A 461,373-nucleotide genomic window follows, 5' to 3' on the forward strand; every position below is an offset into this window, starting at 1 on the left:
TAAAAGCATGGCAATGATGATAATTAAAACCCCAATGAACTCCCACCATCTATATGGACTCCACTTTTTTAATAATAGAAAACAAGAAACGACTATTAATAAAATTGAGGGTATACCTAGATACAAAAGTATTACCGTGGAAATCAAGTCTATGCCACGTTGAAAATTTGCAGTCGAGCCAAGTACAAACCAGATAACACCTGATAAATTAACGAGTATAGTGATGATCCAAATTAACTTCAGCCACAATCGCATTGGCATTCCCCCTCCTTCTAAATTAATCTGGTTTCGTAGTAAGATAATTTCTTATCTTTTTGGTTCCACATAAAATTTTTCGAGATACGGTGTGATATATTTTTTCCACGTCTCAACATTAGAGTGCATTGCAGAGTGAGCCGCAATTGGGTCATACTCCTCCCCTACTTCAATTTTTATATTTGCTGCATTTGTAAACTCCCGTTTGGCTTCGCCAAGTAGCCATACGCTTCCCCCATTTACTTGTACACCATCTCGTTCATTGTAAACATGTAGATGCTGTCCCACTGGATACTCTAAATAATATTCAAGTTCCCTTACAGGAGTAGCAATAGTAACAAGCGTTTCCACCTGAATTCCTTCATGTTCCAAAACATTAGCTGCTAATATTGATACATTTCCGCCATGACTGTGACCAATTAGCCGAATTGGTTTCTTCTCATTCCCTTTAATACTTCGCCAATTCATAATATCTGCTGCCAAAGATTGTGCGGCCTTTACCCTTGCCGTATTATCGTTATCACCTGACCACTCAAATTTCCTTACATCCTCTTTATATAAACCTTTGAAATACGTAACAAAATCATCTTTCCAAGTAGAATTATCTGAAAACGTCCCATGAACTAGCCATGCATCATGTCCTGTAGGATCAATATACCTAACCGGATTGTTGTGAGTATACGTATACCTGTTGAGCGTCAGCGGATTGTCAACCTGTCCCTTAACCGTATCCTCCGACACAAACCTCCCCATCTTCGGATCATAATACCGCGCACGCAGGTAGTAAAAACCGCTCTCCTTGTCGTACATTTCCCCTGCATACGCAAACGGGTTCATCATCGTTTCCTTGACTTTGTCCGCAATCAAGTTGCCCCAGATGTCGTACTCATACGTATTCAACACATTCCCGCTCGAACCTTTGATCTTCACGACATCCCCGTGGCTGTTGTAGTAGTAGGTGCCCTCCTGGTTCGTCGTGTAGTCTTTGCGCCAGATCAGTTGGTTACCAAAGACGTTGCGAGCTTTGAACCGACCGTCCTGGGTCAGATCCTCGATCACTTGCCCGTTCAAGTACACGTAGTGGGTCGTATCCGTGACGCTTCCGGTCTGCTGTTTCGTCGCGCGCAGGCCGCCTGGATAGTATGTGTACGTCGTTGTCCCTTTGGCGTCCTTGTATTCGGTCAGGCGATTCAGCAAATCGTGTTTCAGTTCGTAGCTGCGCGTCGAATCGGCGGGTGCGTTGGCATAGATTTGGCGGTTGCCGCGGCGGTCGTAGGCGTACTGGCGGGTGTTGCCCTGGATCGTTTCTTCTTTGATCCGGGACAGCTTGTCGTAAGCGAACGTGCCGTAGTTGGCTCCGCCGCGCTTTTGGCTCGTGATGTTGCCGAACAGGTCGTAGCCGTTGGTCTCGCTCCAGCCGTCGGCATAGTTCATCCCCGTGATCTCGGCAAAGGAGCTGATCGTCTTCTGCATCGCCGACGACTGGCCGGGGTAGGAGACGGTGTTCGTCTCTCCACTGTTGTTCATGTCGTAGGTATAGCTCGTCGTGCCTACGCCGGGAATGGTTACGGCGCTGAGGCGGCTGGCATTGTCGTAGGTGTAATCGACGCGCAAGGCGGGAGCCGAGCCGGAAACAGCGCTGCGAGATGGATAAACGATGGCGTCGATGGCCTCATCGTGGTCGGTGTAGACGAGCTGGTAGTCTTTTCCCATCATCGTTTGGCGGTTCAGGCGGCGGTATTCGTCGTAACCGTAGCGGACGGTTTGGCCGTTGTTGTTTGTTTCCGTCAAAAGCGAGCCGGATAGCGGATCGTAGCTGCGTTCTTCGTAGAAGCCGCTGCCTGCGGATACCTTCGTCCTTTCGTTGAACGGCGAATAATGGTAGCTGAAAAGGACGCCGTTTTTGTCTTTGAACGTTTTGACGGCACCGTTTTTTTCATAGGTGTACTGCTCGGCTTTAGTCTCCGGGTTATTCTCGGACAACTTCCAGGACAGCGCGTTGTACGTGTACACGGCAGTGGGCGTGCCGTTTTCGAGCACGGTGGTCAGGTTGCCGAGTCCGTCGTAGCTGTATTCGTGGATGTTGTTTTCCGGGTCGCGCAAATAGACCAACTGGTCGTTGTGATCGTAGCGCATCGTCCAGCGTTGGGAGGTGCTGCCGTCCGAGACTTCTTTGTCCGTGACTTTTCCGAAGCGGTCGGTCTGGTAGGTGGTCACGCGGCGGTGGCTGCCTCGTTGAGTCGTTTCTTCCACGCTCTCAACCCGCCCGTACAGGTCGCGGTAGGTGGTGACGATGTAGCCGTTCAGGGACAACGTTTGCTCGGTCAGGCGCGGCAAATAGCTGGTGCCGTCTGAATACGCATTGGCCCGATAGGAGCGGGTCGTTCCCAGGGCGTTCGTGGTCTGGTAGACGAAGCCGTCCCAATCGTAGGCATACGTAGTGCTCTGCGCCTGGTTACCGTATGGAATCGTGCGGCTGATCTGCATACCGTCCGGGGTAAACTCGTTTTCTACCAGCGGGCGTTTGCCTCCGCTCGTCCCTCTCTGTTCCTGATAGGCGATGTCTCCGTATGGCGTGTAGTAGGTGATGACCCGTGACGAATCGGGCAAAATTCTCTCGACGATCCCCGGCCCCTCCGCGCTCGTGCCGGATGCGTCGCCGTCCCCATACACATACGTGGTGGTGCGGGTCGCGCCCTGGTGGCGGAAGCTTTCACTGAGGACTCTTCCCAGCGTGTCATATTCGTAGGTGACTTTGCTGCCGTTTGGGTACGTCTGGCTTCTTACCTGGCTTTGGTTGTCGATCTCCAGTGAGAAGTTCAGGACGTCCGTTTTCCCACTCTCCAGCTCGATTCCGGTCAGAGATATTTGTGTAGGTTGGACGCCGTACGAATCGTATGCGGGAAACGTTTGCGTCCTCGTCTTTCCGCCCAAGTTTTCCGTGATCGAATAAAGCTGCGCATTCGTGTATTCATAGGTTCGCTCGGTAATCTGGCTTTTGTAGCCCGACAAGTTCACCGGGAACGAGTGAATTTCCGTTTCTTTTCGCAGCAAATACTGGTCGTTGTACTCATAGGAAAGGTTCGAATAGTACGGCTCGCCGGACGCGGAGGTCGCCTGCGTTCGCATGGCCTTTAACTGGGAAAACGCACGGAAACCTTTTTTGCTCTCCAGATCGTACGTCCAGGTCGTCAAGATGCCGTCTGGAGTCAATTGCTTGACCAGGTGGCCGTAGTCGTCGTATTCGAAGTACGTCTCTTGCGCGTAGTTGTTGATTTTCGCTGCATACGAGGCGCGTTTGGACAAGGTTGGATCTTTCAAATATTGGTGAAAAATAGTCGTATCTGCCACGCCAGAAGCTGGCTCCAGAAAGACGTACTGATAAGTCGGCTTGGTATGGCTGCCGGAATAGGCGTACGTGGTGTACGTCGTCGGGTTATACGACACCTGGTACTTGGCTCCGGAAATCGAGGTTCCGCCTTTGCTGATTCCGGTCGTTTTCACGCTTCTCAAGAGCGGATTTCCATCTGCGTTGATGCGGAACAGGAGTGAACGGGTGTAGCGGAAAGGCTCCGTTTCCGTGACCTGGATCGTATCGCCGTGCCTGTCGGCCATGTTTTTGAGCCGAGGCAACTGGTCCTTGGGCACTTTCCACAGTTCGTAAAAACGGTCGTTGTCCGCATAGCTTTTTTCCAGCTTGTACGTGTTCGTGCCCTTTGGTGTTTTTAAGGCGTAGCTGTACGTCACTTTGTTGACAGGATGGTAGGCGACGTAGCTCAGCGCGTATCTGTCCTGGAAAATTCGCACCAGCCCGTCCTTGAAGGAGGTTTGCTCCAGTTGATACGGGCGGTAGTCGTACTGGATGGACAGCCCTTGCAATGGATAGGTGGCTTCTTGCAAGAGCAGATAGTCGATTTGCTTCCGATTCTTTTTGTCTGAATCCCAGAACTTGGGTGACTCCTGGAGCGTCTGGTCGGTTACCAGCTTATCCAGCGTGTATTTTTTGTTCAGATTGAAATACGCAATTCCTTTGGTTTTCGGATTATGGTACGTATAGCGCGCGACCGTGTACGCTTGCGTTCCGCTTCCTGGTACCGGGAGCACTTCCACACGGCTTAACTGCGTGTAAATACTCAGAGCTGATTTTTTTTCGAAATGGTAGCGGATATGCTTGAGCACGGTCGTCTCTGACTTGTCCTTGTAAACGTACAGGTCTTGCGTCAGATCGTTGGTCTGTCTGCTTTTCAGGACGATGTAGCGCCCGACGCTGTCCTCGATGGTCATCAGTTCGCCATCGCTGTTCAGCGTGTACTTGATTGTATCGCCGTAAATATTTGTTTTCACAACGGTTCCGCGGTAAATATCGAACTCGTACTTCACGTTGCGATAATACAAGGTGTAATTGTAGCCCATACGCTCAATGGACAGCTTGACATCGTTGTAAGGATACTTGAGGACCTGGGTGTGGAGAAATTCAAAAGAAGTCCCGTCTTCCAGCGTAATATAGTACAAATTGCTTGCCGGGTAGTCCTCAATGCGGGTCGAATAGATTTCTTGCCCGGGATTGCGATTATCGTCGCTCACGGACACCCTGTGCCCTCTGGTGACAATCTCCATCCGGGGCACATTGAAATCCCATCCGGTAGCAAACTTCTCGTTAGAGGGGTTCGCATCGTTTTTGGACTCTACTTCATCCCAGGTAGGCACGCTGATTTTGCTGCTCAAAGAGTGGTACCTGCGCTGCAACACGACATCAAGGCCGTGCTTGCCTTCCAGGTAGACATCCTGCTCGACGAGGTTGGCGGCCCGGTACAATTCGTCTACAGAACTTTCTGTCTTGGAGCGGGCGAAGCGAAACTCCTGTTCTTTTTCGGTGAATTGCACCGCTGGAGGTGTCGTCGACTGGGCTTCCATGCTTTCTTCCAGTTGGCTGAGCTCCTGCATTTTCGCCTGGACGAGCGGAGTCAGTCTGTTTAAAAGCTGTAGCTTGTCCGGTCCGAAAGCACGGAAGCGGGCAAACAGCTCTTCTTCGGAGAATGCTTTTGCTTCCTCTTGTTCTTGCAGAGAAAGGAGTTGCAGAAGATCGGAGTAGAAATAGGCTGCGAATTTCAGCAGGTCTTTGTCATACGTCCGGTGAATTTCGATGGCGGTCTGGACATCGAGCTGTGTCCAGGTGAATGCGGCGATATCCGCTTCGCTAAACGTGGCTGGATCTTTTGTTAAGGCTTGTTCCTCTACAGGAGCAAGCTGCTGGTTTTCGATCGACTGCCTGAGTTCCTCTGCGGCTGCTTCCGGAGTCGAGGTGGCAACGGGTGTGTCCTGCGCTTGCGGCAACTCGGAAGGTTCGTTTGCCAGTACGGTTCCGGGGGGCAGGAGTGTGACGCATAGGGCAAGGCAGAGCAGGTAGATGAGTGATTTTATGGAAAGGTGTTTCATAGTGCCTCCATAATGGTTAGTTGTCCCCCCTTGGTGAGAAGGGGGGATTGGTGGTTAGGGGAGTGTGATTTTTACTGGTTTGTTGCTGTTCGAAGTTGTACCGTTTCCTACTTGACCATAGTTACCACGTCCCCAAGCATAAATCGTTCCGTCTTTCTTTCGGGCTAAAACATGATACGCATACGATCCGCTAGAAATTTCTTCGATGTCAGTTAAATCTGTTACCTGCACTGGCTGAAGTCGATTTGTACTCGTTCCGTCTCCTAATTGGCCATAACCATTGTATCCCCAAGCGTAAACTTTTCCGTCTACATCCAGGGCATAACCACTTCCACTTCCCGCGGCCACGGAAACAATATTAGCAAGAGTCCCTATTTTCGTTGGAGATGGCGTATTATTAGTATTGTTATTTCCTAATTGACCAGAGTTATTATATCCCCACGCCCATACAGTTCCGTCTTTTTTGACAGCCAGATTAAAACCAGACCCGGCAGCTATCTCTTTTACATCAGCTATACCTCCTACTTGGAAAGGCTTACTGTATGAGCTGTTTAAAAAATTTCCCCACATCCAAACCGTTCCATCTTTCTTTAGGGCTAATCCATGATAAGACCCGGCGGCTATCTCGATCACGTCGGTGAGACCAACTGCTTGAACAGGAGTATAACTAGCACTTGTTTTGCCGTCCCCTAACTGACCATAGCTATTATTTCCCCAGCTCCAAACCGTCCCATCAGCTTTTAAAGCCAAGCTAAAGTCACTTCCTGCGGCGATGCGCGTAACGTTTGTCAGTCCTTTTACTTGAACAGGGACATTTTGCTGAATCGTAGTACCATCTCCTAATTGACCGTAAGAATTATCCCCCCAGGACCAGACCGTTCCATCTCCTTTTAAAACAAGAGAGTGTCTAGACCCTGCAGCGCTACTCACTGCATTTTCTGCTGCAGATACAGGGTTTTGTGACAGGGTAAGGATTGTCACCAGTGTCAGGAAAATATTCGTTACTGTTTTTACGATCGTGTTTCTTTTCTTCATTTTGTTTCCCTCCATGTTATTGTCCATTCGTTTTAACAGGAACTGGCCTATTTATCGTTGTACCATCGCCTAATTGGCCTTTCTCGTTTTGGCCCCATGCCCACACCGTTCCGTCTTCTTTGACCAGCAAGGTGTGGCTTCCGCCCGCGGACAGGCGTTTGGCTTGCGTAGCTACTTCCTTGACTTGCACCGGAACGGTGATCGTCTGGTCGTAATAGCGAACCGTGATCGTGGCAGTCCCTGGCGTTCCTCCTGCTGTAATCACCCCGGTGGCATTGACTGCGGCTATCTCGGGATGACTGCTTTCATATGTCGCCTGCGTAGTCACATCCTGAGTGCTGCCGTTTGCGTAGGTTGCAGTCACTTTCAACGGTTTGCTCTGCGACGGAGGCAACAGGACAGTGCTTGGTGCTGCGGTCAACTGCTTGGCCGAGATCACCAGCATGCTTTTCACTGGCGTACTCCGGTTTTGCGTCGTCCCGTCTCCCAGTTGGCCTTTCTCGTTTTGCCCCCATGCCCACACCGTTCCATCTTCTTTGACCAGCAATGTGTGGCTTCCACCCGCGGACAAGCGTTTAGCTTGAGTAGCTACTTCCTTGACTTGTACAGGAACGGTGATCGTCTGATCGTAATAACGAACCGTGATCGTGGCAGTCCCTGGCGTTCCTCCTGCTGTAATCACCCCGGTGGCATTGACTGCGGCAACCTCGGGATGACTGCTTTCATATGTCGCCTGCGTAGTCACATCCTGAGTACTGCCGTTTGCGTAGGTTGCAGTCACTTTCAACGGCTTGCTTTGCGACGGAGGCAACAGGACAGTGCTTGGTGCTGCGGTCAACTGCTTGGCCGAGATCACCAGCATGCTTTCGACTGGCGTACTCCGGTTCTGCATTGTCCCGTCTCCCAGTTGCCCTTTCTCGTTTTGCCCCCACGCCCACACCGTTCCATCTTCTTTGACCAGCAATGTGTGGCTTCCACCCGCGGACAAGCGTTTAGCTTGAGTAGCTACTTCCTTGACTTGTACAGGAACGGTGATCGTCTGATCGTAATAACGAACCGTGATCGTGGCAGTCCCTGGCGTTCCTCCTGCTGTAATCACCCCGGTGGCATTGACTGCGGCAACCTCGGGATGACTGCTTTCATATGTCGCCTGCGTAGTCACATCCTGAGTACTGCCGTTTGCGTAGGTTGCAGTCACTTTCAACGGCTTGCTTTGCGACGGAGGCAACAGGACAGTGCTTGGTGCTGCGGTCAACTGCTTGGCCGAGATCACCAGCATGCTTTCGACTGGCGTACTCCGGTTCTGCATTGTCCCGTCTCCCAGTTGCCCTTTCTCGTTTTGCCCCCACGCCCACACCGTTCCATCTTCTTTGACCAGCAATGTGTGGCTTCCACCCGCGGACAAGCGTTTAGCTTGAGTAGCTACTTCCTTGACTTGTACAGGAACGGTGATCGTCTGATCGTAATAACGAACCGTGATCGTGGCAGTCCCTGGCGTTCCTCCTGCTGTAATCACCCCGGTGGCATTGACTGCGGCAACCTCGGGATGACTGCTTTCATATGTCGCCTGCGTAGTCACATCCTGAGTACTGCCGTTTGCGTAGGTTGCAGTCACTTTCAACGGCTTGCTTTGCGACGGAGGCAACAGGACAGTGCTTGGTGCTGCTGCTAGCTGCTTGGCCGAGATCACCAGCATGCTTTCGACTGGCGTACTCCGGTTCTGCATTGTCCCGTCTCCCAGTTGCCCTTTCTCGTTTTGCCCCCACGCCCACACCGTTCCATCTTCTTTGACCAGCAATGTGTGGCTTCCACCTGCTGACAGGCGTTTAGCTCGGGTTGAGACTTCCTCAACCTGAATCGGAACGGTTATCGTCTGATCGTAATAGCGAATCGTGATCGTAGCAGTCCCGGCCTTTGTTCCCGATGTCACTACTCCTGTAGCATCTACAGCGGCAATCTCGGGATGACTGCTTTCATATGTGGCCTGCGTAGTCACATCCTGGGTGCTGCCGTTTGCGTAGGTTGCGGTCACTTTCAAGGGCTTGCTCTGCGACGGAGGCAACAGGACAGTGCTTGGTGCTGCTGCTAGCTGCTTGGCCGAGATCACCAGCATGCTTTCGACTGGCGTACTCCGGTTTTGCGTAGTCCCGTCTCCCAGTTGGCCCTTCTCATTTTGGCCCCATGCCCACAAGGTTCCGTCTTCTTTGACCATAAGCGTGTGACCCCCACCCGCTGATAGGGTACGCAACTTGCTGCCCGCTTCTATTTCCTTCCTTACTTTCACCACCACGCTTCGCTGCTTCCCAGAAAACTCCACCGCAAGCGTAGCGCTACCCGCTTTGCCTGCCGAGAGCAGTCCGCTCGCGCTAACGGTGGCAATCGCCGGGTCGTCTACGGCATACTGCGCTTTGTCGGTGATGTCCGTCTCGGTTCCGTCTACGTACACGGCCTTGACGACGAGCTGTTTTGTCGCTTTTTCCAGCAGCGCAATGTCTTCTGGTACGAGCTTGATATCCACCAGCGCGTTTTCGACTGCGACTGTAACCGGAACGCTGGTGCTCACTCCCCCGTGCGAAATCTGGATGCTTGTGTTACCTGGCTTGACGGCTGTGACGAGTCCGTCTGCCTGGACGGTTGCGACGGTCGGATCTTGGGAGACGTACGCCGCTTGTTTGCTTACATCGGCGGTTTTGCCGTCTTTGTAGGTGGCTGTCACTTGCAAGCTTTCTGTTTTTCCTGCCAAAAGATTCAGGCTGGCAGGGGTTGCGGTCAGGCTCTGCACCGGCTCCTGGGCCTCGGTGATTTGCACAGGCACTGCGACTGTCTTGCCTTCAAACGTGATCGTGACCGTTGTTGACCCGACTGCTACGCCCGTAATTACCCCGCTGGCCGCAACTGTTGCAATCGCAGGCTGTGCGCTTTTATACACGGCTTTATTGGTAATATTCGTCACGCTGCTGTCGCTGTAGGTCGCTTTTACGTCCAACTGCTGAGTGGCCCCTTTTTTGATGCTGACCGCTTGCGGCTGGACTCCCACAGACACGAGGGTGACCAAGCTGCCCGAGACCGTGACCGAAACCGTGGTGCTCTTTCCGCCGTACCTGACCGTTATTTGCGTCGTGCCTTCCGCCCGCGCTGTCACGATTCCGCCGCTCTCGACGGAGGCAACCGCAGGGCTGTTGCTCGTGTACTCTGCTTGCTGGGTCACGTTCTCCGCGACGCCATTGGAATAGGTGGCGGCGATGTTCAGTTGCCCCTTGTTTCCTGCCGTAAGCGACAGTTGCGCAGGGGTTGCTTTCAGCTCCTGAAGATACGCGCCTTGTACAACGACTTGAGCCGAGGCGCTTTTCCCGTCGTAGGAAGCGGTGATGGTTGCCGTGCCGGGCGCGATTCCCGTGATGACACCTTGACTGCTCACTTGTGCCACAGACGGGTTCGACGTCTGGAAGCTGGCTACGCTGTTTACGTCTTTGCTGCTTCCGTCCGTGAAAAAAGCGGTCGCGTAGACGCGCTGGATTTGTCCTGCCGTCAGCGTGGTTTGCTGCGGGCTGAGGCTGATGGACGACAAGCGGACAGCAGGCGCTTGCACGGTGATCGTGAGTGTTTTCGTTTGGCCGCCGTAGTACAACTGTGCCTTTGTCGTGCCGCCATTGACCGCGTAAACAAGGCCATTGCTGATGTAGGCCACAGAAGGATTCTCCACGACGTACACGACTTGGGCCGTTACATCCACCTGGCTGCCGTTTTCCAACGTCGCCATCACCTTGATCGACTTGGAGCCGCCGGATGACAAGTCCACTTTGTCCAGATCAAGCTTCAAGGCGGTCGCCCGAGGTGGCGGCGCAACGGTTTGCTTCACGCTTTGCAATATGTTTCCATTGTCGTCGTGGGTAAAGCTGACGCTGACCGCGCCGTTTTCCTTGATCGCGGTGATGCGGTTGTTTTGATCGTAGACGTATTCGTACAACGTCCCCCCGGCCAACGGGGCAAAGACGGTAAACCAGATGTTGGCGGGCGCACTGTCTGTATTCGTCAGCCTGATCGTGTAGGTGCCCGTCGCCAGCTCGTAGATCACTTCAGCCGCGCTTGGCTTTTCCTTGGGAGTCACGACGTTTCCGTTGGCGAGCAAGGTCACTGTCGGGTACTTGCCCGTCGGATTTTTCAACTCGGTCACCATGCGATACTTTCCGGGAACGACTGCATTCATGGAAAACTCGACAGATTGCCCCGCCGGAATCGTGATCTCCTTGGCCTGGTTGAGCGCGATGGTTTCACCGCTTGCTTTGGCCAGAAGCGTGGCGTACAGGGAACTGTTGGAAACTATTTGCAGATAATACGTTTTCCCCGCGACAAAAGCCGCACTGACACTTCCGTTCTCTCCTGCAGCGATTTGGTCTTGCGGCTGCAAGGTTGCGCTGCGGAAGACGGAGATTTTGGCATTGGCTAAAGAGCCGGAGTCGTTATTGAGCGTGAACTGGTAAGTCCCGCTCGTCTTCGCCACGATCTTGAAATACTTCGCCTGATTGGCAGGGAAGTGCATGCGAATCGGGCTGTTCTCCTGCACCAGCGTGAAATTTCCTTCCGCCGGCTTCGTCTCCACCGTGATCGAGCTGCTGTAGCTGCTGACGCCGGACGGGCTAATGGCCCAAAGCGTAATCGTGTACACTCTGCTTGGTTGAAGCCCGGTAAACGTGTAGCTGGTGCCGCTCTCCACCGTTCTGCTCAAATTGTTATCCAGTCTGATCCCATAGTTTTGTGCCCCTGCGACCGGATTCCAATAAACTTTGATGGAGGTCGCGTCAGCTTCTACGTTCACAATGGTCGGAGCGCCCGGTTTCTTTTCTACCGTAAGCACACCGTAATATAAAGCTACACTTCCGCTGCTGCTTTTCACTTCGATGTTTTTATACGTGTCTTGCCCCAGTTCCGCTCCTGTCCATCTGAACAGCCAATGTCCGGATGTGCTCGTCGTCGTCATTTTTTTAGCGGCGTTCATCGGATTGACTTTTCCAGAGAGAACCTCTCCTGGCTGCATCCGCGTATAGGTCCCTTCCAGCGTAAACGTCTCGCTCACGTCGATCGTTTGCTTGACGGCAGGCGTAAAAACGACCAGGTTCGGGAGGACATCTACCATGCGGGCAGATTTGACCTCCGGCTCCGTCCACGCCCCGCGGTTATCCTGTGCCTGTGCTGTCCAATAAACCGTTTTAAACAGCATGTCCTGGGTGATCGGAAAACGATAGCGCTCCACGATGCGGCGGACTTGGTCCTTCTCCGGAACGACTTCCATTTTTTCGCCCAGCTCATTCCCGCCCGGCGTAAATCCGACGCGAATTTTTTTCGCGACAATCACGTCGGTCACATCGTTTTCCTTGATGGTGTAGTTGATGTGTCCCGTCAGCCCGCCATCAATCGTGACCAGATTCGTCTCCTCCAGCATCGGCGGCTGATTTGTGGTCATCACGCTGAAATTCACTTTCGTCGTGGAACCTTCCACGAACGATGGCACGTCGCCCATGATCGTGCGCAGTTGCGCTTCCACCGTGGCATTTTTCACAATCGAAGAAGTGTCAAATTCATACGACCGCGCTTGCGCAGACAATTTTTCCTTGATCGAGCGCGTAACCATGCCGGATTGCCGGATGTAAATGGTCAGCTCCTGTCCGGTAATCTTGTCGTAGTACCGATTATAGGGAGTCGCATTTATATACTCCCAGGTAAACATCACTTTTTGTCCCTTGCTGAATTCCGCGTTATTTCGCGGAGTTTTCCAGGTGGCATCAATATAGATCGGGTCCTTTTCCTTCGCTTGCGCTCGCATGTCCAGGCGGAAGTCGAGCTTCTCCACCTGCGATTTTTGCGCTTTCTGGTCGACGGCCCAAACCTTTAGGGCGTACAAATCGTCCGGGTTCAAATGTTGCACGGGCACGTGATACAAAAACGAGTGCGCCTGCTCGGAAGCCGTGAACAACGCGATCTGGCGCGCTTCCTGGTCGTCAATTTGGTACCAGACGCTGACCTGGTCCCTTATATTCGAGTCCAGCACCTGGCCGGACAAAATAATGACATCCTCCCCGCTTACCTCACTGATAACTTTTCCGGCTACCGGGGTGGTCAAATACACCTGGGGAGCCGCGTTATCCTGAATCTCGGTGGACAGGTAGCGAATTTCCGGCGTCCACTTGAGCAGGTCGCCCGCTTCGGTTTCTTTGGCGTTCACTTGAAAAGAAAGCTTGTCTCCTGCCTCAACTTCCAGTTCCTCCGCAAACTCCACGCCGATCTCATCGTTTTGCTCGATGGACTGCCAGCCAGAAGCTGGCCAGATTTGCCCGTCGTTTTTCAGGATGCGGACGTTGACGCCGTCTCCCTCGGTTAGTTCGATCATCGAAGCCCAGCCGCTGACGAGAATTTTCCCGGAACGCGGCGCCTCCCAGCGAATGACCGGCTCCGAACCGCCTACTTTCAGCCATGTATTTCCGATTGCTGTATCGCCTTGTTCGCTTTTCCATTCCTCCGTCTCGGCATTCCAGACTAGCTCGGTGTAGTGCTCTCCGTTTGCCTCCAGGTACGACCAGTTGTTTTTCCCTTGCTGATTGGAAAATTGCAGCCAATACGTGTACGCATCGGGAATGGATTCGACAATGGTAATCGCCTTCTCCATGCTCGTTTGCTTGCCGTCTTTTTCCGTGACCAGCACGGTCAGCTTGTGCTCGCCTGTTGGCTGCTGATCGGCTTGCAGCAAATAAGCAAAGCCTGGCTTCTGCGCCTTGCTCTCCGGATGCGTGCGCAGCACGTCTGGTCTGTCCAGCCCGTAGGTGGCTTCGCCAAGGAGCTGCCCATCCAGCAACACTTCCACTTTTTCCAGTTCGCCCGCTGGCACGAACCAGCCGGTGACGTTATACTGCCCGCTCACCACTTCCTGGTCCGCCGGGGTGTCGATAGCTCCGCCTGTGCTTGCGCCCTCGCCCTTCACCTGGACAGGAATCGTCAGCACGATGCCTGCAAAAGAAACAGTCATCGTCGTGTTGCCTGAAGCAAGAGCGGTAACGAGGCCCGACGAATCGACTTTGGCGATCAGCGCATCCTGGATCGCATACACGGCTTCGGCAGTTACGTCCTTCGTGCTGCCGTCGCGGTGCGTTGCCGTCAGTTGCAGGGCGACGGTCTTGTCCTTTTCCAGCTCGATGCTGGTCAGGTTGGCGGTCAGCGCGGCAACGGGGCCAATCGTCACTTCCCTGTCCAAAACAACGCTCTCCACGCCCTCTTTATTGGTCGCACGCACGGTTATTTTGTGCGCCCCTTCGGAAAATTGGAGCGTGTCCAACTGATAGCGAAATCCTGCGTTAGCCTGACGGTAGTGCGGATACAGCGCGGCAATGTCGGGGCGCGGCTCTCCGTATTCGGCCGTGCCCTGGAATTGCCCGTCTACGAGGACGTCCACTTTGGCGATTCCCGCCGGGTCCAGTATCCAGCCTTGCAGCGTGGTCGTGCCGCCAATGACAGCGCGCTCGAACGGAAGCTCCAACTGGCCTTTTGCCTGCTGAGACTCCGCTTCCGTCTCGGTTACGACGACAGGAATCGTGACCGTTTGCCCGCCGTAGCTGGCGACGACTTTGGCCATGCCGACTTTGAGTCCTGTCACGACACCCAGCGGACTGACGTGAATGACGTCGGTATGCTCGTGCGCATACACCGCTTCACCTGAGACCTCCCTGGCGCTTTGATCCTCCAGAATGGCCGTGATCGACAAGCTTTTGCTCGCAGCTTTCGGCAAGACGAGAGGCTGCTCCCCGTACTGCAAACGCAGCGCTGGCGCTGTCTGCCCGATCACGAAGCGTTTCTCCGGCAAAGGATGCTGCTTTCCTTCCTGATCGACGGCGATCACCGCAACCGTATGCTCGCCCGCTTGCAGCCCGGACAGATCAAGCGCATAGCTGAACCCCGCATGGCTGTTTTCATAATCCGGGTGCAGCAAGGCGATGTCTGGTCGAGCGATCCCGGGTGTTGCTATTCCGATGACGGTCCCATCGAGCAAAACATCGTAGCGGGTGACGGGCGCAGACGTTAAAAACCAGCCGGCTACCGTAGTGGAGCCTTGAACGATCACGCCGTTTACGGGCGTCTCGATCTCTCCTGTAGCTTGCAACGGCTCTGATTCCGTGACCGTAACGGGAATCTGGACGCTCAGTTCTCCGTAGCGGATCGTCACGCTCGTCGTTCCCTGGGCGACAGCCGTTACCAGGCCCTCTGGGCTGACCTTCGCCACTGATGCACTGTCCACCGTGTACAAAGCCAGCTTCGTGACATCGTGCTTGCTCTGATCGGCTAGGACGGCCATGACCGCAAGCTGACGGGTTTTTCCCTGCGGAAGCCGCAGTTCCGTATCGTTCACACTGAGCGCTGTCGCAGGCAGCAACTGGACGACTTGAACACTTCTCGTGCCAATCATCGTCTGCTTGCCGTCCTTGCCTGTTCCTCTGACTGCAATCGTATGTGTTCCTTCCAGCAATCGTCCGGTATCGAGGCTGTATTGGAAGCCGATGTCTCGATCGGAGACGGAGACATCCGAAATCTCGACCTCTGGACGAGCGATGCCGTACGTGGCTTCCCCTGCCACTACTCCATCCACCAGCACCTCGACGTTCGCCACTCCGCCAGAGGCAAAAAACCAGCCGGTCACCGGGTAGACGCCGCTGATCGTGGCGTTGTCTTGTGGGTTGTCTATCCCGCCTTGCGCCAATTGTGCTGCGGCTTTTACCTGGACGGGGATCGCCAGCGTATGCGTTTGATAGTGAACGGTAATCGTTGTTTGCCCTGGTTCCAGCCCCGTCACAAGCCCGGTAGGCGATACGCTCGCCAAGGCGGGATTTTCGACGGTATAGCTCGCTTCTTTCGTGACGTCCTTCACCCGCTGGTCTTGAAGCATCGCGGAAATGCCCAACTGCTGCGTCTTGCCTTGGGTGACCTCGATTTTGCTCGTGCTCGCCACAATGCTTGCCGCCGCTTCTTCCCGCTCGACCAGCACAGTTCGCTCAGCCAGTACGCGCTCGGTTCCGTCGTTGCTGACTGCTATTACTTTCAGCACGTGTGGTCCTTCCTGAATTTTTGTCGTATCGAAAGCGTATTGAAACCCTGCTTGCGGATTTTCATACTCGGGATACGCAGCTTCAATGTCAGGCCGAGCCAGTCCGGTTCGGGCGTCCCCCAACCGCTCGCCGTCCAGCTCTATCGCGATTTTGGGCACCCCTGCCGGATCGAGGTACCAGCCTTCCACAAGCGTCATGCCTGCTACTGTCGCCTGGTCTGCCGGCTTCTCCACTTCCCAGCGCGCTATCAGCGCTGCTTCTGTTTTGACGTGGACGGGGATGGACAGCGTCTTGTCCTCGTAGGAAACGGTCACAGTCGCGGTTCCCGCCCCGATCGCTTGCACCAGGCCCGTATCGCTGACCGCGGCAACCCCTTCATCCGAAGAGGCGTATGTCGCGAGTGCCGTTACATCTTTTACCGTCTGATCTTGCAAAACGGTGGAAATCAGCAACTGATGCGTTTTCCGGGGAGCAAGCTCCAGCCGCTTGACATCTGCCTGCAAGCCTTCGGCCGCGGGACTGTCGCCAATGTAGAACGTCGTGCCTTCGAGCAGCGTTTGCTCTCCCAGCGTATTGTCGATGGCGACCGCAAGCGTATGCGCCCCGGGCGTCATTTCACGGGTATCCAATGAAAAATGAAAGCCGGCATGCGCATTTTGGTAAGCCGGATATTTTGCCTCCAAATCTGGTCGCGGTTCGCCGTACTGCGCTTCGCCGACCGGGACTCCATCCACCAAAATGCGGATTTGCGCAACGCCTGCCGGGTCAAGATACCAGCCTTTGCCCTCGTACAGCCAGCTGACCAGTTCGCCGTTTTCCGGACGATCCAGCCCGCCAAGTGGCGTTAATGGAACAGCCTCGCGCACCGTGACGGAAATCTCGAGCGTCTTGCCTGCAAATTGTGCGATCACTTTTGTTTCGCCTGTTCCGATCCCGCTGACCAGACCAGAGCGGTTGACCTTGGCGATCTGTTCATCCTCGCTCGTATAGCTGGCTTGCTCGGTCACGTCCTGAACCGTGCCGTCTGTTCGCTTCGCCGTCACTTTCAACTGGCGGCTTTCTCCTTGTGTCAACGGAAGCTCGCTGACAGAAGATTGCAGCGCTTCGATCTCGGAATCCGCTTCTTCCTCTTGTCCCAAAGCCGCCTCCAGGTTGAGCAGCCCTTTTCCGTAAAAACGGGACTCGCCGAGCGGGGTAGCGCTCTCTGTCAATAGCTCGCGCACTTCGCGATTCGTAGTCTTTCCCTTCTCAGACCAGATCACAGCCGCTGCCCCGGCCACGTGTGGCGCAGCCAAAGAGGTACCCGAGCGCGTCTGATATTCCCCGCCAAGCGACGTGCTCATGATGTCGACGCCAGGCGCCATCAGGTCGAGTCCTTTTCCGACGCTGGAAAAATCGGCGCGCTGGTTTTCCCGGTCGATCGCGCCAACCGACAACACCTCTGCATACTGGGCAGGGAACAGCTCCGTTTCTTCGCCGATGCCCCGGTTCCCGGCCGCCGCAATGACTAACAGCCCGTGGTCATTGGCCCTTTTGATCTGGTCGCGCAACGCCCGTCTGTCGATATAGCCGCCCGCGCTGATCGAGATGATGTTCAGCTTGTTTTGAATCGCCCACTCAATCCCTTGAATCATGCCCGAGTACGTGCCATGCCCTTTTTTGTCCAACACCTTGATCGCATAAATGTCCGCCTCTGGCGCGACGCCGACAATGCCAAAATCGTTGTCCTTGCCAGCGATTACGCCTGCCACTGCCGTTCCGTGTCCATGGTGGTCGCTGTACCCGGGCTCGTCCTCGATGTAGGAAACGCCGCCCTTGACTTCCAGGTCAGGATGGCTGGAAATCCCGGTATCCAAAATCCCGATCTTGATGTTCTTCCCCATGTACTGCTTGTTGCGGGCTGCATTCGCTCCGATGTGCGCGATGCCCCATGGCACCTGCTGCGTTTGTGCCAGGTCTGTTGCCGCCAGCTCGGTTTCACTGTCCTCCTCGATGTAGGCGACGTTCTGGTCTTGCGCCATCGCCTGCCTCTCGCTTTCCGTCAGTTTGGCTACTATCACCTTTGAACTGAGCTGTTGCACGGACGAGCGCTGAATCGCCCTCACCGTGGCCTTCTCGCTGTTTTTAAAGCCGATCAAGTACGTCTTGCTGTTTGCGCTCGCCCCTGCATGCTCGGGAACCAGTTGCAGAAGCAGGAGCGAAACGAACAAGAATGCTTGCCACACGCTGATAAAACGGATGAATCTCTGGTTCATTCCGGTAACTCCTTATCTTTCTTAGTTTTCATTTGCCTGCTCGTATGCTTCGCAAGTCAGCCAGCCTGTCCCGTTCGGAAGCCCCCCTCTCTTCCTGCCACAGTTTCAACAATGCAACAAAAATAGTAAAATATTCCTAGAAACACACAGATTGAATTATAATGAATTACTAAAATTGGTTCAATATCATTTTATTAGCTTTTTTCCCTCTTTTTTTAAAAAATCGCTCAACTCCAACAAAAAAAAAACGCCCCTGGCCCCAGGAACGTCTTTTCCACTCGCTTTTCTTTTCCCTACACGCGCATAAGTCCCGCAATCGTCACGTGCGCCGCGCCCGCCACGCGAACAACCGGGTCCTGCCCAGTCGTGTCTACCGTCACGTACAACGTTCCCGGACGGTCGATGGCGTGGCCTTGGCCGATGACCAAATGATGCTGTTCCCCGGCAGGAAGCAGCTTTTCCAGCGCCAGATAACCTGCCAACGCGCCGTTCGCGGCTCCTGTAACCGGGTCTTCCATAATTCCGATCGCCGGAGCGAAGTCGCGGGTGTACAAGTCGAATCCGCTGGACGCATCCGTCGTGAAAAGGTGCGTCGTTGTGATTCCGTGCTGTTTGTTCAGGTTGCCCAATTCGGCGAACAAAGGCTCGGCCTGGTCGATCGCCGCGCGGCTGCGGACGGGCACGAGCAGGTGCACGCCGCCAGTCGAGGCGAGCTTCAGCGGGTAGCGCTCGTCCAGATCGTCAGGGGCGATGCCGACCATCCGCGCGACGGCTGCGCGATCGAGCGCGATTTCTTTGACCGACGGCTTGATTTGCGTCATCTGCACCCGTTGCAGCTTGCCCTCCGCCGTTTCCAGCTCGACCGGAATCAGCCCTACATTTGTTTCAAAGACGATGCGGCTGCTTTTGGCAAGCCAGCCCAGCTCGGTGGCGAGCACCCACGAAGAGGCCACTGTCGCATGGCCGCAAAAGTCGATTTCGACGGTCGGCGAAAAATAGCGGATGCGAAAATCTGCCTCGGGGTGCTCGGCCGGCTGCAAAAAGGCCGACTCAGGAAGATTCAACTCATTGGCAATCTTCTGCATTTGCGGTAAAGTCAAAGTACCTGCATCCGGAACCACGCCTGCCGGGTTTCCCGCAAATGGTTCTCGGGTAAATGCGTCAACATGATAGACACGTATGTTTTTCATTCGCTTCCTCTCCCCTTTTCACCTGTGATCGCAGCTCTTGCTTCTCATCTTAGTCGGGAGAGCCGGACTTGTAAAATGAAGCTTTGGCATGTCAGACATGATAAAAACTTCATGGAAGGACGCCGGCCTTGATGACGCTGTTTCAAATGGAAGTACTCATTGCGGTCATGAACACGGGCAACTTCACCCGCGCCGGGGAGCAAATCGGCCTCAGCCAGTCGGGCGTAAGCCACACGATCCGCTCTCTCGAAAAAGAGCTCGGCATCTCCCTGTTCATCCGCGAGCGCGGCGGAGTCAGGCTGACCGCTACAGGCGAGCAAATCGCCGCCTCGGCCCGGATTGTGCTGAACCAGGTCAGCCAGATGAAGCGAATCGCGGCAGAAGCGAACGGCGGCTCTCTGTCCGGGACGATTCGCATCGGGGCGTTTCCGAGCGTCTCCGTCCAGATGTTGCCCCGGCTGTTGAAGGCGCTGCACGGCTCCTATCCCGAGCTGGACACGCGGCTGTTTGAAGGCAGCTACCAGGAGATCAAAGAGTGGCTGCGCACAGGCGTCGTAGACGTTGGCTTTCTTCCCTGGCCAGATGATGAGCTGGAAGGCGTCTTGCTTTTGCACGACCCTTTGCTGGCCGTCCTGCCTGTCGGCCACTCGCTTGCGGCAGCCAAGGAGCTTGCGCTGTCCCAGTTGGCGGCTGAGCCGTTCATCATGCCGATGGCGGGCTGTGAAGCTCTGATCGGCTCGGCTTTTGCCGCCGCTAATTTGACGCCAAATGTCGCCTATGAGGTGGCGGACAACGCTACCATTCTCGCCATGGTCGAAGCCGGCGTAGGAGTGACGGTCGTGCCCGCGCTTACTTTGCCCGAGCCGCTTTCGTCCGTAGCCGCACGCGAGCTCTCGCCGCCTTTGAAACGCGAAATCGGCGTCGCCGTCCGCTCCTTGCGCGATGCCTCGCCAGCCGTCCACGCTTTTATCCAACTGGCCCAGCGCTTTTCTACCCTATCGTAAAAAGGACGTGCACTCACCTTGAAAAAATGGCCTGTACTCATTGTTGTTCTTGCTGTCGTCAGCAGCTTCGCGCTCGGCTTGAGCTTCCAGTCGCCTGCCTTGCTGCCCTACATCAACCAGAGCTTTCTGTTCGGCCTCGTCCTGTTGATGGCCGGATGTGCTGTCGTCGTGACCCGCTCCGGTTTTTTCACCATCTTTCTGCGCGGCTTCCAGCAGTTGAAAAGCTTCTTTTTCCGCAAGCCACGGCTGATGGACAGCGATCTGGTGCGGGGAGACGACCCCGTTTTTGCGCAAAAAAAAGAAGTGGCCATGCGAGCGGCAACCACCCTGTTTCTCTCCTCCGGGACCGGAATGATCGTTTTTTCGTTGGTACTTACCTGTTTCTACTATTTATAAACAGCGTTTGGCTACGGGGGAAGGACCGCTCGGTTGCGAGTGGGAAAAAGATTTTCCCCAGCAAAAAAGACGTCCGCGCTTTTCGCGACGTCCCAGGCTGTCGATCAAGTCGGCAGCCTTTTTGCTTTGGCACTTAGCGGGGACTCGCCAGCTACTGCCCGATTTTGCTGCGATCTGACGGATTTGACGGCCCCGTTTCGGAACTCTCCCATTTTTTTATGCGGGAACTGAAAGATTGCCCGCAGCTTATCCGTCTTTACAGTGTCAAGGAGGTGGAACACATTGGATGAGCGTACGGGCGCCCGCATCGAGCAATGGTTTCACGCATACAGCCAGGACGTCTATCGCTTTCTCGTCTACTATACCGGGCGAACCGATATTGACGATCTGGTTCAGGAGACTTTTGTTCGTGCGCTGAAAGCTGTGCAACGGCGAGCGGAGATGATTGAGAATCCAAAAACGTGGCTGTTTGCCGTTGCGCGAAACGTAGCGATTGATGAAAGGCGCCGAGCCAAACTAATCGACTGGCTGCCAGATGTCTTTTTGCAGCATCTCGTTTCCCGCGATAAAACACCGGAAGAGTCACTGGAGCTAAGCGAAAACAAACGTCTGCTGTACGAGATACTCAATCAGTTGAAGCGTTCGTATCGGGACGTTTTGATCCTGCGCGGAATCAAAGGTTTGTCGAGCAAGGAGACGGCGGAGGTTTTAGGATGGACCGAAGCCAAGGTCAATCTCACTATGCACAGAGCAATGAAGGCAATTCAAAATAACATGCATGTTTCCATTGCGGAGGTGATGCACGATGCCATCACGAGATGAGCAGATCATCCTGGAAGAGCTGAATCAATTCCCGCAGCCCAGCCTGTCCCGGGAACGAAGCCAGGCGATCCTAGAAGGTGTGCGCGAAGCAGGAGGTCGACTGGAAAAAGTGAACAAACGAAAAAGGTATTACGGCTGGATGGCAAACGGGCTGATTACTTGCGGCTTGCTGCTCGTTTTTTTCTGGTTGCAACCATTTTCCGCTCCGGTTGAACAGGCGGGCCATGCAACTTTGACTCCCGAGGAGCAAACGTATTTTGCCGCTGCGCAAAAAGCCGTGCAAACAGCGAGCGGCATTGCGAAAACCTTTCCTTTTGCCGAGCTTGAAAAAGAAGCGGAATACACGATTGTGCGCGCGAAAGATTACGCAGCCATCGTGACGTTCCAGCCTGGCACGACAGAAGTTCGCACGGTCTCCGCCCAATTTGCGCTCAACGAATTGACGCCGTCCCAGCAAAAATATGCAGAAACGGCACAGCAGGCATTCCAGGAAGCTTCCCAGCAGGTTCACCTGCAAACAGCCCAGTTTTTCAAAAGCACGGGGGTGCACTATTTTTCCTTTCCGCTAGCGGACCAACAGTACGTCACCGTCGATCTTGCCACAAACAGAGTGGTTGACTTCCGTTTGCATTACAACCCGAAAGACGTAGATCCAAAAGTAGTCTCTATCGCGAAAACAGCCTTGCAGCGTTTCGCCAACGACAGCCACCTGTCCTTTTCCCAGGCCGAAAAACGGTCAGACAAAAGCGAAGAGATGTGGCTGCTCAGCAATGAACAAGGGCGCTATTCGGTGACAATCGGCGCGAAAACGGGGCAAGTGTACAAAGTGACCCATGTAACCGATGACTATCACATCAAAGCGCGCGATGAAGCCATTCCCGTGACCAGGCCGCTGATTCAAGCCATTTTTGGCGTGGACGTCAGCGGATATACGGCGCACGGCGGCAAAGACTGGGGCGGCTATGTGCTGCGAAGCCCGGGGAAACCAAGCTTCTCCATTCTCCTGCACGATCTCGATGCAGGCAATCCTTATCAAATCAGCATGGACTAAAAACGCGAGAAAGCTACGGACCCAAAATCACGGTCGGCAGCTTTCTCTTGTTTTACTTGCACGTATTTGCTCTGTTCGGGTTTAAAATGAGCGCGTCATCGCCCAGGGCAAACAGTTTTTCCAACAACGCATCCATGCCGTACTCCAGCTTGTACTCCATTTCTTCCTTATATAAAGGAAGCAAGAAGAAAGCGTGAATCCTCGTTCCGTCTTTTGCCGAAATGACGCTGACTTCTTCGGACAACTGAAACAAAATCACGCCGTTTAAGCCTGTCCCATCCGCATACGGCTCATAGTTCTCGTAGTTCGGAATCGTGTGCCCGTACCCCAGCCACGTATTGTACTGGTGCGGAAACCGCGCCATTTGCTTCATCAGCCGGATCGGCCAGTAGTTGTTTTCATCCTGCAGCGACTCTTCTGTCAGTTCCCAGGAGCCGGGCAAAAACATCATCACTTCCGCCCGATCGACCACCTCTTCCATCTGCTCCTGAATCTCATCCGGAATCGTCATCGGCAAATCGCTCATCCCGTTTGTGTACAACACCCAAAACGGCTCTTCTTCCGTAGGGCTCATCACGTTCACGTCAATATGGATAGTATCGGAAATAATCTCGTGAAAAACACTGCTGTCTCTGCCTGCAAACACCGCTTCAAAGTGGGTCACGATCTCTTCCACGTATTGCATCGGTGCGGGCGGTTCAGAAGTGGCTTGCTGGTTGTAGGTGTATATCGCCGTGCCGTCCTTTGCCTTTTCTTTGCTTTCCACACCGCCAAACAGCTTTTTGAAAAAATTCATGGCAGGTCCTCGCTCTCTTCCTGTTTTCCGTTACATCGGCAGTTTTGGCTGGTTTCGGGAGCGGGGAGCAGTGATTGGCCGATCGCTCCCCCACTTTCCTTTCAGCCCAGATCACTTTACTATATGTAAAAAAATAACTATTGTAAATAGCGAGACATAGAAGCGCTATCTCTCGCCCTTCACCACCAGCATGCGCAAAAGGACGCCCTTTTGACGAGGCGTCCTTCCCGAGTCTTTCCTTTTTCCTTATGCTTCGATCAAGTGGCACGCTACCCAATGTCCGCGCTCCGCCTCCAGCCACTTCGGCTCCTCCTCGGCGCAACGCGCGGTGGCGAGCGGGCAGCGCGTGCGGAAGCCGCAGCCGCTCGGCTTGTTCGCCGGGCTTGGCAAGTCGCCTTGCAGCACGATCCGCTCGCGCTTCACCGTCGGATCGGGGACAGGCACAGAGGAAAGCAGCGCCTGCGTGTACGGGTGGAGCGGCCGGGCGTACAGCTCGTTGCTCGCCGCCAGCTCGACCATTTTGCCCAAGTACATTACGCCGATCCGGTTGGAAATGTGCTTGACCATGGACAGGTCGTGGGCGATGAACAAATACGTAAGCCCGCGATCATGCTGCAAATCTTCCAGCAAATTGACGACTTGCGCCTGGATCGAGACATCCAGCGCCGAGATCGGTTCGTCCGCGATGATGAACTGCGGCTCGACGGCGAGCGCACGGGCAATGCCGATCCGCTGGCGCTGGCCTCCGCTGAACTCGTGCGGGAACCGCTGGGCGTGGTCTTTGTGCAGGCCGACCAGTTGAAGCAGCTCTGAGACGCGCTCCCGGCGCGAGCCTTTGGCGAGTCCATGAATGTCCAGCCCCTCGGCAATGATATCCTCGACCGTCATCCGCGGATTGAGGCTCGCCTGCGGGTCCTGGAAAATCATCTGGACATCGCGATTGAACTGGCCCACTTCTTTGCCGCGCAGTTGGTGGACGTTTTTCCCGCGGAACAGCACTTCTCCTGCCGTATTCTCATACAGCCGGATGATCGTCCGCCCCAGCGTGGATTTGCCGCAGCCGCTCTCGCCGACCAGGCCGAGCGTCTCGCCTTTTTGAATCGTAAAAGACACGCCATCTACCGCTTTCAGGTCAAAGCCAGGCCCGATGGAAAAATGCTTTTTCAAATCGCGTACATCAACTAACGCTTCTGTCATACTCCCTGCCTCCCTGCGGCGACCAATTCCTCGATGCGCGGCGCCCGCGGATCGTGCAGCCAGCAAGACGCCTGATGGCCGCACCCGAAGTCGGTTGTGACAGGCATCTGCTGGTCGCATATTTCCATGGCAAAATCACAGCGTGCTGCAAACGGACAGCCTTTTGGCGGATCAAACAAATCCGGCGGAGTTCCCTCAATCGGCACCAGCCGTTGCTTTTCTCCCTCGTCCAGCCGCGGCAGGGAGCGCATCAGGCCCCATGTGTACGGATGGCGCGGATTGGCGAACACGTCCTCGACCGTTCCGGTCTCCACGACCATGCCCGCGTACATAACGACCATCCGGTGCGCGATTTCCGCCACGACGCCGAGGTCGTGCGTAATGATGACGACAGACAGCTCCTGCTCCGCCTGCAGCCGCTTCAGCAAATCGAGAATTTGCGCCTGAATCGTCACGTCGAGCGCTGTAGTCGGCTCGTCGGCGATTACGAGGCGCGGCTGGCAGGCGAGCGCAATCGCGATCACGACACGCTGGCGCATACCGCCGCTGAACTGGTGCGGGTACTGGTCGATCCGCTTTTCCGGGTCCGGAATGCCGACCAGTCTGAGCATCTCGACGGCGCGCTGGCGCGCTTCCTCGCGCGTGACCTTCTGGCTGCGCACGAACCCTTCCACGATTTGCGCTCCGACCTTCATCGTCGGGTTGAGCGCCGTCATCGGGTCCTGGAACACCATCCCGATCTGCGTGCCGCGAATGCCCAGCAGTTCTTTTTTCGCAAGCCCGCTGATTTCCTGTCCGTCGAAAACGATGCTCCCTCCGACGATTTTGCCTGGCGGGTTGGGGATCAGTCCCATGATCGCTTGTGCGGTGACGCTCTTCCCGCAGCCGCTCTCTCCCACGATGGCGACCGTCTCTCCTTTGTCTACGTGAAAGGAGACGCCGCGCACCGCCTGCACCTCGCCACCGTAAGTCTTGAAGTTGACGCGCAGGTTGTCGATCATAAGCAGATGCTGATTCATCGTCATTTCCTCTCCCTCCCTCATCAGTCGCGCAGGCGCGGATCGAGCGCATCCTGCAAGCCGTCGCCAAATACGTTAAAAGCGAACATCACAAGCGAGATCATGAGCGCCGGGAAAAACAACCGCCACCAGTCTCCGGTCAAAATGACGCCCAGCCCGTCGTTGGTCATCGTCCCCCAGCTCGCCACAGGCGCTTGCACGCCCAGTCCCAAAAAGCTCAAAAACGACTCGGCAAAAATCGCGGACGGAATGGTAAAGGTCAAGTTTACGATAATGACGCCAAACGTGTTCGGAATCAAATGCTTGAGCAAAATCCGGTTGAATTTGGCCCCGAGCACTTGCGCAGCCAAAATGAACTCCTGGTTTTTCAACTGCAAAATTTGCCCGCGCACGAGCCGCGCCATCCCGACCCAGCCGGTGGCCGACAGCGCGATGATGATCGTCAACATGCCCGGCTCCATGACCACCATCAGCAAAATGACGACCAACAAATACGGCAAGCCGTACAGCACTTCAATGATGCGCATGATGATCGTGTCGATGCGGTCGCCGCGTTTGCCGCGCCCGGCCATGTAGCCGGCGATCCCGCCGACCGTCACCCCGATGACGAGGTCGATCAGCGCAGCGACTACCCCGATCGTCAAGGAAATTCTCGCTCCGTACCACGTCCGGGCGAACATGTCCCGGCCGAGTTCATCGGTGCCAAACCAGTGCTCTGACGACACGGGCTGATTTTTCGTCAGCAGGCTTTGATCCGAGTAGCTGTACGGGACGAGGCTCGGTCCGATAATCGCCATCGCCACGAGCGCGACGATAATGAACAGCCCGAGCATTGCCAGCTTGTTTTTCGCCAGCTTGCGGATGACTTGCTGTCCGTTGCTCAGGCTCGGCCGGGCAATGACGTTCGCCTGCACATTTTTGGTCAGCGGCCGAAATAACGGGTCTACTCTTTGTTCCATCGCCACAGGCTATCTCTCCTTGTTGGTCAGCTTGATACGCGGGTCGATCAGCGTATATGCGATATCGATCAAAAAAATCGTCACGATCAAAATCGCGCTGTAAAAAATGGTCGTCCCCAAAATGACGGGATAATCGCGGTTAAAAATGCCGTCTACGAAATATTTCCCGATGCCGGGAATCGCAAAAATTTTCTCGACGACAAACGTTCCGGTAATCAAGGAAGCGATCAACGGGCCGAGAAACGTCACGACAGGCAAAATCGCGTTGCGGATTCCGTGGCGCAGCACGATGATGAACATCGGAATGCCTTTCGCTTCCGCTGTGCGGATGTAGTTCTGGTTCATCACTTCAATCATGCTGGCCCGCATATACCGCGTAATGACGGCGACCGGACCAAACGCGAGGGCGAGCGACGGCAGCACGGTATGCATCCACGTGCCCCATGTCGCCACCGGAAAAACCGGGAGCTTGATCGCAAAAAAGTTGATGAGCAGCGGCGCCATAATAAAGCTCGGAATCGCTACCCCGAGTACTGCCAGGGCCATCGCCACGTAATCCAGCCACTTGTTGCGGTTGAGCGCCGCCACGATGCCAAACGTGATCCCGAACACGAGCGCAATCAGGATCGCTTGCGCCCCCAGCCAGGCCGAAGCGCCAAAGCCGTCGGCGATCATGTCATTGACGCCGCGCGAGTCCGACTTGATCGACGGCCCCAGATCGAGCAGCAGCAAGTTTTTCAAATAGAGCACGTATTGGACGGGCAACGGCTGATCGAGATTGTACTTTGCCCGCAGGTTGTTCAAAATCTGCTCCGGCAACTGATCCGACTCGGAGGCGAACGGATTTCCCGGAATGGCATGCATCAAGGAAAAAGTCAGCGTCACGATGATCCAAAGCGTGACGATCATCATCAAAACGCGTTTCACCAGGTAGTTTGACATGGAGTTCCTCCTCGTTTATCTGGCCAGCTCGTAAATGGCTTGGGCGTATATCGCCATCGCCCGCAGCAGGTCGTCGATCTCGACGTATTCATCGATCAGGTGCGCAGTCGATTCCTTGCCTGGAAACAACGGTCCGAAAGCTACGCCATACGGCATGATTTTCGCGTAAGTCGCACCGCCGGACGACAGCAGCGTAGCGGGCTGGCCTGTATGCTCCTCGTACACCTTGGACAAGGTTTGAATGACAGGGTGGTCTTTCGGCACGTAGTGCGACTTCGAGGTGCGCAGACTATCAATCGTCCAGCCCAGCTCCGCTACCCGTTTTTTCAGCTTTTCCACGTACTCCTCACAGGAGATAGTCGCGGGATAGCGGATGTTCAGGCGAACGCTGCCCCCGTCCGTCTCGCTGTAGCGCAAAATCCCTGCGTTGACGGTCAGCTTGCCGGATACGTCGTCCTCGCAAGCGAGCTGCAAACGTTGCCCGTAATAGTCTTCGTGAATAATGTCTGACAAGAGCGAAAGAAACGAAGAGGCAGAACCTTCAAACGACCGCTCCCGCAAGAAACAGGCGAGCAGCGTTCCCGCGTTGACGCCTTCTTCTGGCGCCATGCCATGCGCGGGCTTTCCGGCCACGGTGAACTTCAGCCTGTCTGGCGCAAGCTGCTCCATCCGCCCGCTTGTCGCTTTTTCCTGCAAAAATTGTTCCCACTGCGACGCAAGCTGCGCCAAAGCGAGCTGCTCTCCAGCCGCAGCCCCGAGGCAAACGACAGCCTCCGCCTTGTCCGGCACGCTGTTTCCTTGATCGCCGGAAACAAACGACAGGAGCCGCAAGCGCCCCTCCCCGTCTGCACTCCCTTGCGTGGGAGCGATGGTGAGGGTCGGGTTGATCTGGCCTTTTTCCGCATGGGTCATCGGAAAGGACGAATCCGGCGAAAAGCCGATCGGCGGCACGCGGTCGTGCTCCATGAAGTGCTTCATGCACAGCCAGCCGCTCTCTTCGTCTGTCCCGATAATCAGCCGCACCCGTTTTGTGAGCGCCAGCCCGGAATCGCGCACCAGCCGAAGCGCATAGTAGGCGGCCAGAGCCGGCCCTTTGTCGTCGAGCGCCCCTCTGGCGTACAGGCGGCCATCGCGAATGGTCGGCTCAAAGGGCGGAGTCGTCCAGCCCTCGCCAACGGTGACGACGTCGATATGGACGAGCACGCCGACTTCCTCTTCGCCGTCGCCAAGCTCAATCGTGCCCGCGTAGCCGTCGAGATTTTTCGTCCAAAAGCCGTCCTGCGCCCCGCGCGCAAGCAGCGACTCCAGCGCCGCCGCCACCCCTTCCCCGAACGGCTTGCCTGCGGTTGCGGTCGTCATATCTTCAATGCTGTTGATCGAAAGAAATGCCTTCACGTCTTCGACAAACGCTGCTTTTTGTAACAACGCCTGCTCTTTCCAGTACTCGCTCATTTTTGTCCACCTGCTTTCCTCTGCTGCAGGAAGGCCAGAAACGATTCGCCCTTGGCGGAAATCTGGCTTCCCTGCCTTCCTTTTCCTACATGGATCAGCTCGTCTTGCTGCATGAGCTTCAAGCGGTAGCGAAGCTGTTGCGACGAAAGCGCCACACCGCGCTCGCCAAGCTGCTCCATCAAGGAGTAACGGCCGCCGCTGCCCGCTCCCAGCTCCTGCAAAATCGCGATGATCTCCTGCAAAAAGCCTCGCCGCGCGTACTCGGCGCGTATCGGCTCGAACCATTCCTCCAGCCCGTCTGTTGCCAGCGGCACTTCCGGCACTTCGCTTAAAAACGGCAAATGATGCACATACGCTTCTTCCTCGACGACATGCGCCAAATACTCGATGACGTTTTCCAGCTCGCGAATGTTGCCGGGCCAATCGTACTCCACCAGCGCCTTCATCGCTTCGCGCGTCAGGGTGAACGGCGGGCGCCGCAAGTCGAGCGAGTATTTTTTCACAAACTGCTGCACCAGCCACGGGATGTCCTCCCTGCGCTTGCGCAGCGGCGGCAAATGAATCGGCAAGATGTTCAGCCGGTAGTACAAATCCGCGCGGAAGGAGCCTTCCGCCACCATTTTCTGCAAGTCCTGGTTGGTGGCTGCGACGACGCGAATGTCCGTCGGAATGACTTTGCTGCCTCCGACGCGCATGATCTGGCGCTCCTGCAACACCCGCAGCAGCCGATTTTGAATCGCTCCGTTGGCATCGCCAATCTCATCGAGAAAAATCGTTCCTTTGTGGGCCAGCTCAAACCAGCCGATATGGCCGCCTTTTCGCGCCCCCGTAAACGCTCCTTCCTCGTAGCCGAACAGCTCGCTTTCCAAAAGCGATTCGGAAATCGCCGCGAAGTTGACGCCGACAAACGGTTCGCGCCTGCGCGGGGAGGCGTTGTGGATAGCCTGGGCGAGCAATTCCTTTCCGGTTCCCGTCTCGCCGAGCAAAAGCACCGTCGAATTGCTCCGGGCAATTTTTTTGGCGATCTGGATCACCTTTTGCACAGAGGGGCTCTCGCCGTAAATATCCTCGAACTGGTATTTGGCAACCAGCCCTTTGCTGTACAGGCGCAGGCGGTAATCGTGCTCCAGCTTTTCGATTTCCGCCGCTTTGCGGAACAAGAGCAGGCTCCCTAAAAAGCTGCCCTCCATGACAATGTGCATCTTGCGGAAAAAGTAGGTTTTGTTCGCCCAATCTACCAGCACGTCCTCGTTTTCTTCACACTGCCGGATCAGCTCGTAAAAGTCAGACGGAAGACAGTCGGCTGCGCGCTCTCCTACCGCTTGCCTGCCTTCCAGGTGCAGCGACTCGATCGCTTTTTGATTGATGAAGCGAATCCGTTCCTTTTCATCAAAAGCGATGATCGCATCCTCGATCCGGTTGACGATCGCTTCCAAGTATTTGCTCAAAAGGTGCGCGTGCTGAATCTCGTTGTTCAGCTCTTTCGTGATGTAGACCAAAGATTGCATGGCTCGCGCCGTCACCTTTTGGAAATTTCCACTGTCAAAATGCGAGTAGATGGCCATCCAGGTGGACAGGTCAATAATCCGGAACCCGATGTCGACCACTTTGCGGATGTTCGGCGGGACGTGCTCCGCTTCGCCAGGCGTGACCGCGATTTCGATATCTGCCGGGTATTCCGCCCCCGGGTAATACGGGTACAGCTCGAAATCCATGCCCGACGCCCGCAGCAAATCCACGTTTTCCTCGGCGGTTTCCTTCGTATCGCTGACCAGAAGCACCTTGACTCCCTTCGGAATTTCCAGCATGCCGCGCAAATTGTGATACGGCAGCATGCGCTTGGCGATGAGAATGCCGGAATCGCCAGGCAGGTACGGTTCTACCAGCGGCACGATGCTTTTCGTGGACACCACCACCAAAGCCCCCGGTGTAATCGGTCGAAACGGAAGCTGATCGACGCGGATCGCTTCCACATGGATGTCTTCAGATATCCCCAATTCGTGGCATTGACTGACGACGGATTGCAGAAACTCGTCCATTTTCGCAACAAACGTAATCGTTTTTTTCGCCATGACACTCGCTCCAAGATGTAGTGTGAAGACAAGAGCACAAGATTCCCTTGCGCTCCTGTCTTTCGTCTATTCTACTATTTCTTTCCGATCTCTACCCATTTGTAGTCAAGTGTCCCTACTGGATGGCGAATGATGCCTTTCACATTCGGCTGGTCCATGAATACTTTTGTGCTGAAATAGATTGGCACAAGCGGCATGTCTTCCATGAAGATTTTTTCTGCGTCGTGCATCAGCTTGAAGCGCTCGGTTTCGTTTGCGGTGTTGCGGATTTTTTCTACCAGGGCGTCGTACTCTTTGTTGCTGTAGTTGATGCGGTTTCCAGGGTGATCGGTGACGAACAGCTCCAGGTAGTTGACCGGATCGCCGTAATCGGCCGGAATGGTGGAACGGGAGAATTGCAGCTTGCGAGCGCGCTGCTCATCGAGGAAAACTTTCCACTCTTTGTTTTCCAGCTTCACGTCTACGCCGAGGTTTTTCTTGTACATTTCTTGCAAAACTTGCGCGATAGCTTTGTGCGCGTCGCTCGTGTTGTAGGTCATGGTTACAGGCGGCAAAGTTGTCCAGCCTTCCTCTTCCATCCCTTTTTTCAACAGGGCTTTTGCCTGTTCAATGTCGTTGTCCTTGATGAAATCTCCGCCTTTTTCGCGGAAGTCTCCGCCTTCCGGCTCAGGGAAGCCGAATGGCACGTGCGCGAGTGCTGGCGCCTGCTTGCCTTGGACTACGTTGTCGATCAGCGTCTGGCGGTCGATTGCCAGGGCGAACGCTTTGCGGATGTTGACGTTGTTAAACGGCGGCATTTCGGTGTTCATGCGGTAGTAGTAGATGGCTGCCTCGGATTCTACCTTCGCTTCGCCGGAGTCGATCAGCTTTTTCTTCAGGTCGTTCGGCACAGTCTGGATCATGTCCAACTGTCCTGTCGAGTACATCTGGTATTGCGTGTTCTCGTCGTTGACCATTACCCAGTCGATCCCCGCGTATTTGACGGAGTCGCGATCCCAGTAGCCGTCGTTTTTCACCAGCTTGACGGACTGGTCATGCACCCAGTCTTCCATTTTGAACGGGCCGTTGGTCACGATGCTCGAAGCGTTCTCAGCCCATTTCGGATTGCTTTCCACCACTTTTTTGTTCACCGGGAAGAAAGTCGGCTGCGTGAGGATGTGCAGGAAGAAGCCTGCCGGCGCTTTCAGATGCACTTCCAGCGTCTTTTCGTCCACCGCTTTTACTTTCACGCCGTCTGCGGTTCCGGTTCCTTTGTTGTACTCTTCCGCGCCCTCGATGTAATACGCGAGGAAGGCAGACGGGAACGCGTTGTTCGGGTCGACGATGCGCTTGAAGGCGAACTCGAAGTCTTGCGCAGTAACCGGATCGCCATTGGACCATTTGCTGTCGCGCAGCGTAAACGTGTACGTCTTCCCGTCTTCGCTCACGGACCATTTTTCCGCCATGGCAGGCTGTGGCTTGTGGTCTTTGTCCAGACGTGCCAGACCTTCCATCGTCGCGTTCAGCACTTCATTGGAGGTGCTGTCGAAGCCTTTTGGCGGATCGAGGGATGGTGGTTCTGTCTTCAGATTGAGCTTCAGCCGCGCTGTCGCGTCAGCTTGTCCACCCGCATCGCCTGTTGGCTGGGCGGCAGGAGCAGTTCCTTCTCCCGTCTTAGCCGGAGCTGCCGACTGGCTACAACCTGTCACGGCCAGAACCGCGACAAGAGCCGCTGTGCTGAGCAGCTTCCATCCTTTTTGCAACTTCATTTGGTGTGACCCCCTTCTTCTTTTGCAAAATCTTTATAGATAAACGGCAACGATCAGGAAGCTGCCGCTTATACCCCTAAGACCACGCTAGTTTTGGTCAGCAAAAACGGCGTTTCGATTCGGCCCACGACGTTTCCGCTCATGTTTTTGATCGGCGGATTCGTATATTCCGCGAGCGCTTCAAGCGGGCCGTCCGTGCCGATTCCGAGCTGACGGAGAACCTCGTTCACGACCGGATTGATCGCGCGCGGGCCGCCATCCTCGATTTTGACCGCGATGCCAAGACCTGTTTGGCGATCGCCCAGGCAGTAGACGGACTCGGCGCCTGCCTTGCCGACGATGCGCCCGGCAAAAGCGGTCATCAGATCGGTGCAATAGCGGTTTTCGCCCCCGACCATTTCGGGATGGGCGGTCATCGCTGCGGTAATTCTTTCTACCGCTTTGCGGCGCTCCGGATTGGCGATCACCTCTGGCTTGGCCAGCTTGGCAAAAGCCCAGGCGTAGTGGGCGAGCGGCAACTGATGAACAGGGACGCCGCAGCCGTCCACCCCGAGATTGATCTTCTCTTTCGGATAGCCGGTGATGTCTTCCACTACATCGAGAATCCGCTGCTGCACCGGATGCTCTGGCAGATGGTACGTCGTGACATCTTCGCCCAGGTGCGTCGCAGTCGCGATCATCCCCGAGTGCTTCCCGGAGCAGTTGGAAAATACCGGCGTGAGCGGCTTGCCCTCCCGGATCAGCTCCTTGTAGCTCTCCTCGTGGCGAGGGACGTGTGTCCCGCACTGCAAGGTCGCTTCCGGCTGGCCTGCGCGCGCCAGCATCGACAGCGCACGGGTGCGGTGGCGCGGCTCTCCGCTGTGGGAGGCGCAGCAAAGCGACAGATCGGCTGGCTCAAATCCAAAACGGTCCGCAGCCCCCGTCTCCACAACCGGAATCGCCTGCAACGGCTTCATGCTCGATCGGGCATATGTCATTCGGTGTGGATCGCCGAATGAGTAAAGCAATGTTCCTGCAAAATCCACAACCGCAATGTGACCAAGGTGAGAGCTTTCCACCTGTTCCCCCCGGTACACGTTGGCAACTACATTCATAACAAAGTCTCCTTTTGGCGAGTAAAGTTGGAATGTTTGTACCTCTTCTCTAAAGCAAGATGCGTGCCAACGCCTGAAAATTACACTCAAAGGCGAATTTTCTGCAAGTTTATTGCTGTAACGAGATAAAAAGAAGCCAGTTCGCGGCATAAACTGGCTATCCTATCAGACTTAACAGGTTGCTTATTTACAGTAATAGGTTGACTCATTTTCGTTCCCACAAAAAAACACCCCTTTTCTTTTGGTTCGCCAGAAATAGGGTGTCGCTATTGGTTCGCTACTTTACGCTTTTGCCACTCGCTGCAGATCGGCCTCGACCATCATGTGAATCAGCTCGGCCAGCTTTGTCTTCGGTGCCCAGCCCAGCTTGCGCTTCGCTTTTTCCGGATTGCCCAACAGGACGTCGACTTCTGCCGGGCGGTACAGGTCTGGATCAATCACCAAATAATCCTGATAGTTCAGCCCGACGTAGTCAAAGGCGATTTTGCACATGTCCTCGACCGTCGATGTTTTTCCGGTCGCAATGACGTAGTCGTCCGGCTTCTCCTGTTGCAGCATGAGCCACATCGCCTCTACGAAATCGCCTGCAAAGCCCCAGTCGCGCTTCGCCTGGATGTTGCCCAGCCGCAGCTCTTTTTGCTTGTTCGCGACGATGCGGGCGACGGCGTGCGTCACTTTTCGGGTTACGAACTCAAGCCCGCGCAAAGGCGACTCATGGTTGAACAAAATGCCGTTGCAACTGTACATTTGGAAGCTTTCGCGATAGTTTTTCGTCATCCAGTACCCGAACAGCTTGGATACGGCGTACGGACTGCGCGGATAAAAAGGCGTTTGCTCCGATTGTTGCGGCTCCTGGATCAGCCCGTACAGCTCGCTGGAGGAGGCCTGGTACATTTTGATTGCCGGATTCGTCTCGCGGATCGCCTCCAGGACGTGCAAAACCCCCATCCCGGTCGACTGCGCCGTCAAAATCGGCTGCTCCCACGAGGAGCCGACAAAGCTTTGCGCCGCCAAGTGGTACACTTCGTCAGGCTTCGTCGTCTTGAGCGCCCTCGTCAGGGACGCCAGATCCAAAATGTCGCCGTCCTTGTACTCCACCTCGTCGGCGATGCCCAAATACTCCAGCCGCCAGCGGTCCACGGTGCTGCGGCGCGGTACCAGTCCGACCACGCGATAGCCTTTCTCCAGCAAAAATTTTGCCAAATACGCGCCATCCTGCCCGGTGACTCCTGTAAGGAAAGCGGTTTTCATCAGCCACATCTCCCCTCGTTGCCATAGCAGCGAGCCGACTGCCTCCCGCCATCGAAAAGCGCACGGCGTCGGCCTTGCTGGCTCCTGTGCTGTCCAGCACGGCAATTTTCGCACTGTTTTATTTATATGCAAACCGGCTTGCAAATGTTTTGCGCCTCTTCCCATAGCCAGCTTCGGGCAAGCCCCTGACGGCCGCAGCCGAAAGCAATTTTGCCAAGAAGCCTTCACTCCCCTCCCCGCCCGGTAATATCTTAAAGCAACGACCAGCATTTTTCGGTGGGAGTGAAGACAACCATGACAACAGATTGGCGGGTACATTATACACGCTGGAACGAATATTCAGACCTGGAACCTGAGCTTCGCCGCCAGCTCGAACAGTTGGCAGGCGACGAAAAAAAGCTGGAGGACTGCTTTTACAAGCCGATTGCCTTCGGAACGGGTGGCATGCGCGGTGTCATGGGTCCGGGAATCAACCGGATCAACGTGTACACGATCCGCAAAGCTACCGCTGGTCTTGCCCTGCACCTGCTTGAACAAGGGACAGACCCGGCCGCGCAAAAGGTGGCGATTGCCTATGACTCGCGCGCCGATTCGTACACATTCGCCCTGGAGACGGCAAAAGTGCTCGGCCATTACGGCCTGACAGCCTGCCTGTTCGAGCAACTGTGCCCGACGCCGCTGCTCTCGTTTGCTGTACGCCACCTGGGAGCGAGCGCAGGGGTCGTCATCACGGCGAGTCACAATCCGCCCGAATACAACGGCTACAAAATTTACGGAGCGGACGGGGGCCAAATCCCGCCGGAAGCAGCGGCGCGGATTTTTGCCAAAATCGAGGAGGCCGGAGACGAACTGCGAATCGGCACGAGCGAAGTGAGTGCGCTCATCAACAACGGCCTGCTGCAGATGATCGGGGACGAAGTGTTTGCCGCCTACATGGCCTGTCAAAAACAGTTGCGCCTCCCCGCCGCCGAGCTTGCCCTCCGCACGCACCAGCCGCGAATCGTCTTTTCCCCCCTGCACGGCACGACCCTCGCGCCGATCACGCAAGGCTTGCAGGCCTTTGGCTTTACGCAGGTCAAAGTCGTCTCGGAGCAAGCTAAGCCTGATCCGCTGTTTCCCACGGTCGCCACGCCCAATCCGGAAGAGCCGGAAAGCTTCCGGCTGGCGCTGATGCAGGCACGCAAAAAAGGCGCAGACCTCATCATCTGCACCGATCCCGATGGAGACAGGCTGGGGGTGGCGATCCGGACAGGGCCGAACCAGCATCTCATCCTGAACGGAAATCAGACAGGCGTCTTGCTGCTCGACTATCTTTTGTCGCAAGAAAAGCAGGCGGGGACGCTGCCGGCCCAGGCTGCCGTCGTGAAAACCGTCGTCACCTCGGAAATGGTTCGGGCGATCGCCTCCGACTACGGAGTCGCCACAATAGATACGTTGACCGGGTTCAAATACATCGGCGAAAAAATTCACGAGTTCGCGCAAAGCGGCGCGCATGCGTTTTTGTTTGGGCTGGAGGAAAGCTGCGGCTACTTGCGCGGCGAATTTGTCCGGGACAAAGACGCGGTGCAGGCAGCCTTTTTGCTGGCGGACGCGTGTGCCTGTCAGCTCGCGCAAGGCTCCAGCCTGCATCGGCGTTTGCAGGAGCTGTACGAAACGTACGGCTACTTCCGGGAGGACCTCGTCTCCATCACATATCCGGGCATAGACGGATTGGAGACGATGACCGCCATCCTCGCCGCTCTGCGCAGCAAGCCGATGGCCTCTGTCGCAGGACATCGCGTCAGCTCGATTGACGACTATTTGCACGGCAAGCGCTGGCTGTCGGCGACGAACGAATCGGAGCCTTTGCCCTTGCCCGCAAGCGATGGCTTGAAGTACACCCTGGGCGAGCACGGCTGGTTTTGCATCCGCCCCTCTGGCACGGAGCCGAAAATCAAGCTTTATTTTGGCGTGAAAGACACATCAGAGAAAGCTGCGCTGCAATCGCTGGCGGACATCAAAAAAGCGGTTCTTGCCTATCTCGAGCAGCTTTTGCCCGCCTAGATTTCCAGCCAGGGGCCAGTTCCGTGCGGATGGCCCCCTCCCGCAGCGCCGTAGCTTGGCGGATGGTAGGCTGCTTCCGGAGTAAGCTCGGCAAAGCCGGATCGCGCAAGCAAATCACGGCGAACAAAAAAGGCGTTCACCCCGCGCGAGTCCGTCCCGATGAGCGCATAGCCGAGCTTTTTCCCCAATTCGGCCAAGGAAGTCAGGCTCGCGCCAAAATAGGTGGTCCCTTTCCACGAAAACGCCGGATCGTAGGCGACCACCCGTTTTTGCGGCGGAGGAAAAGACGCGTTGTATTCGATAATCACCACTCGCGGCTTGTAGGCGTGCAGCGCTTTCCACACCCAGTAATCAATCCCGTCCAGATCAATCGTCAGCAAATCAAATTCTGGCGGAACCTGCAAGCGGGCAAACAGGGCCGCGATGTTTTCCATCGTGATGAACGCCTGATGAGTAGCTACCTGGGGATAGGCGGCGTAATTTTGCTGCAAGTACAGATGCTTGAGCGGGTGCCCCTCCAGCAGAATCCCGGACCAGTTGTGCACGCAGGCCAGATTGCGAGACATGCATTCCTCGCCCGTCTCGACGCCAAATTCAACAAAAAACCGATTCGTCGTCCCGATTCTGGAAAACAGTTCCTCGACGATGCCGTCTTCGCCGTTTTGTGAGAAAATTCGCTTTTCATAGCGATTGATGGAGTCCATCTCGGTTGTGCACCTCCCTTTTGGCGCTCTTTTCTTCATCGTATTTGGGATGCGGCCAAAAGGCTTAGTCATTTGCTCCCCTTGTTCCATAAAAAGGCGTACAGCACCTGCCCTTCCTTTTTCATGCGCCCTGCAAACTGTCGAGCCGCAAAAGACATTCGCCGTGCCAGCCTGTGCATGTTTTTACTATATATAAAGCATCTGCTTTCTCGCTTTTCAGGCGGTTCGCCTGTATTCGCCAAACCATCACGAACAAGGGGGGACGCCTCTTGAAAGCTTTGATTACAGGCATTACCGGTTTTGCCGGCAGCCATTTGGCAGAGTACCTGCTCGCGCGAGGCGACGTCGAAATCTACGGAACCTACCGGGCACGCAGCCGGATGGACCATATCGCGCATATTGTGGATCACATCCGGCTCGTGGAATGCGAGCTGCAAGACCGCGAAGCTGTCGAACAGACGATTGCCCAGATCAAGCCGGAGCATATTTACCACCTCGCTGCCCAAAGCTTCGTCCCCGCCTCCTGGAGCTCTCCTGCCGAAACGTTAATGAACAACATCGTCAGCCAACTGCACATTTTTGAAGCGGTCAGAGCGGCGGATATCCCGTGCAAAATCCAGGTGGCATGCTCCAGCGAGGAATACGGCCTTGTCTATCCGGAAGAATTGCCCGTGCAAGAAACGAACCCGTTGCGCCCGCAAAGTCCGTACGCCGTCAGCAAGATCGCGCAGGACTTTCTCGGCTACCAATATTATCAAAGCTACGGGATGTCCATCGTTCGCACCCGCACCTTCAACCATACGGGTCCGCGACGAGGAGAGCGGTTTGCCACCTCGAACTTCGCCAAACAAATTGCCCAGATCGAGCTCGGCTTGCAGCCCCCGCACGTGTACGTAGGCAATTTGCAAGCGAGGCGCGACTTTACCGACGTGCGCGATGTCGTCAAAGCGTACTGGCTCGCACTGGAACGGGGCGTGCCCGGAAGTGTCTACAACATCTCTTCGGGAAGCACGCGCACCATCCAAGAAGTGCTGGATACGCTGCTTTCCTTTACCTCTGCTCCCGTCCAAATTTTGGTCGATCCAAAACGGCTGCGGCCTTCTGACGTGGAGGTCTTGCTCGGCGACGCCACCGCTTTTTGCGAGCAGACGGGCTGGATGCCGGAAATCCCCTTCCGCCAGACGATGCGCGACCTGCTGCAATACTGGCGGGACACGCTGCAAGCCCAAGCGCGAAAAAAGGGGGAAGGCTGATGGGACATCCGGACCTGCCGCTGGTCAGTGTCATTACCCCTTCGTTCAACCAGTCCGCTTTTATCCGCAAGACCATCGAAAGCGTTTTGAGCCAGGACTATCCGAACATCGAGCACATCGTCGTCGACGGCGGCTCTACCGACGGCACGCTGGAAATTTTGCGGGAGTACGCGCATCTGGGGGACCGCCTCCGCTACATTTCCGAGCCGGATCGCGGTCAGTCGCACGCGATCAACAAAGGCTTGGCGATGGCGAACGGTCAAATCATCGGCTGGTTGAACTCCGACGACAAATACATGCCTGGCGCCGTCGCAAAAGCGATCAACGCCCTGACAGCCCATCCGCACTGGGCCATGGTTTACGGCAACGCCCTGCACATCAACGCCGAGGACAAGATCACCAGTGTCTACCCGACGAAGCCGTTTTCCCGGCAGGCGCTGTTTCTGTTTTGCATCATCTGCCAGCCGTCCGCTTTTATCCGCAAAGAGGTGTTCCAGGCGGTCGGAGGCGTGGACGAAAATTTGCACTATTGCATGGATTACGATTTATGGATGCGCATTTCCAAGTCGTACGCGGTCGGCCACATCCAGGACTTTCTCGCCGCCTCCCGCCTGCATCCTGCCTGTAAATCTATCGCGCTGGAGGTCGATCTGGGCCTGCCGGAAATTTTGCTGGCCAGCGTCCGCCACTTCGGCACAGTCGCCAACCATTGGCTGTACCATTTTCTCACCCACTACCCTGACAAGGGCGTGTTCTGGTACCTCGACCTGTTCAAAAGCCACCGGGTTTTCGGCGACACGCCGATTCTCGTGGACAGCAACCGCCATTCTTCTTACTGGGTTCCGCCGCGCTACCGGCTGCACCTGCACGTCGATCCGGCCGAGCCGATGCACGCGCTGGTCATCAAAGGCGTAAACCTGTTGTTCAACCAGCCCGTTCATGTGCACGTCATGGTCAACCAGACGCCCGTTGCCCATCACGTCATTCCGGCCGGGCCGTTCGAAACGAGCATCCCGTTTCCCGTCAAGGAGCCAAACTCGGTCGTCGAGCTTGTGTGCAGCCGCCAGCAAGCGCTCCCGGAAAGCGAAATGGCGGCGAGCATCGGTACCGTCAGCTTTCAGGTGCAAAACGTAGTGCCGCTCTCTGCGCAGGAGTACCAGTTTTATTTGCAGTACAAAAAAAATCCCCGGGATGTCGCTGGCTGGCTGTTGAAAAACAGGAATCCAGTCCCTTCGTTGTGACCACATCCGCGAAAAGGAAGGTGTTGCTTTCATGAATCTGTCGGACAAACGAATCGTCGTTACCGGCGGAGCAGGCTTTCTCGGAAAGCATGTGCTAAGCCAGTTGCAAGCCCGGCACTGTCAGCATGTGTTCGTGCCGAGAAGCCGCGACTTTGATTTGCGCAAAGAAGACGACATCGTCCACATGTTGCAAACTTTTGCCCCGGACATCATCATCCATCTCGCTGCTGTCGTAGGAGGGATTGGCGCCAATCAAAAAAACCCCGGCAAATTTTTTTACGACAACCTGATGATGGGCACCCAGCTCATGGAGCAAGCGAGGCTGTTTGGCGTGAAAAAGTTTGTCGCCATCGGGACGATCTGCTCCTACCCGAAGTTTGCGGCCGTCCCTTTTCGGGAGGAAGACTTGTGGAGCGGCTACCCGGAGGAGACGAATGCCCCGTACGGCCTGGCGAAAAAAATGATGCTGGTGCAATCGCAGGCGTATCGCGAGCAGTACGGCTTCAACTCCATTTACTTGCTGCCCGTAAACCTGTACGGTCCCCACGACAACTTCGATCTGGAATCATCGCACGTCATTCCGGCCATCATCCGCAAATGTCTGGAAGCCAAGGAACAGAACAGAGACGAGATCGTGCTCTGGGGCACGGGCAACGTCACCCGCGAGTTTATTTATGTAGAGGATGCCGCACGCGCGATCGTGCTCGCCACACAGCGCTACGACTCCTCTGATCCGGTCAACATCGGCTCTGGCGAGGAAATGACGATTCGCGAGCTGGCCGAAACGATTCAAAAGCTGTGCGGGTACGAAGGCCGGATTGTGTGGGATGCAAGCAAGCCCGACGGACAGCCGCGGCGAAAGCTCGCGACAGATAAAGCGACAGCCGCGTTCGGTTTTACCGCCTCCACTCCGCTGCTCTCGGGCTTGCAGCAGACGATCGACTGGTACCGCCGGCACAGGCGCGACGAAGAGGTGAAGACACTGTGAAAATCGGAGTGAACCTGCTTGCCTGCATTCCCGGAAAAATCGGCGGCATGGAGCAGTACGTGCGCAACCTGCTGGCCTACTCCATCCAAAGCGGCGATCAAAACCAGTGGTTCTTGTTTTTGACCAAGACCAACTACCACACCTTTCCCAACCATCCGAAAATCCAGAAGGTGATGATGCACGACCACATTGATGCGCACAAGCAGTTCCACAGTTGGATTCGCGGCCTTCGCCTCGATCTGTGGTTTTGCCCGCTCTTGGTGTTGAACCCGTTTGACGTCTCCATTCCGAGCGTCATTAACATTCCCGACATCCAGCACGAGTTTTACCCGCAGTTTTTCGACGACAACTCCTTGCAGTGGCGCAAGTCGACCTACCAATCGTCCGCGCTGAAAGCCAATGCGGTGCTGACTCTGTCGGAATACTCGCGGGAGAGCATCGTCGCCAAATTCGGGGTTCCGGCGAATCGCGTGCACGCCATCCATCTCGACTCTGCGCATGAGTTCACCCTGCCGTTCCACGAGACGAAAAATCAGCTTGTCCGGCATAAATACAAGCTGCCTGCGCATTACGGCTTTTATCCGGCCAACACGTGGTGGCACAAAAACCACGTCTCGCTGCTGCAGGCACTCGCCTATTTGCGCGACGAGCACAAGCTCAAAATCCACATGGTGTTCACCGGAGCGCCGCAGGAAGCGCACGGGCAGGTCATGGCGACGATCAACCAGCATCAACTGTCCGACCAGATTACGTGGCTGGATTACATTTTGCAGGAGGAAATGCCGTATTTGTTCCGCAACGCGAACTTCCTCTGCTTCCCGTCCTTGTTTGAAGGCTTCGGAATCCCGCTCGTTGAGGCGATGCGGACCGAGCTGCCGATCATCTGCTCGAACAACGGCAGCATTCCCGAGATCGTCGGAGACGCCGCCTTGACATTCGACCCGGTTTCTCCCGAAGACATCGCCAAAAAAATGGTCGAAGTGCAAAACGAGGAAGTGCGCTCTGGGCTCATCGCCAAAGGATTGCAGCAAGCGAGCAAGTTTTCCTGGTCCAAATGCGCGCAGCAGACACTCGCTGTCTTGCACCAGGTGGCAGGAAAATAACGCAATCACGAAAGGAGCATGCTCATGTCACGTATGGACGAAATCCGGCGGGTGTGGCAACAGGAGTTGCGCATTCCCTTTCCCCTCACCGCTCAGGAGACGTGGGATTTCTGGCTGCTGGAATCCCCGCAGTACGAGGTCAAAACCGCAGCCGTCACCGACTACGGAAAACGCCATCAGATTCGCACCTTCATTGAGACAGGCACATACCGCGGTTACATGGTAGCTGCGCAAAAGGCGGCGTTCTCGCGCATTTATTCCATTGAGCTGGACCCCGCCCTGTACCTCGCCGCCAAAACCCATTTTGCCGCCGACGAGCACGTATCCATCCTGCACGGAGACAGCAGCAAGGTGCTGCCCGAGCTGCTCGCTTCCATCACGGAGCCTTGCCTGTTCTGGCTGGACGGACATTACATCCCGCTGTCGACCGAATCCGCCAAAGGCAATCTGGATACGCCGATTTTGGAGGAGCTGGCGGCCATCCTGTCCCATCCCGTTCGCAATCACGTCATTCTCATCGACGACGCCCGCTGCTTCATCGGCTCGAACCCGCTCTTGAAAGACTACCCGACCATCGCCGAACTGAAGCAATACGTTGCCGACCTGCGCCCTGATTTGCACTTCGAGGTCAAGGACGACATTATCCGCATCTACACGCCGATCCCGCAAAATGCGCAAAAAACGGTCACCTTCCGCTTGCCTTTTGACGACAAATCGTTTCTCGTTCACGGCAGCTCGTTCGACCAAAGCGTTTTGTACTACATCGAAATGGCGGGCGGCCTATACGAAGAATACGTACTCAACGTCCTGAAGCGCGTCGTCCAGCCCGATTACACGTGCCTGGACATCGGCGCCAATCTCGGCACAATCTCGCTCGCGCTCAGCCATCTGGCGCCGCGCGGCAAGGTGTACGCGTTCGAGCCTTCTGCCGTCAACCTCGCCTTTATGAAGCAAACGTTGCACGACAATGGCGCAAGCAACGTAGAGCCTGTTCCGCTCGGCGTATTTGACAGAAACGGCATCATCGAGTTTTGCGAGGTGGATCGCGGGGGAGGCTGGTCGTTTATCGCCAGCGAAGCGACCTCTGCCGCTACGAACACGATCTCGTGCACGCGCCTGGACGACTGGGTCGCCGCTCGCAGCCTGTCGCGAATCGACCTGATTAAGCTCGATGTGGAAGGCTCCGAAATCCAAGTATTGCAGGGGGGCATGGAGACATTCAAAACGTTTGACCCCGATCTGGTCATCGAGTTCAATCCTGACAACTTGCGCGGGTATTTCGGCAAGGACCCGAATGAGCTGTTCCTCTGCTTGTTCGCCCTCTACTCGCATCTGTACCTGATAAAACGGGATGGCGGGCTGATGAAAATCACCTCGTACACCCAACTGCTGGATGCCATCAAGCCGTTTCACGGCGACCTGTTTTGCACAAACAAAACAATCCTGCTTTGATCCGCAGCGAAAGAAAACCCCGACGAAAAAAACACCCGGCTGCCTCCCACGAAACGAAAGGGCGCAGCCGGGTTGTTTTCAATTTTTCGCTGTTTGTTGCAAGGTCAGCGCCAAGCCTTCCTCCATCGACACTCTTCCTTGCCAGCCAAGCGCCTGAAGCGCGCGTGTGTCGGCCTGTGAGCACATAAGCTCCCCCGGCCGCTGCGCCAGTGCTCCGAATTGCAGTTGCGCCGTCGAGCGGGTCAGCGAATGGATTTTTTCCACCAGCTCGCGAACCGTGGTCGCGCTGCCCGTTCCCACCTGATAGTCCATGTACCTTGCTGGCAGCGAGTCTTTTTGCCGCAGCACGAGCAAATACGCCTCCACTACGTCAGCCACATACACAAAATCTCGCTTCTGCTCGCCGGAAGTAAGGGCGATCCTGGCCCCGTCCCGCATGCATTGGCGGATGATGAACGGGATGAATTTATCGGGCTGGTCGCCTGGCCCGTACACATGTTCCAGCCGCATATTGGCAAACGTCAGTCCGTGCTGTTTGGCGGTGAGCGCTCCCCATTCGGCAAACTGCTTTTTCGTCAGATGATAGCCCGCCAAATGCGTTGCGCCCGCAGCCAGGGAAGCGCGGGAAAACGTATCGGTATTCACAAACAACCCGGTTCCTTGCTCGCAGCATGCGTGTAGCAGGCGCAGAGGGAACAGCACATTGGCTTCCACCAGCGCCGCGTCCGACTCGTCCCGGCGTCCGTAAGCGGTTGCGGCATGAATGACGGCGTCAAAAGGGCCGTGCCGGGAAAAAACAGAAAGCAGGTCTGCCGCATCCGCATCGCAGGCGGCAAGCTCACTGGCGATATCTTCCAGCCGAGAGCAATCCGAGGTGCTCCGCTTCAAGATCGTCACCTGATGGCCCTCCCGCAGCAGCGCTCGCGCCAGATGGCTGCCCAAAAAGCCCGTCGCTCCGGTGAGCAATACTTTCATAATCGGCCCCCTTTTGCCTCGTCTGGCCGCGCTACTTCCACTCCGCTTTTCCGCTTTTCCATAAAGACTCCAAGTAGTTTTTGTCGCGCAGCGTGTCCATCGGATGCCAAAAGCCCGTGTGCCGATAGGCAGCGAGCTTCCCGTCCTGCGCCAGTTGCTCCAGCGGCCCCTGCTCAAAAACCGTCGCGTCGTCAGCCAGATAGGAAAAGACCTCCGGCTGCAACACGAAAAATCCGGCATTGATCCAGCCCCCGTCGCCACTCGGCTTTTCCTGGAAACCTTTGACCTGTCCGCTGGCAGCAAGGTCGAGCGCGCCAAATCTGCCCGGAGGCTGCACAGCGGTAATCGTCGCCAGCTTGCCGTGCGACTGGTGATAGGCGACGAGCGCGGCGATATCAATGTTGCCTACTCCATCGCCGTACGTGAGCATAAACGGCTCGTCGCCGATGAACGGCTGAATCCGCCTGATCCGGCCGCCCGTCATCGTATCTTTGCCCGTATCGATCAAGGTCACCCTCCACGGGTCGCGGCAGCGATTGTGCAAAATGACTTCGTTGCCCTGGCGAAAATCAAACGTCACATCCGACTGGTGCAAAAAATAATGGGCGAAAAACTCTTTAATCATGTAGCCTTTGTAGCCGAGGCAAATGACGAAGTCGTTGTACCCGTACTTCGAGTAGATGGACATGATGTGGCAAATGATCGGCTTTTCCCCGATTTCAATCAGGGGCTTCGGCCGAAGCTGCGATTCTTCGCCGATTCGCGTGCCATAGCCGCCAGCCAAAATGACGACCTTCATGAAGCCCCCTCCTTTCTGTATTGCTCGATGTGCGCAAGGCACACCTGCCGCATGTCTTCTTTGCGCTGGTAGGCTCTTGTCCATTCGACGATGCGATCCAGCGCCTGCTCGACTGTCCAGTGCGGCCGCCAGTGCAAAAGCTCTCGCGCCCTGGAGCTGTCCAGCTTCAAGGACGTCGTCTCATGGTAGGCGGCGCGGTCGGGGATGTGATAGGTCGCCTGCGCCCCCCATTTTTCGCACAGCCGCGCCGCCAGCCACTCGACGGTTTTGGCATCGTCCGCATCCGGCCCGAAGTTCCAGCTCGCCGAGTAGCGCTGGCTGTCTTCGCACAGCTTTTGCACGAGCAGCAAATATCCGTGCAGCGATTCCAAAACATGCTGCCAGGGACGGATCGCCTGCGGTTGGCGAAGCTGCATCGGCTCGCCGTCGAGCAGACTGCGGAGCAGATCGGGAACAAGGCGGCCAGGCGTAAAGTCGCCGCCGCCGATGACATTGCCAGCGCGTGCGGTCGCAATGCCGATCGGCGGCAAATCAGCCTGCGCTGTTCCCCCCTGAAAAAAGGAGGCCCGGTAGCAGGCGGTCACAAATTCCGCGCACGCCTTGCTGTTGGAGTACGGATCGTGCCCGCCCAGCGTGTCCACCTCCCGATACCCCCACGTCCACTCTTTGTTTTCGTAACATTTGTCGGTAGTGACATTGACGAGCGCCCTGACCGGAATCCCTGCCTCGCGCGCAGAACGAACCGCTTCCAGCAAGTACACCGTCCCCATCACATTCGTCTCATACGTAGCGACAGGCTCGGCGTACGACATCCCGACCAGCGGCTGGGCAGCCATGTGGATGACGATGTCGGGCCTTGCAGCGAGCAGTTCTTCCGTCAGCTTTTGGCTGGCGCGAATATCGCCTGTCACGGAATGAATCAACGAGTCGATGCGGCACAGCGCAAACAAACCCGGCTTTGTCGGCGCTGGCAGCGCGTAGCCGGTCACCCGGGCGCCGAGCGCATGCAGCAAAAGGCACATCCACGAGCCTTTGAAGCCGGTATGCCCCGTCAGAAACACTTTTTTTCCTCGCCAAAAGGTCGCGTCTGGTCGCATCATGCTTCACTGACCATTTCCATAATGTCGTGCCAGCTCATGCCCAGCCGAACGATGTCGTCCTCGACCAGCTTGCTGCCCATTTGCACCTCGATAATATCCAGGTCGCTTATCGCCTTGATCGCATGCTTGGCTCCTGCCGGGATTTCGACCACATCGCCTGGCTTGACGCGGAGCAGACGGTCATTCAGGACAAAATCGCCCTCGCCTTCCACGATCATCCAGACTTCGCTGCGAAAATGATGGTATTGGTAGCTCAAATTTTTTCCGGCGTGCAGGTGAAGCTGCTTGGTCAACACCTCGACCTTGTCGTTCATTTTCTGAAACTGCAAGACGTGGTACCAGCCCCACCTGCGCTCTTCGAACATCGGCCGCCGCGACCAGTCGTTGGCAATGTCTTTGACGATATGGCTTTTGTCTTTTGCCGCGACGAGAATCCCGTCCGGGCTGGCGGCCACAACGACATCCGACAGGCCAATCGTGACAATCGGCAAGTCCAATTCGTTGATGACGTGCGTGTTGGCACTCTCTTCCAGATGCACACGCCCAACCGAGCTGTCGCTCATCTCTTCTGTCAGCGTGTTCCAGGTCCCAAGGTCCTTCCAGTCGCCTTCGTAGGGCACGACCACGACATGCTTGGCTTTCTCGACAATCTCGTAGTCAAAGCTGATTTTCGGCAGCTCCAAATAGCGCGCGACTAGCTCATCGTAGTCGACAGGCAGCTTTTTCTTCTGCAATTCGCCCAGCAAATAGCCCAGGCGAAACGCAAAAACGCCGCAATTCCACAGCGCGCCCTGCGCCAGCAGCTTGTTTGCCGCCTCCACAGAAGGCTTTTCGGTAAAACGCTCGACCTGCAGGCAGCTTTGCGGACCTTTTTTCGTCTGGACCGGAATGATATAGCCGTACTTGGTTGAAGGATACGTCGGCGCGACGCCCATCAGCGCGAGGTCTGCTCCCGACTCTTTGATGACGCGCTCCAATCCTTTGAGCTTTTGAAAAAAATGGTCCTCCACAAACGAATCTACGGGCATGACGGTGACAACCTCGTCTGGCCCCAAATGCTCGACACTGTGCAAATAGCTGGCAATCAACGCGATTGTGGGAAACGTATCCCTTTTTTGCGGCTCCAAAATCAGCGGCACATTCGGCCCCAGTTGGTTGTATATGAGATCCACCTGCGATTGACTCGTCGAAATATAGGCCATATCCAGACATTGATTGGAAGCTAGTTGCCTCCACACCCGCTGAACCATGGACTCCGGCTCGCTTTCCCCGTTGCGAATCAGCTTCAAAAACTGTTTGGAGCGAACATCGTTGGAGAGCGGCCACAGTCTTTTGCCCGAACCGCCCGATAGCAACACCAGTTTCATCCAGGCCACCTCTGTCCGTTAAACTTCATGCATGAATCATCATATGAAACGATGGTAGAGGGTGACCGTTTTGCGAGTGAAAATGGTCTGTTCTCCCGCTTTTTTCCGCAACCGCGCCTACCAGACAAACGCCCCGACGCTACAGGTCGGGGCATGGCCTCTATCGGATTGCGGCAACTCACGCCTGCGCGGTCCACTTGACTGCGGCGTAGTCGTAAAAGTAGATTCCCGGCTGCCGGGGAATGTGCGGAAACCAGAAGTCTTTCATGTAGCTTTTGGCCGTCAGCCCTTGAAAATGCAGCGAGTACAACCGCTTGAAAGCACCGCTGGCCAGATCCTTGCAAAAAAGCTTTCCGTCGATTGCATACACTTTTTTCTTGCCTGCCAGACTCTCGGCCCAGAGCGGTCGATTCAAATTTTCGTCGAAAAAGGCATCGCCAAACGTCCCGTGCGTATGTGATCTGCCGGAGTAAGAGCGGAAGTAAAGCAGAAAAAGCACCATATCCGACACAAGTGGCACCCCTTCGATCACCTGGTCGAATTCGAGAGTCTTCTGCACAAGCAGCCGAAACATTTGCGGGTTCACAAAATATTGCATCGTCATGTTGCAGAATCGATCCAGCGTGTCCAAGCCTATGAAACTTGTCCACGCGAACTCCATGGAAAACGCTTGAAACTCGGGCTGATTGACATTGGTGTAGAGCATCACGTCCGAGTCCAGGTAAAAGCAGCTCTGCAGCCTGTTTTTGCGCATGAAGTCGCGGAGAATAAACCAGCGCTGAAAACAGAACAGATTATATTCGTAGCTCATGACATGCATGTGCCGATACACCTTCGCAAACATTTGCGCCGTCTGCATGTACGAATCCAGCGGAACATGGATGATGCCCGGAGCGGCATGTTTGCGATTCGCCTCTTTGCCGAGCAGGTAGACGGGAGATTGGGGGTTGCTGAGCTTTGCTTGCCGCAAGCTGTAGGCTAGATAGTCGTCATCGCCCCTGTGCATGAAAATGATAGGCAAGGTCATCGGTGCACCCCTCCTGTTCATTCATTTTTCCTTCACCTTATGCGTTTTTGGCTGCGGCGGAAACGGCCACTGCTTGCGCCTGCTGCCTAAATCCGCCGCCCTGTGCCAGAGAATGGGGGATTACACCCGTTTCCCGCCATCTGCGGCGTTCATATCGTAATGTAGCATGATCGCTATTTGGCATAGTCAGCCGATTTTCTCGAAGGAGGTACATGAGTGGGAGGAACATGGACAGACAGGGAAATCCTGGCCGAAATCGGAAAACGTACATGGTACCATAAAATTCAACTGCGCCCTGGGATCGCCACCCCCGGCCTGAAAATTTTGGAGCCGCTCTGGGAGAGTACGCGCAAGTCCAGAGCACACATCAGCTACACGGGCAAACGCGTGCTGGACATCGCCAGCTTTGACGGGATGTGGGCTTTCGAGGCAGAGAAGCTCGGCGCCTCGCTTGTCGTCGCTACCGATTGCATGCAGCCTCTGTACTCCAATTTTGAACTGTGCAAAGACATTCTCGGCAGCAAGGTGCTTCCGTTGTATAACATTTCTCCGTACAACCTGTGGGAAGGGCTGAAAGTGCTGCTGATGGACGATTTTACCGTTCCGCTGCCGTTCCCGCAGCAAATCCGCCACAACTTGTTCGATATCGTTCAGCATACCGGCCTCCTCTATCACGTGCGCGATCCGCTGTGGACGTTGTCGCAAGCGCGCAGCGTCATCAAGACGGGAGGACATCTGCTTTTGGAGACCGCCTGCATCCTGGACGACAACGAATCAAAAATGATCTACAACGGCCCTCCCGGCAACATGACCCGAATCTATCACGACATCACCACCTACTGGATTCCTTCCATCAGGTGCTTGCGGGAAATGCTCGCCAGCACGCTGTTTGAAGTATTGCCGCAAAGCATCTCGACGATCAGCTCAGGAACGAAAAACAACTATCCGATCGGCCGCGTCACCATGGTGGCAAGAGCGATCAGCGGGCGCGAAACCGCCGCCGATTCGTATGCGGAGCTGCTGCGCATTTACCGTAATCCGGGCTTGGTTCCTGACTACCTGTAATCGCTGTACGCACGAGGCACTGTGGACGGGCAACCGGGTGTGCGCTCCCTCACCATCGCGAGGGCGCACACCTGCTTGCTTTTTGCCGCCCACAAAAATAAGAAAAGTATCCCGATGCAAAATCCGGTTCTTGTACATATTGTATTGCAGGCGTGCTGTTTATTGCTGCGCTGACTTCTTGGAAAGGAGTGACAGAAGTGTCTAGTGGGCAGCTACCTCTCGTCAGTATCGTAACCCCTTCCTTCAACCAGGCAAAATTTATTCGCGAGACGATCAACAGCGTGCTTCTCCAGGACTACCCGAATCTGGAGATGATCGTGATCGACGGCGGGTCGACAGACGGTACACTCGCCATTTTGCAGGAATACGCCAACGCGGACAGCCGCTTCCGATATATTTCCGAGCCGGACAACGGGCAATCTCATGCGCTCAACAAAGGCTTTACGATGTCGCAAGGAACGATCATCGGCTGGCTCAACTCGGACGATACTTATCTTCCCGGAGCGATCCGCAAGGCGGTTAACGCGCTTTTGCAACACCCGGCTTGGGGAATGGTTCATGGGAAATGCCAGGTCATCAATGAACACAGCCAGGCCGTCAACACATTTCCTTCCTCGCACGCCGATTCCAAGCAGTTGTACTACACCTGCTGCATCTGCCAGCCCGCTGCTTTTATTCGCCGCCACGTCATCGCGCAGATGGGCGGCGTGGACGAAAAGCTGCATTTTTGCATGGACTACGAACTCTGGATGCGGATCGCCAAGTTTCATCAGATCGGCTTCGTCCCGGAGTTTTTCGCCAACGCGCGCATCCACGCAACCTGCAAGTCGACGACCCAGTGGCACTCGGTCGGGATTCCGGAAGTGTTCAAGTCGCTCGCCAAGCATTATTCGAGCATTCCCAGCGGTTGGGTGTCACACGTCTCGCAATATCGCGGGATGGGCGTCATTGACCTGTTGAAAATATACAAGTCGTTCCCTTCCAATTCCGCGCAAGTCACGAGCATGAACCGTTTTGCCGGCTCATGGGCTCCCCCTGTCCTGCGCATTATCGTCCAGTCCGATCCGGCGAATCCCGCGCACATCCTGCTCATTAAAGGCCAAGTTCCCGCGGCCCGCGCGAAGCTGGAAAAACCTTTTCACTTGACTGCGCTCGTAAACGGGGGGCGAGCCAAGACATTTACCGTAGAAAAATCGCAGTTCGCCCTGGAAATTCCGCTCGATCCGCGCACGAACGTTCATCGCGTAGACATCTCTTCTTCGCTCATCACCCCATCGTCTGTCCCGTCCTTGCAAAACAGGCTGGTCGGAGGTTATCAGGCCGAAGAAGTGATTCCGCTCTCCCACGATGAATTTGTGGTGTACCAAACGTTTTCCAGAGCGTGACAGACTTCACATGTACAGTCTCGTTTCGATGACGGCCGCCGCTCCCGCGATTGCCAGCAGGAGCAGAATCGGGTAGGCGGCTGGTACATACGCGTACACCGCCACCGTCAATACGGCCACCCACATGCCCATGCACCAGTGGCAACTGAGCAGCTCGCCAATCCAGCGGCGCACTTTTCCTCCTTTGAACCGGTATTGGCGATTCATTTGCCCGCTGGCGTCCGCTTCGTACACGACGGTAAAAAATGGCTTGCGCAGAAAAGAAGTGATTTCGTCATAGACGATCAAATGAGTGAGACGAAAGCTGGCCAACACGAGAATGACCAGGTCAATCCACGAGATGCCAAACATCCACTTTTCCCTCTTTCCAATATTTTGTGGTTTTCTTTGCGGTGGAATCTCTAGTACCATGGGAGGGCGACAAACCAGAGAAAGGCGTGATGACATGAATCGCAACATTTCGAAGATTGCAGCTATCCTTTCCCTGTCCGTCACCTTCACCATGATCGGACAACCAGCCTTTGCCAAAACGACTTTTTCCCCTTTGAAAAAAGGGATGAATAATGCGCGTGTACTCGAAGTGGAAAAAATGCTCGATGCCCTGCACTTCGACCATAAGCTGAAAGTAGACAAGCTTTATACCGCCGACACGGTTTACAACGTCAAGCAATTTCAAAAGAAATACAAGCTCAAGCAAACGGGAATCGTCAACAAGGCTACCTACGACAAGCTGAAAAAGACGTACAATGCGCTTGCGAAAAAGCCTGCGCCAAAGCCGGAAACACCTGCCAAACCTTCCCAGCCAGCCGACCAGTCGGTGACGCTCAAGCTGGGCACCACAGGTGAGCGCGTCAAAGATTTGCAAAAGATGCTCGCCGACCTGGGCTACAAGGTAACTGCGACAGGCAATTTCGACGACTCGACCCGTTTTGCCGTCATGCTGTTCCAATCCCGCAACAAGCAAACGTTGACGGGTGAAGCGGATGCGAAGACGTACAAAGCGATTGAAACCCAGTACAAGAACAACAAAAATCAACCGAAGCCAGACCCGGCACCAACTCCAACGCCGAAGCCGCCAGTAACTCCAGCGCCGACGCCAACTCAGCCGGAACCCCCGCAAAAGCCGGACACGGGCGCACAAGTGCCGTTGCCTGCCGAGCTTACGGCAGACGAAAAAGAAATGGTGCAACTGGTGAACCAGGAGCGCGCGAGCCGCGGACTCGCTCCGTATCAGGTAGACATGCAACTGGTCAAAGTAGCGCGCGTCAAGGCGCAGGAAATGGTCAGCAAAGGCTACTTCAGCCACACCTCTCCGACGTACGGCTCGCCTTTCCAGATGATGGACACCTTTGGTATTCATTATATTGCGGCCGCAGAAAACATTGCCCAAAATCCGTCCGTGAGCGGCGCCCATCAAATGTTCATGAACTCTTCGGGCCACAAGGCGAACATCGTCAGCTCCACCTACGACTACGTCGGGATTGCTGTCGTGAACGGCGGCCCGCACGGAAAAACGTTCGTGCAAATGTTTTTGAAAAAGTAAACCACCCGAATGGAAAAGCCATCATTTCGCTTCCGAAATGGTGGCTTTTTTTTGCTCAAAACGACACAGCGATCCGGTTGTTGGCGGAAAAATGCACCGATTGATCGTTGCAGAGGACGATTCCTTCCACGACGATCGCTTTGCCCGACTCTTGCTTCAGGAAGGAAACCTGGAAGTTTTGAAACGATTCTGCCGACTGCGGGGGAATCACCACTGGCTGGATGGGCGCAATCCAGTATTCGCCCCGCTCCATCGCCTGCGCGAACCAGTCGTCGTCGAGGTATCTCCAGCCTTTCAGGCCGTTGCTTCCTTGCACGGCCAACGTTTCCACGAGCTTTGGCGGCAAAATTTGCCCGCCCATCTTGATCGAATCGGCAGGCGTCACCCGCAGGCACACGATCGGGTTGTACAGCACCTCTGTCCCCGTATTTTTGACTTGCAGCGTGCCGATCAACAAGTACGGCTTCTCGGCTGAGTCGGAGTGGATCAGCGTATAGTCGAAAAACACTTCTGCCGCCGTCCGCGGTTCTGTGGACGGTTCTTGAGGCTGGTCGGATGTAGTTGCTTCTATTGGAATAGGAGCAGTTGCTTCTGCTTGCAGCACCTGCACCGTTCCTGCTTGTTGCGCCGCTCCTGCCTGCTCCACGGTTCCTGCTCGCTGCGCCGCTTCTGCCTGCTCCACGGTTCCCGCGTCAGCCTGCCCCGCTACCGCCTGGGTCGCCCGTTCCTCCCCTTCGTTTTCAACCGCCAGCAAAGCCGCTTCCTGCTGCTCGCTTTCCTCTTTTCCATCCCGCTCATCCTCGTGCGCTTCCGGCCGATCAAGCAGCAGCTCTACCTCATCCAGCAGTTCCGCCTCAGCATCTGCCAGCGTCGTCGAATCTGCGGCACGGCTTTCTTCCGTTGTCCATACGCTGGAGTAAAACAGCTTCAAAATGTTCGGCGGGAGGTAGGCCAGCGGCTGAATGCGCAAGCCGCTCTGCATATACTCCAAAATTCCCGAAGCGAGGTAGAAAGCAATTTTTTCCCCATACGTCCTGCGGCGATGCACTTCGGTATGCAGCGGAATTTGCAGTTGGATGTGCACGATTCCGCTAGTTTGCTTTGAGCCTTTGCTCACCTTTTGCTGGCAAGGGATTCCGGTCTGCTTCAGCTCTGCCTGCAGGCATCTGATGAGCTCCCTTTGCCGCTCGTTCTCGTGCGGATACAGAACGAGCCGCGTTTTTTCCAGCAGACGCAGCTCCTTCATGCTGAACCTAATCGCGATATCGGTATTTTTGGCGAGGGCGAGGTTGTTTTTCGTCAGCACGACCTCCATGCCATAATCGGAGACGAACCGCTGCACCTTGCCCAGCACTTCCCATTCATAGGCGGCTTCTGTAGCAGAGCTTCCTGTGAAGAGAACGCAAACCTTGCCTTTCAATCCCGAATCCAGATCAATCCGTTTTTGTTTCGGGTCCCATTTCAGTTGAAATCCGTTTTGCTTGCAAAATAAGCGAAAAGCAGGCAGAGCCGCGTACGGCATCGTCCCGCCACGCTGCCCGCTGTAGTAGACCTCGACGTCCATCTCCGTTCACTCCCTTACGACACTAGCTAAACTCACTCCGCCATATTGTATGAACGCCCAGTGGCAAAAGTGAGCAATTTTGGCACTGGGCGTTCCTTCCCAGGCTGTACGGCATACCATGGCAACTAGAAAGGAGTGGTCATATGTCCGTCGAGCAACCGCCGCTGATCTCTATCATCATTCCTGTAAAAAATGAAGGAGACAATGTGCGCTCCACGATTACTTCCCTCGTCAATACGAGAACGAATATGAGCTATGAAGTCATCGTGGTCGATGATGCTTCTACTGATAATGGCTGTCATTTTTTGCGCCAACAGGAAACCGGCAAAAACATCAAGCTGATTACGACAGAAGGCATCGGGGCCGCTGCCGCGAGAAATCTGGGCGTGGAGCAGTCGCGTGGAAAATATTTGATCTTTTGCGATGCTCACCTCACTTTTGAAAACTTTTGGATCGACCGCATGCTGGAGCTGGTTCTCACGAAAAAGGCGGACGGCGTCGCCCCGGGAATCGCCTCCATGACCGAGCCGCACAAGATCGGCTACGGCCAAAAGCTCGATCAGAAGCTCGGCGTCGTCTGGTATCCGAACCCGCATCGCCCTTCTCCGGTCGCGATTTTGCCAGGGGGCTGCTTTCTCGTCACGCGGGAGGCGTTTTTGAAGGTGGGCGGCTTTGATCGCGGCTTTCGCGTCTGGGGCTTTGAAGACATCGAATTTTCCATCAAAATGTGGCTGTTCGGATTCACTTGCCTGGTCCATCCTTCCGTGAAAATTTTGCACCTGTTCCGGCAAACCCATCCTTATACAGTGGTGCACGAGCACATCTACTACAACATGCTGCGGATGGCGTACAGCCATTTTAACGAACAGCGGATCGAGGCGACGAAAAAGCTCATCGTGTACGCGAATGCGAACGAGATCGAAGACGACGTCCTCACCTCCGGCGCAGCGGCCCAGCGAATCCGCTACCTCGCCCAGCGCAAGCGCGATGACAACTGGTTTTTCCAACAGTTCCAGATCCCGTTTTGATCCGTCCTTCACCTAAAAATGGGCATTCGTTGACAAGCAAATTTCCCCTTGCCCACATAGTATGTAACTGCAAAGCAAATCCCCTAGGAAAGGAAGGATTCTTACGGTGAAACATCCTGTGAAGCCCATTATGGGTCGCCAGCTCCCTACACCGACGCCGACCGCTACTCCTCCGATCCCGAACAACCTTCAGGAAGAGTGTATTCGCGTCCAAAAGGTGTACGACTGGGTCGTTCTAGCTAACAGCTACCGCAACAAGATTGCCCTTCCCGACGATTGTCGAGCTCTTGTGGACGCAGCTATTCGCGCTGGGCAAGAAATCACGATTTCGTGCGTGGAGCCTGTGTCTCCCGGACCTACTTGCAATGTCGTCAGCATTCGCCGTGAAAACATCACCGTCAATGGAACCACCGTTCGCGTAGGTGTCGTCCGCTTCGTGTTCGGCGCAACCGTTGTCGTGCGTATATTCGCAGACGGAACGCCACTCTGCGAGTTCACGACAACCGTCCAGTTCGATCAGGAGGTCGTACTCTGCCTGCCTGAACCACTCGACGAGGACAACATCGTTTGCCGCATCAGCGCCCTGGAGTGCAACCCAACTGGAAACGTCCTCCTCGGCGGCATGGTTCAACTCGATGTCATTGTCTGCGTGGAAATCCAGGTCGAAGCGGAAGTCAAACTGGAAGTGCTGGCCAAATTCTGCTCGCCACGTCCTAACAACATTCCTGTACCATCGCCAACGCCTTCCTTCCGTTGCCCGCCGATCACGTTCCCGCCACAATGCCCGCCAATCTTCCCAGTTCGCAACTGCGATTGCCAGGCGTCCGTGAACGCACTGATTCCGAACGTTTCGATCAGCATCGGTATCCCGCTCGAACTCGCCGTCGGTACTATCCAACTGATCGCCGACATCTGCCCAAGCTGCGATCCGTCCAGCAGCTCGTTTACCTTTAACTTCTTTGACACTGTCCTTACTGATCTGTTGGGCGACCAAAGCTTCAACTTCTCGCCGACTTCGATCAGTTCGCCGACATGCATTACCGTCCTGCCAGGCATCGAGCTGTTGACTGGTCTCGTCGTGACAGGTACCGGGGTAAGAACGTTTACCGCAACCGGCACCCAAGAGATCCTGACCTACTCGTTGACTCTCGCCGAAACTGGCCTTGGCCTGCCGGACGTCATAATCCTGACTCTGACCGATACAAACGGCGTTCTCGTCTTCTCTGCCAACATCACCATCGTTCCAGACGAGCAACTGCTTGTGCGCGATTGCGTCACCTTCCAGGATATCGTCATCACCACACCGTAAAGACTCCGCGACCAATAAATGCGTTCCTACCGGGAGAAGGCCATGGCTTCTCCCTTTTTTGCGTTTCGTCTGCGGTTTCGTTTGCTCTACCGGGATACATGCACCATTTTGCATGCGTTACATATGTCTATAGAGGATCATCTTACGGAAAAAAGGAGGACAACACGGTGCTTAAAAAGAGAACCTCCAGCACAAGCAAGCCCAAAGCCGGAAACGAGAAGCTCCTTTTGCTGAAAAAACAGGCGTACTACTACGAAGACAAAGCAAACCAACTGGGCCTGCGCGTCGTGGAGCTTGAAGAACAAATAGAAGCGATCAGCCAGGAAAACCAGGAGTACCAAAACCAACTGGAGGAGCTGCAGCAGACGCTTTCCACGCTGGATCAGAAAGCAAATGAATGGCAACAGTACACCGATCAGTCGCAAAAGCTGCTCGCCGAGCTGGAAGCAAAGCTCGACCACTACCAGAACCTGTCGCAGCAGCGCGAAAAGGCCATTGCCGCCTATAAAGACCGGGAAGGCAAGCTGAAGCAAACGATCGAAGAGTTGAAACAAGAAATACACAACCAGGAAAAGTCTCCCCGTCTGGCAGAGGCGCTCTCCAAGCACGAGGCCCAGGAAGCCCACTTGCGGGAGCATATTGAACTGCTGCAGCGCAGGGTGGAGAGCTTCGAGAAAAAAGAAGCGCAATGGGAGCAGCGGCTGGCCGAGCTGAAAGCATTCGAGTCTGCGAGCGAGCACGCGCTAAAGCAACTGGAAAGCGCGAGGCAAAAAGAAGCTGAATTGACGCAGATTATCGCCTCCCAGGAGCAAATCAATGCGAAACTGCATGAAGAGCAGCAACAGCAGCGCAGTAATATGGAAGAACTGCTTGCGGAACGCCAGCATTTGCTCGAGGCGATTACCCGGCTGGAGCAGCAGGAACAATCATGGAAAAAAGCGTTTGACCATATGCACACCGAATACGAGAGCGCGCAGCAGATCGAGCAGGAGCAGCTTACCCAGTTGGAACAGTTGCAAGGGCAACTGGCGCAAAAAGACGCCGAGCTGCAAGCAGCCCAGCAAGCTTACGAGGAACTGAGCGACCAGCACGACCAGACGCTGGAACAGCTCCACACCGCCACACAGCAGCTCGATGCATCGAGCAAACAGTTGGAAGATACGACCTCGCAGTTGCACAGCACCTCTGCCCAGCTCGACGTAACGAGCAAGCAGTTGGAAGACGCAACCTCGCAGCTTCAAAGCACCTCTGCCCAGCTCGACGAAACGAGCAAACAGTTGGATGACACGACCTCGCAGTTGCACAGCACCTCTGCCCAGCTTGACGAAACGAGTAGGCAACTGGACGCCGCTTCCGAACAGCTCGAAGCCGCCAAAGATCGCGAAACGCAGCTTTTGGCGAAGCAACAGCAGTTCGAGAGTACTATCGCTCATTGGGAGCAGCAGGAGCTGATCTGGACAGAAAAGCTGGACCGAAAAGACGCCGAGCTGCAAACGGCTCGCCTCGCCTATCAGGAACTGAGCGACAAGCACGACCAGACGCTTGAACAGCTCCACACCACCACACAGCAGTTCGATGAAACGAGCAAACAGTTGGAAGATACGACCTCGCAGTTGCACAGCACCTCTGCCCAGCTTGACGAAACGAGTAGGCAACTGGACGCCGCTTCCGAACAGCTCGAAGCCGCCAAAGATCGCGAAACGCAGCTTTTGGCGAAGCAACAGCAGTTCGAGAGTACTATCGCTCATTGGGAGCAGCAGGAGCTGATCTGGACAGAAAAGCTGGACCGAAAAGACGCCGAGCTGCAAACGGCTCGCCTCGCCTATCAGGAACTGAGCGACAAGCACGACCAGACGCTTGAACAGCTCCACACCACCACACAGCAGTTCGATGAAACGAGCAAACAGTTGGAAGATACGACCTCGCAGTTGCACAGCACCTCTGCCCAGCTTGACGAAACGAGTAGGCAACTGGACGCCGCTTCCGAACAGCTCGAAGCCGCCAAAGATCGCGAAACGCAGCTTTTGGCGAAGCAACAGCAGTTCGAGAGTACTATCGCTCATTGGGAGCAGCAGGAGCTGATCTGGACAGAAAAGCTGGACCGAAAAGACGCCGAGCTGCAAACGGCTCGCCTCGCCTATCAGGAACTGAGCGACAAGCACGACCAGACGCTTGAACAGCTCCACACCACCACACAGCAGCTCGACGAAACGAGCAAGCAGTTGGAAGACGCGACCTCGCAATGGCAAAGCACCTCTTCGCAGCTCGATGCTACGACCCGCCAACTGGAAACGGCAACCAAGCAACTCGAAGTCGCTGCCCAACAGCTCGAAGCCGCGCGCGATCACGAGACGCAGCTTTTGGCGAAGCAGCAACAGCTCGAAGCGAGTATCACGCACTGGGAACAGCAGGAGGCGTCGTGGAAACAGACGCTTGAGCAAAAAGACGCCGAGTTGCAAGCGGCGGCCAAAAGCTACGCGGAATTGAGCAGCAAGCACGACCAGACGCTGCGACAACTGCGCACCGCCGAAGAAAAGCTGACCCAGCAGCAGAAAGAGGAAAGCAGTTGGAACAAGCGGCTCGAAGACACCATCCAGTCGTTTAAACAGCAGCTCAAAGAAAAAGAAAAGCAGCTTGAGCAAATTACTACTCAGGAGCTTGTCTTGAAAAAGACAGTCGCCGGGCTGAAACAGCTAGTCAAGGAGCACCAGGAGAAAGAGGAGAAATACAGACAAGCTATAAAAGACTTCAGCCAAAAGGAAGCGCGGGCGAACAAGGCGCTGAGCCAAATGCCGAGCACCAGCCATTCGACGGCAAACGTCTCGTCTTCCACTCCCCTGTCGTTCCAGATGCCGCCGCACACCCAGCAAGGGAACACATTCAACCCGTTCAAGTGACCTGCCCCAATGTGCCATAGCCGTTACCACTCGGCGCCTTGCTGAATAAAACATAGTACAGTACAGAAAGAGAGGGATATCCATGACACCAGATCAACTTCGCGCACTTTACAATCAGCGTCAGCAACGCCCCGTTCGCCAAGGCATGCGTCCTTTGGGAATGCCGCCATCGCCACTGCCAAAATCCGGGCCTGTGCACAACGTCAAACCCATTGTCCAAACCAAAACAACCGGGGGATGCTGCGGCAGGCGTTGGCAAGGCTAATGCAGTAAAAACACCCTTTTCCATGACCCGTTCTGTGTGGGAAGAAATGATCCTGCATTGCCAGGAAGAAAAACCGTATGAGGCATGCGGCTTGCTTTCGGGAAGAGGCGGCAGCGCCGAAACCATCTGGCGGATGGAAAACATTTTGAAGCGACCCGACGCTTTTGCCATGAACACGCGGCAAATCCAGAAGGTGCTACAAAAAATCGCATTCCGGGGGGAAAATCTGGTCGGAATCTACCATTCCCATCCAACTGCTCCACCCGTGCCGTCCACGGAAGACATCGCCCACGCCAACTATCCGGAAGCGGCCTATCTCATCGTCTCCCTTGCTTCGCCAAAGCCTGCACTCGGTTGTTATCGCATTTGGGGGGCGAGGGCCTTTTCATGCCCTCTCCAGCTTGAATAAAAAAACAGACAGAACGGCGGGGTCATCGCTCCCGCCGTTCTGTCTGTTCTATTGTCGTGACGATCAGCCATTCCCGCTGTTCCCAACTGACAAAATCATCTTCCCACAACACCTGACACCGTTCCTGGTCGATGTTGATGACGACACCTCTGGCACCATCTTTCACAAATACGACCCCATCGCCTACTTGTATCACCGGTATCGCCGCCCATTATCCGAGTCTGAAAATAATCCCGTGGCCGCCCTTTGGATACTCCCACTTGATGTTCTCGTACGGACAACCGATGCGGCAGCTTCCGCATTCGTGGCACCCCTCGTATCCCACGTGCATCCGCACTTCTTCCCATTTGTACACCTCCGCCGGACAGAAGATCGTACAGAGCTTATCCGGGCACTGCGTCGCGCATACATCCGCGCTCAGCACGTGCAGATGCGACTGCGTGTCGGCCTTGAAGCGAACCAGATACTGCTTTTCCTCGATCGATTGCCCTTTGGGTATTTGCGTCATCACTTCATCACCCTCCATGCATTCATCAGATCGCGCGCCATTTTCCACTTGTCCTTGGCGCTGCCCAGGTCGCTCCATATTTTTTTCTGCTTGCTCCACTTCGAGCTGCCATCGACCGTGAACATCTGGCTGGCCGCCCGGTTCATCATCGGGATGTACCGTTCGAAGTAGTGCGGGGACTTTTCAAAGTGATGCGTAGCGTCCTTGTACTTTTTCAAATCCTGGCCGACAAAGCTGTTCAACAGATTGGTCCGGTACGACCCGAGCATTTTTTCCGAATAATCCCCGGCTTCTCTGACTGTCAAAATCGTTTCCGCCGCCATCACCCCGGAAGCCATAGCCATGTTGGAGCCTTCGCGATGAATGGCATTGACAAGCTGAGCGGCGTCGCCCACGACGATCACGCCGTTGCCGACGACTTTGGGCATGGAGCGATAGCCGCCTTCCGGGATGAGATGAGCCAGGTACTCCTGCTGCTCGCAGCCTTGCAGATACGGGCGAATCATCGGGTGGTTCTTGACGTAATCCAATAGCTCATACGGCTTGATCTTGTGCTTTATCAGCCCGGACAGCATCGTACCCACGCCGATATTCAGGCTGTCTTTGTTCGTGTACAGCCAGGCTGTGCCCAATATCCCTTTGGTCGAGTCTCCGAAAATCTCGATTGTGCAGCCATGGTCGCCTTCCAGATTGAAGCGGTCCTCGATAATTTTGCGATCCAGCTTGAGCACTTCCATGACGGCCAGCGCAACCTCGTCCGGCCGAAATTCCTTGTGAAAGCCGAGCGATTTGGCCAAAAGCGAATTGACCCCGTCTGCGAGGACGACCACATCGGCATAGACGTCGCCATCGGGGCGGTCCGTCTTGATCCCGACTACTTTGCCGTCCTCGACGATACAAGATAGGGCCACCGTCTCGTTGAGCAAAAGCGCTCCTTGCTGCACCGCTTTTTCCGCAAACCACTGGTCGAATTTGGCCCGCAGCACCGTGAAGTTGTTGTAAGGCTCCTGCGCCCACTCCAGACCTTTGTAGCTGAAGTTGAGGGCGGATTCCTTATCCAGCATCATGAAGCGCTGTTCGACGATGGGCCGTTCGACTGGCGCTTCCTTGTAAAATCCGGGGATGATGTCCTCCATCGTCTTGCGGTACAGCACCCCGCCCATCACGTTTTTCGACCCCGGGTATTCGCCGCGCTCCATCAACAGCACATTGACGCCAGCCTTCGCCAATGTGTAGGCGCAAGCGGTTCCGGCCGGACCTGCACCGACTACAATCACGTCAAACTTCTCAGCCATACGTAACCTCCCTGTCCGGCTCCTTTTGGAACGCTTTCATCAACAACGGCACGATTTCAAACGCATCGCCCACAATCCCGTAGTGGCAAGCCTGGAAAATCAGCGCGTTCGGATCTTTGTTGATCGCAATAATCAGTCCGGAGTTGCGCATGCCGACCAGGTGCTGGATCGCGCCGGAAATCCCGATCGCAAAATAAATTTTCGGCGTCACCGTCACGCCTGTCTGTCCGACCTGATGGGCATGATCGATCCATCCCGCCTCCACGGCATCCCTACTCGCCCCGACCGTCGCCCCGATTGCTTCCGCGAAACGGTGGATGAGGGCAAAGCCTTCCTTGCTCCCCAGTCCTTTTCCTCCCGCCACGATGACGTCCGCTTCATCCAGTCTGACCTTTTCCTTCGTTTCCCGCACGATTTTCAATACTTTGGTGCGAATGTCCTCTTCCGCAAGCTGGATGCTCTCGCGGATCACCTCGCCTGTTCGGGTGGGATCAGGCTCGAGCGCCTTCATGACTTTCGGACGAACCGTCGCCATTTGCGGGCGGTGCTTTTTGCACAAAATCGTCGCCATGATGTTTCCGCCAAACGCCGGGCGGCTGGCTTCGAGCAGCCCTGTCTCCGCATTGACGTCAAGCATCGTCGTGTCGGCCGTCAGCCCTGTCTCCAGATCGGTAGCGACGGCGCTCGCCAAATCTTTGCCCGTCGAAGTCGCTCCGTACAAAATGATTTCCGGCTTGTGCTTCTGCACGCACTCGATGACCGCGCGCATGTACGACTCTGTGCGGTAGTCGGCAAAAATGCGGTCGTCGTAGACGTACACCTGATCTGCCCCGTACGGAAAAGCGGTTGGCGCCAGCTCCGTCACGCCCTCTCCGATCAACAGACCAGCGAGCGGCACGCCCCGTTTGTCCGCCATTTGCCGGCCTGCCCCAAGCAATTCGAGCGACACGGGTGCAATCCGCCCTTCCCTCGCCTCCAGATACACCCAGATTCCCCGATAATCGTCCAGATTCATGCCTGCCCCTCCTTCACACGAAACAACGTCTGTTTTCCCCGAAGGACTTCCATCAAGCGCTCAACCTGCTCCTGCGGGGTGCCCTCCAGCATTTCCCCTCCCTTTGGCTTTTCCGGCGGCCATACCTTCGCCACGATCGTCGGCGAGCCTTTCAGGCCGAGCAGGCTCCGGTCGATATCTCCGAGGTCGTTCACCGACCAGACAACCGGATTGTACCGGGCTGCGCGCAGCATGTTCGGCAGCGGCGAGTACGGCACCTCGTTGATCTCCTTTTCGACGGAAAACAGGCAGGGCAAGGAAGACTGGACGACCTCATAGCCGTCTTCCAGCTTGCGGTGAACGATGGCGAAGCCTTGCTCCTTGTTGACCTCGACCACTTTTTTTACGTTGGTGAGCGGAGGAATGTCGAGTCTTCTCGCCACTCCCGGACCGACCTGACCCGTGTCGCCGTCAATCGTCATTTTCCCGCAGATGACCAGGTCAACGGGCTGTGTCTCCGCGATTTTCTCGATCGCCTTGGTGATCGCATAGCTCGTCGCCAGCGTATCCGCCCCGGCAAACGCGCGGTCCGTCACCAGGTAGCCAGCGTCTGCACCGATCTCGACGCATTTGCGGATCGCTTTTACCGCTGGCGGTGGTCCCATCGTCACCACGGAAACTACGCCTCCATAACGCTCTTTCAAACGGACTGCTTCCTCTACCGCGTGTGCGTCATACGGGTTGAGAATCGCAGGTGCGCTGGCACGGTCCATCGTGTTTGTCTTCGGATTCATCTTGATGATCTTCGTGTCCGGCACCTGCTTGATACAAGCTACGATGTGCAGCATGAACAATCCCCCCTTGCTGCCGGGCGCGGGCTCGTTTTTTCCAGTCAAAGGTTGTCTTTCTTTCGCGCAATACATAGCGGGCAGCTTGTCGTTCGTTGTTACTAACCTATTGCAAGGCAGGCAGGCTTAGACCTGAAACGAACGGACTGCCGGCTCGTTCCATGAAAAAAACAGGCGAGCGAGCCGAAGCTCCCTGGCCTGTTTTGGCGGCAAAACGTTTGCGGCGCGATCACGCCCGGCGGATCATGCTGACCAAATCCCGGGGGACATGGGTAATCGGCTCGCAACCGTCCCGTGTCACGATGACGGTGTCCGAATGGCGAAAGCCGCCAAGTTCCGGCACGTAGAAGCCTGGTTCAACCGTAAACACCATGCCTTCCTGCAGCAGCGCCTCTTCATCGAAGCGGAAAAAGGGCGGCTCGTGAATGTCCAGCCCGATGCTGTGCCCAGTGCGGTGAATCGCGTACTCGCCGTAGCCCGCCGCCTGAATGACAGCGCGAGCAGCCCGGTCCACCTCGCGCATCGGCACGCCCGCCTTGATCGTCTCAAGCGCGGCCTGCTGTGCGCGAAGCATGACGGCAAACGCTTCTTTTTGCCGCTCTGTCGCTTCTTCCACGAAGCAGGTGCGTTCGCATTCCGCTATGTAGCCATGCACGACAGCGTGATGCGTATGAATGAGAACGTCCCCTCGCTCCAGCTTGCGCGTCGTCGAAAAGACGTGGGGCATAATGGAGCGCGCCACTCCCGATGGCGTAATGGATTGCGTATGCACAACCGCATTCGGATAGCGCTTGGCGGCTTCCCGCAAAACAGCCGTGCGCCCCGCATCGTCGACTTCCAGCTCGCTTGCCCCCGGGCGAATGGCCGACAGAGACGCCTGCACAGCGAGACTGACCAGCTCCCCGGCAGCGCGCTTGCATATCGCCCAGCCCCCGTTGAGCAGGCAAATTCGGCAGTTGGAGGAAGAGGTCGGCGTTCAGCTCTTTTTCCGAACGAATCGGCACGTCGAACTGACGAGCGCAGGCAAAGCCTTTCTCGAAAAAGCGTACCAACTGCTCGATCTGGTCGAGGAAGCCTGCGACACGGCGCGAATGGCAGCAAGGGCCGAGCACGGCAAGTTGCTCATCGGCTTTACGGGAACGGCGCACCATCTGTTGCCGATTGTGACGGCTTACCGTGAGACGTATCCGAACGTAAGCCTGAACCTGCAACTGCTGGGCACGACTGCACAAGTCCATGCCCTGCACGACAAGCGAATCGACGTCGGCTTCCTTACGCCGCCAGTCAACAGCGACCAACTGATTGTGAAGCCGTATTTTTCCCCGGAGATCGGGGCGATTTTGCCTGAGCAGCATCCGCTTGCGCAATCCGGCGAGCCGATTCGTATCACGGATTTGGCGGACGAGTCGTTCGTCATCACCCCTCGCCAGATCGGCCCCGGCTTTTACGACACGGTGACGAAGGTTTGCCACCAGGCAGGCTTTTCGCCGAAAATTACCGTCGAAACCCACGACATGCAGACGGTTATCGAGCTGGTTTCCTCGGGAATGGGGGTATCGCTTGGCCCTCGGCTTCCTTTGGCGGGCAAGTCCGTCGCCTTCCGGGCGCTCTCCGACGTGAGCATTCGCCTGGAGGCTGGCGTCGCCTACCGGATGGATGAGAAGTCCGAACTCGTCCATTCGTTTTTGGAGCTGTTTTTCCGCTTGTTCCCGCACGAAACGCAGTCATGAAGCATCGGCTCGGCCAGGCGCTGGTGCGCCGTCTGCTGACTGGCAGCGGCAGGCTCTCGCTGAAAACAAGAAACCCACCTTGGATTACCGGGTGGGTTTGCTTGTTTTTATGGCTGCCGCTCGTTGTGCAGCGAGTCAGGCAGTTGTCAATTGTTCAAAGATGATCGAGGCGGCGACTGCTCCGATGCCCGATACGGACGCGTTCAGATTGGTGTCTCCGCTCAAATTTTGCAGCGTGATAACGTCATTTTCGAACAGGGTGACAGCGGCGTGCCCTGTGAGCACCCCTTGAGAGTTTTCGCCGTAGCTGGTTCCGGCCAGAAGCACGCCATTTGCAAACAGCGCAAACGGCCTTCCCACTTCTTGAACGTTCAGCTCATAAGTGATCTGGTACACCCCTGCTGCAAATTTCCCAAAAGGTCCTTTCAAATTACGCTCGTGCCTCCCCAGTTGTTCCAAGGCGCGCGCGAGTTCCACCTCAACGCCGAATACGTCGACCCGTCCTACATTCGCAACAAGCTTTCGTTCGATTTCTTTATCAAAATCGGTTCGTACGCGCCGCGGGCCGAGCACGTCCTGCTCTATCTCAATGGCGAATGCATCGGAATCTATCTCAAACTCGAAGCAGTAGATGATATTTTCCTAGCGGACCGCGGCCTGCCCGCTGGTCCCATCTACTACGCGGTGAACGCCAATGCGAATTTCTCCCTGCTCCGCCACAAGACCACCGAGGCAAAAGCAGCGCTGGAAGCCGGGTATCAGCGGAAGCTGGGCACGGAAGCAGACGACGGTTATTTGCGCGAGCTCATTTTCCGCATTAACGCCACACCGCAAGCCTTGTTTGCTCACATCATCAAAAAGTGGCTCGACATCCCGCAATATTTGCGCTGGCTAGCCGGAGCAGTCTGCACGCAAAATCTCGACGGCTTCGTCCACAGCTACGCGTTGTACAGACACGCGGAAAACAAACGGTTTTTCATCATCCCCTGGGACTACGACGCGACATGGGGACGCAATGTGAACGGACGTGTGCTCGCTCCGGAAAATTTGCGCGTCCAAGGCTTCAACACGCTGACGGCGCGCCTTTTGGATGTCCCGGCGTTTCGCACGCAGTATGTCCGGCTGCTCCAGGACATCCTCGACACGACCTTTACCGTCGAACATTTGCGGCCGCATATTCTCGCCCTGCACGACGCCTTGCGCCCCTACGTCTCCATGGACCCATACAAACAAGACGTCCTCGCCACCTTCGCCACTGAGCCTGCGTTTATTTGCGCCTTCATCGAGGAGCGCAACCAGTTTTTGCGCCAAAGCCTGAAAACCTTTCAGCATCCGCGCTCGGGCTGAGCGAAAACACAGCAGGCGCGCATCCACGCTTCCCAGACACACAACAATCCTGCCCCTTTTGCCCCCATCCGGCAGGACACGCTGCTTCCTATTCCCACAAAAAAGACGCCTGGCATCAGCCGAGCGCTGACAGACGTCTTTCTCTTTGCTTATTTTTTCAAGGACAGTTCAACCGATGCGTCCGTGAACTTTTTCGTTACCCGCTTCAATTTGATTTGCAGCCCGATTTCCGGAAGGATTTTTCCGACCTCCGGCACTTCCGGCATCGTGTAATCGTCGCTGTCGTCAAATGTAGTGACACCTTTGAGCGGCGCGTAATTCATCGTACCGAAAATGTAGTCGAGGTTCATGCCAGACGTTTTGTTCGGGCTGAATGCCGCGTCGTTCACCTGGTAGCGGGAATCTGCAATCGCGTCTTCGTTTCCTTCGTCGTTGTTCCAGTAGCGCACTTCCTGATGCGCATCGACTACGCCGAGCATGCCGTAGCCTGGATGCTGGCTTGTGTTGTTGTCTTGCGTTTTGCCATAGCGGCCGTCGTAGTACCAGATCACCATGCCTGGGTCGTAAGAGAAGAACGTGTCGTTGCGGCGGAAATACTTCAGTCCGGCGTCCACGCCTTCATGGGAGCGCAGCTCGATCAGGTAGTACGTGTCGTACATTTTTCCTTTGCCATCGAAGTGGATGAAGCCATCCAGTTCGAACTTCTGGTCGCCCTCGGCATCGTCGGCGAAAATGACTTCGCCATCAGCTTCCACTTCAAAGTTGTCGAGGTAGAAGCCAGGCATCGCCAAGCCGCCATCCGTCACGTAGTTGAACTCCACGCGAATTTTCTTGCCAGCAAAATCGTTCAGGCTGATTTTTTCCTGATCCCAGCCTTTGGTGACATCGTCGAACTGCTCGACGGTTTTGCTATCCCCTGTCTCTTCATCAATCACGTTGACGTACAGGTAGTCGTAGTCGGTTTCAATCGCTCTCCACGAGTCAAAGCTCATGGACGCCGAGCTGGCCCCGGTCAGGTCGATTACGTCCGACACCATTTTCGTATTCAGGTTGTCGCCTTCATCGGAGAAGTAGGCGTAATCCCCGTCTTTCGGCTGAGTCGGCGGTTCTTTTTCAGCCTGCGGCATGTTGAGCTTGATAACTTTTCCGCCCATCTCCTGGCTGGAAGCGTCGATCAGGCTGAACGTCTTCTTTTTCTTTTCCAAATCTTTATAATCGACGACGCGCGGAGAAATCCATTTTCCGCCGTACATTTCTTGCAGCATCATCTTGGACCATGGATCCAGTCCGGTTGGTTGCGTTTGGAAAACTTTACCCGTGTGGCTACCGGAAGACATCAAGGACCACGCACCTACTGGCGAGTCGTGCCCTTGCCTGGACGTGTCATACAAGTCCGGCAATCCGAGGTTGTGTCCGTATTCGTGCGCGAAAACGCCAGGTGCGCCGTCTTCCGGCTGAATCATATAGTCGAAAGCTTTCAGGCTGGTGCCCGGGATTTCCACCGGCTTTTTCAACGTCCAACGGTGCGACCAGATCGCGTCTGCGTCCTCGCCCGTCTCTTCGCCGATGCCCGCATGTACGAGCATCAGGTTGTCCAGCATGCCGTCCGGCTCCATCAGATCGCCATCGCCATCCAGGTCGTACGGGTCGCGCTGGTCGTAGTCTTCCTCTTTGCCCGCAATCGCTTCGCCTACGGCCCCCAGCGTTTCTTCGACCAGATCGCGCGGCGCTGCGTCGTTGCCGCTGGAATTGTTTCCGCCGTAATGCTTGTAGCTCTTTTCAGCCACTTGCCAAGGAGTGACTACTCCATCTACCGTCCAGCTTCTGCCGGATTGCAAATAGTAATACTCCGCCATCGTCGTCATGCTGGTGCCTTCTGGCGTCGTATAGCCTTTTTGATTGAAAAGCATGTCGCGGTAGTGCTTTTCGTTGAAATCCTTTGTCCAGAGCGTGTCGTTCACTTTCGGCAACTGGTTGTGCTCCCGATCGGGAAATTCAACGAGCGCGATCACGATGTTATCGGTATGTACTCGTTTGGAGGCGCGCAGTTCGCTTTCATCCTGATCCTCGACCTCTGCCACCCGCTTTGCCGCCTCCGACAAAGCTGCCTGCTGGGACTTCTCCGCTTTTTTCCCGAAGGACGAGGAGTTGTCGATGCCATGCGGCACTTTTTTGTCCTTGAGATAATCGAACAAAGCTTCATTGATTTCTTCCTGATCGGCGTCCTCATCAATAATGCCTTGCTCAATCAGCCCTTTTACCAATCGGTCAATATTGACTGTGGACAAGTCCACCTCCAAGGTATGCTTGTCCTCCTTCGACTTGGCCAGTCCCGCAGCAGGTGCAGCCGCAAATGCGCTCAGCACAAGCGATGACGAAAATAAAATAGATAATAGCTTCTTGCCTTTCTTCACTGCCGTTCACCCTCTTTTTCTATCTACTTGGTTTGGCCGGACTATGATTTTACCCCCCCACAGTTCCGACTATTCACAATTATTACACGTTTTTAGATCATAGCCAAAAATTTTCTTTCGACAGAAAATCATTCCTGCGCAAAACCATTTTTCGCCTAAGCAATCTGACCCAGAATGACAAACTCCACGCTTTTTCCATTTTTTATGCGAATCCTTGTCTGATAGCGGGGGAAGAAAAATTTCTCACAAGGCGTCTACGGCCAAAAGTCCTATGAAAATATTGTAGAATTTTGTCGATTTATAGCGAAAAATACTTCCTGGCTGAACCCCTTCCACTGTGTCTCGTTCATGTCGCCTACAAGAAAAAGCAGTCGCTAATGGACGGCTTTCTTCTTCGCCAAAAGGCGAGACGTCATTTATTTTGCAGGCAAAATCACCGTGAACCGCGTCATTCCATGCTCCGAGACGATCTCGATGCTCCCGTTATGTTTGCTGACCACCGCCTGGACGATCGGCAATCCCGCTCCCCGCGCGTTTGAGCGCGTTGCCGGCTTGGTCGTATAGCCTACCGTGAAAATGTGCGCACGCTGCTCGGGCGAAATCTCCGCGCCCGTGTTCTCCACCTCGAAGACGTACTGCTTGTCCTCCCGGCGGCAGGCGATCCGAATCCGCTTTTCCCCATCCGCCATCTCTGCGGCATCTATCGCGTTGTCGATCAGATTGGACATAATTTTCACCAGGTCAATAGACGGAATGCCCTCAAACGGATCCGGGCACTCGGCGAACTGCATGACGATCTGCTTCGATTTGGCCTGCTCCCATTTTGTATGGAACAAAACCATCAACGCCGGATTGGCGATCCGCACCGTCAGATCGAGCAACTTCGTCTCCTTCAACAGCGACTGGATGTAATCGCGCGCCTTGTCGAAATAGCCGCATTCAATCAGTCCGTACATCACTTGCATATGGTTGACGAAATCATGTCGAATCGAGCGGATGGAGCTGATGACAGAGCGCAGCTCGTCCTGGTAATGCTCCTCCGTCTCTCCCACCGCCACGCGAATTTCCCGCTGGTACCAACGCGAAAGGCCCAGAATCAAAACGATCAGCACGACCACAAACAGTCCGTGAAACACGAAGACGGGCACGCTGTTGCGCACGACGTCCTTGCCTATGCCCTCGACCATCGCCATATCGGTATCGACGCCGACGATGCCGGCGAGCCGGCCGTCCTTGCCCAGAAGCGGTGCCCCTGCCGACATGTAGACGCCGTAGTGGGGATCGCGAATGATGTCCGAATAATACGTCTCCCCCGCGCGAATTTTGGCAATCTGCTCCGCATTCACATAACAGGGGTCGCCAATCTGAAACTGGATGCCGGAATCGGGCGGATGGGCGGCGACCATGACTTTGCCGCCGCTTCCATCCGGATTGATTTGCAGCAAGTACAAGTACAGGACCCCGAACTGCTCCCGCACCTGGCTGAGCTGGGAGGTGAGCCGCTCGTACGCCGGATTTTCCTTTACGGGATGCTGCAAAAATTGCTCGTAGGACGCGACGTCGATTCGGCTGGCCGCCGCCGCAGCCGTCTTCATGCTCTGGTTGGCGATCGAGAGGCGAACGGATTGCTTCGTATTGTAATAAGAGCCTGCTATGCTCAAACAGGTCATCGTCAAAAACAGGGCGCCGGACATCAGCACGCAAATCCAGACCCTGCGGTTTTTGGTGAAGGCAGTAACCATATTCTCCTCTGTCAATCTCTCTATGACGTGTCTTTCCTCTCTTCATTCTAGTCCATTTCTTTCGAGGCTGTCCACCTGCATCCCCCGTCACACCAGGCATACTCTGGTACAGCATAGATTGCAATATATTTCTCAATATTTTTATAATTAAGAGACTGCGAATTACCAATCTCTTTCTACGGGAAAAAGGAGTGGGTCCAATGCAAGACAAATTGTTTGCCCGTTTACAGGAAATTTACCCCGAGCTTGTGTCATTCAGACGCGATCTGCATATGTACCCCGAGCTTTCCTTCAAAGAGGAGAATACGGCCAAAAAGGTAGCGGACAAGCTGGCTTCCCTTGGCATTGAAGTCAAAACAGGTGTCGGCGGCATGGGCGTCGTCGGCTATCTCAAGGGCGGCAAACCGGGAAAAACAGTCGCCCTGCGCGCCGACTTTGACGCCCTGCCGATTCAGGATGAAAAAGACGTCGAGTACAAATCGCGCATTCCAGGCGTGATGCACGCGTGTGGGCACGACATTCATACAGCAGGGCTTTTGGGTGTCGCGCAAGTGTTGAGCGAATATCGTGACGAAATTCCAGGAACGGTCGTGTTCCTGCATCAATTTGCCGAAGAGCTGCCGCCGGGCGGCGCCAAGGCCATGGTCGAAGCAGGCTGCCTGGAAGGCGTCGACGTAGTGTTCGGCGCGCACGTAGCCTCTGACCTGCCAGTCGGCAAGGTCGGGATTGCGACGGGCTATGTAACGGCGGCTGCGGACAGCTTCGAAATCATTTTGTACGGAAAAGGCGGCCACGGCGCTTCCCCGCACAACTCGATCGACCCGATCGTGCTCGGCAGCCAGATCGTGATGAACTTGCAACAAATAGCAAGCCGTCAGATTGATCCGCTCAAACAGGTCGTTCTGTCCGTCTGCTCGTTCCTAGGAGGCGGCGAAGCCTACAACGTCATCCCCGACCAAGTGCGCCTCAAAGGAACCGTGCGCACGTATGACGAGGAAGTGCGCGTCGCAGTCGAGCATTCCATGCGCCGCATCGTAGAGGCGAGCTGCCAGGCTGTCGGCGCGACGTGCGAAATCACGTACGAGCGCGGCTACCCTGCCACCTGGAACGACGAAGTGGAAACGACGCATGTCGAGGCAGAAGCCAAGCGTCTCTTCGGCGACGAGAACGTCATCAAGATGCCGCCGATCATGGGCGGAGAAGACTTTGCCTACTTCGCGCAGGAGCGGCCAGCCACTTTCTTCATGACAGGCGGCCGCAACCCGGAGATCAAGGCGACCTATCCGCACCACCACCCGAAATTCGATGTGGATGAGCGCTCCATGCTCCAGACCGGACAGTTGTTCATCGGAGCCTTGCTCGCCTACCAGGCGCGTCAGCAAGGCTAAGGCAGGGCAAACCGTTCAGGCTCGTTTTGCCGATCCCAAACGCTCAAAAGCTGCCTGGCACGAATTGCGCCGGGAACGTTTTGCACAGAAAAAAGCAGGAGCTTTCCGCTCCCTGCTTTTTTGGCTTGCGTCTATACCTCGTGCCCGATAATCCAGTCCAGCCGCCTGCTCTGCACGTCGGCAGGTATCGTTTTCAACAGCAGGCTGCGAAAGGCGACCGCCAGCGGATTTTCCCATTGCGTCACATAGCCGATCAGCCGCGAGCTGCGCACGATGGCATGCACCCGCTTTTTTCGCAGCCCTTCGTATTCGCGCAAAGCTGTGGAAAAATCAGCGGCGCCTCCCGCTTTTGCCAGGCAGCGCGCCAGCACGAGCGCATCCTCCAGCCCCTGGCCTGCTCCCTGGCCCAGATTCGGCAGCATAGGATGCGCAGCGTCTCCGATCAGCGTTACAAGCCCTGCTCCCCACTGCTTCAGCGGACGGCGGTCGTATATGTCATGGCGCAAAATCGCTTCCTCTGGCGTAGCCGCAATGACAGCCTGCACAGGCTCGTACCAGCCTTCGAACCTGCGCATAGCCGCGAGCTTTCGGGCGATCGGCGAATCTTGTTCGCCCTCTGGCGCGTTGACCGCCGCAAACCAGAAAATTCGGTTGCCGTCGATGTGCGAAAAGCCAAACCGGGCTCCTCTCCCCCACGCTTCGAACCCTCCGTGCGTTTCCACCGGATAGCGCTGGTCTTCGTAGCGGGCTATGCCGCGAATCGCCGTGTAGCCGGAGTAGCGCATTTTCCCCTCGCCAAAAAGCTGCTTGCGAACGCACGAATGGATGCCGTCCGCGCCAATCAGGACGTCTGCTTCCGCTGTCGTGCCATCCGCAAAAGCCGCCTGCACGCCGCCCTTTTCCTGCGCAAAGGAAACGAGCTTTTTGTCCAGAACGAGATCGTGCGCCGCCACTTTCGCAAGCATGGCCTGCTGCAAATCAGCGCGGTGGATCAAGTAGCTGTCCGCCCCGCAGCGCTTTGCTTGCTGCTCAAAAGCCATCTCGACCAGCACGTTTCCTCGCCAGTCGCGTATTTTCGCCTCGCGAACAGGGGAACCAAGCTCGCGAACGCGCGCCCCCGCCCCGAGCTTATCCAGTGCTTTCATCGCATTGGCTGCGAGCACGATGCCAGCGCCGATGGCTTTTTGCTCCTTGGCCTGCTCGTACAACATCACCTGCCAGCCCGCCTGCTTCAATGCGATGGCAGCCGCCAGCCCGCTCACCCCGGCTCCGGCGATTATAGCCCTTCTGCCCATTTGCATGCCGCTCCTCATCGTGTCTGTTCCTGTCGGAAAGATTTTTTCCAAATAATAACACACCATGCTCGCCCGGGATACGAAAAAGCCGCCTTCTCCCTCGCACAGAAAAGCGGCTTTCGCTTGCTTCGTTTCCTTTTAAAAAAGATTCATGCTCAAATACCGTTCGCCCGTATCCGGCGCGATGCAGACGACCCGCTTGCCTGCTCCCAGCCTTTTCGCGACAGCAACCGCAGCAAACACCGATGCTCCAGACGACGGACCTACCAAAATCCCTTCCAGCGCCGCCAGTTTGCGCATGCTGTCCAGCGCGTCCTCGTCCGCGATCTGGATGATCTCGTCGTAGATGCCCGTATTCAAAATGCGCGGAATAAAGCCCGGACTGGTGCCGACCAGCTTGTGCGGTCCAGGCTTGCCGCCGGACAAAACCGGGGAGCCTTTTGGCTCGACGACGGCGATGTACAGCTCCGGAAGCTGCTCGCGCAACGCTTCGCCTGTCCCCGTAATCGTTCCGCCAGTGCCAGCGGTTGCGACAAAAGCGTCGAGCTGTCCGTTCGTCTGCGCCAAAATTTCGCGGGCAGTCGTGACCCGGTGGATATCGGGATTCGCCTTGTTTTCAAACTGTTGCGGGATGAAGCTGCGCGGAATCTCCTGCTGCAGCTCCTTGGCCTTGGCAATCGCTCCCGGCATCCGCTGCTCGCTTGGCGTCAGCACGACCTCTGCCCCGTACGCTTTTAAGATGTTGATCCGCTCTTTGGACATGTTGTCCGGCATGACCAATATCGCCCGGTACCCTTTGGCCGCGGCGTTCATCGCCAAGCCGATCCCGGTGTTCCCGCTGGTCGGCTCGATAATCGTGTCCCCTGGCCGGATCAGGCCCTCCTGCTCGGCTACGGCAATCAGGTTGTAAGCAGCCCGGTCTTTGACGCTTCCCGACGGGTTGAATTTTTCCAGCTTCACCCATACTTCTGCCGCTCCTTCGGGGACCATCCGGTTCAGGCGAACGAGAGGCGTGTTTCCGATCAGCTCCGTAATACTTTCGTAGACGCTCATAAAAAACCTCCCGACCAAAGCCACAAAGGCTGATTTATACGATTAAGAATAATACAATAAAACCGATCTGAAAATAACAAAATCTCATTCGCTCCAGAGACTTGGCTGCTGCATCGAGCCATTCCCCGAAACCTTGCTATCTAAAGCGAACGCGTCTTGCTTTCCCTCTTCGTCCGAAGTCGTGCCAGGTTGTCCTTCTACCGGATAAACCTCTAGTCCATTCTTTTTTTGCACAATCTGCACAAAAAAGCTCAGCCTCCCGCCGCATCGAGCCGTCCGGAAGCTGAGCCTGTCTTTTTCCGCTATCGGTGTATCAGTGCTAGTAGCCGTACTTGGACCTCGTCTGTTCGAGCACGGCTGCCGCCTGCAGGTAGAGCTTGTTTGCGGAAGCTTTGACGCCCGCCTGCTCTTTTTCCAGCGTGCCGAGCCGCTGCTTCGCCTGCGCGATCGCATCGGAGCCTGTCTTGACCGCGTCCGTCAACGCTTTTTCCCGCTTCTCTGCATCTGTCACGCTCGCCTTGATTTCCTCCCACACCGCCTGCGCGTCTTTCATATCCGTCTCCAGCACCGCGATGATGTCCTGCATGCTCTTTTTCTTTTGCGCAATCGTGCTGTCCATGGCGTTCATCCCGTCGACCAGCACCTTCATGCTGTCGAGCGTCCCGGCCATCACGTCGTATTCCATTTTGCTCAGGCTAGGCTGTTTCGCGTATGTAATCAGCTCGTCCAAAAGACCTTGCAGCTCGACGACCTGGTTTTTGGAAAACTGCAGCTCCTCTGCGAACTGGATTTCCTGCAAATATTGGGCGCTCTCCAGCATATCGGCCGTAAGCCTCCCCGTCTGCTCGACCTTTTTAGCGAACTCGACGCGCGCTGCTTCCTTGGCCCGTTGCTCTTCCACTTCTTTTTTCTTCTGGGCGGCTTCCTGCTCGACGCTGTTCGTCCACGCCGCCAGCTTGTCGTCGTACGTCTGCTTGTTGCTGGCTGCGAGCTTGGTTTCCGCCGGCTCGCCTTGCGCAAGCGGCCCCTGGAACAGCAGCCCGTCTGCGCTCACCTTGGCCTGGAGCTTTTGGCCCGTCGTCTTCTCTTGAAGGGTAAGCGTATCTTTTTCCATCGTCCCCGTCCAGACGCTTGTCTCCGTCTGCAAGCGCGGAATCGTATCCTCGACGAGCAGCTTGGACAACGTTACTTCAACGTTGACCTGGTCATTTTCCGCTGTTACTTTTGCGTACGCCATCCGGCTGTTGTCTTCGTACAAATACCCTTCTGCCAGCGCAATCGGCCCCAGCAAGCGATAGCCCCAAAAGCCCAACGCAATGACAACCAGTAGCGCGATTCCCAGTAATAGACGTTTGTTTTTCCCCTGCATGCTGCGACCCCTCATCCGCTTTTTTCTGTTTCCTTTGGCCTGTTTTTTGCCGAAACGTGCCACAACTTCATCATACATGAACCGCATTCCGAAACCATATGAGTCGAAAGGCCAATTCCTGTGCAGTATGGCGGATTCATTTGAACGCCGTCAGCCCAAAAAGCTATACTTGGAGTATATCATGACAGGAGGCCCGATTGATTTGGAACCCAACTACGTGAAAAAGCAGGTGATCTTGCAGCCGTTAAAAGCCAATTTGCTTGCCTGCGTGTGCTTCCTGCTGTTCGTTCCGGCAGCTTTGTTCGCGTTTCTTTATCAGACGACACTCGCCTTTACGCTCTCGTTTGGCGACTTCTTCCTGTTTTTTCTCGCGGTCGCAGTTGGCGTAATCGTCCATGAACTACTGCACGGAGTCGGCTTCCTGCTCAGCCGCCAGGTGTCTGTCGCAGATATTCGCTTTGGCGTGGTGTGGCGCAAGCTCGTTTTGTACGCTTGCTGCCTGAAGCCGATCTCCATCGGCAGCTATCGGTTTGCCGTCCTGCTTCCGAACTTGCTGCTCGGCGTGCTGCCGCTTTTCCTGGCGTACTTCTTCCATTCGATCTTTTGGTACTTATGGAGCATCGCGATGCTGCTCGGCGGGTTTGGCGACCTGTACATCCTGTGGACGCTTCGCGCTTTTCCCAAGCAAACGAAAATTGCCGACTCGCCAGACAGCATCGGTTATGTTGCCTATGTTCCGGACCCGAAACAGTTGTAAGGAAAATCTGGCAGGTTACGATTACTTGTCTGAGGCGAGAACCCTTGGAGATTCTGTCATGCCATCCCGCAGAAAGCGCGAGGGCCTTCCCGCCAAGCCTCCCTCGTCAAGCGTGCCTATGCAAAAGAACCACAGCAAAAAGCCGACGTCTCTGGCAAAACGTCGGCTTCCTTTTATTCCTTCGCGCTTCATCCTCGCTTAGACGGCCACTTTTTTGCGCGCGGCCGGAAAATACATCCCCGCTGCTCCCAGCACGCCCGCTTCCGCTCCCATCGTGCTCAACTGAATCGTCGCCTGGCTCGCCATGCGCGAGATGCAGCGCTGGCGGATTACCCGCTGCGCTTCTTCGAGCAGGATCTGTCCGTTGTTCATGACTCCGCCGCCGAACACGATCACCTGCGGATTGAACAGGTGGATCAAGTTGGTCAGGCCGACGCCGAGGTAGTAGCCAGCCTGCCGCAGCAAGTCGATGCTGAGCGCATCCCCGCTCTGTGCCTGCTCGCCGATCTCCTTGGCCGTAATGCGGCTGAGCTCGCCCGTGGTGCAAGTGCGCAAGGAGCTGGCCGTACCGGATTGCAACTGCTCCTGCGCCATTTTGGCGAGCGCAAGCCCGGAGACGTAGTTTTCCAGGCAGCCTCTGTTCCCACAGGCGCAGAGCGGTCCTTCCGGGTCAAGCGATATGTGCCCGAACTCTCCCGCGCTGTCGCCGATACCGGTAATCAGGCGGCCGCCGCTGATGATGCCGGCTCCCACGCCCGTGCTGACCGTCACGTAAATGAGATCATCCGTGCCACTGGCGCTGCCAAAAGCCCATTCCGCCACCGCTGCCGCATTGGCGTCGTTGATGAGCTGCACCGGAACGCCAAACCGCTCGTGCAGCCTGTCGCCGATTGCCACGTCGCTCCAGTTCAGATTGCTCGCAAAGATGACCATGTGCCGATGCGTATCAATAATTCCGGCAGTAGCGATTCCGATTCCGCGTATTTGCGCGAGGCCGACACCGCTGTCCGCAAGCACGGACTGCACCAGATCGCCAATTCGCAAAATGACAGCATCAGCCTCGTCCTCCTTTTGCGTCGGCGCATTCGCTTGGCTCAGGATGCAGCCATTCTGGTCGACGATAGCAGCGATGATTTTCGTGCCTCCCAGATCAATTCCGATGGCATATGGTTTGTCTTGGGTCATCCTTTGACTCACATCCTCGCTGTCTGTTCTCTATTGAAAAATGGCGTCAAGCGCCTGGGAGCACTGCGCGAGCAGCAGCTTTGGCTTGTGGGCAAACGGCGAGATTTCCGGGATGACATAGCCGCTGTACTCCACCTCGCGCAGCGCCTCCACCACGCGATCCCACGGGATGTCGCCAGCCAAAAGCGGCACGAATCCGGTAATGTTGCCCGTCGACGTCTTGAAATCTTTGACGTGAATGGCGCGGATTCTTTTCCCCAAAATCCGGATCCACTGCTCGGGAAACCCGAACTGCAGCACGTTGCCGACATCGAAATAAGCGCCTACCCACGGGCTATTCACTTCGTCGATCAGTCCGGCCATTTCCAGCGGACTGAGCAGGAACTTGTTCCAGACGTTTTCGATGCCGATGTGCACCTGCTTGGCCGCTGCCGTTTGCGCCAGCCGCACGAGCGCCTCGCGTGCGCGCTCATACGCCTTGTCGTACGAAACCTCCGCCGTCACCAGTCCAGGCACCACGAGCACCGTCCGGGCGCCAAAAATGCTCGCCGCCTCGATCATTTTCTCGACGACCCGAATGCCTTTTTCGCGAACTGCTTCGTCATTGTGCGTAAGCGGGTACTTCCACAAAAGCGCCGTCGAGACGCTCGGCAGTTCCAGCCCATGCTCGCGGGCCTTTTGCGCGAGCAGCCGTAACTCTTCCTCCGTCATCTCCAGATGCAAGCAAGCGTCCCCTTCGTCGAGATTCAGCTCGACGCCCGCGTACCCGTACGCTTTTGCCTGCCGGAAAATGTCCTCTGCTCCGGTTTCCTTCGGGAAGCACCAGGCGTTGATTCCTTTTTGAAAAAACATGCTGTTCACTCCCTTATTCATCGTGCGAAATCGTGACAGGTGTGCCTGACTTCGCAGACTGATTGGCCGCCAACGTAACCGCCAGCGTCTTTTTCGCCGAGGCATACGGTGACAGGACCAGGCTCGCATCCCCTGTTTCGATTGCCGTGACAAACGCCCGGTCTTGCTTCCTGTACATGTCCACCGTTGCTTCTGTCGTGCGCGTTCCCGCCTCGTCCGTGATCGTCAGCTTTCGGCCGTCGATCTGGACGCGGAAATGCTTCCCGAGAATTTCCACCCCTGTGCGGTGATCGGCCTGGATGAAGCACGTATCGAGCTGCCCGATCGCCCCTGTTGCAAACGACAGGCTGACCGCCGATACATCGGGAATGTCGATGCCGTCGATGTCTTGCGAGGCCAAAAGCGCCATCTGGGCGTACACTTTTTCCACGTCCCCGGCCAAAAAGCGCATCATGTCGAGCGTATGCGTCGCCTGCTCAACTAGCTGGCCCCCGGATTTGCCCATCTGCCGCCACCACGGCGTCTCCACAAATTTGGTCAAATAATGGCCGCGCACCAGCGCGATTTGCTTGTCAGCCAAATAGTCGCGGGCCTGCTGCACGATGTCCAGATAGCGCAGGCAATAGCCTGTCGCGCTGATAATTCCTGCTTTCTCGATCGCCGCCTGCTTCCTCGTGACTGTCTCCAGATCCAGTCCGATCGGCTTTTCCACGAACAGGTGAATGCCTCTGGCCGCAGCCTGCTCCTCGATTTCTTCATGGGCAAAAGGCGGAACGCAGACAAACAGCGCATCGAGCTGTTCATGCGCGAGCAGCTCCCGCCAGGACGTGTAGCCCGCAGCCCCGATCTGCTCTGCCGTAGACGCCGCCGCTTCCTTGTTCACGTCGCAGACGGCTGTGACTCTCACCCGTTCGTCAGCGAGCAAGCCTTTCAGGTGATGCTGTCCAATCCCGCCAACGCCAATCATTCCGATCTGTATGCTCACTCTCGTTCACCGTCCCAGCTAGCGTATGACTACCGGCTGCTTCTGCTCAGCCGACTGGTAGGCAGCAAGCGCGACTTCCACCGCCCGCATGCCGTCCTCTCCCGTTACCGATGGCGCTTTTTTCTCCCGCACGCTCGCGACAAAGTCGCTCACCAACTGGCTGTCCATGTCGTCGCCCCAGTTCACCCACTTCAAGCCTTTGTCGTTGCTGTACACGTCGAGCTTTTGCGAAAAGGCGTCGAGCGAAATCGTGCCTTCCGTGCCGATAATCTCCATCGTGACGTCGCCCCAGACCGGAAACGTCTTGTTGCGGGACCAACTGCAATCGAGCGTGGCAAACACGCCGTTTTCAAATTCGAGCGTCAAAATGCCGCAGTCGTCAATCGGAGTAGCGGAAAACTTGCTGTCTACCTCCGCGTACACCTCGCGCACTTCTGCGCCCATGAACCAGCGCATCAAATCGACGACGTGCACCGTATGGTCGATGACTGCGCCGCCGCCGGATTGGGCCGGATCGACGAACCAGCCGCCCGGATTTTGCCCCCGGTTCGTCCCGCGGATCGCCATGATGCGGCCGATCTTGCCTTGCTCCACGAGCTGTTTGGCCCGCACGACCGCCGGATGGAACCGGACCGGGAACGCCGTCTGCAAAATGACGCCTTGCTCGCGGCACACGTCGATCATTTCCTCGGCCGCCGCCAGCGTGGTCGCGAGCGGCTTTTCGCACAGGATATGCTTGCCTGCCTTCGCCGCTGCTACGGTATGCTCATGATGCTTCGCATTTTCCGAAGTGATGATGACCGCGTCGATGTCCGTTTTCAAAAGCTCGCGATAATCGCGGTAAAACGGTACGCCCCACTTCTCTGCCGCCGCCTTGCCGCGCGCTTCGTCCTCGTCGGCAACCCCGACCAATTGTACGCCCGCAAGCTTCCCGACAGCATTCGCGTAGCTGTACGCATGCATATGTGCGACACTGATGATTCCCAGTTTCATATGTGGTCCCCTCCTACACTAGCGTTACGGGCTTGCCCGTTTCGATTGACTCAAGCGCGGCTCGCGCGATTTCCACTGCCTTCACGGCATCCTCGACCGTCACGCGCGGCTCGCGGTCGTTTTCGATGCAGTCGATGAAGTGCTTCAACTCGCGGAAATACGGATTTTCCCGCAACGGACTCTCCGGCACCGCCACTCCGCTCATGCCCGCCTGCTTCGCGCGGTTGACCGCGATCAGCGGCTTTTCCTTCGCGCTGTCGTACTGAATGATGCCTTCGCTGCCAGCCAGCTCCATTTTCATCGAGAAGCCTTCATGCGCCCACGAGCCTTCCACGTGCGCGATCATCCCGTTTTGAAACCGCAGCGTCACCAGCGCGTAATCCATCCGCGCGAATCCGCGCCCGAGCAAGCTTTTCGCATAGACGCGCTCCACGTCGCCGAAGCACCAGCGCAAAAAGTCAAAGTCGTGAATAATCATGTCCAGCACGAGGCCGCCGCTGTTTTTGTAGTCGGCATACCAGTCGTTCCACGCGGTCGGAAAAATCCCGCCCCGGAACGTCCGCGCCACGCCGACATTGCCAATCGCGCCGTCCTGCACCAGTTGACGGGACTTCTCGTACTCGGGGAAAAAGCGCAGGACGTGGCCGACGAACAGCTTGACGTTTTTCTCGCGGCAGTAGTCTACGATGGACTCTGCTTCTTCCTTGTTGCGCGCCAGCGGCTTTTCGCAGATGACGTGCTTGCCGGCGTCGGCTGCTTTTTGCACGTACGTCTTGTGCAGGTAGGTCGGCAGGCACACGTCAATGATGTCTACCCGCGCGAGCTTTTCCATCGCTTCCTCATAGCTTGCGAACCACTCTGTCTTCGTCTCGGCCGCCAGCTCGCGACCGCGTTCTGCGCGAATGTCGACAATGCCGACCAGCTCAACGTTTTCCATAGCAGCGTAAGAGCGTGCGTGAACAGTTCCCATCGTACCTGCTCCGATTACCAGAACATGATGCATATTGGTTTTTCACTCCTTCTGGGGAAAATGGCTATTTGGACCCGGTTAGGGTAATTCCCTCGACAAAATGCTTTTGCAAGAAAATAAAGACAATAATCATCGGCCAAATGGCAAGAACGGAGCCGGCCATCAAAATCGGATAGTTCGTCATGTTCGTATGTTCTCCGGTCAGATAAGCCAATCCTGCGGACAAGGTCATTTTATCCGGCGTACTGTTGACGATCAGCGGCCACATCAGGTCGTTCCAGGACCAGAGGGCGACGAAAATCGCCAGTGCGATCAGCCCGGGCTTGGCCAGCGGCAGCATGATCCGCCAGTAAATCTGGAAGTGGTTGCAGCCGTCCAGCTTCGCCGCTTCCTCCAGCTCTTTTGGCAAGGACATGAAAAACTGGCGCAACAGAAACGTTCCGAATGCGCTGAACAGTCCCGGCACAATCAACGCCGTGAGCGTATTCAGCCAGCCCAGCTCCTTCATGATGAGAAACTGCGGGAGCAAAAACACTTGCCCCGGCACCATCAAGACGGACAAAAACACGATGAACAAGGCGTTTCTCCCCGGAAACTCGATGCGGGCGAACGCGTACGCCGCAAGCGAACACAAGAACACTTGCCCGACGACTTTCACCACGGTAGTCAAGATCGTATTCCAGTAAAAATCGTAAAAAGGCAGCATCTCGAAAATATGCGTGTAGTTCTCCCATTGCAGCGCCGTCGGCCAGATGACAGGCGGCACCTGCGTCGACTCGCCCAGCGTTTTCAGCGAGGTGAGCACCATCCAGACAAACGGCGCGACCATCACCAGAGCGCCAGCGATCAAAACAAGATGAATCAATACGTTTTTGGCTGCTCGATTACGTCCTGTTCGGACACTCATCCCTCATTCCTCCCATCCCGTCATGCTCGCTTAATCGTAGTGAACCCATTTTTTCTGCATTTTCATCTGGACGGCCGTCACAATCAGGATCAGCACGAGCAGCACGACAGCCACTGCGGCTGCATAGCCTCCGTTGCCCGACTCGAAGCCGTTGGTGAAGAACAAATACGCGACTGTTTGCGTAGCCTCGGTCGCCGGATTGCCCAGCTTGCCGATCATCAAATAAATCAGGTCAAACACCTGGAAGGCGCCAATCAGCGACGTAATGCTGACGAAAAAAATCGACGGCGTCAACAGCGGCAGCGTGATGGTGAAAAACATGCGCACAGGTCCGGCGCCATCCATTTCGGCCGCTTCGTAGTAGCTGCGCGGAATGCCCTGCAAGCCAGCAAGGAAAATGACCATGTTGTAGCCGATCGAGCTCCAGACCGCCACGATAATGACGGCGTACAGCGCGATCGCCGGGTCGGATATCCAGCGCGGCCCCTCAATTCCCACCAGCCCGAGCAAGTAGTTGATTAAACCGTAATCGGCGTTGTACAGCCATCTCCACACCATCGCCACGGCAGCCGCCATCGTCACGACCGGCAAGAAATACAGCGTGCGGTAAAACGAGATGCCTTTGATTTTTTGGTTCAGCAAAACGGCGATCAATATGGAGATGGCGATACTGGCAGGCACCGCGAGCACCGTATAGACGAACGTATTTTTCAGCGCGATCCACATGTTCGGGTCCTGGAACAGCAGCACGTAGTTGTCGACGCCCGTCCATTTGTACTTGCCGAAGCCTCCCCATTTGGTAAAGCTGAGATAGATGGTTTGCACGACTGGCCATATGTAAAACACACCCAAACCGATCAGCGTCGGCGCGATCATGAGATACGCCCAAAGCCAGTCGCTTCGCTTCATCCGGTTCAACGATTTTTCCGCTTTTGGCCGGGCAGCGGCATGCACCTCAGGCTGAAGTTGGCTGCTCATCGCAATATCCCCCCTGACAATAAGCTCGTAGCAGGGGATGGCTCCGTTCACCCTCCGAAGCCATCCGCCCGTTGAAACCCTACTCTTGCGCCAGCAGCTCGTTCATTTTTTGCGCAAGCTCTTTGGCTGCATCCTCCACACTCATTTGGCCCGCCCAGGCTTTGGTCATGTACTCCGTCTCCAGCTTGGCCCACTTCGCCGTATCTTTGGAAATCGGGTACGCCTTGGCGTTCGCTGCCTGATCGATGAAAATTTGCAGATTGAAGTTCGGCATCGACTTGACCCACGTATCCTGGGTGCCGTTGAACGCCGGAATCGCCGCGCCTTTGCTCGCCTGAATCTCAGCCGCTTCCTTGGAGCCCAAGTACTTCACAAATTCCCACGCTTCTTTCGGATGCTTCGTGTTCGCCGCGATCACATTGCCCAGGCCGTGAATGACGCTGGTGTTTTCCTTGCCTTTTGGCAAATACGCGACGTCTACCTTGTCTTTTGTATATTCGTTGGTGTGAAAAGCGCTCGCCATCCACGAACCCGTGTAAATCATCGCCACCTTGCCCGACTCGAACAACTGCGTGGACTCGGTTTCCGACATTTGCGCCGCAGACGGGGACACTTTGTCGTTAATCATGTCGACCCACAGCTTCAGCCCCTCGATCGTTTCCGGTTTGTCAAAGCCCGACGACTTCTTGTCCTCGGAGATGACGTACCCGCCGCTCTGGAAGATCGTGTTGTAGTAGTTGTCCTGTCCGTACGGCGCTGCCGCGATGCCCCAGATGCCTTTTTTCTCGTCTGTCAGCTTTTTCGCCGCTTCCTTCAGCTTGTTCCAGTCCCATGTCTCGTCCGGATAAGGCACGTTCGCTTCATCAAACAGTTTTTTGTTGTACCAGAGGCCAATGGTGTCAAAATCTTTCGGCAATGCGTAGTTTTGTCCCTCGTATGTGTACAGATCAACCAGCGCCTTCGGGTAGTTCCCGAGGTCGATGCCGTCCGCCTTGATCTGGTCTGTGATCGGCAACAACACGTCGTTTGCCGCGTACTTGATGATCCGCGGGCCGTTGATCCAGAAAACGTCCGGCAACGTGCCGCCAGTCGCAGCCGCTTCCATCTTCGTCCAATACTGTTTGTTCGGCGTCAGCTCGATCTTGATGTCAATATTGGGATTGGCTTCGTGGAATTTCTTCGCAATTTCCTCCATGGCCGGCATCTGGTTTTTGTCCCACAGGGCGTACGTAAGCGTTACCTTTTCTCCGCTTGCCGCACCCGGCTGTTGCCCTTCAGACGGGGCGGCGCTTTGTCCGCCACCGGAACATCCTGCCACCGCTACCAACAGAGCGGCCATCGCCAATGAAACCAACTTTTTCATGTGAAATCCCTCCTCGACATTACGTTCTCCTCTGTTTTACCCCCAGCTTTTGATTGAAACGACTGTGCCTTGACCTCCGCGGCTCCCCCCTTTCACCATCCGAGGCTCACTTTCTTTTTCCAATGCTAAAATAAAGTCTGCAAAAAGGAACTACAGGCTGAAATGAAAAACGTCCTGTAGCAGTACGGCAGCGGCTGCCTTGACTTCAAAGTCCGCTCCCAGCATAGTCGGGCGGAACTCCAGCCCTTCCACCATGATGCCCATTGCCTGCTCCCGCACCTGTTTTTCGATACGCTCGAACAAGACGTGGTTGTCGCGCATCATTTCCCCGCCGAGAATAATCAGGCTCGGGTTGAACAGATTGACCAGATTGACGATGCCGATCGACAAATACGACGCGATCTCTTCCACGATGTCCTCGCACACCTGGTCTTTTTGCTGCAAGGCTTGGCGGAACACGTCAAACGTAATTTTCGTCAAATCTCCGCCAGCCAGCTCCAGCACGAGCGTCTCTTTGCCGCGCGCAATCGCGGACAACAAGCCCGTGTAGATCGCCGGCCAGGCGACGTAGTTTTCCAGACAGCCGACATTGCCGCAATCGCAGCGCATGCCGCTCCGGTCCACTGTCGTATGCCCAAACTCGCCCGCGCCCCCGCGGCTTCCGCGGAAAATGGAACCGTTTACAACAAGACCTGAACCTACCCCTTCTCCGACTGTCACAAACAGCAGGTTGTCGGCATCAAGCCCCACGCCGAAGTTTTTTTCCGCCAGCGCGATCGCATTGGCGTCATTGTCCAGCCACGTCTCCATGCCAAAGCGCTGCTCGGCGAGATCCTTCAGCGGAACATCCGTCAGCCGCAGCTTGGAGTTGAAGCGAATCACGCCGCTTGCCGCATCGACAATCCCCGGCGCGATGATCGAAATGCCGAGGCAACGGGTGACATCCTCCACCTGCCCCAAGAAGTCCGCGATCGAATCCAGCACGTACTGCACGATCCGCTCGCTCACCATGTCAGGACCGACCGGGTACACCTGCTTGCGCTTGGTCGCCGCCTCCAGGTTCATCTCGGCAATCGTAATCGCCGTATTCGTGATGGAAACGCCGATCAAAAACTTCCCGTCCGGGCAAAAGCGCACCATGATCGGCTTGCGCCCGCCCTTCGATTCCCCTGTGCCATCCTCCGCTACCAATCCGTCGCGAATCAGCTCGTTGACGGCCGAAGTGACGGTGGTAGGGCTGATGCCTTGCCTTTTGGCGATGTCGCTGCGCGAGATGGGCCCATGCTGGCGGATTGTATCGAGTATGATAAAGCGATTCAGTTCTTGAATGAGTTTCAAATCTCCAGTCCTGCGCATCGTATAAGCTCATCCTTTGTTTTTCCAATGACTTTATAAAGTCATCTTAGCAGAATATTCAAGCTTGTGTCAATTTGGATTTTTCAGTTTTTTATGAGTTTTCTTCGTGTTCCGGTTGCTGTCGGGAGCTTTGGAAATGGCATTGTCTTCCTGTATGATGGGGAGAGGAAGGTCTGCTTCTTGCCCCAAATCTCGCAACTAAACCAAAGGTGGTGCTGTCTATGGGTTCTCATCATTTGCTCCATCGAGAGATCAGAGGCTGCTTGCTGCCCTATCTGTTTTATTGCTTCCTCTCAAAACTGACGTTGCAAAGGTTCCGCCCGATTGAGGGCAAGAAAAAAGAATACGAGACAAAATGGCGCGAGAGCCGCTATTTGTAGGAGGTCTACCTGCGCATGTGCAATAACCTAATTTTTGGTATAATTAGAAAAAGTAGCATACTTATCCGACAAAGCAGGTGATTCGATTGGCAAGTTTGGGCGACTCTTCGATTGTGATGTTTCTGCCCTTGCTATTATTTTTGCTTTTCAACGCGATAAACATCCTCATCAGCATTTGGGCCTACCGCGATTCGCGGCGCAGAGGCAACAGCAAAGAATTTTCCGTTATCGTGCTGGTTGCGCTGCTTTTTTTCCCGGTGATCGGGTTGATTGTGTATTTGATTATACGGAAGGATTAGGCTTTGCCGGGATGCGATATTGAGCATCCCTCTTTCGTGTTCACCTGCCAGCCCTGCCAATCTGGCTCGACGGAATCACCGTTCAGCTTTGCGAAAAGGAGCATTTTCATAGACCGGCAGGCTCGAAGCTAAGCCAGCAGTCATTTTTTTGCGTGCCAAACAGCTCAACATGTCACCTATGCGGAGGGAACGATGAAGGAAACAAATCCCTAGATGGTTTTTTGGGCGCTGCTTGCTTGCCAGTGCCCAAAATCGCGTTGAATGGTGGATTGATCGGAAAAACAACGTCCGAGCGGTATGGCTGTTCGGCAGCTTTTTTATGTTTTATTTGGCGATGAACATCCCGTTTCTTGCTTCTATGCAGGAAAACGCAGCTTTTCACTGGGCAATCATATCGTGATGCACTTCGCGGCTTTGCAAGTAGTTACGCAGTATTTTTCCAAATAAAAACATCAAAAGGAAAATTTTTCTTGATAGCTATTGCGAACATTAATATAATAATAGTGAATTTGGAATTTTAAGGAGGGGCTTTTGTGAACACTGCCATTGCGATTCTCACTTTTATCGGAGATCTCATCCCATTAATCGTTCAACTGCTAAAAGCCTTTGCTTAATTTCCGAACGATCCGCAATGCAAGGGGCTGTTCCTCTGTCATTTTCCATGACGTAAGGGACAGCCCCTTCTCTCATTTAGCTCATTGTCTCAATTTCATTCCTATTGATGAGAAAACAATCGCCAGGTTTATCGCTAATTCTTTCGTGAACAAAAATAATCGTCCAGTCCATGGTCGAGTCAAACAGATACATATCAAAAGTGAAACGCGTGTAAGATTGCATCAATTTTGCTGCATCCATCGTAAACACTTTGCCGTATGCGAACTCTTTGCCTAACTTGCTTGTTGCGTCCCAGAAAAACAGCACTTCTTGTTTGCTTTTCAAAAAATCTGTTGCTTCAGCCAAGCTCATCCCTTGCATTTTGCAGCAAGCCTCTTTTCCCAAAAACTCCCAAAGGAATCCTCTGTGCAATGTTACATATCTTTTATAGAGAAACTTGCGAATTTGGTTACTGTCTACATCGAAAAATGTTTCTATGTACTGCCTGCGAAGCAGTTTTGCCCTCGCTTCTGGCAAAACGGGAATCTGCCGCACATTCACGACATCTGGCAAGTATTCTACTGAACGATAAACGTATTCGTGATACTTGCTTGCTGCTCCAAATACAAACTCTCTATATTCGCTATATTCGTCCCCTTCAAGCACCTCGTAATTCGTCATCGAAAACATGTCATGTTCATAGGTAGATAAAATTCTAGGTACTTTGGAGTAAAGCCCCGCAGGTATTTTCGCAGCTATAAACGTTTCCGGGATATTCGCAATGGAACTGACTCGCTTGCCAAATATATATTTTTCCCCACTTGAAAAGAAATAATAGACATTATGTTTCATCACATGTTCAATCTCTGACAAGATCGGGTCAGGCGCTTCGAAAAATTCATCCCAATCAAAATCCAGATCAACCTCTATACCTGCGATATAAATTTCTTCCATTTCCACAATGTTTAAACGCATTCTATCCTCCTTATCTCACTAAAATCATAGCAGAAAAACGTCCCCAGACAGTAGCACTTGAAAGAATAAAGCGGTGGCGAAGAAGACGGTGTTCTGGTCGAGCGTGATGATACTCTTTTTCCGACAGAGAGGACGTAAGTCTCGACATGGGGAATCCATTAATTTATTTATTTTAAACCAATCCATGGAAAGAAATGATGTCCTTCGATTTGCTCCCAAGAACCATTAATCTTCTTCTTTAAATGCCAATGAGGAAGATTGGCAGGCCTATTGTTCCCTCTTGAATCTATGTAATGAGGGGTGTGCTTTACATTTTTATAATTGGGTTGATCGACAATTTTTTCAGCATAATCTTCACGGACGCTAAACGTGTCTTTTTCCTGACGAGCCAACAGTTTAGCTTCACTAAGAGTTAATGGATCCCCAACAATCACTCCACCCAGCCGATTTAAAAAAGCTCTAAAATGCTTCACTTTATTTCTTTTAATTTCGTATGTAACTGTTTCGCTAATCGACAGACTTTCTGTAACGATTTTAATAAATGACCTGCCTTCGTTATTCCCAATATCTTGAGCAAGTCTATCTTTTCTTGCAACATAGTCACTCAAATAATCGCTGACAATGATGGCTCCCGTAACAAGAGCAACAAAATCCCCTACCGGAAGTGGACCATCAATCGCAGCAATCACTCCCAATGCAGCCAAGCGCGCTGCCAACTGTCTTTCTGTCATACGAATCCCGGCATTTTTCAATACAGTTAGCGCTTCACTCGTTGCCATACTCCTAAGAGATACTTGTTTGGAAGACTCATCTTCTGGAAACTCGTTATGAATCTGGTAGTAATCATAATATTCTTGAGCAAGTGTATCTATGCGCTCGAAATCTCTCTGTAGTGCTTCTGGATCTACTTCTTCCATATATCTCATTGCATCAGTCTGATTCGTCGTATCAGGAACTTGATATTTATCAACAATTGATGCTACTTCTGCAAATAAGTACTCCTCATTTTCTTCCATATATTTGGTTAATTCATTATTCATTTCTCTTGCTTGTTCTGTCTCGGTTTCAGCCATTATTTCCATGAAATGCTCAATCTCGCTACGTTGAATATAGCCATCGTCTTCCTCAGTAGTGCTGGCGTAAACACCATTGGCATTTACAAAGAGAAGCCCCAAAATTAACAATACTGTTAACCACCGCTGATTTTTCAGCATAATAACTTGTTGATACTACTATCCCAGTAGCTCAACATTTCACTCCCTCCATCTTTAATTGGAAACTTTGGTTTTTGTTACCATTTATACTTATACCATACTTTTAATCTGCTTGTAAACAATTTTATAGATAAAATTTCCTATAATTCCATACTTTAAGCAAAGAACAATATTATGTATTGCCTATCTCCCCCGCTCCCCCAAAATAAAAAAACCCTCCCTTCCGACCATGGGAAGAAAAGGGAGGCTGGGTGGACTGGGTTCAAATCTCTAGTTCACCAAGTCGAACGAGTTCGACTACTGCCTGAGATCGACCTTTGACACCTAATTTTTGCATGACATTACTGATGTGATTGCGCACAGTCTTTTCGCTGATGAAGAGTTGTCCGGCAATCTCTTTGGTTGTCTTATCTTGGACCAAGAGTTCAAACACTTCTCTTTCGCGATTCGTTAACAACGGCTTGGTTTGGTCGCTACCCTTCAATCGTGCCACCCCTCCTTGTGGGCTCTACAGGAACAAGGTTGAGGGATTACAGAGTCACCTTATCCTATGATGGGGGGTGGGTGATGGTGCCGGAATTTCAAGGATTTTAGGCTTTTGCCTTACATCCTATTCAGAAAATGGGCAATGGGTTCCGAAACACCACACAAGAAACATTTTTGGCTTTGCCGCCGTGGCGAAAAAATTTTGTTGAGTCGACGGGCTGCCTGGCGTCTCTTTGGCCAAACAGGCTTCGTAATGCCCGCTTGGGGAGGCTGGCGTCGGAACCCAAAGGCCAACACCGCCCCCGACACTTCAGTCTATTCAAGTAGCGCGCTTGCTGCTCCCTTCTTTCCGGTTCCTTTTTCCAGCTTCTTTGCATGCTTGGTTCCCTTCCCTTGGAGCAAACGCCGCAAGCAAAAAGCCCCGATCCATTCAAGAGCGGGGCTGCATGCGCTAAGCTTCCATCCTTTAAATAAACGGCGTCCGATGATACGTCTGCTCAAACTTCTCACGCAGTCCCTTTGCCAGCAGCGTAAACGAGCCGACCGCGATCACGAAGGCAACCAGCGGCGTGAGGAAAATCCAGGTGTAATTGCTGTACACGAAGCCCCGGTACGAACCGAGCAGCCCTGCCCACTCGTGCGTGATCGAGTGGAAAAGAACCGGGTCCATCGTCATTTTTGTCCCGCCCACGAAAAGGTCGAACATCCCGAGAAGCCCCATCAAGGTCATGATCGCGACCATTTCCGTGACCAATATAATGATGATCTGCTCCTTCAGATGCGGCAAGATATGCCGGAAAATGATCTGCTCGCGGCCCGCCCCGAGCGAGACGGCAGCCAGGACGTACTGCGACTCCTTGATCTGCTCCGTCTTTTGCCGGATCGAGGAAGCGACAGAGGGCGCTCCCAGCACGCCGACGACCACGATGAAAAACAACACAAGCGTGGATGTCGGCATCAGCGGGTTGATGCTGATCCCTTTCAGCAAGAAATAGACAGGGATGAAGATCGGCATGTAGCTCCAGGCATTTTCAATCGCCAGCCACCAGCGCTGGGGCTTGTCCTGCACGCCAATGTACAGGCCGAGAAAAATCCCGATCAACAATCGCACGGCGGCCACTGCCAGCGTGACGAACACGGTGTAAGGCGCGCCGTGAAGCAGCAAGGTCAGCAGGTCGTAGCCCCATTTATCCGTTCCCAGCCAATGCTCCGCGGATGGAGGCAGCGGCGGTGCGACAATGATCGTTTTGCCGTTGACGACCTCGTTGCGCAGCTTTTCCTGAAAGTCCAGCTCATACGGGGCGATATACGGCCCGATCACGCCGATGAGCACGAGCAGCGCCACTAGGATGCCGCCGATCCACAATGACCAGTTGAATCGTTTTTGCATAGAAAAACCTCACTCGTTCCGAATAAAAATCGCGTTATTTGTAAACGACCACCCGTTCAAACAAATACAGAACCGCGCGGATGAGCACGTAGACCAAAATCGAGAGCAAAATGATCCCGAGCAGCCCCATCACCGCCGCGTTGAACTGGTAGCCGCCATCTTTGCTGAAAATAAAGCGGGTCAGGCCGACGACGTTGAGCAGGTACTCCACGATGAACAAGTTTGCTACCGTAATCGCGATCGTCTTTTTCAAATCCGCCACGAGAAACGGCTTGATGTTTTTGTACACGTGATGGGTGAGCACGTGCCAGATGCCCATTCCTTTTGCAAGCGCTGTCTTGATGTAGTCCTCGCCGCCGATCTGCGCGTACTTGAGGCTGACTACTTTCATCAGGAAAATCGTCGGTCCGATCGCCAGAAGCGTCATCGGGAACCAGTCGTTGGCGGAGTCGCTGGTAGGCGACAGCGTGATGATGCGAATATTCGTCAGCTTGTAAAAGGCAACGGCTGCCAGAATCGACATAAAAATCAGAATAAAATCAGGAATCGTGGCAACGAGGTTCAAAACCTTTTGCAGTTGACGAACCGCACGGAAGCGCTGCAAAAACAAGCCGAATACGAGACTGGCTACGACCGCGATGCTGACGCTGGCAAACAGCAGCTTGAACGTGTTCATGGCAAACGGTACGATATCTTCTGCAATGCTTCTCTCATTTTCGCCCAAATAGTACGTGCCGAGAGAACCACTCGCGATCTGCTGGATCAAGAATACGGTGTGAACGACGATCTCTTCCGGCGCGAAGACGATTTCGTCCTTGACCGTGTATAGCATAAACGGCCCGCCGCAGACGACGATCACTAGGAAGAACATCCCAAGCAGTTGTTTCACATATGCCAAGCACTCCTACCCCCTTACTAATTCCAACAATACACCATCTAAAAAAAATCATCTATACAATCAAAAAATATTTTATGTTTTTTTATATTTCAGACAATACAACCCGCAGATGCAAATAGATTCAAAGCTGTGCGCATTAGAAAACCCGATGGCGCGAAGCCATTGCCAGACTCTTCGCAGCCAGCGGATACAAAACTTGCTTTCTCCCCCTGCTTCGAACTCTCGCTACGGTGCCCTTCTTCTGGCGAAAACCGCTCTTTCCCATTCTTACCTGCACAAAAAAAGACGGCCGCAGCCGTCTCTTACCGAATGACGATAATTTGAATTTCCATCCGTCCCATGTCGTGCAGGTCGAGCGGAGCAGTCAAGGCTGTCCCTGTCACGTCCTTCAAATCGTGGTGCTGCACAAACAGCGGCGGCGTAATGTCGACGATCACACCGCGATTGGACAAAAGCGTACTGGCGTTGCCAGAGATCATGTTCCCCAACTCGGAAATCGCACTTTTCCCGAGCTCATCCATCTCCTGTACAGGAAAACCGCCCATCATGGCAGAGACGATGCGCAAAGCCAACTCCTCTTGCAGACCAAAAAACACGTCTCCTTGCAATTGACCTGTCATCCCGATACGAATCCAGGTGTGACCTTCCGAATTGCTCCATTCTTTTTCAGCTAATTCCCCACGCGAAATGTCTACATTGCACACTTGTTGAATCACGGAGGAGGCTGATTCAAGAAACGGATCTAGGTATTGGACTATCATTTGCGATCTCTTCCTTTCCCGGGCAATTATCTCTGCTATAGGACTATCATAATGTCGATATTTGGCAGATGCAAGACTATCACAAAAACTTTATAGGCAAAAGGTCACTTGTTCTGCGAATTTTCGGAAACCAATCCTCTACTTTGGCATCATTCCTTTTGGTATAAATGGCCGAGCACGTGCGCAAATCGAGCACTTCTACCCCGACCTCATGCCTGCTTAGCTGCCACATCGGCAAGCTGAGCTGCTCAAACGCAAACACCGTATCGCCAAACGCCAAGCATTCCCTGATGCACCGCTCGTCCGGATAGCTCTCATCGGATTCGAGCAGATGGACAGGCTCCAGGCCAAACTGCTGAAGCAGGTGCAGCCGATCCATGCACTGCTCCTTGCCGTGTTTCCCGGCAATTCTTCTCGGCGACAGCAGCGGAAACTCTCTCGTAACATATTCCCACTTTATCCCGTGGTAAAACATCGAATTTGCTTCCCCCCAAAGGAGCAGGCCCGGCTCTAGCGATTATCCGCTGTTGCCGGGCCATCCCTATTGCTTCTTTTTCCCGATCACATTCATCTCGGCACGAGCTTCCCGCCCCAGCGAATCAGTCGCGACAACCGTCAGTTTTTGCTTGCCTTCCTCAATCCGGTCCAGCACCAGGCGAAACCCTCCCCGGTCGTTGACGTCGACAGGCACATGATGATCGCCGTACGTAATTCGCAAGCTGACCGGCCCGGCTCCCGTCACCTTGCCCTCAATCGGCAGGAGCTCGCCTTCCTGGCCTTCCACCTGATTGTTCATCAGCTTGATCGTGGGAGCCGCGATCGTCCTCGCCCGGTAGTTCAACCGCTGTTCCCCCTGGCTGAGCACGACCGTGCCTGCGCTCGCATCTACGTACGCGTACAATAGCAGCGTGCTCTGGTTGCCTGCTCCATCTTTTCCTTCGATCAAGACGCGGTTTTCTCCTTGTTTCATCGGCAAAATGTGCGTCAAATTTTTATGCACAGGAATTTCCAACTGGTCTTCCTCGAAGTTGGCGACGATCTGGCCGTTGACGCTGGCCTGCCCTTTGTACGTCTGGTCGCGGTACAGGAAGCGGATCGGCAGCAGCATCGTTTTCGTCGCTGGATCAAACTGAATGTCTTCGGTCCCGTCGTTTTGGAGCTGGAGCATCGGCGGGCTTGTGTCGACGATGACCCGTTGCGTAAACTGCCGCGTGTTGCCGTACATGTCGGCAGTACTGTACACGACGTAGTTCAGCCCTTCCTGCAGCCGGAGAATCGTCTCGAACGAACCGTCTGCCTCCAGCTTGACAGGCGTTTTGTTGATCGAGAGCCGGACCCGATCCAGCAGCTCCTCGCCTGTGACCTTCCCGCGCAAGGCGACATCCGGCTGTTTGGATATTTTCAGATAGCTGAACAGATCGTCGGGAAATTCCACGAACGGCGGGACGGTGTCGCTTTTCCCGTTAATGTTTGCTACGCTGATGTTTCCGGCGTAATCGAAGGCGACTACGCTTATTTTTTTCTCCGGCTGATTGATGATCGTGCTGGTGATTTTCGGCGAATACGGGCCGCCTACTTTTTTCCCGTTGACGTAGAGCAGATAGCCTTGCACGTCTTTGTCGCGGCTGCTCCACTGCACCTTGTTTCCGGACAGAGAAGCGTTGAGGACTGGCGGCTTCGTGTCGACCCGGATCGGCAGCGTCATCGTTTGCCAATTGGCATCGCGGCCGTCGATTTTCGCCTTGATTAAAAACTGGTACGCTCCATCCGGCGCTTGCACATAGCTGCCTTTTTGCGGCGAAAAAATTTTGCCATCCCAGCTCCACGCCTCGCGCTCGGTGTAGTAATAAGGCGTTCCCAGCTTGGACTGGTCGTACTTGCTGACTTTTTCATCCCGCACCAGCGCGCGTATCGGCTTTCCGGACTGATCCGTTACTTCCACGACCACTTGCCGGGCGTTGCGCAAAAACGTAATCGAAGGAGCCGCGATGTCGTAATGGCCGTCTCCGTTGGGAGAAAACGCAATCTGGCCTGGATCAATCTGTACGGTTCCGTCCTCTTTGACCCCGGTCACGCCCAAATAATCGCGGTAGCGCCATTTGTCGTTGCGCTTGTCGTGGTACCAGCTCGTCTTGACGCCCGTCCGCTTTTCCTGACTGCCAGCCTCCCATACAGGCTGGTCCATAATGCGCGGCTCGTCCCAGTCGCCGAAAAAGCCGAAGTAAGGGACGCGCAAGGCAGGCAGCGACTTGTCATCCGGCGCAAAGGAGATAAAGCCTTCGGCAAACTGGTTGCGGGCTGCTCCCTGCGGGATGGCGAGCGTCACCTTGACCTCGGCGCGCTTGCCAGGCTCCACGGTTACCTTCGGAGCGGAAAAGCGGAGTTGCGCCCCTTCCAGCGCGGTTGCCGTCAGCATGTTCAAGCCGTCCTTGCGCAAGTCGGTCATGACGCCGAACTCGTCGTGGAGCTGGTACGTTATCGGCTTTTTCCCGAACTTGTTATCGACAAACAAGGAAAACGTTGTCGTGTTCCCGATCTCTCCCAGCGAGACGCCAGCCTTGCCTTTGGCATCGACCACCACGGCAGGCGTCTGGATCGCTTTGGCGATTTGCATCAAGCCTGCTCCTTGAACGCGCGGGCTGTACGGATATTTTTTCACTTTGGCCTTGTCGGAAGCAGCCACGCTCACCCGCGGGTCCAAAATCGGCTCGGCTGTGTTCATCGCCGCTGCCTTCAACGTTTCGACCAAGGCCCGGCCTTGCAAGTTGCGCCCCTGCTTTTGGTAGGCTTGCTTGAGCAGCGCCATCCCGCCTGCTACGTGTGGCGTCGCCATGGACGTTCCGCTTTTGACTGCGTACTCCGAATCGCGGACGAGCGACAAAATCCCTCCGCCCGGCGCCGAAATTTCCGGCTTGAACTGCAGGTCAGGAGTCGGTCCCCAGGAGGAAAAGCCGGAAATCGTTCCGCCGTCCGGATAAGGCATCGGGTTTTGCGCGTACTCGCCATTGAAGGCGACCGTCACTTTTTTCCCTTTTTTCACCGCCTGCGCCAACTGCTCGCCCATCTGCTTCAGCACCGCCACCGCCGGAATTTGCTTCAAATGCTCCGCGCTGATGATGAGCGGCCCGGGTTCGTTGTTGTAAATAATCGCGCCGACGGCACCCGCTTCTTTGGCAAGGCGGAGCTTTTCATCAAAAGAAGTATCCCCCCGCTCCAAGAGCACGATTTTTTCCTTGACCGATACGTTGTAGTCTTCTTTTTTCCCTTTTCCCATGTAAACGAGCGGATACGGCTTCACCAGAGAAGCTATCGGATTGAGCGCCGACCCGCTCTCCACGTGCCCAGGCAAGTAGACGACGCGTTCCAGCCCTGGCACTCCCTGGACGCTGAAGCTGTTGCCCGCAAGCGTCGTCGCGTTGACGGATGCGACGGAAAACGCATCAGGGCTGAGGCCGGGGGAGCCGATCATGGCCACGTCCGGATTTTGCTCCCGCACCTTGTCGCTGCCGAAGTACGAGTCGTTCCCCGCTGCCGCCACGACGATGACGCCGTTGTCCACCGCCTTTTTCACGGCCATTTGCTCGACGTTCGACTCGTCCACATAACCGGCGGAGGAGCCGAGGCTGAGGTTGATGACATCGGCTTTTTTGGCGATCGAATCGTTAATCGCAAACAAGATCGACTCGCTCAAGCCTGGCACTTCCCCCTGGTAGTTGGAAAATACTTTTTGGCTCATGATTTGCGATTCCGGCGCGACTCCTTTGACTTTGCCGTTAGCGGCAATGATCCCGGCGACATGGATGCCGTGCTGCGATTCGGCTACGTCCTCGGTCGTCTGATTGCGGTCTGCCCAGTTGAAGCCCGGAATTACTTTTTGCGGCGAGCCTGACTTCTGCACAGCCAGCCGCTTGTCGTGCGGCGGTGGCAAATCAGGATGCCGCGGGTTTACGCCTGTATCAATGACCGAGATGAGCATTCCTTCTCCTTTAACCCCTGCCTCCCGCCAGGCGCGGTTCGCTTCGATCATCTCCAGCGTAGAGGCTTGTGCGCTGACAGCCTGTTCGCCCAGGACGACATGCTCGGAACGCTGCCACTCGTTGGCCCGCTCGGCGCGGACATGATTTCCGGCCTCGCCCGGCGCGTGGCTTGTATGTGATTGCTCCTTCATTTCCGCCAAATCGTGCATGACCACACTGCGCAAGCTGATGGCGTCGCCGTATGCAAAGACATCCGCGCGTGTATGGCCCACTGTCGTTACGGGAAGCAAAACCAACACTAACCCTAAGCTCATCACCTGTTTTTTCATCGTTTGCCCCCTTGTTGGAAGTACACCCATTATGTATCAGTTTTCACTGGGAGCCGCTCGGGTATTCTCGTCTTTTGCCCTAAGGTTGACAAAACAGGTGAATCAGCCTATATTTAATACCGTTAAATATTTCCTGTCCGAAATGTATTGTTATTAAGCTGCAAGGAGCTGAAACCAGCATGTCCTCCCCTTCCCCCGAGTCCATTGACCGCCTGCAAGAAGCTTTTCGCACCATCATGCGCACGTTGGGGACGCATATGGCCGAGCCTGTTCCCGGATTGACAGGTCCGCAATTTTACATCCTTCATCAATTGGAGCAACGCCAAAGATGTACCGTCGGCGAACTGGCCGATTCGATGATGGTCAAGCCCAGCGCGATTACCGCGATGATCGACCGGCTGGACAAGCACGGCTACGTCAGCCGGGAGCGCGATGAGGAAGATCGGCGCGTCGTCCATATCAGTCTGCTGGAAGCCGGAAAACACATTTTGGCCCAGGCGAAGCAGACGCGGCTGGAAACGCTCCGGCAACTGTTTTCCCACCTCACCGAAGAAGAGTGGGAGCAGTTCGTTCGCATGTTCGAAAAACTGGCAGTCGCCGCTGTCGCTGACGCAAGAAAAAAAGGCGTGCATTCCGGTTAAACCGGCGCACGCCTTTTTCTTTTGCCAAACGATTAGGAGAAGAAGAATTTCTTCACCGCATGTTTGGTCGTTTCTTTGTTCATGTGAGCAATCGAGGTCGTGAGCGGGATGCCTTTTGGACAAGCTTGCACGCAGTTTTGCGAGTTACCGCAATCGCCGATACCGCCGTCTTCCATCAGAGCTTCCAGACGCTCATGCTTGTTCATCATACCAGTTGGATGCTGGTTGAACAGGCGAACCTGGGAAATCGCAAACGGTCCAATGAACTCGGACTTCGCGTTCACGTTCGGGCAAGCCTCCAAGCATACCCCGCACGTCATGCACTTGGACAGCTCGTACGCCCATTGACGCTCTACTTCCGGCATGCGCGGACCTGGTCCCAGATCATGCGTACCATCGATTGGAATCCATGCTTTTACACGTTTCAACGCATCGAACATGCGGCTACGGTCAATCGACAAGTCGCGTTGTACAGGGAACGTGCTCATTGGCTCCAGACGAATTGGCTGTTCCAGTTTATCGATCAGCGCCGAGCAAGCCTGGCGCGGTCTTCCGTTGATGACCATCGAGCACGCGCCGCATACTTCTTCCAAGCAGTTCGATTCCCAGTTGACCGGAGAAGTTTTTTGGCCTTGCGCGTTGAGCGGATTGCGTTGAATCTCCATCAGCGCACCAATGACGTTCATACCAGGACGGTACGGGATTTTGAACTCTTCCTTGTATGGAGTGCTGTCAGGGCTGTCTTGGCGAGTAATAATCAGGTGAATCAATTTTTCTGCCATGATCCGTTTCCTCCTCTCTTAATGCTTCTTGTCAGACGTATAGTCACGTTTCCGTGGCGGGATCAACGAAACATCGATGTCTTCGTAGTAGATTTCTGGCGCGGTTGTTTCCGGATTGAACTTCGCCATAGTTGTCTTCATGAAGTTCTCGTCATCACGCTCAGGGAATTCCGGTTTGTAGTGAGCGCCGCGGCTCTCGTTACGCATGAGCGCACCGATTGTGATCGCACGGGAGAGGACGAGCATGTTCCACAAGTGACGAGTGAAGGAAGCACCTGCGTTGCTCCATTTGCTTGTATCGTTGATGTTGATTTTTTTGTAGCGCTCCATCAACTCTTGAATCTTTTCATCTGTTTTTTGCAGACGGTCGTTGTAACGAACTACCGTTACGTTGTCTGTCATCCACTCACCCAGCTCCTTGTGGATCAGGTAAGCATTTTCCGTTCCGTCCATTTTCAAAATGCTGTCGTATTTCGCCTGTTCTTTGCTCGTGTAGCTGTCAAAGAGAGTAGAAGACAGATCATCCGAAGATTGATTCAAGCCTTTGATGTACTCGATCGCTTTTGGACCGGCAACCATACCGCCGTAGATCGCGGACAACAGGGAGTTTGCACCCAAACGGTTCGCGCCGTGCTGGGAGTAATCGCACTCACCCGCTGCAAACAGACCAGGGATGTTGGTCATTTGGTTGTAGTCTACCCACATTCCGCCCATGGAGTAGTGAACGGCAGGGAAAATCTTCATCGGCACTTTGCGCGGGTCATCCCCTACGAATTTTTCGTAAATCTCGATAATACCGCCCAGTTTTACATCCAGCTCTTTCGGATCTTTGTGGGACAGATCGAGGTACACCATGTTTTCGCCGTTGACGCCCAGTTTCATGTCTACGCAGACAGAGAAGATTTCGCGAGTCGCAATATCACGCGGTACCAGGTTTCCGTAGGCAGGATATTTTTCCTCCAGGAAGTACCAAGGCTTACCGTCTTTGTACGTCCATACGCGACCGCCCTCACCGCGCGCGGATTCAGACATCAGACGCAGCTTGTCGTCGCCCGGAATCGCAGTCGGGTGAATCTGGATCATCTCACCGTTGGCGTAGATTACGCCTTGCTGGTAAGCGGCAGACGCTGCTGTACCTGTGTTGATGATCGAGTTGGTCGATTTACCGAAGATGATACCAGGGCCGCCTGTTGCCAAAATAACGGCATCTGCACGGAAGGATTGAATTTCACCGGAACGCATGTTTTGCGCGGTAATCCCGCGACAGGTTCCTGTCTCGTCCAAAACGGCTCCGAGGAAATCCCAATATTCGTACTTGGTAACCAGACCTTCTGCTTCGTAGCGGCGTACTTGCTCGTCCAGCGCGTACAGCAGTTGTTGTCCGGTTGTCGCACCTGCAAACGCAGTACGGTGATGTTTTGTTCCCCCGAAACGGCGGAAGTCCAACAGACCTTCTGGTGTGCGGTTGAACATGACGCCCATCCGGTCAAGCATATAGATAATTCCAGGTGCTGCATCGCACATTGCTTTTACTGGTGGTTGGTTTGCCAAGAAGTCTCCACCGTAAACTGTATCGTCGAAGTGCTCCCATGTGGAGTCGCCTTCCCCTTTGGTATTTACCGCACCGTTGATACCGCCCTGCGCACAAACAGAGTGGGAACGTTTTACCGGAACCAGGGAGAACAACTGAACGGGAACGCCTTTTTCTGCAGCTTTGATAGTAGCCATCAAGCCGGCCAATCCACCACCGACAATGATAAGTTTACCTTTTGCCATGATTTAGTCCCCCTATCCCTACAGAATGAAAGCCGACATCGCACGCAATCCGATGAAGGTTACAACTACGAATACGACCATAGTGAAGTATGTTGCAATTCGTTGGGAACGTGGTCCAACCGTAATTCCCCAGTGAACCAGGAACGACCAGAGTCCGTTGGAGAAGTGGAAAACCGTGCTGATAATCCCGATTGTGTAGAATACGATCATTGCTGGGCTGCTGAAAATGTTTGCGACCATGTCGAAGTCAACATGTGCACCCAATGCCTTCTGAATGCGAGTTTCCCATACGTGCCAAACAATGAAAATGAGGGTAATGATACCTGTTACCCGTTGCCACAGAAACATGTGGTTTCTGAAGTAACCGAAGTTCCCTACGTTTTGTTTCGCTTGGAACGCGATGTAGAGACCGTAAACAGCGTGAAACAGGATCGGGATGTAGATGAAGACAAATTCAACTACAAGCAGAAGTGGAACGTTTTCAATCAGACCTACCGTCTGGTTGAAAGCTTCGGCTCCACGGGTCGCCTGGTAGTTGGCTGTCAAGTGGAACAGCAGGAAGAGCCCGATCGGAAACAAACCAAGAAGTGAGTGCAGCTTGTGACTGAGAAAGCTATGGCCTTTCGCCATACAATGGTCCCCCTTTCAGTGTATGTAGCGCTCTTTTATGGACCTTTCTCCCATATCCTAACCCATTGCCTGACCCATTAGACATGCCAAAAAACCGTTAGCTCTCTCCACGCCTAACTTTGTCGGAATGTGTCAAAATACGAAAAAAAGTTGGGCAAAACTTTGACCAAATCCAATTGTACTCTTGTCGACACATAGCGTCAAGACAATCAGTAGACTAAATACATTGATAGAATAACTTTGTTTAGTTTCACTATTTTTTCTCTTAATCGGTCATGAAGCAAGCCTCCCTCTCATAATCTAGTACAGACAGGAGGGAAGCGAGATGAAAGATACCGATCAGTTGGCAGCCCTGTTGCCGCCCCACACGATTCCGGTGGCCGAACGCATGCACATGCCTTATCTCGGCTACCATCTGCTCCGCGAAACATTGACGAACGCCTTATTGGGAGACAGCGAAAGCCCGATATTGTACTGGCTGGGCAAAGACATCGGCCGGAAAATTCCGGTTCAGTCTTCCACGGGCCCGATTCTCCCTTTTATCCGCCTTGGGCTGGGACAGCTCGATCTCGTGGAAGAAACGGCAGACGCGATCGTCTACAAGCTCTCGCACACTATCTACAACTACCAAACGCCCGAGCGGCTCAGCCGCGCCTTGTCACTGGAAGCCGGAATCATCGCCGGCAGCATCGAGCAGTGGAAGGGCAAGGACACGTCCGCACAACTGGAGATCGAAAGCTCGTCCCGCATTCTTATCAAGGTGCGGACGCAAAAATAAACAAGCCGTTCGCCTTTGTGCGGGATACTGCCATACTTTTGTCATTGCAAAAGGCAGCGGGAACCCGCACTCGCGAATCATTCAAAAAGATGCCCCCTCTGCCAGCGGGCGAGGGAGCATTTGCTTCTTATAAGCCGTGCACGACTGCTGTTTCCGCCACATCAAGTCCGTATGCCGTATGCAGGCTGCGAACGGCAAGCTCGGTTTGGCCAGCAGGAATAACGCAGGACACTTTGATGTCCGACGTCGAAACCATTTTAATAGAAATTTCTTTTTCAGCCAAAACGCGGAACATCTCAGCGGCAACCCCCGGATTGTTCACCATGCCGGAGCCGACGATGGACACTTTGGTCAAGTTTTGCTCGAAGTCGACTTTTTCGAAGCCCAGCTCCGCTTTGTTGTTTTCCAGCGTATCCAGCGCCTTTTTCAAGTCATCTGCCGCGACCGTAAACGAAATGTTCGTGACAGCGGCATCGTAGGAGCTTTGAATGATGATGTCGACGTTCACCTGGTTGTCTGCGAGTGTATTGAACAGGCGGGAAAGAGTCCCCACCTTTGCAGGCATCCCGACAACCGTAACTTTGGCGACATCTTCGTCATGCGCGACTCCACTTACTACTCTTCCTGTTTCCATGTTGGCAACCTCCTCAACGTACGTACCCTCTTCGGCAGTAAAGCTGGAGCGGACCACCAGCCGTACCTTGTATTTTTTCGCAGCCTCCACCGAACGCGGATGCAGGACGCCTGCGCCGAGATTGGCAAGCTCCAGCATTTCATCATACGAGATCGTATTCAGCTTGCTTGCTGCCGGCACCATGCGCGGGTCGGCCGTGTAAACGCCAGAAACGTCTGTAAAAATCTCGCATTTGTCAGCATTCAGGCTGGCTGCCAGCGTAACCGCCGATGTATCCGATCCACCGCGGCCGAGCGTTGTAATTTCTCCTTCGTCGCTAAGACCTTGGAACCCTGCCACAATCACGACGCGGCCTCGACCGAGCTCCGCCTGAATGCGCTGTGGATCAATTTGCTTGATCCGCGCCCGGCCGTGGATCGCTTCTGTCGTCACTCCGGCCTGCCAGCCAGTCAAAGAAATGGCATCGTAGCCTTTGGAATGCAAGGCCATCGCGAGCAATGCGATCGATACTTGCTCCCCCGTGGTCAGCAGCATATCCATTTCACGCTCGGAAGGGTAGGCGCTGATCTGTTTGGCCATATCTACCAGGACGTCGGTAGATTTGCCCATCGCAGACACGACGACTACCAGGTCATGCCCTTCTTCTTTGTAGCTGATAATTCGGTCCGCAACTCGTAAAATTCGCTCAATAGTCCCTACAGAGGTGCCTCCGTATTTCTGCACGATCAACCCCATGCGGCTTCTCTCCCTTTTCTCATATCCAATGTTTGTAGAATGTATCGTTTTCTCTCGTTTTATTAGCTTGTTTTCGCTTGTTCGTTTATGGAAAATTTTACCTGTCACTTTATAAAAAAGGCACCGACAAGGAATAAGTACCTGCCGCTGCCTACTGTTTCGACATACCGGTTCCTCCCTCCCAATACACGCGGACAATGCAGCACATGACAGGACAACACCTATCACCGCTCACATTGACACACCGTGAGATAGCACTCCATCTGACGCCGGTTAAGAGCCAGATGACAGTCCTGCACTTGTTCAATGCAGACCCAGCATGGAGAACTACGGGTTTTCCTCCACACTTCGGCGAATTCCCCTTTCCCGCTCCCTTCACAGATACCCGATCTCAGGGTGGTACTCTTGGTTTTCGCGCCTCTACCTCACTTCATAAGGGAAGTGAGGCTAACTATTCTGTTTGAAACGCATTATATCACGGGAATCCGAACGGTTCAATTGCTTTTTGAAAAAAACGTTACGATTCCAGCTTGCGCAAATGGGCGATAATCTGCTTCGCCAGCTTGTCGCCGATCCCCAACTGCCGGAAATCCTCCACCGTCGCCTCGCGCATTTTTTTCAGCGAGCCAAAATGGGTAAACAACAGCTTGCGCCGCTTTTCGCCGATGCCCGGTATTTCGTCGAGCTGGGAGGAGAGCATCGTCTTCGTCCGGGATTGTCGGTGAAACGTAATCGCAAACCGGTGCACCTCGTCCTGAATGCGCTGCAGCAAGTAAAACTCGTAGCTGTCCCGCTTCAGATTCACCGGCTCCGGCGGATCGCCGTACATCAACTGCGCGGTTTTGTGCTTTTCGTCTTTGGCCAGGCCGCAGACCGGGATGTACAGCCCCAGCTCGTTTTCCAGCACGTCCATGGCGGCGCTGATCTGCCCTTTGCCCCCGTCGATGACGATCAGATCGGGCAGCGGCTGGTTTTCCTTCAGCAAGCGCGAATACCGTCTGCGGATTACCTCGCGCATGGAGCCGTAATCGTCCGGCCCTTCGACTGTCTTGATCTTGAACTTGCGGTATTCCTTTTTGTCCGGACGGCCGTCCGTAAAGACAATCATCGCCGACACAGGCTCGGTTCCTTGGATGTTGGAGTTGTCGAACGCCTCGATCCGGTGCGGGACGCCGATCCCCAGCACATGCCCCAGGTTGTGCACCGCCTGAACGGTCCGCGCGTCGTCCTTGGACATCAGGGCGAACTTTTCCTGCAGGGCGATCCGCGCGTTTTCACAAGCCATCTGTACCAGCTCGCGCTTTTTGCTGCGCTTGGGCGTCAACACCTTGACTCCCAGCCATTCACTCAACAGCTCCGGCTCGCTTTCCTCCGGCAGCAAAATTTCTTTGGGCAGCGCGTTTTGCTTGTCGTAGTAAAACTGGGTGACGTACGACATGAAGTCCTCGCTCTCGTTTCCGTAGTAAGGGAAGGAGGTCGTCTGCCGCTCGATCATCTTGCCCTGGCGCATGTAAAAAATTTGAATGCACATCCAGCCTTTTTCCACGGCAAAGCCGATAATGTCGCGGTCAACCGTATCGGTGAACGTAATTTTCTGCTTCTCCATCACCGCTTCGATGCTCTTGATCTGATCGCGGAACTCCTTGGCCCGCTCAAACTCCATCGCCTCTGCGGCCTGGAGCATTTTTTCCGTGAGCTGCTGCTTCATCTGCTCGTGTCCGCCGTCGAGGAAGCGGCTGATCTCATCTACCAGTCGCTGGTTTTCTTCAGCCGAAACCTCGTACACACAGGGGGCGAGACATTGGCCCAAATGGTAGTACAAACATACCTGCTTGGGCATGTTGCGGCATTTGCGCAAAGGATAGAGCCGGTCGAGCAGCTTTTTCACCTCGGACGCGTCGCCTGCATTCGGGTACGGCCCGAAGTATTTCGCCTTGTCTTTCAGCACCTTGCGGGTAATTTCCAGCCGCGGCTGCGCTTCGTTCGTAATTTTGATGTATGGGTAGGTTTTGTCGTCGCGAAGCATGACGTTATAGCGCGGGTCGTGCTTTTTGATGAGGTTGCACTCCAGCAATAACGCCTCGATCGCAGACGACACCACGATATACTCAAAGTCCGCGATCTCGCTGACCAGAAGCTGCGTCTTCCCGTTATGGCTTCCGGTGAAGTACGAGCGCACGCGGTTTTTCAGCACCTTGGCTTTTCCGACGTATATAATTTCCCCGTTTGCATTTTTCATCAGGTAGCAGCCGGGCTTTTCTGGCAGCACAGCCAGCTTGTCTTTCAAGGTACGGTTCATGGCTGCACCTCCTTTTTCCTTTTAACGGCTTTCGCTTTAGCGTTTTTTCATGACGGGCTGTTCCAGGACGTACAGCTCATCCTCCAGGGCGTTCATCCGCTCCAGCAACAGCTTGCGGCTGTCCTGTACGCCCTGGTTATAGTAAAACGGCCCGAGCTCTCTGGAAAAGAAGGCGATCAGCTCTTCCGTCTCCAGGTTGCCCAGCTCCTCGCCGTGTTCTGCGTGAAAATACCGTTGCACTTGCAACACGAGATATTCCGTTTGCTCTCTCGTCAGTTTGGTTGGCATCCGCATCTGGCTTCCTTCCATGGTTTTCCTCTGATAAGAATATACGTTCTACTCCCATAGTACCACGGATCGGGCAGCAAAAAAACTGCCGCTTCGATCTGAAAGCGACAGTTTTCCTCTGACAGCCAGCTTTTAATGCTTGCGTCCGCCCAAGTACGCTTCTTTGACGCGCTCATCGTTCAACAGCGCGTCAGCCGCCCCGTCGAGAACAATCTGGCCGGCTTCCAGCACATAGCCGTAATCGGCGATTTTCAGTGCCTGCTTGACGTTTTGCTCGACGATCAGCACCGTCGTGCCTTCCGCATTAATCTGCTTGATGACTTTGAAAATGTCTGCCACCACAATCGGGGCCAGTCCCATGGACGGCTCGTCCAAAAGCAGCAGCTTGGGGCGCGACATCAAAGCTCTGGCAATCGCCAGCATTTGCTGCTGCCCGCCAGACATCGTACCGCCCAACTGGGGCAGCCGTTCTTTCAAAATCGGAAACCAGGTCATCATTTTTTCCATGTCGTCCTTGATGCCTTGGGTGTCGTTGCGTTGGAAAGCGCCCATTTCGAGGTTTTCCAGCACGGTCATTTTGCCGAGGATCGCCCGCCCTTCCGGCACGAGCGCCAGTCCGCTTTTCACGATCTGGTGCGGCTTTTTGCCGTCCATGCGCTCCCCGCAAAACGTAATGCTGCCTGCCTCCGGCTTTAGTTGGCCGGCGATCGTGCGCATCGTCGTCGTTTTGCCTGCTCCGTTGGCGCCGATGAGAGAGACGATCTTTCCTTCCGGCACTTCCAGCGTAATGCCGCGAATCGCCTTGATTTGACCGTAGGAGGTCGAAAGGTTTTGTACGTGCAGCATGCTATTCTTCCTCCTTGCCCAAGTATGCCTCGATCACATCGGGGTTGCTTTGTACCTCTTCCGGCGTTCCGTCCGCAATTTTCACGCCGAAATTGATGCAGACGACTTTCTCGCACAAGTTCATGACCAGCCCCATGTCGTGCTCGACCAGCAAGACGGTCGTGCCGTCATCGCGAATTTTGCGCACCAGTTCCATCAGCGCTTTCGTCTCTGTCTCGATCATCCCGGCAGCAGGCTCGTCCAAAAGCAATAGCTTCGGCTCGGTCGCGAGCGCCCTGGCGATTTCCAGACGGCGCTGCTGTCCGTACGCGAGCGTATCCGAGCGGACGTCTGCCACGTCGGACAGCCCGACAAACTCCAGCAATTGTTCCGCTTTTTTCGCAACCGCCTTCTCCTCGGACCGCTGGCCAGGCGTGCGCAAAAGCGAAGCCCAAAACCCCGCCTTCATCCGCGCATGGCAACCTACCTTGACGTTGTCGAATGCGCTCATGTGACCAAAGAGGCGAATATTTTGAAACGTGCGGGCAATCCCCATTTCCGTGATTTTGTTCGGCGGCATCCCGTTCAGCGTCTGTCCGGCAAAGGAAAAGGTGCCTGTCGTCGGCGCAAAAATTCCGGTGGCCATATTGAAGATCGTCGTCTTTCCGGCGCCGTTCGGGCCGATCAGGCCGACGATTTCCCCTTCGCGCACGGAAAAGGACACATCGCGCAGGGCCGTGATGCCGCCAAAGCTTTTTCCTACGTTCGCCAGTTCCAGCAACATCTCACAGTCCCCCCTTCGCCTTGCTTTTGTCTTTTTTGAACCATTTTTTGAAAGTATCGGTACCGATCAGACCGTGTGGACGGAAAGCCATCACGCCGACCATAATCAGACCGTACATGAGCATTTTGTATTCGGCCAGGCCGCGCAAAACTTCCGGCAGCGCCGTCAGCACGAGCGCGCCAAACAATGGTCCCCACACGACCTCGCTTCCCCCGATCACGGCAAAGGAGAGAATTTCCACGACTTTGTGGTAGTTGAAATCGTCCGGCGTAATCGTCGTCGTAATGTGCGCGAACAAGCCGCCGCACACGCCGGCGAGCACCGATCCGATGACGAAGGCGAGCATTTTGTAGTACGCCACTTGCAGGCCCATCGCCCGCGCCGCTGTCTCGTCCGCCTTGATCGCTTCGAACGCCCGGCCGAGCCTGGACTTGTTCAGACGCAGCGTCAAAAAGAGAATGACAGCGAACAACAACAGCATGAACAGGCACGTAGACAAAGCTTTCATTTGCATGACGGAGACGCCCAATGTCGTCGCTTTCAGCCCGATCGCTTTCTCAAAATCGTACAAATAATTGCCGATGGATTGCAGGCCGGTCAGCCCCAACGCCCCGTTCGTAATCTCCAGATTGAGCAAAATGACGCGAATGACCTCGCCAAAGCCGAGAGTGGCAATCGCCAGGTACAAGCCGTGCAGCTTCAAGGTTGGCGCGCCGATGAGCAGAGCGATCAAGCCTGCCGCCAAACCGCCGATGAGGATGGCAACAAACAGCGGCATGTCCGCCTGCTTGGTCAAAATACTCGCCGTGAAGGCGCCGATGCTCATGAATCCGGCATGCCCCAGCGAGAGCTGTCCGGTGGAGAGCGTGATGTAAATGCTGATCGCCAAGATGCTGTTCAGCAAAATAAAGGTAAACACCTGTAAGTTATACGGATTGAGAATGTCCAATGTTTGCACCTCCTTTACGCTTTGCGTCCAAATAGTCCTTCCGGCTTCAGCAACAAAATCACGATGATGAGGCCGAACGCCACGGCATCGCGATAAGACGAGTCTCCGTAGGCGACGGTAAACACCTCGATGATTCCGAGCAAAACGCCGCACACCATCGCTCCGGGAATGCTGCCGACGCCGCCCAGAATCAACACCGCCAGCCCCTTGAACCCGAGCGTCATCCCCATCGTAGGAATGAGGGCGGAATACGCCATGCCGATCAAAATGCCCGCCACACCGCCGAGAGCAGAGGCGATGATGACCGTGACGACGATCACCATGTTGGTGTTGATGCCCAAAAGGTTTGCAGTATCCGTATTTTCCGCCGTCGCCCGGATCGCTTTGCCCATCTTCGTCTTTTGAATCCAGAAGTGCAGGACAAACATGAGAAGGATGGAGATTCCCAAAATGACAAGATCCACGCTGCGAATTTGAATGATGCCCAGATCAAGCGGCTGACTTCCAAACGATTGCGGGAACGCCCGCGAGTCCGCGCCAAAAAACTTGTGCATCGCTTCCTCCACCAAAATGGCAAACCCGATCGTACTGATAAGCGAAGCCAGGTGGGGAACGTTTTTCTTGCGCAGCGGCCGCAGCGCTGTGTACTCCAGCACCAGCCCGAGAGCCGCCGAGATGACCACTGCCGCGAGCAGCGCGACGCCAAGCGGCATGTTCATGCTTGTCATCAGCACGAGGCCGACGAGCGAGCCAAAAATGAAAATTTGTCCATGAGCCATATTGATGATTCCGAGCACGCCGAAAATGAGCGTGTAGCCCAGCGCAATCAAGGAATAAGTGCTACCTACTGTCAAGCCATTGACTAATTGCTGCCAAAACAACTGCCTCACCTCACTGTAAAATGGTTGCCTGCCACGCGAAAACCAGCCGTTATTCTCGCTGGATCAGCAAGCGAAAGCGCACGCCTCGTCCTTTCTGATCCAGCGAGAAAACGTCATTGCCGATGGGAAAGAAGAGCCCGGGTTGCCCCGGGCATCATCCTATTCAAACGGGACGAATTTTCCATCTTTCGCGACAACGACTACTGCGTCTCCGATCGGGTTGCGCTTCTCATCGAAGGAAAGCTTGCCGGATACACCCGTAAAGTCTTTCAACTGGGCAAGCTGTTCGCGCAACGCTTCACGCTCGGCTTTGCCTGCTGCAAGCAGAGACTGCGACATGATGTACAGCGAATCGTACGCTTGCGCTGCGAATTGGTCAGGCTTCTTGTTGTATTTGGCTTCGAACGCCTTGACAAAGGCTTGTACCTTTTCGTCCTGCTTCTCAGGGCTGAACGGAGTCGCCACAATCAACCCTTCGGCTGCCGGGCCTGCAATTTCAAAAACTTTCGGATTATTGAAACCATTGCCGCCAAGGATCGTTCCGGTGATGCCGAGCTCGCGCGCTTTTTTCACAACCATGGAGCCTTCTTTGTACAGCGCAGATACGAGCAGCGCGTCCGGGTTGCCTTGTTTCAGCTTGGTCAGTTGGGCGGAAAAGTCGACGTCTCCGTTAGCAAAAGTCGCTTCCCCGGTAATTTCCAGGCCCATTTTTTCAGCCGTAGCTTTCATGACCTTGTAGCCATTCACAGAGAAATCGTCGTTGGAAGCGTAAATGAGCGCCACTTTTTTCAGGCCGTTTTTCTCGACTGCCGCTTTCATTGCTGTCGGAATCGCAATCGATTCAGGCAGCGAGTTGCGGAAGACGTATTCGCCGATGTCGTTGATGCCCTCGGATGTGTTGGAAATACCGAAGATCGGCGTTTCCGATTCGTTCGCGACTGGTCCGGCAGCGAACATTTCGCCCGAGAGCGTCGGCCCGATGATCGCGACGACATTATCCTGATTAATCAGTTTATTTACGGCGTTGATCGCTCCGTCTTTTTCCCCCGCCGAATCCTCGAACTTAAGCTCGATCTTGAGCTTGCCTTTATTCGCTTCATTCAGCTCGCCCAATGCCAGTTCCAAGCCTGCCTTTTGCGCTTCCCCGTATGCTGCGCCAGAACCGGAGAGAAAGCTGACCACACCGATTTTAGCCGTAAATTCTTGCCCGTCTGCACTGGCTGCCGGCTGCGAATCGCTGTTCCCTGCTGCTGGCGTGCTGGAAGTTCCTCCCCCGCTTCCACATCCCGCCATCAACACTGCGCCTAACGAAATCGTTGCCAGAGATCGCCACAACTGAAACCCCTTCACCTTCATCGAAAAGCCTCCCTTAATCTTTCTAAATAGACTGAATATATGAAGTTTAATAAAAGCATTCAAAAAAGGCAAATAATTTTCTCTGAGTAAACTTAATTTTTTGACAAACGATCGCTCGGTTGGAAGCCGCAACCATTATGTACCATCACGTTGAATGCGCTTACAATTATGCTCGTCCAAAAACGGGTGCGGCAGCGTTTCGGGAATGAGAAAAGCGGCTTGTTCTCGCCGCTTTCTCATGCTGTCTGTTTGCTTGTTTACAGGTGTTTGCCTACGGTTGCCATGAGAGCTTCTTTTGGTTGGAAACCGATTACTTTATCGACAGGCTGGCCATCCTTGAAGACGATCAAGGTCGGGATGGACATAACGCCAAAACGGCCTGCAGAATCCGGATTGTCGTCAACGTTTACTTTGACGATTTTGAGCTTGGAGCCGACTTCGCCGTCGATTTGCTCCAGCACAGGAGCGATCATTTTGCAAGGGCCGCACCAAGGAGCCCAGAAGTCAACCAGGACCGTACCGCCTTGCTCTACTTCCTGGGAAAAGGTGTTGTCAGTTGCATTTACAATTGCCATGGAAAGTTACCTCCTCGAAAAGTCAATTACTAAAAAAGGGTCAAATGCTACTTCAGTATATCATCCAAAAACAAAAATGACTATGGCGCCCCGCACTTTGTGCGCACTTCACGCTATAGTCTATCCAGTCGCTTCTTCCCTTATCGGTTGCTTTTTGCTTTATTGCCCTACTTGCTTGATGCGATTGATTTCCCGCTCATGATCGCTCACCTTTTTGTGCAGCAGGTCGATATCGGCCTCGATCAGCTTGTCTTGGCGCTCCAAACGCTCCAGCCGCTGAATCGCGTCGTCGCGGAAGTCGTACATCTCTTCACGAAATGCGTACATCTCTTCACGAAATGCGTACATCTCTTCACGAAACGCGTACATCTCTTCACGAAACGCGTACATCTCGTCGCGAAACGCGTACATTTCCGCCCTGAACTCGTACATCTCTGCCTTGAACTCCCGCAGCTCCTGCTGAACCTCTTTGACGATCCGGTTGTTCTCCCCCACCATGTGAATCAGTTGTTGCAACAGCTCTTCACTCATGCCGCTCACCTCTCCTTGGGTTTATTATAACAAGCAAGAACAGTGTAACGTAAGGGCTTGAGACAAAAAAAGCGTCCCCTCTTGCGGGACGCTTCTTGACATTTTCAACGGCCTGCTCAGCCTTAGACCAACACTTTTTTGAACTCGGCAGTAAGCAGTGGCAACACTTCGAACAGATCGCCTACGATGCCGTAATCCGCCACCTGGAAGATCGGCGCTTCCGGGTCTTTGTTAATCGCGACGATCACCTTGGAGCTGGACATGCCCGCCAAGTGCTGGATCGCCCCGGAAATGCCGCACGCAATGTACAGGTCAGGCGTTACGACTTTTCCCGTCTGCCCGATTTGCATCGAGTAGTCGCAGTAGTCGGCGTCGCACGCGCCACGGGACGCGCCTACAGCCGCACCGAGCACGTCTGCCAGCTCATACAGCGGCTGGAAGCCTTCCGCGCTCTTCACGCCGCGGCCGCCGGAGATGACGACTTTCGCTTCGGACAAGTCCACTTTGCCGCTTGTTTTGCGCACGACTTCTTTGACAATCGTGCGCAAGTCTTTGATTTCCAGGTCAACCGGAACGACAATCGCCTTTTTCGCAGCGTCCGGCGTGCCGATAGCGATATTGTTTGGACGGATGGTGATGAAAATTTTCCCGTCTACGAATTTGCGTTGTTGGAAAGCTTTGCCCGCATAAATCGGACGAACGAACACAGGACCCGCTTCGATGCTCGTCACATCGGAGACCAGGCCGTAGCCGAGCTTCGCCGCCACCCGCGGCGCGACGTCGCGGCCGATTGCCGTATGCCCCAAAATAACGGCATCAGGAGAGGCCAGCTCGATCAACTGCACAAGTGCTTGTGTATAGGCGTCAGGCGTGTACTGGGCGAGTGCCTCGTGATCCGCCGTGTAAACCGTGCTTGCTCCATGCTGTGCCAATACTGGCGCATGCGCTGCCGCGTCTGCCCCGAATACTCCCGCGACGATTTCGCCACCCTCGGCCAATGCTTGTGCTGCAGCCAACGCTTCCAGCGACACGTTGCGAAGTTGTCCGTCACGTACTTCTGTGAGTACAAGTACTTTTTTCATGGATATCCTCTCCCTCTCGCTTAGATCACTTTCGCTTCATTGCGCAACAGTTGCACCAATTCCGACGTCTGGGCTGCCAAATCGCCAGTGAGAATGCGGCCCGCCTGCTTTTTCGCTGGCAAGGTCTGGTCGACGATCTCGGTTTTTGCCTTCACTGCTTCGGCAGTCAGGCCCAAATCGTCTGCGCTGAGTCGCTCCAGCGGCTTTTTCTTCGCTTTCATGATTCCGGGGAGAGAAGGATAGCGCGGCTCGTTCAGCCCTTGCTGTGCGGTAATCAGCACCGGCAGGCTTGTTTCCACGACTTCCAGATCGCCTTCCACGTCGCGCTCTACGCGAACAGTGGTGCCGTCTACTTCCAGCTTCACAGCGGTGGATACGTGGTTGATGCCCAGCTCTTCTGCAAGACGCGGGCCGCCCTGGCCTGCGCCGGAGTCTACCGCCATCTGTCCACCGATGATGATGTCAAACCCGACTTTTTTCGCAACCGCAGCAAGCACTTTTGCCGTTGTGTATTCGTCGCCAAACAAAGACTCGTCATCCACGAGCACAGCTTTGTCCGCTCCCATCGCGAGCGCAGTGCGCAAAGAGCTTTCCACGCGGTCCGGCCCTACGCTTACCACTGTCACTTCGCCGCCGTGCTCCTCCTTGAGCTTGATCGCTTCTTCTACCGCGTACTCATCGTATGGATTGATGATGAACTCCACGCCATCCTCGGAAATTTGCCCGTTTTGGATGACGATTTTTTCTTCTGTGTCAAACGTCTGCTTCAACACAACCACGATATTCATCAGGATGCCTCCTCCTTAATGGTTCCTCGTACTGGTGATGCTGCAATCATCGGGTTACTTGTCTGTAAACTGCGGCGCGCGCTTTTCCAAAAACGCTGCCACGCCTTCCTTCATATCTTCAGACGCAAATGCCTCGCCGAATTTTTTCGCTTCCTGCTCCAGTCCTTCCGTCGAGCCAAGCTGCACGGTGTTGTGGACAGACTCCAGGGCGAGCCTGAGCGTGACAGAGCTTTTTTGGGTGATGGCGTAGGCCAGCTTCTTCGCTTCCGCGAGCAACTGTTCGGCTGGATATACCGCTTCCACGAGTCCGATGCGCAAAGCTTCCTCGCCGCCGATCATCTCAGAGGTGAGAATCAGTTGGGTCGCTTTTCCTCTGCCGACCAGTCGCGGCAAGCGCTGCGTTCCGCCGTAGCCAGGGATGAGTCCCAGATTCAGCTCCGGCAGTCCCAGCTTCGCTTCGACTGCGGCAAAGCGTATATGGCAAGCCATCGCAAGCTCCAGTCCGCCACCCAGGCAAGCGCCGTTAATGGCTGCGATAATGGGCTTCGGGAATGTCTCCAGTCGGTCGAACAACGCTTGGCCTCTCCTCGCCATCGCTTCCGCTTCAGCAGGGGCCAATTGGGTAAATTCCTTGATATCGGCTCCCGCAATGAAAAACCGGCCTTCTCCAGTCAAGACAATCGCTTTGACTTCCGCGTTGTTTTCCAACTGGTTCAAAAGTTCACTCAATTCATCGAGCACCGCTCTACCCAGTGCGTTAGCGGGCGGGTTGCTGATCGTCACGACAGCGACGCGATCAGCGATCTCTACATTCCAATGCGAATCCATGCCTCTCCCCCCAAACTAATCCCTATGAACAAACAGGCTATTTATCCTTCTGAGCGAACGCTCAGTCTTGCTGTTTCCATTGTAACAAACGTTTTCGCACAAAAAAAGCTTTTCTTTCATTCTTTTCCCTTCATACCGAACAGGAAGAGGTTATGAATGGAATCAACATGAGAGACAAGATCGTACTTGCACTGCTTCATGACCCAAGATGTCGTCACTTCATCCAGCGTGCCAAAAATCATTTTCCTCGTCATCCTGACGTCCAGATCCGGCCGGAACACCGCTTGCTCTATCCCTTCCCGGATGATTTCTTCGATCAGGTTGAAATATTGCTTCATCACGTTGCCGATGCCTTCGCTGATGACCGGATTGGCCTGGCGCAGCTCAATCTGCGTAACTTTTGCCAAATCGTGGTCTTTGGCCAACTGGCTCAAGTGGGCATGCACGAGGACGTACAATTTTTGCTCGATGGATGTCGCTTCGAAAATCCGTTTGCGGTTTTCGTCCACGAACTGACCCATCTTCTCGTTGAACAACGAAATCAGGATATCATCCTTGTTTTCAAAATAGAGGTATATGGTGCCGTCTGCTACCTTCGCCTCTTTTGCAATCTTGGATACCTGGGCGCTGTAATAGCCTTGTCTGGCGATTACCCGTACAGCAGCATCAATAATGGCTTGATACTTTTCCCCCGTTTTTTTTGCCATAATAACCTCCATCTTTACTCGCAATGATGATAAGACAATTTCCGAAATGAATGATTATTCATTCATAAAATCAGTTTAATACAGGAACCCGGCGCTGTCAATTGCCCGGCGTGAACATGAATGACGGCGACAGCCTGTCCCGTGCAAGCTCACAAAAATGGCCGCTTCCTCAAAGGGACGCGAGCCGAACGGCAGCATCTGTGCGTCAGCTTGTTTTGATCTCGTCCTGTGCTTCCTGGCGAGCTTTGTCTTCTTCCTGCAACTGCCTGCGCAGCACTTTGCCCACCATCGTCTTGGGCAGTTCTGTGCGAAACTCGTACTTTCGCGGAATTTTGTAGGCGGCGAGCTTCTTGCGGCAATGCGCTTCGAGTTCTTCCTCGCTCGCCTGCTTGCCGTCCTTGAAGACGATGAACGCCTTTACCGTCTCGCCGCGATACGGGTCCGGAACGCCGATGACAGCCGCCTCCTGGATGGACGGATGCTCGAACAGCACTTCCTCCACCTCGCGCGGATAAATGTTGAAGCCTCCTGCGATTATCATGTCCTTTTTGCGGTCGACGATGTAGAAGTAGCCGTTTTCGTCCATGTACCCTACGTCACCCGTCAGCAGCCAGCCATCCTTCAAGACCGCGGCTGTCTCCTCCGGGCGGTTCCAGTAGCCGAGCATGACCTGCGGCCCTTTGACCGCCAGCTCGCCGACCTCGCCCTGCGGCAGCTCTTCTCCTGTGACCGTGTCGAGGATGCGACAGTCCGTATCCGGCCAAGGCATGCCGATGCTGCCGGTAATGCTTTTTTCCCAGATCGGGTTGGAGTGGGTCACTGGCGATGCTTCCGTCAGGCCGTAGCCTTCCACGAGCTTGCCTCCTGTCAGTTCCTCGAACTTGACCTTGACCTCGACGGGAAGCGGCGCCGAACCGCTGACACACGCCTCGATCGAAGACAGGTCGTGGTTTTTCAGGTCGGGGTGATTAATCAGGGCGATGTACATCGTCGGCGCGCCGGGGAACAAGGTCGGCTTGCGCTTGTCGATCATCTCGAAAATTTGTTTGACCTCGAACTTCGGCACGAGGATGATTTCTGCGGCAATGCAAATGCCTTTGTTCATCACTGTCGTCATGCCGTAGACGTGAAAGAGCGGAAGCACGCCCAAAATTCGCTCGCCGCCTCTGCGCAGCTTGTAGAGGACAGCCTGGCACTGCATCGCATTGGCGATCAGATTGGCATGCGTCAGCATGACGCCTTTGGCTACCCCTGTCGTGCCGCCCGTGTACTGGAGCAGGGCGATGTCCTGTTCCGGGTCGACTGGCACATGGACAGGGGTGACAGCGCTTTCTTTTACGGCGGAAAGAAAAGGCTCAACATCTGCGCTGTATGTAACCTGCGGAGTTTGCCCCTGTTTTTTCTGGACCAGCGGATACAGCCATTTTTTCAATAAGGGAAGAAAATCGCCAACACTTGTCACAAAAATACGTTTGAGTGGTGTGGACGAGCGGACTTGCGCTACGCGCTTGTACAGCAAATCCAGCGTGATGATCGTCTCTGCGCCGGAGTCTTCCAGTTGGTGAATCAGCTCGCGCTCCGTGTAGAGCGGGTTCGTCATCACTACGATCGCGCCTGCAAACAGCGCGCCGTAATAGCTGATGACGGCTTGCGGGGTATTCGGCAGCATGATCGCCACACGGTCGCCTTTTTGCACGCCCCGTTTGACCAGCGCGTTGGCAAATCGGTAAGACAGTTCCAAAAGCTCCCGGTACGAAATCGTCTTGCCCATGAAGTAAATCGCGTTGTTGTCCGGGTACGATGCAGCCGACTGCACGAGAAATTGCGTCAGCGGAATACGGGGGTAATCCAGTGACGGTGCAGTTTCGGACGGGTAATTGGCAATCCAAGGCTTGGCATTTGACATAGTCATTCCCTCCATCCCTTCAATGGCCTTGCCCCTCCCCTATGATCGTCATTCATAATCTCTTCCTTATTGCTATTGTATTCGAAAGATAGTTAATTTTCCAATTAAAAACGTTTTTGGATAAGAAAACGTGGCTTCGCCAAATAGATTGGCGAAGCCTTCGTCGTCCCGTTCAAGCGGAGTATGTCTGTTTTCAGCGCCTTCCCTCGTTCGTCACGGCTGCAGCGCCGCGAGCACCTGCTGGCGAACCCGCTCGCGCTCCGCTGTCGGCACGAGATGATACCAGCCTACGATGCCGTTGTGCCAGATGCGCTCGTCCTGCCCGACCAGCGTATCGGTCTTGATTTTGTTCCGCGTCCCGTCGCCGTAGCTCAACAGCAGCGAAGCGATTTCCTGATCGGTCAGATCGGTTTTGACGTGCTGGCCCAAAATCTCCATCAGCTTGAACGCCTTCGTGTACATTTGCGCCGAAGTGCCCTTTTGCGCCAGGGCGGCCAAAATCTCCTGCTGGCGGTTGATCCGCTGGTAGTCGCTGTCTTCTTTGCCCAGATCGCTTTTGCGGTAGCGCGCGTAACCCAGCGCCTGTTCGCCGGACAGCACCTGCAAGCCTGGCATCAGGTCAATGTACGTGTCGTCGCTCGGGTCGCTGTACTTCATCCGCTTTTTGACGTCGATCGAGACGCCGCCCAACTCGTCGACGATTTTGCGGAAGCCTTCGAAGTCCACAGAGACGTAGCGGTCGATCTTGATATCGAGAAATGTTTCCAGCGTCTCCTTGACCAGCTTCGGTCCGCCAAAAGCCATCGCATGATTCACTTTGTCATGGCCTTTGCCGGGCAGCTCCATGTAGCTGTCCCGCGGAATCGAGATGAGGTAGGCGGACTGCTTCGCGGGATGAACGGCGGCGAGCATCAGCGTGTCAGACCGCGCTTTTTCCCCGTCCCGGCTGTCCACACCGAGCAGCATGACGACGAACGGCTTCAACGGCTCGCTGCCCGTCAACAGGTCGCGCGGCGGCGGCAAAGTGGCAGCCGCCTGCTTGGCCCCGCCTTTTGCCTGTCCGTCGAGGGGCGCGTACCATTTTTCCGTCATCTGCTTATATTGATAGGCACTGTAGCCGATCGCAACGAGCGCTCCGGCCAGCAGGCAGGAAAACAGGTGAAACGCGATCTGTTTTTTGTATTGCTTCAAAAATGAAAAAAATGCCATAAAAAAAGCCTCCCCCTTTGCAAGCACAGCCGCTGCCTTTTTCTACTGCTTCAAGAGGCAGGGCTTGCTTCCATTTTTAACAGGGGAGACTTGATTTAAACGTGCTTCGTGCGCGCGGCAACAGAAAACGCTTTTGCTGCTACGCCCGCTCGACGACCATCGCCATGCCCATGCCGCCGCCAACACACAGTGTCGCCAATCCGCGCTTGAGCTGGCGGCGCTTCAGTTCGTGCAGCAAGGTCACGACGATCCGGCATCCGGTGGAGCCGACAGGATGGCCGAGCGAGATTCCGCTGCCGTTTACGTTGGTGATCTCGCGCGGCAGCTCGAGCAGCTTTTCGACAGCGAGGTATTGGGCGGCGAACGCCTCGTTCACCTCGATCAGCTCCATGTCGGCCAGCGTCATGCCCGCCTTCGCCAACGCCTTTTTCACAGCGGGCACCGGGCCGTAGCCCATCAGGTCCGGCTCTACTCCGGCTGTCGCCCACGAGACGATTCTGCCGAGCGACTCGATACCAAGCTCCTTCGCTTTGGCTTCCCGCATCAGCACGACAGCGGAAGCTCCATCGTTCAGCCCGGAAGCGTTGCCCGCCGTCACGGTGCCATCCTCGCGAAAGCCTGGCTTCAGCTTGGCGAGGCTCTCCATCGTCACGCCGCGTCTCGGGAACTCGTCTTCCGTGACGACGACCTCTCCGGTGCGTTTTTTGATCGGCACGCCGATGATTTCCTCCGCAAACAGCCCATTGTCGATTGCCCGGATCGCGTTGTGCTGGCTGCGCATGGCGATTTCGTCCTGCTCCTCGCGGCTGATGTTGTACAAGTCGGCCAGACGCTCGGCTGTCTCGCCCATCAAAATCTGGTGATGCGGGTCCGTCAAAAGCTCCCACATCGCATCAGTCATTTCCCCGTGCATGAGCCTGCGGCCCCATCTGGCGTTTTTCAACACGTAAGGAGCGTTGCTCATGCTCTCTGTGCCCCCTGCGATCACCACTTCGTTTTCGCCGAGCAAAATTTGCGACGCGCCGCTGGCAATCGCCTGCATCCCGGACGCGCACTGACGCTGCACAGTAAAGCCCGTCACTTCCTTGCCCAGCCCCGCGTCAATAGCCGCGACTCTGGCGATGTTCGGTTCATCTGTGCGCTGGATGCAGTTGCCCAAAATAACCTCGTCGATCTGTGATGCTTCCAGGCCCGCTCTCGCCATGACGCCGCGAATGGCCACCTCCGCCAGCTTGCGAGCGCTTACATCTTTTAAGACACCGCCAAACGTACCGATTGGCGTACGTCCGGCAGCAGCAATGACGACATGCTCCATTTCTTTCCCCTCCACTGTCATGATTGTTTTTTATGTTCTCACACAGTAGTTACAAAATGGTTCACAGCCGTATTCTTCATCAACACCGTCACCCACTCGTCCGAATGGCGCTCGGTTTCCTTCTGAAAGCCCGCCTCCTCGAATGCCGCGAGCACGGCCTCCCGATTCCAGTCTACGATCCCGGAGAGAATAATTTGCCCGCCCGGTGCGATTCGTTCGCGAATCAGCGGAAGCATGGAGACGTTCTCGTCCCCTCCGATGTTGACCAAAATCAGATCAGCCTGCGGCGGGAGCTGGGCCGCGACCTCTGCGTCGGAAGCGTCGCCGATCACGACGCGAACCGCGTCCTCTGGCAGCTCGTTGTTCGCCGCGTTGACTTGCACCTGATACTCGCTCTCCGGGTTGATATCAACGGCCCAGACCGGATGCTGCGCACCGTTGCGCGCACTGAACAGGGAGAGGATGCCCGAGCCTGTCCCGATGTCGAAAACGACTTTGCCCGTCAGATCCATCTCTTGCAATAGCAAAAGAATATCCTGCGTCGTCCCGTGATAGCCGGTGCCAAACGCCGCCCCCGGATCAATCCACAGCACATGCTCGGCGTCGGCCAGCAACTGCGGGTCCGTCCAGCTAGGCGCCACCCACCAGTTGCCGACCCGCACCTCGCGAAACTCGTCCTTCCACGACTCGTTTTCTTCGGCTACCTGCTCGACTTCCTTGACCTGCACCTGGCCGTTCCAGCGGGAAATGTACGCCTGAAGCCGCGCGACATGCTCCTCTTCGCTATCCTGCTTCGGCTCAAACAAGTACGCCACGACAGGCCCTTCCGTATTTTCCGCGTAATCATAGCCGTTTTCCGTCGTCAAAATTTCGATCTGCGGCTCGACCCAGCCGAGCGTGTACGGGCTGCCCAACACTTCCGCCACAAATAAATCCTCTGTCATTTGCTCTACCAACAAGGTGTATTTCAACCACATGCTTTCCATGATGAATCTTGCTCCTTCCAGGTTGCTTTCGCCACATGGCAGTTGACTTGCCCGTTCCCGGCAACGCCGTACCGCTATTGCATCTGCTGTTGGCAAGTTTGCTAGGGAACATGGTATGATAGTAGAATGGACTATTTTACTGCAGGGAGGCTTGCCATGTTTGACGAATTTTTTTACCGACGCCGGAAAAACAAAGGATTGCTCGTCGTGATGATTGCCTTGATCCTGCTCGGCATCGGCATGTTTGCGATGGGGTTCTTTTATCTGTTCGCGTAAGGCGCCCATCCCGATTGTTCGCGCGCGCTTTCATTATACCCTATGAAAACCAGCTAGCCCAAGGTCTATCGCGAAAAGCCGGGACGCCAAGTTTTGTACCGGGGTCGCTTTACTTCCTCTTGTTTACTCGATTATACTTGAGAATGTATTTTTCCTGTACGTTTGATATAGAAAGAAGGTTCACTCCATGTCGCGAATTCTCATCTCCGGGTACTACGGCTTTAACAATGCCGGAGACGATGTGGTCCTGTACGGCATCATCAGCTCTCTTACGCGGGAACAACCAAATATCTCTCTCGCCGTTCTGTCCAATCAACCTGATCGGACTGCGGAATTGTTCGGGATTGAAGCTTATGACCGCTGGAGCTTTGGAACCATCGTCCGTGAGCTTTCGCGCAGCGACATGCTAGTGATGGGCGGCGGAACGCTGATGCAGGACGTGACCAGTCCGCGCAGTGTTCTCTACTATTTGGGCATCGTCACCATCGCCAAGCTTCTCCGCAAGCCCGTGGTCTTTTACGCTCAAGGGTTTGGCCCTATTCTCAAATCACTCAGCCGCCAGGTCATCAAACGCGTAGTGAACCGGGTTGATGTCATTACCGTGCGAGACTATGAATCGGGAGAAGACTTCAAGGCGTGCGGCGTCAAAAAAGCGCCGATCCATGTCACAGCAGATCCTGCCCTGACGATCTCCCCTGACGATATACCGGATGCGCGCGGAAAAGAACTGCTTCAAGGCATGTTCGCCGACCCTGCCAAGCCTTTGGTAGCGATCTCCGTGCGGGACTGGAAGCAGGAACAGGCGTTCAAGCGGACCATCGCCAAAGCGGCGGACTGGTTTGTCTTGCGCGGCTGGAATGTCCTGTTTCTCCCGATGCACGTTCCCAGCGATTTGGCGCCATCCAAAGAAATCATGGCACAGATGACCCAGACAGGAGCACGTCTACTCGATGCGCCCGTTACTTTTCACGATATCATGTCTGTTTTGAAACAGTGCGACTACGTCGTCGGCATGCGCCTGCACTCGCTCATTCTCGCCTGCATGCTGCGCATTCCGTTTATCGGCATCTCCTACGATCCGAAAATCGACCGCTTTGTCGAGCGCGCCGGGATGCCGAATGCAGGCCACATCACGAAGCTGGACGAGACTCAGCTTCTCGCGCTGCTGGCCGAGAAAATCGACAAGCTCGACGCCGAGATTGAGGTCGTGACCGCGCATTCCCGCACGCTTGCGGTAGAAGCGGCCAAAAGCAGCGAGCTGGTGCTTCAGGCGCTGCGAAAATAAGGCTTTACAGGAAAGGAGGACGCGCTTATGTCCTTTTCTTCGCAAGTATTGCTCGGATTAAACCGGCTTTTCCCGCTCCCCGTTCACCCGTTCAACCTGGCGAACAACGGGGAGATGAGCTATACCGAATGGCAGTTTCAAAAAGGGGACCAGACGATTCAGTTTTTCCTCCCCTTCCACTCCCAAGAGCAAATGTTCAGCGACAAAACGGTGCTGGACATCGGCTGTGGCGGCGGCGGCAAAACATGTTACTACGCCACCTTCGGCCCGAAAAAGATGATCGGGATTGACATCGTTCCGCACTACGCCGAGGAAGGCAATGCCTTTGCCCGGGAAAAGGGGCTCGCTGACGTCGTTTCCTTCATGACAGGCGACGCTGCCCGCACGGATTTTGCCGACAACACGTTTGACACGATCATCATGAACGACGCGATGGAGCACGTGGGCGAGCCGGAAAAGACGCTGGAAGAGTGCTTCCGCATCTTAAAGCCCGGCGGACACTTGTACATCAACTTCCCGCCGTACTATCACCCGTACGGTGCGCATTTGTCGGACGCGATCGGCATTCCGTGGGTGCACGCCCTCTTTTCCGAACAGGCGCTGATCGACGCCTACAAAAAGCTGGTGCGCGATTTGCCGGACGGTTCTGACCGCATCTCGTTCCGCTTTGACAAACGGCCAGATGGCAGCGAGACGATCTCCTACATCAACCGGATGACGATCAAGCGTTTCCGCAACATTCAAAAAGGCGTGAAGCATCCTGCCGTCTACGAGCGCGAGATTCCGCTGCGCAACCAGCTTAAGGGCTTGGCAAACGTGCCTGGCTTCCGCGAGTTTTTCGTCAAAATGGTCGTCTGCGTGTATCAAAAATCCCCTTCCTCCTGATGTGGAGAAAGGGGATTTTCTTTTGCCCAGCCAAACTTGCGTTATTGCGCCTTCGACGACGCCTGTTTCTTGCGGATGAGGTTGATAAAGGCGCGCAGCTTGGCCCCGCCAGGCAGCCAGTCCAGCTCCTTGTCCTCGATCAGCGGGATCAACAGCAGCAGGCCCAAATAGACGACCAGTCCCACGCCTACGCCCGTAACCGTTTCGATGGCGCCAAGCAGGCGAACTTTTTCCTTGCCCGCGAGCAGCAGGCCAACGGCTTCGGTCGCGCCCCATGCGAGCAGCAGCATCAGGTTGGCGACGAGCAGCGGATAAATCGTATCAAAGCGCCAGTGGATCGGCACCTGCACGAGCTTGCTGATGACCCGCATGTTGAGAATGCAGACAAACGCGGTCGCGCACAGCCACGACAAGGACAGCCCGTCCATGCCGAACATGGAGGTGAACACGAGTGTCGTTGCGACCTTGACGATCACGCCGTACAAGAGATGGCGCGCAGGAATTTTCTCTTTGCCGATCCCTTGCAAAATGCCGTTGGTCGCAAGTAGCAGCGAGAGCGGAATCGCGCTGATGCCCAGAATCGCCATCGCCCGCGTCCCTTCCATGTCGCCGTAGAGCGCCAGGTTGGCCCCTTCGGCTACGGCTGTCAGTCCAAGCCCAGCCGGCAGGCCGATCAGCCAGGCGAAGCGCAGAGACAGCTTGGTCAAGGTCGTGACGCGCTCCTGGTCTTTTTGCCGCTTGGCTTCCGCAATCGCAGGAACGATCGAGAGCGCAATGGAGGAGCCGAACAAACTCGCCATTTGCAAAAGCGGGCCGCCCCGGCTGTAAATGCCGAACCACGTATCCGCCGTCAAGCCGTCTACATTCCATATGTAGCGGAAAATATTGATCGCCAGAAACGAATCGGTCAAGCTGAAAATCGGAATGACGAGCGCGCTGACGCAGATCGGCCAGGCGATTCGCCACATGGAGCCGAAAAACGCGCGATCGTACCACCAGTCAAGACGTCCCCACTTTGCGTGTGCAAACACGGAGTTTTTCCGGTTGTGCAGCCACATGAGCAGCGCGAGAAAGCCGAGGCTGAGCAGCGTGCTAATCATCGTCCCGAAGTTGACGCCCGTAATGACCGTATCGGTGTCCTCTCCCAGCCTGACCAGGTAGAGCGAAGCGACCAGAATGAAAATCACCCGCAACGTCTGCTCCACGATCTGCGACAGACCGACGTACAGCATTTTTTGATGGCCGTAAAAGAAGCCGCGAATGACGGCAATCAGCGGCACGAACAGCAAGGACAGCGAAATGGCCCGGATCGGCTCGATCAGATGCGGGTTGCCCATCAGCTTGGCAATCAGCGGCGAGCTGACGTACAAAATCGCGAACAGTACAATCCCGATCCCGCCCATCATCACCATGCTCCGCGCCAAAATCTGCCCGACAGAGCCTTGCTTGCCCTCGGCGAGCGCCTCGGCAATGACCCGCGACAGCGCGACTGGCACACCTGCCGTCGCCAAAATGAGGAAAGTCAGGTAGAGCGGGTACACCTCCTGATAGAGTCCAAGACCGTTGTCCCCGACGATCTCCTGCAGAGGGATGCGGTAAAACATCCCGATTACTTTTGACAAAATTCCCGCGATGGCCAGAATCAGCGCCCCTGCGAGAAAGTGACTTTTTTTCAACATGGGTAACTCCTTTTTGCGTCGCTTTGACTTGGGGGCTGGCTATCGCCATGAACCCACCCTCTATCCTACTATCATTTCCTCCTTCCAGCAAACAGGTATATCGATGGAATTTGGCTGGAATACTGGTGAAAAACAGATTCCATTGACTTCTTCGAATCGTCTGATGGGAAGCGTAGGAGGAATAAGGATGGCCCTAACGGGTTTTTTGATTCGCCAAGTACAGTGGCCCTTGATGGAGGTACTGAAGGAAAACCGCACGCGCCCGTACATGCGAAAGCTGCAAGCCGCCCAGCATTTGTCCAGGGAGGTGCTGGCAAGCCGCCAGCGCGAAAAGCTGCAAAGGCTGCTCGATCACGCTGTCCGGCACGTGCCGGCCTACGCCGACTACACTGAGGTCTGGAGCGAGTATCGGGAAGCGCCGGAACGCTTTTTGCAAAAGCTTGCGCCCCTCGACAAGATGCGTTTTCGGCGCAATCCCGACGCGTACTTGAGCAGCGGGATTCGCACCGACAAGCTGATCCAAAACCGCACGGGCGGCTCTACCGGGGAGCCGACCCGCTTCTACCTCGACCGTCCGGCTGTCGAACATTACGAGGCGGCACGCTGGCTGGGCCTCTCCTGGCACGGCATCCAGATCGGCGACCCGTGTGTCATGCTCTGGGGCTCGCCGCTGGAGCTTAACCAGCAACAGGCCAGGCAATATCGCTGGAAGGAGCGCTGGCTGAAAAACCGCTTGCTGCTCTCCGCCTACGAATTGGACGAACGCCGTCTGGATACGCAATTGAAGCTCATCAGACGGTTCCGCCCCGCCTATTTGTACGGCTACGCCTCGGCTCTGTACACGCTCGCGCAAATGATGCTGCAAAGAGGCACGACGCTCGGCATCCCGCTCAAAGCGGTCGTCTCCACGGCGGAGAGCTTGCACGAGCATCAGCGCCAGGCGATTGCAGCCGCCTTCGCAGCGCCTGTCGTCAACGAGTACGGCGCGCGCGACGGCGGGATTATCGCCTACCAATGCCCTGCCGGAAACATGCACGCCTTTTCCGAAAACAGCTATTTGGAAGTGGTCGATCCGCTCACGCACATTCCCGTGTTTCCCGGTGTTCCCGGCGCCCTGCTCGTCACGGATTTGCACAACAAAGCGATGCCGCGCCTGCGCTATCAACTGGGCGATGTCGTCGCGCTCTCTGCGAAAACGTGCTCGTGCGACATTTCGTTTCCGCTGCTCGAAGCGATCGACGGCAGGGAGGACGACATGTTCATCTCCCAGCACGGGCAGTACGTGCACGGCCACTACTTCAACCACATCGTCCGCAACCTGGACAGCTTTCGCACCTTCCAGATCGTCCAGCACGAGCCGCAGCGGCTAAGCCTAAAACTCGTGAAGGAGCCGGACCGCTTTTTGCCCGCCGATGAAGCGAAGCTTTTGGCGGGAATCCGCTCCGCGCTGGGCGAAGTGAGCGTGCAGGTGTCATACGTCGACCACATCCCGCCTACCGGCTCGGGAAAAATTCGCTACGCGATCCGCGAATGTCCGCTTACGAGCGTCCTGCCGCCGGAGTAGAGCGCTTCCTGACCTTTTGCAACAGCTCGGAGACGAGCGGCTCGCGCAGGAGCGCCATCACGGCCACGTAGACTAATGCGCCGCCTGCAATGCCGATCGGCACATACAGCCAGACGGACAGAAGCGACAGCCACGGGTCGACGAGCACAATCGCCGCGCCCATGATCGCGCAGGCCAAAAGCGTCCTGGCTGCCGTTTTGAGAAAACTCGCCCGGACAGGGCTGCCTACCGCCCTCCAGAGCAGGACGAACAGCAAGAGCGCCTGACAGATGGCGGATACCGCATTCGCCAGCGCGATGCCGCCGTGTCCCAAGAGCGGGATCAACAGCCAGTTGGCCAGCACGTACACACCAATTCCGATCGCCCCGATAATGACGGGCGTCTTGGTGTTTTCCAGAGCGTAAAAAGCGCGGGTGAGCAAATCGCGCGCTGCCAGGAAGTACAGCCCCAGGCCGTAAAACGGCAACGCCCAGGCCGTCAAGGCAACCGAGTGCTCATCGAATGCGCCGCGCTCAAAGGCGAGCCGCACGACTGGCTCTGCGTACAGGGCAAGTCCGACCGTGACGGGGACGAGCAGGATGAACAGATAGGCAAGTCCTTTTTGCAGGATTTGCTTCATCTCGGCCATCTCTCCCCGTTTCACGTGGCTGGCCAACAGAGGGAACAGCGGCAGCGTAAACGCGCCGACAAAAATCGCCATCGGCATTTGCACGATCTGGTTCGCGTTGGCAAGCGCCGAGACGACTCCCGTTCCTACCCCTTCTGCGAAGCCTCTTTCCATAAAGGTCGTCGCTTGTGCCACAACAGCGCCGATCAAAATCGGGATGACGCGCTCCCCCATTCCTTTTAAGGAAGCGTCGTCACGCCAGGCGAGCGACAAGCGGTGCCGATAGCCAAAGCCGCGCAAGGTCGGCAGCATTACAAGCATCGCCGCCAAATAGCCGATGCTCGTCGCAATCGCTAGGCCCACCGCTCCGTACAGCGGCACGAGCACATACATGCCGGCGATCACGAGCGCTCCGTTTGCTACCGTCCCCAATGTCGGGGTAAAAAAATGCTGGTGCGCATTGCACAGGCTCGACCACAAGCCAGTCAGCCCGATGAAGACGGCGGAAGGCCACATCCATTGCAGCATCTCGGCGGTCAGCGCCAACTTTTCCCCGGACAGGCCGAACATCGCGGCAAGCTGGTGGGAAAAGACGATGCCCAGCACAGACAGCAGTGCGAATATTCCCAGAATGATCGCAAGCATTTTGTGATACAGCTCGCCAGTCGGCTCTTTTTTTTCAATCAGTCCGCGCATCGTCGGGATCAGCACCGCGTTGATCGCGCCGGGCACGACCAGAAACAGCGTCAGCGGAATCGTGGCGGCGATGTTGAACGCATCCGCCTCCATCCCTGTGCCGTACAGACTGGATACGTACACGCTGCGAAAAAAGCCCAGCAATCTTCCCACGAGAGTCAGCACGACAATCATGGAAGCAATCCTCAACAAACTCATGACCCAATTCTCCTATCTCTCGTTCAAAACTACGGTGTCCGTCGCATCGACAGCAATCGGGCACAGCCTGTTTCTTCGTTCGTAGCAAGATCGAGACGTCTGGTTCCCCAGCTTGTTCCGTCTCAAACACACCTGTTATCATATCTTATTTCTAGCGTTCCTACCAACCTCTTTCCGCCCCAGCTTGCTTGCAGGTTGCCGGATTCATTATAATGGGTAGGTTAATCCCTACCTGTAGGAGGACTACAAACAAAATGAGAGAAACCGTGTTGAAGTGGGGAAGCCAATCAACCACGTGGTTGTATCTGCTGTTGGCCTATCCGGTAACCGACTATGTCTTGCGAAAGATTCTACCGATTCCAGTCGTTTCGTCTTTTTGGGATGAAGCGTTGCTCATCATCCTGATGGTGTTTACGTTCGGCGCCTTTTTGCAAACGAACCGGACCATGCCTGGAATCAAGCATTTGCTCAGTGCGTTTTTCGTCCTCGGCCTCGCCCTGATGGTGACGGACATGGCCAACTGGGAGGCGAGCGTGGAGGGTTTTCGCTCCGTCTACCAGTACATCATCGCCTTTTTGATGGGCTTTTATTTGCTGAAGTCCGCCGATGATCTGGACAAGTTTATGAAAGGACTCGCCCTGATCGGCTTTTTGGCTGCCGTCGTCGGGGTGATGCAAGTCGTGCTCGGAGTCAAAACGCCCGAATCGTGGGTGCAGGAAGGCGAAGCGATCACGACACGCGCCTTTTCGTTCGTCACCAGCCCGAACGTGCTCGGAAGCTACATGGCCTTGATCGCGCCAGTGGCCGCCGGACTGTTCATGAAAGCGACCAGCCGCAAGGAAAAATGGGTGTGGGCGATCGTCACCCTGACGACGTTGCTCGCCCTGTTGTTGACCGGATCGCGCGGAGCCTGGTTTGCGCTGGCTTTCGCTCTGTTCGTCTGCTTTTACATATGGAACAAGCGGATCGCCGGGTATTTGGTGCTCGCGGGCATCATCGGGCTCGTGGCCCTGTTCTTCGTCCCGGAATCGGTTCCGATGGTAGGTACGGTGAAAAACCGCATTTTCACCCTGTTTACCCCTGAATACTTCGAATCGAGCAGCCAGGGCGGACGTGTAGGCCGCTGGGGTGAGGCGTATGACAAAATGCGCATCGAGCCGCTGTTTGGCGTCGGGCTCGGCCATCACGGGGGAGCCGTAGCGTCGAGGCATTTTGGCACGATCTACTCGGACAGCTACTTCTTCAAAAGTCTCGCCGAGTACGGCCTGATCGGGATTATCCTGCTGATCGGCCTGGTCGTCTCCATGCTCAAATACGGAGCCGGGCTTGTTTCCAAGCTGCAAGGCTCGCCGCACTTTTTCTCGGTGCTCGGACTGTTTGGCGGGTTGATTGCGGTCGCGACGCACAACCTCGTGGAAAATATTTTCGAGGTGCCGTTCATGGCCCTCTATTTCTGGCTGTTTGGCGGCTTCCTCTGCGCTCTGTACGTCGACCAAACACAAAACAAAAGGTGGTGAACCTATGCGCCGCAATCCTATTCTCTCTACGATAAGCTGGGCGCTGTACGCCATTGCCCTGTTTTTGATCTACCATTTGCTCGTCAAGCCCGCGTTTCTTGACTTGACGTGGATCGCTTTGCTGATTTTCCTGCCGTTGCTCGCTTTTTGCTACTACGTGATTCATCCGTCTGAACGGCGCCAGGTGCTCGTGTTTACGATCGGCTTTTTGCTGCTGGATCGCGCCCTGACCCGCGTGGACGTCAAAACGACAGCGGCTCTTTTGATCGGTGGCGCGGTTGCCATCATCGTCATTGCCCTGCTCGCCAAATGGTACGGCCGCCTGAACTGGCGCGCAGTCGGCTCGCTCGTGCTGATCGCCGTGCTGGCCAATGTCACATTCAACCGCTATACGCTGACGGCTTTGAGCCATTTTACCGTGCAGTACGAGTCCAGCCGGCTGTACAACGGCGACTGGGTGAACTACTTCCCGATGACGCTGTACGACGTCGACGGCGACGGCAAAATGGAGATCGTCACCTACGGCAACGCCGAGGAACTGCCGTTGCCCGAAAAGACAGAAAAGCCGGAGACAGAGGAAGAGAAACAGGCGTTGGCAGAAAAGCTGCGCCATTTGCAAGCGGAGCCGCTCACGCTCTACATCCTGACCTGGAAAGACGGACAAATGGTGCGGATGCCAAACGAGCAAATCCCGGCAGAAGCCATGACGCGAATCAAGGAAATGCTGCCGACCGACTACCCTGGCTTCCCGTATTACACCATGAAGGACGGGCAACTCGTACCGAACGTGCAGCGTCAGTCGTATTCCGAAGCGATGATGCAGGCGGGCACAACGGCTCACCGCGCCTTTGTGCTCGATCTGAACAACATCGCCAACATGCTGGAACAAAATCAGGGCAGCATGGATGTGCGCCAGGAGCTGGGCCGCAACTACAAAAACTTGCACATCACAAACGGCATGCTGACCGGTACGTATGACGGCAGACCATTTGGCGGCACTACAAAAGCCACCAAGCTGCTTTCGACGATGATGCTGCCGGATGGCCGCGAAGGTCTGATTGTCATTGGCGAGCATTTGAGTGTGCTGGCTGTCGAACCGGACGGCACGCTGACAGAAGCGTACCAGTTGACCCGCAAGCAGGCTGAGCTTGCAACAGGCGAGTTCATCCCTGCCGACATCGACCACGACAAAGTAGACGAGCTGCTCGTAGCAGGCCGCCCTTCGTACATTCTGAAGCCAAAGCCAGACGGTACCTGGGACATTCTCTGGGCGAGCAACGCTCACGACAAAAGCTTCCGCTTCTCCAACTTCGCCGCGGTTGGCAGCGACCAGACGCCGGAGATCATCGCCAAGGCGAGAAGCTGGGTCAGCACGACGGACGCGCCTTACTTGTCCGGCTACGACTACACGCCGGAGGGCCTGAAGCAAAACTGGCGCATTTACTTGCCGCTCATCAACGTCCAGATTGGAGACATCGACGGCGACAAGCAAAACGAAATCATCGCCTCCATGGAAAATACGCACCGCATTCTCGTGTTCAAACAGCACAGCATCCCTGTATTCTGGCTGACCATCGTTCTGTTCGCGGGACTGCTCGTTTACGGAGTCGTAAGGAGGGTTCGCCATGCGTAAACTGACAAAGGCATGGGCATTGCTCGCTGCCATCTGCACAGCCTCCCTGCTCGGCGGCTGCACGTATGAGTCCGGCACGAAGGCATTTGCCACCACCAACTTCGATACGCAGCCCGCGCCGCCGACTACGGCCCAAACCGAATCGGCTGCCGAATGGCTGAAAACCGCTCTGGAAAAAGGGAAAACGGCGGAAGAAGCACAGGCATTCTGGTACAGAGGCCACGTGCTTAACCGCATCCTCGCCCGGACGACGACCAGCATGTTCGACGGAGCCGTCCTCAACGACAAAGGGTACAACGTCGGCACGCGTATCGCCGCACAGCCTTATACGTACTATCGCATCGGCGACAAGCGCTACATCCGCACGAATGATTACTGGGTGACAGCCCCGGATGAGCCGCTCGAATTTGACGTGCTGAAAGGCTTCGAGGACTGGCTGCCGTTCATGGACCGGGCAGTGCAATTGCCGGATGAAAAAGTAATCGGCGTCGTCTGCGTGCCTTTCCAGGTGAAGATGACGGGCGCACAATGGCTAAAAGACAGCCAAAGCCCGCTGTTTGAACCGTTGAAAAAGCTGGTCGGCGACCGCCCTGACCTCGAATATATTTTGAAAGAATCGACAATCAAGGCGACGTTTTGGTACGGCAAGGAAGATCGCCTGATCCACCAGTACGAGACATGGATCATCTTGCCGCTGCCGGAGGCCGGAACGATGGACCAGCAGGTGAAGTTCAACCTGTACAAGTACGGCGACACAGGCGGCATCAACATCAAAGAGCCGGAAGAAGTGGAAAAATATTTGCTGTACTAGGGGCTGGCTTCGCTACAGCCGCTGGCAACAAAAAAGAGCCTGCTGCGAGTAAATTCGCGGCAGGCTCTTTTGTTTGCTGCGCTTCGTCAAGGCTTCGCTCTCTTACAGCCCGAGGCCGCCCGCTGCCTTGCCGGCTCTGGCCAGGATCAGGCTGTAGACGAAGGCGGCTGCCGAGCATATCCCCATCGCCCAGTAGAGCGCCGCCCCTCCGCCTTGCTGGAACAGCCAGCCGCCGACGAGCGAGCCAATGATGCCGGAAATGCCGAAAAACAACACGGCCAGCACTGTTTGCCCTGTCGCCTTCCACTCTTCCGGGATGATTTTGTACAAGTACTGAATCGTAGCTGTGTAAAACAGGACGAACGTGACGCCTTGCGTCAATTGCAAGTAAACGACCCACTCCGCCGAAGGGGCGATTGCACAGAGCACATAGCGGATCGCATACAGCGCGGAGGCGAGCATTATCAGCCTGAGTTCGCTCCAGCGGGCGAGCAGTCTGGCACTGATCGCGAAAAACGCGACCTCGCTCACCGCCGCCAAAAACCACGCTTGCCCGACATCCCCCGTCGTGCCGCCCAGGCTCTGCACATAGACGCCGAGGAAGCTGTCGTTCGTCCGGTGCGGAGTCGCCGCAATCAGCACGAGCAGAAAGAAGCGCTGCGTTTGCGGATAGAGGAAAAACTGCTTCAACTCCTGCCAGGACAACGACTTGCTGCTGGCAGGCGCATCCTGCATGACGAGCGCGCATGCGTAGGCAAACACGCCGTAGCCGACAAACAGCCAGACGAGCTGCCCCATCCCCAGCCGATCGAGCGTCCAGCCGATGAACAGCGACGCCGTCGCGTAGCCGACTGCGCCAAACGTGCGGATCGAGCCGAAGCTTGTGCCGTGCAGTTCGGCAATCCGGTAGTTGAGGCTCTCGGTCAACGGATCGGTCGGCAGCAGGAAAAAATACATCGCGCCGACCAGCAAAAACAGCGCGAAAAACGAAGCCGAGGTGAACAGCAGGACTCCTGCCGCGATGGACAGACCTAAGGTCAACAGGATGATCCGCCTGATCGTCTTGTAGCGGTCGCTCATCATCCCCCAAAACGGCTGGGACAATATGCCGATAAACGAACCTGCCCCGATCAGTACGCCGATTTGCGCCGGCGTGATGCCGCGATAAGTCAAATAGACGGGCAAAAACGAAATGAAAATGGACAACAGGGAAAAATAAAAGAAATTGTACGCCCGCAAGCTCAGTATGGCAGTATTCACGTTCCACCTCATCTTGTTTTGGCATAGAAAGATAGCCCCGCAGCCTTTTGCAAGGCCCGAGGCTCGGCACGCTGTTCCGTTATCCGCTCACCAGCTCGTTCATCAGGTCGGCAAGCTGTCTCGCCTGCTCGCGGCGCTCGTATGGCTTCACGCGCTCCGCAAAATCTGCCCCGCGCGCCTCGCCGCTGCCCGTCTTCCCGCTCTGCTCCTTCCATTCGCGATACAGTTGCAAGTACGCCTGCTTGATCGCATCCTTATGCTCCGGATCAGCCACCTGGCCCAGACGGAAGTTTTCGATAATCTCTGTCGCTTCCCCTGCTTTGTTCAGCGCGAGAATCGGATTGCCGATCCCCATGTATTCGTACAGCTTGCCCGGAATGTACGCACCCGCGTCAGCGGACACGTCCCCGATGAGCAGCAGGGCATCGGCTGCTTTCATCAAGCCGAGCGCCTCCTTGTGCGGCAGGTTGCCCAATACGCGCACGATGTCAGCAAGCCCCAGCGCTTCCACACAATCCCGGTTTTCCGAATACCCGGGATAGTCAAACACGCCTGCGAAGCTGAGCAGCAGTTCCTGCCTGTCTACCTGCCCCTCGTCGATCAGCTCGCGGATCGCTTGCAGCAACAGCCGCGGATTGCGCTTTTGATACAAAATGCCCGCGTAGACCGCATGGAATTTTCCCGGCGCCGCATAGCTTGGCGTCAGCTCCTGAAAGTCGGCCTGGTCGAAGCCGTTGTAAATCAGCTCCATCCGCTTGATTCGCTCCTGATGCTTATTTTGGAAGTTTTTGGCAAAAGTGGCGGTGACGGTCGTAATCGCATCGGCCTTTGCCATCACTCTCGCTTCCATCCGCTCCTCCAACCGTTCGCGCCAGGCAATGCCAGAGGTGTGCATGTTTTGCGTCCACGGATCGCGGAAATCCGCTACCCATTTGCAGCCGAACTCATCCGCGAGCTTCTCGGCAATCAAGTGGTTGGTAACAGGGCCAGAGGTGGAAAAAATCACGTCGATTTTTTCCTGGCGCATGATTTCCCGCCCGAGCTTGAGCGCATTGGGCAGCCAGAGAATTTGGTCGTCCGGGATCAACAAGTACGGCTTGAGCTTTTTCAAGACGTTCACGACCTGCTTTTTCACCCGCTGCTTCAACGATACACGCGGGGCGTCGTCAGTCGAGCTACCTGCGGCAACGGCAGTGGCTTGTCCTCTCCCCGGCAGCAGTTGCCACTCTTTTGCCCGATGAATGTTCACCTCGCCTGGAAGCTGCGCCAGAAGTGAAGGATCAAGCGTGGCGTGGTAGACTGGATCGACGGTAAGCACGTGGACGTTCCAGCCAAACTCCCCCAAATATTTGGCCATTTTCAACGGCCGTGGAACACCGCCGCCGCCGATGGGAGGAAATATGTAGCATATGATTAACACGTTGTGCGCATTCATCTTGTAACCGTCCTTCTCGTTTTTACGTTTTCCATCCTAAACGATACCACAAGTGCTGTCTTATTGCGAATCTATCAGCCATCTGCTATAGTGAGAATGGCTTTGTTTACGCATGGAAGGCTCGCAGCCCTTCGCGGCGCTGTGCCAGCTTCTTTTCTTTTTTAAAAAAACAATCGCTCCTCCATGAACAAGCCTCGACAGAGGTTTTCTTGAATAAGATTCGGGTGAATTTACATGAGCAAACTACGCGTCCTCCACGTGATTGGCGGGGGGGAATTTGGCGGTGCGGAACAACATATTCTCAATCTGGTTACGACTTTTCCTGCGGAGGAAGTAGACGTCGCCGTCGTCTGCTTCTACGATTCGCTCTTTGCCGAGAAGCTGCGGGCTGCTGGCATCAAGGTGATTGCGTTGAACCAGTTCGGCCGATTTGACATTCGTCTGCTGCAAGCTTTGCGGCGCACGTTCCTCGCTTTTGGGCCAGCGATCATCCATACGCACGGGATCAAGGCCAACTTTTTTTCCCGGCTGGCCGCGCTCGGCATGAAGGTGCCTCTCTTGACGACCGTACACAGCTCGCTGCGCTACGATTACGCAGGCGCGTTGGCCTACGCGATCGTCAGCATGATGGAGCGGAGCACCCGCCACTGGAATCGGCACTACATCGCCATCAGCGGCGCCATTGCCGACGTCTTGCGCGAGCAGGGCGTGAAAAGTTCCGCGATCAGCGTGATCTACAACGGGATGGATTTGTCTCCTTACCAGCAGGATCAGCTTCGCGAGAGCGACCGCAGCCGTTTTCGCGCGGAGTGGAACGTGCCGCAGGACGCCTTTTTGTTCGGAACCGTAGCGCGATTCGTTCCAGTCAAAGGCTTGCCGATTCTGCTCGACGCCTTTCACGCGCTTGTGCAGGACAAAGCAGCGTCGCCTTATCTCGTGCTGATCGGCGACGGCTCGGAACGTCCGGCGCTGGAAGCGAAGGTGCAGGAGCTGGGCCTTGCGGAGCGCGTCCGCTTTGCCGGGTTTCGGCAGGACATTCCGGCTTGCCTGCATGCCATCGACGGCTTTGTTCACTCCTCCCTGTACGAAGGGCTCGGCTACACGATTATCGAGGCGATGGCCGCCAAAGTGCCTGTCGTCGCAAGCAACGTGGGCGGCGTGAAGGAATTCGTCTTCCACGAGCGCACGGGACTGGTTGTCGAGCCGAACGATTCCGCAGCATTGGCGCGAGCAATGGAACAGCTCTGGACTTCGCCACAACTGCGCGAGACGCTGGCGCAAAACGCCTTGGAAAAGGTCGAAGCCACTTTCACGATTCAGCAGATGACCGCTCAAATTTTGTCTCTGTACCGAAAGCTGTTGTCATAAGCGAAGCACGACTGGCCGTCTGATGGACGCTGCTCGTGCTTTTTGCGCTGCCGCTGGCGGGTAAAAACTGTTTGAACAATCTGGATTCATGGTTGCCTCCGCAGGGACAATCTGGTTACATAGAACTGGAACAATTATGAATCGCACGTGAAAGGATGACACGAAGCATGAAACTTTTTCTCTCGGTAGACATGGAAGGCATCTCCGGCATCGTCGACACCAGCTACATCAATCCTGATTCGGGCGTAAACTACCAGCGCGGCCGCCAGTTCATGACCGATGACGCCAACGCGGTGATCGAAGCGGCGCTTGCCAGCGGCGCGACGGAAATCGTCGTGGCGGACAGCCACAATACGATGAACAACATTTTGTGGGAAAAGCTGCACCCGAAAGCGCGGCTGCTCGCTGGCTCGCCCCGCGATTGCTCGATGATGCAGGGGCTAGATGAGAGCTTCGATGCCGCCATGTTTATCGGCTACCATACCCGCCAAGGGGTCCCTGGCGTGCTCAGCCACACCATGTCCGGCGTCGTCCGCAACATGTACATCAACGGACGGGTCGTAGGCGAATTTGGCTTTAACGCGGCAATCGCGGGCTTGTACAACGTTCCGGTCATCATGGTGTCCGGCGACAACCTCATCGCCGAAGAAGCGCGGGAGCTGATTCCTGGCATCCGTACAGCGATCGTCAAGGAAGCGGTGTCGCGCACAGCCGCTATCTGTCTGTCGCGCGAGGAAGCGACCGCCGCACTGAAGGAGCAGGCGGCGCTTGCGCTTGGCAATGTATCCGCCATCGCTCCGTTTACGAACGACAGTCCGCTTACGCTGGCCATGGAGTTTTCCCATGCCGGCCAAGCCGAAATGGCGGCAATCGTCCCTCACACCCGCTATGAGACGGCGACAAACACCGTTTATTACAGCACGGACGATCCGCAGGACTTGTACAAAACGATGCGGGCGATGCTGAACCTCGCTTCCGAGGCAGAGTTTTTCTAGGACTTTACTCGTGGCAAAAGGAAAAAGGCAGGGCATAGCGCCGTGCCTTATTCGCGCTCCGTTATGAGCTGCTTTTCTGCCTTCCTTTTTGCGGCATTGGTACCCCCTGTGCTTGTAGGTTCCGCCTCCGCCCGCAACCTGTGTGGCCGATGCGTCCGCGTGGCGCCAGGAATGCAGCCGCCGGACAAAGGGTGTGGGAAAAAAAGGCGATTGCGCCGGAATGCAAAAAAACAGGCCCAGCAAGTGGGCCTGTTTGTCGTTTTTGGCTTTTACAGTTTGCGAACGTTCGTCGCCTGTGGGCCGCGTTGACCGTTTTCCACGTCAAACTCGACCTCTTGCCCTTCATCCAGGGATTTGTAGCCTTCTCCCTGAATCGCGGAGAAGTGGACGAACACATCATCCGCACCATCCCGTTCGATAAAACCGAAACCTTTTTCGCTGTTGAACCATTTTACTCTACCACGTTCCATTTTTGCCTCCTAGCATGTATCCCTTACATGATTGAAATATGATCTTACCTGGTTACTATTGCCATAAACGAAACGAGTTATACATCCAAAAAAGAGAGCGCGGCGAAAACGGCTCTGCCAGCCCTCCTTGCTGCGAAAAAGCACTCCGGTTCAAGACAGTCGAAAAGCTCTCTAACTTGCCTGACTGCGAGACGAAAGAGCCTCCATAAACGCTTTCGCTGGGCGTTTACAGAGGCTCTTTTTTCCGGTTTGGTTGCACCCGTACCCTCGCGCAACTCCCCAGCACGCGGTATTTCGCTGTCGGAGAGCGGTCGGTCGACCACTTGCTGTCATTTGCGCTTGATTAAATACGCACAACAGTAGCCTTGCTGACCGAGTTGAGCGGAATGCGGTTTTTCGTATCGAACAAAATCGCGGAGTCGGCCATTTGCGCCGCTACTTCATCCCAGTTTACGTCCGCGAACTGTTTTTGCACAGCCGTCAAAATCAAGGCGTCGGCACCGCGAACGGCTGCCTCCAGACTGTCTTGCTTGTGCTCGTACGCAGTCGGTACCGCCGGGTCATACGAGCGCACCTCGACTCTTTTGGCGAGCAACAGCTTGATGATGTCGTGCACAGGGCTGACGCGGTCGTCGTTGGAGAAGTCCTTCATCGCAAGCCCCAGTACAGCTACACGGCTGCCTGCAAGCGTCTTGCCTTTTTGCTGCAACGCTTTTTCCAGCATGCCGATCAGCACTTCCGGCACAGCATCGTTAGTCATGCGCGCCTGCTGCAAGATCGGCAGCGACACGCCCAGCTCGCGAGCTTTTGGCTGCAAGTAATACAGGGCGTTCGGCAGGCAGAAGCCGCCAACGCCAGGACCAGGCGTCAATAGGTTCACGCGCTTGTGCGTGTTGGCAACCTTAATCAGCTCGAACGTGTCGATCCCGAACGCCTCGGAAAAGCGGGCGAACTCTTGAACCATCGCGATATTGACGTCGCGCTGGATGTTTTCGATGACTTTGGCGGTTTCGACCACGCGGATGTCCGAGATCGTAATGTCTGTTTCGCTGATGAAGGAAAGCAGCTCTTTTCCTTTCTTGGCGCTCTGCTCGTTGATGCCGCCAAGCACGAGCGGCATGTGGATGAACTCTTCAAAAGCTCGTCCTTCGGCAATCCGCTCGGAGCAGTACGTCAAATAAAAGTCGACGCCTGCGACGAGGCCGCTCACTTCTTCGAGAATCGGCTTCAGCACTTCTTCCGTGGTCCCTGGAACGACCGTGCTGCGAATCATGATCGTATCGCCCTTTTTCAGCACGCTGCCGAGCGATTGGGCACAGCTTTTCAACGGTCCGAGATCCGGGTCGCCGTTATGCACCGGCAAACCGACGGTCACAATATAATGATCGACTTCCGCAGCCGCTTCCTCGTAGGAAGTGGTAGCGCGGAAACGCTTTGCTTCAATTTGTTCCTTGAGAATCTCCGGCAAGGTTTTCCCCTGATAGGACTCCAAATGGTGGGAATGCGCCGCATTAATTTCATCCACGACGTGAGGCAAGGCGTCAACGCCGACGACGTTTGCTCCCTTCATGGCATAGGTAAGAGCAAGCGGCAAGCCAACAAACCCTAATCCCACTACAGCTACGCGCACAGGCTGAGTCATTGCGTATCTCCTCTTTCACGTTCTCTAAGGTAAGGTCCGTGCAACCGTACAGTCGCGCGGCCAACTTGCAAATTGCTTATGACAGATAGTAAATGCCCGCAGCGATAAAAACCACGCACAATCCTATGAGGACCTTGTACAACGTCTCCAAGGCTGCTCCTCCCCATGATTCATATTGTCGGCTTTGGCCCTGTCCAAAAGGGCATGGGACCGCACCCGTCTGGGAAAAAAAGTGCGGAACTCTCTGCCAAATCCTAATTATACTCTCGATTGAAATATCGTTCAACAAGGGTTTGTTTTCATGCCGAACCGGAAGTGTCCAAAAATACGGTCAGCGGCCCGGTCACATAAACTTGGCAGGCAAGCCGATACCCTTGCTGCACGGCTTCTCCCAGACGGTATTGCTCGGTCTCGGACGGCGGAGGAGCCGAGCCTGCTGGAATATTCATCCTGACCATACAAGTTCGACACTTTCCCGTCGTGCAGAAAAAATCGATCGGAAGCTGCGCGCGCACCAGCGCCATCAGCAAGTTTTCCCCCCGCGCAAGCGAGATGCTGCGCTCCTTGCCGCCTTCCCATACGGTTGCTGCGAACTGCTCCGGACGGTTGCTTCCCATCCCCACACGCTTTCCCTCCCCGCTTCTGATCGAAAAACAGTGCGCCCTACTTGGACAGGCTCGCTCCGATAATATAAGAAAAGCCGATGGACAGGACCATCGCGATGAAGCCGATCGCCCTGTTGTCATTGGCTATTTCCTCATCCACCTTGAACGAGGGGGTCATAAATTCAAAAATAAAGTAAGCGATCAGAAGCAAGCAAAAACCGAATGAACCCCAGATCAAAGCCTGCCCTAAAGAAAGATTCGCCTGAATCGAATAGCGGAAAACATTGGCGATGCCAAAAATTTTTCCGCCCGTTGCCATCGCGACGGCCATGTTCCCACGTTTCAGCTCTGCCCATACACGATAGCGCGTCACCAGCTCGAAAATCGCCAAAAACAAAATCATCGCGAGTCCGGTAACGGTAAAGTAAGCAGCAGTTGCAAAATATGGATTGTGCAGAAGGCCTGCCATGGAATCTCCTCCCGACATCTCTATTTCAGTTCGGCAATGGTCGCGCCAACGCCGCCTTCCCCCTGTCCGCCCAGGCGGAAAGATTTGACGTTGCGGTGGCTTCTTAAATATTCATGCACACCTTTGCGCAAAACGCCCGTACCGTGTCCGTGAATGATGGAAACCGAGTGCAGTCCAGCCAAAAGCGCATCGTCGAGAAACTGGTCCATTTCCCGGATGGCGTCCTCGACGTTGTATCCGCGCAAGTCGAGGTCCATTTTAATGCTGGCCGTTCTGCGCTTGACGGATGTGTACGGCGCGGCTTGCGGCTTTTGCGTAATCGAGTTTTGCACGTTCATGTCTTCGCGTCTGACCTTCATTTTCATAATGCCGATCTGGACGAGAAACTCGTCGTTGTTCACCTTTTCCAGCACGGTTCCTTTTTGGCCGAAGCTGGTGACCATGACTTCATCGCCCACCTTGATCTGGGTGGCGCGAACGGCCTTGGCCGGCTTTTTCACTTTTTCCTTCTCCAGCTCAAGCACGGCATTGCCGAGTCGTTTTTTCGCATCGATCAGCCGGTGCTCCTTGATCTCCACGCCTTCGTCTCTCATCTCGCGCAACTCGCGAATGATCGTCTCCGCCTCTTCTTTTGCCAATTGAACGGCGATCCGCGCTTCGTCTTCCGCCCGTTCCATCAGCTTGTTTTTCTCCTCGGCAAACCGGGCGCGTTCTTCCTCGAGCTGACGGCGCAATTCCTCCGCTTCTTTTCTCGCCGCCGCTGCCGCCAGTCGGTCAGCCTCGGCGGATTTGCGGTTGCGCTCCAGAGAAGCGATCATGCTCTCCACCTGGTTGTCTTCCTCACTGATGGAGCCGCGGGCCACCTCGATGATCGCCTCGGGCAGTCCGAGACGTCTGGCGATGGCAAAAGCGTTGGAGCGTCCCGGCACGCCGACGAGCAAACGGTACGTCGGGCGCAAGGTTTGCACGTCAAATTCCACGCTGGCGTTGATGACCTCGGGCCTGTCGTACGCATACGCCTTCAGCTCGCTGTAGTGCGTAGTGGCGACCAGTCTGGCTCCAGAGTCAATCACGTGGTCGATGATCGACATGGCGAGCGCCGCCCCTTCTGTCGGGTCCGTACCCGCTCCCAGCTCGTCGAACAGCACGAGGCTTTTCGCGTCCATCTTTTCCAGAATGGAAATGATGTTTTTCATATGGCTGGAAAAGGTGGAAAGGCTTTGCTCGATAGACTGTTCATCCCCAATGTCGGCAAACACGGAAGAAAACACCGTCATCTCGCTCTCTTCTTCTGCCGGAATGTGCAGTCCCGCCATCGCCATCAGCGACAAAAGCCCGATCGTTTTAAGCGAGACGGTTTTCCCGCCCGTGTTCGGACCCGTCACGACGATCGCCTGGTACTCGCCGCCCAGCTCGACGTCGACAGGAACGACGACCTCGCGCGGGATCAGCGGATGGCGCGCTTTTTTCATGTTCAAATAGCCGCGGTCGTTCAGCTTGGGACAGACGGCTTTCATGCTCCAGGCAAGCTGGGCTTTGGCGAACATGAAGTCAAGCTCGGTCAGCGCATCGACATTCTCGACGAGCGCATCCACGGCAAAAGCGACTTGCTCGGTGAGCAGGTACAAAATCCGCTCTACCTCGCGCTCTTCCCGCAGTCGCAGTTCACGCAGCTTGTTGTTCATCGACACGATCACTTCCGGCTCGATGAACAGCGTAGCTCCGGAAGCGGACTGGTCGTGGACGATCCCGCCGAACACATGGCGGTATTCCTGCTTCACGGGAATGACAAAGCGATCGCCGCGAATCGTGACGATGTTTTCCATCAGCATTTTTTGATAAGAAGAGGAGCGCGTCATCTGGTCCAGCTTTTCCCGGATGCGCGACTCCACCTGCCTGATCTCCTGGCGCACTTGGCGCAGCTCCATGCTGGCGCTGTCCATGACGTCTCCGTTTTCGTCAATACAGCGGCGAATTTCCATTTCCAGCTCGCGCAAGCCTTCGATGCGCTCGGCTTGCTGCTTTATGAGCGGCATTTCGTGGTCCTCGCACATGTCCAGCAAAAACGTCTTCAAACGGCGCCCCGCCATGACCGTGCTGGCGATGTCCAATAGCTCCATCGGCGCGAGCATCGCATTCAGCCTGGCGCGCTGCACAGAACCGCGGATATCGCGAATGCCGCCGAGCGGAGCGCTGCCTTTCAGGCGCAGGACAGTGGCAGCCTCTTCGGTGCCCTGCTGGGCGATTTTCACTTCGTCCAGCCGCACGAAGGGGGTCAGTTCCGCTGCTTTTTCTTTTCCATATGTGCAAGATGCCTTGTCGACTAACAGGGCGATAATTTTATCGTATTCCAAAGTTTTTAATACCCGTTGTTCCACTGTATCCTCCTTATTTCCTCACCGGCGACCGTCGGACTGCGCGGATAAGTACAACGGTCTGAACCTTCAATCACTGCGATTTCCTCATTATATCATGTCAGCCGTTCCAAGGATAATTTTACACGCACCCGCTTTGGCATAGTTCGGCTCGGAAATAGCCAGAATGAAAATGAACCAATCCAAAAGGAGGAGTTTACATGACGATCATGCGTCATCTCGTCCGCTTCGTCGTCGCTTCCGTCGTCCTGATGTTCGTCGGCTTTCTGGTACCCGGGTTTTCTGTAAGCAGCTTCTGGACTGCTTTTCTTGCCGCTGTCGTAATCGCCCTCTTGGGCTGGGTCGTGGAAGCCATGTTCGGAGATCGCATTTCCCCCTACAATCGCGGAATCATCGGCTTCCTCGTCAGCGCTGTCGTGATCTACCTGACACAGTTTATCGTCTCCGGTTTCCATGTGACTGTCATCGGAGCGCTTCTGGCGTCTTTGGTAATCGGGATCATCGACCTGTTCATTCCGATCAAGACCCATATGGACATGCGCAATGGGGATGCCGGAAACCGCCAGGAAACGTAAGATCCGCTTTACGCGAAAAGAGCCAACCCGTCACATGCGGGCTGGCTCTTTTTCAGTTTGATCGGCCTTCTATTGCGGTTGTGCAGACTGGCGATGAATCATCCCAGCCAGGTAGCCTGCGCCAAAGCCATTGTCGATATTGACTACCGCGACTCCGTTAGCACACGAGTTGAGCATGGTCAACAGCGCAGAAACGCCGCCAAAGCTGGCGCCGTAGCCGACGCTCGTAGGCACCGCGATAATCGGCTTGTCGACGAGTCCAGCCAGTACGCTGGCGAGCGCCCCCTCCATGCCGGCCACACAGACGATGACGCTGGCACCCCTGATCTCCTCCAGGCGCTGGAACAGCCGATGGATTCCGGCGACCCCCACATCGACAATCACCTTGACCTCACTGCCAAAGCAGCGCGCCGTCCAGGCCGCTTCCTGCGCCACCTGCCAGTCTGACGTGCCCGCTGCCACGACCGCGACGTAGCCGTCACGCTCCGGCACGAGCGGCTCTTTTGTGGACAAAAGCAAGCGCGCCTCTGCTATGTACTGGACGTCTGGCCACCGCTTCCGGACTTTGTCTGCTTGCTGCTCGCTTGCCCTGGTGACCAAAACGAGCTTTTGATGCTCGCGCAGCCGTTCCATAATCCCGACGAGCTGACTGGCGCTTTTGCCCTCTCCGTAGACGACTTCGGGAAATCCCGTCCGCGCTGAACGCGCCAGATCGAGAGTGGCGTAGTCCAGGCGGCTGATCCCGGAAAGCTGCTCCTCGGCCTGCTCCACGCTCAACCGTCCGGAAGCGACTTGCTGCAAAATGCGTTTGACGTCATCCATGCTGCTTTTTCACTTCCGTTCCCAGCACAGCGTTCATGCTGCCCGTCTGATAGCCGAACAAATCGAGCGTCACGTAGGAAAAGCCGATCTCTTGCAGCGTCCTGTTGATCTCGACATGGCGGGCGAGCAGGCGGCTGAAATCCGCCGGGCTGACCTCAATGCGCGCAATCGTGTCGTGGTGGCGGACCCTGACCTGGTGAAAGCCAAGACTGAGCAGATAGCCTTCCGCCCGGTCGATCTGGTCGATTTTTTCCAGCGTAATCTCCGAGCCGTAGGGAATCCTGGAGGAAAGACAGGCAAAGGACGGTTTGTTCCACGTAGGCAATCCCCTCTCCTTGGACAGCGCCCTGATCTCGTCTTTGTATAGCCCGGCCTCCTGTAGCGGACTGCGCACACCGCGCTGGGCGGCGGCGGCACGGCCGGGACGGTAATCGCCGCGGTCGTCCATGTTCGCTCCGTCGCAAATGACCGCATTCCAGCTGTTTTCTTCGGCCATCCGGCCCAAATGCTCGTACAGGCCGTCTTTGCAATAAAAGCAGCGGTTCACCGGATTGGACACAAAATTCGGATTTTCCATCTCGCGAATTTCCGTTGTGACAAACCGTGCGCCAAGCTGGGCGGCAAGCCTCTTCGCCGCCTCAAACTCGCGGGTGGGAAACGTTTCCGAAGCGGCAGTCACGGCAATCGCTGCCTCGCCCAGTTCCTCAACCGCCCTCGCCAGCAAAAACGTGCTGTCAACGCCGCCTGAAAACGCCACCAGCACTGTCCCCATTTCGCGCAAGACCGCTCCCAGTTTCTCGTTTTTTTCTGCCAGCGTCCAGTCTTCGCTATCTGTAGCCAGTTGGTTGCCCACTTCCATGAGTTGCCCCTCCTTTTTGTCCAAGCTTTTGCCGCACAACGCGAAAAGAGAGGCCAGCGCCCCTCTTTTCTCCTTAATCTATCGGCTTATCATTTGCATCTTCCTGAAGGATCTTCAGCAGTTCTTCGTACTCCTGCCGCAAGCGGAAGTATTCATCCGCGATGTTTACCGCAGAGAGTACGGCAATTTTAGCGGTGTCCAGTCGATGGTTGCCGTTCGCGATTTCGTTCATCTTGTCATCAACGAAACCGGCCACCATGCGTATGTGATTGACACTTGCCTTGCCACTGAGCCGGTATTGTTGGCCGAAGATATCCACCGTCAAACGATTTTTCCCATCACCTTGCACGAGGGGTTCCTCCCTACTGCGACCTTTGCTCTACTGTATCCTTTTTAGGTTACTGAAAATGTCAGAGTTCGTCAAGCCATCTTACATCCGCAGTTCGGCACCCGTATTGTTTTTCAGCGCTTCGACAACAGCGGTTGTCACCTGCTGGATTTCTTCATCCTGCAAAGTGCGCTCCGCGTGGCGGAACACGAGAGCAAACGCCATGCTCTTCTTGTCCTGTGCAATCCGCTCGCCTGTGTACACATCGAACAAGGTCAACGACTCCAGCAGCTCGCCCGCCGCTTCGCGAATGGTCGCTTCCAACGCACCCGCAGGCACGCTGCGATCTACGACCAGCGCCAGGTCGCGCGTTACCGCCGGGAACTTAGGCAACTGGCTGTAGTGTCCAACCTCGGCAGCCGCCTCGATCAGCACAGCCACATCGAACTGGAACACGTACGTCTCAGACAGATCGTACGCTTTTTCCGTACCTGGGTGTACTTGCCCCAGATAGCCCAACCGTTTGTCGCCTGCCCATACTTCCGCTGTACGGCCTGGGTGCATGCCGGCAATGTCCGCTGCCGCTTTGTACTGGGCTGTGCGGATGCCCAGGCGCGCCAGGAGCGAATCGACAATCCCTTTGACCTGATAAAAGTCTACAGGCTGTTTCGCGCCCATCCAGTTTTGCGGCAAAAGCTGCCCTGTCAGCGCACCTGCCACGTACAGACGCTCTTCCGGAAGCTGCGTCAGCGACTCTTCGCGCGTCAAAAACACGCGGCCCAGCTCAAAAATGGCGACGTCGTGATTTTGCCGATTTTTGTTGTAGGCGACGGTTTCCAACAGACTTGGAACGAGGCTGGTGCGCAGTGTGCTGTGCTCCTCGCTCATCGGCATCAAGAGGGACACCGGGCTTACTTTTTCCTGATGCAGACCCGCAACTGCCTCCACGCGGTCCGGGTGCACCAGTGCGTAGGAAATCGCCTCGCTCAAGCCCGTGCCGATCAGATGGTGACGGATCGTGCGGCGCAGCTTTTGCTCGTGCGTCAGTTGGCCTTGCGTGGTCGAGCCAGTCGGCAGGCTGGTCGGGATGTTATCGTAGCCGTACAGACGCGCCACTTCCTCCACCAAATCTTCCGGCAGTGTAATGTCGCCGCGTCTCGTCGGCACGGTAACGGTCCAGCTTTCGCCTTCGGTTGTGAACGGAAATTGCAAACGCGTAAAAATCGGGGAAACGTCTGCGGCAGACAGGCTCGTTCCCAGATGTTGATTGATTTTGTCCAAAGTCACGGTGACAACGGCCGGCTTCGCTTCGTTTACGACTGCGGAGCGGATGCCTTTGGACACGCTGGCCCCCGACAGTTGCTGGATCAAAGCAGCGGCGCGCTCTCCCGCTTCCTGCACGCGCGCCTGATCGACGCCTTTTTCCCAACGGACGCAGCCTTCTGTGCGCATGCCGAGTGTGCGGGCGGTGCGGCGGACTGTTTTTGGCGTAAACCAGGCGGCTTCGAGAATGATTTCCTTCGTCTCGTTCGTAATCTCGGAGTTGGCTCCGCCCATCACGCCGGCGATGGCCAAGCCTTTTGCCGGGTCGGCGATCAAGAGAGTCTGCTCATCCAGTTCGCGCTCCTGGTCATCCAAAGTAACGAGCTTTTCCCCTGCGTTTGCCAGGCGGACGACAATTTTGCGGTCCTGAACCTGCGCCGCGTCAAACGCGTGCAGCGGCTGCCCGTACTCCAGCAAAACGTAGTTGGTGACGTCTACCACGTTGTTGATCGGGCGAATGCCTGCTGCCATCAGGCGATTTTTCATCCATTGCGGGGAAGACGCAATTTTGGCATTCGTGAAGTGGCGGCCGTGGTATTGGTAGCATTCGTTTTCGGCTGCGATCGTAACTTCCAGCGGGTTCTCCCCGCCGTCTTCGGTCAGCTCGATTTGCGGCAGCACCACTTCTTTGCCTAAGATAGCGGCCACCTCGTAGGCAACGCCGAGCATGCTCAGGCAATCAGAGCGGTTTGGCGTCAGGCCAAGCTCCAGCACGTAGTCGTCCAGCCCGAGGTAGGAGACTGCGTCCATACCGATTTCCGCATCCTCCGGCAATACCATGATGCCTTCCTGCTGGTCTTTTGCCAGCAGCTTGTCGTTTAGCCCCAACTCTTTTGCCGAGCAAATCATGCCCTGGGATTCCACGCCGCGCAACTTGGAGCGCTTGATGTTCAGGCCCCCGGGCAGTTTTGCGCCGATCAGCGCGACGGGTACTTTTTGCCCTTTGTCTACGTTTGGCGCTCCGCAGACGATTTGCAGGTCTTCGCCTTGCCCCGCATCGACCACGCATACGCTCAGACGGTCAGCGTCCGGGTGCTTGCTGCGTTCTTTGACATACCCGATCACTACACCGGAAACACCTGCGTTGCGCGATTCTACTGCGTCTACCTCAATCCCGCTGCGAGTCAGCTTCTCAGCCAGCTCCTGGGGCGTCGTTCCACTCAGATCGACGTATTCGGATAACCATTGATACGATACCTTCATCTTTGCCTCTCCTCTCTAGCCTCGGTTGAACTGACGCAGGAAACGAACGTCGTTTGTATAAAAATGGCGGATGTCCTCCACGCCGTATTTGAGCATCGCGATACGCTCTACCCCCATTCCGAAAGCAAAGCCGCTGACTTCCTGCGGATTGTAGCCGGCCATTTCCAGCACGCGCGGGTGCACCATGCCGGAGCCCAAAATCTCGATCCAGCCCGTTTGCTTGCACACGCGGCAGCCGTGACCGCCGCAGTTGAAGCATTGCAGGTCGACCTCTGCGCTAGGCTCGGTGAACGGGAAGAAGCTCGGACGCAGGCGAATTTGCTGGTTTTCCCCGAACATTTGGCGGGCAAACGTCAGCAGAATCCCTTTCAGATCGCTCATGCCGATGCCTTTGTCAACCACGAGGCCCTCGATCTGCGTGAACTGGTGGGAGTGGGTCGCATCGTCATCGTCGCGGCGATACACTTTTCCGGGACAGATGATCTTCACAGGCGTCTTGCCTTCTTTTTTCAGCATCGTCCGCGCCTGCACCGGAGACGTATGGGTGCGCATCAAAATTTCGTCCGTCACGTAAAACGTATCCTGCATGTCGCGCGCCGGATGGTCTTTTGGCAGGTTGAGCATTTCGAAGTTGAAGTGGTCCATCTCCACTTCTGGTCCTTCTGCCACCTCGAAGCCCAGACCGATGAAAATGTCTTCGATCTCCTCGATGATGCGGGAGAGCGGGTGCATCGTTCCGGCAGGCACCGGACGCCCTGGCAAGGTTACGTCTACCGTCTGGGACGACAGCTTCGCGTTCAGCGCCGCTTCTTCAATCGCCTGCTGCTTTCTGGAAAAAGCTGTCTCCAGCGCTTCCCGCACTTCGTTGACCAGTTGCCCGACTACCGGACGCTCTTCGGGAGACAGGCTGCCCATCCCGCGCAGCAGTTCTGTCAGCTCGCCCTTTTTCCCCAAATATTTGACGCGCAACTCCTGAAGTTGTGCAGCTTCCGTCACCTGGCTGATTTGCCCCAGCGCGGACTCCTTCATTTCTTGCAACCGAGTTTGCACTTCGTATCGCTCCTTTTTTCTGTAGATAAAAAAAGAAAAACCCGCCCCAAAAAGGGACGAGTTACTTTTTTCTCGCGGTACCACCCTTGTTAGACAGACGGCTCGCTTTCGTGACAAAGCTGTGACAATATCACTAACAGCGAACGAGACTTCTGTCTCACTTCAGCTCATTGGTAACGGGAATGACCCGGCTGCTCCTACTGCGCGAAAGCGGTTCAGAGTGCGGCTTCGGAGTGAATTCGGCAGCTATCGTGCTAAAGATGCTCGCAGTCTGTGGCACCTTCTCCCTGAAAAACAGATAGGACCTGCGTACTAGTCTCCGTCATCGCTTTGCGTTATAATCGAGATGTAGGAAAATTATAGCGCAACAAGAGAGAACTTTCAATTATACAAATGTTACATATCACTTGTTCTCCCTAGTTCGATTTTCGCGAATCCGAAAGGGGACTTTTGACATGATCGAGAAGGTTACGGCCCTTTATGATAAGACATGCGTCTGTCGGCATTGCCAAGCAACTTTTTCCACCAAACGGATCAGAACCGGCGCTCTTACCATGATTCACCGCGACAGCGACTTCTATACCACGTTCAAGGAGCAGTCGCTGAATCCGATTTTATATACCGTCAACGTCTGCCCGGTATGCGGCTTCGCCTTCACCGATCAGTTCACAAGCAAGCTCGCTCCGTGGCAAAAACAGGCCGTCGAGGAGCACATCTCCATGAAGTGGCAGCCAAAAGATTTCGGCTCCATTCGCAAGGTGCAGGAAGCGATTGTCAGCTACAAGCTGGCGATTTACGCCGCCGAGCTGACCGATCAGCCGCACTCGGTCAAAGCGGGCCTGTACTTGCGGCTCGCCTGGCTGTACCGCTACATGGACAATCTCCCGGAAGAGCTGCGCTTCATCGCGATGGCGGTCGACGAGTACGAGGAATCGTACATTCACTCCGACTATGCCCGCGGTGACAAGGAAATGTCCGAGGTCAGACTGCTGTACCTGATCGGCGAGCTGTACCGCCGTCTGGAAAAATTCGAACTGGCGATCAAATATTTCGGCAAGGCGCTCGCTTTTCGCAACCATACGATTGAGAGCGGTATCATCCGCATGGCGCAGGATCAGTGGCAACTGGCGCGCGAGGAATTTAAAGAGAAAAAAAGCGAGCAAAAGATCGGCTGATAGCGGCATGAATGCAGGTATTTCAACTTTGTTGTTGGAATGCCTTTTTGTTTTTCTTTTGCATGGCGCAGGGAGAAGCGAAAGAGGTAGCGCCGGAGAATGGTTTTCTCTGAACGGCTCTCGCCTTTTTGCCTTTTGTTTTGTGCGAGCGGGCGGCAGATCAGTTCGCGGCTGTCAGCGCTGAGCTCGCCAAGCAAGGGGAGGCGGACTTTTTAACGCCTTCGCCTACCTGGTCCACGATGCCAGCGAACTCGTTGCCGGGAATTTGCGGAAGCTTTACGGAAATGCCTTGGGGTGTCCAGCCGCTTCGGATCGCGCAATCGTAATGCTGTACCCCGGCCATTTTCACGCGGACCCTAACTTGCCCCGGACCCGCCTGCGGATCGGGAAACGTCATGACCTCCATGACCTCTGGTCCGCCTATTGAACGAAATGCTGCTGCTCTCATTGTGCAACTCTCCTATATTTTTCCGGATTGGGTAACAACGTTTAACGCAATGTTTTTAATGCGCCGCTCCAGGCAATCAGTTCGTCTAGCATGGCGTTTACTTTACCTACGTGCAGTTCGGCGGGGTTGAATGTTTGGAAATTTTCGAAATCGGCAAAGATCGAAAATGTCGGGTGCGCGCGGACGTCTGCCACGAGCAGCTCTCCCAAAATTCCGCGCAAATGCTCGGCTGCACGCGCCCCGCCCGTCGATCCGTAGCTGACGATGCCCGCAGCCTTGTTGTTCCATTCCGTGCGTGCCGAATCCAGCGCGTTTTTCAATGCTCCCGTGATGCTGTGATTGTACTCCTGGACGATGAACACGAATCCATCCAAGCTGGAAAGCTTTTTGGACCAAGCGACCAGGCCAGGCTCATTGCCTGTGCCTTCCCCGAAAAAAGGCAATTGAAACTCGGCGATATCTACAATTTCATACGTCGCATCTCCGCGGTCATCGGCAATGCCTTTCACCCAGTTTGCGACTTGCGGGCTTACCCGCCCTTGGCGCGTGCTTCCCAAAATAATGCCAATTTGCAATTGTTTCATGAAGAATCCTCCCATCATTCGATGTTTGTTCGCTTCGTGTCCTCCACCTTTTGAGCGGCTTTCCTGTTCCTTCCGCGTTGCCTATCACCATACGGCTACGGCACATAGGCATATAACAAAAACCATACTATGCTCGTGCAGAGCGCCCCAAGAACCAGGAAAGCTGGATGGAAACGGGCGCGCGAGGCAGGTGTGGGGCGAATTTTCGCTAGGCTGTTTGCTGGTGGGCGGCACCTTTCTGGACGCTCAGCCTCCCCTCTGTCCACTCTTCCACTCTGACACTGCCCAGCGAGTCACTTGGGAGACGTTGAGCCAAAGTGTGTTGTGCTCCTTGCATGCTTTATTTTACAATCACTTACATATAAACAAAAATATATCTTAAATCATACAGATCATATACTCAGATATATAGGAAAGGAGAGCATGCGCATGGAGTTGTTGCAGTTGCACTATTTTCGCACGGTAGCCCGGACGGAGCACATGACGAAGGCAGCCCAGGAGCTGTGCATCGCGCAGCCTGCGCTGAGCAAGACGATTTCGAGGCTGGAGGAAGACTTGGGAGTTCCCTTGTTCGACCGACACAGAGGGCGGATTCGTCTGAATGCGTTCGGCAAAGCTTTTCTGGACAAAGTCGAAAAGGCGCTCACCCTGCTGGAAGAAGGCAGAAAAGAAGTGTCCGAGCTGGCCGGACTTGAACAAGGGAGCATTCACCTCGCCACGTCGACGCTGGATCGGTTGACGGATGCGCTGGGCGAGTTTCTCGCGCTGTATCCGGAAGTCAGCTTTCGGATTACGCAAGCTTCGATGGAAGAAATGACGCAGTTGGTGGAGGCTGGCGAAGTCGACATGTGCTTTACAGCGCTGCCAATCAATCGGCCCGACATTAGCGCGGTGTCCCTCCTGAAAGAAGAAGTGTACCTGGCCGTTCCCCACGGACATCGGTTTGCGGGGAGGAAAAGCGTTCGCTTGAGCGAACTGGCGGAGGACCCGTTTATCGGGTACAAGGAAGGGTTTCCTTTTCAAAAAATGAACGATTTGTTTTTCCGAGAAGCCGGGATCACGCCTAACTTCGTCTGCCGGGTCGACGAGCCTGCCGCCATTGCCAGCCTCGTCCGGGCGGGGCTAGGCGTCGCGCTCGTAGGCAACTGCGGAGGCCCGGGCTCCCCGCTGAACCTGCTGCGGATTGAGTTTCCCGTGTGCCAGCGCAATTTCCAGATTGCCTGGAACGAGAAGCGGTACTTATCGCTTGCTGCGCGTAAGTTTCGCGACTTTCTCATCGGGTACTTTGCGGAAGTGGGGGAAACCGGGGAATGAGAAGCGCGGTGAGGTAGGGTGTCGGTGGTGGTGAGGTGCGGACTTTGATGCGGCGTGAGGCGGTGCGGGCTGGGAGGCGGCTCGGGCTGTGATACCGCGCAAACTGTAATGCCACGCGAGCTAAATCGCACCATCCAGAAACTACAGCACGCCCCTTTTCACCTTGCCCTGCTGATCGCCCTCCCAAAATTCACACGAAAAAAAACAGGGACACTGGACTCTTTTCCCCAGTATCCCTGCTTTGCTGTCACTGTCTTCTGTTGCGCTGCGCTTCATACACAAAAATGCCCGCCGCGACGGCGGCATTCAGCGATTCCGCTTTGCCGTACAGCGGAATGTGCACGAGCTGGTCGGCGCAGGCCAGCATCTCTTTGGACACGCCTCGGCCTTCGTTGCCGATGACGAGCGCGATCTTGCCGCAATAATTCGCCTGATCGTAGGACACGCTGTCTTGCGCCAAGGACGAGACGAGGACACGCCCGCCTTGCTGCTTCCACTCGTTTGCCGTGGCAGCGAGCTCCCGCGAAAAGACAGGCAGGCGGAACATGGCGCCCATCGTGGCCCGCACGACTTTTCCGTTGTAAATGTCGACGCTGCCCTTGCCCAGCACGACTCCATCCACACCGGCGGCCTCTGCCGTTCGCAAAATCGTGCCCAAATTGCCCGGGTCCTGGATTTCATCGAGGAACAAAAGCAGGGCATTTTCCTTGGCTGACAGCTTGTCAACCCATTCGTCCCACTGACTCGCCGTCTTCTTCACTGCCGCGACGATTCCTTGCGGCGATTTCGTTTCCGACAGCTTGGCCAAAACCGCAGCGGACGCCGCGATTACTTGCGTAGCCTGGGGATGGTTCGCCAATGCCCGCTGGCAGGCGGGATCGAGGCTGCGCTCCTGATCGTACAGGATGGTCGTCACTTCCGCCCCGCTGTTCAGCGCCTCCTCCACCAGATGCGCGCCTTCGACGAGGTAGCGTCCCTGCTCCTCCCGGCCTTTTTTATCGAGCAACTGGTGCAGTCTTTTCACCAGCGGATTTTGAACTGAAGTAATGATTTCATGTGCCATCGTTATGCCCGCTCCTCAAATGCTTTCAAGTCTTTGTTGTTTCCGATTACAACAAGAACGTCTCCGTACTGGATCACTTCATCCGGGCTTGGAGCGATGTTGAATTTGTCCCCGCTTTTGATCGCGATGACGTTGACCTCGTACTTTCTGCGGATGTCGAGCTGTCTCAAGTTTTGCCCGACCAGCTTGGACGATACGACGACCTCTGCCACGCTGTAGTCCTCCGCCAGCTCGATAAAGTCGAGGACGTTTGCGGAGATGAGATTGTGCGCCACACGCACGCCCATGTCCCGCTCCGGGAAAACGACGCGGTCGGCCCCTACTTTGTACAACACTTGTCCGTGCCGCTCATTTTGCGCTTTGGCGACGATTTTTTTCACGCCCAGCTCCTTCAGCGTCAAGACAGTGAGGATGCTCGCCTGAATGTCGACCCCGATCGCCACGACCACTACGTCGAAGTTGCGAATGCCGATTTCCTTCAAGGCGCGTTCATCTGTCGAATCAGCCGCGACAGCGTGGGTGACATACTGAATATTTTCATTGATGCGCTCTTCGTTTTCATCAATGCCCATGACTTCGTAATCCATCTCGTACAGCGTCCTGGCAACACTGGAACCAAAACGGCCCATTCCGATGATGGCAAACTGTTTTGACATGCTGATCTTCTCCTTCGATCCTATATCCAATAACTTGCATTATAGCATTAGACAGCGTAGCTTTGCACAGGCGAAACCAAAAGATGCCCGTGTCCAATGAAATCGCTTCGAGACAAAGGGGTATGAGCAATCCGGCGAAGACAAATACTAACTCATGAATTTATTCTCACAAGAGAGGTGCTGGCTAAGGTATGAACATTGCCTCGCTCAATTTGCGTCAAGCGATCATGTACAAAATGCAAGGCTCGGATTCCGGAGCGGTAGAAGAAACGATCAGCGATGCGATCGCAAGCGGCCAGGAAAAAACCTTGCCTGGTCTCGGCGTCCTGTTTGAAGTGCTGTGGCAAAACAGCGATGCTTCCTCCCGCCAGGAGATGGTCGAAACTATCGCTTCCCATCTGCCCGCTCAAGCGGAAAAGCCGATTTAATTGGAAAGCCAACCGAACACGAGCAAAAGGGAGAGACGCCACTACGTCTCTCCCTTTTTGTCTTCTGCCACCTGCTGCGAGGAGCGCGAACGAATCAACTGAAGCACAGCCAGCAAAATCGGAAAGAGCACCGTTGGCAAGTAGCTGAAATACGTCAGCTTTTGGGCGTAGGCAAAAAATTCGACGATGTTTTGCGGCCACAACGCGACGTAAAAAAGCGGGAAGAAGAAGATCAGCGCGATGATGCGCTGAAAGCGGATCCCTTTTTTCAACCACAGCCGCGTGGCGAAAATCATCGAGTAGTACATGTTGCCGAACGTCGTAAACACGGACGCCATCCAGATCGTGAGAAAAGCCGACTCTATCCGTTCCAGAAACCAGCCGGTTTGTTGCGCGGTTTTGACCATATCCAGCGTCGGCCAGATCAGATGCTGCAACTCCTCGTAGCCAAACACCACGATGCCCGCCGCAGCGGTCAGCACATACGACACGATCGTGAAGGCAAACCCGCTCCAGGCCGCCAGCGAAATCCGCGCTCCCGGCATCGCCAGCCCGAAGTAGATCATCATCAGCTCAAATCCCGTGTACATCGTAAACGTTCCAATCGCGGTGCTGGCCACTCCCTGCCATGAATCAATGTGCAGCGGCAGCAGATTGTACCAGTTCGCACTGTTGATCGTCACGTACGGGATGATGAGGATCGGCACAAACATGATCGGAAACAACAGCTCGTTGACCCTGACCAGCACCTCGAACTCGTGCATGCACAAGTACAAGACGATCAAAAGCAAAGTCAGCAAAATCACTTCAAGGGGCGTGTCCAGCAGGACAGACGTGACAATGACCTCGCCAAACCCGCGGGCGACCATCGCCGTATTCAAAAATTGAAACAGGAGGTACAAAAGCACCCACGGGATGTTGAGAATTTTTCCCAACCACGGGTGCCGATGGCCGCCAAAGACGAGCGGGCCGTACTCTACAAAGGTCAGTCCTGGATACTGCCTGCTCAAATAGATGATCGCCATAAGAGGGATAACCACAATCAACCCGCCAACGAGAGGCCCCAGCCAGCCCACTTCCTGCAGTTCCGTGCTGGCGGTACGCGGTAAGGTAAGGATTCCCACCCCGATCATCGAGCTAATCAGGATTGCGATTAGTTGCCATGTACTGATGTTGCCCCTTTGATTTCCCATCTTTATCGGCTCCTATTGCATTTCCATACCTAAACGGCGAATTTTGATCGTATAGTCAACGCCAATTGGAAAATTTTTAAAATCCTTCTTCCAGTCGTGCTTCTCCCAGTAATCCCGGTAGTGGTGCGCTCGAAGCGCCAGCCCGAGCCTCAAAATGTCGCTGTTGTACTCCTTTTGCAACTGGTGAAACAGCTTTTTCGCCCGTTCCTCCATCTCCTTTTTAATCAAGCTCTGCATTTTCTGGATGAAAACTTCCGGGGACATGTTCGTATTGGCGGTCACTTCCACGATATCTCCCTGCAGCTCGCAGGAAAACATCGCGGCAAGCGCCCCTTTGTTGTTCCTTCCTTTCAAATCCAGTCTCGTTTTGACAAAGTGAGGCCGGAATGTCACATAGCCGTTGTCCGTACCGGGCAGCGGGATGACGACATCGCCCCCGCGCTCTTCGTTTCGCAGTTGCAAAAACGACCACGACTGCACTTCGTTGAGCGTCCCTACCATTTTGTGCCCGCGAAAGACGGCCACGCCTCTCCAGCGTACCTCGGTCGCGCTCGCCTGAACGTAGTTGAGAAAAGGCTCCATCGTCTTGTTCGAGGTCTGGTTGAAGTAGTCTCCCAGCGTCTGATCGGGAATCGTGCCCATCTTCGCTCCGTTTTCGATCAGGTCCATCAGAAACACGACGGGGACTTGCGCGAGCTGCGGCTTGATTTTGAGCAAGGTGGCCGCTTCCCCCTTGACGACGATCGGCCACATCAGGCGGCGGATTTGCGGCTCCCGGCGAAAGCTGTCCATAATGTCGCCGATGCCTTTTCTCGCTACTTCTTCACTGACGGCAAGCACGCGGGTATGGCCCAAAAACAGCTTCTGGTTCAGCCGAATTTGCAGATTGTTGTTGGCATCGAGAATCGTCCGGCCCGTCACGCTCATGATCTTGACCGCATCGGCATTTCCGCCGCCGCCTTGTCCACTGCTTCCGGCGATCTTGATCGGGATCGGAATTTGCACAGTCAATCTGTACAACTCTTCTTGTCCCTCTACCATATCTACCGCAATGGCAAGTACGGAAGTGCGCTCCTCCAGCTCCCTTCTGTCCCAGCAGCCCGTCAAAAGAGAGACGCACACGCACAGAACTGCCAGCCCAAGCCATCCTTTAGCCATCTGCATTCCTCTCCTTTTGTTTTCGCCCCAGGTCCCGGATGAAAAGCATTGTCAAATAGAGAATAGGGATCCCCAAATTGAGGATGAGGCTGTAAACGCCCAAATAGGAGCTGATCCAAAACAGTTCTACGATGTTTTGCGGCCACAGCGCGATAAAGTAAAGGGGGATGAACATGACTGCCGAGAGGATTCGCTGAAAACCCATCCCTCTGTTGAACAACTGGCGCAAGCCGTAAATGAAAGCGTAGTAGGCGTTGGCCACGGTAGTAAAAACAGCCGTTACCCACACGGCCAGAAAGGCGGATTCCAGCCTTTCCAAAATCAGTCCCGGCACCTGTGTGGTCTTCACCAGCTCCAAGGTTGGCCAGGCTACGCGCTGCAGCTCCTCGTAGCCGAAGACGACGATGCCCGCCACTACGATCAAGGTGTAGACGACCAGCGTGATCGCGATGCCGTAAAAACCAGCTTTTACTTTGCTCTTGTTTTCGTGCGCGTAGGCGAAAAAAATGAGCATGATTTCGTAGCCGGAAAAAGAGTAGACCGCTTCGTAAGCTCCCTTGAGCAGCGACGGGCCGGTCGCTCGAAAAAGCGGCAGCAGATTGTTCCACTCCGCTTTTTGAAACGAGGCGAGCGCAATGAACAGCACAGGGAGCAAAACGAGCGGCAGCAACAGCTCATTGATCCGGGCCACGACATCCAGATCGTGCAACGTGAGGATGAATGCCAGCGCAAACATGGTAATAATGATGACTTCCAGCGGTGTGTCGAGCAAAACGGAAGTCACTACGACTTCGCCAAAGATGCGGGAGACAAGCCCGGTCGCAAGGTACATGAAGCCGAGATAGGCGAGAATCCAGGGGAAGCTGAGCCACTTGCCCAGCCGCGAATTTTTTTTGGCCCCCCAGACGATCGTGCTGTACTCGACGAAGGTCATTCCCGGAAAACGCTGGCTGAGCTTTGCGATCATCCAGACAGACACAAAGGCAATGACGGAACCGAATACAGGCGACATCCAGCCCGCTTCATACAAGATGGCTGAGGTGGAACGCGGCAATGTCAAAATGCCTACGCCGATCAGCGTACTGGTAATCAAGGACGTCTGCTGCCACAAGGAAAACGTTTGTTGTCGGCTGCTCACGTCCTGCCTGCTCACGGTTTTTCATCCTCTCTCATGCGGATTTCATCCTGGATGTGAAACATCGTCGGGCGAGTTCTCAACAAGTGATGGGGCGCACGGATGAACAAATCCTTCATCCCCTTCAGATTCAACGGGCTAAGCGGCGACATGTAGGGCACGCCGAACGACTTGAGCGATGACAAATGAATCAGGATGACGATCAAAAACAGCATGATTCCGTACAGGCCGAACATTCCTGCGAGCAGCATGACCGGGAAGCGCAGCATCCGAATGGCAATCGCCGCACTGTAGCTGGGCGAAGCAAAGGAACCGATGGTCGTCACCGCCACGATGATAACCATGACAGGGCTGACCAGACCCGCGGATACGGCTGCCTCCCCGACCACCAGCGCCCCGACGATCCCGATCGTAGGTCCGATCGGCCCTGGCAGCCGGACGCTCGCCTCCCGCAAAATCTCAATCGCCAGCTCCATGAACAGCGCCTCTACCAGCGAAGGAAACGGCACCGTCGATCTCCCTGCCGCCATCGCGATGACGAGCCGGGAAGGAATCATCTCAGGATGAAACGAGCTAAAGGCGATGTAGAGCGAAGGCAACAGCAGCGCAATCGTAATACTGATAATGCGGATAAATCGCAGCAACGTCGCGATGTAAAACCGCTCGTAATAATCCTCTGGACTTTGGTAAAACTGGGAAAAAACAGCCGGGGCAATCAAGGCAAAAGGCGTTCCGTCCACCAGAATGCTCACCTTGCCTTCCAGCAAGTTTGCCACGACCTTGTCCGGCCTCTCCGTATTTTGAATCTGCGGAAAGGGCGACCAGCGGCGGTCCTGAATCAGTTGCTCGATGTAGCCGCTCTCCAAAATCGAATCGACGTTGATTTTCTCCAATCTCGCCAGCATTTCTTGCACCATCGGCGGATGGGCCAGGCCATCAATGTACATGACGTAAACATCTGTCTGCGTCCGTTGGCCGATCACCATATGGCGCACTCTCAGGTTCGGGTCTTTCAGGCGAAACCGGATCAAGGCGGAATTGACGCAGAGCGTCTCGCAAAAGCCGTCCCGCGGCCCGCGCACGACAGACTCGGTCTGCGGCTCGTCGACGCTTCGGCGGTCCCAGCCCCGCGTGTTGTTCAAATACGCTTTGTTGTCGCCATTGCGCATGAGCACGGCGCTTCCTGACAAGATGTTGCGAATGACCTGTCTCAGCCCGTCCGTCGACTCCAGCTCATTGGATGCCGGGAGGTCGTCGGGAATTTTCGGATCGGACATGTACACAATGATAAACTCGCTGATGATGTTGCGCTCGACCATCCCGTCGAGAAAAACGATGGCGCAATCGGTGTCGCGCTTGTCGCGAAAGCGGCGGACGACCAGGTCGTCGCATTTTCCCAGCTCTTTCTCGATCATGATGATGTTTTCATCCACATCCAGCGAAAGCTCTATATCCGAGACACTTTCCATGCTTCGATCGGCATGATGGTGTAACGCCTTCTCCTGAAGGGTTTCCTTCCGCTTTTGCCACGCTTTCCAAAACTGGCTCAACGCTTTCCCCTCCTAGATCGTGGGCATGCGATTTCGAGTACGGATAGTGTGCCCAAGAAAGGAAATGAAAACCCATTTTATGCGAAGAAACGAAAAAGGCCCGACAGATGTCGGACCTCTCTCATATAGCTGCGCTCGACTTATTGTTTGCTTGCGGGCAAGCCTTTTACCGGCTCTCCCAGCAGCGGAGTGGAAAGAACGTAAATGCCGTGGTTGGAGAAGGCCCAGATCAGGTTGCGGTCCCACTCGACGAAAATGCTGTGCACCGGGTTGGAATGCTCGCTCTGCTCAAAACCGCTGCCGTCGTTGCGCAAATACTCGCCGGACATTTTCGGCACAAAGTAAGCGCCAATCGTCGGTTTGTTCGGGTCTTTCAGGTCAAACACTTGCACACCCGCGTTGTAGAACGCATACGGCATCACGGTCTGGCTAGGCGTGCCCGGCTGAATCGCCGCATAGCCGCTGTAGTAGACCATTCCCGTCGTCTCGACCTTGGTCACGTCGATGTTGTCGCCTCCGGTTCCGCTCACGCTCATCGGCATGTCAATGTGGGACACGGCTTTCATGTTGTTCGGGTCGCTGATGTCAACCACCAAGAAGCCGTAGCCGCCCATGGCCGCATACCCGTACTTGCCGCCTTCTTGCGCGGGTCAGTAATGTCGTACACGTTGTACATCGTCGTCTCGTAGTCGTACAAATACCGGCGGCCGTTCAGGTCAAACGTGGCCTGCCAACAAAGCTGTTGGTCTGGGTTGCCCCGGCTGCATCCACTGCCGTCAGTGGAAAAAGCGCACCTGCTGCGAGCGCAGTGGCAAGCCATGCACTGACCACCCGCTTCGTCTGTTTCTTTTTCAATGAATATTCCCCCCTGCCTGTTTTTTCGTCTTCGACAGTACCGAACAGGTTCACACTGGTAGCGTTTACATAAAGGAGTACGGCTGAGAAAATGACGATCCAGACGATGCCCGGCACGTCAGGGAACCAGTATTTCATGTAGACAGACATCGCGGACACTTCGGTGCCGACTGCGCAGACCAGGCTGAACCAATAGGCGTAGCGGACGGAGAAGCCTGCCCACGGATTGACGTAGCGCTCCGCGTGAGCGCCGAACGATCCTGTCGTCGGATGCGCGACGGTCATTTCAGCCAGGCAGCCCATCAGCAAAAGCGCGATGACCGCCCCGATCAAATAGCTGACGATCACGCTCGGCCCGGCAAAGCCAATCGCCATCCCGCTTCCCAAAAACAGCCCGGTACCGATTGCGCCCCCGATGGCAATCATGGCTAGCTGGCGGGTGGTTAACCCGCGCTGCAGCCCTTTTTCACGCTCCATGATGTCCTGAAAATGGTTTTGCTTTGACAATTGCGCACACTCCTTTGCCCAAGCGACTAGGCGACAACACCGCGCTTGTTCTCGAATTTTTCGTACCGTTTTTCTTGCATGATCGCTTTTAGCACCTGCACGCTTTCCCACACCTCGGTGTACGTGTTGTAAAAAGCAACCGGAGCGAGGCGAATGATGTTCGGAGCGCGGAAGTCAGGGATGATGCCGCTCTCCTTCAACGCCTTGCAAATCCGGACGGCTTCTTCGTGCTCCAGGCTGACGTGGCCGCCGCGGCGCTCGTCTTCCTGCGGATTGGCAATGGCAAAGCCCATGCCTGCCAACTCCACTTCGATCAAGTCCATCATGTAGCGGGTCAGCTTCAACGATTTTTCCCGCAGCTTCTCGATTGGCACTTCCTGGAACATTTCCAGCGAGCCGATTAATGGTGCGACGCTCAGCATATGCGGTGTGCCCAGTTGATAAGCGCCTGCCGTCTCGCATACATCCAGCGTGTGCTCCATATCGAACTGTTTGTCTTTTTTCGAGCTGTACCAGCCAGTCAAGCCCGGCACTCTACCAAAATGCTTGCGGTTGACATACAGGCTTCCGACGCTGCCAGGGCCGCCGTTGACGTATTTGTAGTTGCACCAGTAAGCGAAGTCGACTCCCCATTTGCTGAAGGAGTGCGGGATCGCTCCGACCGAGTGGCAGCCGTCAAAGCCGATGAGGATGCCTCTTTCGTGCGCCGCTTTGGTCAGCCGTTCGATATCGAGCAACTGTCCGCTGCGATAGAGCACGGTCGGCAAGATGACGAGCGCGACTTCCTCGGTCATGGCGGCGATGATGTCGTCCTCCTCGATCAGATGGCCATCCCGCGAAGCGATGCGAATCAGCTCTTTCTCTGGGTCCAGGCCGTGCAGCTTGATTTGGCTTTGCAAGGCGTAAATGTCTGTCGGAAAATCAAGCTCGGTCGCGATGATTTTCGTTCTTTTACCTTCCGGGTGATAAAAGGTGGCGGCGAGCTGGTGCAAGTTGACCGTGGTCGAGCCTGTGACGATTACTTCCTCGGGCTCCGCGCCGACGAGAGATGCGCTCATTTCGCCCAGTTTTTCTGGCAGGAAAAACCACGGATGCTCGCCGGTTGTCCACCCGTCAATGCCGAGCTCTTTCCACGACTGCAAAATGTCCTGCAAGCTTTTCTCCGCTCGTTTGGACATCAGTCCCAAGGAATTGCCATCCAGGTACATCGAAGGCAGCAAGTAAAACTCTTCGCGGTATTTCGCCAACTCGTCCTGGGCATCCAGTTGCTGCGCGTAGTTTTTGCTGAGTGGAATGGATGATTGAGCCATCGTAACCTCCTTGAAATTTCCGTTACAGAAAACGGGTTTGTTCTTTTGTGACTCCCCCCACGCCCCAGTGGGAAGGGGGAAGCTCTGTTACCAGCACGCGGACCTGGTCCGGCTTTACTTGCAAGCTGGCAGTGACAGCCTGGGTAATTCCCTCGATCATTTGCCTGATCTGTTCCTTGTCTCGCCCTTCCAGTATGGACACCTGTACAATCGGCATCAAAACCACCTCTGTCTTTTTCGACAGTCCGAAAAGTCGCTGCCCGTGTTGGCTGTCTATGCCTGACAGCCAAAGGAGACGCTGCCGAGGCCGTCGACAGTGACCGTAATGACATCCCCCGGCTCGAACGGAATCGCTTCCGTGATCGCGCCGGACAGGACGATCTGGCCTTTTTTCAAGCCCAGGCCGCGCTCGCCCAGCTTGTTGACAGCCCAGGCCATCGCCGCTGCGGGCGAACCGAGCACGGCCGCTCCAGAGCCTGTAGTTTGTATGACGCCATTTTTGCTCATGACCACACCAGCCAGGGCGAGATCGTATTCGTCGGGCGCTACCCATTTGCTGCCGACGAGAAAAGCCGAAGAGGAGCAATTGTCCGCCACGACGTCCGGGAGGGTGAAGCGGAAGTTTTCGTAACGGCTGTGCCCGCCAGATCGTCCCCGAGCAAAAACGCGATTTCCGGCTCGGCCTTCGGATGGATGAAGCGTCGGTAGGAAAGCGGCTCCCACTCCAGCGCGAGCATCCCGTCCGTCAAGTAGCCGTAAATCGCTTCGTGCACGCCCATCATCTGCTGCTTGGCCCGGCTGGTCAAGCCCAGCTTCAAGCCGATGCAGCGCTCGCCATCCGCTTCCATGCGCGCAATCAGTTGCTGCTGAAGCTCATAGGCCGTCGCAATGGGCAAATCGGGGCAGCGGGCTGTCAGCTTCTCCACCTCGCGCCACTCGCGGTATGCCGCAAGTAAATATTCGACCATCTCTCTCTGTACTTCCTGCGTCACTGCCATTTGTCATCCCCCCCCCCGCCCTTTGCAGCTTCGCCAGCTCAGCCGCCACATCAATAATCATGTCTTCCTGCCCGCCGACGGCTTTGCGTCTGCCGACTTCGAGCAAAATATCCCGCGGATCGACGCCGAAGCGTTTGTCCGCCCGCTCTGCATGCAACAAAAAGCTGGAGTACACTCCCGCATAGCCCATGACGAGACTGCCTTTGCGGATTTCCTGCGAATGCGGCATGATTGGACCGACGATGTCTTCGGCGACATCCATCAGTTTGTACAGGTCGATGCCGAGATCGACGCCCATGCGATCGAGCACCGCGATCAACACCTCTGTCTGCGCGTTGCCCGCTCCTGCGCCGAGACGTCCGCTTCGGTCACATGCATGGCTACCCGGACAAGTCCCGCCCCGCGCTTTTGCGCTTCTTTCAGCTCATGCACCGTGCCGATGCCCGGTATGAGCAGCACCGCGACTTTTGCTTGCCTGCACGAAGCGACCGCCGCTTCGATCAGCTCCATTTCGTCGACGAGCGAGCGACCGTACTGGATCGTCGAGCCGCCCAGACCGTCTCCGTGGCTCACCTCGATGTAAGGAACGCCTGCCTCATCCAGCCCTCGGGCGACGGCCTGCACCTGCTCGCGCGTGAACTGGTGGGCGACGACGTGGCTGCCGTCGCGCAAGCAAACTTCTGTCATTTTGATTGGTCGATCGCTATTTTGTTCCAAGGCTTACCCCTCTCCCATCCAAAAGATGACGGGCGACCTCTTCTCCCACCCGCACAGCCGCAGCCGTCATGATGTCCAAATTGCCAGCGTAGGGCGGGAAGTAGTCTCCCGCACCTTCGACCTCCAGAAATACGGTCACGCGATTTTCTTCGAACAGCGGCTCCTGCTTCAGCCGATAGCCGGGAACGTACGCTTGCACCTGCTCGACGATCTCCAAAACAGACTGGCGAATCGCCGCCTCGTCCATCTGCTTTACTTCGCACTAAACGGTGTCGCGCATTTCGTGGCCGAACCGTTCGAGCAACAGCCGGATGTTCAGCGGCTCGTAACTCAGCGAGTCGAAGTAAAAGTTTTTCGTATAGAAGCTTGGCGGCTGCTCTGTCACGCGCAGATGCGGCCAGACGTTCCAGCCTTGGTCCAGGCGCGGCATCCGCTCCCGGCCCAGCGTCTCCCACGGATGGACAAACAGCGGCACGTCCCACTTCGCGCAGCTTTCAAAAAACGGCAGGAAGGCCGGATCGTCGAGGTTTTGCCCGTTGATGTTCGTGCCGATCTCGATTCCTTTCAGCCCTAACTGATGAATGCAGCGATCCAGCTCGCGGATCGAGCGGTCCACGTCCTGCAGCGGAACCGTTCCGAGTCCGATGAACCGATCGGGATATTGGCGCACCGTGTCGGCGATGAAATCGTTTTGCAGCCGGGCCATCGCTTCCGCCGCCTCTGCAGAGGAAGTCTATTCTGGCTGCCATTCGTTCACTTCCTCGGATGCTACATGCCCGCAGTTTTTGCATGTCCGCAAATCTTCACTGCCATTGAACGCATGAATCGCTTCTTTTACTTGCTTTTCGATATCTGTCAACTGCACGCGTGTCCGATGCATCTCGTGGTCGCATTTTTCGCAGAACCAGACGAGGTCTTCCAGCTCGCCGTGATCGCGGTTGCGCTCGATGACCAGGCCGATCGTATCTGCCACGCGATGCGGGGAATGCGGGACATTCGCTGGAAAGAGAAACATTTCCCCCTCGCGCACCGTCACTACCTCCCGCTTGCCTTCGGCGTTGATGATTTCCACGTAGCAATCGCCCTTAAGCTGGTAAAAAATTTCTTCGGACGGGTCGGCGTGGAAGTCGCGGCGCTTGTTCGGGCCGCCCAGCACCATCATCATCAGCTCGGCATTTTTCAGACGACCTTGTTGTTCACTGGCGGTTTCAAACTGTCCTTGTTTTCCTCGATAAACTTCCAGATGTTGACCGGTTTGGTGATGGTGCTCATGATACGACACGCTCCTTTGGCTGGTTTGGATTGGTTTGCTGCAAAACAACGTCATCGTCGGCCGGGGGCGGCAAAAGCAGCAGCTCTCCCTGGCAAAACGGCACATTTCTTCGAACAGGCGGCAGGGGTTTGGGTATGGTTGACGAATGGTTCTGTACAGACTTCTCCCTGTGGTGTTTTCGGGTGGCCGCTTGAAAACTGCTCCAACAAGAGGGAAGTCTCTTTTTTTGCCCATCAGCCTCGATACCCAAACCGCCTGGAAAGCGCCAGTGCGGCATGCTTGACTTGCTGAATGAACGTCGTCATTTTGTCGTCGGAGAAACGGTGCTTGGGCCCGGCACAACTGATGGAGGCGATCACCTTCCCCTCGTGGTTGAAAATCGGTGCGGCTACGCATTTCAAGCCGATTTCGATCTCTTCGTCGTCAATCGCGTACCCTTGCTCGCGAATTTTTTGCAGCTCCCGCTTGATCGCCTCCGGGTCGGTCAGCGTAAAAGGGGTAAGCGCTTTCAAATCTGCTTGTTGCAAGATGCGATCGACAGTCGCCTCGTCCAAATAGGCGAACAACGCCTTCCCTCCCCCCGTACAGTACAAGGGAGCGCGCTTTCCGAGCATGGAGTACATCCGCAGAGAAGCAGGCGCCTCGACTTTTTCCACGTACACCACTTCGTCTTTGTCGAGCACGACCAGGTGAACCGTCTCTTGCAGCGTCGCCACGAGGCTCTGAATGATCGGATAGGCGAGATTGCGCAGCTCCATTCCACTGCCGACCAGATTTCCCAGCTCGAACAGGCGCAGCCCCAGCTTGTACTTTTGATCGGTCGGCTTTTGTTCCAGGTACCCCCTGTGCTCCAATGTTTTCATCAAGCCATGAACCGTGCTTTTCGACAGCTTCAGGCGATCACTGATCTCCTTGACGCTCAGCTCTGGCTCGGTGAGAGAAAACAACTCCAGGATGTCGATGGCTCGATCTACCGATTGGATAAACTTCTCGCTCATGTTCCTCCTTTTCGTTCGATATTATCGAACAATATTCGATAATGTTGACTACACTTCTTATTATAGGCTTGATTCCCGAAATGCGCAATATACAATTCAGAGTTTTCTGACAGTAATCTTTTTTGCAAGCAGCCAAACAAAAAAAGAACCTCGCGCCATCGTTGCTCACGAGATTCTTGCTTTATTGTCGGCCGATCCAGACGACCAGCGCAATTTGCAACATACAAAACAGTGGGACCAAAAACAAAAAGGAGGCGTGCCGGGTCTTGTGGCGATGAATCAGCATCCCCGCCAATGCGCCTGGCCCTCCGCCGAGAAAAGCGGCCAAAAGGAGACTGGCCTCGGGAATCCGCCAGCTTTTCTTTTTCGCCAGACGCTTGTCCGCACGCATCAAAAACCAGGCATAGCCGTTCAAAACGAGGGCGCCCGCAGCCACGACGATCGCCTCGTAGCTGAAATACCCCGCAAGGACGAGGAGCCATCCGGCCGCAAGCACCAGATTGCGATTGCGCCTGTGGATTGCCACCTGCTCATGTCTCATCGCCTACTCTCCTTTTGCCCGAAACGCCCGGTTGCTGACGATGACCTTGCGCACGATCAGCCAGGCGGCCAGCGCGACTACGATGACCAGCAAGGCGTAGAAGCCGTACTGGCGAATCATCCCGATAATCGCCTCCACGTTGTTTCCGAACACGTAGCCGAGGAAGTAAAACGCGATGGTCCAGACAAGCCCGATCGGATACGAAAGCAGCGCGTAGCGGCGATACGTCATGCCGCCCAGCGCCACCAAATACGGAACGACGTGGCGAACAACCGGGAACAGGTAGCTGATGCACAAAGCCGTCGTCCCGTATTTCTCCAAAAGACCCGTGGACCGCTCGACGGCGTGCCGCATCTTTTCGCTTTTGGACAGCCATTGCAGGATCGGCTTTCCGAAGTATTTTCCCAACAAAAAACCGATGGTCAATCCGGAGGCAACGCCCATGTACCCGGCCAAAAACGAGTAAAACGGGTCCAGAAGGCCGATCGAGGCGAGAAAGCCTCCGGTCGCCACGACCAGCTCATCCGGAATGGGCAAGCCGACGATTCCCAGCCAGAGCAGGAAAAAAATCGCGACGTAGCCGTATTGCTCTATGATTGACATCAGCAGGTTGATTTCCATGAGGCAAAATCCCCTATCTTCGCCACTGGCGGCAAAATCTTGCGCAGGCTGGCAGCGGCTCTCGTGCAGTATGTGACTCTTAGTAATTACGTACAAACACGTAAAAAGGTACTTGTCTATTTTGCAATAGATGAACCATTTTTATCAAGCGAAGAAATCACGGACAAAAACAGCCCGTCCATCAGCCAAGATGCTTGAGCGCCTCCCGCCTGCTCAGGTTCGACAGCACAGTCCTTTCCACAAAGCCACGCACTGCTTCCGGTTCTGTCTTGGCATACTCCCGCAAAGCCCAGCCGATTGCTTTTTGGATAAAAAACTCCTTGGAAGCCGCACAGGACTCAATCAAGGCGAAAAGCAGCTCCCGATCCGTCTTGGCCTTGTAAGAAAGCTGAAACAGGAGCGCCGTCCGCGCGAGCCACATATTATCGCCTTTGACCCAGTCAGTCGTGTTCGGGCGGATCAGCTCGGGGTAGCGGGAAAAAAGCGTGCCTGTTGTATGTGCGGCGAGATAGTCGACCGTATCCCACCACGACTTCGTTGTAATCCACTTGACTACAAGCGGCAGGTGCTCGGGTGTCAGTTGCTTTTTCGTCTTTGCCAACAGATCCATTGCCACGTATTGGTACTCGCGCTCAGGCAATGCCCACAAGCGCGCCACGACCTGCTCCCAGTCTTGCGGGATGCCGTGCTCGCGAAACAACTGTCTGGACAGCTCGCGGCGCAGCGGAGCCTTGATCCCCAAAAAAGGAAACTGATTTTTCATGTACCGCTCCATCGGCCCGGCGTTCTTGGCATCCGCATGGCTCGCGAGCAAGCGGATAGCCGCTGTCGTAAAGGCACACGTCATCGCGCTCCCTCCTTCCCCGTGAAAGCTCGTGCTGCTTCGCTTTCCCTGCGATCAGCCGGCAGCATGTACCTCCTGATTCACGACTGCAAAATCGTTCTTATCTTCCTTTTTATACGGATAGTACACGACCAGCGTAAAATCGCCCTCGATAACTTCCCCGGTTCTCAGCCACGTCTCAATGTCAAACGTCACCTTCGCCGTTACCGTGTGCTTGAAATAGTCTTTTTCCAGAGCGGCATGCGCGGCAAAGTCTTCGCGCAGCCGGTCGCGCTGCTCGTAGATGGCGGCGTACGTCTTTTGCATCGCCTCTTTGTCCAGGACGTCCTCCCACCACAGCTTGCGCGGACGATGCTTCTGGTTGCGCAAGTAATCGAACTTCATCAAGCTCTGCACATGCCGAAGCCCCTCCACGTTCTCGTGCTGCAAAAAAGCTTGCAGTCGCAAAAACAAATCTTCAAGCTGATGGCCGATGCGGCTCCAGCCCTGCTGCTCCCAATAGTCGCCAAACGTCTGGAAGAAGTCAAACGGCGTCTCGAACTGATTCGCCAACAGCCACTCCAGCGTGAGGTCCATCCGGTGTGCGTTCCAGTATTTTTCCAGGACGTCTTCCACCCGCTTGATCTTTTGCATGTCCGCAAACGAGAGGACGTTGTTGCCCAAAATCTCGTACGGCGCTTCATCCATGAACACGTAGCCGTGGTTGGCGGCACGCGCTCGCACTCCGGTCCCGCGCAGCATTTTCAAAAAGCCGAGCTGCAACTCCTCCGGGCGCAGGGCGAACACATCGTTGAACGTCTTGCGGAACGACTGGTAGTCTTCCTCCGGCAAGCCTGCGATCAAGTCCAGGTGCTGGTCGATTTTGCCCGACTCCTTGATCTGCGTCACGGTTCTGGCCAGACGGTCGAAGCGTTGAATCCGCTGTACGAGGCGGTTTGTCTCGTCGTTGGTGGATTGGACGCCGATTTCGAAGCGGAAAATGCCCGGCGGTGCGTTTTCAGTCAAAAAGTCGAGCACGTCCGCCCGCAAAATATCGGCCGTAATCTCAAATTGAAACACCGTTCCATTGTGGTTGTCGATGAGGAACTGGAAAATCTCCATTGCATACTTTTTATTGATGTTAAACGTGCGGTCCACGAATTTAATCGTCTTCACACCGTGGCGAATCAGCCGCAGCAAGTCTTCCTTGACCCGCTCCAGGCTGAAGTAGCGCACCCCGTCTTCAATGGAAGACAGACAGTACTGGCATTTGAACGGACACCCCCGGGATGCCTCGAAATAGACGACGCGGTTGTTCAGCTCGTCGAGATGATCCGCATAGGGCGACGGAATCGTATCCATCTCTTCAATCTGGGCTCTCGGTGCCGAAAAACGAACGTACTCGTCGTCGCGATAGGCGATTCCCGCTACATCCCGCAGGCGAGGAGGCTTGCCCTCGGCTTTCGCCTCCTGATAGGCTTGCAGCAGCTCCAAAAAAGTCTGCTCCCCTTCTCCGATGGCGATCACGTCAATCTCCGGATGCTTTTTCATCCACTCGTCCGCGTCGTAGGTCACTTCCGGCCCGCCGAGAATGACAGCGACGTCGGGGCATACTTTTTTCAGATTGCGGATCACATCGAGCGTCTCGCGAATGTTCCAGATATAACAGGAAAAAGCGACGATATCGGGCTGTCGCTTGTAGATGTCTGCGACGATGTTGAGCGTCACATCGTTAATCGTGTACTCCACCAGCTCGATGCCCGGAAAAGCTTTCTGGGCGTAGCTGCGCAAATAGCGCAAGGCCAGCGAGGAGTGGATGAACTTGGCATTTAAGGTCGATAGTACAATCTTCATGGATGGGTCTACTCTCCTTGCACAAAATCCGGCGACGAAAAAAACCATCAGGCAAACGATGGTCTGGCGTCCAACCGGGCGATTCCTTTCGTAACAGTACCATACGAGGCCAGAGCACGGCAAATCCGGCCCGGCCCCGCTCAGCGATTCAGTTCGCGCACGACATGCCCCAGCTCAGGCACAATCAGCCGATTCATCGCGAGCTTGACCGCCCCAGTCGAGCCAGGCGTGGAAAAGATCATTTTTCCCCCTCTGGTGCCCGCCACAGCGCGGCTGAGCATGGCCGCCGAACCGATGTCCTCCGTATAGCTCAGCATCCGAAACAGCTCGCCGAAGCCGGGCATTTCCTTTTCCAGCAAACCGGAGACGGCTTCGAACGTGTTGTCTCGCGGCGAGATGCCTGTCCCGCCGTTGAGCAGGATGACTTGCACCTCGGGATGCGCGATTCCCGCTTCAATCGCGGCAGTCACCTCGGCAGGCTCGTCCTTGACGATCTGGTAGAGGGCGACGTGATGCCCTGCCTCGGTTAATAGTTGCCTCATTAATTGTCCGCTCTTGTCCGTCTCTTCGGTTCGCGTATCGGAAACGGTAATGACCATGCACGTCACCTGTTTTGGTGACAGCGCCTTGTGCTCCTGTGTGCTCATATCGTGATCTCCCTCATTTTCTGCTGGCTTGTTTCTCTTATTCTACCATTTTCTCTCGGCACGGGTCTTGCCAACCGTCCTTTTGCAACGATTTCTTCACTTCTTCTACCCTAGAAGACGCTGTTTTCGATATAATGCTGGTGACAGTTATTTTTGACAGACAAGGAGGCGTACCCGGATGGCAGAACGCCCATTTTTTTCGTTTCATTTTCACAAGCAATCCCATACGCCGATTTATGTGCAGCTAGCCGACCAACTGAAAACGGCTATTCTGCGCGGGGCCTTTCTTGTAGACGGACAACAATTGATCTCGCTGCGGGACATGAAAACCGTCAGCGGCTGCTCGCTGGAAACCGTGAAAAAGGCGTACGACCATCTCGCGCTGGAAGGCTGGCTGGAAGCCGTGCACGGCAAAGGCTACTACCTGACGACGCTCGCAAAGGAAGCTCGTCTGGAAAGCCGCTTGCCGTTGACCGACATCCCGATTGCCTCGCTGGCTGACTCCTCGCCCCGCCCTGGCGAAGAGCTGGTCAAGCGGCTGCGCGGCGCTTTTTACGACAGTTTGACCGTGCTGGACGAGCCTTCCGCGCAAAAGAAAATCAGACGGACACAGGCGGCCAAAGTATTCGCCGATCACCTGAAGAGACGCGGCTTGCCGCACTCGCCCGAGCGCGTGCTGCTGTTCAACCGCAGCACCAGCGGCTTCGCCTTTCTCGCGCAGCGTGTCATGAATCCGCGCGATGTCGTCTACGTAGAGGAATACAGCTACCCGGTCTTTTTGCGCCTGCTCAGCCAGTGCGGGATCACCGTCCGCCCGATCCGCCTGGACGAAGAAGGAGTCAGCATCGAAGCGCTCGATGCCGAACAGGAGCACTACCCGGCCAACTGGCTGTTAATCAACCCGCACTACCACTTCCCGACAGGCATCAGCTACTCGTTGAAGCGCAAGGAAGAGTTGCTCGCCTGGGCTGAACGGCACAGCGTGCGCATCGTGGAAAACGACCACTACGGCGACCTCTGGTTCGAGGAGCCGAGCAAGCCGATCTACGAGATGGCTTTTCAGCAAAAAAGCCCTGTCGAGGTGTACTACCTGCACTCTCTGTCGAAAACATTGGCGCGCGACCTGCAGCTAGGAGTCCTGATGCTGCCTGCCGATTTTAGCGAAGAGGAACTGGAACGCTACAGGCAGATCGTGTCCATGACCGGAGCAGAGCCGTCCTTGCTCGTCGTCGAGGCAGCGGTCCGGCTGCTCGACGATCCGTGGTTTTCCGAGGTGTATTTGGCGGACCGCCGCGCACTGTTCCAATCCCGCTTTTTGCGGCTGTGGAAGGAAAAGAACCACGCTCTCCCGGCCCACGCGCGCATGTACCCGATCACGGGCGGGCTCAACACGTGGATCGAGTGGGGCACGCCGACCGCAAACGCGACCGAGCTGGAAGAAAGAGTCGTCGCCATCCTGCGCGAAGAAGGTCTGGAGCTGACCTGCGGCCATGCGTTCCGCGTAGCCGACGAGCCTGCTGACACGAAGCGCCGCCCGGCTGTGCGCTTCCCGCTCGCTCCGATGGAGGAACGGGAGCTGAAGCATTGGCTGCATCGCTTGGGAGCTGCGCTGCTGCGGTAATATTATCGGGGGCCAGACAACGATACGCCCGTATGCCGGCGAGAGCAGAGGGCGTATTTTCGCTCGCCAAAATGGCTCAATCACCATCGGCTGAACGCGCAAAAACCCTGCCGCTGTCCATCTGGACGCCGTGGCAGGGTTCTTTTTTGCTTTTTTTACTTAGGCTGCCATTGTTGGGACAGCTCGTCGCGCACGAGTTGGCCCATTGCTACTGTGCCAATCGCCTTGCTCGGATCTGCCGCGATATCGCCTGTGCGGTGTCCCGCTTCGAGGACGGACCAGACGGCGTTTTCTACTGCCGCCGCAGCCTCATCCATGCCGAGCGAGAGGCGGAGCATCATCGCGACAGAGAGGATCGTTGCCAGCGGATTGGCAATGCCTTTTCCGGCGATGTCAGGAGCGGAGCCGTGCACCGGTTCGTACAGCCCGAAGCTTCCCGCTGCCAGACTTGCCGAGGCCAGCATGCCGATCGAGCCTGTCAGCATCGCGGCCTGGTCGCTCAAAATGTCGCCGAACATGTTTTCCGTCACGATGACGTCAAACTGCTTCGGAGCGCGCACGAGTTGCATCGCGCACGAGTCGACCAGTTGGTGGGACAGCTCGACATCCGGGTAGTCGGCCGCTACCCGCTCTGCTACCTTGCGCCAGAGGCGGGAGCTTTCCAGCACGTTCGCCTTGTCGACAGACACGAGACGCTTTTGGCGTTTGCGAGCGATCTCAAAGCCTACACGGATAATCCGCTCGACTTCCGCTTCGGTGTAAATGCATTGGTCTTCGGCTACTTCGCCGTTCGGACCGTCGTAGCGCTTTTTCTCCCCGAAGTAAATGCCTCCGGTCAGCTCGCGCACCACGATCAAATCTACGCCGGACACCACTTCCGGCTTGAGCGTAGAAGCTTCGACGAGCGATCTGTGCATCGTCGCCGGGCGAATGTTGGCAAACAGCCCAAGCTCCTTGCGAATCCCCAAAAGTCCTGTCTCCGGGCGAAGGTGCCCCGGATTTTGATCCCACTTCGGGCCGCCTACTGCACCGAGCAGCACCGCATCGGCCTGCTTCGCCAGCTTGACGGTCGCTTCCGGCAGCGGAGTTCCGTCGGTGTCGATGGCGATTCCGCCGATCCGGCCTTCCTCGCACGTAAATGTGACGCCTTCGCGCTCTCCTACAAGCTGAAGGACTTTGACTGCTTCCTGCATGATCTCTGGTCCGATACCGTCACCAGGAAGAACGGCGATGCGATAATTTTTCTTCATCGTTTATCCCGCTTTTCTTTTCTGTAATGGTTTTTCGTTCCTTGCTGGTTTCTTTTTTCCTATCCAATCCGTTTTGTTCTAGTTTGCAGCGACTGGCACGGATTCCCCGCGGCGCTCCAAAATTTTGTTGATCGCGCGCACATAGGCGATCGCGCTCGCTTCCAGCACGTCTGTGCTGACTCCGCGGCCAGTGACGGTCAGCTCGCCTTGCTGGAGGCGGACGAACACTTCGCCGAGCGCGTCCTGTCCGTGCGTGACCGAGAGAATTTTGTAGTCGATCAAGGTGACTTCTTCGCCTGTGGCGCGGTCAATCGCCTTGTAGATCGCATCGACGGAGCCGTTGCCAATCGCCGCTTCCTCGACGACCGAGTCGTCAGCCCGCTTCAGGCGGACGCTTGCCGTCGGCACGGAAATGTTGCCGTAGGCGAGCTGCACCGATTCGAGCTGGAACGCTTCGGCACCGCGAACCATTTTTGTATCGATCAGGGCAAGAATGTCGTCGTCCGTAATTTCTTTTTTCTTGTCGCACAATGCCTTGAAGGCGGCAAAGGCGGCATTGACTTCCTCTTGGTCGAGGTGGTAGCCCAGTTCCACCAGCTTTTCCTTGAACGCATGGCGGCCAGAGTGCTTGCCGAGCACCAGTTTGTTCGACTTGAAGCCGACCGACTCCGGACGAATGATTTCGTAGGTGGTGACTTCCTTCAAGACGCCGTCCTGGTGAATGCCGGACTCGTGGGCAAAAGCGTTCGCGCCTACGACGGCTTTGTTGCCCGGCACGATCATTCCTGTCAAACGGCTTACGAGCTGGCTGGTCCGCGCGATTTCCTTCAGATGAAGCTTGGTTGTCGCCTGGTAATAGTCCTTGCGTGTCTCCAGTGCGAGCGCCACTTCTTCCAGCGCCGCGTTGCCTGCGCGTTCGCCGATCCCGTTGATCGTACCTTCTACCTGTGTAGCTCCGCCTTCCACGGCAGCCAAGCTGTTTGCGACAGCCATGCCCAGGTCATCGTGGCAATGACAGCTCAGGCGGATTCCTTCTGTCTCTGGCACGCGCTTTTTCAGTTCGCGGAAAATGTTGCCGTACTGGTACGGCGTCATGTAGCCGACGGTGTCCGGAATGTTCACGGTTGTCGCGCCTGCCTTGATGACCGCTTCCACTACCTCGGCCAAAAAGTCGATCTCTGTCCGCGCCGCATCCTCTGCGGAAAACTGTACTTCTGTGAAGTATTTTTTCGCATAGGTGACCGCCTCCACCGCACGAGCAAGGACCTGCTCCTTGCTCATGTTCAGTTTGTACTGGCGATGGATCGGAGACGTTGCAAGAAAGACGTGGAGGGATGCGTTTTGCGCGTTGCGCAGCGCTTCGTACGCCTTATCCATGTCGTCTTTGACGGCACGTGCGAGACTTACGACGGTGGAGTTTTTCACCCGCTTCGCCACTTCGGCCACAGACTTTTGGTCGCCTGGGGAAGCAGCCGCAAAGCCAGCCTCAATTCTGTTTACGCCCAGCTTTTCCAGTTGAAGGGCGATCTCCACCTTTTCGTTCGTGCTGATGTTGACGCCCGGAGACTGCTCCCCATCGCGTAATGTCGTATCAAAAATCTCAATGGTCCGCATGAACTTTTCACCTCCACTTTTTTTCCTACATTATATATGTCTCTCTATACGGGTCCTTATTGCCCGATTTTCGCTTCTTCTTTTTTCGTTTCTTTGTTCAGCCAGGACATCATGCCGCGCAGTTGTTGTCCGACTACCTCGATGCCGTGCTCTGCTTCCAGACGGCGGCGGGAAGTGAAGCCAGGACGGTTTGCCTGGTTTTCCAGGATCCAGTTGCGAGCGAATGTACCGTCTTGGATTTCAGCCAGCACTTTTTTCATTTCTTTGCGCGTTTCTTCTGTGATGATGCGGCGGCCTGTGCTGTAGTCACCGTACTCAGCCGTGTCACTGATGGAGTAGCGCATGCGAGCCAGACCGCCTTCGTACATCAGGTCGACGATCAGCTTCAGCTCGTGCAGGCACTCGAAGTAGGCGATCTCTGGCGCGTATCCTGCTTCTACCAGCGTATCGAAGCCTGCTTTTACCAGCTCGCTTGCTCCGCCACACAATACTGCTTGCTCCCCGAACAGGTCTGTTTCTGTCTCTTCGCGGAAAGTCGTTTCGATCACGCCTGCTTTTGTGCAGCCGATTCCGCTGGAGTATGCGAGTGCGAGGTCTTTTGCATTGCCAGTCGCATCCTGGTAGATCGCGATCAGGCCAGGTACGCCAAAGCCTTCTTGGTACACGCGGCGCACGAGGTGACCCGGGCTTTTTGGCGCAGACATGATAACGTCTACGTCAGCAGGCGGCACGATTTGCGCGTAGTGGATGTTGAAGCCGTGGGAGAAGCAGAGTGCTGCGCCGGATTTCAGGTTTGGCGCGATCTCGTCGCGGTACACTTGCGCCTGGCGCTCGTCTGGCATGAGGATTTGCACCACGTCAGCGCGTTTGGTTGCTTCGGCCACTGTCAACACTTCGAAGCCGTCTTTTGCCGCAACGTCCCAAGACTTCCCTGGGCGCAGACCTACTACTACTTTATAGCCGCTGTCGCGCAGGTTTTGCGCTTGCGCATGGCCCTGGCTGCCGTAGCCGATGATGGCGATTGTTTTGCCGCGCAGTACCTCTTTGTTTACGTCTGCTTCATAATACATTTTTACCATTTGTGTAGCCTCCCTAAAATTATGTTTAGTTTGAATTTCTATTCTGAATTTTGCAATTTAAACCGTTGCTGCGGCTGTTGCTGGAACAATACTGCGCGCCATCGCTACTGATCCTGTTCTCGTCAGTTCGAGCACCCCGTAGCTTTGCAAAAGCACAAGCAGCGCGTCGATTTTTTCGGTGTCACCCGTTACTTGCACGATCAGCGAGGTAGGTCCCACATCGACGATCGCGGCGCGGAACGGCTCGACAATCCCGTTCAACTCGGCCAACTGGCTCGGTGATGCGCTCACCTTGATAAGCGCCAGCTCCCGGGAAACGTACGGGTTTTCGCTGAGGTTCGTCACCGAGATGACGTCGATCAGCTTTTGCAATTGCTTCATCAGTTGTTGAATCTGGCGGTCATCCGCTCCGGTGGTAATAATCATCCGGGACAGCCCTTGCTCCTCTGTTCCTCCCACCGTGATGCTGTCGATGTTGAAGCCGCGTTGCCCGAACAAGGTCGCGACTCGGGTCAATACGCCGGGGTGATCGTTGACGAGTACGGCGATCGTATGTGTTTGCATCCTAGTCGTCCCCCAATTCCATCTGATCTAATGTGTCGCCCGACGCTACCATCGGATACACGTTTTCTTCCTGCGCGACGCGGAAGTCCACGACGACTGGCCCATCATGGCGCAGCGCTTCGGCCCAAACGGCTTCTGCCTCTTGCGGAGTGGTGGCCCGCAAGCCTTTGACGCCGTACGCTTCCGCCAGCTTGACGAAATCCGGGCTGCACGTCAGGTCGATCTGGCTGTAGCGATTGTCGTAGAACAGCTCCTGCCATTGGCGAACCATCCCCAGGCACTGGTTGTTCACAATCGCGACCTTCACCGGAATGTTGTACTGGGAGACGATCGCCAGCTCCTGGTTGGTCATCTGGAAGCCGCCGTCGCCCACTACGGCGATTACCGTGCGATCCGGGTGCGCGATCTGTGCGCCAATCGCTGCCGGGAAGCCAAAGCCCATCGTGCCGAGGCCGCCGGAAGAGATAAAGGAGCGCGGGTGCTTGAACTTGTAGTATTGTGCTGTCCACATCTGGTGCTGTCCAACGTCTGTCGTGACGATCGCTTCCCCATCTGTGGAGCTGTACAGAAGCTCAATGACCGCTTGCGGCTTCAGTACGTCGCCGTCTTTTTTGTACTTGTACGGATACTGTGCCTGCCATTCCCTCAACTGGCTGATCCACGCCTCGGAATCGCATTTGCGGGCAACCGGAATCGCTTTGGCCAGGGTGCTTTTCACATCGCCTGCCACAGTGACGGCTGTCTCGACGTTTTTCCCCAGCTCGGCAGGGTCGATGTCGACGTGGACGATGCGGGCTTTCGGAGCAAACTCCTTGGTGCGTCCCATCGTGATCCGGTCATCGAAGCGAGCGCCGAGGCCGATGACACAGTCCGCATTGAGCAGCGCCTGGTTGGCTGTGTAGCTTCCGTGCATGCCCGGCATGGCGAGCGCCAATTCGTGCGTGCCCGGGAAACCGCCCAGCCCCATGAACGTGTTGATAACCGGGATGCGCGTCTTCTCCGCAAAAGCGAGCAGCTCTGCTTCGGCTTTTGCGGCGATGATGCCGCCGCCTGCCAAAATGACCGGGCGCTTCGCTTCGCCAATCGCGTCAACAAATGTCTGCACCTCTTCGTCTGTCGGCACGAGCGTGTCGCGGTAGCCGCGAATCTCGACCTTGTCGGGATAAGTGAACGGCGCCTTCGCGTTGGCCACATCTTTTGGAATGTCGATGAGGACCGGGCCCGGACGACCTGTAGAAGCGATGTGGAACGCTTCCTTCACGATGCGCGGAAGCTCGCGGACATCGCGGACGAAGTAGCTGTGCTTCGTAATCGGGATGGTGATTCCGGTAATGTTCGCTTCCTGGAACGCGTCGGTTCCGATCAGCGACTGGGCTACGTTTCCGGTGATGCACACCAGCGGAACCGAGTCCATCTGGGCTGTCGCAATTCCGGTTACGAGGTTGGTCGCCCCCGGACCGGAAGTGGCGATGCATACGCCCGGTTTGCCAGTAGCGCGGGCGTATCCGTCTGCTGCGTGGATCGCGCCCTGCTCATGGCGAGTCAGGATGTGCTTGAAGTAGCTCCCGTACAAGGAATCGTAGATCGGGAGCACCGCTCCGCCTGGGTAGCCGAAAATGTATTCGACTTCCTCCAGGATCAGACAGCGCAGAAGCGTTTCTGCTCCTGTCACTTCCTCCCCGAACTGAATCGGTGGAATGCCGTTCTTTTTCTGCAATTCGGCCATTTCAACACTCATTTTCCTCTCCTCCTCCCACTTCTTAAAGCAGCTATAAAAAATACCTATGGACACATAGAAAAACCCTTTCGCCCCGACACGGTTCGGTTTCCATGTCTTTTGGGGCGAAAGGGTTCGCGGTACCACCCAACTTTATCGGCGCCTCGCGGTCAGCCGATCTCAGCCAGTCACAGCAAATGCGGACTGTAACACGCTAACGGGTGTCAATCGGTTTTCCCTACTTTTTGCACGAGGCAAATTTCAGCAAAACAGCTCAGAGGTGAGCAATGCAGCGTACCCTATGCCCGTTCTCAGCAACCAGGGCTCTCTGTAAAAGGGGAGACGCGCACCATCCTCGTCATAGCCTGCTATTATAACAATATTTCTAATATTGTTGTTGTCAGAAAATAAAGTGTTACGTCTGATTATAGCTAGGCACTTTGGGGGTGTCAACGAAAACAAAAAGATTTTACTATACTTTCGTCCGAACGAATGCTCAGTAGAAAATGCCGGAACGGCGCGGTTTTTGCGTGAAAGCGGATACATTTTCTTTCGGCTTGTCCCCTTTCTCGGGCAAGGAAACGGACCGGCAATGCCCGCCCTTCCCTTTTGTTCGTAAACTTGTTTTACAGATTGTCGCGAAGTCCCTCGATCAAAATTTGCGCCACCTCGGGACGGGTAAATTCCGGCGGCGGGGTCTGGCCGCTGCGCAAAAGCGCGCGCACTTTTGTCCCGGACAGCGTCAGATGCTCGCTTGCAGCGTGTGGGCACGTCTTGGCCGTCGCCATTCCTTGGCAGGCTGTGCAATAAAAGCTGTGCTCATAAAACAGCAACTGGATGCCCAGCTCCTCTGGCGCAAATGCAGAGAAGATGTGCTGCGCGTCGTACGTCCCGTAGTAATCGCCCACGCCCGCGTGATCGCGGCCTACGATGAAGTGCGTGCAGCCGTAGTTTTTGCGGACGAGCGCGTGGAATACCGCTTCTCTCGGACCTGCGTAGCGCATCGCCGCCGGGAAGGCCGCGAGCAGCACGCGCTCTTTCGGGTAGTAGTTTTCCAGCAGGGCGAGGTAGCTTTTCATCCGCACTTGCGCGGGGATGTCATCTGACTTGGTTTCCCCCATCAGCGGGTTGAGAAAAAGCCCGTCGACGATTTCCATTGCCGCCTTTTGGATATATTCGTGCGCCCGGTGGACGGGATTGCGCGTCTGGAAGCCGACGACGCTCTTCCAGCCGTTTTGGGAAAAAAGCTCTCTCGTCTCGCGCGGCGTCAAATAATATTCGGCAAACCGCTCGGGCTGCGGCCGCTTGAGCACATGCACCGGACCGCCCACGTACAGCCCCGGTTTTTCCATCAGCTTTTTCACTCCCGGATGCGCCCGGTCCGCTGTCCGAAACACTTGTCTTGCCTCCCGGGCTTTATCGGGCTGGTAGAGGCTTTGCACCTGGAGTATGGCGTAGTCTTCGCCATCTTCGCCGCGCAGCCATACCGCATCCCCCGGCTCGATGTCCGCGTGCTCGGCCGCATCGACTGCCAGCGTCACGGGCAGCGGCCAAACCGTCCCGTCTGCGAGCCGCATCCGCTCCACGACGGAATGGTAGTCGTCCTCGCAAAGAAAGCCTGTCAGCGGGGAAAAGGCGCCAATGGCGAGGCAGTCTATGTCAGACAACGTCCATTGATCGACCACGATTGCTTTTTTGCCAGCGGCTCTGGTTATCGCTTCCGGCTGACTTTCCAGCCGTTCAATCAGCGTCCCACCGTGTGGCGAGATCGTATGCATAGCGTGTCCTCCCTTTTGTTCCCTTACTTGTGCAGGCCGCATTCGGTCTTGTCAAAGCCGGCCCAGCGGCCCGCGCGCGGGTCCTGCCCTGACTGGACAGGCCGGGTGCAAACACTGCAGCCAATACTTGGATAATTGCGGTCATGCAAAGGGTTGTAGGGGACATCGTTCGCGTGTATATATGCCCACACCTGGTCCATCGTCCAGTCCGCGAGCGGGTTGAACTTCACCAGCTTGAATTTATCGTCCCATTCCACTTTTTTCGCATTGGCGCGGGTAGGCGCCTGATCGCGGCGAATGCCGGTAATCCAGGCGTCGTAGCCGGACAGCACCCGTGTCAAAGGCTCTACTTTGCGGATTTGGCAGCACAGATTCGGGTCTGTCTCCCACAATTTGTCTCCGTGGCTCTTCTCCTGCTCAGCCAGAGTCATCTGGGGCAGCACCTGGATAAATTTCGTCTGGTACCGCTCCTCCAGCTTGTCGCGCGTCTCGTACGTCTCGGGAAAATGTTTGTTCGTATCGAGATAAAAAACAGGTATCGTCGGGGCCAGTTTGTGCAGCATGTCGATCAGCACGACATCCTCGGCACCGAAGCTTGAGGCGAGGACGAGGTTGCCTGCGAAGTGTTCCACCGCCAGAACAAGCACATCCTGCGGGGATTTGGCTTCCATCCGGTACGCCCACACTTGCAGCTCTTCGTCCGCCATCCTCTGGCGATTGCTCATCAGCGAAACTCCTTTCCTGCTAGGATTCCCCCACCATCATATGTCGGGAGGCAGGAAGTGGCGATTCGTCCTGCTGACAAAACTGCCGCGACGGCACCGAAAGAAACGAAAAGAGCGACCAGACCTGTAGCCCGATCGCTCCTCGCGGATTGCTCCCTCTTATTTTTTGTCAGAGTCACTGTTTGCTGCCGGGAAAATAAACGAACTGCCTGTCGGAATCGTGTTGAGATTCGCCTGGTCTACATTTTGTGTCGCCGGTGCTCCTGTGATGAAGACGACGGGTGCTACGTAGGCATCATCCTTTTCTTTGGCGAACGCTCCCGGAACGAACAGCGCCGAACAGACCACCGCAGTTGCACCCATCATTACCATCCACTTTTGTTTTTTCATCTCTACTCTCTCCTATCCAATGTTTTCCTTTGACGCTTTTTATTGTACGGCAGGGAGCCATCCTCTCGACACGGACGGGAGATTGTTTTTTGCTCCAACCTGAGACGGAGCCGCCTCTACGCCCGTTGTCCATTTTCTTAAAAAAACGATGGCGTTTCGTTGCTGCCCTTGCGCTTTTCGGATGTTCATTCATAGGGGAGAGCCTCTCCGACAAGCAAAAAAAGCCGACCTTCCCCACCAGGAAAGATCGGCTTTGCTTTTTGCGTATGTGCTTACGCGTTCAGTTTGCCTTTTGCAACTGCTGCCAGTTCGTTGAACGCAGCTTTGTCGTTCACAGCCAGGTCAGCCAGCATTTTGCGGTTCACTTCGATGCCAGCCACTTTCAGGCCGTGCATCAGACGGCTGTAGGACAGACCGTTCAGGCGAGCTTGCGCGTTGATACGGGTGATCCACAGTTTGCGGAAGTCGCGTTTCTTTTGACGACGGTCGCGGTATGCATAAAGCAGGGATTTCATTACTTGCGCATTAGCGGATTTAAACAGGCGATGTTTGGAACCGAAGTATCCTTTCGCCAGCTTCAGGATTTTCTTATGACGACGGCGTGTAACAATGCCACCTTTTACTCTTGGCATACTAAACTCCTCCTGGTCTTTCCAGCATGGCGGCCTACTGCTAGGCGCTTAGGGAGCTCATGCTGCGTAATGTGTGTAATGATGCGAAAACTTACAGGTAAGTGAGCATTTGCTCCATGCGTTTTTGATCGCCTTTGGAAACGAGTGCAGCTTTGCGCAGGTGGCGCTTTTGCTTAGTCGTTTTGTTGGCGAACATGTGGTTACCAAATGCGCGGTCGCGCTTCAATTGGCCGCTTCCAGTCTTTTTGAAACGTTTTGCAGCAGCCTTGTTGGTTTTCATTTTAGGCATCTGAAAAGTCCTCCTGTCTAAACTACTATCTTACTTTTCCGCTTTCGGAGCCAGAATCATAATCATGCTGCGGCCCTCGATCTTCGGTTTACGCTCAGGCGTAGCGAGATCTTCACACTGAGCAGCTACACGCTCCATAACGCCAAGCCCGATTTCGGAGTGGGTGATTTCACGTCCACGGAAACGGATCGTACACTTCACCTTGTGGTGATCCTCCAAGAACTTGCGGACGTTGCGAAGCTTGGTTTGAAAATCGTGTTCTTCGATGTTAGAAGAAAAACGCACTTCTTTCAGCTCGATGATCTTCTGGTTTTTCCGTGCTTCTTTCTCCTTTTTCGCCTGCTCGTACTTGAACTTTCCGTAGTCCATGATACGGCATACAGGCGGTTTGGCTGTCGGAGCAACGTTTACCAGATCCAGTTCGGCTTCCTGGGCAATGCGCAACGCTTCCCTGAAGGGTACGACTCCCAATTGGCTCCCGTCAGCGCCGATCAAACGGACTTCACGGGCACGGATCGCTTCGTTGATTAACATTTGATCCTTGCTAATACTTGCCACCTCCGTCAATTTCGAGAAGGAACAAAAATGTGCGAACGCATCTGCGCCCGCACATATCTCACCTAAGCAATTTCATCAGATCCAAGGATCTTTGCATAAGAGTTACCTGTCAACAGTCGTGTCGGACGTCGACCCAGGTGAGAAGCTGGGCGCCTCTGCTTGTTCTCGAAGTATGAAGTGTTTATACACGCAACTTATAATACAAGGTAGAGTTGTCTTTGTCAAGGCTTATCGCTTTTTATCCTCCGATGTGGGACATTTCCACCTTCGGACGCTTTTGCAGCCCCGGCGTTTCGTCCAGCCGTTCTTCCGAATAGCGCTCGTCGCGCTTTTCCCAGATCGCGCGAATCTGCTCCTGGATTTCTTCGTCGCTTCGCCCGCTGCGCAGCGGCTCGCGCAAGTCATAGCCGGCGGAGGCGAACAGGCAGTTGTACATTTTCCCCTCTGCCGACAGCCGCGCCCGCGTACAGGTAGAGCAAAAGGCTTGTGTCACCGACGAGATCAGCCCAATCTCCTGATCGCTCCCCTCGTAGCGGTAGCGCGAAGCGACCTCGCCGAAGTAGTTCGCCTCGACCGGGACGAGCGGCATTTCTGCGCCGATCATCCGGACGATTTCGCTGGAAGGCACGACCTGATCGAGCTTCCAGCCGTTGCTGTTACCTACGTCCATGAACTCAATGAAGCGCAGCGTATGGCCTTGCTCGCGGAAATAACGGGCCATCGGCAAAATGTCCTGGTCGTTGACACCGCGCTGGACGACCATGTTGATTTTCACCCCGAGTCCCGCTTCCGCCGCCGCGCGAATCCCGTCGAGCACAGCATCCACCGGATAGCCTCTGCCGTTTAACATGCCAAACCGCTCGTTGTCCAGGCTGTCGAGGCTGACGGTGACGCGATCAAGCCCGGCTTCCTTCAAAGCCTGGGCATGGCGGGCGAGCAGCGAGCCATTGGTCGTCATGGCGATATCGTGAACGTCCTCTATTTTTCGAATCATTCGTATTAATTCAGGCAAATCCCTGCGCACGAGCGGTTCTCCGCCCGTAATCCGGATTTTCCGCACGCCGAGCGCTGTGAATATTTGGGTCAAGCGGGTAATTTCTTCAAACGACAGCAGCTTGTGCTGCGGCAAAAATTCAAACTCCGGCCCGAAAATTTCAGCCGGCATACAGTACCGGCAACGAAAATTGCATTTGTCTGTCACGGAAATGCGCAGATCACGGAGAGGACGCTTTCGTGTGTCACGTACTTGCATCTGCTCTAGCACTGGTGGTCACCCTCCTTTTCCTGGCTGAGCCTGGCATGCCACTCTATCTCCAGTTTGTCTCGTATTGATGTCCAACATGCGATTCCGGCTTTTTATTAGCGTACCATATTCCGCCTGCGAACGGCTCCTGTTCCTGCACTTTTCGCTGTTGCAAAAGCGGTCGCAAGCCGATGAAAATCGGAAAAATGACCCGGTGCACGCCAATGTGCAAACCGTTTTTTTGACTATTCCCTTTTGTATAAACATAGGATAATATGACTATATATTATGCTCTATATATTCCTCTTCAATAAGGAAAGCGAAGATCAGCCGTTTGTATGTGGGCACTTGAATGGCTGGGAGCGAGTAGTGCAACCGACCCTATTTTCGTTGTAGAGTCGGTTTATTTTATCCCAGAACAAAGGCCTTGTCCACTGCTCAGAAACGGCAAGCTGCAGCAATGGCAATCGCCCCCTCTTTCTCAATTTTTGAGTAAATCAATAAAATGTAAAATTCGGAGGTCTGCATGCAATTTTTTGCAAAGAAAGCAAAGCCATGGAATGAGTATGTGAAAGCTTCCCACGCAACTGACATTACCGAAGTGGGCGAACGCGTGAAAGAGCGCCTGTCTTTTTTGGGCGTGGATCAGGATACATTGGCGCACGTCAAAGAGGCTGCTACCACGCTTTACCCCTTTAAAGCAGAGATCGTATCCAAGTTTTACCAGTCGATCACTAACGTTCCCCACCTCCAGAAGATCATCCTCGACAACTCCAGCCTGGAGCGGTTGAAAAAAACTTTGGAGGTCCACCTGGAGCAGTTTCTCACAGCAGAAGTCAACCATGAGTACGTGAAAACGAGAATTGTCATCGGGCAAGTTCACAGCCGCATTCATCTGACAGCCGATCATTTTATTTCTGCACACCATCTGCTGATTCAGATCATGACCACGATTTTGATGGAAAAATGGAGCAATCAGCCGCATCAGATGATGAAAATGGTCACCGCTGTGCAAAAATTGGCAGCATTCGATCAGCAACTGATTGTGGAAGTGTATATGGAAGAGACGTTCAAATCGTTTTTGTTCGGCATCTCCGGCATGCTCAACCATATGACCCAGCTCGACACGACGAAGCAGCTTATCTCGGGAATGGACGAGCAGATCGAGGAAAGCCACAGCGTCACCGCCGCAACGGAAGAAATGAGCGCCTCGATTCAGGAAGTCGCCAACCACGCGGTCAAAGTCGCGGAAGGGACAGACGAAGCGGTGCAATCCGCTGAACAGAGCAAACAGATCATCAATGCCGCTCTCGGCGACATCCGCCAGGTGGGCCACGTCTTTGTCGAGGTCATGAGCAGGGTAAACCAGCTCAATCAGGAGATTCATCAGACACAGGACGTCATCCGCATCATTCGGGAAATCGCCGAGCAGACCAACCTGCTCGCGCTGAACGCCAGTATCGAGGCCGCCCGGGCCGGAGAGCAAGGGCGCGGCTTTGCAGTCGTAGCCACTGAGGTGCGCAAGCTGGCCGAGCATACAAAAGAACAGATCAGCCGGATCACAGACAACATGGAGTCGCTGCAACAAGTTTCGAAGCGAGTGACGGAGCAGATGGACAGCACGAGCAAGCTGGTGGAGCGCAGCGTCGGGGAAGCCCAGTTCGCCGATGTCGCCCTGAACAAGATTGTGTCCACCATGCAGGAAATCAGCCAATCCACCTCGCAAATTGCCGCCATGACCGAGGAACAGGCTTCTTCTGTCACGGATATCGCCCACCGCAACTCCACGATTTTTGACCTGAGCACACATTCGCAGCAAATCGCCAAAAACACCGCGCAAATCATTCTCGAACTGAGCCGGAAAATGGATGAGTACCGCAAGACGTTCTTTACGATCAATGTCAAATTGAGCTACAAAGACATCGTGCGCGTGGCCAAAACGGATCATTTGCTGTGGAAATGGAAAATTTACAACATGTTCCTTGGTTTGGAAAACCTGGTCGCCGCAGAAATGGCCTCGCACCATCACTGCCGACTGGGGACGTGGTACTACAGCGACTTGCCGCCGCTTGTGCGCAACAACCCGACCTTCAAAAAGCTGGAGGAGCCGCACAAATTAGTACATTTTTACGCCAAGCAGGCAGTGGAAAAATACCAGGCCGAGGATCTCGCCGGCGCCCAGGAAGCGTACGAGCAGCTTCAACGGGCGTCCCATGAAGTCGTAACACTGCTTACCCGTCTGGAAAATGAGCTGTAGCAGTTGTCGCCACCGTTTTCGCCAAAAACAAAAGGGCCGTTCCCACCGTTCGGGTGAGAACTGCCCTTTTTGCTTTACTTCATTTCGTTGATTTCGGCGCGGATTTTTTCCACGAACTCATCAACGGTCATGGCGCCTTCATCGCCTACTCCCCGTCTGCGTACAGACAGAGTGCCGTCTGTCACTTCTTTTTCCCCGATAACCAGCATGTACGGGATTTTTTGCACTTGCGCTTCACGGATTTTGTAGCCGATTTTTTCGTTGCGCGCATCCAGCTCTACGCGGATGCCAGCTTGTTGCAGCTTTTCTTTGACTTGCTCGGCGTACGGAATGTGCACCTCGCTGATGTTCATCAAGCGCGCCTGGATTGGAGTCAACCAGACAGGGAATGCGCCTGCGTAGTGCTCGATCAGGATGCCGATGAAACGCTCCATGGAGCCGTACATCGCACGGTGCAAGACAACCGGACGATGCTTTTCGTTGTCTTGGCCCACGTAAGTCAGGTCGAACTTCTCCGGCATTTGGAAGTCGAGCTGGATGGTTCCGCATTGGTGACGGCGTTTCAGCGCGTCGGTAATTTGGAAGTCGATCTTCGGTCCGTAGAACGCACCGTCGCCTTCCTTGATTTCATACGGCATTTCCAGTTGCTCCAGCACCTTTTTCAAGGAGCTTTCCGCTGTTTCCCACAGCTCGTCGGAGCCCATGGAATCTTCCGGGCGAGTCGAAAGTGCTACGCTGTATTCAAAGCCGAACACTTTGTAGATTTTGTCGATCAGCTTAATCATGTTTTTGATTTCGCTCTCGATCTGGTCAGGGCGGACGAATACGTGTGCGTCATCCTGGCAGAAGGTGCGAACCCGCAGCATGCCGTTCAGCGCGCCGGAATATTCGTGGCGGTGAACCTGGCCGAACTCGGCATAGCGAATCGGCAAGTCGCGGTAGGAATGCATTGCGTTTTTGTAAATGAGCATGTGTCCTGGGCAGTTCATCGGCTTCAAGGCGTAAGTCGCGTTGTCGACTTCAGAGAAGTACATGTTTTCCTTGTAGTGATCCCAGTGACCGGATTCTTTCCAGAGGCGCTCGTTCATGAGGAACGGCGAGCGCACCTCTGTGTATTGGGCAAGCTGTTGCAGGCGGCGGGAGAACTGCTCCAGCTCGTTGCGGACAGTGAAGCCGTTTGGCAGGTAGAACGGCATGCCAGGCGCTTCCTCGGAGAACATGAACAGCTCCAGCTCTTTGCCCAGTTTGCGGTGGTCGCGCTTTTTCGCCTCTTCGATGAAGTGCAGATATTCGTCCATATCCGCTTTTTTCGGCCAAGCGGTACCGTAGACGCGCTGCAGCACCTGGTTTTCCGCTTTTCCGCGCCAGTATGCACCTGCCACGCTCATCAGCTTGAACGCTTTGATGTAGCCAGTGGACGGCAAGTGCGGGCCGCGACAGAGGTCGAAAAATTCGCCCTGCTCGTACAGGGTGATCGTCGCATCCGCCGGCAAGTCGCGGATCAGTTCCAGCTTCAGATGGTCGTTGAGGTTTTGGAAAATTCTTGTCGCCTCGTCGCGGCTGACGACTCTGCGGCGGATCGGCAAGTCTTCCTTCACGATTTTTTCCATTTCCGCCTCAATCTTGCCCAAGTCTTCTGGCGAGAGCGAGACCGGAATGTCCATGTCGTAGTAGAAGCCGTCTTCGATCACAGGACCGATCCCGAATTTGACTTCGCTGCCGTACAGGCGTCTTACTGCCTGGGCGAGCAAGTGAGCGGTACTGTGACGGTAAACTTCCAAGCCTTCCGGCGAATCGAGGGTCACGATTTCAATTGCTGCGTCATCCTCAAGCGGCGTGTACAGATCCACGACTTTGCCGTCTTTTTTGCCGGCTACTGCTTTTTTCTTCAGGCTCGCGCTGATGGAGCCTGCGATCTCTTCGATGGTGATCCCAGCTTCGTACTGACGGACTGCTCCATCCGGGAACGTTACGTTAATTTGTGCCACCTTGGATTCTTCCTTCCTGTTTGTTGTTTTTGAGAAAATAAAAAACACCCATCCCAGAAGGGACGAGTGTATTCTCGCGGTACCACCCTAATTCAAGTCTGTTTTTACAAAACGGGCCGTGCAAAACGGATGCCCAAACAAACTCCTCATTGACATGGTAACGGTATGGAACCGGCAAGCCGTTAGTAAAAGCGTACGCTTCGTTCCCGGCTGCTACTCGAAGGGGGTAGATCCATATCGTCTCGCAGCAAGCTTCCAGCCAAGGCCCGCCTCTCTAGAGCGATCTCGATATCGTCCATGTCCTTCTCATCGTATTTGTAAGCGATATTCACTCTTGTTGCTGCTAATTATAGTTTAGTCGGATTGTTCCCGTCAAGTACACGTCTTTGCCCAAGGCATAACGAACAGGAATGGCAGGTGATGAGCCTGCTGTCAAAAATGCTGCGGATCGTTTGCACAAGCCCCGGCTTCTCCCCGGCCATGTGCAGAACGATGCTCTCCGGTGCCAGTGTAACCAGCGCGCTGACCAAGTAATCTTCATCGCGGCATTTTTGTTCGTCCATGCTCAGCACGGAATCGAGCTGTTCCAGCCAAAGGCGGTCTCCCTTTTTGTCATAAAGATGGAAAGGTTTGTCCACACTAGGAACAACATGGACCACTTCCTGTTTCACTTCCTGTACGGCGATAAAATAGCGCAGAAGCTCGACAAATTCCTGGTATTGCTTGTCTTCCAAATATTCGTCGATTCCCGATTCGACCAGCTCGAACAGTTCATTCCAATGCTCCTGCAGCCGGAACCTGACGAACCCCAATACGTTGATAGTTCGCTCCTGCTCCAAGTATAAAAAGGCTTTGCGGTAGACGTTTGCCTTTCGAGTCGTGGCGGCCAGCAGTTCGCGTCCGTCCAGCTCGATCTCTCGGCACATGCGCTCAATGTAGGGAAAAATTTCCGGCCATTCTTCTTCCATCTGCTCCGCCGCCAACAGATCGGCAGCCATTTCCTGCATGATCGCCGGCTCTTTGACCTGCGTCACCCACTCCGCCAATGTCAATGCCACAAAAGCTCTCGCCCACTCTATCGTCTGCGCATCGTATTCCTCTTCGCACCAGCTTTGAAAAAGGAACGTGCAGTAGTCGTCCTGTTCCTGCTCCTTGTATGTAATGCGCACCGGGGCAGTATTGACCCGCTCCATCATCTCATTTACGATAACGCGATACGTGCCACTATGCTCAGGGACATTCTCCAGCAAGACGCGAAACGTTTGCATTTTCATCCCCCCAACCGCAATTGTAGTTACAGTATATGTCCCTTTATGGGCGATATACTTTTAAACGATTGGAAACCGGGGATTGGAAGTTGTCCGTGGGGATAGAAAAACACGCTGCCAGATCGTCTGTTCCGCTCTTGCGAAAAGACGATCTGGCAGCGTGTTGCTGAACGTTTTTTCATTTAGTTTTGCATCACAAAATCTCTTTCCGCCATCTCGCCGTCCTTGAACACGCGCAAGATGTCGTACTGGGTGTTGCGCTGCGCCGGGATTTTGCCTGCGCCACGGATCAGTTCGAGAATCTGGTTGGTGTTCACCTTGTAGGTACATGCGGCTGCCGAGACGACGTTTTCTTCCATCATCGTCTGACCGAAATCGTTTGCCCCGTAGGAAAGGGAAAGCTGGCCGTACTCTGGACCCATCGTCACCCAGGAAGCCTGGAGATTTTCGAAGTTGTCCAGCATCAGTCGGCTGATCGCCAGCGTCTTGAGGTATTCCTCCGGCGTGTTGTTCACGGCTTTCATGTTCGTGTTGTCCGGCTGGAACGTCCAGACGATAAACGCCTTGAAGCCGTGCGTCTCGTCCTGTGCTTCGCGAATGCGCATCAGGGATAGCACGCGCTCTTCCATTTCCTCGCCGAAGCCGATGACCATCGTCGCCGTACCTGGCAAGCCGATGCGGTGAGCAGCTTTTTGCGTGTCGATCCACTCTTTCCACGAGCCTTTCAGGCGGGAAATTTTGCGGCGGGTACGGTCGTCGAGAATTTCGCCGCCCGCTCCCGGCAACGAATCCAGCCCTGCGGCCTTCAGTTCCTTGAGCACGTCTTCGACCGTCATGTTGGAAACTTCCGCGATTTTAATCACTTCCGCTACCGACAAGGAGTGCATCGTAATTTGCGGGAAGCGCTGCTTGATCGCGCGCAGCAGGTCGGTGAAATAGTCGATCTTCAGATCCGGGTTGGTCCCGCCCTGCATCAAGATTTCCGTGCCGCCGACGTCAATTGTCTCCTGAATCTTTTGGAAAATAGTCTCTCTGGGCAATACATAGCCTTCGCTTGAACCGGGACGACGGTAAAAGGCGCAAAAGCGGCAATACGTATCGCAAATGTTCGTGTAGTTCACATTTCGGCTGATGACAAACGTGGCAATGGGCTCTGGGTGGTGCTTTTGCATCACCAGATTGGCGTAGTGTCCGATCTTCTCAATTTCATTGCTGGCAAACAGAGCGAGGCCGTCTTCCAGGCCCAGTCGTTCTCCGGCAAGGGCACGTTCCAATATAGCATCGATCATAAGGATCACTCCTCGTACCTTACGTAAATTCCATTCCACATGATATCACAATCGGGACATAACGGCTATAGTTCGGGGTGCTGGCACAAACAGGGCGCGACGATGGTACGACGAAAAACAGCCCCGCCAAAAGCAGGGCTGTCCGTTTCTGTTGCTATAGGTATCATTCATATCCGATCTGCTCATACACTTCCGGTTCCCAATAAATGACGGTTTGCGAAAGTGGCAGATTGGTTTCGCGCGCGCCATTCGGCTGGCCGTTAAAGTAAATGATTTCCGTCACGGCTACCCGATCTCCGCGCACGTCAATTTCTCCCGTCAACTGCAAGCTGGTTCCATCCGGCGCATAAAAAACGACTTTCCCCGATCCCAATGTCTTCATGGGTTCCTCCAATACTGTATGTCCTTCTTTTCTATACTAATGGATATTCTTTCCTATCGTCAATGAAAAAGCGAGGGACTTCTTTACCACCCGCCTCCTCTTCTTCCGGGCCGAATCGCGCAGGACGAATCTCCCCAAAGCGAGAAGACGCCAGGAAAACGTAACCCCCCGGCGTAGAAAAACGTATCCCCTACTGTTGGATCAGCCAATTGGCGGTCTGTGTTTGGACAAAGCGACATATCCTAACTACTGAAATGCGATTTTTTCCTGTATAATGGAAACCCGAGAGGAAACGTCCTAAGGAGATGCTCATGCTCGATCAAATCACACAACTGTTCATGCAATATGGAATATGGGGACTCTTTGGCATGGCATTTTTGGATTCGTTCATCAGTCCGATTCCTCCCTTTTTTATGCAAATTGCGATGAGTCTGCTCGACCCCGGTTCAGCGCTCCGCTTTGCGACCGTGGCCTTTACCGCCTCGATTCTCGGCGCGCCGATCGGCTTTTTGCTCGGCAAATGGCTCGGCAAACCGATTTTGCAAAAGCTGCTTCCGGAAAAATGGGTCGTGGTCGCCACCGAGAAATTCGCCAAAAACGGGGACGCTGCCGTGCTGATCGGCGCTTTTACTCCGATTCCGTTCAAGGTGTTTACCGTGCTGAGCGGCGTGTTCAACTACTCACTGACAAAGCTCATGCTCTTTGCCATCGTCGGCCGGGGCTTGAAATTTTTTCTGATCGGAACCTTGTTTCACCTGTACGGCAAGCATGCCAAAGTGCTGCTGGATGAATACTTGGAGGTCACTCTGCTGGGCGCCGCCGCGCTTGTGGCGATCGGCTGGTTCATCTGGAACAAGCGCCGAAAACGCTATGCCTGAAAAGCTGTCGTGACAACCAAAAACGCCCGGGCGTGCCATGTGCAACTGCCCGGGCGTTTTTTCGCTTGTTTTTTTCAGGTAGCGGAAGCAAAGGCCGTCTGCTGCTGGAGCGCTTCCACCGGGATCGGCTCGCAGTCCAGCAGCTCGCGGAAAAACTGGACGTCCAGCAGTTCGTCGCCTTGAATGCCGCGCTTTGCTTTTGGCGTCAAATGCTTTTGCGCATACAGCTTTGCCAGCACGTATTTGCGCGCGTTGTTGTCTTTGGCCACCTGGTCCTCCGCCTCGCTGACGATGCAGGAGAGCGCGTACAGGTCGATCATGTGGTCGGCGAGCGCCTTCAATTTATATGTCACATAATCAGGCGACTGCCGGAAAAGATAGGAGATATTTTCCTCCAAAACCGCAAGCTCTGCTTGCAATAGCTCGGCAAACGGCTGTGAAAAGGCGTGACGCCAGCCTTCGCTACGGGAGCGCAGCAGCCGGGCGAACACGACATGGCTGTTTTCTTTTTGCATGACGCGCAAAATGTCCAGGGCGAGGATGTTGGACGTGCCCTCCCAGACCGTCAAAACCTGGGCGTCACGCAGCAGGCGCGGCGTAACGTACTCTTCGATAAAACCGTTGCCGCCGTGAATCTCGATCGCCGCATGGGCGGCCTCGACAGCTTCCTCTCCGGTCCGGTATTTCAGCAAAGGAATCAGCAGCCGGGCGAGCGCCATGTCTTCGCGGCTTCCCGAGCCATCCTGCAGGCGGTCGTACACGGCAATCATGTCAAACACCGCGCCAGTGCTCACTTCCGTATCGAGCAGCAGGCTGACCAGCATCTCTCTGACCATCGGATATTGGTCGATCGGGTTTTGGAATGCCCGGCGCTGGCTCGCGTAATATTTCGCTTCGTACAGCGCCCGACGCATAATGCCGATGGATGCCACCGCGTTGCAAATGCGCGACAGGTTAAGCGCCTCCGCCATGTATTTGAAGCCGTTTTCCGGCTGGCCGATCAAGTAGCCTTCCGCTCCATGGAGCAGGATCTCGGCAGACGGCACCGCGTTCACGCCGAGCTTATCCTTCAGGCGCCGCACCTCGATCTGATTGCGCGTCCCATCCGGCTTGAGCCACGGGACGAGAAACAGTCCCAGCCCTTTTGTGCCCGGCTTGCTCTCGTCGATTCGCGCCAGCACGGTGGCGACCATCGCCCCTGCATTGCTCGCGAAAAACTTTTCGCCTGTCAGCCGATAGACGCCAGACTGCCCCTCCACGGGCTTCGCCACCGTGAGATTCGCTCCCACATCCGAGCCGCCCTGGCGCTCCGTCAGCCAGGTCGCGCCCTCGTACAACCGGGTGCGATCCCGCGAGGTCAGTCCGCTGAGATACTGCTTTTTCTGCGCGTCGCTTCCGTAGCGGTCGATCAAGTACGCCGCCGACATCGTGAGCGTGACAGGGCAATAAAAGCCCGGCTCGGTCTGGCTGACGAGATAGCCCATCAAGAACGAATAGCTGTAGGGCGCCTTGCGTCCAAGCTCCGGAATGTCGTGGTACAAATAGCTGACAATCCCCGCTCCGTACACGTCCGCCACCGTTTCCTTGTAGCCTTCGTTCGTGATGATCTCCGAGACGTCCTCGCCCAGCCGGTTGTATTTGCGCAGGCGCGGCTTGCCTTCCCGATCCGTATAGGCAGCCCGCTCTTCCAATGGCCCCGCCGCTTGTGCTCCCAGCCAATGCAGTTGCTGTGTCGCCCACTCGTGCATGGCGGCAGGCAAATAGCGTTGGAGCAAATAATGAAGATTTGGATCGGCGGCGAAAAAGTTTTGCTCGCTGCCCGGGCGCGGATGAGGGATGTTGTCACTGTACCGGCGCTGGTCGATTTTCGCTTGCAGCTCGCTCATGTCAGCTCCACTTCCTTTTCCGAGGTCGAATCGCGCAAGACGTGCTTGAGCACTTTTCCGCTCGTATTTCTCGGCAACTGAGGAATGACTGCCACCTGCCGCGGCAGCTTGTAATCGGCGAGATGGCCGCTCAAAAAGCCGCGCACCTCCGCCAGCCAATCGCGGTTCGCGTCCACGTCCGGGCGCAGCACCAGATAGGCGGTCACCGTCTCGCCCCACTCCGGATGCGGCAAGCCTACGACGGCCACTTCGGCAATCGCCGGATGGCGCTCCAGCAGTTGTTCAATTTCCTTCGGGTAAACATTGATCCCGCCCGTAATCATGACGTCTTTTTTCCGGTCGATGATCCACAGGAAGCCGTCCTCGTCGAAGCGCCCGATGTCCCCCGTGTAAATCCAGCCGTCGCGCAGCGTCTCTATGGTCGCTTCGGGGGTGTTGTAGTAGCCCTTCATCGAGCCTTCGCCGCGCACGCGCACTTCGCCGGGGGTACCCGCCGGGACGGGAAGGCCGTTTTCATCCACGACTTCCACTTCGGCAAACAAAACGCCGCGGTTCCCGACACTGCCCACCTTGTCCGGGTGCTCGCGATGCAGCAAGCGCGTGCCAGTAGGCCCGGCTTCGGTCAGGCCGTAGACGCACGCCAGTTTGTCCCGCCCGTATGCCTGCTCCATCTGCGTAGCCATTTCCTTGGACAAAGGAGCGCCGCCGTACATCCAATATTCGATCGACGACAAATCGTACTTGGCAAACTCGGGATGCTTCATCGTCAGCAAGTAGGCAACTGGCGCCCCGAAGAAATGCGTAATCCGGTGTTTTTGCACGAGCGACAAAAGCAGCTCCGGAGAAAAGGTGAGCGCCATCACCTGCGTCGCTCCCACCATCAGCCCCGAGATGAAGAACAGATGCAGCGGTGCGGAATGGCTGAGCGGCATGAGCTGGAGAATCCGCGAACGATGCTGGATCGACAGCTCGATCGCCATCATCTTGGCGACGGTCAGCAAGCTTCTGTGCGTATAGAGCACACCTTTTGGCCGCCCGGTCGTGCCTGACGTGTACAAAATGCTGACTTCGCTGTCTTCCGTCAGGTCGGGAGCGTCCGGGTTGATCGCAAATTCATCCAGCCGCGTCAGGACGTCTTCTTCCGTCTCCCAGGCCGCGGTCCCTACCCACGCTCCCTGGCTGTTCCCCGTCTTGATCGCGATCAGCCCTGGCTCCTCTTCGATCCACTCATTGACGGCATGGACGAGAGCTTCGTGAACGATCAGCGCTTTTGCCTGTGCGTGCTCGCAAATATAGCGCACCTCTTCCTTCGTCGACCGCGCATTGATCGGCACGACAAGCGCGTGGCAGCGAATGACGGCTATGTAAAAGAAAGCAAACTCCGGGCAGTTCGGCAGCATCAGCACGACGCGATCGCCCGGCTCGACCCCTTGCTGTCTCAAGCGGTAAGCCCACCTGCTTGCGATCTCGTTCCACTCGGAAAAAGTAACTTCCACCTCTCCCGCAACAAGCGCAGGCTTGTCGGGATATTTGCGTCCGTTGGCAGCAAGCAAAGCTGATACGTTCATCGTTTTCCCTCCCCATGTTCTTCCAGCAGTTTTTGTTCGAATCCTCGCTTGTAGGCGAGAATGTCTTCCCTCAGTTGGCCCAGCTCCCTGATTTTTTCATCAATCTCCGCGAGCTTCTGGTTGCCGTACTCAATCGCGCGCAAAAGCTGGGCGCGTCCGCTGCGGTCCTCGCCAAACAGCTCGATCATCTCGCGAATTTGCTCCAGGGAGAACCCGAAGCGCTTTCCCCGCAAAATCAAGCGCAGCCTGGCCCGGTCCTGGCGGCTGTAGTACCTGATTCCCCGCTCCGTTCGCGCCGGCAAAATCAAGCCGACTTCCTCGTAGTAGCGGATCGTTCTCGTGCTGACATCCAATTCTTGGGCAAGATCAGAGATCGACCATGATGTTCGCTTTTCGTCGGCTTCTCTGTTCATGTACGCCTGCTCCTTCACGACACTTTTTAAATATTCAGAAATAATTGACTAACCATATTTTACCTCCCGTTTACGTTAACGTCAACGGAAGCTTCCTTGCTGCGAAAAAATTCGTAGGAACATTCACCGATCTGTTATACGCCCATATATTGTCATTGTGAGTTTTAGGAGGAGGTGAAGCAATGGCCGTCATCAAAGCGAACAGTAATGACGTCGATATGCTTGCCCGATTGATCCGCGCTGAAGCCGAAGGAGAAGGCGAGCTGGGCATGCTCATGGTCGGCAACGTCGGCGTGAACCGCATTCTCGCCAACTGCCTCGATTTTAAAAACATTCGGACGATGCGCGATATGGTGTACCAATCTCCCGGCGGGTATGAAGCCGTCCAAAAACCGTACTTTTACCAGCGCGCCCGCGATCGGGAAAGACGTTTGGCCCAGCGCACAATTAACGGGGAGCGAACCCGTCCCGCCACCAATGCGCTTTGGTTTTACCGCCCGACCGGAAACTGCCCCCCTACCTGGTGGAATCAGGCGAATTCCGGGCGTTACAAGGCGCACTGCTTCTACGTTCCCTCACGAGAGGATTGTCCGCGCGTTTACTAGCAGATAGATAAAGGAGCGAGTTCATCATGAGTCAGCAAATCCCCTACCAACCTTATCCATACGGGTATGACATGTATCCTTCCACCCAGTTTCCCTACGGGATGCAGCAACAGCAGCCGCAATTGGTTCCTATGCAGCCAAGCGGCGCGCTGATCCCCGGCACGCCTTACACGCCTGGGCAAGTCATGGAAGAATCGTACATCGAAAACATTTTGCGCATGAATCGCGGCAAAGTGATTACGGTTTACCAAACGTTTGAAAACAACAGCCAATGGAACGCCAAAATTTTCCGCGGCGTGCTGGAGACAGCCGGGCGCGACCACATCATCCTCAGCGACCCGCAAACAGGCAAGCGCTACTTGCTGCTCATGGTCAATACCGACTACATCACGGCAGACGAAGAACTGAACTACATCCCTCCTTCTCTTCCTCAAGGGGTTCGCTAAGCTTTGGCCTCAAGCCCAAAAGGATAGCTTCCGTCTGCACGCCGGACGGAGGCTGTCTTTTTGTTATAATAAGGAGAACGACCAAGCTCGCAAGCGATGCGAGCCAGCTTGAAAAGGAAGAGGATGAGACTTCGTGGCATTTGGCATTTCGCGATTAGAGCTGAACCAGTGGAAACAGGCCGTACAGCGCGGGGAAATCGCTTTTTTGACCCATTACTGGCTGGACCCGCGTTTTCCCGGGATAAAGACGGTGACGAAGGTAGGCTGTGCCGACACGCAAAAGCTGGCGGACTGGTGCACAGCGAACGGGCTGAACCCCGCCTATATCCACCATCGCCAGCCGTTTCCCCACTTTGACCTGATCGGGCCCAGACAAAAAGAGATTTTGCAGCGGACAGGGCTTTGCGACCATCTGGAGCGCTTTCGCCTGCTGGACGACTAAACGGCAAACAGGCCGCCCGCAAAAAGGCAGCCTGCTGCTGATCGGCCCCACTACATCCGCTTTTCCTGATGGTAGCCGCGCTCGTTGTACGGAGCGAGCTTCTCCACCCATTTTTCTTCCAGTTTTTCCAAAGCATCCTTGACATCTACATTCGGGTCGTCCTGGTGCTTCAGCACTTCCAGCACCTCGAACTCGAACGCGTCCGCCCCCAGCTCGTTCCATTCCTTTTGCAGTTCGCGGTTCGGATGCGAGCCGTGCTGCAGCATGAATTTTTTCCCGTTGATCGTTTTTAAGTTCGCGCTGCTCGCCACCAAAATTTTGCCGTTCACCTTGTTGCGAATCTGGTAGACTCCCGCTTCGCTTTTGACTTCTTTGTACATCTGCTTGAGCGCTTGCTTGCGATTCGCAGACTTCTCCTCCTGCGCCTCTTCGCCGCTGTCCTGATCCGTGCGCCAGTAGGCACTGCCATCTGCCTCTCTGGTCAAAAAGCCGTAATCGATCAAATACCGCCGCAGCGTGACGTAATCGGCGCAGACAGCTTGCAAAATGTCATTGACTTCCTGCTCGCTGTAAATTTTGTCCGGCGCAAAGTGCTTGGCGACTTCGCGGCAAACGACGAGCCTGTGCTTGTGCTTGCGCGGAATCCGGTCCAGAGCATGGCTTCGCCCCTGCGGAAAATATTTTTGCAAAATCGCTTCATACTCGGCAGAGCCGGACTCCACCTGGACTTCCTCCTGCTTTTGCGGCTTCCCCTTTTTCGCGGCAGCAGGCGGGCCGTCCTGATCCGCTTCGCGCAGCAGCTCCATCAGCGTCAAAAACACTTTTGCCTGCCGCTCCTTTTCCTTTAGCGCAAAGCGATGGTTGCGGATCGTAGAAGCGCTGCCAATGCCCAGCTCCGCCTGCACCTCGGCGTCTGACTTGCCGGCAAAAAACAGACGCAGCAGGCTTGCCTGATGGTCGGAAAGCCCGCTCAGCCGTTTGTCCAGCCCGCTCAGATGGGCAAACACCGATTCATGCTCTTGCTCGATATGGTGGCGCATATAGCGAGACGCTTCGAACAGGGCGCCGTCGACCGGGTAAATGATGCCTTTTTCCACTTGCTCCCCACACAGCAGGCACAAGTAATCGTGCGTCCGCTCCACAAACCCTTGCTTGGCTTCCTGCAAAGATGCGTTCCAAAACTGTTCCATCACGTTCAAATCAAACACATCCTCAATTCGTTTGTTTTATTATAGGCAATTTAACACTATGTTTGTTTTATGTCAAAAGAAAAAAGCTCCATGCCGCGCAACTGCGCAAACAAGGGAGCTTTTTGTCTATCGCCTCCGCTATGCTTTTATCGTCTCCAAAGTCTGGCTGACGAGGGCAAGCTCTCGCAGGAAGGCTTGCCGATCACCCTTCCAATAGTTTCCCTCTGTTATTCCCCGATTTTGCCGATAGCGAATCGCCAGCCGGTTCACCAATCGACTGACCTCCAGATGCCGGATTTCGTCCATCGTGAAAAAAACCCCATATTCATAAAACGCCTGCTCCCACAAGCGGGAGCGCACCACATGTCCGTATATTTTCAGCGGGACTGCGCACAGCTTCATCTCAAACTGCAGGACGAGCTGATCGCTGGCAGGCATTTTGAGGTGAGACAAAAAACACAATCCTCTTGCCCCGATATCCTGAACCAATACCTTCGAACTACCAATTTCCATGGTTCTTCCTTTTACCAGGACAATAGTCATGTCCGCACAGAGGGGATACTCCAGCTTCAGTCTGAAATGTTCGCGTCGATTGCCCTCTGGTCTACCTGCCATTGTCCCCATCTTCCTTTACATTGTACTTCGGCCAAACAGTCAAGTGAAGCGCTTTTACGCGTCCGGCACCAGCTTGCCTCTGCCGCTTATTCGCAAGCGTCGCCATCGACTGGAAGCGCTTATGCCGCAAAAGAAAAACAAGCGTCGTTATAGCTGACGCCTCGCTTATTTTTTCTGCTTCTTGTGCCGTATTTCCTGCAACTTTGTGCCAAATTGTTCCCACAGCTCTCTTTGGTCATACTCGATCGAGTCGCGCTTTTCCAATCGAAAGAGGAGCTTTATCACAAACCAGACAACCAGCAAAAAAGCAAAAAAGATGACCATGGTAAAATAAATCATAAGTTCCGCCCCCTCCCCATTTGTTACCAAGATATGGGGAGGAGCAAAATAAGATTACCATTCGTGGCAAAATAATGACAATTCCAAAATTAAAAAGCGGTCATACTCTGCGGCTTCTGCGCGGAGGAAAAGAGCCGATCCAACTGCGGCAAGAAAGCTGTATCGTCCAGCTCGACCATTCCGTACTCGTACAACTTGCTGAAACGGACAACCCCCATCACGAGCGAGGAGAAATCGGAAATGTCCAGTTCGACCGACACGTCGGCTTGTCCATCGCGGGCGACATGAGCCTGTCCGTGCTGGAACTGCACCAGCCACGTCCCTTCGTTTTCCGGCAGGAACGAATCGCGCACGGTCAGGCGCAAGCTTATTGTCTCTGCGCCAAAGCGATGCTCGGCGAGCTGGCGGAAAAAGCCCGGCACGTCAATCACCCGGTACATCAGCCCGACTCCCGAGACATGGCTCTCATGGTAGACGCCGGGCAAAAGCCTGTCGGTGCCATTTCCCGGGTCAGACAAGAGCAGGTGAAAATCTTCGTCAGGCGTCGTCAAGACGATCCGCTGGATTTGGTCTGCCTGACTGTGCAGGAACGAAAGGAGCTGGGCCAGCGATTCGCGCGACTCGTACAAAAGCTCCTTGACCACGAGGTTGTTGTAAATCTTGTTTTCCGCGTGAGCGCTTTCAAATTGGAAGGCGATATAGCCTGTCAGCTTGCCTTCTTTCTGGACGCCGACCACGACTTTTTCCGGCACGTTCAAGAGGCTGTCGATATCCCGCTCCGTCCGCCGGATCATCCCGTGCGTCTGCCGGGCAACGCGCTGGTAGCAGGCCAGCACCTGCTCCTTGTCTTCTTTTTTTAAGTACACGATCTGTTCCTTGCCTGTATAGGGCAGGCTCGCCGGCTTGAATTTGTATTGATAGATTTTGCTGCCTGCGCCAAAGCCCATCTGCTTGTAAAAATCGACACGAAACGGATAGAGCGAGACGAGCGGAATCCCCCGCTCCCGATAAGCCGAGAGGAATCCATGCAGCATCGCTTTTGCGACCTTTTCCTTTTTGTGCAGCAGGTCCACGGCCACCGTACCGATTCCCCCCGTCAGCAGCGGGATGCCGTACACATACATGGAAAGGTCGTACCACTTCATGATCCCTACGAGCCGACCATCCCGATAGCACCCGTGATAGCTGACATTCGGGTCATTTTCCAGCGTGCTTTTGACGCGTTCTGCGAACTGCTGTCTGCTTTCCGTCCCCAGGAGGTTGCTTCCCGGATAGGCCATGGCGGCTATTCTGACTACCTCGTCAATATCGTTTCGAGAAACAGGGCGAATCTCGTCCATCGTCACACACTCCTGTCTGTACACGCTCGAATGAACTTCCGTCTAAAAAAATTTTATAGAATCATAGTGGGGCATGGCAACATATTTTTGGATATTTTGGAAAACTCCCTATTCAGCCACCTTTGTCTGTCTACCGCAAAAAGCGCCGACCGGGCGGCCGACGCCTAGATTATGCAGCTAAAGAGAGTAACGCATTCATTAATTAAATGAATTCATCCATTAAATCAATTAAAGAAATAATGTTCAGAATATAAAAACTTCATAATTTTACATATTTCTACGTTTTTTCCATCAAATCTCCTTTAATATATAAAATATATTCTATATCATCCAAAAATATGCAAGAGGGGTTTGTTGCTGCACTTTCTCTTACGCTGTCTTTAGCTACTTCAATTTCTCCGACATTTGCCGCTGACGAAGGAAAGAAAATAGTTCAACCAAATCTAGACGAGAACTTTTGGAACGACTATAATTCTTGGTTAGCGAATCGAATACGCATAAAAGGCAATGATTCAGGTGGATCAGGTATGACATTAGGGGTCGATAGCACCCTATATTATACAACTTCAGGAAGTTTCACAAAAAGAACCCAATATAACGGTACTGCAGGTGGTAATTACTACACAACAACTTCAAGTGGCGGAAAGTTACTTGGCTGGGGAACTACCTCTGGTTTAGGGTATGCCGAAGTTCAGACGTGGGTTGGCCCAGAGTTTACACCGCAAGGATCCGGATCTAAAACAGCGTATATTTCATTTTATGGTAGAAGATATGGTGCAATGTTAGGATCAGGCACTTCTCAATATAAAATAGTCGGTGCTGTTAAGGACTTAACGACAGGGGCTATCATTGGAGAAGTTGAACTTGATAGTGCTACTCTAACAGGGTCACAGACTGTTAGAAATTATGAAGGATCATTTCCAACAAAATCTGTTTTAGCTGTATTAGAAGGCGGGCATCGCTATCACGCATTTATACGTTTGTCTGCATCTTCTGATTCAAACGCTAATATGGCTGCAAACTTTGGATTCGATAAAACTTACTATTATAACGGCAGTACCCCTGGCGTATTCCTTGATAAAGTTTTCGTCGACTTTAAATAAGCAATATTCAAAAACACCAAAGCTTTTGGTGTTTTTGAATATTATTATCTAATTTTAAAACGAATATGACATTGCGCTGTCAGTTAATCAATAAGATTTAATTATACGGCTTGAGCATGGTACCTCTGCGATATAACTTCCGGAATCAGGACCAGTTATGTACCGTCAGTCTAATTAGCTTCCTTTTCTAGCTACTCCCGTTAATTCGAATGAATATTCAGCGAATTATACACTTGAAAAAACACACATCGCGGTATATAAGTAAGTACCTGGAAACTTTTGAAAAGGTGTTGATGATAATGAACAAAACTCCCCAGAAATTATTACTGTATGTTGGATATGCAGGTTTGATTATTTTGAGCATGATCGTATTGATCGGTTTTTTTAATTATATTCGTACTTCTTAGCATAACGGAGTAAAGACCATATCTATTCGAAGAACATGGAGAAATGGGAAAACCTCCGCGCAGGATTAATCCAGCGTGCGATTGTTTGCCCCTCTATTCAATCCCGTAGTGAGTATCACTTTGATCGGAAAAGTCTTGCCCCATTAAAATCACTCCTGCCGTTAAACATAAAGCCGGTTACACCATAAGGTTTGGTGAAAACCGGCTTTATTTGATGCCAGGAGCTCATTAGCTGCTGGTATCCCTTATACGGCTATTGGCTCTGTGCTTGCTGCTTTTGGCTTCTGGCGATCAAAAGCGACAGCAGGAAGCAGCCTACGGCAATCACAAGGGCGCCTGTGAAGACGACGTGAACGCCGGAGGCAAGCACGTCGCGGATCGCTGCCAGCTCTCCGGCAGGGAGGGAGCCTGTTTCAAAGGAAGCTCCCAGGTTCGCATGCCCCCCTGCTACCGTCATCAGGTTGAACAGCATGCCGAAAACGGCCGCCCCGAACGTTTGGCTGAAGGTCCCTGTGAACGTGTTGAGCGCGACGGCTGTGCCGCGTTTGTCCACGGGGACCGACGCCTGGATTTTGACCATCACGATCGGGCTAATCAGCCCCATGCCGAGGCCGATCAAGCCTACGGCCACGTAAATCAAATAGCCGGCCGAGTGCGAGGACAGGATGGTCAGCAGCGTGGCGGCAACGGTCAAAATGGCGGTCCCGCCCGTAATCAACTGCTCGGCGCGCAGCTTGCCCAGCAAGTTGCCGGAAAGCACCGAGCCAATCGTCCAGCAGACCGGCATCGGCGTCAGGACGAAGCCCGCCATCGTCGCGCTTTCGCCCAGCACGCCCTGGCTCCAGATCGGCAAGTAGACGACCATGCTGATGACGATGCCGTTGGTGAGGAAGGTGAGCATGTTAATCATCGTGACATTGCGGTTCGTCAACAGCGAGAGCGGAATCAGCGGCTCCGGCGATTTCTTTTCCACCGAAACGAACACCAGATAGGTCACTGCCGCAAAGACGATCAAGGAAATCGTCACCGGACTGGTCCAGGACTGATGCTGGCTGCCCGTCAACAGCGCGTACAAAAGCGCGATCGTGCCCACGGTGAAGATCAGCGCCCCCGGGTAGTCGATATGGCGCTTCGCTTTGGCCAGCAGCTTCTCGCGGTAAAACCAGACCAGCATGAAAAAGGACACGAGTCCGAATGGCAAATTCAGAAAAAAGATATAACGCCAGGAAAGCGTATCAACCAAAAAGCCACCGACCAGCGGCCCTGCGACGCCTGACAGCCCCCAGACAGCGCTGATCCAGCCCTGAGCCTTCGCTCTCGCCGTCTGTTCCGTGTACAAGTCGCCGATGATCGTCATCGTAATCGGCATTACGGCGCCAGCACCCAAGCCCTGGATCGCCCGGAAGACGATCAGTTGGCCCATCGTCATCGCCACGCCGCATAGCGTGGAGCCGAGCAAAAAGATGCCGATCCCGATCAACAGCACATTTTTGCGTCCAAACAAGTCAGCGAGCTTTCCGTAAATAGGCGCAGACACGGCTGTCGCCAGCATGTAGATGGCGTACACCCAGCTCACTAGCTCGAATCCTGACAAATCGCTGGTAATGCGCGGCACGGCTGTACTCACAATCGTCCCTTCCATGGCGGCCAGGAAGGTCGAGAGCATCAGCGCGACCATAATCTTTACTCTCATCTCGATCTCCTCTCTCTATCTACACACGAGCTCGATTCGCCGAAAAGCGTTGTCATAGTATAACACAAAACATTGCTTACCTACGAAACAAAAAAGGCGTTCAAACACTTTGCAAAAAGCGGCCAGCAACCGTCTCCATCGCCAGACAGGAAGCCGGAAAAGGGCGCGGCGCTTTGCGGGCGGCGCCGTTCCTTTTGCTACTCGTTCCAACTTTTGATGGCGCGAAACACCGCTTCGTAATAATGCGTTTCATGGGGAACAAAAGCGCTCTCGTCCACTTGTACATTTGCCTCACAGCGGCGCCCTGCCTCGTCGGTCAAAAACCCTTGCGCCTCGACATGCGGCAGTTGGCCCGCAAACAGTTGCTCCAACTCGTGAAGCTTCACCCAGAAAAGCCCGGTGACCTCATCGGCCTGCAAGCGATACTCGTGCAGCGGCTGGTCGCAGGCGATGGCGAACACGTGGCACAGCTCCTTGTCGATAATCCCTGGCGAAGTCATCACATCGGAAATCACGCCGATCTCGCGCAACTGCTCAAATGGCACGGCCAGCCCAAGCTCCTCCTGCAATTCGCGCACCCCGTCACAGGACTGCTCTGCGGCGAGCAAATGACCTGCCGAAGTAATGTCGAGCAGATCGGGACACGTATCTTTTTGCGGATGTCTTTTCTGGAACAGAAGTTCTACCTGTCCAGCATGAATCCGGTAAATCCAGCAGTGAAACGTTTGATGCCAGTAGCCGAGACGGTGTACGTCGCTGCGCGCCTCCACCCCGATGTGGTTGCCCGCACCGTCAAAAATATCCAGAAGCTCTTCCTTCACTCTCTCCACCTCATTCGTGCGTCGGTTTCGTTGTCTCTACCACCTTACCAGTTGGAAGGGACGCTGGCTACTGGGTTGTTGGCGAATCTCTCCATTCGACAGGGGACTTGCGCGAGGCGAACGGGGCTCCCGGACTGTGCAGCCCGTACTTTCCTCCCGGTGACGAAGAAAGGGACAGCGCTGTTGCGCCATCCCTTTTGCTCTGTCGTAATTTGCCATTCGTTATTGAATCGTCACTTCGTCCAGCATCGGGTACCCGACCGGGCTCAGCCAGAAGCTTTGACGTCCTTGGCCGTGACCGACACGTGGTCGATGGTGAGGATCGGAATGACCGGAACTTCCTTCAGCTCGATCTCGGTAACGGGCAGCGGCTCCGCGACATGGGCTTCGCCCGTCTCGACCATGGCGATCCGCGTCGTGTCTTCCGGGACTACCTTGAAGATGGCCTTTGCGTATTTTACCTTTTCGCCCTAGTAGTTGTCATTGCGCACGAGTACGATTTCCTGTCCGGGCGTCCACGATTCGAACACGAACGGCCCCGTGCCGACCGGATGCTTGCTCAACTCTTTTCCGTACTGCTCGATCGCTTTCGGGCTGATGATGCTGCCTTCGTGGTTGGCGAGGATGGACAGCAGTGGCGAGTACGGATAAGCGAGCTTGATTTGCACCGTATGCTCGTCGACTGCCTTCACTTCCTGAATCATTTGAAACTGGGCGGCGCGCGGCGAGCCTACCTGCGGGTCGAGGACGCGGGCAAACGTCGCTTTCACGGCTTCTGCGTCAAACGGTGTCCCGTCGTGAAAAACGACTCCCTGGCGCAGCTTGAACTCCCACGTCACATCGTCGAGCTGCTTCCATTCGGTGGCGAGCATCGGTTTGAAGGGCTTGGCTATGCTGCGACTCGTCTCTTTTTTCGCTTGTGGTAAATCGGTGTGGTGTGTGTGGTTACGGCAGCGTGATGTCGTCAACTTCAATGTGGCCGGCCGGGCTGATCCAGACGCCCTCTACGCCTTTTTCGATTGCTGCCAGGTTTTCGGCGAAACGGTAAGGGATCACCGCGACCTCATCCATTTCGAGCTGCTGTGCTTTTTCGTAAATTTGTTTGCGTTTTTCTTCGTCTTTCTCTTTGCGGCCGTCTTCGATCAGCTTGTCGACTTCCGGATTGCTGTAGAAGGAGTGGTTGCCCGGAGCGCCGTGAGAGTTTGTGTGGAACAGGTTGTACTGGTTGTAGTCAGCGTCGCCTGTTGCGTTGCCCCAGCCGCTGATAAACAAGTCTGTCTCGCCTTTGCTCGCCGCGTCGATGTAGGCGCCGAACTCCAGCACTTTTACATCCAGGTCGATGTTGATTTGCTTGAGCTGTTGCTGCAGCACTTCGGCCACGTTGATTCGCGCCTTGTTGTCATTGAGATACACCGTTGCCTTGAAGCCGTTGGCATAGCCTGCGTCCGCGAGAAGCTGCTTCGCTTTTTCCAGATCGTAGCCGAGGTCTTTCACGTTCGGGCTGTAGCCGACCATGGCAGGCGAGATGGAGGAATGGGCGACGGTTCCGACGTCGTTGTACACACCTTGGATGATCGTTGGCTTGTCGACGGCGAGTGCGATTGCCTGGCGGACGCGCACATCATCAAACGGCTTTTTCTTCGTGTTGATGCCGATGTGCTCGCTGGAAAACGCGGCGTAGCGGCCGAGCGTCATGTTTTGCGAGTTTTGCACGCGGTCTACTTCGGTGACAGGCAACTGTTCCGCGACCTGCGCTTCGCCTGTCTCGACCATCGCGAGGCGCGTGGTGTCTTCCGGGACGGTCGTTGAATTTTTCGATCATTCGCGCACGTTTCATTTTACCTACTGTTCAGGCTTTATTTTTTCACTCTGTTTACTTGTATTTTCACTATCTTTACTCTTTTTCAGTTTTTCCATATAGTAGAACTGGAAAATTGATACAGAAACGAGGGGTGAAGCTCATGCAAGACCTCCCTACCTGGATGAAAGTCTTAGAGTGGGCGATTACTATCTTCCTTATCTTGTCGCTGATTAGCTCTACGGCATTTTTCCCTATTCTGGCGCTGACAAGCATGCTCGTTTACAGCGGGTCTGTAAGCTTTTTAGCCTGGAACCAAAATCGGAGAAAAGCCTATGCGCTTTTCGGATTAACTGCCATAATCGCGATCGTGTTTGTCCGCTCGATTTTGCTGCTCGTCTCTCCCTGACAAAAATTCGCCTGAGCCTGACATAGAAAAAGCTCTCTCCTGTCTCGCGGGAGAGAGCTTGCGCTACATCTATTGGATCGTCACATCGTTTACCTCGATATAGCCGGACGGGCTGATGTAGACGCCCTGCACGTTTTTCGCGATGGCGGCGAGGTTTTCGCTGCTGCGGTATGGCAGAAGCGGCACCTCGTCCATCTCGATCTGTTGCGCCTCGGCGTATATTTGCTTGCGTTTTTCCGGATCTTTTTCCTTGCGAGCCGCTTCGATCAGCGCATCGACTTTCGGATTGCTGTAAAAGGAATGGTTGCCCGGAACGCCTGCGGACGTGCTGTGGAACAGGTTGTACTGGTTGTAGTCGCCGTCGCCTGTCGCGTTGCCCCAGCCGCTGATGAACATTTGCGCTTCGCCTTTTGCCGCCAGCTCCAGGTACGCGCCGAACTCCATCACCTGAATTTGCAGGTCGATCCCGATGCCTTTCAACTGGGATTGCAGCACCTCCGCGACATTGATCCGCGCCTTGTTGTCATTGAGATAGATCGTCGCCTTGAAGCCGTTGCCGTACCCTGCTTCGGTGAGCAGTTGCTTGGCCTTGTTCAGATCGTATTCCGGCGCCTTGATGTCCGGGCTGTATCCGATCACTTTCGGGCCGAGCGAAGAATTGGCGGCTTTGCCTACATTGTTGTACACGCCTTGAATGATCGCTTCCTTGTCGATCGCATGGGCAATCGCCTGACGCACGCGGACGTCGTCAAACGGCTTTTTCTTGACGTTCATCCCGATGTGGTCCACGGCGAACGACTCGAAGCGGCCGAGCGACATGTTCGGCGAGTTTTGGACCCGCTCCAGCTCGGTGACCGGAAGCTGCTCGGCGACATGGGCTTCGCCTGTCTCGACCATGGCGACGCGGGTAGTATCCTCTGGTATGGTTTTGAACACGACTTTGTCGACTTTCGGCTTCGTTCCCCAGTAGTTTTCGTTTTTGACAATCACGATTTCCTGGCCGGGCGTCCACGATTCGAACACGAACGGCCCTGTGCCAACCGGGTGCTTGGACAAGTCTTTGCCGTACTGCTCGATCGCTTTCGGGCTGATGATGCCGCCCTCGGCGCTGGCGAGTACGGAGAGCAGACCCGCGAACGGATAATGCAAAATGATTTCCACTTTTTTCGGGTCGACGACTTTGACTTCCTTAATCATGCCGAACATGTTCGCCTTCGGGGTCGGCTCGTTTTTGTCCAAAATGCGCTCGATCGTCTTTTTCACCGCTTCCGCATCAAACGGCGTACCGACGTGGAAGGTCACGCCATCCCGCAGGGTAAACTCCCATGTGACGTCGTCTTTCTGGTTCCATTCGGTGGCCAAAAGCGGCTTGTACTCGCTGTTGCGATCCATCATCACGAGTCCCTCGTACATTTTGTGCTGAACCACTGCCATGGAGTTGATCTGTGTGCTGAAATGCGGATCGAGGTTGTTCGCATCAGACAAGCGTGCGATGACCAGCGTGCCGCCACCTGCTGCCGATGTGGCTGGTGCGGTGCTGCTGGCAGCTTGGCCGGAATTGGCGTTACCCGTAGCTGTTTGCGACTGCGGACTGCCCGAACACCCTGCCAAAGCGGTTGCAAGCAAAACGGACAGAACAAAAATGGAACCTAGCATACGCTTTTTCTTCACAGAAAATGCCCCCTTTGTCTCGATGGTAAAAGGAAAGATGGTGACGCAACAAAATATTACTAATTTTCGAACTATTAATCTTTGCACGATCTTTACTATCTTTTTCACTATCTTTACCAGTTCTTTTTTGACTGTTCAAAATATCTCTACTAAAAAATGTGGCGGAGGCCGCTGTGTCTAAAATTGCCATGAAGAATTTTTGGTCCGTGGAGCATCTTATCAGGAGGCGGGAAAAAGCAGGCGGCCACGCCAGATGACCGCGATCATAGGATCATAAGGAGGACGCGCATGGGAATTTTTGGTGGGAATCCAAAGAATGAGCCGATGCATTATGGCGAAGTATTTGGCGTCTGGGTTTATTTAGCGACAACTAAAGCGCTGCTGGCTGGTTATCAAACCGCAATGAACCATGCTGGCGATACGGATTTGAAAGACTTCCTCGAAGACCTCATGCAAACGATGAAAAAAGAAATAGAGCGCCTGGAGGATTTGCTCAAATTGGCTGGCGTCGGCTTGCCGCCCACTCCTCCCGATCGGCCTGTCGCCGATGCGAACAGCATTCCCGTTGGCGCACGGCTGAACGATTCAGAGATTGCGCTTGGCATCTCCCGGGATATCGCAGGCGGCTTGCTGACGTGCAGCCAGATCATGAGCCAGTCCATCCGCGAAGATATCGGCATGATGTTCGGGGAGTTCCACATGACGAAAGCGCAGTCTGGCTATCGACTGTTGCGCATTCTCAAGGAAAAAGGGTGGCTGATCTCTCCGCCCCTTCATGCACAAGCTCCTGAGCTTGCTCATGTTTAGATTTTAGCCAGTCTGCTAACGCGATGCTTTCGCCCCCAGTCCCGCCGCCATACACTGGGGGCGATATGTTTGAGGCGGCGCCATTTGACCGACCAGCATCGTTCGCTTTGCAACAGTTATTCGTGCAAAAAAAAGAGGCAAGGCCACGTCGCCGCCGCGAGTGAGCCGTGCCTCTTTCTGTTTGATTGTGCAGCGCCCAACCATTGATAGCCCTGCCCTTCACTCCGTACCTGATCAGTCTGTCTTATAAATCGGTTAATATTAATTCAATAGTTCCCGTGTTGAGCTTTGCCTGAGAATTAAGATTTCTGTAATAATTAATATAGTGATTATGTTTAAAAACGATTGCTGCATCGTTATTGGTAACACGAACACCTGGTTCATATACAAAATTATTTTTTGCTGTCCTCGTTCCTAACGCAAAGTCGACAACCCACTTCGTGTAATTATCAGACAGGCTAGATTCATCAGTTATGCTTGATGATTTCGTATTAAATGTCCAACTTACCGATGGAACTAAACCTGATAACCCAACAGAAGCAGTAGAATCAGTATCTGTTGTAAATGGACCGTATGAGCGAATTGTCTGTTCGTTAGCATCACTGCCAGTATGTCTATATCTCATTGCTAGTTCGCGGGTTTGGTAATTATTTCTGGGATCGGTTTGATTGAAAAACTTTACATCCCAAACAGAGACTTTCTTGCCTTTTAACGTTGAGATTCCACGCCTTGTATAATCAACGTTGCTAGTATACACACCCGCAAGTTCATTTCTATTTTCATCTCTTACTCTATATGTGTAAGAATCAGAATAAGTATCATCCTCATAACTTGCCGAAGCTTTTAAAGATATAGCATTACTGAACCTCTTACGTTCGGCCAGTTCCACTTTTTCTTGGATTTCTTCTCGAATCTCATCTAGAGGAACTTCGTCTAGTTGGTCAAATATATAATCAACATGTCTGGCACCACCTTGTTCATAGACTCCTACCCCCATCAGTTTTGGCGCAGTTCCTTCATCTTCTGATGAGCGATTTATCTTGAGTTCAGCCTTAGTATAGTCCTTGATCTCTTTGGGATTTATTTCCTCACCTCGCTATTGCATTCTCACTCCCCACTTGAGTTAATATTAATGTAGTTGCTAGTCCGACACAAAGAGCGGATGCTAAAAACTTCATAACATTACCTCCATTTACATTTGTTGTTACAGTGTTATTATATATAAAAGATAACAAAAAAAGGAAGAGAATTGAAATATGTCCAAATTATTAGAAACATTCATCGTAATCGGCTTGGGCTTTTTCACCGGATTATTTTTTGGCGGAGGCAGCAATATACTACTAGCCGGTATATTTTGGGCTTTAGTGTTTATCTTGCTAAAACTGCCTGACAAAGAAAAATAAATGAATGCTCGCTCGCCTTGCCAACCGTTTTCGCGGTAAAAAGAAGCACGCCCCATCGTCGCCGCGAGTGAGTCGTGCTTCTGTTCGGTTCTGTTTGTTCTGTGACCACAAGGCCGCGACTATTTTTTCGCATCGCGCTGTGCTATCGGTAGCAGTGTTTGTTGCTATCGTGAGGCTATTTGTCCTTACCCCAAAATCGTCATCACTTTATGCTGACTGTCCAGTACTTCCACCTTCACCGCGCCGCCCAGGTTGCGCGACACGGATTCAGCCAGTTCGTTCAGCGCCAGATGAAACGCGTCACTTCTTGTTTCATAAATGGAATTGTAAATGTCAACAAGCGGGTTGATCGTTCCGATGGAATGACCGTTTTTCACTCGTTTCAATAAAGCTTCAATGGAACAGCGCGCCCCTTTTTTCGTCTTGAATTTCTGAAAAGCTTCGCGCCAGACGAGGATGACCGGATTGCTGCTGAACTCTTCCCAATCGAGAAATGTATGGGCTTCTTGCTCCGCCTCCCGCAACAGCTTCTCGTAAAATGCAACGTCCCTTACGGCATTGTCGATTCCCTGGCAAATCACCGTGCCAATTTTGGCCTGCGGGAATAACGACCAAAAATCATCTTCCACGATAAATTTCGGCATCATTGATCTCTCCGTTTCCTTGCACTGATTGTTTCAAACCGGAATCGCTTTTTGTGGTGCCACAAACGATCCTACGTTTTCGCGGGGCTAGCAAAGGCGGAAAATACGCCGAGTACAATATAGACGTAGCCCGTCACTCGGTTCTGCAGCTTCGCACTCACGTTCATCCGCTTGCGAATGCTCGCCGCAAGCAAGGCGTACAAGCCGTCGCTAACAAAGGCAAGCGTAATAAAGATCGCGCCCAAAAGCAAAAACTGTCCGCTGACCGATCCGGCAGAAGGCGAGATGAACTGCGGAAAAAATGCCAAAAAGAACAGGGCTGTCTTCGGATTCATAACTTCTACGAGCGCGGATTCGCATAATATCTTGAGCCATTTTTTCTGCGGGGCTTGCGCTATTTCCGAAGCCTTGTTGTCTGATGCGGAAAACAAAGTCTTGCACCCAAGATAGATCAAATAAGCCGCACCCAAATACTTCACGACCGTAAATGCTGTCGCGGATGTCATCAAAATCGCAGAAATGCCAACCGCGCCTGCCAAGACGTGAACAGCGCCGCCAAGCGATACGCCAAGCACGGATACCAGCCCCGCCTGCCTCCCTTGCTCGATGCTTCTGGCCATAATGTACAACACGGCAGGTCCAGGTATTATAAGCAAGGCAGCAGCAGCAACGACAAACAGCCAAATTGTTGAAAATTCCATAAACGGCAACTCCTTCTTAGTTACATCGGTTTTGCCCTGGCCGCAAGCGGTCATCATGCTGCAGATGCTTAAAACAGCTCTTTCCGCTGCTCACGCAACCACTTGGCGACCTGAATATCTCTTTGTTCCTCTGATTTTTCAAGCTCAGTCACAATGGATTGATAGTCGACGTTATCGCGATTTTGGCTCATTTTCGCCGCCCCTTCGAGCGAGGTGATTTCCACCTCAAAACCGACGATTCCTTTCATTTCTCGCTCCAACAGCTCTGGAGCAAACGTCTCCCAAAGCCGGCCGTTTTCCCGGTGCGCTTCATAATGTCTGAGCATACCAGCCAAAGCCGTTTTCAGCTCATCCCCCGCGAGAATACGGGCGGTTCCGTACGCGTGTACAGCGAGATAGTCCCAGGTGGGAACCGATTCGCTTTTATACCAGCTCGACGAAATGTAAGCGTGCGGCCCTTGAAAAACAAGCAGCACATCGCGATTGTCCGCCAGCGTTTTCTTTTGCATGTTTCCGTATGCGATATGCCCAGTCGCAAAAATTTTCCCGTCCTCTTCGCGAATTTCCACCGGAATGTGCGTTGCCAACGGGCGTTGTCCATCGACGGTAACCAACAAGGCAAACGGGTTCGACTTCATCATTTGCACCGCCTCCGCACGCTCTATGCGGTATAGCTTCGGAATGTACACACTTATCATCCTTTCTCCTGGAAAAATACTTGTCCGTTACAGAAAACAATAGGATACAAACTGACATGAAAAAAGATACAATAATGAACAAATGTACATGTCAGAGGGAATGCAAATGAAAAACACGATTTTTACCTTCAAAGGCAACTCTCCGAAATACAAACAAATCTACGAGAAATTCAAATCGTTCATTGAGCAGGGCGACATAAAGGCCGATGAGCAGTTGCCTTCCATTCGCCAGCTTGCTGACTCCTTGCATGTAAGCCGCAATACGACATTGATGGCCTATGAACAGCTTGTGACGGAAGGTTATATTCGCGGAGAGGGGCGAAAAGGCTATTTTGTCAATGAAGTAGAGCCTGTTTTGTTTCAAGCGGCTCCCCCTTCCGCTTATCACGGGCAATCCGAGCAGGTACCGCCTGTTCGCATTGATTTTCGCTCAGACGTCGTCGATCAAACTCACTTCCCTTTAAAAACATGGAGGAGGATCGCCAATCAAGTATTGACGGCGAAGGAAAGCTTTCGGTACGGAGAGCCGTTTGGCGAACGTTGCCTGCGCGAGCAAATCGCCGCCTACATCCTCCAGTCTCGCGGGGTGAGAACAGATCCGGACGCGATCATTGTCGGGAGCAGCACCCAGCAAATGCTGGTGTATCTCGGTCACGTCCTGAAACGCGACTTTTCCGGCATAATCGTGGAGGACCCTGGCTACGACGGCGCCAGGGAAGCATTCCAATTAAACGGCTTTACGCTTGAAACGTTGCCCGTTTACGAGACAGGCGCTGATTTTTCGCACCTGGAACAGTTGCAATCCCGCCTGATTTACGTCGCGCCGTCCCATCACAGTCCGTACGGGGTAAGCATGCCCATTCAACAGCGGCATGCCCTGATCCATTGGGCAAACACCGTTCAAGGCTATATTATCGAAGACGATTACGACAGTGAGTTTCGCTATACGCAGCAGCCATTTCCCGCGCTCGCCTCGATTGATTCCGCGCGGGTGATTTACCTTGGAAATTTCTCCAAGTGCTTTCTCCCCGGCATCCGGATCAGCTAACTTTGTTAAGGCTACCTCTAAAGGAGGAATAACTAAATGCAAAGGTTCCCGGATTTTATAAAATTCAACTTGCTGCTACTCTTTTTTATTATCTTCTCAACCCTCTTCCCCTATTTGAAAGGACCTGCTCCCACACCAGTTGAGAGCGGGGCCAGTGAATCTAGTTATTCATTCACAATTTTTTAATCGCTGAATTGAGAAGTACTTTCAACACAAAGCAAAAGAGGCATCGCCCCTCTTCGCCCAAGCGAGAGAGCCGTGCCTCTTCGTGTGTTGCCTGTTGTTATTCCGTTACTTCTACAGACCAGCCAAACTTGTCTTCCCGCTCTCCGTACTGGATGCCAGTCATCGTTTCGTACAGTCTGGTCGTCAACGGACCTGTTTTCTCCCCGTTGATAATCATTTGATGGCCGTTCCAGTTCAGATCGCCAACCGGAGAGATGACCGCCGCCGTCCCTGTGCCGAACGCTTCTTCCAGTTGTCCGTTCTTGTGCGCCTCATACAAGTCTTCGACGGAAATGCGCTTTTCTACAACCGGAATGCCCCAGTCTTGGAGCAACTGGATGGTCGAATCGCGGGTGATCCCCTCCAAAATGCTGCCGTTCAACGCCGGGGTCCACACTTCGTCCCCTACTTTGAAAAACACGTTCATACTGCCGACTTCTTCGATGTATTTATTTTCAACGCCATCCAGCCAAAGCACTTGCTCGTAGCCTTTTTCCTTGGCTTCTGCCTGTGCTTTCAAGGCGCCTGCGTAGTTCCCTGCTACTTTTGCGTTGCCCGTACCGCCTCTGACTGCGCGGACGTATTTGTTTTCCACGTAAATTTTGACCGGCTCCATGCCATTGGCATAGTAAGCACCGACGGGAGACAGGACGATAATCAGCTTGTACGTGTGCGAGGCACGCACGCCGAAACATGGCTCTGTCGCAATCACGAACGGACGAATATAGAGCGACATGCCGCTTTCTGCCGGAATCCACTCTTTTTCCAGCGCCACCAACTGCTTCAGGGCGGCGACCATGAACTCCTCATCGACTTGTGGCATGCTCATCCGCTCCAGGGAGCGATTCATCCGTTTGAAGTTTTGATCCGGGCGGAACAGAAGCACTTTGCCTTCTTTGTTGCGGTATGCCTTCAGTCCTTCAAAAATCGCTTGTCCATAGTGGAAGACCATTGCCGCCGGATCGAGTGACAAGGGAGCATACGGAACGATTTGTGGATCGTGCCATCCTTTGCCTTCCGTGTAATCCATAGTGAACATGTGATCGGTAAAATGTACGCCGAACCCCAGCTTATCGAGCGCTGGCTTCTCTTTTTTGTGTGCTGTCCGGGTAATGGTTAACTGACACTCCATCCTCTACATCTCCCTTAGTTTATGAAATTCTACCTTTTTGAAACTGAGCTTATATATTTAAAATAGCAACTATTTCGAACGATTGCCAGCGTAACTTTCTGTTTGCCAGGAAGCGGCTACCCGATTGCTTGCCCTGTCAACTGGCAAAGCGCGCGATGGCGTCGACATTGTACACGTCCTTGCCTTTTTCCAAAGCCGCAATCAGCCGTTCATGGCCAAAGCCATACCTTACCCGAACGCCGCACAGCCCGTACGATTTGGAAAACGTGCGCAAAACGAGCAAATTCGGATAGCGGTCTATAAGCGAGATGACACTCTCATCCGAGTCGGCAAAATCCATGTAGGCTTCGTCGACGACAACCAACCCGTCCATGCCTTCCACCAAGTGGATCACCTCGGCTTGCGAAAGCAGCAGTCCCGTCGGCGCGTTCGGGTTGACTAGCACTACGGCTTGCGCCCGCTTTTACGCAGCGCCTCCCCATCAATGGAAAAATCGTCCCTGGTCGCAACTTTGATACATGTGGCCTGGTAGCCAGCCGCCACCGAATGATAGAGCGGAAAGGAAGGGGCGGGGATCGCGACTTTTCCTTCGGGACCGACGAACACCTTCATCAGCAGCGAAATCAGCTCGCTGGAACCGTTGGAGCAAAACGTTTGCTCTACCTTGACGCCATACTGGGCGGCCAGCTCGGCACGCAATTCCTCGCACCTGGAATCCGGGTAGCGGCGCAGTTGCTCTTCTGTGATCTCGCGCAAAGCTTTTAGCACCTGTGGCGAAGGGGGATGCGGGCTTTCGTTCAGATTCAGGCGAATCGCTCCCGCTTCGGGAAGCGGCTGCACCCCCTTCTGCGTAGCCCGGCATCTGCTCGATATGCGGCAAAACGATGGTCATTTTCCTGTCTCCTCCTCGTACATACTTTCTCATCCCTGCTTCCGGTTCTCTCTGCAAAGATGGTATGATGTACCTACCATATCCTTAATTTTACAAAGAAGAAAGATCCAGTTTCCCGCTTTTTCAAGTGCCAGGTACGAAAGGAATGGAGATGGACCCGGCTTGCGCTCCCGGATCGCCAGCTATTTGCATCAAATCCGCGGCGTCCGCTGCTCACCCGATCAGATCGTCGTCGGCGCGGGTACGTATCACTCGCTCGACCTGCTGTTTCAATTGCTAAAAGAAGACGTGAAGACCCTCGCCTTGGAGGAAGCCGTCAACGATGGGGTGAAAGCGCTACTGGGCCAATACCCGTTTTCCTGTCGGCCGCTGTGCCTGGAAGAAGACGGTATTTGTCTCGAAGATGTTGCGGCCAGTCGTGCCCAGGCGATCTATTTGACGCCTTCCCACCAGTTTCCGTACGGGACGACGGTCTCTGACCGCAAACGAGCATGGCTGTTGGATTGGGCCAAAAAGACGGGCGGCTACCTGATCGAAAACGACTACGACGGAGAACTTCGCTACGGGGCAAGGCCCATCCCCTCGCTGCAAAGCCAGGACGACAGCGAACGCGTCATCTATGTGGGCACGCTTTCCCGAGTGCTGTGTCCCTCTTTTCGGCTCAGCTATTTACTCTTGCCCCGCTCGCTGCTCGCCCGCTTCCGGACAAAGCGCAACAGCTACGACCAGTACGCCTCGCCGATTTTCCAGCACACATTGGAGTTGTTCATGCAATCCGGAGACTTTCATCGGCACGTGCGAAACATGCGCGCACTCTACAAGCGCAAGCACGATGTGCTGCTTCATTCGCTCGAGGAGCATTTTCCTGCGGGCAACATCATCGGGACAGGGGCCGGCCTGCACATGCTGCTGCAGCTTTCCGCGGAGAGAAGCGAAGCGGAAATCGTGGAGCAGGCGCTCGGCAACGGCGTGAAAGTATATCCTACCTTCGCCTACTCGCTTGTGCCCGCGCGCTCGTGGCCGCCCACGATCCTGTTCGGCTTCGGCGGATTGTCCGAGGCGGAAATCCAGGAGGGGGTCAGACGCTTTGCCCAAGCGGTTTACGGGTGAGCAGGCGGCAAAAGGCAAAAGGAGCGCCCCTCTTTTGCAAAAACAGCTACTATGCCCGGATCACTTCGATTAGTCCTGATCTGCGCGGGAAGCGTATATGATGAAACAGAGCGGAGTGAATTGTCATGAGTGAGTTTTTGGTCATCGCGATTCCACTGTTGTTAGGGATTGTCGGTTTTGTTTGTCTGCTCCTTGGCTTGTTTGGATACCACCCGAAACGGATTCGCATCAATCTCACCATTTCCGGCATCTGCTTTTTCCTGTTGTTCGCGTATCTTATCATCGGTTATTTTTACACGAATCAGGCTGCTTCCGCGTTTTTGCTTTGAAGTTGCCTGCCGATGCACGTTCCAGCATTGTCACAAGGAGGTTTTACGCCCATGAACATTCGCGCTGAAAAAGCGTTGCCAAAAAAAATCGCCATCGTAACGGGGGCAAGTCGATTGCGCGGCATCGGCGCTGCCATTTGCCGAAAATTGGCTTCCCAGGGGGTCGATCTGTTTTTCACCTACTGGACGGCGTACGACAAAACGATGGACTGGGGAGTGGAAGACCATGAGCCGCACCAGTTGCGCGAGGAGCTTTCACGCTCCGGGGTGAGATGTGCGAGCATGGAGATTGACCTGTCCCAGCCGGATTCCTGGCTGCGTGTCCTCGACGAAGCGAACGCACAGCTCGGTGCGCCCTGTATTCTCGTCAACAACGCCTGTCATTCGACTACAGATGGTTACCAGGCGCTCGATGCGGCCAGCCTGGACGCCCATTACGCCCTCAATGTCCGGGCGCCGATCATGCTCAGTGTGGAATTTGCCCGCCGATTCTCGCAAGGCGCCCACGGCCGGATTATTCATATGACTTCTGGACAGTCCAAAGGCCCGATGCCGGGCGAAATTGCCTACACCGCCACAAAAGGAGCCTTGGATGCGTTCACGGTGACGTTCGCTGCGGAAGTGGCCCCGCTTGGGATTACCGTCAATGCCGTCAATCCGGGGCCGACTGACACCGGCTGGATGTCGGCGGAGCTTGCGCAACACATTCTTGCGCGCAGTCCGCTGGGCAGAATCGGCCAACCGGAGGATGCCGCCCGTTTGGTTGCGTTTTTGGCGAGCGAGGAAGCGGGCTGGATCACGGGGCAAGTCATCCATTCGGAGGGAGGCTTTCTGCGTTGAACCGCCAAAGGTTGCCAGCCTGGCCGAGTACAGAAACCTATAGAAAAAGCACAATCCGCTCAAGTCTGGCAGATTGTGCTTTTTCATTTGGCAGCGAGGCTATTGCGACTTGATCGGCGACTTGCCGTGACGGCGGTGGATTTCCATGTACTCGTAGCTGCCCTGTGCCGCGTGCAGGCGAACGGGACAACCCAGCTCGTCGCTGTAGCGCTTCGTGACGACCAAATTCTCGACCGTCTGCGTCTCGATCCGCTCAGGCGCGAGCATCCCGCGAATCAGCCCGTTGTGCGCGCCGTCAAAATCTTTGACAAACTGGACGGCCCGCTCAAGCCCTGCCCGCCCTTCCGCTTCGTTCCACACGACTTCGATCTCGCCGTTTGCCTTGACCACGCGCATGCCGGACTGGTAGCTCGGCCCCATGTACATGCGCAGTCCAAGACGTCTTGCATGCTCGGCCGCTGCTGCCAACTCCTCGTACGTCTCCGCCCAGCGCTTGTAAAACACAGAGGTGATCGGCATCGCGGTCGTCACCCCGTTCAGGATCAGTTGGCTGTAGGCGTAGAGCGACTTGAACGACTCTTCTTCCGGCGTCATGACTTCGCGGTAGCCTTTGCGGTAGTACGCTTCCGACCAGAGCAAGTTTTTGTTTTTTTCCGCCGATACTTCCAGATGCACGATGTCGTGGTCGATATCGCCCAGCGCGTTCAAGTCGATAAAGCCAGGGCTTATGACAGCGTTTCCGGCGTCGATCACTTCGTCGACTTCCCCGGCATAATCATGGCCCACAAACAAAATCGTGTCGTTTTCGTAGACAACCTCCCCGTCCCTGATGATGACGTGGTCTTCCCCGTCAAAGCCGATCACGTATTTGGCTGTTATTTTCGTTTTCATACTGCTTCTCCCTCGCCTTCGCATCCATACTCTTTCTCTCCACTGTCTATCTGCGTGTCCTTTGTCAGTATAAGAAATATTCTGTCAAGTTTGTTGCAATTGCTTTGCATCTATTTGCACAATCTTTACTCCTTTGCCGGCTGCCCCCGCTCGTCACGACGCTTTTCTCCAACCTGATCGGCTTCGGGGCGCTCCTGCCGTTCCTCGTTGCCAGCCTGCCGCAAGTCGCGTACAGCCCTCGTCTTGCTTCGTGGCTGCTGCTGTTCGTCACGGCTGTGGTCATGCACGGCATCGTCACGCTGATCTGGAACAGCCAACTGCAAAAGGTCGGGGCGGCCAAGGCGGCGATGTTTTCCAACCTGGAGCCGTTTATCGCCATGCTGTTCGGCTTCTTTTTGCTGGCGAAGCCCATCACCGCCGTCCAGTTGTTCGGAGCGGTCCTGATTATCGCGGGAGTCACCTTGACCACGACCTCCAAGGAGCCGCGCGATCAGCACGAGCTGTCTTCGTTTCCTACGGGGGGCAAATAGTCGGGGTTTATTTCATACAAAAACAGTCGGAATTATGGTTGAGATTTACAGCCGCAATGATTATACTAGACGGTAACGTGCCATCACGACTTTTTGCGTGAAACCACCCGAAAAAGACCAAGGAGGGCTGTTCATGTCTACGGTTAAGCTGTCCCAATGGGAAACGATGCTGCTTGAGGCGGCACGCGCCCACGGGCTCGTCGATGAAGAAATCATCCATAAGCTGAGAACGGGCGACCGCGGGCCTTTTGCCGATGTGGAAGGCGGGAAGTACGATTACACTCCCCTCTTTGAGCTGTACCAGAGCGATTCCGCCGCGCTTGAGCAGGCGATTCGCGACGGCTACCAAATCAAGTTCACGACGATGAACGGGATCAAATTTTTATTGAACAAACGCTACCGCCTTCTCGCCGAGCAGGACTACCAGGTAGAGGAGACGGCGCTGGACCAGGTTCGGCTGTCAGACGAGGCGCTGCAATGGATGCGCCAGACGATCTCGAAAAACTGGCGGATCGTGGAGCAGGCAAAGCTCGCCGACAGCAAGGAAACGGTCGTCCGCTTCGAACTGGCTGCCTCTTGAATGCAAAAAGAGCACTTTTCCGCACGGGAGAGTGCTCTTTCTTTATACGTGATTTCGCGATTTCGTGAAAAAAGCATGCCTGGCATGCGGGACCTGGGCAAAACGTGAGCAAAAGCGTGCGGCTCTGCCGCCACCGAGCCTATTCGCTCCGGCAAAGCATCCTCATCCCGAGCAAAACCGCCCAGGCGCGGCTGTCCGCCTTGAAGAAAAAGCGCAGCGGCATGTCGCTGTCCACGAAGATCAGCGTGTCGCTTGCGGCAGCGCGGAGCGAAAATTCGCTGCCGGCGACTTCCGCTACAGGCGCTCCGTCGCGGATGAACAGGCGCACGTTGCCTCCTTCTGCGGAAGTATATGTCCCGACGAGCTTTTCCAGCTCCTCGCGGTCGAGCTGATACGTCGGGGCTGCGCTCTCCTTGTGCGCAAGCGGCAGTCCCAGCGCGGCGTTGACCGCTGCCAGCCAGACGTTGCGGATCGGCACGTTTTCGAGATTGGACAGGACGACGCAGACGAGTCCTTTTTCCGGGACAAAGCCGAAGTTGGACGATACGCCCGGCTGCCCGCCCCCGTGCTCGACCAGCGTGACTCCCGCGTAGTCCATCGTCGTCTTGAGCGCGTAGCCGTACCAGGCGTCCTTCGTCAGCCGATGGACGGGCTGCCACATCGTTTCCAGCCAGGCGGCAGGCACGATCTCCTGTCCCTGGTAGCGGCCTTTTGCCACATACAGGCCACCGTACACAAGCAAATCGTCCACGCTTGAACGAATCCCTCCGCCCACCTCGTAGTTGCCAAGCGTCGGCCAAGGGACCGCGGTGACTTGCTGCTGTTCCCCCCGCTTCGCATACGGGGTGGAGACGTTGTCCAGACGGGCAAGCTCCTCCAGGCTGAACGTAGAGCGATGCATCCGCAGCGGCGCAAGCAGCCGCTCCGTCATATAGCGGCGGTACGGCCGTCCGCTGACCTGCTCGATGATCGCGCCAAGCAGCAGGAACATGTCGTTGGCATAGCTGAAATACTGCCCCGGCTCCCCGAGGGCCGCGAACTCGACTTCAGCCAGGTAGTCCAGATGCTCGGAAAACCGGACCAGCTCTTCCCTGCGCAAAAGCGGCGGCACGCCCGACGTATGCGACAGGAGATGGCGAATTTGCACCTTGCTGGCATCGCAGCCTCTCAGCCGAAACGCCGGGATGTATTTGCCGACCGGATCGTCCAGCGACAGCTTTCCTTCGTGCGCCAGTTGCATGATCGCCGCTGCCGTAAACGATTTGGTGACGGAAGCGATGCCAAACACCGTAGATGGCGTGGCTGGCTCTTTCGTCACCAGGTTGCGCACGCCGAACCCTTTTGCGTAAATCGTTTCCCCGCGGTGCGACAGGGCGACCGCAAGCCCTGGCACGCCCTGTTCCTCCATGAAGCGTTGAATGTACGTCTCCAGCTCTGTCATTTGCAGCCGATCCATAGTCGCCTCCGTCCTTTTTTCGCCTAGCGAATGGATGAAAAACCAGACTTGCTGCCCGCTTATCGCAGCGGAAGCGGCATGGCGTGAACCGTCCGCCCTTTTCGGCCTGTCGTCGTCACCGCCTGGGAGAGAGAGTTGTAGATCGCTTCCTCGGTCGCCTCTGCGGCTGCGGCAAACAGCTCGTTCATCACCGGATGGTCCTCGCGAAGCTGCACGCGCGTCTCCGTAACCGACTCCGTCCGGTGCGGGATCTTGTGCGCGGTGGAAAAGGCGATCACGATGTCGCCGCTGCCGTGCCCGAAGTGGCTTCCGGTGCGGCCGAGGCCGATTCCTGCGCGCTTGGCGACACGCAGAAGCTGGCGGTCGGAAAGCGACGCGTCTGTCGCAAGCACGATCATAATCGAGCCGTCCTCTTCCTTCTCGACTGCCTCTGCGGCCGCCGGCTCGCGAGTGGCACAGGCAAACAACCTGTCGCCCAAAAAGTCGTCCTTGCTGCCAAAGTTGGACAACACCAATGCGCCGAGCGTGTACGTATGCCCGGAGGCGGACACGACGCGCGAGGACGAGCCGATTCCGCCCTTGTAGCCGAATGCGACCATCCCTGTCCCCGCTCCGACCGCGCCTTCTTCTACGCCGTGCTCCGTTGCGTTTTCAATCGCCGCCACCGCATCTTCCGGCCGCACGACGCAGCGGCGGATCGAATTGAGGTGGCCGTCGTTGCACTCCCCGACCACGATGTTGACCGTCCCTGTCGTATCGCCAATCTCTTCATTCGTCGCCAGCATGTATTGCAGCGCGCCCTGTGTCACCGCCGGGACGGAAAACGTATTCGTCAGCATGATCGGCGACTCCAGCACGCCCAGCTCGTTTACCTGGACGAGTCCTGTCGTCTTGCCGAAGCCGTTGATGACGTAGCTGGCTGCCGTCACCTTTTCGCGAAACAGGCTGCCTCCGTGCGGCAAAATGGCGGTCACGCCCGTACACGCACACTCCCCGTCTTCCAGCTCATGCTGAATCGTCACATGGCCGACGCGCACCCCAGGCACATCGGTCAGATCGTTTTTCGCTCCTGTGGGCAGCTTGCCGACCACTACTCCCAGCTCGCGGATTTTCCCTTTTCCGGCACGCTTCATGACAGCTTCCTCCTTTCCCGTTCGGCTCGCCTACACCGGGCGATTGCGCAAAAAGTTTTCGTAGGCAAATCCGCGCACCTCGTCTTCCGTGTAGCGCTTGAGCAGCTCGTTTATCAGGTTTTGGCTCATCCCTGCATGCTCAAGCCCCACGACTTTTTTCGTGATCCCGTCAAAATCCGAGCCAAGCCCGATATGGCGTACGCCGCCGAGCGAGCAGAAGTGATCGATATGCCGGATCAGGTCGTCAATCGTCGTCGGCGCCGAGTCGTTAATAAACATCGTGCAGTACACGACGTGGACATTGGCCCCTTTGGCGAACATCGCCTTCGCCTGCTCGTCCGTCAGGTTGCGGGGATTGTCGCAAACAGCGCGGGCGTTGGAATGGCTCGCGATCGGGTACTTCGCCAGCTCCAGCGTCTCCCAGAAGCTGCGCTCGCACAGGTGGGAGACATCTGTCAAAATTTTTCGTTCATTATGGAACTGAATAATCTCTTTGCCAAACGCGGTCAGCCCGCCGTTTCTTTCTTCCAGCGCCCCGTCTGCCGCCAGATTCGCCAAATTCCAGGTCAGGCCGACAGAGCGCACGCCGAGCTGATAGAGAATGTGCAGCTTTTTCAGGTCGTTGCCGATCGGCTCTACCCCTTCGAGCGTCAAAAGCGCCCCGATCTCGCCGTCCTGCAGCCTGTCCAGGTCGCTCCAGTCGCGAATCTGCTTCATCTCCGGATGCTTGCCGAGCACCTCTGTATAAAAGTAGTGAATCTGATCCAGCGCGCATTGAAACCGGCTTTCCGAAGGCAGGTCGACCGGCGTGTAAATCGCGTAGCATTGCACCTTCACCCCGCCCTCGTGCAGCCGATTCCGGTTCACGTCCAGCTTTTCCGAATCGGCAAAGGAGAGATTCCCCTTTTGCTCCCATATTTTCAAAAGCGCATCGCAATGCAAATCAATAATCGGCATTCCCGCCATTTGCTTCATCAGTCCTCGCTCTTTTTTCTCTTGACGAACTCTACCTAATTCCCTCACTTTACGGTAATGTATTTTTAAAAGCGATTCCAATTAATTTTTGCAATAGGCATCTTCAAAAATTTGCATAATGGAGCCCACCCCTATGAATATGGAACAACTGGAAGCGTTTATTTTTGTAGCTTTGACAGGGAGCTTTAGCAAGACAGCCGATCTCTTGTACCTCTCCCAGCCAACCGTCAGCATGCGGATCAAGGCGCTGGAAACCTCGATGGGCTGCAAGCTGTTTCAGCGCACAGGCCATACGATTTCGCTGACCAAGGAGGGCGACCTGTTTTTGCCCTACGCGAAAAACATCATGAACATGCTACAGGAGGGCCAGCAGGCGATCCAGCGCTCACAGGGCGACGTGGAAGGCGAGCTGACCATTTCGACCGTATTCGTTTCGGCCTTTTACATCTTGCCGGATCTCGTGGAGCAGTTTCAGCAGCTTTATCCGAAAATCAAGCTGACGATCCTCACCGGACATTCGCATCAGGTGCTCGATATGGTGCTCAACCACGAGGTGTCGTTCGGTATCGCGAGGGCGGTCAACCATCCGCAGATCAACCGGATTCAGCTCATGTCCGACGATATGGTGCTGGCGATTTATCCCGAGCATCCGTTTGCCTATCGCCATCAGGTGTCGATCGAGGAAGTCGCCCGCGAACGGCTCATCTTGTTCAACCGCGGCTCGCTGGACTGGAAGCTGATTAACAACGCGTTCAGTCATTTTCAACTGCAAAACAACGTCGTCATGGAGGCGGACAACATCGAGGTCGTCAAACGGATGGTCAAGCAGAAGCTCGGCATCGCCTTTTTGCCCCGCTTTGCGATCAGCAAAGATTTGAGCGACGGCGAGCTGAAAGAGGTAGACGTCCTCAACCTGCCGCAAATCAACCGCAACTTCGAGCTGATTTACTTGAAGGATACACCCGTGAACGGGATTATGCGCACGTTTATCGACTTTTTGATGCAAAACAAGGCGTTGCAGTGAGCGGCCGCAAGAAAAAGACCGCCTCTAGCGGACGGCCTCTTCTCTTCCGGCGGCGTGTGGCGCTGCCTGGTGCTTTTCCTTTTGGCGCGGACCCAGCTTGCTGATTGCAAGCAGCAGACAGCCGATGATAACGAGCATCGCGACCAGGGCAAACGTAAAGTCGCCGAACAGATCGACAGCCAGCCCGATCAGCACAGGCCCGAGCGAGCCGAGCATGTACCCGCCAAACTGCATGACGGCCGACCACGACGTAGCTTCCTGCGCGCTGTCCGCCTCTTCAATCGGGATCAACAGCGCCAAAGGGAACAAGCCGCCTGCCCCGATCCCGAGAAACACGGTCGCAAGCCACGGCGAAGCGTGAACGAGCAACAGGGCGATGCCGACCAGCTCAGCCAGGGCACAGGTGAACAGCCAGCGATTGCGGTTGCCAGTGCGGCTGACAATCACCGGGATGAGAAAGCTGACCGGGATTTGAATGATCGTAAACAGCGTCAGCACCAATCCCGACTGCGCATGGCTCATCCCTGCCGCTTGCACGAGCGGAGCCAGCCAGGCGGTTATCATGTAAAACATCGAGGACATGCACCCGAAAAACAGCATGCTTGCGATCATCCGCCCGCTTTTGATGCGCAGCTTGGGCACGGGGGCGGCGGACTTACCCGCTTTTTGTTTTGCCAACGGGAGCAGCGCGGCTGCGGCGAGCACGGCCAAGAGCGCCCAGACGCACAGCGAGTACTGCCACGACTGGCCCAGCGCCGTAAACAGCGGGATCGACAAGCTGGACGCAATCGCAGCCCCGATGACGAGCGACACGGAATAAATGCTGGCGGCACCTGGCTTGCCAGGAAAGTACTTTTTGATAAAGCCGGACAAAAGCGGCCCGGCGATGCCAATGCCAATCCCGGAAATCAGGGCGGTCACAAGCAGGCTCACGCTGTCCAAGACGAGCACCCGGTACGCTGTCGCCGCAAAAATCATCACGATCGCCACAAGCAGCGAGCGCTCCAGGCCAAAGCGCTGGCTGAGCGTGATGGAGAAAAGCGCAAACAGCCCCATGCAAAATACCGGGAGCGTCGTAATCAGGCTTGCCGTTACTCCGCTCATCCCCAAATCGGTTTGGATGATATCGAGCAGCGGCCCGACAGACGTAATGGACGGCCGCAAGTTCAATGAGAGCAAAAAAATAACGGCAATCAAATAAAATAACCGCACGCAAACACTTCCTTCCTCTATCCTTGAATGAAGTGTAAAGCCGTGCGTACAATAGATCAATTCTATTTTTTCTATACAAATAATAGTTACAGACTATGGTAAAGAAGGGAGGCGCCATGGAATTTCGTCAGTTGCAATATTTTCTCATGCTGTGCAACGAGCTGCATTTTTCCGAGGCCGCCTATAAGCTGGGCATTAGCCAACCGACGTTGAGCCAGCAAATCCGCGTGCTGGAGGATGAAGTCGGCGTGCCGCTGTTCGACCGGATCGAAAAAAAAACGGTGAAGACCGAGGCTGGCGCGATCCTGGAGCACCACGCCTTGCAAATCGTTCAGCATCTGGAAAATGCCCGGACAGCGATTGCCGACCTGACCCATATGCACGCGGGGCATTTGCGCGTAGCGGTGCTGCCGTCCGACCTCGACTACCGCCTCACTTCGCTTTTGATCGACTTCCACAAGCAGTTTCCGCAAACAAAAGTGCAAGTGTTTCCTTCCATATGACATCGTGAACCAGGTGCTGAACATCGAGGTCGACCTCGGTGTCGGCCTGGCGATGCCTGCCATGCCCGCCGATGAGCGTTTGACGCGGATTTCGTTTTACACGGAAACGTACAGTTTGTACGTCCATCGAGATCATCCTCTGTCCGGGCGGGAAAGCGTCTCTTGCGACGATCTGCGCGGGCTTGCGTTCGTCATGTATCCGCAAGGCTTCTACGGCCGCGATTTGATCGACAGGTGGAGCAAAGAGCGCGGGCTCGTCATCGAAACGATCATGGAAACAGGCTCAGCCACGTCCCTGCTCCAGCTCGTTGGCGCAGGCATCGGCGCCACGATTCAGCCGAGCCGCCTGATCGAAAGCTTTCAGTCGCTGGGGATTCGCGCCGTTGCCATCGACGACTCGCCGATCCGGGAAATGGTCATCATGTACCGCAATGACAAATACATCAGCGTCGCTGCCAAAGCGTTCATCAACAAGCTGGAGACGTCGTTTCAAACCTCGCGCTAGCGTGCCGCGCAGCTTGCTGCTTGCCGTTTTTCCCGCGGGAAAAAACCTCGCTCTTGCAACTAAAAGTATCCACTGGAGGGAAATCCTAATCCGTATGGCTGTCATCCTGTCATGGCAAGGAGGCATTTATGACGCAGCGCAAACTGGTACATTTCACCGATCAGGACCTGGACGGCGAATCGTGTGCGATCTTGAGCCGGATCGCCTATGGCGACCGGGAAGTCTTCACCCGCGGCGTATCGCCCTATACCGTCAACCAGGAAGTCCAGACGTTTCTTGCCGAAGAGTTTTCGCCGGAGATGTCCGTCGTCATTACAGATGTGGGCGTCAACGAAGAAGTGGCGTCCTTGATTCAGAAAAAAGTCGAGCAAGGGCATTCGTTTGTCCTAATCGACCATCACCCAACGTCGCTACCCCTGTCCGCGAAGTACGACTGGGCGAACGTCATCGTCGAAGCAGCGGGACAGAAGACTGCGGCGACCAGCCTTTATTACGATTACTTGCGAAGCAAAGGGCTTTTGGCGCCCACAGACGTGCTTACCGACTACGTGGAGCTGGTGCGGGCGTTTGATACGTGGGACTGGGAAGCGACCGGAAATGTGCAGGCGAACCAGTTGAACCTCTTGTTTTATTTGGCGGAGCGCGGCACTTTTGCCGACCAGGTGATCGGGCGGCTGCGCAGCGAGGACGTGGAGCAGTTCACGTTCGAGGACTGGGAAGCTCTCCTGATCTACACAGAGGAGAGAAGAATCGCGGAGTTTGAGCAGAAAAAGGCAAAGCAGATGAAGCGCCTGAGCGTCGAAATTGATCTGGACGAGCCGAGAACGTACAACGTCGGCGTCGTCTTTTTGGAGCAGTACCAATCGACGACGGGAAACTTTTTGTGCAAAAGCGATGAGACGCTCGATTTTGTCGCGATGCTCGATCCCGGAAAAGGCAGAATCAGCTTTCGCACGATTCGCGACGACGTGGACCTGTCGGTGATCGCGGCCCACTACGGAGGTGGCGGGCATCCCAAGGCGGCGGGCTGCTCGTTTACAGGCGTGACCCTAAAAACTTTTGTGTACCCTGCCCTGCGTGTGCATTGAAAAATCCCCTCCGGCCGCAAGCAGGCGTCCCCATCGGCTCATCCGATGATGAGATGAGCCGATGGGCGCTGCTTTTTTCGCGAGGGGATTCTCATGTGTATCCGTTACGCGTGGTTACGCGTGACCGAGCAAACCTTCCAACACTTTCTGGACTTTTACCCCTGTCTCAAACGTCACCAGTCTGGCTTCCTGCCCGTCGATGGCAAGCGCCAGCTCGTCGAGCAACAGCGAGAGGCGGTCCAGTTCTGGCACGTCTGCGGCCACAGGCGCTTCTCCCTCTCCCCCGACAAACAGCTTGCTCCAGTTGACTACGCTCAAGGTGCCTTTGGTGCCGTAAATACGGTAGTCCAGATGCTCCTGGTGCGCGATGCCCGCCAGTCCGTTGATCGTGACCGGAGTGCCGCAAGCAAGGCGCAGGAAGGCCGAGACGCCCGTTTCACACGCTTCCGGGTCTTGCGGATAGTCTACGTCCGAGCGGATGACCTGCAAATCTCCGAACAAGGCGTAGGTCAAATGGGTAAAATGCGGCAAAACCTCGCGGATGAAGCCGCCCTGCTCCCGGCCGGACAGCCACGGCGTCTGCTGCCACGGGCGCGGCCACGTATGGAAATGGGTCAAAATATCAATCCGGCGAATCTCGCCGATCTCCTCCAGCCTGCTGCGCAGCGCGGGGAAAATGCCCTGATAGTAGAGCGGAAAGTTCATCGCGTGCACGACGCCTGCGTCTTTGGCTGCCGCCAGCATGTCCTCGGCTTCTGCGAGCGAATTAGCGAGCGGCTTTTCGCACAGCAAATGCTTTTTGTGCGCCAATACGTCCAGAGCGATCGCATGATGGAACTTCGGCGGGACGGCCAGGTAGACGGCGTCCAGCTCTTCTTTTGCCAACAGCTCCTTGTAATCGGTGTACCACGGCACATTGCCGGATTTTTGCGCGGCCTCCTGCGCCCGTTCGGCAGACACGTCGCTCACTGCCGCGACGCTGAATTTTTCGTGGGTGCGAAGGGCGTTCATCATCCGCTCGCCCATGACGCCTGCGCCGATGACGCCCACCTTCCGTTTGCTCTCGTTCATCTGTCTTTCCTCGCTTCCTGATGAATGCTCGTCTTTTTTGCACCTCCCCCTTTTCTCTATTAATCTGAAAATTCCTTGTAAAAAAACTAGATTGCGAAAAAATGTTTGCGAAAATCGCTACGCGGAAGCGATACCCGAGTGGAACCGTCTCGTTTTCTTTGAATCGCGTTCATGGCTTGTTGTGCCCAGGAAATGCCGCAATGCTGGAACTTTTGCGCCTGTACGCTGATTTCTGCTGTAATTTGAAACGACTGGATGAAAGTGCGACTCTTGTCATCGTTGAAAATCGGCTGCTCCGCCTCTTCCGGTAGGTCGGCTGCAGGCTGTCAAATCTTTCTTTTCCTAATTATCCATTGACATGCAACCATTCGGTTTCCTATACTACAAAAAGCGAAACGTTTTGGTTTCATTTCCATGAGCAAACTAGGAAACTACTTTACTGATACGGAGGCGTATTCATGTCCAACACTATTCCTGATATCGTTCAGACACAAGTTTTCAACGCTCCCTTGCAAAAAGTTTGGGACGCGGTCGCTACAGCAGACGGGATTGCCGCTTGGTTCATGCCCAACGATTTTCAGCCTGTAGCCGGACATGCCTTTACCATCCATTCCCCTTATGGCGATTCGCCTTGCGTCGTGCAGGAGATTGATCCGCCAAACCGTCTGGTGTTCAAGTGGGGAAAAGACTGGGTCATCACTTTCGCCTTGAAAGATTTGGGCGAAACGTCTGAATTTACGCTGATCCATTCCGGTTGGTCGCCAGATACTGTGACCGAGTTCGGCGAAAGCCATGCAGTCGTGCGCGACCGAATGAACCAGGGCTGGGATTCTTCCGTGCTGCCTAAACTGAAAGAGTATGTGGAAGCGTAAATGAGCAGCTCTACTGCCAAGCACGACGTTTTTCAAGCCATCGCCGATCCGACGCGCCGCAAGCTGCTGCAATTGCTGACCGATCAGGAGATGCCCGTGACGGCCATCAGCCGGCACTTTCCGATCAGCCGCACAGCCGTTTCCAAGCATTTGCGCATATTGTCCGAGGCCGGACTGGTCAAGGAACAGCGCGTAGGTCGCGAGACGAGGTATCGGATGCAGCCCGAGCCGCTAGAAGAGCTGAAAAGCTGGCTGTCCTACTACGAGCGCTTCTGGGACAACAAGCTGAACGCCTTGAAGCGGTTGGTAGAAGCGGAGCATTCCGAGGAGCTTCAGCCTTCCGGGCCGCGGCTGGTTGAACGAAAGCAGGACGAGCAGTAGAAAACCTGCCCTTCTGGAAGCGAAAAAAAGGATAGGGAGCGTAGCATTCGTGCCGCGCCTCCCTATCCTTTTTGCTGATTCGAGCTTGCAAGCCGAACGCTTTTTCTCCAAACGAAACGATCGCAAGCGTCGGCCCTGACGTGTACAGCACAACCGACAGCAGCACGCTCTCTCGCAACAAATGCGCCAAACGGCTTGGCGCCGCCCGCAGTTCGCCGCCAAGATCGAGCGTGACGACAACCCGTTTGTCAATCGGCAGCTCCAGCCGCTTGCGGCAGTCGTGGATGCCCCGCCCCAGCACGCGGCCGCTTAGAAATAGTCATTGTATAATTGTCGCTGCTGTTCCTCTGCGATGCTCTGCAAGTCGTAGGCGTTAATGCGAAAAAACTGATAGTCGCCTTGATCCGCTTTTTTCGCGGCGAGCTTGCTTAAAAACTTCGGGGAGCCTTCGTTTTCTTCATCGTAAACTAACAAAAGACCGTCTGAATGGGAGAGCAAAAATTTGTCTTTCTCCTGAAGTTGCCAAACACCCTGGTAAGGCGTTTGATAGACGCTGTTGATATAGTCGGCTTGCCTTACAATATTTCGGTAGTAATCCTGTGTTTCTTCTTTCCACTTTTCCTCTTGGTTCAAAAACGGAGTAATGACCGCCAGCTTTAGCTGGGGATACTCCTTTTTTAATTCGAGAACCGTTTCGGCTGCCCACATTTCTACCCCGAGTTGGCCGGATATGATGACCCATTCCAGCTCTTCCTCCAGGAGTCTTGCGAGTTCCCGCCTCAGTGCTGTCTTGATAATCGCCAGCCCCGGATTTTTTTCATTGAATATGCCAAGCTCGTGAGCCTTGTATCCGGAAACCAATAAACGTTTTAACATCATGCCACCTCTGGTTTCAAAGAAGCTCTAGCAGAAAATAGTTTTTTTCACTCGACGATAGTTAGATTATAGCTGATGCATTTGCGTTTCTGCTCGTCTTTTATCGGGAGATCCCCCGTCTGAAAAACGCAAAAATCCCGCCCCCGCAGGGACGAGATTTCATCTCGCGTTGCCATCCTTGTGCGGAAAACCATCGCCACGAGAAGACGGAACAACCTTTTTTACGCCGCCACCCGCTTCATGCTGCGTCGGCTCTCCATGCGCGACAGGAACAGGCTGAGCACGAGAACGATTGCCCCGAACAAATACGGCGCGTTCACATGCATGCCGTACAGCGTACCCGCCACTGCCGGGCCGAAAATGTTGCCCAGGCTCATGTAGGCGTTGTTCATCCCTGCCACAAACCCTTGTTCATCCCCGGCCCGCTTGGAGATCAGCGTATTGATCGCCGGGCGCATGATCGACGTCAGCGTGAAGAACAGCACCGTCAGGACGAGCATATACCAGAAATTTCCTGATAACAACATCAGCACCATCGTCACGGCCGAGCTGAAAAACGTCCAGTTGATAAGCTTCTTTTCCCCGAAGCGGGTAATCAGCTTCCCGATCAGCATCGCCTGCACAATCGTTCCAGCCAGGGCGCCCACGGTGATGATGATGGAGATGTCGCGCGGCGTGTAGCCGAACTTCGCGTCTACGAAGAGCGGGAAGATCACTTCAAAGTTCGCCAGTCCAAAGGTCATCGTAAAAATCAGCACCAGCATGATGAAATACGACGACTGAAACGACTTGCCGAGCTGCAGGAAAATGTTTTCTTTCTTCGCCTCCGACTGGCGAGCTGCCAGTTGCTTTTCTTTTGGCAACGACTCAGACAGAAACAGCAAGGAGCCGATCGTCGCCACGGCACCGACCGCCGCCGAAATATAAAACGGCATCCGCAGTCCAAGCTCGGCGAGAAAACCGCCGATGCCCGGCCCGATCACGAATCCGAGCGACATCGCGGCGCCGAGCAGGCCCAGCCCTTTTCCCCGCTTGTCTTCCGTCGTGATGTCCGCCACGTAGGCGAGCATGGAAGGAATCATCGAAGCTGCCCCGATTCCCCCGATCAGGCGGGAGAGGTAGAGCACCCACGTATGCTCGGCGAGGGCAAACACAAGGTTGGAGATCGTAAACAGCACCAGGCCGGATACGATCATGATTTTGCGGCCGTATTTATCCGACCATTCTCCCGCGATCGGCGAGAACAGAAACTGCGTCAAACCAAATGCCGCCACCAGGTAACCGGCGGTCTTCCCGCCTGCCCCAAATTCCTTCAAAAACTCGGGCAAGATCGGAATAATCAAGCCAATTCCCAGCATGGCAATAAACATGTTTATCATGAGAAAGAGAATCGGTCGCCCGTTACTCTCCGCGTTACTCGTATTCATTTATCCAGTCCTATCCATTTGTATTTTTGTTTTTTCAGGCTGTAAGCTTCGCCTTCACGCTTTCGATCACAGTGCGCCACACGGCCGGGTCAGTCGTAATCTGCTCCTTGAACGTGCGGTACAACTGCTTTTGCTTTTCTTCAAAATCAGGCGCATCGGCCGCAGGGAGCGTTGCGCGAGCCGTCGTAATCATCTCCTGCACCTCCGGCGAGCGAGGTCCCCATACACAGGCTTCGTTTCCGTCCTGGTCGAGAAAAATGAACATCGGGATCGCCCGCGCCGTGCCGTTGGTGAGATATTGGTCCATCAGCTCCAGGTTTTCGTCGCGGATGAGGAAGCGCAGCTCGATATTGCTTTCCTCGGCGATGCGCTGGATGACCGGAACGCACAGAGCAGCATCCCCGCACCAGTCGGCAGTCAGCACGACGCCTTTCCAGTTGCGAGCGGACAGCTCCTTCCAAAACGCCAGGTCTTCCTCGGTAAACGCAAGCTGCTCGTAGACGCGTCCCAGCTCCTGCTGGTTGACGTTCATGCTCGCGCGATACTCGGCAAAGCTCATTCCTTTTTCAAACCAGATGCTCTGATTCACGGTAGACATCGTCGGTACTCCTCCCCTGTATGAAAAAAAGTTATTGCTCCCAGATTGCAGAAGTTCCCAGGCGGTTTCGCGCGGAAAAGCTTCTCGTCTTGCGGCTTTGTCTTTCTGACGCCGTTTGTTGTTTTTCCTGCAGCTTCGCGGTCAGCTCCATGAACCACGCTTTGTCTTTTGTCACGAGCGCCAGCTCGATCAGGTCATGCAGTTGTTCCAGGTCGTCAAAGGTGCCTGTCGACATGCGCTCCAGCCGTTGCAGCGGAATGGCCGCGAGCCTGCCGATCGCCTCTTCGTTGTCACTCTTGACTACAAAAACGTGCGCAATGCCCCGCGATGAATCGACGGTTTCCACGAAGCCTTGCACCAACTCGCCATGCTTGGACTTGCCCATTACCCACTCGCTACTTGCCAGCATCTTTTCCCGATTCATTCGAACGCACCACCTTAAATTGTAGTTAAAAAAGTTACAGTTTCCAGTTGAAAATGTTGCCTGCCTACTGGCGATTCTGCCCTTGACACTGGCCCTGTCCCTGACGAACTTTATCCAGAACCGTCTGGATCGTAAGCTGCTCCAAATATTTGGTGTAGTACAACTCCGCTTCCGTAAAAATCTGATCCATGACGCCATGCATGTTGGCAGACACGAGGCACGCTTCCTTCGGGTCGCCCGAGCACCAGTGCGGCTTCAGCGTCCCTGTCGACATCGAACGGTAAATCGCGGCCAAGGTCACGTCGCCGGGGTCGCACGCCAGCATATAGCCGCCCCCTACGCCCTCTTTTGTCTTCACGAATCCGTTTTTACGCAGAATCCCCATGATTTTGCGAATCCTCGCGGGATTGGTGCATACATTTTGTGCAATAAGCTCACTGCTTGCCATATGTCCCGGTAGATGAGCCAACAAAGCCAAGCTGTGAACAGCAATCGTAAACTCACTATTCACGTCTGAGACGGCCCCTTTCGCAAGAGTACTGTAATCTTAATTCTTACAGTTCTGAATGTCAATAACTGTTGGAGGCGTAACTGTTTTCGCAAATGTATGGATAACTGCTCCCGCGGCTGTAGGCGCAACTGCACTCTCGGCTGTCTTTTGCTGCTGTTATCCCTGGCCATGCCTTTGCCTGGGGTGCGCAGCGCCAAAAAGAAAAGGAGGCGGAAAAATCGCCTCCTGTCTATCGCGTCTCCCCGCGCATACGAGCGCTGCTTGCTTTTCGTGCCAGCTTCTCGGTATCTTCCTTTGTTCTATAGCGGCTTCACCAGCAAAATCTCGTCGCGAATCGGAATCCCGTTGTCTGCGACGAGCGGGATTTCCGGCTTGATCGCCCGCGCTTTTTGTACGGCATTCACGTACAGCGCGGACAACTGATAGCCCCGGCGCTGGTAAAAGCCCATCGCGTGCAGGTTGTCGTTGGTCGTCACCAGCTTCATGCGCAGGCAGCCGTGTTCCCGCGCTGTCTGCTCCGCTTTTGCCAGCAGCTTGGAGCCGATCCCTTTGTTCTCCGCCAGGCTGTCCAAAGAAATAATCTCGCACTCCTTGGCCTCCAGCACGTAGCTGACGTACCCCTGGATCGCGCCGTCTTCGCCGAGGACGGCATACCCGTCCAGCTCGTCACAGCGAAAGACGCCGCTCGATATAACCATTTGCGGGCTGCCCCAGTTCACGGTAAAAAAATCCGCAATAACGCTTTTCGGCAGCTCGCTTGCTGCTACGATTTTCATCGCTGTCACCTCGTGGGCTGAACTGTAGTTTGGAAAAAAGCCCCCCCCGCTGGCTGAACCGCAGGGAGAGCTTCCATCCGCTTTGCCGCTTACGGGCGCACCTTCAGCAGCACTTTTCCCGTGCTCTGCCTGCTCTCTACCCAGGCGTGGGCGCTCGCTGCCTCTTCCAGTGAAAACAGTTTGCCGATCTTGATGTCGAGCTTGCCTTCCGCCAAATAGCCAATGACCTGTCGGGCCGTATCTTGCAAAAGCTGCGGGCGCAGCTTGCGCGTCGTGCCGAAGCTGAAGCCGAGCACCGAGCGGCAACTCGCGTGCAAATCGAGCGTGCGAATCTGTCCGATTTCCCCGCTCGCATTGCCGAAATGCACGAGCCGGCCGTACCAGGCGAGGCACTCCATGCTGCGTTCGCTCATCTGTCCGGAGATCGAGTCCAAAATGACGTCGGCGCCCGCTCCATCCGTCAGCTCCCGCACTTTTTCCACGAAATCTTCCTTGTCGTGGCAGATGACGTAATCCGCCCCCGCCTGCAAAGCGACCTCTGCCTTGGCCGAACTGCCGACCGTCCCGATGACGCGCCCCGCTCCCAAAAGCTTCGCCAGTTGAATCGCAGTTGTCCCGATCCCTCCTGCCGCAGCGTGAATCAGGACCGTTTCGCCTTTGGCGAGACGGCCGACTTTTGCCAGCAGTTGATAGGACGTAAACGACACAACCGGGCAGGCAGCCGCTGTTTCCGTGCTGATCTGCTCGGGAATCGCGAATGTCAGCGCCTCTTCCGCAGCCACGTATTCGGCGTACGAGCCGTTCGCCGGAAAAGCGATGACGCGCTGTCCTACTTGCAAGCCTTTTACTTCGGAACCGATCGCTTCAATCACCCCTGTCGCATCCAGTCCGGGAATAAACGGCAGCTTGGCCGCCCCTTTTTTGCCGTAGCGCGATTTGATGTCGGCAAAATTGACGCTCGCCATGTCTACGCGAATGAGCACCTGCGTAGACGAAATGGCTGGCAGCTCGACTTCCGTATATATCATCTTTTCTGGACCACCCAACTCTGTTACCAAAACCGCTTTCATGAAAAATCCCTCCCAGCATGGTTTGTGACCGGAGGCAGTCGGCTTCTGTTGCCCGGGCGTCCTTGCTGCTCGCAGGCCGTTTTCGAGCCATTCCTCCCACTTGAGAAACGTGGGGCCACCCCAATTATTTCCCTATCTTTTGCGGATTCCCTTCCCATCGGCTATTTCATCGCCGCTGTGACAGCGGACCAGGCACTAGCAAACTTGGCGGCGCCAGGCCAGTGGTGAAAACTTCATTAGAAAACTTGACGCAGCCTTAGTTGCACGGATACTGATATCCTCTCCGTACAAAAAAACCGCTCATCCAATGAACGGTTTTTTCTTGAACGCTTATGCTTGCAAAATCGCCATGACGGCCGCTTTTTTCTGCGCGTATTCCTCGTCGGTCAGCACAGGCGCAAACTCGCTTCTCGGCAGCTCCACAAGCAGGTCGTGCCACGATTTGCAGCCTTGGTACGCGGCTTCAATCGGAATGACCGCCGGCTGCGCCAGCCGATACGTGCGCACGAACAAAATGTGCAGCGGCTGCTTTTTCTTCCAGTGCAAGCGCACGTCGGCAAAATTGTCCGTCCAGATGTGATGCGGCGACAGCGCGCGCAGCTTGGCTTCGTCCATCAGCTCCACATCGTCTGTCACTTCCGCAAAATACTCGATGGCGACCGTCGTTTGCTCGCTCGACCAGCCTGCAAGCGTCGCGTCCAGCAGGTGATGATACGCTGGCTTTACCATGTCGCGTTTTTGGTGCTCGTAAGTCGGATACAGGTAAAACAAATTATTTTCCAATCGGAATTCTCTTGTTTCTTCGTATAGCCCGCCCTTGCGGATCGTAATGATCTGCTCGCCTTCCCCGAGCGCTTTGACGGCGACCGCCCATTCCTTCAGGCTCAAGGGGGACAGCGGCTGTGCGATCGTCTGCATGCAGTACGGCTCCCTTCTTTTGTCAGAATCGTTTAGTGACTTTAGTCTAGCTTAATTCCGACCTGTTGAGAAGACATTTACAACAGTTGATTCACATGCTGCATGGCAGCCGTCAGCCGCTGCGCGTAATCTCCCGTGATCGTCACGTAGGAGATGCCCCGTTCGTCCAGCATCCGGCACAGCTTTTCGTGATTGTCCCAGCGCACCTGCTCTGCTCCGTGCACCCGCAGACCGTCATCGACCCAGGCAACATCCGGTTCCAGGAGCAGCCACAGATCGTACTGTTGCTCGCGGGCGATCTCGTCGAGCACCGGGAAGCTGTGCCCGGTGTACAACTCGGAGTAAAACTGGGTGACAACCGCCTCCGTGTCAATGAACAGCAGCTTGTTGGCTTGCTTGCCCGCCTCGTACTCCTTCATTTTGTGGGCGTAGGCGATGTGCGGGAAATACTCCTTCGTCAAGATCGTGTCGCAGCCGCCTACTTCCTCGCAGATCGTGCGGCCGTACTCCTCGACAAACACCGTGTTGTACATTTTCGCCAGGTAGCGGGGCAAGGTCGACTTGCCGCAGCTTTCCGTCCCGACTACGACGACCTTTTTCACAAAAGACGGCCGGACTACCGCCGGGATGTGCTGCCAATGGGCAAAAACGCCTTCGCTTCTGATCTGCGTCGCCGAGATCGGCACCTGGCTGCGCGCCCCGTCGAGCACGACATGTTTGGCTCCGGGATACAGGCGGCGAAAAATCGGGTCGTACGACGGCTCCGAGCTGAAGACGAGATCAATCGGCCTGCCGATCTTGCGCTTGATGTCGGCGGCCCCCGCCTCCCAATCGTACGTCTCGTCGCTGTCGGCCCGATCCTCGACCGCTACCACCCGCACGTTTTCCTGCCGCGCCGAATGGTCGTAGATGGCAAACACGATGTCGTCAAACAGCTTCGCGTACTCTTCGTCGAGCAGCACTTGCGCAAAGTAGTCGGCCACGTCTTTTGCCTGGTTGCGGAAAACGCCACAGCCGTACGCGCCCAGGATGACCGTCCGGTTCCCGTGGATCGCGGAGGCGCGCAGCACCTTTCGAATGCGCTCCTTCATGACAGGTCCGATCTGCCCTGCGTTTTCCGGCTCGCGCTCGCGGACGACTCCCGCATTCACGGCCGGAGCGGTGACGAACGACAGCAGGTACGGCTGATCCAACAGCCCGGAAGCGCGCGCCAGGCTCTCTTCCTGTGCCTGGCTTCCGCCCGGAAACCCGCCGCCGGGATGTTTGGCCGAAGCGAAGTTCAAGCATACAGTGTTCTCGCGCTGTTCGCGCACGATGAGCCGTTCGGCTGCGCCCAGGCTCGATTCGGCTGTCACCTGGATCTTGGCACGCCCTGCACGCGCCGGCATCGGCAGCGACTCGGCGCCGAGATCGTCCGGCCGGTACAGACGCGAATGGCGGATGGCGGCAGATTGCTCCGCGGCGAAGCTGACTTTTTCCCCTCTGCGATTCACGTAGAAGCCTTGATCCAATAGGCCAAGCGTCTCATGCGCCGTTTTGGAGCGACGGTCGCGATTGTTTCCTGGATTCATGATTTTTTCCCCCTTGCAGGGACTATGTCTGATCCATCCACGCCGGGTTGAAGCGGTAGTATTTGGATGGCCGATGCCCTGCATGCTTTCTGTATTGATTCGTTTCCAGCACCTTGTCTGCCACCTTCCGGCGAAACGCCGCGGCGAGCAGCTCCTTGCCCAAAATGACTTCGTACACCTGCTGCAGCTCGCCGAGCGTAAACAGCTCCGGCATGAGCGCAAAGGCGATATCCGTGTATTCGATCTTGCCGCGCAGCCGCTCCAGCGCGTACTGAATCATCTTGGCATGATCGAACGCGATCTTGTTCGTCTCCACGATCTCCCGCGTCTCTCGCACGATCCGGCCCGAGACGGTTTTCGTCACCTTGATCGTGGCCGACAGCTCCTCCCGCTCGTTTGCGAGGCGCAGCTCGACCCATTTTTCGGTCACGGTACCGTCCGGTGTCGCTGTTTTCGTCTCCTTGAGCCATTTGTCTTCGAGACGAAACCACTCGGCCTCGTCCGCATCGTCCCCCGCCTGCAAACGCAGCGCCGAGCTGTCCACCAGCGCCATGTACGAGGTGCTGATGACGCGCGTCCGCGGGTCCCGGCCGACATCTCCCCATGTGTACAACTGTTCCAGGTAAATATTGTCGAAATTCGTTTCCGTAAACAGCTCGCGCGTGGCCGCTTCCTCCAGGCTCTCGTGCGGCGAGACAAACCCGCCCGGCAGCGCCCACTGACCCAAATACGGATGCTCGCCGCGCTTCACGAGCAATATTTTCAAAGACTTGGGCGAGAGCTTGCGGTAATTTTCCTCCTGTTCGTCCATCACGGTAAAAACGAGCATGTCGACAGTCACGGAAGGCCGCTCAAACTGGCTCGCGTCATACGTCCGCAAAAACTCCTCTTCGGTTTGCCCCTGTTTATTGACAAGCGATTTTTGTGTCATGGAACCACCTCTTTTGCGTCTGCGCAATGTTACAGATGTTTTGTTATTAACAAATTGTTATTATCATTTTGTTTATATCATAGCACTGCTTCTTTGTTTTTGGTGTCAAGCAACAAAATGCCGGAGCTTGTTTTTTTACGCGCGGACAAAAGCCACCTATCGCTTTTGGGCACGCCAACGCAAAAAAAGCCTCTTGCCGGATGAACACCTGGCAAGAGGCTCTTCTGTTTATTGATCGTGACAGGAAAAGTTAAGCTGCGCTCGCTTGCGCTTTCACTTCACGAACGTACTGATCGGCTTTCTTTTGGTCAAACTGTCCTTCCCAGCGGGAGATGACAATTGCTGCCAACGCGTTGCCAACTACGTTGACTACCGTGCGGGCCATATCAAGCAGACGGTCTACACCAGCGATAAAGGCGAGTCCTTCCAACGGGATATTTACGGAGCCGAGTGTCGCGAGCAATACGACAAACGATACGCCCGGCACGCCAGCGATCCCTTTGGACGTTACCATGAGCACGAGCATCAAGGTAATCTGGGCGCTGATCGGCATGTCGATCCCGTACATTTGCGCGATGAACATGGCCGCCAGAGCCTGGTACAGCGTTGAACCATCCAGGTTGAACGAATACCCTGTCGGGATGACAAAGGAAGTAATCGCCTTTGGACAGCCCATTTTCTCCATTTTTTCCATGATCTTCGGCAGTACCGTCTCAGAGCTGGAAGTGGAGTAGGCCAGGAGCAGCTCGTCCTTCAAAATGCGCAGAATGGCCGTAATTTTGACGCCGCTGATGCGCGCGATCGTTCCCAGCACGACGAGAATGAAGAACAGCATCGCCACGTGCACCAAAATGACCAGCTTGCCCAGCGGAACGAGGGAGGACAGGCCAAACTTGGAGACGGTCACCCCGATCAGGGCGAAAACGCCGAACGGCGCAAAGCGCATGATCGTGTTCACGACCCAGAACATCGCGTCTGCCACACCCTGGAAGAAGGCAAGGACGGGCTTTCCTTTTTCTCCGGCGGCTGCGACACCGAGGCCGAACAGGACGGAGAAGAAAATAATCGCCAGCATGTCCCCGCGGACGATGGCATCAAACACGTTTTTCGGAACAATATTCACGAATGTGTCAATCATACTGTGACTTTGCGTCGTTTCCGCAGTCTCTACATACGTATGAATATCCGTTTTCGTCAGATGGGACATGTCGACGCCCACACCTGGCTTGAACAGGTTCGCGGCCAAAAGACCGACGACGATGGCAATCGTGGTAACGATTTCAAAATAGAGGATGGTTTTTCCGCCGATTTTTCCGAGCTTTTTCATGTCGCCTACGCCCGCTACCCCGACAATCAGGGTGGCAACTACGATCGGAACGACAATCATCTTAATCAAGCGGAGAAATACATCGCCAATAGGCTGTAAATAGGTAGCCACTGCTGGATTGCCATAAAAAATAGCACCCACCAGGATACCCAGAATGAGTCCGATGACAATTTGAATCGCTAACCCAAACCGCTTCATTCTGACACCTCGCTAGTAAAGTATGGAATCTGGTTTTGACACACTATATACACACTCACCAAAATGAAGTGCTATATAGATGAAAATCATATCATGATTTTTTGGCTACTCCCCTTTTTTCTATTCTTTTTAGTTCTCTTTATTTTTTGACAATCACCGCTTTTTACCCGAAATTAGCGGGCGCATTGTGTTGCATTCTGGAAAAATGATAAAATAAGCCTAACGTTATTTGCGGACTCATTAATCAGAATGGAGTACTTTCATGACAATTCGGAAAATGCTGCTCCTGGGCTTGCTGGCCGCCATTGCCCTGTTTCTCTTGCCTTACTCCGTCCCGTTTTTGCTCGCGCTTTTGACCGCGATTTTGCTGGAGCCGCTCGTCCAGTTCCTGATCGGCAAGGTCAAAATGAACCGGATGAGCGCCGTCATCGCTTCGTTTTTGCTCTTTCTCGTCACGTTCGGCATCCTGCTGTACTGGATCGCTACGCAGATCGTCATCCAGGGCATCGACCTGGCCCAGCGGCTGCCCGCCTTTTCCCAGCATCTGTTTGAACTGGTGGAGTCGTACTTGCTGAGCTGGGAAAGCTACTACGCCACTTTGCCCGCCGAGACTGTCGTCCAGATCCAGAGCGTTTTTGCCGGATTGAAAAACTGGGCGATCACGAGCGCCTCCAGTGTCGCACGAGCCATCCTGGGCGTAGCGGCCATCATCCCGGGCTTTCTCATCAGCACGATCATTTACCTCGTTGCCCTGTTTCTCATCAGCCTCGACTTGCCGCGGCTGCGCGCAGGCTTCATGCGGATGTTCACAGTATCTGCCAGGGAAAAGGTCAACGTGGTGCTCTCCCAGTTGAACCGCGCGACCGTCGGCTTTTTGCGGGCCCAGATCATCCTCAGCCTGATGACGTTTTTGCTCTCCTTTATGGGGCTGCTGATTTTGCAGGTCAAGTATGCGGCAGTCGTCGCCCTGCTGATCGTGCTCGTAGATATTTTGCCGATTTTGGGCACAGGCTCGTTTCTCGTGCCGTGGGCGGTTTACAACTTTTTGACTGGCAATACACGCCTCGCGATCGGGCTGATTATTTTGTTCCTCGTGATTACGGTCGTGCGGCGGATCGTGGAGCCGAAAGTGCTCGCCTCCAATCTGGGGATCAGCGCCCTTGCTGCGCTGGTCAGCCTGTTTCTCGGCTTTCAGGTGATGGGCTTTTTCGGACTGATTCTCGGCCCTGCCCTCGTCATCATCTACGAAGCGCTGCGCAAGGCAGGCTTCTTGAACTTCAAGATCGACTTTTGACAAAGACGCTTGGACAGCCAAGAACGCAAGCAACCGTTTCTTCCGGAACGTTTCGGGGGGAACGGTTTTTCTCTATAGAAAAGAAAACCGGGAGAGAGGGATTTGGGCACGAACAAACCATTGGCGGTTTCCCAGCGGACGATTATGACACCTGACCCCGTCGAAGCCGAGCCGAGCGTTTTGCGGGCGATGAGCTTGCAGCTTTACAGCGAGTCGGTCCGGGCGATGCTGCTGCAAGAATTTCAGATCGAGATCGCCAGCTCCTTTGGCCCGCTGAAAGGGAAAATCTGGCGCATCGAAACGATAGGCTACAGTTGCCGCAAGCAAAACATCCTGCACCTGCTCGGAGCGCTGGAGGCGGTGCTCATTCGCCACGGAGCGAGAGTGCACGCGGGACGCGTCGTTCAGGCGGCACTGAACGTCTACCTGTCGTAGCGACAAAGCAGAAAAACAGCAAAAAGCCGCCGGGATCGTCCGGGCGGCTTTGCTGTTTCAAAAGCTCCTGCTTCGTGTTTAGCTTACGTTCTTGTTCGTGTCCAGCTCGGCTTCAATGCGAGACTCTTTGGACGTCTCGCCCATGCGCCAGTACGTAATCAGGCTGATCGCAATACAGCCGGCGACGTAGTAGTAGAACAGCGATTCGGAGCCGATGTTTTTCAGTCCGAGCGCGATGAACTCTGCGGTTCCCCCGAACACGGCAACGGTGATCGCATACGGGAAGCCTACGCCGAGCGCGCGAATTTCCGTCGGGAACAGCTCCGCTTTGACAATCGCGTTGATCGAGGTGTAGCCGGTGACGATGATAAGACCTGTCAGCATCAGCAGGAAGGCTACCATCGGGCTTTTCGTCTGCTCCATCATCAGGAACATCGGTACGGTAAACAGCGTCCCTACAATCCCGAAGGTCATCAAGAGCGGACGGCGGCCGATCCGGTCAGACAGCATGCCCGCAATCGGTTGCAGCACTACGAAGACCAACAGGGCCGTAAAGTTGATCCAGCTCACGGTCTCTTTCGGGAGTCCCACTGTGTTGACCATGAATTTTTGCAAATACGTCGTGTACGTGTTAAAAGCAATCGTTCCACCGAGCGTAAGACCGACAACCGTCAGCACCGCTTTTGGATGCTTCATCAAGGCGCGCAAGGTTCCTGCGCTCTCGCGGCTCTTTTTCTCCATTTTCGAAAATTGCTCGGATTCGTCCATCGAACGGCGCAGCCACAGTACAGCCAAAGCGCCCAATGCTCCGATGACGAACGGAATGCGCCAGCCCCATGCGTGCATGTCGGCTTCGCTGAGAATTTGCTGGAGCACGATCTGTACCCCAAGAGCCAAAAGCTGTCCGGCAATCAAAGTGACGTACTGGAAGCTGGAGTAGAAGCCGCGGCGGCCGCTGCTTGCCATCTCGGACAAATACGTCGCGGAGGTGCCGTATTCTCCCCCCAGGGACAAACCTTGCAGCAGGCGAGCGAGAACGAGAATAATAGGCGCATAAATGCCAATAGTGCTATAGCCTGGCGTCAAGGCGATAATCAGGGAACCGCTGGCCATGACCGTAATCGAAAGCGTCAGCGCTGCCCGTCTGCCGTGACGGTCGGCGTAGCGACCCATCAGCAAGCTTCCGATCGGGCGCATCAAAAAGCCGATGGCGAAGATGGCCGCTGTGTTGAGCAACTGGCTGGTCGGGTCTCCTTTTGGAAAAAACTCGGATGAAAAGTACACGGCAAACGCAGAGTAGACATACCAGTCATACCATTCGATCAGATTGCCGATCGAACCTTTGAAGATGTTTCCCGTGATGCGTCGCGAATTGGCGCGATCGTTTGCTTGATTCACTGTTCTTCCTCCTTGTTGTTGATTCTAGCCAGAAACCGTCCTGCTTCCCCGAAAGCGGAATGTAATCGGTTTCAAAACGCAATCGCAATCATAGTAAAGCAAGTTTCGTGCCAAGCTTCTTCCGCGCGGCCCACTCGTAACGGCGCAGATGCGGATGACGCCCAGGTTTCTGTAGAATTTTTCGACGTGCCAGAATGTTTTGCGAAGAAAGTCTCTCAAGCAAGCGCACGCTCGCCCAGCCTTCCCCACGCAAAAACCCGGCAAAAAACTCCGTTCGATGCGGAATTTATTGCCGGGTCGATCGTTTGTCGCGTACTTTTTTTCCTCTATGGCGTTTGTCCCTGAGGCCGCGCCAGCTCGGCGTAGTATTTGGCAGCGCCCGGATGGAGCGGCACGACCAGTTCCTTGCCCGCCGTTTGCCTGTCAATTTGCTTGGCGGCTTCGTGCGCGGCTTGCAGGGCGTCGAGGTTTTCAAAAAACGTTTTCGTCAGCCGGTACACCTGCTCGTCGCCCATGCCCGAGCGGACGAGCAAGATGTTGCGAATCGCGACCGTCGGGACGGCCTTGTCGTTTTGGTAGATGCCCGGGGGAAGCTGTGCTTTTTCAAAAAAGGCAAAGCGCTTCGTCAGCTTCTCGATGTCTTCGGGCAAAATCGGCACGATCGCCACGTCATGGGTGGCTTGCAGGTCCAAAACCGCCGAATTGGGCAGGCCGGAGGTGACAAAGGCGGCGTCAATCGCGTTGTTTTTCAATTGCTCAATCGCCTCTGCGTACGAAAGGTACTCGGGCCGGATATCTTTGTACGCGATGCCGTGCTCGTTCAAGATCATCCGCGCGTTGACTTCTACCCCGCTGTTCGGCGCGCCGACGCCTACCCGCTTCCCTTTTAGATCGTAGACCGAACGAATGTCCCGGTCCTTGAGCGTGACGATTTGCACATAGTTCAAGTACAGCCCGGCAATCGACTTCACATGCACAGCAGGCCCGCTCGCCTGAAAGCTTTCCAGGCCGCCCAGCGCAAACGAAGCGACGTCCGACATCGCAAAAGCCACATCCGCCTTGTCGCTCTCCAGCAGGTGGACGTTTTCCACGGAGCCGTCCGAGGAGCGCACCGCCGTCTTGTAGCCGAGCTGGTTATGATACACCTTCGCCAATGCTCCCCCGATGAGGTCGTAGGGGCCGGAAGCTCCCCCTGTCGCAATCGTCAAAAACGGCTGCTCGTCGCCCGAATCGGGTTGGGCTGACTCCGGCTTTGGCGTGCAGCCTGCTGCCAAAAGGGCCAGGCCGATTGCAGCGACAGCGACAGTGAGCCATGCGTTGACTGCTCTCATTCTGCACCCCGCAAATATTGCTTCAGTTTGTCGCGCAATCCCCGCTCGCTGATCGCGAGCTGTCTGGCCGTATTCAGCCGATGCCCGCCGTTTTTCTCCAGCGTATAGAGGATGTACATGCGCTCCGCTTCGGCGAGCGTCAAGCCTTCCGGAAGCAACAGGCCGCGCTCTGCCGCCTCTCTGACTGTGCCCCCGCTGCGGTTTTCGCGCACCGCTTCCGGCAGGTCGCGCGGTTCAATGACCTCATTTTCCGAGAGGGCTACTGCGTATTCGAGCATGTTGGACAGCTCCCGCACATTGCCAGGGTAGGCGTAGTGATACAGCATCCGCTTGGCATCCGGGCTGAACGTTTTCTTGCGCACGCCCATGTTGGCCGAATACAGCGCCAGAAAATGCTCCACGAGCAACGGCACATCCTCCCTGCGCTCACGCAAAGGCGGCAGATGGATCGGGATGACGTTCAGGCGGTAGTACAAATCCTCGCGAAAATTCCCTTTGGCGACTTCCTCCTGCAAATTGCGGTTCGTGGCGGAAATGATTCGCACATCCACTTCCTTCGGCTGCTGCGAGCCGATCGGGGTCACCACCTTCTCCTGGATGACCCGCAATATTTTCGCTTGCAAGGCGAGCGGCATTTCGCCGATTTCATCGAGAAAAATCGTGCCCCCGTCCGACCGCTCAAACAGCCCTTGCTGCTTGGCGTAGGCCCCAGTAAACGCCCCTTTTTCATGCCCGAACAATTCGCTCTCCAAGAGCGGCTCCGGGATCGCCGCACAATTGATGACGGAAAACGCGCCCTTTTGCCGCTCGCCCTGGTAGTGGATCGCGCGGGCGACCAGCTCTTTTCCGGTGCCGCTCTCGCCTGTTATCAGCACATTCGAGTTGATGTCCTTGACCTTCTGGATCAATTGGAAAACTTTTTGCATGGCACTGCTCTTGCCGATGATGCCCGCATACGTTTCCTGCTGGCGCACCGCCTGGCTCAGCACCTGAACCTGCTGATGAAGCTGCTGGAAGGCCAGCGCCTTGCCGAGCAGAAGCTTCACTTCCTCCAGATTGAGCGGCTTCGTCAAGTAATGGTAAGCTCCTGCCTTCATGGCCTCGACGGACGATTCGATGGAGCCGTAGGCCGTCATCATGATGATGACCACATCCGGCTTTTTTTCCTTGATCTGACGCAACAGCTCCATGCCGCTCGCTCCGCGCAAATTCAGATCGAGCAAAATGCCGTCGATCGGCTCCTGATCCAGCACTTGCAAGCTTTCCTCCGGCCCGGAAGCGGTAAACACGCGGTATTCGTCTTCCAGGGCAAAGGAAAGCGACGAACAGATCGCCCGTTCATCGTCAATGATTAAAATGTTCATCGCATATCCCTCCTTTGGCAAATGTCAGGAAAAACGTGGTGCCCGTCCCAGGCGCGCTGCGCACGTCAATCTCTCCCCCGTGCTCGCGCATGATTTTTTGGCTGAGGTACAGACCAAGCCCGATCCCTTGGCTTTTCGTTGTGTAAAAAGGCTGGAACAGATGAAGCTGCTCCTGCTCGCCGATGCCCGGCCCGGAATCGGCAATCGCCAGGCATACCGTGTGCGCTTCTGTCGGCAGCACGGAAAAAGTCAGGCGCTTGTCCTCCGAATAGGCCATCGCCTCAATGGCGTTGAGCAGCAAGTTTATCAGCACCTGCTTGATGCGGTCGCGGTCGACGAACACGTCCACAGCGAGGCCAGGCTCGACTGTGACCCGTATCCGTTCGCTTTCGATTCGTTTGGCAAAAAGCCCCAGCACGGACTGCACCAGCTCCTGCAAGTTTTCCCGTTTTCGCTGCATCGGCTTTTCCCGCGAGTAGTCGAGCAAATCTTCAATGATCCGGTTCATCCTCGCCACTTCTTCCGGCACGTGCTCCACAAGCTCTCTGCGAAAGCGCTCGTCGTTCAGCTTCTTCGGCAAAAGCTCGGCAAACGTCTTGATCGCCGTGAGCGGATTGCGGATTTCGTGGGCGATGCCTGCGACCAGCTCGCCCAGCGCCCGCATTTTTTCCTGCGCGATCAGCCGCGCCTGCAAATGCTTTTGCTCGGTCCTGTCCTGCAAGCAAAGAATCCCGCCCACCTGCTGGCCCGCTCCGTTGGTCAAGGCGGCGAGGTAGTAATGCACAATCCGGCCCGAGCCATCGCCCAGGTGCAACTCACCTTCGAGCATGTGCCCGTCCCCCATGTGCAGCGCCTGGCGGATCGGCAGTTGAGGCAGACAATCCCATACGGATGGCTGGGCAGCCTTTTCCATTTGTCCAAGCAATTTTTGTGCCGCGTGATTGATGAGCGTAATCCTGCCTTCCCGATCAAACGACAAGATCCCGTTGTCGACGCTGTTTAACACGGTCGTCTGAAAAGCGAAGCTGTCCGCCAACGCGGCTGTTTGCCTCCGGACCGCTTTTTGCAGACGGTTGTTCCAGAAAAAGCTTCCGGCCAAGACGATGACGACAATCCCCATCACGATCAAGAGCCCGTACACGAGCTTGCGCCACCAGTCGATCGCAAGCGCGCTGTACGGCTCCAGATGCCGCGAGTAAAGCTGCTCGTACATCCCGTTGTGGTGCAGTTGGGCCAAGCCCTCGTTGAGCTTGTTGACCAGTTCGTAGTTGCCTTCGCGGACGGCAAACGCATAGTCGGACGGCGGAATCAGCCCGGTGCGAATCCGGTAGTCTTGCTGCCTGCCCGTTCCCGCAAGCACGTATTCGGCCGTCCAGCGGTTGCCCAAAAACACGTCCGCCCGGCCCAAAAAGAGCATCTCCAAAGCGTCCGGCTGGCTGAAGGCGACCAGCCGTTTGCCGCCGCGAATGTTCTCCAACTGCGCGATGCCCGCGTCATCCCGCTGAATCGCCACGACTTTTCCGCGCAAATCATTAATCGCGGAAATGTCCCGGATGGCTGCTGGCACGACCAGCGCGTCCGCCGCCGTCAAATACGAATCGCTGAAGTCAAACAACGTGTCGCGCGTGCTCGTATATTTCATCCCGACCACCAGGTCCAGCTTGCCTTCTGTAAGCCAGGTGACCGTCTCCTCCCACTCCAGCGGAACATACTCGATCTGATAGCCGCGTAGAGAGTCCATGCTGCGGATCAGCTCGATGTCAAAGCCTGCCGCTTCCCCGTTTTTGTCCACGTAAGACAAGGGCGGCAGCCTTTTGTCGAAGCCGACGCGCAGGATGCGCTCCTCCTGGGCCTGCGCTTCTGCGGGCGCAGCCTGTGGCCAACAAAGAATCAGTGTGAATAAAGCCAAAAGTACAGCCATCTTTTGCAAAAAACGCCCGCCTCCTTCCTCGCGCTATCGCTGTTGCCTGTCCTGTTTTGCCGATCGGTTAACAAGCTTATTATGGACGAACCAACCAGGCTTGAAAAGAATCATGCCCGCGAAAACGAAAACAAGCCGATCCTCTTGTCCGAAAGAGAGTCGGCTTGCATTCGTTTTTTTTGCCACCGTGCCTTTAGGCAAACAGGCTAATCAGGTTTCCATCCGGGTCTTTGACAATCGCATAGCGCTGGCCCCAGACGGCATCCCACGGCTCGCGGTGGCTTTCGTAGCCATGCTCGACGATTTTGGCATACAACGCATCCAGGGCTGCGGCATCGTCGCATAAAAAGGCCAGCTCGATTCTGTGTCCGCTCGCCGGCTCCCATCCGCCGTACACGCTTTTGGCGATCTCCACCGTGTCAAAAGCCAGGCGCACGCCATCCTGTGCGACTTCCACGTGCTGCTCTTCGTTCGCCTGCTCCGGGATCGCAAACCCGAGCACGCGGTAAAAGTCTAGCGCCTTTTTCATGTCCTGCACGACCAGTCCTACCATATCCAGCTTGATTCCCATTTGCTTTCCTCCTGCGTTTTCCAAGTAGTTCCCGCCATGCCGCTGCATGCGCGAGCGAGGTTCTTTCCCAACAATAGCAGACAAGCCTATTCACTTGCTTTTGAGACTCCCACGGCTAAAGCCGCAAGCCTTCCACCTTGCGGTGTACGGGTGGGATTCTTGAATGACTAAGCGTTCGCAGTCCATTTCTGTTTTGAACAGCCTTCAAGATGAGGGCATCTCATTGCCCCTCCTAAGACAGTGCATATAGCATCTTAGGCTGATTGACTGTTACCATCAATCACAGGTGCATATCGAATGTTCATAGCACCGACTAAATCACGATGTTTTTCGAATCCACATTTGCATTTATACTTACGGTCTTGTGCCTTATTCTTCTAAGAGCATTTAGGGCATGTCTGACTTGTGTATGCAGGATTCACATGCTCAACTCTAATACCAACTAAATTCGCTTTATATTCAATGAACTGACACAGGCGATAAAATGACCAAGTATGCAGATTCTTTTCGTTTATACGGCTTGTTCTTGCCGTCTGTCTAATATTCGCCAGTTGCTCCAAGCGAATGACAGAAATTTTATTGTCTTTTGCAAAATTTACGATAGCACGACTAACCTTATGGTCTTAGTCTTTCATCCAACGTTGTTCTTTACCTTTTGAACTACGAATCGCATTTACCCTTTTCTTTTTGCCTAATGCTTTGCGTTCAGAACGAAACTTACGCTTCATGTACTTATTTTGTCTGCCACTCCCAAAGAAACGTACCTTTTCATCATCTGTTACAACAACGGCAGGAACTTTTAATCCCAAATCAACCCCCATGACTTTTACTCCTGTTCCTTCCATAGTAGGTATCGTGACAGAAATTTGGGCAATCCATTTATTTGCTTTCTGTGTGATTCGAAGCGTACCTAATTTGTGTTTTAGCAAAGCAAAGCTACGGTTGTCTTTATCAACTAACAAAGCACGGATAGGTGTTTTAGTTACCTTGCCGTCAATCATAATCGGCATGGAAATGTGCGTGAAATCAAACGAATAGTTTTGATTGTTCCAAATGCAGACAGGTTTTTTCAAAACAGGAACAGTAGTGAATTTGCTTTTCTTCACTTTCTTAAACACACTTGTAGCGTCCTTGATAGCTTGATTTTTAACGGCACTAGGCAAAGAAGCAGAAATATCCTTACTCGACTTCTTTGTGCTTTTCTTTCCAGCAACCATTTCGGAAACGAGAGTATTGATAGTGGAGAGGTACGTTTGACTCATCTCACGCAAAATAGAAGCCTGTTCTTCTGTTGGAAGCAATTTCACTTTGACTGTGATGGTCTGCGACATGACTTTCACCCCCTTGTTTTCTGTTCTTCGACATATCGGCTTAATGATGGGAGTGCGTTGAGGAACATATGCGTATGGTCTTTGTGGCATTCAAGAGCAACAATCACAATTTGCAGTTCCTCACATCCTTCATGTACCAACTCTTTGAAGCGTTGTTCTACATCTGCTTGCAGAAAAATCTTTCTTCTGTACCGAGGGCAGAACACAAAATGGTAGTTTAATAATGAAAGGGTTGTGCTTGTTCTTCTGTATTCGTTCATACACCTATTGTATCAGTTTTCTTTATATACTACAACATATGAACAACAAAAAAGAGTGGAATTTTCAAATACTTGAAGTACCACAAACCTTCGGTTTATTCGTGGTACTCCGTATTTTGACCTCACTCTCATCCCGCCCCTAAAGGGGGTGCTATCGCACCGTAGCGGGCTTTCTCGTTCGGAAAATCTGTAAAAAACGGACAACTTCACCCGGCTGCGCCCGCGCTCCGCGCACGGCGAAAATTCCGCCCGTCGTCTCGCCGTAGTAGGCGCGAAAGCTTTTGATGACGTGCGACTGGTCGTAGTAGCCGCATTGTACGGCCGCGTCTGCAAAGGAAGCAGCCTGCCCTTTGGCGAGCAGTTGCAGCAAGCTCTGAAACTGGATGATGCGGGACAGCTCCTTCGGCCCGATGCCGAGCGCCTGCTGGAACATCCGGCGCACATTTCGTTCGCTGTAGCACACTTTTTCCGCCAGCGCCGCAACCGACAGATTCCCCTGATGCTCGTACAGATGCTGCATACAGGTCAACAAGAGCGCATTTTGCCGCATCCCGTCGCGGTTCAGGCTCTGCATCAGCAGCCGCTCCGCCCAGGCAATCCGCTGGGCCGTGTCCGCCGCGTCCAGCATTCCTTCCATCGCCCACAGCGCCTCGCTCCCCCAGAGGTCCTCCAGCAAAACGTGCGCAGCGCTGACCTCCGCCACCGGAAAGCGGAAAAAACGGTCGGCCTCCTCCACGAAAAAACGGATGCCGAACATCGCCTGCGGCTCTACCAGCGGCATGAGTTCATAGGCGGTCATCAGTCCGGTGACAAACGCGCCGCGCCCGAACGATCTCGCTCCCAGATCGAAAATGATGTCGACGCAGCCGTCCGGGATGACTCTGTGCAAAAGCGGCGTGCTCTGCCCGTGGCCGTGGAACTGCGAAGTCCAATAGCAGGCCACGTAATTCGCCAGGCTTTTGCTGGGCAAGTATTCGCGATAGCTGTACTGGTCGTCGGAGCCCGTCCCTTGCAAGATCGGCGGCTGGACTGGTTGGTATCGTCTCATCTCGTTCTCCGTTTCCGTTCGCATTTGCTTTTCCTAGAACATATTTTCCCCGCAATTGCCCAACTCCTGCTCACTTTTTTCCATTTTGCTGTATATGTTAGCAAGAATGGAACTTTGATCTTTGCAAAAAGGCGAGGTGTCTAACTTGATCTCCTCCTCCAAATGGAGCCTTCATCAGTTTTTTTCCAAAAGCCCGCACATTCGTCCGTATTTGCCCCCTACAGACTTGTACCAGCCCGCTCTGTTGGAACCTTATCTTGCGAAGTACACGACCGTCTACATCAAGCCGACGCGAACCCACATGGGCAAAGGCATCATGCGCGTCTTGCAAACGGCGGACGGCTACCAGTTTGTAAAAGAGCGTGGCGAGCCTGTCCGGGTTGCCTCGCTGGCGGAGCTGAAGCAGCAGCTTGCCCGCCAGTGTACCGAAAAAAACTACATCATCCAAAAAGGGCTGGATTTGGCTGAGCTGAACGGCCGCCCGTACGACATTCGCGTCATGATGATGCGCAACGGCCTCGGGAAATGGCAATATGCCGGGATGCTGGCAAAAGTAGCCGGAGCTGACAGCGTCATCACGAACGTCGCCCGCGGAGGCGGCTACGCCGTCACAGTCCCTCACGCCTTGTCCAAGTCGCAAGCGGTCGCGCCGGAAAAAATCAAGGAGGTCGTCTCCCGGTTGATCCGCGTCAGCCACCGCGTCTGCGCCCATTTCAACAAATACCGCCACAGCGCGCAAATCGGGGTTGATTTCGCCATCGACAAAGCGGGCCAGCTCTCGATCATCGAGGTCAACTACGACTTCCCTTCTCACGCCCTGTTTGCGAAGCTCAAGGACAAAACATACTTCCGCACCATCAAGCGGCTGCATTTTCAGTACAAAAACCGGGGGAAGCGCAAAAAGAAAAACGTTTGACGAATACGGCAGAAAACGCTGCGGATAGGGCTTTCAGATCGCCTCTGATTCTCTATCTTTTCTTTTTGCGGGTTGCGGGCAAAAAATGAGCAGAATGCTACGATTCTCTCAACAGAAGTTAATTGATTAACTGATACGTTTAACCAAGCGTTGGCAAAATCATCTTCATCGGCCTGTTTTCGGACATGTCCTTCCAGCAAAGTATCCAGAGCGTCCTCGACTGGAATATTCCCGTCGTCTACGCCAATCGCTGCATTCCGTTCGCCGGATTTCCGCTGCTGTACCCGGACTTGGTCAAGGCCAGCCGTCTAGGCACCGAGTATTTGCGCTCCAGCGGAAAGCGGCGGCTCGCCTTCGTCCACAAGCAATTGCCCGACCATCTGCTCCCTTATTTTCTCGACGGGTACCGCCAGGCGACCGGAAGCGCGGAAAAACCGTTGCTGCTGGAAATGGCCGATAGCATGGACCTGGCAAAAGACTGCATCCCGGCCCTGTTGCAACACAACATTGACGGCGTCTTCGTCCTGAACGAGCTAAGTGCCGTCTGTCTGACAAAAGCATTGGTGCAGGCAAACATCCGGATTCCCGAAGACATGGCGGTGCTGAGTCTGGGCAACTCCTTGATGTCGGAAATCTCTACGCCCGAGCTGACTTGCGTGGACTTGCACAACCGCGAGCTCGGGGTCAAAAGCGCCGAGATCATTTTAAGCCAGATTCGCAAAGAAGAGTTCGAACCCGTCACCATACTGGAGCCGTTCATCGTCGTGCGCAACTCCGCCTGACTTTTTCAAAAGAATAGCCGGCCGTTCGAAAACCTGGCTGCGCCACGGGCTTGGCTCAGCCTTGGTTGCCCTTTCTTGTACACTCTTCATCTGCGCAAAAAAGACTTCGCGTCTTTTGAGCTTTCGTTTCCCCTTTTAGTTAAACGTTTAACTACAACCGTTTTCCTCTGCCGACAAGCTTTCCCACATGTTTTTTTGCTGGTTGAGTTAAACGTTTAACTGAATGTTTTGCTCCATGCTACATACGTTTCGCAAACGCATTTAGTTAAACGATTAACTAACCCTCTCCATTCGATAAGTGCAGAGCTTACTCGCTCTCCTTATATAAATTTTTCCCAAGGAAAGGAAGAACTGAAGCCATGAAGCAAACAGAAACGAACCACCTTGAACAAGTCCGTGCGATTTTCGCTATTTTGCACGGCAAGAAGGAAGCCGACCTGCTATTAAAAAACCTGAATATTCTGGATGTGCATGGAGAAACCGTCTACCACGGCTCCCTGCTCGTTTACGACAAGCGAATCGTCGCGCTCAATCCGGACGAGTCGGTCATCCGGGTCAAAGAAGTGTTTGACGGGCAAGGGCTGTATGCAATCCCCGGCTTGATCGATGCCCACCTGCACTTCGAATCCCAGCTCGCCCACCCGACAGCGCTTGCGGAAGCGATGGTGCCGTGCGGGACTACGACGATTTTTGCCGAATGTCTCGACCTGCTCAGCGAGGCTGGCGAAGACGGGGTACGCGCCGCGCAAAACTTGTTCCGCGACTATGACAAGCTGCCTTACCGCCTGTACGCTTTTGCTCCCCGCAAAAAGACGGCGGCTTGGGTGACCAAGGAAGTGCTGGAGATGGAGCCGGTCATCGGGTTAGGCGAATTTGAGCACTTCACCTACAGCAAAGGCGATGAGGACGATTTCCAGAAAGCGGCCTGGGTGCGGGCAAAAGGCGGCTTCATGAACGGACACTGGGGCCTGACCGCTCTGCCGGACATGGTGCTGAACTACTTGCCTGCGATCGGGGTATCCAACAACCACGACGTCTGGAACGGCGACGACATCGAAAAAAGCATTCGCTACGGTTTCCCGACGCAGATCAAGTTCGGCGTCGGCAGCAGCGAAGTCATCCAGACGCTGTTGCGCTCCATCGTCGACCGCAAGTTCCCGACGGAAAACTTCATGCTCTGCACGGACAATATTTCGATTGAACGCTTGCGGAAGCTGGGCCACATGGATTGGATCATTTCGCTTTGCGCCCAGATGGGCATCAGTCCGATCAAGGCGATAAAATGGCTTCCTACAATACCGCCAAGGCGTATCATATGGACGATCAGATCGGCTCTTTGACACCAGGCCGTTTTGCCGATATCGTTTCGACAGACAGCTTGTCGCAGATCAACCCGCTGTACGTCTTCAAAGACGGCGAACTGATTGCCAAGGACCTGTCCGTCATTCGCCGCTATGCCGATGGCAAGCGCCACGTCGTCAACGGCTTGTTTAAAGGCGTGTACGTCGAGCACGGCGCCGTGGCAACCTCCTGGCCCGCTCCGCTCCCCTACTTTGTCGTCGTCGGACAGGACAGTGCGGAGATGTGCTACTGCGCCAAAGTAGTGGACAAGTATTCGGGAGCGTGCATCGTGACCGACAACCAGACTAACAAAAGCGTACTGCCGCTGGAAATCTACGGCGTGATGGCAAACATGACCGCAAGCGAGCTGACCAAAAGCGCCGACGCGATTGACGCCGCGCTGGAGGAACTGGGCAACCGCAACGAAGGTGAGCCTGTCGTGAACAAGTGAACAAGCTGCTCAGCCTGTTTATTTCCTTGCATCGCTTCCGCTTCATGGAATAGCGGCAGAGTCGACAGATGCTCCGGTTTTTTGCCCGGCGTCCTCTCCCGCTTTTTACGTGAATCCTTTCGTTTAAAAAAGAAAGCGCTTTAAAAGCGCGGGCCAGGCCCCTCATGGAACATCCTCTCCCGCTGCCTGCGCAACTGCTGGGGGAACATCAAAACAGCTTTCGACTGCTCCCTCCTGGTCGCCTCGGCGTGCATCGGCCTGCTGTTCCTGGGCGAAATCATGTTCAAGTCGCCTTTTCGCGCACGGTACAAACCTGGTTAAAAAAACAAAAGCAAGCCGCACCAGTTGGTCGGCTTGCTTTTTCGTTTTGCGTCTTCTGTACGCTCAAGTCTGTAGTTATTCGTGCGCCAACGCCGCTCCGTTTGTATCGAGCATGGAGGTGCAATGCGGGCAGCGGGTCGCCTTGATCGGAATGGTCGTGATGCAATGCGGGCATTCCTTCGTCGTTTCCGGCGCTTTGACCACTTCCTGCTTGCGCTTGAAGCGGTTCAACTGCTTGATGACGATGAAGATAGAAAACGCGATAATCAGAAAATCAATGACAGAATTCAGGAAAAGTCCGTAGTTCAGGGTTGCAGCCCCGCCGTTTTTTGCTTCCGCAAGCGTATTGTAATGAACGCCGTTCAGCGCGATGAACAGATTCGTAAAATCAACTTTGCCCAAAAGCAGACCGATTAACGGCGTAATAATGTCGTTGACCAAAGAAGTCACGATTTTGCCGAAGGCTCCCCCGATGACAACCCCGACGGCCAGATCGAGCACATTTCCTTTTAACGCAAACTCTTTGAACTCTTTCAACATAACGATTCCTCCTTAATTTCCCATGACATGCCGCAAAAAATGCTGCACAAAACGCTCGTGGTCGACCTTCAGGCAAACTTGTACATTCGCAGCCTGGGCAGGACGAGCCCGCCTGTCGCCAATCGTGCGCGCGTCGCTTGCGCCCCCGGAAGTGTCGACTTCGACGTGCATCGGGACGGCCTTCACAAACGTCGGGTCAATCACGACGCCGACCGCCAGCGGATCGTGCAGGCCGCAGCCGCGCACATTGCCTACCGTCGCGTAAGCGTCCATGTACAGCTCGCACATATCGGCAAACACCCGGCTTACAGGCGTGTCACGCGCTCTCCATTCCCGCAGGTGCTCGCGCGTAAGCAGCGTCTGCATCGTCACGTCAAGCCCCACCAGTGTCATCGGGATACCTGACTGCATGACGAAAGCGGCCGCTTCCGGATCGGCGCAGATGTTGGCCTCCGCCACTGGCGTGCGATTGCCCGGCACGGTGACCGCTCCGCCCATCGCGACGACCTGCTCGATGAGCGTGACGATTTCCGGCGCCGCCATGATCGCCCGGGCGAGATTGGTCATGCTTCCGACCATGATGAGCGTAATTTGGCCAGGATTCGCCTTGATTGTGGAGATGAGAAACTGCGTGGCGCTCTCTGGCTGTGCGGCTGTCACGGGCGGCGGCAGGACGACATTGCCCAGACCGTTTTCGCCGTGGAACAGCCGTGCCTTGCCCGTCAGCTCGCGGACGATCGGACGGGCCGCTCCCTGGTAAACAGGGATGTCGGCTGCGCCCAGCAGCTCTAGCATTTGCAGCGTATTTCTCGTCGCTTCCTCGACGGTAATATTGCCAAACGTCGTCGTGATCCCGCATACCTCCAGGGCCGGGGAGTGAATAGCGTAGGAGATCGCCAACGCGTCGTCAATGCCCGTATCCACGTCCAAAATGACTTTTTTCACGATCGTCCATCCCCTTTCTCCGGCAGTTGCTGCAGTCCTGCGAGCACAGCCCCGGCTTTGATGCCTACGCACACGGCCGCGTCTGTGCCCACGCTTGGTTTCGCCCTCAGATCGGCGAGCAGGGCGCCGCGCGACAATTCGCTCTGGCACTCGACCGCAAGCTTCATTTGCTCGACAAAAATGCGCTCAGGGGACTCGGCTGCCATAATCGCTGCCAGCGCGTGAACGGCAGAAGCTGTTTTTTCCGCGGAAAAGAAAGCCTCTGCCTCTGCTGCTGTCACAAGCCCAGCCGCCTTCGCACGCTTTGCCAACTCGTCTATGTACGCCTCCGCCGCCGACAGCGATTCCGTCGCGTCCAACGGAACGAACAGAAGCGGCAGCCGTGCTGCCAGGACGAACGCCGCCGCTTCCGGGTCCGCGTGCAGATTGGCTTCCGCGACCGACGTCACGTCTCCCGGCACGCGAATCGCGCCGCCCCGCACGACCAGCCGTTCAAGCGCTGATGTCCATTCGTGGTTCCTCGCCATTGCCATCGCCACTGTCGTCAAACGCCCCAGCGTCACCAGCGTGTACGGATTGGCCGAATCGTGCCTCAGCTCGGACAAAAATGACACGCCGTCACTGGTCGCAGCAGCCCCTGCCTGCGCGTCTGTTTCTCTGTGAAAAAGCGGCCGGCTCGCACCTGCCACTACCGGAATTGTTGCATTTGGCTGCACCAGCTCGATCAGCTTTTGCGCCAGCCTGATGCCGCGCTGCGGCTCTGCGTCGGTAACGACGATGCCGCTCACCTGAACGTTTGCCGATTGCAGCGCATACCAGAGCGCCAATGCTTGATCGAGCCCGCCGCTATAATCAATCAGCAGCCGCTGTTTTTGTGCCATGGCTTCCACTCCCCGCTCTGTCTCTCATTTCTCGTAAAATGTGCTGTCCCTATGCTATCTAAATCGGCTGAAACCGTCAAATGTCAACAAGCATCCGCCATCTCTCCTATTGCAACGAGCTGGAGACTATTTTACACTTAATCTTGGTTTCGACAAAATTCGTCAACATCCACACTTCAGGCTGGCCGAATCGATCGCGTTTCGCCCGTCTTTGAAAAAGGAGCAAGAGACATGCCCTCTGTGGAAAACAACGCAACCGACTTTCTTTCCCTCGCCAAGCAGCAGCTTGTCCACGCTATCATCCAAGCCAAAACAAAACCATATTTGCCCGTGTGGGGAGAGCTTTTTACTTCCTTGCGCGACATTGCCAGAATCGGGCGGCAGAGAGAGGAAAACATTATGCTCTACTTGCTGCAGCCGACTGGCTCCATGTGGTATTTGTACAAGGAAAACCGCTTTCACGCTGATCTGCCCGATCCTGGCATCTCGATCTCGCTGTCGCAGAAGCAGTTGATTGACGCCTTGCTGAAAGGCAGCTTTTCCCCGAAAATCCCGTCTGCGTAAACGGCCGGCCCGCTCTGTTCGCCGAGTGGTTTTTGCTCTGTCTTGCGGCAAACAAAAAAATCCCAGGATCGTTTCCTGGGAAGAGGTAGTACGGAAGTATTCTACATCTACAAACCTACAAGATCTAGCTGTATATTCAGGTAATTGTACCTATTCTATCCATTCAAAAAGCTGTGTGTTTCGTTGCGAGTCTGCTTCTTCTCCTGCTGCCAAATTCCCGCAGATTTACCCGCTTGAAAAAAAGAGGCGGCCCTCCTGCACAGTTTGGGTACCGCCATCCCGAACTTCCCCAAGTTCGTTCATATTGGAATTGTACTATGAAACTCTCTTATCGAAAAGTGTCAGGTTTTGTTTTATAGCGAAATAATGGGAAAAACGGTCGGAAAAGCAGAAAAAAAGCAAATCCCTGCCCCGTTTTCACGAGCAGGGATTCATTCCTACTTGGTATCCTTGCCGATTACGTCAGCAGCTCTCGGCCCAAATACGATGTACAAATAGACGTACTGGCTGACGCTCACTCTGGGAAAGACGAAGGCAACCCCTGTCTTCCCTGCGTACTGCCTGACCACAAACCGCAATTTGCCCGCTTTCAACCTTTTCAGGATGCGTGTCGCTTCTCGCCACGGTACGGAAAACTGGACGTTTTTTTCCATCAGCACCAACACCTCACCGCAGCTAGTATGCCCCGATTGGAAAAATTACACACTCATTCGTAGCGAAGCGCGTCGATCGGCTTCAGTTGGGCTGCCTTGCGCGCCGGGTAGACGCCAAAGATCACGCCAACCAAAGACGAGGTCAAAAACGCGTACAAAATCGGCGTCAGGCTGATCGAGGTCGCAAGCGAGCCGAGCTTGCTGATGAGGAGCGCGGCCCCTACCCCGATGGCAATTCCCAAAATGCCGCCAATCAGGCTGAGCGTAACCGCCTCGATCAAAAACTGGCGCAAAATATCCCGGCGCTTGGCCCCGATCGCCTTGCGAATCCCGATTTCGCGCGTGCGCTCTGTCACGGACACGAGCATGATGTTCATCACCCCGATCCCCCCGACGATCAGCGAGATCGCCGCAATGCCGGACAAGAGTGCCGTCATCGAGCTGGACACTTCCTGCGCCGTGCTGAGAATATCCGATTGGGACGTAATGCGAAAATCGTCTGCCGCTTGCGGCCGCAGGTTGTGCTGGGCACGCAGCGTCTGGCGAATGTCCTGCTGCGCCGCGTCCATCGTGTCGGAGGACGCAGCCGAGACGTAGATCGTGCCGACGTTTTTGCCGCCTGTCAGACGGCTCATCGCGGTCGTAATCGGAATGAGAATCCTGTCGTCGTTGTTCGTCATGCCGGAGCTGCCCTGGCTTTTCAGCACGCCGATGATCGTAAACGGCACGCGATTGATCTGCACCGTCTGCCCCACCGGGTTCGTCGTCGTGTCCTTGAACAAGTTGCTGACGACCTCCGTCCCTACGACGGCGACGTTAAACTGCCGCGTCACCTCGAAGTTCGTGAAAAACCGGCCTTGTGCCACCTCTGCATTGCGCACGCGCAAAAAATCGGCGGTTGTCCCCTCCAGCATGCTGGAATAGTTGTTGCTGCCCCAGACGATCTGGGCACGGCCGTTGACGCTCGGGGCGACGCCCGCGACCGATTCCTTTTCTGCGATCGCTTCTGCGTCGGCCAGCGTCAACGTATTCAGCGACCCGGCTCCCAGGCTGACCCGGCCTTGCGTCGCTTGTCCTGGCGAGACGATCAGCAGGTTGCTGCCCAGGCCGTTGATCTGCGAGGCGACAGAGGAAGACGTGCCTTCCCCGATGGCGACCATCGCAATGACGGCCGCGACCCCGATGATAATCCCCAGCATCGTGAGCACGGAGCGCAAGCCGTTTGCCCGGATGCTGCGAAACGAAATGCGTACACACTCGATCAAGCTCATGTTCTCACTTCCTCTGCCCACGCTCTTCTGCGCTCTTTTACCACTTCATTGGCGATGATCTGGCCGTCGCGAAAACGGACAATCCGCTTGGCATACTCGGCAATATCCGGCTCATGCGTGACGAGGATGACGGTTTTGCCTTCGTCGTTCAGCCGCTGAAAAATGCCCATGATCTCTTCGCTCGTCTTCGTATCGAGGGCGCCAGTCGGCTCGTCCGCCAGCAAAATGACCGGATCGTTGACCAGCGCCCGGGCAATTGATACCCGCTGCTGCTGGCCGCCCGACAGCTCGTTCGGCTTGTTGTTCAACCGCTCGGCCAGCCCCACGCTGGTCAGCGCCCTGATCGCTCTCTCCCTGCGCTCTTTGGCGGGCGTGCCGCCGTACAACAGCGGCAGCTCCACGTTTTCCACCGCTGTCGTGCGCGGGAGCAGATTGAAGTTTTGAAAAACAAAGCCGATTTTCTGGTTGCGAATCTCCGCCAGCTCGTCATCGTGCGCCTCGGAAACAGGGTGGCCGTCCAAGTAAAACTCTCCCGCCGTCGGCTTGTCGAGGCAGCCGATCACGTTCATCATCGACGATTTGCCCGAGCCGGACGGCCCCATGATCGCCACGAAGTCGCCCTCTTCAATCGTCAGGCTGACGCCGCGCAAGGCCAAAATTTCCTGGTCGCCGATCTGATACTGCTTTTTCAGCCCTTCAATTTGTATGACTGGTCTCATCTTCTCATCGTCCCCTCATCTGGACGACGCCTCCGCCACCTGGGAAGCCGCCAAGGCCGGGCATTCCGCCTCCCATTCGGGCACCGTTCTGATTGGACGTCGACGAGCTTGTGCTTGTGCTGATCGGAACGACGACTCTGTCCCCTTCCTTCAAACCTTCCAGCACTTCTACGCGATCCGCCGCAAAAAATCCGATCTTGATCGGCACGAACTGGTACGGCATGGAAGCCATTCTGCCTTCTCTTGCGCTTGTGCGCTCGCCCGTCTGCCCCGCTTGCCGCTCTGCTCCCGCCTCCGGCTTGGCCTCGGACTTCCCGGCTGCAGATTGTTCGGTCGCACCGCTCTCGGCTCCGGCGCTGTTTCCGCTTCCGGACATCAGGTAGACGCCGTCCTTGCCGTTTTGCGTCTGCAAAGCATAGGCCGGTACGTACAGCACATCCTTGTGCGTTCCCAACTCGATCGTGACGTTCATCGTCATCCCGATTTTCAGCTTGCTGTCCTTGTTGGTGACGGAGAGCAGCACATCATAGCTCGTGACACCGGAGTCTGTCTTCGCCTCCGGGTAAATCAGCTTGACTTTTCCCGTAAAAGTTTCATCCGGATACGAGCTGGTCGTAAACGACACGGGCAAGCCTTCTTTTACTTTTCCGATGTCGCTCTGGCTGATCTGGGCCAGCACCTCTAGCTCGCCGGAGTTGGAATTATCCATAATAATAAAATCATTGCCTGGAATTTCGCCGACATTGCCGTTCAACTGGACGATCACGCCGTCCATCGGCGCCCGCAGCGTCACGGCGTTCAATGCCTTTTGCGCTTTTTGCAGTTCGGCCTTCGCTTGCTCGACCGCAGCCTTCGCCGCGAGAATCGTCGCCGAATCCGGCCCTTCCTGCGCTTCTTTCAACGCCTCCTGTGCCGTCTGATAGGAAGCGAGTGCCTGCTCGACCTTTACGCCAGACTGCGAGCTTGTCTGCCCCGCCGTCAGCACAGCCGAATTGTAATCCCGCTTCGCCTGCTCCAAAGCGTCTTGCGCATTGTCGTACTCGGTCTGCGAGATCGCGCCCGCCTCAAACAGTTTCTTTTGCGAATCAAACGTCTTCTGGGCGTTGTCGAGATTCGCCTTCGCCTTGGCTACGTCGTTCGTCGCCTTTTGCCCGTCGATATTTTGCTTCGCCAGCTCCAACTCGTTTTTCGCCTGGGTGACAGCCGCCTGCAGGGAGCTGATTTCCGCCGCGCTCTTGCGCTTTTGAGCATCCTCCAGCTTCGCTTGTGCCGATAAAAGGTTCGCCTGGGCGTTGGTCACCTGGATTTTGGCGACGGAATCATCCATCGTAGCCAGTACCTGGCCAGCCTTTACATGGTCGCCGATTTTGACCTGGATCGTCGAGATGGCATCTTTGGCGTCCTCTGCGTCTGAAAACGAGAGCGAGGACCGCTTGGAAGCCTGCACAGTCCCGGACGCCAGCACGGTTTCCGAAACATCGCCCCTTTTCACCGTGACGACCTGATACGCCGCCTGTGCCCGTTCCGGGGTCAAAAGCGTCCGGTAGCCGAACACGCCCCCTCCTGCGATCACCGCGACAGCCAGTCCGACGATGATCCATTTTTTCTTGCTATTTCGCGCCCCCGAAAACAACGTCCGCTTTTTCTCCGATTGCGTCACACCAAATCCTCCTGCCATTTGCGTAATGACTGGGAAGCTGCTTGTCTTCCCTGTTGCGATCAATATACGGAACGAATGCGTCAGGGAAAAGTCAGATGGAAGGGAGTGGTGTGAAATGTCGTCACGGCTGGTTCCGCAGCTTTTTCACTTCATGTTCGGTCATGTTCGATAGAGGGCAACTGTACGAAAAATCGACCAGCCAATTGGTCTGGTCGATTGCGTACAATTCGTGGCTAGGCGCGCAAAAGCAACGTAAACGTACTCCCTGCCCTGCTGCTTTCGGACAGCAGCAGCTTGCCCCCCAGCGCCTGCGCGATCATTTTGCTGAACGACAGGCCAAGGCCGAGCCCGCGGACGAGATGCTTCTTTTCCTCGCCCCGGTAAAAGCGCTCGAAAATAAGCGGCTGCTCCGCTTCCGGGATGCCCGAGCCTGTATCTTTGACATCAATGCGAATTTCATCGCCCGTGCGAGACAGGGACACGACGATCTTTCCGGCCGAGTCCATCGCCTGCGCGGCGTTGTTTAACAGGTTGTACAAAATTTGCTGCACGCGCAGCGGATCGGTGCTCGCGATGATCGGCTCCTCCGGCTTGACGATGGACAGCTCAATCTGCTCTACCTCCTGCACGATCTGCCACTGATGGGTAATTTCCTGCACCAGCTCGTATATGTTTTGCTGTTCGCGGCGAATGCGGATGTCGCCGACGGCAAAAGAGTTGAAGTCGAGCAAGTCCTCGACCATTTTTTGCAGGCGGACTGTCTCCTTCGAGCAAATCTCCAAAAACTCTTTGGCCTCCTCGCCGCCGACGATGTCGTCCTTGACCGCCTGTACCAGCCCGCTGATCGACGTGACGGGCGTTTTCAGCTCATGCGTCACTCCGGCCAACAGCTCGGTGCGCATCAGCTCCAGTTGCCGCAGGCGATCCGCCATTTCCTTGAACGAGTGGATCAGCTCGTAAATCTCATCCTCGCGCCTGTCTTTTTCCAGATGAATGTCGTAATTGCCCATGACGATCTGCTTGGCCGCGTCTGCCACTTCCTTGATCGGCGTCGACAGCTTTTTCGTCAGCAAGTAGATGACCAGCCAGCCCAGCAGGCCAAGGCTTATCAGCATCGTGAACAAAAGCTGAAACTCCGTCGTGCTGCGGGTCAAATCCTGCATGGGCGTAAACAGCATGACCCAGCCCACCGTTTGCTGGTTGACCTGGATGCTTTTTTTCACAAACAGCAGCTTTTCTCCCCGGTCCAGTTCTACCTGCGACATGCTCTCATCCGTTGCCACCAGATCACGGGCCATCCGCCTCAACTCGGAGCTGAACGGCCCCGGCCCGCCAAACACCGCGCGATGATCGGCATCCAAAATGACCATGAACGGCTTGTAATTGACGCGCAGCGACTCCTGGCGACTGTCGAGCAGGCGGAACAGGAAAGGCGCCGTGATGACCCGCCCGTTGGCGTCAACCACCCGATCCGACACCTCGGCTGCCATCAGCCGCATGAAGTCCAGCCGTTTTTGCTTTTCGCTGTAGTTGATCCAGTAGCTGGACGCGATGCCGATGACCAACAGGCCGATGCAGAGCGTGATTAAATACCGCGTCGTCCAATAGCGAAACAGGGAGATGCGCTTTTTCTCACTCATAGACGCAAAGCTTGTAACCCAAGCCACGGTACGTGCGGATTTCCCCTTCGGACGCTGGCCAGTTTTCCAGCGATCGGCGGATGCGCTTGATCGCCAGGTCTACGGCGCGGTCGCTGCCCTCGTAGTCCATGCCCCACACTTGCTCGATCAGTTGCTCCCGCGTAAACGTCTGATTTTTGTACTGGGCGAGAAACAAAAACAGCGACAAGTCTTTTGGCGTAAACGCCAGCTCTACGCCGTGCAGCGTAACCGTGTACGCCTTGAAGTCGATTTTCAGGCTGCCGAACTGCTTGACCTGATCTCCCTCGATAATTTGCTTGGAGCGGCGCAGCACCGCCTTGACACGGGCCACGACTTCGTCGGCAATAAACGGCTTGGTGATGTAGTCATCCGCTCCCTGATTCAGCCCTGTAAGCTTGTTGTCGATATGCCCGAGCGCCGTCAGCATGATGACGGGGCAAGAGCTTTTCGACCGTATGTATTCTAAAATGCTCCACCCGCTCCGGCCCGGCAGCATGACGTCGAGCAGCACCAGGGCAGGATTGAACGAATCGAACTTGCGCTGGGCCTCGTCCCCGTTAAACGCCTGTTCGACGCAGAACTGATGTTTTTCCAGGTACGCCTTCAGCACCCGAGAGATGGGCAGCTCGTCTTCCACGATCAGGATGTTTGTCATTCCAGTTTCTCTCCCCTCGAAAACGGACAGGTCTTCCCCCTTTAGCGTAGGACATGAATATGTCAGGCAAATGTCTGGAACATGAGCTTGCGCATCAGTAAAATGAAGGAAGCCGTAGCAAACAGGGAGGTTTTACTCATGAAGCGTTTGACACCGGAAGAAAAAAACGGTCTGTACAAGGCTATCAGCAATCGTCGCGATATACGCACGTTTCGCCCTGATCCAATCCCGCCGGAAAAAATTGCCATGATTTTGGCCGCTGCCCATCACGCCCCTTCCGTCGGATTCATGCAGCCGTGGAATTTTATTCTCGTAGAGGACGAGCCGACCAAGCAGGAGTTGGCAGACTGTGCGGACAAAGAACGGCGCGCGCTCGCCATCCACTACGAGGGAACAGGGCGCGAATCGGCTTTTCTGGCGCTGAAAATCCAGGGCATCAAGGAAGCGCCGCTCACCATCTGCGTCACCTGCGACCCGACGCGGGGCGGCGATCACGTGCTTGGGCGCAATTCGATTCCCGAGACAGATATCATGTCGGTAAGCTGTGCCATTCAAAACATGTGGCTCGCGGCATATGCGGAAGATTTGGCGATGGGCTGGGTCAGCTTTTACAAAAAGGCGGACGTCCGCCGCATCTTGAACATCCCGCCGCACATCGACCCTGTCGCGTTGTTGTCCATCGGCTATACCGATCATTACCCGGATCGGCCGCTTTTGGAGCTGCACCAATGGGCAAAGCGGGAAGACTTGCAGCAGTTGATCTATCGCGGCCGCTGGGGAAACAGCCCGTCCGGCAAACAAAATGGACTGCCCGATGAACAGGCAGTCCCAAGGAAATAGAGAGGGTAGTACGTGAATCGCGGTATGTTCCTGACGGCCGCAAACCGCGTGAAAGTTTCAGTTTCAAGCCGACTTGCGCACATGGAACTAGGAAGTTGGGAAATATCGCCCTGAGCCTGGTTGCGCCCGTCGGCTTTTTCTGGTTCGATCTCTACAAAAGCGGCAAGCCCGCAAGCCCCAATGTACTATTTCTGCGGGCGCACCCGGTTCGTCGGGATCGCGGCGAGCGGATCGTCCGGCCAGTAATGCTTCGGGTAGCGGCCTTTCAAGTCTTTTTTCACTTCGAAGTACGCCTGCTGCCAAAAGCTGGCCAAGTCTCGCGTCACCTGCACCGGACGCTGCGCCGGGGAAAGCAGATGCAGCGTCAGCGGCACCTTGCCCCGGCCGATGCGCGGCGTATCCTGCCAGCCGAACAGCTCCTGCAACCTGACAAACAGGCAAGGCGCGGCAGGGTCGCTGTAGTCGACGGCGATTTTCGAGCCGCTCGGAACGGTGATATGCGTAGGCGCGTACTCATCCAACTGCTGCCGTTCCTCCCAACTCAGCATCCCTTCCAGCACCATAGACATGGACAGTTGCTGCAACTCGTCTTTTTTGCGCATGCCGTACACATGCGGCGCGAGCCATTCCTCCAGCGTGTCGAGCAAGGCTTCGTCATCTGCCCGCGGCCAGCCCGGCACAATCCCGCTCATGAACTGCAGCCGCTCCCTGAGCTGGCGGGCGTGACGGCTCCACGGCAACAGCTCCAGCCCTTCCGTCCGGATGCCCGCAAGCAGAGCTTGCAACACCGCATCGGCTTCCGCTTCTGCCGCCACCTCCTGCAAGACGAATGCCCCGAGCTTTTTCCGCGTACGCGCGCGCACGGCCTGAGCGGAACGGTCCCACCAGACAGACGTCTCCTCTGTGATCTGCCCGGACCAGTCGCGGTACAGGTCGCTTTCCTCCACCGCTGCCGCGAGCATGATCCGGCTGTCCGCCCCCTGATCGTCGAGAAGCGGAGCTACCACGTACGGCGCAAAAGCCAGAGGCTGCTCAACGGCAAACGTCGCGCCGCGGCCATTTCGCAGCAAGTAGCGTCCATCTCCCCTGCGCTGGGCGATCCTGTCCGGGTAGGCAAAGGCGAGCAGCCTGCCCGTCTGGCTGACGTCGGCCACGTTTTCAGCCGTGCTGGCGCTTCCCCACTGCCGCTTGAGCTGCGCAGCTTCGCTCCACAGCCGCCGACACAGCGCTTCATCAGCCTGCCCTTCCGCAAAAGCGCGTGCCCCGCCTTGTTTTCCCGCGACGAGCTGCAACAGCTCCACCCGCGAGCTGATATCCGCATCGGCAAAAGCCGCTCGGCCCCGGGCGATATCCCGCTCCTCGATCAGCACAGCCAGCTCGCACGCAAGCGCTCCGAGTCCGAGCTCGCCCGCTTTTTGAATCATGTGTCCAAGCCTTGGGTGCAGGCCCATCCCGGCCAGCACCCGGCCGTGCGCGGTAATCTGGCCGTGCCCGTCCAACGCCCCTAACTGCTGGAGCAGCTCCCTGGCCTGGGCCAGCGAAGCTTTTGGCGGAACATCGAGCCATTGCAGCTCCTGCACGTCACCCACGCCCCAAGCTGCCAGCTCCAAAGCGAGCGGGGCGAGGTCTGCCTCCGTCATTTCCGGTGGCTCGTGCGCTACGAGCATCCGGTCCTCCTGCTCCGTCCACAGCCGATAGCAGACACCCGCGTCCAGCCTGCCCGCTCTCCCCCTGCGCTGGTCGGCTGCCGCCCGCGATACCCGGACCGTCTCCAGCCTCGTCATCCCGGTGCGCGAAGAAAAGCGCGGCAGCCTTTTCCAACCGCTGTCGATCACGATTCGCACGCCCTCGACAGTCAGGCTCGTCTCCGCAATCGAAGTGGCGAGCACCACTTTTCGCTCGCCTGCTTGGCCCGGCTGAATCGCCACATCTTGCTCGTGCTGCGCAAGCGCCCCGTACAGCGGGTAGACGCGCACGTTTGCAGCAAGCTCGCTTTTAGCCAGCAAAGCTTGCGTCGTGCGAATTTCTTTGGCTCCCGGCAAAAACGCGAGCACATCCCCTGCCTCCTCCGCCAATGCCGACAAAACGGTGCGGGTGACTGCCTCCTCGACCGCGCCAGTCCACGGCTTTGGCAAAAAGCGCGTCTCGACCGGAAAAGCTCTGCCTGCGCTCACGATGACGGGAGCATCCCCCAGCAGGCGGGAAACAGGCTCTGCCGCAAGCGTGGCCGACATGACCAAAATCCGCAAGTCTTCGCGAAACAGGCTTTGCGCCTGCAAGCTGAGCGCCAGTCCCAAATCCGCATGCAGGCTCCGCTCGTGAAACTCGTCGAAAATGAGCAGGCCGACGTCTGCAAGCTCGGGATCATCCTGTAGCATCCGCGTCAATATTCCTTCGGTTATCACTTCGATTCGCGTACGCGGGCCGACTCGCGTATCGTGCTTGACCCGATACCCTACCGTCTCTCCCACTTGCTCGCCAAGCTGCCGCGCCATGTAGCCCGCCGCCGCTCGCGCTGCCAGCCGCCGCGGCTCCAGCATGAGAATGCGCTTTTTGGCGAGCCAGTCCTGCTCGAGAAAAACGAGCGGCACCCTGGTCGTTTTCCCTGCCCCGGGAGCGGCGACCAGCACGGCGTTGTTGCTTGCCGCAAGCGCTCCGGTCAACTCCGGCAGCACCGCATCAATAGGCATTGCCTTCATCTTTTCACCTCTTGTCCGTATCCATCTGTAACCATCATACACGATCAGTGGGCGAGGAAAAGAAATTGAGAAATGACTGAATAATCATTCAATAGTATAATGAGCGTATGTTCATTTGGCAGATAGAAAAGTCCGATTAGAAAATGGAGGTGTCACCGTGGTAGAAGTCCATCAGCACGAAGATGTCCTGTGCCTGGAGGGGATTGTACAAAGAGCGGGCCGCGAGTGGGGAATCCAGGTGTATGTCGTAGACGGCATGATGGTCGATACCGGGCCGCAAACACTCGCAGCCGGCCTGACCGACCGCTTTTCAGCCGCTTCCTTCGACGCTGTCGTCCTGACGCACAGCCATGAAGATCACAGCGGAAACGCAGCCTGGCTTGCCAACAGCAAAAACGTCCCCATCTACGTCCACGAAAAAGGGGTGGAGCTATGCTCCAGACCCGCCGACTATCCGCTGTACCGCCAGCTTGTCTGGGGAATGCGCGAGCCTTTTGCCGCCCGGCCGCTCGCTGAAACGTTTCACTCCCGCACCATCGACTGGGAGGTCATCTACACTCCCGGACATGCGCACGACCACGTCGCCCTGTTCGACAAGCAAACAGGCCGCCTGTTTTCCGGCGACCTTTTTCTCGGAACGAAGACAAAAGTAATTTTGCGCGACGAGTCCATTCCGCTGTTGATCGATTCGATTCGCCACGTCCTGACCCGCGATTTTCGCGCTATGTACTGCGCTCATGCGGGCTACATCGCCAAAGGGAAAGATTTGCTTGCGCGCAAGCTGGACGATTTGCTCCAGCTACAAGGGGAAATCTTGCATTTGCACGGGCAAGGGCTGACTGTGGCGGAAATCAACGCACTGCTTTTCGCCAAGCCGTCGCCGATCATCGCCGTGTCCGAGGGCGAATTTGACTCGGTGTACATCGTCACTTCTGTGCTCGCAGGGCATCCCCAAACGGAATCGAAGTCAATCGTCTAGCCCTGGCCAAGCTGCCTGGACAACTGGCCGAGATGGTGCTCCATATGCGCGACGTAATCCTCCATCAGCCAGCGCAGACTGACCGTCGTGCCGTCGGCCAATATACAGGCATGCTCGCAAGCGGCGGGCGGCATCGCGGCCATGACCGCGACCACCGAGCGGTTCAGGCTGCTCCATAGCTGCACGATCTCGTCGGCAGGCCGCGCCTGGTACGCTTGCGCTTTTACCCATTCGTCCTGCTGGTACGGGATCAGCGCATACGGCTGCTCGGTCTGCGCGCGGACGAAGCGGGCGAGGTTGTTGATCGCCGAGTCGCACAAATGGCCGAGTATTTCTTTGGCGGACCATTTGCCCGGAGCCGGACGCCTTGCCGTTTCATCCTCTCCCCTGTCCCGAAACATGTCCGGAACTTCTGCCAGATGCTTTTGCATGCGGGCGATTTGATGCTTCATACAGCCACCTCCTGTTCTTTCTCTTCACCGTATCAGGTTCAGCCAATTCATTCCAATAGAATGATTCGATGCCCCCCATCAGCGCGAGGAATGGGAGGGAGGCAGCACCGCAAGCAACAGCAGCAGGTGGGCAGACTTTTCGCAGCAAATCTTTTACAATAAAAAGAAAACGAGCTTGTCAGGGAAAGGACGAAACCGCGCATGGCAATCAAAAAAATCGAGCACGTCGGGCTGATGGTCAAAGATTTGGAGGCGTCCATCGCCTTTTACACGAAAGTGATCGGCATGGAGCTGAAAGGGACGCTCGTGCATTCCAATCAGATTATTACGCTCGCTTTTCTCGGGTTTCCGGGCAGCACAGAGACGGAGCTGGAGCTGATTCACGGCTACAACGACGCGCTGCCGGAGGAAGGCAAGGTGCACCATCTGGCGTTTGCGGTGGATAACCTCGAAGCCGAGATCGAGCGGCTGCAGCAGCTTGACGTCTCCTTCATCGACGAAGCGATCACGACGCTGCCCAACGGCTCCCGCTACATGTTTTTCCGCGGGCCGGACGGCGAATGGCTGGAGCTGTTTGAAAGCACGCGCTAAACCAAAAACGAAGACCATCCGGCTCATTCGCGGCCCGGATGGTCTTCGCTTTTGTCGTTACTGGTTCCCTACGTTGATAAACGGAGTCGCGCCGCCTGTGACGTTCGGCAACTTGCCGTCCCATTTGCGGATCGCTTCCAGTTGCGCTTCGATCTGTCTGAGCTGAATCAGCTCCGGCGTGACTTCCTGCTTTTGCAGGCGCAACGCTTCGGCCTGTGCCTGCGCGCGCGTAATCTCCTGCTCCTTTTCGATCTTGATCCGCTCCAGGTCGAGCTTCGACTTGAGCGCCTGCTGCTCCGCTACTTGCTTCGACTCGATCGCGCGGTTAAATTCGTCGCTGAACGTAAACTCGCGAATGTTGATCTCATCGAGAATGATGTTGTAGGCAGACAGCTTTTGTCGCAGCGCTTCCTTGACTTTGTTGCTCACCTCGGAGCGCTTGGAGATCAATTCTTCTGCCGTGTACTGCGCAGTGACGGCTTTCAGCGCTTCGGCGATAGCCGGGTCGACAATGCGGCTGTTGTACTCCAGCCCCACCTGCTGGTACAGCTTGTTGACGTTTTCGCTGTCCAGATGGTGGTTGACCGCGATGGTCGTCGAGACGGTTTGCAGGTCACGCGAAGCGGACGTTTGGCTCGACTCCGATTTTTGTACCCGTACCTCCATCGGAATGACGGTTTGGATAAAAGGAATTTTAAAGTGCATGCCTTCCTGCAAAACTTTTGGCTGTACCGCGCCCAATTGCAGCACGACACCGCTATGCCCCGCTGATATGATCGTAAACGATTGGGTCCCGAGCAAGACCAAAACGGCTAGTACGAGAATGGTTGCGAGCAGCTTTCCTCCAGCTTGGAACGGATTCATCTTCACTACGTTGTTGTCGTTCATGTTCCGCCTCCCCTTTTTTTATCTGTTCGTTTATACATACGGGTCAGCAGCCCACAAGTTTCAACAACTTTCTGTCTTTACTGCCGCAAGCAACACGTTGCCCATCCGCTCGGCCTCGATTTTGCACAGTTCGAACTCTACCTCACCGGATACGTGGGAAATCAGTTGAATGACTTCCTCGCAGCCGTGGCTGCAGATGAGGAACTGCTCCCACTTCACTTCGGCGCGCGGCACTTTTCTGGCCGAAAAGCCGCTTTGAAAACCACCAATGGTCATGTCGATCCTCTCCTAGCTAAAAAAACAGATCAAAAATGTTGCGGGCAGCAGAAGTGTCCCGCAATCATCCCCACTCCTTTCGTCTCTTGACGAGCCAAAAACTGAACAGAAGGACATGGCCGTACAACAGAGCCGCGCCTCCGCCTAACAGCAGCAACCCGCCAGACGCAAAAGCATTGCTCAAAGAGCGCCCGTTCGATACGACTACGACGAACAGCCCCATCACGAAGCAGCCCGCCAACGCATAGGCAAAAAAGCGAAATAGATACACAGCCAGCGGATGCTTCCAACCCGTTTTGCGTTCGGCGAACTCGATCAGATAGGCAAACGGAATCCCGCCAAGCAAATAGACGGGGAGGGCATAAATGAGATAAATCGCGACAAGCGAGCCGTACGACCAATGGTAGACACCCTCTTCCCGCTCGCCTGCTGGCGTGTAGTTCGCCCAGGCGAGCACCAGGCAAAAAATGAGCGCAGACGCGAGCGCGACCAGCACTTTTCGAAGCATGGGCGATCACTCTCCTTCCCGGTTCTATCATACCATTTTGGATTTGAGAAAACCTGGAAACGGTTAAAAAAGCGGAGGACCTCTCATGTTCCGCTTCTTCGGTTAAGCTTCGTCGGCTGCCGTTTTATAAAATGCAAAATAAACTCCGTAACTGGTAAAATGTGTATAGATCCACAGCAAGCCTAAAAGAGAAGCCAATCCCAAAGAGATTCCCAAAAGCATTTTGCTCATCTTGCCAAAGGAGGGTCCGATTCATGCTGTTTCTCATGATGGCAGGTCTGGTTGTTGCACTCGTTCTTTTTTTCCTGAAGCGAATCGGTGCGAGAAACTACTACTCGGCCGTAACGCTTGTGCTCCTGTTCGCATCCGTGCTCTCGACGGTCTGCCTTGCCCAAAACTACACCGAGAGTCTCATCCCTGCAGCAAATGACGGAATCGCCATCTCCAATTCGCTCGCTTACTGGATTATCGGCGAGGATCGCTGGTCGCGCGAGCTGTTTAAAAGCTACTTCGATGGCTCCGTGTACGTTTCCTTGCTGCTTTTGCTGCTCTACCTCGGCTGCGTCATCCAGGAAAAGAGACACGCCCAGAAGTAGCCAGCCTCTGTGCGTATTGCCGTGACGTGAAAAATCCCCCCCGGTCTACAGGGTGGAGTCCAAGCTGTTTGGACTCTTTTTTCCTGTCTGCCGTGAGGGGATCGCGCCGGAACATGCTGCGAACCTGGCTGGTTTTGCACTCCACAGCCCCGTTTCCGTTCCATCTCAGAAAAGAAAGGCGCCCCCGCTGCCTCTGTAGCCGCTGTTAAGGGGCAACCACGCTACGCTCCCCCGCTTCATTTCAGCTTCGCCACCGTCCACTTTTTCTCGACGGACGGCGCAGACGAATTGGCGAGGACTTTGGACAGGCGCAGGGCGAAGACGAAGGCGACGGCCATGAATCCGGCGATCATCGCGACGACACCGCCCCAACCGAGCGACGACCAGAACATGCCGCCCATCGTCCCGCCGATGCTGGAACCGGCGTAATAAAAGAACAGGTAGAGCGATGATGCTTGCGCCTTGTCATGAGTCGCCCGCCGCCCGACCCAGCCGCTCGCAATCGAATGGCTTCCGAAAAAGCCGAAGGTCAGGACGGGCAAGCCCGCGATGATGACCGCCAAATGACTGACGAGCGTCAGGCACGCGCCGAGCAGCGTCAGCAGCAAGGAGACGAGCAGCATTTTCAGCCTGCCGAACTTGTCTGCGAGCTTCGCCATCCAGACGGAGGCGAACATCCCGACGAGAAACACGATGAAAATCCAGCCGACGAGCGTTTGACTGAGCGAATAAGGCGCTGCGGTCAAGACGTACCCGATGTAATTGTAGAGCGCCACATTGCTGCCGAGACTCAAAAACCCGATGCCGAACAGGCAGAAAAGAGCCGGGTCCCGCAAGTGGCTGAGCATGGAAGCCGCCAGTTTGCGCACCTCGGGAGCGCGCGCGTGAAAGTTTTGCGAAGCAGGCAGGCTGAACCAGAAAATCAGCGTGGCGACGAGGCTCATCAGGCTGATCGCGCCCATCGCCATGTGCCAGTTGAACAGGTCGGTCAGTATGCCGGAGAGAATCCGCCCGCACACCGCCCCCAGCGAGTTGCCGCTGATGTACAGCCCCATGGCGACTCCCAGACTTTTCGGCTCCATTTCTTCGCCCAAATAAGCCATGGCAATAGACGGAAGGCCGCCTAGCGAGATTCCCTGGATGATGCGAAAAAGAAGAAGAGATTCGTATGAAGGGCTGCATGCCGTCAGGATCGACAGGAGGGAGGCGGCCAGCATCGAGCTAATCATTACCGGCTTGCGTCCCCACACCTCTGAGATCGTCCCGAACACGAGCATGCTGACGGACAGCGAGATCGTCGTCAACGAGAGCGACAAGCTCGCCATCGTCGGCGAAACGTGAAACTCTTTTGTAAATTCAGGCATCAACGGCTGCGTGCTGTACAAAATCGCAAACGTGTTGAAGCCCGCCGCAAAAAAAGCCAGATTGGTCTTGCGAAAAGCGGTTGTGCCTTGCTTGATGTATCCCATGGTGGTGAAACCTCCCCGCGTTTCTACCCGTTTCACTGTTATACTATCATTGACAATTCATAATGTATAATTTATTGTAATCATAATTTTCATGCACGATAGTAATGAATCGGACACACGCGCTTTGTCGCGCAGGGAGGTCACCCGAATGGAATGGCAACAACTCGAATATTTTCAGACGCTCGCCCGGATGCAGCACGTCACCCGTGCGGCGGAAGCGATGTCGCTCTCCCAGCCCGCGCTCAGCCGCTCAATCGCGCGGCTGGAGGAAGAGCTGGGCGTCCCACTCTTTGAACGGCAAGGGCGGACGATCATGCTGAACCGTTACGGCCAGCTTTTTTTGAAGCGCGTCAACCGCATCCTCAAAGAATTTGAGGACGGAAAACAGGAGCTGCGCGATCTCGTCCACCCCGACCGCGGCGAGGTTGCCCTCGGCTTTTTGCACACGCTCGGCACCAGCCTGATTCCCGACCTCATCGGCGCGTTTCGCGCCAAGTCGCCCTCCATCGGCTTCACGATGATCCAAAACCACAGCTACTCGCTCCTCGAGCATCTCGACGCAGGCGAGCTGGACCTGTGCCTTCTCGCCGAGCCGACGGAAACCAAGCTGCCGATCCAGTGGACACCGCTCTGGAGCGAGGAGCTGTTTGCCATCGTGCCGATCGGGCATCCGCTGGCCGGACGGGAGAGCATCCTGCTTTCGGAAATTGCCGAGGAATCGTTTATTTTTTTGAAAAAGGGCTACGCGCTGCGGCGCACGACCGACCAGCTTTTTGAGCAACTCGGCGTCACCCCCCGCGTGACTTTTGAGGGCGAGGAGGCGGCCACCGTCGCGGGGCTGGTCGCAGCCGGACTGGGCGTGTCCCTGCTCCCCGATTTGCGCGGCATCGACCAAAGCAAAATCGCGCAAATCCGCATCCGCACCCCCAAGTGCCAGCGCGTAATCGGCATGGCGCTGGTCAAAGGCGGGTATTTGTCTCCGGCTGCGGTTCGCTTTAAGGAGTTTATTTTGGATTACTTCGGCAAGTGACAGCAAAAAGACCCTTGGGCGATTGTCCCGGGTCTTTTTGTCGTTCTGTTTATTTCGCCTGATGCCCCAGCAGCTTCTCCACGACCAGATCAAGCTGCCCCTCAATCGCCAGCGGGTCGTAGTAGTACATCTGCTCAAACGTCATCCTGTACACATGGTTGTTTTTGACGGCCGACAAGTTTTTGTAGACCGCGTTTTCAAAAAACTTGTCCTGGTCCTCCTGCTTCGTCTCATACGTGGTCACAAACATGTGGTCCGCACCTGCTCCGAGCCTTGAAAGGAAGGACGTCCGCGCAAAGGGGCAACCAAGCTGAGAGCACAACAGCCCCCTCGCCAAAAACGCTTGACGCTTGGCTTGCGCATTGAGCGCTGCTGCATCGTTACAGAAGCTTTATCCCAGCAAAACAGCCCGTCTGCACACGTAAAATTCAGCGTGCCAGACGGGCTGTTTCGATCAGGACGAAGCGACGTGCAAGTTTTTGAACTGATTGTAAAACAACTGGTAGTACACCCCTTTTTGCGCGATCAGGTCGTCGTGGCTGCCTTTTTCCACGATCTCGCCGCTGTCCACGACCATGATCGCGTCGGCGTCGCGGATCGTGCCGAGCCTGTGCGCGATCACAAAGCTCGTGCGCCCTTCCATGATCGTCGCGAGCGCATCCTGAATAATCAGCTCTGTCCGCGTGTCGATGCTGCTCGTCGCCTCGTCGAGAATCAGAAGCGACGGCCGGGCGAGGATGACGCGGGCAATCGCCAAAAGCTGGCGCTGCCCCTGGCTCAAATTGCCGCCGTTTTCGGTCAGTTGCGTATCGTAGCGCTTGGGCAGCCGATTGATGAACACATCGGCATGCGCCATTTTCGCGGCCGCCTCGACCTCGGCGTCTGTCGCGTCAGGCTTGCCGTACATGATGTTTTCCTTGATCGTCCCGGAAAACAGGTACGTGTCCTGCAAAACGAAACCGAAGCTTCTGCGCAGGCTGTCCCGCGAGTATTCGCGGATGTCTTTGCCGTCGAGGTAGATCGTCCCTTCCGTCACATCGTAAAAGCGCGTCAGCAAATTGACGACGGTCGTCTTGCCCGCACCCGTCGGACCGACCAGAGCAGTCGTGCTTCCCGCCTGTGCCTCGAAGCTGACGTTTTTCAAAATCGGCTGGTCGGGGCGATACCCGAAGCTCACCCGTTCGAATACGACGTGCCCTTTTGGCTCTCTGAGCACAGCGGCGTCCGGGGAATCGAGCGGCTCCTCCCGTTCGTCCAGCACCTCGAACACCCGCTCCGCGCCCGCTACACCGGACTGCAGCACGTTGAAAATGTTGGCGAGATCGTTCAGCGGGCGGACAAACTGCCGCGAATAGCTGAGGAAGCTGGCGATCACCCCGACGGTAATCATCCCTTTCACCGCCAGTATCCCCCCGACAATCGCCACCATCGCAAAGCCAAGGTTGTTAATCACGTTCATGATTGGCATCAAAAAGCCCGACCAGATTTGCGCCTTCATCCCGACCTTGCACAGTCTGTCGTTGATCGCGGCAAAGTCGGCAATCGCCTTTTCCTCGTGGTTGAACGCCTTGACGACCTGAATCCCGGAAATCGTCTCTTCAATGTGGCCGTTCAGCTTGCCCAGCTCGATCTGCTGATGTTTGAACAGCACACTGGTTCGCTTCGCAATCGTGCGGGTGAGCAAAAAGACGAGCGGCACCGTAATCAGGCAGGCGAGCGTGAGAATCGGCGAAAGCACGAGCATCATCACCAGCGACCCGGCGAGCACGATCACCCCGGACATGAGCTGTGTCGTCGACTGCGAGATGGAGTTGCTGACGTTGTCGATATCGTTGGTCAGGCGGCTCATCAGTTCGCCGTGCGTGCGCGAGTCGAAAAAGGCAATCGGTAGCTTTTGCAGCTTTTCGAACAAAGCTTGCCGCATGTTGGTCACGATTCGCTGCGTGATGCCGGCGATCATCCAGCCCTGCAAAAACGTCAAGGCTCCGTCCACGATGTACGAGCCGAGCAAAGCGAGAATGATGATCGTCAAAAAGCTGAACGCCTCTGCCCCGCCTGTCATCGCGTCGATGGCCTTCCCGATCAGGTACGGAGCCGAGAGCATCAGCAAACCATCGACGAGCACGATTGCGAACACGAGCGGCAGCCATCGTTTTTCCCGCCCGAACGCTTGCCACAGTCTTTTTATGGTCGCCGAAAAGTTTTTCGGCTTGCTCACCGGCACGCGCGCGCCCCCATGGCCGAAGCCGCGGCCCGGACGGGGAGGGAAAAACGGCTGTTCCTTTTGCTCCTGGCTCATCCTAGCTCGCCTCCTTGCCGATTTGCGACGTAAAGATTTCCTGGTAGACCCGGCACGTAGCCAGCAGCGTTTCATGCGTGCCGATTCCGGCGACCTCTCCGTTGTCGAGCACGACAATCTTGTCGGCATCCATGACAGAGGTGATCCGCTGCGCGATCAGGATGCAGGTCAGCCCTTTTGCGTACGTTTGCAGCGCTTCCTTGATCTTGCTCTCCGTCGCCACGTCGACCGCGCTCGTGCTGTCGTCGAGAATGAGAATCTCCGGCTTTTTCACCAACGCCCTGGCGATGGAGATGCGCTGTTTCTGCCCGCCGGAAAAGTTGACTCCGCCTTGGCCGACGCGCGTCTGGTAGCCTTCCGGCGTCGCCGCAATGAACTCGTGGGCCTGCGCCATCCGGGCCGCTGCTTCCACTTCCTCCTCCGTGGCATCCTCCTTGCCCCAGCGGATGTTTTCCAGCACCGTTCCCGTAAACAGCGTCGTCTTTTGCGGGACGATCGCCATTTTTTCACGCAGCTTGGCCGGGTCCACCTCGCGGACATCTTGCCCGTTTACGCGAATCGTCCCTGCCGTCACATCGTAAAAGCGCGGAATCAGGCTGACGAGGCTGCTTTTCCCCGCCCCGGTCGAACCGATGATTCCCACTGTCTCTCCTGGCAGGCACGAAAACGAAATCTGCTTCAACACAGGCTGTCCACCTTCGCCATCGTACGAAAAGCTGACCTGTTCAAAGTCAATCCGGCCTTTTTCTTCCCCCGGCTCCCGTCCATGCGCCGCGTCCTCTTTCCAGCTCATCCGGTTTTCCTCGGCGAAAACTTCTCCGATCCGGCCAGCCGAAGCCTTGGCCCGCACGAACATGTTGAAAACCAGGGAAATCATCATCAGCGAAAACAAAATTTGCGTCATGTAGTTGGTGAACGCAATAATGTGGCCGACCTGGATATTGCCTTGCTCCACGCCAAGCCCGCCCATCCAGAGCACGGCCACAATCCCGAGGTTGACCGTCAGCATGATCGCCGGGCTGAACACGGACATGACGCGCGTGGCAGACAGCGACTTCTCTTGCAACTCTTCGTTTGCCCGCGTGAATTTGCCGACCTCGAAGTCAAAGCGGTTGAACGCCTTGACGACTCGCACCCCTGACAAATATTCGCGCATCGCTCCGTTGACGCGGTCCAATGCTTGTTGCACCTTGAGGAAAAACGGAAAGCCGATTTTCAGATTCAAAAAGATCAACAAGCCGACAATCGGCACGACGACAGCGAGCACGACAGCCAACTCCGCATTCAACTGCGTCGCCATGAACAGTCCCCCGATGCACACCAGCGGCGCTTTGACGAAAATGCGCATCATCCCGTTGACGAACACCTGCACCTGGTTGACGTCATTGGTCAGGCGGGTGACGAGCGACGCCCGGTCGAACTTGTTGAGACTGTCAAACGACAAGGACTGCACCTTGGAAAACAAATCGGACCGCAACTGCGCTCCGAAGTTTTGCGACACATAAGTGGCAAGCACGTTGCGCATGGAGGCGGCGACAGCGCCCAGCGCCGTAATCAAGAGCATCAGTCCCCCGGTTTTCAGCACGTAATCCATGTCACGCTGCGCCACTCCGATGTCGATAATCCGCGACATGATCGTCGGCTGCAACAAATCGCACAACGCCTCCACCATCAAAAAGATCATGGAGATGCTCGCGAGCACGCCGTACTTCTTTATGTATTTTTGATAAAACCGCATTTGTTCACCTCATCCCTCGCCTCTTTTGCTATACGTGAAACTTCTATGTTCCACGATACCTGTTGGCATAAAAAATGTCACGGGGGGAGTTGCGGCAAAAAAGCAGTTCGGTGCAGAAGCAAAGCGTGGCTCGCGATGTTTTCACGCTAATCGTGCGGCCCCATTTGCTGGCTGACTTCAACCTGCGTGATGCGCCAAGCCGCAAATGCGCTTTTGTGCAGCGCAAACATCAGCGTCCCGCCGTAGATTTGCCGCACGGTACGATTCGGGTTGTACTCGATCGCCAGAAACCGCGCGACGACTTGGCGCTCGTCCGCCGAGACGAAATGCTCGCTGAGCGTTACTTCCGGCTCGCCCAACTGCTTCGTTTGCGCAAACTGAAAAAAGCCAGCGATTTTGCCCGCATCCGCCTGGTCAAGCGCCAGCTCGCCCGCTCTGCCTGCGCGCACAGCTTCCAGCGCGTCCTCGACTGTTTGGATCGGCGTTGCCAGCCCCAGCGTCAGCCAAAACGTAAAGGCCAAAACGGCCAGCAGCAAACCGCTTATGCGTATGATTCGCTTTCTCACGCTCTTCCCCTCGCTTCCCGATACATCTCTTTCCATCATAACGACAAACAGGCAGCAACGAACACCTTTTCCTGTTCGTTGCTGCCTGAATTGTGTTTCTTCTATAGCTGCTATGCAAATGCGCTGCCTCCCTCACCTCCTTTAAAAGCGTTGTGCGATTTTGCTAGATTCCATGCGAGATAGCGTGGTGCGGGTTTGGCGGATTTGGCGGATTTGGCGGATTTTGCGATTTTCGCGGGTTTCGCGGTTTCGCCGTTTTAGGAGTTTCCGCTAGTTTCTACTCGCTTTTGTCCGTTTTCACCCGTTTTCCCCGTCTACACGTAGCTGAGGTTGTATTTGTCCAGGTAATGCTGGACTTCACGCTGCCCCTCCTGCAGCGCAGACAGCATCGTCAGCAACCGCTCGCCCTCCGGAGTGCGGCTGACAGGTCCGGCAATGGTCATCGAGCCAACGATTTCCCGCCGCTTGTTGAACAGCGGAACGGACAGCCCGAACACCTCGTCGGCGAACTCGCCCGCGCTGAAGCACCAGCCGCGCTTTTTGATCTCGTCCAGCTTCTTGTACAGGCTCTCTTTTTCCACGACGGTGTGTGCCGTGAGCGCCGTCAAGCCTCTGGCGATCACCTGCTCCTGAACGTCGCGCGGCAAGTACGCCATAATAACCGTATTGGACGCCCCCGCATGCAACGGCGTCCGGCTGCCGACCGCCACGGAAAACTTGATGCTCTGCGAGCTTTCCGCCATCTCCACGTGCACGCACTCCAACTGATCGAGCCAGGTCAAAAAGATCGTTTCGCCCGTCTGCTCGGAAACGTTTCTCATGATCGGGTAAATGTACTCCGAGATGCCCATCTTGTCTTCCACAAGCTGTCCGAACTCCCACAGCTTCATGCCCAGCTCGTACTTTTTCGTCTCGTGGTCCTGAATCAAATACCCCTTTTGCTCGAACGTAGCCAAAATGCGGTAGACGGTCGTATGGTTGATCCCCAATTCCTTGGCTAGCTCGCGCACTCCCCAGGAAGTTCGTTCTTTTGTAAACAGTTCCAACAGCTCCAACGATTTTTCCAACGTTTTTAATGTCATGGCCCAACCTCCTTGGTTCTATAATAGAACCACCGTTTCTTTTATATACACATTATAAGGGAGGGTGTTTTTTATTTTCAATCAATTTTTAAAACTCCAAATTCAATAAAATAATCCTGCTCGGACAAAACATCGACGGCGCACGTCCAGGAGACGCGCTTGCTTTTTTCTCCCAATCCGCTATATTAGGTAATAACTAAAAACATTAGGCAATACCTAACACATTCGTTTTTTGGCAAGTCGAGAGGGGGAACGGGAAGGCATGCTTGTCTGGATGTTGCGAAAAGTAATGGCGGACAGAGGCATCTGGTCCGGGGCGGCGCTCGCCCGGTTGCTGAAAGAAAAGGCAGGCTATGAACTCTCGGCTCCGTCGATCAGCGCGCTGCTCAACGGCCAGCCGAAGCAAATGAAAGCCGACACGCTGGATGCTTTGTGCACGGCGCTGGAATGCACGCCGAACGATCTGTGGGTGCACACCCCGCCCTCGCAAAACGAAGGGGCGTAATTCATTTTTTGGAGGTAGAAGGCAGATGGCAGTAAAAACAATCCTCCCTTTCGGAGATCCGATTTTACGCAAAACCGCAAAGCCCGTCACCGAGTTCAATGACAGGCTGGGAAAGCTTCTGGACGATATGACGGAGACTCTTTACGCCAAGGAAGGCCGGGCTGGGCTGGCCGCGCCGCAAGTCGGCTTTTTAAGGCGCGTGATCGTCATGGATTGCGGAGACGGGCTGATCGAGCTGATTAACCCGGAAATTTTGGAGCTGGACGGCGAGCAGATCGGGCCGGAAGCGTGCCTGTCTTTTCCCGGCTACTCGGGCATCGTGAAGCGCGCCCAGTACGTGAAAATCCAGAGCGCAAACCGGGCGGGCGAGACGTTCACGCTGGAGGGCGAAGGTTTTTTGGCGCGCTGTATCCAGCATGAGATCGACCATTTGAACGGCGTGCTGTTCGTGGACCGGATCGACGGGGACAAGCTGTACCACGACCAGACGAAGCGCAAAGTGAACCTCATGGACGTTTGGCAGTTGACGAAAAAGCAAGGGTAAACGGCACGGATGAACAAAACGCCAAAAAATCCACCTGACGATGCGAGGTGGATTTTTTGCATATGGGAAAGTTTGTCCTGATGGCCGAGGATTTCTGCGATGACGAGCACTACATACACGCTGCAGCTAATTCCAGCCGATTTCTGCGCAGTCATACGCCCCATCGGAAATGGATAGTGCTACACCCGCTCTGAAGCCAACCGCATTCCTTCGACACGACGCCGCTGATAATGTAAACAGGTACGAATCCCTCACCTATCTCAATTCGTCTGGCAATGTTTGCAAGCTCCCACTTTTTTAGTAGCTTTGCCGCCTCTTTCATGCTGACCATTGCGTTATAAGCCAATTCATGGACGGTCAATTGGCCATTCCGATGTGTAGCCACCTGAAGTCCGATTCGCTCAATCTGCTCCGCTTCCTCCCTCGCCTGTATAGAGTAGAAAGTTCTGTAGGCTGCGCAGACCGCCCCAATCCCTCCATAAAAGATAAAATGGCTCCAATTCATGAATGCGTAACCGGCCAGAAAAGAATAAAGAAAGGCATAACAGCATGTCTGCATCAATTGCTCCTTTACCCGTTTGAGCTGCGCGAGCGGATTATAGTTGGGTTCCCGCAAGTACACCATTGATTCAGCGGTGACATTCGGAAACAAGTACATCACGGTCCCATCATTCCCGTAGGACGTCGATACGAGATTGGCCTTGTGCCATCGATCGGCCATCCGCTGAATGGACGACAGGCTCTCGTCGGTAAATTCTGCGATTTCTTGTGGATAGAGAACACCTTGATTGTCCATGACATACCCCAAGACATCGTGCTCGGTTTTCCGTACATAATTTCGGTAAGTCAAATAAACAACATGAAATATTTGGATAACCGCAAACACGTTGACGAAGAGTGCCCCTGTCATAAACTCCTCTGAAAGGATGGTCTGTTTATCAAGCAGCCAGAGGGGAGCAATGATTGTCACGAGAATGAAACCGGTGACCTTCAGCCACTTTTTCCATATTTTCTGCTCCTTCTCATCCGCTTCTGTTTCGTCAGCCTTTCCACAATACTCTCCATCACTTGGCAACCAATTCTCGTAGATGAGCGGTGCCAATTGATATACCACAGCCTCACCAACAGGAGTTGAACTGCTAACGACTTGCTTTTTCTCAAATTCCTTCAAGATTCGCTCACATTCTGATAGCTTCAGGGAAGTATCCAATGCCAGCATTGGCGCGGTAATCTGGTTACCGTGTTCGAGGGCAATCTGTATCACACGGCTATGATAAAAACGGTCCTGACTTTTTTTCGCAAGCACTTTTTCAATCAGCAGGCTCGCCATGTAAATCAGGGAGAGAGCTGCCAAAAGTACACCTATAATGCTCCTATTGTCCATAATGAGATATAAAGTAGAAAAAAATGGCCGTTGCATTAGCAAACCAGTAATTAGCAAACACGATAGAAGAAAACTGCCACATATTACAATTATCATCGCACCGCCTAAGTACCTCATTTGCTCACCCCCTATCCTCTATTTGGTCCTGCTTTAGAAATCCAGGAAAGAAATAAAGGATATCACCCGATTTCGTTACACTCAGGTCAGCATGTCCCTTTTTTTGAAGATCGTCCAAAATTTTTTGCGCTTCCTCCAGGGAGAGAGTAGATTTTGTAGCTATATCTACGACTGTAACATATCCATCATTCTCCCGGGCAATGTCCAAAACTTTTAAAATAGCAGAATCTTCTTTTGGGAAACGGATTATCTTCAGGATTTTTGCTATTTTTCCCTCCACCATCAGCCCGATCGGAAAAGCGAACGCGTAAGAGAGAATCAGGATCGAAAGCGTGTCTGAATCGAAATGCCGATAATCGTCCATTTTTTCTGGATTCCAAAGAAATTCCTGTGTAACAATTGGCAGCAAATATTGAAACCCAAAAAACAGAAGAATGGTTAGTGCAATAATACTCATATCATTCCCTCAACTTTCATATTTTCCCATGCTTTTCAATTTTACACTCCAGCCTCTCTTTTCGAAATCACCTTCCCACGTATTTTTATCTAAAATGCTAACAAATAAGATGTCATCTCGTCTGACCTAAACAAATTCCAAACAGAGTGTGAACACGAATGAATGGTCATCCCGACTGTAACGAAATACGCTGGACAGGAATTGAAAAGTAAAAAAGCGAAATCACGCCCATGCGAGGCCCCTCTGGATCTCTCCCAGAGCTGGACTTGCCTTCGGACGCCTTTCGCTTTTTTCATGAGCCTGGGGGCAAATACCCCACAGCACTTCTTCCGTTTCCCTTTTCTTCGGCAGGCTGCCGCTACGCAAACACAATCGTCTTGTTCCCGTACACGATCACTTTGTCCTCGACATGCCAGGAGATCGCCTGGGCCAAGACGTTGCGCTCGACGTGGCGGCCGGCCACCTTCAAGTCTTCCTCCGTGTAGCGGTGGTTGACGCGAATGACGTCCTGCTCGATGATCGGCCCTTCGTCGAGGTCGTTAGTGACGTAGTGGGCGGTCGCCCCGATCAGCTTCACGCCGCGCATGAAGGCGCGCTTGTACGGGTTGGCCCCGATGAACGCGGGCAGGAACGAATGGTGGATGTTGATGATCTGGTTCGGGTAATGCGCGATGAAGCGCGGGGACAAAATTTGCATGTACCTGGCCAGGACGATGAAGTCGACGTTGCCCTGCAACAGCTCCAGCGCCTTGCGCTCCGCCTCTTCCTTGCTCTGGGTCGCAAGCGGAATATGGTAAAACGGAATCCCGTACGCTTCCACCGTTTCTTTCGCATCCGGGTGGTTGCTGATGACCATCGGGATATCTACGCGAATCTCCTTCGACTTGACGCGCCAGAGCAGCTCGACGAGGCAATGGTCCATTTTCGAGACGAAAATCGCCATGCGCTTTCGCTGGCTTTCTTTGCTGAGCCGCCAGTCCATCGGGTAATCTTCGGCCATTTTCGCCAGGTCCTGCTCAAGCTGTCCAAACGATTCGGGCAGCGTCTCCAGGTCGAACAAAATGCGCATGAAAAACATGCCGTCGCGCGGGTCTGTCGTGTGCTGGTCGAACTGCACGATGTTCGCTTTGTAGCTGAGCAGCAGGTTGGAGACGGCCGAGATGATGCCCAGCCGCTCCGGGCACGAGATGAGCAGGATGGCTCGGTTGTCGTTTTTTGCAGGCTCGTGGTTCATATATGTTCCTCCCATTCTGGATGCTTTTCCCTTTTCCATAGACTGCCCAATCCGCACGGAAGACCTCGATCAAACGAATCGGCGTGATGGGCTTTGCAAGTACTTCTCGAAACAGTTTGCCGCAGAAAAGCCGGAATGAGGTTATTCAATGATAACGATAAAAAAATCCACACTTAATCGCTGCTCTCTTCTCCGAGGCAAAAGTCCCTAAGACCCGTTGAGAATCCTTCCACGAGATTCTTTCAATAGCTTTTTCAGTCGAACAAACCACTGCAAGCCACTGACGAGGAAAGAGGAGAAATCCGCGAAGCTCTTTGGGAGCCCAAGAAGCTCCCGCGATTTCTCCTCTTTCCTCGCCTCCACGAAAGCCGCGATGAAGACCCAAACAACAGCACCGAACAACCGCCAAAAGTAACGGATTTTCGAATATCATGCGAAGATTAACTAGCGAAGTAAAACGTAACAGCATACTTAATCGCTGGTTCTCTTCTCCGAGGCAAAAGCCCCTACGATCTGTTGAGAATCCTTCCATGAGATTCTTTCAAAGGTTTTTCAGCCAACAAACCACCGCAAGCCACTGATGATTGAGGCATTCCGCAACGACGTGGAATGTCTTCAAGTGGCGCAGCTCCATCTCCCATCCCCCCAAAAGCTCAGTTAGACTCTCGTTTTGGTCTGTATTTGTCCATCGTAGAGCATCTGCTGCGAACAGACAACAGGCAAACACCTCGTCACCGATGCATGGGATACGGGAGAATGTCTGAAAAAGTTCAGGAATGAAGCAGTCCGTCCTCATTCGGGTACCCTATAATTTACTGTGACGGCTTCTCTTGCAAAAAACAGACCAAGGTATGATCGGAGTGACGTAAAGATGTATAAAAAGCTACTGGCCATCCCTGTAACGGCTGTGTTTCTGTTGCTGGCAGCATGCGGTGCGAACGGGCCAGGAGGGCAAGCCGCAGGCGATCCTGCCGCAAAACCGACACGTTCTATCCAGTATTTGGGCAACACATATAAAATCCCGGCGCGAACGAAGCAAATCGCCTTCGTCGAATCCCGCAGCAGCTTTGAAGATGCGCTTTTGACCGGCATCCCCCCGTTTGCCGCTACCGTAGAAAAAAGCGGTGCGTTCCCACAGGAATACGCCGCGATTACGCAAAATACGCAAAAGCTCCCCGCGGACATCGCGGACCACGTCGGCGACCTTGCCGCTTTGGGGCCGGATACGATCCTGACCTCCGACAAGACGTCCGAGGAAAAGCGCAGCAAGCTGGAAAGCGCAGCGTCGGTCATTCCCATCTCCTCGAATGGAGCGCATTGGGAAGACAACCTGCGGCTGCTTGCCGAGGTGCGCGGCAAAGACGCCAACGTCGATGCCATCGTGAGCAAGGTCCGGACGAATACGGAAAAAACGCGCGACAAGCTGGCTCCGCTCAAGGACAAAATCGTGCTGACCGCATGGTTTCACGAAGGCGCTTTTCTCGTCTATCCGAAAAACGAGCGGTACAACTATTTGCTCTATACCGATCTCGGGCTGGCGACCCCAAGCGTTGTAGAGCAAGCAAAAGAACCCGTGCCGCTTTCCCTCGCAGAGCTGGCACAGGCAGACCCGGATTATTTGTTCGTGATGGTCGACAAAAGCAGCGATCCCGACGCCGCCAAATCGTTCGAGCAGTTGAAGCAGCAGCCTGAATGGAGCAATCTGCGCGTGGTCCAAAGCGGCCAGGTGTACGAAAATGCCGTCAACCCCGGATTGGCCGGAGGCACGGCCTACAGCAACCAGTCGTTTTTGAACGCGCTGTCCGCGCGGCTGTTGAAATAAGTGTTTTACGGTTGGAGCATTTCGCGCGTATAAAAGCTGTAAATCGGATCATACTATATTCATCGAGCTCGGTGGTGTGTTTTCAAACAGGCTGTAGTCTTCTACGGAGGCGATGTGCCATGGATGATTTACACGATCACCTAGTGAGTAAAGGAAAACCGCAACACTGCTAACAGCTTCTAACTTCATACTGGAGGTAGATGCGTCGCACGTGATGATCGGTAACACCTCAAAACTAGCGAGCTCGATATATGCCGTCTCCTTTTAGGAGGCGGTTTTATTGTATAACGAACCCCCCCAGTTCGACTGGGGGGGTTCGTTATACAATAAGACCTTCGCCACCAATGCGGCAAAGGTCTTTCTCTCGTTGATTATTCGCCGAGATCGACGTTGTGGTACACTTGCTGCACATCGTCCAAATCTTCGAGGGCGTCGATCATTTTTTCAAACTGGGCTTGCGCCTCTTCGGAAAGCGTCACTTCGTTTTGCGCGAGCATGGTCAGCTCGGCGACAGTGAACTCGGTGATGCCTGCTTTTTTGAACGCTTCCTGCACGGCATGGTACTGCTCCGGCTCAGCGTAGACGATGACGGCTCCGTCTTCTTCCAAAATGTCGCGGACGTCTACTTCTGCTTCCATCAAAATTTCGAGCACTTCCTCGGCTGTTTTGCCTTCGAGGCCAAATACGGCCGTCGGGTCGAACATGTAGGCAACCGAGCCTGTCACACCCATGTTTCCGCCGTTTTTGTTGAAGGCGGCGCGCACTTCAGACGCGGTGCGGTTTACGTTGTTGGTCAGGGCGTCCACGATGACCATGGAGCCGTTTGGCCCGAAGCCTTCGTAGCGCAGTTCGCTGTAGTTTTCTTCGGATCCGCCCTTCGCTTTTTCAATCGCGCGGTCGATAATGGCTTTCGGTACGCTGTATGTTTTGGCACGCTCCAGGACGACCTTCAGAGCGCGGTTCGACTCTGGGTCCGGCTCGCCTTGCTTGGCCGCTACATAAATTTCTTTGCCGAACTTGGCATATATACGACTGGTGCTGGCATCCTTCGAAGCTTTTTTCTCTTTGATATTGTTCCACTTACGACCCATAAATTCCCACTCTCTTTCAACGTCACAGATTGATTGCTTGCAAGACTCCGTAGTCCAATTTCACACTCAACTATTATACCTCAATCTTGTGTTTTTTTACGAGACAATCCTTGTGAAAAAACGTACACGTCGTTTCGGGTGGCTTTTCCTTTCCCTGGCTCTACTTGTTGCTACTGGCTCCTCACTCTGGTCATGATTTTGGTCATAGCCCCGTCAAGTAGATGGCATAAAAAATCCCTTCCGGTCAACAGTGTTCCTCTCATGATACCATGAGGGCTTTTCTCACTGTCTGCCGTAAGGGGATAATACCACTGGTCGAAGACGCGACTTCTCACTCAAAATTCCCCGTTCGAATAATAGCATCTTCCAGAATGAATCTTTTCACTTCTGATTCAAAATAGGCGTAGATCAGAGGGGCAGTCCCCTTCTCTTTTTTTACATAACGAACACTCATTTCTCCATCAAATTGTTGAGAAATGGCAAATTTCGTTTCTGCTCCTCCTGCTGTCTGTCCGATGTATGTGACAACTTCTTCATCACTCCAGCTTTTGGGTACAAGCTCCAAATATCGATTATCGGTAAAAATGGTAAGTGTCACCGGATATTCCGGAATTTCTCCTGCCATTTGAATTCCTATTTCAATCTCATCCCCCTTTTCTATTTTTGTGATACTTATTTGTATTTGATCTAACAAAGCTGTCGCGCGTTTTAGCTGTAAGATATCTAAAGCAAGCAATCCCCCTAAAGCAAGTGCTAGGATAACGAATGCGCTCCAAATGAGTTTTTTCAACCAATCTCCTCCTCATTCTTGTTCTGGAACCACTATTTCTACTTGTTTGAAAATGGCGGTTAGACATAGATTCTGCCTAGCCGCCACATTTCCTTGCTTAGTCAACAATCTCGATATCATAAGATGATTTTTTTGTAATTTGTGTGTACTCATGCAACAACAAAGAATAATAGTTGTACAGAGAACGGTACTTGAAGTAACCACTAAAATTGATTTTCGCTGTGCCTGTATCAATCGATGGTGCTGTATCCATAAAATATCGAACTGCAAAACCTGGAGTCCTGCCTGGGTTTTTATCAAAATCGCGTTCGTCTAAGTAACCAGATGGGAAATAGTTTTCGTTCCATTTAAACTCATACAACAAGTTGTCTGTACCATTACCAGAAATGTGTACCGAACTGGCTTCTACCGGGATGTTCACTACTCCAATTTGTGTTCCAAACCACATAGGGACACTAAATTCTTCTTTTGAATCGTTAATTGGATCCACTGTATTAAAGACCACTGGTTCATCCGATTCAATTCGAAGACGGAAGTTCACTATATCGTGGCTTCCCGTATAATCAACCCCCTCTTCCTCTAGCATGTCCTCAATATCTTCAATCTCTGTTCCCCATCGAAAACTAAAGTTATTACCAGCATCAGTTTCGGTCGTAAGAGGTCCTTGAATTCGGTATCGCCAACCTTTTCCTGTTCCGCCCTGAATTTTTTGGTAGTAATCATCTTCATCTTCAGCATATGCAGTAAGTTTTTGACGGCCATTGTTTTCTTTAACTTTTTTCATCTTGATAGTTTTTCGATCTGCTTTCTCTTTGTTTTTCTTCGTTTTTTTACCTTCTCCATCAAAGATGTACGTTTTGCTTGAACTAGGCTCATCATCATTTTTCTTTTTATATTCAAAAATATTTATTTTTGCTTCGTAGTCTTTACTCGCCTTTTTTTCGACAATTGTGAACGCTCACCAAAATGTTGACCACTTTGCTCATCATAAAGTTACCCACCTGACAGTTTGAGCACACGTCATCATTTTCACACCTAATTGCAAATGTTTTTACTGAGCCAAGGATCGTCAAGGGCTTGCGTAGCAAGGGGTTTACCCTTTATCCTTGACGATCCTTGGTGCAGGAAATAAAATGCTACTTTGTGTGAAAAAAAGCATCGTAGGTGGTCAACTCGAAGATGAGCGTTTGCTCCAAAAATGGTCAACTTTTTGATTAGCATTCACACACATAGGAATCTTATCAGTAAAGAGAGCATTTAGACCAAACCAATTCACTATTCCACAAAGGTATTGCGTGAACAAATACATGTACCGGTAAAGGATAGCCTCCATTAGCATAGGGAAATCAGTTTTTTTCCTCCAACAAAAACACAGTTCCCCACCAGGAGAACTGTGCATGCTTTGCTGTCTATTTTTTTGTCAACCCTTCGTAAATCGTCTTGATGTTCCACTCCATCATCTTGATGTACGTATCGCCGTCCTCGCCTGGCTTGCCGAGCGAGTCGGTGAACACTTTGCCGACGATTGGCACGCCGGTTTCGCGCGAGACCATTTCCATGCTGCGCGGGTCGATGCTCGTTTCGACGAACAGCGCCGGGATTTTTTTCTCGCGGATCAGGTCGACTACCTGGCTGACCTGCTCAGGCGTTCCCTGGTTTTCCGAGTTGATTTCCCAAATGTAGGCGGCGTCGAAATCGTACGCCTCGCAGAAATATTTAAACGCTCCTTCGCTCGTGACGAGGACGCGCTGCTCGCGCGGGATTTGGCCGTATTGCTTGACGGCTTCGTCATGCAGGGCGCGCAGCTTCTCGATGTACGCCGTTGCGTTTTTCTCGTACGTTTCCTTGTGCGCCGGGTCGATTTTGATGAGGGCGTCGCGTGCGTTTTCCGCGTACTTGATGCCGTTGCGAACGTCCAGCCATGCGTGCGGGTCTTCTTCGCTTTCTTTGCCTTTGGTGGTCAAATGCTTGGCGGCTACCCCTTCGCTCAGGCGGAACACGAGTGCATCCGGGCCGGACTTGCCTGCCGTTTGCATCAGCTTTTCAAACCACGAGTTTCCTGCTTCCAGGTTCAGGCCGTTGTAGAACACGGCATCGGCATCCGTTGTTTTTTGCACGTCTGCTGGCAGCGGATCGTATTCGTGCGGGTTGGAGCCGACGGGAGCCAGGCTGTGGATCTCGACGCGATCTCCCCCTACGTTTTTCACGATGTCGTACAAAATCGAGTACGTCGTCACGACTTGCAGTTTGTCGTCGCCGGATTTTCCGGGCTCGGCCGAGTTGTTTTGCGGAGCGCCGCACGCAGCGAGCAGGACGGTTGAGATGAGAAAGACGAGAAACAGGTTCCATTTTTTCATGCGAATTCTCCTTTACTTTGAAAGCTCGACTCTTTTTTGCCGGGCTCGAATTGATTTCCAGACAACCCCGTGCTTGCGGGAGAACAGAAAGGCTAGCAGGAACAGCGCGGTTGCCACCATCACAATCGTCGCGCCCGAAGCCAGATTGTAGGTAAAGCTGAAGTACAAACCGACGATGGCGGAGATGACACCGAAGCCGGCAGCCAGGAAAATCATCACCGACAGGCGATCCGTCAACAAGTACGCGGTAGCGGCCGGAGTAATCAGCATGGCGACTACGAGCACGATGCCCACCGTTTGCAGAGACGCTACCGTCACCATCGTCAGCAAGGTCATCAGCAAGTAGTGGATGAGATTGTTGCGCAGACCGTAGGCGGCCGCAATCGTCGGGTCAAACGACGTCAGCAGCAGCTCCTTGAAGAACGCGTAGACGGTCACGATGACGATCAGACCGATGCCGACGGTCACCCACATGTCGGACGGCCGGACGGCGAGCACGTTCCCGAACAGGATGTGGTACAGGTCCGTACTGCTTTTCAGCATCGTAATCATGATGATCCCCAGGGCAAAAGCCGAGGTGAACAAAATGCCGATGGCCGTGTCGTTCTTGATCCGGCTGTTCTGGCTGACGTAGCCGATTCCGACCGCCGTCAGGACGCCAGTGGCGACTGCTCCCAGGAAAAAATTGATCCCGAAAGCATAAGAGAGAGCAACCCCCGGCAAAACCGCGTGGGAGATCGCGTCCCCCATCAGCGACATGCCGCGCAAAATAATGAAGCTGCCGATGACGCCGCAGATGATGCCCACTACTACAGAAGTAAACAAAGCTTTTTGCAAAAATTCATACTGTCCAATTGCTTGTAAAAAATCCATCACGCCGTTACCTCTACCTTCTCGAGAAATTGAAGTTGATGCGCGTATGCTTTCGCCATGACCTCTCGATTCAGGACTTCATCGACTGTTCCGAACTTGATAAGCTCTTTGTTCAAAAGCAGCAGTTGATCGAAGTAAGCATTCGCCTTGCTCAAGTCGTGGTGGACGACCACGATTGTTTTGTCTTGAAGCTGCAACTCCTTCAAAATCCGGATGATCGTCTCCTCGCTGGCGACGTCGATCCCGACAAACGGCTCGTCCAGAAGGAGCAACTCCGGCTTTTGCGCCAGTGCCCGAGCCAAAAAAACGCGCTGCTGCTGCCCGCCGGACAACTCGCCAATCTGCCGCTTCGCGAAGTCCTCCAGGCCGACTTTTCGCAGGCATTCCATCGCCCACGCCTTTTCCTTCTTCTTCGGAAATTTGAACAAGCCGACGCTCGGGTACGTTCCGATGAGGACGGTATCCATCACCGTGATCGGAAACGTCCAGTCGATCTGGCTCCGCTGCGGGACGTAGGCGACCTGCTTCCGGACCTCATTCACTTCCTTGCCGTAAAACCGGACGTCTCCCTTGTCTTTGCCGATCAACCCGAGCATGGCCTTAATCATGGTCGATTTCCCCGCGCCATTCGGCCCGATAATGCCCACCATGCTTCCTTGCTCGACAGCAAAGGTTACGTCCCGCACCACCTCGACTCCAAAGTAGGAGACGTGAAGCTCTCTGACTGACACCGCACTATTCATGAGATTCCCTCCAATTAACCAATCGTTCGTGTACGTTCTCGGTTGTTGTTGACCGTTGCTTCCGCTGGACAATTCTTTATGACTGGATCATATATGCTTATACGCAAAATTGTGGTTGTTAACCAATAATATTCACCCTAGCAAAATAATATGCTTGTGTATAAAAATGTTTCCCTAACGCAAAATTTAAAGGATATTTATCCTGCTGTCAATCCTCATTTTCATTTTCCGCCCAGGAAAACGGGTTTCGCGCCGCCGTTTTCCTGCCCAGAGCCGCCACAGAACCGCGCCAGAATATAGAAAAAGCACAGCCCGCATCAATCGAGCTGTGCTTCTTTTTATTCACTTCGTTCCGCTTTTGTTACACCAGTTGCAGCGAAATATACTTCACTTCCAAATACTCCTCGATGCCGTGGTGGCTGCCTTCCCGGCCAAGCCCGCTTTCCTTCATGCCGCCAAACGGCGCTTGCGCGACAGATGGCGCCCCATCGTTCACCCCGACAATACCGTATTCCAGGCTTTCCGAAAACGTGAACGCCCGCGCCAGCGACTGCGTGAAGACGTATGCCGCCAACCCGTACGGCGTCGCATTCGCCCGCCGGATGACTTCCTCATCGTCGGAAAACGTGCTGACAGGCGCGATCGGCCCGAACGTTTCCTCCTGCATGCACACCATCTCATCGGTTACATCCGAGAGCACGACCGGCTTCATGAAGTAGCCAGTGGCTCCCGCGAGAACCGGGCTGCCGTGGAGCGTCGCCCCTTTGCCCACGGCGTCGTCAATTTGCTGCTGGACTTTTTGTACGGCTCGCTCGTCAATCAACGGCCCGATCTCGACGTCGTCTTCTGTTCCCTGGCCTACGCGGAGCGCGGACACCGCCTCTGTCAGCTTTTGCAGGAACGGCTCTTTCACAGCTTCATGCACATAGATGCGGTTTGCGCAAATGCACGTTTGCCCGGCGTTGCGGAATTTGGACTGGACCAGCCCTTTGACCGCCGCGTCGAGATTCGCGTCCTCTGCCACGATAAACGGCGCCAGGCCGCCAAGCTCCAGGGAAATCTTTTTCACGGTATCGGCCGCTTTGCGCATCAGCAGCTTGCCCACCGGAGTCGACCCGGTGAACGTCAGTTTTTTCACGCGCGCATCGTCCATCCAGACATCGACGACTTCCGCTGCCTGCGAAGTCGTCACGATGTTGATGACGCCTGGCGGAATCCCCGCCTCGTGGGCGCACTCCGCCAAAAGCAGCGCGGTCAACGGCGTCTGTTCGGCTGGCTTCGTCACCGTCGTGCAGCCTGCCGCGAGCGCTGGCGCGATTTTTCGCGCAATCATCGCCGCAGGGAAATTCCACGGCGTGACGGCCGCCACGACACCGACTGGCTGCTTCTGCACGAGAATCCGCTTGGAGGCGGCGGAGGCAGGAATCGTCTCGCCGTAAATCCGCTTTGCTTCCTCGGCGTACCATTTGATGTAGCTGTTCGCGTACTGCACCTCGCCTCGTGCTTCTGCGAGCGGCTTGCCCTGTTCCAGCGTCATGACGTACGCGATCTCGTCCAGGCGGGCTGCGATCGTCTGGTGCCAGCGCTCCAGCAACGCCGCGCGCTCATAGGCGGTCGTTTTCGACCAACTGGGAAAAGCGGCTTGCGCAGCGTCGACCGCCTGCCGCGCTTCTTTCGCGGAAGCGTCCGGCACGCTGCCGATGATTTCCAATGTCGCGGGATTTTGCACCGCGACGCGTGCCGCAAGCGTCACCCACTCTCCGTTCACGTACATGCCTTTGTTCCATTCTTGTTGTTTCACGCTGCCTTTTCCTCCTTTTCATTTGCCGTGAACAATTTCTCTTTTTCACCGCGCAACCAATCTTTTCCATATAATAAGACGCACAGCAAAATTCCAGCGCCAAAAGCCATCGCCGCTCCTTTGATGACGAGAATCGCCCCTACGACACCCGCGATGCCCAGGTCGCGCTGGCTGCGCGCCTGCATCACGCCAATCCGCACGCTGACGTAGCCTTGGACGAGCAGCGTCAGGGCGACGGCGACGCCGAGAATCGGCTGGACCAGACTGACGATCGGCAAAAGCAATAAGCCTGTATTCGTGCCCCAGCGAAACGATCCCGCACCGCCGAAAAACGAGTCCATCGCTTTTTTGCCTTTTTTGAACCGCTCCACCACTACGACCTGCATCGCGGCCCACATCGGCCCGCACATCGTAATGTCCGGCCCGATCAGGCTCATCAGCATGTTGCGTCCGCCAAAAATCATGTGCGCCCGGTCCGGGTTGTAGTCGACTTTTTCATCGAGCCGCACTTGGTCGGACTCGGACAAAAGCGCTTTCGTCTTCAACACGTCGCCAAAGACGACGAGATACGTTGCGAACACAGCCGGAATCGCTGTAATGAAAAAGGAGAGCGACGGCAAGCCCAGCCCGAAGACGGTGTACTGCGACCAGAGCGTGGCGAAGTCCGGCTGGCTGAAGCCCCATTGAATGTCCGGCCACTTCGCTTCCCCGAACAACGGGGCGACGAACACCGCGAGCAAGATCGCAGGCAAAATCCCGAGGTTGCCGAGCAATGCCCACCCTTTCCCTTTTTGTTTCAACCCTTCAAAATGTTTGGAAAAAACGAGATAAAAGCAAAAGCCGATACAAATGACAATCGTGTACGGGAACAGGTCGAACTTCCCGCCCTTTTCAAAAATCGAGGTAATCGCGCCAATCCCCGCGCCGAGAATAATCCCCGACTTGATCGCATTCGGCACGAAGTTGACTACCCGCTTCGCTAGTCCGGTGACCCCGAGCAAAATGGATAACAGCCCAAGCGTCAACTGAAAGGCGATCAGCGCGTACACCCGCTCCTGCCCTTCCGGAAACTGCTCGACAAACAGCACAATCAGCGGAATCGCCGGCGTAATCCAGCCGGGAATGACCGGATCGCCCAAGAGGTGGTGCAGCAAATACAAAAAGCCATTCAAAATGACAACGGCCAGTCCCACCTCAAACGGCATGCCCAGATGGTCGGCGAGCAGCGTGATCGCGCCGAGGTCGACGGCGCACATCAACAGTCCTTGCAAATAATCGGGCCATTCAAAGCGATAGTGTACAAACGGCAGCCGGATCTTGAACGGTCCGGCCGGAATGTACGGGGTTTCTTCACCCGCTCTGCGTTGTTTCCACTTCATACGATGTCCCCCTTTTAGTAAGCTGCTCGATAGATGTCTTCGATATCTTTTTTCCGCAAAGCGCGGGGATTGTTTTTCAAAAGGCGGGTTTGCTTCATCGCCTCTTCGGCCATCTCGGCGATCGCGGATTCCGGAATGTTGAACTCGCGCAGCGACTGCGGAATTTCCACGTAACGGCACAGGCGCGTCATCGCTTCAATCGCTTTTTCCGCCGCTTCGTCCAGGTTCAGTCCGGCGACGTTTTCCCCGAGCGCCTGCGCGATCTCCCCGAGCTTTTCCAGGCAGGCGATCTTGTTCGCCCGCATGACGTAAGGCAGCAAGAGCGAATTGCTCACGCCGTGCGCCATGTGGAATCGTCCGCCGAGCGGGTAGGCCAGCGCATGGACAGCGCCTACGCCCGCGTTGCCGAAAGCAAGTCCGGCCATCAGCGACGCGGTAATCATCGCTTCGCGCGACTCGATGTTATCCGGGCACGCGTACGCTTTCGGCAAGTGAACGGCAATCAGTTTCATCGCGCCAATCGCCAGCGCGTCCGTCACCGGGGAGGCGAACTTGGAAATGTAGGCTTCCACCGCATGCACCAACGCGTCCACGCCGCTCGCAGCGGTCACGCTCGGCGGGCACGTAAGCGTCATCACCGGCGAGACGATGGCGACGTCCGGCAGCAGGTAAGGGCTTACAATTCCTTTTTTCACTTGCTCTTTCGTATCCGACAAAATCGAGATGTTCGTCACCTCTGAGCCTGTCCCCGCCGTAGTCGGAATCGCGATCAGCGGCAAGCCCGGCTTTTTCACCAGATTCGTGCCAAAATATTGCTCGATGCTGCCCTCGTTCGTCGCCATGACGGAAGCTGCCTTGGCGATGTCGATTGCGCTGCCGCCGCCGACTGCGATCAGGCCGTCGTAGCCCCCTTCGCGGATCATCTGCACACACAAGTCGACGATCTCGATTTCCGGCTCGGGGTTCACGTCCGAGAAGACGCCCGCCTCCATCGGCAAAAGCGCTTCCACCTGCGCGACTACCCCGGCCTGAATGAGAATTTTGTCCGTCACAATCATTGGACGCGCCACTTTCAGACGGGCAACCTCCTCGGGCAGCAGCGCCAGCGAATCCCGCCCTGTGACCAGTTTGTTTGCAGCGGCAAAAGTAGAAATGTTCATGATGTCACTCTCTCCTTTCTGTATGCCGCTACGTGAAAAGCAACTCCCGTGCCAAGCGGAAAAAAGCGGGTGCCAATTTCGCTCCGCCACCTGCGGGAAAAACGACCTTCCCCCCAACAGCGGCAAGCCTTTTCTCACTTTTTTGTCACATTTTCCGCAGCATAGTTTGTTTCGGCCAAAAGCAACCGTTTACATTCGCTGTTTGATTATAATTCAAATCAAACTTGCGCATTTGATTCATTATCAAATCAAAATCCATACCCTTCCCCTTTCGACACATCCGCTCACCTGGCTAGCGGAAAAAACGACGAATGATTGTCGTTTCCTGCTTGTCATCTGGCCTTCCGTCAATCAAAAATGTTTTATGTTTAAAATAATCTGTTAATTAGGAATTTTCATTTGACAACCTTTTTGGAATATTTTACTATCATAAGAACGCACGCGAATATCTGACGCGGATGAATATTGCGGGAGAGACTAAACTCGCCGTTTAGCACCGAAGGAGCAAATCCTGACCGCTCAGGACAAATCTCTCAGGTAAAAGGACAGAGAAAAGTAGGAACCGGTCTATTTTTCCCGTTCCTTTTTTTGTTGCAGAAAAATAGGAGTGTTGTGCGTTCACCATGAAACAGCCGTTCCATTTGCCTCGAAAAAGGAGGGAAAACTGCCGACAAAACCGCAAATTTTCTGCCTCGCTCAAAAATGAAAGCGTTTTTTTCGATGGAAGTAACTTAATGATGTATTTATGCTGGGTCGCTATGTTAAGATATGAATTATAAAGTTTCATAAACTTTTTGAAAGGTCGGCGGTTGGTTTTTTACCAACAGCCGCAAACGAATCAAACGCATGAGAAATGAGGGGGATCACATGCAACAGCAAAATTTGGCGAGGGGCCTGAAAAACAGGCACGTTCAACTCATCGCGATCGGCGGGGCCATCGGAACGGGATTGTTCCTCGGTGCGGGCAAATCCATTCACCTGGCCGGCCCATCCATCCTGTTTGCTTACTTGATTACTGGGATTATTTGCTTTCTGATTATGCGCTCGCTCGGTGAACTTCTCCTTAGCAACCTGAACTATCATTCCTTCGTTGACTTCGTAAAAGACTACCTCGGCAACATGGCCGCGTTCGTCACAGGCTGGACGTACTGGTTTTGTTGGATTTCGATTGCCATGGCCGACTTGACGGCTGTCGGAATGTACACGCAATACTGGTTCCCTGAGGTTCCGCAATGGATGCCGGGATTGATTGCGCTCGTCATCCTGCTCATCATGAACCTGGCAACGGTCAAGCTTTTCGGCGAAATGGAGTTCTGGTTCGCGCTCATCAAAGTCATCGCGATTCTCGCTTTGATCGCCGTCGGAATCTTCATGATTGTCAAAGGCTTCTCGACAAACTCCGGCGCGTCCAGCTTCAGCAACCTGTGGAGCCACGGCGGCATGTTCCCGAACGGCATCAACGGCTTTTTACTCTCCTTCCAGATGGTCGTGTTCGCCTTTGTCGGCATTGAGCTTGTCGGGCTGACTGCCGGGGAGACAGAAGATCCCGAGCGCGTGATTCCAAAAGCGATCAACAACATCCCGATTCGCGTGCTGCTCTTCTACGTCGGCGCTCTGATCGTCATCATGAGCATCTATCCATGGAACGCCATCATCCCGACCGAAAGCCCGTTCGTTCAAGTGTTTGCAGCTATCGGTATCGCGGCTGCCGCAGGTATCGTCAACTTCGTCGTGCTGACCTCCGCCGCTTCGGCATGCAACAGCGCCATCTTCAGTACAAGCCGTATGCTCTACTCGCTCGGCAAGGAAAATAATGCGCCTGCGTCCATGACCAAGCTGACAACGCGCCAGGTGCCTGCCAATGCCTTGTTCTTCTCGACTGTCGTCGTTCTCATTGCGGTTGTGTTGAACTACATCATGCCAGAAGGCGTCTTCACTCTGATTACGAGCGTTTCGACGGTCTGCTTCCTGTTCATCTGGGGCATTACCGTGATCTGCCACCTGAAGTACCGCAAGACAAGACCGGATCTGGCAAAAACAAACAAGTTCAAAATGCCGCTCTTTCCGTTTGCCAACTACCTGATTCTCGCTTTCCTCGCGTTCATTCTCGTCGTGCTCGCGCTTGCCGAGGATACGCGCGTGGCCTTGTTCATCACTCCGGTCTGGTTCATCATGCTCGTCGTGATTTACAAGCTGCGCAAGGCTAAAGTCGATCAGGTGAAAGTATTGGAAAACTGATCGCCAGCCAAACAAAAAAACACATCCGGCTTCCGATGTGTTTGCATGGCAAGGACAAGCATCCTGCGACTGCACCAGGCATTCGCAGGATGCTTTTTATTTGCTCGCTTCCGGCTCGTTCTCTACGCGCAGTTGCAGCTTTTTCATCTTTTGGACGAGTGCGCTCTGGCTGATGCCGAGCGCTTCTGCCGCCAACCGGGTCGTCTTGTGCGTCTGGATCGCCTTGCCGATCATGCTCCGCTCCAGACGGGCGACCGCTTCGCGCAAAGACGTCGGTTCTGCCTGCGGGAACACTTGCTGGAGAAAGTTCGGCAAATCGCCGACGTCAATCGTATCGTGAAAAGTCGTGACCACCAGCCGCTCGACCAGATTCGCCAGCTCCCTGATATTTCCCGGCCAGCTATAGTTCGTGAGCCACTCGTAGCATTCCAGTGTCATCGTCTTTTCTTCCTTGTATTTCTCATTGAATTTTTCCAGATACGACACCAAGAGCGGGACAATCTCTTCCCGGCGTTCGCGCAGCGGCGGCACCTCGAAGGTGACGATGTTCAGCCGATAGTACAAATCCTCGCGAAACAGCCCCTCGCGCACGAGTGTAGCCAGGTCGCGGTGGGTAGCCGTAATGATCCGCACGTCCACATGGCGGACTTCGGTGGAGCCGACGCGCATGAATTTGCTTTCCTCCACTACTTTCAACAGCTTCACTTGCAGCTCCAGCGGCAAGTCGCCGATCTCGTCCAAAAACAACGTGCCGCGATGGGCGCTCTCCAAAATGCCGATTTTCCCCTGCTTGAGCGCGCCTGTAAACGCCCCCGGCTCGTAGCCGAACAACTCGGCCTCGACCAGATGGCCCGGGATCGCCGCGCAGTTCAGCTCCATGAAAATTTCGTTCGCGCGGCTGCTGCGGGCATGGATGTATTTGGCGATCATGCTCTTCCCCACACCCGTCTCGCCTTGCAGCAAAATTTTCGCATCTGTCTTGGCGACCTTGTCGGCCAGCCGGAACAGCGAGCGCGTCGCAGGTCCGAGCACGACGTCCTCCAGCCCCGTCTGGTCCGGGTGCGGCAAATCGCTGTGCAAAAGCTTCTGGCTGTCCAGCTCGTGCTTGAGGCGAATCAGCTCGGTAATGTCCCGGACGCTGCTGATGACGTACAAAATTTCGCCTGCGGGAGACAGCACAGGGGTGGCAGAGACGATGATCTTGCGGCTGTTGCGGATCGTCTGGATCAGCGTCACCGGCCTTCGCGTGCGAATCGTTTCCAGCGAAGCGGACACCGAAATCATGCCTTGCTTGATGAGATAGCCCATGTGCTGGCCGATGACCTCTTCCTCGCGAATGCCCGTAATGCGCTGGTACGCCTGGTTGACAAACAGCGTGACGCCTGCCCCGTCCGTAATATAGACGCCGTCGTACAGCGCATTGAAAACAATTTGGCAGACCGGGCTTTCAAAAAAAGCGCGAAGCTGCGCCTGCGAGCTGGCCTGCCTCTGGCGGTCCGGCAGGTTCACCTCGGGCACGACGTACTCGACAATCGGGCGCGTCAGTTCCCCGCGATGAATGGCGTGGGCGATCGCTTCCACCGTCAAATAGCCGAGAAACTCCCCCTCTTCGCTGTACACTTCCTGCACTTCATTTTGATCTGGCGAAAAATGCGCGACTGCTTCCTCAACCGTCATCGTAGGACGCAATGAATACATGGGCTACTCTCTCCTGGATGTCATGACCTGATAAATGAACGAAAAGCTTTCTCTATCATTTTACACGCTCCGCCCTCGAATCAAATATCCCTTCGATCGCGATTCCATTTTTACGTTTGAGCAGAAACATAAAAGGAAAATAAGAAATAAGGCTGAAATTCAACGCCCCAAACGTGTACGCCAAGATCGTGCCTGCCAGCGCGAGCAGACTGTCCGGGATACTCGTCGCGGCCGCAGTGCTCGTGTGGTCCACCGCGCGCATCAAAAGCAGGACAACCAGTTGGAAAAGCCCGACCAGCAGGCCGAGAGAAAAGCCGGCCCCTACACACAGCTTGAGATAAGAAGAAATTTTCAAATATTTCACAGTCAACGACGTGTACATGCAAGCCCCCCTTTGCCTTCATCCAATATTTTACACGTCAACCTGAATGGAGTCCTGTCTTTTCTCGAAAGTTTTTGCGATTACATACAAATAGCGAGGTCGCTCATGAAAACTTTTCACGTCAGCCATGCCCGAAAACTGACCATCCTCATCCTGTTAATCATCGTCGTCGCCTTCTCTCTGTCCGGCTACATCATGCGCTCCCAGACCAATCGGATCATGAAAGTCGAGATCGAGAGCAAGCTGACTCTGCAAAGCCAGGCGCTGGCGGAGCGAATGAACGCATTTTTCGCCCAGAAAAGCTTTCTCATCAAGCAGATGAGCACCAACCAGTCGATCGTTCGCTACTTGCAAACCGTCAAAACGCGGGACGATGCGTTTTCCAACCCGTATTACCCGGATGTGGCCGCCGCACTGGACGGCATCCAAAAGCTGGACCGCAACTTGGGACTCGTCTGGATTTCCAGCCAGGCGGGCAACTTCACATTCGGCAACACAGACGAGCTTACGGGGACAGACTGGTCGCTCCAGCAACGCCCGTGGTACCAGGACGCCGTTCGCACAGACGAAGTCGTTTTTTCTGAGCCGTACGAAGATTACTTGACCAAAAAAATGGTCACCAGCGGCACCATGAAGCTGAAAGAGGACGGGAAGCTCTTGGGCTTCGTCGCCATTGATATTTTGCTCGACGACATTCCGGAAATGCTCGGCAGCTATCCCATCGGCGAATCCGGCTATGCCATCCTGCTCTCCAGGGACGGGACGATCATGTATCACCCGAACCCCGCGCTTGTCAGTCGGCAAAAGCTGACGGAGCAGCCCGGGGACATGGGAAAAATCGCCCACAGCATGATCGCGGGCCAAAAAGGGCTGCAACGCATCACCATCGACAACAACAGCTACTACATCGGCTATGCGCCCGTCGCTTCTACAAGCTGGTCCGTCGCAGCGGTTTTGCCTTCGAGCGAAGCTCTCGGCCAGTTGAACTCCGTACAGGAGCTGTCCAGCCTGATTACCGGGCTGTCGACTTTTATTCTGGTCGGCATGCTTTCGCTTTTGCTGCACATTATGCTTCGGGAGCAGCGGCGCATCCAGGCGGAGCTGTTGGCCGCGAAGGAAGAGGCGGAAGAAGCGAGCAAAGCCAAAACCGATTTTCTGGCGCGAATGAGCCACGAAATCCGCACTCCGCTAAACGGGATCATCGGACTGTCGCAACTGATGCAAAAAACGGTCATGACGCTGGTGCAAAAAGATTACCTGGACAAAATTCTCTCTTCCTCGCAGGTGTTGCTGCGGCTCATCAACGAGATTCTCGACTTTTCCAAGATCGAAGCCGGAAAGCTGGAGCTGGAAAAAGCCAGCTTTGACCTCGACGACTTTGTCCGCCGGCTCTCGCACATGCTGAGCATTTACCTTGGGACGAAGCAAATCGAGATCATCGTCGAGCTGCCGCCGAAAATGCTGCCCAAGCTGATCGGGGACCAGCATCGGCTGGAGCAGGTTTTGCTCAACCTGTGCCACAACGCGATCAAATTTACCGAGCAGGGCTACGTCGCCATGCGCGTCACGCTGGTGCAGGAAGACGAAAAGAGCCTGCTTTTGCACTTTGCCGTGGAGGATACGGGCATCGGCATGTCTGCGGAGCAGATGGACAAGCTGTTCGAGCCGTTCACCCAGGCGGACGGCACGACGAGCAGAAAATACGGCGGCACCGGCCTGGGCCTCGTCATTTCGCGCAGCCTCGTGGAAATGATGGGCGCCACTCTCGAAGTCACGAGCACGATTGGCAAAGGAAGCTGCTTCTCCTTTACCCTCGCGTTCGAGCACGCGCCCTGGCAAGAGAACGAAAGCCCCGGCTCGCTGCTTCCTCCCGGCTACGCCAACCAGCGCGTCCTGGTCGTGGAGGACCATGACAAAATGCGGAGCAGCCTGGCGAACATGTTGGTGAGCCTGCGCTTTGCTCCGACCTGCGCCGCCTCGTGGCGAGAGGCGTTTGCGCTGCTGGAAGAGGCGGACGAATCCAACCCGTTTTGCTTTGTCTTCGTCGACATGGAGGCGGAAGACATGTACGGCGTCGAGTCGCTCTGGCGCCTGCACACGCTCGCCGAAGCATGCGAGGCGGCGACCATCGCCATGACGACCGAGTACGGACGCGACGAGCTGGCCTCGCTGGAGGAAGCTGTCCAGCCTGACGCCGTTCTCATCAAGCCGATTAATCGCATGGACGTGACGCGCGCCCTGCTGGGAGCGCAGGAGCATAAAGAACTGCACACCGCCCACGTCGCGGCTCCCGCGCAGAGCGCTTCTTTCGAAAACGTCATGTTTCCCGGACATCGCGGCACCATCATGCTGGCGGAAGACAACGAGATCAACCAGCTCGTGGCTGTCGAATTTTTGCGCCGGGAAGGCTATGCCGTCACGATTGCCAAAAACGGCCTGGAAGTGCTGGAGCTTTTGGACACGAAAAAATGGGATCTGATCCTGATGGACGTCCACATGCCGGAAATGGACGGCTGCGAAGCGACGCTGCGCATTCGCCAGCACAAGCAGTACGCGAGCCTGCCGATCATCGCGATGACGGCGAGCGTCATCAAAGCCGAGCACGACAACTGCTACCGCTCAGGCATGAATGGCGTCATCACGAAGCCGATTCATCTGGGAGAGATGAAAGAAACGTTGAAGCGGGCCATTCCTGTGCCTTGTCTGGATGTGTCGCTCGCGCTGGAGCGGCTGGATGGAAAACTCCCGATCTACACGCAAATTCTCCGGACGTTCACCCGCGAGTACGCGAATTTTGCCGAGCGGCTGCAAAAGACGCTTCGCGCAGGCGATACCGAGGAAGCCCGACGCATGGTGCACACGCTGAGCGGCGTAGCCGGGAATCTCTCTGCCCAGCGATTGCTGCTCGTAGCAAGAAAGGTTGAGAGTCTGCTCTCCCCATCGGCAAACCGGAGCGATTATGAAGAATGTATGAGCGAGTTTGCGTGGCAACTGGACGAAGTATTAGCTCTCGCAACCGAGTGGCTGGAAACTCTGGCGAACTCCTAACAAATTTTTAGCATTTTTCGTGAAATTAGGTCCATTCTCCTCATTTTTTTGCTAAAATATGAGAAAAGTATTAGGAAATCATGAACCATTGCTAGCTCTTTCCCATCTTTATGAATAACTTTCTCCCAGAAAGAGTGAGGAATCTGATGTACAAACTATTGATTATCGAAGACGATCAGATTATGGGTGAAATGCTGGCCATGTATTTAACCGAGGAAGGTTATTCTGTGAAAATAGCAGATCATGGACAAAAAGGTCTGGAGCTGGCCCGATCGTTTGCACCGGATGTCATCCTTCTCGACATGATTCTGCCGGATATGAGCGGTACCCGGTTGTGCGGCGAGCTGCGCAGCTTTTCGCTCGCTCCCATTCTCGTCGTCTCGATGAAGACAGACGTATCCGATCGGGTGGAAGCCTTGCAAGCAGGAGCGGACGATTACATTTGCAAGCCGTTTTCACTGCGAGAGATTTCAGCAAAAATCGGAGCCATAATCAGACGAACTCACCAATACCAACAGCAGGCCGCCTCCGTGGAGAACGCCGAGCAGGCGGATACGACGATCGCTTGCCCGGAAAATACGTTTCTGCTCGACCTGGAGCGCAGGGCGATCTACGTCAACCAGTTCCACGTCGAGACGACTTTTTCCGAATTTGAAATCATGCGCCTGTTCATTACAAACGAAGGCAAGGTGTTCAGCCGAGAGGAGCTGCTCTACGAGCTTCGCGGTTTTGATTCTTTTGTCACAGACCGGGCGATTGACGTCCACATCGCCAACTTGCGCAAAAAAATCGAAGACAATCCGAAAGAACCGAAATACATTCGAACCGTCTGGGGTGTGGGGTATAAATTCGTCTCTAGGAACTAGCAGACAAACGCATGGGATGGTGCTCTTTTTTTGAGATTATTTCACACTCTCCTAATACATAGACAGAAACTTATCTAATACATCAGGTGCATAATCAATCCCAGAAGACTTGGACTGCATATGGAGGGTAAAAAATGGAGTTTACACCGCATGCGACATGCGAGGACCTGGAGCACAAGCTGAGATTGGCCAATGATCTGCAAGAGGCATTGCCTCTTCAACAACTATCCTTGCACTACCAACCCCAATTCGAGACCGGATCTGGCAATGTGCGCGGCTTTGAGGCTTTGCTCAGATGGAATCATCCGCACTTTGGACCGATCTCCCCCACAGAATTTATCCCGCTCGCCGAGGAGACAGGACTGATTTATTCCATCGGAGACTGGGTGATCCAGACCGCTTGTCAAAAGAACAAGCAAATTCAGGAAAAATACATGCCCAACTCCGTCATGTCCGTCAATTTGTCGGGCTTGCAATTGCAAGATTCCTTATTCTTTGACCGGGTGTGCGGCATTTTGCAGCAAACCGCTCTCTCCCCGCAATCGCTGGAGCTGGAACTGACCGAACGGGACCGCATCTCGCTCAAAGACAGACGGATCGACTCACTGAAAAGATTTGCCCATCACGGTATCAAAATCGTATTGGACGATTTCGGGACGGAATACTCCTCGCTTGAATACATCACGACTCTCCCCCTTTCTACGATCAAAATCGACCGCTCGTTTGTCACACATATCAACAATCATTACGAAGGGACCGTTCTCGTCGAATGGATCATCTCGCTGGCGCGAAAGCTGGGATTCACCGTCGTCGCGGAAGGCATCGAAACATACGAGCAGCTTCATACCTTGCAAAAGTGGAAGTGCGATTTTGTGCAAGGCTATTTGCTGAGCAAGCCGCTGCATGAACAGGAGCTGCCGCTGTTTTTTCGCAAGGTGGAATGGAAGCAGGAAAACAAATTCTAGCATCCAGGTGTCCTGGAATCATCCCCCTTGCCCGACCAGCTTCAGCACACGGCACAGGTCGTACAGAGCGTGGACGCCGCGCATTTGCCAGCCATTGACCTGATGCAAATAACGCAAGGTGTCCACGGCGATTTTTCGCGCCTCCTGCACATCTTCTTCCTTCATCTCGGCGACGGCGTTTTTCAGCTCTACGACGGAGGGCGAGTACACCTGCGCACGCAACGCTCGCAACAGCATGATTTTGTGAATGTGCGAACGGTTGAACAACTGATAGCCGTTTTTCGGATCGCGCGCGGTCGTAATCAGCCCGGTTTTTTCCCAGTGGCGAATCGTAGAGCTGGGAAGTCCTGTCTCGCTGGCGGCTTGCTTGATTCGCGATTGCCACACCCTCCGATTGGCGTTGCCTGATAACCTTCCGCTGTGAGGCTGCTGCCTCCAAATTTTATCGATAGGGCGGGATGACCAACTTCCCGGTATAATCTAAATAGCCATCGAGACCCCAATTGATGGCGTACAGACCGTTACGATCCATAAGAGAGCCATATGGACTTTGATAGGTACCAAAATAACGTGGACTTACAAGATACTCTCCTTTGCGATTGATAAAGCCCTCCCTGCCGTCGTGCAGGCGAACCATGGCTATACCGTTATAAAATCTGCCTATAGCTGAGTATTTGGGTTCGAGAATGACCTCTCCTGTCAGGGTAACAGCACCCGCGTAAGATTGACCGTCTTCTTTGTTAGTGTAGTACCTGTAAATGCCTTCCTCTACATCCGATGATCCTGCAAAAGGAGTAAATTCGCCTGGCGGGATGATCCATTCGCCTTTTTTATTGATCAATCCTCCTCCAAGCGATTTTCCGTCCGCTTTCCAGCTCGAAGCATAGGCTATTCCGTTCCGAAAGGGAACGGTAAAATAATAGATCGGTGCGATGATGTACTCGCCTTTGCTGTTAATAAACCCAATCTGCTTATCCTTTTCTTGGACAGCGGCTAATCCGTCAGAAAATTCTTTTGCCAAGACGTACTTAGGGGGGACCAAAACGGTTCCTTTCGCATCCATATATCCGTAGTAAGGACCTTGCTTAATGAGGATCGGATCATTGGAATACTGCTGCCGTTCGGGAATGTAGCCTACGTAATCAAAGGTAGGCTGCACGATCCAATTCCCCTTCGTGTCGATGAGTCCCCATTTTTTATTCACAGAAGCAGCTGATCGTCCAAAACGGAAACCTACTATTCGCTCATACTTTGGAGGGATGACTTCCTTTCCTGTACGGTCGATCACCCCGCTTCTTTCCCCTATCTGAAAGCTTGCAAGCCCTTCGGAGAAACTGGAAATATAGTTGTATTTATAGGGAACAATGAGCTTGCCAGTATGATCTATCACTCCCCACTTTTCTATGCTCGTGTTTCGTACAAGGCCGAGGCCATCTTTGAATTCCTGTATCGTACCGTATTTGGGCAAAGTAAATCTCGCATGAATCTTGCCGTTACGATCACTCAAAGCCCATTGATTCCCGGTAGGTTTTCTTAGTGGGTACAGTTGCTGGTTTGGTTCGCCTGCACCTTGTGCGGATACACCAGCAAGGCTGAGACACGCCAGAATCATAGCTAGGATCGTTACCAAAAATTTCTGCATAGTAGTACATCCTCCGAGAGTCTAATGAGTTAGTTGCCCTAATTATAGGGTAATTTGGAATTAAAACCAATAAGGGGGGTTGGCTACACGGGGACAAGGAACTGTTCTTTTGCGTGCGTGTCGGTATTTCGAAAAATTTACCATCTCAGTAAATACCGATATCAATAGATTCTAGACATTTATTCGGAATCTTTATTAACGATAACGATTTAATGGAGGTGTATCCATTCATGCAATCTCTGACAGCCGTTTGTTAATGAATGACATTCTCTCCGTTCCATATCGATTTGATTTCAATCTACTAGACATCCATGCTTCTTTACAAAAACATCCCCATTCTTATTATCATCAAAAAAGATCCGTCTAAGTATGTTCGTATCCATATTCTAATCCTACCCTAAAGAAAGAAAACAGGACAGCCTTTCGACTATCCCAAAACTTATAAATTCCTATCTGTTCATTAGCGTTGCATAAAAAATGAATCCATCTATTGTCAAATTATTCTGAATGACATTTTCAACTTCACAACCAAAAACGAGAACAGCCAAGCAAAAGGTAGCCACTATCCATTTGGTAGTTTTATACATTTATTACAACATCGACAACAACAAACAACACTTACTTCCTTTTCTGTCGCCCTCTGGATGTTCGTTTGGATTGGTAATCCATTCTGCCTATCCATTGTTCAAAGGTCTGCCAGAGAAACACTTTGAGCCATCTACTGATTTGCAGCAGACTGTGCTGACTGTTTCTTTCCAGCTTTACAAGAAGCAACAAGCAGTAAGCAATGAGAGCGAGAAAAACTTGATTCCAGACCGCATTTTCACTTGTTCCATAGAACGTCTTGATCTTTGCGTGTTGTTTCATCCATTTGAAAAACAGTTCTATTTGCCAGCGCCAACGGTAGATGTCGCTCAATTCTTCTGCTTCTAAGTCGAACCGATTGGTGATGATTCGAATACGATTTCCTTTCGAATCATGCGTTTCAATCAGTCGTAACACATTATCCACCCGTTTTTGTGGCGTTCCAAGAAGGATCATGGAGTCGGATAAAACGGAGCTTTCTGGTGGTACTTTGAAAGTATACAAATGACGAGTTTCCGCGTTATCCTTGAGACGTGAAGCAAAAAAGATGCCCTGATCGGTATACTCATCGAACTTTTCATAATCCACGTACCCTCGATCAAAGACGTACATGGCTCCGATCTCATCAATCAGCGACTCCATTTGGGTGCGGTCATTGGATTTGGCACAAGTTAGGGAAATCTTTTCAGGATAGACATCCTCCTGGCTTGCGAAAACGAGACGAAGATGAATTTTGATTCCTGCCTTTGTTTCGCGAAAGGTTGCCCACTTATACTTTTGCAAACATAATCCAATTGTAGTGGAATCAATGATCTTTATGTGTTTTCGAAGAGAGCAGGCTTTTCCGGAAACGCGTTGAATTTGCTGGACAAGGTCGACAAAAACTTCTTCAAGCAAAGCAGGTTCTACCCGATTGTTTTTTCGACTAAGCTGTGCGGGGCTGATCGATGACAGTCCTAATTCTTGCTGAAATTTCTTTGATAGAACATCGTCAGCAATGGCTCGAAGCCCTTCGCGTTGCTGAAGTTGGGCATGTAAAAATAGGAGAAGATACGCTTTTGTCGTCAGCTTCTTCACGTACTTGTCTTGATCCGTTTCGTCAATTCGTTGTTGAAGTTTCATAATATTGATGGGTGCAACCCATTTACCAAATGAAGAAAATAGGGTATTCTTGTCCATGAGCTATCCTTTGCGTTGGATTTGGACAGGAACTACCTGACCTTTCCAGTGTAAAGGATTTTTTTGTTCCCTAGACAACCAAATACCAAAGATTATGTGTATTTTGAATGATGGGAAAAGATTAATGCAACGCTAGTGCTATCTGTTGAAAAAAACCTTGAAGCTTTCTTCAAGGTTTTTTTCGCCGCGAGCCACTAACCGTTTTCCTTCAACGCAACCCCGTTGATTCGCAAATGGGCGCGGAACATTTCCATGATCGACGGCATGTCCGCTTTGTCCGCCCACGAGTCCGTATTCCACACGCCAGCCTGCTTGAATGCGCGCGGGCAGTGAATGAAACACTCTTCCACCTCGACGACGACACCGAGCCCGAGTGTTTTGCCCTTCCAGTTCTGCGCGGCGAGCAGCTCGGCGTTTTTCGTAATCGTCGCTTTTCCGTTGATGCGCAGCACTTCTTCCAGCCCGGGAATGAGAAAAATCATGCCGACCTGCGGATTCGCCAAAATGTTCAGCAAAGAATCGACCCGCCGGTTTCCCATTCTTTCCGGAAAAATAACGTGCCGCTCGTCCAGCACTTTGACAAAGCCCGGCTCATCGCCGCGCGGAGAAACATCGCAGCGTCCATCGGCATCTGCTGTCGCCAGGAAAAACAGCGGCGACATGGACAAGTAATGAATGACATGCGACTCTACCTGCGCAATGCTTTTGTTCGCAACCGTCTCGTGCGGAACCCCTACCAGACTTCTCAGTTCATCCGCGCTGGCAACACGGTCCTTTTGCCACTTTTCTTCCCACATCTTTGTCTCTCCTCCAGGCCCTGTATTTTGGATGACAAACGCCAAGAGCGATCGGGAACGGTTCTCATCCATTTTTCCCATCTTATCGGCTGCGCAGGCGGATTGCAAGACTGCTGAGCGAACGACGTACCGTCTGCTCGCCTTTTTTCCCCGCGCACAATAGAGGATAGCTCACGCGCTATCGCGCAAAGATGCGACTGCCCGTCGCACGCCAAAAGGGATGCCGCCTGTGCATCCCTCTTCGTGCGTGTTTCCCGCTCTTTGTCCGTTGCCTTTGCGCGGTTACACCATAATTTTGCAAATGTCGTTCGTAAACTCGACCGGGTCTTCGATCGGCAATCCTTCGATCAGCAATGCCTGATTGTAGAGCAGGGCGGTGTACAAGTTCACCTTTTCCTTGTCCTCGGCAAAAGCTGTCTTGAGCGACTGGAACACGTTGTGGTTGACGTTGATTTCCAGCACCTTTTGCGCTTTGACGCCCTGGCTGTTCGGCATAGCGTTCAACACTTTTTCCATCTCAATGGTGACATCGCCCTCGGTGGACAGGCAAACCGGATGGGATTTCAGCCGCTTGGACGCTTTTACGCTGGTGACTTTTCCTTCGAGCAGGCTCTTCATGTACGAGAACAGCTCCTGGTTGTCTGCGTTTTCTGCGTCTGCTGCCTTGTCCTGGTCGTCCGCTTCGATGCCCAAATCTGCGCTGGATACGGAGCGGAACTCTTTCTCCTTGTAGGTGCGCATCATTTTGATCGCAAACTCGTCGATGTCTTCCGTGAAGTACAAGATTTCATAGCCTTTGTCGGCAACCAGCTCGGTCTGCGGCAGCTTTTCGATGCGCTCGTTGGATTCTCCGGTTGCGTAGTAAATGTATTTTTGGTCTTCCGGCATTCTCTCCACGTACTCGGCGAGCGTCACCAGCTTTTTCTCCTTCGAGGAGTAGAACATCAGGAGGTCTTGCAGCGTGTCCTTATGCGTGCCGAAGTCGCTGTACACGCCGTATTTGAGCTGGCGGCCAAACGCCTGATAAAACTTCTCGTACTTCTCCCGCTCGTTTTTTTGCATGCTTTGCAGTTGGCCCTTGATTTTGCTGGCGATGTTTTTCGCGATCAGCTTCAACTGGCGATCGTGCTGCAGCATCTCGCGGGAAATGTTGAGGGACAGGCTTTCCGAATCAACCATCCCTTTGACGAAGCTGAAGTAGTCTGGCAGCAGGTCTGCGCACTTGTTCATGATGAGTACGCCATTGGCATACAGCTCCAGACCTTTTTCGTACTCTTTGGAGTAATAGTCGAACGGAATGCTTTCCGGGATGTACAAAATCGCCTGATAGACGACGGCTCCGTCCGCGCTGACGTGGATGTGCGCCAGCGGCTTGTCAAAGCCGTAGTGCTTGCTTGCGTAAAACTGCTCGTAATCTTCATCCTTCAGCTCGCTTTTGTTTTTGCGCCAGATCGGCACCATGCTGTTGATGACCTGTTCTTCGCGCGCTTCCTCAAACTCGTTGTCGCTGCCCTCTTTTGGCTTGTGGGTAGTGACGTCCATTTTGATCGGGTAGCGGATGAAGTCGGAGTATTTTTTGATGATCGCTCTTAAGCGATACTCTTCCAGAAACTCGTCGTAGCGCTCTTCTTCGGTGTTCTCCTTGATTTTGAGGATGATCGTGGTACCGACCGTCTCTTTTTCATACGGCTCGATCGTATAGCCATCTGCGCCGCTGGATTGCCATTTGTAGCCTGTCTCTGCCCCGAGCGCCTTGCTGATAACGGTCACGACATCGGCGACCATGAAAGCGGAGTAGAAGCCCACCCCGAATTGCCCGATGATGTTGTAGCCATCCTTCGCTTCGATTTCTTTTTTGAAGGCGAGCGAGCCGCTTTTCGCGATCACGCCCAGGTTGGTTTCCAGCTCTTCGGCGGTCATGCCGATCCCCGTATCGGTAATCGTCAGCTCGCGGGCGTCTTTGTCGATGGTGATTTTAATGAAGTAATTGTCTTTATCAAAAACTAGCTGAGGATCGGTCAGCGATTTGTAATAAATTTTATCAATCGCATCGCTCGCATTGGAAATCAGCTCACGCAGAAAAATCTCTTTTTGCGTGTAAATGGAATGGATCATCATTTCCAACAGTCGCGTCGATTCCGCCTGAAACTGCTTCTTTTCCATCGGACATTCTCCCTTCTTCTTTTGCACGACACACTTGTTAGCACTCTAGCATGGTGAGTGCTATCCACTATTTTTTATAGCAGTCCTAGATTTTTCTGTCAATATATCGGCCTTGTTTTTTCCAAATTCTGCCGACTGTTGGAAGCTTTTTTTCCATAAAAAAGGACCATGCGAAAATGGTCCTCTTCCTCGTCGCTATGCTCCTTTTTCACTGGCCGCATACGCTTCTGCGGCGATCGCCAAAAGCGTGCCCATGATTTTTTCCACTCGTTTTTGCCGGGCCAGCAAAAGCTGTTCCTGCTCTTGCAAAATAAGTTCCCGCTCCGGCTGGCCGTCGAGCAACTCGCGAATTTTTTGCAGCGGAAAATCCAGCTCGCGATAAAACAAAATTTGCTGCAGGCGCTCCAGCTCTTTTGTGCCGTACAGCCGATAGCCCGCTTCGCTGATCTCGCTCGGCACGAGCAAGCCGATCTTGTGGTAATGGTGCAACGTTTTGATCGTCACCCCGGAAAGCTCCGATACTTCCTTGACCGTGTACAGCACGTGTCCGCCCTCCTTTCCCCTTTAGTGTAAAGACTCCCCCAAGCGGAGAGTCCAGCGTTTTTGCCAAAAAAAATCCCTCGCTGGCTAGGGCGAGGGTTGAAAAAGGTGGTTAACAGTGTATAGGACTCAGTGTGTCCCGATTTTGCCATTATATACGTCCGTTTTCCCGGCGAAGCCAAAGGGGCAGGCGGCGCGGGCAGCGTCTGCATGCTATGCTGTTCGAGTCGCTTCCGCACCGCTCCATGGCAGCCTTTTTACCCGACCGCGACCAGATCGAGCACCGCTGCGTTGATCCCGTTCAAAAAAGCAAGTGCACTCGCTTTGATAATGTCCGTATCCATGGCGCGGCCCGAGTACGTTTTTCCCATGTACTCGATGCGGATATTGACGCGGCCGACAGCGTCCTTGCCGCGGGTTTCGTCCCATTCAGTTTGCGCGTTCACGCGGGAACGCGTCCGTGCCGTCGCCAAACAGCCATTTCAACGCATTCATGAAGCGAAACGCGAAGAAAAAAGAATCGTGCGTCCCGAGCGGGTCCGTCTCGAACTTCAGATGTTCCGGCGGAAAACCTTTTTCGAGCAGGAGACGGTGCGCCGCTTTGGTCTGCGCGACCATTCCCGACTGGATCGTCTTTTTGTAGACGCCTTCCAGCTCGCCGACGTACATATAGACGCGATGCTTCTCAGCAGGCAAAGCCCTCTCCTGCATGTACGAGATGAAGCCTTCGTACCAGAACGAAGCGGATATCCAGGCGCTTTTGCCAAACGTCTCCGGGCGATTGAAGTACGCGTACGCACTGACCAGTCCGCCGAGCGAGCAGCCTGCAATCGCGGTGTGCTCCGGTTCCGGCATGGTCAAATAATTCGCGTCGATGTGCGGCTTGATCTCGTCTGCGACCGCTTGCACGTAGCGGCTCGCTCCGCCGCCAAACGACGGCCTGTCCGCCACAAGCGCCCCTTCTGGCCACGGCGTGTAGTCGTGATTCCGGTCGTGCGGCTTGATGCCGACGAGAATCAGCTCCGGAAGCTGCTTGCTGTTAAACAAATGATCGAGGTAATTGTACCCATCCATCGCGACTTTGCCTGCGTCCTGCAAGTAGACGACAGGATAGCGTTTGTTTTCTTCTGTATAGCTGCTCGGCAAATGGATGGACAGTTCAAAGCCCGCCACTTTCTCCGTAATGAATCGCTTCCGCATGCTCGGACCTCTTTTCCTCGGTTTTGATGGAGTCTCCCCAAAATTATAAGGACAGTCCGCGCAAGTAGCCATGCACAAAATCCAGATTCGCCGATGAAGCTTTTCCTGTGCGGCAAAGGTCACGGCGTAGCTGGCCGTTTTCATCCAGTGAATGGAGAGGATCGGCCCGACGCTCGTTCCGGCAAACAGGATAAACGTATAGACGGATACCGCAAGCCCGCGCAGCTTCCCGGCCAACTGACCGATCAACGAGATGAGAGAAGGAACGGCGAGAGCGATACCGCTGACGTACACAAGCGTCATCCCGATGAGCACCGGCAAGGAGGCGCCCACGCCCAGCAGCGCAAGCCCGGCAACGGCGAGCAGCAAGGAGAAGCGCAGAACGCCACGGACGCCAAAGCGTTTGGACAGGCGCCCGGCGAGCGGCGACAAAACCATCCCGCCAATGCCTGCCGCACGGACCCACACAATTTGTTGCGCATCAAGACCATAGGCTGGCCCGCTCAAGTATGCGCCGAGAACCGTGTACATGCTCACAAAAGACAGCAACAGCACAAAGGCAATCACGTAGCCGAGCAGCAAGTTTTTGGCCCGAAAAACGTGCCTGATCTGCCGGAACGGTTCCCAGACGCTGGCGCCCGGATACAGGCGCTCGCCTTTTGGCAGGAACAACCAAATCAACAAAAACGTGATGACGTATGCGACAGCCAGTACGTCAAACAAAAATCGCCAGTCGTACAGTTGGCTGAGCCAGCCGCCAACCACCTGCCCGACAATCCCGGCCACGAGAAATCCGGTACTGATGAAGCCAATGGCAGTCACTCGTTTTTCGAGCGGAAACATTTCGACGGCGTAAGCCAGCGCGACCGGGGAAAAACTGGCGGCCGCCGCTCCCTGCAAGCCTCGCAGCACGATCAGCCAGCCAAAGCTGTCCACTGTGCCCAGCAGGCACAATCAACACAAATAGCCCGCTCAAAATCACCTGTTTTCGCCCGTATTTGTCTGACAGCGCCCCGTACACCAGGCAGCCCAGCGCAAAGCCGAGCGAAAACACACTTCCTGTCGCCGCCGCTTCCGCCAGGGACACTCCGTAGTTTTCCGCAAACAGAGGCAAGAGGGGAATCGTGACATACAGGCTGGTCATGACAGCCATTCCCGCCCAGCTTAATACGGCTGTCATGAGCGCGTAGCTTTTTTGGTGGATCAATTCGGTTTTCATGAGCAAATGCCACCTCTTTTTGATTATTGTTTTCGTCAAGCGTGAATCATGGAGAGATTTTTTCAACCCAGATGGCTAGCGGAACGAATTTCCATCCAGGATGAACCTACGGAAAGAGATGTAGTTAGATAATCTAATTATTTGTCGAAAAAAATTTACCTCCCCACTCCCAGCCTGTTCTCCATCGTCCGGTTCAGCTTGACCAGCACGTTTTCCAACACATGCAGTTCCTCCGGCTCCAGCTCATGGAACAGCGAGGAGCAAACTGACCAATAGGCAGGCAACACTTTTTCTACGAGCGCGCGCCCTTCTGCCGTAATTTTCACATGCACCCGCCGACGATCTGCGGAGTTTTGCTCGCGGACGATCCAGTTTCTTTTTTCGAGCCAATCGAGCAGCGCCGTCGCTGAAGCCCGCCGAATCCCCAATCGTTCCGCAATCGCAGACGGGGTAATCAGTTCTTTTCCGTCGTGCAGCGTGAGCAAAAGCAGCAGATCAAGCTTGCTCTCTGTAATGTCGTACGGAGCCAGCTCCTGGTCCATGACATCCAGTACGTGGTCGGACAGCCACAGCATCAACAGCCCCATGTACGCAGTATGCTGGTTGGTTTCGCTGGCAGCCGTCTTCGCCAGCAAATCGGCATACGGCTTTACGCCCAGCTTTGGCAATGAGTGATCCGGCGTGTGATCTTGCTGATTTTTTTTGCGCATCAGGCACCTCAACAAAACAAATTAGATTATCTAACAATATGCTCACTATATGGGATTTCTCCGTTTTGCGCAAGTGGCTTGTGCGTCAATTTTTCCTAGCGTTTAATTCCCTTGTTGACACTCGGAATTATAACGCCTAAAGTAGTTTGTATAACAAATCCTTCCAACTGCCTGATTGCGAGAAACCGCCAGCCTGCGAATAATCGTGGCCTCACCCGTTCCGCACGCGTTGCTCGCTTCATGAAAGGGGTACGTCTTGTGATCCGGCGGCTTGCTGCGGAAGGATTGGAGCGAACATTCCAAAAACGTTGACGAGGTGGGCACATGGCAAACGATTTGATTCAGGCAATCACGCTGCTGAAAGAAAAGGAATGGGTCGATCTGACGCACACGTTCGGCCCGGAGTCGCCGCATTTTGCCGCTTTCGACTCAGCCGAATTCAAGACGCTGTTCACGCATGACGACGGCTTTTTTTCGCAGAGCTTTACTTTTGCCGGACAATACGGCACACACCTGGATGCGCCAATCCACTTTGTGCGCAACAAACGCTACCTGGACGAGCTGGAGCTGAAAGAGCTCGTCTTGCCGCTCGTCGTCATCGACAAATCAAAAGAAGCAGAAGCAAACAACGACTACGTGCTGACCGTGGAGGACATTTTGCAGTTCGAAGCCGAGCACGGCCGAATCGAGAGCGGCAGCTTCGTCGCCCTGCGCACCGATTGGAGCAAGCGCTGGCCCGATGCGGAGGCGTTCAACAACAAGGACGCCGACGGCAACAACCACGCTCCCGGCTGGGGACTGGACGCCTTGAAGTTTTTGTTTGAGGAAAGGCAGATCAAAGCGATCGGGCATGAGACGTTTGACACCGACGCCAGCGTCGACTTCCAGAAAAACGGCGCGCTATTGGGCGAGTATTACGTGCTGGCCCAGGACACCTATCAGGTCGAGCTGCTGAAAAACTTGGACAAGCTGCCTGCCAAGGGTGCCGTAATCGTCAACATTACGCCGAAGCCGGAAAAAGCCTCCGGGTTCCCTGTGCGTTCGTTTGCGATTTTGCCGTAGCCATCGTTACAAAATCCGTCTTGCACTGAAAAAGAAAGTTCCCAAGCCAACTGACCTGGGAACTTTCTTTTTTTAAGTGAAACGATCGTTGTCCACTTTCTTTATCTCTAAATAACTGCCCAGAAACCATGCCATAAAGCCGAATAAGCACCAATATAAAATCGCCCAAAATTCGAAGTCCCAGCTAATAAGCCAAAACGCAAACAGTATTTCGCAAACAATGATCCCAAATGCATTGCCGTGTTCTCGCAAATGCTTGTACGATTCCACGTAATCTTCGCTTTGGCTTTGCTTGTTTTCCTTAGAAAAATTCCTTTTCTGCACGTACATTTCCCCACGGTTCACTCGCATGCGGAAAGAATGGTACTTCCTCGGCGCCTCCTGATTATCCTTCGTTCTCGACGCGCTTAATTGTTCGTAGAACTGCTGAATAAAGGAAAAAGTAAACATGAGCAAAACAAAAAAGCCACTAAGGACAGTAAGCGAGATGAGATGCTTGCCAGTACCCCAATGTTTTTCATATTGATTGTCAATAATCATAGGTGAAAATATCCAAATGACCAACATGAAAAAGATGGCCAGCAAACAATGCGCAAAGTATTTCCAGGTCGGTTTAATGGGATAAAAAAATACTAATGAGCGGATGCCGTGCAGAATCAAAATGAGCATACTGGAAAAATACATATACAAAAACCCGGAAACCGCTAATATAATCGCAGCTAAAATCGGAAAGCCCGTCACTTTTATCTCTATGCTTTCGTTTTGCCGATCAATCAAATCGTCACTCCCGATGATTTTCAATATTTCATTCGCACCCCTGCCCTCCAGACCGTAAGTCGTACTGAACAACAGGTTATACACATCACTTTTCACACTCTGGCATTTGGGGTCCGGATAAAAAGCTTTTGTGATAGCTGCATCGTAGTTGATAATCAAATAAAACAAAATCACGATCCCAAAAATCGTGCCTAGCAAATAGCGCACCAGATAAAACTCCCAAAATCGGTTCCCTCCCATACTTCCCTCCCTGTTGTCATTCATTGAACACTCGGCAAAAACACAAATTACCAAATATTGTACCATATACCCAGGACTTTCAGCTTAAAATAAAAAACCCCCGGTCATCCGCCCGGGGGTAGTGTTCGTTATCCTTGTTGTCGCGTCGGCGCCAGCACAATCTCGCGAATATGGACACTCTGCGGCTGGCTGAACGAAAAAGCAGATCGTCTCTGCTACCGTTTTCGGATCGAGGCCGCTTGCTTCGCTGTGCCGCCGCCCTCCTGCGTATGCTGCAAGATTGCGCCGATAATAACGTCCCAGTCGCCTTGCGGAAGCTCATGCCCGGTTCCTTCCAGCGTCACCAGCGCGGCGCCGGGAATCGTCCGCGCCAGCGCGACACCGTGCGGATACGGAATGATCGGGTCTTCTGTGCCGTGAATGACCAGGGCAGGGACCGCGATTTCTGCCGTCCGGGCCAAATACGGTTCGCTACCGGGAATCAGCGCGTGATTGTTGATGTTTGCCATCTTGCGGCTGCGTTTTACTTCCGCTGTCGCCAGCTCATACGTCCGCTGCTCGTCAAGCGGGTGCCGGGAGCCGACGAGCACTTTCCACTTCGCGACGGAAAAGTCGATCACGTCTTGCTCCTTTTCCCAGTCTAGCTCTTCTACATTGCTGAAAAATTGCACGATCTTCTCCTCCATTGGCGGCAAATCCGGGGCGAAATTGGACGTTGCCAGCAAGCCGATCGTCCGCACTCTTTCCGGATGCCGCAAAGCGATGATCTGCGTGATGATCCCGCCCATCGACATGCCGACGATGTGCGCCCGCTCGATCTTGTAGGCATCGAGTATGTGAATCGCGTCGTCTGCCATGTCCTCGAACGTATAGCCCGGATTGCCCAGCTCAAAAGTGGTAGAGCGGCCGACATCGCGATTGTCGTAGCGAATGACAAAGCGGCCCGCGTCCGCCAGCCGCTGGCAAAATGGTTCCTCCCACCAGACGAGCGACGCCTGCGCCCCCATAATCAGCAAAATAGCCGGATCGGCCGGATTGCCGAAGCTTTCCGTGCAAAGCTCCACGCCATTTCGATTCACCATTTGTTCGGTCATTCGTTTCTCCTCCTTCAACATGCGGTCTTTTCATGAAACGACTGGACTTTTGCCAGGCCGTTTGCGCGCGGACAGTCAAGGCTGCCCGAGTGAAAACTTGGCTGCGCCAAGCCGTTGGCGCAGCCTTAGTTGCACTTATAAATCTTACAGTACAAAAAAAACACAGGCTGGCTGCCTGTGCTGGTGTAATCGAAAAAGCAGAGAAAAAGAACCGCGCCAAACGCCGCAGACTTGCCGCGTTGAAGCACGCCGCGCAAAAAGCAGAGCCGCTTTTGCAGCGCGCAATGGCAAACGGCAGCGGGCGAAACCGTGAAAATGACCGTTCCATTCGCTTCCTTCTCTTCTTTTGTTTTTCAGGGCAAGCGGGGCCGTCGCTTGAAAAACTTCCCCTACCTGTCCTGCAAACCGGTTACCATGCAGGCAAACCATTTTTCGATTACCGTACGCACACGACTTAGCCTTTTTCGTGCTATTTCCAATCATTGTGCCAGGAATGAAACCGAAAAATTAGTTTGCCACACGTAACCCTCCGTTCCTCTCAATTGCGTCCATCCTACCATGAGCCGCTGTGAACTGTCAATGACTGGATAATCGTCCAACACGCGCGCCCGTTGTCCCTCATGGCCTTCATGCAGATGCTACGCCGTAATTTTCCACCCGCTCGTTCTTCGCTGCAACTCCCACAGCCGGGCGTACAGCCCGCCTTTTTCCAACAGCTCCTGGTGCCGCCCCTGTTCCACGACCTTGCCTTTTTCCAGCACGATGATGTTGTCGGCGTTCACGACCGTTTTCAGCCGATGGGCGATCATGATGACCGTCCGGCCTTTGACCAGCCGCCCGATCGCCTGCTGCATGTCGGCTTCGTTTTCCGGGTCGAGCGAGGAAGTCGCTTCGTCCAGGAGCAGCACCGGAGCGTTTTTCAAAATCGCCCGGGCGATGGAAATGCGCTGCTTTTCGCCGCCGGACAAAGTGGAGCCGCCCTCGCCGACCATCGTGTCGTAGCCATTCGGCAACTTCATGATGAAGTCGTGGCAGCACGCTTCCTTGGCTGCGGCCTCAATCTCTTCTTGCGTCGCATCTTCCCGCCCGTAGCGAATATTGTTGCGGATCGTGTCCTGGAACAAGTACACATCCTGGAATACCATCGAAATTTTTTGCATGAGCTTCTCCGGGTCTATCTCGCGTTCATCTTTTCCGCCGAACAGCACCCGTCCCCCGACCGGATCGTAAAAGCGCGCGATCAGCCGCAGCAGCGTGCTTTTTCCGCTGCCGGACGGCCCGACGATAGCCGTCAGCGTGCCTTTTTTCATCTCGACAGACACGCCGTCCAGTACGAGCGTGCCGTCGTCATAGCCAAAGCTCACCTCTTCCAAGCGGATGTCGTGCTCCTCAGGCGCTGCCTGCTCGCCTTGCATGATCGGCTCGGCCAGCAGATTGACGATGCGCTCTCCCGCCATCGCATCGTACTTGAACGCAGGCAGGCGCATGATCGCGACAGACAGCGGGTCGAAAATGCGCGCCCCGACCAACAGGAACATTGCGAACAGCGGAACCGTCAACTCGCCGCCGAGCACGAGATAGACGCCGACAATCGTCAACAGCGATACGCCCATCTGCATGAATGCCATGGCAACGAGGAAAAACGGGCCGAGCACTCCCTCCAGCCTGATGCTCTCTTGCATGTAGCGGTAAAACGACTGCTTCAGCCTTTGGAAGTTGTCGATGCGCAAATTGTACGCCTTGATGACCTTCATGCCGTACAAATATTCTTGCAGGCAGTTCGCGAGGGCGACTTTGGCCCGGGAATGGCTCGTGCCGAGCCTGCGTTCCAGTCGGGAGACGCCCCACAAAATGAGGATCGTGACCGGGAATCCGGCCAGCATCGCCACGGCCATGCGCCAGTCCCAGAACAGCAGGCCGAAAAACGCGAGAAACGGGATCAGCACACCGCTAATCAACTGCGGCAAAATCGACGTTCCGGCATTTTCAATCTGGGTAAAATCATTCATGATCGCATGACCCAGCTCGCCTGCGTCCTTGCGCATGAGAAAACCAAGCGGCAGCTTGCGCAAGTGCTCGGCCAGATTCGTCCGGCCCTCGACAGACGCTTCGTACGCGCCGCGATAGATCGCGCGATACGCTTTTCGCTCACAGTAGAACACGACGATCAGAAATACGGCCATGCCTCCCCACGCCAGCCATAAGCTTTGCGTATCGAGCGCAGCCTGCTCTTTGGCATAGTAGGCGTAAACGAGGCTCACGGCCCAGGCCAGACAGCCAAACGGCAGCATGTTGGCGAGATTCGCCAGCACGGCCCAAAGGATCGGCTTCCACATTTTCCCGGGGTTGCCGGCCGTAATGTCGTACAGCAGCTTGCGCATCAGCCGTACACCTCCTTCTCCTGCCTGAGATCAATCGTCCAGTCAGCCGAGCTCGTATAGGCAGCCCACATGTTTTTGTACAATCCGCCGCGGGCGAGCAGCTCGCGATGCGTGCCGCTGTCCTCGATTTTGCCGTTTTTCAGCACGATGATCTGATCGGCTTCGCAAATCGTCGTCAGCCGATGGGCGATAATCAACACCGTCTTGCCGCGGATCAGCTCTCCCAAGGCAAGCTGCATCTCGTATTCGTTTTCCGGGTCGGCGTACGCTGTCGCCTCGTCGAGAATCAAAATCGGCGCGTTTTTCAAAATCGCGCGAGCAACCGACACCCGCTGCTGCTCCCCGCCCGACAGGTGCACGCCGCCCTCGCCGATCAGCGTATCGTAGCCATGCGGCAACCGCTCAATGAACCCGTGACATTGCGCCGCCTTCGCCGCAGCGTACACTTCCTCTCTCGTCGCACTCGGCCGACCGGACAAAATGTTGTTGTAAAGCGTGTCCGTAAACAGGAAGCTGTCCTGAAAAACAAAGGACATGGCGTCCATCAGCTCCGCCGTCTTCATCTCGCGGATGTCTACGCCGCCGATGAAAATCGTCCCTTTTTGCACGTCCCAGAAGCGTGGAATCAACTGCGCAACGGTCGATTTGCCCGAGCCTGACGGACCGACGAGCGCCGTAATTTTTCCCTGTGCCGCGACAAAGCTGATTCCCTGCAGCACCTCGTTGCCGCCCTCGCCCTCGTACGAAAAGGAGACGTCGCGAAACTCGATGTCATAGCCCGTCGGCTTCGCACCGTGCTCCGGCTCCGGGATCGCTTTTTCTTGCAGCATCTCGTCAATGCGTTTTACGCCCTCGGCAATCGTCGTCATCGCCGAGGCGAAGTTGTTCAGCTTGAAAATCGGCGTGGATATCCCCGGAGCGAGCACGAGAAACAGCATCAGCGTAGCAGCAAAAGCGACGTGATCCGGGTCCTGGCTGATGAAAAACAGGCCGACCGGAAAGAAAAACGTCGCCAGCGAGAGCATGACTACCTTGAAGGACACGTAGCCCAGCTCGAAATTGTCCGTGTAGCGCAGGCTGAAATCGCGGTAATGCAGCATGTCCTGGTAAAACTTGCGGAACGAATGCACCGTCTGGCCGAAAATTTTGATCGCCGGCATCCCGCGCACGTATTGCACCGAGGACGTGCTGATCGCCTCCAGCGCGTCAAAGTATTCCTTCAGCCCCGCCTTCGCCTTTTTCCCAGCCATCATCGAATATTGGGCGGCGAAGCCGAGCACCATCGGGATGATGCAGGCCAGCGCCAGCCATACATCGAGCGAAAACATCGCGACCACGATGACGACGAGCATCACCGCCGTATTAATCAGGTCAGGCAACTGGTGGGCGATGAACAGCTCGATTCGCTCCACGTCCAGCTCCACGACTTTTTTGATTTTGCCTGTGGCATTTTTGTTGAAGTAGCCGAGCGGTAGCGCACCGATATGGTCGGCCAACCGCACCCGGATGCCGTACAAAATGCGAAAGGCGGCAATGTGCGAGCACATCCCGCCGACGTACATAAACAAATAGCCGAGCAAAAGCCCTGCCACGCCCCGGACGGCCCAGGCAATGACATAGCTCGCATCGACGGCCGAAATGTCTGCGGCATGCCGCAAAAGCTCAGCCAGGACGTAGTAAATCGACAAGTACGGGACGAGCAGCAAAAAGACGCTTACGGTAGACAAAACTGCCGAGCAGACCATCAGCGTCTTTTTTTCACCTGCCAGCTCCAGCAGTCGAGCCATTCCTGTTTTTGGCTTACGTTTCAACGGTTCTCACTCCTTGTTCCGTGAAAATCGTCTCCACATCGTGCGTTGCTTTCAATTCCACAATCTGATCGCTGGCCAGCCCGGACAAAATCTGGTCGTGCGTGATGATGACTACCGTTTTGCCAGCCTGGGCGAGCTTTTTCACCCACGCTGCCACCTTGAGGACGCCATCCCCATCGAGTCCGCTCGTCGGTTCGTCGAGAATGATCCACTCTGCGTCCGAGCAGTAGGCGGCCGCCATCGTGACCCGCTGCTTTTCTCCGCCCGACAAGGACGCCGGATGCCTGTCGCGCAAATTTTCGATGCCAAACGCCTCCATCGCCGCATAGGCGCGCTGGCGCAGCTCCTCGTCCAGCCGTCTGCCCATCACGATCTCGTTGCCCACGCTGTCGGCGTAGAGCTGATAGTCTGCGTCCTGCATGACCAGGTAGCTCGCTGCGCGCCTTTTGCTCGCAAAATAGCGGGCGGAGCCGTAGTGGACCGTGCCCTTTTGCTCGCGCAGCAGCCCGCACAAAATTTTGCTCAACGTCGTCTTTCCGGCCCCGTTTTCTCCCGTTAGCGCCGTGACAGTTCCTTTTGGCAGCGTAATGTCGACCTCCGAGACTCCGTCGCCTTTTCTGCGGTAAAAATACGAAAGCCCTCGCCCTTCCAGCGCGATTTCGGACGGTGTGGCCTTCTTCGCCTGATCCTCCGCCTTGCTGGCACAAGCCATGTCCGGGTGGCGCAGCCCGTACGGCCGCACCGCTTCCATCGGCAGTTCGGCAAACTCATCCCTCGTCCACGTCTGCGCGATTTTGCCGTTTTCCATGCACACATACCGATCCGCTACAGGCAAAAACGGCGTCAGTCGATGCTCGCAAATGAGCAGAGTCGTGCCGTTTTGCTTGAGCCTTCCCAAAATTTCGATCAGATTTCGCGTCGAGGACTGGTCCAGATTGGCCGTAGGCTCGTCTAGCAACAGCAGCGGCGGGGCCAGGACCGATGCAGCCGCAATCGCTACGCGCTGCTTTTGGCCGCTGGACAGCCTGTGCAGCGAACGGTCGAGCAGATGGTACACACCGAGCTGCTTCGCTACTTTGTCGATCCGCTCCCTGATTTCTTGCGGGTCCATCCCGATGTTTTCCGCTGAAAACGCCAGTTCGTCGCGGACGTTTTCCATAAAAAACTGGCTTCGGGGGTCCTGGAACACGACGCCCATCAGCCGCGTTCTCTCCTGCGGCAAAAGCTCCGCGGGACTTTTCCCGCCCACGCGGACCGTGCCGCTGAGCTTGCCTGCGTAAAAGCCGGGGGCGAGGCCGTTGACCAGCCGCATCATCGTGCTTTTGCCGCTGCCCGAACGCCCGCACAGCACGACACACTGCCCGGCTTTTACCGACAGGTTGATCTGGTTGACCCCCGTCTCACTGCCGGGAGTCCCGTCTTCGCTCTCATAATGGAAGGTGACATCTGTCAGCTCGATCATGCCATCATCCCTCCCGCTCCGTAAATAGCTGTCGCCGCTATAATGTAGATGACCAGCGCCACTGCGTCCGCTGTCCGGAAATGAAACGCATGGATCGACGTCCTCGCGCAGTCGCTCTCGATCCCGCGCAGCTCGGCCGACGAAGCCAGCTCGGCGGAGAGCTTCAGGCAGCGCACGACCAGCGGCATGAAATAGCATTCGTAAGCCATGGCCGGATGGAGCAGCGTGCTGTACCAGTGCGGAAAAATCCCCCTCGCGCGAATGCCGTCGCGAATCGCCTTCATCTCCAACAGCACCACCGGGAAAAAGCGGATCAGAATGCAAATCATCACGGTAATCGGCCGCGGCACTGACATCCGCTCCAGGACGCACATGATGCTGCCGGGGGGCGAGTACATCAGCGTCGCCCCGATCATGACCAGCGGCATCATTCTGGCAAACGAATAAAAAACAAGCTTCATCGTCCCGAGCGTCTCCGGCATGGCAAAAGAAACAGCCAGAGACAGGACATAAACGAGAATAAAGGGAAGTACCTTTCTGGACAGCCGATTTAAGACCAAGTACACTACACTTAAAGCCACCATCATATGTACCTGCAGGTCGTCCTTGATGAGGATCGTCAGGATGCTCGCCAGAAGAAGCACCAGCAGGTGTGTCTTTGGACCTGGCTGCCTCATGCCAGCTTGGCCTTTTTCACATGTTTTCTGAACAGCATGTTCCCGATCATGACACCGACAAGGCCGCCCGCTGCCGAAATCAGGCACATGGTGATCGCCATGCTCGGAGTCCCGTAGTAGTAGAGCATTTCATCCAGCGCCACTTTGGAGTAGCTTTTGGACAGAGTCGCAATGTACTCGTCGCGGAAGAAAATGAGCGGAACCATCCCGCACAGCGAGTAGCCTACATAGAACAAGGCGTAGGCGATGGCGTTGCGCACAGGGTTTTTATAGCCTTCCTGGCCCCACAGAACCAGTTCGCAAATGATCCCCATGACGCCGAGCACCAGCAGGAAATACGCATAGCCATAAGCGACAAAATACAGGCCCGTAATGATAGCGGATAAGAACAGTACGCCTCTTTTATTGATTTTGTTCGCCATGACCACATAGAGCGGTCCGTTGAGCAGAGCGGTAATCCCGCCGACAATCAGGTAAGAGGCGAAGGTAAAAATCGGGCAGAACGTAATGATGATGAGCATGACCACATTGAAGATGGCGAGTGTGATGAAGTCCCGCAACGTCCATCTGTTTTGCAGGGGTGAGACTTGAGCTTCCATGATCGTTCCTCCTTATGTCCTATTGCAAAAATGTAGAGAACTGTAAATGAGATCAATTTTCATTTGCAGTAACTTGGTTCCATTTTATTTTTATCCAACTTGGAGGGTCAATGAGCTGGGCGCAGGTGCGTCTTTTCGTGGTATGTTTTCGTCCGATCACGGTATTTGGAGGTGAAAGCAAATGAAGGACATCGTGACCGAAATGCATGTGCCTTGCTTGATGCAATGCGGTTTTTACCAGGATGACAGCCAGGTGCCCTACAGTCAGGCAGGGACGTGCTTTTCCGTCTCGCCCGAAAAAGGCTCCGGTCACTACTGGACGTACTCCCGGGAGAACCTGTTTGCCATCTCGATTCTCGACTTCGTTTTTTATGAGGATTTGTTCCTGGAATTTCAGCAGCCGAAGTATTTGAGCCTGAACTACTACGACTCTGTCTCGGGCGAAGAGCTGCACCCGTACAAGCGCCTGTCCTCCGGCTGCATCCGCGTGCATTTTGGCTGCAACAACGTGTATCGGGCGCGCTACCATAAAAATATCCCGATCCGTTCGACGGGGATCGAGATTACGCCGGAGTATTACGAAGATTATTTGAAAACAAAATACCCGGATGAGTACACGGACCCGCGCTCGTCTTTTCTCAGCGTGGACGGACTGACGAATTTTCCCGAGCTCGTCTTTCTGTTCCGACAGATCAGACAGTTTCGCGGCACCGGCATCGCGGCCAAGCTGTACTACGAGGGCAAGGTGGCGGAGGCAGTCTCGCTGATCGTCGAAAAAGCCCAGCAGCAAAAAAAGACGTATCCGAGCAAATACGTGTCCAAAGCGGATTTGGACAGTCTGCAGGCTGTGACCGCCTATATCGACGACCACTTTGCCGAGGACATCCACCTGGAGTCGCTCGCCCGGATCGCCTGCATGGGGACGACCAAGCTCAAGAGCACGTTCAAGCTCGTTTACAAATGCACGATCACGGAATATATCCAGAACAAGCGGATGAGCCGGGCGGAGCAGTTGCTCAGCAGCACGGACATGCCGATCAACCAGATTGCGCAGCTCGTGGGCTACCACAACTCCAGCCGTTTCTCCGAGCTGTTTCGCAAAATTACCGGGATGCTGCCGAACGAGTACCGGAGATACTGCGCTACGCTCTTGTAGGTCAGACGGTCGGGGGAAGCTGGTCAAGCGTGTTGACGGCGTTTGCGGTCCCGCCTGAACGCTGTGCCTGGTCTTTTTTGCGCGGTGCTGCTGCATGGCGCAAGTCGAAGCGTTTGCGCTCCGCTGACGTCCATAAAGCCGGGCTTTCCCTGCCGCATGCCGATCCGCTAGGTACAAAAAAAGCTGTAGCCGCTCACACGTACGGCTACAGCTTCTTCGTTTAATTCAGGCGATGCACGATCTCGTACCGGTTGCCGCACGGGTCCTGGAAATAGACTGCGTAGTAGGTGGGGCTGATGGGAAAAAACTGCGGCCCGCTGTGAATGGTCCCCCGGACTGCTCCACGAGCGCGGCCATCCGGTCTACCTCGTCCCGGTCAGATTGCCGTTCGGGACGTGCTCCGGGTCTTCGGTGATCGCAAAGTACGGCACACTCGGCAGCTCGCCTTCCGCTGCAAACACGCGCCAGTTCGCACTGTGAAACGTGCGCGTAAACCCGAGCGCAGGCAGCAGCTTTTCGTAAAAGGGCAACGATTTTTCCTAACTTTTCACTCGCAAATCCATATGGCTGAACTTGTTCATTGGACACTGCTCCCCTCGTTTTCCTCCGCGCTCAGGCAAGCTTTTTCCTTCAGTTTTTCCAGCGCTTCCTCCCACTGCTGCTTCATCTGTTCGCGCGCCGCTGCGTCCGGGAGGTTTTCCTGGTGAAAGCTGATCGTCGTTTTCCCGTTTTTGGCGGCTAACAAGCGGATTTGCAAAGTCGACGGCTTTTCCCACTCCGGCTTGTTCCACCTCAGGCGAAGCTGCTGAAACGGCTTGACGACCTTGAACTCCCCGGAAATCCCTTCTGCACAAGCAAAAGCTTCTCCCACCTGAAAGGCAGGCGGCGGCAATTCGCCCAGCCACAGCTTCAAGCCCTCTTGTGACGTCAAAAAAGTCCAGGCCCCTTCGCTCGATATCGGCAGCGTTCTGCGCACGCCGATCTGGAACCCGGTCGCGGCGGTTTGTCCAACCATTTTCGGTAATGCCAAAGACGGTTTGCTGTTCACTTTCCCACCTCACCATTTGCGTACATTTGTTAGCGCTAACTGCCAGCATGCTTGCAAAAAAATTACGGAGTCAACGCCTTGACGAACAAGTCGATGCTCGATTCCATGAACCGCTGCCTCGTGACGTTTGTGATCGTCTCTGCCCCGTACAAATGCGTCATGAACGCCCCGTAGTTCATCCACATGAAGGTGATCGCCTGCGCTTCGACATCTGTGGCGACCAGCTTGTTTTTCTCCTGCATGATCTGAAAATATTGCGTCAAAAGCTCCAGCAGCTTGCGCAGATGCTTTTGCGCCTTTTCGCGGATGGCCAAGAGGTCGTCATCTTTGAGCACGATGAGAAACAGCTTGCGATTGCGCTCCATGATCTCGTGGTACATCCGGCTCATCATCAAGAGGTCAGCCCGCAGCTCCCAGACGATCTGTTCCGCGAAAATCCGCTCCATCTCCACGGAGTAATGGTAGCGCTCCACTGCCTGGTCGAGCAGATTTTGCTTGCTGCCAAAATGGCGAAACAGCGTCATTTCGCTAACCTGGGCAGCGGCGGCGATTTCTTTTGTCGATACGCCTTTGTAGCCTTTTGCCGCCATTAACTCGATGGCTGCTGTCATCAGCTTTTCTTTGGTGTCCGTAGCCATTTGTCCCTTCACTTCGTCCTCCCGTCATCGTGGAATTTCGCTTTTGTTTAGTTAGTACTCACTAACATACGTAACCATAGCTTATTTCTTTTTTTGGAAATGTCAATAGCGATACGGCAAAAACCCTGGCTGACCAATCCTGGGCTTTTGTCTAACAATGCAAAGATGCTTCTCCACTACTGCCTACTGCCGCAGCGAAAACAGCTTCCGCACCCGTTCGTCCCGCAGCCAAAGCCCGCCCCAGGCGAGAATCGCCAGGTAGAGGGCAAACAGCGTGTGCGTGAACAGGGGCGCATCCATGCGAATCTGTGTCGCGATCACGCCGCCAAAATACCCTGTCAACAGCACAGCGCCTCAAAAAGCCGTTCGCGGCAGCGCATACAGCACCGTAGAGACGAGCGCGAGAATGCCCAGCAGGGCGATATGGTGCTCGGCATAGCCAAGCTCCAGCGTGCCTGTTATTACCGGCTCGGGCTGGATGAGTTTGAAGATACCGTCAAACAGCATGAAGAGAATGACAAGCCCGCTCATGATCCGGGCTACCCAGAGGCGGGTTTTGGAAATGTTTTGCGCCACCATCCGTTCCACCTTTCTTCCTGAAAAAATTACGATTGCGCTTTGCTGCCTTTTTACGAAGCCTATGTCCCCTGTTGCTATCATCAACTAAGAAAAGGGTAACACAAACCGATTCGCGACATTTCTCATGAATTGCTCTGTTGGCAGCCGGGTTTCTCCAGGCAAAAAGAAACAGCCCGCGCAAATAGACAGATGTCCATTGCGCGGACTGCGGACTGCAGAAGCGGCTTGCTTTTCCACCATTATTTCATGCGCTGAATGTCGTAGCCTTTTTGTTTCAACTGGTCGAGAACCATTCCTTTCATCGCGTAATGGGCAGAGCCGATCACGACAAAAGAGGTGTGTTCTCCTTCCTGCTCCAGGAGCTGTACCAGCTTGCTCGCCATGTTGCGGTCCCGTTCCCCGAGCAGGCGCTGGTTCACTTCGCCAGCCCCGAACTGCCCGTAGGTTGTCAAGGTGTTGGTCAGCCCTTCCAGATCGCCTTCCACCCAGTCGCGCTGCATGTCTTGCAAAATTTTTCCCTGGTCGGCCAGTTGCTCGCCAGAGAGGATGCTGTCCAGCATAGTGTTCAATTCTTTTTCCTGCTGCTCGGCAGGCACGCCAGAGAGCAAGTCCGCCTGCAGCTTGATGCCTTCCAACTCGTGGATCGGCTTGTCGGCAAGCAGCGCTTTCGTCAGGAAGTAGCGGTCAATGCCCGTAATCAGGCCAACCTCGCCTTCCGCCGGATCGGAGAAGTAGCCGAATGTCGGCAGCGACAGCGTAACGGCAAACGGCTTCAGCGTATCAAAGGAGTTTTCCGGCAGCCCCAGGCTTGCCAGCACCTTTTGCAGCTTGCTGTACGTCTCGGCGGATACGTGGTCCTTTAATGTCGTACCGTCGCTGTACATCATTTTTTCGGTCATGTAGTCCATGTCGCCGCCGACGATGTCTGCCTCGACCCACAGGTCGTCAGAAGCTTCGAAGGCGTCGCGGATGCTTTTTTTCATCGGGTACATGTCCGTAATCCCGAGGTGGACGGAGCCGAGCAAGTACAGCGTGTTTTTGCCGTTCGTCACCTTCCACATCAGACCTGCGGCACCGCTGCCCGCTGTATCGTAGGCGAACTCGACGACCCGGCTTGCGAGCACCACTGCCTGTTCAACCGTCGCAGGCTGCTGCAGGGCCAGACCCGCATTACCCGTTCCTTTCACCAGCCCTTTTTTCTGCAAGTACGCCAAAGAGTCTTGCCCCGTCATTTCGAATGCGGCCGGCAGCTCGTAATTCGCCAAAAGCTTGTACAGAGAGGTCATGACCGTTTCGCGCGTGATGACTTTCTCTTGAGGAACCGACACAGCCGCTGCTTTTTTCTGCAAGCCAAGCGCATCGAGCTTTTTCTCCGTAGCCTTCATCAGTTCGGCAAACCGATCAGCAGAGATCGGCTGCAGAAATGCTTCGTCCTGGTACCATTGCAACGGGAAAATTCCGTATTTCTCGCCTTCGTTCAAGGTCGTCACAGCCCATGGGCTGACGCTGGGAACTGACGCTGGCGTCTTAGCATGAACCGGGTAGACTTGCCCCAATAAAATGGACAGGCTGAATACCCCTGCTCCCGCCCACCGGAAAAACTTGCTCCATCGCTTGTTTTTGTTCATAAAAAGAACTCCTCTCATGCTGTCAAGCAGACTCGCTCGTTATTTTCTATCAATGGTAGATTATACCACAGCAAAAAAATGCAAGTAACCCAAATGCTAGATTTGATTGGCTCATTTTGCGTTCATCCGCTCGACTCGTCCGGCTTTTTGCCGCTTTCCTCCCGGCGCTTATCTGTTATAGTAAAAAAATAACAACATCATTTAAGGAGGGATACGATGGAGTACGTCCGTGACTACGCCATGTACGCCGCAATCTTTGGGCTGTTCAGCTTCTCCTGGTTCGGCTGGGCGCAGGAAAAGCCCCGACCGGGCTGGCGCAACTATCTCGGCATGGCTGCAGGCGCCGCGCTGCTCGTCTGCCTCGTGGGCGTCTACCTGAGTGTAACCAATTGGCATGCCCCTTCCGCGCTGTCTGACCGGACTGCTTTTCAACGTTACTTGCTCCTCGTGTCTGTCGAATTTGCCCTTGCTCTGGCGGGAGCGCTTGTGCTCTTGAAAAAGCGGCGCAAGGACGAGATTGCCCCGTGGATTGCCTTGATCGTCGGCCTCCATTTTTTCGGGCTGAAAAATGTGTTTGCGGATGCGGGTTTATCCGTTTTGGCCGTGCTGCTGATTGTCGTCGCCCTTGTTTCCCGTCCGATCGCGCGCAAGCTGCAAGTGGCGAGCAGCGCGATTACCGGCATTGGCGTGGGGACGGCATTGTTTGCCTTTGCCATTTTGGGGCTGATCCGGTTTATGTCGGTGTAGCCGGTAGCTGGCCTTGAACAGCCCTATTTTTCCGAATCGTCTGACCACACTTTAAAAAGAAAGCCAGCGCGCTCTGGTTTGTCCGTTTTCATGCCCATTCCCCCTCGTTATGACTCGGCAAAATCGTTTTGCCACGAGTATGCTAAGCAAAAGGCATCTCGAATCATGTCAGCTTTCGATAGAGCCATCACTTTTTTTCGATAAAAGGAGCCAAAACACATGGATATAGATACCATCCGGGCTTTTGTCACGGTCGCCGAGCTGAAGAGTCTGTCTGCCGCCGCCTTTCGCATGAACCATCTGCAATCCAACATGACAGCGAAAATCAAAAAGATCGAAACGCATTACGAAAAGCAGTTGTTCATCCGCAGCTCCAAAGGAATGGAGCTGACCCATGAGGGAGAGAGGCTGTATGCGCACTATAAAAAGTTGCTGACCCTCTGGGAAGAAGCCGAACAGGAGATGCAGCAGCAAGACCCCAAGCTGCGGCTTGGCACGATGCAATCGGTCATCGGCTCGGAGCTGACGGCGGCGTTCACGGACCTGTACGATAAATATCCGCGGCTGTCCGTCACCTTGAAGACCGGCACCACCGAGGAAATGGAAAAAGCGCTGATGTCTGGCAGCATCGACCTCGCCTATACGATCGGCACATCCAGCAAGACGGAGCAGCTCCACTTCAAAAAAATCGGGACAGAAGAGCTTGTATTGATCGGCAAAAAAGCAAAGTCGGGCGTTTCGCTCCAGCATTTTCTGCAAGGCGAAACAATGCTCGTTTCCTCCAAGGAATGTCTGTGTACGGCGATTTTGCTGCAGCTTTACTCCGACCTTGGTTTGCCAGCAGCCCCCTTGACGGAAGTAGCCGTGCTGGAGACACTGTTTCAGTTTGCCGCTTTGGGCATGGGGATCGCCCTTTTATCCAAACGGATCGTCAGGCAGTTTGGGCTGACAGACTTTGTGGAGCTGCCCACAGAGCATCGGTATGTGGATAAATATTTGGTCACGCGGCAAGGCTATCAGCTCTCGCCGCTGGAAAGGCAATTTATCGAAGCGAGTCATTTCCTGTAGCCGTGCGCTTTCCGGGCACGGCTCTTTTTTTATCTGTTTCTGGCCTGGACAAGCGGTACAATAGAGGGAAACTACTTCACTTGCTGGAGGGGAAAAGCCTTGAGCTACACAAGTCCGAATTGGCACACGTCCGCACTGGTTACGATTGACACGCAAAACGATTTTACTCTGCCAAAACGCCCCGGCGGAAATTCCGGGCACTGCACAGGTGCTGCCGCATATACACAAGGCGCTGGAGGCTTACCGCGCGAGTCGTTTTCCGATTATTCACGTAATTCACCCATGCAAAGAAGACGGCTCCAACGTCGACCTGTGCCGCCGGGAAGCGATTGAAAACGGCGCGAAAATAGCCGCGCCAAATAGCGAAGGCGCAGAGCTGGTCCGCGAGCTTCGTCCTTCTGCCTACACCGCCCTCGACTCCGCTGCGCTGCTTGCCGGACGATTCCAGGCGGTGGGCGAGCAGGAATGGGTCATGTACAAGCCGCGCTGGGGCGCTTTTTATCAGACGGGGCTGGAGCTGTTTCTGCGGGAGCGCGGTATCGACACGCTCGTGTTTGCTGGCTGCAATTTTCCCAACTGTCCGCGAACCTCCATTTTGCGCCAGGTAGCCTGCTTTTCCGTCATTTACTCAACAAAAAACCAGGCGGCCCCGAATGGAGCGCCTGGTTTTGCCTTTTTCCGCCTGCAATCCTGCTTTTGCCTAGCGATTGCGGCTTCGGTAAAGCAAATAGATGAAAAAAGGGGCGCCTACGCCCGCTGTAAAGACGCCTGCCGGAACGTCGAGCGGTTGAAAGGCGAGCCGGGCAACCGTATCCGCAGACAGCAAGAGCAGGCTGCCGATCAGGGCCGCCACGGGAATGGCGCGGCCGTGAGACGGGCCGACAAGCTTTCGGGCGATATGCGGGCCGATCAGCCCGATAAAGCCGACGGCGCCCGCGACTGCAACTGCCGCCCCTGCCAAGGCGACGCTGATAAACAGCAGAATGCAGCGGTGAAGCTGCACGCGCGCGCCAAGCCCTGTCGCCAGCTCGTCCCCCAGCTCCTGGACGTCGAGGATGCGGGCGTACAAAAGCGCCAAAGGAATGAACACGATCGCCCAGGGCAGCATGGCGTACACGTTTTCCCACGACGCGCCGTATATGCTGCCCGTCATCCAGATGTACGCCTTGCTGGCCGCCGTAATCGGACTGAGGACGATCATCAGCATGGTCAACGCGCTGGTGACGGCAGCTACCCCGATTCCGACCAAAATCAGCCTCGTGGACGTCACCCCTTTTTTCCAGGCCAAAAAGTAAATCAACAGCGAAACGAGCGCCGCCCCGCAAAAAGCCGCCAGCGGAAGCCACCGCACACTGACCACTCCTGCCGTATAGGTGATGAACGCGACAGCGGCAAAAGCAGCTCCCCCTGTCACCCCGATCACATCGGGCGAAGCGAGCGGATTGCGGGCCACGCCTTGCAAAATCGCCCCCGAGACGCTCAGCGCCGCGCCGACGAGCACGGCGAGCAGAACGCGCGGAAGCCGGAGCGTGCCGACGACCAGCATCTGCTCCGGTGTGCCGTAGCCGAACAGCGTGCGCACGACGTCTGACAGCGGGATCAGTTTGCTGCCCAACTGCACGCTGACGACCATCCCGCCGACGGTGCACAGCAGCAATACCGCGAGTAGCAGCATCGTCTTCTGCGGCAGTAGCTGCGCAAAGCGTCCGGCCCAGCTTCGGATCGAAAATAGCCGATTCATTGCGATGCTCCTTTCGCGCGGTACTCTTTGCGGGCCGTATAAACAAAGAAGGGCGCACCGACGAGCGCCGTCATTACCCCGAGCGGCATCTCGGCGGGCATAATCAAAAAGCGGGCTGCAATATCTGCACTCACCAGCAGGATGGCGCCCAAAACCGCGCTGTACGGAATGACCCAGCGATAGTCGATGCCGACCAGAAAGCGGGCGATGTGCGGAATCACCAGCCCGACAAAGCCGATCGAGCCTGCGACCGCGACCGAGCTGCCCGCAAGCAGGATCACGGTGAGCGCAATCAGCAGCTTGACGAGGCCCGTTTTTTGTCCCAAGCCTTTGGCAACCTCTTCGCCTGTCGCCAAAATGTTGACAGACCGGGCCAACAATAGTGCCGCTACTCCGGCGAACAGCATGTAGGGCAACACCGGAAGCAAGCTGTCCAGCTCTTTGCCGGACACAGAGCCTGCCAGCCAAAACAGCACATTTTGCAGCCCGGACTCGTCCAGGACGAGCATTCCTTGTGTAAACGAAGCAAACAGCGCGGACATGGCCGAGCCTGCCAGCACGATTTTCAGCGGCGTCATGCCCCCTCGGCCCATCGAGCCGAGGAAGTACACGGTGAAAGCAGCTACGCCCGCTCCCGCAAAAGCGATCCAGACCAGTTGGTTCAGCGAGGAAATCGGCAGGACAGCCAATGCCGCCACCACAAAAAAGACAGCCCCGGAATTGATGCCGAAAATGCTGGGCGACGCCATCGGGTTTCGGGTCAACGCCTGCATGAGAGCGCCTGCCACAGCCAGGTTTGCTCCGATCACCGCAGCAAAAACGGCGCGCGGAAGCCTGGTCGTCATCACGATGACATGCTCCTTGAGCGAGGCGTCATAATCGCGAAACGATTCGATGACGGTCAGAAAGCGAATCGGCGTGCTGCCAAGGGCGATGCTTGCCACAAACAATCCCCCGAGGACAATGGCGCAGCCGATCAAGCCAAGCGCCTTGTAAACAGGCTGATGCAAGTATGAGCGCACAACAATCCTCCCTCGCTTTTTTCGCGAAAGCGATCGACAAGAAAACTGCTGACGCTGCTTGCGGTCAACAGTTTCCTCCCGCGTCCTTATTTCAACTCGTAAAATTCATACAAGTCTTCCAGCATGCCCAATGCCGCCAACGGGCCGGAGCCGTTGTTCCAGATCGCCGAATCCACCTCGAATACGCGATTGTTTTTCACCGCCCGCAGATTTTTCCAGAGCGGGTGCTCCGTCCACTCTTTGCGCAAATCCAGTCGTCCGTCGTCCCGGGTCGTGCTCGTCTGGTCGAAAATGATATCTGCGTCCATTTGCGCAATGTTTTCCTTGGAGGTCAGCTTCACTCCCCACTCTTCGCCTTTCTGGTTCGTCGGCCGCGCTACGCCCAGCTCGTCCAGAACGAGAGCGGAAAAGCCGGTGTACACGATGCGGGCGTGATCCGGGCGGAAGTCGACAATCCCGACCTGCAGATTGAGCTTGTCGCCCATTTTTTCCTTGAACGCCGCTACCTTTTGCGCCCATTCCTCTAAAAACTTGGCCTCTTCCGCTTTTTTGTTCAGCGCTTCTGCACTCAGGCTCAAGGTGTCTTTCCAAATATGCACCTCTTCGGTCATCACCGTCGGCGCAATCGCGGACAGTTGCTCGTAAATTTTTTCGTGACGGGTCTTGGAGGCAATGATGAGATCCGGGTGGAGAGCTACAATCTCTTCCAGGTTCGGCTGGTTTTCCGAGCCCAGGTTGGTCACGCCGTCCATCTTGTCTCGAATGTAGTTGTACCACGGCTGCTCAATCCACGACTCTACTGCGCCTACCGGCTTGACGCCAAGCAGCAGGGCGGCATCGGTGGCGCCCTGGAACAGCGTCACGACTTTGGTCGGCGTGCCTTTTACTTCTGTTTTTCCCATCGCGTGGGAAACGACCCGGACGTCCTGTTGTCCCGCGTCTTTAGCTGGTTCGGCCGCTGCTTGCGGCTGGCTTTGCGCCGGTTGTGTCTCCGTCGTCCCCGCTGTTGCCGTTCCTTGCCCGCTCGCTCCGCAGCCTGCGAGCACGAAGGCAACGAGAAGCACGGCGCTGAAAATGAACGACCATTTTTTATCGATCAACACTGCTGTTTCCCCCTTTTGTTTTTCCGACGATTTCCTTGTCAATAGAAAGCTCACTGGCGCTTTTCTGCGCTTTCGTGCAGCGGGCCGATATGCGGAAGCACCATGAATTTCATCCATAGCTGGTTTAGGAGCAGCAAAACGGCCGAGCCGACAAAAATCAGCGGCAAGCCGAAACCGCTCGCAATCGCTCCCATGGCAAACGTCCCCGCCATGCCGCCCAAAAAGACGGCACAATTGTGGTAGCTGTACGTCCTGCTCTCCATTCCTTTTGGCGCGTACTGCCGCAGGAGAACGTGCAGAGAGGGCATCATCCCGCCCAGGCATGCTCCCGTGCAAAAGCGCAGGGCGATGAATTGCCATAATTGTTGGACAAAGGCTTGCGGCACCAAAAAAACGATCGAACCGAACACGGCGAGGTTGAAAATCCGGTGGGAGCCGAACTTGTCGCCCCACTTTCCGAGTTGGGGAGCCGCGAGCATATTGGCAAGGCCCATGACCGCCGTCGTCACGCCCGCCATGATAACTACGTTGTCCTGATCGGGAAGCAACTGTTGGACGTACAGCGGGATGAGCGGCAACGTACCGACCATCGCTGCTCTGGCGATTGCGGCAGAGACGAACAGCGCGCCGAGCGGCTTTTTGCCCGCGATGTGCCGCAAATCGGCGAGAAAGTTCGTTTTCTCCACAAGCCGCTGCTCGTTTGCCACACGCTCTTGCACCCAAAAAACGATCATAATGGCGGCAAGCAAAATGCACAGACCTGTGTAGCAAAAGACGGCGCTAAAGCCGAAGCGGACAGCGAGCAGACTGCCCAAAAGCGGGCCGCAGATCGTTCCCCCGACCGCGCTGGCGTGCAGGATGCCGAGCGCATAGCCGCTGCGCTCCTGCGGCGTATTCGTTGCGGTAAAAGCGACAGCAGCCGGGCTGAAACCTGCCATCATCCCGTTTGCCAGCCGCAAAACAAGCAACTGCACAGGACTGGTGACAAATCCCATCAGCGTAATCGTGACCGCGAGACCGAAGCCGGAGCGAACGATCATCAGCTTCCGGCCGTGCCGATCCGCCAGCTTGCCCCACAGCGGCGAAAACAAAAACGCCGTCAGCAGATTGGCGACGTAAATCGCTCCTGCCCACCAGAGAACTTCGCCGGGATCAGACACGCCCATCTCCTGCAAATAGAGCGGCAAAAACGGAGTGACGCAACTGAGCGAGGCCATCGTCAAAAATTGCCCGGCGCACAAAATAAACAGATTCCGTCTCCACTTTTCCACCGTGCTGACACGATCCTCTCTCGCTGTCATCGGCTTTTCGCTCTCGGGCAAGCCGAGCAGAAGCCTTCGCGCGAAGAAACCTTGTAATGATAGCAGCACGTCTTGCGAATCCGGCCCGGTCGCACTGTCGCTGCTCCAGGCCCGCTGTCGCCAAACTCGCAAAACTGCGCGAACGGATTTTGTTCTTCCCCGAACCATGGGGCAGGCGCGTGCTTGAGCAGGCAGGCAAAGTCAGCCTGGACGCGCTCCCGCAGTTCGCTTCCCGCCTCCGCTTTGATCCGCTTTTCGTACAGCGAAAACAAACGGACCGCCGTGTTTTCCCACAGCACCATGCGCGGAATGTTCGCCACGCGGGAAATCGTGTGCCACAGCGGTGCGATATGTCCGGCGAACAAGCTGCGGATGATCTGCTCCCGCCACTCGCTCCTGTCCCCGGCAGCGAACGCGCGAACGTCCGACGCGCGTACATGGAGCCGCGACAGCCATGGCTCGCCCGGCTCCTTTGCCAAAACGAGCTGGCATTGCCCGATGTCCAGCGTGACTGCTTTGTTGTACACCGTCATGGCGTACAAGATGGGGGCAACGGTCAAAAACGCGTACCTTTTGGCAAACAGGGAGGCGGTCACTTTCAGCGAAGGGGCGTGCAAATAGCCGCTCATCCGCGCGAGACAGTCCGCGCACGTCTTTTCATCCAACAACTCTGTGACCGGAATCAACTCTCCCGAGCGCACGGGTACGCCATGGGTCAGGCGAAAATGCTCCGCCACATACGCCGATTCGTCCGCTTCTAGCCAGTTTTTGTTCATCAAATGCTCTCCCTTTGCGGGCAGAGATGAGGCGGTCAGGACAACAGCGCGTCTGCAATTTCATCCACTACCCGGTTAATCGCGACAGGCCCGTAAAAGCCGATCCACATCGTCGTGTCGAACGTGCGCACATGGTTGGCTTTGACCACGCTCAGGTTTCTCCAGAGGGCGGACTCCTGGTAGGCGCTGGTCAGCGCGGCGTTCGTATCGTCCTGCAACACAAAGAGGTGGTCGGCATTCAGTTCGGTCATGGCGTCCAACTGGATGTACGAGCTGGTCCGCTTGCTGTCCATCGCCATCGGCGGCGGCGCGATGCCGAGATCCCGGTACAAAATCCGTGCCGTCCGGTGCGCCGTCGTGTGCAGCCGGATCATGTTGTCGCGCGGCCGGATCAAGGAAACCGTCTTGCCCCCCAGCTTGGCCGCAATCGCATCTTTCAGATGGACGATCTTTTGGTTGTACGCGTCAATCACGTTTTGCGCCTCCTGCTCTTTGCCGAGCATTTTTCCCAGCACAGGAAGCGTCGTCCGCCAGTCGTCGTTTCTGCCGAGCATCACCGTCGGGGCAATCGCGACCAGCTCGTCGTACAGACGGGCATGTGTATCCGTGCAGACAATCAGCTCCGGCGACAGCTCGGCAATCGCGGTCATATCCGGATGATCCTTTGTCCCCAGCCTTTTGATCGCGCTCATTTTCTCGCCCAAATATTCCGGCAATCCGGACGGGCTGGTCGTGGCAAATACGCTGCCTGCTGGCAAGTGGCCGAGTGCGTACATTTGATCGATGTACTGGTAATCGAGCACCGCAATTTTTTCGGGCAGTCGATCCAGCTCCAGTTCGCCTCGCAGATGCCTGATGTACTTGCTTGTCGTTTTTGCCACTCCCCCCTCAGGGTCTGCCTGTTTTGCACGCTTGCTCCTGTGCGCTGCCAGAGCAGCCGAAGCAGGTGCTGTTTTCGATTGAGAATGACTCCCATTCTCGTTATTAATACTATACAAGGGCACGCTTTTGCCGCCAATGAACGATGGCGACAAGCCGGATGGATTTTGACGACAAAGTTCGGGTTGCCCGGCCATTTTTCTGAATTGGCTGGGGGAGATGCCGACGTATTTTTTGAACAGGCGGCTGAAGTAATAGCTGTCTGTAAAGCCGACAGCCTCGGCAATGTCCATCAGCGGCACATTCAGTTTCAGCAGCAGGTCCTTGGCCTTTTCCAGCCGGACGCGGAGCAGGTATTCCATCGGCCCCACCGCAAGCGCTGCCTTGAACAGCCGCTGCAACTGCCGCTCCTGGCAGCCTACCTGGCTCGCCAGCGCATGCAGCGTCATTTTCTCGGAGAACTGCTCCTCGATCAAGCGGATTGCCTTGTCCACCAGACTCTGGGCAGTCGGCTCTTCTGCCTGCTCCTGGCGCTGCTGCAGCCATTCGTACACAAACTGATGCAAGAGCGCCTTCGCGTGGAGCCTGTCCAGCATGCTCGCCTTCTGCCATTTCTCGTGCATCTGGCGGACTGTGCCAAACAGCGGCAGCGGATAGCGCGGCGTAAAGCTGTGCGCGAGTTGAAAAGGGTCTCGCTTCTGCTGCAGCCGCAACAGCTCCTCGCGGCACGGCAGAGCCAGGGTCGCCTTGTATTGCAGCAAATAGTATTCGAGTGCTTCCTGCACGTAATCAATCGCGAGTACCGTGCCTTTTCCGGCGTGGCAAACATGATAAGGGCCCGCCTGATACTGCGCTTCGTCAAGCAGCACGCGAGCCTTTCCCTGTACGGTACACAAAAATGAGCCTGCCGTAAGCTGGTGCGCGCGCAGGCTGTCGCCTGGCTGGATCACCGCACGGCGGACGTCCACTACTTTGAGAGCTGCGTGATTCCATAACAACAAATCGTCCTGAAATGACAACTCCCTTTCCCTCCTGTTCTGTGCTGTGGCGTCGTGGAATTAGATGTGGGTCTATTATAAAGATAATGATTCTCATCATCAATAACGAATCGCCCCAAGCGACAGTCGGCGTATGCGCCTGGCGAGCGAATTAGAAAACTTGGCTGCGTCAATGGCTTGGCGCAGCCTTCGTTGCCCTTATACTGGATAAGAATCTTATAAACTCTTATCGGTATAAAAAAACACAGCCTTTGCGATAGCTGTGCGGTGACCAAGCGTTATTTGCTCTCGACAAACGTAATTTTTTTCATCAGCCGCCGGATTGCTTTTGGCCAAAAGTAAGCGGCGGGAAACGCCAGCGAAAAAGCCATCGGCCATGCCTTGAGCCAGCGCTCGAGCAGCATGGAGTTGAAGCCGAAATTCACCAGCATCATGAAGAACGACAAAATACAGGACATGCCCAGCGCCATTAAAAACGTAAAGACAATCGCTTCGTATTTTTTCGGGATTTTCACACGCATCACCTCGCTGATTTTCCTGTTTCTTCCTATTAAAAGGCAACCGTTCTGCGCGACGGTTACCCGATTAATTATGGTAGCTTAAAGCAAAATAGCGAAGCCGTCAACGCTGCAAGTGTCGACGGGACAAGAAAAAAACCTTTGCTGTATCGCAAAGGTTTTTCAGCAACGCTGCTCTTGTTATTCCCTCATCCGGCTGGCGACGGCTTCCGCCAAATCTGTCGTCAATTGCGGGACGTGTGACTTCAGGATCGAGTTCACCATGGGGGCCTTCAAGCCTTTTGCCGTAATGTCGAGAAACCCGGTCATTTTCGTGCGCTCCTCCCCCAACGCCTCTGCCCGAAAGTAGCCTTCTCCCGTAAAATTCTCGTTGATTCCGGTCAGTGTAAACTTCACTTCCGTCGGCTCGTTCCACTCGGTAATGTCCACCTGCAGGCTGATTTGCTTTTTCATAATCCCGATGTCGCCGGTAAACGTCCAGGTCACGCGCCGCTCATGGATCACTTCGTGGCTGATGTAGCCTGGCACGAGCGGAACCCAGTTCTCCAGCACGCTGACAAATTCCCAGATCGTCCCGATCGGCAGCGGCAGCTCGATATCGTGGATGCCTTGAGGCATGGTTGCTCATTCCTTTCCCCTGGTTGTTTCGGATGTCTCGTAATATGTATGGCTTTAGGGGGCAGGATATTTCGGGAAAATGTGTCGTTGTCTTTACACAAGCTGCTTCCGGTCGGGCTTGCCCAGGCCGGTGTAGGCGATGCTGTCAACGAACACAATCTCTTTTGGCAACTGATACCTGGCGACTCGCGGGCGCAGCCAGCCAGCCCAGCAAAGCTTCCTCGGTCAGCCCGGCATGGCTCGCAGGCTGCACGAAATGCCCCGGGAAAGAACTTCCTTGATGGGTTTCGAGTATTCTGGGTTTCGGCGAAGCCTCTGGGAACTCATTTATGTTTGTATTCGTATCCTTCGGGTTTAAGCGTTGCACTAAGAGGTATTATCTCTCCGTTTTTTTCAGTATAAAAGTATCTTACATCGGGTTCATCAGCAAAAATAACTTCTACACTAAAAAGCGGAAGCTTCCCAAAAACGCCATCTACACTAGCTATTGTTTTCTCATCGAGATTTTTCTCCGTAATGAGATATTGGCGTACTTGATTTTCTAAGCTTAACAAAGTTCCTTGAACATATATAACTGGAGCAGCGATCAGGATTAAGATCAGGAAAACTATAATCATTGTTTTTTTGTGCATTTTCGTTATCCCCCAAAAAATCGGTTGTAAAAATGATGCTTTTTTTCCGTAAAGAGTGAAAGCGATAATGGGGAATTTTAATCTGATAGACCCCACTGTTCTAAGTTCATCTGGCACGCATTTTACTATGGTTCTAATCTCGACATTACTGGCAGAGGTCTTAGCGATCGCAGTAGAGCAACCCCACATTTATCCAAACACCGGAAAATAATTTCTTTGATAGGTTTCGAGTATTCTCAGTTTCGGTGAAGCCTCTGGGAACTCATTTATGTTTGTAGTTGTATCCTTTAGGTTTAAGCGTTACATGTACAGGTACTATTTTTCCGTCTATTTCAGTATAAAAGTATCTTACATCGGGTTCATCAGCAAAAATAACTTCTACACCAAAGAACGGAAGCTTCCCAAAACGGCCATCTAGACTAACTATTGTTTTCTCATCAATATTTTTCTCGGTAATGAGATATTGGCGTACCTGATTTTCTAAGCTTAACAAAGTTCCTTGAACATATATAACTGGAACAGCGATAAGGATTAAAACTAGGAAAGCTATTATCATCATTTTTTTATTCATTTTTGTTTCCCCCCAAAAAAGTGGTTGTAAAATGATGCTTTTTTTTCCTTGAATAGTGAAAGCGATAATGGGCGCCTTATTATCGTTAATCAACTATATAGGAGGAATTTTATATGGCAACTGACAGACCACAGTATCCTGGCACTAACACGGATATGAAGCCAGGAGACGTATTGTACTCGAAAAAAAGCTTTTCGACTTTTTTTGTTGGACACGTGGCAATTGTAGGACCGGACTACGATATCATTCACGTTCATCCGGACGGACCTGGATTAGTTGACGATATTGATGGCTATGTTTCTCTATTTAAGCCCGGCGATAAGATCCAGGTTCTCCGTCCCAGGAGTGGAGCTTCCAAAGCTGCTAAATGGGCAATCAACCATATTGATGACGTAAAGAAATACTATTTTAATATGGACTTGGATAATATCGAGCTTAGTTATTGTTCTAAGTTCATCTGGCACGCATTTTACTATGGTTCTAATCTCGACATTACTGGCAGAGGTCTTACTGATCGCAGTAGAGCAACCCATATTTATCCAAGCGATGTTCGAGATTCAGAGGACTTTGCATCAGTAGGAACTATCAAACGTTAAGAAGAAGGTCAAATAAAGCCTCGCATTAGCGGGGTTTTATTCCTTGCACAGATTTCCCAACTCTGTAATTTATACCCCAAACGAAGAGAAAAATCCTCTTTTTACCATCTAACAAAAAATGTATTGATTTGTTAAAATAAGTTGCTTTTTACTTTGTTCATTTACCTATAAGATGGGATGGTGAGAAGCATGAATGATGAACTACTAAAAGAAGAGTGTAGGAGAGTTATAAAAAGGATTGCTTGGCGGTTGCAGTATCAAGCAAAGAAGATTTCCGCCCGAGAGCTTCCGATCATAGAAAATATATGTGGGCAGAATCAAATATTTTCTGTAGATTCTAAGTTGTATGTAGAAGAAATGTTGAATTCCCTTCCATCTAAAGCAAGATTCATTATCGAGCAAGTAGTTATCAATGGGGTTCCAGAAGAAATAGTAGCAAAGCATTTAGGTATATCCCAACAAGGCGTAAATAAATACAAACGGAAATATTTAGGGTTGCTTCGGAAAAAAATAGAATCTGACTCTTGAGACTCCCACGGCTAAAGCCGCAAGCCTTCCACATTACGGTGTACGGGTGGGATTCTTGAATGACTAAACGTTCGCAGTCCATTTCTGTTTTGAACAGCCTTCAAGATGAGGACATCTCATTGCCCCTCCTAAGACAGTGCATATAGCATCTTAGGCTGATTGACTGTTACCATCAATCACAGGTGCATATCGAATGTTCATAGCACCGACTAAATCACGATGTTTTTCGAATCCACATTTGCATTTATACTTACGGTCTTGTGCCTTATTCTTCTCAGAGCATTTAGGGCATGTCTGACTTGTGTATGCAGGATTCACATGCTCAACTCTAATACCAACTAAATTCGCTTTATATTCAATGAACTGAGACAGGCGATAAAATGACCAAGTACGCAGATTCTTTTCGTTTTTACGGCTTGTTCTTGCCGTCTTTTGATAGGGGTGAATGGCCGGAAGCGGCGAAAATCGCTTTCACCAGCGCCATGTGGTTTTGGCATAGAAAGCCGACCTTTTTGCCGCGGACAAGTCCGTATTTCTCTCTGCATGCGGATGTGTCGTTGTCTTTATACAAGCTGCTTCCGGTCGGGCTTGCCCAGGTCGGTGTAGGCGATGCTGTCAACGAACACAATCTCTTTTGGCAACTGATACCTGGCGACTCGCGGGCGCAGCCAGTCCAGCACAGCTTCCTCGGTCAGCCCGGCATAGCTCGCAGGCTGCACGAACGCTTTCAGCCTTTGCCCAAACGCTTCGTCGGGAATGCCCACCACAGCCGCGTCCTCTACGCCCGGATGCTCGGCCAAAATGCGCTCCAGCTCGATCGGATACACATTTTCTCCGCCGGATACGACCATGTCGTCTGTCCTTCCGCATAAAAAATAATACCCGCGCTCATCCCGATAGCCCAGATCCCCTGTCTCGACCCATCCGGTCCGGGTGGAAAAAAGCGCTCCCCGCCTTCGCACGCAAAGCTGCCCGATCTCGCCTGCCGCGAGCTTTTGCCTGTCCCTTCCCCGGACGTGCAAGCCGACACCGCCGATTTTTTTGCCGATGGTGTGCGGTGCGGACGCCAGGTCTTGCGGAGTTGCGACGGCACAAAGGCCCGCTTCGGAAGTTCCGTACAGGTTGAACAAGACCGCTCCCAATTGGCCGGACACTTCGGCGGCAAGTGCGGGCGTTAGCGGCGCGCCGCCAGAAGCGATGCAAGCGAGAGACTGCAAGGCGCTCGCGTTGTGCCGCAGCATTTTTCTCAGCATGAGCGGAACGACCGTCACGGCGTCGACCTTGTGCTTTTCGATCAGCGCACAGGCGTTGGCGGCGTCGAAGCCGGGCGTTATCACGACTTTTTTGCCCAGCGCAAGGAACAAGAGCAAGATCGCCAGCCCGTATCCGTGGCAGATGGGCGTAGCCACATAGGCAGTATGGCAGCCCAGCAGCCGAAGCCGCGTCAGCAGCGCCAAAAACGGCGGCAAATAGTGGAACAGCGACGGCTTGTGCGCGACTTTTTTCGGCTGCCCCGTCGTCCCTCCTGTCAACAGCATGATGTGCCCGGCAGATGCCCGCTTTGGCGATTTTGGGGTGGCGGCAGCCGTTTCATGCCACTCGTGCAGCAGCCGATTGATGGCGGGCAACTGGTCGTAGTAGCTGTGCAGCCGCACGGTCCTGTGCGCCGCCTGCTCAATGCGGGCCGTCCCGTTGGCGTCGTGGACGAGCAGGTCGAGCTTCGTCTCGTCCAGCAGTTGCGCAAGCTGCCTTGCGCTCATCTCCGGATTGAGCAAATAAATGTCGCACCCCGTGCCGGAAGCGGCGAAAATCGCTTTCACCAGCGCCATGTGGTTTTGGCATAACAATCCGACCTTTTTGCCGCGGGCAAGCCCGTATTTCTCCCTGAACGCCCAGGCGAGGCGTTCGGAGTCGCACCACAACTGCCGAAAGCTGACGGCTTCCCGTTCGTCGGCCAGGGCAATCTTTTGGCCGTACGTGCGCTGCGCGACCTGCAACAGCGTCATCAGGTTGGTTCCGTATCGGCAGATGGCGGCGAGCAGCCTGCCGATTCCTGCTGGCGTCAACAGCTTCATTTTGTACAGCGTCGCAAGCAAAAACGCGATCCGCACCGTCATCCCCCCTTTTTTCGCAGCCAGCGCGGAGTGAGGCGCTCCCACAGTCCTCTGCCCAACACCGAGGCCAGCTCCCCGAACAAAAGCCACCACGGCCGCCAGCTTTTTCGTCTCGTGCACATGGATTTGGCGATGACCCGGGCGGCGTGCTCCGCGCTCATGGCGGGCATGCTGCGGTAGGCGGCAGTCGGCGCGATCATCGGCGTTTTTACCAGCGGAAAATAAATCGCAGTCGTGGCGATTCCTCGCGCGTTCCACTCCGGCGCCGCCGAGCGAAACCACGTGTCAAAGGCTGCCTTCGAAGCTTGGTACGCCGCCCAGTACGGCAGCGGAACTAGCGACGTGTTGATCGTCGAGATATGGATGATTTGTCCGTTGCTTCTGGCAAGCTGCGGCAGAAGAGACAGCAGCAGCCTGACCGGGGCGAAGTAATTGATCGCCATCGTGCGCGTAAAATCGTGGTGGCGGTCGAGCGAGTCCATGATCGAACGCCTGATGGACAAGCCCGCGTTGCTGACCACGATATTTATCGTGTCTGCCTGCTCGCACACCCAGGCGAGAAACGACTCCAGTTCAAGCGGCTCGCGCAAATCCGCCCCGAAAACGCTGACGGTAGCCGTTCCATGCCGCTCGATTTCCCGCTTGAGCTGGCAAAGCTTTTCCTCTCTTCGCGCCACCAGCAGCAACTGTACCTCGCAGCGCCCCAACAAATATGCGAGCTGCTCGCCAATCCCGGAGCTTGCCCCTGTAATGAGGATCGTCTTGCCTGCAAGCGAGCGTGCCAGCCTTTTTTCGTCCAGGACGGCTGGCCAAAACAGCAGTTTTTCCAAAAGACTGTACGTATGCATCGGCATGACCCTTTTTTGGCAAGTAGTAGATTTCTCCTTATTTTCCTCGACTCTGCCCCGGGAAACAAGAACGATCTGTTTTGTCCACTGTGATCTTGGTCACAATGTATCGCCGAAAAAATGGCTTATACTTGACTCGTATTCATCTTCCCTACCACCAAAACCGCATGAAAGGGCTGATGCCGTCAAGATTGCGACGAGTCAGTTGGCGCTCGTGTTCCTGTTCTCATTTTTTCGTGTTCACAGCGATCATCGTCGTCGTCCTGGCGATGGTCTGGTTCGGCACAGGCTCCATGGTCCCGGTGTTTGTCGTGGCTGTGCTGATGTTTCCCGGTACCTATTTGAACACGGCAGACGGCTGGCGCAGCATCGACACGGCCAAAGTACTCGCCTGGACGCTCGTCAGCATTTTCATCATCTAGCTGAACCACGCTGTCATATCCCCGCTGCGAAAATTTATTTTACGTTGGAATGATGAGGAGTAGATCAATCATGCAAACCTATGACCTGAACAACCATTTGGAGTCGGCACCTAAGCACATCGGGGCGCTGATGGGATTTGAGCGGACAAAAGTCTTGCAGTTGCAGTTGCGCGCCGGAGCGTTCGTCCCGGAACACGATACGGATGCAGACGTGCTCATTATCGTGCAAAAGGGCACAGCCGTGTTCGACTTTTCCGGCAAACAGGTGGAGCTGACTCCGCAGACGCTTTTGCACATGCCCCCTCTGGAAAAGCATAGCGTGCGCGCTCTGGACGAAGATGTAGAGATGGTAGTCATCCGGATTGAACGCTAGTCATAAAAGCGCCATGCCAGCGGCGGAGCTTGCCGCAACCCGTGTAAGTTCCACCCGCCGCCAAGCCACGCCTGGACGAAGCCGGTCTCGTGTTTCTGCGATACCGGCTTTCCATCGTACATTCCCTCTCGCTTTTTCTCCTTGCCCACTCTCCCCGCCTGCGAAAAAGGCGCGAAAACAAGAAACCGAACCTCTCCCTCAATCGTCTCTCTATTACTATACAAAATCTGACAATGAGATCGAGGTGCAGGCAATCATGGAATCTATCTCTATCGTCCTTTACCGTCCCGAGCTGGCCGCGGCCGTCGCGGACATGTGGAACGCCAGTCGGGACAGTTGGGGAGGCGGAAATTCAATCACGACAGCGGAACAGATCAGACAGGAGGAAGCTCACTCCGATGCGCTCGCTGTCTACCTGGCGATGGACGGCGAAACCGTCGTGGGCTATTGCAGCCTCGCCGAGTACCGCGAAGATACCGGCGCCCTCTACATCCCCCTGCTCAACGTCCGGCCGGAATACCATGGCAAAAAGGTAGGACGCATGCTGCTTGCCCGCGCACTGGACAAGACCGTCGAACTCGGCTGGCCGCGGCTTGATCTCTACACATGGGCGGGCAACACGAAGGCTGTCCCCCTGTATAAAAAGTTCGGTTTTTTCTGGGAAGACCGCGACGATAGCACGCATTTGATGAACATGATGCCCACTGTGCTGCGGACGGAAGCCATCGCGCACTACTTCGAGGAACTCGACTGGTATCGGGACTCTGCCCGGGAGATTGTCGTCGAGCCGGACGGTCGGAAAGAAAACGGCTTCGACTACTTCACCTACTCCTGGACGAAAGGCGAAAAAAGCCTGCGCGTAGAGTTTGAACGGCGCGGGCGCGGCATGCGGCTGATCGAAACGGAAGATTACTTGCTCGCTGCCGAGGTGGAGCAACTGGAGCTGGTCTTCGGCCGCACGTACCAGATTCACTATCGGATCGTCAACAAATCAGGCAAGCCGTTGCAGCTCTCTTTGACAGGAGAGTCTGACGAAAACATCCGCTTTGACTATCGCCAAGAACTGGAAGTGACGGGCGAGACGACGCTGTCCGCCAGCTTTTTTGTCGGAGAGATTACAGAGGAGCAAAGCGTCTGGCGCACGCATCCGCGAGTCTGCACACACGTCCTGATTAACGGCAGGCGCGCCTTGTTCCAGGTCGGAATCTTGCCCAAGTTTCCCGCTTCCCTCTCCCTGCACGTCCCCGGCTTGTCCTATCCTGGACAGACCGCACCGTTTTATCTCGATGTGGAAAACAACTTTGCCGAAGAAGCGCAGTTTTCGTTCACGCTTCCGGAAGCGCCGTTTTTACGCTTCCATGAACAGCAATTCACGCTGACGCTGGCAGGCAAGGAGCGCACCTCGCTGCCGCTTGCGGCCGATTTGCTGCAACACGGCTTTTACGAAGCGGACGTTCGTGTACAGGCGCAGCTTGCAGACGGCAGTACAGTCTCGTTTGTGAAAAAGCTCGGGGCTGCCTTCACTGGCCTTGGCGCCATGCTCGCGGGCGAGACGGAGCAAACCTGGCAAGTGCACCACGGCCGCCACTCGCTGTTTTTGACCAAGGACGACAACGAGCTGACCATCGTCGGCGCAAATGGCGGCGAACCGAGCTACATCGCCTATCCGAAGCTTGGCAAGCCGTATTCCAGCGAGTTTTCCAAAAAGCGCGCCGAGCAGGTCGAGTTTGTCGCGGAAAAAGGAGCGATCGGGATTCACGCCACGTATCACTCCGGCAGTTACCCCGGACTTGTCCTGGTGGAAAAGACGCTGCTGTTCGGAGACGGCTCCGTCGAACACTTGCTGGAACTGGAAAACCGCTCTGCCGAAAAAATGGCGGCGGAGCTGTGGCTGATCCAAGGCTTTTCCCATACGCTGCACCGCCCCGTTTTGCCGTATCAAGGCCGCTATGTCGAAGTGCCTTCCTCCTACGGCAGCGATTTGGACTACTGGGACGGCAAGCTCGTCAGCGAAAACTGGCTGTTTTCGCGGGAGGAAGCAGTTCCGTGGGGCATGTGCTGGCCGAAGGAATACCGGATCGACTTCCAGGTCCGGCAGCTCACGCTGGAGACGTGCCTTGGCAGCCTGGAGCCGCACGACAAAAAGAAGTTCGGCCCGATCCACATGACGCACGGTGCGTATGCGGACTGGAAAGACTTCCGCGCCTTTGCGCAAAAAGAAGCTTTGCCATCAGCAAACTTGTCCCTGACGCCACATCTGGAGCTTGTCGCCAACGATCACAACCCGTTTGTCGCAGGAAAAGAAGTGCAGGTACAGGTCAAAGAATACAAACAGCAATATTTGGAGGGCGAGCTGACTGCCTCGCTGCAAAGCGCGCCTGCCGGAAAACAGGCCCACCGCTACACGGAAGAGGCGGAAGCGACAGAATCGCGCTTTTCGCTCGCTGCGCCGACAGGCTCGCCTGACCTCGTGCGCGTAGACGGACGCTTCGCCACCCACGACGCTCGCTTGCAGAGCGCGATCTTCCCCATCGGACAAGGCGAGATTGCCCAGGAGACGACCGAGGAAGCGGGACAACAGGTGTACGTCGCGGACAACGGCTTTATCCGCATCAAAGCCGCCCCGGACTTCGCTCCGTCGCTCTATTCGCTCACCGCCGGAGGGCAGGAGTGGCTGGCCAGCTCCTTCCCCGAGCGCCAGCCGAAGTCGTGGTGGAATCCGTGGACAGGCGGCATCAGCAACCACGTCGAGGAGCTGAGTGCGTTTTCGCTGGTCAAGGAAGAGCGGTCTGCCTGCTTCGCCCAACTGACCGACAACAAGCAAAACGTCTGGCAAGGGATCAGGCTGAGCTACCACGTAAAAAAGCAGGAAAAATATAGCGGCCTCACCTGCCACCAATATTTCCTGCTCATGCCTGGCGTCCCGCTGCTCTGCCATACTGTCGAGATCGTGCAGCATACGGGGACGTACTTTGCGAACAAAGATTGGACGACAGAAATCTTTTTGCAAACCGAAACTGCTACAGGCCCACTGTGGCTGAACACGGCAGGAAAGCATGGCGAGAAGCTGCACTACAAGCTGGGCCAAGGGGAACTGTTCGCCTACGAAGCGTCAGACTATACGTTTGGCAGCCCGTCGCGCAAGGAAAAGCTGCAAATCGTCACGGACCTGGAGACGGCAGACATCGACCTCTACGCCAACAAAGAAATCGCCCTCGCCTCCCTCTCGCGCGAGCTGAACCTGCCGCACGACCGCATAGCCTTTACCGCCCCTGTCTTTTTCCTGTTTGCGGACGAGCCGCTGCCAGCCGATTCGCTGTCGGCCTTGCGCGCCATCCGGTTTGCCAGCGAAACCGAAGGGAGGATTTCACGATGAAAATTATTGATGCCCACATGCATCTGTCCCACATCGAAGAATTCAAGCGCACAGCGGCCGAAAAGTCGTTCGTCGACTACTCCGTCCAGGGCATTTTGCAGGAATACGCGGAAAACGGCGTCGTGCTCGGCATCGGCATGGGCCTGACCGAGACGCAAAAGAACGGCTTTCCCGACCCGGAGGCGGCAACACCGATGGGCCTCGACCTGACAGACGAGCTGCCGCCACAGCTCGTCTACTGCCTCGGGATCAATCCGTACCATCTGGACGAGGCGGCAGTCGCCCGCCTGGAAGCCGAACTGCAAAAGCCGCAGGCCGTCGGCTTGAAAATCTATTTGGGCTACTATCCATTCTACGCTTACGACAGCGTCTACGATCCGGTCTACGCGCTTGCGGCCAAATACGGGGTACCGGTTGTTTTTCATACGGGCGATACGTACTCGGAGCGCGGCCTGCTCAAATACTCCCACCCGCTCACGCTCGACGAAGTAGCGGTAAAGCATCGGGACGTGAACTTCTTGATGGCGCATTTCGGCGACCCGTGGGTGCTGGATGGCGCAGAAGTCGTGTACAAAAACCGCAACATGTTTGCCGACCTCTCCGGCCTGATGGTCGGTGACGCCGCCAACTGCCGCAGACTGGCCGAGTCGCCGCTGTTCTTCGCCCACCTGCGCCACGCGATCACCTACTGCGACCATTACGAAAAGTTCCTGTTCGGCACCGACTGGCCGCTCGCGCCCGTGAAGTCGTACATCCAGTTCGTGCAGGAGCTGATCCCGGCGGAGTATCATGAGGATGTGTTTTATAAGACGGCGTTGAAGGTGTTTCCGAAAATCAGGACGATTGTTGAGTAAACTGGAAGGTTGATAGTTGGAATAACTACAAGCCCCATGCTGTGTCACGTGGCAGTTTGCCCGTGAGCCCGTGGGGTTTTTACTGTCAACTTGGCGGAAAAACGGTTTACATACTTCCATCCCGCACAGGTCGCCAAACAAAAAGAAAAACGCTTAGGATTGAACGGTTCCCTAAGCGTTTTCGTATTTTTAGCGCGTCTCTCCTGGCCTGTCTGTATTTTTTATAAGCGGTTATTGCTTGCCCAAAAAACCTTCCTTAAAAATGTTCAGCAAGTACTCCAACGTAATCGGGTCACTGTAGGTAGATGCCTCCGTGTCGATGACGATCACGTGGTTGTTTTTCACAGCAGGAATCTTTTTCCACGTCTCGGAGTTCAGGAACGCATTTTCGCCGCCTTTGCGCTGGCTGAGTACGATGTAGTCTCCGGCATACTCCGGAATCACTTCCAGAGAAAGCATGTAGTAGCCAGGGCCGAGGGCGTCCTTCTTCACTTTTTCCGGCATGGCGAGGCCCATTGCCTGGTACAGAATCTCGGTTCCGCGAGCCCAGTTGTTTCCGAAGACATAAAAGTCTTTTGCGTCGTGCTCAAAGACGGACACGGTTTTGTCCTTGCCGATTTTCGCCTTGATTTCTTCGCCGGCCGCTTGCGCGCGCTTCGTGAAATCGTCAATCCACGCTTGCGCTTCCTGTTCCTTGTTCAGCAGCTTGCCGATCTCGCGCTGCTGCGCCAAATAGTCCAGCTTGCCCCACGTATAGACGACCGTTGGCGCGATCTCCTTCAATTTATCCAAGTTTTTCATCCACGACCCGGCAATAATCAGGTCGGGCTGGAGGGCGAGAATTTTTTCCATCGTTTCATCGGATACCGTTTCGACATCTTTTACCTTATCCGCGAACAACGGGTTCTTTTTCGTCCATTCGTCGACCCCGACCAGCGTTCCGCCCAAAGCAAGAACGTTCGGCGCATTGGTCAAACCGACAATTCGCTTAGGACTCGCAGGAACCTCGATCGGTCCGTTCTCCGACTGGTACGTAATCGTCTCCGGCTTCGCTTCGGCTTCCGGTTTTGCTTCTGTTTTCGCTTCCTGCTTTGCTGCGTTGCCACCAGCAGCGTTCTCCGTTGGCACCGATGCATTGCCGCAGGCGCTCAGCAGCAGTACGAGCGACATCATGATAGAGGTGAGCCACTTTTTCATGTTGCATTCTCCTTTTTGACAGATGAAAACCAACAATTGATAATGATAATCATTTCCGAACCATTACATACTATAAACAGTTCTCTATTCCCTGTCAATATGGAGCAAGACTCGATCTGACAACTCGGCAAGCTTGATTTTGTCAGCGTTTGCAGATTGCGGCAGCAGCCAATCCGCGAGCGCTGCCCGTCTGTCTGACGAAGCATTGCATTGCATTGCATTGCTTTCCTTGCCTGCACGCGGCCATCGCGTCCGAATCATTTTCCCACAAAAAAACGGCCATTCAGCCGTTTTATCCGCCTTCCTGACCGTGCTCCACTGTACTGACGACGTTGCCTTTTTTATGCCCTTGTTCTACGTACCAATGGGCTTCCGGAACCTGTGCCAATGGATAGCGCCTGTCGATCACCGCTTGGAACTGCCCTGACGCCATCAGCTCCGCGAGAAATTGCAAGTCTTCCGCCCGCTCTTTTGCCACCCCTTGCCCATCTACGGTGATGAACTTGCCGTTTGGCGCGAGCGCCTGCTGGCAACGGGCTTTCGAGCTTTTTCCGACGGCGTCGAAAATGAGATCGTACTGCTTGCCTGTACGCGCGAAATCTTCTTTTGTATAATCAATCGCTTCATCGGCCCCGAGCGACTTGACCAGCGCAAAATTGACGCCGCTGCACACCGCGGTCACGTTCGCCCCGAAGTATTTGGCAAGCTGCACGGCCGCCGTCCCTACCGCCCCGGACGCTCCGTAAACGAGGACGCGTTGCCCGCGCTGCAGCTTTCCTTTGCGAAAAAAATGCAGGGCCGTCGTTCCCCCAAAAGGCACAGCGGCGGCCTCTTCGAAGGCTACATTCCCGGGCATGTGCGCGATCACGGCGTCTTCTCGCAGACAGACGTACTCGGCATGTGCGCCAAAGCGCATCCCGCTCAGCGCGTACACCCGCTCCCCCGGCTTGAAGCGCTTGACCTGATCGCCGACCGCTTCCACTTCTCCGGCCAGCTCGACACCCAAAATCGGTTGTCGAGGCTTCGTCCAGCCCAAAAACAGGCGCATCGGCAACCAGTACAACAGCGGACTGCGAAAAGCCCGCCCCCTGCAATCTCCGGACGTAACTGTCGTCGCATGAATTTTGACCAGCACTTCCTTGTCTTTTGGAACAGGCTTCGCTACTTCCTGCAACACGAGGACATCCGGCGATCCGTATTTGGGGCAGACAATAGCTCTCATGGGCTTCCTCCTGTATTTTCATTTGCCGTGAGTCGGCGCAAAACAGCTACTCTCCTTCATCGAGCGACAGCCAGGCCGCAGGCTCGGAACTGCCCGCGAGCCACTCGCTGACAAGCGTTGTTTTCCCGTAGCCCGCCGAAGCAGAAACAAACGTCAGCCTGCGGCGCAGCCCTTCGTCCAGCCGCGCAATCAGGCACAGACGATGGACTGTTTTGGCCGAGGCTTAGGGACGTGCAGTTTCGCAAGCAGGACGTCTGTTCCTGATCCCACCAAAAATACCACACATCCTGTTTCAGCAAAGAATCGGCGTAATGGCCGAGTGTCGGCTGGTCCTCCAGGACGTACTGGCAAAAAATGAAGTGCTCTTTTGCCAGTTGCAGCGCTTCTTCTGCCGTTTGCGGCCGTCTGCTTGCCTGCAGTACCCACGTATCGCCTGTCACAGCGAGAATGTTTGCGCCGTACTGCTGCTGAAAATGCCGGAAGATCACGGACTGGTAAACAGGCAACGGACATTCGTTGTAGCCGCCCATCGGCACCCACAAAGGCGCCTCGTATCCGCGCTCCTGCGGCAAGTTCAGGACGACGAGCGAATCGCCTTCCTCGATTCTCTGCTCCACCCATGCCTGATCGATGTCAGAAGGCTCAGGATTCGTTTCCGCAAGTTCCTCGCGAATCAGCTCGCTGCAAGTCGGCATAGGCGAGACGAGATTCCACAATTCGCCGGAATGCGTCCTCCGCGCTCAGACTGTGCACGTCCGCAAGCTGCTGCTCTACGAAGGCAGGCAGCGATTCTGCTTCGTCACATGCCTCCTCCATCATTTCCAGCAAGTTGTAGCAGGGCAAAACGAGAATGCTGTGCTGTCCCGCTGGCAGCGCTACATCCTCCGCAGCCACCACTTCGGTTTCGCACCCTTCCAAATATTGGACCAACTCTTCAATCACGATCGACACCTCTTTTTCTTTTGGCACGCCTGAAGCGCTTTGTCTGTTTCACCCTGATTTCCTTGGAAAAATAATCCACACACGTTTATCGTACACTATCTTTGCTTGAGAAAGTAGAACGATCCGCAAGAATCTTGTGCCACGCCAATCCTTTTGCCAAGCGCTGATCGCAACACGGCTGCAGCAAAAAAGCTTCCCTCGCAACTAGGAGGGAAGCTTCTTCGCCATACGATTATTTTTTACGACAGCTTTACGAGGCTGTAGTTTTTCTTGCCTTTACGGATAATGATGAAACGCCCGCCAATCGCCAGGTCAGCCGTTACTTCCAGATCCAGCTCGCTCACCCGCTCGCCGTTCATGGAAATCGCGCCTTTCGTAATGTCCTCGCGCGCCTGGCGCTTGGATGGCTCGATGCCCAGCTCGACGAGCCAGTCCACGATGTTTTTCGCTTCCTTCGTCGCCTCGTAGGTCGGCATTTCCTTGAAGCCTTGTTCGATCTCATCGGCGGTAAGCGATTTGATATCGCCCGTGAACAGGGCGGCTGTAATGCGTTTGGCCTGCTCCAGCAACTCTTCGCCGTGCACGAATCGCGTCATTTCCTCTGCGAGCATTTTTTGCGCTTCGCGTTTATGCGGCTCCGTCTCGACTTTTACCGCCAGCTCGTCGATTTGCTCTTTGGAGAGGAACGTAAAGTATTTCAAGTATTTCACGACGTCGCGATCGTCGGTGTTCGCCCAGAACTGGTAAAATTCGAACGGCGTCGTTTTGTTCGGATCGAGCCAGACGGCACCGCCCGCTGTTTTCCCGAACTTCGTCCCGTCCGCTTTCAGCATGAGCGGGATTGTCAGGCCAAACGCTTTCGCCTCAGGCCCTTCTTTTTTGCGGATCAGATCGAGACCGCTCGTAATGTTGCCCCATTGGTCGGAGCCGCCGATTTGCAACTGGACGTCCTCGTGTCTGTACAGGTGCAGGAAGTCGAGCGACTGGAGGATTTGGTAGGAAAACTCGGTAAAGGAAATGCCGCTCTCCAGTCTGCTTGCCACGACATCCTTGGCGAGCATCGCGTTGATGCTGAAGTTTTTCCCGTAATCGCGCAAAAATTCGATCACGTTGATTTTATGCGTCCAGTCGTAGTTGTTAACCAGGCGAATCTGGTTGTCGCCTTCTGTGATGAACAGCTTTTTCATTTGTGCGGTGAGGGCATCCACATTCGCCTGCACCTGCTCCAGCGTTTGCAGCGAGCGCTCGGACTGGCGGCCGCTCGGATCGCCAATCGTCCCTGTCGCGCCCCCGATCAAAATAACCGGACGATGGCCCGCAAGCTGGAAACGTTTCAGCATGATAAAAGGAATCAGGTGCCCGATGTGCATGCTGTCTCCCGTCGGGTCCACGCCACAGTACAACGAGATCGATTTTTGCTCAGTCAATTCACGAAGCCCTTCGGCGTCTGTTTGTTGGTTAATGGCGCCGCGCCATTCGAGTTCATCAATAATGTTCACAGCCAATTCACTCCCTTAGGTTCGTAGATCTCCTATACCGAATCACCGTTGTGCGTGACAACAAAAAATCGCCCCTTGTCTATTGTAGACACAGGGACGATTGTATAACCGTGTTACCACCCAGATTGCACCAATGGTCACCCCATCTTCCGGATGCCATTCATGCCACTCTCGGCGAGATATCGTTCGCCATTCCGCTCAGCATTACCCGAGATACTCCAGAGTTGTAATTCGCGGGCTTAGTGTGTACCGGGTTCCATCCACCCCCGGCTTTCTAGGACAGGGACCAAGCTGCTACTGGGCTCTTTCAACGTATGTCGCATATAAGATTACAGACAGTATAGTGAATTGGAAGGGCGGTGTCAACTGGTTAACGACCTCGCCACCCGAAACCCGAAATCATCAATGCGAAACGTCGGATGACTGCGGCGGCGGCACGTCGCTCCGCAGCCCCGGGCTTCCTCCGCCCAGCTCCCGCCGCGAAAAATCCGGTAGGAGCCGTACACGTCGGCATCGTACACATCCGAGCACCATTCCCACACATTGCCCAGCATGTCGTAAAGCCCCCAGGCATTCGGCTATTTGGCTCTGCTCAACTTTTCTATCGCTTCCTGCTCCGTCGGCACAAAAAAGAAATCGCTGCCGTTGTTCGACTCGTAGATGAAGTCCCGCAAGCTTTTGCTGGTGTACGCCGAAAAATCGCCGACGATCGCCATTTTCATCCTGTAGTTGCTAAACTTTTGCAAAATCTCGCCTGCCAGCCGCGTTTTCAGATCGAAAAAGCTTTCCGCAAACATGGACTTGCGCAAAATGATGCGGTCGCAATCGACTTCATAGCGCACAGTCGCCATCAGGTCGAGCGCAGCTTGAACATCGGCAACCACCACTTCCTCGCTTGTGACGATAGCTAGATCGACTCCGTTAACGGTCTGCTTTGCAATTTTCATCGTCTATCCTCCTGTGGGAGCATTCGCTTTTTGTGAGTGAAAAAGCCTTTGCACATACTGCTCGCCAATGTACCGATTGTCTTCGCCCCGGGGCGGCGCAATGCCTGCCACCCGGAAAAAGCTCAGTCCCACGACCATCGCCATCAGTCCGTAGGCTGCGCTTTGAGCGTCTTCCTCCATCGTCTGCCCTGTCTTGCTTCCATAGGCAAAAATTTTGGCAATGCCCTGGAGGTCGGCCTGATAGCTTTTCGCTGCGACCTCTTGCAGCTTTGGATCGAGCGCTGCCCTGGAAAAAAACTGCACGAACAGCCTGCCCTGATCGCTGTACGGAATATGCATCGGCCCTGTTCCAGCCACCTGCGAAACGTTGATTTTTTGTTCCCCGTCTTCCTGACAGGGCGGCAAGTAGCGCTCGGCACCCCGCACAAGGCAAACAGCCGGGCAAGAAAATCCGAAACCATCGTCAAGCAGCCGTAGCCGGTATCCCCGCAGTAGCCCACTTCGCTGCATTGCGTTGCCTCGCCATGCGCCACACTCGAGCCTGCCCGCATTGTCCGGGTGTTACCTGCACCGATTTTTTGGCCCACAAAAAAACAGCATGACAACCGCAAACCATGCCTCTTTCCCTCGTTTGCCGCGAAAAACAAAACCAGCCGTTGCCACGCGAAGGAGCATGCTCGCATGACAACGGCCCCGCCAGGTTCATCCCCGGCACCGCACGCTATGAGTGGATTCCCAAATGTTCGCGCAAAGTGGTTCCGGTATATTCGCGCTTGAACAAGCCTTTTTCCACCAGCTTCGGCATCAACTGTTCAAAAAAGATTTCCATCGACTTGTGCGAACCGCCAGGCAAGGCGATAAACCCGTCGATCGCTCCCGCTTCGTAGCGCGCGATAATATCGGCCAGCACGTCGTCGACGGTCCCGACGGACACCCAATGAGCCGATCCGACCACTTCCGGGCGCACCAGCACCTCTTCCAATGTCGGCTCGTACTTCGTAATATAGCGGCGCAGCAGCTCCGCATGTGTCCGGCTGCGCACGGGCATGTCCGGATCAGGCAGCATGTCAGCCGTGATCCGCTGATCCAGCGCCAGATGGCTTGCGTCCATCCCAAGCACGGACTTGAGCGAAGTCAGTCTGCGCTCTGTGCTCAAATTGGCGTGTGCGGCCTTATGCAGCTCCTGCGCTTCCTCGCGCGTCTCGGCCAGGAAGAAATACAAGCCGGGCAAAACCTTCACCGCATCGGGATTGCGCCCGTGCTCCTCTGCCCGTCTGCGCAAGTCGTTGCGCAGCTCTACCCCTGATTCGATATCCGGCATGGCCGCAAAAATGGCATCGGCCAATGACGAGGCAAAATCCCGCCCGATGTCCGACGCTCCCGCCTGAAAGAACGGAATCGAGCCGGACGGATGGGCAGGGAGGATAAGCGGTCCTTTGACGCTGAAAAACTCACCCGAATGGTTAATCGGCGTAATCTTGTCCCTGTCCGTAAAAATGCCGGACTCCTTGTCCATGACGATCGCATCGCGCGGGAAGCTGTCCCACAGCTTGCGGACGACTTCCGTAAACTCGCGCGCTTTCCGGTATCGTTCTTCCGGCGAAGGCATCGGAGCATCCCCGAAGTTTTCCGCCCCTTCGATGGACGTGACAATATTCCAGCCAGCGCGTCCATTGCTCAGCCAGTGCAGCGACTGAAGCTGTCTCGCCACCACAAACGGCGGGTTAAACGTCGTCGAGATCGTCGTAACCAGCCCGATCCGCTCGGTTTCGCGGGCGATGACGGCGAACATCATCGTCGGGTCCGGGCTGCCGAAGTTCGCGGAATCCCCCATCATCTGCGGGTTGATGAACAAGTAATCTGCCCGGAACAAAAAGTCGAGCTTGGCCCGCTCCGCCATTTTGGCCAAGTCAATATAGTAGTCAATCGTGCCCATCTTCTCCACGCCACTGTCTGGACGCCGCCAGCCGTCGCCTTTCATCCAGGTCGCATTGATCGCCAATCCTATACACAATTGTCTATTTTCAGTCATGCGTACCAACCTTTCCCTGCTTTAAAAGCCGTTTTGCGAGTCGAAAACGTTCCGAGCAGAGACATGCGCAAATCGGCCTCTAAAACTAGCAATGATAATCATTATCGACAATTAGTGTAGCAAGGACCAGGCGAAAAGCAAATGCACAAATCATAAAAGCGGCATGCATCATTTCCTAATCCGACGCTGCCTGTTTTGTTGCCATGTCTTTATAGGCGGTAGGCGACATGCCGAATTTCTTTTTAAACACGCGGCTGAAGTAGAGCGGATTGGCATATCCGACGCTGACGGCAATGTCGCTGATCGGGTAGTCCCCTGCTTTCAGCAATTCGCTCGCTCTCTCCATCCGATAATGGATCACATAGTCGATGGGGCGGAACCCCGTATATTTATGGAAAAAGTAGGAAAAGCGCTTCGGGCTCATGGCATGCAGCTCGGCCAGCTCGTCGAGTGTCAGCGGGTTCATGTAATGCCCATGAATGTAGGCAACCGCTTCGTCGATCACCCTCTGGCTCGGTGAGCTGCCTCTCTCGCGATGCTTGCAGCTCACCAGCACCTGATACATGATGCTTAAAAAAAGCTCTTTCAGGCGCAGCTTCCCGATGCCCCCCTGTGCCTGCGCATTCTGTTGCAGCATGATAAGCAGCTCCAGCAAACGCGGATTCACTCCGGGCTCAAGCATGAAATGGACGTTGCATGCCTCCGCGTCGCTTTTGCCCCCTGACTCGTCCCAGCGGTAAAATACCCGGTAGTACTCCAGCTCGGACTCGCCTATGACGCGCGAGTTCATCATCATGCCGGGAGCCGCATGCAAGACCGTTCCCGGCTGCAAATCGTAAGCGGTACCATTTACATGCATGTTCGCTTCGCCGCGAACGGTAAACAGAAACCCGTAGGCCACGGTCTTGAAATCACGCAACACACTTTTCGGCTGGATGACCAGGCGCTGCACACTCGCGATCTCGTAGGAGCTTTTGGCGAATCGTTCTGCTAGTTTGTCCGCATCGATCATGAAAATTGTACCTGCTTTCTATCCATCTCGTTTCCCCTTGGGCCGCTCTCCTTCGTGCGAAGCGACCGACCGTTTCCCGCACACGCCGCCAGGCTATCCGCAGGATGCACCGTTACGCCACAAGGCCGTTTTCATGCTTTATTTTATCATAACAACCTCGGACAAAAATCGCTCTGTTGCAAGCTTCGCCAGGACGCCGCAAGCAACTTCCGTGCTCGCTGATAACTCTGCCCAAATAAATCGCGGGAAGCATATTTATTTCGTCTCTGTTTGCGGGTATGATAATAGAAAAAAAGAAAGAGGCTGTTATATGGATTCAACCTATTCATCCAGATCTACATCCAAAACGAAAATGCTCGTGATTCATGCTCTTTTTATCGCTTTTACCCTTGCAGCCACCATGTTCATCAACATCCGCCTCCCGATCATGGGCAACGGCGGCCTGATCCACCTCGGTAACGTGCCTCTTTTCATTGCCGCTTTCGTGTACGGCAGAAAAACAGGGGCGATTGCAGGTGCCTTCGGGATGGGCCTGTTCGACCTGATCTCCGGCTGGACCGCCTGGGCACCGTTTACGTTTGTCATCGTCGGTGCCATGGGCTATGTCGCCGGCCTGATCGCGGAAAAAATGCCTGGCAAACGCGTCCTAGCCTACTCTGTAGCGATCGCTGTCGCCCTGATGATTAAAATCGTCGGCTACTACTTCGTGGAAGTGATCCTGTACGGCAACTGGATTCAGCCATTTGGCTCGATTCCGGGGAACTTCCTCCAGGTTATCGTGGCCGGAATCATCGTGCTGCCGCTGGTAGGACGCCTGAAAAAAATCGTCGGACAAGGCTAACGCGCAGCTTGCAAAGGAAACGTTGCACGCGACGCCCTCAGGCGAGCCGTAACGAGTAGAAAACTTGGCTACGCCAAGCCATTGGCGCAGCCTTAGTTGCCCTTATACTGGATAAGAAGCTTATCCATTCTTATCTGTACAAAAACCAAAAAACGCTTAGTGACCCAAGCGTTTTTCCAACTTTTTCGGATGGAGCAGTGCTGGAGCGCAAGCTGACCACGATTGGGCCAGCCTAGCTCCCTCCCCTGAGGGGTGATGCCCTGCTCCAGCTACTTTTTCAACACCAGTGAAAATTTATGTGCGGCGCATATAGGCACGGACCGTCAGCGGCGCGAAGATGGCGACAATGACGGCAGCGCTCACGAGCGAAAGCACGAACTCTGTGCCAATCGTGCCGCTATTGGCCAGCTCGCGGACGGCGCTGACCAAATGCGAGATCGGGTTGATGTTGACGAACCACTGGAGCCAATTCGGCATCGTATCGACCGGAACAAATGCGTTGGAGAGAAAGGTGAGCGGAAACAGCACGATCATCGAAATCCCCTGCACGCTTGATGCTGTACGCGCAATGACGCCAAAGAAGGCAAAAATCCAACTGACCGCCCACGAGCAGGCGATGACAAGCAGCCCCGCAATCGCGACGAATCCCACGCCGCCGCCAGGCTGGTAGCCCATGAGATACCCCATGACAAACGTGAGCACTGTCGCAATCGTATAACGCACGGTGTCGGCTAGCAACGCTCCGGCCAACGGCGCGATGCGCGCAATCGGCAATGACTTGAATCGGTCGAACACGCCTTTGTCCATGTCCTCGCGAAGCTGGACCCCCGTGACGATTGAAGTGGCAATGACGGTCTGCACCAAAATACCGGGAATAATGATCGGCAAGTAGTTCTGGACGTTTCCTGAAATCGCACCGCCAAAAATATACGTAAACATCAGCGTAAAAAGAATAGGCTGCAGCGTCACGTCAAACAGTTGCTCCGGCGTGCGCCGAATTTTCAACAGCCCGCGATAGGCCATCGTCAGCGAGTGGCGCAACGATTGACCAAAACTTGCCCGTTTTCTTAACGGACGCTCCATGTCCTTCCCCCAGGATGCGCTAGTCATACTCTGGCTCCCTCCATTCTGTTCGACTGCACGGAAGCTTGCGGCGCGTTTTCGCTCGCCCCGTTCCCCGTGATCGTCAAAAATACTTCGTCCAAGGTCGGCTTCTGCACACTAATCTCGGCAAGCGGAATGCCGCGCGTCCGCAGCGCAATAAGCAAATCCGTCACTTGATCGGCGTCCGCCATTGGCGCCGTAACCTTGCCCGCTTCTGCCGTTACGCTGGAACGAACTTTGAGCACCTGCTCCACCATTTCCCGGGCATCTGCAATATCCCGCACATGCTGGACGCGCAGGTGCAGCGCCGAAGTCCCGACCGATGCTTTCAGCTCATCCACCGTCCCTTCTGCCACGACCCGCCCGCGGTCAATCACCGCGATCCGGTCGGCGAGCTGGTCTGCTTCATCCAAATATTGCGTAGTGAGCAACACGGTCGATCCTGTATCAACCAGCCGCCGAATCGTATCCCACATCTGCGACCGCGTGCGCGGGTCAAGCCCTGTCGTCGGTTCGTCGAGAAAAATGAGCGGAGGCTGGGCAATCAAACTCGCAGCCAAATCCAGCCTGCGGCGCATCCCGCCAGAAAAATGCTTCAGCGGACGCTTCGCCGCTTCCGTCAGCCCAAACTCCTCCAGCAGCTCCGCAGCCTTGCGCCGTGCCTCGGCACGCCCCAGCCCAAGCAGCCGGGAGAAAATAATCAGGTTCTCCGTGGCGCTAAGCGACTCATCCACCGAGGCGTACTGCCCCGTCACGCCAATCAACTGCCGGACGATATGCGATTCTTTTGCCACATCATACCCAAAAATTCGCGCCTCCCCGGCATCCGGCCTAAGCAAAGTCGCCAACATGCGAATCGTCGTCGTCTTGCCCGCCCCATTCGGCCCAAGCACGCCGTAAATCGACCCGGCGCGCACCTTCAAATCCACGCCATCTACAGCGCGATTGTCCCCGAACGTTTTGACAAGCCCCCGCGCTTCGACTGCCCATTCCGTGTTGTGCTGATCGTTCATTTTGGCATCTCCTTCTCCTCTTGTTTATGTGTTGTGATAGGTACACAATAACGTGCGGATGTAAACTGAATGTAAATTGGTCGGTAAGTTTATATTGTAGGAGGTTAAAGGGGCTTGTTACACCTGCATGGGGAGGAGGTCGGGGTCGGGATGGATATTTCCGGAAATAAAAAAACGGCTTACGGGCCGTTTTGGTTGGCTGCTTATGGTGGAGGGGGCATTGTGGGGCGGAGTGACTACTCCTTTCTTAACGGGCAGGCTGTAGGTTAATCCCAAGCTTCTTTCCCTTGTACGGCATGTTTCATTAGATGAAAGCTCGGAAAAGCGTATCTATTTGTTCCTTGCTGGCAAACGACTCATCCAGCGATAAAAAAGCTAGTAGCCCGATAGCTTTTTTCGCTTTCGCTGCCGCAAACATTTTGTGATGACCATCCAATAAAAAATGGCTATAAATCCATACCTCTTCCTTTTTGTCATGTAACGGGCGTTTTATATCCAGGAAAGAATTGCCCAAGGCTGTTGGTGTTTCGTTTGAATCGATTCTTTTCATGTAGTCAATTATCTATATCAATAAATATAGCGCTCGTGGTCCAGAACAAACATTAATGCCTACTGAAGTGATGGAATTAAAAGGAAACCAGTTTGAAGTAACCCAAAGTTTAACCAGTTCTAAATCTTAAATGATCCTTTGCTCGTTCTTGTGGTGTTCCCCACTCCTCAATTGTCGCAGATTCATTCGCCGTGAATTTTTGTGCGCTGACGCTTCTTCATTCCCCCTGGGTACAAACGTAATGTTTTGTATTACAAGGGACTTACACAATTGAATTGGGCTTACTCCCTGAGGTAATGCTAGGCAATCGCCCATTCGTAATAATGGGCAACAGCATAGGTATAGATTGTGTTCAGGTAACGAATTGAACTCCTTGCTGTATCAATCCTTGCACGGGATTTTTAATTACTACCTCAGGAGGTACCACATGGCAGATGAGTTTGTGGAGCGGTCATTAGAAGAAATTCGCTTTTGGTCTCGCATAATGAAGGAACATTCCCTCTTTTTGAAATTGGGTTTCAATTGTGATGACACCAAGTTAATTAGCGATGCAGACCGCTTTTACGGGATCTTTGAAGATATTGAAAACCGCGCTCACTCCTTTTCCCGGGATGTAGATCCGCAAAGAATCTACGATTTTAACCAAATCGTGCACAATGCCGTTTCTCATATTTGGACTTTTAAACGACACGTTCTCGGGTTAATCATTCGTTGCAAGATCGGCGGAAACAATTTCCCTTTGTTGGTTGACCATGTTAGTAGAGAAGCTGCCTATTTCAAAAATCGTTTAGAACAACTGAATACCGGAAACCTTGATCCACTGCCTGATGCTGTTATTAATGAGAATGTCTTTTTCCTGAGAATCATGGCCGATCATGCAAAATTTATAAACCACCTGCTTGATCCATCCGAAAGAAAGTTGGTGGAACAAGCGAGAGATTTCAGTCATGACTTCGACCAACTTTTATTTCAGGCACAAGATCTTGACTCCATGCGCCCCCAATCCCAAACTCGGCCTCTTCTCGATCAGTTCGTTGACCAAAACCGTGTTTCAGTCCGGCAATTACGCGACTTTAAGAAAACGGCGTATGAACTTATTGAAGCTTGTCGCATCAAAAGTATTATCCCTCCATTGCTTGCCGATCACGTCTTTCGGGAAGCCTCTCACTTCCTTGAAATACTCGATGCCTTTGATGTTGCTTTATCGCATTCAAAGTAGCTCATGGTATCTCCCCTTTTGGGGAATTTGTAATTCTTTTGATATACAATCGTGTGGTTTGTGCCCGGGAGCTGCAGCCCGGGCCTCCATCTTTACGCCACTGCTTGCTGCGCCGCCTCCGCCAGAAGTGAGTCGATGCCGCCCCCGCCTTTCGGGATTTACCTGAGGAACCAAAGCTTTGAGCGGACGACTTACGTAGGACGAGCGGTACACTTCTGCCCCTCCCCTGTTTTACATAATGGAGCGTAAGTTAAGCCTTGCGCTTTGCTTGGCTTTTCTTTTTACGATACAGCAATTGGCGCTGACGCCTTCGATCACCGGAGCGGCCGTCTTACAAGTAAACGTATGACAGTCTGGATGGTCGTAAAAACTTTTGTTGTTATGACAAATGACCTCCCGACCGAATGAAGCAACTGTTCATCTGTCAGATGATCTGGTTGGCAGCTTTGATTGCCCAAATATTGACGAAACCCAGCTATTGCCTTCACTCGCTCCTCGCTCATCTTGTCACCTCATCATCATTTACCTTTCCTCGATGAAATGAACAAACGGACAGCAGTGGCTTTTAGCGGGGTGAAAAAGGGAGTAAAATAATCCGTCCCCAACAGCCCAGCATAGGGCCCAATGCTCTACAACTCCTGAAAATGACGAAAACCCCTGGTTTCCCAAGGGTTTCAACGACCTTATGTTTGGTGGAGCATAGCGGGATCGAACCGCTGACCTCTACTCTGCCAGTGTGGGGATAGGGTTTTGTACGTTAAGGAAGAAGCGGAGGAAAGCCTTGTGGGACAAGGCTTTCATAAAATCCATTTCATTTCCGTTCGAGGCTTTTGAGAGTCTGAAAAACAAAAAAGTGTGACCAAAAATGTGACCAATTTGTTAGATTAAGCTTTCGTTAAATCAGGATTGAAAGTTGCTTCTTTAATTCACCAAATTCCTTTCTGCTTTAAATAGCTCATACTTTTTCCTTTTAATTGAGTCAAAACTACTTAAAACAAAATTATTTAAAACTGTCTTATTCCCTGATCTAGCATTTAGATACCGTAAAGCAACTTGGAAGTCTTGAGATGTATTTTGATTTCGAAAAAAATGCATAAATCCATACTGCAAAACACAAGTGCCTTTTACTCCATTACAGTTAAATTTATATGCCACTTCAATACTCCGAAGAAGTAAGTTATCCTTATCCTGGTCACTTGTTAGTAAAGAATTTCTTTCCAACGCAGTTCCATTAATAATGACTTTTTTTACATTTTGCTGAATGATACTGTTAGGATTTTGTGGAGGATTATCAGGGTCTGGACCGATTTCAACATCTCTTATTTCAATAAATTCTAATGAGCCATCTTCGCTATCTTCTGCTAATTGTAACATGAAATTAAATCGCTCTCGATTGTTGAAGTCATAAGCACTAATTGTTACTAATTTATCTTCGGATTCACCTTTTGATTTCATAAATGCAACGAATTCTTTAATTATTTTTTTATTTATATCATCTGTTTCTTTGGACGTATACTCATTACAAATTTGAATTTCTCTACTGGTTTCATCTTTAGTGATAATTATTTTGGCCGAATGGGTACTTTGTGGTCTAACCCAGTCTCTAGTTAAGTCTTCACGTATAATATTGTAATCTAAAATTAGCTGATTACTAGAAGCATATTGAAAAACCATAGGTGAATTAAGGTGTACGTCTTCATTTAATTTTTCAATTTCTTCTAAGTTAATTTCAAAATCACTGATAACTGAAACTAAAGTTTTATTACTGTTGCTCTTTAGTGTACTATTTCTATGTTTTGGATGGCTTTCTTTAGTTTCTTGTTTTTCTTGTAACATTTCAAATTCTTTTGGACTTAGTACCATAGTAACAATAAGTGGTACGGTATTTTTTTTATCTGAATTTCCGACAAAAACCCCTCTCGACTTAAGTACATTATTTAAATCCGCATCACTTAAACAAGAATCATTGAGTAGAGGTCTCAGCATTGAACCAAAAGGAAGCATAGATGCCACGCTTACTCGCGGTAAACATGCAATATTATCCTCTCTCTTCATTGAAGATCCCTCCTATATTTCTAAAATCTAGAAGTCCATACTTCTCAACAATCACAGCTTGAGCAAAATCGCCATCCCTAACTTTTGATATACTGACCTTGATCTCATCCTCATTTTTGTAATTATTGTAATCTGGAAACGCAATAACTATTTTTGAAGCCCAGTTTACTGTAATTAGGCGTGCTAATTGAAGTAACCTTTCAAAGTAATCTATAGAGAAATTGTCTTCAGAAACAATTATTAGACATCTGCCAGTCGGTTCAATTATTTTAAAAAGTTGTACAGGAGAGTTAATATATTGTACGGGAAGAGTACGTCCTTGATGTGTTCGATCTGTAGTGTCCATATTAAATCCGGTGTCCGGATAGTAGAAGAAAAAGTTATCATTTTTGCTTTGAACATATTTAATACTGCTATATAAAAAATTTGCCTTTTTGTTATCTACTAGATAAACTGTCTTATAGTTCACATTGTCACTATTTCTAAAACTTTGCAGTTCACTAATTACGCCTTTATTTTCTTGACCGATAGCACTGTCAAACCACATAATAACATTCGAGATTTCAATTTTCTTAGTTCCTTTAATTCTTTGACGATATAATTCATGTGCGGGATAGCATTCTGTTGCTTCAGCTATATCTTTTAGAAAAGATTTAAATTTTGTTGTGATCCCTTTTGAAGTTTTTGGGTAGCCATCACGATGTTTAACAGATATTATCACATTACTTTCAAGTCTACTCACTAATGGACATTCATATTTCACAATAAAATCTACGCCATGAATTTGACGAGGATTTCCATTTTCCCCATAATGAATTTCATTATGTACACACGGTATATTTTTTCCAGAAAGTGAATTATTCCAACCAATTAACTTTAAAAGTTCAGCTGCTATTCTTTCACCATATTCTCCTGAATGTTTGGCTTTTTCTCCAGACATGTCTTTCCTCCAAGTCTATTCTTCTCTGTTAAAATAAATTTTATAAAAGTACATCTTTTTTGTATCATCGTAACCTTTTTCTAAATGTGTCATATCACTGCCTGATGAAACATTAATTTTTATTTCAATATTTGTATCGAGTTTAATAAAGTTTTTTAAGCTTCTTTTGATGTTCTTCATAGCTGACTTATCTATTGAAAAATTCCCAATATCACGACATTCCTTTTTTTCTGCAAAATCACTAATAAACTCTTTTAATTCCTCAGAACGGTTTAATTTCTCAGCGACGTTATAAGTAAATTCATCCAACTCTATATTAGGGTTTGACTTAATGTACTCCACAACATTATTTAACAATGCAATTTTATCAGGCTTCCCTTCTATAAAATCCTTTTTTGTAAATTCCTTACATGCATCAATCAAAATCTTTGTCTTGTGATAATTATTGTTGTTTTTTTCGATTCCAAGAAAATCTTCCACCCAGTACTTTGCATCAATATGTGATGCAGTATCTATGAGTATTACGTTGTAACCTTTTTCAAATAGATTATTAAAAACAATGCAACCTTTATCAAGCTTATTTGTATCTACGCCTTGTTCCCAGTCAACAGAAAATCTGTTCTCTGTATTTTTGATTCGTAAGTAAGCATCCTTGGTTTCCGATTTAAAAATTCCGATAGCATCATAGATAACCCCATCTAAAGCAGCACCCTTGAGATAGGCAATATATAACTCGCCCTTTTTTATATTTGGATGCGTTGAGACTTCGTATAAATGTTTTGCGATGTTTTGTGAACAAGCTTCAAATGAGTCCAGGTTTTCAAAAATTGATTTCACGTACTGGTAAACTTGGTTAAACTTTAGATTATTTATATGCCCAAAATGATAAACTCCATTATCTTTAAAATGTTGAAAAAAAAATTTACCTAGTAGTGAAGCTAATGACTTATCTTGGACATCTACACACTGTTCTGACAGAACTACTGATTCTTCTTTTAACTTGTTACCAATACCATGTACCATTAGTCTGTCAATATTTACACCCGTGAAATCTACCGTCATAAAATCATGCCTTTCTGTTGACCAAATACTTATTTTTTGTTATATCCATACGAAATATTCTATCTAGAATATTTCATTATCATCATGGTATTTTAGAATGTTAATCTCTACCACTATCAAGTTCCTATTTCGACAATTCACGTGATTTCCCTTCTTTACTTTACATAGATTTACAAAAAATATCGTCTGAGAATACCGCAAACATAACGAGAACAAATCTATATTATATCCCTGATACCTATGCATGATAGTTAGTCCTCGTGAGAAACTAATCATTTGCTAATGCCGAACACAATCACAAGTGTTCGGCATTTCTTTTTCTATTAACTAAAAAATAGGAGGATATGTAATGAACGAATACCGCAAAGAGGAATTAAAAAGACTGCTTTCCGAGTCTTTAAGAGAAAGACCGGACAGTTACGTCATTCGTGAGCTATTTGAGCAATTCCCAACTATAACAGAGTTAATGGACGTTTCGGAGCAACAACTGCTGACCATTAAAGGTATCGGCCCAAGCAAAACGCGGCAAATCATAGCAATGCTAAACCTAGCAAAAGCTCTTACTATCCCTGTGCACAATCAAGTCTCCATTCGAACTCCCAAAGATGTTTTTGATTTACTTGAGCCTGAATTGAGGTATCAAACTAAAGAACATTTTATTTGCTTATTATTAAACACGAAGAATCGGGTCATTTGTAAAGAAACGGTTTCGATTGGCTCCCTCAATGCCGCAATCGTTCATCCAAGAGAAGTTTTTCGTGCTGCAATCAAACGTTGTAGCGCTTCTATTATATGTGCACACAATCATCCCAGTGGAGATTCGACCCCATCTATGGAGGACTTGATTTTGACAAAACGTCTTCGGGAAGCTGGCGAAATCATTGGCATAGAAGTGCTGGATCACGTCATCATTGGTGGCAGCCGGTTCTATAGTCTGAAAGAAAACGGGCATATCTAATCCCATTGCCTCAACGCCTTTATCCGGTTAATAAGTACACTCCGCATCAATTCGAGACTATAGACACTGGCATCCTCACTATATCCTATTGAGAGCGCTTTGAAGAAAGTCTATCGTTTTACTAGGGGTGAGAAGCATGGAAAACATGGAAGCTATTGGGGAAAGTATTCGACTCCATCGGCTGAAGAACGGGATGAGCCAAGAGCAGCTTGCTTTGAATGCAGGCGTAAATACGTCTTATATCGGTCAAATCGAACGTGGAGAAAAGAACCCTACAATTAAGGTACTCGAAAAGATTTCATCCGCTCTTGGAATTTCTCTCCTCGCTCTTTTATCCTCATACGAATCAACGAGAGGAGGGATGAACCAACATTGCCGGGGGCATCAACCGCTGGCTTTTCTAACCCCTGACGACATCAAGCAGTGCCTCCTTGAAGTGCTCATAGATAATACGAACATCGTCGTTACTCATCAGGGAAAAAGTTTGAAAACATATACCACTCATCACTAGCGTTGCATTAATCTTTTCATACCATTCAAAATCATCATAACTTTCAGCGTTCAAGTGTTCTCAGGCATAAAAAAATCCTTTACACTGGAAAGGTCAGGTAGTTCCTGTCCAAATCCAACGCAAAGGATAGACCATGGACAAGAATACCCTATTTTCTTCATTTGGTAAATACATTTCACCCATTAATATTGTGAAATTTCAACAACGGATAGACGAAACGGATCAGGACAAGTACGTGAAAAAGTTAACGACCAAAGCATATCTACTCCTGTTTTTGCATGCTCAACTTCAGCAACGAGAAGGACTCCGAGCCATTGCAGATGATGTTTTATCAAAGAAATTCCAGCGAGAGTTAGGACTGTCGTCGATTAGTCCCGCTCAGCTTAGTCGCAAAAACAATCGAGTAGATCCAGCTTTGCTTGAAGAAATATTTGTTGACCTTGTAGGGCAAATTCAGAGACACTCGGGCAACACGTATTCCCTTCGAAAAGACATGAAAATCATTGATTCTACAACGATTGGGCTGTGTTTGCAGAAGTACAAATGGGCAACTTTCCGTAAAACCAAGGCTGGCATCAAACTTCATCTTCGTCTCGTCTTTGCCGACCAGGGGGATGTGTATCCTGAAAAAATAACCATCACGGGTGCCAAGTCCAATGACCGCACTCAAATGGAATCGTTGATTGATGAGATCGGTATGATGTACGTCTTTGATCGAGGGTATGTGGATTATGAAAAATTTGATGAATACACGGACAAAGGCATCTTTTTCGCTTCTCGTCTAAAAGATAACGCCGAAATCCGTCATCTTTATGAATTCAAAATCCCCTTGGAAAGCTCCGTTTTATCGGATTCCATGATCCTTCTTGGAACGCCTCAAAAGCGGGTAGATAACGTGCTGCGACTCATTGAAACGCTTGATTCGAAGGGAAATCTCATTCGAATCATTACGAATCGGTTCGACCTGGAAGCAGAAGAACTCAGCGACATCTATCGTTGGCGTTGGCAAATTGAGCTGTTTTTCAAGTGGATAAAGCAGCATGTAAAGATCAAGAACTTCTATGGAACGAGTGAAAATGCGGTACGAAACCAAGTATTACTCGCACTCATTGCCTACTGCCTGTTGCTCCTTGTCAAACTGGAACAAAACAGTCAGCACAGCTTGTTGCAGATCAGGAGATGGCTAAAAGTGTTTCTTTGGCAAACGTTCGAACAATGGATAGGTAGAATGAATTACCAGTCCAAACGAACATCCAGAGGGCGACAGAAAAGGAATTAGGTATTGGTTGCTGTTATCACGATTGTAATAAATGTATAAAACTACCAAATGGACAGTGGCTACCTTTTGCTTGGTTGCTGCCGTTTTTGGTTGTGTAGCTGAAAATGTCATTCAGAATACTTCGACAAATTACGAACGCATTTTTTATGCAACGCTAGTGACCACTCATATTGAAAAGGAGAATTTTCACACATGTCCATGCAAGAAATCAGTCAATCAATTGGAAGACCAAGAAAAAAGCCGCTCTTAAAACGTTGGTGGTTCTGGCTTTTGTCAGTATTTGCTTTCTTTTTACTCGTTGGAATTTTATCATCCGGTGGCGAATCTACGGCCTACGAGTTAACTAAAATGACTGAAATGAGTAAACAACAGATTATCGAGAAGTTCGGAAAACCATCTGAAATTGTTCGCGAAGATGCAGACGGCTACATTTTTGGATATGATGCTGGGTTTTTGGTGAGAGGGAACGAAAAAGGTGTACTGGAAATTTCTTTGCAGAAGGACATGATAAAAGCCACTACATCAGATACCTATAAAATCTTTGATGTTACTATCGGTTCGTCCTATGATGAAAATGTAGCCCGACTAGGTAAGCCAGATTTGAGCACAGTCAAAGATGGAAAGAAAAATGCCATGTATTTGACGAAAGAAGACTTCCTTTTACTGTTTTCTACTGATTTCAACACTGAACAAATATCTAGCATCGACTTCGTTGCGTATGATGAAAGTCTGCATTCTCAGAGTCTTGATCTTTCCAAGTTGTTAGGATTAATCGCCTCAGAAGAAGGACTACAGAAATTATTCGAAGTTAAAGACAAAAACACATCCCAGGGTGAAACATTGTACTCCTTAGAAGGCTTTGAACTGGTTGTCGACAATCAAAGTAATAGCGTAAAGCAAATTATCCCTACAAACCGCATTTATAACATTCAAGGGATTCGAATTAACGACAGCTTAGACAAGGCAACTCAACTCCTTGGAAAGCCCCTACATAGAAATGAAGGAGTCAAGAATACAACTCTATATAGTTACAGCTTTGCTGGCAGCCAGAGACCAGCTATTGTAAATCTTACAGTCAACAATACTGACAATAAAATCGTGTATATGGAAATCAAAATCAAGCAATAACATTGCACAATTCCTAATTTCTAAAGGAGGTCTTGCTATGTTTTGGGGAGCGTCTAAGAACATAGCACCGTCATACGGTTCTGTGGTGTACACTGAATTAGGCTTTGGTATTGCTGAACACTCAGGTATTTTCGTTGGTCAGAATTCTATCATTCATTTGAACGGACAAGGGGTAGTCGAATTAGTCTCATTAGAAGAATTCACAAACCATATCACTACGTTTAACCATGAAATCTATGTTCCTTGCTATTCTGATAGAGACTGGTCCATCGGATTCCCTATGGCAGGAGCGCGCGCATATGACAAGCTAGAATCGATTAGAAACTACAATGTGCTATTGGATAATTGCCATCAATTTTGTGCTGGTTGCTTAACGGGTGATTTTGATAATCCCAATAACTTTTTGTGGATGTTGAAGGACTTAGTACGTCAAGAGCACGGGGAAGCGGTTAAGTGGCGTAAATGGGATTGGAAAAAGGCTTCATAGCTCAGAAGTACAGAGGTAGTAAAACAACAGAAGGGGCGAATAGCTCCTTCTGTTGTTTTAAACAGACACAGTAATCACTCCCAATTCCCTGAAGTTCTTAGCTCCGTTTCCCTCTTTAGAGTCTGTCAAGATTTTTGTGTAAACGTGAAAACGATGCTTCATATGTCGGGCTTGACATGGAGCCACTGGCGGGCATGAGTTCTTGCGATTGGGCGATGGAGAAGTTCACACCATCGCAAGGCAAAGTAGCCTATCATGCCCGCCCCTCCATGTAAAGCCCTTCATCGAATCTGTACCCGTTCTGGGAAATGTACAGTCAACTGGAGAAGGATTTGCCCCCAATTTTGGACCCGCCCTGTCCACTTCCGAATGACATCCATCGTCGCCAAATATAGCATTTTGAGTAGCGATTCATCCGTCGGAAAGATACTTTTTCCCTTTGTCACCTTCCGGAGTTGTCGATGGTAGCTTTCGATCATATTCGTTGTATAGATGAGCTTGCGCAACTCAGGGGAGTACTTGAAAAAGGTCGCCAGTTCATCCCAGTTACTCCGCCACGACCGGACAATCAGGGGATACTGTTTTCCCCAGGTCTCCTCAAATTGATCCAATTCCAGGAGAGCCGCCTCTTCCGTTGGGGCCGTATAGATCGGACGCAAGGCCGTAGTAATCTTCTTCAAATCCTTGTACGACACATATTTGATGGAATTGCGGATCTGGTGGATGATACATTTTTGAACCTCCGTTTGCGGATAGCTGGCTGCAATGGCTTCGCTGAAGCCTTTTAAATTGTCTACACAGATAATCAAAATGTCCTGAACGCCACGATTTTTCAGATCCGTCAACACATGTAGCCAGAACTTGGCTGACTCGTTTTCTCCGATCCAGATGCCAAGAACGTCCTTATAGCCTTCCAAATCAATGCCAATGACCATATAGGCGGCTTTGCTGATAATTTGCCCGTCCTGTTTTACCTTAAAATGAATGGCATCCATGAAAACAACGGAATACACGCTTTGCAGCGGGCGATTTTGCCATTCCTTGATAAGAGGTAACAGTTTAGCTGTTACGTTGGAGATAAGGGTCGGGGATACCTCAAGTCCATACAGATTGTGCAAATGATCCTGAATATCCCGTGTGCTCATGCCTTTGGCGTACATAGAGACGATTTGATCTTCAATACCCGTTACATGTCTCTGGTGTTTCTTGACAATCGCAGGTTCAAATTCTCCAAGACGATCACGGGGAATCGTGAGATCCAACTCCCCATACTCAGACGTAACCGTTTTTTTGCTATAGCCGTTCCGACTGTTTTTCGTCTGCTTCTGCTTGCTGTCATGCTTGGCATAGCCCAATTCGGTATCCAATTCGGCCTCCAACATTTCTTGCAGTGTTTCTGCAAAAATGTCCTTCAGGGCTTTTTGAACATCCTCCATGGTTTGCAAGTTGTGTTCTTTGATAAGTTGGCGCAGCTGGTCTTTTGGAATGAGTCCCATGTGTTCTCTCAACCTCACTTTGTTTCATTGTAATGGAATGTGGAATGAGAGTTTACACAAAATATTTTACAGTCCCCCTCTTTATCAGCTGCGGCATTGATCTTGTCGTATAAATTCTCTAGTGACTCTATTCCCCATTCAGGAGGCAACAGCACAGGATTTATACCTAACTTACGTAGCTGATTAATCCGTTTGCTAAATTTGTCTGCAGCTTTGTCAGCGTTTTGCCCTTCAAAGAAGAACTCCTTTGCAGCATGAATACTTCCGCATTTATCAAGAAGCTGTAGCAGTCGCTCAAGCGCCATACGCTTTGTCTGATTCGGGGTTTTTTGACGTACAATGGAGAGTGCTTTGTTCAAGGAATAATAGTCACCCTTGCCTACAATTAAGTTATAAAATTTCATAACTTCTTGCTTTAGATATGTCTGATTCAGCGTTTCCATCACTGATTTCATATTGTCTCTAACCTGAGTCTCAAAACGTAGAATTCCCTTTGTCTCAGTGTAGTCCAAATATTGCTTGTTCGATTTTTTGGCTTTATCCTGCAAAGTCGCGTACCGATTATACCAGTTAACGGTTTTGTTAGCAGACATTAAATAAACATTTGTCACTGAGTCCCAATACTTTCGTGTCTGTTTTTCTCTCCAAAAATACTCGGGGATATATCCTTTTTTGAAAAGAACGATATATTTCGGGATCAGCTGCTCGTCTACTACCAGATCAACTGCAGCCTCAACTCTCTTGGCAGTCCAAGCAAAAAAATCAGGTACTGGTAGTGATAGAAGATCAAGCAACAAATAATTAAATAGAATGCTTATCTGTTTAAATTGCTGAATGGTTGTCAGTTTATAATACCCTTGCTGGTTTATCAGCAACTGCGGGCGAAAGCGTATCTCCATCGTAATGCCCCAACACCCCTTCCGTAATCGGATTTCTTGAAAGCCCCATTTCGCCAACCCATTCGTCACGAGAGCAGTTTTATCATATCGATCTTTGCGCAGCTTATGTGAATGGAAGTTCTTATCCAAGAATTGACCCAATCTTTCTCTGCACGTTTTATACTCAGTGACAGATAATTGACAGGTAATGTACATCATGTCAATCACGCCCCACACCTCGCTATAGCCCCCAAGTACCGCTATTAGCAGGCAACGTCAGGCTATGCTAGCGGAGGGGGAGTATTATCTAAGTCGAGGTACTGTTACTTGGCAAATAAAAAACTACACGGAATGACAATTAAGCGCTGACCGTGCAGTTTTCTAGTATGAGACTCGAATTTTGTTTGTAGATAGTACTTCAATCAAGCCATGGAACTAACAAGGCCCAGTAGATTTTGACATCTTTTCGCTTTATCTATACGCCTGTGAATGCTAATCAAAAAGTTGACCATTTTTGGAGCAAACGCTCATCTTCGAGTTGACCACCTACGATGCTTTTTTTCACACAAAGTAGCATTTTATTTCCTGCACCAAGGATCGTCAAGGATAAAGGGTAAACCCCTTGCTACGCAAGCCCTTGACGATCCTTGGCTCAGTAAAAACATTTGCAATTAGGTGTGAAAATGATGACGTGTGCTCAAACTGTCAGGTGGGTAACTTTATGATGAGCAAAGTGGTCAACATTTTGGTGAGCGTTCACATACGCCTCCTGATAGTGAACTGTTCAATTATTTAAAGAGTTAAGGTATTCTTCTGCCCTTCGCCTGTCCATTTTGAAAACTGAACACGGCTTGCGCGTCCCGATAGCTCTATTCCCTGTGTAATCGTATTTTTCAGTAGTCCCAATTTTAATAGTACTATTTTGTGGGTCATCATTCTTGGGCAAGATAACGGAAATTTCATTGGAGCGTAACTTTTCGTAAATCCTGGTCTTATATTTAGTAATGGTCGATCTTCGCTCATCTTCATCCAGTTCTTCAAACTTGCTGCAGATTGATAACAGTATCGTTTGAAAAACTGAATTCTTAATCCAAATAATATTTTCGTCCTTTTTATCTGTCCATGCAAATATATCAGGATTGTTGTTTTTATCTTGAAAACGTGGCATTGGCGTTGGCAACACTTCAAACAGTTTTTTAAGAAAAACAATATGTTCATCTTTTATTGGCTGTTCGTTATTCTCGGTTGTCATTTTACTATCGATCATATTAGATGTATCTTCAATCGTACACTCTTGTTGGAAAAGCTGCATGGCTTCGTTCATGTATGCCTGTACTTTTTCTTCACCTATTTTGTCACTAAACACGGGCAAATCATTCTTTACTAGGTTAAGTAAAAGATCAAGGCCAATAAGCAAGCATGAATAAATGTGTAATTTATCTTCTTCTTGCTGAATATCGTCCCTCTCAAGAAGCTTTCGAAAGTACTTGTACCGTTTGCGTAGATGCTTCTCGACTTTCTTTTTATTAGAAGTGTCTTCGAGTTGAAACACTCTTCGGAAGAATTCAGTTGCATGTAAGATAGAGGATGCTAGTAGATCGGGGGTTTGCCGCAAATGCTCTAAATGTCTGGAATTAATGTCTAAGTCACTTATGTCAAGATTTAATACAAACTCTTTATCTAGCTTCTTTTCATTTAGGATTAACAACATGTTATCCGCATCGAAGTCTCGCATCCCTTGAATTGACTTATCGATAAGTTTCTGTCGGGAACCTGCGTTAAGTATCAGAATTCCATCCCTAATTTTAGAAAATTTCTCCTCGAGCATCTTCTTATCTATGTCTGAGTTTATATGATATAGCGAATTCAGGCTGAAAATATTCATTTTTCTGTCATACAAGTTACAAAAAAAGTTAGCAAAACCTTGCCGATCAAGTTGCTTGTTACTTCCACAAATACAGACGATAAACTTTGGAAATTTATCTGGACTGTAGTTCATCAAGCTTGTAATCAGTGATAGAAAGGTGTAGGACAGAAGAGGTAATGTTATTTTCTTGTCAGCAATATCCAGCATACTCCAAGTTTGCTGGAAGGCTTCTTGTTTTGTCAAATGTGTAGATGGATTCATCCTATACTTCGATTTTAATGACTTACTGTATAACAAGTCATCTTCATCACACGCGGAAACCGGAACATAGAACCAGTTTCGGCCTCCTTCTACCCATCCGCTCTGAGTTGTATATACGATACACGGCTTCGTCTTTAATTGATCCACTATCTTGTTACAAACAGACATGTATGAGGAATACATATTTTCAAAGTTATCACTAATGAGTTTCTTATCAAAAAATTCTTGTGCTTTAGACCAGCTACTAATGCTTTGATATTGCTTACTCGTAATATCAAATACGCGGCATTTGATTCCACGCCTCCCCTCTTTAACAAAGCATATTCTAACTCCTATTTCATGCTTTTTAGAACCGTCAAATAAATAGAGCTTATGGCTTGGAAAGAAAAAGTATTTGTTAAGAAGAGGATTAGAGTTTGGATCAAGATCATAATATACCTCTTCATTGATAACCGTAAAATCATCATATACAAAGATATCAACGTTGTTATCCTTGAAGGCTTGATTAAAATACTCTCTTATCTTCTCAATATCTTGAATTTGATAAGAGTCTCTGTTTAAGCGATAAGAGTCCTTGAACAACTTTTTTCCTTTGAACATTTGGCATTCTCCGTCTGTAATCATTTGGACTAGTGGGTAACAAGGTAGCAGGGTAGTTGGGTAGAAACCTCAACATTGTAGGCTCTTCTATAGGACTGCAATTTGATAATTCTATGCAAGTCGTTAGAGTGAAAAATTTGCTGACAACACCATTTCAGCATTGTTAAGGTTTAAATAAAAAATGAACTGGCTCGTCTAGCAGCACTATTTTACCATATCCCTCTGGATGATTTCATGACAATTGATCTTCGTTATAGCCTGTATTTCACTGTTGTTCGAAACCACATTCAACTTCATCCGAATTCAACCAACGAAATTCAATTTAATCTAACTTGCATTGAACAATATCGTAACCGACCTCTACAAAACTGGAAGCATCTATTTCCAAACCGAAGGATAGATCAGAAAGAAAGGATGAGACTATGTTTGCTCAATACGATGACATCATGTCAGTGGAGGATGTTATGGAAGCCCTCAATATAGGGCGATCAAAAGTATACGAGCTACTGCGGAGCGGACAAATAAAATCAATTAAGATGAAGGGCTATCGGATACCCAAGAGAGCAGTAATAGATTTTATTCTCAAACGAACTGAAATGAATCTGGAGTGCTATAGGGATTTAGCTGATTAAGAAACTCTTAAAATAAGCTGCGATGCTAATGTCGCAGCTTATTTTGGTCGGACTGTGTGTCTCGTAAAAAATTATTAACTAAATAACAACTTTTTAATCGGCAGGGGCAATTTGCTCCTGCTTATTTTTGTTTACTGAATGACAATCCAAATGGAGGTTATATGCAAATGAAAGTTAAAAAGGATGAGAAAACAGGTACATACTGGTTTGTCGTCAGCGCTGGAAAAGATGAATTTGGTAAAAGACGACAAATCAAGCGCCGGGGATTTCGTACCGAAAAAGAAGCTATGAGAGAAATGCGAAAAATTCTACAACAAGTAGATGAGAATACCTATATCAAAAATACCAAACTGGGATACAGTGAATTTTTAGTAGGTGAGTGGCTGGATAGCAAAGCTTTAAAGCTAAAGCCAGTTACACTTGCTACCTATAGACACAACGTCCAGAAACACATCGCCGCTTATTTTCATAAGGTAGAACTGGGAAAAATCACACCACAGATGATCGAAAAATTCTACGCTTACTTGGCAAAAGAAAAAGGATTATCTGAGACCACTATTTTAGATATTCATAAGATAGTAAAGAATTCTTTGAAGATGGCCGTTAAGCGAAAGTATATTTCTTACAGTCCAGCAGCAGATGTAGAGAGTCCCAAGGTCCCTCGAAAGGAAATGCTTGTCTGGAATTTAGAAGAAACTACCCGTTTCCTCAAAGAGACTGAGGGTAGCAATTTATTCGTGGCCTATCTTCTCGCCCTGACAACAGGAATGAGGCAAGGAGAAATACTCGGCCTCAGATGGAAGGATATAGATTTAGTGAATGGAACCCTTCAAGTTCGTCAAACATTGAGCCATGACGGAAAGCATTTCTCCAAAGAAACCAAAACAAAATCAAGCACTCGAACCATTACACTTACCGAAAAAACAATCGCGGAACTCAAGGCCCACAAGAAGAGGGTAGCAAAAGAAAAGCTTGTTGCCGGATCAAGCTACCAAGATTACGACCTTGTTGTTTGCACTAAGACGGGAACCCCTATCAATCCACGAAATTTGCTCCGCGACTTTTATAAACTAATGAAAAAAGCAAAGGTGCCTAAGATAAAATTCCACGGGCTACGTCATACTGTTGCCACATTGTTACTCACACAAGGAGTAAATCCAAAAGTCGTAAAAGAAATCCTTGGGCATAGTGATATAAGAGTCACGCTTGATACGTATACCCACGTTTTGCCAACCGTTCATAAAGAGACCGCTAAACAATTTGGCAATATGTTGTTTGGATAATGACATGAAAACTCGCTCAGTCACCTGCTAATGGACTGAGCGAGTTTTTTTAGATCGAGAATTATCTATTTCTGATTGGTCGATAGTTACCCTTATAAAGAGCAAAAAACCTCTGAAAATTACCCAGTGTGACCAACTGTGTGACCACAGCCCGACACAAAAGAGTCCATTTCTTATCAGAAAAACAAAAAAACGCTCGGAAATCCAAGCGTCTCAAGGCTTTTTTATGGTGGAGCATAGCGGGATCGAACCGCTGACCTCTACACTGCCAGTGTAGCGCTCTCCCAGCTGAGCTAATGCCCCATTATGTATGCTGTAGCGGGTTACCGCCTCAGTGATCTCAGTATAGCACACCTCTCTATTACAGTGCAAGCGAAAAAAACGGAAAAAGTCAGGCTCGTCATGAAAAAAATATCCCGAATAGCTCACTCCCATTTCAATCACTCCCACCCACTCAATACTCACAGTGGACAGGTTACACTTAGCTAGACAGGAAAATTAAGGTCAAGTAGACTACTACTAACATATCAGAGGAGAATCTACTATGACGAAAAAAGAAAGAAGGACATTTACGTCTGAATTTAAAGAACAGATGGTTCAGCTTTATAAGAATGGAAAGCCAAGAAAGGATATCATTCGTGAATATGAATTAACACCGTCTGCGCTTGACAAATGGGTCAAACAGAGTCAAACATCTGGTTCTTTCAAAGAGAAGGATAACCTTACCCCCGAACAACAGGAACTTATCAAATTGCGGAAAGAAAATAAACAATTGCAAATGGAGAACGATATTTTAAAGCAAGCTGCGCTGATACTAGGACGAAAGTAAATGTGATTCGGAACAACCAGCACAAATACTCGATATCAGCAATGTGCAGAGTCCTACAATTACCAAGAAGTACATACTACTACGAGGCACAGGAAAAACACTCCGAAGATGAACTGGTCGAAACGATTACGGGAATCTTCCGCATCAGCCGCCATAACTACGGCACGCGTAAAATTAAGACGGAGTTAAAAAAGAAGGGCTTGATCGTATCCCGGCGGAGAATTGGCAGAATCATGAAAGAAAACGGACTTGTGTCATCGTATACCGTGGCTCAGTTCAAGCTTCACGTAGCGTCTTGCAATGAATCAAACGTGACAAACGAGCTTGATCGACAATTTGATCAGAGAGAACAACTGGCAGTTGTAGTGAGTGATCTGACATACGTGAGAGTCGCGCAAAAATGGCAATACGTATGTCTATTAGTCGATCTCTTTAACCGAGAAATTATTGGGTATAGTGCGGGACCACGCAAAGATGCAAAGCTGGTTTACCAGGCGATTGCATCCATTCAAACCGATTTAAACAGGATTCAAATGTTTCATACCGATCGTGGAAATGAGTTTAAAAATAAGCTCATAGATGAAGCACTGACAGCTTTCCGTATCAAGCGTTCCCTTAGTATGAAAGGCTGTCCGTATGATAATGCAGTAGCCGAAGCAACATTCAAAATCTTTAAAACTGAGTTTGTTAAAGGTCGGCATTTTGAAAGTTTAGAAAAACTAGTGCTGGAGTTATCCGACTACGTGCATTGGTACAATCATATCAGAATCCATGGCTCACTCGGTTATCTAACTCCTGTCGAGTACAAACTTGAACACCTTAAAAAAGTTGTCTAGTTTAGTGTTGACAATCCAAAGTTCAAACTCCGAAAACAAAACCAAACCCAAAAACGCCCCTGTCTATCATCCTTCCTATGTACTCCACCGCCACCCAACACCTCCATCTGCCAGCTTCCCTTCCAGCACTTCCTCTATGAAATAAGGGCTGTCTGAAATAAGAGCTGACTGAAATAAGGGCTGCCGAAGCCAACAGCCCATCACCGCCCCTTCGCCTCCTAAGCCTTCTTCTCCTAAACCTCTCCCTCCATAAACCGGACCAAATCCACCTCCGGCTGCGCCAAAAACTCCGCAAAGCTGCCCAGATCGGCATACTCCCCATGCTCTTCGTCGTAGCAACCAATCATGCCTTTCTTCTTCGGATTCCACACCAGATGCAGATGCGAATAGTTCTCGATATCCGCAGACAGACGCAGCAGCTTTTGCCGCCCGACTTTCAGTTCGATCGTATCCGCCAACGAAAAGAAATCAATATACCCCATCCCGTACTCGTTTTCCGCAAGCTCCACACGCAGATTGTCACCAGTGAGAAAACGAACCAGCTCGGCAGACAGCTTGTACGTTTGCAGCTCATACTTCCTGTTCTCCACATCATGAAACTTTGCAGGCTCCAACGATTTCAAATAGGCGGCCAGTTCCTCGTGCTTGCTGCTGACAGCGATGGTGTAGGGGCGCTCGCCGCCTTTTTCCGCCAGGGTGACGTCGGCGCCGCGTTCGACCAGATGCTTGGCCATGGCGAGATTGCCCATGCGCGTTGCGACGGTTAGTGGAGTCGCCCGATACGGATAGACCATGTCCGGCTGGTTGTAGTTGATGTCGACTCCGTGATCGAGCAAGTAATCGACGGTTTTCCGGTCGTGGTCGGATACGGCCATGCGCAACACGTCGCCTCCATGCAGCCTGATATCGAGTCCCAGTTCGTGGATGAGCGGAATATTCTTTTTGTTGCCGTAGTACGCTTGGGCATACGCGCCGGAGCCGACCCGGTTTTTCATGTCCAGCCGCGCGCCTTGGGCGGCGAGGTAGCGGACGATGTCTTCCTTGCAATAGCGGACAGCGATGAGAAAAGCAGGTTCGTCCTTCGCATTCAGGTTGACGCCGTGCTCAACCAGGAGCTTGACCACCTCCAGCTTCTCCGCTACTAGCGCCAGCTCCAACGGGCTTACGGTCGTATATTGGCTCAGGACGATCTTTTCTTCTACATCCCAGCCTGCCGCAATCGCCGCCTGCAAAGCCGCGACGTTTCCCTCGTAAATGCGTGCTGCGATTTCCGGCAGCACCTCAAAACTCCCGATATCTTTCAGTTTGACCATCTGCCCTGACTCCTCCCCCGCCTCAAAACCTGCCTAATTTATAGTCAAAATCTATGTAGATGCAAAAGCTACGTAAAGTATAGACAAGCTGTTGGAAAAAAACAACAATCCGAAAGTCCGGTCCAGCCAAGCGCTTACGCAAATCTCCCTTCTCCCGGCTGGCCGTGTTAGCCATGAGACACCCTTTGGAGACGCTACCATTCCATGAAAAAAGAGGCGCCCCTTGATCGAACAATCGACCATGGAGACACCCCTTCTGGAATTAGAATTAGATGAATTTAAATCTGTTCCTGCTCTTACCTACCGCACCGTCACCACAATCGGCGTTTTCTTGCCGCCGTAGCTGACGTAGATCGTCGCTTTGCCCGAGCCTGTCGCCTTGATGACACCGTCTTTCACGTCTGCGACCAGCAGACGCGAAGTAGTCCACAAGGCTGGCTTCGTGACGTTTGCCTCAGAGCCGTCCGTGTAGGTGGCGATGGCGTTGACTTGCTTCGTTTCGCCCTTGTTCATGATGACCTGGACGACGTCTGTTTTCAAATATTTCAGCGTGTCTACATCGACAGGGACGGAGACGCTCTTATCGTTGTATTTGGCTGTAATCGTGGACTTCCCGTAGGCGAGCCCTTTGACCAAGCCTTTGGAGACGTCTGCTACCTTGTAGTTGCTCGTCTTCCAGTCAGCAAGGCTGGTGACGTCCATGGTGCGTCCGTCTGACAAGGTGGCGGTCAGCTTGATTTGGACGCTGCTGCCATTCGATTTCAGGCTGACAAAGCGCTTGTCCGCCTCCAGCTTGGTGACGATTCCCACTTCCACCGGAAGGGTTACAGACTTGCCGCCGTACTTGAAGGTGATCGTGGCGCGGCCATTGGCAAGGCCGCGTACTTTGCCGTTTTCCACGTCGGCTACCTTCAGGTTGGACGAGGTCCATTCCGCGGTTTTGGAGACGTCAACGGTTGCGCCCGAGCTGTCTGTCGCCTTCAATTCAACTGCCGTGGAGTCATTGACGTTCATAATCACCAGGCGCGGGTTGATCGTCAAAGTTTGCGCTTGATCGACCTCTACGGCAACCGTCACGCTCTTGCCTTCAAACGTACCTGTGATCGTTGCTTTTCCGGAAGCAACGGCGGTAATTTTGCCCGCGTTCACTTCGGCTACCGCACCGGAGGAGGTAGTCCATGTCGCCTGGTCATTGATGTTGTCCTTGACTGTGCCGTCCGCGTAGGTGGCGGTCAGCTTGACTTCCTGGCTGTCGCCTTTGCTCAGGACCAGCGACTTTTTGTCCACGGTCAGCGATTGCAGCACGCCGATGGATACCGGAATGTTGATCGAGCGTGTCCCATAAGTCGCCGTGATCGTCGCAGCCCCGGTGGATACACCTGTTACCAGTCCCTGGCGCACAGTGGCTACTGCCGGCGCGCTGGATGTCCAGGTCACTTTTTGGGTCACATCTGTGCTTGTTCCGTCAGGGAAAGCAGCAGTTACTGTTACCTGCTTGACATCTCCGACCTGGATCGCGACTTTGGCCGGGTTGGCGGTCAAGCTTTGCGGCACATCCACGTCCACGACCAGCGTAGCTGTCTTCCCGCCGTATTTGGCGGTCAAGGTCGCCGTCCCTGCTTTGTAGGCGGAAATGGTTTTCCCGCTGGCAAACACGATATCCGGGTGATCCGAGGACCATTCGAGCTTGTCGGTAATGTTCTCGCTCTGTCCGTCGGCAAAAAAGGCTTTCACAATGACGTTGTTGCCATTTGGCGCACTTCCGATTTCCACGGTTTTGCCGCTTGCCATCGTCAGGTAGGACGGGATGATGTCCAGCGAGCGCGGCACTTCTACATCCACCAAGATTTGTACCGTTTTGTTGCTGTATTTGGCGGTGATGATGGCTTCGCCTGAAGCGACAGCATAAATTTTTCCGTTGCTGTAGTACGCAACATCTTCACGGTCCGAAGACCACTCTGCCTTGTCATTGACGTCTACAGGCGTAGACGAGTTGGCATAGGTGGCTTCCAGCTTCACCGGCTTGTTTTCTCCCACCTTCAAAAATACGTTCTGGGGAGTCGCCACCAGCCGTTGCGTATTGTCGACGTCAACCTTGATCGTTGCGGTCTTGGTGCCGTATTTGGCTGTGATGGTAGCCGAGCCCGGACCGTATGCCGTGATCGTCCCTTTCAGCGCGTCGGCTACTGCCGGGTTGTCCGAAGACCATTCGGCTTTCGCTGCTACATCGTTATCTTCCGGAGTGTCGTCCGGGAAGATCGCGAGCAGTTTGATTGTTTCCGAGCTTGTGCCAGGGTTGCCCAAAAGCAGGGACACTTGTGTTTTGCTCGGAATGAGGCGGTGAGCGATTTCCACGCTGACCTGTACGCTCGTCGTCTGGCTGCCGTACTTGGCCGTAACGGTTGCCGTACCGGAGCTCAAGCCTCTGATCTTGCCGTTAATGACGGTCGCAACTGCCGGCTTGTCGATTGACCAGTCGGCTTTTTCCGTTACGTTTTCAGGTTCGCCTTCGCTGTAGTAAGCCGTCAATTCAACCGTTTTCTCTTCCCCGATCCGGGTGTTGACGGACTGCTGATTCAGCGACAGCGCCTTTACTTTTTTCGTGACGTTTACATTGACGATAGCTGTCTTGCCCATATATTCCGCAGTGACTACGGCGTTTCCGACAGCCTTGGCTGTGATTTGTCCCGAGTAGACGTTAATCACCTTGCCCTGGTCCGGGCTTTGCCAATTCGTCTTCACTGTAACCTCTTCCGTTTTCCCGCTCTCATAGATGGCCGTCGCCCCTACGGAAACGGTGTCACCCAACTCTAGCGTTACCTCGTTTTTGGTCAGTACAAGGCGGTTGATGACTTCCGCAGCCAATCCGATCCCTGCACTTCCGGTTCCCACAAATAGCAGGACGGCCAGAAACAAGAGCATCGTTTTTTTCCAGAACATTGCCAGCCTCCCTCGCAAGTAAGAAATTTGCTGTTTTTCGAAACCATCTCACCATTACTATATCGGCATTTGCGAGAAATAATTTACCAGTTATTTATGTCGGCTATGTGTCGAAGCGTGTAACTAGATAGTAGTTGCAACGTCTAAATAAAGAGAATGATCGAGATGCGAGGGAGCAACGATAGCATGAAAAAACTGCGAAAACGAATACGAGATTTTTTTCCGCGCAGAGCGCTGCGGGCGCTCACCGTCGTCGTTCTGCTCGGCGGAATGTGGGTCGGCTATCATTGGCAACGGATTGAAGAAACGGCCGAGCAGGCTGTCCCCCGACACGCCGATGTCGGCATCGTGCTGGGGGCTGCTGTGTGGGGAGAAGGCCCAAGTCCCGGACTGCGCGAGCGGTTGGAGCAAGCCGTCCAGTTGTACCGGGATGGCTACGTGTCTGCCTTGCTCGTCACAGGCGGACTGGGCGAGGGAAAAACGAAAACAGAAGCAGAGGTCAGCCGGGACTATCTGGTCGCCCACGGCATCCCGGCAGAGCACATTCTCATGGAGAACCAGTCCACCAGTACATACGAAAACCTGCTGTACGGCCAGCAGGCTTTCGACGACTATCGTATGCACCATGTGTTGATAATTAGCCACGACTACCATTTGGCCCGCGCAATGACCATGGCCGAATCGCTTGGGTGGAACGCCTCTCCGGTCGCCGTACACTCGCATGTCTTGTTCGGGCCGTACCATCGGGGCAGAGAGGTGCTTGCCATCTCGTACTGGGAAGCCTCCCGCCTCTTCGCGTTAGCTGCCCGCTCGATGGTTTTGGCGGCGGATTTCGTAAACGTCCACGAAGTGACGAATCCGCTCCATGATCCGCGCCGCCTTTGTCTGCTCAATCCGGTTGCCATTTGAGATAGACAAATGCTCCTGCAGCTCCTCCAGCGAGTAGTTCGAGGTAAACAGCGTCGGCAAATGGTTGTTCGCCCGCTGGTTCAAAATGACGCCCAAAATCTCGTCCCGCACCCACGGCGTCAAGTTTTCCGCCCCGATGTCGTCGAGGATGAGCACAGGCACTTCCTTGAGCAGCTCCAGCTTCCCAGCGTACGACTGGTCCGAGATCGAATCTTTCATCTCGCGGATAAAGTCGGGCACGTACACGAGCAGGGAAGCGACATTGCGCTCGGACAGCTCGCGGCCGATCGCGCCCATGATGTAGCTTTTTCCAACGCCAAACGGGCCGTGAAAATACAGGCCCTTGACCCGCTCGCCCGTACCTACCTTTTCACAAAACTGGATCGCCGCTTCCACCGAGGCCAAATTGTCGGCGTCGATGACCATTGACTCGAAGCTCGCGTTCATCGTCTCTTCGGACACGTAGTAGCTGCGCATGAGGCGACGGCGGCGCACCTCTTCCTCGTGCGCAAGCTGCTTGGAACAGGGCCTGATCGAGCTGACGATGTTGCCGTGGGCCACCTCAAGCTGGGTGCTGTGACCCCTGACCAGATTCGGGCACTCGCCAAGCCCCGGACAACGCTCGCACCAATACTGCTCCTTGACTGCTGTATAAATGCTGGAGAGCGAGCGAAGGTAATCGTCTCGGGTCAATGCCGGGTGCTCCGCCTGAAAAGCTTTCAAATACGCAGACGAACGGAACATTTTATCCAATTGCTGATCGGGTGTCAGCAGTTGACGCGGCGTTCGCTTGGCAAGCTCCTGCATGAACTCGCTGATAGATTCCATATTCCCTCACTCCCCTTACTTCCGTTTTCGCAGCGTTTCCAGCCTCTTTTGCAATTCCGGAAAATCCTGAATGGACTGCCCTTTGGAAGCGTCCGGCGCTGCCTTTTCCTGCGACAACTGCCATTCCACCGAAGCTGGCAGCTTGTCTTGCAAAATCGCCCGGCCGTTTCGTCTGACCGGAGTTTGTTCCTTCTTCGCTGTTTTTGCTTTTTCGCCGGACTGCGCCCGTTGCTCGGAGCGCTCCACGATTTGCTTCACCGCTTCATCGACAGTGGCAATCCGCTTCGCCTTCCAACTGTCGCGAATCGTCTCCATGTACGCTTTCGGCAGCTCCATCTGCATGCTGGCGAGCGTGTGCAAAAGCAGCGCGTTCACGACTTCCGGCGACATGCCATCTGCGAACACCAACGTCTCGGCGCGTTCCAGATACACCTTGCTCACGCGGCCGCCCACGACCTTTTCCAACAGCGCCAGCGGGGAAAGCAGCCGGCAGGCGCGCACAAACGCTTCGCTGCCCGGTTCAGGCAACTTGCCCGGCCCCCAGTCGTCATCTGGCGTAGCCAAAGCCGCATCGCTGCGATACAGCTTGCCTTCCGTGTAGCGCTGCATGAGCCGCTTGCGAAGCACCTCTCCGTCCAGGCTCCGGTCCGCCTTGTACAGCGTCCAGTCGCGCAGCTCCTGCCCCATGCCCCAGCTATCCAACTGATAAAAATGGCAGAGCGAAAACAACAGCTCCATGCTTTTGCCTTCCAGCACTTTGGCGGCATCGGCGTTGTCCGGCAAGTACAGCCGCAAAGACGACACGCTCAGCGAATGGTTCACCTGTGCTTCGAAGCCGGACTTCATCTCGGCCTGCGGGAAGTTTGTCTCCATCTCGGTCAAAAAGCGCTCGCGCTCCGAGCCTTTTTTCACTTCCAGCTCCGACGGTTTCAACGATTGGAAAACTTCGTGAAAATCTTTGGTGATATTTTCTACCTGCGAATATTCCTCTGCCAGCTTGCTGCCCAAGGCATCGGCATACTGCTGCCGCAACTGGGAGTAGCGGACGTTTTCGATTTTGTTGAGCAGCATCAATGAAAGCACGTAGTCCGCGAAAAACTCTCCGGGCGCAAGCGGCGGTTTCAGCAAATATTCGTAGTAATAATCGCGCTGCTGGTTTTCCCGGCGGCGCACTTCGACAAGTCCGATGGCCTCCAGGCGTTCACGCGCATCCAGCAAACGATCCAGGGACAGCGAAGAGGCGAGCATGAGACTGCGATGGGTTCCCTCCGCAGAGGCCCCGCTCGCTTCCTGCACACTGTGGACAAGCATTTGGTAGAGGGCGTACGATTCGACGCCAATGATCGGCAAGTACAACTGCGTGACAAACCCCATTTCCGAAAAGCTGAGAGGTCTTGCCAGCCGCACCAGGTAACGATCTTTTGGCAACAATTCGTTCCAGACTAAACGGCGCATCAGATCTTTCCTTCCTGACAAAATTCGATTCTATTATTATAGCATGGCAAACGGATGTGCGTAGAAAAATAACTGGAAAGCAAAATAGCCCCGGCGAAATTCGCAAGAGCGTGAGGAGAGTCCTATCGGTTATCTATCTCTTAATCATTCGGCAACGAAGACTGGCTGCCCCTCGCCTGCGCCAGAAGCTCCTCCAGCTCTTTCATGAATACATTGATATCTTTGAATTGGCGATAAACAGAGGCAAAACGGACGTAAGCGACTTCATCGACGTGGTACAAACGCTCCATGACCTTTTCCCCAACATCGTTGCTCGGGATTTCCGCCTGGCCGCAGCTACGCAGCTCTTTTTCAATGTCGTTCACCACATTTTCCAGCACTTCCAACGGAACAGGTCGCTTCTCGCAGGCGCGCACCAGACCGCGCAACACCTTTTCGCGGCTGAACTCCTCGCGGGTGCCATCCTTTTTCACGATCAAGAGCGGCGTTTCCTCGACCATTTCAAATGTAGTAAAACGACGTTCGCACGATTCGCATTCCCGGCGGCGACGGATTGATTTATTATGATTAAAGGGGCGCGAATCCAGGACTTTAGTGCCATTGTATTCACAAAATGGACAACGCATATCAGAATCAACTCCAATACTGACAATACATGTCTACAGTGTCCCTCATATTCCAGTCAGAAGTCAAGTCAATCCTTGTACCTATTTAAAGCATAAGTCGAATGGAGTACAATATGGGTACTGTTGGAGGGATTGGAATGCGTTTAGTTTCTTTAAGACAAGCCCAGCCGGGAATGAAGCTCGGCCGTACCGTTTTCACCGAAGATGGAAAAGTGCTGCTTGGCGTCGGTATGCAGTTGACAGAGCGCTTGATATCCGGACTTCAACGATCCGGTGTCGACTCCGTTTACATTGATGATCCACGCACGGAAGACATCGTAGTGGAGGACGTCATTCGTCCGCAGACCAGACAAGTTGCCGTGGAAGTCATTGAAAAAACGATCAAGCAGATCACCAACTCGAACAAGCTGGCCCGCAAAATCTCCCTGAAAGAAATGGGCCTGCATTTTCAACGGGCTTTCAGCTCCATTCTGGACGACCTGATGCAAAACAAGCAGATGGTCGGTCACCTGACCACGATCTCTTCCCATTCTCCATCCCTGTACCATCATTCGGTCAACGTGGCAGTGCTCGCGACGGCAGTCGGCATGTCGCTCGGCTACAACCGGACCCAACTGATGAACCTGGGCATCGGAGCCATGCTGCACGATATCGGCAAGGTCAGTTTGCCGGAGGAGCTTTTGCAGAAAAAAGAGCGCTGGAATGCAGAAGAACAGGAGCTGGCGAAGCAGCATGCGACGCTCGGCTTTGACCTGCTTCGCAAGCAGCACGACATTTCCTTGTTGTCTGCCCACGTCTGTTTGCAGCACCACGAACGGCTGAACGGGAGCGGCTATCCCCAGGGCCTGGTCGGGAAGCAGATTCATGAATTCGCCCAGATTGTCGGTCTTTGCGATATTTATGACTCATTGACATCTCCGCGTCCCTGGCGCAAGCGCTACATGCCCCAGGATGCTGTCGAATACTTGCTCGGCTCTGGCGGTCATCTTTTCGAGCATCATCTGGTGAACGCCTTTATCAAGCACATCGCGATTTTCCCGATCGGAAGCAGCGTCGTCCTCAATACGGGCGAGACAGGGGTAGTCAGTCGCGTTGACCCGGACTATTCCCATCGGCCGACGATCCGCGTCTTGAAAGACGGGCGCGGCAACGATGTCATCGCTCCCTATGATCTCGACCTGAAAGAAAACATCAAGCTGTTTATCGTCGGCTTCGAAGACGATCAATTGTTTAACATCAGCGGCTTGTCTGAATCTTCTTCTTCGTGAATGGAAATGATAGCGGAAACAATTTGGCTTCGCCCTTTTGACGGCGAAGCCTTTTTTTGCGGGGAGGGGCAAGCATGACAAAAAGCCCTTTGCCGCTTCGTTTGAAACGGGCAAAGGGCTTGCTCAGTCGAGCTTAGTTGACACCAGCCGCTGCTGCTTCTTTGGCAGTTGCCTGGTTGTGCATTTCCGATACGTGGCGCACGAGGTCTACGACGCGGCAGGAGTAGCCCCACTCGTTGTCGTACCAAGCGATTACTTTTACCTGGTTGGTTCCCATGACCATCGTGGACAGACCGTCGACGATCGAGGAGTTGTCGTTGCCGTTGAAGTCGCTGGATACGAGCGGCTCGTCGCAAAACTCGAGGTAGCCTTTCATGCTGCCTTCGCTTGCTTCGCGCAGCACGCGGTTCACTTCTTCTACGGTTACAGGCTTTTTCGTGTTGATTACCAGGTCCACAACCGATACATTCGGGGTAGGGACACGCAGCGCAAAGCCGTTCAGCTTGCCATTCAGCTCAGGCAATACTTTGCCTACCGCGCGAGCAGCGCCCGTAGTAGTCGGGATGATGGACTCGCCAGCCGCGCGCGCACGGCGCAGGTCTTTGTGCGGGTTGTCGATGTTCACCTGATCGTTTGTGATCGAGTGAATGGTTGTCATCAAGCCTTGCTCGATGCCGAACGCATCGTTGAGCACTTTTGCCACCGGAGCCAGGCAGTTGGTGGTGCAGGAAGCGTTGGACACGATATGGTGATTCGCATGGTCGTAGATGGAATCGTTTACGCCCATGACGATCGTTGCGTCTTCTTCCTTGGCTGGAGCCGTGATGACCACTTTTTTCGCTCCGCTTTGCAGGTGCTTGCCAGCGCCTTCGCGATCCTTGAATTTTCCAGTCGCTTCCACGACGATTTCCACACCCAGTTCGCCCCAAGGCAGCTTGAGCGGGTCGCGGTCGGAAAGGACAACTGTCGCTTTGCCATCTACAATGATTTTGTTGTCTTGTACTTCCACTTTATTTTGCAGGCGTCCATGAATCGTGTCGTATTTCAGCAAGTGTGCAAGCGTCTCCGCAGGATAGCTGGCGTTGATCGCTACGATTTCAATGTTGGGGTCCTGGATAGCGCGGCGGAATACCATGCGCCCAATACGGCCGAAACCATTAATACCAATTTTGATTGTCATAAATAGAAACCCCTTTCGCAATTAAGTTACACTGATCCGTTACTTTCATTATAATAAGTATAACACAATTATCAATGTGTTTTACTGAAAAATAAATATTTGGACGATTTTCCCCTCCTATTTTTTGTACCCACGCAAAGATAAAAGCCGCTCTCCTGCAAGAGAAACGGCTTTTACCTCAACTGGAAGTCATATATGCGCTTGTAACGGTCATGATAATAGAGGACTCGCTGCACATATTGGCGCGTCTCTCCGAACGGAATGTCTTCAATCGTTTCGCGGTGCCCGCTCCACTGTTGGCTTTCCAGCCAGCCGTTCACTTTTCCCGGTCCGGCATTGTAGGCCGCGATGACCTTGATGAGATCGCCCTCGTAGCGGTTCAGCAAAAAGTTCAGGTACCACGTCCCGATCTCGATGTTCATGACGGGATCGTACAAGTACTGCTCGTCTTGCGGACGGAATTTGGCCTGGCTGACGATCCACTCCGCCGTATCCGGCATGATCTGCATCAGGCCGACCGCTCCTTTTTTCGAGACGCGGTCTGTTTTGAAGCCGCTCTCGGAACGGATGACGGCCAAAATCAGATAAGGGTCTACATTGTATTTGATCGCTGCTGTCACGATTTCCTGCTGATACTTGATGGGGTACATCCATTTCCAAACCAAAGGCGTACCTTGCAGCAAAAAAACGCTCATCAGAACGAGCAGAATGAATGCTGCGCGTTTGCCTGGTCTCATGAGCGCTGCTCCGACCTGATTGCGGCGAGAAGCGCTTCCACCTGTCGCTCAGTCTCTTCGCGGGAAAAGGAGTTGTCGATCAAAAAGTCGGCTTCCAGCTTCTTCTGCTCAATCGGAAACTGGGCGCGCAACCGCTTTTTCGCCTGCTCTTCTTCCAGTTCGTCCCGCTCGATCATCCGCGCAAGCTGCATGTCGTACGGCGCGTAAACCACGACAATTTTCTCGACCATATGCTGCAGCTTGCTTTCAAACAACAGCGGAATGTCCATGAACACGATGTCAGCCCCGTTTGCCTCGGCTGCTTCCGCCTCTTCCCGCATCACTCGCCGTACCTCGGGATGGACGATGGCGTTCAGCTTTTGACGCTCGGACTCGTCTGAAAACACGATCTCCCCAAGCCCTTTTCGGTCAATTTGACCGTCTTCCAACAGGATGTCTCTTCCGAAATGACGCACAATCGCTTCATACGCCGGCTTGCCCGGCTCCACGACCTCTCTGGCGATCTGGTCCGCGTCAATGACCGGAATCCCGCGCTCTCTCAGCATGCCGGTCACTGTGCTCTTGCCAGTGGCAATCCCGCCCGTCAATCCTAAGATCATGCCCATCCTCCTCCCTCGGCAAAAAGTTTACTTTTTCTGGCACACTGGGCAAATGTGGGTTCCTCTGCCCCCCACCACAAAGCGGACAATCTCGGCTCCGCAGCGGACACAAGGCTCATTTTTTCGCCCGTAGACCATGAGCGATTGCTGGAACATCCCCATTTCGCCCTGCCCGTTCACGTAGGACTTGATGGAGCTGCCCCCTTGCTCGACTGCTTCGGACAAGGTAGCGACGATGCTTTCATGCAGTCGGTCGACCTCTTTGCGAGTCAATTTGCCTGCCGGCTTCTCGGGGTGAATCCCTGCCTTAAACAGTGACTCGTCCACATAAATATTCCCCAGTCCTACAATACATTCCTGGTTCAACAGGAGCGGTTTAATTTTTGTTGGCCTGCCTGCGAGCAGCTTGCGCAGGACGTCGGGAGTAAAGCTTTCCTCCAGCGGCTCTACCCCCAGCTTGGCCAGCGGTCCTGTAGCCGTCTCCTGGCCTTTTGGAAAAAGGTCCATCGTCCCGAACTGGCGCACGTCCCGGTAGCGCAGCTCGGTCTGGTCCGTGAAGTGAAACACGACGTGCGTATGCTTCTCCACAGGCTCGTCTGCCTGGTACAGCCCGTATCTTCCTTCCATCCGCAGATGGGAAATGAGCACGTCCTGATCCATGAAAAATTGAATGAACTTGGCCCGCCGCGCGATCTCCTGGATCGTCTGGCCCGCAAGCTGGGCCTTGAACGCTTCCACGTCATCCGGCTGGCGAACGATCCGGGGCAGATGGACACTGACCCGTTCAATCGTTTTTCCCAGCACCAGACTGCGCAATGTGCGGACGACGGTTTCTACCTCTGGCAACTCCGGCATATGCCTCCTCCTCTCGCTGACTGCATTCTCTCTTTTTTGGTTTGGCGGCCTGCCTACTTGGCGTCGTACCAGCTTCGCCCGTCGCTCACGTCCACTTTGAGCGGAACGTCGAGCGCAAGCGCCCCTTCCATGACTTCCGGCACGAGCTTGCGCATGATCGCAAGTTCGTTTTCCGGCACTTCAAACACGAGCTCATCGTGCACCTGCAAAAGCATCCGGCTGGACAGCCCTTTTTGCTCCAGGCTCTCCTGCATGCGAATCATCGCCAGCTTGATGACGTCGGCAGCCGTCCCTTGAATCGGCGTGTTCATCGCTGTGCGCTCCGCGAAGGAACGCAGGTTGAAGTTGCTGCTGCGAATGTCGGGCAAGTAGCGGCGACGGTGCAACAACGTCGTCACGTAGCCGTCCTGCTTGGCCTGCTGGACAATCTCGTCCATCCAGCGCTTCACACCGGAGAAGACGGCGAAGTAGCGCTCGATGAACTCGGCGGCTTCCTTGCGGGTGATGTTCAAGTTTTGCGACAAGCCGTAGTCGCTGATGCCGTAGACGATGCCGAAGTTGACCGCTTTGGCCTGGCGGCGCATCAAGGAAGTCACTTCGCCCTCGCTCACACCGAATACGTCCATCGCAGTGCGCGTATGAATGTCCATCCCTTTCCGGAACGCGTCGATCAAGTTTTCGTCGCCGGAAATGTGGGCCAAAATCCGCAGCTCGATCTGCGAGTAGTCCGCTGCCAGCATGTACCAGCCGTCCTCGGACGGGATGAACGCCTCGCGAATTTTGCGGCCTTCCTCCATGCGAATCGGGATGTTCTGCAAGTTTGGTTCCGTGCTGGACAGACGTCCTGTAGCCGTGGTCGCCTGGTTGTACAAGGTGTGCACCTTGCTCGTCTTCGTATGAATTTCTTTTGTCAGCCCTTCAATGTACGTCGAGCGCAACTTGCCGAGCTGACGGAAGTTCAGGATCGCGTCGATGATCGGATGGTACGGAGCCAGCTTCTCCAGCACGTCTGCACTGGTCGAAGGGCCAGTCTTCGTCTTTTTGATGACAGGCAAGGCCAGCTTGTCGAACAAAATTTCGCCCAGTTGTTTAGGCGAGTTGATGTTGAACGGCCCGCCAGCCAGGTCGTAAATCTGTGTGGTTAAATCGGCCAGCTTTTTGTCCAGCTCCTCGCCCATTTGCACGAGACGCTCGCTGTTGACCTTGACCCCTTGTTTTTCCATGCGCGCCAGCACCATGCTGAGCGGCGCTTCCAGATCGCGGAGCAGCTCCACCATTTCGTTTTCCGCCAACTGCTCGCGAAGTACCGGCACGCTCTGCCAAATCGCCGCAGCCTTGTGCGCCACATGTTCGCAGAGCACGTCCATTTCCGGCACGAGGCGCTTGGCCCCTTTTCCGTACACCTCTTCGTCAGACAGCACCCGCACCTGGGCGTACTGGGAAGCGATGCTGTCGAGCGTCGGATTGCTCTCCGAGGCGTTGAGCAGGTAGGAAGCGAGGTAGACGTCAAAGCTGATCCCGTTTGCCTCCAGCCCATGCCATGCCAGCCCTACCGTGTCGCGTTTTCCGTCAAACGCCCACTTTTCCTTGGCAGGGTCGGCCAGCCACGCACAGAACGCCTTCCACTCCCGCGCTACATCCCACGGTACGAAAAGCACCGTTCCTTCCGCTGCCAGTCCGAAGCCAAGAATCGGAGCATGGTGGTAGTTCTCGCCGTCCATTTCGATGTACAAGGCCATCGGGGAGGTCAGCTTGTCTGCGTACTTGTCCGCGTTTTCCTCTGTGACTACTTCAAATTCAAAAGGCTTTGCAGAAGTCTCCTGTCCGCTTCCTTCTGCGGGCTGTGCCACCTTGATTTTGGAGAGCAGCGACTTGAACTCCATCTTTTTGAAAAAGTCGCTGACGAGCGCTCCGTCGTAGCCGCCGTAGGCCGTCTCGTGCACGTCCAGCTCGACCGGAGCTTCGCGCAAAATCGTCGCCAACGCCTTGCTCATGTTGGCCTTGTCCACATTTTCGCGCAAGTTTTCCTGCAGCTTCTTGCCGGAGATGCGGTCGATGTTTTCCAGCACCTTCTCGACAGAGCCGTATTCGTGCAATAGCTTCAGGGCCGTCTTCTCGCCGACGCCGGGCACGCCCGGAATATTGTCGGACGAATCGCCCATCAAGCCTTTCAAATCAATGATTTGCAGCGGCGCAAGGCCGTATTTTTCCTGAATTTCCTGCGGGGTGTACAACTCGATTTCACTGACGCCTTTGCGGGTCAGCGCGACCGATACGTGATCGGACACGAGTTGGAGCATATCCTTGTCCCCGGTAATGACGGTTGTTTTCCAGGCCTGTGCATCTGCATGCCTGGTCAACGTGCCGATGATGTCGTCCGCCTCGTAGCCTTCCAACTCAAAATGCTTGATCGAAAAGGCGTCGAGCAGCTCCCGGATGAGCGGAAACTGTTCGGACAGCTCCGGCGGCGTTTTGCTGCGCCCGCCTTTGTATTCGGCGTACTCGCTGTGGCGGAAGACGACTTTTCCCGCGTCAAACGCAACCATAATATGCGTTGGCTTCATTTCCTCCAGCACGCGAAGCAACATCGTGGTAAAACCGAGGACTGCGTTCGTGTGCAGTCCGGCTGACGTGGACAACAAAGGGAGCGCATAAAACGCCCGGTTGGCTACGCTGTTTCCGTCAATCAACACAAAATGACTCAAGGAATCCGACCCCTCTCGTGGCAAAACTACTATCTTTTATCGTAACATAGGGCGATCGCCTAAGCCAAGCCGCAGATACTGCGGGTAAACACCGGCGCGGTTGAACAGACTATGAAAAAAATGGACAAGGAAGGCGATCATATGTATTTGCTGAAAAGATTTCCGCTCGTGCTTGCCGCCCTGATTTCCTGCTTCACTTTTTCGTGGACTGCGGCCGCAGGCGACACCGCTCCCCCCGCACAGCCAAAACCGAAGCACTTGGTAGCGTTTGTCATCGACGACTTCGGCAACAACATGGCAGGAACAGAGGAAATGCTGAATTTGCCCGTGCCGCTGACTGTCGCGGTCATGCCGTTTATGCCAAGCACGAAGCAGGACGCGGAGCTTGCCCACAAAAAAGGGCACGACGTGTTCGTCCACATGCCGATGGAGCCTGTCAAGGGCAAACGCTCGTGGCTCGGGCCAGGTGCCATTACGACCGATCTGTCCGATGAAGAAATTCGCCAGCGGGTCGAAAAAGCGATTGACGACGTGCCGCACGCCATCGGGATGAACAACCATATGGGCTCCAAGGTGACGGCTGACGAGCGCATCATGCGAATTATCATGAGTGTCGTCAAAAAGCGCGGCCTCATATACCTGGACAGCAAAACGACAGACAAGAGCGTGGCCGGCAAAATCGCCGAGGAGATGGGCGTACCGCACGCGGAAAACCGGATTTTTCTCGACGACGTCTACTCTGTTCCGCACATCACCAAGCAGATGGAGAAAATATGCAAGCTGATCGGCAACCACCCGCTCTGCATCGCGATCGGGCACGTCGGGCCTCCGGGCAAAAAAACAGCCTCCGTTCTGCGCCAGTACATCCCGCGGATTCAGAAGGAGGCCGAATTTGTCACGATTTCACAGCTTATTCATCAAGTCGGCCATTGATCTGCTGGATCAATGGCTCTTGCCACCAGCTTTCTTCTGCGAACGTCTCCATTTTCAGATTTCCTGTCAAGGTCACGTATTCGCTCACGGCTTCTCTGATGGCCTGGGCGATTTTTTCTTGTGACGCAGGAGTGGTCAGCATTTCACGGTCAGAAGCGTTGCTGATAAACCCCATCTCCACGATGACCGACGGACAGTAGCTGTGACGCAGCATGTAGTACGTCTTGCCCTTGACCGGCTTGTCGTTTGTGTTCGCCAGCCGGTTCAGCGAGCTTTGCAGCAGATCGGCCAGCATAAAGCTCTGTTCATTGCTCTGGTAGAGCACGACTGGCCCGCGGCGGCGCGAATCGCTCGACCAGTTCACGTGCAGGCTCAGCATCATTTGCGGCACGATTTCCTTCGCCAAATTTTTGCGCTGGGCGAGGTCGCGAATATGCCGGGAGCGATTGCCCAGCCAGCGGTTGTCGTCGCTCAGCGCGATATCCTCATAGCGATTCAGCGCTACGCTGTACCCTGCCTTGGTCAGTTGCTCGTACAGGCGCTTGGCAATTTGCAGATTGATGTCTTTTTCATGCAGATTGCCGTAAGAGGTGCCGGAGTCCACCCCTCCGTGGCCGACGTCGATCAGGATGTGGATGGGGGTCAGCGGGATCGCTTCTGTTCGCGCAGGCATGCACACGAGCAAAAGCAACAACACAACGATGCGGAAAAAGGAATGTAGGTATCTCATGCCTGTAGGATTGCCTGATTGAAAAAAAACCTTTCAGGTAACTGGGTAAGCATAACATTGTGAATTTTTCAGGCGAACGGTACAATAGAAAACATCGTGACTTGTAGCTGACATAAGAAGGTGTACACATGAATCAACCATTGGAAAAGCCGCTGTTTCCCCCGTACTTGGCACTGCTCATCGGGGTGATCGCCATCTCCTCATCCGCGATTTTCGTCAAGCTGTCCAGCGCGCCTGCGCCGATTATCGCCACGTATCGGCTGATTTTTTCCGTCGTCCTGACGCTTCCGTTTTTGCTCTGGAATCGCGGCGCTCTCGCGGAGATCGGAAACATGAGCAGAAAAGTGTGGCTACTCTGTCTATTGTCCGGCGCATTTTTGGCCAGCCATTTTCTGTTGTGGTTCGAATCGTTGAACTACACGTCTGTAGCCAGCTCAACCGTGCTGGTAACGTTGCAGCCCTTATTCGCCTTTATCGGCGGTTACTTCTTTTTCGGGGAGCGCGTGCGGCTGCTCGCACTCTCGGGCGGATTGCTCGCCATCGCAGGCAGCTTCGTCATTGGCTGGGGAGATTTTCAGGTCGGCGGCATGGCTCTTTTCGGCGACGCGCTCGCCTTGCTCGGCGCGGTGACCGTCACCGGCTACTGGCTGGTCGGCCAGTACGTCCGCCAGCACATGTCTTCGTTTACCTACACACTGGTCGTCTACACGGCGACGAGCGTGATTCTGGTCGCCTACGATCTCGTTCTCGGCTATCCGCTGGTCGGCTACCCTGCACAGGACTGGGGCTGGTTTTTCTGCCTCGCGCTGTTCCCGACCTTGCTCGGCCACTCGATTTTCAACTGGGTCATCAAATGGTTGAACACGACCACGATTTCCATGGGCATTTTGGGGGAACCGATCGGAACCGCCATCCTGGCTTACTTCATTCTGGGTGAAGTCGTCACCGTGCCGCAATGGGTCGGCGGACTGATTATCATCGCCGGTATTTATTTGTTTATTCGCTATAACCAACCAGCAAAAGGAGTGTCTCAAGGTGAACAAGCACCCCCAACCCCGAAAAAGCTTGCGTGAATTTGTGAAAGGCCTGAATGTCTGGGCCAAGATTGGCTGGACGGTTTTGCTTGGTTATATTGTGGGGAGGATTGTGTACTGGTTGTGGAAAGTTTCGTCTTAGGGGATTGCCTTGATCGGTACTTTTGGTGAGGCGAGGAAAGAGACGAAATCGCTGTAGCTTCTTGGAATCCCTGCTGGGAAGCTTCACTGCATGGCTCCGTGGAAAAAGCGAAACCGCGTCCAAAGTGGTCCATTCAAGGAAGATCGAACGACAGAAACAGCTCGCAGAGGAAACAGGAGAAACAAGCGAAGGTCTTTGGGACTCCTGCCCAGCTTCCCCGCCAGAGGCCCCAAGCACCTGCAGCGGTTTCTCCTGTTTCCTCCCTCCGCTACAGCCACGATCCACGCCATTCTTCCAAGCAGTAAGCCCCAGCACAAAAGCCGGAACAAGCACGCAACAATATAAAATAGGGTCACTCCCGCAGCCTGACATGAGGCTTGCAGAAGTGACCCTTTCGCTTTTTCGTTTAGGCAGCCGCCTTTTGCTGCTCGGGCGCCTGTGGATTTTTCTTAGGTTTTTTATGCAAAAACACTAGCGTTGCATTAATCTTTTCATACCATTCAAAATCATCATAACTTTCAGCGTTCAAGTGTTCTCAGGCATAAAAAAATCCTTTACACTGGAAAGGTCAGGTAGTTCCTGTCCAAATCCAACGCAAAGGATAGACCATGGACAAGAATACCCTATTTTCTTCATTTGGTAAATACATTTCACCCATTAATATTGTGAAATTTCAACAACGGATAGACGAAACGGATCAGGACAAGTACGTGAAAAAGTTAACGACCAAAGCATATCTACTCCTGTTTTTGCATGCTCAACTTCAGCAACGAGAAGGACTCCGAGCCATTGCAGATGATGTTTTATCAAAGAAATTCCAGCGAGAGTTAGGACTGTCGTCGATTAGTCCCGCTCAGCTTAGTCGCAAAAACAATCGAGTAGATCCAGCTTTGCTTGAAGAAATATTTGTTGACCTTGTAGGGCAAATTCAGAGACACTCGGGCAACACGTATTCCCTTCGAAAAGACATGAAAATCATTGATTCTACAACGATTGGGCTGTGTTTGCAGAAGTACAAATGGGCAACTTTCCGTAAAACCAAGGCTGGCATCAAACTTCATCTTCGTCTCGTCTTTGCCGACCAGGGGGATGTGTATCCTGAAAAAATAACCATCACGGGTGCCAAGTCCAATGACCGCACTCAAATGGAATCGTTGATTGATGAGATCGGTATGATGTACGTCTTTGATCGAGGGTATGTGGATTATGAAAAATTTGATGAATACACGGACAAAGGCATCTTTTTCGCTTCTCGTCTAAAAGATAACGCCGAAATCCGTCATCTTTATGAATTCAAAATCCCCTTGGAAAGCTCCGTTTTATCGGATTCCATGATCCTTCTTGGAACGCCTCAAAAGCGGGTAGATAACGTGCTGCGACTCATTGAAACGCTTGATTCGAAGGGAAATCTCATTCGAATCATTACGAATCGGTTCGACCTGGAAGCAGAAGAACTCAGCGACATCTATCGTTGGCGTTGGCAAATTGAGCTGTTTTTCAAGTGGATAAAGCAGCATGTAAAGATCAAGAACTTCTATGGAACGAGTGAAAATGCGGTACGAAACCAAGTATTACTCGCACTCATTGCCTACTGCCTGTTGCTCCTTGTCAAACTGGAACAAAACAGTCAGCACAGCTTGTTGCAGATCAGGAGATGGCTAAAAGTGTTTCTTTGGCAAACGTTCGAACAATGGATAGGTAGAATGAATTACCAGTCCAAACGAACATCCAGAGGGCGACAGAAAAGGAATTAGGTATTGGTTGCTGTTATCACGATTGTAATAAATGTATAAAACTACCAAATGGACAGTGGCTACCTTTTGCTTGGTTGCTGCCGTTTTTGGTTGTGTAGCTGAAAATGTCATTCAGAATACTTCGACAAATTACGAACGCATTTTTTATGCAACGCTAGTGATGCAAAAAGTACAAGAGTGGAATCGACAGCGCAATCGGGATTACGGAGACGAGGAAGGTGTCCCCGATTCCTTGCACCAGCGCTTCCTTCGCCATCATCCCGTACAGGATCGTGCTGGCCCCGCCTGCGGCGCTCGCTGCATCTACCCCTGCCTGCGCGTACAAGCCGGAGATGCCGCTGATAAACTGCGTCGCCATATCCGTATTGAGATTGTCTGCGATCGACGCCATGTGGAAATTTTGGCGCGCCTGCATGATAACCGTCAAAATCGCAATTGCAAACGAGCTCATCACCTGACGCAGCACGTTGGAGAGCGGCGAAGCGTCCCCTACGCTCGTGCGCGGCACGGCGTTCATCCCGACTGTGGACAGCGTCATCATGCACAGCCCGATGCCGACGCCACGGATGGTCAAAATCATGTCCATCCAGGAGTGCATGCTGTCTGCCGCGAGATTGTGCAGCTCATAAGTCGTAACCGTCATGATCGTCAGCCCGACCAGCCCGATCGGGCCGATGCCGTATTTGTCCATCAGCTTGCCGCTGATCGGCATCATGACCGCCATCGCGATAGATTGCGGCATCAGCAAAATTCCCGACTCCATGGCCGTCATCCCCTGGATGTTTTGCAGGAAGATCGGCATCAGGAAGATCCCGCCCATCATCCCCATCATGACGAAGCCCGAAGTCAAGATACTGATCGAAAATACCGGGATTTTCAGCAGCCGCAGATCCAAGAGCGGCTGTTCTTTTCCCAGCTCCACCCAGACGAACAGCGCCAGGCTCATGATCGCCACGAAGAACAGGCTGACGATGAAAAAGGACGTCCATCCCTCTGCCTGCCCTTTGCTGAAGGCGAGCAGAAGTGCGCCAAAGCCGACAATCGCCAGGAAAGCCCCGAGGTAGTCGAACTTCAGCTCCGGCTTTTTCGGCGTTTCCTTGAGCAGCACCATACTCATGATAACGGCGAAAATCCCGAACGGAACACCGATCAAAAACAAAAACTGCCAGCTTAAAAATTCGATGAGGTACCCGCCCAATGTCGGACCGAGCGCGGGCGCCGTCATCGAGGCAATCCCGAAAATCCCCAGCGCCATCCCGATCTTTTCGCGCGGGACGATCATGTAAATCATCGACATTCCGATCGGCATAATCATCCCGCCACTCACGCCCTGCACGACGCGAAAGGCGATCAGCGAAGAATCGCTCCAGGCGAGCGCGCAGAGGACGGAGGAGATCGTAAAGGCCGCAAGCGACAGGACGAATATTTTTTTCGCCCCGAACTTGGCCGACAGCGAACCGCTCATCGGAATCATGACGGCGTTTGCCAGCATGTAGCCCGTCAAAACCCATTGCATGGTCTCCGTCGTGGAGCCGAAAATACTGACCATGGTGGGCAGGGCAACGTTAATCAAACTGTTATTCAAAATCGCAACGAAGGTTCCCGAGAGGATCGCGACCAGTGACAGCCACATGCCGCCACTGCCGCTTTTGTCCTCCCGCTGTGCCACCGCTTCCGCCATGCCATCACCCCCGTTAGTTTGCGATTACCTTGGTGCCCTCGGACAATTTGTCTGTCGGATTCAGCACGATCTGATCGTTGTCTTTCACACCTTGGGTTACTGTTGTCCACTCACCGCTGGCGCTGTCTACAGACACTTCCACCTGATGGACGACGTCGTTGTCCACGGTGTAAATGTAATGCTTGTTATCTTTTTCCAGAACAGCCGAGCTTGGCACTTTCATTCCCTGGCTCGCCTGACCTTGCAGCACGACCTCCGCTACCATCCCTGCGCGCAGCAGTCCTTCCTGGTTGCTCACTTTGACCTTGATCGGGAACGAGCTGCTGTTGGCGTCAGAAACCGGGGAGACGAACTCGACAGTTCCTTTCAGAACCTTGCCGCCCAGACTGCCTACTTTGACGTCAACCGTAGAGCCTACTTTGACATTGTTGATCTGATCCTGGGAGACGCTCGCCTCCACCTTCACGTCAGACATGTTCACCAGCACCAGAAGCGGCGAGCCTGCTGCCGCCATCTCGCCCGGATCAATCGAGCGCTTCGCGACGATTCCGCTGATTGGCGCGCGAATGATCGTGTTGTCATAGCTGCTTTTCGCCAGCTCCAGGCCGGAATTGAGACGGCTTACTTCCGCTTGCAGGGCTGCGACCGTATCCGCAGTCGGACCCGCTTTCGCCAGATCGTACTGCGCCTGTGCCTGCTCCAGACCAGTACGCGCCTTTTCCAAATCGAGCGAAACTTTTTCCAATTCCGCCTGGGACAGCGCTCCTGCGTCAAACAAAGCTTTCATCCGGTTGTAGTTGCTCTCTGCTACTTTCAAACCTGCCTGCGCTTGCGTCACGACGCTTGCCAACTGTGTGAGCTGCTCGTTGCGCGCGCCTGCTTTTGTGTCGCGCAGCTTTGCGTTTGCTCCGGCAATCGCGGCCTGTGCCTGGTTGATTTGCTGCTGGTAATCGGCTGCTTCCAGCGTCACCAGGACATCGCCTGCCTTGACGACAGAGCCTTCCTTCGCGTTGACGCTCGCCACTTTGCCCGATACTTTGGAGACGACCTGAATCTCGTCCGAAGCGGCAATTTTCCCGCTCGCAATCAGGCCGGATTGCGAGGACGTCACCTTCCACGTCTTTACAACCGGGATGCTTTCCTCTCCTGTCGAAGCAGAAGACGTATCACTACAGCCTGCGGTAATGAGCGAAATTGCCATCAGCACAGCCGCGATCGATTTCCATTGAGCTGTCTTTTTCATGCCAGATTACATCTCCTTCACTTGCACTTTGATCTCGGCGTTCAAACCGGCAGCCAAATGTAGACCTGCTGTGTCGTCAATGGCAATTTTAATCGGAATCCGCTGGGTGACCTTTGTGAAGTTCCCGCTAGTGTTTACGGCTGGCATCAAGGAAAACGTGGAGTTGGTTGCTTTGCCGATCTCCATCAGATGGCCAGTCAGCTTTTTGCCCGGGTAGGCATCCAGCGTAAATTCTACCTTTTGTCCCAGTTTCAGTCGCCCGATCTCGGTTTCTTCCAGGTTGGCGGAGATGTACAGCTTGCTCTCGTCAATCACCAGCGCAACGGATTGTCCTGTGGAAACAATCTCGCCTTCCTTCGCCTGCGTTTTGATGACCGTGCCAGTGATCGGGGAACGCAGCACGCTGTTTTCCAAAAGGTTTGTCGCGATGTTGGTCGTGTCTTGCTGCCCGACGATCTGGTCGGCTACGACTGTGTCGCCTTCTTTGACAGTGAGAGCAGTCAGCTTGCCTGTCATTTTGGGCATGACCCGATAAATGTCCCCTGCCACTCTGGCATCCTGCGTCGTTACGTAATGTTCACCCTGATACCAGTAGTAGTAACCGATGCCCCCGCCCCCTACAACGAACAGGAGCAAAATGACATACAATACCAGTTTTCGCTTCATGGTTTCTCCTCAGCTTTCTCTCTCTTCTAGTTTCGCAATCAACGTTTCCATCGAGTAAATAATGCCGTCCAGGTCTTCATCCGAAAAACCGTGGAAAATCCGCTTGTAAAATTCCTCTGAAAAAAGGTCCACCTTGGCAAACAGTTCTGTAATCTTCTCCGTTTTCCGAATCCAGACGACACGGCGGTCTTTGTCGTCGCGGACACGCTCGACCAACTGCTCTCTCTCCAGCCGGTCAATGATGCCGGAAACGGTACTGTACGACAGATCGACAGCTTTGCTTAGCTGGCCGATCGTCTTGGGATCGCAATGAATTTGCCGGATGACCATCAACTGAGGAACGGTCAAGCCGTACTTGCTCAGCTCCTTCGTAGCCATCGTCGCAAACGTCTTGTTCAGACGCTTCAGCAATTCCCGTATATGCAAAGGCTTGTTCATGATGCACTCCTTTCCTACCTAATATTTCGGACACGAAATTTTTATCACAGGAAACACTATACGACTTTTTTGATTCCGTGGCAACTATTTCTTTAGGTTAAATTTTAACTAGGTAATTGTAAACGCTACCTTGCCAACCGCGCTGGCGAAACCTTCCGTTTTTCGCTCTCCATACAAAAAAACCAACATGCCCATGCAGCTCAAGGCAATGTTGGTTCTGTGATGGTCTCGGGGCTTGCAGGCCCTTCCTCCGGCGTATTTTGGCGCACGCTCGGCACGTGGCGCGGCTCGTATTCGATCTCGGGAAAAGAGTTCACAGTCACGTACATCGTCCCGTTTCCAGCGATGGCGCGGATCATGACCGGGTATGCATACTTGTTCTGAAAGACAAAATCCGGGCCGTGCCAGCTCACGGTCGCATCCCGGCCAGGGGGCACATAGGCGACGTTCCTGCTGTGGGAATAGCGCTGCATAATATGCAAGCCCGCCTTGTCGACCGCATTGAACAAGGTCGAGGACACTTGGCAAATCCCGCCTCCGATCCCTTCGGAAAGCTCTCCCCTGACGATGATGGGCGCTTGCAGGTAGCCTTTTTCCTTCGTCCTTTGGCCAACTACTTTATTGAAGGAAAAAATTTCTCCCGGCAACACGACGTAGTTGTTGAGCGCCTGTGAAGCGAGCCTGATGTTGTGAGAGCGGTTTTTGTTCCGCGAATTGAAATAGGTGGCATACTGCCCGATCACTTTTTTCCGAACTTGGCTGAGGAGAGCCTTGTCCACCTTTGGATACACTTCCTGGTAGGAGACTTGCATGGTCGCAGCGCCCTGCCCGTAGTAATACTGGTAAAACCGCTCCAAAAAAGCAGCCTCGTCCAGCTTGCGGCCTTTTTTCTCGGGAACGATGGCGCCGTGCGCATTAATCGTCGCATTGATCGGCGCTACATACGCTTCTTTGGCTACTGCGTCTATCAATTTTTGCAAACGGTAGTCATCCGCGACAGGGACACCGTCAACAGGCAAGGTATAATCCGCTCGGTCCAGGATGGCTACCGTTTTGTCTCCCACCTCGACGTGCAAAAAGTTGGTCGGATCGAGGGGATTGGCTAGCAAAAGCAAAGCCAGAGTCAAAGCAAAACCCATCCGGCCACTCACCTCCTTCCTGTAGTATGAGCAGCCGAACGGGTTTCATGCGGTCATGCGCTGTGTCTTTATCCCATCCGCGCCAGTCTGCTCATGATCGCCTGGGCGACCGCTTTGAGCCTGGACTGGTCCGCAGCCTCGCTGTACAGATTGTTCAATTGATCGCGCAGTTCTTTGGCAGCGAGCAAGGACGCCGTAGCTTCCTTGATTTTTTGCGTGTAGCGAGCCTTGATGTCGGCAAGCTCCTCCTGGTACTTCTCGTCGGTGCCAGGAGCGATGGCCCGCGTGTACATGTCGATGACTTCGTCTGTCTCCTTGCTGGGGAAGTATTCGTGCGGGGCGGTGCTGTCGAAAATAGCCAGCCCTTTTTCCGGCACGATCACCATATCCAGGCTGTGCGGGTCCAGCCCGCAATGGTACACCTCCACGTCGTAGCCGCGGTTTTCCGCTTCGACTACCAACTTTTTCAGCATGGTCGACTTGCCTGATCCCGGTCTTCCTTTGATGAAGTAGCGCTTCTGCAACGAGTCTGTCAGCTTCATGATGTGATCGACAGGCCCATGCGGCGTGGCGGCCCCCAGGTACATTCTGCGCACCCGTGCCTTTTTGCCAAGCTTTTCCTCTCCAAAAAACAGCGCGATTACTTCTTCCGTAACGCGGTTGGCTTCCTCGCGGTTCAAGTTTTCAATGTACGGCGCTTCCCATTCATCGTGAATGCGCAGCGCTTCCCCGAACGACTGATAAGCGGCTTCGCTCTTGGCAAAAATCTCCTCGTACCACGCCGCGATTTGTTTTTTGTAAGGGGCCAGTTGTTCGATGCCGACCGCCGTTTGCAAATTGACCTGGATTTCCGTCACACCGGGCGCAGCAGGTCGCCAGATGCGAGGATAGCTGCCGTCCATAATGGCGACCCTCCACTCGTGAAAAACAACGCCGTCGTATTGCCCGTTCACAAACGGAGAGTGAATCCACTCCACCTGATTCGTCTTGCGCGACATCTCCTTGCCGATGGCTTCGATGAGCGGGGACGTGACTCCCTCCACGACTCCTGACAGGATGTAGACGCGCTCCAGCCCTTGCAGGACCGAATCGTAAAACGTTTTGTATCCTCGCGCCGTGTTGCCTGCGGCGTATATGTGGCGTACTTGTTTTGCCATGCCATTCCCTCCCGTACTTCTTTTGCTGATAATGGGGTTGAATCGTTGTATTGTATGCAGCCAGAAGGAAATAGGCGTCTGTCATGAGCGGAAAAAGCCGCTGCAAGCTTGAGACGGCTCGCAGCGGCTTTTTGGCGTTTGTGGCTTTTTGCTCCGGCAAGACGTTCTCGCCCGGGCTTATTTGTTCAGGTCGGTCATTTTGCCTGTGGACATGTAGATGATCCATTCGCAAATATTCGTGACGTGATCGGCAATCCGCTCCAAATATTGCGCCACCAGCAAAAGATGCGTCCCTTGGGAAATCGCGCTGCCGTTTTTGGTCATGACTTCGATCAAGTCACGGAAAATCGTTGCAAACAGCTTGTCGACGATATCGTCGCGAGCGGCGATCTCTTCTGCCGCTTCCTTGTTGCGGGCGATATAGGCATTCAGGCAATCTCGCACCATCGCTTTTACATGATCGGCCATCAACGGGATGTCAATCAGCGGCTTGATATACGGTTCAGCCATCAGGCGGCGTGTCGTTTTGGCGATGGAGACCGCATGATCGCCCATCCGCTCCAGGTCCGTCACCAGCTTCAGCATCGTTCCCAGACGGCGCAGGTCACTCCCTACCGGCTGCTGCAAAGCGATCAGGCGGAAGCATTCGCTCTGTATCTCCTGCTCCAGCTCGTTGATGACCGGATCGGCGGCAATGACCTGCTCTGCAAGCTGAACATCCCGCTCCACCAAACTTTTAATCGATTTATGAATGGCTTCTTCCACCAATGTGCCCATGGACATGAGCTTGCGATGCAATACGTCCAACTGCTCTTCGAAAGCGTGCCGCGACATGTTCCTCGTCCCCCTTCATTTGTCTGACACGACAAATAGTACAAGGGGATTGTATTGCACGGGTAAAGCTACTATTTTGTTTGTGTAAATATTTCAGCCGAGCGGCAAAGTGACGGTAAAGGTGGTGCCTTTTCCTTCCACACTCTCTACCCCGATCTGGCCGTGCAAGTTGTCGACGAGGTGTTTGACAATCGCAAGGCCCAGCCCCGTTCCGCCGGAGTCGCGGCTGCGCGCCTTGTCGACACGGTAAAAGCGCTCGAAAATGCGCGTGAGGTCTTTTTCCGGGATACCTATGCCCGTATCGGAAACCTGAATCGTCACGTGTTCGTCGTCTGCTTCTGTCCTGATCGTGATCTCTCCGCCTTCCGGAGTGTAGGCGATCGCGTTGGTCAAAAGGTTCAGGACGATTTGCTGGAGACAATCTTTGTCTGTCATCAACCAAATGTCCGGCTGGCTGTCCGGCAGCGTCACCTTCAACTGCTTTCTCTGCGCCTGGTCGTGCATGATCGCCGCTGCCGAGCGGATCAGCTCCTGCACATGCACGCGGCTGAGATGCAGGGGAATCCGCTTCTGTTCGATTTTGGACAAGTCCAAAATGTCGCGGATCATCCGGTACAGCCGTTCGCTCTCATCCGAAATAATTTGCAGGAAATTGCGGCACGTTTCCTCGTCCTGCATCGCCCCTTCCAAAAGCGTCTCTGTAAACCCTTTGATGGAAGTAATCGGCGTCCGCAGCTCGTGCGAGACGTTGGCGACAAAGTCGCTGCGCATCTTTTCCAGGCGGCGAATGTCGGTGATGTCGTGCAGCACGACGACGACGCCTCGCGATTCCCCTTTAAAATTGATGTACGGGGCAAAATTGACGTCGAGCACGCGCTCCTGCGGATAGTAAATGTGGATCTCCTGCCGGAACTTCTCGCTTTTGTCCAGGCATCTGTCAATGTATTGGGACAGGCCAAAGCTTTTGCCTGCCTCGATGTGCAGCTTGCCTACCAGCTCGTGTCCGGCTGTTCCGAGCAGCTTTTCCACGGCGGGGTTGACGAGCATGATTCTGCGCTGCTCCGAGATGAAAATGACCCCGCTCGTCATGTTGGTCAGCACCCCGGCGAGCCGCTGCTGGTTCTCGGAGATTTCGTACATTTGCTGTTCCAGGCTGGACGCCATGAAATTGATGGCGCCGGCGAGCTGGCCGATCTCGTCCTTGGCCTTGATCCGTACCCGGCTCTCGTACTGGCGCTGGGTAATGTTGCGGGCGACTCGCGTAATTTCCTCGATGGGACGAATAATCGAAAAGGAGATGCGCGACACCACAATCGAGCCGACGACAAGCGTCACCAGCAAGCCTGTCAGCAGGCTGTACCACATGTTGTGGATCGTGTCCGTAATGTCTTTCATCGACATGGCCGAGCGGACGGCACCGACGATGTTCGTCCCCTGCTCGACGGGCACGGCTACGTACATCATGTCATAGCCCAGCGTCTCGCTAAAGCGGCGGGAAATGCCGGTCTCTCCATTGAGCGCCGCGAGCATTTCCGGCCTGTCGTGGTGGTTCTCCATCTCATCGGCATGGGAGGAGTTGTCGTACAGCACCTCGCCTTCCAGGTTGATGATGGTCAGGCGGACTTCGTCGGATGGCGCCACCTGGAGGACGCGATCCGCGAGCATCTCCTGATTGTCAAAAACGGTCGGGAAGCGGACAGCCTGGGCAACCAGCTTGGACTCGCGGGACAAAAGCTCATGCAGCGATTGCAGGTAGGAATTTTCCAATACCTTCGCAAAGTACATCCCCATCAACAGGAGGACCAATGAGATTAATCCCAGAATGGTGAAGGTGAGTTTGATACGAAAGCGAGTCAAGGTCGTGCCTCCCGTTTGTTATCCTTCCAGTTTGTATCCCAAGCCGCGAACGGTTTTGATGTAGCGCGGGTTTTTCGTGTCTTCCTCCAGCTTTTCCCGCAGGTGGCTGACATGCACGTCCACGATCCGGGAGTCCCCGATAAAGTCGTAGTTCCAGACGGCGTTCAGCAGTTGGTCGCGGGTGAGCACGCGCCCCTGGTGGCTGGCGAGGTAGTTGAGCAGTTCGAATTCTTTTGGAGTCAGCTCTACCTTTGTATCTTTGCAAAAGACTTCGTATTTTTCCGGGTAGATGCGGATGTCGCCAAACTGGAGCACGACATCTTCCGGCGCAACCGCCGCTTCCGGGGTTGCCTGAATGCGGCGGAGAATGGCTTTTACGCGGGCGATTACTTCGCGCGGGCTGAACGGCTTGGTCAAATAGTCGTCAGCGCCCAGCTCCAGACCTAATATTTTATCCAGCTCATCGTCTTTTGCGGTCAACATGAGGATTGGCGTGTTAATGCGCTCCTGGCGCAATGTTTTACAGACGTCCATGCCGTCCATTTTGGGCAGCATCAAGTCGAGAATGATGAAATCGGGCTGCTCGCTTTTCACCATGTCGAGCGCCTGTCTGCCGTCAAAGGCGGTCACTACCTGGAAACCCGATTTTTCCAGATTGAATTGCAGCAGCTTCACGATGGAAGCTTCGTCATCCACTACCAAAACCTTAATCATTTTATCCGTTTCCCCCTACCAATGCGATGCTGCAGATTAATTGTTTTCAGACCTTCGTCCTCTGGTTTGTTTCTTCTCTCTACACCTCTCAGTCTGCCAATGCTGAAACCGGAAGACAAGTAATTTTTTTGTAAAAGTGTTTGGAGGCTGGCTGTGGTGGGTGTGGCTTGGGCGTTCCGTTGGTTCTTTGGAGTAGTATGCCTCGAATGAGGGGTGGGCATCAGGAAGGGGATGTTAGGCTTCGGGGGGTGTTTTGAAAGGCCCCTTGGTCGTAGGGCCTTTTGCTCGTAGCTTTGGCTTCGGCTCGTCCCGGTAATTTTGAAAGCCCTTGATCGCAGCTTTAGCTTCGGTTCGTCCCGGTGTGTTTTTTGAAAGCCCCTTGATCGTAGCTTTCGTGGCGGCGAGGAAAGAGGAGAAATCGCTGGAGCTTCTTGGGATCCCCGCTGGAAGCACTACTGCCCGGTTCCAGGGAAAAAATGAAACCGCGTCCAAAGTGGTTTATTCAGGATGGGTCTCAGAGTGGACGCTTAAAAGCGTGTTTCGTTTTTTCCCTTCCACCTCGGTCGGGATCCCAAAGAGCTTTCGCGTATTCCTCCTCTTTCCTCGTCAGGGGCTAATGATGTTGATGGGAGTTTTAAAAATCTTACAAGCCTTTCGGGGCAACCCATAGAGGTAGTTGCAGAGCCCGGGCTTAAAAGATTATAACAGCCAAATGTTTGTACACCCCTAATAATGAAGATTTGACCATATAAGAAAATTATGGTATTATATGTAAAATTCAAAGGCCGGGGAGTTGATTAATTGAGAAGTATATTTTTACATATCATTTTAGCCTGCCTGTTGCTTACTGCCGGATGTGTAAATGATAACTCCTTTGCAGGCAATAACGAGCAGAATCTAAAAATTGGAGTGATCGGGCAGCCTCCTGTGGTCAACGAAAATATTGATTTCATCGAAACAACTCTTGAATCACTAATTAATGCATCGGATACAGAGTTTCACGCATTATTTATCATGCCAGAGTGCCTAGAGGAAGCTTCCAAACCTCAATTTGCCAGGCTTTATAAAAGTCTGAAATACCCTGTTTTCTTTATCGGATCAACCAAATCATATTACCCGTTCATAGAAGAAAGTCTAACATATTCTACTGCTCCCTCAACGAGCTCCGGTATGTTTGCAACTGGATTTATCAATGAAGACGGGCAATATAAAATATTTGAATATGGCCTGGAAAATGATGAAAAGACAGAAAAAAATCTCAAACTAATGTACACCAATATTTTTAAGACAATTTCAAACGAATTCATCTCAAAGAAAACGAACTAAACAATTTCTCCGAACAGCAAAAAGGGGCTCTCTGGTCATTCTCTTGACTTGAAGATTGCCCCTTTGAATGTATGCAGTTATTTAATTCCCAGTAACAGAGAGATACTGATATCCGCTATAGAAGTATCGGTAATGATTTGATGCATTTGCAACACTAAAAGTAGCTTTAAATACCGGGGTGTCTATGCCGGTTTGAAAATTTAGAGTAGTTGATCCATTATCATAAAAATCACCGTTTACAAGATACTCAATACCTTGTTGATTATTTTTTACCCACGCTTGTACATCACCTGAAAATTGCTTGCTCACCCCGTGATACCTATCTAATCCGGCATATCTAATGTCAGAAACCCAACCGAAACTACCGTCTCTGCACTTATTTACAATAGCAATAAATCTTGGTTTATATGTTCCTGAAACTGATAATCGCTGAGACACTTCACTGTATGAGCATGTTGCACTTAAAGCTTTTAAGCTCTTTTGTGTTTTAGGTTGTTCTTTTTTTACTTCCTCTAACGACCTACCGCTATATTTTGCAATACGTTGCATTGCTTCCTCGTAGGTAAGGTCTTCAACAACAACCTCCCCTGTTTCTACTGTTGCATTGTTGCCTTTGGCAGAAGCAACAAGATTACCAAGGCTCAATACGACTAAAAACATCGTTAATACAACAAGAAATGGCTTTTTCATGTTTCCTCCCACTATAAATTAATGTTTTCTCGCGTTTGCTCACTCATTCTTAGATTTTCAACCATCAACATTCCAGAGAAGTGGGCGAAGCATGTAATTATGGAATATTTTTCTGGATGAGCCGGTGGCGGGAATAAAGATTCGAATCTTTTTTCCAATCTATTGGTAAATCGTATGACCGCACATTTGGATATCCACTCCATTCCCCTGACGGCTTACCCTCCCATGTCACGCTGGGTCTTCGCCCTTACATTCCTTCGTTCTGCCTCTCAAGGTGTGGACGCCGCTTCTTGCTCCTTTACTGGGTCGTTGCCCTTACGGAATAGATCCTGCGGCTGCTCCGTGCTTCTGTTGTCATTGGTTTACTTCCAAGCTCTTGTGAGAAACGAGAATTATCGTTTGAATTTAAGCTACCATCTGTATTTGGGACTGGCGTACAGGTCCTAATACGTCGGACGCATTGTACGGAATGCACTTCGTGCCTAGTGTGTACAGTACGCGAATGAGCTTCCCGCAGAGTGCCACTATAGACTGCTTCTTCTTGAGCGGATTATGACTTCGCTTCGTAAAGTAATGGTGCAACGCCTTGAATTCGGCGTTTTTGGCGACCATCGGCATCATCGCCCGAAATAGCAAGGCTCTTAGTCGGGATCGTCCACGCTTGGTAATCGTGGACTTGCCCTTCTTCTTGCCGGAACTGTTCTCTTTGAGGTTAAATCCAGCAAGACGGATGATCTGCTGCCCATGGTCATAACCGCTAAGATCACCAACTTCAGCCAAGAAGCCCGCCAGCGTAACAACGCCGATTCCTGGTACTGTCAGCATTTCATTTGTACCTGGAATTTGTGCAAGCAATGCTTCCACTTGCGCCATGATTTCTTCAAGTTGCCTTGAGAATAGTTCATATTGTTCCAGTAAGGCCTTGAGCTCGATTTTCGCCGCCGTCAGCCCTTCGGTAAGTCCAATTGAGTTTGTGGCAGCTTGTAGGAGTTGCGCTGCACGTTTGGAGCCAACCGCTCGCTTCACGTCTTCCTTCCATCGGTTCACGATTGTACTCGCGCCAAGCGATACAATCTCCTGTGGCGTCGGAAATTCACGAAGCGTGATGAGCGAGGCCTTTCCTTCCCAATCTTTAAACACAAGGCTGTACTCCGGAAAGAAGCGATCAAGCCAGTTCTGGATACGCCGTTGGACTTGACCGAAGTTCACCATCACCTTCTCTCGAAGGTTCATGAGAATACGAAGATCGGCATAAACGCTCGTAGGCAATTTGGGCTCGCTGTACTTGCCATTGCGAACTAAATCAGCGATTAACCTAGCATCCTTGTAATCATTCTTCGTCGGTGAATTGTCTTCAAGTTCTTTGCTTTTATTGACGTGATGAGGATTCACGATAACGACTTTGATGTTTTCTCGATGCAGAAATTCGGCCAGTGGAAACCAGTAGTGTCCGGTTGGCTCAATGCCCAAGATGATATCCGTCTTGGCGTATTGCCGCTGAAGCTCCTTCATCCACGAAACGAGTTTCGTCAGGCCAGAATGGTCATTGCCGAACACACAGTCCTTACCAATCTCGATTCCGCGGAAATCGACAGCTCTGGCAACATGCGTTTTCTTGGCAATATCTGCACCGACAACAAGGGTTAATTCGGTAATTTGTTGAATACGTTGATTCTGCTTTTTCGATTGCTTATACTTCATTGTGGAGTACCTCCTGTACGGGTAATTGTTCTTTGGACGGAACGTTTCCCAGTTTACAGAAGGTGCTTTTTTTATTCAAACCCCAAATTCATTCATTACAGGAATGGCTCCTTAATTTATTTAATTTCATCAAGTACATTATTCTACAAATTATTATAAAATCCTTCCATTTTTGTAATAAAATTATCATTAAATCGACTTGTTCAAAAAAAATTCAACATTTTCCCTATATAAGTTTGTTACCTCTTTGAAAATACCCCCCTCAAAAGAGTCGTATAGGTGCAACTCCTTTTGGGCCTGATAATAAGCAATATAATTCAATATAAACTCCAGCTCCCCTCCTCACTACGCTATGAGCACCTTGTCATTTCCGAATGAACGCCTGACCGCCCCCCTCAGCTCGTAGAGAAAACAGGAGAAAGTCGCAAAGGTCTTTGGGACTCCTTCCGAGACGGAGGGGAAAAGGGAAAACACGCTTTTAAGCGTCCACCTTGAACCCGCTTCCCTGAATCCTCCACTTTGGACGCGGTTTTCCTTTTTCCCCGCAGGCGGGCAGTCTGCGCTCCCTCGCTAGAGGCCCCAAGCACCTGCTGCGCTTTCTCCTGTTTCCTCCCTCCACTGCAGCTTCGACCTACTCGGCTTTTCCCAAAGAACGCCTGACCGAACCTCACAGCTCGTAGAGGAAGCGAAAAAAAACACAAGGTTTTAGAAGAATTCCTACCGAGCCAGAGGAGCAAAAGGAAAACACGCAAAAAACTCCCCCAAGCCAAAGGCGCCTTGCACTTCATTCGTCTCGCAACTACTTCGGCCGAGCAGTTCGCCCCGCCCGCCACCGGACAAAGACGTCATTTGCTTCACCTCCACTGGACGTTCCCGCAAAAAAAGACGCCTTTCGCGAAGAAAGGCGTCTTGGTTATTCATCTCGACCCGGCTATTTCAAAACAGCCAGGACATTGCGCACGGAATCAGCCGATTTGTCGAGGGCTGCTTTTTCCTCTGCGGTGAGTTCCAGCTCGATCACTTTCTCGATCCCGTTTGCCCCCAGGAGGGTCGGAACACCGAGGTAGAGATCGTGGTAGCCGTACTCGCCTTGCAGAAGCGCAATGGATGGCAGGATACGTTTTTTGTCCTTGATGATCGCTTCAGCCATCTGCACCAGCGAGGCAGCCGGGGCGTAATAGGCGGAACCGTTACCGAGCAGGTTGACGATTTCGCCGCCGCCTTTGCGGGTGCGTTCGACGATCGCATCGAGGCGATCTTTCGGGATCAATGTTTCCAGCGGAATGCCGCCCGCGTACGAGTAGCGCACCAATGGAACCATGTCGTCGCCGTGTCCGCCGAGCACGAAGCCTGTCACGTCTTCAACAGAGACGTTCAGCTCCATTGCCACGAAGGTACGGAAACGCGCCGTATCCAGCACGCCGGATTGCCCGATTACGCGCTCTTTCGGGAAGCCGGACGTTTTGTAGAAGGTATAAGTCATCGCATCAACAGGGTTGGAAAGAACGAGCACGATCGAGTTTGGCGCATACGTTTTCACTTGCTCCGCCACCGACTTCATGATGGCTGCGTTTGTGTTCACCAGGTCGTCGCGGGACATGCCAGGCTTGCGGGCAATCCCTGCGGTGATGATGACCAGATCGGCACCTTTGATGTCCTCGTAGCTGGCTGTGCCTGTAATGTTGGCGTCAAACCCCAGTACAGGAGAAGACTCCATCATATCCAACGCTTTCCCTTTTGTTGGGTTTTCCAGTTGCGGAATATCAACCAATACGACGTCGCCCAGTTCTTTTTGCCCCAAAATAAATGCTGTGGTTGCACCAGTGAAGCCACTACCGATAACAGCGATTTTTTTACGGTTGAATGCCATGACTTAACTCCCCTCCAAAATGTAAGGTAATCGTTGCCAAACTATCTTTATCTTACATGTTTTGAATCAGCGCGTCAGCAAACTCGGAGCATTTCAGCTCGGTTGCACCTTCCATCAGGCGAGCGAAATCGTACGTTACGGTTTTCGCGGAGATGGTTTTTTCCATGGAGTTGATAATCAGGTCAGCCGCTTCGTTCCAGCCCAGGTGACGCAGCATCATTTCTCCGGACAGGATCACGGAGGATGGGTTCACTTTGTCCAGACCAGCGTATTTAGGCGCTGTACCGTGAGTTGCCTCGAAGATCGCATGGCCAGTCAGGTAGTTGATGTTTGCGCCTGGAGCGATACCGATACCGCCAACTTGTGCAGCCAGCGCGTCGGAGATGTAGTCACCGTTCAGGTTGAGGGTTGCTACTACATCGTACTCGGCAGGACGAGTCAGGATTTGTTGCAGGAACGCGTCCGCAATCACGTCTTTTACGATGATTTTGCCAGCCGCTTCTGCTTCTTTTTGCGCTTTGTCAGCGTCGCCGCCTTCAGCCTTGATGCGGTCGTATTGTGCCCAAGTGAACACTTTGTCGCCGAATTCCGCTTCAGCCACTGCATAACCCCAGCTTTTGAACGCGCCTTCGGTGAACTTCATGATGTTGCCTTTGTGTACGAGGGTAACGGATTTGCGGTTGTTGTCGATCGCGTAGTTGATCGCTGCGCGAACCAGACGCTCTGTACCGTCTTTGGAAACAGGCTTGATCCCGATACCGGAAGTTTCCGGGAAGCGGATTTTCTTCACGCCCATTTCTTTTTGCAGGAATTCGATTACTTTTTTCACTTCCGGAGTGCCTTCTGCCCACTCAACACCAGCGTAGATATCTTCTGTGTTCTCGCGGAAAATAACCATATCTGTCAATTCAGGATGTTTCACAGGGGATGGAACGCCATCGAAGTATTGAACAGGACGCACGCAAGCGTACAGATCCAGCTCTTGGCGCAGCGCCACGTTGATGGAACGGATACCGCCGCCTACTGGTGTAGTCAGAGGACCTTTGATGGCGATCAAGTATTCGCGGATCGCTGTCAATGTATCTTCTGGCAGCCACTCGTTGTATTGATTGAACGATTTTTCTCCTGCGAATACTTCGAACCAAGCGATTTTTTTCTCGCCGTTGTATGCTTTTTCTACCGCTGCATCCAGTACGCGAACGGAAGCTTTCCAGATGTCAGGGCCAGTACCGTCGCCCTCGATGAAAGGAATGATCGGGTTGTTTGGAACTACCAGTTTGCCGTTATCAACCGTAATTTTTTCGCCGGCAGTTGGTTGTGCAAGGTTTTTGAACACAAGAATCCCTCCAGTGGTGAAGATAATAGGTGATTATGAATATTTCCAGACGTAGGAGAACTACCACTGCTTGTGGTAGTTCTCAAGCTTGCGCTTAGGGAACAGTTGCCCTCCACGCTCGAAAATAGCGAGTGTTTAGCGGCGGTCAATCGGAACGTAGTGTTGGTTGACCGGACCGGTGTAATCCGCGCGCGGACGGATCAGGCGATTGTTTTCATACTGTTCCATGATGTGAGCCGTCCAGCCGGACATGCGGCTGATAGCGAAGATCGGTGTGAACAGGTCAGTTTCCAGGCCGAGAGAGATGTACACGGAAGCGGAGTAGAAGTCAACGTTTGGCTTCAGTCCTTTTTCCTTGGAAATCATGTCGTCGATTTTCACGGACATTTCATACAGCTCTGGACGACCGATTTGCGCGGTCAGCTTTTGGGACATTTGCTTCAGCCATTTCGCGCGCGGGTCACCATCTTTGTAGACGCGATGTCCGAAGCCCATGATTTTCTCTTTGTTGTCCAGCTTGGCGCGGATGTACGATTCTACGTTGTCGAGGCTGCCGATTTCCACCAGCATTTTCGCAACCGCTTCATTGGCGCCGCCGTGCAGAGGGCCTTTGAGCGTGCCGATGGCAGAGACGATACCGGAGTAGATATCAGTCAAGGTCGCAACGGTTACGCGAGCAGCGAAGGTAGATGCATTGAACTCATGGTCAGCATGCAGAACCAGCGCAACGTCAAACGCTTTCACTGCTGTTTCTGTCGGCTCTTCGCCAGTCAGCATGTAGAGGAAGTTTTGGGCGATGGTGAAATCTGCACGAGGAGCAACTGGCTCCAGACCTTTGCGCATGCGCTCGTAAGCGGCAATCAAGGTAGGAGTTTGAGCCATCAGACGGATGGATTTGCGATAGTTGGCTTCAGGAGACATGTCTTGCGCTTCTGGGTCGTAGAGCGCTAACGAAGAGACAGCTGTGCGCAACGCCGCCATTGGGTGTACGCCTTTTGGGTAGTGGCGGATGCTCTCCAGCACTTCTTTTGCCACTGTTGCATTTTCACCCAATTGTTTTTTCAAAGCGTCTAGCTGATCACGCTTCGGTAACGCTCCATGCCAGAGCAAATATACAACCTCTTCAAAAGTTGCATGTTCTGCTAACTCATCGATGTTGATCCCGCCATAGCAAAGAACCCCATCGACGATCGAACAGATCGATGATTGAGCGGCAACGACGCCTTCTAGTCCACGTGTTGTTGTCATAGAACTCCCTCTCCTTTTCCACTCAAGTAGTAGCGCTTATCCAGTCCTCGCTTGTCCTTGTGACTGATAAACGACTTTATCCACAGCAAATATGAAGTTGATGGCAGCGGTTTCTTTCATCCACCACTCTTGTCAGGGAATAGATCCACGCAAATCCTTAGAACATGCCAAGGGGGAGAGGCGAGTGAAAAGAATCCACTATAAGTCGACCCAATTATAAAAGATTATTGCGATTTTGTGAATAAGATTGGCGAAAAAATGTTTCAAAGGATGAAACCCGGTTTTGTTTTTTGCGCGAACTTGCTCCATTTGTCCGGTTTGCTGCATAATAGTTCCATAAGGATTTGTGTGCTGTTCGATGGCAGAAAGGAGACCTTTGTTGAATCAGGAAAACTGGGTGGAGCGCCTCTTTCAGATCATTCGCTTTTTCTGGGTTTGCCTGCTTGTTTATGTAGGAATTCGGCTGTTTCAGTTTGCAACACCCTTACTTTACCCATTTATAATTGCTTTAGTCATCGCGCTTTTGATCCACAAGCCGGTCACGTTCGTCACGCAAAAGTTCAAGATTCCGCGCTGGCTGTCGGTCACTCTCGCCCTGCTCGTCTTGATGCTGCTTGCCATCGGGCTGGCGACATTGGTCGTCTCGGAAACCGTCGTGGAGATCGGCGAGCTGGCCAAGCGCCTGCCGGGATTCGCCCAGGAGCTGTCCGAGTATTTGCAGCGGACGATCTCGCAAGACTTTTTGCTCGGCATCTACAACCAGGTGCAATGGATTTACGACCAGCTTGACCCGAACTACAAGGACAAAATTAGCAACACGGTCGGAAGCGGCATTACTTCCATCACCCACGCCGGGCAAAACCTGATTGTCAGCTTCCTGGACGGCCTGAAAAACGTGCTCGTCTCCCTGCCGAACATGGCTACCGTATCGGTTATTTCCATCATGGGCGCGTTCTTTATTTCCAAAGACTTCTTCCTCTGGGAAGCGCGCTTCCGCCGCCTGTTGCCAAGCGGCGTCAACAACCGGCTGGACCAGATTTTCCGCGACCTGCGCGGCGCTTTGCTCGGTTTTCTCAAGGCGCAGTTGACGCTCATCTCGCTGACGGCCGCCATCGTGATCGTCGGCCTTCTCATCATGCGCGTCGAATACGCGATTACGATCGGGCTGATTACCGGCCTGGTCGATCTGCTGCCGTATCTCGGAACGGGAACCGTCTTCGTTCCGTGGATCATCTACCTGTTTTTCAAAGGCAACTACACGATGGTCATCGGACTGTCCATCCTGTACGCGGTCGTTCTCATCTTCCGCCAGATCATCGAGCCAAAGGTCGTCGCGGAAAGCGTCGGTCTCGATCCGCTGCTCACGCTGGTCGCCCTGTTCGTCGGCCTGCAACTGTTCGGCTTTTTGGGGCTGATTATCGGCCCTGTCTCGCTCGTATTGATTAACGCGCTGGTCAAAGCCAACGTGTTCGTGGACATCTGGACCTACATTCGGGGAAAACGCACCTAACAAAAGAACCGCTTTCGGGCTAGCCGTGAGGCCGTCGCTCGAAGCGGTTCTTTTTGACAACTGCTCTTTTATCTGCGGAAAAAGAATTGGATGCGCCCCGACGAGATCAAATACCACAGCCATTGTTTCAGCAGGTGGCGCAAAATCATGCGGGTGTACGGAATGAGAAAAATCAGGCCGATCACGTCGGAGACAAAGCCTGGCAACAGCAGCAAAATGCCGCCGATCAGAATCAGCGCGCCGTCAATAATCGTCTCTGTCGGCATCTGCCCCCGTGCCAACTGGAACTGCAGCGTGCGAAACACCTGGACGCCTTGCTGCTTCGCCAGCCAAGCCCCGAGCAGCCCGGTCAGGATCACCAGCAAAACCGTGTTCCAGCCGCCGATGAGCGAGCCGACCGTAATCAGCCCCCACAGCTCCAAACCGAATCCGACGACAAACAGGATGATGAGAAAGCGCAGCATGCTACTCCCCTCCTTTATACTGGGCATCCAGCCAGGCGTAAACCTCCGGCTCTGTTCTGGACAAGCGAATCGGCTTCAGCTCTGCGTTCGTAAAAACGTGTATCGTCTCGCCCGACACGAGCAGCTCCTGGTCCGACACGCGGATAATATCGTAAGCAAACGCTAGTCGAACGGCACTCAGCTCCTTGACCCGCGTCTGGATTTCCACCACATCGTCGTAGCGGGCCGGCTTTTTGTAGGAGAGCGACGCGTCCGTGACCGGCAGCAGCACGCCTCTTTCCTCCAGCTCGCGGTAGGTAAGCCCCGCATTGCGGATCAATTCGGTTCGTCCTACCTCAAACCAGTTCAAGTAATTCGTATGGTAGACCACGCCCATCTGATCGGTCTCGCCGTAGCGCACTCGCAGCCGATGGGCATGAATAATCGGACTCACTCATCATCGCCCCTTTCTCTATACGTATATTGTACCATAGACAAACTGGTCTTGCGGTCTGGCTGGTATGTCAATTTTTCATTACGTCAATACTCGAAAAAGAATAAACTGGCGCAATCAGGAAAGTAGGAAAAAGGAATGTGGGGAGCAACCGTTGTCTTGGTCACAGCGATCATCATTGCCTGGTGGGAAATCCCTCATCTGGTTCACCTGGGCTATTATCGGGAGCTTGTCGTGTTTTCCCTTTTGCTTTTGCTCGCCGCAGCAGCAGGCGTGCTCAAAGTGTTGGGGGTCGCCATGCCCAATCCGGGCGATTGGGTGCTCGCCGTCCTTGGCCCCTTTGGGGAATTTTTGCAGAGATTGTTCCACTAGGAGGACATCAGGTGCTGTCCAACGTCACTATCTCGAATCGGCAAATGATGATAATTACAGCCCTGTTCTGCATCGGGACCACGATTTTGGTCGCCCCTTCTACATTGGCTGCGGATGCAAAGCAGGACGCGTGGATTTGCGCCATCCTGGGAAATGTAGTCGGCTATGGATTGGCCTGGCTCTACATCGCTGTCGGGTTGCTCTATCCCAATCAAAACTTGCTGGAAATCAACGAACGCGTTCTCGGCAAATGGCTCGGCTGGGCAGTCTCGCTGCTTTTCCTCTTCACCATGCTGCTCGCCTCTTCGCAGGTGCTGTTTTACATCGGAAACTTTTTAATCACGCACATGTTCCCAGAGACTCCGATCATCGCGCTGCACATTTTGTTTTTGCTCGTCGTCATGCTCGCCATGCGGCTTGGACTGGAGGCTTTCGCCCGATGCATCGAGCTGTTTACCCCGTTGCTACTGTTGCTGTTTTGCTCCCTGATCTTTTTTCTTTGTTCGACCATGGAGTTTGAAAACGTACAGCCGATTCTCGAAGCGAGCGGGAACGGCATCATGAGAGGCACCATGTCGTTTGTCAGCATGGTGCAAGTATTTCGGCTCCGCACCTACAAGCCGCTCATCCTTCCCAAAGCTTTTCTCGTCGTCGTCTTTTCCCTGATCGTCTATCCGAATACAGCGTATATGAACCAGTGGGATGTCGACGCCTGGTTGCCTTACAGCCTGATTTTCGGGCTGTTTTACCCGCTGCTGCTCCTGATCGTCGGCCTGATCCGCAAAAAAAGAGGGAGAGACTCGTCGTGACCGTCTCTCCCTCTTCTCTATGTTGGTTCCTCATGTGAAGCAGCGTGTTAACGAATCGGGCAAGCGCCGCCTTCGCACGCTTCTGCGGTAGACAGATCAGCCTCGCCGCCTGTTTCGAATTGCTGCAAAATCGCCGGGTCAAACGGCTTCATCGATTGCTTCAGCGCCTCGTATTGCTCTTTCGTGCACTCTTCATACGGCGCAAGCTGATAGTTTCCGCCATCCAGTTGCAGGAAGGACACGCCGACAAAATTGTCCCAGTTGGCGTAGACGATTTCTTCCACTTCGCTCCACTCTTCCTTGCGAACGGTAATCGTATTGGAAGAGTTGTGCTCGGTGTATTCCTTTTGAAAACGGAAGTACGTGTCGAACTGGCGTTTCGCGCTCACTTCGTTTTTCGTCTCTTGCGCACCGGATGCTACCGGGAAGTCGATCACGAGCGTACGCGCATTTGCCATGCGCTCTTCGTGCGTTTCGCCAGGGGTCCCCACCTCGGGATGGACGGTCCAGCCGAGAGCTTGTACAGCCTTTGCCAGCGGGTCCTGGGCGTTGATGCGAATACGGCGGATGTAGTACGGCGAGTGCGACCAGTGCAAGCCGCTGGAAACGCCCCCGGCCACCTGCGACAACGTCCCTTCCGGCTTGACGGTCGTCACGAGCAGCGGCGAGTTCACGCGCAGCTCATACGCGTAGCGGTCTGCTTCACTGCGGGCAGCATCGCCCAGTTGACGCAGCAACTCCAACTCCTGCTCTTCGGTATAGCCGAGAGAAGCGAGCGCATCCTTCACGCCTGTCAACGACGTTCCGAGCAGGCGGTCGCGCTGCTGGACCGTATCCCAGTGCGGCAGCTCCAGTGTTACGAGCGTCATCCGCAATCCTGCGCGGGCAGATTTGCGCTGCGCGTCCAACAGTCCGTCCAGGTCCAAATATTTCGAGCCGTCCTCACGCTCGCGGACAAACTGAACCAGGTTCACTGTCGTCAAGTTGCAGACCCCGTACGAATCGAGCAAAATTTCCGCACAAGGGTTGAGTCCTTCCGCATTCGGGCGGCGGCGATTCGCTTCTTCCAGGTTGATAAAGCCTGGCTCGCCCTCCAGTTGCATCAGCGTGAACACAAGGTGCAAAAACTCTTTGGTCGGCTGCTTGGTGAACGCAATCGAGTTGTTGGACATGCGGCGGTGATCCAGGCCGAAGCGCCCGTCTCCCACTTTTTGAATGCTGTCAAACCAGACAGGCTTGTGCTCTCCCAAAAGCTCTCCGACACGACGATGGTGGGCGAGCTGCTCCTCTGTCCAGAAGCCGTTGATGCCGTATTTCGCCAGCATGCACTCGTAGTCATCGTGGTCAAACAGGAAAATTTCCGCGGTGCGGCGCACGCCCCCGACCACAACGTTTGCTCCGATGAGGTTGCCGATGTCGAGAATATGTATGGGGCGAATTTTGCCGTACCCTTTTTCGTCGCTTTCGATCGGGGCCAGATGCTGGTCGATCTGGTTTTTCAGCACTTTGTCGATTCCTTCAAACATTTCGCGCAGCGGCTCGTGTCCGCTTGCTGTTCCGCCAAAGCGCTTCAGCCGCTCCCCTTTTGGCCGCACGCTGTTGTAGGAGATTTTGACCGTATGGATATGCTCGTAGGCGGAATCCGTGAGAATTTGCAAGTACAGGCGCAACGACTCGACCCAGCCTTCCTTGCTGTCCCCTACGTAAATTTTCGCAAAGCCGTTGTCCAGCACATTCAGCTCGGAGCGTTCCAGACGCTGGTGCTTCGGAAGCGGTCTGTACTCGGAGGAAAGCAGGGTGACGTTGGTGCGGATCGGCCCAAGTCCGGCTGCCATTTCCTTCGTGCATTTAAAGCCTACGCCCGTTCCTACGAGCAACAGGTAGAACAAATCGCCCAGGTCGTCCCATGACCTGATGTTCAAAAACGAGCAGTTGAAGTTAGCCAGTGGGTACAAATCGGCAACGCCGTTCTCCGCGCCGCCTACCCACAGCGTCCGTCCGGACAAAAACTGGCGAAGGTTGAACATGTTGTCAAACAGCCCTTCCGCTTCTGCCTCCATCGCCCGCTCATCCGGCTGCAAGCCGATCTTTTTCATATGTTGGTACGCAAGCTTCATATTGTAATCCACCGAGCGGCGGCATGTTTCTTTCCACGTTTCCCGTCTGCCTTTCTCCGGGAGGAAGCGAGAATAAGTCCGGTAGTAAACAAATTGTCCCAGAGGATTCATATGAACAGGAAAATCTGGATATTGTGCTAAAAATTCATCCCTCAAAAAAACGGTTCGGGATACGGTTTCGGTTGCCAACATGAACGTTCCTCCTTCGATTCTTTCCTCTCTAGTTAACTATCTTTGTCAAAAAAACTCAATAGTTTCACCTATATATTGTGCGAAATAAAATTCGACAACACTACATATTGTGTTTCACTGAAAAAAGTGCTTGACATCGACAACCGCACGAAGGGAGCCGTTTTTCCCCTTTTCGCGAGCCGGATGACATCGTTTTCTCCTGGAAAAAACACGCGCAAACTGTAAAAAGCCGAGAGCCACCAAGACGAACACCTGATCGATTTTATCAGATTCTCCCTTGGTTTGCATCACCTAAAAAGCGCCGTTATTTGGAAAGCGTTAGCAAAAAAACTTGGCAGACAGTTGGGACAACACAAAAAAGGGTGACGCTATGCCACCCCAAAAAAGTATTTGTGCAAAGACCTTTCTGCTGGATCATTTGCGTTGAGTTACCATTGTGTTTTACTGCTGCCCGATCATGTCAAAAGCTGATTTTCAGAGCTAAGCTGATCCAATAATAAACATTGTTACTAACGCTATCAAAATCCCTGTAATCACAAGGGAAATCAGAAAAGTATTTATTAATTTTTTTTCCGATTATCATCTGCACCCTTATATTGAATGATCGCCCTCCCAGCAAATATAAGCGTGATAACAGAAGAAAAGATCAAAATGATATTTGCCAACTGTTGCATATATTAGCCTCCTTGGTACAAAAAATTTCAAAAGTTTCCCCTTTGTTTAGCAGGGGAAACTTTTGAAAAAGAATGTATGGTTTACTGTGGCTCAATATAAAACACATATGCCCACGTCATATCTAACTGTCCACCCGTTAAAAACCCATTTACACAAAAAAAGTTACATTCCCCATTAGCGCCTCGAATACTGTCATGCTCTCACCCCCTCGCTGTTAGACGTGAGGATGAGCCGCCCCCCCTTGAAAGCCGTGCCTATGTACTTGTCCCAATTTTACTATGATTCGGTAATTGATACCATCATATTTATAATATGAGCCTTTTGCAGATTTCTGAGCCCTTTCGTATCAAGCACTTGAAAAGCATAAAAAAGGACTTCACCCCAAGAAGGAGAGGTTTTCAAGCAACCACACACGAAAACTTTTCGAGGAAGGTGAAGTCACTTGTATATTCTCCAGCCATCACTTTTTTCCTTTGAGGAACTGCAAAAACTTGAATCGAAAGAACGTCTGCCCTTATTTTTTTCGGTTCTGGACTTACGCCCGTACGCCAAAGAATTGAGAAGCATTACGCCCCAAGGGGCAACGGGACACAGCCGCGAAGCGATTTTACGGTCTTTGTTGGCGGCTCCTTTCGAAGGAATTTCGCAATTTACTGCTCTTCATCTGAGACTCACAAGTGATTTACGCTTTCGTTACCAGTGTGGGTTTCCCATTGATCGACCCGTTCCATCCATTGCAACGTTTAGTCGCGTATTTGCTCAAATTGTCCAGAAAAGCGTTGCCGAGAAGCTGTTTTACGACCTCGTCATGCAATGCCGTGAAGAGGGAATCATTACAGGAACGACCATTGCCATCGACAGCACGGCGATTGATGCGTATGAAAAAAAGCAACCGAAATCTCGCTGCCAAGGAACAGGAAACGCCACCTGGGGAGCCAAGTTCGACTCCTTTGGCAATAAAATCACGTGGTTCGGTTACAAAATTCATCTGGCAGTAGACGCGGACAGCGAATTGCCTGTTGCTTTAGAAGTCACTCCTGCTCACGTCAACGATGGAGACATGGCTCCTCCTCTCCTGGCACAAGTGAACAACCAAGCCAAGGAAGTGTGTAAGAATTACGTGATGGATGGTGGATACGATCATCTCAAGAACTACGAAATCGCTCATCAATACAAGGCACAGGCTATCATTCCTCTAAACCTCCGAAACGAGAAAGAGCCACCTGCTGGTTATACGTCAAACGGAACGCCTCGATGCAGCATGGGATTTGAAATGGTGTACGCAGGTGCTGACGGAACCCATCTCAAATTTCGTTGCCCGCATGTGATGGGAAAAGTAGAGTGCCCACACGGCTCAGCTTGGTGCTCTTCCTCCAACTACGGAATGGTCGTAAAAGTGAACGTCCACGATGATCTCCGCAGATTTTCTTTGCCACATCGGGACACAAAGAATTGGAAGAAGATGTATCACAAACGGACGAGTGTAGAGCGATGCAATGCCCGTTTAAAGGAAAACCTGACAGCGAATGATCTACATGTCGGTGGCATTCAAAAAGTGAAAACGTATGTGTATTTGAATGCTATCGTATTATTGGTGTCTGCTCTGGCAGGAAAGAAAGCCAAGCCATCCAAAAAAACGGCCTAAGCACTCTTTTGAAAAAAGCAGCATCGCAAAATTCTGTCCGAATGCCCATCTTGCTTTTAGGCTTTACCTTATAAAAGTGGCATTTCCCACTTTACGTACCATTAAACTTCATTTTTTAAACGAAAACCTAATTTTGCAAAAGGCTCAATATAGATTCATCACCATAACCCGTGCTAGACATTGAAAAAACGCAGATGTTCCTTTATCGTGGGAGTTGTCGAGACAACCACTGAAAAGGAGGAAATCTGCGTTGTGCCTTGATTTTAGCACAGACTTTATCAGACTTCCATCATTCCATCTCACACATTGGGAAAAAACAAAGGAAACGGATTGGATCGCTGTTCTGGAACCGCATTCTGCCTGTCATCTTTGTCCGATCTGCCTCGGAGCCAGTACCAACCATGCACGTCCTGGACGGCGTATTCTTCGTCATCGTTTCGTTCCTTCTTGGGGGACCGTCTGGGTATCCGTTCCCGTGTATCGCCAGCGCTGTGCTAGTTGTATGCTTACATGGACAGTGGAATGGAACGGTATCCCGCCTCGAGGATCCGTGACCTCTGCTTTTCAAGAGATGGCGGTGGATATGTGCCGCAGTCGGGATTTGCTCTCGGTTGCCAAGCAATTGAGTGTGGCCTACTCGACACTCGAACGCTGGTACTACCAACTGGCCCCCCAACGCCTTGCTCAACCAAAAGAACATGGAGCTCCTGAAGGGGTCTGTCTGGATGAGTTTGCTCTGCAAAAAGGACATAAGTATGGCGTGAACCTCATGGATGCTCAAACCGGTCATATCTGGCAAGTCACAGAAGGACGTTCACGTGAACAGGTACGAAACGCCCTGCAGCAATGGCCCTTTCGTAAGGCTCCCCATGTAGTTGTCACGGATTTGGCTCCAGGAATGGCTGAAACAGTATGCCAAGTCTGGAAGCATACCCTTGTGGTAGCAGATAAATTTCACGTGATCCAGCTTTTCTAGAAAGCGTTGGAAGCTACCCGAAAACGCACTCATGCTCGTGGAACACATCGTCGGGGCAGACATGAGCAACGCCTGCTCCATACGATCCCTGACAAGTTGAAGCCCGAAGAGCTTCAGGAACTGAAGATTTGGTTAGCAGAAGATCCACAACTAAAACGACTCTACTTTGCGCTTCAAGACATAAGAACCGTGTATGCCGTTGAAACCCAAGAGGCAGGGGAGGAAGCGCTTCAGAAATGGATTGTCGACCATCTCTATTCTCCGACTCCTGCGGTTCGTTCCATTGCCAAAACGATTGAACAGTGGCAAGAGCCCATTCAGAATTATTTTTCCTTTCGGGTAACGAATGCCAAGATTGAAGGGACACACAACAAAGTGAAGGTAATCAAACGAAGAGCCTACGGCTACCGCAATCTAGAGAGATTCAAGATTCGCATTAGACTGGAGTGTAAACCGGCTACATAACTACGAAAAACTGCGATAGAGGGAGATCAAGCACGTTTTATGGTGGAGAGCTAATATTTCAAATATTTTTATTTTTAATCACTTTGTTTCAAATAATTGACATTTAAAGAAAAAAAGCTTAGTTTTGATAATAAATTGTACACAATCAAAAGAAGGTGAGATTCTTACTTAATACGTTCAATATGTTGTTTGGTTTGCTAAAGCTTTTCCGCACATCTAGGCGTTTTGTTGCCCCAAGCCAAGCGATGTGATGCGTGGTCCAGCTAACAGAGCCCCCATTACAATGATTATTGGAGAATTTAGGATTTCAAATTGGTAAGCTTAGTTTTGGAGGTAGAAAATCAGTGAAAAAAATGAAACTGCTATCATTATCACTTCTGGCAAGTATCTCTTTTTTATCTACAAGTGCTGCTGCCCATGATGATCGTTGCAACGATTCCAGTTGCCATGTGTGGAGAGGTGGATTTAATACTGGGGACAAGGTCAGTGATTTGAAATATTGGTTGGATTCCTCCGTTTCCGATGCTGGCTATACTTCTATCATAAATTTTGGAGCCTCGTCCTGGAATAATATATCAACCAGTGTTTCACTTTCTCAAGTTTCAAAAAAAAATGATTCACAGGTCAGAGTTTATGTTTCTTACTACTCTCAGTTTTGGGACGGACAATGGGAGCCTTATTATACTGATTCAAAAGGAAATTTAAATTTTGATGGCAACAATTTCGAGGATTGGAGTTTAGGGAACATTAGACTTAATCTGCAGCAAATAAAAAATCGTTCCTCCAGCTTTAAAAAGAAAGTGGCTGTGCATGAATTTGGTCATTCTTTAAGTTTGGCGCATAACATGGATGATGTATCAGTCATGAAACCAGGAGAACTTTCTTTTAATGAGCCTCAAAAGGCAGACAAAACCCACTTGAAAAATAGATGGAAATAACTTGGAGGGAAACAAACATGCTTGGAAAAATTGTAATGGCTTTAACAACTTCGCTTGTAGCTGGATACGTTTACCTGGACAATCAGGTAGAAGTGAGAAACTCTCACGCTTCCGTTACTGTGTATGAGAGCGTAAAGGATTTGGAGAAAGATGCCGACCTGATTATTATTGGAGAAGCAACGAATAAGACTGAAAACTATATCAGGTATCATGAAAATGGCGAAATTGATGATTATTCCACAAAAAGAATGGTGAAGGTTCAAAAAATATTTAAAAATAATTTGGATGAAAAGCTCGCTGTCGGCGATGAAGTCGAGGTCTGGGAGCCTAGTATCATCATAAAAGACGGTGTCATCGGAAAACAGCAGCGGACGATTGAAGGTTATCGCCTGATGCAAAATGAAAAGAAGTATGTTTTATTCCTGAAGAAAAACACCTATTTTAACAACCTGGCCCCCTTGGGCGTGATCCAGGGCAAGTTTCCTCTCGATGAAGCAAGTAAAAGTCTGAATTACGCGTACAAGGACGAATTTAAACATTATAACTTTCCTCAGTTTGACAAGTTGAATGAAGAAGTTTCCATTAAGTACAAAATGGAATAGCCCCAAAAGAGAGTCTGTCTGTCAAGATTTTTATGTACACGGAAGGACATCCATCGTCGCGAACCCCCTTACTTGTTTAGCTGGTGCCAGCAAACAGAGGGGGTTTTTTCTGTGAAAATCCACTTATGCACCGCCGGGATATAATTGGGGCTTGCTGAACGAATGAGAAATATACAAGAAATCATGAATAATATGCAGATTTGGTTCCAAAACAGCAAAGTCAGAGTCTGAATGGCATTCAAAGAATTCCTGCAAAAACCTTGCACTTGGTCAAATTATAAATCCAGATTTTCCGCAGTTTTCTTTGATTATTTCACGATTCCTCGCGTTTATGCATTGTTCAGCAAGCCCTAATTGACCCAGGTTCGCCGGAAAGAAAATGACTGTGAACGCTCACCAAAATGTTGACCACTTTGCTCATCATAAAGTTACCCACCTGACAGTTTGAACACACGTCATCATTTCTTTTAAGCCCCGAAATTGGATTTGAGTCATACCCCCTTATCTTGTTAAGCTGATATCAGAAGAACAGAGGGGGATATTTTTATGCAACGGAGACGCTATTCAATCGAGTTCAAACAACAACTGATCCAGGAAGCCCACGAAGTAGGAAACGCTAGCCAAGTAGCCAGACGGCATGGGATAGACCCTAAAATGCTGTATCGATGGATACGTGACTCCAAACACGCAGATTGGCAGAATACGTCTTCCGAAGCTAAAGCTGTAACAAGCTATACACCAAGTCCAGGAGAGTTTCGGGAACTGGAAACGGAGAATGATAAACTGAAGAAATTACTGGGAGAAAAGGACTTGGAAATCGCGATCCTTCGTGATCTTGAGCCTTTTGCAGATTTCTGAGCCCTTTCGTATCAAGCACTTGAAAAGCATAAAAAAGGACTTCACCCCAAGAAGGAGAAGTTTTCAAGCAACCACACACGAAAACTTCTCCTTCTTGGGGTGAAGTCCTTTTTTATGCTTTTCAAGTGCTTGATACGAAAGGGCTCAGAAATCTGCAAAAGGCTCATATACAAAATCGTTACTTGTAGTAATTGATCTGAATTCAAATCGGGGAGACCTGCCAAGCACAAACTTTTTTACTATTTCACCATTCAAATTTACTTTTAATATTTGCTCCTCTTTTACTGTTGGGTCAAATGTCAATACATATATATGATTGTTAAAAAAGGTTCCGCTTGTGAAAAAACCATTATTTAGAACAAATTCGACAGGTTCACTCTTATCGTTAAGTAAATATATTCCACTCGTATAAGAAATAGTTCCCTTCTCGTTTTTTTGTCCCCAGTTAGTGATAAATGTAATTTTATCATTGTTATAGAATGTATTTGTAACTCCTTTTCCTGATTCAATTCTTTTTTTTGTTAATCGACTGTTTTTAGGGAGAATGTAGTAATCGCCTTTATATCTAGAAGAAATATAATAAATATCCTTATGCATAGTAAGACTATTTAATGCTCCTTGGTCAATATTCTCTTCATTTATTTTTTTGCCTTCGGAATCATTAGCGTTGCATAAAAAATGAATCCATCTATTGTCAAATTATTCTGAATGACATTTTCAACTTCACAACCAAAAACGAGAACAGCAAAGCACAAGGTAGCCACTATCCATTTGGTAGTTTTATACATTTATTACAACATCGACAACAACAAACAACACTTACTTCCTTTTCTGTCGCCCTCTGGATGTTCGTTTGGATTGGTAATCCATTCTGCCTATCCATTGTTCAAAGGTCTGCCAGAGAAACACTTTGAGCCATCTACTGATTTGCAGCAGACTGTGCTGACTGTTTCTTTCCAGCTTTACAAGAAGCAACAAGCAGTAAGCAATGAGAGCGAGAAAAACTTGATTCCAGACCGCATTTTCACTTGTTCCATAGAACGTCTTAATCTTTGCGTGTTGTTTCATCCATTTGAAAAACAGTTCTATTTGCCAACGCCAACGGTAGATGTCGCTCAATTATTCTGTGTATTTGAATGCTATCGTATTATTGGTGTCTGCTCTGGCAGGAAAGAAAGCCAAGCCATCCAAAAAAACGGCCTAAGCACTCTTTTGAAAAAAGCAGCATCGCAAAATTCTGTCCGAATGCCCATCTTGCTTTTAGGCTTTACCTTATAAAAGTGGCATTTCCCACTTTACGTACCATTAAACTTCATTTTTTAAACGAAAACCTAATTTTGCAAAAGGCTCAAAAAAGTAAGCGTATTAAGAGACATGAATGGAGCCGTTTTAGCATTTTTCCTTTATACAATTACAGACCAACTCTGGTGGCTTAGTCTTCTTGTTTTAATAGCTGCCTATATCTTTGCAATTATACAAACATCGAAAAACGTCCGATGAAGCTCGAAACCAAAACTACCAACCAGTGGGGGGAACGCCCGAATCCTCATTTTCGGGCGTTTCTCGCTGTTTTCGGCAACTAGCGCCTAATTAACCGGCTGCCGCTGTTCTCTTTTGGGATTTCTACCCTACGAACGGGATTGGGGCGGTATTTACCTGCCCGGATTTGCTCCTTGATGGTTTCCCCGCTTTCTTTGAGAGAGGGTAGAAGTTCATTCGTCCATCTCCTTCGTGTTCCGCCCTGTTCTTCTGCGGTGAGCCTTCCGCTGGAAGTTGGCTGCCCTTCGCTCCTGACGACTCCCTTTCCTCCCATCTCCCCGCATCATTTACACTGGGATGTCCGTGTAGCTTTGCTTTGTTCAGCAAGGTCGTCCCATCCCCTCTACCTGATGATGTTCGTTTGTCCTCGGGCCGGGATTTTGCCTCCAGCTTCCTTAAGATTCCACCTCACGATGAACACCCTTGCTCTTGGCTAGGGGTTGTCCACTACCAGCCCCCACAAGCGGACTTTCACCGCTTAGTTAGTCGCCATGCGTGGCACACAAAGAAAACCCCGTTGATTTTCATCACGGGGTTCGGCTGAAAAGCCATATAAAACAAGACTATTTTACCTACAAAACGCGCGCATGACCCGAATAAATATGCCCACGCTCCGAGTCGACTGTCACGACCTGTCCTTCCTTCAACAAGTCTGTAGCAAACGGCACGCCTACGATCACAGGCACGCCCAGGTTCAAGCCTACGATGGCAGCGTGAGACGTCAGCCCGCCCTCTTCGCAAATGACGGCGCCAGCCTTGCTGAAGGCTTCGATCATGTCGGAATCCGTTCCGATCGTCACCAGAATGACGCCTTCCTCGACTTTTTGCAGCGCTTCCTCTGCGGAACGGGCAATCACGACCCGGCTTGTCACGACTTTGCGGCCGATGCCTTGTCCTTTTGCCACCACATCGCCAATTACGTGGATTTTCATCAGGTTGGTTGTCCCTACTTCGCGCACAGGCACGCCCGCGGTAATCACCACGAGATCGCCATGGCGCACAAAGCCGGCGTCGAGCGCTTCCTGCACCGACATCTCCAGCATTTCATCGGTTGTATTCGCCAGCTCGCCTTTCACCGGATAGACGCCGTTTACGAGCGCCAGACGGCGAATGACAGCCGCATGCGGAGTGACTGCGACGATTGGCGCCTTAGGACGGAATTTGGACACCATGCGCGCCGTGTGTCCGCTCTCGGTTGCGGTAATGATCGCTGCCGCGTCCAAATCCAGCGCTGCATTGGAGACAGCCTGGCTGATCGCATCGGTAATCGTCACTTGCTTAAGCTGGGCTTGTGCGTACAAAATCTCGCGGTAGTTCAGCTCTTGCTCCGCTCTTACGGCAATGCGGTCCATCGTTTCCACAGATTCCACCGGGTATTTGCCCGCAGCCGTCTCGCCGGACAGCATGATCGCATCCGTGCCGTCAAAAATCGCGTTGGCGACGTCGCTTGCCTCGGCGCGGGTCGGACGCGGATTGCGCTGCATCGAATCGAGCATTTGCGTAGCCGTAATGACAGGCTTGGCCAGCTCGTTACATTTTTTAATCAGCTTTTTCTGGACGAGCGGCACTTCCTCGGCTGGAATTTCCACACCCAGGTCGCCGCGCGCCACCATCAGGCCGTCTGTTACGACGAGAATTTCATCGACGTTGTCGACGCCTTCCTGGTTTTCGATTTTGGCGATGATGTCGATGCGCACGTTGTGGCGCTCCAAAATCTGGCGGATTTCCAAAATGTCGGAGGCTTTGCGGACGAAAGAAGCCGCGATGAAATCAACCTGCTGCTGGATGCCGAACTCGATGTCCTGCGCATCCTTTTCCGTAATCCCGGGCAGGTTGATTTTGACGCCCGGTACGTTGACGCCTTTTTTGCTTTTCAGCGTACCGCCGTTTTTGATGAGGCAGACGATCTCGTTCCCCCGGACCTCCTGAACCGTCAGCCCGATCAAGCCGTCGTCGATCAAAATCGTATCGCCCGGTTTGACGTCTTGCGGCAACTCCGAGTACGTAATGGAGACGCGCTCGGCTGTGCCAGCGATTTCCTCTGTCGTCAGGATCAGTGTTTTTCCTTCCTCCAGCTCGACTGCCTCAACGGCAAGCGTGCCCGTGCGGATTTCCGGCCCTTTCGTATCCAGCAGGATCGCCACCGGCTTGCCAGTCTCCTCGGATGCGCGGCGAATGTTTGCGATGCGCGCCGCGTGCTCTTCGTGGCTTCCGTGGGAGAAATTCAGACGAGCTACGTTCATTCCCGCGTGTATCAGCTTTTTCAGCGTCTCGACAGACTCGCTCGCCGGTCCGATTGTACACACGATTTTTGCTTTCCTTAACATAGGAATTATGCCTCCTCTATACACTGCTGCTCTCAAGCGCTTGCTTGACTAGATAGACAGTGTTCGCGCCAGTTGATATACGGATAAATCCAATTGATGCTTCTGTGACAATGCTTCGTTGAAATCAACGTCGACGATCTGGTTGTTTTGAATGCCGACCATCCGATCTTTTTTGCCTTCCAACAGCAAGTCGACTGCGGCTGCACCCATCCGGCTAGCCAGCATCCGGTCCATCGCGGTCGGCGAGCCTCCGCGCTGAATGTGTCCGAGCACGGTCACGCGCGTCTCCCAGCCTGTTTCCTTGGTGATCGCTTCGGCGTAAGAAGCCGCGCTGCCCACGCCTTCTGCCACGATGATGATGGAATGCTTTTTGCCGCGGCGCTGTCCGGCGTGCAGACGCTCGATAATATCATTCATGTCCTGGGATTCTTCCGGAATGATAATCGACTCGGCCCCTGCGGCAAGCCCTGCCCACAAAGCCAGGTCGCCTGCGTCGCGTCCCATTACCTCAATGATGTAGGTGCGCTCATGGGAGGTTGCCGTATCGCGAATTTTATCGATCGCTTCTACAATCGTATTGAGCGCGGTATCGAACCCGATCGTAAAGTCGGTGCACGGGATGTCGTTGTCGATCGTGCCCGGAACGCCAATCGTCGGGAAGCCTTTTTCCGTCAGCTTTTGCGCTCCGCGGAAAGAGCCGTCCCCGCCAATGACGATCAGCCCTTCGATCCCGAATTTGCGCAACTGCTCGACCGCTTTTTGCTGTCCGGCGTCAGTCTTGAAAGCCTCGCTCCGGGCAGAATAGAGGATGGTTCCTCCTCGCTGGATAATGTCCCCAACGGAGCCCAGTGTCATTTCCTGGATATCGCCTTTCATCAGACCTTCGTATCCGTGATATACCCCGTACATTTGCACTCCGTGGTAAGCGGCACGGCGAACGGCCGCACGTACCGCCGCATTCATGCCTGGCGAATCTCCGCCGCTGGTCAGAACCGCAAGCTTTTGCATGGAATCCACCTCTCCAATCCATATCGTCTTTAGCATGTCATGAAACAGAAACAGTATGTACCATAACGTGTATGAAACATGCTGTATTACTCCGTTTCGTATATCTGTTATACACACAACAGAAATGTGTCATACTTTTTGAAAGCTCTGATAACTCGCTTATTCGAACTCGATTGTAGCAGATTTTCCGTGCAGAAAAAAGACAAAAAACGCCCCCTGCAGCTTACAGGGAGGCGTACTCGCCGATTCGTTTGAACTTCTCGTATCTGTCCTGTACCAGTTCATCCGGGCTTAAACGGCCCAACTGTTCCAGTTGCTCGGAGATGACCGCCTTGACCGAGGTCGCCTGTGCAATCAGATCGCGGTGCGCTCCTCCAAACGGCTCGTCGATGATGCCGTCAATCACGCCGAGAGCGAGCAGATCGGGAGCGGTAATTTTCATCGTCTCCGCTGCGCGCATGCCCAGGCTGGAATCTCTCCATAGAATCGCAGCCGCACTCTCCGGCGCAATCACGGAGTAATAGGAGTTCTCCAGCATATAGATGCGGTTGCCTACGCTGATCGCCAGCGCGCCGCCACTACCGCCTTCGCCGATGACAATGCAAATAATCGGCACGCGAAAGGTAGCCATCTCCCGCAAGTTGCGGGCAATCGCTTCGCTTTGGCCGCGTTCCTCTGCCGCTTTGCCTGGATAAGCTCCTGATGTATTGATAAAGCAGATGATCGGCCGTCCGAATTTGTCGGCCTGCTGCATGATGCGCAAAGCTTTGCGGTAGCCTTCCGGATGAGCCATCCCGAAGTTGCGCTTGATGTTGTCTTTCGTGTCTTTGCCTTTTTGATGGCCGATAACCGTCACCGGGCGCCCGTCAAACTTGGCAATCCCGCCCACGATCGAATGGTCGTCCCCGTACAGCCTGTCCCCATGTACTTCCAGAAAATCAGTAAAAAGAAGTTGAATGTAGTCCAAAGTCGTTGGTCTTTCCGGGTGACGGGCCAGTTGGACGCGCTGCCACGGCGTCAGGTTGCCGTAAATTTGTTCGGCAAGCTCTTTTGCCTTTTGTTCCAGACGCTTTACTTCGTCGGAAAAATCAATGCCTTTTTCTTCGGTAAAGCGACGCAATTCCTTGATTTTGTCTTGCAACTCTACTAATGGCTTTTCAAAGGGGAGTTCGCCTGCCATATTTCCACTCCTTCCCGTGACGTGTGCATCTCTACCAGATTGGACAGCGTTTGGCGCATGTCTTTACGGTGCACGACCATGTCGAGCTGACCGTTTTTCAGCAAAAATTCTGCTGTCTGGAAGTCTTTTGGCAGCTCCTGGCGAATGGTTTGCTCGATGACGCGACGTCCCGCAAAGCCGATCATGGCGCCCGGTTCCGCGATGTTGTAGTCACCGAGCGAAGAAAAGCTCGCCGACACGCCGCCGTATGTAGGATTCGTCATGACCGAAATAAACAGCAAGCGCTCGCGGTCAAGTCTGGACAAAGCCGCGCTTGTTTTCGCCATCTGCATCAGGCTGAGAACGCCTTCCTGCATGCGCGCCCCGCCGGATGCGGAGAACAGGATGAAAGGCAGTCGCCGTTCGATCGCTTGCTCAATCGCACGCGTAATTTTTTCCCCGACAACCGAGCCCATGCTGGCCATGCGGAAGCGGGAATCCATGACGCCAATCACGATGCGGTTGCCACCGAGCAGCCCCTCGCCGGTGATGATCGCTTCGTTCAGTTTGGTGTTGGCCATGTCCTGCTCCAGCTTTTCCAGATAGCCTGGAAACCCGAGCGGATTGGCGGTAATCAAATTCGCGTCAAACTCCTCTGTCAGAACCCCATCATCCAAAATGGATTGCAACCGCTCCGGCGCGGACATGGAGTAATGGTACTGGCAGCCCTTGCATACGCGCAAATTTTTTTCCAAATCCTTCGAGTAGTGGATCGTCCCACAATGTGGGCATTTATTCATCAATCCCTCAGGGACTTCCTTCTCCTTCGTACCCGCTTCCTTGCTAGCGTCGGTGGAAGCAGGGACACGTGCCAGTGTCTCAGAAGGGACAGTGGCAAATTTGCGCTTTTTCCCGAAAAGATCTTTTAGCACAGGTACACCCCACCTTTCTCATCAGTGAAGGATCGAGCCGAGTACATCCCGGACTTCATTCAGTTCGCCCTCGGGCACGAGAATCTCGTATTGCTTCGAGACCTTCGCCTCGCGAACCTTGACCAAAAACCCTTCATCTGTCAAACGTTGCTGTATCCGTTCAGCTATTTTAGCGCTAGGAGCGATGTAGATGACCGTCCACATGCTGGCTTCCTCCTTCATCGTCCAATACAGGTCTGCATCATCATATCACAGCGCCAGCGCCCCTCGCAAATAGGAGAAAAATCTAGAGCTTGCTGTTCTCCAGATGGTGCCTCATTCTCTCAACCGCGACATTGACATCGCCTGCGCGGATTGCCTCCATGATCTCGCGATGCTCTTCCAGCGCCATGCGCGCCCTGCCTTCCCGCGACAGCGATTCCGTCCGCACGCTGTTGCTATACTCTACCAACGGCGTCCAGATGCGGTGCAAAATGGAATTGCGGCTGGATCGGCAAATCACGCGATGAAACTGATAGTCTTCTTCCGTAGGAACCTCGCCTCTCTCTACCCGTTCGTGCGCAATGGCGAGAATCCGTTCCATTTCTTCAAAATGCTTCGCGGTCGCCCGCCTACAGGCGAGACGAACAGCGTCGATCTCCAGCATTTTGCGCATTTCGATCAAGTCCTTCTTGGTTTTCGTATCCCGTAGGATAAAAAAGCCAAGAATATCGATCAGACGGTTGTGCCGATAATGCTTGAGGAAGGTGCCTTCTCCGCGGCGAGTCTCGATGAGCCCGAGCAGTTCCAGGGCACGGAGAGCTTCGCGTACAGAGGATCGCCCTGCTCCCAACTGCTCAGACAACTCTCGCTCCGACGGAAGCTTGTCGCCAGGCCTTAAGTTTTGCTCCTGAATGATTTCGTGAAGTTGCAGGAGAATGCCTTCGTAAACCTTTCGATCTTGAGTGGAGTCGAGCACAATGACCCTCCTTATTGCTACTACTGGTGAAGTGAAGCACCCTCCACATATTCACGTCCGATACAGGTGCTCGTGGAGGGTGTTTGACTGCACTTCCCTTACACTTGCTGGTAGGAAATGGCTGCCAGACTGGCTGTTTTCTCTTTTACTGCTTCCGGATCGACGGTGATGCGGGCTACGCCGCTTTCCATCGCCGCTTTGGCTACGGCTGCTGCAACGTTTGGAGCAACACGCGGATCGAATGGAGCTGGAATTACTTTTTCAGCAGAGAGCTCTTCTGGCGAGATCAGGTCGGCAATGGCATAGACGGCTGCCAGCTTCATCTCTTCGTTGATCTCGGTCGCGCGCGTATCCAGCGCCCCGCGGAAAATGCCCGGGAAAGCGAGGACGTTGTTCACCTGGTTCGGGAAGTCGGAACGGCCTGTACCGACAACCGCTGCGCCCGCTGCTTTTGCCTCGTTCGGCATGATTTCCGGAGTCGGGTTCGCCATGGCGAAGATGATCGGATCGCGGTTCATGGAGCGCACCATTTCAGGAGTGACAGCACCTGCTACGGATACGCCGATAAATACGTCTGCCCCTTTCATCGCTTCTGCCAGATCGCCTTGCAGCTTGCTGCGGTTCGTGATTTTCGCCATTTCTTCTTTTACCGGGTTCATTCCGTAGTCGCGGCCTTCGTACACGATTCCTTTTGTATCGACCATGATGACTTCTTTTACGCCCATGGAAATCAAAAGTTTCATGATCGCGATACCAGCGGCGCCCGCACCGTTCGCCACTACGCGGATGTCCTCCAGCTTTTTGTCCACTACGCGCAGGGCGTTAATGAGACCGGCTGCCGTCACGATCGCCGTACCGTGCTGGTCGTCGTGGAAGATCGGGATGTTCGTCTCGCGCTTCAGGCGCTCTTCCACTTCGAAGCACGCAGGAGCTGCGATATCTTCGAGGTTCACGCCGCCAAAGGTCGGCTCAAGCAGCTTCACCGTCTCGACGATTTTGTCCACGTCGGTTGTGTTGAGGCAGATCGGGAAAGCATCCACGCCTGCGAAGGATTTGAACAGTACCGCTTTTCCTTCCATCACGGGCATCGCTGCTTCCGGACCGATGTTGCCGAGGCCGAGAACGGCTGTACCGTCGCTCACGACAGCAACGAGGTTGCCTTTCATGGTGTATTCGTAAACTTTGGACTTGTCGTCGAAAATGTCTTTGCAAGGTTCAGCTACGCCAGGAGAATAAGCCAGACTCAGGTCGTACGCATTGCGAACAGGAACCTTTGTCACAGCCTCCAGCTTCCCTTTATTTTTTCGATGAAGTTCCAGCGCTTCCTCTCTCAGATTAGACATCTTTTACCACTCCATTTCGCGATAATCTTTCTATGATTGCTTGAACAGCCTCTTTAATGCTTGAAAGCCCTAAGTGGTCTGACCACTTATTGAGTTATGAGTTCACTATATAGCAAAAACTATTATCCTGTAAACCTGCCGAAAACGGCGAAAAAGGGAGGACATTCCTCATCCTCCCCAATTTATGGGCAATTCTTTCGGAATTACGCTGTCACGTCCCACAATTTCTCGCGCTTGCTCCAAAAATGACTCGTCCACCTCTACCCGAATATCGTCGGGAAGGCGAATTGTCTGTCTTTTTCCTTCGTAAAACAAAATCACAGGAATCGTTCCTTTTTTTTCGACAAACAGCCGTTGCAGACGTTGCAGTGTCGAATCGTGCTCCTGCTGGGCCGATATTTTGACAAACAGAACCGTTTCCGTCGTCGGCGCAGGCAGCGCCTCGGCATCCCAGAAGCGCGAAGCGAGCAGCTTCACCGTATCATCCTGATGGTCTACCCGCGCTTCGGCCACGACGATGCGCTCCTTGCCCAGAAGCTGCCCGTACTTGGCAAACACTTGCGGAAAAACGACCAGCTCGACGGGCATCGTCTTGTCTTCCAGCGTAAGGAACGCCATCGGGTCGCCTTTTTTCGTCTGGATGCGCTTTTCTTCCGTAATCATTCCGAACACCTTGACCGTCTTGTCGCGAGCGACTTCACTGAGAGCGGAGATGGCGGTCACTTCCGGGCGGGCAGCCACATGGGCATACTGGTCGAGCGGATGGCCGGAGAGGTAGACGCCGATCAGCTCTCTTTCTTCTTTCAACTGCTGCGTGCGCGAAAGCGGCGGCACCTCCGGGTATTCCGCAGGGTCCCGTGGCGGGGCAGACTGCTCCTCTCCGGCAAACAGGTTGAGCTGGTTTGCGTCCCGCTCCACACGTTTGGCGTTTGCCTTGCCTACCGCTTCATCGAGCAACAGCAGCAGTTGGCTGCGGTGACCAGGCAGCGAATCGAGCGCGCCGCACAGTGTCAACGACTCGACCACCCGCCTGTTCACGAGCCGCGCATCCACTCTGGCGCAAAAATCGAACACGTCCCGATACGGCCGGCCAGCGCGCTCCTTCACGATGGACTCAATCGCGCCGTAGCCGACGTTTTTTACGGCAGCAAGCCCGAAGCGGATGGCATCGTCTTCTACCGTAAAGTACGCGGCGCTCTTGTTGACATCCGGGCCAAGCACGCGCAGGCCGAGACGGCGCGCCTCTTCCGTGTACTCGGCGATCCTCGTCTGCGAGCCGATGGACAGCGACAAAAGCGCCGCCATGAAAGCGAGCGGATAGGTCGCTTTCAAGTACGCCATCTGGTAGGCGATGATCGCGTAGGCGACGGAGTGGGCCTTGTTGAAGCCGTAATCGGCGAAGCGCACAATCAGGTCGTACACCTGGTTGCCCAACTCTTCCCCGTAGCCATGGCGGACGCAGCCTTCCACGAATTTTTCCCGCTGCTCGGCCAGCAGCTCGCGTTTTTTCTTGCCGACTGCCCGGCGCAAAATATCGGCCTCGCCCAAGCTGAAGCCAGCGAGCGTAGACGAAATCTGCATGATCTGCTCCTGGTAGATCATAAAGCCGTGCGTTTCGCGCAAAATCGGCTCGAGAATCGGATGGGCGTACTGGACTTTGCTCTGGCCGTGCTTGGCGGCAATGTACTGGGGAATAATCTCCATCGGTCCCGGACGGTACAGGGCGAGTACAGCGATGATGTCACCCAAGCTGGTCGGCTTCAGGTCGCGAAGCACATGGCGCATCCCGCCCGACTCCAACTGAAACACGCCTGTCGTCTCGCCGCGCGACAGCATGCGGAACGTTTTCGGATCGTCTGTCGGAATTTTTTCCAGGTCAAGCTCAATCCCTTGCTCGGCGAGGTGGCGGAGTGTCTCCTGAATGATCGTCAGGTTGCGCAGCCCGAGAAAATCCATTTTCAACAGGCCCACTTCCTCCAAAATCTCCATCGGATACTGGGTGAGCGCCAGCCCTTCGTTGCCTGTTTGCAGCGGCACGTAGCTGGTCAGCGGCTCGCGCGAAATGACGACGCCCGCCGCATGGGTGGAAGCGTGGCGCGGCAGCCCTTCCACGCCTTTTGCTGTCGCGATCAGCAAGGCGGCCTGCTTGTTTTCGGCACACAGCTTGCCGATATCCGGGTTGAGCTCTATCGCGCGGTCAATCGTCATCCCCGGCGATTGCGGAATCATTTTGGCCACGCGGTCGATAAGCCCAAGCGACAGCCCGAGCGCCCGGCCGACGTCGCGCACCGCAGCGCGAGCCGCCATCGTCCCGAACGTAATGATCTGGGCGACGCGGTCGTGACCGTACTTTTTCGCCACGTAGTGGATCACTTCGTCGCGCCGCTCCACGGAAAAGTCGATATCAATATCCGGCATCGTCACCCGCTCGGGATTGAGAAAACGTTCAAAGAGCAGGTTGAAGCGGAGCGGATCGACGTTTGTAATTTTCAGCGCATAGGCGACAAGGCTGCCCGCGGCAGAGCCCCGGCCCGGCCCGGTCGGAATGCCGTGCTGGTGGGCGTAGCGCATGAAGTCCCACACGATCAGGAAGTAGTCGGTAAAGCCCGTTCCGGTAATGATCGACAGTTCGTGATCGAGCCGCTCCCGGATTTGCGGCGTCATTTCCCCGTAGCGTTCCCGGCAGCCTTGCTCGCAGAGCGAACGCAAATATTGTGCCGAATCTTGTCCCGCAGGCAAGGGAAATTCCGGCAAAATGTGCGCGCCAAACGACAGCTCTACGCTGCATCTGTCTGCGATCATGGCCGTATTCGCCAGCGCCTCGGGCGCGTAGGAAAAGGCCGCTGCCATCTCCTCGCCGCTTTTCAAATAGTATTGGTCGGTTTCGTAGCGAAAACGGTTTTCCTCATCGATCGTTTTGCCTTCCTTGATCGCGAGCAGGATGTCGTGCTGGCGATGCTCGTTTTGCATGACGTAGTGCACGTTGTTCGTGGCGACCAGCGGAATGCCCGTCTCCTGGCTCAGCTTGACCAGGCGAGCATTGAGCCTGCGCTCGCTCTCCAGGCCGTGGTCCGCCAGCTCCAAAAAGTAATTCGCTTCGCCGAACACGCGCCGATGCCACAAGGCCGCTTCCAGCGCCGCCTGCGCTTCGCCTGCGAGCAAAAGCTGCGCGACTTCGCCGTGCTGGCAGCCGCTGAGCGCAATCAGCCCTTCGGCATGCCGGACGAGCGCTTCCTTGTTCACGCGCGGGATGATGTAGTTTCCTTCCGTATTGGCGACTGTCGCCAGCTTGAGCAGGTTGCGGTAGCCCGTTTCGTTTTCCGCCAGTACGACCAAATGGTGCGGGGCAGGCGCATTGCGCACGCGATCCTGCAAGTTTCCTTCGATCACGTACAGCTCCATCCCGATGATCGGCTTGATCTGCGCTGCCTGGCAAGCTTTATAAAAAGGGACAGCCCCGTACAGGTTGGCGTGGTCGGTAATCGCCAGCGCGCTCATGCCCAACTCCTGTGCACGCGCTACCAGCGCCTCGATCCTCGCCGCTCCGTCTAGCAAGCTGTACTCTGTATGAACGTGCAAATGGACAAAGGAGGTCATCTGCTTCCTTCCTCTCCTGTTTTACGAGTCGATTCGTTTTCGTAGCTTTCTCTATCATTATACCGAAAGTAAGAGGAATGTGGGGGAATAAGAACGAATGTTCCTGTTTGAATTTGACCTTTCTTGCTTTGATTTGGTAGGATAATACCAGATTTGTTCGAAAGGATGAAGCCATCTATGTGGTCGGCCTTTTATTTGACCGGCGTTCTCGCTTCGCTCGTAGCCAGCGTCTATTTCAGCATCCACGCGCGCAGACGCGGCATCCATCCGCTGGAGTCCCGGATGACGCTTGGCAAAATGAATATTGCACTTGGCATTCTCGTCTCTTTGTTCGGCCTCAACCAGTTTACGTTTGATACGCTCGATACGATCCGCATCGTGGTCGCGATCGTCATGCTGCTCGTCGGCGTGATGAACCTGTATTTGGGAACCCGCAACTTTTTGCACTATCGCAGCGCCTGGCGGGCAGAATTGAAAAAAGGCATCTGAGAGCTAAAAAGCATGGGAACAAACAGATTGTTCGGCATGCTTTTTTCTTTGACAGGAGGTGGATTTGTGAAGAAATGGACAACGGGCAAGCAGCTCGCCATCTGCTCTACATTGCTCGGGCTGATGCTTATTTCCAGCATCGTCGTGCTGCTGCTCACGCCACACACGTTTGTCCGCGCCCTGCATCTCGTAGTCGTCGTCGCGTTGTCGATGGCGCTCGGGGCTTTTGCCCGGGAGTTTTTTCTTTTGCGGGAAAAGAAAAAACAGGCTAAAAGAGAGGCGTAGCGGTTATTGCGATGCTTCTCTTTTAGCCTGCTGGAAATAGTTTTCCTGAATTGCCAATGGTTTGCCATGGCTAAGCACAATCTGTTCTCGCTATAATCAGTTTGTGTGACATTCTATTGTTTCAGACAACCTGAGCGAAGTGCCGACGGTTGTCCTTTTTTATGCCCTTTTTGCATGGCGATTGTTTCCAGTTAACGCAAATCCTCTGCTTTGGCCCACATTTCCTCGGGGTTCAGCTCGTAGATGCCGTCTTCCCGATACATGTAGTGGTTCATGACAAATTCCCGGCGAATCGTCGCGTAATCTTCGTGGAACTGGCGGATGTAGTCGTTGATCTCCTGCTCCTTGTATTTCCGGCCGTGCTCCAGCCCCCGGACCATGTGTTCGAACACGATCAGCTTTTTCTTGCGCTGGGACGGGATTTGCTTCAGCTTGCCGTCTGGAGTCAGGAAGCTTTTGATTACGTGCATGTGTTCCGCTGCCATCTGGGCCCTCCTCTGATCGTGGTTTTCCTCCGCTTGCGCAAACAGCCCTTCTTCGCTAAAGTCCTTCGCCCGTTCGAGCACGTTCAATATAGCTTGGGTCTGCCGCTTCATGTTGGCTTCGTGCAAGTAAAAGTAGATCGTATTTTTATCTCGCCGCTCGTAGACGATCCCCGCCTCCCGCAGCTTCGCCATATGGTGCGTAATCGTCGGCGGCGTCACGCCGAGCTTCCCAGCCAGCGCCTGCCCGTGCAAGGGGCCGTTTGCCAAAATCGCGAGGATACGCACCCGCGTCGGATCGCCCAAGGCTTTGTAAAAGGTGACGAGTTTATCCAGTTGCACAGGGATGCTCCTTTCTTTTTGGGGCGGCGTGTGTTGTGCATGAGATTAGATGAAATTCTAATTAGATGATAGTGTAACTTGGTGGTTTTTGTCAATGTGTGGTGGTTTCTTTGGGTTATCCTCAGGATCGGTTGGGGTTTCAAAGAGCTTCGCTTTTTCTTCGTTTTCCTCCCAGGGGCTGTTTGATTGGGCGGAGCTTTTTTAAGGGGAAAAGCGTCGGTTCAGTTCGGCAGCAATGGTCGGGGAAAAAAGAAGCTGTTGGCTGGGACAGGGCTTTTAACGGCCAAAAGCTCTCTACCTGGCCGTATGGCTGATGGAAAATGTAAAGTAGTATCTAAAACTAAATGTATCTGCTGGAAAGTCTAATTTTTACTTGTAACGTATCCTTACGAGATTGCTAATCACGTTAGAGGCTCTGTTTCAGATGAAGTCTGGGATTCGCGGGCAACAGAAACGCAACCCTGACTAGACTACGAAGCGGCTACCACTTTTGCGTTTCCCCGCGAATCCCTGCGGAGCGGACAGTCCCCGCTTCCCTGCAGGACGTAGACCGGGCCCCGCTGAACGCGAGCGATAGCTTGTGTTCAGTGGGTGAAGACCGGAGCTTAGTCCGGAAATATTCTTCTCTCCGCAACAGCCCCGCTTAAAAAACATCAAAAAAGGACAGCCCCTCTAAAAAGAGACTGCCCAAAAACACTACACACCTCACCGATCAATAATCTGCGCCGTAATCATCGCCTGCCCGACGAGCTGCTCGCCGTGGTAGACCGAAACCTCCACCTTCCCGAAGCGCCGACTGATATCCAAAAGCCGCGGCTGCACCTGGATGTGGCTCTCCATCTGTACCGGCTTCAAAAAGTACACCGTGATGTTTTCCGGCACCATGTCGCCCCGGCGATGCTGACGCAAGAGATTACAAGCCGCTTCCACCATCACCGTGGTCATGATTCCGCTCGCAATCGTCCCCAGATGATTCGTCATCTGCGGAGTGACGTCGCCCAGATAGACCAGCTCGTCAGCCTGACGCTCCTCGCGGAAATGAGACATAATCAGGTTCGGAAACGTTTCGCTCATCTGTGGCTGCTTCGCCGTGAACTGGAGCGCTTTCAACACATCGTTGCGGCTCAGCACGCCCACCAGCTTGCGATAATTGTCCACGACCGGCAACAGCTCGATCCCTTCCCACACCATCATGTGCGCCGAAGACGCCACAGACACGCGCGGCGAAGTCGTGATCGGATTTTTCGTCATCACCTTGTCGATCGTCGCCGTCTCTTCGTGGCCGATAATATCCTTCGAAGTCACGATCCCGATCAGACGCATCTGCTCGTCGACAACCGGAAAGCGCGTATCCTGATACAACTCCGTATACTGATGCCATTTGGCGACCGTATCGCTCGGCAGCAGTACCGGCGTCTCCGCAAGCGGCTTCAGCACGTCCTCCACCATCACGATTTCCTTTTTAATCAAACGGTCGTAAATCGCCCGGTTAATCATCGACGCGACCGTAAACGAATCATAGCTGGACGAAATGATCGGCAGAGCCAGCCGATCCGCCAGTTGCTTGATTTCCTCGCTCGTATCGAAGCCGCCTGTTATCAGTACGGCTGCGCCTTGCTGCAAAGCGATCTTGTGCGCCTGATAGCGGTTCCCGACAATCAGCAAACTGCCCGCGTCGATGTAGCGCATCATCGCTTCCAACTGCATCGCGCCGATCACGAATTTGTTCAATGTCTTATGCAGCCCTTCCCGTCCGCCCAGTACATGGCCGTCGACGATGTTGACCACCTCGGCAAAAGTCAATCGCTCTATGTTTTCCTTTTGCTTCTTCTCGATTCTCACTGTGCCGACACGTTCAATGGTGCTTACGTATCCTTGTGTTTCCGCTTCCTTGATAGCGCGGTAGGCCGTACCCTCACTCACATCCAGGTCTTTGGCGATCTGCCGCACGGAAATCTTCGAACCGATCGGAAGGCGATCAATATGCTGCAAGATTTGTTCATGCTTCGTTGCCATATTGCTACTCCCCCTTCCTGGTCTCCCACCCGTTCCAATGTACGCGCGCTCCTTCGAACAATATACCCGAAGGCGCGGCAAAAAAAAAGGGTAGCTTTTTCAAGCTACCGATCAGAAAGTATATCATTAAGGGGGTTTTCATCGTGCTTTTATCTTACCCAAGGAATATTACAGGATTATTACAAGGCGGTTACAGTTTCTTTTCAGTTTTCCTACCCTAACCAGCTTGCCAAAAGCCCCTGGACCAGCCCGATGATCCCGCCGAGAATAAAGCCGAGCACCGTAATCATGCGAAACTCTTTTCCCGAGATGCCGACGACCATCTCTTCGATTCTTTCAATCGGGAAGCCCTCTACCTGCCTTGTCACAATATCGCGAATCGCCAGCCGCGAAAAAATGCGTTCCACGTTTTGCTGCAGCGACTCTACCATCCATTTTGCCAGCCGCGGGACGAGGTTCGTCTGGACTGTCTCCTGAATGGGCGCGGTCAGGCGCGACAGCGGCTCATCGACCAGCCGCAGGCTCTGTTCCTCGATTTTGGCGAAAAGCGCCCGCGACCAGTCGTCGATCTGCTCGCGACCAAGCCACTCCACCAGCTCGCCGACATTTTTGTCCAGCAGCTTGTCCGCTTCCTTGCGCAAAAACTGCTGCAGGCGTCCGGCCAGCTCCGGGCTTTGCAAAAGGTCGTCGAGAGCCGGGAGAATTTTGCCGATGATTTTGTCGTCGGTAAGAAACATGCCGACCAGCCCGCCAAACATCCCTCCGCCGCCACCGAGCATGCTTTTGACCATGCTCTGCAACGTTTGCTGTCCTTCCGGTGAGTGCAGATAGCCGCGCAAACGGTCCATCAGCAGTTGGCTGACCGTCGCGAACGTGGCGTCCAGGCGCTCTTGCCCCGCGTGCGGGATCAGCTCGCGCAGCTTTGTTTCTTCATATTGACTGAGCAGATGTTGGACAAAAGCGTCCCACTTCTCCTGCACAGGAGCGCGCACGCCTTCCTTCCAGCCTCCATCCTCCGTGAACAAATCGGGAACAGCGGCAAGCAAAGCCTGACGCAACGTACGCTCGTCCGCCATCCAGTGCATCGCCAGATTGTTCATCCAGCTTGCCAGCGTGTTTTCCAGACCGCCCTGGGCAAGCGCCCGCCTGACGCCTTCTGTCGTGAGCAAATGCTCTTCCACCAACCTGCCCATTTGTATTGCGATGTCATCCCGCCTTCTCGGGATCAGTCCCGGGGTAAACGGCACCTTCCAATTGCCGATATACCAAGGCTTGAGCGGCCGGAAAAGCATGCGGATGGCCAGTTCGTTCGTGACGCCGCCAATGACAGAACCGACGCCAATATTCACTAATACTATCCATAAGTTCATAAATCCTAACAACCTTTCTTCTCTGCATGGCACCAAACGATTTGGCTACTCATACCATAGACTAACTTTATGCCTGATGGGAAGGGGATAGCCATGTCTTACGTTCCAACCATCGTCGTCGGATACGAGCCAAAGACGGAAGTAGACCTTTACCTGCCCCAGGCGCAAATGCGCAAATGGAATCTTTCTTCGCCCACCGCTACTGTCCAATTCGGAAGCAAAACGGTTCGCGCCCGCATCAGCGGCATAGATCGCAGCGGCCAAACACTCATCCGGCCCGCCGTGGCTGGGTCGCTTCGCCTCCCTACAGGCGTTCCTCTGCTGCTGCGCTACGACGCGGACCAACAAACGCTTGTTTTCGGGCCGTATGTAGGGATTCTCGTATCCTCTTACAATGCCCAATTTACGCAATCCCCGTTTGGACCGTTGTCAACTTTTTTCAACGAGCTAGCCGATATTTGCCGCAAGCGTGGAGGAATCATCTGCGCATTCCGACTTCAGGATGTCAATTGGGATGCCGGCATCGTGCGCGGCCTTGTTCGGAGAGGAGGAGTATGGCGCCAAAAAGTGCTGCCGCTGCCCCAATGTATCTATAACCGCCTCGTCTCCCGCCAAAGGGAGCGCAGCGAGCAGATGGCGAATTGGCTGCAGCGCTGCAAGGAAGCCAACATCCCCTTCTTCAACGAGCGTTTCTTGAACAAGTGGCACGTGCACTCCGCTCTGCAAAATCAGGAAAGCGCCGCCGAGCATCTTCCTGCCATGGTTCGCTTTCAGAGCCTGGGAGATTTGCGGATGATGCTGTCTACGTATCGCACTGTTTATGCAAAACCGGCAAATGGAAGCATGGGACGAGGGATTATCCGGCTGCGCCGAACGCAGGAGGGGTATCAGCTCGCCCGCCCAGGCGGGTTTGGCAAAACGTTCTCCAGCATAACCGGCTTGCACCAGTACTTGCACAAACAGACAAAAGGCAAACCTTATTTGCTGCAGCAAGGTTTACCGTTGATCGGCATGCACGGTCGGCCGACTGATTTTCGCGTGCTGGTGCAAAAAAATCGCGCAGGCGAATGGGCCGTCACATCTATGGTTGCCCGTTTGGGATTGAATCGCATCGTTTCCAATATATCCAGAGGCGGCCAGATGATGACGCCCCTTCAGGCACTGCGTGTATGTGGACCATGGGCCAGCTCCGTTCGCCCGTCTCCAGCCACGCTAAAAGAAGTGGCCCTCAAGCTGTCCGTCCTGCTTGAAGAAGCACTGCCCGGCCATTACGCAGAATTCGGCGTCGATCTCGGCGTGGATGTCCGTGGACAGGTGTGGCTTTTGGAGGTGAACAGCAAGCCTTCCAAAACCGCCAATACCATTCCTTTGCCTGAAGGCGTGGAGGAGCCGCCCCGACGCGCCCGTCCTTCCGTCGTACGCATGCTGGAATACTCATCCTACATCAGTGGTTTTCCCCGGACAGCCAAACCGAAACCAAGGGCGACAACAGGCAAATCCAAAGGCAAGAAAAACAGGCGAAGGTGACCCACATGAGAGCAGACGCGAGAAGTCTTGGCATCATGACCCGCTGCCAAGGCTCCCACTTTGTAGACAAAGGGTATTACAAAAAGCTGACGCTGTACGGACGCAAGCACGGCATTCGCGTCTTTGTGTTCTCGCCGCGTCAGGTTAACTTTTCCTCGCGAACGGTAAAAGGCTTCGAATACCGCAACGGATCGTGGCAAGCAAATGTTTTCCCGCTCCCGGCCTTGATCTACGATCGGTGTTTCGTAGGCCCAGCTTACCGCCACTATAAACCATTTGTGGAAAAGTTGCAAAACGATCGCAACATTACATTTTTGGGGCGTGGTCTGTCCGGGAAGTGGCAGGTTCACCAAATGCTGTCCAAGTCGCCGCTGCTGTCTTCTTATTTGCCGCCGACCGAAATTTTGTCGTTCGCCACCGTGCAAGACATGCTGCAAAAGCACGGAGCTGTCGTCATCAAGCCCATGGCGGGAACGCATGGAATCGGGGTCGTTCGCATCAAGGAGACAAAGAGCGGCTACGAGGCGACCGGACGGAACCGGGAAAATCGGCCGTTTCGCAGGCAGATCCGGGACACCGCCGGGCTGAAGACTTTTGTCGCCTCGTTTACCTCCGGGCGCAAATTCCTTGTACAGCCCTATCTCAAGCTGCATACCCCGGATGGCACCCCTTTTGACGTCAGGGTGCTCGTACAAAAAAACGGGCAGGGTGAATGGGAGACGACAGGAAAAGCTGTTCGCCTTGGCGACAAGCGAAGCATTACCTCCAACCTGCATGGAGGAGGCAAGGCAGAGCCGCTCTCCGCGTTTCTAGCCCGGCATTTCAAGCCTGCCGTCCACTCGCGGATCGATCAGACGATCAACCAGCTCGCACAGGAATTGCCGCGCTTTTTGGAGGATTGCCACGGCAGGCTTGTCGAGTTGGGGATTGATGTCGGCATCGACACGGCCGGAAATGTCTGGGTCATCGAGGTCAACAGCAGGCCAGGACGGACTGTGTTTCGCTTGATTGACGACCCGGTCGCCAAACGCCACTCCATTACCCAGCCCGTTCGATACGCCCACTATCTCATGAAAGAGCGCGTAGGAGGTTACTAAGCATGGAAACGTTCAGAATGCGGCTTCGCTTCCTTTCCAATCCCCGTGTCAGCGGGATCATCCTGCCGACTAATCTCTTCTCCAAGCTACAGCTACGCCATCGCCAAAAAATTACGGTCATGCTGGGCAAAAAGGAAGTCGTCGCAACCGTACTGCAAGACAAGCGAAATCCTGATTCCAATGTCATCAAAGTGACCACGCTGCTCCAGTCCGAGCTGGGCATCCCGCACGGCGGTTTGATCCAGCTCAAGCTGGAGGATTCGACGCTTCGAATCGGTCCGGCGATCGGCATCGTCACGACAGGCATTCGCAGGGACCCGCGGCAGCCGATTGGCCAGCGCACTTCTTTTTTCTACAAGCTGCTGCAGGCCCAGGAAGGCAAAGGCGTCTTTTACTATATTTTCTCCCCGCACGACGTGGACTGGAGTACCAATACGGTCAACGCCTGGTTTTTGCGCAAGGGCAAGACCGGCGGGTACTACTGGAAAAAAATCGTCACCGCCATGCCGGACGTAGTCTACGACCGGATTCCTTCCCGCTCGGCGGAAAAGCACGAAGCTGTGCGGGAGTTCAAATACAAGCTCGCCAGCTATCCGAACATGCCGATGTTCAACCAAGGCTTTTTCAACAAGTGGGGAGTCCACCAGATTCTCTACCCGAATCCGGAAGTCAACGAGCACATCCCGGAAACGTACACGTCCCCCTCGCTTGCGACTGTGCGGAATTTGCTGAAAAAATACACGATCGTGTATTTGAAGCCGAAAAACGGCAGCCTCGGCTACGGCATCGTGAAAGTCGTCAGACAGTCGGGCGGCGGCTACACAGCCTCATATCACAACGGCAGCGGCAATGTAAAGCGGCAGTTTTCCAAGCTGTCCAGCCTGTACCAGCACGTGTTCCGCAGCCGGAGAGTCGGCAGCTACCTGGCGCAGCAAGGCATCCCGCTCAAAACCTTCCACGGACGCCCGTTTGACTTCCGCGTTCATCTGCACAAAAACCAGCAAAACGAATGGGTAGTTTCCTGCACGGCTGCCAAGGTAGCCGGCTCCGGCAGCGTGACGACGCACGTGCGCACGGGCGGTACCGTCATTCCCGGAGACGAACTGCTCCACCATCTGTACGGAAAGCAAAAAGCGCTGATGTCCGAGCGAATCAGCGAGGCTTCCATCCGCCTTGCCACGGCGATCGAGCAGGCAAAAGGCATCGACCTTGGCGAATTGGGACTGGATATGGGCATCGACATCCACGGCCATGTCTGGATGTTCGAGGCAAACTCCAAGCCCGGCCGCTCCATCTTCAAGCACGCCCGGCTCAAGCAAGCCGATCAGGAGTCCCGCAAGCTGCTCGTCGACTACAGTTGTTATTTGGCCAATTTCTAGGCGATAGACAAACAGCACCGTTTTTCAGGAAGGAGGAACACCCATGCTTCAGCAGCGCTCCGGGTGGCTGACCATCCTCCCCAGCGGCAAATGGTTCATCCAGCTACCACGGCAAGCTCTAGGCAAGCGGTCGCAAAAGAAACTGTTCGCAAGCCTCGGTCCGTTTTCGCACAACAAAAGGGTGTACACGGGCTTGCCCGCGATGCAGCCAGGGCGGTTTCGAACGCGGATCAACTGGAAAATGATGAACGACTCGCTAAAGCTTGGCCCTCTGATTGGCATTCTGACTGTTGGCGAGGGCGCAGCGTTTTTGGGTAATCGCGAAAACTTCAAGGACATCTCGCAATCTGGCAAGCGTTGGGGGGCGCTCGTGTACGTCTTCACTCCGCAAGGCATCAACTGGGAGAAAAAGAAGGTACGCGGCTATTTGTACAATCACAAGCAAAATCTGTGGCAGGAAGTCGTTCTCCCCTTCCCGCACGTCGTCTATAACCGCATCCCTACCCGAAAGGCAGAGCAGCGTCCCGAAGTCAAAAAAGCTTTGGCCCGCATCCACGAGATGCCGAACGTCACCTTGTTCAATCGCTGTTTTTTCGACAAGCAAGAGCTTTTCTCCATGCTAAAAAAGTACCCCGAGGTGCATGCGTTTCTCCCGGAGACGAAAAAGCTCGATACGCTCGCCCGCTTCAAAGGCTTTTGCACCGAGCATCGCTTCGTCTACCTCAAGCCGGTGCGCGGCAAGGCCGGGGAAGGGATCATGCGGGTCGAATACAAAAACGACGGCTGGCGGCTTCAGCGGCTCAAGGAACAACGGGCCGTCACGCGCCGCTTTTCCAATCTGGAAGATTTGTGGAAGCACGTAAATAGCCACGTCCGGCAGCAGCGGTACATCATGCAGCAAGGCATCCGCAGGGCACGCTTCAACGGCAAGCCTTTTGACGTGCGGGTACTCGTGCAAAAAAACGGCCATGGCGAATGGGGCGTAACCGGCGTCGGAATCAGACGCTCCGGCTCGCAAAGCATCACTACGCACGTCCCGCGCGGCGGCTCCATCCACTCCTTGTCTTCCGTCCTCCAGACTTTGTTCAAGGCTGATCCGGAAAAGATGGAAGAAAAGATTCACCAGACAGCGCTTACGATCGCAAGCACGCTGAACGAGGAGATCAAAGACCTGGCTGAAATGTCGATGGACCTCGGCCTGACAGAAGACGGCAGCCTCTGGTTTTTTGAAGCGAACGCCAAGCCGGAGAAGTTCGATGAGCCTTCGATCAGGCGCTTGTCGCTGTCCAATCTCATCCACTACGCCCAGTACGTATCCAGACTGCAAAGCGGGCGTGAAGCCGCAGCAGGGTAATCGCCATGAAAAAATCGTTGAAATACGTGATCTTACCTCCGCAAGCACTGGCTGAATCTCAGGCGACTCTGGTGAGATTTGCCCGTCAGGAAGGGGATCGGCGCATCACCAAGCACGCAATCGACTGGCTCTCGCGCCTGACCCCCAAGCTGCTTTCCAAAAAGGATTCCAGTGTCGCTCTTGCCATGAACGGGAAACGCGTCGTTGGCTTGTTCGCCGTTTCCCGCTGTGGACTGGGTCAATCCTTCCTGGTTGTAGATAAGCGCTACCGCAATCGGGGAATCGGCAAAGCGCTGACGACGCTCATCTGTCAGCGCTTGCCCAAACTGTACGTGCGCGTAGCTCTCGATAATGAGGCAAGTCTTACCCTTTTTCGCACCATGGGCTTCGAGCCTGTCAAAGCGAGCATCGGGCCAACGGGAAAGCCTACGCTCTGGTTCGCTTTTGGCCACTGGAATCCCACCGATTTGCAGGAACATGCCGGATGATGTCCGGCATGTTTTTTGCCATGCGCTCGTCGATTTCTTCACTAATGCGAATTCTTTTGCTTCATCCGTTCGTGCATGAGGAAACCTTCCTTGGTAAAAATACTCTGCAGGAGGTGGTCTTTCCCATGACCTACACAAACAACAACAATAACAACCAAATGCAATCTCAACAGCAACAACAGTTCCTCGGAGCGATGAGCCCATCCGGAGCTATGTTCCAGCCAGGCTTCGCCGGAACAAACGTCCAGGAAGTTCAACACTGGAACCATGGCGGACATGCCCAATCTATCGGGACTCCTACATACGGCATGGCTTCTGGTGGCGGAGCGAGCGGTGCTCAATCGATCTTCTCGCCAGGATTTGCGGGTACGAACGCTCAGGAAGTACGTCAGCAAAACCACAGCTACCAGGCTCCGCAGCAGCAAGGCTATGGCCAGCAACAAGCGTATGGCCAACAGCAACAACAGCAAGCGTATGTGCCAAACCAGGCATTCAACGCCATCATGCATCAATCCGGCAACTACGCGCAGACGCAGCCTTCCTACAACCAAGGCTACGGATCCGGAGCAGGCTCGATCTTCTCGCCTGGCTTCGCTGGCACGAACGCTCAGGAAGTGCGTCAGCAAAACCAACAAGGCTACACAGGCTATCAAGGGTTTGCAGGCCAACAGCAGCCGTACACCGCTCAAGTCGCTTATCCTCCAGCGCTGACTGGCAGCATCTTCTCCCCTGGCTTTGCCCATACAAACGTCCAGGAAGTGCGCCAGCAAAACCATGGCGGCGGCTATGCTGCTTCGCTTCCGCAAGGCGGCTTCGGCATGCAAGCTCAGTACGGCCAGCAGCAACAACAGCAAGCTCAGCAATACCAGCAACCGCTCGGCTCGGGAGCGCACTCGATCTTTTCTCCCGGCTTTGCTGGCACTAACGTTCAGGAAGTACGCCAACTGAACACGCCAGGCCAGGCAGCTCCACACACTGGCTCCATCTTCCCAGGCAGCTTCTAAAAAGTCGCCGGGCAAAGGCTTTGCCATGCCTTCTGGCTTGGCTTCAGCACCAAAAAAAGCGTGACCATCTGCGGACGGTCACGCTTTTTCATTTGGGGACAGCCTGCGCTGTTCCTCTATCGCGGCGTACAAGGCATGCAACTCGACCAAGCTCGACTCGTCCACGGTAAACGTGAAACCGTCGAATAGGTAGGCATCCTGTTCGATCCCCGGGCAAGACCAGCCGGAGCCAAGAGCGGTGAACTGGGCAGCTACACACGCCTCGGTCTGCTCTAACTGTTCGCGCACGGCTACATGCCGTTCCAGCGCGGCCCGAAACGTGTCCATCACGAGCGCCAGCCGCTCATCCTGCCGGGCCAGCCGATAGAGAGCCAGCTCGATCTGCAGCCAGCACGTCACGTAAAAATGAAACTCCAAAAACAACGTAGTCAGCGCCGCTCGCAGCGGACGGTCATCCCCGCTCGTCTGCATCTGCTCCCAGCAGGCGTGCGCCTCCCGCTTTTTTTCCTGGATTAAGTCGTAGTGACTGACAGCACCGCGGTAAAACTTGCGGACCACATTGTACAGCATCTCGGGTGTCCGAGACGGAAGACCTCTGTGTCTGTTGGGCACATCACGCATGTATCGTTCCCTCTTTTCAAACGACCTTCGTCTTCCTATTGTACAACATTCGCGTTCCGGCGGTGTGCTTCCTTGCTTTCAGGCTGCCGTCCCTTATTCCTTGCCGTTTTTCCAGTAATCGTAGGCGTGAATGGCATGCCCCATGAACGAAGAGTACGGATCCAGCGCTTTTGTCACCTGTTCCAACTGCCGATGCATCTCGCTCATTCCTTCCTCGTAGAACGAAATGCCGTTCCCTTCGTGACTCTCCTTTGTCTCGACTGCGACGACGATCTTTTTTCCGATGCTCTGCGCGTATTTCACCTGATTTTCTACCAAGCCGACGATGCGATCCGCCCGATCGCGAAAAGCCATTAAAGTCGTATGGTCCAACTGCTCGATCATCCAATGGGAAAACGGCGTGTCCGGCTGTCCCGGCACAGGCGTATTGTCCAGCCAGGCGGCAAGATCGACGCTCGCTTCCAGTTGGCCGTCCTGCTTCGTCTCCTCGACAAACGCCTGAATGTTTGCCATCCACTGGCGCAATACGTTGTCTTTATCCTCTCGCCAGACAGGCATCACATACGGCTCGATATCGAGATGGATGCCTTGAAATTGCTCGCCTGACTGTACCGACTGGTTGTACGCTTTCACCCAGTTGACGAGCTTCATGATTTTCCCTCTGCTCTCTGCCAGTGCCCAGACCGGATGGCCGCCCATGGCGTGCACCTCGATGCCCGCCGCTCGGGCCTCCCGCACGAAATCGCGGTAGTAGGAGTGGGGTTGCTCCAAATCCAGGCGAACGTAGAGCAGATTGACGCCGTTTTGTTCGGCAAAGGCGAGGATTTCCTCTTTTTCAGTGCCGATCAGCTCAGCGCGCCAAATATAGGTGCCTTTGTAGCGCTCTTTTGTGACCGGAGCCACCGGGAGAGCCTCCTTCCAATAGCGGTAGTCGTGGATCGCGATACCGGAGTAGGACGGATGGTCGCCCAATTTTTCGGGCAAAAGCGCGAGCTGTCGATTCATCTCCTCTACGCCTTCCTCGGCAAAAGAAGCGTGGTCGTCGCCGAGCTTTTTCATGTTGACGGCAATCATCACCCGCGTGCCCAGCTTGTCCGCTTCTTTCAGTTCATCCTCCACCAGTGCCAGAATGCCGTTTTTCCC

The 461,373-nt window shown here is 53.8% G+C and carries 406 protein-coding genes, 1 tRNA gene, 21 pseudogenes, 3 riboswitches and 1 other annotated feature (2 of these 432 running past the window's edge); of the genes and pseudogenes, 123 read left to right on the forward strand and 305 right to left on the reverse strand.

Annotation, left to right across the window (positions count from 1 at the left end; all coding sequences use genetic code 11):
- The 5 genes from M655_RS18975 to M655_RS18995 form a co-directional block, all read right to left on the reverse strand.
- A protein-coding gene (locus M655_RS18975) for a hypothetical protein (protein ID WP_007784863.1) crosses the window boundary here: on the reverse strand, window positions 1-255 show its 5' end (the start). It extends 378 nt beyond the left edge of the window; the window shows 255 of its 633 coding nt (coding positions 1-255); the start codon lies at window positions 253-255; its stop codon lies off the left edge, out of view.
- Window positions 256-306: 51 nt separating this feature from the next.
- A complete protein-coding gene (locus M655_RS18980; protein WP_286085866.1) occupies window positions 307-5,691 on the reverse strand; it encodes an RHS repeat domain-containing protein in 5,385 nt (1,794 codons plus the stop codon).
- A gap of 54 nt (window positions 5,692-5,745) precedes the next feature.
- Window positions 5,746-6,726, reverse strand: a complete 981-nt coding sequence (locus M655_RS18985; protein ID WP_026557790.1) for an RCC1 domain-containing protein — start codon at window positions 6,724-6,726, stop codon at window positions 5,746-5,748.
- A gap of 16 nt (window positions 6,727-6,742) precedes the next feature.
- A complete protein-coding gene (locus tag M655_RS18990; protein ID WP_286085867.1) occupies window positions 6,743-18,067 on the reverse strand; it encodes an Ig-like domain-containing protein in 11,325 nt (3,774 codons plus the stop codon).
- A gap of 293 nt (window positions 18,068-18,360) precedes the next feature.
- A complete protein-coding gene (locus M655_RS18995) occupies window positions 18,361-19,257 on the reverse strand; it encodes a PhzF family phenazine biosynthesis protein (protein ID WP_026557788.1) in 897 nt (298 codons plus the stop codon).
- Window positions 19,258-19,388: 131 nt separating this feature from the next.
- Here M655_RS18995 and M655_RS19000 point away from each other — a divergent pair, with 131 nt between their 5' ends.
- The 4 genes from M655_RS19000 (at window position 19,389) to M655_RS19015 (ending at window position 22,530) form a co-directional block, all read left to right on the forward strand.
- Window positions 19,389-20,261 carry a LysR family transcriptional regulator gene (locus M655_RS19000; protein WP_026557787.1) on the forward strand — a complete coding sequence of 291 codons (873 nt, stop codon included), beginning with the start codon at window positions 19,389-19,391 and terminating at the stop codon, window positions 20,259-20,261.
- A gap of 18 nt (window positions 20,262-20,279) precedes the next feature.
- Window positions 20,280-20,657, forward strand: coding sequence for a DUF3899 domain-containing protein (locus M655_RS19005; protein ID WP_007783343.1), 378 nt, complete (start codon window positions 20,280-20,282; stop codon window positions 20,655-20,657).
- A 282-nt stretch (window positions 20,658-20,939) separates the two neighbouring features.
- Window positions 20,940-21,479: an RNA polymerase sigma factor gene (locus M655_RS19010; protein ID WP_005833729.1), complete on the forward strand. Its 540-nt coding sequence runs from the start codon at window positions 20,940-20,942 to the stop codon at window positions 21,477-21,479.
- On the forward strand, window positions 21,463-22,530 hold the full coding sequence (locus tag M655_RS19015) for a hypothetical protein (protein WP_026557786.1): 1,068 nt from the start codon (window positions 21,463-21,465) through the stop codon (window positions 22,528-22,530). The genes M655_RS19010 and M655_RS19015 overlap by 17 nt, the downstream gene beginning before the upstream one ends.
- 52 nt (window positions 22,531-22,582) lie before the next feature.
- On the opposite strand, the gene M655_RS19020 is transcribed toward M655_RS19015, so the two are convergent.
- The 10 genes from M655_RS19020 to M655_RS19065 all read right to left on the reverse strand — a co-directional run bounded on the left by M655_RS19020 (window position 22,583) and on the right by M655_RS19065 (window position 35,060).
- A complete protein-coding gene (locus M655_RS19020; protein WP_026557785.1) occupies window positions 22,583-23,326 on the reverse strand; it encodes a suppressor of fused domain protein in 744 nt (247 codons plus the stop codon).
- A 246-nt stretch (window positions 23,327-23,572) separates the two neighbouring features.
- Window positions 23,573-24,523 carry an ABC transporter ATP-binding protein gene (locus M655_RS19025; protein WP_005833735.1) on the reverse strand — a complete coding sequence of 317 codons (951 nt, stop codon included), beginning with the start codon at window positions 24,521-24,523 and terminating at the stop codon, window positions 23,573-23,575.
- On the reverse strand, window positions 24,520-25,542 hold the full coding sequence (locus tag M655_RS19030) for an ABC transporter ATP-binding protein (RefSeq protein WP_026557784.1): 1,023 nt from the start codon (window positions 25,540-25,542) through the stop codon (window positions 24,520-24,522). The genes M655_RS19025 and M655_RS19030 overlap by 4 nt, the downstream gene beginning before the upstream one ends.
- A 23-nt stretch (window positions 25,543-25,565) precedes the next feature.
- The gene (locus tag M655_RS19035; RefSeq protein ID WP_206699011.1) at window positions 25,566-26,501 is read right to left on the reverse strand and encodes an ABC transporter permease; all 936 of its coding nucleotides are present in this window, start codon (window positions 26,499-26,501) and stop codon (window positions 25,566-25,568) included.
- A 9-nt stretch (window positions 26,502-26,510) separates the two neighbouring features.
- A complete protein-coding gene (locus tag M655_RS19040) occupies window positions 26,511-27,443 on the reverse strand; it encodes an ABC transporter permease (RefSeq protein WP_005833739.1) in 933 nt (310 codons plus the stop codon).
- Between the two features lie 15 nt (window positions 27,444-27,458).
- The gene (gene pepV, locus M655_RS19045) at window positions 27,459-28,895 is read right to left on the reverse strand and encodes a dipeptidase PepV (RefSeq protein WP_026557783.1); all 1,437 of its coding nucleotides are present in this window, start codon (window positions 28,893-28,895) and stop codon (window positions 27,459-27,461) included.
- Window positions 28,892-30,967 (reverse strand): sigma-54 interaction domain-containing protein, encoded by a 2,076-nt coding sequence (locus tag M655_RS19050; RefSeq protein ID WP_026557782.1) that lies wholly within the window; start codon window positions 30,965-30,967, stop codon window positions 28,892-28,894. The genes pepV and M655_RS19050 overlap by 4 nt, the downstream gene beginning before the upstream one ends.
- A 74-nt stretch (window positions 30,968-31,041) precedes the next feature.
- Entirely contained in the window at window positions 31,042-32,715 is a 1,674-nt protein-coding gene (locus tag M655_RS19055) for a peptide ABC transporter substrate-binding protein (protein WP_005833744.1), read from the reverse strand.
- Between the two features lie 68 nt (window positions 32,716-32,783).
- Window positions 32,784-33,809: an asparaginase gene (locus M655_RS19060; protein WP_026557781.1), complete on the reverse strand. Its 1,026-nt coding sequence runs from the start codon at window positions 33,807-33,809 to the stop codon at window positions 32,784-32,786.
- A 282-nt stretch (window positions 33,810-34,091) separates the two neighbouring features.
- Window positions 34,092-35,060, reverse strand: a complete 969-nt coding sequence (locus M655_RS19065) for a GDP-mannose 4,6-dehydratase (RefSeq protein WP_005833747.1) — start codon at window positions 35,058-35,060, stop codon at window positions 34,092-34,094.
- Window positions 35,061-35,354: 294 nt separating this feature from the next.
- On the opposite strand from M655_RS19065, the gene M655_RS19070 reads away from it, so the two are divergent.
- Window positions 35,355-37,103 (forward strand): phospho-sugar mutase, encoded by a 1,749-nt coding sequence (locus M655_RS19070; protein WP_026557780.1) that lies wholly within the window; start codon window positions 35,355-35,357, stop codon window positions 37,101-37,103.
- Here the strand turns inward: M655_RS19070 and M655_RS19075 are convergent.
- A complete protein-coding gene (locus tag M655_RS19075; protein ID WP_007783327.1) occupies window positions 37,100-37,807 on the reverse strand; it encodes a hypothetical protein in 708 nt (235 codons plus the stop codon). The two genes, M655_RS19070 and M655_RS19075, sit on opposite strands and share 4 nt — an antisense overlap.
- Before the next feature lie 269 nt (window positions 37,808-38,076).
- Between M655_RS19075 and M655_RS19080 the strand changes: the two genes are divergently transcribed.
- Genes M655_RS19080 through M655_RS19100 form a run of 5 tightly spaced genes read left to right on the forward strand, consistent with a single transcriptional unit; the run spans window position 38,077 to window position 43,844 of the window.
- The gene (locus M655_RS19080; protein WP_007783325.1) at window positions 38,077-39,060 is read left to right on the forward strand and encodes a GDP-mannose 4,6-dehydratase; all 984 of its coding nucleotides are present in this window, start codon (window positions 38,077-38,079) and stop codon (window positions 39,058-39,060) included.
- Window positions 39,060-40,301 carry a glycosyltransferase family 2 protein gene (locus M655_RS19085; RefSeq protein WP_007783323.1) on the forward strand — a complete coding sequence of 414 codons (1,242 nt, stop codon included), beginning with the start codon at window positions 39,060-39,062 and terminating at the stop codon, window positions 40,299-40,301. Before M655_RS19080 ends, M655_RS19085 begins: the two co-directional genes overlap by 1 nt.
- Before the next feature lie 31 nt (window positions 40,302-40,332).
- The gene (locus tag M655_RS19090) at window positions 40,333-41,289 is read left to right on the forward strand and encodes a GDP-L-fucose synthase family protein (RefSeq protein ID WP_007783321.1); all 957 of its coding nucleotides are present in this window, start codon (window positions 40,333-40,335) and stop codon (window positions 41,287-41,289) included.
- Window positions 41,286-42,392, forward strand: coding sequence for a glycosyltransferase family 4 protein (locus M655_RS19095; protein ID WP_005833756.1), 1,107 nt, complete (start codon window positions 41,286-41,288; stop codon window positions 42,390-42,392). The genes M655_RS19090 and M655_RS19095 overlap by 4 nt, the downstream gene beginning before the upstream one ends.
- Window positions 42,393-42,416: 24 nt before the next feature.
- Entirely contained in the window at window positions 42,417-43,844 is a 1,428-nt protein-coding gene (locus M655_RS19100) for an FkbM family methyltransferase (protein WP_007783319.1), read from the forward strand.
- A gap of 78 nt (window positions 43,845-43,922) precedes the next feature.
- On the opposite strand, the gene M655_RS19105 is transcribed toward M655_RS19100, so the two are convergent.
- The 5 genes from M655_RS19105 to M655_RS19125 form a co-directional block, all read right to left on the reverse strand.
- Window positions 43,923-44,819, reverse strand: coding sequence for an NAD-dependent epimerase/dehydratase family protein (locus tag M655_RS19105; RefSeq protein WP_005833759.1), 897 nt, complete (start codon window positions 44,817-44,819; stop codon window positions 43,923-43,925).
- A gap of 31 nt (window positions 44,820-44,850) precedes the next feature.
- Complete coding sequence (gene rfbF / locus M655_RS19110; protein ID WP_005833761.1) at window positions 44,851-45,618, reverse strand: glucose-1-phosphate cytidylyltransferase; 768 nt, start codon at window positions 45,616-45,618, stop codon at window positions 44,851-44,853.
- On the reverse strand, window positions 45,615-46,718 hold the full coding sequence (rfbG, locus tag M655_RS19115) for a CDP-glucose 4,6-dehydratase (protein ID WP_007783317.1): 1,104 nt from the start codon (window positions 46,716-46,718) through the stop codon (window positions 45,615-45,617). The genes rfbF and rfbG overlap by 4 nt, the downstream gene beginning before the upstream one ends.
- Window positions 46,715-48,085, reverse strand: a complete 1,371-nt coding sequence (locus tag M655_RS19120; RefSeq protein ID WP_005833764.1) for a sugar phosphate nucleotidyltransferase — start codon at window positions 48,083-48,085, stop codon at window positions 46,715-46,717. The genes rfbG and M655_RS19120 overlap by 4 nt, the downstream gene beginning before the upstream one ends.
- A gap of 178 nt (window positions 48,086-48,263) precedes the next feature.
- A complete protein-coding gene (locus M655_RS19125; protein ID WP_005833766.1) occupies window positions 48,264-49,112 on the reverse strand; it encodes a hypothetical protein in 849 nt (282 codons plus the stop codon).
- Window positions 49,113-49,328: 216 nt separating this feature from the next.
- Between M655_RS19125 and M655_RS19130 the strand changes: the two genes are divergently transcribed.
- Both M655_RS19130 and M655_RS19135 read left to right on the forward strand, forming a co-directional pair.
- The gene (locus tag M655_RS19130; protein WP_005833768.1) at window positions 49,329-50,177 is read left to right on the forward strand and encodes a DUF1698 domain-containing protein; all 849 of its coding nucleotides are present in this window, start codon (window positions 49,329-49,331) and stop codon (window positions 50,175-50,177) included.
- Between the two features lie 197 nt (window positions 50,178-50,374).
- A complete protein-coding gene (locus M655_RS19135) occupies window positions 50,375-51,562 on the forward strand; it encodes a glycosyltransferase family 2 protein (protein WP_007783306.1) in 1,188 nt (395 codons plus the stop codon).
- A 6-nt stretch (window positions 51,563-51,568) separates the two neighbouring features.
- On the opposite strand, the gene M655_RS19140 is transcribed toward M655_RS19135, so the two are convergent.
- Window positions 51,569-51,913: a DUF1360 domain-containing protein gene (locus tag M655_RS19140; protein ID WP_005833772.1), complete on the reverse strand. Its 345-nt coding sequence runs from the start codon at window positions 51,911-51,913 to the stop codon at window positions 51,569-51,571.
- A 94-nt stretch (window positions 51,914-52,007) separates the two neighbouring features.
- On the opposite strand from M655_RS19140, the gene M655_RS19145 reads away from it, so the two are divergent.
- Window positions 52,008-53,105 carry a peptidoglycan-binding protein gene (locus M655_RS19145; protein WP_007783303.1) on the forward strand — a complete coding sequence of 366 codons (1,098 nt, stop codon included), beginning with the start codon at window positions 52,008-52,010 and terminating at the stop codon, window positions 53,103-53,105.
- A 55-nt stretch (window positions 53,106-53,160) separates the two neighbouring features.
- Here the strand turns inward: M655_RS19145 and M655_RS19150 are convergent, their stop codons facing one another.
- The gene (locus M655_RS19150; RefSeq protein WP_007783302.1) at window positions 53,161-54,669 is read right to left on the reverse strand and encodes a hypothetical protein; all 1,509 of its coding nucleotides are present in this window, start codon (window positions 54,667-54,669) and stop codon (window positions 53,161-53,163) included.
- Window positions 54,670-54,812: 143 nt separating this feature from the next.
- Between M655_RS19150 and M655_RS19155 the strand changes: the two genes are divergently transcribed.
- From M655_RS19155 to M655_RS19170, 4 genes are all read left to right on the forward strand, one after another.
- Entirely contained in the window at window positions 54,813-55,697 is an 885-nt protein-coding gene (locus M655_RS19155; RefSeq protein WP_026557779.1) for a glycosyltransferase family 2 protein, read from the forward strand.
- 106 nt (window positions 55,698-55,803) lie between these two features.
- The gene (locus tag M655_RS19160; protein ID WP_081414736.1) at window positions 55,804-57,006 is read left to right on the forward strand and encodes a BMQ_0737 family morphogenetic spore coat protein; all 1,203 of its coding nucleotides are present in this window, start codon (window positions 55,804-55,806) and stop codon (window positions 57,004-57,006) included.
- A 167-nt stretch (window positions 57,007-57,173) separates the two neighbouring features.
- Window positions 57,174-59,903 (forward strand): coiled-coil domain-containing protein, encoded by a 2,730-nt coding sequence (locus M655_RS19165; RefSeq protein WP_286085868.1) that lies wholly within the window; start codon window positions 57,174-57,176, stop codon window positions 59,901-59,903.
- Window positions 59,904-60,214: 311 nt separating this feature from the next.
- Window positions 60,215-60,577: a M67 family metallopeptidase gene (locus tag M655_RS19170; RefSeq protein WP_005833783.1), complete on the forward strand. Its 363-nt coding sequence runs from the start codon at window positions 60,215-60,217 to the stop codon at window positions 60,575-60,577.
- A gap of 22 nt (window positions 60,578-60,599) precedes the next feature.
- Here M655_RS19170 and M655_RS19175 read toward each other — a convergent pair whose 3' ends face one another.
- The 6 genes from M655_RS19175 to M655_RS19200 form a co-directional block, all read right to left on the reverse strand.
- A complete protein-coding gene (locus M655_RS19175) occupies window positions 60,600-60,773 on the reverse strand; it encodes a hypothetical protein (RefSeq protein ID WP_005833785.1) in 174 nt (57 codons plus the stop codon).
- A 15-nt stretch (window positions 60,774-60,788) separates the two neighbouring features.
- Window positions 60,789-61,085 (reverse strand): ferredoxin family protein, encoded by a 297-nt coding sequence (locus M655_RS19180; protein ID WP_007780596.1) that lies wholly within the window; start codon window positions 61,083-61,085, stop codon window positions 60,789-60,791.
- The gene (locus M655_RS19185) at window positions 61,085-62,380 is read right to left on the reverse strand and encodes an FAD-dependent oxidoreductase (protein ID WP_026557776.1); all 1,296 of its coding nucleotides are present in this window, start codon (window positions 62,378-62,380) and stop codon (window positions 61,085-61,087) included. Before M655_RS19185 ends, M655_RS19180 begins: the two co-directional genes overlap by 1 nt.
- The gene (locus M655_RS19190) at window positions 62,373-63,395 is read right to left on the reverse strand and encodes an electron transfer flavoprotein subunit alpha/FixB family protein (protein WP_005833791.1); all 1,023 of its coding nucleotides are present in this window, start codon (window positions 63,393-63,395) and stop codon (window positions 62,373-62,375) included. Before M655_RS19190 ends, M655_RS19185 begins: the two co-directional genes overlap by 8 nt.
- On the reverse strand, window positions 63,392-64,222 hold the full coding sequence (locus M655_RS19195) for an electron transfer flavoprotein subunit beta/FixA family protein (protein ID WP_005833793.1): 831 nt from the start codon (window positions 64,220-64,222) through the stop codon (window positions 63,392-63,394). The genes M655_RS19190 and M655_RS19195 overlap by 4 nt, the downstream gene beginning before the upstream one ends.
- A gap of 229 nt (window positions 64,223-64,451) precedes the next feature.
- Window positions 64,452-65,105, reverse strand: a complete 654-nt coding sequence (locus M655_RS19200; protein ID WP_005833795.1) for a M24 family metallopeptidase — start codon at window positions 65,103-65,105, stop codon at window positions 64,452-64,454.
- Here M655_RS19200 and M655_RS19205 point away from each other — a divergent pair.
- A complete protein-coding gene (locus M655_RS19205) occupies window positions 65,083-65,952 on the forward strand; it encodes a LysR family transcriptional regulator (protein ID WP_241752993.1) in 870 nt (289 codons plus the stop codon). The genes M655_RS19200 and M655_RS19205 overlap by 23 nt on opposite strands.
- A gap of 135 nt (window positions 65,953-66,087) precedes the next feature.
- Here the strand turns inward: M655_RS19205 and M655_RS19210 are convergent, their stop codons facing one another.
- A complete protein-coding gene (locus M655_RS19210; RefSeq protein ID WP_051353928.1) occupies window positions 66,088-66,381 on the reverse strand; it encodes a hypothetical protein in 294 nt (97 codons plus the stop codon).
- 21 nt (window positions 66,382-66,402) lie between these two features.
- Between M655_RS19210 and M655_RS19215 the strand changes: the two genes are divergently transcribed.
- Window positions 66,403-67,299, forward strand: a complete 897-nt coding sequence (locus tag M655_RS19215; RefSeq protein ID WP_051353927.1) for a CotH kinase family protein — start codon at window positions 66,403-66,405, stop codon at window positions 67,297-67,299.
- Window positions 67,300-67,448: 149 nt separating this feature from the next.
- On the opposite strand, the gene M655_RS19220 is transcribed toward M655_RS19215, so the two are convergent.
- Window positions 67,449-69,713 (reverse strand): immune inhibitor A domain-containing protein, encoded by a 2,265-nt coding sequence (locus M655_RS19220; RefSeq protein WP_026557773.1) that lies wholly within the window; start codon window positions 69,711-69,713, stop codon window positions 67,449-67,451.
- A gap of 416 nt (window positions 69,714-70,129) precedes the next feature.
- Window positions 70,130-71,455 (reverse strand): ATP-binding protein, encoded by a 1,326-nt coding sequence (locus M655_RS19225; RefSeq protein ID WP_026557772.1) that lies wholly within the window; start codon window positions 71,453-71,455, stop codon window positions 70,130-70,132.
- Window positions 71,456-71,655: 200 nt separating this feature from the next.
- On the opposite strand from M655_RS19225, the gene M655_RS19230 reads away from it, so the two are divergent.
- Window positions 71,656-72,843 carry a M20 metallopeptidase family protein gene (locus tag M655_RS19230; protein WP_007780613.1) on the forward strand — a complete coding sequence of 396 codons (1,188 nt, stop codon included), beginning with the start codon at window positions 71,656-71,658 and terminating at the stop codon, window positions 72,841-72,843.
- Window positions 72,844-72,974: 131 nt separating this feature from the next.
- Here the strand turns inward: M655_RS19230 and M655_RS19235 are convergent, their stop codons facing one another.
- The 3 genes from M655_RS19235 to M655_RS19245 form a co-directional block, all read right to left on the reverse strand.
- Window positions 72,975-74,138: an FAD-dependent monooxygenase gene (locus M655_RS19235; RefSeq protein ID WP_502708106.1), complete on the reverse strand. Its 1,164-nt coding sequence runs from the start codon at window positions 74,136-74,138 to the stop codon at window positions 72,975-72,977.
- Window positions 74,139-74,276: 138 nt separating this feature from the next.
- Window positions 74,277-75,191, reverse strand: coding sequence for a cysteine synthase A (gene cysK, locus M655_RS19240; protein ID WP_005833811.1), 915 nt, complete (start codon window positions 75,189-75,191; stop codon window positions 74,277-74,279).
- Between the two features lie 319 nt (window positions 75,192-75,510).
- Window positions 75,511-76,560, reverse strand: coding sequence for a hypothetical protein (locus tag M655_RS19245; RefSeq protein WP_026557770.1), 1,050 nt, complete (start codon window positions 76,558-76,560; stop codon window positions 75,511-75,513).
- A 202-nt stretch (window positions 76,561-76,762) separates the two neighbouring features.
- Between M655_RS19245 and M655_RS19250 the strand changes: the two genes are divergently transcribed.
- The gene (locus M655_RS19250; RefSeq protein WP_235694757.1) at window positions 76,763-77,317 is read left to right on the forward strand and encodes a DUF3267 domain-containing protein; all 555 of its coding nucleotides are present in this window, start codon (window positions 76,763-76,765) and stop codon (window positions 77,315-77,317) included.
- A gap of 198 nt (window positions 77,318-77,515) precedes the next feature.
- On the opposite strand, the gene M655_RS19255 is transcribed toward M655_RS19250, so the two are convergent.
- The 9 genes from M655_RS19255 to M655_RS19295 form a co-directional block, all read right to left on the reverse strand.
- Window positions 77,516-78,502, reverse strand: coding sequence for an ROK family protein (locus M655_RS19255; RefSeq protein ID WP_005833816.1), 987 nt, complete (start codon window positions 78,500-78,502; stop codon window positions 77,516-77,518).
- 30 nt (window positions 78,503-78,532) lie between these two features.
- Window positions 78,533-79,354, reverse strand: coding sequence for a sugar phosphate isomerase/epimerase family protein (locus M655_RS19260; RefSeq protein ID WP_005833817.1), 822 nt, complete (start codon window positions 79,352-79,354; stop codon window positions 78,533-78,535).
- 13 nt (window positions 79,355-79,367) lie between these two features.
- Complete coding sequence (locus tag M655_RS19265; RefSeq protein ID WP_005833819.1) at window positions 79,368-80,339, reverse strand: Gfo/Idh/MocA family protein; 972 nt, start codon at window positions 80,337-80,339, stop codon at window positions 79,368-79,370.
- 18 nt (window positions 80,340-80,357) lie between these two features.
- The gene (locus M655_RS19270) at window positions 80,358-81,332 is read right to left on the reverse strand and encodes a Gfo/Idh/MocA family protein (protein WP_005833821.1); all 975 of its coding nucleotides are present in this window, start codon (window positions 81,330-81,332) and stop codon (window positions 80,358-80,360) included.
- A gap of 13 nt (window positions 81,333-81,345) precedes the next feature.
- The gene (locus tag M655_RS19275; RefSeq protein ID WP_026557769.1) at window positions 81,346-82,335 is read right to left on the reverse strand and encodes a Gfo/Idh/MocA family protein; all 990 of its coding nucleotides are present in this window, start codon (window positions 82,333-82,335) and stop codon (window positions 81,346-81,348) included.
- A gap of 31 nt (window positions 82,336-82,366) precedes the next feature.
- The gene (locus M655_RS19280) at window positions 82,367-83,209 is read right to left on the reverse strand and encodes a carbohydrate ABC transporter permease (RefSeq protein WP_007780639.1); all 843 of its coding nucleotides are present in this window, start codon (window positions 83,207-83,209) and stop codon (window positions 82,367-82,369) included.
- A 30-nt stretch (window positions 83,210-83,239) separates the two neighbouring features.
- Window positions 83,240-84,187: a carbohydrate ABC transporter permease gene (locus tag M655_RS19285; protein ID WP_005833827.1), complete on the reverse strand. Its 948-nt coding sequence runs from the start codon at window positions 84,185-84,187 to the stop codon at window positions 83,240-83,242.
- A gap of 79 nt (window positions 84,188-84,266) precedes the next feature.
- On the reverse strand, window positions 84,267-85,550 hold the full coding sequence (locus tag M655_RS19290) for an ABC transporter substrate-binding protein (RefSeq protein ID WP_005836649.1): 1,284 nt from the start codon (window positions 85,548-85,550) through the stop codon (window positions 84,267-84,269).
- Between the two features lie 150 nt (window positions 85,551-85,700).
- Complete coding sequence (locus M655_RS19295; RefSeq protein ID WP_005836648.1) at window positions 85,701-86,906, reverse strand: ROK family transcriptional regulator; 1,206 nt, start codon at window positions 86,904-86,906, stop codon at window positions 85,701-85,703.
- Window positions 86,907-87,372: 466 nt separating this feature from the next.
- Here M655_RS19295 and M655_RS19300 point away from each other — a divergent pair, with 466 nt between their 5' ends.
- The gene (locus tag M655_RS19300) at window positions 87,373-87,585 is read left to right on the forward strand and encodes a PLDc N-terminal domain-containing protein (RefSeq protein ID WP_005836646.1); all 213 of its coding nucleotides are present in this window, start codon (window positions 87,373-87,375) and stop codon (window positions 87,583-87,585) included.
- A 690-nt stretch (window positions 87,586-88,275) separates the two neighbouring features.
- Here the strand turns inward: M655_RS19300 and M655_RS19305 are convergent.
- From M655_RS19305 to M655_RS19340, 8 genes are all read right to left on the reverse strand, one after another.
- Window positions 88,276-89,154, reverse strand: a complete 879-nt coding sequence (locus M655_RS19305; RefSeq protein ID WP_026557767.1) for a hypothetical protein — start codon at window positions 89,152-89,154, stop codon at window positions 88,276-88,278.
- A gap of 167 nt (window positions 89,155-89,321) precedes the next feature.
- Window positions 89,322-90,338, reverse strand: coding sequence for a hypothetical protein (locus M655_RS19310; RefSeq protein ID WP_025847154.1), 1,017 nt, complete (start codon window positions 90,336-90,338; stop codon window positions 89,322-89,324).
- A gap of 292 nt (window positions 90,339-90,630) precedes the next feature.
- Window positions 90,631-90,852, reverse strand: a complete 222-nt coding sequence (locus M655_RS19315) for a helix-turn-helix domain-containing protein (RefSeq protein ID WP_003387736.1) — start codon at window positions 90,850-90,852, stop codon at window positions 90,631-90,633.
- 468 nt (window positions 90,853-91,320) lie between these two features.
- The gene (locus tag M655_RS19320; RefSeq protein WP_005834904.1) at window positions 91,321-92,244 is read right to left on the reverse strand and encodes an ABC transporter permease; all 924 of its coding nucleotides are present in this window, start codon (window positions 92,242-92,244) and stop codon (window positions 91,321-91,323) included.
- Between the two features lie 34 nt (window positions 92,245-92,278).
- Complete coding sequence (locus M655_RS19325; protein ID WP_025844125.1) at window positions 92,279-93,142, reverse strand: ABC transporter permease subunit; 864 nt, start codon at window positions 93,140-93,142, stop codon at window positions 92,279-92,281.
- Between the two features lie 302 nt (window positions 93,143-93,444).
- A complete protein-coding gene (locus M655_RS19330) occupies window positions 93,445-93,903 on the reverse strand; it encodes a chemotaxis protein CheX (protein ID WP_005834907.1) in 459 nt (152 codons plus the stop codon).
- A 79-nt stretch (window positions 93,904-93,982) separates the two neighbouring features.
- Complete coding sequence (locus M655_RS19335) at window positions 93,983-94,378, reverse strand: hypothetical protein (RefSeq protein ID WP_025844126.1); 396 nt, start codon at window positions 94,376-94,378, stop codon at window positions 93,983-93,985.
- 66 nt (window positions 94,379-94,444) lie between these two features.
- Window positions 94,445-98,209: a S8 family serine peptidase gene (locus tag M655_RS19340; protein WP_026557765.1), complete on the reverse strand. Its 3,765-nt coding sequence runs from the start codon at window positions 98,207-98,209 to the stop codon at window positions 94,445-94,447.
- Between the two features lie 179 nt (window positions 98,210-98,388).
- On the opposite strand from M655_RS19340, the gene M655_RS19345 reads away from it, so the two are divergent.
- Window positions 98,389-98,850 (forward strand): MarR family winged helix-turn-helix transcriptional regulator, encoded by a 462-nt coding sequence (locus M655_RS19345; protein WP_005834913.1) that lies wholly within the window; start codon window positions 98,389-98,391, stop codon window positions 98,848-98,850.
- A 32-nt stretch (window positions 98,851-98,882) separates the two neighbouring features.
- Here M655_RS19345 and sdhB read toward each other — a convergent pair whose 3' ends face one another.
- From sdhB to M655_RS19360, 3 genes are read right to left on the reverse strand one after another with little or no spacing between them, the layout of a single operon-like run.
- Entirely contained in the window at window positions 98,883-99,632 is a 750-nt protein-coding gene (gene sdhB / locus M655_RS19350; RefSeq protein ID WP_005834915.1) for a succinate dehydrogenase iron-sulfur subunit, read from the reverse strand.
- An 18-nt stretch (window positions 99,633-99,650) separates the two neighbouring features.
- The gene (gene sdhA / locus M655_RS19355; RefSeq protein ID WP_005834917.1) at window positions 99,651-101,408 is read right to left on the reverse strand and encodes a succinate dehydrogenase flavoprotein subunit; all 1,758 of its coding nucleotides are present in this window, start codon (window positions 101,406-101,408) and stop codon (window positions 99,651-99,653) included.
- Window positions 101,409-101,426: 18 nt separating this feature from the next.
- The gene (locus M655_RS19360) at window positions 101,427-102,038 is read right to left on the reverse strand and encodes a succinate dehydrogenase cytochrome b558 subunit (protein ID WP_005834920.1); all 612 of its coding nucleotides are present in this window, start codon (window positions 102,036-102,038) and stop codon (window positions 101,427-101,429) included.
- 325 nt (window positions 102,039-102,363) lie between these two features.
- On the opposite strand from M655_RS19360, the gene M655_RS19365 reads away from it, so the two are divergent.
- Complete coding sequence (locus tag M655_RS19365) at window positions 102,364-102,816, forward strand: DUF2507 domain-containing protein (protein WP_005834922.1); 453 nt, start codon at window positions 102,364-102,366, stop codon at window positions 102,814-102,816.
- A gap of 127 nt (window positions 102,817-102,943) precedes the next feature.
- On the opposite strand, the gene M655_RS19370 is transcribed toward M655_RS19365, so the two are convergent.
- From M655_RS19370 to M655_RS19455, 18 genes are all read right to left on the reverse strand, one after another.
- Window positions 102,944-104,185: an aspartate kinase gene (locus M655_RS19370; protein ID WP_005834924.1), complete on the reverse strand. Its 1,242-nt coding sequence runs from the start codon at window positions 104,183-104,185 to the stop codon at window positions 102,944-102,946.
- Between the two features lie 244 nt (window positions 104,186-104,429).
- Window positions 104,430-104,616, reverse strand: a riboswitch (Lysine riboswitch).
- Window positions 104,617-104,702: 86 nt separating this feature from the next.
- The gene (gene uvrC / locus M655_RS19375) at window positions 104,703-106,484 is read right to left on the reverse strand and encodes an excinuclease ABC subunit UvrC (protein WP_005834926.1); all 1,782 of its coding nucleotides are present in this window, start codon (window positions 106,482-106,484) and stop codon (window positions 104,703-104,705) included.
- Window positions 106,485-106,520: 36 nt separating this feature from the next.
- Complete coding sequence (locus tag M655_RS19380; RefSeq protein ID WP_005834928.1) at window positions 106,521-106,772, reverse strand: DUF2164 domain-containing protein; 252 nt, start codon at window positions 106,770-106,772, stop codon at window positions 106,521-106,523.
- A gap of 132 nt (window positions 106,773-106,904) precedes the next feature.
- Entirely contained in the window at window positions 106,905-107,618 is a 714-nt protein-coding gene (locus M655_RS19385; RefSeq protein ID WP_026557764.1) for an ABC transporter ATP-binding protein, read from the reverse strand.
- 1 nt (window position 107,619) lies between these two features.
- A complete protein-coding gene (locus tag M655_RS19390) occupies window positions 107,620-108,381 on the reverse strand; it encodes an ABC transporter ATP-binding protein (protein WP_026557763.1) in 762 nt (253 codons plus the stop codon).
- Between the two features lies 1 nt (window position 108,382).
- The gene (locus M655_RS19395; RefSeq protein WP_035316637.1) at window positions 108,383-109,339 is read right to left on the reverse strand and encodes a branched-chain amino acid ABC transporter permease; all 957 of its coding nucleotides are present in this window, start codon (window positions 109,337-109,339) and stop codon (window positions 108,383-108,385) included.
- A gap of 5 nt (window positions 109,340-109,344) precedes the next feature.
- Window positions 109,345-110,211, reverse strand: coding sequence for a branched-chain amino acid ABC transporter permease (locus tag M655_RS19400; RefSeq protein ID WP_007776691.1), 867 nt, complete (start codon window positions 110,209-110,211; stop codon window positions 109,345-109,347).
- 159 nt (window positions 110,212-110,370) lie between these two features.
- Complete coding sequence (locus tag M655_RS19405) at window positions 110,371-111,567, reverse strand: ABC transporter substrate-binding protein (RefSeq protein WP_005834938.1); 1,197 nt, start codon at window positions 111,565-111,567, stop codon at window positions 110,371-110,373.
- A 257-nt stretch (window positions 111,568-111,824) separates the two neighbouring features.
- Window positions 111,825-112,142 (reverse strand): thioredoxin, encoded by a 318-nt coding sequence (trxA, locus tag M655_RS19410; RefSeq protein WP_005834940.1) that lies wholly within the window; start codon window positions 112,140-112,142, stop codon window positions 111,825-111,827.
- Window positions 112,143-112,301: 159 nt separating this feature from the next.
- Window positions 112,302-112,673, reverse strand: coding sequence for a hypothetical protein (locus M655_RS19415; RefSeq protein ID WP_007776683.1), 372 nt, complete (start codon window positions 112,671-112,673; stop codon window positions 112,302-112,304).
- Between the two features lie 122 nt (window positions 112,674-112,795).
- Window positions 112,796-113,755, reverse strand: coding sequence for an electron transfer flavoprotein subunit alpha/FixB family protein (locus M655_RS19420; protein WP_005829227.1), 960 nt, complete (start codon window positions 113,753-113,755; stop codon window positions 112,796-112,798).
- A gap of 20 nt (window positions 113,756-113,775) precedes the next feature.
- Window positions 113,776-114,543 carry an electron transfer flavoprotein subunit beta/FixA family protein gene (locus M655_RS19425; RefSeq protein WP_005829229.1) on the reverse strand — a complete coding sequence of 256 codons (768 nt, stop codon included), beginning with the start codon at window positions 114,541-114,543 and terminating at the stop codon, window positions 113,776-113,778.
- Between the two features lie 54 nt (window positions 114,544-114,597).
- The gene (locus M655_RS19430) at window positions 114,598-115,371 is read right to left on the reverse strand and encodes an enoyl-CoA hydratase (protein WP_025844132.1); all 774 of its coding nucleotides are present in this window, start codon (window positions 115,369-115,371) and stop codon (window positions 114,598-114,600) included.
- 116 nt (window positions 115,372-115,487) lie between these two features.
- Window positions 115,488-116,078, reverse strand: coding sequence for a fatty acid metabolism transcriptional regulator FadR (gene fadR / locus M655_RS19435; RefSeq protein WP_025844133.1), 591 nt, complete (start codon window positions 116,076-116,078; stop codon window positions 115,488-115,490).
- Between the two features lie 205 nt (window positions 116,079-116,283).
- Entirely contained in the window at window positions 116,284-117,984 is a 1,701-nt protein-coding gene (locus M655_RS19440) for an AMP-binding protein (RefSeq protein WP_025844134.1), read from the reverse strand.
- Window positions 117,985-118,197: 213 nt separating this feature from the next.
- The gene (locus M655_RS19445; protein ID WP_005829236.1) at window positions 118,198-119,193 is read right to left on the reverse strand and encodes an LCP family protein; all 996 of its coding nucleotides are present in this window, start codon (window positions 119,191-119,193) and stop codon (window positions 118,198-118,200) included.
- 139 nt (window positions 119,194-119,332) lie between these two features.
- Window positions 119,333-120,508 carry a thiolase family protein gene (locus tag M655_RS19450; protein WP_005829238.1) on the reverse strand — a complete coding sequence of 392 codons (1,176 nt, stop codon included), beginning with the start codon at window positions 120,506-120,508 and terminating at the stop codon, window positions 119,333-119,335.
- A 38-nt stretch (window positions 120,509-120,546) separates the two neighbouring features.
- Window positions 120,547-121,494 carry a 50S ribosomal protein L11 methyltransferase gene (locus tag M655_RS19455; protein ID WP_005829239.1) on the reverse strand — a complete coding sequence of 316 codons (948 nt, stop codon included), beginning with the start codon at window positions 121,492-121,494 and terminating at the stop codon, window positions 120,547-120,549.
- 463 nt (window positions 121,495-121,957) lie between these two features.
- Between M655_RS19455 and csaB the strand changes: the two genes are divergently transcribed.
- Window positions 121,958-123,055, forward strand: a complete 1,098-nt coding sequence (csaB, locus tag M655_RS19460; protein WP_005829241.1) for a polysaccharide pyruvyl transferase CsaB — start codon at window positions 121,958-121,960, stop codon at window positions 123,053-123,055.
- Between the two features lie 27 nt (window positions 123,056-123,082).
- A complete protein-coding gene (locus M655_RS19465; protein ID WP_005829242.1) occupies window positions 123,083-123,940 on the forward strand; it encodes a class I SAM-dependent methyltransferase in 858 nt (285 codons plus the stop codon).
- A gap of 41 nt (window positions 123,941-123,981) precedes the next feature.
- Here the strand turns inward: M655_RS19465 and M655_RS19470 are convergent, their stop codons facing one another.
- Window positions 123,982-125,619 carry a polysaccharide biosynthesis protein gene (locus M655_RS19470; protein WP_005829244.1) on the reverse strand — a complete coding sequence of 546 codons (1,638 nt, stop codon included), beginning with the start codon at window positions 125,617-125,619 and terminating at the stop codon, window positions 123,982-123,984.
- 187 nt (window positions 125,620-125,806) lie between these two features.
- Between M655_RS19470 and M655_RS19475 the strand changes: the two genes are divergently transcribed.
- Window positions 125,807-127,183: a phenylacetate--CoA ligase family protein gene (locus M655_RS19475; protein ID WP_026557762.1), complete on the forward strand. Its 1,377-nt coding sequence runs from the start codon at window positions 125,807-125,809 to the stop codon at window positions 127,181-127,183.
- Here the strand turns inward: M655_RS19475 and murJ are convergent.
- Window positions 127,158-128,684 carry a murein biosynthesis integral membrane protein MurJ gene (gene murJ, locus M655_RS19480; RefSeq protein WP_005829246.1) on the reverse strand — a complete coding sequence of 509 codons (1,527 nt, stop codon included), beginning with the start codon at window positions 128,682-128,684 and terminating at the stop codon, window positions 127,158-127,160. The genes M655_RS19475 and murJ overlap by 26 nt on opposite strands.
- Before the next feature lie 254 nt (window positions 128,685-128,938).
- On the opposite strand from murJ, the gene M655_RS19485 reads away from it, so the two are divergent.
- From M655_RS19485 to M655_RS19495, 3 genes are read left to right on the forward strand one after another with little or no spacing between them, the layout of a single operon-like run.
- Window positions 128,939-130,201, forward strand: a complete 1,263-nt coding sequence (locus tag M655_RS19485) for an O-antigen ligase family protein (RefSeq protein WP_026557761.1) — start codon at window positions 128,939-128,941, stop codon at window positions 130,199-130,201.
- Window positions 130,202-130,205: 4 nt separating this feature from the next.
- Entirely contained in the window at window positions 130,206-131,834 is a 1,629-nt protein-coding gene (locus M655_RS19490) for a DMT family transporter (protein WP_005829249.1), read from the forward strand.
- Window positions 131,827-132,645, forward strand: coding sequence for a hypothetical protein (locus tag M655_RS19495; protein ID WP_007776647.1), 819 nt, complete (start codon window positions 131,827-131,829; stop codon window positions 132,643-132,645). The genes M655_RS19490 and M655_RS19495 overlap by 8 nt, the downstream gene beginning before the upstream one ends.
- 102 nt (window positions 132,646-132,747) lie before the next feature.
- Here the strand turns inward: M655_RS19495 and M655_RS19500 are convergent, their stop codons facing one another.
- Both M655_RS19500 and M655_RS19505 read right to left on the reverse strand, forming a co-directional pair.
- Complete coding sequence (locus tag M655_RS19500) at window positions 132,748-133,905, reverse strand: MFS transporter (RefSeq protein WP_007776646.1); 1,158 nt, start codon at window positions 133,903-133,905, stop codon at window positions 132,748-132,750.
- Window positions 133,906-133,984: 79 nt separating this feature from the next.
- Window positions 133,985-135,340 (reverse strand): glycosyltransferase family 4 protein, encoded by a 1,356-nt coding sequence (locus M655_RS19505; protein ID WP_026557760.1) that lies wholly within the window; start codon window positions 135,338-135,340, stop codon window positions 133,985-133,987.
- 234 nt (window positions 135,341-135,574) lie between these two features.
- Here M655_RS19505 and M655_RS19510 point away from each other — a divergent pair, with 234 nt between their 5' ends.
- The gene (locus M655_RS19510) at window positions 135,575-136,708 is read left to right on the forward strand and encodes a glycosyltransferase (RefSeq protein ID WP_025844139.1); all 1,134 of its coding nucleotides are present in this window, start codon (window positions 135,575-135,577) and stop codon (window positions 136,706-136,708) included.
- 167 nt (window positions 136,709-136,875) lie between these two features.
- On the forward strand, window positions 136,876-137,703 hold the full coding sequence (locus M655_RS19515; protein ID WP_005829257.1) for a M55 family metallopeptidase: 828 nt from the start codon (window positions 136,876-136,878) through the stop codon (window positions 137,701-137,703).
- Between the two features lie 269 nt (window positions 137,704-137,972).
- On the opposite strand, the gene M655_RS19520 is transcribed toward M655_RS19515, so the two are convergent.
- The 5 genes from M655_RS19520 to M655_RS19540 all read right to left on the reverse strand — a co-directional run bounded on the left by M655_RS19520 (window position 137,973) and on the right by M655_RS19540 (window position 143,267).
- Window positions 137,973-138,173: a cold-shock protein gene (locus tag M655_RS19520; protein WP_005829259.1), complete on the reverse strand. Its 201-nt coding sequence runs from the start codon at window positions 138,171-138,173 to the stop codon at window positions 137,973-137,975.
- A gap of 343 nt (window positions 138,174-138,516) precedes the next feature.
- Complete coding sequence (locus tag M655_RS19525) at window positions 138,517-139,815, reverse strand: nucleotide sugar dehydrogenase (protein WP_005829260.1); 1,299 nt, start codon at window positions 139,813-139,815, stop codon at window positions 138,517-138,519.
- 299 nt (window positions 139,816-140,114) lie between these two features.
- Window positions 140,115-140,432 (reverse strand): 2Fe-2S iron-sulfur cluster-binding protein, encoded by a 318-nt coding sequence (locus M655_RS19530; protein ID WP_005829262.1) that lies wholly within the window; start codon window positions 140,430-140,432, stop codon window positions 140,115-140,117.
- 46 nt (window positions 140,433-140,478) lie between these two features.
- Window positions 140,479-140,889, reverse strand: a complete 411-nt coding sequence (locus M655_RS19535) for a DUF350 domain-containing protein (protein ID WP_005829263.1) — start codon at window positions 140,887-140,889, stop codon at window positions 140,479-140,481.
- Between the two features lie 20 nt (window positions 140,890-140,909).
- Window positions 140,910-143,267 carry an endonuclease MutS2 gene (locus M655_RS19540; RefSeq protein WP_005829265.1) on the reverse strand — a complete coding sequence of 786 codons (2,358 nt, stop codon included), beginning with the start codon at window positions 143,265-143,267 and terminating at the stop codon, window positions 140,910-140,912.
- A 197-nt stretch (window positions 143,268-143,464) separates the two neighbouring features.
- On the opposite strand from M655_RS19540, the gene M655_RS19545 reads away from it, so the two are divergent.
- Entirely contained in the window at window positions 143,465-143,839 is a 375-nt protein-coding gene (locus M655_RS19545) for a phage holin family protein (protein WP_005829266.1), read from the forward strand.
- Between the two features lie 69 nt (window positions 143,840-143,908).
- On the opposite strand, the gene larB is transcribed toward M655_RS19545, so the two are convergent.
- The 5 genes from larB to pheS all read right to left on the reverse strand — a co-directional run bounded on the left by larB (window position 143,909) and on the right by pheS (window position 149,424).
- Entirely contained in the window at window positions 143,909-144,661 is a 753-nt protein-coding gene (gene larB, locus M655_RS19550; RefSeq protein ID WP_025844141.1) for a nickel pincer cofactor biosynthesis protein LarB, read from the reverse strand.
- Window positions 144,654-145,520, reverse strand: a complete 867-nt coding sequence (gene larE, locus M655_RS19555) for an ATP-dependent sacrificial sulfur transferase LarE (protein WP_005829270.1) — start codon at window positions 145,518-145,520, stop codon at window positions 144,654-144,656. Before larE ends, larB begins: the two co-directional genes overlap by 8 nt.
- 73 nt (window positions 145,521-145,593) lie before the next feature.
- Window positions 145,594-145,869, reverse strand: coding sequence for a cell division protein ZapA (zapA, locus tag M655_RS19560; protein WP_005829271.1), 276 nt, complete (start codon window positions 145,867-145,869; stop codon window positions 145,594-145,596).
- Window positions 145,870-145,950: 81 nt separating this feature from the next.
- Window positions 145,951-148,374: a phenylalanine--tRNA ligase subunit beta gene (pheT, locus tag M655_RS19565; RefSeq protein WP_026557758.1), complete on the reverse strand. Its 2,424-nt coding sequence runs from the start codon at window positions 148,372-148,374 to the stop codon at window positions 145,951-145,953.
- A 15-nt stretch (window positions 148,375-148,389) separates the two neighbouring features.
- Window positions 148,390-149,424, reverse strand: a complete 1,035-nt coding sequence (gene pheS / locus M655_RS19570) for a phenylalanine--tRNA ligase subunit alpha (protein WP_026557757.1) — start codon at window positions 149,422-149,424, stop codon at window positions 148,390-148,392.
- A gap of 455 nt (window positions 149,425-149,879) precedes the next feature.
- Between pheS and M655_RS19575 the strand changes: the two genes are divergently transcribed.
- Window positions 149,880-150,599 (forward strand): DUF2225 domain-containing protein, encoded by a 720-nt coding sequence (locus M655_RS19575; RefSeq protein ID WP_025844144.1) that lies wholly within the window; start codon window positions 149,880-149,882, stop codon window positions 150,597-150,599.
- Between the two features lie 214 nt (window positions 150,600-150,813).
- Here M655_RS19575 and M655_RS19580 read toward each other — a convergent pair.
- Window positions 150,814-151,047, reverse strand: a pseudogene (locus M655_RS19580) (alcohol dehydrogenase catalytic domain-containing protein); the annotation flags it as partial.
- Window positions 151,048-151,088: 41 nt separating this feature from the next.
- Window positions 151,089-151,631: an NADPH-dependent FMN reductase gene (locus M655_RS19585; protein ID WP_025844146.1), complete on the reverse strand. Its 543-nt coding sequence runs from the start codon at window positions 151,629-151,631 to the stop codon at window positions 151,089-151,091.
- 429 nt (window positions 151,632-152,060) lie between these two features.
- Here M655_RS19585 and M655_RS19590 point away from each other — a divergent pair, with 429 nt between their 5' ends.
- Complete coding sequence (locus M655_RS19590) at window positions 152,061-152,945, forward strand: LysR family transcriptional regulator (protein WP_007776612.1); 885 nt, start codon at window positions 152,061-152,063, stop codon at window positions 152,943-152,945.
- Between the two features lie 247 nt (window positions 152,946-153,192).
- Here the strand turns inward: M655_RS19590 and rlmB are convergent, their stop codons facing one another.
- Entirely contained in the window at window positions 153,193-154,008 is an 816-nt protein-coding gene (gene rlmB, locus M655_RS19595) for a 23S rRNA (guanosine(2251)-2'-O)-methyltransferase RlmB (protein WP_005829286.1), read from the reverse strand.
- A 2-nt stretch (window positions 154,009-154,010) separates the two neighbouring features.
- Window positions 154,011-154,664, reverse strand: coding sequence for a potassium channel family protein (locus M655_RS19600; RefSeq protein ID WP_005829288.1), 654 nt, complete (start codon window positions 154,662-154,664; stop codon window positions 154,011-154,013).
- Between the two features lie 191 nt (window positions 154,665-154,855).
- Here M655_RS19600 and sspI point away from each other — a divergent pair, with 191 nt between their 5' ends.
- Complete coding sequence (gene sspI / locus M655_RS19605) at window positions 154,856-155,092, forward strand: small acid-soluble spore protein SspI (protein ID WP_005829290.1); 237 nt, start codon at window positions 154,856-154,858, stop codon at window positions 155,090-155,092.
- 41 nt (window positions 155,093-155,133) lie between these two features.
- Here sspI and M655_RS19610 read toward each other — a convergent pair whose 3' ends face one another.
- The 19 genes and pseudogenes from M655_RS19610 to M655_RS19705 all read right to left on the reverse strand — a co-directional run bounded on the left by M655_RS19610 (window position 155,134) and on the right by M655_RS19705 (window position 171,272).
- On the reverse strand, window positions 155,134-156,285 hold the full coding sequence (locus M655_RS19610; RefSeq protein ID WP_005829292.1) for a GerAB/ArcD/ProY family transporter: 1,152 nt from the start codon (window positions 156,283-156,285) through the stop codon (window positions 155,134-155,136).
- Between the two features lie 12 nt (window positions 156,286-156,297).
- Window positions 156,298-157,443 carry a Ger(x)C family spore germination protein gene (locus tag M655_RS19615; protein WP_026557756.1) on the reverse strand — a complete coding sequence of 382 codons (1,146 nt, stop codon included), beginning with the start codon at window positions 157,441-157,443 and terminating at the stop codon, window positions 156,298-156,300.
- The gene (locus tag M655_RS19620; RefSeq protein WP_026557755.1) at window positions 157,436-158,596 is read right to left on the reverse strand and encodes a GerAB/ArcD/ProY family transporter; all 1,161 of its coding nucleotides are present in this window, start codon (window positions 158,594-158,596) and stop codon (window positions 157,436-157,438) included. The genes M655_RS19615 and M655_RS19620 overlap by 8 nt, the downstream gene beginning before the upstream one ends.
- Window positions 158,593-160,128, reverse strand: coding sequence for a spore germination protein (locus M655_RS19625; RefSeq protein WP_026557754.1), 1,536 nt, complete (start codon window positions 160,126-160,128; stop codon window positions 158,593-158,595). The genes M655_RS19620 and M655_RS19625 overlap by 4 nt, the downstream gene beginning before the upstream one ends.
- 140 nt (window positions 160,129-160,268) lie before the next feature.
- Window positions 160,269-160,742: an LVIVD repeat-containing protein gene (locus tag M655_RS19630; RefSeq protein WP_007776596.1), complete on the reverse strand. Its 474-nt coding sequence runs from the start codon at window positions 160,740-160,742 to the stop codon at window positions 160,269-160,271.
- Between the two features lie 271 nt (window positions 160,743-161,013).
- A pseudogene (locus tag M655_RS19635) lies at window positions 161,014-161,460 on the reverse strand (amino acid permease); the annotation flags it as partial.
- A gap of 56 nt (window positions 161,461-161,516) precedes the next feature.
- Window positions 161,517-162,800, reverse strand: a complete 1,284-nt coding sequence (gene kynU, locus M655_RS19640) for a kynureninase (RefSeq protein ID WP_007776592.1) — start codon at window positions 162,798-162,800, stop codon at window positions 161,517-161,519.
- Window positions 162,801-162,822: 22 nt separating this feature from the next.
- Complete coding sequence (locus tag M655_RS19645; RefSeq protein ID WP_007776590.1) at window positions 162,823-163,017, reverse strand: 4-oxalocrotonate tautomerase; 195 nt, start codon at window positions 163,015-163,017, stop codon at window positions 162,823-162,825.
- Between the two features lie 56 nt (window positions 163,018-163,073).
- Window positions 163,074-163,798, reverse strand: a pseudogene (locus tag M655_RS19650) (2-keto-4-pentenoate hydratase).
- Window positions 163,799-163,811: 13 nt separating this feature from the next.
- A pseudogene (locus M655_RS19655) lies at window positions 163,812-164,515 on the reverse strand (4-hydroxy-2-oxovalerate aldolase family protein); the annotation flags it as partial.
- A pseudogene (locus M655_RS19660) lies at window positions 164,502-164,795 on the reverse strand (acetaldehyde dehydrogenase (acetylating)); the annotation flags it as partial. The pseudogenes M655_RS19660 and M655_RS19655, both read right to left, overlap by 14 nt.
- Window positions 164,796-165,239 (reverse strand): annotated as a pseudogene (locus M655_RS19665) (amidohydrolase family protein); the annotation flags it as partial.
- A gap of 9 nt (window positions 165,240-165,248) precedes the next feature.
- Window positions 165,249-165,787, reverse strand: a pseudogene (locus M655_RS19670) (3-hydroxyanthranilate 3,4-dioxygenase).
- A gap of 234 nt (window positions 165,788-166,021) precedes the next feature.
- Window positions 166,022-166,786, reverse strand: a complete 765-nt coding sequence (locus tag M655_RS19680; RefSeq protein ID WP_026557751.1) for an IclR family transcriptional regulator — start codon at window positions 166,784-166,786, stop codon at window positions 166,022-166,024.
- Between the two features lie 181 nt (window positions 166,787-166,967).
- A complete protein-coding gene (locus M655_RS19685) occupies window positions 166,968-167,327 on the reverse strand; it encodes a DUF1294 domain-containing protein (RefSeq protein WP_026557750.1) in 360 nt (119 codons plus the stop codon).
- A gap of 3 nt (window positions 167,328-167,330) precedes the next feature.
- Entirely contained in the window at window positions 167,331-167,948 is a 618-nt protein-coding gene (locus M655_RS19690; protein WP_025844155.1) for a DedA family protein, read from the reverse strand.
- A gap of 181 nt (window positions 167,949-168,129) precedes the next feature.
- Complete coding sequence (locus M655_RS19695; protein WP_035423007.1) at window positions 168,130-168,795, reverse strand: DNA alkylation repair protein; 666 nt, start codon at window positions 168,793-168,795, stop codon at window positions 168,130-168,132.
- Between the two features lie 51 nt (window positions 168,796-168,846).
- Window positions 168,847-170,625, reverse strand: coding sequence for a B12-binding domain-containing radical SAM protein (locus M655_RS19700; RefSeq protein WP_026557748.1), 1,779 nt, complete (start codon window positions 170,623-170,625; stop codon window positions 168,847-168,849).
- Between the two features lie 140 nt (window positions 170,626-170,765).
- The gene (locus M655_RS19705) at window positions 170,766-171,272 is read right to left on the reverse strand and encodes a MogA/MoaB family molybdenum cofactor biosynthesis protein (protein WP_005829317.1); all 507 of its coding nucleotides are present in this window, start codon (window positions 171,270-171,272) and stop codon (window positions 170,766-170,768) included.
- 178 nt (window positions 171,273-171,450) lie between these two features.
- On the opposite strand from M655_RS19705, the gene M655_RS19710 reads away from it, so the two are divergent.
- A complete protein-coding gene (locus M655_RS19710; RefSeq protein WP_005829318.1) occupies window positions 171,451-172,893 on the forward strand; it encodes an aminotransferase-like domain-containing protein in 1,443 nt (480 codons plus the stop codon).
- Window positions 172,894-173,048: 155 nt separating this feature from the next.
- Here M655_RS19710 and leuB read toward each other — a convergent pair whose 3' ends face one another.
- From leuB to moaA, 12 genes are all read right to left on the reverse strand, one after another.
- Window positions 173,049-174,143, reverse strand: a complete 1,095-nt coding sequence (gene leuB, locus M655_RS19715; RefSeq protein WP_026557747.1) for a 3-isopropylmalate dehydrogenase — start codon at window positions 174,141-174,143, stop codon at window positions 173,049-173,051.
- Between the two features lie 78 nt (window positions 174,144-174,221).
- The gene (locus tag M655_RS19720) at window positions 174,222-175,757 is read right to left on the reverse strand and encodes a 2-isopropylmalate synthase (protein WP_005829322.1); all 1,536 of its coding nucleotides are present in this window, start codon (window positions 175,755-175,757) and stop codon (window positions 174,222-174,224) included.
- Window positions 175,758-175,813: 56 nt separating this feature from the next.
- The gene (ilvC, locus tag M655_RS19725) at window positions 175,814-176,836 is read right to left on the reverse strand and encodes a ketol-acid reductoisomerase (RefSeq protein ID WP_005829324.1); all 1,023 of its coding nucleotides are present in this window, start codon (window positions 176,834-176,836) and stop codon (window positions 175,814-175,816) included.
- A gap of 57 nt (window positions 176,837-176,893) precedes the next feature.
- A complete protein-coding gene (ilvN, locus tag M655_RS19730) occupies window positions 176,894-177,400 on the reverse strand; it encodes an acetolactate synthase small subunit (protein WP_005829326.1) in 507 nt (168 codons plus the stop codon).
- A 1-nt stretch (window position 177,401) separates the two neighbouring features.
- Window positions 177,402-179,138: a biosynthetic-type acetolactate synthase large subunit gene (ilvB, locus tag M655_RS19735; RefSeq protein WP_005829328.1), complete on the reverse strand. Its 1,737-nt coding sequence runs from the start codon at window positions 179,136-179,138 to the stop codon at window positions 177,402-177,404.
- 605 nt (window positions 179,139-179,743) lie between these two features.
- Window positions 179,744-180,895 (reverse strand): sulfate adenylyltransferase, encoded by a 1,152-nt coding sequence (sat, locus tag M655_RS19740; RefSeq protein WP_007776549.1) that lies wholly within the window; start codon window positions 180,893-180,895, stop codon window positions 179,744-179,746.
- Window positions 180,896-180,918: 23 nt separating this feature from the next.
- Entirely contained in the window at window positions 180,919-181,620 is a 702-nt protein-coding gene (locus M655_RS19745) for a phosphoadenylyl-sulfate reductase (RefSeq protein ID WP_005829332.1), read from the reverse strand.
- A gap of 159 nt (window positions 181,621-181,779) precedes the next feature.
- Window positions 181,780-182,010 (reverse strand): hypothetical protein, encoded by a 231-nt coding sequence (locus tag M655_RS19750; RefSeq protein ID WP_005829333.1) that lies wholly within the window; start codon window positions 182,008-182,010, stop codon window positions 181,780-181,782.
- Between the two features lie 272 nt (window positions 182,011-182,282).
- Window positions 182,283-182,642, reverse strand: a complete 360-nt coding sequence (gene rplT / locus M655_RS19755; RefSeq protein WP_005829335.1) for a 50S ribosomal protein L20 — start codon at window positions 182,640-182,642, stop codon at window positions 182,283-182,285.
- A 91-nt stretch (window positions 182,643-182,733) separates the two neighbouring features.
- Complete coding sequence (rpmI, locus tag M655_RS19760; RefSeq protein WP_005829336.1) at window positions 182,734-182,931, reverse strand: 50S ribosomal protein L35; 198 nt, start codon at window positions 182,929-182,931, stop codon at window positions 182,734-182,736.
- A gap of 30 nt (window positions 182,932-182,961) precedes the next feature.
- Window positions 182,962-183,465 carry a translation initiation factor IF-3 gene (infC, locus tag M655_RS19765; protein ID WP_005829338.1) on the reverse strand — a complete coding sequence of 168 codons (504 nt, stop codon included), beginning with the start codon at window positions 183,463-183,465 and terminating at the stop codon, window positions 182,962-182,964.
- 262 nt (window positions 183,466-183,727) lie between these two features.
- Window positions 183,728-184,741: a GTP 3',8-cyclase MoaA gene (gene moaA / locus M655_RS19770; protein ID WP_165329027.1), complete on the reverse strand. Its 1,014-nt coding sequence runs from the start codon at window positions 184,739-184,741 to the stop codon at window positions 183,728-183,730.
- Window positions 184,742-185,038: 297 nt separating this feature from the next.
- Window positions 185,039-185,122, forward strand: a riboswitch (cyclic di-GMP riboswitch).
- A gap of 136 nt (window positions 185,123-185,258) precedes the next feature.
- Here moaA and M655_RS19775 point away from each other — a divergent pair.
- The gene (locus M655_RS19775) at window positions 185,259-186,989 is read left to right on the forward strand and encodes a methyl-accepting chemotaxis protein (RefSeq protein ID WP_005829341.1); all 1,731 of its coding nucleotides are present in this window, start codon (window positions 185,259-185,261) and stop codon (window positions 186,987-186,989) included.
- A gap of 74 nt (window positions 186,990-187,063) precedes the next feature.
- On the opposite strand, the gene thrS is transcribed toward M655_RS19775, so the two are convergent.
- From thrS to M655_RS19795, 4 genes are all read right to left on the reverse strand, one after another.
- A complete protein-coding gene (gene thrS / locus M655_RS19780; protein WP_007776535.1) occupies window positions 187,064-188,977 on the reverse strand; it encodes a threonine--tRNA ligase in 1,914 nt (637 codons plus the stop codon).
- 55 nt (window positions 188,978-189,032) lie between these two features.
- Window positions 189,033-189,296: a binding site (T-box leader), on the reverse strand.
- 28 nt (window positions 189,297-189,324) lie between these two features.
- Window positions 189,325-190,245 carry a putative sporulation protein YtxC gene (gene ytxC, locus M655_RS19785; protein ID WP_007776531.1) on the reverse strand — a complete coding sequence of 307 codons (921 nt, stop codon included), beginning with the start codon at window positions 190,243-190,245 and terminating at the stop codon, window positions 189,325-189,327.
- 182 nt (window positions 190,246-190,427) lie between these two features.
- Window positions 190,428-191,534 carry a cyclic dehypoxanthinyl futalosine synthase gene (mqnC, locus tag M655_RS19790; protein WP_005836134.1) on the reverse strand — a complete coding sequence of 369 codons (1,107 nt, stop codon included), beginning with the start codon at window positions 191,532-191,534 and terminating at the stop codon, window positions 190,428-190,430.
- Window positions 191,535-191,697: 163 nt separating this feature from the next.
- Window positions 191,698-191,916, reverse strand: a complete 219-nt coding sequence (locus M655_RS19795; RefSeq protein WP_005836136.1) for a hypothetical protein — start codon at window positions 191,914-191,916, stop codon at window positions 191,698-191,700.
- Between the two features lie 311 nt (window positions 191,917-192,227).
- Here M655_RS19795 and M655_RS19800 point away from each other — a divergent pair, with 311 nt between their 5' ends.
- Window positions 192,228-192,794, forward strand: coding sequence for a YqaA family protein (locus M655_RS19800; protein ID WP_005836138.1), 567 nt, complete (start codon window positions 192,228-192,230; stop codon window positions 192,792-192,794).
- A gap of 74 nt (window positions 192,795-192,868) precedes the next feature.
- Here M655_RS19800 and M655_RS19805 read toward each other — a convergent pair whose 3' ends face one another.
- From M655_RS19805 to M655_RS19815, 3 genes are read right to left on the reverse strand one after another with little or no spacing between them, the layout of a single operon-like run.
- On the reverse strand, window positions 192,869-194,680 hold the full coding sequence (locus M655_RS19805) for an acyl-CoA dehydrogenase family protein (protein WP_026557745.1): 1,812 nt from the start codon (window positions 194,678-194,680) through the stop codon (window positions 192,869-192,871).
- Window positions 194,677-196,248, reverse strand: a complete 1,572-nt coding sequence (locus M655_RS19810) for a class I adenylate-forming enzyme family protein (RefSeq protein WP_005836141.1) — start codon at window positions 196,246-196,248, stop codon at window positions 194,677-194,679. Before M655_RS19810 ends, M655_RS19805 begins: the two co-directional genes overlap by 4 nt.
- Window positions 196,245-196,661, reverse strand: a complete 417-nt coding sequence (locus M655_RS19815; protein ID WP_007776524.1) for a MerR family transcriptional regulator — start codon at window positions 196,659-196,661, stop codon at window positions 196,245-196,247. The genes M655_RS19810 and M655_RS19815 overlap by 4 nt, the downstream gene beginning before the upstream one ends.
- 182 nt (window positions 196,662-196,843) lie before the next feature.
- Here M655_RS19815 and M655_RS19820 point away from each other — a divergent pair, with 182 nt between their 5' ends.
- From M655_RS19820 to M655_RS19830, 3 genes are all read left to right on the forward strand, one after another.
- A complete protein-coding gene (locus M655_RS19820) occupies window positions 196,844-197,266 on the forward strand; it encodes a cell wall hydrolase (RefSeq protein WP_026557744.1) in 423 nt (140 codons plus the stop codon).
- 26 nt (window positions 197,267-197,292) lie between these two features.
- The gene (gene gerQ, locus M655_RS19825) at window positions 197,293-197,712 is read left to right on the forward strand and encodes a spore coat protein GerQ (protein WP_025844166.1); all 420 of its coding nucleotides are present in this window, start codon (window positions 197,293-197,295) and stop codon (window positions 197,710-197,712) included.
- A gap of 133 nt (window positions 197,713-197,845) precedes the next feature.
- Window positions 197,846-198,154, forward strand: coding sequence for a hypothetical protein (locus M655_RS19830; RefSeq protein WP_025844167.1), 309 nt, complete (start codon window positions 197,846-197,848; stop codon window positions 198,152-198,154).
- 50 nt (window positions 198,155-198,204) lie between these two features.
- Here the strand turns inward: M655_RS19830 and M655_RS19835 are convergent, their stop codons facing one another.
- The 3 genes from M655_RS19835 to M655_RS19845 all read right to left on the reverse strand — a co-directional run bounded on the left by M655_RS19835 (window position 198,205) and on the right by M655_RS19845 (window position 201,638).
- Entirely contained in the window at window positions 198,205-199,353 is a 1,149-nt protein-coding gene (locus M655_RS19835) for a DUF2087 domain-containing protein (RefSeq protein WP_005836149.1), read from the reverse strand.
- A 129-nt stretch (window positions 199,354-199,482) separates the two neighbouring features.
- The gene (locus M655_RS19840; RefSeq protein WP_307723507.1) at window positions 199,483-199,968 is read right to left on the reverse strand and encodes a PilZ domain-containing protein; all 486 of its coding nucleotides are present in this window, start codon (window positions 199,966-199,968) and stop codon (window positions 199,483-199,485) included.
- A 419-nt stretch (window positions 199,969-200,387) separates the two neighbouring features.
- Entirely contained in the window at window positions 200,388-201,638 is a 1,251-nt protein-coding gene (locus M655_RS19845; RefSeq protein ID WP_005836153.1) for a GNAT family N-acetyltransferase, read from the reverse strand.
- Window positions 201,639-202,165: 527 nt separating this feature from the next.
- On the opposite strand from M655_RS19845, the gene M655_RS19850 reads away from it, so the two are divergent.
- Window positions 202,166-202,741 carry a hypothetical protein gene (locus M655_RS19850; RefSeq protein WP_152344113.1) on the forward strand — a complete coding sequence of 192 codons (576 nt, stop codon included), beginning with the start codon at window positions 202,166-202,168 and terminating at the stop codon, window positions 202,739-202,741.
- Between the two features lie 660 nt (window positions 202,742-203,401).
- On the opposite strand, the gene M655_RS19855 is transcribed toward M655_RS19850, so the two are convergent.
- From M655_RS19855 to M655_RS19875, 5 genes and pseudogenes are all read right to left on the reverse strand, one after another.
- A complete protein-coding gene (locus tag M655_RS19855) occupies window positions 203,402-204,841 on the reverse strand; it encodes an MDR family MFS transporter (RefSeq protein WP_007783806.1) in 1,440 nt (479 codons plus the stop codon).
- A 197-nt stretch (window positions 204,842-205,038) separates the two neighbouring features.
- Window positions 205,039-205,662: an NUDIX hydrolase gene (locus M655_RS19860; protein WP_025844169.1), complete on the reverse strand. Its 624-nt coding sequence runs from the start codon at window positions 205,660-205,662 to the stop codon at window positions 205,039-205,041.
- A gap of 347 nt (window positions 205,663-206,009) precedes the next feature.
- Window positions 206,010-206,543: pseudogene (locus M655_RS19865) on the reverse strand (ABC transporter substrate-binding protein); the annotation flags it as partial.
- Between the two features lie 64 nt (window positions 206,544-206,607).
- Window positions 206,608-207,465, reverse strand: a pseudogene (locus M655_RS19870) (ABC transporter substrate-binding protein); the annotation flags it as partial.
- Between the two features lie 473 nt (window positions 207,466-207,938).
- A complete protein-coding gene (locus M655_RS19875) occupies window positions 207,939-209,540 on the reverse strand; it encodes a glutathione ABC transporter substrate-binding protein (protein ID WP_026557743.1) in 1,602 nt (533 codons plus the stop codon).
- Between the two features lie 288 nt (window positions 209,541-209,828).
- Here M655_RS19875 and M655_RS19880 point away from each other — a divergent pair, with 288 nt between their 5' ends.
- On the forward strand, window positions 209,829-210,347 hold the full coding sequence (locus M655_RS19880; RefSeq protein ID WP_007783780.1) for a DUF3231 family protein: 519 nt from the start codon (window positions 209,829-209,831) through the stop codon (window positions 210,345-210,347).
- Window positions 210,348-210,591: 244 nt separating this feature from the next.
- On the opposite strand, the gene M655_RS19885 is transcribed toward M655_RS19880, so the two are convergent.
- Window positions 210,592-211,344, reverse strand: a complete 753-nt coding sequence (locus M655_RS19885; protein ID WP_007783777.1) for a hypothetical protein — start codon at window positions 211,342-211,344, stop codon at window positions 210,592-210,594.
- Between the two features lie 259 nt (window positions 211,345-211,603).
- Here M655_RS19885 and M655_RS19890 point away from each other — a divergent pair, with 259 nt between their 5' ends.
- The gene (locus M655_RS19890) at window positions 211,604-211,750 is read left to right on the forward strand and encodes a hypothetical protein (RefSeq protein WP_007783774.1); all 147 of its coding nucleotides are present in this window, start codon (window positions 211,604-211,606) and stop codon (window positions 211,748-211,750) included.
- 185 nt (window positions 211,751-211,935) lie between these two features.
- Here M655_RS19890 and M655_RS19895 read toward each other — a convergent pair whose 3' ends face one another.
- The 3 genes from M655_RS19895 to M655_RS19905 all read right to left on the reverse strand — a co-directional run bounded on the left by M655_RS19895 (window position 211,936) and on the right by M655_RS19905 (window position 213,793).
- Window positions 211,936-212,394 (reverse strand): B3/B4 domain-containing protein, encoded by a 459-nt coding sequence (locus M655_RS19895; RefSeq protein ID WP_026557742.1) that lies wholly within the window; start codon window positions 212,392-212,394, stop codon window positions 211,936-211,938.
- Window positions 212,395-212,465: 71 nt separating this feature from the next.
- Window positions 212,466-213,095, reverse strand: coding sequence for a LysE family translocator (locus M655_RS19900; protein ID WP_026557741.1), 630 nt, complete (start codon window positions 213,093-213,095; stop codon window positions 212,466-212,468).
- Between the two features lie 68 nt (window positions 213,096-213,163).
- Window positions 213,164-213,793 (reverse strand): FMN-binding negative transcriptional regulator, encoded by a 630-nt coding sequence (locus M655_RS19905; RefSeq protein ID WP_286085869.1) that lies wholly within the window; start codon window positions 213,791-213,793, stop codon window positions 213,164-213,166.
- A gap of 106 nt (window positions 213,794-213,899) precedes the next feature.
- Here M655_RS19905 and pdxR point away from each other — a divergent pair.
- Window positions 213,900-214,838, forward strand: a pseudogene (pdxR, locus tag M655_RS19910) (MocR-like pyridoxine biosynthesis transcription factor PdxR); the annotation flags it as partial.
- Between the two features lie 286 nt (window positions 214,839-215,124).
- Here pdxR and M655_RS19915 read toward each other — a convergent pair.
- From M655_RS19915 to M655_RS19925, 3 genes are all read right to left on the reverse strand, one after another.
- On the reverse strand, window positions 215,125-216,198 hold the full coding sequence (locus M655_RS19915) for a branched-chain amino acid aminotransferase (protein ID WP_005828278.1): 1,074 nt from the start codon (window positions 216,196-216,198) through the stop codon (window positions 215,125-215,127).
- A gap of 136 nt (window positions 216,199-216,334) precedes the next feature.
- Window positions 216,335-216,643: an aminotransferase class I/II-fold pyridoxal phosphate-dependent enzyme gene (locus M655_RS19920; protein ID WP_026557739.1), complete on the reverse strand. Its 309-nt coding sequence runs from the start codon at window positions 216,641-216,643 to the stop codon at window positions 216,335-216,337.
- Complete coding sequence (locus tag M655_RS19925) at window positions 216,643-217,038, reverse strand: aminotransferase class I/II-fold pyridoxal phosphate-dependent enzyme (protein WP_026557738.1); 396 nt, start codon at window positions 217,036-217,038, stop codon at window positions 216,643-216,645. The genes M655_RS19920 and M655_RS19925 overlap by 1 nt, the downstream gene beginning before the upstream one ends.
- A 214-nt stretch (window positions 217,039-217,252) precedes the next feature.
- Between M655_RS19925 and M655_RS19930 the strand changes: the two genes are divergently transcribed.
- The 3 genes from M655_RS19930 (at window position 217,253) to M655_RS19940 (ending at window position 219,369) form a co-directional block, all read left to right on the forward strand.
- Entirely contained in the window at window positions 217,253-218,200 is a 948-nt protein-coding gene (locus M655_RS19930) for an aminotransferase-like domain-containing protein (protein WP_026557737.1), read from the forward strand.
- A 125-nt stretch (window positions 218,201-218,325) separates the two neighbouring features.
- On the forward strand, window positions 218,326-218,529 hold the full coding sequence (locus tag M655_RS19935) for a hypothetical protein (protein ID WP_005828271.1): 204 nt from the start codon (window positions 218,326-218,328) through the stop codon (window positions 218,527-218,529).
- 51 nt (window positions 218,530-218,580) lie between these two features.
- Window positions 218,581-219,369 carry an SDR family oxidoreductase gene (locus M655_RS19940; RefSeq protein ID WP_026557736.1) on the forward strand — a complete coding sequence of 263 codons (789 nt, stop codon included), beginning with the start codon at window positions 218,581-218,583 and terminating at the stop codon, window positions 219,367-219,369.
- A 99-nt stretch (window positions 219,370-219,468) separates the two neighbouring features.
- Here the strand turns inward: M655_RS19940 and M655_RS19945 are convergent, their stop codons facing one another.
- Window positions 219,469-220,260, reverse strand: a complete 792-nt coding sequence (locus M655_RS19945; protein WP_035423001.1) for an amidohydrolase family protein — start codon at window positions 220,258-220,260, stop codon at window positions 219,469-219,471.
- 104 nt (window positions 220,261-220,364) lie between these two features.
- Here M655_RS19945 and M655_RS19950 point away from each other — a divergent pair, with 104 nt between their 5' ends.
- Complete coding sequence (locus M655_RS19950; RefSeq protein ID WP_026557735.1) at window positions 220,365-220,790, forward strand: DMT family transporter; 426 nt, start codon at window positions 220,365-220,367, stop codon at window positions 220,788-220,790.
- Between the two features lie 133 nt (window positions 220,791-220,923).
- On the forward strand, window positions 220,924-221,370 hold the full coding sequence (locus M655_RS19955; protein WP_026557734.1) for a hypothetical protein: 447 nt from the start codon (window positions 220,924-220,926) through the stop codon (window positions 221,368-221,370).
- A 139-nt stretch (window positions 221,371-221,509) separates the two neighbouring features.
- Here the strand turns inward: M655_RS19955 and M655_RS19960 are convergent, their stop codons facing one another.
- The 3 genes from M655_RS19960 to M655_RS19970 are packed head-to-tail and all read right to left on the reverse strand — an operon-like array spanning window position 221,510 to window position 224,925.
- Window positions 221,510-222,826 (reverse strand): serine hydrolase domain-containing protein, encoded by a 1,317-nt coding sequence (locus tag M655_RS19960; protein ID WP_026557733.1) that lies wholly within the window; start codon window positions 222,824-222,826, stop codon window positions 221,510-221,512.
- A gap of 59 nt (window positions 222,827-222,885) precedes the next feature.
- On the reverse strand, window positions 222,886-223,959 hold the full coding sequence (locus tag M655_RS19965) for a DmpA family aminopeptidase (protein WP_026557732.1): 1,074 nt from the start codon (window positions 223,957-223,959) through the stop codon (window positions 222,886-222,888).
- A 30-nt stretch (window positions 223,960-223,989) separates the two neighbouring features.
- Window positions 223,990-224,925: a dipeptidase gene (locus M655_RS19970; RefSeq protein WP_007783733.1), complete on the reverse strand. Its 936-nt coding sequence runs from the start codon at window positions 224,923-224,925 to the stop codon at window positions 223,990-223,992.
- A gap of 142 nt (window positions 224,926-225,067) precedes the next feature.
- Here M655_RS19970 and M655_RS19975 point away from each other — a divergent pair, with 142 nt between their 5' ends.
- On the forward strand, window positions 225,068-225,958 hold the full coding sequence (locus M655_RS19975) for a LysR family transcriptional regulator (protein WP_005832321.1): 891 nt from the start codon (window positions 225,068-225,070) through the stop codon (window positions 225,956-225,958).
- A 24-nt stretch (window positions 225,959-225,982) separates the two neighbouring features.
- Here the strand turns inward: M655_RS19975 and M655_RS19980 are convergent, their stop codons facing one another.
- On the reverse strand, window positions 225,983-227,170 hold the full coding sequence (locus M655_RS19980; RefSeq protein ID WP_007783728.1) for an MFS transporter: 1,188 nt from the start codon (window positions 227,168-227,170) through the stop codon (window positions 225,983-225,985).
- 116 nt (window positions 227,171-227,286) lie between these two features.
- Between M655_RS19980 and M655_RS19985 the strand changes: the two genes are divergently transcribed.
- The 3 genes from M655_RS19985 to M655_RS19995 all read left to right on the forward strand — a co-directional run bounded on the left by M655_RS19985 (window position 227,287) and on the right by M655_RS19995 (window position 229,266).
- Window positions 227,287-227,673, forward strand: a complete 387-nt coding sequence (locus tag M655_RS19985; RefSeq protein WP_286085870.1) for a LysR family transcriptional regulator — start codon at window positions 227,287-227,289, stop codon at window positions 227,671-227,673.
- Window positions 227,674-227,686: 13 nt separating this feature from the next.
- Entirely contained in the window at window positions 227,687-228,178 is a 492-nt protein-coding gene (locus tag M655_RS19990) for a LysR family transcriptional regulator substrate-binding protein (RefSeq protein WP_286085871.1), read from the forward strand.
- Window positions 228,179-228,306: 128 nt separating this feature from the next.
- Window positions 228,307-229,266, forward strand: coding sequence for a DHH family phosphoesterase (locus M655_RS19995; RefSeq protein ID WP_026557730.1), 960 nt, complete (start codon window positions 228,307-228,309; stop codon window positions 229,264-229,266).
- Between the two features lie 114 nt (window positions 229,267-229,380).
- On the opposite strand, the gene M655_RS20000 is transcribed toward M655_RS19995, so the two are convergent.
- A complete protein-coding gene (locus M655_RS20000; RefSeq protein ID WP_007783718.1) occupies window positions 229,381-230,337 on the reverse strand; it encodes a Gfo/Idh/MocA family protein in 957 nt (318 codons plus the stop codon).
- 458 nt (window positions 230,338-230,795) lie between these two features.
- Here M655_RS20000 and M655_RS20005 point away from each other — a divergent pair, with 458 nt between their 5' ends.
- The 3 genes from M655_RS20005 (at window position 230,796) to M655_RS20015 (ending at window position 231,903) form a co-directional block, all read left to right on the forward strand.
- Window positions 230,796-231,209, forward strand: coding sequence for an SRPBCC family protein (locus M655_RS20005; RefSeq protein WP_026557729.1), 414 nt, complete (start codon window positions 230,796-230,798; stop codon window positions 231,207-231,209).
- Window positions 231,210-231,590: an ArsR/SmtB family transcription factor gene (locus M655_RS20010; protein ID WP_005832308.1), complete on the forward strand. Its 381-nt coding sequence runs from the start codon at window positions 231,210-231,212 to the stop codon at window positions 231,588-231,590.
- Window positions 231,591-231,771: 181 nt separating this feature from the next.
- Window positions 231,772-231,903 carry a hypothetical protein gene (locus tag M655_RS20015; protein WP_255320481.1) on the forward strand — a complete coding sequence of 44 codons (132 nt, stop codon included), beginning with the start codon at window positions 231,772-231,774 and terminating at the stop codon, window positions 231,901-231,903.
- On the opposite strand, the gene M655_RS20020 is transcribed toward M655_RS20015, so the two are convergent.
- The 12 genes and pseudogenes from M655_RS20020 to M655_RS20070 form a co-directional block, all read right to left on the reverse strand.
- Window positions 231,900-232,466, reverse strand: coding sequence for an SLOG family protein (locus tag M655_RS20020; RefSeq protein WP_025844007.1), 567 nt, complete (start codon window positions 232,464-232,466; stop codon window positions 231,900-231,902). The genes M655_RS20015 and M655_RS20020 overlap by 4 nt on opposite strands.
- 221 nt (window positions 232,467-232,687) lie before the next feature.
- A complete protein-coding gene (locus M655_RS20025; RefSeq protein ID WP_007783707.1) occupies window positions 232,688-233,893 on the reverse strand; it encodes an MFS transporter in 1,206 nt (401 codons plus the stop codon).
- A 34-nt stretch (window positions 233,894-233,927) separates the two neighbouring features.
- Window positions 233,928-234,491 (reverse strand): thioredoxin family protein, encoded by a 564-nt coding sequence (locus tag M655_RS20030; protein WP_005832303.1) that lies wholly within the window; start codon window positions 234,489-234,491, stop codon window positions 233,928-233,930.
- A 31-nt stretch (window positions 234,492-234,522) separates the two neighbouring features.
- The gene (locus tag M655_RS20035; protein WP_007783704.1) at window positions 234,523-234,915 is read right to left on the reverse strand and encodes an IDEAL domain-containing protein; all 393 of its coding nucleotides are present in this window, start codon (window positions 234,913-234,915) and stop codon (window positions 234,523-234,525) included.
- A 64-nt stretch (window positions 234,916-234,979) separates the two neighbouring features.
- Window positions 234,980-235,426, reverse strand: a complete 447-nt coding sequence (locus M655_RS20040) for an Rrf2 family transcriptional regulator (protein ID WP_025844006.1) — start codon at window positions 235,424-235,426, stop codon at window positions 234,980-234,982.
- 299 nt (window positions 235,427-235,725) lie between these two features.
- A complete protein-coding gene (locus M655_RS20045) occupies window positions 235,726-236,202 on the reverse strand; it encodes a GNAT family N-acetyltransferase (RefSeq protein ID WP_005832297.1) in 477 nt (158 codons plus the stop codon).
- 89 nt (window positions 236,203-236,291) lie between these two features.
- Window positions 236,292-237,272 carry a quinone oxidoreductase family protein gene (locus M655_RS20050; protein WP_026557728.1) on the reverse strand — a complete coding sequence of 327 codons (981 nt, stop codon included), beginning with the start codon at window positions 237,270-237,272 and terminating at the stop codon, window positions 236,292-236,294.
- A 330-nt stretch (window positions 237,273-237,602) separates the two neighbouring features.
- Window positions 237,603-238,190: a DUF1802 family protein gene (locus M655_RS20055; RefSeq protein ID WP_025844003.1), complete on the reverse strand. Its 588-nt coding sequence runs from the start codon at window positions 238,188-238,190 to the stop codon at window positions 237,603-237,605.
- Window positions 238,191-238,267: 77 nt separating this feature from the next.
- Window positions 238,268-239,071, reverse strand: coding sequence for an AAA family ATPase (locus tag M655_RS28120; RefSeq protein WP_307723512.1), 804 nt, complete (start codon window positions 239,069-239,071; stop codon window positions 238,268-238,270).
- Window positions 239,066-239,761: pseudogene (locus tag M655_RS28125) on the reverse strand (TIGR02452 family protein); the annotation flags it as partial. The gene M655_RS28120 and the pseudogene M655_RS28125, both read right to left, overlap by 6 nt.
- Window positions 239,762-239,783: 22 nt before the next feature.
- Window positions 239,784-240,692: an NUDIX hydrolase gene (locus M655_RS20065; protein ID WP_026557727.1), complete on the reverse strand. Its 909-nt coding sequence runs from the start codon at window positions 240,690-240,692 to the stop codon at window positions 239,784-239,786.
- Window positions 240,693-240,942: 250 nt separating this feature from the next.
- Window positions 240,943-242,217 carry a cation:dicarboxylate symporter family transporter gene (locus M655_RS20070; RefSeq protein WP_007783688.1) on the reverse strand — a complete coding sequence of 425 codons (1,275 nt, stop codon included), beginning with the start codon at window positions 242,215-242,217 and terminating at the stop codon, window positions 240,943-240,945.
- Window positions 242,218-242,479: 262 nt separating this feature from the next.
- Between M655_RS20070 and ytvI (M655_RS20075) the strand changes: the two genes are divergently transcribed.
- Both ytvI (M655_RS20075) and M655_RS20080 read left to right on the forward strand, forming a co-directional pair.
- Window positions 242,480-243,511 (forward strand): sporulation integral membrane protein YtvI, encoded by a 1,032-nt coding sequence (ytvI, locus tag M655_RS20075; protein ID WP_005835207.1) that lies wholly within the window; start codon window positions 242,480-242,482, stop codon window positions 243,509-243,511.
- Between the two features lie 210 nt (window positions 243,512-243,721).
- Window positions 243,722-243,946: pseudogene (locus M655_RS20080) on the forward strand (purine catabolism protein); the annotation flags it as partial.
- 78 nt (window positions 243,947-244,024) lie between these two features.
- Here the strand turns inward: M655_RS20080 and M655_RS20085 are convergent.
- The 8 genes and pseudogenes from M655_RS20085 to M655_RS20120 all read right to left on the reverse strand — a co-directional run bounded on the left by M655_RS20085 (window position 244,025) and on the right by M655_RS20120 (window position 253,170).
- Window positions 244,025-245,344 carry an MFS transporter gene (locus M655_RS20085; protein WP_026557724.1) on the reverse strand — a complete coding sequence of 440 codons (1,320 nt, stop codon included), beginning with the start codon at window positions 245,342-245,344 and terminating at the stop codon, window positions 244,025-244,027.
- A gap of 326 nt (window positions 245,345-245,670) precedes the next feature.
- Window positions 245,671-246,675, reverse strand: a complete 1,005-nt coding sequence (locus tag M655_RS20090; RefSeq protein WP_026557723.1) for a TAXI family TRAP transporter solute-binding subunit — start codon at window positions 246,673-246,675, stop codon at window positions 245,671-245,673.
- Window positions 246,672-248,039: a sigma-54-dependent transcriptional regulator gene (locus tag M655_RS20095; RefSeq protein ID WP_007783674.1), complete on the reverse strand. Its 1,368-nt coding sequence runs from the start codon at window positions 248,037-248,039 to the stop codon at window positions 246,672-246,674. Before M655_RS20095 ends, M655_RS20090 begins: the two co-directional genes overlap by 4 nt.
- Window positions 248,020-249,960, reverse strand: a complete 1,941-nt coding sequence (locus M655_RS20100) for a transporter substrate-binding domain-containing protein (protein WP_237716641.1) — start codon at window positions 249,958-249,960, stop codon at window positions 248,020-248,022. The genes M655_RS20095 and M655_RS20100 overlap by 20 nt, the downstream gene beginning before the upstream one ends.
- 193 nt (window positions 249,961-250,153) lie before the next feature.
- Window positions 250,154-250,531, reverse strand: coding sequence for a VOC family protein (locus M655_RS20105; protein ID WP_007783671.1), 378 nt, complete (start codon window positions 250,529-250,531; stop codon window positions 250,154-250,156).
- A gap of 254 nt (window positions 250,532-250,785) precedes the next feature.
- A pseudogene (locus M655_RS20110) lies at window positions 250,786-251,862 on the reverse strand (RNA-guided endonuclease TnpB family protein).
- Between the two features lie 8 nt (window positions 251,863-251,870).
- Window positions 251,871-252,122, reverse strand: a pseudogene (gene tnpA / locus M655_RS20115) (IS200/IS605 family transposase); the annotation flags it as partial.
- A 151-nt stretch (window positions 252,123-252,273) separates the two neighbouring features.
- Window positions 252,274-253,170: a DUF6597 domain-containing transcriptional factor gene (locus M655_RS20120; RefSeq protein WP_286085872.1), complete on the reverse strand. Its 897-nt coding sequence runs from the start codon at window positions 253,168-253,170 to the stop codon at window positions 252,274-252,276.
- A 145-nt stretch (window positions 253,171-253,315) separates the two neighbouring features.
- Between M655_RS20120 and M655_RS20125 the strand changes: the two genes are divergently transcribed.
- The 4 genes from M655_RS20125 to M655_RS20140 all read left to right on the forward strand — a co-directional run bounded on the left by M655_RS20125 (window position 253,316) and on the right by M655_RS20140 (window position 256,660).
- The gene (locus tag M655_RS20125) at window positions 253,316-254,086 is read left to right on the forward strand and encodes a YheC/YheD family protein (RefSeq protein WP_007786219.1); all 771 of its coding nucleotides are present in this window, start codon (window positions 253,316-253,318) and stop codon (window positions 254,084-254,086) included.
- A gap of 185 nt (window positions 254,087-254,271) precedes the next feature.
- Complete coding sequence (locus M655_RS20130) at window positions 254,272-254,868, forward strand: substrate-binding domain-containing protein (protein ID WP_026557721.1); 597 nt, start codon at window positions 254,272-254,274, stop codon at window positions 254,866-254,868.
- Between the two features lie 359 nt (window positions 254,869-255,227).
- A complete protein-coding gene (locus M655_RS20135; protein ID WP_007786216.1) occupies window positions 255,228-256,208 on the forward strand; it encodes an adenine deaminase in 981 nt (326 codons plus the stop codon).
- The gene (locus tag M655_RS20140; protein ID WP_051353925.1) at window positions 256,184-256,660 is read left to right on the forward strand and encodes an adenine deaminase C-terminal domain-containing protein; all 477 of its coding nucleotides are present in this window, start codon (window positions 256,184-256,186) and stop codon (window positions 256,658-256,660) included. The genes M655_RS20135 and M655_RS20140 overlap by 25 nt, the downstream gene beginning before the upstream one ends.
- A gap of 140 nt (window positions 256,661-256,800) precedes the next feature.
- Here M655_RS20140 and M655_RS20145 read toward each other — a convergent pair whose 3' ends face one another.
- The 4 genes from M655_RS20145 to M655_RS20160 all read right to left on the reverse strand — a co-directional run bounded on the left by M655_RS20145 (window position 256,801) and on the right by M655_RS20160 (window position 259,347).
- Window positions 256,801-256,941: a hypothetical protein gene (locus M655_RS20145; protein ID WP_165329005.1), complete on the reverse strand. Its 141-nt coding sequence runs from the start codon at window positions 256,939-256,941 to the stop codon at window positions 256,801-256,803.
- A 115-nt stretch (window positions 256,942-257,056) separates the two neighbouring features.
- A complete protein-coding gene (gene mscL, locus M655_RS20150) occupies window positions 257,057-257,521 on the reverse strand; it encodes a large conductance mechanosensitive channel protein MscL (RefSeq protein WP_005834464.1) in 465 nt (154 codons plus the stop codon).
- Between the two features lie 12 nt (window positions 257,522-257,533).
- Window positions 257,534-258,466, reverse strand: coding sequence for a nucleoside hydrolase (locus tag M655_RS20155; protein WP_007786210.1), 933 nt, complete (start codon window positions 258,464-258,466; stop codon window positions 257,534-257,536).
- The gene (locus tag M655_RS20160) at window positions 258,463-259,347 is read right to left on the reverse strand and encodes a nucleoside hydrolase (RefSeq protein ID WP_005834468.1); all 885 of its coding nucleotides are present in this window, start codon (window positions 259,345-259,347) and stop codon (window positions 258,463-258,465) included. The genes M655_RS20155 and M655_RS20160 overlap by 4 nt, the downstream gene beginning before the upstream one ends.
- 231 nt (window positions 259,348-259,578) lie before the next feature.
- On the opposite strand from M655_RS20160, the gene M655_RS20165 reads away from it, so the two are divergent.
- Window positions 259,579-259,911, forward strand: a complete 333-nt coding sequence (locus M655_RS20165; protein ID WP_005834470.1) for a hypothetical protein — start codon at window positions 259,579-259,581, stop codon at window positions 259,909-259,911.
- A gap of 437 nt (window positions 259,912-260,348) precedes the next feature.
- Here M655_RS20165 and M655_RS20170 read toward each other — a convergent pair whose 3' ends face one another.
- From M655_RS20170 to M655_RS20195, 6 genes are all read right to left on the reverse strand, one after another.
- Complete coding sequence (locus M655_RS20170) at window positions 260,349-260,564, reverse strand: hypothetical protein (RefSeq protein WP_005834472.1); 216 nt, start codon at window positions 260,562-260,564, stop codon at window positions 260,349-260,351.
- 53 nt (window positions 260,565-260,617) lie between these two features.
- The gene (locus M655_RS20175; protein WP_005834474.1) at window positions 260,618-261,835 is read right to left on the reverse strand and encodes an ABC transporter permease; all 1,218 of its coding nucleotides are present in this window, start codon (window positions 261,833-261,835) and stop codon (window positions 260,618-260,620) included.
- Window positions 261,832-262,554, reverse strand: a complete 723-nt coding sequence (locus M655_RS20180) for an ABC transporter ATP-binding protein (RefSeq protein ID WP_025843988.1) — start codon at window positions 262,552-262,554, stop codon at window positions 261,832-261,834. The genes M655_RS20175 and M655_RS20180 overlap by 4 nt, the downstream gene beginning before the upstream one ends.
- Before the next feature lie 4 nt (window positions 262,555-262,558).
- The gene (locus tag M655_RS20185) at window positions 262,559-264,214 is read right to left on the reverse strand and encodes an efflux RND transporter periplasmic adaptor subunit (protein WP_005834477.1); all 1,656 of its coding nucleotides are present in this window, start codon (window positions 264,212-264,214) and stop codon (window positions 262,559-262,561) included.
- A 233-nt stretch (window positions 264,215-264,447) separates the two neighbouring features.
- Window positions 264,448-265,854 (reverse strand): HAMP domain-containing sensor histidine kinase, encoded by a 1,407-nt coding sequence (locus M655_RS20190; RefSeq protein ID WP_005834478.1) that lies wholly within the window; start codon window positions 265,852-265,854, stop codon window positions 264,448-264,450.
- The gene (locus M655_RS20195; RefSeq protein ID WP_005834480.1) at window positions 265,847-266,530 is read right to left on the reverse strand and encodes a response regulator transcription factor; all 684 of its coding nucleotides are present in this window, start codon (window positions 266,528-266,530) and stop codon (window positions 265,847-265,849) included. Before M655_RS20195 ends, M655_RS20190 begins: the two co-directional genes overlap by 8 nt.
- A 138-nt stretch (window positions 266,531-266,668) precedes the next feature.
- Here M655_RS20195 and bluB point away from each other — a divergent pair, with 138 nt between their 5' ends.
- Window positions 266,669-267,370, forward strand: coding sequence for a 5,6-dimethylbenzimidazole synthase (gene bluB / locus M655_RS20200; RefSeq protein ID WP_005834482.1), 702 nt, complete (start codon window positions 266,669-266,671; stop codon window positions 267,368-267,370).
- A 185-nt stretch (window positions 267,371-267,555) separates the two neighbouring features.
- Here the strand turns inward: bluB and hrpB are convergent, their stop codons facing one another.
- Window positions 267,556-270,069, reverse strand: coding sequence for an ATP-dependent helicase HrpB (gene hrpB, locus M655_RS20205; protein WP_026557719.1), 2,514 nt, complete (start codon window positions 270,067-270,069; stop codon window positions 267,556-267,558).
- Window positions 270,070-270,226: 157 nt separating this feature from the next.
- Here hrpB and M655_RS20210 point away from each other — a divergent pair, with 157 nt between their 5' ends.
- Window positions 270,227-271,048, forward strand: a complete 822-nt coding sequence (locus M655_RS20210; RefSeq protein WP_005834486.1) for an MBL fold metallo-hydrolase — start codon at window positions 270,227-270,229, stop codon at window positions 271,046-271,048.
- On the opposite strand, the gene M655_RS20215 is transcribed toward M655_RS20210, so the two are convergent.
- The gene (locus M655_RS20215) at window positions 271,045-271,500 is read right to left on the reverse strand and encodes a DinB family protein (RefSeq protein WP_007786195.1); all 456 of its coding nucleotides are present in this window, start codon (window positions 271,498-271,500) and stop codon (window positions 271,045-271,047) included. The two genes, M655_RS20210 and M655_RS20215, sit on opposite strands and share 4 nt — an antisense overlap.
- Window positions 271,501-271,701: 201 nt before the next feature.
- Between M655_RS20215 and M655_RS20220 the strand changes: the two genes are divergently transcribed.
- A complete protein-coding gene (locus M655_RS20220) occupies window positions 271,702-272,091 on the forward strand; it encodes a VOC family protein (RefSeq protein WP_026557718.1) in 390 nt (129 codons plus the stop codon).
- A gap of 57 nt (window positions 272,092-272,148) precedes the next feature.
- On the opposite strand, the gene M655_RS20225 is transcribed toward M655_RS20220, so the two are convergent.
- The 3 genes from M655_RS20225 to M655_RS20235 form a co-directional block, all read right to left on the reverse strand.
- The gene (locus M655_RS20225; RefSeq protein WP_007786192.1) at window positions 272,149-272,979 is read right to left on the reverse strand and encodes a prohibitin family protein; all 831 of its coding nucleotides are present in this window, start codon (window positions 272,977-272,979) and stop codon (window positions 272,149-272,151) included.
- A gap of 60 nt (window positions 272,980-273,039) precedes the next feature.
- Window positions 273,040-273,255, reverse strand: a complete 216-nt coding sequence (locus M655_RS20230) for a hypothetical protein (RefSeq protein ID WP_005834494.1) — start codon at window positions 273,253-273,255, stop codon at window positions 273,040-273,042.
- Window positions 273,256-273,319: 64 nt separating this feature from the next.
- The gene (locus M655_RS20235) at window positions 273,320-273,763 is read right to left on the reverse strand and encodes a hypothetical protein (protein ID WP_025843983.1); all 444 of its coding nucleotides are present in this window, start codon (window positions 273,761-273,763) and stop codon (window positions 273,320-273,322) included.
- A gap of 254 nt (window positions 273,764-274,017) precedes the next feature.
- Here M655_RS20235 and M655_RS20240 point away from each other — a divergent pair, with 254 nt between their 5' ends.
- On the forward strand, window positions 274,018-274,359 hold the full coding sequence (locus M655_RS20240) for a hypothetical protein (RefSeq protein WP_005834497.1): 342 nt from the start codon (window positions 274,018-274,020) through the stop codon (window positions 274,357-274,359).
- 236 nt (window positions 274,360-274,595) lie between these two features.
- Here the strand turns inward: M655_RS20240 and M655_RS20245 are convergent, their stop codons facing one another.
- On the reverse strand, window positions 274,596-275,828 hold the full coding sequence (locus M655_RS20245) for an MFS transporter (RefSeq protein ID WP_026557717.1): 1,233 nt from the start codon (window positions 275,826-275,828) through the stop codon (window positions 274,596-274,598).
- A 148-nt stretch (window positions 275,829-275,976) separates the two neighbouring features.
- Here M655_RS20245 and M655_RS20250 point away from each other — a divergent pair, with 148 nt between their 5' ends.
- On the forward strand, window positions 275,977-276,858 hold the full coding sequence (locus tag M655_RS20250) for a LysR family transcriptional regulator (protein ID WP_026557716.1): 882 nt from the start codon (window positions 275,977-275,979) through the stop codon (window positions 276,856-276,858).
- A gap of 49 nt (window positions 276,859-276,907) precedes the next feature.
- On the opposite strand, the gene M655_RS20255 is transcribed toward M655_RS20250, so the two are convergent.
- From M655_RS20255 to M655_RS20275, 5 genes are all read right to left on the reverse strand, one after another.
- The gene (locus M655_RS20255) at window positions 276,908-277,108 is read right to left on the reverse strand and encodes a hypothetical protein (protein ID WP_005834503.1); all 201 of its coding nucleotides are present in this window, start codon (window positions 277,106-277,108) and stop codon (window positions 276,908-276,910) included.
- A 204-nt stretch (window positions 277,109-277,312) separates the two neighbouring features.
- On the reverse strand, window positions 277,313-279,157 hold the full coding sequence (locus M655_RS20260) for an ABC transporter ATP-binding protein (RefSeq protein WP_026557715.1): 1,845 nt from the start codon (window positions 279,155-279,157) through the stop codon (window positions 277,313-277,315).
- A 1-nt stretch (window position 279,158) separates the two neighbouring features.
- Entirely contained in the window at window positions 279,159-280,895 is a 1,737-nt protein-coding gene (locus M655_RS20265; RefSeq protein WP_026557714.1) for an ABC transporter ATP-binding protein, read from the reverse strand.
- Between the two features lie 146 nt (window positions 280,896-281,041).
- Window positions 281,042-281,461, reverse strand: a complete 420-nt coding sequence (locus M655_RS20270; protein ID WP_005834510.1) for a hypothetical protein — start codon at window positions 281,459-281,461, stop codon at window positions 281,042-281,044.
- A gap of 314 nt (window positions 281,462-281,775) precedes the next feature.
- Window positions 281,776-282,543, reverse strand: a complete 768-nt coding sequence (locus tag M655_RS20275) for an IclR family transcriptional regulator (protein WP_026557713.1) — start codon at window positions 282,541-282,543, stop codon at window positions 281,776-281,778.
- Between the two features lie 262 nt (window positions 282,544-282,805).
- Between M655_RS20275 and M655_RS20280 the strand changes: the two genes are divergently transcribed.
- Complete coding sequence (locus M655_RS20280; protein WP_005834513.1) at window positions 282,806-283,048, forward strand: helix-turn-helix domain-containing protein; 243 nt, start codon at window positions 282,806-282,808, stop codon at window positions 283,046-283,048.
- A gap of 25 nt (window positions 283,049-283,073) precedes the next feature.
- Window positions 283,074-283,592 carry a peptide deformylase gene (gene def, locus M655_RS20285; RefSeq protein WP_005834515.1) on the forward strand — a complete coding sequence of 173 codons (519 nt, stop codon included), beginning with the start codon at window positions 283,074-283,076 and terminating at the stop codon, window positions 283,590-283,592.
- 151 nt (window positions 283,593-283,743) lie between these two features.
- Here the strand turns inward: def and M655_RS20290 are convergent, their stop codons facing one another.
- From M655_RS20290 to purU, 3 genes are all read right to left on the reverse strand, one after another.
- Window positions 283,744-285,093: a MarR family transcriptional regulator gene (locus M655_RS20290; protein ID WP_026557712.1), complete on the reverse strand. Its 1,350-nt coding sequence runs from the start codon at window positions 285,091-285,093 to the stop codon at window positions 283,744-283,746.
- A 4-nt stretch (window positions 285,094-285,097) separates the two neighbouring features.
- On the reverse strand, window positions 285,098-285,550 hold the full coding sequence (locus tag M655_RS20295; RefSeq protein WP_026557711.1) for a hypothetical protein: 453 nt from the start codon (window positions 285,548-285,550) through the stop codon (window positions 285,098-285,100).
- A gap of 358 nt (window positions 285,551-285,908) precedes the next feature.
- The gene (gene purU / locus M655_RS20300; protein ID WP_005835503.1) at window positions 285,909-286,784 is read right to left on the reverse strand and encodes a formyltetrahydrofolate deformylase; all 876 of its coding nucleotides are present in this window, start codon (window positions 286,782-286,784) and stop codon (window positions 285,909-285,911) included.
- 871 nt (window positions 286,785-287,655) lie between these two features.
- Between purU and M655_RS20305 the strand changes: the two genes are divergently transcribed.
- Window positions 287,656-288,606 (forward strand): ABC transporter substrate-binding protein, encoded by a 951-nt coding sequence (locus M655_RS20305; protein ID WP_025843967.1) that lies wholly within the window; start codon window positions 287,656-287,658, stop codon window positions 288,604-288,606.
- A gap of 371 nt (window positions 288,607-288,977) precedes the next feature.
- Here M655_RS20305 and M655_RS20310 read toward each other — a convergent pair whose 3' ends face one another.
- The 9 genes from M655_RS20310 to M655_RS20350 all read right to left on the reverse strand — a co-directional run bounded on the left by M655_RS20310 (window position 288,978) and on the right by M655_RS20350 (window position 298,800).
- A complete protein-coding gene (locus M655_RS20310; RefSeq protein WP_025843966.1) occupies window positions 288,978-289,697 on the reverse strand; it encodes a YebC/PmpR family DNA-binding transcriptional regulator in 720 nt (239 codons plus the stop codon).
- Window positions 289,698-290,028: 331 nt separating this feature from the next.
- A complete protein-coding gene (locus M655_RS20315; protein WP_005836894.1) occupies window positions 290,029-290,487 on the reverse strand; it encodes a hypothetical protein in 459 nt (152 codons plus the stop codon).
- 97 nt (window positions 290,488-290,584) lie between these two features.
- On the reverse strand, window positions 290,585-291,271 hold the full coding sequence (locus M655_RS20320) for a hypothetical protein (RefSeq protein ID WP_005836896.1): 687 nt from the start codon (window positions 291,269-291,271) through the stop codon (window positions 290,585-290,587).
- Between the two features lie 625 nt (window positions 291,272-291,896).
- Window positions 291,897-292,844 carry a metal ABC transporter substrate-binding protein gene (locus M655_RS20325; RefSeq protein WP_026557709.1) on the reverse strand — a complete coding sequence of 316 codons (948 nt, stop codon included), beginning with the start codon at window positions 292,842-292,844 and terminating at the stop codon, window positions 291,897-291,899.
- A 12-nt stretch (window positions 292,845-292,856) separates the two neighbouring features.
- Window positions 292,857-293,717, reverse strand: a complete 861-nt coding sequence (locus tag M655_RS20330; protein ID WP_005829610.1) for a metal ABC transporter permease — start codon at window positions 293,715-293,717, stop codon at window positions 292,857-292,859.
- Window positions 293,717-294,460, reverse strand: a complete 744-nt coding sequence (locus tag M655_RS20335; RefSeq protein ID WP_005829612.1) for a metal ABC transporter ATP-binding protein — start codon at window positions 294,458-294,460, stop codon at window positions 293,717-293,719. Before M655_RS20335 ends, M655_RS20330 begins: the two co-directional genes overlap by 1 nt.
- Before the next feature lie 361 nt (window positions 294,461-294,821).
- The gene (locus M655_RS20340; protein WP_026557708.1) at window positions 294,822-296,261 is read right to left on the reverse strand and encodes an NAD-dependent succinate-semialdehyde dehydrogenase; all 1,440 of its coding nucleotides are present in this window, start codon (window positions 296,259-296,261) and stop codon (window positions 294,822-294,824) included.
- Complete coding sequence (locus M655_RS20345; protein WP_026557707.1) at window positions 296,258-297,640, reverse strand: hypothetical protein; 1,383 nt, start codon at window positions 297,638-297,640, stop codon at window positions 296,258-296,260. Before M655_RS20345 ends, M655_RS20340 begins: the two co-directional genes overlap by 4 nt.
- Window positions 297,641-297,654: 14 nt before the next feature.
- Window positions 297,655-298,800, reverse strand: coding sequence for an iron-containing alcohol dehydrogenase (locus tag M655_RS20350; protein WP_005829618.1), 1,146 nt, complete (start codon window positions 298,798-298,800; stop codon window positions 297,655-297,657).
- A gap of 458 nt (window positions 298,801-299,258) precedes the next feature.
- Window positions 299,259-299,359, forward strand: a riboswitch (glycine riboswitch).
- A 308-nt stretch (window positions 299,360-299,667) separates the two neighbouring features.
- On the opposite strand from M655_RS20350, the gene M655_RS20355 reads away from it, so the two are divergent.
- Window positions 299,668-301,038: an amino acid permease gene (locus M655_RS20355; protein WP_005829620.1), complete on the forward strand. Its 1,371-nt coding sequence runs from the start codon at window positions 299,668-299,670 to the stop codon at window positions 301,036-301,038.
- A gap of 96 nt (window positions 301,039-301,134) precedes the next feature.
- Here M655_RS20355 and M655_RS20360 read toward each other — a convergent pair whose 3' ends face one another.
- Together M655_RS20360 and M655_RS20365 are read right to left on the reverse strand one after the other, a co-directional pair.
- On the reverse strand, window positions 301,135-302,736 hold the full coding sequence (locus M655_RS20360; protein ID WP_005829622.1) for a sigma-54 interaction domain-containing protein: 1,602 nt from the start codon (window positions 302,734-302,736) through the stop codon (window positions 301,135-301,137).
- Between the two features lie 55 nt (window positions 302,737-302,791).
- Window positions 302,792-303,118, reverse strand: a complete 327-nt coding sequence (locus M655_RS20365) for a hypothetical protein (RefSeq protein ID WP_005829624.1) — start codon at window positions 303,116-303,118, stop codon at window positions 302,792-302,794.
- 105 nt (window positions 303,119-303,223) lie between these two features.
- Between M655_RS20365 and M655_RS20370 the strand changes: the two genes are divergently transcribed.
- From M655_RS20370 to M655_RS20380, 3 genes are all read left to right on the forward strand, one after another.
- Window positions 303,224-306,166 (forward strand): response regulator, encoded by a 2,943-nt coding sequence (locus tag M655_RS20370; RefSeq protein WP_026557706.1) that lies wholly within the window; start codon window positions 303,224-303,226, stop codon window positions 306,164-306,166.
- Between the two features lie 146 nt (window positions 306,167-306,312).
- On the forward strand, window positions 306,313-307,032 hold the full coding sequence (locus tag M655_RS20375) for a response regulator transcription factor (protein ID WP_005829628.1): 720 nt from the start codon (window positions 306,313-306,315) through the stop codon (window positions 307,030-307,032).
- 134 nt (window positions 307,033-307,166) lie between these two features.
- A complete protein-coding gene (locus tag M655_RS20380; RefSeq protein WP_007778755.1) occupies window positions 307,167-307,997 on the forward strand; it encodes a putative bifunctional diguanylate cyclase/phosphodiesterase in 831 nt (276 codons plus the stop codon).
- Between the two features lie 18 nt (window positions 307,998-308,015).
- Here M655_RS20380 and M655_RS20385 read toward each other — a convergent pair whose 3' ends face one another.
- The 10 genes and pseudogenes from M655_RS20385 to M655_RS20430 all read right to left on the reverse strand — a co-directional run bounded on the left by M655_RS20385 (window position 308,016) and on the right by M655_RS20430 (window position 318,032).
- Window positions 308,016-308,384: a MerR family transcriptional regulator gene (locus tag M655_RS20385; protein WP_007778752.1), complete on the reverse strand. Its 369-nt coding sequence runs from the start codon at window positions 308,382-308,384 to the stop codon at window positions 308,016-308,018.
- A gap of 55 nt (window positions 308,385-308,439) precedes the next feature.
- Window positions 308,440-309,639: a WG repeat-containing protein gene (locus tag M655_RS20390; protein WP_005829634.1), complete on the reverse strand. Its 1,200-nt coding sequence runs from the start codon at window positions 309,637-309,639 to the stop codon at window positions 308,440-308,442.
- Window positions 309,640-310,257: 618 nt separating this feature from the next.
- Window positions 310,258-311,403 (reverse strand): IS4 family transposase, encoded by a 1,146-nt coding sequence (locus M655_RS20395; protein WP_025845287.1) that lies wholly within the window; start codon window positions 311,401-311,403, stop codon window positions 310,258-310,260.
- 194 nt (window positions 311,404-311,597) lie between these two features.
- Window positions 311,598-312,200 carry an MSMEG_1061 family FMN-dependent PPOX-type flavoprotein gene (locus M655_RS20400; protein ID WP_005829636.1) on the reverse strand — a complete coding sequence of 201 codons (603 nt, stop codon included), beginning with the start codon at window positions 312,198-312,200 and terminating at the stop codon, window positions 311,598-311,600.
- A 282-nt stretch (window positions 312,201-312,482) separates the two neighbouring features.
- Window positions 312,483-314,363 carry a molecular chaperone HtpG gene (gene htpG, locus M655_RS20405; RefSeq protein WP_005829638.1) on the reverse strand — a complete coding sequence of 627 codons (1,881 nt, stop codon included), beginning with the start codon at window positions 314,361-314,363 and terminating at the stop codon, window positions 312,483-312,485.
- Between the two features lie 243 nt (window positions 314,364-314,606).
- A pseudogene (locus tag M655_RS20410) lies at window positions 314,607-314,906 on the reverse strand (MerR family transcriptional regulator); the annotation flags it as partial.
- Window positions 314,907-315,160: 254 nt separating this feature from the next.
- A pseudogene (locus M655_RS20415) lies at window positions 315,161-315,322 on the reverse strand (alpha-isopropylmalate synthase regulatory domain-containing protein); the annotation flags it as partial.
- Between the two features lie 10 nt (window positions 315,323-315,332).
- On the reverse strand, window positions 315,333-316,247 hold the full coding sequence (locus M655_RS20420; RefSeq protein ID WP_502708209.1) for an alpha/beta hydrolase: 915 nt from the start codon (window positions 316,245-316,247) through the stop codon (window positions 315,333-315,335).
- 78 nt (window positions 316,248-316,325) lie between these two features.
- Window positions 316,326-317,322: pseudogene (locus M655_RS20425) on the reverse strand (MFS transporter); the annotation flags it as partial.
- 155 nt (window positions 317,323-317,477) lie between these two features.
- Window positions 317,478-318,032 (reverse strand): MarR family winged helix-turn-helix transcriptional regulator, encoded by a 555-nt coding sequence (locus M655_RS20430; protein WP_005829646.1) that lies wholly within the window; start codon window positions 318,030-318,032, stop codon window positions 317,478-317,480.
- A gap of 324 nt (window positions 318,033-318,356) precedes the next feature.
- Between M655_RS20430 and M655_RS20435 the strand changes: the two genes are divergently transcribed.
- Window positions 318,357-319,094, forward strand: coding sequence for a cyclase family protein (locus M655_RS20435; RefSeq protein ID WP_007778731.1), 738 nt, complete (start codon window positions 318,357-318,359; stop codon window positions 319,092-319,094).
- 72 nt (window positions 319,095-319,166) lie between these two features.
- Here the strand turns inward: M655_RS20435 and M655_RS20440 are convergent, their stop codons facing one another.
- Window positions 319,167-320,111 (reverse strand): hypothetical protein, encoded by a 945-nt coding sequence (locus tag M655_RS20440; protein ID WP_005829650.1) that lies wholly within the window; start codon window positions 320,109-320,111, stop codon window positions 319,167-319,169.
- A 215-nt stretch (window positions 320,112-320,326) separates the two neighbouring features.
- Entirely contained in the window at window positions 320,327-321,205 is an 879-nt protein-coding gene (mle, locus tag M655_RS20445) for an alpha/beta fold macrolide esterase (protein ID WP_026557704.1), read from the reverse strand.
- Between the two features lie 32 nt (window positions 321,206-321,237).
- On the opposite strand from mle, the gene M655_RS20450 reads away from it, so the two are divergent.
- Window positions 321,238-321,663, forward strand: coding sequence for a hypothetical protein (locus M655_RS20450; RefSeq protein ID WP_026557703.1), 426 nt, complete (start codon window positions 321,238-321,240; stop codon window positions 321,661-321,663).
- A 180-nt stretch (window positions 321,664-321,843) separates the two neighbouring features.
- Here the strand turns inward: M655_RS20450 and M655_RS20455 are convergent, their stop codons facing one another.
- Genes M655_RS20455 through M655_RS20475 form a run of 5 tightly spaced genes read right to left on the reverse strand, consistent with a single transcriptional unit; the run spans window position 321,844 to window position 328,135 of the window.
- Complete coding sequence (locus M655_RS20455) at window positions 321,844-323,586, reverse strand: ABC transporter ATP-binding protein (protein WP_025843957.1); 1,743 nt, start codon at window positions 323,584-323,586, stop codon at window positions 321,844-321,846.
- Window positions 323,586-325,397, reverse strand: coding sequence for an ABC transporter ATP-binding protein (locus M655_RS20460; RefSeq protein WP_005829659.1), 1,812 nt, complete (start codon window positions 325,395-325,397; stop codon window positions 323,586-323,588). Before M655_RS20460 ends, M655_RS20455 begins: the two co-directional genes overlap by 1 nt.
- Window positions 325,387-326,859 (reverse strand): ABC transporter ATP-binding protein, encoded by a 1,473-nt coding sequence (locus M655_RS20465; RefSeq protein WP_005829661.1) that lies wholly within the window; start codon window positions 326,857-326,859, stop codon window positions 325,387-325,389. The genes M655_RS20460 and M655_RS20465 overlap by 11 nt, the downstream gene beginning before the upstream one ends.
- On the reverse strand, window positions 326,856-327,536 hold the full coding sequence (locus M655_RS20470) for an energy-coupling factor transporter transmembrane component T (protein WP_005829662.1): 681 nt from the start codon (window positions 327,534-327,536) through the stop codon (window positions 326,856-326,858). The genes M655_RS20465 and M655_RS20470 overlap by 4 nt, the downstream gene beginning before the upstream one ends.
- Complete coding sequence (locus M655_RS20475) at window positions 327,533-328,135, reverse strand: MptD family putative ECF transporter S component (RefSeq protein ID WP_007778710.1); 603 nt, start codon at window positions 328,133-328,135, stop codon at window positions 327,533-327,535. The genes M655_RS20470 and M655_RS20475 overlap by 4 nt, the downstream gene beginning before the upstream one ends.
- A 181-nt stretch (window positions 328,136-328,316) precedes the next feature.
- On the opposite strand from M655_RS20475, the gene M655_RS20480 reads away from it, so the two are divergent.
- Window positions 328,317-329,291, forward strand: a complete 975-nt coding sequence (locus M655_RS20480) for a helix-turn-helix domain-containing protein (RefSeq protein ID WP_005829666.1) — start codon at window positions 328,317-328,319, stop codon at window positions 329,289-329,291.
- A gap of 29 nt (window positions 329,292-329,320) precedes the next feature.
- A complete protein-coding gene (locus tag M655_RS20485; protein ID WP_005829668.1) occupies window positions 329,321-329,515 on the forward strand; it encodes a hypothetical protein in 195 nt (64 codons plus the stop codon).
- A 138-nt stretch (window positions 329,516-329,653) separates the two neighbouring features.
- On the opposite strand, the gene M655_RS20490 is transcribed toward M655_RS20485, so the two are convergent.
- The 6 genes from M655_RS20490 to M655_RS20515 form a co-directional block, all read right to left on the reverse strand.
- Entirely contained in the window at window positions 329,654-329,821 is a 168-nt protein-coding gene (locus M655_RS20490) for a hypothetical protein (RefSeq protein ID WP_165329006.1), read from the reverse strand.
- A 47-nt stretch (window positions 329,822-329,868) separates the two neighbouring features.
- Window positions 329,869-330,339, reverse strand: a complete 471-nt coding sequence (locus tag M655_RS20495; protein ID WP_005829672.1) for an SRPBCC family protein — start codon at window positions 330,337-330,339, stop codon at window positions 329,869-329,871.
- Between the two features lie 62 nt (window positions 330,340-330,401).
- Entirely contained in the window at window positions 330,402-330,989 is a 588-nt protein-coding gene (locus M655_RS20500; protein ID WP_035422996.1) for a TetR/AcrR family transcriptional regulator, read from the reverse strand.
- Between the two features lie 171 nt (window positions 330,990-331,160).
- Entirely contained in the window at window positions 331,161-331,319 is a 159-nt protein-coding gene (locus M655_RS20505) for a hypothetical protein (RefSeq protein ID WP_005829675.1), read from the reverse strand.
- Between the two features lie 12 nt (window positions 331,320-331,331).
- Complete coding sequence (locus M655_RS20510) at window positions 331,332-331,556, reverse strand: DoxX family protein (RefSeq protein ID WP_005829677.1); 225 nt, start codon at window positions 331,554-331,556, stop codon at window positions 331,332-331,334.
- A gap of 239 nt (window positions 331,557-331,795) precedes the next feature.
- Window positions 331,796-333,184, reverse strand: coding sequence for a TraB/GumN family protein (locus tag M655_RS20515; RefSeq protein WP_005829679.1), 1,389 nt, complete (start codon window positions 333,182-333,184; stop codon window positions 331,796-331,798).
- A 216-nt stretch (window positions 333,185-333,400) separates the two neighbouring features.
- On the opposite strand from M655_RS20515, the gene M655_RS20520 reads away from it, so the two are divergent.
- The 3 genes and pseudogenes from M655_RS20520 to M655_RS28130 all read left to right on the forward strand — a co-directional run.
- The gene (locus tag M655_RS20520; protein ID WP_026557702.1) at window positions 333,401-333,931 is read left to right on the forward strand and encodes a hypothetical protein; all 531 of its coding nucleotides are present in this window, start codon (window positions 333,401-333,403) and stop codon (window positions 333,929-333,931) included.
- A 219-nt stretch (window positions 333,932-334,150) separates the two neighbouring features.
- Window positions 334,151-334,999, forward strand: a complete 849-nt coding sequence (locus M655_RS20525) for a LysR family transcriptional regulator (RefSeq protein WP_025843951.1) — start codon at window positions 334,151-334,153, stop codon at window positions 334,997-334,999.
- Window positions 335,000-335,471: 472 nt separating this feature from the next.
- A pseudogene (locus M655_RS28130) lies at window positions 335,472-335,522 on the forward strand (hypothetical protein); the annotation flags it as partial.
- A gap of 177 nt (window positions 335,523-335,699) precedes the next feature.
- On the opposite strand, the gene M655_RS20535 reads toward M655_RS28130, so the two are convergent.
- From M655_RS20535 to M655_RS20580, 10 genes are all read right to left on the reverse strand, one after another.
- Window positions 335,700-336,740 (reverse strand): FecCD family ABC transporter permease, encoded by a 1,041-nt coding sequence (locus M655_RS20535; protein ID WP_025843950.1) that lies wholly within the window; start codon window positions 336,738-336,740, stop codon window positions 335,700-335,702.
- Entirely contained in the window at window positions 336,737-337,762 is a 1,026-nt protein-coding gene (locus M655_RS20540; protein ID WP_026557701.1) for a FecCD family ABC transporter permease, read from the reverse strand. Before M655_RS20540 ends, M655_RS20535 begins: the two co-directional genes overlap by 4 nt.
- Window positions 337,763-337,848: 86 nt before the next feature.
- The gene (locus M655_RS20545) at window positions 337,849-338,865 is read right to left on the reverse strand and encodes an ABC transporter substrate-binding protein (RefSeq protein ID WP_007778690.1); all 1,017 of its coding nucleotides are present in this window, start codon (window positions 338,863-338,865) and stop codon (window positions 337,849-337,851) included.
- A 50-nt stretch (window positions 338,866-338,915) separates the two neighbouring features.
- Window positions 338,916-340,166, reverse strand: a complete 1,251-nt coding sequence (locus tag M655_RS20550) for an MFS transporter (protein WP_026557700.1) — start codon at window positions 340,164-340,166, stop codon at window positions 338,916-338,918.
- Window positions 340,163-340,942, reverse strand: a complete 780-nt coding sequence (locus M655_RS20555; RefSeq protein ID WP_026557699.1) for an IucA/IucC family C-terminal-domain containing protein — start codon at window positions 340,940-340,942, stop codon at window positions 340,163-340,165. The genes M655_RS20550 and M655_RS20555 overlap by 4 nt, the downstream gene beginning before the upstream one ends.
- 35 nt (window positions 340,943-340,977) lie before the next feature.
- Complete coding sequence (locus tag M655_RS20560; RefSeq protein ID WP_026557698.1) at window positions 340,978-342,840, reverse strand: helix-turn-helix domain-containing protein; 1,863 nt, start codon at window positions 342,838-342,840, stop codon at window positions 340,978-340,980.
- A gap of 257 nt (window positions 342,841-343,097) precedes the next feature.
- Window positions 343,098-343,340, reverse strand: a complete 243-nt coding sequence (locus M655_RS20565; protein ID WP_206699328.1) for a DUF2798 domain-containing protein — start codon at window positions 343,338-343,340, stop codon at window positions 343,098-343,100.
- A gap of 177 nt (window positions 343,341-343,517) precedes the next feature.
- Window positions 343,518-343,955 carry an SRPBCC family protein gene (locus M655_RS20570; RefSeq protein WP_005829702.1) on the reverse strand — a complete coding sequence of 146 codons (438 nt, stop codon included), beginning with the start codon at window positions 343,953-343,955 and terminating at the stop codon, window positions 343,518-343,520.
- Window positions 343,956-344,278: 323 nt separating this feature from the next.
- Complete coding sequence (locus tag M655_RS20575) at window positions 344,279-344,587, reverse strand: DUF3139 domain-containing protein (RefSeq protein ID WP_005829704.1); 309 nt, start codon at window positions 344,585-344,587, stop codon at window positions 344,279-344,281.
- Between the two features lie 262 nt (window positions 344,588-344,849).
- Window positions 344,850-345,158 carry a DUF3139 domain-containing protein gene (locus tag M655_RS20580; RefSeq protein WP_026557697.1) on the reverse strand — a complete coding sequence of 103 codons (309 nt, stop codon included), beginning with the start codon at window positions 345,156-345,158 and terminating at the stop codon, window positions 344,850-344,852.
- Window positions 345,159-345,271: 113 nt separating this feature from the next.
- On the opposite strand from M655_RS20580, the gene M655_RS20585 reads away from it, so the two are divergent.
- Window positions 345,272-345,754, forward strand: a complete 483-nt coding sequence (locus tag M655_RS20585) for a C40 family peptidase (RefSeq protein ID WP_007778682.1) — start codon at window positions 345,272-345,274, stop codon at window positions 345,752-345,754.
- A 189-nt stretch (window positions 345,755-345,943) separates the two neighbouring features.
- Window positions 345,944-346,282 carry a hypothetical protein gene (locus tag M655_RS20590; protein ID WP_005837207.1) on the forward strand — a complete coding sequence of 113 codons (339 nt, stop codon included), beginning with the start codon at window positions 345,944-345,946 and terminating at the stop codon, window positions 346,280-346,282.
- 150 nt (window positions 346,283-346,432) lie between these two features.
- On the opposite strand, the pseudogene M655_RS20595 reads toward M655_RS20590, so the two are convergent.
- The 4 genes and pseudogenes from M655_RS20595 to M655_RS20610 form a co-directional block, all read right to left on the reverse strand.
- Window positions 346,433-346,717: pseudogene (locus M655_RS20595) on the reverse strand (transposase); the annotation flags it as partial.
- Window positions 346,692-346,853 carry a hypothetical protein gene (locus tag M655_RS20600; protein ID WP_286085873.1) on the reverse strand — a complete coding sequence of 54 codons (162 nt, stop codon included), beginning with the start codon at window positions 346,851-346,853 and terminating at the stop codon, window positions 346,692-346,694. The gene M655_RS20600 and the pseudogene M655_RS20595, both read right to left, overlap by 26 nt.
- Entirely contained in the window at window positions 346,846-348,393 is a 1,548-nt protein-coding gene (locus tag M655_RS20605) for an AMP-binding protein (protein ID WP_286085874.1), read from the reverse strand. The genes M655_RS20600 and M655_RS20605 overlap by 8 nt, the downstream gene beginning before the upstream one ends.
- Window positions 348,394-348,395: 2 nt before the next feature.
- Complete coding sequence (locus M655_RS20610) at window positions 348,396-349,244, reverse strand: SDR family NAD(P)-dependent oxidoreductase (protein ID WP_026557695.1); 849 nt, start codon at window positions 349,242-349,244, stop codon at window positions 348,396-348,398.
- 179 nt (window positions 349,245-349,423) lie between these two features.
- Between M655_RS20610 and M655_RS20615 the strand changes: the two genes are divergently transcribed.
- The 4 genes from M655_RS20615 (at window position 349,424) to M655_RS20630 (ending at window position 354,269) form a co-directional block, all read left to right on the forward strand.
- Window positions 349,424-349,666 carry a hypothetical protein gene (locus M655_RS20615; protein WP_152344111.1) on the forward strand — a complete coding sequence of 81 codons (243 nt, stop codon included), beginning with the start codon at window positions 349,424-349,426 and terminating at the stop codon, window positions 349,664-349,666.
- A gap of 70 nt (window positions 349,667-349,736) precedes the next feature.
- Entirely contained in the window at window positions 349,737-350,039 is a 303-nt protein-coding gene (locus M655_RS20620; protein WP_005828285.1) for an AraC family ligand binding domain-containing protein, read from the forward strand.
- A 256-nt stretch (window positions 350,040-350,295) separates the two neighbouring features.
- Window positions 350,296-353,415 (forward strand): GNAT family N-acetyltransferase, encoded by a 3,120-nt coding sequence (locus M655_RS20625; protein ID WP_026557693.1) that lies wholly within the window; start codon window positions 350,296-350,298, stop codon window positions 353,413-353,415.
- Complete coding sequence (locus M655_RS20630; RefSeq protein ID WP_005828288.1) at window positions 353,412-354,269, forward strand: amidohydrolase family protein; 858 nt, start codon at window positions 353,412-353,414, stop codon at window positions 354,267-354,269. The genes M655_RS20625 and M655_RS20630 overlap by 4 nt, the downstream gene beginning before the upstream one ends.
- 231 nt (window positions 354,270-354,500) lie before the next feature.
- Here M655_RS20630 and M655_RS20635 read toward each other — a convergent pair whose 3' ends face one another.
- The 10 genes and pseudogenes from M655_RS20635 to M655_RS20680 all read right to left on the reverse strand — a co-directional run bounded on the left by M655_RS20635 (window position 354,501) and on the right by M655_RS20680 (window position 363,120).
- Window positions 354,501-355,466, reverse strand: coding sequence for an iron-hydroxamate ABC transporter substrate-binding protein (locus tag M655_RS20635; RefSeq protein WP_026557692.1), 966 nt, complete (start codon window positions 355,464-355,466; stop codon window positions 354,501-354,503).
- Between the two features lie 292 nt (window positions 355,467-355,758).
- Entirely contained in the window at window positions 355,759-356,688 is a 930-nt protein-coding gene (locus M655_RS20640) for an NAD(P)-dependent alcohol dehydrogenase (RefSeq protein ID WP_026557691.1), read from the reverse strand.
- A gap of 56 nt (window positions 356,689-356,744) precedes the next feature.
- Window positions 356,745-357,383 carry a DUF4253 domain-containing protein gene (locus M655_RS20645; protein WP_286085875.1) on the reverse strand — a complete coding sequence of 213 codons (639 nt, stop codon included), beginning with the start codon at window positions 357,381-357,383 and terminating at the stop codon, window positions 356,745-356,747.
- Window positions 357,331-357,630, reverse strand: a complete 300-nt coding sequence (locus M655_RS20650; RefSeq protein ID WP_283858864.1) for a hypothetical protein — start codon at window positions 357,628-357,630, stop codon at window positions 357,331-357,333. Before M655_RS20650 ends, M655_RS20645 begins: the two co-directional genes overlap by 53 nt.
- Before the next feature lie 239 nt (window positions 357,631-357,869).
- The gene (tyrS, locus tag M655_RS20655) at window positions 357,870-359,129 is read right to left on the reverse strand and encodes a tyrosine--tRNA ligase (RefSeq protein WP_005828299.1); all 1,260 of its coding nucleotides are present in this window, start codon (window positions 359,127-359,129) and stop codon (window positions 357,870-357,872) included.
- A gap of 362 nt (window positions 359,130-359,491) precedes the next feature.
- A pseudogene (locus M655_RS20660) lies at window positions 359,492-359,707 on the reverse strand (formylglycine-generating enzyme family protein); the annotation flags it as partial.
- Window positions 359,708-360,076, reverse strand: a complete 369-nt coding sequence (locus M655_RS20665; RefSeq protein WP_025844191.1) for a DUF4180 domain-containing protein — start codon at window positions 360,074-360,076, stop codon at window positions 359,708-359,710.
- Window positions 360,077-360,079: 3 nt separating this feature from the next.
- Window positions 360,080-360,586: a TetR family transcriptional regulator C-terminal domain-containing protein gene (locus M655_RS20670; RefSeq protein ID WP_081414730.1), complete on the reverse strand. Its 507-nt coding sequence runs from the start codon at window positions 360,584-360,586 to the stop codon at window positions 360,080-360,082.
- A gap of 211 nt (window positions 360,587-360,797) precedes the next feature.
- The gene (locus M655_RS20675) at window positions 360,798-362,108 is read right to left on the reverse strand and encodes an NtaA/DmoA family FMN-dependent monooxygenase (RefSeq protein WP_026557689.1); all 1,311 of its coding nucleotides are present in this window, start codon (window positions 362,106-362,108) and stop codon (window positions 360,798-360,800) included.
- A gap of 175 nt (window positions 362,109-362,283) precedes the next feature.
- Window positions 362,284-363,120, reverse strand: a complete 837-nt coding sequence (locus M655_RS20680; protein ID WP_025844189.1) for an AraC family transcriptional regulator — start codon at window positions 363,118-363,120, stop codon at window positions 362,284-362,286.
- A 310-nt stretch (window positions 363,121-363,430) separates the two neighbouring features.
- Between M655_RS20680 and M655_RS20685 the strand changes: the two genes are divergently transcribed.
- Window positions 363,431-363,961: an ECF transporter S component gene (locus M655_RS20685; RefSeq protein ID WP_026557688.1), complete on the forward strand. Its 531-nt coding sequence runs from the start codon at window positions 363,431-363,433 to the stop codon at window positions 363,959-363,961.
- 294 nt (window positions 363,962-364,255) lie between these two features.
- On the opposite strand, the gene M655_RS20690 is transcribed toward M655_RS20685, so the two are convergent.
- The 3 genes from M655_RS20690 to M655_RS20700 all read right to left on the reverse strand — a co-directional run bounded on the left by M655_RS20690 (window position 364,256) and on the right by M655_RS20700 (window position 366,628).
- Complete coding sequence (locus M655_RS20690; RefSeq protein ID WP_255320468.1) at window positions 364,256-365,044, reverse strand: ABC transporter permease; 789 nt, start codon at window positions 365,042-365,044, stop codon at window positions 364,256-364,258.
- 23 nt (window positions 365,045-365,067) lie between these two features.
- On the reverse strand, window positions 365,068-366,078 hold the full coding sequence (locus M655_RS20695) for an ATP-binding cassette domain-containing protein (RefSeq protein ID WP_026557686.1): 1,011 nt from the start codon (window positions 366,076-366,078) through the stop codon (window positions 365,068-365,070).
- 304 nt (window positions 366,079-366,382) lie between these two features.
- Window positions 366,383-366,628, reverse strand: a complete 246-nt coding sequence (locus M655_RS20700; protein ID WP_025844179.1) for a hypothetical protein — start codon at window positions 366,626-366,628, stop codon at window positions 366,383-366,385.
- A gap of 427 nt (window positions 366,629-367,055) precedes the next feature.
- Between M655_RS20700 and M655_RS20705 the strand changes: the two genes are divergently transcribed.
- A complete protein-coding gene (locus tag M655_RS20705) occupies window positions 367,056-367,847 on the forward strand; it encodes a DUF2935 domain-containing protein (protein ID WP_025844178.1) in 792 nt (263 codons plus the stop codon).
- 921 nt (window positions 367,848-368,768) lie between these two features.
- Here M655_RS20705 and M655_RS20710 read toward each other — a convergent pair.
- From M655_RS20710 to M655_RS20720, 3 genes are read right to left on the reverse strand one after another with little or no spacing between them, the layout of a single operon-like run.
- Window positions 368,769-369,902, reverse strand: a complete 1,134-nt coding sequence (locus tag M655_RS20710) for a hypothetical protein (RefSeq protein ID WP_026557685.1) — start codon at window positions 369,900-369,902, stop codon at window positions 368,769-368,771.
- Window positions 369,886-370,842 carry a GapS4a family protein gene (gene gapS4a, locus M655_RS20715; RefSeq protein ID WP_026557684.1) on the reverse strand — a complete coding sequence of 319 codons (957 nt, stop codon included), beginning with the start codon at window positions 370,840-370,842 and terminating at the stop codon, window positions 369,886-369,888. The genes M655_RS20710 and gapS4a overlap by 17 nt, the downstream gene beginning before the upstream one ends.
- A 15-nt stretch (window positions 370,843-370,857) precedes the next feature.
- Entirely contained in the window at window positions 370,858-371,904 is a 1,047-nt protein-coding gene (locus M655_RS20720) for a nucleoid-associated protein (RefSeq protein WP_051353923.1), read from the reverse strand.
- Between the two features lie 349 nt (window positions 371,905-372,253).
- On the opposite strand from M655_RS20720, the gene radC reads away from it, so the two are divergent.
- From radC to M655_RS20745, 5 genes are all read left to right on the forward strand, one after another.
- Window positions 372,254-372,862, forward strand: a complete 609-nt coding sequence (gene radC / locus M655_RS20725; RefSeq protein WP_026557683.1) for a RadC family protein — start codon at window positions 372,254-372,256, stop codon at window positions 372,860-372,862.
- Between the two features lie 136 nt (window positions 372,863-372,998).
- Window positions 372,999-373,373, forward strand: coding sequence for a helix-turn-helix domain-containing protein (locus tag M655_RS20730; protein ID WP_152344110.1), 375 nt, complete (start codon window positions 372,999-373,001; stop codon window positions 373,371-373,373).
- A 133-nt stretch (window positions 373,374-373,506) separates the two neighbouring features.
- Window positions 373,507-374,652 (forward strand): IS4 family transposase, encoded by a 1,146-nt coding sequence (locus M655_RS20735; RefSeq protein ID WP_005837477.1) that lies wholly within the window; start codon window positions 373,507-373,509, stop codon window positions 374,650-374,652.
- Window positions 374,653-374,844: 192 nt separating this feature from the next.
- Window positions 374,845-375,780 carry a hypothetical protein gene (locus M655_RS20740; RefSeq protein WP_286085876.1) on the forward strand — a complete coding sequence of 312 codons (936 nt, stop codon included), beginning with the start codon at window positions 374,845-374,847 and terminating at the stop codon, window positions 375,778-375,780.
- A 37-nt stretch (window positions 375,781-375,817) separates the two neighbouring features.
- The gene (locus M655_RS20745) at window positions 375,818-376,267 is read left to right on the forward strand and encodes a hypothetical protein (protein WP_286085877.1); all 450 of its coding nucleotides are present in this window, start codon (window positions 375,818-375,820) and stop codon (window positions 376,265-376,267) included.
- A 281-nt stretch (window positions 376,268-376,548) separates the two neighbouring features.
- On the opposite strand, the gene M655_RS20750 is transcribed toward M655_RS20745, so the two are convergent.
- The 3 genes from M655_RS20750 to M655_RS20760 form a co-directional block, all read right to left on the reverse strand.
- On the reverse strand, window positions 376,549-377,763 hold the full coding sequence (locus tag M655_RS20750; protein WP_122953491.1) for an IS256 family transposase: 1,215 nt from the start codon (window positions 377,761-377,763) through the stop codon (window positions 376,549-376,551).
- Window positions 377,764-377,777: 14 nt separating this feature from the next.
- Window positions 377,778-378,869, reverse strand: a complete 1,092-nt coding sequence (locus tag M655_RS20755) for a hypothetical protein (protein WP_286085878.1) — start codon at window positions 378,867-378,869, stop codon at window positions 377,778-377,780.
- Window positions 378,870-379,425: 556 nt separating this feature from the next.
- Window positions 379,426-381,369, reverse strand: a complete 1,944-nt coding sequence (locus tag M655_RS20760; protein ID WP_026557896.1) for a hypothetical protein — start codon at window positions 381,367-381,369, stop codon at window positions 379,426-379,428.
- Between the two features lie 464 nt (window positions 381,370-381,833).
- On the opposite strand from M655_RS20760, the gene M655_RS20765 reads away from it, so the two are divergent.
- Both M655_RS20765 and M655_RS20770 read left to right on the forward strand, forming a co-directional pair.
- Entirely contained in the window at window positions 381,834-382,001 is a 168-nt protein-coding gene (locus M655_RS20765; protein WP_286086035.1) for a helix-turn-helix domain-containing protein, read from the forward strand.
- A 167-nt stretch (window positions 382,002-382,168) separates the two neighbouring features.
- Entirely contained in the window at window positions 382,169-383,284 is a 1,116-nt protein-coding gene (locus tag M655_RS20770) for a tyrosine-type recombinase/integrase (protein ID WP_286085879.1), read from the forward strand.
- Window positions 383,285-383,511: 227 nt separating this feature from the next.
- On the opposite strand, the gene M655_RS20775 is transcribed toward M655_RS20770, so the two are convergent.
- A tRNA-Ala gene (locus M655_RS20775) sits at window positions 383,512-383,587 on the reverse strand.
- Between the two features lie 241 nt (window positions 383,588-383,828).
- Here M655_RS20775 and M655_RS20780 point away from each other — a divergent pair.
- Window positions 383,829-384,949, forward strand: a protein-coding gene (locus M655_RS20780; RefSeq protein ID WP_100225778.1) for an IS3 family transposase whose coding sequence is annotated in 2 segments (ribosomal slippage) — window positions 383,829-384,078 and window positions 384,078-384,949 — 1,122 coding nt in all. Because the reading frame shifts where the segments join, the coding sequence is not laid out codon by codon here.
- Window positions 384,950-385,182: 233 nt separating this feature from the next.
- Here the strand turns inward: M655_RS20780 and M655_RS20785 are convergent.
- Both M655_RS20785 and M655_RS20790 read right to left on the reverse strand, forming a co-directional pair.
- Window positions 385,183-386,262 (reverse strand): ankyrin repeat domain-containing protein, encoded by a 1,080-nt coding sequence (locus M655_RS20785; RefSeq protein ID WP_026557900.1) that lies wholly within the window; start codon window positions 386,260-386,262, stop codon window positions 385,183-385,185.
- A gap of 300 nt (window positions 386,263-386,562) precedes the next feature.
- Window positions 386,563-389,202 (reverse strand): Ig-like domain-containing protein, encoded by a 2,640-nt coding sequence (locus tag M655_RS20790; protein ID WP_007784766.1) that lies wholly within the window; start codon window positions 389,200-389,202, stop codon window positions 386,563-386,565.
- A 186-nt stretch (window positions 389,203-389,388) separates the two neighbouring features.
- Here M655_RS20790 and M655_RS20795 point away from each other — a divergent pair, with 186 nt between their 5' ends.
- Complete coding sequence (locus M655_RS20795) at window positions 389,389-390,111, forward strand: YdcF family protein (protein ID WP_007784768.1); 723 nt, start codon at window positions 389,389-389,391, stop codon at window positions 390,109-390,111.
- On the opposite strand, the gene dnaI is transcribed toward M655_RS20795, so the two are convergent.
- The 3 genes from dnaI to nrdR form a co-directional block, all read right to left on the reverse strand.
- Window positions 390,001-390,939, reverse strand: coding sequence for a primosomal protein DnaI (gene dnaI / locus M655_RS20800; RefSeq protein ID WP_005833880.1), 939 nt, complete (start codon window positions 390,937-390,939; stop codon window positions 390,001-390,003). The two genes, M655_RS20795 and dnaI, sit on opposite strands and share 111 nt — an antisense overlap.
- 15 nt (window positions 390,940-390,954) lie before the next feature.
- On the reverse strand, window positions 390,955-392,394 hold the full coding sequence (locus M655_RS20805) for a replication initiation and membrane attachment family protein (protein WP_026557901.1): 1,440 nt from the start codon (window positions 392,392-392,394) through the stop codon (window positions 390,955-390,957).
- A 140-nt stretch (window positions 392,395-392,534) separates the two neighbouring features.
- A complete protein-coding gene (gene nrdR, locus M655_RS20810) occupies window positions 392,535-393,020 on the reverse strand; it encodes a transcriptional regulator NrdR (RefSeq protein ID WP_007784772.1) in 486 nt (161 codons plus the stop codon).
- Between the two features lie 137 nt (window positions 393,021-393,157).
- Here nrdR and M655_RS20815 point away from each other — a divergent pair, with 137 nt between their 5' ends.
- Window positions 393,158-394,288, forward strand: coding sequence for an HD-GYP domain-containing protein (locus tag M655_RS20815; RefSeq protein WP_007784773.1), 1,131 nt, complete (start codon window positions 393,158-393,160; stop codon window positions 394,286-394,288).
- Window positions 394,289-394,421: 133 nt separating this feature from the next.
- Here the strand turns inward: M655_RS20815 and M655_RS20820 are convergent, their stop codons facing one another.
- The 5 genes from M655_RS20820 to polA all read right to left on the reverse strand — a co-directional run bounded on the left by M655_RS20820 (window position 394,422) and on the right by polA (window position 400,364).
- A complete protein-coding gene (locus M655_RS20820; protein WP_005833872.1) occupies window positions 394,422-395,468 on the reverse strand; it encodes a glyceraldehyde-3-phosphate dehydrogenase in 1,047 nt (348 codons plus the stop codon).
- A gap of 173 nt (window positions 395,469-395,641) precedes the next feature.
- Window positions 395,642-396,205 (reverse strand): lytic transglycosylase domain-containing protein, encoded by a 564-nt coding sequence (locus M655_RS20825; protein ID WP_005833870.1) that lies wholly within the window; start codon window positions 396,203-396,205, stop codon window positions 395,642-395,644.
- Window positions 396,202-396,804, reverse strand: coding sequence for a dephospho-CoA kinase (gene coaE / locus M655_RS20830; protein WP_005833868.1), 603 nt, complete (start codon window positions 396,802-396,804; stop codon window positions 396,202-396,204). The genes M655_RS20825 and coaE overlap by 4 nt, the downstream gene beginning before the upstream one ends.
- A 27-nt stretch (window positions 396,805-396,831) precedes the next feature.
- Window positions 396,832-397,659: a DNA-formamidopyrimidine glycosylase gene (gene mutM / locus M655_RS20835; RefSeq protein ID WP_005833866.1), complete on the reverse strand. Its 828-nt coding sequence runs from the start codon at window positions 397,657-397,659 to the stop codon at window positions 396,832-396,834.
- A 53-nt stretch (window positions 397,660-397,712) separates the two neighbouring features.
- Window positions 397,713-400,364, reverse strand: a complete 2,652-nt coding sequence (gene polA / locus M655_RS20840) for a DNA polymerase I (RefSeq protein WP_005833864.1) — start codon at window positions 400,362-400,364, stop codon at window positions 397,713-397,715.
- Window positions 400,365-400,475: 111 nt separating this feature from the next.
- On the opposite strand from polA, the gene M655_RS20845 reads away from it, so the two are divergent.
- Window positions 400,476-401,297 carry a divergent polysaccharide deacetylase family protein gene (locus tag M655_RS20845; protein WP_026557902.1) on the forward strand — a complete coding sequence of 274 codons (822 nt, stop codon included), beginning with the start codon at window positions 400,476-400,478 and terminating at the stop codon, window positions 401,295-401,297.
- Here the strand turns inward: M655_RS20845 and M655_RS20850 are convergent.
- A complete protein-coding gene (locus tag M655_RS20850) occupies window positions 401,275-402,027 on the reverse strand; it encodes an N-acetylmuramoyl-L-alanine amidase family protein (protein ID WP_005833860.1) in 753 nt (250 codons plus the stop codon). The two genes, M655_RS20845 and M655_RS20850, sit on opposite strands and share 23 nt — an antisense overlap.
- A 128-nt stretch (window positions 402,028-402,155) precedes the next feature.
- Between M655_RS20850 and M655_RS20855 the strand changes: the two genes are divergently transcribed.
- Together M655_RS20855 and M655_RS20860 are read left to right on the forward strand one after the other, a co-directional pair.
- Complete coding sequence (locus M655_RS20855) at window positions 402,156-403,100, forward strand: DMT family transporter (protein ID WP_025846842.1); 945 nt, start codon at window positions 402,156-402,158, stop codon at window positions 403,098-403,100.
- 711 nt (window positions 403,101-403,811) lie between these two features.
- The gene (locus tag M655_RS20860; RefSeq protein WP_005837477.1) at window positions 403,812-404,957 is read left to right on the forward strand and encodes an IS4 family transposase; all 1,146 of its coding nucleotides are present in this window, start codon (window positions 403,812-403,814) and stop codon (window positions 404,955-404,957) included.
- A 154-nt stretch (window positions 404,958-405,111) separates the two neighbouring features.
- Here the strand turns inward: M655_RS20860 and M655_RS20865 are convergent, their stop codons facing one another.
- The 9 genes from M655_RS20865 to M655_RS20905 all read right to left on the reverse strand — a co-directional run bounded on the left by M655_RS20865 (window position 405,112) and on the right by M655_RS20905 (window position 414,686).
- Window positions 405,112-406,638, reverse strand: a complete 1,527-nt coding sequence (locus M655_RS20865; RefSeq protein WP_286085880.1) for a DHA2 family efflux MFS transporter permease subunit — start codon at window positions 406,636-406,638, stop codon at window positions 405,112-405,114.
- 13 nt (window positions 406,639-406,651) lie between these two features.
- Complete coding sequence (locus M655_RS20870; protein ID WP_005833853.1) at window positions 406,652-407,881, reverse strand: efflux RND transporter periplasmic adaptor subunit; 1,230 nt, start codon at window positions 407,879-407,881, stop codon at window positions 406,652-406,654.
- Window positions 407,882-407,887: 6 nt separating this feature from the next.
- The gene (locus M655_RS20875; protein ID WP_007784784.1) at window positions 407,888-408,547 is read right to left on the reverse strand and encodes an efflux RND transporter periplasmic adaptor subunit; all 660 of its coding nucleotides are present in this window, start codon (window positions 408,545-408,547) and stop codon (window positions 407,888-407,890) included.
- Between the two features lie 9 nt (window positions 408,548-408,556).
- Window positions 408,557-408,985 carry a MarR family winged helix-turn-helix transcriptional regulator gene (locus tag M655_RS20880; protein WP_005833849.1) on the reverse strand — a complete coding sequence of 143 codons (429 nt, stop codon included), beginning with the start codon at window positions 408,983-408,985 and terminating at the stop codon, window positions 408,557-408,559.
- A 200-nt stretch (window positions 408,986-409,185) separates the two neighbouring features.
- Entirely contained in the window at window positions 409,186-410,124 is a 939-nt protein-coding gene (locus M655_RS20885) for a VanW family protein (RefSeq protein WP_026557904.1), read from the reverse strand.
- Between the two features lie 68 nt (window positions 410,125-410,192).
- Entirely contained in the window at window positions 410,193-411,281 is a 1,089-nt protein-coding gene (locus tag M655_RS20890; protein WP_005833844.1) for a PRK06851 family protein, read from the reverse strand.
- A 177-nt stretch (window positions 411,282-411,458) separates the two neighbouring features.
- A complete protein-coding gene (gene phoU / locus M655_RS20895) occupies window positions 411,459-412,115 on the reverse strand; it encodes a phosphate signaling complex protein PhoU (protein WP_005833842.1) in 657 nt (218 codons plus the stop codon).
- A gap of 93 nt (window positions 412,116-412,208) precedes the next feature.
- A complete protein-coding gene (gene pnpS / locus M655_RS20900; RefSeq protein WP_007784790.1) occupies window positions 412,209-413,972 on the reverse strand; it encodes a two-component system histidine kinase PnpS in 1,764 nt (587 codons plus the stop codon).
- Window positions 413,973-413,990: 18 nt separating this feature from the next.
- Window positions 413,991-414,686: a response regulator transcription factor gene (locus M655_RS20905; protein WP_005833838.1), complete on the reverse strand. Its 696-nt coding sequence runs from the start codon at window positions 414,684-414,686 to the stop codon at window positions 413,991-413,993.
- An 801-nt stretch (window positions 414,687-415,487) separates the two neighbouring features.
- On the opposite strand from M655_RS20905, the gene M655_RS20910 reads away from it, so the two are divergent.
- Window positions 415,488-416,012, forward strand: coding sequence for a hypothetical protein (locus tag M655_RS20910; protein ID WP_005834754.1), 525 nt, complete (start codon window positions 415,488-415,490; stop codon window positions 416,010-416,012).
- An 81-nt stretch (window positions 416,013-416,093) separates the two neighbouring features.
- On the opposite strand, the gene M655_RS20915 is transcribed toward M655_RS20910, so the two are convergent.
- The 5 genes from M655_RS20915 to citZ all read right to left on the reverse strand — a co-directional run bounded on the left by M655_RS20915 (window position 416,094) and on the right by citZ (window position 422,857).
- Window positions 416,094-416,702, reverse strand: a complete 609-nt coding sequence (locus M655_RS20915) for a hypothetical protein (protein WP_005834756.1) — start codon at window positions 416,700-416,702, stop codon at window positions 416,094-416,096.
- A gap of 405 nt (window positions 416,703-417,107) precedes the next feature.
- On the reverse strand, window positions 417,108-418,403 hold the full coding sequence (locus M655_RS20920; protein ID WP_023555147.1) for an IS110 family RNA-guided transposase: 1,296 nt from the start codon (window positions 418,401-418,403) through the stop codon (window positions 417,108-417,110).
- 931 nt (window positions 418,404-419,334) lie between these two features.
- Window positions 419,335-420,273, reverse strand: coding sequence for a malate dehydrogenase (mdh, locus tag M655_RS20925; protein ID WP_005834759.1), 939 nt, complete (start codon window positions 420,271-420,273; stop codon window positions 419,335-419,337).
- A gap of 52 nt (window positions 420,274-420,325) precedes the next feature.
- Window positions 420,326-421,609, reverse strand: a complete 1,284-nt coding sequence (gene icd, locus M655_RS20930; RefSeq protein ID WP_005834761.1) for an NADP-dependent isocitrate dehydrogenase — start codon at window positions 421,607-421,609, stop codon at window positions 420,326-420,328.
- 135 nt (window positions 421,610-421,744) lie between these two features.
- Window positions 421,745-422,857: a citrate synthase gene (gene citZ / locus M655_RS20935; RefSeq protein WP_005834764.1), complete on the reverse strand. Its 1,113-nt coding sequence runs from the start codon at window positions 422,855-422,857 to the stop codon at window positions 421,745-421,747.
- A 379-nt stretch (window positions 422,858-423,236) separates the two neighbouring features.
- On the opposite strand from citZ, the gene ytvI (M655_RS20940) reads away from it, so the two are divergent.
- Window positions 423,237-424,367, forward strand: coding sequence for a sporulation integral membrane protein YtvI (gene ytvI, locus M655_RS20940; protein ID WP_005834766.1), 1,131 nt, complete (start codon window positions 423,237-423,239; stop codon window positions 424,365-424,367).
- A gap of 68 nt (window positions 424,368-424,435) precedes the next feature.
- On the opposite strand, the gene M655_RS20945 is transcribed toward ytvI (M655_RS20940), so the two are convergent.
- Window positions 424,436-424,831, reverse strand: a complete 396-nt coding sequence (locus tag M655_RS20945) for an FxsA family protein (RefSeq protein ID WP_005834767.1) — start codon at window positions 424,829-424,831, stop codon at window positions 424,436-424,438.
- A gap of 1 nt (window position 424,832) precedes the next feature.
- Window positions 424,833-425,264, reverse strand: a complete 432-nt coding sequence (locus M655_RS20950; RefSeq protein WP_005834768.1) for an acyl-CoA thioesterase — start codon at window positions 425,262-425,264, stop codon at window positions 424,833-424,835.
- A 138-nt stretch (window positions 425,265-425,402) separates the two neighbouring features.
- Between M655_RS20950 and M655_RS20955 the strand changes: the two genes are divergently transcribed.
- Together M655_RS20955 and M655_RS20960 are read left to right on the forward strand one after the other, a co-directional pair.
- Window positions 425,403-425,636 carry a hypothetical protein gene (locus M655_RS20955; protein WP_005834770.1) on the forward strand — a complete coding sequence of 78 codons (234 nt, stop codon included), beginning with the start codon at window positions 425,403-425,405 and terminating at the stop codon, window positions 425,634-425,636.
- An 11-nt stretch (window positions 425,637-425,647) separates the two neighbouring features.
- On the forward strand, window positions 425,648-426,445 hold the full coding sequence (locus M655_RS20960; protein ID WP_005834772.1) for a GerAB/ArcD/ProY family transporter: 798 nt from the start codon (window positions 425,648-425,650) through the stop codon (window positions 426,443-426,445).
- A gap of 47 nt (window positions 426,446-426,492) precedes the next feature.
- Here the strand turns inward: M655_RS20960 and nrdJ are convergent, their stop codons facing one another.
- Window positions 426,493-428,754, reverse strand: a complete 2,262-nt coding sequence (gene nrdJ / locus M655_RS20965; protein ID WP_007784801.1) for a ribonucleoside-triphosphate reductase, adenosylcobalamin-dependent — start codon at window positions 428,752-428,754, stop codon at window positions 426,493-426,495.
- Window positions 428,755-429,871: 1,117 nt separating this feature from the next.
- Here nrdJ and M655_RS20970 point away from each other — a divergent pair.
- The 6 genes from M655_RS20970 (at window position 429,872) to M655_RS20995 (ending at window position 434,913) form a co-directional block, all read left to right on the forward strand.
- Window positions 429,872-431,074 carry a transposase gene (locus tag M655_RS20970; protein ID WP_129552163.1) on the forward strand — a complete coding sequence of 401 codons (1,203 nt, stop codon included), beginning with the start codon at window positions 429,872-429,874 and terminating at the stop codon, window positions 431,072-431,074.
- A 550-nt stretch (window positions 431,075-431,624) separates the two neighbouring features.
- Window positions 431,625-432,050: a transposase gene (locus tag M655_RS20975; protein ID WP_286085881.1), complete on the forward strand. Its 426-nt coding sequence runs from the start codon at window positions 431,625-431,627 to the stop codon at window positions 432,048-432,050.
- Window positions 432,051-432,056: 6 nt separating this feature from the next.
- Entirely contained in the window at window positions 432,057-432,515 is a 459-nt protein-coding gene (locus tag M655_RS20980) for a transposase (RefSeq protein ID WP_286085882.1), read from the forward strand.
- Between the two features lie 353 nt (window positions 432,516-432,868).
- Window positions 432,869-433,453: a matrixin family metalloprotease gene (locus M655_RS20985; protein WP_238504450.1), complete on the forward strand. Its 585-nt coding sequence runs from the start codon at window positions 432,869-432,871 to the stop codon at window positions 433,451-433,453.
- A 17-nt stretch (window positions 433,454-433,470) separates the two neighbouring features.
- The gene (locus M655_RS20990; RefSeq protein WP_026557906.1) at window positions 433,471-434,055 is read left to right on the forward strand and encodes a hypothetical protein; all 585 of its coding nucleotides are present in this window, start codon (window positions 433,471-433,473) and stop codon (window positions 434,053-434,055) included.
- Window positions 434,056-434,601: 546 nt separating this feature from the next.
- The gene (locus tag M655_RS20995) at window positions 434,602-434,913 is read left to right on the forward strand and encodes a transposase (protein WP_129552239.1); all 312 of its coding nucleotides are present in this window, start codon (window positions 434,602-434,604) and stop codon (window positions 434,911-434,913) included.
- 144 nt (window positions 434,914-435,057) lie between these two features.
- Here the strand turns inward: M655_RS20995 and M655_RS21000 are convergent, their stop codons facing one another.
- The 10 genes and pseudogenes from M655_RS21000 to M655_RS21045 form a co-directional block, all read right to left on the reverse strand.
- On the reverse strand, window positions 435,058-435,510 hold the full coding sequence (locus M655_RS21000; protein WP_286085883.1) for a hypothetical protein: 453 nt from the start codon (window positions 435,508-435,510) through the stop codon (window positions 435,058-435,060).
- A 353-nt stretch (window positions 435,511-435,863) separates the two neighbouring features.
- Window positions 435,864-436,032: pseudogene (locus tag M655_RS28365) on the reverse strand (transposase); the annotation flags it as partial.
- 992 nt (window positions 436,033-437,024) lie between these two features.
- Window positions 437,025-438,779, reverse strand: coding sequence for a pyruvate kinase (gene pyk / locus M655_RS21010; protein WP_005831386.1), 1,755 nt, complete (start codon window positions 438,777-438,779; stop codon window positions 437,025-437,027).
- Window positions 438,780-438,827: 48 nt separating this feature from the next.
- Window positions 438,828-439,787, reverse strand: coding sequence for a 6-phosphofructokinase (pfkA, locus tag M655_RS21015; RefSeq protein WP_005831388.1), 960 nt, complete (start codon window positions 439,785-439,787; stop codon window positions 438,828-438,830).
- A 223-nt stretch (window positions 439,788-440,010) separates the two neighbouring features.
- Window positions 440,011-440,967: an acetyl-CoA carboxylase carboxyl transferase subunit alpha gene (gene accA / locus M655_RS21020; protein ID WP_005831390.1), complete on the reverse strand. Its 957-nt coding sequence runs from the start codon at window positions 440,965-440,967 to the stop codon at window positions 440,011-440,013.
- The gene (gene accD / locus M655_RS21025; RefSeq protein ID WP_005831392.1) at window positions 440,934-441,878 is read right to left on the reverse strand and encodes an acetyl-CoA carboxylase, carboxyltransferase subunit beta; all 945 of its coding nucleotides are present in this window, start codon (window positions 441,876-441,878) and stop codon (window positions 440,934-440,936) included. The genes accA and accD overlap by 34 nt, the downstream gene beginning before the upstream one ends.
- Window positions 441,879-441,899: 21 nt before the next feature.
- On the reverse strand, window positions 441,900-442,082 hold the full coding sequence (locus M655_RS21030; RefSeq protein WP_005831394.1) for a hypothetical protein: 183 nt from the start codon (window positions 442,080-442,082) through the stop codon (window positions 441,900-441,902).
- 82 nt (window positions 442,083-442,164) lie between these two features.
- Window positions 442,165-442,836, reverse strand: coding sequence for a FadR/GntR family transcriptional regulator (locus M655_RS21035; protein WP_005831396.1), 672 nt, complete (start codon window positions 442,834-442,836; stop codon window positions 442,165-442,167).
- Window positions 442,837-442,934: 98 nt separating this feature from the next.
- The gene (gene ystJ, locus M655_RS21040; protein ID WP_005831397.1) at window positions 442,935-444,179 is read right to left on the reverse strand and encodes an NADP-dependent malic enzyme; all 1,245 of its coding nucleotides are present in this window, start codon (window positions 444,177-444,179) and stop codon (window positions 442,935-442,937) included.
- 168 nt (window positions 444,180-444,347) lie between these two features.
- Complete coding sequence (locus M655_RS21045; protein ID WP_026557907.1) at window positions 444,348-447,776, reverse strand: DNA polymerase III subunit alpha; 3,429 nt, start codon at window positions 447,774-447,776, stop codon at window positions 444,348-444,350.
- Between the two features lie 177 nt (window positions 447,777-447,953).
- On the opposite strand from M655_RS21045, the gene M655_RS21050 reads away from it, so the two are divergent.
- Both M655_RS21050 and M655_RS21055 read left to right on the forward strand, forming a co-directional pair.
- Window positions 447,954-448,265 (forward strand): YtpI family protein, encoded by a 312-nt coding sequence (locus tag M655_RS21050; protein WP_005831401.1) that lies wholly within the window; start codon window positions 447,954-447,956, stop codon window positions 448,263-448,265.
- Window positions 448,266-448,331: 66 nt separating this feature from the next.
- Window positions 448,332-448,550, forward strand: coding sequence for a hypothetical protein (locus M655_RS21055; protein ID WP_007782699.1), 219 nt, complete (start codon window positions 448,332-448,334; stop codon window positions 448,548-448,550).
- 191 nt (window positions 448,551-448,741) lie between these two features.
- On the opposite strand, the gene M655_RS21060 is transcribed toward M655_RS21055, so the two are convergent.
- From M655_RS21060 to M655_RS21070, 3 genes are all read right to left on the reverse strand, one after another.
- Complete coding sequence (locus tag M655_RS21060) at window positions 448,742-449,374, reverse strand: DUF2087 domain-containing protein (protein WP_005831403.1); 633 nt, start codon at window positions 449,372-449,374, stop codon at window positions 448,742-448,744.
- Window positions 449,375-450,079: 705 nt separating this feature from the next.
- Window positions 450,080-451,390 (reverse strand): DRTGG domain-containing protein, encoded by a 1,311-nt coding sequence (locus M655_RS21065; protein ID WP_005831405.1) that lies wholly within the window; start codon window positions 451,388-451,390, stop codon window positions 450,080-450,082.
- Between the two features lie 212 nt (window positions 451,391-451,602).
- Window positions 451,603-452,760, reverse strand: coding sequence for a DUF445 domain-containing protein (locus M655_RS21070; protein ID WP_007782705.1), 1,158 nt, complete (start codon window positions 452,758-452,760; stop codon window positions 451,603-451,605).
- A 93-nt stretch (window positions 452,761-452,853) separates the two neighbouring features.
- On the opposite strand from M655_RS21070, the gene M655_RS21075 reads away from it, so the two are divergent.
- From M655_RS21075 to M655_RS21100, 6 genes are all read left to right on the forward strand, one after another.
- On the forward strand, window positions 452,854-454,287 hold the full coding sequence (locus M655_RS21075) for a YheC/YheD family endospore coat-associated protein (protein ID WP_005831408.1): 1,434 nt from the start codon (window positions 452,854-452,856) through the stop codon (window positions 454,285-454,287).
- Window positions 454,288-454,292: 5 nt separating this feature from the next.
- On the forward strand, window positions 454,293-455,384 hold the full coding sequence (locus M655_RS21080) for a YheC/YheD family endospore coat-associated protein (RefSeq protein WP_007782712.1): 1,092 nt from the start codon (window positions 454,293-454,295) through the stop codon (window positions 455,382-455,384).
- Window positions 455,385-455,386: 2 nt separating this feature from the next.
- Window positions 455,387-456,763, forward strand: coding sequence for a YheC/YheD family endospore coat-associated protein (locus M655_RS21085; protein ID WP_005831411.1), 1,377 nt, complete (start codon window positions 455,387-455,389; stop codon window positions 456,761-456,763).
- A 43-nt stretch (window positions 456,764-456,806) separates the two neighbouring features.
- Complete coding sequence (locus M655_RS21090) at window positions 456,807-458,117, forward strand: YheC/YheD family endospore coat-associated protein (protein WP_007782718.1); 1,311 nt, start codon at window positions 456,807-456,809, stop codon at window positions 458,115-458,117.
- Window positions 458,118-458,122: 5 nt separating this feature from the next.
- The gene (locus M655_RS21095) at window positions 458,123-458,605 is read left to right on the forward strand and encodes a GNAT family N-acetyltransferase (protein ID WP_005831415.1); all 483 of its coding nucleotides are present in this window, start codon (window positions 458,123-458,125) and stop codon (window positions 458,603-458,605) included.
- Window positions 458,606-458,730: 125 nt separating this feature from the next.
- Window positions 458,731-459,609 carry a hypothetical protein gene (locus tag M655_RS21100; RefSeq protein ID WP_025846807.1) on the forward strand — a complete coding sequence of 293 codons (879 nt, stop codon included), beginning with the start codon at window positions 458,731-458,733 and terminating at the stop codon, window positions 459,607-459,609.
- 78 nt (window positions 459,610-459,687) lie between these two features.
- Here M655_RS21100 and M655_RS21105 read toward each other — a convergent pair whose 3' ends face one another.
- Together M655_RS21105 and M655_RS21110 are read right to left on the reverse strand one after the other, a co-directional pair.
- Complete coding sequence (locus M655_RS21105) at window positions 459,688-460,230, reverse strand: hypothetical protein (protein WP_026557909.1); 543 nt, start codon at window positions 460,228-460,230, stop codon at window positions 459,688-459,690.
- 93 nt (window positions 460,231-460,323) lie between these two features.
- Window positions 460,324-461,373, reverse strand: partial view of a hypothetical protein gene (locus M655_RS21110; RefSeq protein WP_026557910.1) — the 3' portion only. 630 nt of this gene lie beyond the right edge of the window; only the last 1,050 of its 1,680 coding nucleotides appear in the window; its start codon lies beyond the right edge, outside the window — the gene reads right to left on this strand; it ends in the stop codon at window positions 460,324-460,326.

The organism is Brevibacillus sp. NSP2.1, from assembly GCF_000470975.2.
GTDB lineage: Bacteria > Bacillota > Bacilli > Brevibacillales > Brevibacillaceae > Brevibacillus > Brevibacillus agri.

What these genes read in the sequence shown, in the direction of transcription:
- M655_RS18980 (WP_286085866.1), bottom strand. Translation starts at nt 5,691, where the DNA reads ATGAAACACCTTTCCATAAAATCACTCATCTACCTGCTCTGCCTTGCC.
- M655_RS18985 (WP_026557790.1), bottom strand. Translation starts at nt 6,726, where the DNA reads ATGAAGAAAAGAAACACGATCGTAAAAACAGTAACGAATATTTTCCTG.
- M655_RS18990 (WP_286085867.1), bottom strand. Translation starts at nt 18,067, where the DNA reads ATGAACCAGAGATTCATCCGTTTTATCAGCGTGTGGCAAGCATTCTTG.
- M655_RS18995 (WP_026557788.1), bottom strand. Translation starts at nt 19,257, where the DNA reads ATGAAAAACATACGTGTCTATCATGTTGACGCATTTACCCGAGAACCA.
- M655_RS19000 (WP_026557787.1), top strand. Translation starts at nt 19,389, where the DNA reads ATGACGCTGTTTCAAATGGAAGTACTCATTGCGGTCATGAACACGGGC.
- M655_RS19015 (WP_026557786.1), top strand. Translation starts at nt 21,463, where the DNA reads ATGCCATCACGAGATGAGCAGATCATCCTGGAAGAGCTGAATCAATTC.
- M655_RS19020 (WP_026557785.1), bottom strand. Translation starts at nt 23,326, where the DNA reads ATGAATTTTTTCAAAAAGCTGTTTGGCGGTGTGGAAAGCAAAGAAAAG.
- M655_RS19025 (WP_005833735.1), bottom strand. Translation starts at nt 24,523, where the DNA reads ATGACAGAAGCGTTAGTTGATGTACGCGATTTGAAAAAGCATTTTTCC.
- M655_RS19030 (WP_026557784.1), bottom strand. Translation starts at nt 25,542, where the DNA reads ATGAATCAGCATCTGCTTATGATCGACAACCTGCGCGTCAACTTCAAG.
- M655_RS19035 (WP_206699011.1), bottom strand. Translation starts at nt 26,501, where the DNA reads ATGGAACAAAGAGTAGACCCGTTATTTCGGCCGCTGACCAAAAATGTG.
- M655_RS19040 (WP_005833739.1), bottom strand. Translation starts at nt 27,443, where the DNA reads ATGTCAAACTACCTGGTGAAACGCGTTTTGATGATGATCGTCACGCTT.
- pepV (WP_026557783.1), bottom strand. Translation starts at nt 28,895, where the DNA reads ATGAGCGAGTACTGGAAAGAGCAGGCGTTGTTACAAAAAGCAGCGTTT.
- M655_RS19050 (WP_026557782.1), bottom strand. Translation starts at nt 30,967, where the DNA reads ATGGCGAAAAAAACGATTACGTTTGTTGCGAAAATGGACGAGTTTCTG.
- M655_RS19055 (WP_005833744.1), bottom strand. Translation starts at nt 32,715, where the DNA reads ATGAAGTTGCAAAAAGGATGGAAGCTGCTCAGCACAGCGGCTCTTGTC.
- M655_RS19060 (WP_026557781.1), bottom strand. Translation starts at nt 33,809, where the DNA reads ATGAATGTAGTTGCCAACGTGTACCGGGGGGAACAGGTGGAAAGCTCT.
- M655_RS19065 (WP_005833747.1), bottom strand. Translation starts at nt 35,060, where the DNA reads ATGAAAACCGCTTTCCTTACAGGAGTCACCGGGCAGGATGGCGCGTAT.
- M655_RS19070 (WP_026557780.1), top strand. Translation starts at nt 35,355, where the DNA reads ATGACAACAGATTGGCGGGTACATTATACACGCTGGAACGAATATTCA.
- M655_RS19075 (WP_007783327.1), bottom strand. Translation starts at nt 37,807, where the DNA reads ATGGACTCCATCAATCGCTATGAAAAGCGAATTTTCTCACAAAACGGC.
- M655_RS19085 (WP_007783323.1), top strand. Translation starts at nt 39,060, where the DNA reads ATGGGACATCCGGACCTGCCGCTGGTCAGTGTCATTACCCCTTCGTTC.
- M655_RS19090 (WP_007783321.1), top strand. Translation starts at nt 40,333, where the DNA reads ATGAATCTGTCGGACAAACGAATCGTCGTTACCGGCGGAGCAGGCTTT.
- M655_RS19100 (WP_007783319.1), top strand. Translation starts at nt 42,417, where the DNA reads ATGTCACGTATGGACGAAATCCGGCGGGTGTGGCAACAGGAGTTGCGC.
- M655_RS19105 (WP_005833759.1), bottom strand. Translation starts at nt 44,819, where the DNA reads ATGAAAGTATTGCTCACCGGAGCGACGGGCTTTTTGGGCAGCCATCTG.
- rfbF (WP_005833761.1), bottom strand. Translation starts at nt 45,618, where the DNA reads ATGAAGGTCGTCATTTTGGCTGGCGGCTATGGCACGCGAATCGGCGAA.
- rfbG (WP_007783317.1), bottom strand. Translation starts at nt 46,718, where the DNA reads ATGATGCGACCAGACGCGACCTTTTGGCGAGGAAAAAAAGTGTTTCTG.
- M655_RS19120 (WP_005833764.1), bottom strand. Translation starts at nt 48,085, where the DNA reads ATGAAACTGGTGTTGCTATCGGGCGGTTCGGGCAAAAGACTGTGGCCG.
- M655_RS19125 (WP_005833766.1), bottom strand. Translation starts at nt 49,112, where the DNA reads ATGACCTTGCCTATCATTTTCATGCACAGGGGCGATGACGACTATCTA.
- M655_RS19140 (WP_005833772.1), bottom strand. Translation starts at nt 51,913, where the DNA reads ATGTTTGGCATCTCGTGGATTGACCTGGTCATTCTCGTGTTGGCCAGC.
- M655_RS19145 (WP_007783303.1), top strand. Translation starts at nt 52,008, where the DNA reads ATGAATCGCAACATTTCGAAGATTGCAGCTATCCTTTCCCTGTCCGTC.
- M655_RS19150 (WP_007783302.1), bottom strand. Translation starts at nt 54,669, where the DNA reads ATGGACGTCGAGGTCTACTACAGCGGGCAGCGTGGCGGGACGATGCCG.
- M655_RS19155 (WP_026557779.1), top strand. Translation starts at nt 54,813, where the DNA reads ATGTCCGTCGAGCAACCGCCGCTGATCTCTATCATCATTCCTGTAAAA.
- M655_RS19170 (WP_005833783.1), top strand. Translation starts at nt 60,215, where the DNA reads ATGATCCTGCATTGCCAGGAAGAAAAACCGTATGAGGCATGCGGCTTG.
- M655_RS19180 (WP_007780596.1), bottom strand. Translation starts at nt 61,085, where the DNA reads ATGACGCAAATACCCAAAGGGCAATCGATCGAGGAAAAGCAGTATCTG.
- M655_RS19185 (WP_026557776.1), bottom strand. Translation starts at nt 62,380, where the DNA reads ATGGCTGAGAAGTTTGACGTGATTGTAGTCGGTGCAGGTCCGGCCGGA.
- M655_RS19190 (WP_005833791.1), bottom strand. Translation starts at nt 63,395, where the DNA reads ATGAATCTGGACGATTATCGGGGAATCTGGGTGTATCTGGAGGCGAGG.
- M655_RS19195 (WP_005833793.1), bottom strand. Translation starts at nt 64,222, where the DNA reads ATGCTGCACATCGTAGCTTGTATCAAGCAGGTGCCGGACACGAAGATC.
- M655_RS19205 (WP_241752993.1), top strand. Translation starts at nt 65,083, where the DNA reads ATGGCCGACAGAGACGCCTGCACAGCGAGACTGACCAGCTCCCCGGCA.
- M655_RS19225 (WP_026557772.1), bottom strand. Translation starts at nt 71,455, where the DNA reads ATGGTTACTGCCTTCACCAAAAACCGCAGGGTCTGGATTTGCGTGCTG.
- M655_RS19230 (WP_007780613.1), top strand. Translation starts at nt 71,656, where the DNA reads ATGCAAGACAAATTGTTTGCCCGTTTACAGGAAATTTACCCCGAGCTT.
- M655_RS19235 (WP_502708106.1), bottom strand. Translation starts at nt 74,138, where the DNA reads ATGGGCAGAAGGGCTATAATCGCCGGAGCCGGGGTGAGCGGGCTGGCG.
- cysK (WP_005833811.1), bottom strand. Translation starts at nt 75,191, where the DNA reads ATGAGCGTCTACGAAAGTATTACGGAGCTGATCGGAAACACGCCTCTC.
- M655_RS19245 (WP_026557770.1), bottom strand. Translation starts at nt 76,560, where the DNA reads ATGCAGGGGAAAAACAAACGTCTATTACTGGGAATCGCGCTACTGGTT.
- M655_RS19255 (WP_005833816.1), bottom strand. Translation starts at nt 78,502, where the DNA reads ATGACCCAAGACAAACCATATGCCATCGGAATTGATCTGGGAGGCACG.
- M655_RS19260 (WP_005833817.1), bottom strand. Translation starts at nt 79,354, where the DNA reads ATGTTTTTTCAAAAAGGAATCAACGCCTGGTGCTTCCCGAAGGAAACC.
- M655_RS19270 (WP_005833821.1), bottom strand. Translation starts at nt 81,332, where the DNA reads ATGAAACTGGGAATCATCAGTGTCGCACATATGCATGCGTACAGCTAC.
- M655_RS19275 (WP_026557769.1), bottom strand. Translation starts at nt 82,335, where the DNA reads ATGCATCATGTTCTGGTAATCGGAGCAGGTACGATGGGAACTGTTCAC.
- M655_RS19280 (WP_007780639.1), bottom strand. Translation starts at nt 83,209, where the DNA reads ATGAGTGTCCGAACAGGACGTAATCGAGCAGCCAAAAACGTATTGATT.
- M655_RS19285 (WP_005833827.1), bottom strand. Translation starts at nt 84,187, where the DNA reads ATGAGCAGCCAACTTCAGCCTGAGGTGCATGCCGCTGCCCGGCCAAAA.
- M655_RS19290 (WP_005836649.1), bottom strand. Translation starts at nt 85,550, where the DNA reads ATGAAAAAGTTGGTTTCATTGGCGATGGCCGCTCTGTTGGTAGCGGTG.
- M655_RS19295 (WP_005836648.1), bottom strand. Translation starts at nt 86,906, where the DNA reads ATGCGCAGGACTGGAGATTTGAAACTCATTCAAGAACTGAATCGCTTT.
- M655_RS19305 (WP_026557767.1), bottom strand. Translation starts at nt 89,154, where the DNA reads ATGCGTTTAAACATTGTGGAAATGGAAGAAATTTATATCGCAGGTATA.
- M655_RS19320 (WP_005834904.1), bottom strand. Translation starts at nt 92,244, where the DNA reads ATGCAAAAACGATTCAACTGGTCATTGTGGATCGGCGGCATCCTAGTG.
- M655_RS19330 (WP_005834907.1), bottom strand. Translation starts at nt 93,903, where the DNA reads ATGATAGTCCAATACCTAGATCCGTTTCTTGAATCAGCCTCCTCCGTG.
- M655_RS19335 (WP_025844126.1), bottom strand. Translation starts at nt 94,378, where the DNA reads ATGTTTTACCACGGGATAAAGTGGGAATATGTTACGAGAGAGTTTCCG.
- M655_RS19340 (WP_026557765.1), bottom strand. Translation starts at nt 98,209, where the DNA reads ATGAAAAAACAGGTGATGAGCTTAGGGTTAGTGTTGGTTTTGCTTCCC.
- M655_RS19345 (WP_005834913.1), top strand. Translation starts at nt 98,389, where the DNA reads ATGTCCTCCCCTTCCCCCGAGTCCATTGACCGCCTGCAAGAAGCTTTT.
- sdhB (WP_005834915.1), bottom strand. Translation starts at nt 99,632, where the DNA reads ATGGCAGAAAAATTGATTCACCTGATTATTACTCGCCAAGACAGCCCT.
- sdhA (WP_005834917.1), bottom strand. Translation starts at nt 101,408, where the DNA reads ATGGCAAAAGGTAAACTTATCATTGTCGGTGGTGGATTGGCCGGCTTG.
- M655_RS19360 (WP_005834920.1), bottom strand. Translation starts at nt 102,038, where the DNA reads ATGGCGAAAGGCCATAGCTTTCTCAGTCACAAGCTGCACTCACTTCTT.
- M655_RS19365 (WP_005834922.1), top strand. Translation starts at nt 102,364, where the DNA reads ATGAAAGATACCGATCAGTTGGCAGCCCTGTTGCCGCCCCACACGATT.
- M655_RS19370 (WP_005834924.1), bottom strand. Translation starts at nt 104,185, where the DNA reads ATGGGGTTGATCGTGCAGAAATACGGAGGCACCTCTGTAGGGACTATT.
- uvrC (WP_005834926.1), bottom strand. Translation starts at nt 106,484, where the DNA reads ATGAACCGTACCTTGAAAGACAAGCTGGCTGTGCTGCCAGAAAAGCCC.
- M655_RS19380 (WP_005834928.1), bottom strand. Translation starts at nt 106,772, where the DNA reads ATGCCAACCAAACTGACGAGAGAGCAAACGGAATATCTCGTGTTGCAA.
- M655_RS19385 (WP_026557764.1), bottom strand. Translation starts at nt 107,618, where the DNA reads ATGCTGCACGTACAAAACCTTTCGACCTCCTACGGTCAAATCAAGGCG.
- M655_RS19390 (WP_026557763.1), bottom strand. Translation starts at nt 108,381, where the DNA reads ATGTTGCTGGAACTGGCGAACGTAGGAAAAAGCTTTGGCGGCATCACG.
- M655_RS19405 (WP_005834938.1), bottom strand. Translation starts at nt 111,567, where the DNA reads ATGAAGGTGAAGGGGTTTCAGTTGTGGCGATCTCTGGCAACGATTTCG.
- trxA (WP_005834940.1), bottom strand. Translation starts at nt 112,142, where the DNA reads ATGGCAATTGTAAATGCAACTGACAACACCTTTTCCCAGGAAGTAGAG.
- M655_RS19415 (WP_007776683.1), bottom strand. Translation starts at nt 112,673, where the DNA reads ATGAGTGAAGAGCTGTTGCAACAACTGATTCACATGGTGGGGGAGAAC.
- M655_RS19420 (WP_005829227.1), bottom strand. Translation starts at nt 113,755, where the DNA reads ATGAAAAAAGTACTTGTACTCACAGAAGTACGTGACGGACAACTTCGC.
- M655_RS19425 (WP_005829229.1), bottom strand. Translation starts at nt 114,543, where the DNA reads ATGAATATCGTGGTTGTGTTGAAGCAGACGTTTGACACAGAAGAAAAA.
- M655_RS19430 (WP_025844132.1), bottom strand. Translation starts at nt 115,371, where the DNA reads ATGGATTCGCATTGGAATGTAGAGATCGCTGATCGCGTCGCTGTCGTG.
- fadR (WP_025844133.1), bottom strand. Translation starts at nt 116,078, where the DNA reads ATGGCAAAAAAAACGGGGGAAAAGTATCAAGCCATTATTGATGCTGCT.
- M655_RS19440 (WP_025844134.1), bottom strand. Translation starts at nt 117,984, where the DNA reads ATGTCAAATGCCAAGCCTTGGATTGCCAATTACCCGTCCGAAACTGCA.
- M655_RS19445 (WP_005829236.1), bottom strand. Translation starts at nt 119,193, where the DNA reads ATGGCATTTTTTTCATTTTTGAAGCAATACAAAAAACAGATCGCGTTT.
- M655_RS19450 (WP_005829238.1), bottom strand. Translation starts at nt 120,508, where the DNA reads ATGGAGCATGTCGTCATTGCTGCTGCCGGACGTACGCCAATCGGTACG.
- M655_RS19455 (WP_005829239.1), bottom strand. Translation starts at nt 121,494, where the DNA reads ATGGAAAGCATGTGGTTGAAATACACCTTGTTGGTAGAGCAAATGACA.
- csaB (WP_005829241.1), top strand. Translation starts at nt 121,958, where the DNA reads ATGTCGCGAATTCTCATCTCCGGGTACTACGGCTTTAACAATGCCGGA.
- M655_RS19465 (WP_005829242.1), top strand. Translation starts at nt 123,083, where the DNA reads ATGTCCTTTTCTTCGCAAGTATTGCTCGGATTAAACCGGCTTTTCCCG.
- M655_RS19470 (WP_005829244.1), bottom strand. Translation starts at nt 125,619, where the DNA reads ATGTTGAAAAAAAGTCACTTTCTCGCAGGGGCGCTGATTCTGGCCATC.
- M655_RS19475 (WP_026557762.1), top strand. Translation starts at nt 125,807, where the DNA reads ATGGCCCTAACGGGTTTTTTGATTCGCCAAGTACAGTGGCCCTTGATG.
- murJ (WP_005829246.1), bottom strand. Translation starts at nt 128,684, where the DNA reads ATGAGTTTGTTGAGGATTGCTTCCATGATTGTCGTGCTGACTCTCGTG.
- M655_RS19485 (WP_026557761.1), top strand. Translation starts at nt 128,939, where the DNA reads ATGAGAGAAACCGTGTTGAAGTGGGGAAGCCAATCAACCACGTGGTTG.
- M655_RS19490 (WP_005829249.1), top strand. Translation starts at nt 130,206, where the DNA reads ATGCGCCGCAATCCTATTCTCTCTACGATAAGCTGGGCGCTGTACGCC.
- M655_RS19495 (WP_007776647.1), top strand. Translation starts at nt 131,827, where the DNA reads ATGCGTAAACTGACAAAGGCATGGGCATTGCTCGCTGCCATCTGCACA.
- M655_RS19505 (WP_026557760.1), bottom strand. Translation starts at nt 135,340, where the DNA reads ATGAATGCGCACAACGTGTTAATCATATGCTACATATTTCCTCCCATC.
- M655_RS19510 (WP_025844139.1), top strand. Translation starts at nt 135,575, where the DNA reads ATGAGCAAACTACGCGTCCTCCACGTGATTGGCGGGGGGGAATTTGGC.
- M655_RS19515 (WP_005829257.1), top strand. Translation starts at nt 136,876, where the DNA reads ATGAAACTTTTTCTCTCGGTAGACATGGAAGGCATCTCCGGCATCGTC.
- M655_RS19520 (WP_005829259.1), bottom strand. Translation starts at nt 138,173, where the DNA reads ATGGAACGTGGTAGAGTAAAATGGTTCAACAGCGAAAAAGGTTTCGGT.
- M655_RS19525 (WP_005829260.1), bottom strand. Translation starts at nt 139,815, where the DNA reads ATGACTCAGCCTGTGCGCGTAGCTGTAGTGGGATTAGGGTTTGTTGGC.
- M655_RS19530 (WP_005829262.1), bottom strand. Translation starts at nt 140,432, where the DNA reads ATGGGAAGCAACCGTCCGGAGCAGTTCGCAGCAACCGTATGGGAAGGC.
- M655_RS19535 (WP_005829263.1), bottom strand. Translation starts at nt 140,889, where the DNA reads ATGGCAGGCCTTCTGCACAATCCATATTTTGCAACTGCTGCTTACTTT.
- M655_RS19545 (WP_005829266.1), top strand. Translation starts at nt 143,465, where the DNA reads ATGACGATCATGCGTCATCTCGTCCGCTTCGTCGTCGCTTCCGTCGTC.
- larB (WP_025844141.1), bottom strand. Translation starts at nt 144,661, where the DNA reads ATGGATGACGTCAAACGCATTTTGCAGCAAGTCGCTTCCGGACGGTTG.
- larE (WP_005829270.1), bottom strand. Translation starts at nt 145,520, where the DNA reads ATGGAAGTGGGCAACCAACTGGCTACAGATAGCGAAGACTGGACGCTG.
- pheT (WP_026557758.1), bottom strand. Translation starts at nt 148,374, where the DNA reads ATGAAGGTATCGTATCAATGGTTATCCGAATACGTCGATCTGAGTGGA.
- M655_RS19575 (WP_025844144.1), top strand. Translation starts at nt 149,880, where the DNA reads ATGATCGAGAAGGTTACGGCCCTTTATGATAAGACATGCGTCTGTCGG.
- M655_RS19585 (WP_025844146.1), bottom strand. Translation starts at nt 151,631, where the DNA reads ATGAAACAATTGCAAATTGGCATTATTTTGGGAAGCACGCGCCAAGGG.
- M655_RS19590 (WP_007776612.1), top strand. Translation starts at nt 152,061, where the DNA reads ATGGAGTTGTTGCAGTTGCACTATTTTCGCACGGTAGCCCGGACGGAG.
- rlmB (WP_005829286.1), bottom strand. Translation starts at nt 154,008, where the DNA reads ATGGCACATGAAATCATTACTTCAGTTCAAAATCCGCTGGTGAAAAGA.
- M655_RS19600 (WP_005829288.1), bottom strand. Translation starts at nt 154,664, where the DNA reads ATGTCAAAACAGTTTGCCATCATCGGAATGGGCCGTTTTGGTTCCAGT.
- sspI (WP_005829290.1), top strand. Translation starts at nt 154,856, where the DNA reads ATGAACATTGCCTCGCTCAATTTGCGTCAAGCGATCATGTACAAAATG.
- M655_RS19610 (WP_005829292.1), bottom strand. Translation starts at nt 156,285, where the DNA reads ATGGGAAATCAAAGGGGCAACATCAGTACATGGCAACTAATCGCAATC.
- M655_RS19615 (WP_026557756.1), bottom strand. Translation starts at nt 157,443, where the DNA reads ATGGCTAAAGGATGGCTTGGGCTGGCAGTTCTGTGCGTGTGCGTCTCT.
- M655_RS19630 (WP_007776596.1), bottom strand. Translation starts at nt 160,742, where the DNA reads ATGGGCGGCTACGGCTTCTTGGTGGTTGACATCAGCGACCCGAACAAC.
- kynU (WP_007776592.1), bottom strand. Translation starts at nt 162,800, where the DNA reads ATGGCTCAATCATCCATTCCACTCAGCAAAAACTACGCGCAGCAACTG.
- M655_RS19645 (WP_007776590.1), bottom strand. Translation starts at nt 163,017, where the DNA reads ATGCCGATTGTACAGGTGTCCATACTGGAAGGGCGAGACAAGGAACAG.
- M655_RS19680 (WP_026557751.1), bottom strand. Translation starts at nt 166,786, where the DNA reads ATGAGCGAGAAGTTTATCCAATCGGTAGATCGAGCCATCGACATCCTG.
- M655_RS19685 (WP_026557750.1), bottom strand. Translation starts at nt 167,327, where the DNA reads ATGAGACATGAGCAGGTGGCAATCCACAGGCGCAATCGCAATCTGGTG.
- M655_RS19690 (WP_025844155.1), bottom strand. Translation starts at nt 167,948, where the DNA reads ATGGAAATCAACCTGCTGATGTCAATCATAGAGCAATACGGCTACGTC.
- M655_RS19695 (WP_035423007.1), bottom strand. Translation starts at nt 168,795, where the DNA reads ATGACGTGTGCCTTTACGACAGCGGCTATCCGCTTGCTCGCGAGCCAT.
- M655_RS19700 (WP_026557748.1), bottom strand. Translation starts at nt 170,625, where the DNA reads ATGAAGATTGTACTATCGACCTTAAATGCCAAGTTCATCCACTCCTCG.
- M655_RS19705 (WP_005829317.1), bottom strand. Translation starts at nt 171,272, where the DNA reads ATGAGCACACAGGAGCACAAGGCGCTGTCACCAAAACAGGTGACGTGC.
- M655_RS19710 (WP_005829318.1), top strand. Translation starts at nt 171,451, where the DNA reads ATGGCAGAACGCCCATTTTTTTCGTTTCATTTTCACAAGCAATCCCAT.
- leuB (WP_026557747.1), bottom strand. Translation starts at nt 174,143, where the DNA reads ATGAAGAAAAATTATCGCATCGCCGTTCTTCCTGGTGACGGTATCGGA.
- M655_RS19720 (WP_005829322.1), bottom strand. Translation starts at nt 175,757, where the DNA reads ATGCGGACCATTGAGATTTTTGATACGACATTACGCGATGGGGAGCAG.
- ilvC (WP_005829324.1), bottom strand. Translation starts at nt 176,836, where the DNA reads ATGGTAAAAATGTATTATGAAGCAGACGTAAACAAAGAGGTACTGCGC.
- ilvN (WP_005829326.1), bottom strand. Translation starts at nt 177,400, where the DNA reads ATGCAAACACATACGATCGCCGTACTCGTCAACGATCACCCCGGCGTA.
- ilvB (WP_005829328.1), bottom strand. Translation starts at nt 179,138, where the DNA reads ATGAGTGTTGAAATGGCCGAATTGCAGAAAAAGAACGGCATTCCACCG.
- sat (WP_007776549.1), bottom strand. Translation starts at nt 180,895, where the DNA reads ATGCATACGATCTCGCCACACGGTGGGACGCTGATTGAACGGCTGGAA.
- M655_RS19745 (WP_005829332.1), bottom strand. Translation starts at nt 181,620, where the DNA reads ATGAGCAATCGCCAGAGGATGGCGGACGAAGAGCTGCAAGTGTGGGCG.
- M655_RS19750 (WP_005829333.1), bottom strand. Translation starts at nt 182,010, where the DNA reads ATGAAAAAACAAAAGTGGATGGTAATGATGGGTGCAACTGCGGTGGTC.
- rplT (WP_005829335.1), bottom strand. Translation starts at nt 182,642, where the DNA reads ATGCCAAGAGTAAAAGGTGGCATTGTTACACGCCGTCGTCATAAGAAA.
- rpmI (WP_005829336.1), bottom strand. Translation starts at nt 182,931, where the DNA reads ATGCCTAAAATGAAAACCAACAAGGCTGCTGCAAAACGTTTCAAAAAG.
- infC (WP_005829338.1), bottom strand. Translation starts at nt 183,465, where the DNA reads ATGTTAATCAACGAAGCGATCCGTGCCCGTGAAGTCCGTTTGATCGGC.
- moaA (WP_165329027.1), bottom strand. Translation starts at nt 184,741, where the DNA reads ATGCAAGTACGTGACACACGAAAGCGTCCTCTCCGTGATCTGCGCATT.
- M655_RS19775 (WP_005829341.1), top strand. Translation starts at nt 185,259, where the DNA reads ATGCAATTTTTTGCAAAGAAAGCAAAGCCATGGAATGAGTATGTGAAA.
- ytxC (WP_007776531.1), bottom strand. Translation starts at nt 190,245, where the DNA reads ATGCAAACGTTTCGCGTCTTGCTGGAGAATGTCCCTGAGCATAGTGGC.
- mqnC (WP_005836134.1), bottom strand. Translation starts at nt 191,534, where the DNA reads ATGATCGATGCTATATTGGAACGTGCCCTTGCCGGAGAACGACTGGGC.
- M655_RS19795 (WP_005836136.1), bottom strand. Translation starts at nt 191,916, where the DNA reads ATGAAGACATTGGGATCGGGGAAAGTCGTTTTTTATGCGCCGGATGGA.
- M655_RS19800 (WP_005836138.1), top strand. Translation starts at nt 192,228, where the DNA reads ATGCTCGATCAAATCACACAACTGTTCATGCAATATGGAATATGGGGA.
- M655_RS19805 (WP_026557745.1), bottom strand. Translation starts at nt 194,680, where the DNA reads ATGAGCGAGCTGCAAGCGAAAATCGACCAGCGCCGGTACAGTGACAAC.
- M655_RS19810 (WP_005836141.1), bottom strand. Translation starts at nt 196,248, where the DNA reads ATGAACGTATCAGCTTTGCTTGCTGCCAACGGACGCAAATATCCCGAC.
- M655_RS19815 (WP_007776524.1), bottom strand. Translation starts at nt 196,661, where the DNA reads ATGAACAGAGAAGCCGACGAAAAGCGAACATCATGGTCGATCTCTGAT.
- M655_RS19820 (WP_026557744.1), top strand. Translation starts at nt 196,844, where the DNA reads ATGGCCGTCATCAAAGCGAACAGTAATGACGTCGATATGCTTGCCCGA.
- gerQ (WP_025844166.1), top strand. Translation starts at nt 197,293, where the DNA reads ATGAGTCAGCAAATCCCCTACCAACCTTATCCATACGGGTATGACATG.
- M655_RS19840 (WP_307723507.1), bottom strand. Translation starts at nt 199,968, where the DNA reads ATGGGGACAATGGCAGGTAGACCAGAGGGCAATCGACGCGAACATTTC.
- M655_RS19845 (WP_005836153.1), bottom strand. Translation starts at nt 201,638, where the DNA reads ATGGACGAGATTCGCCCTGTTTCTCGAAACGATATTGACGAGGTAGTC.
- M655_RS19850 (WP_152344113.1), top strand. Translation starts at nt 202,166, where the DNA reads ATGACATTAGGGGTCGATAGCACCCTATATTATACAACTTCAGGAAGT.
- M655_RS19855 (WP_007783806.1), bottom strand. Translation starts at nt 204,841, where the DNA reads ATGAGAGTAAAGATTATGGTCGCGCTGATGCTCTCGACCTTCCTGGCC.
- M655_RS19880 (WP_007783780.1), top strand. Translation starts at nt 209,829, where the DNA reads ATGGGAATTTTTGGTGGGAATCCAAAGAATGAGCCGATGCATTATGGC.
- M655_RS19885 (WP_007783777.1), bottom strand. Translation starts at nt 211,344, where the DNA reads ATGGGGGTAGGAGTCTATGAACAAGGTGGTGCCAGACATGTTGATTAT.
- M655_RS19890 (WP_007783774.1), top strand. Translation starts at nt 211,604, where the DNA reads ATGTCCAAATTATTAGAAACATTCATCGTAATCGGCTTGGGCTTTTTC.
- M655_RS19895 (WP_026557742.1), bottom strand. Translation starts at nt 212,394, where the DNA reads ATGCCGAAATTTATCGTGGAAGATGATTTTTGGTCGTTATTCCCGCAG.
- M655_RS19900 (WP_026557741.1), bottom strand. Translation starts at nt 213,095, where the DNA reads ATGGAATTTTCAACAATTTGGCTGTTTGTCGTTGCTGCTGCTGCCTTG.
- M655_RS19905 (WP_286085869.1), bottom strand. Translation starts at nt 213,793, where the DNA reads ATGATAAGTGTGTACATTCCGAAGCTATACCGCATAGAGCGTGCGGAG.
- M655_RS19915 (WP_005828278.1), bottom strand. Translation starts at nt 216,198, where the DNA reads ATGGAGTGTCAGTTAACCATTACCCGGACAGCACACAAAAAAGAGAAG.
- M655_RS19935 (WP_005828271.1), top strand. Translation starts at nt 218,326, where the DNA reads ATGAGTGAGTTTTTGGTCATCGCGATTCCACTGTTGTTAGGGATTGTC.
- M655_RS19940 (WP_026557736.1), top strand. Translation starts at nt 218,581, where the DNA reads ATGAACATTCGCGCTGAAAAAGCGTTGCCAAAAAAAATCGCCATCGTA.
- M655_RS19945 (WP_035423001.1), bottom strand. Translation starts at nt 220,260, where the DNA reads ATGAAAACGAAAATAACAGCCAAATACGTGATCGGCTTTGACGGGGAA.
- M655_RS19955 (WP_026557734.1), top strand. Translation starts at nt 220,924, where the DNA reads ATGTCTACGGTTAAGCTGTCCCAATGGGAAACGATGCTGCTTGAGGCG.
- M655_RS19960 (WP_026557733.1), bottom strand. Translation starts at nt 222,826, where the DNA reads ATGGATCGGCTGCAAATGACAGAGCTGGAGACGTACATTCAACGCTTC.
- M655_RS19965 (WP_026557732.1), bottom strand. Translation starts at nt 223,959, where the DNA reads ATGAAGCGTGCCGGAAAAGGGAAAATCCGCGAGCTGGGAGTAGTGGTC.
- M655_RS19970 (WP_007783733.1), bottom strand. Translation starts at nt 224,925, where the DNA reads ATGGCGGGAATGCCGATTATTGATTTGCATTGCGATGCGCTTTTGAAA.
- M655_RS19975 (WP_005832321.1), top strand. Translation starts at nt 225,068, where the DNA reads ATGAATATGGAACAACTGGAAGCGTTTATTTTTGTAGCTTTGACAGGG.
- M655_RS19985 (WP_286085870.1), top strand. Translation starts at nt 227,287, where the DNA reads ATGGAATTTCGTCAGTTGCAATATTTTCTCATGCTGTGCAACGAGCTG.
- M655_RS19995 (WP_026557730.1), top strand. Translation starts at nt 228,307, where the DNA reads ATGACGCAGCGCAAACTGGTACATTTCACCGATCAGGACCTGGACGGC.
- M655_RS20000 (WP_007783718.1), bottom strand. Translation starts at nt 230,337, where the DNA reads ATGAACGAGAGCAAACGGAAGGTGGGCGTCATCGGCGCAGGCGTCATG.
- M655_RS20005 (WP_026557729.1), top strand. Translation starts at nt 230,796, where the DNA reads ATGTCCAACACTATTCCTGATATCGTTCAGACACAAGTTTTCAACGCT.
- M655_RS20010 (WP_005832308.1), top strand. Translation starts at nt 231,210, where the DNA reads ATGAGCAGCTCTACTGCCAAGCACGACGTTTTTCAAGCCATCGCCGAT.
- M655_RS20015 (WP_255320481.1), top strand. Translation starts at nt 231,772, where the DNA reads ATGCGCCAAACGGCTTGGCGCCGCCCGCAGTTCGCCGCCAAGATCGAG.
- M655_RS20020 (WP_025844007.1), bottom strand. Translation starts at nt 232,466, where the DNA reads ATGTTAAAACGTTTATTGGTTTCCGGATACAAGGCTCACGAGCTTGGC.
- M655_RS20025 (WP_007783707.1), bottom strand. Translation starts at nt 233,893, where the DNA reads ATGAATACGAGTAACGCGGAGAGTAACGGGCGACCGATTCTCTTTCTC.
- M655_RS20030 (WP_005832303.1), bottom strand. Translation starts at nt 234,491, where the DNA reads ATGTCTACCGTGAATCAGAGCATCTGGTTTGAAAAAGGAATGAGCTTT.
- M655_RS20035 (WP_007783704.1), bottom strand. Translation starts at nt 234,915, where the DNA reads ATGAATCGGGAAAAGATGCTGGCAAGTAGCGAGTGGGTAATGGGCAAG.
- M655_RS20045 (WP_005832297.1), bottom strand. Translation starts at nt 236,202, where the DNA reads ATGAAAATCGTAGCAGCAAGCGAGCTGCCGAAAAGCGTTATTGCGGAT.
- M655_RS20050 (WP_026557728.1), bottom strand. Translation starts at nt 237,272, where the DNA reads ATGAAAGCGGTTTTGGTAACAGAGTTGGGTGGTCCAGAAAAGATGATA.
- M655_RS20055 (WP_025844003.1), bottom strand. Translation starts at nt 238,190, where the DNA reads ATGCAGACGATCGCACAGCCGCTGTCCCCCTTGAGCCTGAAGGAATGG.
- M655_RS20065 (WP_026557727.1), bottom strand. Translation starts at nt 240,692, where the DNA reads ATGACACAAAAATCGCTTGTCAATAAACAGGGGCAAACCGAAGAGGAG.
- M655_RS20070 (WP_007783688.1), bottom strand. Translation starts at nt 242,217, where the DNA reads ATGAAGCGGTTTGGGTTAGCGATTCAAATTGTCATCGGACTCATTCTG.
- ytvI (WP_005835207.1), top strand. Translation starts at nt 242,480, where the DNA reads ATGACAATTCGGAAAATGCTGCTCCTGGGCTTGCTGGCCGCCATTGCC.
- M655_RS20090 (WP_026557723.1), bottom strand. Translation starts at nt 246,675, where the DNA reads ATGAGAGCAGTCAACGCATGGCTCACTGTCGCTGTCGCTGCAATCGGC.
- M655_RS20095 (WP_007783674.1), bottom strand. Translation starts at nt 248,039, where the DNA reads ATGAACATTTTAATCATTGACGATGAACGGGCGATCTGTTCGTCGCTT.
- M655_RS20100 (WP_237716641.1), bottom strand. Translation starts at nt 249,960, where the DNA reads ATGGCTGTACTTTTGGCTTTATTCACACTGATTCTTTGTTGGCCACAG.
- M655_RS20105 (WP_007783671.1), bottom strand. Translation starts at nt 250,531, where the DNA reads ATGGGAATCAAGCTGGATATGGTAGGACTGGTCGTGCAGGACATGAAA.
- M655_RS20120 (WP_286085872.1), bottom strand. Translation starts at nt 253,170, where the DNA reads ATGAGACGATACCAACCAGTCCAGCCGCCGATCTTGCAAGGGACGGGC.
- M655_RS20130 (WP_026557721.1), top strand. Translation starts at nt 254,272, where the DNA reads ATGTCCTTCCAGCAAAGTATCCAGAGCGTCCTCGACTGGAATATTCCC.
- M655_RS20135 (WP_007786216.1), top strand. Translation starts at nt 255,228, where the DNA reads ATGAAGCAAACAGAAACGAACCACCTTGAACAAGTCCGTGCGATTTTC.
- M655_RS20140 (WP_051353925.1), top strand. Translation starts at nt 256,184, where the DNA reads ATGGACGATCAGATCGGCTCTTTGACACCAGGCCGTTTTGCCGATATC.
- M655_RS20145 (WP_165329005.1), bottom strand. Translation starts at nt 256,941, where the DNA reads ATGATTTCGCCCAGGAACAGCAGGCCGATGCACGCCGAGGCGACCAGG.
- mscL (WP_005834464.1), bottom strand. Translation starts at nt 257,521, where the DNA reads ATGTTGAAAGAGTTCAAAGAGTTTGCGTTAAAAGGAAATGTGCTCGAT.
- M655_RS20160 (WP_005834468.1), bottom strand. Translation starts at nt 259,347, where the DNA reads ATGGCACAAAAACAGCGGCTGCTGATTGATTATAGCGGCGGGCTCGAT.
- M655_RS20165 (WP_005834470.1), top strand. Translation starts at nt 259,579, where the DNA reads ATGCCCTCTGTGGAAAACAACGCAACCGACTTTCTTTCCCTCGCCAAG.
- M655_RS20170 (WP_005834472.1), bottom strand. Translation starts at nt 260,564, where the DNA reads ATGGAAAAAAACGTCCAGTTTTCCGTACCGTGGCGAGAAGCGACACGC.
- M655_RS20175 (WP_005834474.1), bottom strand. Translation starts at nt 261,835, where the DNA reads ATGAGCTTGATCGAGTGTGTACGCATTTCGTTTCGCAGCATCCGGGCA.
- M655_RS20180 (WP_025843988.1), bottom strand. Translation starts at nt 262,554, where the DNA reads ATGAGACCAGTCATACAAATTGAAGGGCTGAAAAAGCAGTATCAGATC.
- M655_RS20190 (WP_005834478.1), bottom strand. Translation starts at nt 265,854, where the DNA reads ATGAGTGAGAAAAAGCGCATCTCCCTGTTTCGCTATTGGACGACGCGG.
- M655_RS20195 (WP_005834480.1), bottom strand. Translation starts at nt 266,530, where the DNA reads ATGACAAACATCCTGATCGTGGAAGACGAGCTGCCCATCTCTCGGGTG.
- bluB (WP_005834482.1), top strand. Translation starts at nt 266,669, where the DNA reads ATGAAGCGTTTGACACCGGAAGAAAAAAACGGTCTGTACAAGGCTATC.
- hrpB (WP_026557719.1), bottom strand. Translation starts at nt 270,069, where the DNA reads ATGAAGGCAATGCCTATTGATGCGGTGCTGCCGGAGTTGACCGGAGCG.
- M655_RS20215 (WP_007786195.1), bottom strand. Translation starts at nt 271,500, where the DNA reads ATGAAGCATCAAATCGCCCGCATGCAAAAGCATCTGGCAGAAGTTCCG.
- M655_RS20220 (WP_026557718.1), top strand. Translation starts at nt 271,702, where the DNA reads ATGGCAATCAAAAAAATCGAGCACGTCGGGCTGATGGTCAAAGATTTG.
- M655_RS20225 (WP_007786192.1), bottom strand. Translation starts at nt 272,979, where the DNA reads ATGAACGACAACAACGTAGTGAAGATGAATCCGTTCCAAGCTGGAGGA.
- M655_RS20230 (WP_005834494.1), bottom strand. Translation starts at nt 273,255, where the DNA reads ATGACCATTGGTGGTTTTCAAAGCGGCTTTTCGGCCAGAAAAGTGCCG.
- M655_RS20235 (WP_025843983.1), bottom strand. Translation starts at nt 273,763, where the DNA reads ATGCTTCGAAAAGTGCTGGTCGCGCTCGCGTCTGCGCTCATTTTTTGC.
- M655_RS20240 (WP_005834497.1), top strand. Translation starts at nt 274,018, where the DNA reads ATGCTGTTTCTCATGATGGCAGGTCTGGTTGTTGCACTCGTTCTTTTT.
- M655_RS20245 (WP_026557717.1), bottom strand. Translation starts at nt 275,828, where the DNA reads ATGGGATACATCAAGCAAGGCACAACCGCTTTTCGCAAGACCAATCTG.
- M655_RS20250 (WP_026557716.1), top strand. Translation starts at nt 275,977, where the DNA reads ATGGAATGGCAACAACTCGAATATTTTCAGACGCTCGCCCGGATGCAG.
- M655_RS20255 (WP_005834503.1), bottom strand. Translation starts at nt 277,108, where the DNA reads ATGTTTGTGACCACGTATGAGACGAAGCAGGAGGACCAGGACAAGTTT.
- M655_RS20260 (WP_026557715.1), bottom strand. Translation starts at nt 279,157, where the DNA reads ATGAGCCAGGAGCAAAAGGAACAGCCGTTTTTCCCTCCCCGTCCGGGC.
- M655_RS20265 (WP_026557714.1), bottom strand. Translation starts at nt 280,895, where the DNA reads ATGCGGTTTTATCAAAAATACATAAAGAAGTACGGCGTGCTCGCGAGC.
- M655_RS20275 (WP_026557713.1), bottom strand. Translation starts at nt 282,543, where the DNA reads ATGACATTAAAAACGTTGGAAAAATCGTTGGAGCTGTTGGAACTGTTT.
- M655_RS20280 (WP_005834513.1), top strand. Translation starts at nt 282,806, where the DNA reads ATGCTTGTCTGGATGTTGCGAAAAGTAATGGCGGACAGAGGCATCTGG.
- def (WP_005834515.1), top strand. Translation starts at nt 283,074, where the DNA reads ATGGCAGTAAAAACAATCCTCCCTTTCGGAGATCCGATTTTACGCAAA.
- M655_RS20290 (WP_026557712.1), bottom strand. Translation starts at nt 285,093, where the DNA reads ATGAGGTACTTAGGCGGTGCGATGATAATTGTAATATGTGGCAGTTTT.
- M655_RS20295 (WP_026557711.1), bottom strand. Translation starts at nt 285,550, where the DNA reads ATGAGTATTATTGCACTAACCATTCTTCTGTTTTTTGGGTTTCAATAT.
- purU (WP_005835503.1), bottom strand. Translation starts at nt 286,784, where the DNA reads ATGAACCACGAGCCTGCAAAAAACGACAACCGAGCCATCCTGCTCATC.
- M655_RS20305 (WP_025843967.1), top strand. Translation starts at nt 287,656, where the DNA reads ATGTATAAAAAGCTACTGGCCATCCCTGTAACGGCTGTGTTTCTGTTG.
- M655_RS20310 (WP_025843966.1), bottom strand. Translation starts at nt 289,697, where the DNA reads ATGGGTCGTAAGTGGAACAATATCAAAGAGAAAAAAGCTTCGAAGGAT.
- M655_RS20320 (WP_005836896.1), bottom strand. Translation starts at nt 291,271, where the DNA reads ATGAAAAAAGTTAAAGAAAACAATGGCCGTCAAAAACTTACTGCATAT.
- M655_RS20325 (WP_026557709.1), bottom strand. Translation starts at nt 292,844, where the DNA reads ATGAAAAAATGGAACCTGTTTCTCGTCTTTCTCATCTCAACCGTCCTG.
- M655_RS20330 (WP_005829610.1), bottom strand. Translation starts at nt 293,717, where the DNA reads ATGGATTTTTTACAAGCAATTGGACAGTATGAATTTTTGCAAAAAGCT.
- M655_RS20335 (WP_005829612.1), bottom strand. Translation starts at nt 294,460, where the DNA reads ATGAATAGTGCGGTGTCAGTCAGAGAGCTTCACGTCTCCTACTTTGGA.
- M655_RS20345 (WP_026557707.1), bottom strand. Translation starts at nt 297,640, where the DNA reads ATGAAGTGGAAACAACGCAGAGCGGGTGAAGAAACCCCGTACATTCCG.
- M655_RS20350 (WP_005829618.1), bottom strand. Translation starts at nt 298,800, where the DNA reads ATGAACATTTCTACTTTTGCCGCTGCAAACAAACTGGTCACAGGGCGG.
- M655_RS20355 (WP_005829620.1), top strand. Translation starts at nt 299,668, where the DNA reads ATGCAACAGCAAAATTTGGCGAGGGGCCTGAAAAACAGGCACGTTCAA.
- M655_RS20360 (WP_005829622.1), bottom strand. Translation starts at nt 302,736, where the DNA reads ATGTATTCATTGCGTCCTACGATGACGGTTGAGGAAGCAGTCGCGCAT.
- M655_RS20365 (WP_005829624.1), bottom strand. Translation starts at nt 303,118, where the DNA reads ATGTACACGTCGTTGACTGTGAAATATTTGAAAATTTCTTCTTATCTC.
- M655_RS20370 (WP_026557706.1), top strand. Translation starts at nt 303,224, where the DNA reads ATGAAAACTTTTCACGTCAGCCATGCCCGAAAACTGACCATCCTCATC.
- M655_RS20375 (WP_005829628.1), top strand. Translation starts at nt 306,313, where the DNA reads ATGTACAAACTATTGATTATCGAAGACGATCAGATTATGGGTGAAATG.
- M655_RS20380 (WP_007778755.1), top strand. Translation starts at nt 307,167, where the DNA reads ATGGAGTTTACACCGCATGCGACATGCGAGGACCTGGAGCACAAGCTG.
- M655_RS20390 (WP_005829634.1), bottom strand. Translation starts at nt 309,639, where the DNA reads ATGCAGAAATTTTTGGTAACGATCCTAGCTATGATTCTGGCGTGTCTC.
- M655_RS20395 (WP_025845287.1), bottom strand. Translation starts at nt 311,403, where the DNA reads ATGGACAAGAATACCCTATTTTCTTCATTTGGTAAATGGGTTGCACCC.
- M655_RS20400 (WP_005829636.1), bottom strand. Translation starts at nt 312,200, where the DNA reads ATGTGGGAAGAAAAGTGGCAAAAGGACCGTGTTGCCAGCGCGGATGAA.
- htpG (WP_005829638.1), bottom strand. Translation starts at nt 314,363, where the DNA reads ATGGAAAAGAAGCAGTTTCAGGCGGAATCGACGCGACTGTTGGAAATG.
- M655_RS20420 (WP_502708209.1), bottom strand. Translation starts at nt 316,247, where the DNA reads ATGAAAACGGCCAGCTACGCCGTGACCTTTGCCGCACAGGAAAAGCTT.
- M655_RS20430 (WP_005829646.1), bottom strand. Translation starts at nt 318,032, where the DNA reads ATGCGCAAAAAAAATCAGCAAGATCACACGCCGGATCACTCATTGCCA.
- M655_RS20435 (WP_007778731.1), top strand. Translation starts at nt 318,357, where the DNA reads ATGGCAAACGATTTGATTCAGGCAATCACGCTGCTGAAAGAAAAGGAA.
- M655_RS20440 (WP_005829650.1), bottom strand. Translation starts at nt 320,111, where the DNA reads ATGGGAGGGAACCGATTTTGGGAGTTTTATCTGGTGCGCTATTTGCTA.
- mle (WP_026557704.1), bottom strand. Translation starts at nt 321,205, where the DNA reads ATGACCGAACAAATGGTGAATCGAAATGGCGTGGAGCTTTGCACGGAA.
- M655_RS20450 (WP_026557703.1), top strand. Translation starts at nt 321,238, where the DNA reads ATGAAACGACTGGACTTTTGCCAGGCCGTTTGCGCGCGGACAGTCAAG.
- M655_RS20455 (WP_025843957.1), bottom strand. Translation starts at nt 323,586, where the DNA reads ATGCGCAAGCTGCTGTACGACATTACGGCCGGCAACCCCGGGAAAATG.
- M655_RS20465 (WP_005829661.1), bottom strand. Translation starts at nt 326,859, where the DNA reads ATGATCGAGCTGACAGATGTCACCTTCCATTATGAGAGCGAAGACGGG.
- M655_RS20470 (WP_005829662.1), bottom strand. Translation starts at nt 327,536, where the DNA reads ATGAGGCAGCCAGGTCCAAAGACACACCTGCTGGTGCTTCTTCTGGCG.
- M655_RS20475 (WP_007778710.1), bottom strand. Translation starts at nt 328,135, where the DNA reads ATGGAAGCTCAAGTCTCACCCCTGCAAAACAGATGGACGTTGCGGGAC.
- M655_RS20480 (WP_005829666.1), top strand. Translation starts at nt 328,317, where the DNA reads ATGAAGGACATCGTGACCGAAATGCATGTGCCTTGCTTGATGCAATGC.
- M655_RS20510 (WP_005829677.1), bottom strand. Translation starts at nt 331,556, where the DNA reads ATGGTGGCGCAAAACATTTCCAAAACCCGCCTCTGGGTAGCCCGGATC.
- M655_RS20515 (WP_005829679.1), bottom strand. Translation starts at nt 333,184, where the DNA reads ATGAACAAAAACAAGCGATGGAGCAAGTTTTTCCGGTGGGCGGGAGCA.
- M655_RS20520 (WP_026557702.1), top strand. Translation starts at nt 333,401, where the DNA reads ATGGAGTACGTCCGTGACTACGCCATGTACGCCGCAATCTTTGGGCTG.
- M655_RS20525 (WP_025843951.1), top strand. Translation starts at nt 334,151, where the DNA reads ATGGATATAGATACCATCCGGGCTTTTGTCACGGTCGCCGAGCTGAAG.
- M655_RS20535 (WP_025843950.1), bottom strand. Translation starts at nt 336,740, where the DNA reads ATGAATCGGCTATTTTCGATCCGAAGCTGGGCCGGACGCTTTGCGCAG.
- M655_RS20550 (WP_026557700.1), bottom strand. Translation starts at nt 340,166, where the DNA reads ATGACAGCGAGAGAGGATCGTGTCAGCACGGTGGAAAAGTGGAGACGG.
- M655_RS20555 (WP_026557699.1), bottom strand. Translation starts at nt 340,942, where the DNA reads ATGAACAAAAACTGGCTAGAAGCGGACGAATCGGCGTATGTGGCGGAG.
- M655_RS20565 (WP_206699328.1), bottom strand. Translation starts at nt 343,340, where the DNA reads ATGCGTGTGAAAATCCCGAAAAAATACGAAGCGATTGTCTTTACGTTT.
- M655_RS20570 (WP_005829702.1), bottom strand. Translation starts at nt 343,955, where the DNA reads ATGCCTCAAGGCATCCACGATATCGAGCTGCCGCTGCCGATCGGGACG.
- M655_RS20575 (WP_005829704.1), bottom strand. Translation starts at nt 344,587, where the DNA reads ATGCACAAAAAAACAATGATTATAGTTTTCCTGATCTTAATCCTGATC.
- M655_RS20580 (WP_026557697.1), bottom strand. Translation starts at nt 345,158, where the DNA reads ATGAATAAAAAAATGATGATAATAGCTTTCCTAGTTTTAATCCTTATC.
- M655_RS20585 (WP_007778682.1), top strand. Translation starts at nt 345,272, where the DNA reads ATGGCAACTGACAGACCACAGTATCCTGGCACTAACACGGATATGAAG.
- M655_RS20590 (WP_005837207.1), top strand. Translation starts at nt 345,944, where the DNA reads ATGAATGATGAACTACTAAAAGAAGAGTGTAGGAGAGTTATAAAAAGG.
- M655_RS20610 (WP_026557695.1), bottom strand. Translation starts at nt 349,244, where the DNA reads ATGCATACGTACAGTCTTTTGGAAAAACTGCTGTTTTGGCCAGCCGTC.
- M655_RS20615 (WP_152344111.1), top strand. Translation starts at nt 349,424, where the DNA reads ATGCCGTCAAGATTGCGACGAGTCAGTTGGCGCTCGTGTTCCTGTTCT.
- M655_RS20620 (WP_005828285.1), top strand. Translation starts at nt 349,737, where the DNA reads ATGCAAACCTATGACCTGAACAACCATTTGGAGTCGGCACCTAAGCAC.
- M655_RS20625 (WP_026557693.1), top strand. Translation starts at nt 350,296, where the DNA reads ATGGAATCTATCTCTATCGTCCTTTACCGTCCCGAGCTGGCCGCGGCC.
- M655_RS20630 (WP_005828288.1), top strand. Translation starts at nt 353,412, where the DNA reads ATGAAAATTATTGATGCCCACATGCATCTGTCCCACATCGAAGAATTC.
- M655_RS20635 (WP_026557692.1), bottom strand. Translation starts at nt 355,466, where the DNA reads ATGAAAAAGTGGCTCACCTCTATCATGATGTCGCTCGTACTGCTGCTG.
- M655_RS20640 (WP_026557691.1), bottom strand. Translation starts at nt 356,688, where the DNA reads ATGAGAGCTATTGTCTGCCCCAAATACGGATCGCCGGATGTCCTCGTG.
- M655_RS20645 (WP_286085875.1), bottom strand. Translation starts at nt 357,383, where the DNA reads ATGCCGACTTGCAGCGAGCTGATTCGCGAGGAACTTGCGGAAACGAAT.
- M655_RS20665 (WP_025844191.1), bottom strand. Translation starts at nt 360,076, where the DNA reads ATGAAAATTGCAAAGCAGACCGTTAACGGAGTCGATCTAGCTATCGTC.
- M655_RS20670 (WP_081414730.1), bottom strand. Translation starts at nt 360,586, where the DNA reads ATGCAGCGAAGTGGGCTACTGCGGGGATACCGGCTACGGCTGCTTGAC.
- M655_RS20675 (WP_026557689.1), bottom strand. Translation starts at nt 362,108, where the DNA reads ATGACTGAAAATAGACAATTGTGTATAGGATTGGCGATCAATGCGACC.
- M655_RS20680 (WP_025844189.1), bottom strand. Translation starts at nt 363,120, where the DNA reads ATGATCGATGCGGACAAACTAGCAGAACGATTCGCCAAAAGCTCCTAC.
- M655_RS20685 (WP_026557688.1), top strand. Translation starts at nt 363,431, where the DNA reads ATGGATTCAACCTATTCATCCAGATCTACATCCAAAACGAAAATGCTC.
- M655_RS20690 (WP_255320468.1), bottom strand. Translation starts at nt 365,044, where the DNA reads ATGGAGCGTCCGTTAAGAAAACGGGCAAGTTTTGGTCAATCGTTGCGC.
- M655_RS20695 (WP_026557686.1), bottom strand. Translation starts at nt 366,078, where the DNA reads ATGAACGATCAGCACAACACGGAATGGGCAGTCGAAGCGCGGGGGCTT.
- M655_RS20700 (WP_025844179.1), bottom strand. Translation starts at nt 366,628, where the DNA reads ATGAAAAGAATCGATTCAAACGAAACACCAACAGCCTTGGGCAATTCT.
- M655_RS20705 (WP_025844178.1), top strand. Translation starts at nt 367,056, where the DNA reads ATGGCAGATGAGTTTGTGGAGCGGTCATTAGAAGAAATTCGCTTTTGG.
- M655_RS20710 (WP_026557685.1), bottom strand. Translation starts at nt 369,902, where the DNA reads ATGAAGAGAGAGGATAATATTGCATGTTTACCGCGAGTAAGCGTGGCA.
- gapS4a (WP_026557684.1), bottom strand. Translation starts at nt 370,842, where the DNA reads ATGTCTGGAGAAAAAGCCAAACATTCAGGAGAATATGGTGAAAGAATA.
- M655_RS20720 (WP_051353923.1), bottom strand. Translation starts at nt 371,904, where the DNA reads ATGACGGTAGATTTCACGGGTGTAAATATTGACAGACTAATGGTACAT.
- radC (WP_026557683.1), top strand. Translation starts at nt 372,254, where the DNA reads ATGAACGAATACCGCAAAGAGGAATTAAAAAGACTGCTTTCCGAGTCT.
- M655_RS20730 (WP_152344110.1), top strand. Translation starts at nt 372,999, where the DNA reads ATGGAAAACATGGAAGCTATTGGGGAAAGTATTCGACTCCATCGGCTG.
- M655_RS20735 (WP_005837477.1), top strand. Translation starts at nt 373,507, where the DNA reads ATGGACAAGAATACCCTATTTTCTTCATTTGGTAAATACATTTCACCC.
- M655_RS20740 (WP_286085876.1), top strand. Translation starts at nt 374,845, where the DNA reads ATGTCCATGCAAGAAATCAGTCAATCAATTGGAAGACCAAGAAAAAAG.
- M655_RS20745 (WP_286085877.1), top strand. Translation starts at nt 375,818, where the DNA reads ATGTTTTGGGGAGCGTCTAAGAACATAGCACCGTCATACGGTTCTGTG.
- M655_RS20750 (WP_122953491.1), bottom strand. Translation starts at nt 377,763, where the DNA reads ATGGGACTCATTCCAAAAGACCAGCTGCGCCAACTTATCAAAGAACAC.
- M655_RS20760 (WP_026557896.1), bottom strand. Translation starts at nt 381,369, where the DNA reads ATGTTCAAAGGAAAAAAGTTGTTCAAGGACTCTTATCGCTTAAACAGA.
- M655_RS20765 (WP_286086035.1), top strand. Translation starts at nt 381,834, where the DNA reads ATGGAAGCCCTCAATATAGGGCGATCAAAAGTATACGAGCTACTGCGG.
- M655_RS20770 (WP_286085879.1), top strand. Translation starts at nt 382,169, where the DNA reads ATGAAAGTTAAAAAGGATGAGAAAACAGGTACATACTGGTTTGTCGTC.
- M655_RS20785 (WP_026557900.1), bottom strand. Translation starts at nt 386,262, where the DNA reads ATGGTCAAACTGAAAGATATCGGGAGTTTTGAGGTGCTGCCGGAAATC.
- M655_RS20790 (WP_007784766.1), bottom strand. Translation starts at nt 389,202, where the DNA reads ATGTTCTGGAAAAAAACGATGCTCTTGTTTCTGGCCGTCCTGCTATTT.
- M655_RS20795 (WP_007784768.1), top strand. Translation starts at nt 389,389, where the DNA reads ATGAAAAAACTGCGAAAACGAATACGAGATTTTTTTCCGCGCAGAGCG.
- dnaI (WP_005833880.1), bottom strand. Translation starts at nt 390,939, where the DNA reads ATGGAATCTATCAGCGAGTTCATGCAGGAGCTTGCCAAGCGAACGCCG.
- M655_RS20805 (WP_026557901.1), bottom strand. Translation starts at nt 392,394, where the DNA reads ATGCGCCGTTTAGTCTGGAACGAATTGTTGCCAAAAGATCGTTACCTG.
- nrdR (WP_007784772.1), bottom strand. Translation starts at nt 393,020, where the DNA reads ATGCGTTGTCCATTTTGTGAATACAATGGCACTAAAGTCCTGGATTCG.
- M655_RS20815 (WP_007784773.1), top strand. Translation starts at nt 393,158, where the DNA reads ATGCGTTTAGTTTCTTTAAGACAAGCCCAGCCGGGAATGAAGCTCGGC.
- M655_RS20820 (WP_005833872.1), bottom strand. Translation starts at nt 395,468, where the DNA reads ATGACAATCAAAATTGGTATTAATGGTTTCGGCCGTATTGGGCGCATG.
- M655_RS20825 (WP_005833870.1), bottom strand. Translation starts at nt 396,205, where the DNA reads ATGAGACCAGGCAAACGCGCAGCATTCATTCTGCTCGTTCTGATGAGC.
- coaE (WP_005833868.1), bottom strand. Translation starts at nt 396,804, where the DNA reads ATGATCTTAGGATTGACGGGCGGGATTGCCACTGGCAAGAGCACAGTG.
- mutM (WP_005833866.1), bottom strand. Translation starts at nt 397,659, where the DNA reads ATGCCGGAGTTGCCAGAGGTAGAAACCGTCGTCCGCACATTGCGCAGT.
- M655_RS20845 (WP_026557902.1), top strand. Translation starts at nt 400,476, where the DNA reads ATGAAAAAAATGGACAAGGAAGGCGATCATATGTATTTGCTGAAAAGA.
- M655_RS20850 (WP_005833860.1), bottom strand. Translation starts at nt 402,027, where the DNA reads ATGAGATACCTACATTCCTTTTTCCGCATCGTTGTGTTGTTGCTTTTG.
- M655_RS20855 (WP_025846842.1), top strand. Translation starts at nt 402,156, where the DNA reads ATGAATCAACCATTGGAAAAGCCGCTGTTTCCCCCGTACTTGGCACTG.
- M655_RS20860 (WP_005837477.1), top strand. Translation starts at nt 403,812, where the DNA reads ATGGACAAGAATACCCTATTTTCTTCATTTGGTAAATACATTTCACCC.
- M655_RS20865 (WP_286085880.1), bottom strand. Translation starts at nt 406,638, where the DNA reads ATGGCGGAAGCGGTGGCACAGCGGGAGGACAAAAGCGGCAGTGGCGGC.
- M655_RS20870 (WP_005833853.1), bottom strand. Translation starts at nt 407,881, where the DNA reads ATGAAAAAGACAGCTCAATGGAAATCGATCGCGGCTGTGCTGATGGCA.
- M655_RS20875 (WP_007784784.1), bottom strand. Translation starts at nt 408,547, where the DNA reads ATGAAGCGAAAACTGGTATTGTATGTCATTTTGCTCCTGTTCGTTGTA.
- M655_RS20880 (WP_005833849.1), bottom strand. Translation starts at nt 408,985, where the DNA reads ATGAACAAGCCTTTGCATATACGGGAATTGCTGAAGCGTCTGAACAAG.
- M655_RS20885 (WP_026557904.1), bottom strand. Translation starts at nt 410,124, where the DNA reads ATGGGTTTTGCTTTGACTCTGGCTTTGCTTTTGCTAGCCAATCCCCTC.
- M655_RS20890 (WP_005833844.1), bottom strand. Translation starts at nt 411,281, where the DNA reads ATGGCAAAACAAGTACGCCACATATACGCCGCAGGCAACACGGCGCGA.
- phoU (WP_005833842.1), bottom strand. Translation starts at nt 412,115, where the DNA reads ATGTCGCGGCACGCTTTCGAAGAGCAGTTGGACGTATTGCATCGCAAG.
- M655_RS20905 (WP_005833838.1), bottom strand. Translation starts at nt 414,686, where the DNA reads ATGATTAAGGTTTTGGTAGTGGATGACGAAGCTTCCATCGTGAAGCTG.
- M655_RS20915 (WP_005834756.1), bottom strand. Translation starts at nt 416,702, where the DNA reads ATGAAAAAGCCATTTCTTGTTGTATTAACGATGTTTTTAGTCGTATTG.
- M655_RS20920 (WP_023555147.1), bottom strand. Translation starts at nt 418,403, where the DNA reads ATGAAGTATAAGCAATCGAAAAAGCAGAATCAACGTATTCAACAAATT.
- mdh (WP_005834759.1), bottom strand. Translation starts at nt 420,273, where the DNA reads ATGGCATTCAACCGTAAAAAAATCGCTGTTATCGGTAGTGGCTTCACT.
- citZ (WP_005834764.1), bottom strand. Translation starts at nt 422,857, where the DNA reads ATGACAACAACACGTGGACTAGAAGGCGTCGTTGCCGCTCAATCATCG.
- M655_RS20945 (WP_005834767.1), bottom strand. Translation starts at nt 424,831, where the DNA reads ATGCTGCGCTTTCTCATCATCCTGTTTGTCGTCGGATTCGGTTTGGAG.
- M655_RS20955 (WP_005834770.1), top strand. Translation starts at nt 425,403, where the DNA reads ATGTGGGGAGCAACCGTTGTCTTGGTCACAGCGATCATCATTGCCTGG.
- nrdJ (WP_007784801.1), bottom strand. Translation starts at nt 428,754, where the DNA reads ATGTTGGCAACCGAAACCGTATCCCGAACCGTTTTTTTGAGGGATGAA.
- M655_RS20985 (WP_238504450.1), top strand. Translation starts at nt 432,869, where the DNA reads ATGAAACTGCTATCATTATCACTTCTGGCAAGTATCTCTTTTTTATCT.
- M655_RS20990 (WP_026557906.1), top strand. Translation starts at nt 433,471, where the DNA reads ATGCTTGGAAAAATTGTAATGGCTTTAACAACTTCGCTTGTAGCTGGA.
- M655_RS20995 (WP_129552239.1), top strand. Translation starts at nt 434,602, where the DNA reads ATGCAACGGAGACGCTATTCAATCGAGTTCAAACAACAACTGATCCAG.
- M655_RS21000 (WP_286085883.1), bottom strand. Translation starts at nt 435,510, where the DNA reads ATGCATAAGGATATTTATTATATTTCTTCTAGATATAAAGGCGATTAC.
- pyk (WP_005831386.1), bottom strand. Translation starts at nt 438,779, where the DNA reads ATGTTAAGGAAAGCAAAAATCGTGTGTACAATCGGACCGGCGAGCGAG.
- pfkA (WP_005831388.1), bottom strand. Translation starts at nt 439,787, where the DNA reads ATGCAAAAGCTTGCGGTTCTGACCAGCGGCGGAGATTCGCCAGGCATG.
- accA (WP_005831390.1), bottom strand. Translation starts at nt 440,967, where the DNA reads ATGGCAGGCGAACTCCCCTTTGAAAAGCCATTAGTAGAGTTGCAAGAC.
- M655_RS21030 (WP_005831394.1), bottom strand. Translation starts at nt 442,082, where the DNA reads ATGTGGACGGTCATCTACATCGCTCCTAGCGCTAAAATAGCTGAACGG.
- ystJ (WP_005831397.1), bottom strand. Translation starts at nt 444,179, where the DNA reads ATGTCTAATCTGAGAGAGGAAGCGCTGGAACTTCATCGAAAAAATAAA.
- M655_RS21045 (WP_026557907.1), bottom strand. Translation starts at nt 447,776, where the DNA reads ATGACCTCCTTTGTCCATTTGCACGTTCATACAGAGTACAGCTTGCTA.
- M655_RS21050 (WP_005831401.1), top strand. Translation starts at nt 447,954, where the DNA reads ATGTGGTCGGCCTTTTATTTGACCGGCGTTCTCGCTTCGCTCGTAGCC.
- M655_RS21065 (WP_005831405.1), bottom strand. Translation starts at nt 451,390, where the DNA reads ATGGCAACGAAGCATGAACAAATCTTGCAGCATATTGATCGCCTTCCG.
- M655_RS21070 (WP_007782705.1), bottom strand. Translation starts at nt 452,760, where the DNA reads ATGAACTTATGGATAGTATTAGTGAATATTGGCGTCGGTTCTGTCATT.
- M655_RS21075 (WP_005831408.1), top strand. Translation starts at nt 452,854, where the DNA reads ATGTCTTACGTTCCAACCATCGTCGTCGGATACGAGCCAAAGACGGAA.
- M655_RS21080 (WP_007782712.1), top strand. Translation starts at nt 454,293, where the DNA reads ATGAGAGCAGACGCGAGAAGTCTTGGCATCATGACCCGCTGCCAAGGC.
- M655_RS21085 (WP_005831411.1), top strand. Translation starts at nt 455,387, where the DNA reads ATGGAAACGTTCAGAATGCGGCTTCGCTTCCTTTCCAATCCCCGTGTC.
- M655_RS21090 (WP_007782718.1), top strand. Translation starts at nt 456,807, where the DNA reads ATGCTTCAGCAGCGCTCCGGGTGGCTGACCATCCTCCCCAGCGGCAAA.
- M655_RS21095 (WP_005831415.1), top strand. Translation starts at nt 458,123, where the DNA reads ATGAAAAAATCGTTGAAATACGTGATCTTACCTCCGCAAGCACTGGCT.
- M655_RS21100 (WP_025846807.1), top strand. Translation starts at nt 458,731, where the DNA reads ATGACCTACACAAACAACAACAATAACAACCAAATGCAATCTCAACAG.
- M655_RS21105 (WP_026557909.1), bottom strand. Translation starts at nt 460,230, where the DNA reads ATGCGTGATGTGCCCAACAGACACAGAGGTCTTCCGTCTCGGACACCC.